The sequence below is a fragment of the Kribbella polygonati genome (genome assembly GCF_050320105.1).
Lineage (GTDB): Bacteria > Actinomycetota > Actinomycetes > Propionibacteriales > Kribbellaceae > Kribbella.
Map to the genome: position 1 here is coordinate 1802482 of NZ_CP190129.1, position 448875 is coordinate 2251356.

The following is a 448875-nucleotide window of genomic DNA, read 5'->3' on the forward strand; positions in this document are numbered from 1 at the left end:
CCGTTCTGCGGCCGGCCGATCGATGCGGACGGCCACATCTGCCCGCGCGCCAACGGCTACCGCAGGCACCTGCCGGAATGACGGTCGACCCGGAGCTGCTCGCCCTCGGTGAGCTCTCGCTGCACGGCCGCCTGGTCGCCGCCTCGAACGGTACGTACCAGGGCTCGGTGAGTCTGTCCGGTGACTCCGCGACGGTCGTCTACAAGCCGGTCGAGGGCGAGCGCCCGCTGTGGGACTTCCCGGACGGCACGCTCGCCCAGCGTGAGTTCGCGGCGTACGTCGTGTCCGAGGCGCTCGGGTGGCACGTCGTACCGCCGACGCTGTTGCGGGACGGGCCTCTCGGCGTGGGCATGGTGCAGCTGTGGATCGACGAGGCCGAGCTGGGACCGGGGGAGACCGAGCTGGTCGACATCGTCCCGCAGGGCCGTGTGCCGAAGGGCTGGGTCGGCGTACTGGACGCACTCGACGGGCGGCACAACCCTGTGACGCTCGTGCACGCGGACAACGACGCGCTGCGGCGGATGGCCGTGTTCGATGCCGTGGTCAACAATGCCGACCGCAAGGGCGGTCACGTCCTGAACCCGGGGGACGGACGCGTGTACGGCGTGGACCACGGCGTCACGTTCAACGCCGACGACAAGCTCCGCACGGTGCTGTGGGGCTGGGCCGGCGACCCGATCCCGGACGACCTGCTGGCCGACGTACGACGGCTGGCGGGCGAGCTGGCCGGTGCGCTCGGGCAGCAGCTGTCGGAGCTGATCACCACAGTCGAACTCACCGCAACCCGCGAACGCTGCGCGTCGTTGCTGAAGACCGGCGCCTTCCCGTACCCCAGCGACGAGTGGCCCGCGATCCCCTGGCCGGCCTTCTAGGGCTGTACGGAGACGTTGCCGATCCGGCCGTGGTCGTCGAAGTCGACGGTGATCGTGCTGCCGGTGGGCGACGTACCGCGGAGGACGTTCGGGCCCTCTTCAGCGGTCAGGCCGTAGTGCTGGAAGTAGCCGCGGACGACCTGGCGGTGGTCGCCGGGGAACACGCTGACCGCCGTCATCAGCAGCCGTGGTGTGGCGATCGCGTCGAAACCCGCCACCGGCAGCTGCTCGTCCGCGACGTGCAGGTACACATGCCCGCGGCCCTCGTTGATCGCGGTCGACCAGACGCCGCGCCCGCCAAGGACCGTACCGGCCGTGATCGCGAGCATGATCGCAGCCTGCGCCGGCTGGTCGAACCCGCCGAGCTCGAGGGTCTCCGAGGTGAACTCGGCGATCGCGTGCCGCTCACCGAACTCCCGGATCACGCTCGTCGGCGCGACCGCGGGCGCGTCCGGGCCGAAGCCCGGGTTCGCCCAGCCCCACAGCCAGGTCCGGTCGAGCTCGGAGAAGCTGCCGAGCAGCGTGACGCCGCTCAGCACGCCACGGTCGCTGCTGAGCGTCCGCTCGTTCAGGTCGGCCTGCAGGGAGTCCGGCCCGACGACGTCGTTGAACAGGTCCTGCTGCTGGATCGCGGCGGCGGCGATCCAGCCGCCGTACGCCCGGAACTCGGCACTGAAGTCGGCAGTCATCGCCCGCGAGAGTATCCGCCGCCGGGGTGCACGCCGCGACCCGGACCACGGATTGGAACCGTGTCGCGTCATTGAAAATCGGACTGGCATAAGCTCCGACACATGCAGGCGTGGACGAAACCAGACATCCCGGTCGTACCCGGGCCGGCCCGGCGGCTACGCCTCTACGACACCGCCTCCGGCGGGCTGGTCGAGGTGTCGCCGCCCGATGGTGGGACCGCCCGGATGTACGTGTGCGGCATCACGCCGTACGACGCGACTCACATGGGGCATGCGGCGACGTACGTCACGTTCGACATGATCAACCGGTTGTGGCGGGACTCCGGGTACGACGTGGTGTACACGCAGAACATCACCGACGTCGACGACCCGCTGCTGGAGCGCGCGACCGCGACGGGCGTCGAGTGGACCGACCTCGCGGCGCGGGAGATCCAGCTGTTCCGCGACGACATGACCGCGCTGCGGGTGATCCCGCCGCAGCACTACATCGGCGTGGTCGAGTCGATCGACCTGGTGTCGGACGCGGTCGAGGACCTGCGGCGGGCGGGCGCGGTCTACTCCGTCGACGGCGACCTGTACTTCGCGGTGAAGACGGATCCCGCGTTCGGTGGGGTTTCGGGGTACGACCGTACGACGATGACCGAGCTGTTCGCCGAGCGTGGCGGGGACCCGGAGCGCGAGGGGAAGCAGGATCCGCTGGACAGCCTGCTGTGGCGGCACGAGCGGCCGGGGGAGCCGGCGTGGGACTCGGCGCTCGGGCGTGGCCGGCCGGGCTGGCATGTGGAGTGCTCGGCGATCGCGCTGAAGTACCTCGGGATGACGTTCGACGTACAGGGCGGCGGGTCGGACCTGATCTTCCCGCACCACGAGATGTCGGCGAGCGGTGCGCAGGTCGCGACGGGGGAGCACCCGTTCGCGCGGGCGTACGTGCACCAGGCGATGGTCGGGCTGGACGGCGAGAAGATGTCCAAGTCCAAGGGCAACCTGGTCCTGGTCTCGAAGGAACGACAGGCCGGCGCGGACCCGATGGCGATCCGCCTCGCGCTGCTCACCCATCACTACCGCACCGACTGGTTCTGGATGCCGTCCGACCTCCCCGAGGCCGAAGCCCGCCTCACCCGCTGGCGCACAGCCGTCAACCGCCCCGCGGGCCCCGACGGCGCCGCCGTTGTAGACGCCGTACGCGCCGCCCTCACCAACGACCTCGACGCCGCCACAGCCCTCGCAGCCATCGACACCTGGTCGCAAACCGAAGGCATCGACACCAAAGCCCCCGCCCTACTCACCCAGGCCTGCGACGCCTTGCTAGGCGTCAAGCTCTGAAACGACGATCCCCTCGACCGGGAGTCGGTCGAGGGGATCTGTTTGTCAGCCGGTGACGGCTTGGTGGGTTTTGATGGGGGTGGGGACCGGGGCCGCGGGTGGGGTGTTGACCTGGGGTGGGGCTGGGTGGTCGACCGGGGGCTTGGGGGTGGGCTTGGCCTTGGCGGCCGGCTTGGCGCAGGTGGCTGAGGCGAGGTTGATGGTTTCGGCGCCGCCCAGGTTGATGGTCAGGCCGGTGACTGTGAACGCGCCGTCCGAGTGCTTCGTCTGGCTGTTGACCGCGATCGAGGCCAGCGGGTTCGACGGCAGGCTCGCACCTTGCTTCGTGGTCGGGACCTTGATCGTCTGGCCGAGCAGCGTCAGGGAGCCGACGTCGATGCCGCCGGTGTCACCCGAGCACCACACGTTCAGCGAGTCGATCGCGAGCAGCGACTTCGGCGGGTTGAGCAGCAGGTTGCACAGGTCCGGCAGGTTCTTCACCGGCAGGTCCGCGGTGGTCAGCTTCGGCAGAGCGGGCAGACCGGGCAGCCCGAGGTCAGGCAGCGCGAGGTCGGGCAGCGGCAGGTCGGAGGCGCCGGTCTTCGGCAGGTTCGCGCACTGCTGCTTCAGCTCCGGCGGGATCTTCACCTGGCTCAGGATGTCCGGCCCGATCACGATGTCGAACAGCTCCACCGAGGCCGAGTCGTTGCCCGCGGTCGCCGTACCGGCCCGCACCGAGATCAGCGGGTTCTGCGGCAGCTCGAGCGCGGACGTCGTCTGCCGCTTGCCGTCCAGCGACTCGGCGTACGGCGTCTTCGCGATCGGCACCTGGCCTTCGGCGCTCACGGCGTACGCCGAGGACGGGCGGGCCGCCGCGTTGCCGACGGGGGCACTCGCGACCAGGCTGAACGTCACGACGCCCGCCACGGCCGCGGCCGTGAGCACCGTCGGAGCCAACTGTCGTCGCATCGGATTCTCCTTAGTTGCTGTCGATCAGGACGAGCGTCCCGAGCGGAACCTTCTGCAGATCGGCGAGCGCGGCCTTCGGCACCCGGACGCAGCCCGCGCTGATCGCCGCACCGAACACGTGCGGATTCGGCCAGCCGTGGATCGCGACGGTACCAGGTCCGCCACCGAACGTGTCCAAGGTGGGACTGTGCGCACCCAACGGGAGCACGATCGGCGACGCCGAGCGTTTGTGGTCGATGATCGAGCCGAGCAGGAACGTCCGGCCGGGCGGCGTCGGCGTCTTCCTCGCGCCGACCCCGGCCTTCCAGGTCCCGAGGCTCTTGTTGTTCTCGAACAGCTCCAGCGTCCGGGAGCTGGTGTGCACGCGGATCAGGTACGACGTGCTGGCCCGGTCGAGGTCGGTATCCTGGAGCCAGCCGGTGGACCGGTTCGGCTTGGACGGCAGCAGCACCCGGACCCAGCCGTCCGTCTGGTCGACCACCGGCAGCCAGGTCGGCCCGAACTGGGTCGGCGCGATCTTCCCGAACGCGTCGTCCGCGTCGGGCGAGGCGAACAGCGCGGCCTCGTGACGCGGGTGCACGACGATGCCGCCGGTGCCGGAGTACGGCGAGGTGTCGAGCGGGGCGGTGGCGATCGTGGTCGCGGTGGTCGACGCGGTCAGCGTGGCGAGGTCGACCGTCTTCGCGTTGCTCGCCTTGTTGCCGAAGATCCCGATCGCGGCGACGACCCCGAGCAGGACGAGCACGGCCAGGGCAGGAACCGAGCTGCCGCCCCGCTCGTTGCGCATGCCCCGCATCCCGTTGCTCCCCGTGGTCCCGGTGACGGCACGCCGTCACCCCCCAGTTGTCCGGTCGAATATAAACCCACTGGTAACAACGCGCCACACCCTGAGCGGTTACGTTCCTCCTCCCCACGGGCCAACCGCCTGAGAAGGAGGAACGGCAGGTGCGGGCGCCGGGGGTGCTGGTGTGGCCGCTGCGGGTGCGGGTGGTCCGGCGGGGGTGGGGGTGTTGCGGGTGGGTTACTCGCCGGGGTGGTTTTTGTTGCGGCGTTTCAGGTAGCGCTCGAATTCGGCGGCGATTGCTTCGCCGGTGGCTTCGGGGAGGTCGGCGGTGTCGCGTTGTTCCTCGAGGGAGTGGACGTACTCCGCGACCTCCGGGTCTTCCTCGCTGAGCTCGTCGGCGCCGCGTTGCCAGGCGCGGGCCAGTTCGGGCAGTTCGCCCTCCGGGATGGTCAGGTCGAGCAGCTCCTCGACCTTGCCGAGCAGCGCCAGCGACGCCTTCGGGCACGGTGTACCGGCGATGTAGTGCGGGATCGCGGACCAGATCGACACCGACGGTACGCCGAGCGTCGTACACAGGTCGGCGAAGACGCCGGTGATCCCGGTCGGCCCCTCGTACGTCGACGGCTCGAGGCTCCAGGCCGCGGTCAGCTCCTCGTCCGACGAGGTCGCCGACACCGGGATCGGCCGGGTGTGCGGCGCGTCCGCGAGCAGCGCGCCGAGCACGACGACGACCTGCGCGTTCGACTCGTCGACCAGCTCGAGCAGCTCCCGGGAGAACGCCCGCCAGCGCATGTTCGGCTCGACGCCGCGGATCAGCAGCACGTCCCGGCCGGTGTCGTCGGGGCGAGCCAGGTAGATCCGGGTGGTCGGCCAGGTCAGCTGCCGGACGCCGTCGTCGTCGATCGACACCCGCGGCCGGTTCACCTGGTAGTCGTAGTAGTCCTCGGGGTCGATGGCCGTGACGAGCTCCGCGTCCCACTCGTCGATCAGGTGGTCGACCGCTCCGGTGGCCGCCTCGGCCGCGTCGTTCCAGCCCTCGAACGCGGCGATCACGACCGGGTCCCTCAGGTTCGCGAGGTCAACCACTCGCAGGCCCCCTGTCGTCTCTCAAGCCAACACCGGCGGGTTTGCCGGAATCCGGACTGCAAGCCTACGTGCTGCGACCGGGTCATGTGGCCGGTTTCACCCCGGGCGGAACGTGTCGCGACGGACCAGGGAGAATGGGGTGAAGGTGAGCTCGGGAGACGACGTAGAGGAGCGGTAGTTGCCGGCCCTGCAAGCGGTGCTGTGGGACATGGACGGGACGTTGGTCGACTCCGAGAAGGTGTGGGCGGAGGTGCAGCTCGAGCTGCTCGCGGAGCTCGGCGCGACCTGGACGCTCGAGGACTGCATGACGCTGATCGGCAGCGACCTGCGCGACGCCGTCCAGGTCTGGATGGCGCGGATCCCGGACGGCGTGATCACCGGCGACGAGCTCGCGGAGCGGATGTTCTCCGAGGTGGTCGAGGCGCTCCGCCGCGAGGTCACGTTCCAGCCCGGTGCGCTCGAGCTGCTGCGGGCGCTGCGCAAGGAAGAGATCCCGTGCGGGCTGGTGTCCGCGTCGTACCGGACGATGATCGACGCGGTGCTCGGGCACCTGCCGCCGGATCCGTTCGACGTGATCGTGGCCGGCGACGAGGTGACGCTCGGCAAGCCGAACCCGGAGCCGTACCTGACGGCGGCGGAGCGGCTCGGCGTGGACCCGGCGTACTGCGTGGTGATCGAGGACTCGATGACCGGCACCCAGGCCGGTACGGCGGCCGGCATGTACGTCGTCGCCGTACCGCAGTGGATCAGCATCCCGGACGCGCCGCGGCGGCTCGTGGTGAAGTCGCTGGAGCCGCTGACACCGGAGTCCCTGCGCGCGCTGCTCCGTTGACGAGCTACCGTCACTTGGTGCCCTCGGGGGCGTTGTGTGTGGGGTAACGGGCTGGGGAAAGGTGAGACGGTGAGTGAGTGGGTGCGCCGAGCGTCGGCGGCCGTGGCAGTCGGTGCGCTGGGGATCTGCCTGGCTGCCTGCGGCGAGCCGGACGACAACGCCCCGCACCCGGGGGAGCAGACGCCGAAGCAGCTGCTGCTCCGGCTCGCGACCAGCGACTCCGTGACCTCGCTGGATCCGGCCGGCCCGTACGACGTGGCCTCGCGGACCGTCCAGGCGAACCTGTTCCAGACGCTGCTGACGATCCTCCCGGACAAGCCGACGCCGGTGCCGGACGCGGCGGACTGCCAGTTCGACTCGCCGACGACGTACACCTGCAGCCTGAAGGAGAAGCTGACCTTCCCGAACGGGCACCAGTTGACCTCGTCGGACGTGAAGTTCAGCTTCGACCGGCTGGTGAAGCTGCGGACGCCCGGGGGACTGGCGCCGCTGTTCGCGTCGGTGAAGTCGGTGAGTACGCCGGACCCGCTGACGGCCGTGTTCAACCTGACGACCCCGGACGCGCGGCTGCCGTACCTGCTGACCACGACCGCGGCGTCGATCGTCGACGAGCAGTCGTACCCGGCGGACTCGCTGCTGAAGGACAAGGCGATCGGCAGCGGGCCGTACCAGCTGGCCGGTTTCAGGCCGAACGAGGTCACGCTGACCAAGTTCGCGAACTACCACGGCCCGCGGGCGGCGCAGAACGACGGCGTCACGATCACCACCGTGCCGGACGCGCAGAACCTGTACCAGCAGATCTCCACCGGGAAGGCCGACCTCGCGTTCCACGGCCTCGGACCGGTGCTCCTCGACAAGCTCCGGACGGCGAGCGGCGTACAGGTCGTCGACACGGGTAGCGCGGAGATCCGGCTGTACGCGTTCCAGATGAAGTCGCTGCTGTCACGCAACCCCGCGATCCGGCGCGCCGTCGCCCAGGTGATCGACCGGTCCGCGATCGCGAAGACGGCGTACGCCGACCACGTGTCGCCGCTGTACTCCGTCGTACCGCCGGGCTTCGGCGGGCAGGTGGACGCGTTCCGGACCGAGTACAAGCAGCCGAACAAGACGACGGCCGCGGCGATCCTGAAGAACGCGAACATCGCCGTACCGGTGCCGCTGACCGTCGGCTGGACGCCGTCCCAGTACGGCTTGGGCGCGAAGGCCGAAGTACTCGAGCTGAAGCGGCAGCTGGAGGCGTCCGGGTTGTTCCGGGTGACGCTGCGGAGCGCGGAGTGGCCGCAGTACCAGGTGGCGACGGCGGCCGGGGCGTACGACCTGTTCATGACCGGCTGGACCCCGCAGTACCCCGACGCCGACGACTACCTGCGGCCGTTCGTAGCGACCGACGGCGCGTTCGCCTCGAACGGGTACCGGTCGGCCGCGGCGACGAAGTTGCTGCAGCAGCAACGTGGCGAGCAGAACGGCCTGCAGCGCGACGACCTGATCGGGCAGCTACAGGGAGTGATCGCGCGGGACGCGCCGGTGATCCCGATCTGGCAGGGACAGGTCACGGCGGTCGCCGGCAAAGACCTGGAAGGCGCGAAAGCGGCGCTCGACCCGCTGTCTTTCCTGTATCTGTCCGGATTACGGCACTGACACAAAAATGCCATGGCAGTAACGGTTCGCGAGGTCCCGGCGACCGTCGGTGCGACGCCGTGGTTTACTGCGGAATGTCCACGATACGGGACGATTTCCTGACGATCACGATCGGGCAACGCAGCACTTTCCGCGTTTGACTCCGGGCTGTAATGGCGGCAGGTTAAGGCGGCAGCCATACCGGATTCGGTTCCGGTTCATTCGACGAACGAAGCAGGGGTACAGATCGCGTGAGCGCGCCACTGGAGGTCGATCCCGGATCAGCGTCAGCCCAGCCTGAGGCGGTGCTGGAGGGCGCCGGCAAGATCGAGGGCCGGTCGCTGTGGCAGATCTCGTGGATGCGGCTGAAGCGTGACAAGGTCGCGATCGCCGGCGGCATCTTCGTGGTGCTACTGATGCTCGTCGGCATCTTCGCGCCGCTGCTCTGCACACTGATCGGCGTCACTCCGAACGACTTCCACCAGGACCTGGTGGACGCGTCCCTGCAGACCCCGATCGGCAAGTTCGGCGGGATCAGCGCGGCGCACCCGCTGGGCGTGGAGCCGGTGAACGGCCGGGACATCTTCGCCAGGATCGTGTACGGCGCCCGGATCTCGCTGCTGATCGCGTTCCTGGCGACGCTGCTGTCGGTGGTCATCGGGGTCGTGATGGGGATCGTCGCCGGGTACTTCGGCGGCTGGGTCGACACCCTGATCAGCCGGCTGATGGACATCTTCCTGGCGTTCCCGCTGGTGCTGTTCGCGCTCGCGCTCGTCGGCGCCATCCCGGACTCGATCCTCGGCCTCACCGGTGACACGCTGCGGGTCGCGCTGATCGTCTTCATCATCGGCTTCTTCAGCTGGCCGTACATCGGCCGGATCATCCGCGGCCAGACGCTGTCGCTGCGCGAACGCGAGTTCGTCGACGCGGCCCGCAGCCTCGGTGCGCGGCGCCCGTACATCCTGTTCACCGAGCTGCTGCCGAACCTGATCGCGCCGATCCTGGTCTACGCGACCCTGCTGATCCCGACCAACGTGCTGTTCGAGGCCGGTCTGTCGTACCTGGGTGTCGGTGTCCGCCCCCCGACCGCCAGCTGGGGCGACATGCTGTCGATCGCGGCGAAGTGGTACTCGGTCGACCCGTGGTACATGATCTCGCCCGGTCTGGCGATCTTCGTCACGGTGCTGGCCTTCAACCTGTTCGGCGACGGGCTGCGCGACGCGCTCGACCCGCGGTCGCGGTAGGACTTCTCTCCAACCAGGGAGCCTGGGCTCTCACGAATAAAGGGGTGCAAGTAGAGATGAGATGGAATCGCATCACGACGGCTACCGCCGTCAGTGCGGCCGTCGCCCTGAGCCTGGTGGCTTGTGGGGGACCCAAGGCGACGCCGGGCGGCGGATCCAGTGCGGGCGGAGGCGCGACGGCGGAGTTCAACGCCGCTGTCGGCAAGGACTTCAACCCGAGCGACAAGAAGGGTGGCACTCTCCGGATGGCGATCACCCAGCAATGGGACTCGACCGACCCGGGTGACACCTACTACGGCCTCTCGTGGAACCTCGTGCGCAACTACGTCCGGCCGCTGATGACGTTCGCGGCGAAGCCGGGTGCGGAGGGCGCGAAGCCGGTTCCGGACCTCGCCGAGGCCCCTGGCGTGCCGAGTGACGGCGCCAAGACCTGGACGTACAAGATCCGCAAGGGGATCAAGTTCGAGGACGGCACGCCGGTCACCTCGAAGGACGTGAAGTACGCCGTCGCGCGGTCGCTGGACAAGGTCACGCTGCCGAACGGCCCGACGTACTTCAACGACTTCCTGCTCGACATCCCGCAGGGCTACAGCGTCTACAAGGACAAGACGCTGGCCGGGGTGGCGAAGGCGATCGAGACGCCGGACGACAACACGATCGTCTTCCACCTGAACAAGCCGTTCGCGTCCTTCGACTACTTCGCCCAGCTGCCGTCGACGGCCCCGGTGCCGCAGGCCAAGGACACCGGTGCGAAGTACAAGGAACACCCGATCGCGACCGGTCCGTACAAGTTCGGCACCTACAACCCGAACAGCGGCTTCGACCTGGTCCGCAACGACCAGTACGACCCGGCGACCGACCCGGACTCGGGCCGCAAGGCGCTGCCGGACAAGATCACCATCGCCTACAACGTCGAGGGCACCGACATCGACAACCGGCTGCTGGCCGGTGACCTGGACGTCGACCTCGCCGGTACCGGCGTACAGCCGGAGACCCAGGCGAAGATCCTGGCCGACCCGAAGCTGAAGGCGCACGCCGACAACGTGCCGGCCCCGCGCCTGAACTGGACAGTGCTGAACAGCCAGGTCCCGCCGCTGGACAACATCCACTGCCGCAAGGCCGTGCTGTACGCCGCCGACCACGAGGGTTACCAGCGTGCGTACGGCGGCCCGATCGGTGGCGACATCGCGACCAACCTGATGCCGCCGGGCGTGACCGGGTCGGAGCAGTTCGACGACTACGGTTTCAAGACCGACAAGAACGGCAACGTCGACAAGGCCAAGCAGGAACTGCAGCAGTGCGGCCAGCCGAACGGCTTCTCGATCAACATCACCTACCGCACCGACCGGGCCAAGGAGAAGGCGGTCGCCGAGACGCTGCAGCAGTCGCTGAAGCGGGTCGGCATCAACCTGACCACCAAGCCGTACCCGACCGGTGACTACACCAAGCTGTACGCCGGCAAGCCGGACTTCGCGAAGGCGAACCGCCTCGGCCTGATCGTCTACAGCTGGGGCGCCGACTGGAACGACGGCTTCGGCTTCCTGAGCCAGATCGTCGACAGCCGGGTGATCCGGGCCGCCGGTGGTAACACCAACCTCGGTATCCGGATCCCCGAGGTCGACACGATGATCGACCAGGCGCTGAAGACGACCGACGAGACCGCCCGCAACAAGATCTGGGTGGACATCGACAAGAAGGTCATGGAGCAGGCCGGGGCACTGCCGGGCATCTGGGCCAAGGGCCTGCTGTACCGCCCGGACACGCTGGCCAACGTCTTCACCAACGACGGTCAGAACATGTACGACTACGCGGCGATCGGACTCGCCCAGAAGTAGTTGCTCTGACCAACCATCATTTCGCCAGCAGAGGTAGGTGAAGGCTGAGGTGACCGGTGATCAGCGATGATCACCGGTCACCACGCCGCGCACGGTGCTCGCATATCTGATCCGCCGGGTGATCGGGGCAGTGATCCTGCTCTTCATCGTCACGGCAGTCACGTTCTCGATCTTCTTCCTGGTCCCGCGACTCGGCGGTGCCACGCCGGACGACCTGGCCTCGCGGTACGTCGGCCGCAGTGTCGGCAAGGAGCAGATCCACGAGACCGCGGTCAAGCTCGGCTTCACCGACCCGCTCTACGTGCAGTACGGCCGGTTCGTCAAAGGACTGGTCGCCGGTACGGAGTACAACTACGGCCCGGGCACCGAGCACTGCCCGGCGCCCTGCTTCGGGTACTCGTACCTGACCCAGACCCCGGTCTGGCCGGACCTGGTCGCGCGAATACCTGTCACCGCCTCGCTGGCAGGTGGTGCGGCCTTCATCTGGCTGATCACCGGGGTCGGCACCGGCATCATCTCCGCACTGAGACGCGGGTCGGTGCTCGACCGGTCACTGATGTCGGTGGCGCTGGCCGGTGTCTCGCTGCCGATCTTCTTCACCGGCCTGCTCTCGTTGTCGATCTTCAGTTACGGACTCGGCTGGACGGTGCAGGGCGGTACCAACCCACTCGACGAGACGAACCCGTTGTGGTGGGCGTACGACCTGATCCTGCCGTGGGTGACACTTGCGTTCCTGTACGCCGCGGCGTACGCGCGACTCACCCGGGCCGGCATGCTCGAGACCATGAACGAGGACTTCGTCCGGACCGCGCGGGCCAAGGGCCTGACCGAACGGGACGTCGTCATCAAGCACGGGCTGAGATCCGCGCTGACGCCGATCCTGACGATCTTCGGCCTGGACCTGGGCCTGCTGATGGGCGGCGCGATCCTCACCGAGACCACGTTCTCGCTGCCGGGTATCGGCCAGTACGCCGTGATCGCACTGCAGGCCAACGACCTGCCGAAGGTGCTCGGCGTGACGCTGGTGGCCGCGTTCTTCATCGTGTTTGCGAACCTGGTCGTTGATCTCCTGTACGCCGTTGTCGACCCGAGGGTGCGGATCTCGTGAGCGAGCCGATCGAAGAAGTCCAAGAAGCCCCGGCGCAGCGCGTGGAGCGCGGCGAGGCGTTCCTCGACGTCCGCGACCTGAAGGTGCACTTCCCGACCGACGACGGTCTGGTGAAGTCCGTCGACGGGATCTCGTTCAAGCTCGAGCGCGGCAAGACGCTCGGCATCGTCGGCGAGTCCGGCTCCGGGAAGAGCGTCACCAGCCTGTCGATCATGGGCCTGCACAAGCCCGGCGTCGCGAAGATCAGCGGCGAGATCTTCCTGGACGGCCAGGACCTGGTGTCGTCGACGCGCGAGGAGGTCCGGCTGCTCCGCGGTAAGCGGATGGCGATGATCTTCCAGGACCCGCTGTCCGCGATGCACCCGTTCTACACGGTCGGCCACCAGATCATCGAGGCCTACCGGGTGCACAACGAGGTCAGCAAGCAGGTCGCGAAGAAGCACGCGATCGAGATGCTCGACCGGGTCGGCATCCCGCAGCCCGACCGCCGGGTGGACGCGTACCCGCACCAGTTCTCCGGCGGCATGCGGCAGCGGGCGATGATCGCGATGGCGCTGTCCTGCGACCCGGACCTGCTGATCGCCGACGAGCCGACCACGGCGCTGGACGTCACCGTGCAGGCGCAGATCCTGGACCTGATCCGGGACCTGCAGCGCGAGTTCAACTCCGCGGTCATCATCATCACCCACGACCTCGGCGTGGTCGCCGAGCTGGCCGACGACATCCAGGTGATGTACGCCGGCCGGGCGATCGAGTACGGCACCGCCGAGGACATCTTCGACCGTCCGCAGCACCCGTACACCTGGGGGCTGCTCGGCTCGATGCCGCGGATCGACCGGGAGCGCACCGAGCGACTCGTACCGATCAAGGGCACGCCGCCGAGCCTGATCAACGTGCCGAAGGGCTGCGCGTTCAACCCGCGCTGCAACTACGCGCACCTGAACGGCGGCCTCAGCGAGACCGAGCGGCCGGAGCTCCTGGACATCGGCGACGGCCACATGGTCGCCTGCCACCTCTCCCCGGAAAACCGCCGTCAGGCGTGGGAGACCGACATCAAGCCGAAGCTCTGAACGGGACGACTGTGACTACTACTGACGCCGAACCGACTCCGACCGCCCCCAAGGTGGGCGAGGAGCTGCTGTCGGTCGACGGCCTCGTCAAGCACTTCCCGATCCGCAAGGGTTTGCTGCAGCGCCAGGTCGGCGCCGTCCAGGCGGTCGACGGCCTGACGTTCAGCGTGAAGCAGGGCGAGACGCTGTCGCTGGTCGGGGAGTCCGGCTGCGGCAAGACCACGACCGGCCGGCTGCTGACCCGGCTGGAGACGCCGACCGCCGGGAAGATCGTGTTCGAGGGCCGCGACATCAGCCACCTCGGCGAGGGCCGGATGCGCCCGCTGCGCCGCGACGTACAGATGATCTTCCAGGACCCGTACGGATCGCTGAACCCGCGGCACACGGTCGGCAAGATCGTCGGCGCGCCGTTCAAGCTGCAGAACGTGAAGACCGAGCACGGCGTGAAGAAGGCCGTGCAGGAGCTGCTCGAACTGGTCGGCCTGTCGCCGGAGCACTACAACAGGTACCCGCACGAGTTCTCCGGCGGCCAGCGCCAGCGGATCGGCATCGCCCGGACGCTGGCGTTGCGCCCGAAGCTGATCGTCGCGGACGAGCCGGTGTCGGCGCTGGACGTGTCGATCCAGGCCCAGGTCGTGAACCTCCTCGAGGACCTGCAGAACGAGTTCGACCTGACGTACGTGATGATCGCCCACGACCTGTCCGTCGTACGGCACGTGTCCGACCGGGTCGCGGTCATGTACCTCGGCAAGATCGTGGAGCTGGCCGACCGCGTCAGCCTGTACGAGCGCCCCATGCACCCGTACACGGTCGCACTCCTGTCCGCCGTCCCGGTCCCCGACACGAAGCGCAAGGGCAAGCAGGAACGCATCCGCCTGCAGGGCGACGTACCGTCCCCGATCAACCCGCCGCCCGCGTGCCGCTTCCACACCCGCTGCTGGAAGGCCCAGGAGATCTGCAAGACCCAGGAACCACCCCTGGTCGAACTGGCCCCCGGCCACCAGACCGCCTGCCACTTCCCGGAGAACGTGGAGACCCCGGCCGCGAAGACCGAGCAGTAGCGCTCGGCCCTCGCGGGCGCGTCTACCCTCCCTGATGCGACTTCGGCAGGGGGTTGGGTGTTGCGGCGAGGAGGACGCTGGCGATCAGGGCGTGGCCGGCGGCGTTCGGGTGGTCGCCGTCGGCGGCGAGCAGTGAGGTGATGTTCGAGCTGTCCTTGAACGGCGTGTAGATATCGACGTACGTCGCGTCGTCGGCGGCCGCGGCGGCGGCGATCGCGCCGTTCGTGCGGAGCGTGAGCTGGTCGCTGGCCTGCAGGCCGCTGGCGGGGTACTGGCGGGCGGCGACGTCGCCGTCCTCGAACACGTTCCAGTAGCCGGTCACCAGGATCGTCGTCGGCTGGTTGTTCCGGAGCGCGTGGATCCGGCCGAGGATCTTGCCCAGGTTCACCGTCAGCTGCTCGAACTCGTCGGACACGCAGTCGGCCGTGCACTGACCGCTGGTGACGTCGTCGTGGTGGTCGCCGAAGTCGTTCGCCCCGATCGTCAGCAGGACGACGTTCGCGGCGGCCGTGTCGACCTGGGTGGAGGAGTTGGGCTGGTTCAGCGTCTGCAGCAAACCGGACGAGTCCAGTCCGCCGACGCCCAGGTTGGCGACCGCGACGGTGGCGCCGTCCCGGTCCTGGAGCTGGTCGCCGTACATCTGCGGGAACGCCGAGCAGTTGCAGTTGGAGCCGGAGGTGACCGAGTCGCCGAGGGCCACGACGTGGAGCTGACCGGCCGGAAGTGGCTTGAAGACCCCACTGACCGTGTCGGCGCCGCTGATCACGGTGACGACGATGAGGACGATGAGGCCGACGGCGAGCCGTCGAGTTGTCTGGATCACGCGGGTTTCTTGTGCCTCGTCTCGATGTGTCCGGGAAGGGCGAGCTGACTCGTCGCAGGGTGGTGCGCGAGCCCCGGGAGGGCTAGTTGGTTCGCCAGCCAAGGATAGGCCGCTGCGAAGGCCGGCGCTGCGAACTGCCACACATGCGTGCCGGGGGAGATCTGGACCCGGGACCAGATCCCGACCTTGGCGGCGGCCTTGGACAGCTCCTCCGCCTCGTGCTGGTGCCGTCGTTCCTTGGTGCTGGTCAGGAACAGTCCGTTCACGCCCTGGTACTGACCGTGTGCCTTCATCACCAGGAGTGCCTCGTTCTGGTGCTCGAGCGCCACGTTGCCGCCGTACAGGTCGTGCAGGCTGGCGGCCGGCGTGCTCGTGTACGGCGCCAGGTCGCCGGAGATGTCGATGAAGTGCCGGAACACGTCCGGGTGCTCGACGACCAGGTCGAGGGCGCAGGTACCGCCCATCGAGAACCCGGCGACCGCCCACTCCGCCGGGTTGGTGGAGGCGCCGAAGGTCTTCTCGATGTACTTCGGGATGTCCTGGTCGAGGTGGTCGGCCGAGTTCCCGCGCGGGCCGTTCACGCATTCGGTGTCGTTGGTGAACCGGGCGGTCGCGTCGGCGAACACCAGGATCGGCGCGTACCCGCGGTTCTCCCGCGCGAACTGGTCGGACACCTGGACGGCGTTGCCGAGCCGGACCCAGTCACCCGGGCCCCCGCGCTCACCGCCGATCAGCTCGACCACCGGGAGCGGGTGCCGGTGCGCGGTGCGGACGAACCAGATCGGCGGCAGGTAGACCAGTTCCGGCCGGTGCTTGAAGTGGCTGTACGTCGCGGGGATGACGACCTGGACGAGCTTCCCGACGCCCGGCGGCTTCGTCGCGTTGGCCTCGTGCCGGAGCCTCGCGATCGACACCTGCCCCGCCAGCGGGGTGTTCGTCCAGTCGCTGACGGCGGAGTCGATGGTCGGGTAGTACCCGACGAACTGGTTCACGCCGTTCGCACACACCAGCGCGGCGAGCGCTGCGGCCACGACCGCCATACCCCGTCGCCACCAGCGCGCGGTCCGCCAGCCGGCGGCGAGCACGAGCAGGGCAGCGATGGCGAGACCCAGCCACAACCACACCGAGAACGGCAGCGGATCGGTGATCCCGACCGCGTTGGCGCCGGGTTTCCACGCGAGTACGGTCAGCAGCACCGTGACGCCCGCGATCAGCGGGACCATCCGCCAGTGCCACTTGTAGTCCCGCCAGCCGATGGCCGCGATCAACGCACCGGCGGCGAGCACGTCGAGCATCGCCGGAAACCATCCCCCCAGCAGCGATACGTTCATCCATTCCCTCCGAAGTCGAGTTGACCCAACCCCTTGACGTCACACAACGCTCGATGGTTGGCACGACGTTCCCGGGCCCACTCAGCGTTTGCTCAGCTTCGCGTACTCCCGTAGTGCCGCGAGTTGGTCGTCTCCGCCCTCCGTTCGTACGCCTCGGCTGCCCAGGTAGCTCTCGAGGAAGCCGCCGTCGTTCTGCCTCCAGGTGGTGGCAACGTAGAGCGCATCCTCCGGTGCGATGCTCTCGAGCGCCGGATCGTCGAGCTCGTCGAGGATCCGGGGGACGGCGTGCTGAGATGTCCAGTGAGCTGGTCGCTCGACCCGCAGGTAGGTGAGGAACTCAGGAGTGAAGTAGGTGTGGGCGCACGCGACCAGCTCACCGTCCGCCAGCTGACGGTCCAGGTCGAGCCGGATGCGCTGCAGGGCTTCTCGCTCGCCGCCGGACGCGTTCTGCTCGGCACGCCAGAAGAGGGCGACGACGGTCGGCGCGATTTCCGGATCCACTGCGTAGAGGTGCTCGCGGAGCCCAGGCACCTCGTCGAGCAGGGCGGGGTGACATACAGTGATCGCCGCCAGCTCGACTTCGTAGCCGGTCGTTGTCGGCGGTGGGAACGCATGTGCCAGCAGGGCCGCGATCTCCCGGCGCGGAAGGTGCGGAGCTGCCCGTGAGAGCAGCATGACGATCGCCCGCTTGACGTTCCCGTTGATCGTCCTCTGACCCGACAGTGCCTCGAGAAGCTGGGCGTACCACCCGTTGTCGTAGGGCAGCATGCGTGCGAAATGTGGTGTCCCCGCGCTGCCGAAGTGAATGATCGCGATTCTTGTCATCGCCAGCAGGTCGGCTTCTCGCCATGGCTCGGTCACGGCGTGTGTGCCGACGCCTCCGATCATCAGCGCGACTTGCAGACCACGATCTCCGAGGAGTTCCGCCTCGTTGACGGCCGGATCACTCGTCCCCGAACGTCGCAGGCACAGGCACTGCTCCCACCAGGGCCGTGGCTCGTCGAAACCGTCGACCCCGAGGGTCTCCATCACGGTGAACCAGGCCGCGACATCCATGCCGGCGCGCCACAGATGCACCAGAGGCCGCCACCTCTCATGCGCCAGTGGACCGACGAGGCTCTTCACCGGAACCGGCGCATAGTCCAGATCGACGCGCAGCAGGGTGAGGTTCGCGGTGTAGCACGCACGGTGGCGGACGGGGTCGTACGGAACGGGCGTGTAGAGATGGTCTCCGAGGTCGGGTCTGGTCAACTCGCGCTGCAGAAGATCGGCGGTAGTGGCGAAAAGGGCTGCCTGCTGCTCCTCCGGCAGGCGCCGTCCGAGTTCGCAGACGAAGTCCAGGATCGGCTGGCGGGTGCTGAGGGGCTGATGGCTCAGCAGCCGTCGGAGGAGTTGGTCGTCCAGGCCGCCGGGGTGGGGAAGCGCTGCTTCGAGTTCGCGGTGCCGCATCAGCTGGGTCAGTAACTGCACAACGAGCTCCGCGACCAGGAACTCGCCGAATGTGGCATGCAGGAACTCGTACGCGTTGAGTTGTTCCCGATCGGCCCTCGCGTTGTGGACGAACATGAACTCGCCGAGGACCCTGTCGGCAGCGCTCAGCGCCTGTCCCCGTGGAGCCGCGTCGGAGGTCGGCTCCAGCGCCGCGAGATCCGCGTCGAGCTCGGCATCGCTGATGTGCTGACGGCCGCGGTTGAACATCCCGAAGGCCGCGTATTGCAGCCGCCGTCGTTGCTGACGCCGCAGTAGTCCCTGCTCGTCCGCGTCTTGTCCCGGCGCGGCCTTCTCGGTGACCTGCCTGCTGATGAACCTGTCGAGGATGCGCTCGTACAGCTCACTCTGGGTCAGCTCCGTGGGGCCGAGTGTGCCGGTGCCCAGCTCGGCGAGATACACCGCGAGCATCAGCAGGAGCAACGGCTGGCGTGCCAGGTCGGCGACTTCTTGGGATGCGGTCAGCGCCGCGACGTCGAGCGGCGCGAAGTCCGGCACGGCGGCGTGGGCGGCGTTCCAGGCGGTCAGCCAAGCTTCGATTCGCGGGGTGTCGAACTCGAGCAGCTTGATCATCCGCGTACCTGGGGGAATCTCGGCGCGATCGGCCACCACGGTGCGTGAGGTGACGACAACCGCCGTCGGGCGATGGAGCGTCCGCTCGCGCTTCATGAACGTTGCGATCTTCGTCAGGTACGCCGACTGTGACATTCCGGTGGCCTGGATCAGCTCGTCGAACCCGTCGAGAAGCACGACCAGTCGGCTTTGGTGCGTGCAAGGGACGTCGTCCAGCCGGCATCCCGCGCACGGAGCGCATTCCTCGCGGAGACTGTCCAGGTCGGCGCCTGGACGTTGCAGGACCCGGCGCAGCTCCTTGTCGATCTGTGTGGGCAGATCGTCATCGGGATTGACCGAACGCAGTGGAATCCGGACAACCACGAACGACTCGGCGGGCAGCTGAGCCGCTAGTACCTCGGTCAGCAGCGACTTCCCGGCGCCAGGGTGTCCGAGCAGCAGCAGCGGCAGCAAGGTGCCGCTCGGACTCGCGAGGTAGCCCGCGAGGAAGTCGACGAGCGATGAGTACTCCGGCTGCTCGGACCACCAGTCCTCGTCGGTGGGGCGCGAGCGTTCCTCCGCGACAGCGTGCCGAAAAGCCGGCTCGACAAACCCGTCACGGACCGTTGGCGATGCGACTGTTTGCAGCCGGGAGCGGAGCAACGGCTCGTCCAGCACTTCCTGTGCTACACGCGTCAGTTGCCGGCGATAGGTGTTGCCTGGGACCTGGGTGCCGGTGACGGCGACCGACAGCAGTTCCTGGAGGTCGCCGAGCGCGGTCGTTTGTGCCTCGGCCAGCCTCCTGGCTTCGTGGCGGGTTGCGGCGATCTCGTTGAGCGTGAGCCAAAGTGCGAACGGCTCGGACGGTGCGAGCTCGAGCATCCGGCTGCGGTACAGGCCGACCGAGTGGTCGACGATCGTGCTCGGCCAGCCGCTCGGCGTGGTGATCCGGCCCCAGGCCTCGAGTCCGGTGAAGAAGTCGCGGCAGCGGGTCGAGAGGCGTTGGTAGTACGGCCGGAGATGCTGGTCGATGTTCTCGTCGAGTCCGAGGCGCGGCGACGAGAGCGGCACAGCAACGTCGAGCAGCCGGTCGGGCTCCGCGGGCGCCTCGGCGATCAGACGGTTCTTCTCCGCATCGGTGAGCTCGAGCTGGCGATATGCCTCACCGAGAACCGCGGACACCGAGTCGAAGAACGAGGAGACGACAGTCACGGTGTGGGCAGCCGCGATCAGCTGGAGCTGGTCGGCAGTCTTGGTGTCGCGGAGGAGTTGCGTGACCTTGCTGACGAGCGGTGTCAGCAGGCTGACCGCCTCGTTCTTCGGGTCGGCGAGAGCCAGCCAGGCGGCTGCGGTCATGCCGGCGATCGGGCCGCCCGTCGCTGCGGCGGTGGCGGTGCCGGCAAACAAGGCGGTACCGAAGACCTTGTCGAGCACGGACCGGGTCCGACGGTCGGGATCGAGCAGGTCGATGGCACCTTGGAAGGTGTACGGCGACAGTGGCACAGGCGGCGCTTCCTCGAGCGGGCGGACGCGGAGAGCTAACCGTATCGCTCTCGGTGACAGCCTGATGGCCACGCTGGAGTGATCAATCGATCACCGAGTGTCGCAACCTGTGCTCCAACGCCCTCCGTTCGACAATGTCGAACGGAGGGCGTTGTTCCGCGCGGAGTTCGCTCTTACATTCCAGCCAGCCGTGGTCGTCACGGCGAGGAAGGGAGGTTCGGTATGGCTACGACCGAGACGGTCAAGGCGAAGACCCTTCTGGGGGAGTGTTCCGCCGAGTTCCTGGGCACGTTCATCCTGATCCTGTTCGGTGTCGGCGTGGTGGCACAGGTGGTGGCCGGCGGGATCGGCAACCACGACTCGATCGCGTGGGCCTGGGGGCTGGGCGTCACGCTGGGGATCTACGTTGCGGGCCGGATGACCGGCGCGCACCTCAATCCGGCGGTCACGATCGCGCTGGCGGCGTTCCGCGGGTTCAGCTGGCGGAAGGTGGCGCCGTACGCGCTGGCGCAGTTCCTCGGGGCGTTCGCGGCGGCGCTGGTGGTCCGCTGGAACTACACCGAGGCCCTGAATAAGTTCGACCCGGGCCTGACCCGGAAGAGCCAGATCGTGTTCTCGACGCTGCCCGGCAACGGCGCGGACATCGGCGTACATCTGTGGGGCGGCTTCCGCGACCAGATCATCGGTACGGCGATCCTGATGCTGCTGATCCTCGCCATCACCGACCTGCGCAACACCGCCCCGGCCGCGAACCTGACGCCGTTCATCGTTGGTCTGGTCGTGGTCGGCATCGGCATGGCGTGGGGTACGAACGCCGGCTACGCGATCAACCCGGCCCGTGACTTCGGCCCGCGGCTGGCGTCCTTCATCACCGGGTACGGCGGGGCGTTCAAGGACCAGTTCGGCGAGGTCTACTTCTGGGTACCGATAGTGGCGCCGATCCTGGGCGCGCTGCTCGGCGCGCTGATCTACGACCAGCTGGTCGGCCGCTTCCTGCCGATCGCGGACGAGGACGAGGAACCGGGGCGCATCCCTGAGGAGGACACGACCGCATGATGTATCCCCTGTGTTTGTGTGAGGAAAGGACTTTCCATGGCTGACTTCGTCGGTGCCGTCGACCAGGGCACCACGAGCACCCGCTTCATGATCTTCGACCACTCCGGCAACGAGGTGGGCATCCACCAGCTGGAGCACGAGCAGATCCTGCCGCAGGCCGGCTGGGTCGAGCACAACCCGGTGGAGATCTGGGAACGCACCAGCGCGGTGATCCGGACCGCGATGAACGCCAAGGGCCTGCAGGCCAGCGACCTGGCGGCGCTCGGCATCACCAACCAGCGCGAGACCGCGGTGGTGTGGAACCGCAAGACCGGCCGACCGTACTACAACGCGATCGTCTGGCAGGACACCCGGACCGACCGGATCGCCTCCGCGCTGGAGCGCGAGGGCAAGGGCGACGTGATCCGGCAGAAGGCCGGTCTGCCGCCGGCGACGTACTTCTCGGCCGGCAAGGTGCAGTGGATCCTGGAGAACGTCGACGGCGTCCGCGAGGCTGCCGAGGCGGGGGACGCGGTCTTCGGCAACACCGACACCTGGCTGCTGTGGAACCTGACCGGCGGCACCGAGGGCGGCGTACACATCACCGACGTCACCAACGCCAGCCGGACCATGCTGATGAACCTCGAGACGCTCGACTGGGACGACGAGCTGATCAGCTTCTTCAACATCCCGCGCTCGATGCTGCCCGAGATCCGGCCGTCGTCGGACCCGAACAAGTACGGCGAGACGCTGGCGAACGGTCCGCTCGGCGGCGTCGTGCCGCTCACCGGCGACCTCGGCGACCAGCAGGCGGCGACCGTCGGGCAGGTGTGCTTCAACCCTGGTGAAGCGAAGAACACCTACGGCACCGGCAACTTCATGCTGCTGAACACCGGTACCGAGCTGGTCCGCTCGAAGGCCGGCCTGCTCAGCACGATGTGTTACAAGTTCGGCGACGAGGCCCCGGTGTACGCGCTGGAGGGCTCGATCGCGGTGACCGGGTCCGCGGTGCAGTGGCTGCGCGACCAGCTCGGCATCATCTCCGGTGCCGCGGAGATCGAGACGCTGGCCAAGCAGGTCGAGGACAACGGCGGCGTGTACTTCGTCCCCGCGTTCTCCGGCCTGTTCGCGCCGTACTGGCGGTCCGACGCCCGCGGTGCGATCGTCGGGCTGTCCCGGTTCAACACCAACGCCCACCTGGCGCGCGCGACACTGGAAGCGATCTGCTACCAGAGCAAGGACGTCTCGGACGCGATGGAGAAGGACTCCGGCGTGAAGCTGGACGTCCTGAAGGTGGACGGCGGCGTGACGGCGAACGAGCTGGCCATGCAGATGCAGGCCGACGTCCTCGGCGTACCGGTGAGCAAGCCGGTCGTCGCGGAGACCACCGCGCTCGGGGCGGCGTACGCGGCCGGGCTCGCCGTGGGCTTCTGGAAGAACAAGGACGAGCTGGTCCAGAACTGGAACGAGGACAAGCGGTGGGAGCCGCAATGGACCGACGAGCAGCGCGCTCAGGGGTACGCCGGATGGCAGAAGGCCGTCCAGCGCACGCTTGACTGGGTCGACGTCGACTGATCAGGAAGGAACGACAACTGTGGCTGTAGTGGCTCTGTCACCGCAAGCAAGGGCCGACGCGATCGACGCGCTGGCGGACGGACGCGAACTGGACGTCCTGGTGATCGGTGGCGGGGTGGTCGGCACCGGATCGGCGCTCGACGCCGCCACCCGCGGCCTGACCACCGGACTGCTGGAGGCCCGCGACTTCGCGAGCGGCACCTCCAGCAGGTCCAGCAAGCTGATCCACGGCGGCCTGCGCTACCTGGAGATGCTCGACTTCCGGCTCGTGCACGAGGCGCTGCAGGAGCGCGGGCTGCTCCTGCAGCGGATCGCACCGCACCTGGTGAAGCCGGTGCCGTTCCTGTACCCGCTCCAGCACCGCTGGTGGGAGCGGTTCTACGCCGGCGCCGGCGTCGCGCTGTACGACGGGATGGCGGTCAGCTCGGGCCTCGGCGCCGGGCTGCCGATCCACCGGCACCTGACCCGGCGCGGGGCGATGCGGCTGGTCCCGTCGCTGAAGAAGTCCGCCCTGGTCGGCGCGCTGCAGTACTACGACGCGCAGGTCGACGACGCGCGGCACACGATGGAGCTCGCCCGTACGGCGGCGTCGTACGGCGCGCTGGTCGCGAACCGGGTGAAGGTCACCGGGTTCCTCCGGCAGGGCGAGCGGGTCACCGGTGTCCAGGCGAAGGACCTGGAGAGCGGACGGGAGTTCGAGGTCCGCGCGAAGCAGGTCGTGAACGCGACCGGGGTGTGGACCGACGACACCCAGGCGATGGTGGGGGAGCGCGGGCAGTACCACGTGCGCGCGTCCAAGGGCATCCACCTCGTCGTACCGAAGGACCGGATCCAGTCCAGCACCGGGATGATCCTGCGGACCGAGAAGTCCGTGCTGTTCATCATCCCGTGGGGCCGGCACTGGCTGATCGGTACGACGGACACCGACTGGCGGCTGGACAAGGCGCATCCGGCGGCGACGAGTAAGGACATCGAGTACCTGCTCGACCACGTGAACGCCGTACTGACGACGCCGCTGACCCGGGAGGACGTCGAGGGCGTGTACGCCGGGCTGCGGCCGCTGCTGGCGGGGGAGTCGGAGAGTACGTCGAAGCTGTCCCGCGAGCACGTCGTCGCGCACAGCGCCCCCGGTCTCGTGGTGGTTGCCGGCGGCAAGTACACGACGTACCGGGTGATGGCGAAGGACGCCATCGACGCGGTCGCCGACGCGCTCGACGGGCGGGTGCCGCGGAGCGTCACGAAGAACATCCCGCTGGTCGGCGCCGACGGGTACCAGGCGCTGTGGAACCAGCGCCAGCTGATCGCGCAGCGCTCGGGGCTGCACGTGGCCCGGATCGAGCACCTGCTCAACCGGTACGGCGCCCTCGTCGACGAAGTACTCGAACTGGTCGCCGAGGATCCGTCGCTGGGCGAGCAGTTGCCCGGCACCCAGGACTACCTGAAGGCCGAGATCGTGTACGGCGCCAAGGCCGAAGGCGCCCGGCACCTCGACGACGTACTGGCCCGCCGTACCCGGATCTCGATCGAGGCCTGGGACCGCGGCGTCGCCGCGGCCGAGGCCGCCGCCCGGCTGATCGCCCCGGTCCTCGGCTGGGACGAGCAGACCATCGAACGCGAGGTCGCCTTCTACCTGAAGCGCGTCCAGTCCGAACGCGACTCCCAGGACCAGCCCGACGACGAATCCGCCGATAAGGTCCGCCTCGAGGCCCCGGACATCGTCTCGCCCGCCTGAGCCCGCCGGATCGGAGGGCTCCGGTGAGATCCGGAGCCCTCTGCCCGTGCGTGATCAGTTCCAGTACTGCCAGACCTTGGCCACTCCGATGTAGCTGTTGTGGCGCGCCGTCACTCTGACGTACACCGACGACTTGCTCTGAGTCATCCACGGTGTGCAGTACGACCTGGTGTTGCCGTGATAGTTGCGGCTGGTGAAGAAGGCGATGTGACTCGAGCTGTAGCGCAGAGAGACGTTCCAGCCGCCGCCGTGGATCTCCTTGTAGCCGGAGATCGACACGCAGGCCCGATAGTTCTTGTTCGGGGTGTGGCTCGGGGTTGATCGCCAGAGAGTGACCCCCGTGTACTTGCTTCCGATCCCCGCGAGGACAGTGGGCCCCGCGGACGACGCACTTGCTACCGGGATGAACGCGACCTGCGTGGCTGCAACGAGTCCGACGCCGGTGACGAGGGCGAACGCCAATCTTTTCACGACTGATCTCCTTCGCGGTCTGCGTCCGCCGTGTGTGGCGAACTCAGACAGAGACGAGTCAGTGTCGCCCTGTGTGACACGTTCGCTAAAGCTCCTGGTCCTCGGGGCGAATCCAGTTGAAGGTGCGCTGGACGGCGGCCTGCCAGTTCGCGTACTCGGTGGCGCGGCGGGCCGGGTCCATGTGCGGCATCCACTGGCCGGCCCGGTGCCAGTTGCTGCGGAGGCCTTCGAGGTCCGGCCAGTACCCGACCGCGAGGCCGGCGGCGTACGCGGCGCCCAGCGACACCGTCTCGGTGACCATCGGCCGGACCACGCGGACGTCCAGCAGGTCGGCGAGGAACTGCATCAGCAGGTTGTTCGCCGTCATCCCGCCGTCGACCTTCAGCGCGGTCAGCGCGATCCCGGAGTCCGCGTTCATCGCGTCCACCACCTCGAGCGTCTGGAACCCGGTGGCTTCCAGCACCGCCCGGGCGAGGTGACCCTTGGTGATGTACCCGGTCAGCCCGGCGATCACCCCGCGGGCCTCACTGCGCCAGTGCGGTGCGAACAACCCCGAGAACGCCGGCACGATGTACGCGCCGCCGTTGTCGTCGACGGTCCGCGCCAGCGTCTCGATCTCGGCCGCGGTGTGGATCATCCCGAGCCCGTCGCGGAACCACTGGACCAGCGACCCGGTGACCGCCATCGACCCTTCGAGCGCGTACGACGCGGCGTGGTCGCCGATCTGGTACGCGACCGTCGTCAGCATCCCGTGCTTGGACCGGACGATCTCCTGCCCGGTGTTCATCAACAGGAACGACCCGGTCCCGTACGTGCACTTCGCCTCGCCCGGGCTGAAGCACGTCTGCCCGAACAGCGCCGCCTGCTGATCGCCCAGCGCGGCGCCGATCCGGACCCCCGGGAGCACCTCGGTCGCGGTCGCGAACACGCCCGACGACGGGCGGATCTCCGGCAGGATCGCCCGCGGTACGTCGAACGCCGCGAGCAGTTCGTCGTCCCAATCAAGCGTTTCGATGTTCATCAGCATCGTCCGGCTGGCGTTGGTGACGTCGGTGACGTGCAGGCCGTTCGTGAAGTTCCAGATCAGCCAGGTCTCCATGGTGCCGAACAGGATCTCGCCGCGCTCGGCCCGCTGCCGCAGACCGGGCGTGTGGTCGAGCATCCAGCGGATCCGCGGCGCCGAGAAGTACGTCGTCAACGGCAGCCCGCAGCGATCCGCGAACCGGTCCGGGCCGGCGTCGCCCGCGAGCTCGGTGACCAGCCGGTCGGTCCGGGTGTCCTGCCAGACCACCGCATGCCCGATCGGCCGGCCCGTGGCGCGGTCCCAGAGCAGGCTCGTCTCCCGCTGATTGGTGATGCCGATGGCAACGACCTGCGACGGATCGGCCCCGATCTGCCGGATCGCCGCCGGCACCACCCGGCTCACGTTCCGCCAGATCTCCTCCGCGTCGTGCTCCACCCACCCCGGCCGCGGGAACAACTGCCGATGCTCCCGCTGCGCCACCGACACCAACCGCCCCCGCCGATCGAACAGGATGCACCGACTCGAGTTCGTCCCCTGATCCACCGCCGCCACATACTGCTCAGCCATCAGTCCCCCTCACCCACGGACCCCCAGGCCACCAAACCCCACCCAACCACGACACCCACCCGCGTAGCGCACGCCACTCCAACACATTGTGATGGCCTGGGGCCCCGCCAAACCCGCGCGCCGCAGCAGCCCGTGCTGCGGCCAAGCCCTCCACCGCGGCGATGCGCGCTGCGCCGAGTTCCGATGGCGTGCGGTGCGCGCTGGGGCGGGGTGTGGTGATGGAGCGGTGCGTGGTGGGCCGGGGCGTGGTGGGGCGGTGTGCCCGCTGGGGCCGGGGCGTGGTGGGGCGGTGTGCCCGCTGGGGCCGGGGTGCGGTGATGGAGGGGTGCGTGGTGCGGCGGAGTGTGGTGGTGAGGGGTGCGCGGTGGCGCCGGGTGTGGTGGTGGAGGGGGTGCGTCGTGGGGCGGGGTGTGGTGGTGGGGCGGCGGGGTGTCATGCGTCGTCTCGGAGGTCTCGGGCGATGGCTTCGGCGGTGGCTCGGACCATGGTGATGAGGTCTTCGCGGTGGCGGAGGCGGCTGTCGCAGATTCGTTCGATTCGGCCGGTGAGGCCGACGGCGCCGACGACCAGGCCGCCGAGCCCGCGGATCGGGGCCGCGATACTCGCCAGCTCGACGGTGTGCTCCTCGAACTCGGTCGCCCACCCGCGCGCCCGCACCCCCGCCAGTTCCTCGCCCAGGCGACCCGGGTCGGTGATCGTCCGCGTGGTGAACGCCTCCAGCGCCCGCGGCCGCGCCGCACCGCTCGTGTCGTACGCGAGCACCGCCTTGCCCAGCGCGGTCGCATGCGGCGGCAACGTCGTACCGACGTCCAGGTCCTGGTCGCTGTCGTCCGGCCGGAACACGTGGTGGACGACCTCCACCTTCCCCTCCACGAGCCGCCCGACCCGCACCACCTCACCGCTGCGCGACGCCAGCGAGTCCGCCCAGTTGATCGCCCGGCTGCGCAGCTCGTTCGGATCCAGGTAACTCTCACCCAGCCGCCCGAACGCGTCACTGAGGTGGTAGTGCGCCCCACTCCGGTCCTGGTCGACGAATCCGACCTGATGCAACGTCCGCAGAATCCCGTGCACCGTCGGCTTCGCCAGCCCGAGCGCGTTCGCGAGATCCGCCACCCCCAGCCCCTCAGGCGCGGCGGCGAGCAGTCGCAGCACCGCCGCGGCCCGCTCGATCGACTGCACGGTGCCCGGCACACCGGCAGGCTACCTGTGAATCACTGGTCTGGCTCCACCTCAGAGCGCGTCTCACTCGGACGCGATCGCCCGCAACACATCCAACCGAGCCGCCCGCCGAGCCGGCCACACCGCCGCCAGCACCCCGAACCCAACCGCAACCAGCACCGCAACGACCAACTGCAGCACCGGGATGTCCCGCACGGCCAGCCCGTTGTCCACCAACGTCGACTGAATCGAGGCCGCCACGACAACACCGATCACCAGTCCCAGCAGCGAGCCGAGCAGGGTGATCGCGATCGACTCCGCCTGCAGCATCCGGCCGAGCTGGCGTCGGTCTGTCCCGATCGCACGCAACAGCCCGATCTCGCGCGTCCGCTCGACCACACCGAGGGCGAGGGTGTTCACGATGCCGAGCAGAGAGATGAGGATCGCCATCGCGAGCAGGAATCCGACGCCGGCGAGTACGCCGTTCACCGGTACGCGAGCGGCCGCGGCGTACGCCTGCTGGTCACGAACCTCCAGCGTCGGGTAATCCTTGCTCAACTCGCCGAGGATCCCGGCACGGACCTGTGCTACCGCGTTGCCCTGGGCAACGTCGATGTAGAGCAGGTTGTCGGTGCCGGCGCCGCCGATCTTCTGGTACGCCGGAAGCGACAGCACGACCGCGTTCAGCAGCCTGTTCGGGGCGAGGATGCCGCCGACGGTGAGGCGGTGTGTGCCGGTGGTGGTCTTCAGCTCGAAGGTCTTGCCAATCGTGAGCTGCAGCGTCTTGGCAAGGTTCCGGGGAAGGACGGCCTGTCCGGCGTCGAGGACCGCCGCCGAGCCGGCGTCGAAGGTTGTGCTGATCGGCCCGTCGAGCGTTCCGGCGCTGACGCCGCTGACCTCTACGGTCGAGCTGCCGACCTGCGCCGGCTGCTGCCGGACCCGATGCACGGCCGCCACCCCCGGCACCTTCGAAGCCCGGTCGCCGACCTGGGAGCTGAATGCGGGCGTGTCGTCATTGGTGACGACGATGCCCGACGTGCCGAGTGCGTCGGCAATATTCTGATTGATCGACGCCTTCGCGGACGCCGCGATCACCAGCAGCCCGGCGATCAGTGACACGGAGATCATCAGCGCGGACGCGGTGGCCGACGTACGGCGGGGATTCCGCTCGGCATTCCGGCGGCCCAGGGTGACGGCTGCGCCGCGGCCGAACGGGTACATCAGCGCGCGGACGATGTACCGGCTGATCAGCGGACTGAGCATCACGACAGCAAGAACTGCGATCCCGCCGCCCAGGACCACGAGCACCGTGCCGGGCAGGCCGCCGAGACTCATTGCGGTGCCGTAGAGCAGCCCCGCCATCAGCAGCATGAAGGCGCCGATCGCGACCCGGGTCAGCAACGACCGCTCGGGCACGCCGACGTCGTCGCGCATCGCGGCGAGCGGCGGCAGCTTGCCGGCGCGCCGGGCGGCCGGAGCCGCGGCGGCGACAGTGACGCCGATGCCGAGCACGTAGCAGGTGATGATCGTGGCCGCGCTCACCTGCAGCGCGGCGGACGGAATCCTGAGCTCCAGGAGCTGGTACGCATACCGGATCGCGCCGGCGAAGCCGATCCCGAGCAGCAGCCCGATCGTCGACCCGGCGAAACCGACAACGGCGCTCTCGAGGAAGATCGTCCTGGTCACCTGGCCCCGGGACGCGCCGATCGCGCGCAGCATCGCCAGCTCCCGCGAACGCTGCGCCACGACCATCGCGAACGTGTTGACGATCAGGAACGTGCCGACGAACAGCGCCAGCCCGGCGAACAGTGCCAGTACTGTGCTGAATCCGCCGAACGTGTTGTCAAGGTCGTTCTGCCCCTCGGCGGTGACCTGCTGCGCGGTCCGTACGTTGACCGAACTGCCGACCGTCTTGGCGATCGCCTGCTGTACGGCGTTCTGGTTCGCGTCGGGCTTGAGCGACACCGAGATCGACGTCCAGCCGGGCTGCCCGAGGAGCAGGAGCTGGGCGCTTGCGCCGTCGAAGCTCACAAGTGGTGCCCCGGCCGCCACACCCGCCGCAGCCGGCGTGGTGAGTGCGGTCAGTGTCGCGGTGAGCGACCGCGCGGGCGTGACGACCCGTACCTGGTCGCCGACGTGGTACCCGGCGCGGGACGCGGTCGACTCGTCGAGGGCGAGCTGTCCGGTACCCGCCGGGGCGGTGCCGCTGAGCGGCTTGAACGGTGCGCTGCGCGGGTCCTGCGGCCACGATGCGCCGAAGCTCGTGAGGCCGTAGTTCTCGATCAGCTTCCCGTCCGGACCGAGTATCTGTACGTCGCTGACCAGGAGCTGCGGTACCGCGTCGGCGACTCCCGGCACGGTCCTGATCTGGTCGGCGACCGACGACTGGAACGTGGGCGGCCGGTCGGTGCCCGCCGCGATCGGCGACGACGGCGTGACGGTGATGTCCGCCGTGCTGACCTCGAAGTTCTTCTTCAGCGCAGTGGACAAGGTGTCGGTGAAGACCATCGCGCCTGCCGCGAAGGCGACGCCCAGGGTGACGGCGATGGTGCAGAGGACGAAGCGGAGGCGGTGGGCGAGGACGGAGCGGAGGCCTAGTTTGAACATCAGTTGGCCGGTTCGGTGGCGGGGTCGAGTTCCTTCATGCGGTCCAGGACGGATTCGGCGGTCGGGTCGAGGAGCTCGGACTGGAGTTCGCCGTCGGCGAGGAACAGGACGCGGTCGGCGTACGACGCGGCCGTCGGGTCGTGGGTGACCATGACGACGGTCTGGTGGAAGTCGCGGACGGAGCGGTGCAGGAAGGCGAGGACGTCGCCGGAGGAGCGGGAGTCGAGGTTGCCGGTGGGTTCGTCGGCGAACACGACGTCGGGGCGGGAGACCAGGGCACGGGCGCAGGCGACGCGTTGCTGCTGGCCGCCGGAGAGCTCGGACGGGCGGTGGCTGAGGCGGTCGCCGAGGCCGATCGTGTCGACGACCGTGGCCAGCCAGTCCTGGTCGGGTTTGCGGCCGGCCAGGTCGAGGGGGAGCGTGATGTTCTCCAGCGCGGACAGGGTCGGGACCAGGTTGAACGCCTGGAACACGAACCCGATCCGGTCCCGGCGGAGGTGTGTGAGCTGCTTCTCGGGGAGCGTGGTCAGGTCGACGTCGCCGAGCAGGACCTTGCCGTCGGACGGCTTGTCGAGGCCGGCGAGGCAGTGCAGCAGGGTGGACTTCCCGGAGCCGGACGGGCCCATGATCGCGGTGAACCGGCCTTTGCCGAACTCCGCGCTGACGCCTGCCAGTGCGTCCACCTGCGTCGAACCGTCGCCGTACCGCTTCCAGACCTCGATCGCCTGGACTGCCAGATCGCCCACACTCATGCGACGAACCGTATCCACCCAGGGTTCCTCCCCGGGCCTGAGCCCGGTGCTAGGGCGTGTTTCCCGACCCCACGCCTACTGCGCGGCACTCCGGCGGGCACCTCGCCTCGCCGGCGCGAAGCGCACGATGAAACCACATCGAACCCTCCGCGCCGGCGCGCCGAGGCACTCCGCCGAGCACCTGCTCGCAACGGCGTGGGATCGGGAAACACGCCCTAGCCGTCGACGGTGATCAGATCGATGCCGGCGGACTCGACCGCGACCTCCTCGACCGAGCGGGTCGGGAGGGGCGGCGGTGTGCCGCCCCAGGCGGGGCAGATCGGCTTGTGGTCGCACCAGTCGCAGAGCGGGCCGGGGCTCGGGCGCCAGTCGCCGGAGTCGAGCGCTCGGGTGATCGCGACCCAGAGCGCGGACACCTTCCGCTCGCAGGCGCGCAGGTCGGCCTCGTCGGGGACGTACCGGACGATCTCGCCGTTGCCGAGATACACCAGCTGCAGCATCGAGGGGACCACGCCGCGCAACTTCCACAGCACCAGCGCGTAGAACTTCATCTGGAACAGCGCCTTCGCCTCGAAGAACTCCGACGGCGAACGGCCGGTCTTGTAGTCGACCACCCGGATCTCACCTGTCGGCGCGACGTCGAGCCGGTCGACGTACCCGCGGAGCACGAGGCCGGAGTCCAGCGCGGTCTCGACGTACAGCTCCCGCTCGGCGGGCTCCAGTGCGTTCGGGTCCTCGAGGGTGAAGTACTTGCCGAGCAGTTGGTGCGCCTCGGCGAGCCACTTGGCCAGCTCCTCGCCGTCCGCGTCCTCCGCGAACAGCTCGCCGACCTCCGGCTCCTCCTCCAGCAGCCGCTGCCACTGCGGCTCGAGCATCGTCGCGGCCTGCTCGAGCGTCCGCTGACCGCGCGGCAGGTCGAACAACCGCTCCAGCACGGCGTGCACGACAGTCCCGCGGACCGCCGCCGGCGACGGCTTCTCGGGCAACCGGTCGACCACCCGGAACCGGTACTTGAGCGGGCAACTCATGAAGTCCGCGGCCCGGGACGGCGACAGGGCACCGCGCGGATGCGGATCGGCCTCAGCTGCTGCGACGCTCATGCCCCAAACCCTAGGCACAACCACCGACACTTCGCGCGCACCCCACCCCGGCCTGTGGAAAACCAGGGCCGTAGCACGCAGTTACCGGCCGCCAAGTAGCGTTGCCCTGATGGCTGACTCGCGCGACCCCGACAACCCCGCCCAGCCGGCCGGCCCACCGCCGCCCGGAACGTGGGTGCTCGGTCGTGTCCGCGGGATCCGGCTGACGATGCGGTTCACCTGGCTGCCGGTGGCGATGCTGCTGGCGCTCGGCTTCGCGACCATCATCGGCCAGCAGTTCCCGTCGCTCGGCGGCTGGCGGTACGTCGCCGCGTTCGCGTTCGTGGTGGCGTTCACGTTCTCGATCCTGGTGCACGAGCTCGCGCACGCGCTGATGGCGATGCGGTTCGGGATCGGGGTCACCGAGATCAACCTCGGCTTCTTCGCGGCCGGTACGCACATCGAGGGCGAGCGGAAGTCGCCGCTCGAGGAGTTCGCGGTCTCGGTCGTCGGCCCGGTCGCGTCGCTGATCGTCGGCGGGCTGGCGTACTTCGCCTCCCGCGCGTTCGACGAGGGCGTCGGGTACGTCGCGCTCTGGGAGCTCGGCATCGCGAACCTGATCGTCGGCGTCACGAACCTGCTGCCCGGCCTGCCGCTCGACGGCGGCTGGGTGCTGCGGGCAATCGTCTGGAAGCTCACCGGCAACATGCACACCGGCACCGTGGCCGCCGCCTGGGCCGGCCGGGCGCTGGCGATCCTGGTGCTGGCCGGACCGGTGATCGCCGAGCAGATCTGGGGCTGGCAGCCGTCGATCATCGACTTCGTGATCGCGCTGCTGATCGGGTTCTTCCTCTGGTCGGGCTCGACCGCGTCGTTGATGCAGGCGCGGCTGCGGCGCAAGCTCCCGGCGCTGCAGGTGCGGACGCTGGCCCGGCGCGCCGTCGCCGTACATTCCGGTACGCCGATCTCGGAGGCCGTCCGGATCGCCGGCGAGGCCCAGGCCGGCGCGGTCGTGGTGATCGACGGCGACGGCAAGCCGCACGCGCTGGTGTCGGAGTCCGCGGTCTCGGCGGTCGCACCGAACCAGCGCCCCTGGACCACGGTCAGCGAGGTTTCCACCCGGATCGGCGCGGGCCACATCATCGGCGTGAACGACACCGGAGAGGAGATCCTCGCCACACTGCGTGAGCACCCGGCGTCGGAGTACCTGGTCCTGGACGCGGCCGGCGGCGTGTACGGCGTCCTCGCGACGTCGGACGTGGAGAGGGCGTTCCGGGGCCGCTGATTACAGGGTTCCTGTGACCGAAAGTTAAGGTGAGCGCCTTATGGCTGACTTGCGCGACTTTCCCGACCAGGCGTTCTCCGGCGTCCATCACGGACCGCTACAGGAGGGCGAGTGGATCACCCTGCAGGACTCGAAGGGCCGCCGGCACTCGGTGAGGCTGGAGCGCGGCAAGGTCTTCCACACCACCAAGGGCGGGATCGAGCACGACGACCTGATCGACGGCCCGGACGCGGTCACGATCCGCTCCAAGGGCAACGTCGAGTACCTGGCGCTGCGCCCGCTGATGGCCGACTACTCGGTGTCGATGCCGCGCGGCGCCGCGGTGATCTACCCGAAGGACACCGCGCAGATCGTCACGATGGCCGACATCTTCCCGGGCGCGAAGGTGGTCGAGGCGGGCGCCGGCTCCGGCGCGCTGACGACGGCCCTGCTGCGCGCGGTCGGCATCCACGGGCAGGTCATCTCCTTCGAGCGCCGCGAGGACTTCGCCGAGGTCGCGCGGAAGAACGTCACCGGCTTCTTCGGCGGTGAGCACCCGGCGTGGCGGCTCGAGGTCGGCGACCTGGTCGAGAAGCTGAACGAGCAGGACGTGGACCGCGTCGTACTGGACATGCTCGCCCCCTGGGAGTGCGTGGACGTCGTCGCCGAGGCACTGTCGCCCGGCGGCGTGTTCTGCGCGTACGTCGCCACCACGACGCAGCTGAGCCGGGTCGTGGAGACGCTCCGGGCGCACGGCGAGTTCACCGAGCCGCGCGCGTGGGAGTCGCTCGTGCGAGACTGGCATGTAGAGGGTCTCGCCGTACGTCCAGGCCACCGGATGCAGGGGCACACGGCGTTCCTCGTGACCGCCCGGAGGATGGCTCACGGCGTCCAGGCGCCGCGGAAGAAGCGCCGTCCGGCACCGGGCGCGTACGGCGACGACTACGCCGGCCCGCGACGCGCGGAGCCGGGTACCGAAGCATCGGCGGAACAGCCGACGCGAACTTCCGGCGACATGCCGTAGGCAACCTGCTCATCCGCAACCGACACGTGATGGGATTCAGCTTGCCCGGCGAGGTTTTCTGGGTAAGGTCCATAGGGTCGAGCCCCACATGGTGAGGTGATGATCGTGGCTGGAGACGAGAGTCCTACCGCGGCAGAACTGCGTAACCAGGTCCGGTACCTGGAGGCCGAGGTCGCGGCGTTGCGACGTCGGCTGCTCGAGCACCCGGCAGACAGCCGGTCGCTCGAGAGCAGGCTGTCCGAAACCCAGGCCTCCTTGGCGAGTGTCACCGCTCAGAACGAGCGGCTGGCCGACACGCTGCGGGAGGCGCGAGAGAAGATCATCGCCCTGAAGGAGGAAGTCGACCGGCTGGCGCAACCGCCGTCCGGGTTCGGCACCTTCCTCGGACGGAACGAAGACGACACGCTCGACGTGTTCACCGGCGGCCGGAAACTCCGGGTCGCGGCGAGCCCGTCGGTGGACCTGGACGAGCTCCGGCTCGGCCAGGAACTGATGCTGAACGAAGCCCTCAACGTGGTCGAGGCCTGTGAGTTCGAGGTCGTCGGCGACGTGGTGATGCTGAAGGAGCTGCTCGCCGACGGCGAGCGGGCGCTGGTGATCGCGCAGGCGGACGAGGAACGGGTGGTGCGGCTCGCGTCGCCGCTGCTCGACGTACCGCTGCGGTCGGGCGACTCGCTGCTGCTGGAGCCCCGCTCCGGGTATGTCTACGAGAAGATCCCGAAGTCCGAGGTCGAGGAGCTGGTGCTCGAAGAGGTCCCGGACATCGACTACACCCAGATCGGCGGCCTGACCGGCCAGATCGAGCAGATTCGGGACGCGGTCGAGCTGCCGTACCTGCACAAGGACCTGTTCCTGGAGCACGAGCTCAAGCCGCCGAAGGGCGTGCTGCTGTACGGCCCGCCCGGCTGCGGCAAGACGCTGATCGCGAAGGCGGTGGCGAACTCGCTGGCCAAGAAGGTCGCCGAGCGCACCGGGGTCGCCGAGCAGAAGTCGTTCTTCCTGAACATCAAGGGCCCCGAGCTGCTGAACAAGTACGTCGGTGAGACCGAGCGGCACATCCGCCTGGTCTTCCAGCGGGCCCGCGAGAAGGCGTCCGAGGGGATGCCGGTGATCGTGTTCTTCGACGAGATGGACTCGCTGTTCCGCACCCGCGGTTCCGGTGTCTCCTCCGACGTCGAGAACACCATCGTCCCGCAGCTGCTCAGCGAGATCGACGGTGTCGAGGGCCTGGAGAACGTCCTCGTGATCGGTGCCTCGAACCGTGAGGACATGATCGACCCGGCGATCCTGCGGCCCGGCCGGCTGGACGTGAAGATCAAGATCGAGCGCCCGGACGCCGAGGCGGCCCGGGACATCTTCTCGAAGTACCTGACCGCCGGACTGCCGCTGCACACCGACGACCTGAGCGAGTTCGGCGGCGACAAGCAGGCCTGCGTGGACGGGATGATCCAGCGCACCGTCGAGCGGATGTACACCGAGGCCGACGAGAACCGGTTCCTCGAGGTCACGTACGCGAACGGTGACAAGGAGGTCCTGTACTTCAAGGACTTCAACTCGGGCGCGATGATCCAGAACATCGTCGACCGGGCGAAGAAGATGGCGATCAAGGCGTTCCTGGACGAGAACCAGAAGGGTCTGCGGGTGCAGCACCTGCTGCAGGCCTGCGTGGACGAGTTCAAGGAGAACGAGGACCTGCCGAACACCACGAACCCGGACGACTGGGCCCGGATCTCCGGCAAGAAGGGCGAGCGGATCGTCTACATCCGGACGCTCATCTCCGGCAAGCAGGGCACCGAGCCGGGCCGGTCGATCGACACCGCGACCAACACCGGGCAGTACCTGTAGCAGGCATCGATCCGCCCCCGCGACCGGCTGTGGTCGCGGGGGCGGTTCGCATTCGGGCCTGGGGTAGAGATAACCCCCGGTACGATCCGGGGGTTTCCCCCATTGGAGCGGTGCCGCGGCGGTCGTACCTTGCTGCTATGGCGACGGACGATCTGCGCAAGGACCTGCGGGCGGCGGTGGCGGCGCGGCAGGAGCTCGGCCCGGAGTACGAGGCCGAGATCATCGACGGCTTCCTGGAGAGGCTCGACCAGCGCGACCTGCACCGCCGGGCGGGGCTGCTGCCCGAGCCGGTGCCCGCCCGGCCGGTCAAGCCGGCGAGCCGCGAGACCGATCCGGGTGGGCTGGCGCTGGCGATCGTCTCGATCGTGGCCGCGATCCCGATCACCGCGATCGCGGCCAACATGATGGGCAAGACCGGCGTGCTGATCTGCTGGATCGGCCTGGTCGGCATCAACCTCGCCCGCACCATGGCCCGCCGCCGCTAACTGACGGGGATCTGCTTGCCCTCGGCGTCGAAGGCGCGGACCTCGGTCTTGAGCCGCTGGCCGACGGTGAACTTGCCGGCCGCCTGGACCTCTGTGTAGGCGAAGCCGCCCTGTACGACGCCGCTCGTCCACGGACCGGGCTTGCCGTCCAGGACGTACCGCGCCTCGACCTTCGCGACGTCCGGGTACGCCCGGTACAGCCGCCATGCCTGCAGCGTGGTGAGGTTGTTGGTGAAGTCTCCGTCCGTACTGCCGAGCGCCACCAGCCCGCGCTGCGCCGTCGGCTCGGCCCGCCAGGCCTTGTCGTCGATCCGGCCGACCGAGCCGATCGCACCGAGCTTGGCGTTCGGTGGAATGCGCGCCATGCAGAACCGGTACCCGAGCTGCGCGCTGGAGGGGGCTCCGCCCTTCGCGGGCCCGCGACCGTTGCGGGTCGTAGGCGGCTGCGAGGCGCGGGACTGAGCGATTGGTCCGTTGGTGTTCCGTGCGATCGCCACCAGCGTGGTGCTGTCGTTGGTGATGCCGCGGACGTGCCGGCTCCAGACCAGGTCAGCCGGAGCGGCCTCGTCCGGGAACAGGCATTCGGCGGTGATCTTGGCCAGGTCGGCGTTCGGCACCGGCCCGAGATCGACGCCGACCTTCGCTTCCGGTGTCGCCATACCGGCCACACCCGTATCGGGTGACTTCTGCGTGACGGCCAGCGTGCCCGCTACCACGGCGGCGACGGCGCCGACGCTGACCACCGGAGCGATCCAGCGGCGGGCTGGGTGCCGGGTGGCGGGACGGGTGCGGTCCATCAGCTGGTTGCGCATCCGGGAGCGCTCGGCGCTGGTCAGCGGTGGGACGCGCGGTGGTTCGAGATCGGTGGTCATGAGAGCTCCTCGGTGAGGGCGACCCGGGTGAGCAGGTCGGGGAAACGCTGGCGGGTGCGGTGCAGGCGGGCCTTGACGGTCCCGACCGGTACGCCGAGCGCGTCCGCGGCCTCGGCGACGGTGAGGCCGGACCAGACGACGAGCTCGAGCGTCTCGCGTTCGTGCCGGGGGAGTTTCGCGACGGCGCGCCGGATCGCCGACATCTGCCGCTCGTCGTCGAGGCGACGGGCGACGTCCGGGGCGTGGTCGTCGTGCGGGGCGGGACGCGGGAGCCGGTCGACCAGTCCGCGGAGGCGGTTCGCGGTCCGGGCCAGCGTGCGGCACTCGTTGCCGGCCACGATCAGCAGCCAGCCGCGCGCCGTCGCCCCGGTGAGCGGTCCCGGTGGATCGCGCCGGAAGCGCCGCCAGGTGCTGAGGAACGTCGCCTGGACCACGTCGTCGGCCGCACTCCACGAGGCCGTCCGGCGGAACGCGAACGCCCGTACGTCGTCCGCGTACCGGTCGAACAGCTCCCCGAGGGCGAAGTGGTCGCCGACGCGCAACCGTTCCCACAGCTCCTGGTCGGCAGATCCCGTAGCCATCGACGGCTCCGTATCGTCAGTCAGGATGATCTTCACATCAGCTAGTGACCGGACACGGGCCGGATGGTTGCATCAGAGCAGCGCCCGGATCTCGCGCAGCCCGTTCTGTACCTCGTCGGCCAGCTCGAGCCGGAGGCCGCGGTGCACGCCGTACCAGGGGGAGAGCCGCGCCCAGTCCTTCGAGCGCTCGACGAGGTCCGCGGTCGGTCGGTAGGCCTCCAGGACGCCGGCGCGGACGGCTTCCGGGGCGCCGTTCAGCGGCCAGCAGAGGTCCAGCGCGGGGTCGCCGACGACCGCGTCGGTCCAGTCGATGACGCCGGTGATCCGGCCGTCCAGCGTGAGGATGTGCTCTGGTCCGAAGTCGCAATGGATCAAGGAGGTCCGGACCTCTGCGACCCGATCCAGGAGCTGTCCGGCCTGCTCATGTACGTCGGCCGGCAGCAGCGGCAGGATCCGTTGCCGGAACTCCGCCAGTTCGGCCGTCTTCGCGGCTGCAGCGGTCGCTGCGTCGAGTGCGCCGTACGTCACGGCCTGGTCAGGGTCGACGCTGTGCAAGGCCTTCAGAAAGGCGCCCAGCGCCCGGCCGGTGGACTCGTCCCCGCCGGTCAGCCGTTCACCGAGGATCAGCAGGTGGCGTACGCCGTCCGCTGTCAGCTCGGGTACCGGTACGGGCAGCGGGAGCTGTGGCGCGAGCCAGGGGAGGAGCGTGGTCTCGGCGGCCAGTCGTGGGGCGACCTCCGGGCGGCGCGCAGCACGGTGCAGCCACGGGCCGTCGATCCAGGCGCGACTGTCCCAGCCCTCGGTGATCAGCAGGCTCCGGACGTACGCACCCAGCAGGCCGATGCTGTCGGGCATGAACTCCCACTCGTCGAACTTGGCCACCAGTTCCGCCGGCGACATCCACGCGCCCCACGCGACCTCCTCCGGCTGATGCCGCACCGGTCCGTCCCACACGCACGTGTACAGATAGGCGTGGTACTGCGTGTTCTCGTCCGCGTAGTCGCCCTCCGGCAGCCGCGTCAGCTCCACGCCGGCGATCCCGAGCTCCTCCTCGAGCTCCCGTACGACGGCGTCGAACGGGTCCTCGCCCGCCGCCACCACACCGCCCGCGGCGAAGTCGTACCGGCTCGGGTAGACGTCCTTGGTCGGCGTCCGCCGGTGCACGTAGATGTCACCGGCCGGATTCCGGACGAGGACGCCGGTCGCCGAGTGCCGGAGGTTGTCGCGGCGCATCACCGACCGCGGCGCCGAGCCGACCACCTGGTTGTCGTCGTCGAGCAGCGCCACCAGTTCGTCCACTCGCGCAGTCTCACATGTAACCCTGTGGACACAGCAACCACTTAAGTCGCCGGTACCGCGTAGGCTCGGTCGCATGAGTGTTCGGCGGATCATGGGTACCGAGACCGAGTTCGGGATCTCGGTGCCGGGCCAGCCCGGGGCGAACCCGATGCTGACCTCGAGCCAGGTGGTGAACGGCTACGCCCAGACGCAGCCGCTCGCACGCAAGACCCGGTGGGACTTCGACGAGGAGCACCCGTTACGGGACGCGCGCGGGTTCGACCTCAGCCGGGAGGTGGCCGACTCGAGCCAGCTCACCGACGAGGAGACCGGCCTGGCGAACGTGATCCTCACCAACGGCGCCCGGCTGTACGTCGACCACGCCCACCCGGAGTACTCCGCACCCGAGACCACCAACCCGCGGGACGCGGTCGTGTGGGACAAGGCCGGCGAGCTGGTGATCATGGAGGGCGCGCGCCAGGCCCGGCTGATCCCGGGTGCGCCGCAGCTGAACCTCTACAAGAACAACGTCGACAACAAGGGCGCGTCGTACGGCGCCCACGAGAACTACCTGATGCGCCGGTCCACGCCGTTCGCGTCGATCGTCCGGCACCTGACGCCGTTCTTCGTCAGCCGTCAGGTGGTCACCGGCGCCGGCCGGGTCGGGATCGGCCAGGACGGCGCCACGCACGGGTTCCAGGTCAGCCAGCGCGCGGACTACTTCGAGGTCGAGGTCGGCCTGGAGACCACGCTGAAGCGGCCGATCATCAACACCCGCGACGAGCCGCACGCGAACCCGGACCGGTACCGCCGGCTGCACGTGATCATCGGCGACGCGAACCTGTCCGAGGTCTCGACGTACCTGAAGGTCGGGACCACGTCGCTGGTGCTGGCGATGATCGAGGACGGCTGGCTGACCGACGACCTCGGCGTCGACCGGCCGGTGACCGCGCTGCACGAGGTCAGCCACGACCCGACCTGCACGCATCTGCTGACGATGAAGGACGGCCGCAAGCTCACCGCCGTCCAGTTGCAGACGGAGTACCTGGAGCAGGCCCGCAAGTACGTCGAGGACAAGTACGGCGACGACGCGGACCGGCAGACCAAGGACGTGCTGCACCGCTGGGAGCAGATCCTCGACCAGCTGGCGCTGGATCCGATGAAGCTGTCGGACCAGTTGGACTGGGTGGCGAAGTACAAACTGCTCCAGTCGTACCGCGACCGCGACGGCCTGGACTGGGACGACCCGAAGCTGCACCTGGTCGACCTGCAGTACGCCGACCTGCGCCCGGACAAGGGGCTCTATTACAAGTTGGTGAAGTCCGGGCGGATGCAGCGGATCGTCACCGACGAGGAGATCCGGATGGCGGTCGCGCACCCGCCGACCGACACCCGCGCGTACTTCCGCGGCCGCTGCATGCAGCAGTACGCGCCGCAGGTCGCGGCCGCCTCCTGGGACTCGGTGATCTTCGATCTGCCGGGCAAGGAATCGCTGCAGCGGATCCCGACGCTGGACCCGTTGCGGGGCACCAAGGCGCATGTCGGGGCACTTCTTGACCAATGCGACACCGCCAGTGACCTGGTTCGCACCATTACTGGGGGTGCGGCCGGGTAGGGTCGCTAGTGGAGGTCGATTTGGGCGGCCTCCCCAGCGGTTCGAGGAGGTGGCCACATGGCGAAGGACGGCGGTCAGCAGCACAAGCAGCCGAAGCGTTCGTCGACCGAGGAAGAGGTCGAGCAGGTCGAGACGTCCGAGGACGTCCAGGAGCGGAAAGAGCGGCTCGACGAGGACGTCGACTCGATCCTGGACGAGATCGACGAGGTGCTCGAGGAGAACGCCGAGGAGTTCGTCCGCGGATTCGTGCAAAAGGGTGGGGAGTGAACCGCTCGATGACATCTGATGCCTCCGGCCGGCTGCCGGAAGCCTTCCTGACCCCGGGCGGCTCGTCGTTCATGGACTTCCTGGCCGGGCACGCGCCCGACCTGTTGCCCGGACGGCGGTCGCTCGGGCAGGCCGATTTCTCCGCCGACGTCCCGCACGGCACGACGATCGTCGCGGCCACCTTCCCCGGTGGCGTCGTGATGGCCGGCGACCGGCGGGCCACGATGGGCAACATCATCGCCCAGCGCGACATCGAGAAGGTGTTTCCCGCCGACGAGTACTCCGCGGTCGCGTTCGCGGGCTCGGCCGGTTTCGGGATCGAGATGGTCCGGTTGTTCCAGGTGGAGCTGGAGCACTACGAGAAGCTCGAGGGTGCCACGCTCAGCCTGGACGGCAAGTCCAACCGGCTGAGCGCGCTGATCCGGGGCAATCTGGCGATGGCGATGCAGGGCCTGGCCGTGGTGCCGCTGTTCGCGGGCTACGACGAGGACCTGAAGGGCGGGCGGATCTTCTCCTACGACGCCACCGGCGGGCGGTACGAGGAGACCCACTTCCACAGCGTCGGCTCGGGCTCGCTGTTCGCCCGCGGCGCGCTGAAGAAGCTCTACCGCCCGGACCTGTCCGAGACCGACTGCGTGACGGTGACGATCCAGTCCCTGATCGACGCGGCCGACGACGACTCGGCGACCGGTGGACCGGACATGCTGCGACGGATCTTCCCGGTGGTCGGCGTGGTCACCGCGGACGGTTACCGGCGGCTGCCCGAGGACGAGGTGGCGGCGCTGGTCGACGCGGCCTGGGCGCAGCGGCACGAGCGTCCCGACGGTCCCGCAGCCACGTCCCTGACCTGATCACCCCGAACTGACAGAGGACTCATGAGCGTTCCCTTCTACGTCTCGCCCGAGCAGCTGATGCGGGACCGGGCGGACTTCGCCCGGAAAGGCATCGCCAAGGGCCGCAGCGCGATCGCGCTGCAATATGCCGACGGCATCCTGTTCGTCGCGGAGAACCGGTCGCCCGCGCTGCACAAGGTGGCCGAGATCTACGACCGGATGGCGTTCGCCGCCGTCGGCCGGTACAACGAGTTCGAGAACCTGCGGATCGCCGGCGTCCGGCTGGCCGACATGCGTGGGTACTCCTACGACCGGCGTGACGTCACCGGCCGCGCGCTCGCGAACGCGTACGCGCAGACGCTCGGTGCGATCTTCTCCTCCGGTGGCGAGAAGCCGCTCGAGGTGGAGATCCTGGTCGCGGAGGTCGGCGCGAGCGCCGGCGACGACCAGATCTACCGGCTCACGTACGACGGCTCGATCGCCGACGTCCAGGGGTACGCGGTGATGGGCGGCCCGGCCGACCAGGTCGCGGACTACGTCGGCGAGCACTACCGCGACGGCATCTCCCTGGCCGGCGCGCTCCGGCTCGCCGTCGACGCCCTGGCGCACGACGGCACCGAGGTCCGCGAGCTCACCCCGGACCAGTTGGAGGTCGCCGTACTGGACCGGACCCGGACCCAGGTGCGCAAGTTCAAGCGGATCTCCGAGGAGACCCTCGAACGCATCCTCTCCGAGTCCCGCCCCGCCCCGGACCCCACCGACGGCGAGACCCCCGAGGACGCGGCCGCCTCCGACGGAGCAGACGCCCCCGCCGGCGACACCTCGGCAAACCCCGAGGACACCGCCTCCACCGAGGCCCCAGTCGCGCCGCCGTCCAACGACGACGCACCAGTAGCCCCACCAGAAGACCCCAACGACAACCGCCCCCTGTGACAGACCAAACCGAGCCCTCAGCCGCCACCACCAACGTGGCGGCTGAGCCTTCTCACCCCCCGGCACCCACCACCCACGCCCTGGCACCGACAACCCCGGCTCCCACCACCCTGGCACCCACTGCCCACGCCCCGGCTCGCACCACACACGCACCGGCTCCTACCACCTCGGCTCCCATCGCCCCGGCACCGACAGCCCCGGCACCCACCACCCACGCCCCGCCTCCTGCCACCCGCCCGCCGGCTGAGCAGTCGCACGCGGCCGCCGCGCACGTGCCAGCTGAGCCATGTCATGTGTCGGCTCTCGCCGCCGACGCGTCGGCTGAGCGGCCTCACGCGCACGCGCCCGCCACTCATACGCCGGCTGAGCCGTCTCAGGCCTCAGCACCCACTGCCCACGGCTCGGCTCCCACCATCCACGTGTCGGCTGAGCGGTCTTCCGCGCCTGCGCCCGGCGCGCCTGCGCCTGTGCCTGCCGCTCCTGCGCCTGCCGCTCCCGCGCCTGTGCCTGCCGCTCCCGCGCCTATGCCCGGCGCCGACGTGGAGGGGGTTGTGGTTGCGCCTGCTGACCCGGTGCCTTGGGAGTTGTTGGGGGAGGAGTTGGGGTTTGAGCGGTTTCTGTCTGTGCGGTTGCGGCGGTACCGGATGCCGGACGGGCGTGAGGTGGAGTGGGACGTGGCCGGGCGTGAGGCGGGCGTCGACGCCGGGGTGACGGTGCTGCCGTTGACGCCGGAGGGGCGGATCGTGACGATCCGGATGTTCCGCGCCGGTCCCGACGCCGTGGTGACGAACCTCCCGGGCGGTCTCGTCGAGCCTGGTGAGGACGTCGCCGTGGCCGGTGCCCGCGAGCTGGAGGAGGAGACCGGCTACACCTGCGAGACCCTCGACGTGGTCGGCTGGCAGTGGTCCGGCGCGTCGTCGACGTTCCGCAAGTACGTCGCCATCGCCCGCGGCTGCCGCCCCGACGGCAAGCAGCAGCTGGACGAGGCCGAGGACTGCGTACCGGTCGAGCTGACCGTCGATGCTTTCCGCGCCGAACTCCGCAACCCCGGCGCGATGACCGGCATCGACGCCGCCTACCTCGCACTGGACCACGCAGGCCTGCTCTAGACTGAGGCCGGACCGCGACTGGCGCTGAGGTGGAGGAACCACCGGGGAACGGTCTGCCATCCGGCTTCGCCGCGCGCCTGGGCACCTTCGAACTCAGAGGAGTGCGCGGATGAGTGCTGAGCTGATGATCGGAACCGACCTCGCCGCCGACATGGTGGCCAAGGCAGCGGAACGGGCAAGCGCCCTGCAGGAGCAGTACGGCGTACAGCCGTGCCTGGCGACGGTACTGGTCGGCGACGATCCGGCGTCGGCGACGTACGTACGGATGAAGCAGAACCGGTCGAAGAAGGCCGGCATCGCCTCCCGCAGTGTCGTCCTGCCGGCCACGACGACCACCGCGGAACTGGTCGCGGAGCTCACCAAGCTGTCCGAGGACCCGGCGGTGCACGGGATCCTGCTGCAGCACCCGGTGCCGGCGCAGATCGACGAGCGGGCCGCGTTCGAGGCGATCGACCCTGGCAAGGACGTGGACGGCGTGACGATGCGCTCGTTTGCGGCGATGGCGTTCGGCGACCCCGGGTTCCGGTCGGCCACGCCCGGCGGGATCATGCGGCTGCTCGCGGCGTACGACGTACCGCTGGAAGGCGCGCACGCCGTGGTGATCGGCCGCAGCCCGATCCTCGGGAAGCCGGCCGGCATGTTGCTGCTGGCATCGAACGCGACTGTCACCTACGCGCACTCCCGGACCCGCGACCTGGCGGACCTGGTGCGGACCGCCGACGTGGTGATCGCCGCGGTCGGCAAGCCGAACGTCGTCCGCGGCGACTGGCTGAAGCCGGGCGCGGTGGTCGTCGACGCGGGGTACAACGAAGGCAACGTCGGCGACGTCCACTTCGCCGAGGCGGCCGAGGTCGCGCGGCTGATCACCCCGGTTCCGGGCGGCGTCGGCCCGATGACGATCGCGCTGCTCCTGGAGCAGACCCTCGACGCGGCTGAGACGGCTGTCCACTCCTTGACTACCCTGAACTAGTCTTTGGGGCAGACGAACTAGGAGGAGCGACGTGGCGGTACGCGCGATCCGGGGTGCCACCCAGCTGGACGTGGACGAGCGCGAGCACCTGCTCGAGCGGTCCGCGGAGCTGGTGAAGGCGGTCCTGGAGGCGAACGATCTGGAGAACGAGGATCTGATCAGCATCCTGTTCACCGTCACGTCGGACCTCCGCTCGGAGTTCCCGGCGGTCGCGGGCCGGCAGATCGGGCTGACCGACGTACCGCTGATGTGCATGCAGGAGATCCCGGTGCCGCACGCGCTGCCGCGGGTCGTCCGGCTGATGGTGCACACCGAGACGCCGCGTTCCCGGGACAAGATCCAGCACGTGTACCTGCATGGCGCGGTAGCCCTCCGCCCAGACCTGACCGGCGCCCAGTGACCGAATTGCGCGGCCCCGTCCGGATTGTCGGGACCGGGTTGATCGGGACGTCGATCGGGCTGGCGCTGGCCCGGTTGGGGGTCGTCGTGGAGCTGGTCGACGGGAACCCCGACAACGCGTTGATGGCCGAGCGGATCGGGGCCGGCTCGCGCCTGGTGGAGATCGAGCCGCAGCTGGTCGTGGTCGCCGTACCGCCGGACCACGTCGGCGCGGTCGTCGCCGCGCAGCTCGAACAAACCAAAGCGGTCGTGACCGACGCGGCCAGCGTCAAGAGCAAACCGCTCGCCGACGCGCGCGGCCTGACCGAGGACGTCAGCCGGTACGTCGGCAGTCACCCGATGGCCGGCTCCGAACGCAACGGCCCGCTGGCCGCGCGCGCCGACCTGTTCGACGGCGCCACGTGGGCGATCACCCCGCACGACACCAGCGATCCGGACGCCGTGGACCTGGTACGGCGGTTGGCCGAGGCCTGTGGCGCCCGGACGGTCGAGATGTCCGTGGCGGACCACGACCTCGGCGTCGCACGCGTCTCCCACCTGCCGCACCTGATGTCCGCGCTCGCCGCCGGGACGCTGGCCGACGCCCCGTCGTCACACCTCGAGCTGTCCGGCCAGGGCGTCCGCGACGTGACCCGGATCGCGGCCGGCGACCCGCGGCTGTGGACCCAGATCGTGTCCGCGAACTCGACCGCGCTGACCGGCCTGCTGGAGCAGATCCGCGGCGAGCTCGACCGGCTGCTCGTTGCCCTCGGCAAGGAAGAGGCCGGCGAGGAGCTGACCGCGATCCTCGGTCAGGGGGTGTCCGGCGCGATCCGCGTGCCGGGCAAGCACGGCGCCCCGCACATCGACCTGGTCACGGTCCTGGTGACGATCCCGGACCGCCCCGGCCAGCTGGCGAAGCTGTTCGCCGACGCCGCCGAGTCCGGTGCCAACGTCGAGGACCTGCGGATCGACCACAGTCCCGGCCGCCCGGTCGGTGAGGTCGAGCTCGCGGTCAAACCCGGCACGGTGGACCAGTTGGTCGAGGCGCTGACCACCCGCGGGTGGGTGGTCCACACCTGAACTGTCCCTCGGCGAAGGTAATCTTCGGGGCATGATCATCGCTGTGGACGGGCCGAGCGGTTCCGGTAAGTCGAGCACCGCCCGCGGAGTGGCCACCCGGCTCGGACTGCGGTACCTGGACACCGGCGCGACGTACCGCGCGGTGACCTGGTCGGCGGTCGAGCGCGGGCTGGACCTGGACGACACGGCGGCGGTCGCGCGGCGGGCGCGGGAGCTCGAGCTGGAGGTCAGCACCGACCCGGGCCGGCAGTTCGTGATCGCCGACGGGACCGACATCACGGCCGCGATCCGGGAGCCCCGGATCAGCGAGGTGGTCTCGAAGATCGCCACCAACCTGGACGTCCGGGCGGAGCTGATCCGGCGCCAGCGGGCGATCATCGACGACGCCCAGGACGCCGGCGGGATCGTCGTCGAGGGCCGTGACATCGCCACCGTGGTCGCCACCGACGCGGAGCTCAAGGTGCTGCTGACCGCCGACCAGGACGCCCGGATGGCCCGCCGCGGCGCCGAGCTCGCGGCCGGCTCGGTGACGGCGGCCGAGCTCCGGGACCAGATCGTCCGGCGGGACGCCGACGACTCGACCGTGTCGGAGTTCCAGGTCGCCTCCGACGGTGCGGTCACGATCGACTCCACCGACCTGACCCTCGAGGAGGTCATCGACGTGATCAGCCGACTAGCGAAGGAGACTGTCCCTCAGGGTCGGGAGCTATGACGGCAGAACTCACCAGGCACCGGGATCTGCCGCGGACCGATGATCTGCCGGCGCTTCCGTATCGGCTGGCGTTGCCGATGCGGACAGTGGCGAGGCCGTACTTCCGGCTCAGGTACGACCTGCACATCCACCACGAGGACCGGTTCCCGCTGACCGGTCCGTTGCTGATGACACCGAACCACCTGAGCCTGCTGGACGCCCCGTTGCTCGGTGCGATGGCGCCGCGGATGCTGCACCAGCTCGGCAAGATCGAGGTGTTCGGCGGGTTCCAGGGCGTGTTCCTGCGCCGGATCGGGCAGATCCCGGTCGACCGCTCGGCGTACGACGTACTCGCCGTCCGCCGCTCGATCCAGGTCCTGCGGGACGGCCGGGTGCTGAACATCTACCCCGAAGGCACCCGCGGGCCGGGCGACTTCGGCCGGATCCGGAGCGGGGTGGCGTACCTGGCGATGGTGACCGGCGCGCCGATCCTGCCGGTGGCGCTGATGGGGACCCGGTTGCCGGACGGCGGCGTCGAGGGTCATCCGCCGACCGGAAGCCGGATCGACGTGGTGTACGGCGAGGCCTTCGCGGTGGAGCGCGTACCCTTTCCCAGGAGACATTCCGACGTACAGGCGGTCGCCGACCACATCGGTGACGTGCTGCGCGCCCATGTGAAGGCGGCCGTCGAAGAAACCGGCCACCCACTTCCGGGCTGGCGTAACCAGAGGGACCCCCATGACTGACCTGCCCACCGAAGTACCGACGCACGAGCGCGACGACGCCGGCCCGCTGCCCGTGCTCGCGATCGTCGGGCGGCCGAACGTGGGCAAGTCCACGCTGGTCAACCGCATCATCGGCCGCCGCGAGGCGGTCGTCGAGGACACCCCCGGCGTCACCCGGGACCGGGTCTCGTACGACGCCAACTGGGCCGGCCGCGAGTTCACCGTGGTCGACACCGGCGGCTGGGACCCGGACGCGGTCGGGATGGCCGCGCTGGTCGCGGCGCAGGCCGAGGTCGCGATCAACGCGGCCGACGCGGTGCTGTTCGTGGTCGACGCGGTGGTCGGCATCACCGACGCCGACGAGGCCGTCGTCCGGGTACTGCGGAAGTCCGGGAAGCCCGTCGTACTGGCCGCCAACAAGGTCGACGACCAGCGCATCGAGGCCGAGGCGATGAACCTCTGGGCGCTCGGCATCGGCGAGCCGTTCCCGATCTCGGCGATGCACGGCCGCGGCACCGGCGACATGCTGGACGCGGTCCTGGCCGCGCTGCCGGAGGCACCGGCCGAGCGTGACGACGAGCTCGGCGGCCCGCGCCGGGTGGCGATCGTCGGCAAGCCGAACGTCGGCAAGTCGTCGCTGCTGAACAAGGTCGCCAAGGAGGACCGGGTCGTCGTCAGCGACGTCGCCGGTACGACGGTGGACCCGGTCGACGAGCTGATCACGCTGAGCGGCACGGAGTACCGCTTCATCGACACGGCCGGCATCCGGCGCAAGGTGAAGAACTCCCAGGGCCATGAGTACTACGCCTCGCTGCGGACCAACGCCGCGATCGAGCGGGCCGAGGTCGTGGTGGTCGTGATCGACGCCTCACAGTCGATCACCGAGCAGGACCTGCGGATCATGAACGCGGTCGAGGAGGCCGGCAAGGCGCTGGTGATCGCGTACAACAAGTGGGACCTGATGGACGACGAGCGCCGGTACTACCTGGAGCGCGAGATCGACCGCGACCTGGTGCAGTTCCGCTGGGCGCCGCGGGTGAACATCAGCGCGCTCACCGGCTGGCACATGGACAAGCTCGTCCCGGCGATCGAGGCCGCCCTCGAGGGCTGGCAGACCCGCGTCCCGACCGGCCAGCTGAACGCGTTCCTCGGCCGCCTGGTGGCCGCCCACCCGCACCCGGTCCGGTCCGGCAAGCAGCCGAAGATCCTGTTCGGCACCCAGGCCACCACGATGCCGCCGACCTTCGCGATCTTCACCTCCGGCCAGATCGAGGCGTCGTACCAGCGCTTCATCGAACGCCGCCTCCGCGAGGACTTCGGCTTCGTCGGCAGCCCGGTCCACGTCCAGATCCGAGCCCGCCAGAAGAACAAGAAACGCTGACCGGACCACCGTCCGAACCACCGTCCGAACCACCCCACCGGATGCTGTAAGGTAAACCCCGCTCACCTGAAAAGGCCGGGCATCGGGCTGTGGCGCAGTTTGGTAGCGCACCGGTCTGGGGGACCGGGGGTCGCAGGTTCAAGTCCTGTCAGCCCGACGAAGAAGCCCTGGCGAGTCAGACTCGCCAGGGCTTTTCTCGTGGTACTGCGGTGCGGGGCGCCGGGGTGTGCGTCCCGTACCGCATGTTCAGTGGACGTCGGCGAGTTCGCGTTCGTTCGGGGTGGGTGGGAGGTTGAGGGACTCGCCTTCGATGTCGACCTTGGGGGTGATGCGGTCGAGCCACTTCGGGAACCACCAGGCGCGGTCGCCGAGGAGGCTGAGGATGGCGGGGACGAGGGTCATCCGGACCACGAAGGCGTCGATGAGTACGCCGATGGTGAGGCCGAAGCCGATCGCCTTGATGATCGGGTCGTGGACCAGGATGAAGCCGGCGAAGACCGAGGCCATGATCAGCGCGGCGGCGGTGACGACGCGGGCGCCGTGGCCGAGGCCCTGGACGGTGGCGTCGTTCGCGTGCCGGCCGTGCACGAACTCCTCGCGGACCCGGGACACGATGAACACCTCGTAGTCCATCGCGAGCCCGAACAGGATGCCCATCATGATGATCGGCAGGAAGCTCACCAGCGGACCGGGGGAGTCGACCCCGACCAGCTTCGCCAGGTGACCCTCCTGGAACACCGCGACCGTGATCCCGAACGTCGCACCGATCGTCAGCACGAACCCGAGCGTCGCCTTCAACGGCACCAGCACCGACCGGAACGCCAGCAGGAGCAGCAGGAACGACAACCCGATCACGACGAACAGGTACGTCGGCAACGCGTCGGACAGCTTGTTCGACACGTCGACCCCGACCGCGGTGTTCCCGGTGACCGAGATCTCGGCGCTGCCCGTCGCCAGCGGATGCACCGCCGTGCGCAGGTTCTTCACCAGGTCGGCGGTCTGCTCACTGGCCGGCCCGCTCTTCGGGATCACCTGCAGCAGCCGGGTCGTGTGATCGTCACTCGCCCCCACGGGCTGCGCCGCGACCACGTCGGGAAGCCCCTGCGTCTTTGCGAGCACCTGCTGTACGACGGCCTCGGACGTGGCGGCATCGTTGCTCGTCACAACGACCACGAGCGGCCCGTTGGCGCCCGGCCCGAAGGCCGCCGCGGTGAGGTCGTACGCGACCCGCTGGTTCGTACCGGCGGCCGCCGACGCACCGTCCGGCAACGCGAGCTGCATGTTCTTCGCCGGGATCGCCAGCAGCCCGAGACCGATGATGCCGACAGCAACGATCGGTACGCGGAACCGCGTCACCAGCCGGCCCCACCGGAAACCGAACCCCTCCTTCTGTACGGCGGTCGTGGGCGACTTGCGCAGCTTCCGCGGCAGCACCCGGTTCCCGACGAACCCGAGCAGCGCCGGCAGCAACGTCAACGCGACCAGTACGGCGGTCAGCACCGTCGCCGCCGCGGCCAGCCCCATCGCGGTCAGGAACGGTACGCCGACCACCGACAGCCCGGCCAGCGCGATCACCACGGTCGCCCCGGCGAACAGCACCGCCGACCCGGCCGTCGCCGTCGCCCGCGCGACCGACTCCTCCGGGTCCATCCCCGCACCCAGTTGCGACCGGTGCCGCGAGCTGATGAACAGCGAGTAGTCGATGCCGACCGCGAGCCCGAGCATCAACGCCAGGATCGGCGCCGTCGACGACACGTCGGTGAACGCGGTCACGATGAACAACCCGGCCATCCCGGCGAGGACGCCGAGCAACGCCGTCACGAGTGTCATCCCGGCCGCGACCAGCGACCCGAACGTGACGATCAGTACGACGGCCGCGACCGCGACGCCGATGACCTCGGTCGCGCCGATCTCCGGGATCCCGGCCTTGATCTGCCCGCCCGGCACCACCCGCAGGTCGCCGGAGCTGAGCGCGCTGAGTCCGTCGTACCCGTCGCTGCTCGCGTGCGACAGCTCGTCGGCCGGCTTGTCGAACTGGACGCTGATGAGTCCCGTCGTACGGTCCTGGCTGATCGCCCTGCTGGTGAACGGATCGATCGCGGTGATCACCTCGGGGACCTTCGCGGCCTTGGCGACGGTGGTGCCGACGGCCGCCTTCACCGCCGGGTCGTAGAGGGTCTTGCCGGCCGGTGCCTTGACGACGATCGTCGCGGACGCGCCGCTGGCGGCCGGAAGTTCGTGCTTGAGGGCGTCGAGAGCGCGCTGCGACTCGGTGCCGGGGATCGAGAACGTGTTCGCGGTCTTGCCGCCCAGGGTCAGCGCGCCGACACCCAGCACCACGAGGAACAGCGCCCACAGCGCGGCGACCAGGCGCCGGCGCTGGTAGGAGAACCGGCCGAGCCGGTAGAGCAGATTGGCCATCGGGAGTGCGTCCGTTTCGGGTCAGCGGGCAGAAGTGATCGCCCCGCGGCGGCGGGGGAGTCGGGGTCGGGCGGTCAGGCGCGGCGGAGGAGTCTCCGGAGCGCGAGGTCGCAGAGTCTTCGGAGGTCGTCGCCGGTGCGCTCCTGTGCGTGCCGGCACTCGCCGAGCAGGCCGTTGATGGCGAACTTCGCCAGGTCCCGCTCGATCGGGTCGTCGGAGCCGGCCATCAACTCGGTGAGCCGGATCCCGTCCGCGACCAGCGGCGCGACCTCGGGCATCCGCTCGATCACCGGGATGACGTCCTGCAGGACGTCGACCACGCCGCGGTACTCGACGGCGAGGTCGATGAAGCGTTCGATCGCCAGCTCCTGCGCGGCGGCGCGGGGCAGCTCGGCCGCGGCCTTCACCAGGTCGGCCAGGTCGGCGGCGGCGGGTTCGAGGACGGCGGCGAGCACGGCCGGCTTGCCGCTGAAGTGGTACAGCACCGTCGCCTTCGAGCAGCCGGCCGCGCTGGCGATGTCCTGCAGCGACGTCGCGTTGTAGCCGGCCGCCTGGAACAGGTCCATCGCCTGGCGCACGATCTCGCGCCTGGTCCGCTCCCGGGCGGGGGTGGTGACTGCCATGTCATGCAGCTTGACTGACCGATCGGCCAGTTTTCAACCGATCGGTCAGGATTGTGGCCCGGTTCACGTTGCGATTGCGGAGTAATCTTGTAATTCAGGAGGTGAGGCCGATGCCTGAGGACGACGTACTGGACGCCTACTCCCGGGTGGTCTCGGGAGTGGCCGAGCAACTGATCCCGCGGGTCGCAAGCCTGCGGATCCACAGCCGGCGTGGCGACTCGTCCGGCTCCGCGGTGGTCCTGACCGGCGACGGCCACCTGCTCACCAACGCCCACGTGGTCGGCGGCGGCACCGAGGCGACGGCGGAGTTCGCGGACGGTACGACGGCGCAGGCCCGCGTGATCGGCGTCGACCGGCTGTCGGATCTCGCCGTACTGCGGGCCGACCGGGAGATCCCGGACCCGCCCGAGTACGGCGACGCGGACCACCTGAAGGTCGGGAACCTCGTGGTCGCGGTCGGCAACCCGCTGGGTCTGGCCGGAAGCGTGACGGCGGGCGTGGTCAGTGCGCTGGGCCGCTCGTTGCCGGTCCGGAGCGGGTCGGCCAACCGGATCATCGAGGACGTCATCCAGACCGACGCCGCGCTGAACCCGGGCAACTCCGGCGGCGCGCTCGCCGACGGCAACGGCCGGGTGATCGGCATCAACACCGCCGTCGCCGGGATCGGGCTCGGTCTGGCGGTGCCGATGAACCCGACGACCCGGCGGATCATCTACTCGCTGCTCCACGACGGCCGCGTACGCCGCGCGTACCTCGGTCTGGTCACCACGCCCGCGCCGCTGCGTCCGGCGTTTGCGGAGCGCTTCGACCAGCGGACCGCGTTGCGCGTCGTCGAGGTGATCCCGGCGAGCCCGGCCGCCGCCGCGGGCCTTCGGCAGGGCGACCTGGTGCTGGCGGTGAACGGCGTACCACTCCGGGACGCGCAGTCGTTGCAGCGGCAGCTGTTCGAGGACGCGATCGCCCGGCGTACCGAACTGACGTCGATCCGGAACAACGCGCTCGTCGACGTGATCGCCTATCCGGCGGAGCTCACCGACTGATCGGGGCGCGGAGCAGTACGCAGGTGCCGGGCTTGAGCGGGGCGTTCGGGAAGGTGAAGTCGCGGGTCACCTCGGTGAACCCGAAGCTCAGGTGGAGGTCGAGGGTTGCGCCGTTCGCCAGGTTGGCGAAGTAGTAGACCTCGTCGGCGCGCTCGGCCACCCAGCGGATCCGCTCCCGGGTGAGCAGCTCGCCGATCCCGTGCCGCCGGTACTCCGGGTCGACGATCAGACCGATCAGGTAGTACCCGTCCGGGGCGGTGCCGGGCGGGTCGGTGGGGGAGATCTGGTGCCGGAGTACCAGCGCGTATCCGACGACCGTGCCGTCGATCTCGGCGACGACGGTGTACCTGTCGGGGTGCTGGAGGTCCGCGACCAGGCGTGCACGCCGTACGTCGACCGCTCCGCCCGTCCGCGACACGATCAGCTCCGCACACCTGGTCAGGTCCGCGTCCACGGCGGGACGTACGACGACGTCGACGGTCTGCCGGGCGACCCCGGGCTGATACTCCGCGAATCCGGTCATGCCGCCACCCTAGGATCAGCCGGGTGGACGAGCTGATGCGGCAGGTCGACGAGCACTACGAACGAGCGGTCTTCAACGGCGAGTACGGCGGGTTGCCGGCCGCGGACCGGGCCCTCGACGCGGTCGAGGCGGCGCTGCTGGTCCAACGCGGGCGCATCCTGCACTGCCGCTTCCTGGAGTCCCGCACCGAGCAGCCCGGCGAACTGGCGTACTTCGAACGCGCCGCCGGCCTGTACCGCGTCGCGTCGGACCTCCGCGGCGAGGCCGAGGCCGAGTTCTGGATCGGCTGCTTCCACCAGGTGGTCCGCGGCGACAACCCCACCGCCGTCCCACACCTCCAGACCGCCGAGACACTCGCCCGCCGAACCAGCGACACCCTCACCCTCAGCTACACCCTTCGCCACCTCGGCATCGCCGCCCAGATGTCCGGCAACCTCCCCGAGGCTCGAGCTTTCCTGGAGGAATCCACTACCCTCCGCCGCACCCTCGGCTTCACCGCCGGCGTCGCCGCCAACCTGGTGGGCCTCATCTACCTCGCCAAAGCCGAGGGCCGCGACCCCTCCGCGCTAGCGGACGAAGCCACCACCCTCGCAACCTCGGCAGGCGCCACGAAGATCCTCGACCAAATCACCGAGGCGCGCACCTAAACCCCACCCAGCCCATCCGAACCCTCGAGCTCACCTCCACCCACTCCCCGCCCCCGACGCCCCCCTCGGCGTCGCCTCCCGACGCCCGGCGTCCGGCGCTCGTCCGGTGTTGTTACCAGCCGCGTTCGCGCCATTCGGCTACGTGGGGGCGTTCGGTGCCGAGGGTGGTGTCGGCGCCGTGGCCGGGGTAGACCCAGGTCTCGTCGGGGAGGGTGCCGAAGAGCTTGGTGTCGACGTCGTCGATGAGGGACGTGAAGCGCGCCTTGTCGCCCTGGGTGTTGCCGACGCCGCCCGGAAAGAGGGAGTCGCCGGTGAACAGGTGCGGTGCGCCGTCCGGGTCGTCGTACACCAGGGCGATCGAGCCGGGGGTGTGGCCGACCAGGTGGACGACGCGCAGGCTACAGCTGCCGACGGCGATGTGGTCGCCGTCGTCGACCAGCTGGTCGGTCGGGACCGGGATGCCCTCGGCGTCGTGGCGGCCGGCGACCGTGGTGGCGCCGGTACGGGCGACGACCTCGGCCAGCGCCTCCCAGTGGTCCTGGTGGCGGTGCGTGGTGACGACCCGGGCCAGGCCCGCCTCGCCGACCAGGCGGAGCAGCGTGTCCGCCTCGTTCGCGGCGTCGATCAGCACCTGCTCGTCGGTCTGCCGGCAGCGCAGCAGGTAGGCGTTGTTGTCCATCGGTCCGACGGCGACCTTGGTGATCATCAACTTGGCCAGCTCGTGGGTCTGTGCCGGTCCGCCGACCTTGACGTTCCCGTGGTACTCGGGCATCTCGCCTCTCCCTGATCTAGGTGACACGCAGATCCTTGCACCTCCGGCCGGGTTGGATCGAGCACGGTCCGCGATCGAATATACTTTCGAAGCCGGGCCGCGGTCGCGGCGGCGGAAGTTTTTGTCGGTGGGCCTCGTTAGCATGACCGGGCATGCCGGAGAACCGTCCGGAAACCCTCGAGAACGGCTGAGAGTGAGCTTGTGTCTGACCGTCTGATCGTGCGCGGAGCACGTGAGCACAACCTGAAGGACGTCTCGGTCGACCTGCCGCGGGACGCCATGATCGTCTTCACCGGACTGAGCGGCTCCGGGAAGTCCAGCCTGGCCTTCGACACGATCTTCGCCGAGGGCCAGCGCCGCTACGTCGAGTCGCTCTCGGCGTACGCGCGCCAGTTCCTCGGCCAGATGGACAAGCCGGACGTCGACTTCATCGAGGGCCTGTCCCCGGCGGTCTCGATCGACCAGAAGTCCACCTCGCGGAACCCGCGCTCCACGGTCGGCACGATCACCGAGGTGTACGACTACCTCCGGCTGCTGTTCGCCCGGGCCGGCCGCCCGCACTGCCCGGAGTGCGGCGAGCCGATCGCGCGGCAGACCCCGCAGCAGATCGTCGACCGCGTCCTGGAGCTGGACGAGGGCACCCGGTTCCAGGTGCTCGCGCCGGTGGTCCGCGGCCGCAAGGGTGAGTACGTCGACCTCTTCCGGCAGCTGACCGGTCAGGGCTTCTCGCGCGCCCGGGTGGACGGCGAGACGATCCAGCTGACTGAGCCGCCGAAGCTCGACAAGCAGAAGAAGCACAGCATCGACGTGGTCGTCGACCGGCTCGCGGTCAAGGGTTCCGCGAAGCAGCGGCTGACCGACTCGGTCGAGACCGCGCTCGGCCTCGCCAGCGGTCTCGTGGTGCTGGACTTCGTCGACCTGCCGGAGGACGACCCGCACCGCGAGCGCCGGTTCTCCGAGAAGCTCGCCTGCCCGAACGACCACCCGCTCGCGATCGACGAGCTGGAGCCGCGCTCGTTCTCGTTCAACTCGCCGTACGGCGCCTGCCCGGTCTGCACCGGCCTCGGCACCCGGATGGAGGTGGACCCGGAGCTGCTCGTCCCGGATCCGTCGAAGTCGCTCGACGAGGGCGCGATCCAGCCGTGGTCGGGACAGAACGTCACGCAGTACTTCGAGCGGCTGCTCGAGGCGCTGGCGCGGGACCTGAAGTTCAAGACGAGTACGCCGTTCGGCGAGCTGCCGGCGAAGGCGAAGAAGGCGCTGCTCACCGGCCACGACAAGCAGGTCCACGTCTCGTACCAGAACCGCTACGGCCGCGAGCGGTCGTACTACACGAGCTTCGAGGGCGTGATCCCGTACGTCGAGCGCCGGCACGCGGAGGCGTCCAGCGACACCGGGCGCGAGCGCTTCGAGGAGTACATGCGCGAGGTCCCGTGCCTGGCCTGCAACGGCGCGCGGCTGAAGCCGATCTCGCTGGCGGTCACGCTCGGCGGGAAGAACATCGCCGAGATCAGTGCGATGTCGATCGACGAGGTGCACGACTTCCTCGTCCGGATGGAGTTGAGCCCGCGGGAGAAGCAGATCGCCGAGCGGGTGGTGAAGGAGATCGGCGAGCGGCTGCGGTTCCTGCTCGACGTCGGCCTGGACTACCTGGCGCTGAGTCGGCCGGCGGGTTCGCTGTCCGGAGGTGAGGCGCAGCGGATCCGGCTCGCGACGCAGATCGGCTCCGGCCTGGTCGGCGTGCTGTACGTGCTGGACGAGCCGTCGATCGGCCTGCACCAGCGGGACAACCGGCGGCTGATCGACACGCTGGTCCGGCTCAAGGAGCTGGGCAACACGCTGATCGTCGTCGAGCACGACGAGGACACCATCGACCACGCCGACTGGGTCGTCGACATCGGCCCGGGCGCCGGCGAGCACGGCGGCCAGGTCGTGGTGTCCGGCACGGTCGAGGACCTGCGCAACCACCCGGACTCGATCACCGGGCAGTACATCTCCGGCCGGCGGGAGATCCCGATCCCGGCCGTGCGGCGTCCGCTGACCGAGGGTCGCGAGCTGACCGTGTACGGCGCGCGCCAGAACAACCTGAAGGACCTCGACGTGACCATCCCGCTCGGGGTGTTCGTCGCGGTCACCGGGGTGTCCGGCTCGGGCAAGTCGACGTTGGTCAACGACATCCTCTACACGTCGCTGGCCCGGCAGATCTACGGCGCCCGCGCGGTGCCCGGGCGGCACACGAAGATCTCCGGCATGGAGCTGGTCGACAAGGTCATCCACGTCGACCAGTCGCCGATCGGCCGGACGCCGCGGTCGAACCCGGCGACGTACACCGGGGTCTGGGACCACGTCCGGAAGCTGTTCGCGGAGACGCCCGAGGCGAAGGTCCGCGGGTACCAGCAGGGCCGCTTCTCGTTCAACGTCAAGGGCGGCCGCTGCGAGGCGTGCTCGGGCGACGGCACGCTGAAGATCGAGATGAATTTCCTGCCGGACGTGTACGTGCCGTGCGAGGTGTGCCACGGCGCGCGGTACAACCGCGAGACGCTCGAGGTGCACTACAAGGGCAAGACGGTCGCGGACGTGCTGGACATGCCGATCGAGGAGGCGTCGGAGTTCTTCCAGGCGATCCCGGCCATCTCGCGGCACCTGAAGACGCTGGTCGAGGTCGGCCTCGGGTACGTCCGGCTCGGTCAGCCGGCGCCGACGCTGTCCGGCGGTGAAGCGCAGCGGGTGAAGCTGGCGTCGGAGCTGCAGCGGCGTTCGACCGGTCGCACGGTGTACGTGCTGGACGAGCCGACCACGGGTCTGCACTTCGAGGACATCAGCAAGCTGCTCGGCGTGCTGAGCGGCCTGGTGGACAAGGGGAACTCGGTGCTGGTCATCGAGCACAACCTCGACGTGATCAAGACCGCCGACTGGCTGATCGACCTCGGACCGGACGGCGGCCGCCGCGGCGGCACGCTGGTCGCCGAGGGTACGCCGGAGGAGGTCGCGGCCAACCCGGCGTCGTACACCGGGCAGTTCCTCGCCGAGATCCTCGAGGGCCGCGCGGCGAAGCCGAGCGCGAAGAAGGCAGCAGCCAAGGCCTTGCCCGCCAAGAAGGCCGTCGCGAAGAAGGCCCCGGCCAAGAAGGCGGTAGCTAAGAAAGCTGTCGCGAAGAAGACCGCGGTGAAGAAGACAGCACCGGCGAAGAAGGTGTCTGCTGCCCGGAAGCGCGCAGCCGGCTGAGTTGGGTAGGCCCCGGAGCCGCTGAGCGCGCGGGGCCTGCTGCTGTTCAGGAGGTCAGCGACGGAGCATCAGCAGGTCAGCGACGGAACAGTTGCTCGAACAGATGCCGGAACCAGGTGCGGCGCGGTGACGGCAGGAGCGCCGGAGGCAGCACGACCGTCGGCGGTGTCGCTAGCGTGACGGGAACCTGCACCATGCGGTCGCCCTGCAGCCAGTACAAGTCAGGGCTGCATTGGTCAGACGCACCCTCGTACGTGTCGGCGACCCACTGCGCCAACCGGTCCGCGACCTGCTGTCCGGCGTCGGCGGGACAGAACGCCACCGTGCTGAGCCGAGGCACCGCGACCAGCGCTCCGAGCCCGATGGACGCCTGAGGCAGGAGGTTCTCCCGGTCGACGACCGCCATCGAGACCAACGGGTCGTCGGCGCGGGTGAGAACCGAGAACCCGTCACGCTCGATCGGACGAAGGTCAGCGATCTGCTGCAGCGTCAACTGCACCGGCGACGGTACGTCGGGGTCGCCCAGGCCGAGCATCGACCGGCGTACGACGGTCAAGCGACGGTAGTCGTTGCCGGTACCGATGAAGACCACGACCTCGAAGTGGTCGCCGAAGGGGATCAGGGCGTCGGCGACCGGGCCGGCCGTCCGCGCGGACCAGCCGCGTTGCAGCAGCATCGCGCGCTGCCGTCCCGCGACGTCGCCGAACCGGTGTTCCTCGGTGGCGAGCTCACCCTCCGCGACCACGGCCCGTAACCACGCCTCGATCTGGTCGGCCCAGAGTTGCTGTGGCAGCTGCAGACAGCGATCGATGATCTCGCCGAGCCCGACGACCGCGGACATCTGCAGCGCGCCCCGGCCCCAGCCCACCTCGACAGTGCGTTCGGAGGTGTCGACGACGGCACCCGGCATCCACAGCGGGGCCAGGTCCGCGATCGCCTTCAGCACCGTCGAGTCGTTCGTCGTCCCAGTCATCTCCACCCTTCCCGACACCAGATTCTGCCGGGCGGCGGGTCCGCGGGCACGAGCGCCCCCGATTCCCGGTCCAGGTGGACGAGCGCGAGACCGTGACCGGCACCCGGCCAGAAAGATGCCTGAGGCAACAACATGCTGCGCTCGGGCTGCTCGATCCGACGGCGGATCGGATGCCGTACCTTTCGATCCTGGTCGAAATGATTGCCGTCATCAACCAGTTTCGCTAAGGCTCGACGTTTTTCTAGGACGATTGTGTTGTGACCCGAAACGCCGTCTAGGGTTGGCTTTGCGGCGCAGACCAGTGCGAAGGAGAAGCTTGTGGGACAGCGATGGGACATGGGTCAGGAGACCCTCAGCCAGCTGACGAAGAAGACCTCGACCGGCACCCAGGACCTCGGTGGTCTGGTGAAGCAACTGGTCGCGGCGGCGCAGCCGCTCGAGGGCAAGATGAACGGTGCCGGCAAGGGAGCGTTCGACGCCTTCAAGTCGAACGTCGACGGCATCGCCGCGGATCTGAACGCGGGCATGGGCCGGATCACCGAGGGCCAGGCCGGCATGGACACGGCGTTCCGCACCGGTGACAGCGACATGGCCCAGACCGCGAAGAAGAACGAGGGGGCCGCGGACTTCGACGGCGCCCGCTTCGGCAAGCGCTGAGAGAGGAACGACGATGGCGAATCGCAACAGCTACGACACCGCCGCCTCCGGCGAGGTACAGGCCAACATCACCCGGCTCTCCGGCCAGATCGAGGGATTGATCGCCGAGCACCGCAAGAACGTGCAGAGCGCGCTGGCGGACGCCTCCGCGAGTGGCGTCACGGACTCGTACCGGGCGGTCGAGGACCGGTTCAACAAGGCCGCCGACTCGACGCTGTCGGTGATCAGGACCCTCAAGGAGACCATGGCCGCGAACGACTCGACCGCCGCGGCGACGCTGAAGAAGGCGCAGTCCGCGGTCGACGGCATCGGCGGCTGACCCGCCTTCACAGGGGAGTTCTCAGATGGATTGGGACATTGATCCACCAGGTGTCGAGCGTGTACTCAGGGCGACGCAGAGTGCGGCAGGACCATTCGAAAGTCTTGCCGAGTGGTACGGGTTCAACATCAACAGCCTCGTGCACGGCATGGACTATGACGTCATCAGGGTGGCGGCCTCCGCGGTGAACGAGTACTCGGCGCACTGGTCGCCGTCGCTCGAGGCAGCAGCCAAGCAGATCGGCGCTTCGCTGACCGGCGCGCAGAACGCGACCGTTGCGTACATGCACGGCCAGGAAGACATGGCACTGAACGCGCAGCAGGCTGCCGCTCGTGGCGAGATCCCCCCGCCGCCCGGTTCCAAACCGCACGGCAGCACCGGGATGGTCGCGGAATGAACGCTGAACCGACGACGGAGGACGTGATCGCCGCCGCACGGATCCGCCTGGCCGAGTGGCTGGTCCTGCAGGCCGCCGGCCCGGAGTACGCCACCACAGTGCAGGACCTGGCTGACTGGGACGCGGAACGGGTGCACGAGTTCGTCGTACTGACTCCGCCCGGCTTCGCGAACCAGGTGTTCCTGGTCGGCGAGGAGTCGGTGGATTCGTACGCCCCCAGCAGCACGTCGTTCGACGACGCACTGGCAGCTGCCCGCGCGCAGAGCTGACCACGCCCGCCCGCCAAGACTTCGTGTGATCGAGGAGTTCCCGGATGATCAAGCCTGAAGGCATTCCCGTCGAGGATCTCGACAGGGTCGCCATGGCGATCCAGCAGAATGCTGTCCCGTTGGGGAAGCTGGGTCAGGGCTTCTCGGATGTCGGCAACAACGTGCACAAGTCGTTCGGTGGGCTGAATGAGGTCTACCACGCCCCGGAGCGCGAGCAGCTGGTGAACTCGACGCAGCTGGTGCAGAAGAACCTGACCGAGTTCGGCTCGAATCTTCCGCAGATCGCGCACCACCTGAGCGTGTTCGGCGACGGCGTGCAGGGGAAGGCCGACCGTTTGCGGGCGATCCGTGCGGATGCCTACGACTGGATGCGCCGGAAGAACGGCAACCCGGACTGGCAGAACGACAAGTGGATGATCGACAAGAACAACCAAATGGTGCAGGACGTCCACAACATCATGAAGGTGGACCTGCCCGACATGAGCTTCCGCTGCGCGAATGCGATCCTCGCGCTGTTCGGCGGGAAGCCGTGGGACCCGAAAACCGGGGCCAGGCAGGGCGAGGAGCCGGAGAAGCAGACCGGCGACGGCGAACAGAAGGAAGAGCCCTGGGGAACGCCGGAGGACCGGGACAAGCCGTTCTGGCAGGACTGCGTGGAGTTCCTGCCCAACCTGCTGGGCGGCGTCGTGAAGGTCATCGGCGAAGCGATCGAAGGGGTCCTGACGGCGATTCCGGTGCTGCCGGCGCTCGGCAGCATCCCTGGCCTTCGCAAGTGGGCGAAGTCCACCTTCGGGTACGACATCCCGACCTGGGAGAAGGCCGGGGAGACCTGGAAGAACCTGGGAATCGTTGCCGCCGCGTTGGTGGCCGTTCCGGTCCAGGTTGCCTGGTGGGGGTTCGACAAGGCGACCGGGAAGGACACTCGGCCGCAATGGGTGAAGGACCTCGGCGAGAAGGCCGTCGACCTCGGGAAGAGCATGATCGCCTGGGACGAGTGGTCGAAGAACCCGGGCAAGGCGCTCGGAATGGCGCTGACGAACGTCGTCACGACGATCGGCACCGGCGGCGTGGCAGCCGGGGCGAAGGCGGCGGCCGCCGCCGGGAAGCTCGGGAAACTGAGCGTGGCTGCCGGGAAGGTGGCGAAGGCGGCCGAGTACGTCCAGGCCGTCAAGATCGCAGCCCATGACGGTGCCTTGGGGCTGGCGACAAAGATCCCGAAGGTCGGTGATGTGGTCGACAAGCTGGCGAAGATCCCCATCGTCGGCCACAACTTCCAGCCGCACGCGCCGAAGGCCGATGTCCCGGCGGTGACGGGGGCGGACACCGGCGGGTCGGTCGGTCATCATGCGGGCGACGTCCCCGGCGGGCACACCGGCGTCCCCGAGGCGCGAACCGGGACACCGAACGTCGACATCCCGTCCGTACACCCCGGCGACGGCCCAGCGGTGCACGCGGGCGACGGCGTACACACCGGGGTCGGCGACGGCCCCGGTGCCCACGCCGGGGTCGGTGACGGGCCGGGCGCCGGGACGCATACGCCGCCGTCGCACCCCGATCCGGTCACCGGCCGACCGACCTCGCACGGCGACTCGCAAACCGGCACCCACGACCCGACGTCCACAGGCCGGACCGACCCGGGTACGTCGACAGGGCACACCGACCCAGGCACCTCGACCGGACGGACGGACCCCAATACGCCGGCCGGACGGACCGATCCCGGGACGACACCGGCCGGACGCCACCAGCCCGAGCAGCCGATCGTGCCACCGCCGGTCCAGCCGGTGAGCCACCCGCATCCGGGTTCGACCACGCCGGTCGGGCACACGGAAACACCCGCGGGTCGCACGGATCCTGGTACGTCGACCTCCTCCGGCCGGACGGACCCGACACCGGTCGGGCGGACAGATCCTCGTACGTCGACACCAGCCGGCCGGACGGACTCGAACACGTCGACCGGCCGGACAGATCCCGGCACGACAACCGGGAGGACCGACCCGGGTACGTCCACGCCCGCCGGGCATCACGAGCCGACGACGCACGATCACACCGAGCCGACGCCGTCGCGGACCGAGTCGTCGGACCACGGCACGGGGCGGACCGAACCGTGGACCGGACGCACGCGTACCTCGGAGCCGACGACGCCGGGTACGGACCGTACCCATACGCCCGAGCCGACGAGGCCCGGAACGGACCGTACGCATACGCCGGAGCCGACGACGCCGGGCACCGACCGTGCGCGTACCCCGGAGCCGACCACGCCGGATCCTGGGCGTTCTGCCGATGGCACCGGCGCGGCGCGGACCAACGAGCCGCCGGTCGTGCCGGTCACTCCGGTTACCCCGGTGATGCCGACGCATACGGGCAGCCCGGTCGCGCCGGGCCGCTCGGCGCAGTCGATCGGTGACCGCCTGGCCGGCAAGGAGCCGACCATCCCCGAGAAGCTGGCCGGAGAACCCGTCGCGCGGACGCCGCGGCAGTCGATCGCCGACCGGCTGGACGGCAAACAGCCGACCATCGGCGAACGCCTCGACGGCGTCGAACCGCCACCCGGACGCACACCTGCCGGAGAACCCTCCGGTCGTACACCGGACGGAGAGCCGGGGGCGGGTCGGACGTCGGGTGCCGAGCCGACGCCACGGCAGTCGATCGCCGATCGTCTCGACGGCAAGGAACCCTCCATCGCCGAACGTCTCGACGGCGTCGAGCCGGCCGGCGGCCGTCCCGCCACGCACACGGAGCCTGATGCGGGAGCCGGAAAGCACGCGGACGACACCACGTCCGCGGGGCGCACCGCTGAACCGCACGATCCCGCGCGCCCGGCCGCGGAACGCCCACACGCCGACGACGACAGGCACCCCAACCGCACCGAGCCCGGACGCGACCCGGCGACCCGGCCAGGGGCGACCCGCCACGAATCCGACGGCGCACCGGCGGCCCACCACGACCGGAACACCGACCGCCCGCGCGCCGAGCACGCCGAGCCGAACAGCCCGCGCGCTGAGCACGCCGAGCCGAACAGCCCGCGCGGCGAGCGGACCGAGCCCTCCGCCGAACGCGCCCGCGACGGCGCGCCGGAGCGGGGCGCGGAACGCCCGCGCGAGCGCCACCAGGAGCCGGGCACGGAGCACCCACCTGAGGGCGACCGTCGGCCTGAGTCGGAGGCGACTCACCCGCACGAGGGGCGGCACGAGCCGGATCACTCCGGCGACGGCAACGACCCGCGGTACGACGATCCGCTCGAGCGGCAGCGGGTGATCGACCAGATGAAGCCCGAGCACCTGCGCCCGGAGGCGGGCAAGGTCCGGTCGGAGGTCGACCCGTTCCTGCACATCAAGCCGGACGACCTGGACCCGCGCCGGGGCGAGCTGATCGACAAGGTCGGGGAACGGCCCGTCGAGAACAAGTACGACTGGGTACACAAGGTCAACCCGGACAACGGTCTGTCTCCCCACTACGGGATGAACTGCCCGGAGGTGTCGCGGGTGACCTGCGACATCTTCAACGGTGGTGAGCCCAGGCTCGCGGCAGGCAACGCGTTGCGACGCGGCGAGCACCCGCAGACCACGCTGGAGTGGATGGGGATCGAGGACTTCCCCGAGGCGTACAAGTACAAGCGCCCGGAAGGTACCCCCGCGGGCTTCGGTTCTGACCAGTCCGCGTTGCAGCACGTACGGGACGCATTGAAGGGCCGGCCGGTCGGTACCCACGCGAACATCGGCGTGATGTTCGACCGCGGTGGGCACCGGTTCACGGCGTTCGTGGACGCCGACGGCAGCGTGAAGTGGATGGATGCGCAGCCGTCGCACGGAGCACGGACTCATCCTGACGGTTCTCCGGAACAGCGCGCCGCGATCGAGCGGGACATGATCAAGCACGCGAACCAGAACCCGGTCGCCGGGAGCCACATCCGCGAGCTCGAGTTCAGCGTCCGCGAGCCTGGCGGCGCGTGGGAAGGTGTACCGCGCCGCCCGGACTCGGCGCCCGCCTCGCAACGCAGCCTCGGCGCAGATCGGGTGCGGGAGGGGTCGAATTCGTTCGAGGACCGCCTGAAGCCGGGTGGCAGCAACCCGGCACACACGCCTGCCCGCCCGATGCCGACAGAACGCAGTGGTTCCGAACCTTCGATCGCGGACCGCCTGGCGGGCCAAGACCATCCCGCCGCCACCCACTCACCGGACCCCGGCACGAGGCCCACGGGCGAGCCGCGGGTTCCCGACCGTACCGGCGAACGCTCGAACACGCCCGGCCCCACCGACCACACCACACCACACGCATCCGACCCGACCGAGACTTCACGCGCCGGGAAGCACGCCGGTACGACGCGAGCTGGGGAGGATGCCGGTACGGCGCGGGCTGGAGAGACGGCGGGTGCGGCGCGGACCGGCGAGGATGCGGGTACGACGCGGACCGGGGAGGATGCGGGTACCGCGCGGGCTGGAGAAGATGCCGGTACGGCGCGTGCCCGAGAGGATGCGGGTACCGCGCGGGCCGGCGGTGCTGGTGATGGGAACGGGCATCGGCTGTCCGACATCCTGGACGGGACTGCCGAACCCGGAACGGTGAGCGGTCATCCCGGCGCGCACTCGTGGCGACCGTCCGAGGGAGGGCCGGGACCTCGCGAGGGGCGTCCGTCCGGCGACGGAGTACACACGCCTGAGCCGATCCACAGACCCGCGCCGGCGCAGCCCGGGAAGAACCCGCTCGAGCCCACCCATACCCCCGAGCCCACCCATACCCCCGAGCCCACCCATACCCCCGAGCCCACTCACACGCCCGAGCCCACCCACACCCGCGAGGCGGAGCACGCGTCCGAGCGGGTTGGCGCGCCTGCCGAACGACACCCGGGCGAGCCGACCCACACGCCGGAGCAGCCGCACTCTGCGAGCGACGGCCACTCGGCGGAGCAGTCGCGTCGTGGAGACGATGGGCGCACGCCGGAGCAGTCGCGTCGCGGGGACCACGGGTACACGCCGGAGCAGTCCCACGTGGCGGGGGAGTCCCGCCGCACGGGTGACGGGCGTGCGTCGACCGACACCCACTCGGCCGACGCTCGTCCGGGTGCGGGTCGGGCGCGGCAGGTGGAGGGGCCCTGGGAATCCGAGTTGGCTCGGCCTGAGTTTCGGGCTTCGGAGGCGGATCAGGCTGCGTTCAGGACGCAGTTCCCGGAGTACGACCGGGAGGCGATGCGGGAGCATCGGCGGAGGGGGCGGGCGCAGCTCGGGGATCGGGTGCTCAACCTGACCGATGTGGACATCCAGGCGATGGAGAAGATGCTGCAGCGGCAGCACTACGACATCAACAAGGCGTTGCACCGCGGCGATCGGGCGGTGGAGCACGACCCGATCGTGCGGAACGCGATCTCCGGGATGCACAAGATGCCGTCGGTGCGAGGTGAGGTGTACCGCGGGCGGACGTTCGACGACCCGGCGAAGTTGCAGGAGTTCCTGGATCGGCACGAGGTCGGGGAGTCCGTTCGGTACCGCGGGTTCACGCACTCGGACAAGCAGTATGACGGAGCGCGCCCGCATGCCGGGAGCGTGATGCTGCACATCGAGTCGCGGAACGGGCGGGACATGTCGTTCCTGCGTGATCCGCACAGTGGGATCGAAGAGGTGATGCATCTTCCGCACACGGACTTCTATCCGGTGCCGAAGCACTTCGACGAGGCGACCGGGAAGTACACGGCGAAGCATCTGGACGATGATGGTGTTTGGCACGTGTACGTGCGGGATCACACCGGGCCGTACATCGAGCCGGGTCGTACACGGCCCGAGACGCCCGCGACGCAGGTCGGCGAGCACCCGGCCGGGACGCGGTACGACCGCTCCCCGAACCAGCCGGAATCCCCATCGCCTCGCCACGACGAATCCGGTCCCTTCGGCCCGGTCGGTCACCGCGAGGAGCCGGGCTCGTTCGGCCCGGCGGGCCATCAGCAGGAGCCGGGGTCGTTCGGCCCAGTGGGGCACCGCGAGGAACCTGGGTCGTTCGGGCCGGTGGGGCACCGTGAGGAACCTGGGTCGTTCGGGCCGGTGGGGCATCGCGAGGACGGGTATCCGCCGGCGCAACACTCCTCTGGCGAGCAGCAGCACCCGCAGGATCCGTATGCACAGCAGCAGCCCTACGGGCGGCCGTTCGCGCAGGAACCGTCCGTGCAGCAGCCGTACAGCCAGCACCAGCCGTACGCGCAGCACCCGCAGGATCCGTACGCGCAACAGCAGCCGTACGCCCAGCACCCGCAGAACCCGTCTGTGCAGCAACAGCCGTACAGCCATCCTTACGGGCAGCAGTCGTACGGTGGGCCGCGGCAGGGGCACTATCCGCCGGTGAGCCGTGGTGAGCAGCCGTACGGGTCGCCGAGTCCGCAGGACCCGCGCGGACAGCAGCCGCAGAGCCCGTACAACCAGCACGGGCAGCAGCATCAGCCGTACAGCCCGCAGCCGCAGTACCAGCAACCCCCTCAGCCGCAGTATCACCAGCAGCAGTACGGCCAGCAGGGTGGGGAGTGGCGGGCGGGGGATCCGGCTTATGGGGTGAGCACGAAGCCGGGATTCGATCCGGCGTTTCATCATCGGGCGCTGGGCAACGAGTTCGCACCCGGCGTGCACGACCCGGACGGTGCGTTCCAGCCGAAGGAGCGGGTGATTGCCGCGCGGCTGCAACACGAGGGCTGGCGTGTGGACGGGCGGCCGGAGGATCACGGCGTGCAGCATCTGAAGAACCCGGAGTCGATGGTGCGTAAGCATCCGGGACATGCCGGCGTGATCACCGAGTACAAGACGCTGCAGAGCGGCTCGCGGAACGCGGCGAAGCGGAACATCAACGATGCCAGCGATCAGGTCCCGCCGGACGGTGAGGTGGTGATCGACGGCCGGGGCGTCGGGCTCACCGAGGAGGCCGCGGACAACGCGTACCGCGGTGCGCTCGGCCAGCACGGTAAGCGGGTGGCGGCCGAGGTGCATGTGATCCTCGGCGACGGCCGGATCAAGACGTACACGAGGGAGAACCGATGACGGCGCGGGAGAACGTGTTCCTGCGGTCGGCCGCGCCGGTGCGGGAGCAGGCAGAACGCCTGCGGGACCTGCTCGGGCTGGAGCCGATCCCGGATCAGTCGGGTGCCGGTCCCGACCAGTACGGGCTGCGGGCGGCGGCGCGTACGGTGCCCGGCACGCTCGGGTTCCTGGTGCAGCCGAACCTGCACGTCGAGGCGGACCCGGCCCCGGAGGACGTACAGGCGATCGACGGCTACCCGATCGAGATCGACATCTGGCTGGGCCGGGACGAGGGCGCGCAGCGGGCCGAGGGGCGCCTGGTGTTCGACTACCTGGTGCAGATGTGGCCGGACGTCCCGATGCTGCTCTGCCACGACCTCGAGGAGTTGCTCGTCGCCTACCGTCCGGGCCGCGGCGTGTACGAGTTCCCTGCCGGTACGACGATGGACGCGCCGGACGCAGCGCAGTGGCGCGACTGGGTGGAGGTCTGACCGAACTATGTCCGGTAGCTACTACGGAACGCAGGTCATGGAGTCGGTCGCGGTACGCCGCCGCCGGCTTCGGGAAGCCTGGTTGTTCGGGCAGGACCGCGCGCGGAACACGCTGAAGGAACAGACGGGCAAGTTGTTCGCGAGCGTGATGATCGGCGTCCTGGCCTGCGCGGGCTGCGCCGGCGTCTCGTACTTCAAGTCCTCGTCGGCCAAGGAGAAGGAGAAGAACCAGCCGGCCACCTCACAGACGACCGGGCCGGTGAGCCCGTCACCCAACCGGTGAGCGTCGTACCGGACGCCGGTCCGGCGGAGCGCAGACAGAACTGTACGAAGTCCCCCGCGAGGTCGCGGGCGGGTCAGCGGAGGGAACGTTAGGTGGCAAGCCGGATCGTGCATCGACCGGCGCGGCGGACGGCCGCGCCCGGGATGCAGGAGCAGCGCGTGATCGAGCCCGCGCCGACCCTGGGAGGTGCGGGCGGCGGCGCCGGCGGCGGCAACGCGATGCTGCAGATGGTGCCGGCGCTGGGCGGTATCGGCTCGATGGTGATGATGACCATGGGCCGGTCGGGACCGATGATGATGGTCGGCATCGTGATGGGCGCGGTGACGCTGCTCGGCACCGCCGGCGGCATGCTCGCCGGTCGCGGCCGGGGCGGTAAGCAACGCAAGGACCAGCGCACCCGCTACCTGGATTACCTGGAGCGGCTCCGCGACGAGTTCTCGGTGCAGGAACGGACGGCCCGTACGGAGGCGCTCGAGCTGAACCCGCCGCCGGACGCCCTGCTCGACTGTGTGAGCGACGTGTCCCGGTTGTGGGAGCGGCGGCGGACCGACAGCGACTTCCTGCAGCCGCGCTGCGGGAGCGGCCGGGTGCCGGTCGTACCGGCCGTCGTCGGTCAGTCGGGATCCGCGATGGAGCCGCCGGACCAGTTCATGATGGCGGAGGCGAACTCGCTGGTCCGCCGGTTCACTCTGATTCCGGACATGCCGTTGACGGTGCCGCTGGACCATGTCGGCAACGTCAGCATCGTCGGCGACCGCGAAGGCGTCGTCCGGGTGGCTCGCTCGCTGCTCGCACAGACCGCGGTCTGGCACGCACCCGAGGACGTCATCATCGCGGCCGCCTACCCGCCGCAGGCGTTGCCGGACTGGCAGTGGATGTCGTGGCTGCCGCACGTCCAGGACCCGGACCGCAAGACCGGCCCGACGCCGTTCCGGCGGATCGCGGAGAGCCCGGCGGAGCTGTCGCAGTTGCTCGCCGGCGACCTGGGCGAGCGGGTCCAGTGGGCGACGGAGTCGCGGCGGGGCTCGGTGGCGTTCGACGACCGGCGACGGCTGACGCAGCGGATGCTGGTGCTGCACGACACGTACGGCGACGTGTCGGCGGAGGTCCGTCCGCAGGCCGACGACTCGCTCATGCCGGGGGAGCTCGGCGTGACCGTACTGCACCTGGTCGCGGACCGGGTCCAGGAGCCGAGCTCGGTCACGATGCGGATCACGGTGTACGGCGACGACGTACGGGTCGAGGACCTGCGTGGCCAGGTACCGATGGCGGCGAGCGGTCAGGTCGACCGGTTCGACGCGGCGCTGGCCGAGGGCATCGCGCGCGAGCTGGCCCCGCTGCGGCTGTCGGCGGAGTCGCTCGACGACGAGGCGCAGCTCGACAAGGTCGACTTCATGGGCCTGCTGAACATCACCGACGTCGCGCGCCTGGACTTCCACCAGCTGTGGCAGCCGCGGACCGACCGGGCGTTCCTTCGGGTTCCGCTGGGGATGGACGAGACCGGCGGTACGACGCTCGTGGACCTGAAGGAGTCCGCGCAGCTCGGTATGGGTCCGCACGGCCTGATCATCGGTGCGACCGGCTCCGGCAAGTCCGAGGTACTGCGGACCATGGTGACCGCGCTGCTCGCGACGCACCCGCCCGAGGATCTCGCGCTGGTGCTCGTGGACTTCAAGGGCGGTGCGACGTTCGCGCCGTTCGACGGCGTACCGCATGTGGCCGGCATCATCACGAACCTGCAGGACGACGCGAGCATGATCGAGCGCGCGTACGCGAGCCTGGCGGGCGAGGTGCAACGCCGACAGCAGGTGCTGAAGGACGCGGGCAACATCGCGAACATCACCGACTACCGGCTCTACCGGTCGCAGCGGCCGGAGATGGCGCCGCTGCCGCACCTGTTCGTGATCATCGACGAGTTCGGGGAGCTGCTGAACCAGCGACCGGACTTCATCGACCTGTTCCTGTCGATCGGCCGGATCGGCCGGTCGATCGGGGTCCATCTGCTGCTGTCGAGCCAGCGGATCGAGTCCGGCGCGTTGCGTGGCCTGGACACGTACCTGTCGTACCGCCTCGGGCTGCGGACGTTCTCCGAGGAGGAGAGCCGGACGGTGCTGGACACCACCGACGCCTTCCATCTCCCGCCGCTGCCCGGTTACGGCTACCTGAAGGTGGACACGAGCATCTACCAGCGGTTCAAGGCGGCGTACGTCTCCGGTCCCTATGCGCCGCCCGCGGAGGACGTCGCCGACGACGAGGGCGAGAACGTCCGCCCGCACGAGATCCCGGTGTACCAAGAGCGTCCGGACGACCTGTCCGGTGCGAACGCACTCGAGCCGGCGGCGACCGAGCGGACGACGGGCCCCACCGTCCTGAACGTGTTCGTCGACCAGGTTCGCAAGGCGGCCCCGTCGATCCTGCAGATCTGGCTGCCGCCACTGCCGGCCGCGTGCACGCTGGACGGGATCGCCGGACGAGCGGACTTCGTCAGCGATCGTGGGCTGCAGCTCACCGTGGAGACGCCACGGATGATGCCGCCGCTCGGTGTGGTCGACGACCCGCGGAACCAGCGGCAGAACGTCTTCCGGCTGGACCTGACCCGTGCCGGTGGGCACGTGGCGTTCGTCGGCGGTCCGCAGTCCGGCAAGACCACCGCCCTGCGGACGGTGGTCACCTCGCTGGCGCACACGCACACGCCGCTCGAGGTCGCGATCTACGCGCTCGACCTGGCCGGTGGCGGCATGCAGGCCCTGGAGCAGCTGCCGCACGTCGGCGGGGTCGCGCTGCGCACGGACCGCGAGCGCATCCGCCGGACCGTGGAAGAGATCCGGACGATGATCGATCAGCGGGAGCGGATCTTCCGCAACCACGGCATCGACACGATGGACGCGCTGCGCGCCGATCACGCGGCCGGGCGGATCCCGGAACTGCCGACCGCGGACGTGGTCCTGGTGGTGGACAACTACGGCGCGATCCGGACGACGTTCGACGACCTGGACGAACCGCTGTCGGACATCCTGCAGCGCGGCAGCAGCTACGGCGTACATGTGGTCGCGGCGATGATGCGCTGGAACGACATCCGGATGCAGAACCAGGCACTGTTCGGCACGATGCTGGAGCTGCGGCTGAACGACCCGACGGACTCGAACATCGACCGGCGTCTGCAGGAGGTACTGCGCAGAGCCGGCGGCGGCCGGGCGCTGCTGCCGGGGAGCAAGCTGTTCCTGCAGATCGCGCTGCCGCGAGTGGACGGCGTCGCGTCGGACGAGAACCTGGCCGAGGTCCTCGAGGCCCAGGCGGTGTCGGCGCGGTCCACCTGGCAGGGGCAGCGCGCCCCGCAGATCAGGATCCTGCCGCTGCAGCTGCCGCGGGCGGATGTGGCGGACGAGGTCCGCGAGCCGGCGGTCGTGCCCGTGGGTGTGGACGAGCGGGCGCTGTCGTCGGTGTACGTCGACCTGGCCGGCCGGGACAGCAACCTGGTGGTCTTCGGCGACAGCGGCTGCGGAAAGACGAACCTGGTCCGGCTGCTGGTCCAGCAGTTGGTCGACCGGCATACGTCCGACCAGCTGGTGTTCGCGGTGATGGATCCGCGGCGCGGGCTGCGGGACGTCGTACCGTCGGAGTACCTCGGCGGCTACGCGCCGACCGGGCGGATGGCGGCCGGACTCGCCGCGGGTGTTTCGCAGGAGTTGGCGAAGCGGATGCCGGACGACACCGGCGCGGTCCCCGAGGCGGGGCAGGGCGGCCCGCGGATCGTCGTACTGGCCGACGACTACGACCTGCTGACGACCGGTGGGCAGTCGCCGATGGATCCGTTCCTGCCGTACGTCGCGTCCGGGCGGGACATCAGGCTGCACTTCGTCGTCACCCGGCGGGCGTCGGGTGCGTCGCGGCAGCTGTACGAGCCGTTCCTGTCCGCCGTACTGGAGTCGGGCTCGGCCGGCCTGGTGATGTCCGGTGACCGCGCCGAAGGGCAGCTGTTCACCGGTGCGTACCCGGGTGACTATCCACCGGGGCGTGGCCTGTTCGTTCGACGAGGTGGCGGGCCGCAGCTCGTCCAGACGGCCCTTGCCGACGCGGTCCCGACCGTGCCGGCGGGCGGAGGTGTGACGCCATGACGTATGACCTGGTTGCGCTCGTCGACGGCCGCCCGACCGGCGACGATCTGCTGGCCGGCCTCGCGGCCGCGGGCTCCGAGCTCGGCGTCCGTGCGGTGAGCGGCGGCGCGGTGATCCAGCTCTGTGACGATGACGACGACCCGCTGGTGTCGATCGAGATGCCGTTGCTGATCCAGGTGCCGGGCGAGGTGGAGCGGATGCTCGGGCCCTCGGTCGGACAGGTCCCGACACCGGCCTGGTGGGTCGAGATCCGCGCCTCGTCCCTGGACGGCGCGCGCGAGCTCGCCGAGAAGTACGCCGACACCCTGGTCGGCCGGCTCGGCGGCCGGGTGTGGTCACCCGAAGACACCGAGCCGGCGGTCCTCGCGAACGAAGGAACCAACTGAGATGCCGAACGAACTGCTCTTCAGCCCCGGCGTCGACCTCGTCACCGACCGGGTCGCCGTCGTCATGCAGGACCGCCCGGTGGTCGGCATGTCCGCGTGGCTGTCGGACGCACTCGCCTCCGCGATCAGCGCGGGCCGTGACCTCCAGCTGGTGACGCCGCGGACCTCACGGATCACCTGGCCGGTACGGTCGCTGGTCTTCCAGGGCCTGCTCTCGCGGTGGGTCGTGGTGGGCGACGACGGCGAGTACTTCGACGGTCTGAACGGCATCCGGGTGGTCTGGAACGACGAGATGTTCGTCGCCCGCTCGACGGGCGAGCCGGACGAGCGCACGTCGGACATGCACCCGGACTTCGTGGTCCAGGAGGATCCGTTCGCACACCTCCAGCTGACCGTGCGGGTGCGGCACAAGCCGGTCGCCTCGCTCGTCCTGGGCAAGGTGGCAGAGACGTTGTTCCACGGCGCCACCGGCGGTGGCCCAGCCGGCTGGTCGACCTCTGAGCCGGTGACCCAGCCGTGGAGCCCGCAGGCGTTGACGGAGTACTGCCGGGGCCGCGCTCCGAAGCCGTCCTTGCTGATCGTGTCCGGACAGCCTGGCCCCGAGTGCAAGCCCGCCGTCGCCACGATGGAGATCCGCCGGACCACCTCGGGCGTCGACGAGACCGTGACCATGTCCGTCGCGCAGCCGGGGACAGAGCTGCCGACGCCGCACGCGGTCGGCGAACTGGTCGACGCCGTCGCGGACGACTTCGAGTTGGTGTCGGCGGTCGCGACGGGTGCGTTCGGTGCCGCCGACGGCACCTACCAGCCGCGCTTCGTGGGCCTCACCGGGCCGGTCGGGATCGGGGTCGGCCACGAAGCGGTCCGGGACCGCGGGCTCGAGCAGGCCCTCGACGTCGAGGGCATCAACGCGCTGGCGATCGGGCCGTCGCACGAGCCCGGTGTCTGGTACCCGATCGGCAACGGCCGGACGGCCGAGGACTGGGAGAAGTACGGGGTGCTGATGCGCAAGCTGGTCCCGGCCGAGGCCCTGCCCGGTCAGCCCGGTCAGCCCGGACAGCACTGAGCAGCGAGAACAGGAGCGAAGAGCTATGAGCGTGTACAGCCGCGTGACGGTGATCGGTCAGCGCCGTCGGCTGGATGCGGTGTTGCCGGCGGACGAGCCGCTCGGCGTGCTGCTGCCCGACCTGCTGCGGATGCTGGACGAGCCGCTGGCGCAGAGCCCGCAACGGCGGTTCCTCACCACGGCGACCGGCGTACTGGTCCCGCCGGAAGGGACACTGCAGGCCGCGCAGATCATCGACGGTTCCGTACTCCGGTTGGCCTCCGAGGGTGAACTGCCGCCACCGCCGACCGTGTACGACGTGACCGAGGAGGCGGTCGAGGACCTCAAACGCCGCGGTACGACGTTCAAGCCGCAGCATCGCCGGATCCTCGCGGGCGCCGGGCTGGTGTTCTCGATCATCGCCGGTGCGATCTCGGTGCTGGTCGCCGCGCCCAACGGTGTCACCGCGGCGGCGCTGCTGGTGCTGACGGCGATCTGCGCCTTCGTCGGCATCGCCCTCGGCCGGAGCGGGAACAAGGTGATCGCCACGCCGCTCGTGACGGTTGCGACCGTGGTGCTGGCGTTGACGGTCGGTTTCTGGGCCTTGAACGGTGGCTGGGAGCTCGGTCTGGTCATCACGGTCGGAGCCTTGTGCCTGGCCTTCGGGCCGTTGTTCTACGCAGCTGCGGGGCTCGCCGGCGGTGGTGTCGTCGCGGGTGCGACGGCTGTCCTGTTCGTCGCGGTCTGGATGATCGGCGTAGGTACGGGTCTGGCTGCGGAACGGGTCGGTGCGCTGGCGGCGCTGCTCGCCGTACTCTTGCTCGGCCTGTTGCCCCGGATGGCGCTGGCGTTGTCCGGGCTCTCCGGCTTGGACGACAAGCGGGCAGCGGGGCAGGAGATCATGCGTGGCGACGTACGTACCGCGCTGAATGCCGCTCACCTGGGGTTGGCGCTGGCGACGTTGCCGATCGCTGTCTCGTCCGCGGTCGCTGGTCTGATGCTGCTGAAGCAGGGTGGTGCGTGGGCTGTCGCTTTGGCGCTCGTGTTGTCGTTCCTGCTGGCGTCGCGGTCCCGGCTGTATCCGCTGGTGAGTGAGGTCGCGGTGCTGTTCGCGGCTGCCTTCGCCATTGTGTCGGGGTGCGTGCTGATCGCGGCCGTGAACGGGCAGGGCGGTGCGTTCATCGCCCTGGGGCTGCTGGTGCTGGTGGCCATGTTCTGCGCGTTCGGTCTGAGTTTCGCCCCCGCGGAGCATGTCCGGGCGCGGCTGACTCAGCTGCTGGACTATGTTGAGGTGGTGGCGATCGTGGCGACGGTCCCACTGACGCTGGGGGTTTTCGGCGTCTATTCCAGCCTGCTGAACAAGTTCTGATGATCCGGTGGCATGACTGATTCCGACTGGCAAGGGGACATGTTGCGCCGGATGTCGGCGCAACAACCACCCGCCGACGAACCGTCCGAGAGCGCCCCGCAGCCGCCTGCCCAGCAACAACCGGCAGTTCCCGAGCAACCCGTCGCACCTGACCAGCCGCAGGAGCAGTGGTATCCGCCGCCGCAGCCGGGTTACTACCAGCAGTCCGGTCCGCCGCCGCAGTACCAGCCGCCACCTCCTCCGCCGTACGAGCAGCAGGGGTACCCGCCGTACCATCAGCAGCCTCCGGGGCAGATGCCGCCGCCCGGGCAGGTGCCGTACCAGCCCGCGCCGGGCGACCCCTGGGGGCAGCCGCCGCAGCCGCAGTCCGACCGGCTGGGAAGGCCCGCACCGGTCGAGGGCGATTCGGTGTTCCGCCGCTTCCGCCGGATCGCTTCCGAGGCTGCGTTCCTGGTCGGCGCGTCCGGCCGGATGGAACGGGACGTCGACAACATCGCGACCGTCCGCCGGCCGATCGCGATCATGCGCCGCGTCGGCGTGCTGAGCCCCGTGCTGAACGGCGGTACGTCGACCGTCGTCGCGCTGCTGTCGACGATGCTGGCCGCCCAGCGCTCGGACCGGGTGGTGGCGCTCGACACCGACCCGGCCGGCGCGGAACTGTCCCGCCGTCTCGAGCCCGCGTTCGGCGCCGGAGCGATCGAGGGCGTCACGCTCGTGCGGGCCGACGGTAACGCCGCAGCCGTCCGGTCGACACTGGCCGAGGTCCAGGGCCAGGGCGCCCGCGACGTCGGCCTGGCCGTCGTCGACTGCCCCGGCACCATGTACGACGAGGTCGGCGCCGAACTGGCGGTCTCCGGGCACTGCACGGTGCTCGTGCTGCCGTCGGCGCGGCAGATCGCCGAGTATGCCCTGGCACAGCTCGACCAGCTGGCGCCGGCCGGACAGGACGTACTACTGAACCGTGGCGTGGTGGTGATCACCATGGTCGAGGACGCCCCCGCGAGCTCGGTCGGCTGGCTGGTCGACGCGTTCCGGCAGCGCGGGCTGGAACCGGTCGTCCTGCCGTACGACGATCACGTCGCGCAGTCGTGGCCGTTGCACTCGGAGCGGCTCCAGCCGGAGACGCGTCGCGCGGTGCTCGAGCTGGCCGCGCGGGTGGTCGGCACGGTGACCGGGGCTCCCAGCTGATTCACAGCAAACCCTCAAACTGCGGTGCAAGGTGAACCGTTCGGCCGGCCTCGTCGTTTGACCTGGTGTACTGCGTTCAACCACTTCGATCAGCAGGCTCCTGGAGGTCCAGATTCATGAGCGATGACACGACGGCATCGACCACCCCATCGGCAGCGGACGGTCTGCGGGACCGCAGGACGGTGCTGCGCTGCGCGGCGATGGTCGCCCTGGCGGGTGCCGGCGCGCCGATCCTCGCGGCCTGCGGTGGCAGCGACACCTCCGGAAGCGGCAGCACCGGCGGCACCAGCACCGGTACGTCGCCCTCGGCCACCGGCTCCGCGCCGAGTGCGAGCGCCTCGTCGGGTGGCGGCGGCGGTACGGTCCTCGGCCCCGTGTCCGACGTACCGGTCGGTGGCGGGAAGGTGTTCACCGACGCGAAGGTCGTGGTGACGCAGCCGACAGCGGGCACCTACAAGGGTTTCTCGGCGGTCTGCACGCACCAGGGCAACCCGATCGGTTCGGTGGAGGGCGGCCAGATCGTCTGCCCGTTCCACAACAGCCACTTCAGCATCACCGACGGCAGCGTGGTCAGTGGACCGGCGCCGTCGCCGCTGCCGGCCGTGAAGGTCAAGGTCGAGGGCAGCAACATCGTCGAGTCCGCCTGACCGGCGCAGGCATGACGAAGGCCCGGTCACCGGGGGACCGGGCCTTCGGACGGTGGGATCAGGACTGGTCAGCGGCCCCGACGTACAGCAACTTGTTCGGCGAACCGGTGCCCGGGTCGCCCACCTTGTCCGCGGTCGAGTTGGCGACCAGCGCCTTCGCGACATCGGCCGGTGTGGCGTCCGGGTGGTCGGCCAGGTAGAGCGCGATGCCGCCCGCGACGTGCGGGGTCGCCATCGACGTACCGCTCATCTTCGCGGTCGCGTCCGGGCCGGTGATGCCGACCGACGTGATGTCCACGCCCGGGGCGAACAGGTCCACGCACTTGCCGAAGTTCGAGAACTCCGCGCGCTGGTCCTGGTCGTCGGTGGCGCCGACCGTGATCGCCGACGGCTCCTTGGCTGGCGAGCTCTGGCAGGCGTCCGCGTTGTCGTTGCCGGCGGCAACGGCGTAGGTGACGCCGGCGTCGACCGACGCCTTCACCGCGGCGTCCAGCGCGTCGTCCGCGCCACCGCCGAGGCTCATGTTCGCGACCGCGGGCTTCTTCGCGTTCTTGGTGACCCAGTCGATCCCGGCCACCACGGACTCGGTCGAGCCGGAGCCCTTGCAGTCCAGCACCCGGACCGCGATCAGCTTCGCGGCCTTCGCCAGCCCGTACGTCGTACCGCCGATGGTGCCGGCCACGTGGCTGCCGTGGCCCATGCAGTCGACGCCGTTCTGGCCGTCGCCGACCGTGTCGGTGCCGACCGACGCGCGGTCGCCGAAGTCGTTGTGCTTGGCGTAGATGCCGGTGTCGATGATGTAGACGTTCACGTTCTTGGCGTCCGTCGACGGTGTGTACTTCTTGTCCAGCGGGAGATCCCGCTGGTCCGCGCGGTCCAGGCCCCACGGCGGATCGTCCTGGGCGACGGTGATCTTCTGGTTCTGCTGGACGTACGCGACGCGGGAGTCGCCGGCCAGCTTCTTCGCCTGGTCCTCGGACATGTTCGCCGAGAAGCCCTTGATCGACGCGTCGTACTGGTCCTTGACCTTGACGTCGTAGCTCGCCGCCAGGCTCTGGGTCGCGACCCGGGTCCGTGCCCGCGTGGTCTGGCTGGAGAGGACGACAATGTAGCTGCCGGGGATCGCGTTCGGGTTGCCGGCGCCGCGGATGCTCACCGGTGCGGGCTGTGCCGCGGTGCTGCCGGTGGCAGCGGTGACGATGCCGGTGACGGCCAGCGCGGACGCCGCTACGACACCCAATAGTGCGCGTGGTCTGCTAAGGGAAGGGGACATGGGCGGAACTCCCTCGAGTCAACGCAAGGCCTTGTTGCCTCACGCAAAGGACCTGCGCATCTACCCTTGTCCACAAGTAAGACAGCTCGCCCATCCCAGCCGGGGATAAATCTCGACTTATGAGCCAACCCGAAACAGGACCGCAATCTTCAGCTCGTTTGCCGGTTCTGCTGGTTGGAGTACTTCCTGACCGCGAAGCCGTACGCCTCCTCGACCAACGGCATGATCTGGTCCGGACCGGTCGGGTTCACGATCGCCACCCAGTGCTGGGAGGCGTAGAACGGGTGTGGCATCAGTACGTCGCGGGCGGCGTAGTCGTAGCCGGAGTCGAGCACCCAGTCGGCGTCGCGTTCGGTCGGCACCGGGCCGAACAGTTCGGCGTATGTCGCCTTGGTGAGGCCGAGGTTGAGCCGCCACGCGCCGGGCTGGTCGAGGTCCGACACCTTCTCGTAGTGGTCGCCGGTGACAATGGTGGCGAAGGGCTGCTGCCGTTCCGGCGGCAGGTCGTTGGCCGGGTCGTACAGGTAGAAGAGGTCGTCCTGGGCCTCGAGCACCCGGACACCGTCGTACGCGCGGATCGTCCGATCAACATCTGCGAATCTCATACCTTCAAGTCTGTCATTGAACCGCCCTGAGAAACTCTGGGTTTGTCGGTGGGCCGAACTAGGGTGGTTGGGTGGCTGATCCGTCCTCCTACCGTCCCGCTCCGGGTTCGATTCCCGACTCGCCTGGCGTCTACCGCTTCAGCGACTCCGCCGGCCGGGTGATCTACGTCGGCAAGGCGAAGAACCTGCGCGCCCGGTTGTCGTCGTACTTCCAGGATCTGGTGAACCTGCACCCGCGGACGCAGGCGATGGTGACGACCGCCTCGAAGGTCGAGTGGACCGTGGTCGCCACCGAGGTCGAGTCGCTGCAGCTGGAGTACTCCTGGATCAAGGAGTACGACCCGCGCTTCAACGTGAAGTACCGCGACGACAAGTCGTACCCGTGGCTCGCGATCACCCTCAACGAGGACTATCCGCGGGTGATGGTCGGCCGCGGCCAGAAGAAGAAGGGCGTGCGGTACTTCGGTCCGTACAGCCACGCCTGGGCGATCCGCGAGACCGTTGACCTGCTGCTCCGGGTGTTCCCGATGCGCTCGTGCAGCAAGGGCGTCTTCAACCGGCACCGGCAGATCGGCAGGCCCTGCCTGCTCGGGTACATCGGCAAGTGCGCGGCGCCCTGTACCGGTCAGGTGTCGCAGGAGGAGCACCGCAAGATCGTCGACGACTTCGCGGCGTTCCTGTCCGGGCAGACCGCGACGTACGTGCGCCGGCTGCAGAAGGAGATGCAGGCCGCGGCCGCCGAGCTGGAGTACGAGCGGGCCGCCAAGATCCGCGACGACCTGTCCGCGCTGGACAAGGCGCTGGCCAAGAACGCGGTGGTCCTCGGCGACGGTACCGACACCGACGTGATCGCGCTGAGCGAGGACCCGCTCGAGGTCGCGGTGCAGATCTTCTACGTCCGCGGCGGCCGAATCCGCGGTGAGCGCGGCTTCATCGCCGACAAGGCCGACGGTACGGCGACCACCGGCGACCTGGTGTCACGGTTCATCCAGCAGACGTACGCCGGGGACTCGGGCGACGCGATCCCGCGGGAGATCCTGGTGCCGACGATGCCCGAGGACGCCGACGCGCTGACCGTGTGGCTGGAGGAACTGCGCGGCGCGCGGGTGTCGATCCGGGTCCCGCAGCGCGGCGACAAGAAGGCGCTGATGGAGACCGTGGAGCGGAACGCGCTGCAGACGCTGACCATGCACAAGACCAAACGCGCCAGCGACCTCACCACCCGGAACCAGGCGCTCGAGGAGATCCAGGCGGCGCTCGACCTGCCGGAGGCGCCGCTGCGGCTGGAGTGCTACGACATCTCGAACCTGCAGGGCACCGAGGTGGTGGCGTCGATGGTCGTGTTCGAGGACGGCCTGCCGCGCAAGAGCGAGTACCGGCGCTTCGTGATCAAGGGCGTCGACGGGCAGAACGACGTCGCCTCGATCGCCGAGGTGCTGACCCGCCGCTTCAAACGCCTGCTCGACGAACGCGCCACGCTCACCGAGGACGACGACCCGAACGCTGCCCTGGTCGATCCCGAGACCGGTCGGGCGAAGAAGTTCGCGTATGCGCCGGGGCTGGTCGTGGTCGACGGCGGTCCACCCCAGGTGGCGGCGGCCCGGCAGGCGATGGACGAGCTGGGCGTCGGCGACATCCCGGTCGTCGGCCTGGCCAAGCGGCTGGAAGAGGTCTGGGTGCCCGACGAGGAGGACCCGCTGATCTTCTCCCGGACATCCGAAGGCCTGTACCTGCTCCAACGTCTCCGCGACGAGGCACACCGGTTCGCGATCACCCACCACCGCAACCGGCGGTCGAAGTCGATGGTCGAGAGCACCCTCGACGAGGTCCCAGGTCTCGGTGAGGTGCGGCGTAAGACGTTGCTGCGCCATTTCGGCTCGCTCAAGAAGTTGCGCAGTGCCACCGTCGGCGAGGTGGCGGAGCTGCCCGGTTTCGGCCCGCGGCTGGCGGAGTCCGTCGTACTGGCGGTTAACGCTGCTGCAACGAAGGCGGAAACCGGCCGTGCTCCGGCGGTCAACACGGCGACAGGCGAGATACTGGGCGACGACGTCCCGGCGCCTGCCGAGGCGCCCGACGGGGATGCAGGGGAGAACTGAGAACAGATGGACGACACGGGCGGCAACCTGATCATCGTGTCCGGGATGTCGGGCGCGGGCCGGAGTTCGGTCGCCGACGTACTGGAGGACCTCGGCTGGTTCGTGGTGGACAACCTGCCGCCGATGTTCCTGACCACCATCGTGGAGCAGGTCGTCGGGACCGGCGCGGCGCCGCGGCTCGCGGTCGTCGTGGACGTCCGTACCGGCCTGTTCTTCGACGAGCTGAGCTCCGCGATCCACGACCTGCGGCTGAAGGGGTACCGGCCGCTGACGCTGTTCCTGGAGGCGTCCGACGACGTGATCGTGCGCCGGCAGGAGAGCGTCCGCCGGCCGCACCCGCTGCAGGGCGAGGGCCGGCTGCTGGACGGCATCCAGCGCGAGCGCGAGCTGCTCGGCGACATCCGGGCCGGCGCCGACCTGGTGATCGACACCTCCAGCCTGAACATCCACCAGCTGGCCGCGAAGATCGTGAACGCGTTCGGCGACGAGGAGAACGCCGAGCTGCGGGCGACCGTGGTGTCGTTCGGGTTCAAGTACGGCATCCCGGTCGACGCCGACGTGGTCGCCGACATGCGGTTCATCCCGAACCCGTACTGGCAGCCGGACCTGCGCCCGATGACCGGGCAGGACAAGCCTGTGTCAGACTTCGTGCTCGGCCATCCGCTGGCCCAGCAGTTCCTCGAGAACTACGTGGACGTGCTGGACACCCTGCGGACCGGCTACCTGAACGAGGGCAAGCGCTTCGTCACCGTCGCGATCGGCTGCACCGGGGGTAAGCACCGCAGCGTCGCGATGGCCGAGGAGATCGCCCGCAGGCTGCGCGAGAAGGGCTCACCGACGTTGGTGGTACACCGGGATCTAGGTCGCGAGTGACGAGGGTCGTCGCGCTCGGCGGCGGGCACGGGCTGGCGGCCTCGTTGTCCGCGCTTCGGCATGTCACCGACCAGCTGACCGCGGTGGTCACGGTCGCCGACAACGGCGGCTCGTCCGGGCGGCTGCGGCGCGAGCTCGGCGTCCTCCCGCCGGGCGACCTGCGGATGGCGCTGGCCGCGTTGTGCCGGGACGACGAGTGGGGCCGGACCTGGGCCGACGTACTGCAGCATCGCTTCCGCAGCAACGGTGAGCTGCACGACCACGCGGTCGGCAACCTGCTGATCGTCGCGTTGTGGGAGCTGCTCGGCGAGGCGGTCGACGGACTCGACTGGGTCGCCCGGCTGCTCGGCGCGGAGGGCCGGGTGCTGCCGATGTCCGCCGTACCGCTGGACATCACCGCGCGGGTGCTCGGCCTGGACCCGGAGCACCCGGAGGCGATCGCCGAGATCCGCGGCCAGGCCGAGGTGGCGTCCACCGACGGCCACGTGGTCGACGTCGCGCTCGACCCGGCCGACCCGCCGGCCTGCCCGGAGGCGCTGATCGCGATCGCGGAGGCCGACTGGGTCGTGGTCGGCCCGGGTTCCTGGTTCACGTCGGTGATCCCGAACCTGCTGGTCCCCGAGCTGTGCCGCGGCCTCGAGCAGACCAGCGCCCGCCGCCTGCTCACGCTGAACCTCGGCGAGCAGAAGGGCGAGACCGCCGGGTTCTCGCCCGAGACCCACCTGGAGGTCCTGGCCGGCCACGCCCCGGACCTCCGGATCGACGTCGTCCTCGCGGACGTCGGTCACGTGCCCGACCCCGAGTCCCTGCGTCGTACGGCGCAGTCCCTCGGAGCCGAGCTCGTGATCGCCGACATCGCCGACGACGACCGCGACCTCCACCACGCACCCGACAAGCTCGCCAAGGTGTACCGGGAGATCTTCAGCTAGCTGGCAGCACGAGCCGCCGCTGCAGGACGCGTCGACCGACGTCGTCGTACCCACGCACCGACGCGGTGGGTCCGTCCGGGGCGAAACCTCCCTGACCGAAGGTGAAGAAGCCGTCGCGCCCGACCAGGCCGATCCGCAGGTACCTGCCGTCGGGCGTGTCAGCGACCACCCGGGCGAGGTCCGCCGGGCCCCGGACCTGGTTCGTCCACAGCGGCAGCGGTTCCGCACCGCCGCGGTTCTCGAGGTCGTGCCGCATCAGCGAGACGTGGCCGCCGCCTTCCTGCTCGCACCCGGCGCCGACGGTACGGTCCGGGGACAGGAGTACGGCGTAGAACCGTTCGCCCTGACCTGTCTTGAGCGCGACCCTCCAGGTGGTGTCGATCGGTCCTGCCTTGTCCCACGCAGCAGCCAGTATGTCGACGCGTGCACAGCGCAGCAGAATGTCGTCGTCCGTGAGCGGACTGACCGGAGGCGCGGGCAGAATGACCTTGCCGCTGGCCACATCGACGGTCTGCACGAAGCCGGGCGTGGGCGCCGCCGGGGTGGGGTCGGCCCGCTGTTCCGGCCACGTGCTCACGGCGCTGATGGCTGCCGCCGCCACTACTGCGGTCGACGCAAGGACGGCGACACGGCGCCGCCGTACCGACCTTCGGCCACGTTCGACCAGCTCGCCGACGTCGGTCGTCAGCGGCTGGTCTGAGTCGTCGGCGGCCCCGGCCAGGAGGTGTTCGATGTCGTGGCTCACGTGGCGCTCCGTTCTGGGTGGTCGAGGAGTTCGCGGAGGCGGGCGAGGGCTCGGGAGGTCTGGCTCTTCACGCCACCGGTGCCGATGCCGAGGACGTCCGCGGTCTGTTCGAGGCTGAGGTCGGCGTAGTGCCGCAGTACGACGCACGCTCGTTGGCTCGGTGGCAGCGCGGCCAGGGCCTGTACGACGAACAGCCGGTCGTCGATCGTGCCGGCCGGATCGAGCAGGGGAGTGTCGTGCTCGTCCGTGTCGCCGAGGTGTTCACGGCGCCAGGGCCGACGGGCCTGGTCGAGTACGGCGGTCACCAGGCACTTGTGCGCGTAGCCGTTGAGGCCTTGCGTACGGTCGATCCGGTGCCAGCGGCGGTACACCTTCACCAGTGCGTCCTGGGCAGCGTCCTCGGCGCGATGCCAGTCGCCGCACATCAGGTACGCCGTACTGCGCAGCCGACGGATCGTCGACGCCGCGAACTCGGTGAACTCGGCTTCGTCCGATGCCTTCATGCGCCTCCTCCCGGATTGTCGTCGAGGTAACGGGGCCACCGGCGCGGAAGGTTGCAACGTAACCGCGGCGCTCGCGGCCCGTTGGGACCTCCGAGGGTCTTTGACATGGGTGGGAGGATGCTTTCTATGGCGATGACAGCACAGGTGAAGTCCGAGCTGACCAGCATTCAGGTCACGAAACCGTGTTGCCGCAAGGCAGAGGTCTCGTCGATCCTGCGGTTCGCCGGCGGGCTGCACCTGGTGTCCGGACGGATCGTCGTGGAGGCGGAGCTGGACAGCGGCGCCGCGGCCCGGCGGCTGCGTAAGGACATCGCCGAGATCTTCGGGCACCCGTCGGATGTCGTGGTGATCTCCCCGTCCGGCATCCGCAAGCAGACGAAGTACGTCGTCCGCGTGGTCCGCGACGGTGACGCGCTCGCCCGGCAGACCGGCCTGGTGGACAACCGCGGCCGTCCGGTCCGCGGCCTGCCGCCGGCGGTCGTGTCCGGTGCGTCCTGCGACGCGGTGGCTGCCTGGCGCGGTGCGTTCCTGGCGCACGGTTCGCTGACCGAGCCCGGCCGGTCGTCCTCGCTCGAGGTGACCTGCCCCGGCCCGGAGGCGGCGCTGGCACTGGTCGGCGCGGCCCGGCGGCTCGGCATCGGTTCGAAGGCGCGCGAGGTCCGCAACGTCGACCGCGTGGTGATCCGCGACGGCGACGCGATCGGCGCGCTGCTGACCCGGCTCGGCGCACACGAGTCCGTGCTGGCGTGGGAGGAGCGCCGGATGCGTCGCGAGGTACGGGCGACCGCGAACCGGCTGGCGAACTTCGACGACGCGAACCTGCGCCGCTCGGCCCGCGCCGCGGTCGCCGCCGGCGCGCGGGTGGAGCGGGCGCTGGAGATCCTCGGCGACGACGTACCCGATCATCTGCAGGTGGCCGGCAAGCTCCGCCTGGAGCACAAGCAGGCCAGCCTCGAGGAGCTCGGCCAGCTGCACGAACCGGCCCTCACCAAGGACGCCGTCGCGGGCCGCATCCGCCGCCTGCTGGCGATGGCCGACAAGCGCGCCGCCGACCTCGGGATCCCGAACACGGAGGCCAACCTGACCCCGGAGATGCTCGACCCGGCCTGACCTCCGGGCCACCAGCTGGTCAACTGGTATACACCTGGCAGCCCCGGAGCATTCCGGGGCTGTTTCATGTCCGGGTGGTCTGCTCGGAAGACTACCGGCGGGTCACGGTGGTCTGATGTGGACGCTACCAGTTGGCCAGGTGGGCTGTTGGGCTAGTGTTCGGAATGTAGCGGCAGTGAAAAGCCAGTTCAGAGGAGACGTAGTCCCGTGACCGTACGCGTAGGTATCAACGGCTTCGGCCGCATCGGCCGTAACTTCTTCCGCGCCGTGCAGGCGTCCGGTGCCGACATCGAGGTCGTCGCCGTCAACGACTTGACCGACAACCAGACCCTCGCTCACCTGCTGAAGTACGACTCGATCCTGGGCCGCTTCCCGGGTGAGGTCTCCGCCACCGACGACGAGATCACCGTCGCCGGCCACAGCTTCAAGGCCTTCGCCGAGCGCGACCCGGCCAACCTGAAGTGGGCCGACGTCGGCGCCGACGTGGTGATCGAGTCCACCGGCTTCTTCACCGACGCCACCAAGGCCAAGACGCACGCCGACAACGGCGCCAAGAAGGTCATCATCTCCGCCCCGGCGAAGAACGAGGACCTGACCGTGGTGATGGGTGTGAACCACGAGCTGTACGACGCGGACAAGCACACCGTGATCTCGAACGCGTCCTGCACCACGAACTGCCTGGCCCCGATGGCGAAGGCGATCCACGACGCGTTCACGATCGAGCAGGGTCTGATGACCACGATCCACGCGTACACCCAGGACCAGAACCTGCAGGACGGCCCGCACAAGGACCTGCGTCGCGCCCGCGCCGCGGCCCTGAACATCGTGCCGACCTCGACCGGTGCCGCGAAGGCGATCGGCCTGGTGCTGCCGGAGCTCAAGGGCAAGCTGGACGGCTACGCGCTGCGCGTCCCGACCCCGACCGGTTCGGCCACCGACCTGACCGTGAACGTCGGCCGGGAGACCTCGGTCGAGGAGGTCAACGCCGCCGTCAAGGCCGCGGCCGAGGGCCCGCTGAAGGGCTTCCTGAAGTACACCGAGGACGAGATCGTCTCCACCGACATCGTCACCGACCCGGCCTCCTGCATCTTCGACGCCGGCCTGACCAAGGTGCTCGGCAGCCAGGTCAAGGTCGTCGGCTGGTACGACAACGAGTGGGGCTACTCGAACCGCCTCGTCGACCTGGTCAACCACGTCGGCGCCTCGCTCTGACGACTGCCCACTTGCCTGCGTCCGGAGAAGCTCTTCGGACGCAGGCTCGTTCGATTGAGGAAGCTGAACTGTGAAGACCATCGAAGATCTCGGCGACCTGGCCGGCCAGCGGGTACTGGTCCGGTCCGACCTGAACGTGCCGATCAAGAACGAGGTGATCGGCGACGACGGCCGGATCCGCGCCTCGCTGCCGACCCTGGTCAAGCTGGCGAAGGCGGGCGCGAAGGTGATCGTCACCGCCCACCTCGGCCGCCCGAAGGGCACGCCGAACCCGGAGTTCACGCTGGCCCCGGTGGCCAAGCGGCTCGGCGAGCTGCTGCAGCCGGAGGGCATCACCGTGCACTTCGCCACCGATGTCACCGGTGACGCGGCCCAGTCCGCCGTACAGGATCTGGACGAGGGCGAGGTCCTGCTGCTCGAGAACGTGCGGTACGACCCGCGCGAGGAGAGCAAGGACGAGGCCGAGCGTGGCGCGCTGGCCGAGGAGCTCGCGGCGCTCGCGGACGTGTTCGTCAGCGACGGCTTCGGCGTCGTGCACCGCAAGCAGGCCAGCGTGTACGACGTGGCCCGCAAGCTCCCGCACGCGGCCGGCGGCCTGGTGCTCGCCGAGGTCGACGTACTGAAGAAGCTCACCGAGGACCCGGCCCGGCCGTACGTCGTGGTGCTCGGCGGCGCGAAGGTGTCGGACAAGCTCGCGGTGATCGACAACCTGCTCGCGAAGGCGGACAAGCTGCTGATCGGCGGCGGCATGGTCTTCACGTTCCTCAAGGCCCAGGGCCACGAGGTCGGCAAGAGCCTGCTCGAGGAGGACCAGCTGGATGTGGTCCGCGGCTACCTGAAGGAGGCCGGCGACAAGATCGTGCTGCCGACCGACATCGTGGTGGCGCCCGAGTTCAAGGCCGACTCCCCGGCGACCGTGGTCGCGGCCGACGCGATCCCGGCCGACCAGCTCGGACTGGACATCGGCCCGGACTCCGGCAAGGCGTTTGCCGCCGAGGTCGCGGACGCGAAGACCGTGTTCTGGAACGGCCCGATGGGCGTTTTCGAGATGGCGGCGTTCGCCGGCGGAACCAAGGCCGTCGCACAGGCGTTGACCGAGGTGGACGGCCTGAGTGTCGTCGGCGGCGGTGACTCCGCGGCCGCCGTCCGGCAGCTAGGCTTCGCCGACGACGCGTTCGGCCACATCTCCACCGGTGGCGGGGCGTCGCTCGAATACCTGGAGGGCAAGGAGCTCCCGGGTCTCGCCGTACTGGAAGAGGACTGACACCGATGGCAGAGGCTGCCCGGACGCCGTTGATGGCGGGCAACTGGAAGATGAACCTGAACCACGTCGAGGCCGTGCACCTGCTGCAGAAGCTGAGCTGGACGCTGCAGGACAAGAAGCACGACTTCGACCGGGTCGAGGTGGCGGTGCTGCCGCCGTTCACCGACATCCGGAGCGTGCAGACGCTGGTCGACGGCGACCGGATGAAGATCAGGTACGGCGCCCAGGACGTGTCCACCAAGGACTCCGGGGCGTACACCGGCGAGATCTCGGCGTCGATGCTCACCAAGCTCGGCTGTACGTACGTGCTGACCGGGCACTCCGAGCGCCGGCAGTACCACGCCGAGGACGACGCGACGGTGAACGCCAAGACCACGAAGGCGCTGGCGGCCGGGCTGATCCCGATCGTCTGCGTCGGCGAGGGCCTGGAGATCCGCAAGGCCGGCGAGCAGGTGCCGTACACGCTGGCCCAGGTGGACGGCGCGCTGGCCGGGCTGAAGCCGGACGACGTCCGCAAGCTGGTGATCGCGTACGAGCCGGTCTGGGCGATCGGTACCGGCGAGGTCGCGACGCCGGAGGACGCGCAGGAGGTGATCTCCGCGATCCGGGGCCGGCTCGAGGAGACGATTTCACCCTCGGTCGCCGACTCGGTACGGATTCTTTACGGCGGATCGGTGAAGATGGCCAGTGCAGGTGGCATCATGGCCCAACCGGATGTCGACGGTTGCCTGGTCGGAGGCGCGAGCCTGCAGGCCGACGAGTTCGCCGGCATCTGCCGTTACCTGGACCTTCAGTTAGGCTACTCCTCGTGATTCTCGCTTTCTCGATCGTCGTGATCGTCTGCAGCCTGTTCCTCACGCTGCTCGTACTGCTGCACAAAGGCCGCGGTGGCGGCCTCTCGGACCTGTTCGGTGGCGGTGTGTCGTCCAGCCTGGGCGGCTCGTCGGTCGCCGAGCGGAACCTGGACCGGATCACCATCGGTGTCGGTCTGGTCTGGTTCGCCAGCATCGTCGCGGTCGGCCTGCTCTACAAGCTCGGCTGAGGGGGAGTAGGTTCCCGTGGCTGGTGGTGGCAGTGCGATTCGTGGCAGCCGGGTCGGTGCCGGGCCGATGGGCGAGGCGGAGCGCGGCGACACCGCGCCCCGGCAGCGCATCGTGTTCTTCTGTGCGAACGGGCACGAGACCGCGACCTGGTTCGCGGTCGAGGCGGCCATCCCGGAGGAGTGGGACTGTCCACGGTGCGGTCTGCCGACCAGCACCGATGTAAACAACCCGCCTCCGCCGCCGAAGATCGAGCCCTACAAGACGCACCTGGCCTATGTGAAGGAGCGCCGCTCCGAGCAGGAGGCCCAGGAGATCCTCGGCGAGGCGCTCGAGAAACTCCGCGCCCGGCGCGCCCGGGGCGAGGTCATCTACTAGCAGCATCCGGTACAGCCCGGCCGTCCTCGGCCGGGCTGTACCGTTTGTGGCGGAGTGCTCGCAGCGCGCTAAGGTCGGCGGCATGAAGTCCTCGATCTCTCCGGTCCGCTGGACACCGCCGCCCGCGCCGCCGGTGCGGCACCCGAAGAACGTCGACGTCGAGGTCGTCGAGCTGCCGGGCGCCGGCCCCGAGGACACGTTGATCGACGCCGACGGCAGCGTCCTCACCGGCCTGTACGACGGCCGCATCCTGCGCGTCTCCGCGGACGGCCGGACCATCAGCACGCTCGCCGACACGGGCGGCCGTCCTCTCGGGCTGGAGTGGCTGCCCGACGGCAAGGTGCTGATCTGCGACGCGAACCGCGGGCTGCTGACGCTCGATCAGGACAACCGCGTCACGACCCTGCTGTCCGAGATCGACGGCCGCCCGATGCGGTTCTGCAACAACGCCGACGTCACCGCGGACGGCACGATCTACTTCACCGACTCCTCGACCCGGTTCGGCATCGACGAGTGGATGGCGGACCTGCTCGAGCATTCGGCCACCGGCAGCGTGTACCGGCGTACCCCTGACGGCGAGGTCACCCGGCTCGCGACCGGGCGCGCGTTCCCGAACGGTGTGGCGCTCAGCGCGGACCGGCAGTCGCTGTTCTGGGCCGAGACCGCGACGTACGGGCTCTACAAGCTCGACCTCACGACGGACGGCGCCGAGCCGGTGCAGGTCGCCACGATCCCCGGCCTGCCGGACAACATCGCGCGCGGGTCGGACGGCCTGATCTGGGTGGCCGTCGGCTCGCCGCGGAACGCCGTACTCGATCTGCTGCTGCCGAAGCATCCGGCGTTCCGCAAGCTGGTGTGGTCGTTGCCGGACGCCCTGAAGCCGAAGGCCGCCGACATCATCGAGATCCAGGCGTACGACGAGACCGGGACGCTGGTCCACGACCTGCGCGCGAAGCACCCCGCGTTCCACATGCCAACCGGCGTCCGCGAGCGCGACGGCAAAATCTGGCTGGGCAGCATCGGCACCAGTTCCCTGGCCACCTTCCCGACGCCGTAGGCTCACCGCATGCGTTTCGGGATTGCGATTCTTCCGGAGTACCGGTGGCGGGATGCTGCGCGGCGGTGGCGGGAGGCGGAGGGGTACGGGTTCGATCATGCGTGGACGTACGACCATCTGACCTGGGCCGGGTTGCAGGACTCGCCCTGGTACGGGACGACGCCGACGCTGACGGCGGCCGCGACGGTGACGTCGACGATCAAGCTCGGCACGTTCGTGACCTCGCCGAACTTCCGGCATCCGCTCGCGCTGACCCGGGAGATCCTCGCGATCGAGGACGTGTCCGACGGCCGCTTCCTGTGCGGGATCGGCGCCGGCGGCAGCCTGGACGCGACGATCCAGGGCGGCCCGGACCTGACGCCGCGGCAACGCCAGGACCGCTTCCAGGAGTTCGTGCAACTGCTCGACATCCTGCTGACAACGGACGGCGTGGACTTCAAGGGCGAGTACTACGAGACCCGCAACGGCCGCACGCTGCCGGGCTGCATCCAGCAGCCCCGGGTGCCGTTCATCCTGGCCGGCAACGGCCCGCGCTCACTCCGCTTCGCCGCCGAACACGGCGACGGCTGGATGACCACCGGGGGAGCGGGCGACGACCTGGACAGCTGGTTCCGGTCGGTGGCCGACCTCAGCCACCGCCTCGACGACCTCGTCGAAGGTCGCCCCTTCGACCGCTACCTGTCCCTCGACACGGCGGTCTACGCCCTGTCCAGCCCGGCAGCCTTCGAGGACGCCGTAGGCCACGCGGCCGCCCTCGGCTTCACCGACGTCATCACCCACTGGCCCCGCGCCGAAGGGGTGTACGCCGGCTCCGAGGACGTCCTGGAAACGGTCGCCGGCGAAGTGATCCCGAGACTGCGCCGAGCATGACGAAGGGGCCGCACGCCGGTCGGTGTGCGGCCCCTTCGTTGTGTGCTGGAAGGGCGATCAGATCGCGCGGATGTTCTCCGCCTGCAGGCCCTTCTGGCCCTGGGTGATCTCGAACTCCACGCGCTGGTTCTCGTCCAGCGAGCGGAAGCCCGACATCTGGATGGCCGAGTAGTGCGCGAACACGTCCGCGCCACCGTCATCCGGGGTGATGAAGCCGAAGCCCTTGTCAGCGTTGAACCACTTGACAGTACCGACAGCCATTTGTCTATCTCCTCGATGGCTATTAACAATCCGTGGCCCACACCTCATGGACCACGCGTCGCCGAAAGGCCCCAGACGACAGACCGGCCATGCAGCACAGCAAAGTCAGGGAGTCCAAAACTGCAACGCCATAACTGTAGCCGTTCTGCGGCGCGATGGTAGGGGTGACCACAAACACGTGTCGCTGATTGTCGCGACTCGCTACCCTCCGTGGTCGGTGGATCCGGGGCATCCCGGGGCCTGCCCCGAACCGTAAATCGGGCGCCGACCTGCTGTTTCGCGGGTGGCGCCGGTACGGCAGATTGGCAACGTCGGACAATTGACCGGTACGCCGGGTGATGGACGCATGATTCTGATCGAATTTCCCGGCGTGTCGCGCGGCTGTGGACAGTTGCAGGAAGTGCAACACCAAGGAGACGGAAATGATAGTGACAGTGACACGGAGTGGTGGTTTCGCCGGGCTGACCAAGCACGGGGAGCTGGACACCGAGGGGCAGCCGGACGCCGACCGCGTCGAGTCCGCCGTGCGTGCGCTGGCCGCCAAGGACCTCGGCTCGGGCCGGCCGCAGCCGGACCGCTACGTGTACCGGCTGGAGGTGCGTGACGGCCAGGGCGCGGCCGCCACGCAGCACACCGTGGCAGAACAGGACGTGGACCCGACCACGGCCTGGCTGCTCGGCCGGGTCCTCGACCACTAGGCCCAGTCGATCTCCGGCGCCCGGTAGAAGTTGACGCCGAGGACCTCCCAGCGCGGCCCCTGCTCGGCCAGCCGGCTCTTGTACGCCGTCCAGTCGAGCGCGTCCTCCGCCGACCAGCCGAGCTCCGCGATGCCGGGCAGCCGCGGGAACACCATGAACTCGACCTTCGGCAGGTCGTCGAGGGTCTCCGTCCACAGCGGCGCCTCGACGCCGTCGATCGCGCTCGCGGGCACGTTCGGGATCAGCGTGGCCGGGTTCCAGTTGTACGACTGCTCGACGCTGACAAGTCCCGCCCAGTCGAGGCCGAGCGGCGTCTCGGCGTCGTACTTCATGTCCAGGTACGCCCGGTTCGCGGGGGAGAGCACCAGCGTCGCGCCCTGCTCGACGGCCTTCACCGCGAGCGCCTGCGCCTTCTCGTCCTCGGTGCCCCAGTACTGCACCACGGTCCCGGCCGGCAGCGGGGCGTCCGCGATCTCGTGCCAGCCCATCACCCGCTTGCCCTGCCGCACGACCAGCTCGGCCGCCTTCGGTACGAAGGTCAGGTAGTCCTCGTGCGGCGTCGAGTGCGCCTCGTCGCCGCCCAGGTGTACGACGTCGGCGGGCGTCTGCTCCGCGACCTCACGGAACACGTCGTCCAGGAACTCGTACGTACGGTCCAGGTCGACCGTCAGTGTGCTGAAGCCGACCTCGGTCTCGGTGTAGAGCTTCGGCGCGACCCCGTCCGCGTTCAGCTCCGGGTACGACGCCAGCGCCGCGTTGGTGTGCCCAGGCGTGTCGATCTCCGGTACGACGGTGACGTACTGCTCCTCGGCGTACCGGACGAGCTCGGCGTACTCGTCCTTCGTGTACGAGCCGCCCGTACCACCGCCCACCTGCAGGCTGCCGCCGTACTCGCTGAGGCGCGGCCAGGAGTGCACCTGGATCCGCCAGCCCTGGTCGTCGGACAGGTGCAGGTGCAGCCGGTTGATCTTGTAGAGGGCGATCAGGTCGATGACGTGTTTGACCTGGTCGACGGTGAAGAAGTGCCGCGTGACGTCGAGCATCACGCCGCGGTACCCGTACCGCGGGGCGTCCGTGATCGACGTACCGGCGATCTCCCACGGCCCGTCCTGCTGGGTGGCGGCCTCGGCCTTCGCGGGCAGGAGCTGGCGGAGCGTGGTGACACCGCGGAACACGCCCTCGGCGGTGCCCGCCGTGATCGTCACGCCGGTCGCGTCGGCGCGAAGCTCGTACGCCTCGCCATCCTGGGCGCCCTGCGTGGAGAGCGTGATCGTGCCGGCGCCGTCCTCGACCGGGAGCGCGTAGCCGGTCGAGCGGCGGAGCCTGGCGGCGAGCTGGTCGGCGATCGGCCGGGCAGTGGAGTCGGTGCCGATGGTGGCGTCGGGCGGCAGCGTGAAGGTCTGGTCGGGAAGGGCCTGCTGCGCCGTGGGCTGCGGAATCATGATCGTGAGTGTTCGCGGCCCACGCCGGTTACGTCAAGAGGCTTCAATATCGCCGAGGGGTCGTTCGCGCGTCGTCGAGTCAGCAGGGGCTCGCTCAACATCACAAGAGCCGCAGCCGCGGTCAGCAGCCCGCCCACGAGCGCCACAGCTCGTACGGACGTGTGGTCGATCAGCGCGCCACCTACGAAGGCTCCTGCCGCGATCCCGACGTTGAACGCCGAGCTGGTCCCGGCCGACGCGATGTCGGTGCTACCAGGCGCAACGTGCAGCGTCCGGCTCTGGGTGGCGACCGCTAGCCCGCTGAACGCGAGCCCGATCAACGCGATCAGAGCGACAGTCACGACCTGCACCTGGCCCAGCGCGAACAGCAGGAACAAGCAGACCGTCAGCAACCCCAACGGGATCACCACGGCACCCCACGGGTACCGATCGAGCACCCGCCCGACGATCAACGTGCCGGCCAACCCGCCGGCCCCGCTCGCCATCAGCATCGGCCCGAGCGCACCAGGCGTGAACCCGGTGATGTCCAGCAGGAACGGCGTGACGTACGTGTTGAACGTCAGGAACCCGGTCACACCGACCGCCGATGTGACCAGCAGTACGACGTACCGCCTGCGGTCGGGAGCGCTGCCCCGCCGCGACGGGCTGTCCGCGACCTCGGTCCGCGGCAGCAGGACGACGACGCCGACGCAGGCGGCCGCGCCGAGCACGGTCATCACCACGAACGGCACCCGCCAGCCGGCTTGTTCGCCGAGCCAGGTGCCGAGCGGGATGCCGAGGATCGGCGCGAGCGCGGTACCGATCGCGAGCCGCGCGACCACCCGGCCGCGGAACTCCGGCGGGAACAGGCTCGTCGCGATCGGCGGCGCGATCGACCAGAACAACGCCTGCGACAGGGCGATCACGAGCCGCGCGGCGAACAGCAGCTCGTACGACGGCGCGGCCGCGGAGAGCGCGGTGGCGACGGTGAGGACCCCGAGCGTGCCGGACAGCACGAGCCGGCGGGGGAGGTGGTGGGTGAGACGGGCGAGTGGGAGGGACGCGAGTACGACGACCGCGGCGTACCCGGTGACGAGGAGGCCGACCTGCGAGCGCGAGCGGTGCAGGTCGTCGGCGATCACGGTCAGCAGACCGATCGGGAGCACCTCGATGGTCACGAACGAGAAGGTCGAGACGCCGAGCAGCACCAGAGCGGCGGTCGCTCGACGGGACGAGAGGGGCATGGGTCACCTGATCCCGGCATGAGTAGGGTTACTGGTAGCGTCTCACCTATGGCCGACAGGTTTCACGGGGAGTTCCGCATCGTGGCCGGGCACCCCGCCCTCGACCTGGTGAACACCGTCACGCCGCGGCTGCGCGGCGGCGAACCGGAGCACGACTACCTGACGTCGGCGGCCGAGTTGCTCGCCTGGAGTCATCGCGTCGAGCTCGTCGACACCCGCGATCTCAGCTCGGTCGAGGGCACCTGGCGGACCACGCCGGAGCTGGCCGCGAAGGCACTCCGCGCCACGCTCGAGATCCGCGAGGCGACGTACGACGTACTCGCGAAGCGTGCGGACGGCGCGGTGGTCGCGGCCGACGGGGTCAAGCGGAGCACGGGTTCCGCGTACGAGCGCTTGATGTTGCGGTGGTCGGCGGCGGCCGCGCGGTCGATGCTGATCCCGGACCGGACCCGCGAGCGCGGGGTGGCCGAGCTGGTCATCGGTACGTCGCCGGCACAGCTGATCCCGGACCGCCTGGTGGTGGCGGCGGTCGAGCTGGTGCGGACGGTCGACCCGCGGCAGCTGAAGGCGTGCCCGGTCGACGACGGCGGCTGCGGATGGCTGTTCCTGGACCGGAGCCGGAACGGTTCGCGGCGCTGGTGCGCGATGGAGGACTGCGGTACGCGGGTCAAGATCCGCAAGCTCGGCGAGCGCCGGCGCGCTACCGGCGTACCAGCTCTTTAGTGGTAGTAATACCGTCAGCTACAGGCTCACTACGCGAGAACGCGTGTCGAAAGGTGCGAAGTGTCCTCGCGACCTGTCATCGTAGGCGGCCGGGCCTTCCGACCAAGAGGGCCTTGGCCCGTCCTGCCCCACCGCGGAGCAGGGTGTACGAAACAGGATGTGGAGGACAGATGACGCAGGTGGCAGAGCAGCCGGGCAGTACTGCCGGGCGGCTCGGCTCGGTGGTCCTGGACTGCCCGGACCCACTCGAGCTCGCCCAGTTCTACTCGGCGCTGCTGGGGCTGGACATCGACGAGAACGGCGACGAGGACTGGCGGAGCCTGACCGGCCCGGGTTCCTCGCTGGGGTTCTCGACGCTGGCCTTCCGGCGTTCGGAGGAGTACGTGCCGGCCACCTGGCCGGGCACCGAAGCGCAGGACCTTCACCTCGACCTGATCGTCGAGGACATCTCCAGCGGTCATGCGACGGTCGTCGCCCTCGGCGCCGAGCCGCTCGACCCGCTGGATCCGCCGCCGGCCGAGAACGCCCGCGGCTGGCGGATCTACGCCGATCCCGCGGGGCATCCGTTCCGGATCTGCCTCGAGTAAGTCACCGACCGAAGGGCCCGTCGCACCAGACGGGCCCTTCGTCATGTCAGGCGCTGAAGTGCCTTGCGGGGTCGTACTGCGGGACCTGCTGGTAGCTGTTCACGCCGGGCTTCCCGCGCAGGTGGAACGCGCTCGGGTACGGCGTCTCCGGGTCGGTGATCCGCGTCGACGTCGGGATGTACCGGATGGTCAGCCCGCAGCGCCGGTTCGGGGAGGTGTTCGCGTTGCTGCCGTGCACGATGTTCGGGTGGTGCACCTCGACGTCGCCCGGCGCCAGCACCATGTCGACGGCCTTCGCCTCGTCGACCTCGACCGCGATCTCCTTGCCGAGCACGCTGTCCACGTCGGTGTTGTCGCGCATCGTCAGGACGTCGGAGCGATGGCTGCCCGGGATCACGCGCACACAGCCGTTCTCCGGCGTCGAGTGGTCGACGGCCAGCCAGAGCGTCACCACCTCCATCGGGTCGAGCGGCCAGAACGCGGCGTCCTGGTGCCACAGCACCGGCTGACCGGAGTACGGCGGCTTGGAGATGTAGTGCGAGGCGAACAGCGCGATGTCCGGCCCGATGAACTTCTCGGCGATGTCGACCAGCCGGTCGTCGCTCACCAGCCGGACCCAGAACGGGTCGTCGCGCAGATAGACGTGCCCGAGCTGCTCGGGCCGTACGTCGGGGTGCCGGGCCTGCAGCCACTCGACATGATCGTTCACTTCCTTGATCAGGTCGTGGTCGATGACGTCACGGAAGATCGCATATCCATCGGTTTCGAACATGACTCAAGCGTGCGCAATCTGCTGAGGATGTACTAGCAGAGGTGCGACCGGAATTTGTACTGTGTTGATGTGGAACAGGTCCTGCGGTTCGAGGCGCACGCGTTCGGCCGGCCCTATCACGCGGCCCGCGTGCGGATCCCGGCCCGTGCCCGGGACACCGAACTGCACACCCATGCGGACTTCCACGAGTTCATGGGCGTGGTGTCCGGCCGCGGCGAACACCTGCTGACCACCGGCGTCGCGCAGCTGCGGGCGGGCGACGTCGTACTGGTCCGGCCGAGCGACCGGCATGCCGTGCGCGGCTCCGCGCCCGACGGGTTGGAGTTCGTCAACGTCGCGTTCCCGAGCTCGCTCTGGCAGGGCTTCCTCGATCTGACCCGTACCTCGCGCGGCCCGATCAGCGTCCACCGGCCGGACGCGATCCCGGTCTTCGAGCACGCACTCGCCCGCTTCCAGGACGCGCCGACGACGTACGATCTGCTGCGCTTCTGGACCGATCTCCTCGACCTGCTCGTCCCGCACGACACCGGCGGCCCCGGCGTACCGGACTGGCTGGCGAAGGCGTGTACGGCGATGCGCGCCGAGGAGAACCTCCGCGGGGGAGTCCCGCGACTTCTCCGGCTGGCGGGCGTCAGCGCCGCGCATCTGTCCCGCACCATGCAGGCGGCGTACGGCGTGACCCCGACGGCCTTCGTCACCGACCTGCGCCTCGAGCACGCCGCATCCTTGCTCGCGGCAACCAGCACCTCGATCTCCGGCATCGCCACCCGCTGCGGCTTCAGCAGCCAGTCCTACTTCACCCGCTGCTTCACCACCGCGCACGCCCTGACCCCGAGCGAGTTCAGGCACCGCTCCCAGCGCGCGTTCGTGCCGTGAGGTAGTCGGCGACCTCCTGCTGTTCGAAGAACTCCGCCCAGCCGGGGACGTCGACGTCGTACTGCGTGTCTTTCAGTGAGAGGTCCGCGCCGCGGTCGATGAGGAAGCGGAGGGTGTCGAGTTCGCCGGTGCCGGCGGCGAGGTGGGCCGCGGTCATGCCGCCCGAGGTGCGTTCGTTGACGCCGAAGCCGCGGTCGGCGAGGTGCCGTACGACGTCCCAGCGTTGCGCCGCGGCCGCCTCCGCGAGCAGGGCGGGGCGATCGGCCGGGGTGAGGTCCCCGGCGAGGGCCGCCGGGAACGGGTCCTCGGCGCGCACCCCACGGTAGAAGTCGCGGACCGTGCCGACCTCGGCGCCGTGGTGGATCAGTTCGTCGATGATGTGCAGCGCGAAGGAGGTGCCGTCGTTGTCGCCGTACGGCCCGGCGATCGGGCCCATCGCGCGGTCGAGGTCGTCCTGGCTGAGCGCGGCGAGACGTCCGCGCCAGATCTCGTACGCCCGGTCCAGAGCGGCCAGCGCCTCCGAGGCCGACCCGGGTACCGGCGGCGGCTCCTCGGTCGCGGTGTGCCCGAACCAGGTCGCCGTACGTTCGGCCTGGAGGATGTCGACGAGGTGCGTGATCCGCCATGCGACAGTCGTGAACGGGGCCGGCGCGGGCGGGAGCCGGGACCCGTCGGCGACGTACCCCTCGGCGGTCTTGCGCACCGACCAGCAGCCGTCGAACGGTTCCCAGAAGTACTCGTCGTCGGTCAGCCCCTCGACGCGCTGCCGCAACCGTTGCCAGGCGAAGTCCGAGAGGTCCAGGAGGTTCTGCGAGAGCGTCGTCATGTCCTCACCGTAGGACGACCTGCGGACAGGATCGGTCCGCAGGTAGCAGAATGTCGGCAATGGACACCGCGACCCGCCTCCTCCGCCTGCTGTCCTTGCTGCATTCGCGTCCCCAATGGGACGGCGCCGAGCTGGCGGCAAGGCTCGAGATCACGCCTCGGACCGTACGCCGGGACGTGGCCCGGCTGCGGTCGCTCGGCTACCCGATCGACGCGGAGGCCGGGATCGGCGGCGGCTACCGGCTCGGCCCGGGCGGCCGGCTGCCACCGCTGCTGCTCGAGGACGCCGAGGCAGTTGCGATCGCGGTCGGCCTGCGGGTCGCGACCACCACGACGGTGTCCGGCGTCGAGGAAGCGGCGATCTCCGCGCTCGCCAAGCTGCACCAGGTGCTCCCGGTGCGGTTACGTGAGCAGGTCGACGCGATCGCCGCCCACACCACGCAGCTCCCGCAGGGCGAGCTGCCGCCGGTCGACGGCGGAGTCCTCGTCGTCCTCGCCGCCGGATGCCGTCACACCGAAGGCATCCGGTTCCGGTACCGCACCCACGACGGCACGGACTCCGAGCGCACGGTCGAACCGTTGCAGATCGTCCACACGGGCCGCCGCTGGTACCTCGTCGCCCGGGACCGCGACCGCCAGGCCTGGCGTACCTTCCGCGTGGACCGCATCACCCGACCGGAGCTGACCGGTTCGCGGTACCGTTTCGAGGATGCGCCGGACCCCGTCGCTTTCGTTGCCGAAGGCACCGGAGTCGCCCCGTGGGACCTCGTCGCCCGGCTCCGCGTCCAGGCGCCCGCCGAGACCGTCGCCCGGTTGATCCCGCCCACCCAGGGAGTCGTCGAGGCCCTGGACGCCCGTACCTGCGAGGTCCGCTTCGCCGCGAACGACCTCGGCCCGCTGGTCGCCCAGGTCACCCGGATCTACTGGCCCTTCGAGATCCTCGAACCAGCCGAACTCCGTGAGGCCGTCCACGACCACGCCCGCCGGCTACTGGACAGCTAGTGCCTTCCGGATCCGCTTCTCCGACACGGGGTACGGCGTACCGAGCGTCTGCGCGAACAGGCTGACCCGCAGCTCCTCGAGCATCCAGCGGACCTCCAGGAGCTCCGGGCTCGGGTACTTGCCGGTCGGGACCGCGCGGAGCTTCTTCCGGTACTCGTCGGTGAGCATGTCGACGACCGCCATCCCGGACCGGTCCCGCGCCGCGTTCGCGCCGAGCTTGTCCAGGCGCTGCTCCATCCCGCGCAGGTACCGGACCAGATCGGGCAGCCGCTTGGCGCCGGTGTCGGTGATGAAGCCGGGGTGCACGAGCCCTTCGAGCTGCCCGCGTACGTCGGACAGCGCAGCGAGCAACGCCGGCGACGACGCGCGGGAGATCTGCTTGTCGACGGCCCGCGCGTGCGCCAGGACCTGCTCCACCTGCTGCAGGATCGTCAGCACGGTGTCCGCGAGGTCGGACCGTACGGCGTCCCGCAGGATCGAGAACGCGGTGAGATTCCACGCCGGCCCGCCCGCCGCCGCCATCAACTGGTCGACGGCGGCCGCGATCGCGTCGTCCAGCAACTCGCCGACGTTGCGGTGCGGCCCGGCCATCAGCGTCATCTTCTGTTGATTGCTCAGTTGTCGCTGCACGACGTCGATCACCGACGGCATCGTCAGCAGCAACAGCCGGCGCGTACCCGCCCACATCGCCGCGGCCTGGTCGCGCTCGGTCTCCTGCAGGCGGATCGCGACGCTCTTGCCCTCGTCGTACAGCGCGGGATACCCGGCCACGGTGAGGCCGTTGCGGTGTTCGGAGAAGCTGCGCGGGAGATCGCCGAACGTCCAGTCGGTCAGCCCGGACTTCTCCAGCCCGCTGACCGCCTTCGACGCGACCTGCGAGATCGCGGCCGTGGTCTTCGGTTTCAGCTTCTCCTTGAGCCTGGCGAGATCCTTGCCCTCGGCCACCGTCTTGCGCTGGTCGTCCTCGACCCGGAACGTCATCCGCAGATGCTCGGGCACCCGGCTCCAGTCCCAGTCGCCCGGCTCGATCACCACGCCGCGGAGCTCCTGCAGCGCACGGGCCATCGCGTCGGTCAGCGGGCCGGAGGCCGGATCCAGCTCGGGGAGGATCTGCCGGGCGTGATCCGGGGCCGGCACGATGTTCCGCCTGATTGTTTTCGGCAACGATTTGATCAGGGTGGTGACGAGCTCCTCGCGGAACCCGGGAACGGTCCACTCGAAGCCGTCCGCGGTGACCTGGTTCAGCACCAGCAGGGGGATGTGCACGGTCACGCCGTCCGCGTCGGTGCCCGGCTCGAACGCGTAGGTGAGGCCGAACGTCATCCCGTTCTGCGTCCAGTGCAGCGGGAACTCGTTCTCCTTCACCTCGGCGCCCTCGCGGACCACCAGCGACCGCTCGAAGTCGAGCAGGTCGTGGTCGCGCTGCCGGGCCGTCTTCCACCAGGTGTCGAAGTGCCGGCCGGTCACCACCTCGGCGCCGATCCGCTCGTCGTAGAACTGGAACAGCGTCTCGTCGTCGACCAGCAGGTCGCGCCGCCGGGTACGCTCCTCGAGCTCCTCGACCTCTTCGATCAGCTTGCGGTTCTCGTGGAAGAACTTGTGGTGGGTGTCCCAGTCGCCCTCGACCAGCGCGTGCCGGATGAACAGCTCGCGGGACACCTCCGGGTCGACCTTGCCGTAGTTCACCTTGCGCCGGGCAACGATCGGCACGCCGTACAGCGTCAGCTTCTCGTACGCCATCACGGCGCCGGCCTTGCGTTCCCAGTGCGGCTCGGAGTACGAGCGCTTGATCAGGTGCGGCGCGAGCTCCTCGGCCCACTCAGGCTCGATCTTCGCGTTCACCCGGGCCCAGAGCTTCGAGGTCTCGACCAGCTCGGCGGCCATCACGAACTGCGGCGGCTTCTTGAACAGCCCGGAGCCGGGGAAGATCGCGAACTTCGTCCCGCGGGCGCCGAGGTACTGGTGCTGGTTCGCCGGGTCCTTCATGCCGAGGTGGCTGAGCAGGCCCGACATCAGCGACACGTGCACGGTCTGCGGGTCGGCCGGCTCACCGGAGTTCAGCTTCACGCCGATCTGCGACGCGACCTGGCGGAGCTGCGCGTAGATGTCCTGCCACTCGCGGACACGCAGGTAGTTCAGGTACTCGCTGCGGCACATCCGGCGGAACTGGTTGCCGGACAGCTCTTTCTGCTGTTTCTTCAGGTAGCCCCAGAGGTTCAGGTACCCGAGGAAGTCGCTGTTGGGGTCGCGGAACCGGGCGTGCGCCTGCTGGGCCTGCGCCTCCGCGTCGGTCGGGCGTTCGCGCGGGTCCTGGATCGAGAGCGCCGCGGCGATCACCATCACCTCGCGGACGCAGGCGTGCTTGTCCGCCTCGACGATCATCCGGGCCAGCCGCGGGTCGAGCGGGATCTGCGCGAGCTGCCGGCCGATCGGGGTGAGCTTGCCGCCCTTCGGGTTGTCGATCGCGCCGAGCTCGGTGAGCAACTGCAGGCCGTCGGTGATGCTGCGCTTGTCCGGCTCGTCGATGAACGGGAACGCGGCGATGTTGCCGAGCCCGATCGCGGTCATCTGCAGAATGACACTCGCGAGGTTCGTCCGCAGGATCTCCGGGTCGGTGAACTCCGGGCGGTTCTCGAAGTCCTCCTCCGAGTACAGCCGGATGCAGATGCCGTCACTGGTCCGGCCGCTGCGGCCCTTGCGCTGGTTCGCGCTGGCCTGCGAGACGGGCTCGATCGGGAGGTGCTGGACCTTGGTGCGGTGGCTGTAGCGCGAGATGCGCGCCGTACCGGGGTCGATCACGTACTTGATGCCGGGGACGGTCAGCGAGGTCTCGGCGACGTTCGTGGCGAGTACGATCCGGCGGTTCGAATGCGGCTGGAAGACGCGGTGCTGCTCGGCGTTCGAGAGCCTGGCGTAGAGCGGAAGGATCTCGGTGGTACGGCGTTCGCCGCGGTACTTGTCGCTCAGCGCGTCGGCGGTGTCGCGGATCTCCCGCTCGCCGGACAGGAACACCAGTACGTCGCCGTCGGCCTCGTACTCGAGTTCGTCGACCGCGTCCAGGATCGCCTGCGTCTGGTCGCGGTCGATCGTGCTCGGGTCGTCCGGGTCGTTGACCGGGCGGTACCGCACCTCGACCGGGTAGGTCCGGCCGGACACCTCGACGATCGGGGCCGGGTCGCCCTTGGCGTCGGCGAAGTGTGCGGCGAAGCGCTCCGGGTCGATGGTCGCGGAGGTGATGATCACCTTCAGGTCCGGGCGGCGGGGGAGCAGCCGTTTCAGGTACCCGAGGATGAAGTCGATGTTGAGGCTGCGTTCGTGCGCCTCGTCGATGATCAGCGTGTCGTACCGGGTGAGGTCGCGGTCGCGCTGCAGTTCGTTGAGCAGGATGCCGTCGGTCATCAGCTTGACCAGCGAACGCTCGCTGACCTTGTCGGTGAACCGGACCGCGAACCCGATCGTCTCACCCAGCTCGGTGCCGAGCTCCTCGGCGATCCGCTCCGCCACCGTGCGCGCGGCCAGCCGCCGCGGCTGGGTGTGCCCGATCATGCCGTGGATGCCGCGGCCGAGCTCGAGACAGATCTTCGGGATCTGCGTGGTCTTCCCCGACCCCGTCTCACCCGCGACCACGACGACCTGGTGATCGCGGATCGCGTCCGCGATCTCGTCCTTCAGCTGACTGACCGGCAACTCTTCCGGATACGAGATCTCCGGCACGGCCGCCCGCCGTACCTCGACCCGCCGCTCCGCCTGCTCGACCGCCGCCACCACCGCGCCCAGCTCGTCGGCGCGCTTGTGCTCTTCCTTCGTACGCCGAACCCGCTCGAGCCGCCGCCCCAGCATCTCCCGGTCGTACGCCGTCAACCCGTCGAGCCGCGACGCCACCTCACTCAAGCTGGAGGCGTCGCCACCGTCGGGACGCGCGCGACCATCGCCGGAGCTGGTGCGCTCGGCGTCGGGTGCCGGCTTGGCCGCTGCGGCTTGGGGAGTGCCGGACGGGGATGCGTTGGGGGCCCCCCGGCCACGGCCGCCGCGGCGGCGCCGGCGGGGTGCCGGGGCCGGGGTGGGGGCTGGGGGAGTGGACTCGGTCCGGGCATCAGGCATAACCCGACCAGTTTAGGCGGCCACCGCGAACGCCTCACCCCGATTACCCGGACGCCCGGCCCATCACAATCGCCGCACCGCCCGCGACCCACGCCTGGACCGCGCCGCCGGCGCGAATTGTGATGGCCTGGCGGTCCGTCAGTCGTGCGGCGAAGGCACCTTGACGGCGAGCACCGGCACCGGCGACTCCAGCAGGACTCGTTGGGCGGTGCTGCCGAGGATCAGCTTGCCGACGGGGCTGCGGCGTCGGAGGCCGAGGACGATGAGCTCGACGTCGTCCGCGGCGGCGGCCTTCAGGAGGGCGCCGGCGACGTCGCCCTCGGAGAGGGCCTGCTGGATCGTCACCTCCACACCCTGCTCGCGCAGCCTCGCCTCAGCAGCGGCCAACTCGTCGGCGTTGGCGTAGCGGGCGTCGATGTAGGAGTCCCCGCGGCTCGTGTTCAGCAGCAGGATCGAGGCCCCGCGCAGCGCGGCCTCGGCCGCCGCCGCGGTCAGCGCCGCCTCACCCTCGGGCGTTGGTACGTATCCGACGAGAATCTTCACGGCCCCCACTCTCCCATCAATGAGCCGCTCCGCCGCGCATAGGCTCGTCCCGTGCCCGAACTCCAAGTGGTCCTCCCGGACGAGTCCGCCACCATGCCACCCGAACGCCTCGTCGAGCTGGCGATCGCGGCCGAGGACCTCGGCTACGGAACGGCCTGGCTGCCCGACCACGTTCTCCCACCGGGCGAGTTCGGCTCGACGTACGGCGGTGTCTACGAGCCGCTCGTGACGATCGGCTACCTCGCCGCACGGACGACCCGGATCCGGTTCGGTACGTCGGTGCTCGTACTGCCGCTGCGCAACCCGTACGTCGTGGCAAAGCAGGCCGCGACGCTGCACCGCCTCTCGGGCGAACGGCTCGTACTCGGCGTCGGCGCGGGCTGGGCGAAGGCGGAGTTCGCCGCGGTCGGCGCGGTGTTCGAGGAGCGTGGTCGACGTACGGACGAGTCGCTGGCAGTCATCCGCGACCTCTTCGAGGGCCGGGACCGGGGTGGCGTGTTCGAGCCCGCACTGCGCGCACCGCTTCCACTGATGATCGGCGGTACGACGGGACCCGCCCTGCGCCGGGCCGCCCGCTACGGCGACGAGTGGCAGGGCCTCGGCCTGGACGGCGCCGGCTTCGCGGCGGCGGTCGCGCGCCTGCGCTCGTACGGCGACCGGCCGGTCCGGGTCGGCACGCGCCTTGACTGGTCGGCGGGCGATCCGGCTCCCGTCGTCGCAATGGCACATGAGCTGACCGCCGCAGGCGCGGAGACCCTGGCCGTGTCCTTCGGCGACGAGAAGGACGCCCTGGACCGCATGACTCAGTTCCACACCTTGTTTACGGCGGGCTGAGGCCGTTGCGGAGGATCTTCCCGGTGGCGTTGCGGGGAAGTTCGTCGAGGATGACGACCTGGCGTGGGGTTTTGTAGCGGGCGAGGTTGGACTTCACGTGGGTGATGAGTTCGTCCTCGGTGGCTGGTGCGGTGAGTACGACGTACGCGACGAGCCGTTGGCCGAACTCGTCGTCGGGTACGCCGGTGACGACTGCTTCCGCGACCGCGGGGTGCGCGGCGAGGCATTGTTCTACCTCGACCGGGTACACGTTCTCGCCGCCGGACACGATCATGTCGTCCTCGCGGCCGTCGACGTACAGTCGGCCGGTGGGGTCGAGGTGGCCGAGGTCGCCGGTGCTCATGCGGCCGTCGACGACGGTCTTGTTCGTACCGTCGGAGTACCCGCCGAACACCAGGCCGCCGCCGGCGAAGATCCGTCCGGTTGTGCCGGCCGGCACGGGGTGGTCCTGATCGTCGAGGATGCGGATCGAACTGCCGAGACACGGGCGACCGACGGTGCCCGGCGCCTCGACCAGGTCTGCGGCGGTGGCGATTGTCGCGATGCCGACCTCGCTGGAACCGTACGCGTCGCACAACACCGGCCCGAATCGCTCGATGAACTCCGCCGCCAACGGTGCGCCGAGTTGTGCGGCTCCGGAGATGACCGCCCGGAGCGAACGCAGGTCGTACGTCGCGGTCTCCGTCGGTCCGAGCTCCAACAGCCGCCGTAACATCACCGGCACCGCGACCACGGACCCCGCCCGCGTCGCCTCGACGTCAGCAAGCAAGGTGGCAGCGTCGAACCGCGGCCGCACCACGAGCGGCGACCCGAGGAACAACGCCAGCATCGACATCAACAACCCGACCCCATGGAACAACGGCGGCCCGACCACCATCGGCTCCCCAGCCCGAACCCCGAACCGCTGCACCGCGCTCCCCGTCAACCCCGCCAACCCCAAGGCCCCGGTAACCCGAGGAGCCCCCTTGGGCGCCCCCGTAGTCCCCGAAGTCAGCAAGGTGATCCGCCCAACCCGCCCCCCAACCGGCGCCTCCGGCGCAGTACTCCGCGCCAAGTCGTCCAGACTCACAACCCCCGAGCCCAGCAAACCCGCACCACTGTCATCCGCTCCGCTGTCACCCGCTTCGCGTTGACCTGCGCTGTGCTCACCTGCGCTGCTGCGACCCGCGCTGCTGTCACCTGTGCCGCGCTCACCCGCGCTGGTGTCACCCACGCCGCGCTCACCTGCGCTGGTGTCGCCTGCACCGCGTTCACCTGCGCGCCTGTCACCTGCGCGCCTGTCACCTGCGCGCCTGTCACCCGCGCTGCTGTCACCCGCGCTGGTGAGCACCGCATGCTCCGGCTCGGGCCGTGCGACGGGGGTGTGCTGGGCCGACGTGTGCTGGGCCGACGTGTGCTGGGCCGACGTGTGCTGGGCCGACGTGTGCTGGGCCGACGTGTGCTGGGCCGACGTGTGCTGGGCCGGGGTGTGCTGGGCCGGGGTGTGCTGGGCCGGCGTGTGTTCTGTGTGAGCGCGTGCATCGGGGTCGGTCGATCGGTGCCCCGTGCCGGTCGGGTGGTGGTCCGTGCCGGTCGGATGGTGTTCTGCGATGGTCGGGTCGTGGTCTGTGCTGGTCGGGTCCTGGTCCGTGCTGGCCCGGTCGTGGTCCGGGCTGGGCGGGTGGTGCTCTGCGCTGGGTGGGTGGTGGTCTGCGCCGGCTGGGCCGTGGTCCGCGCTGGTCGATCGGTGCTCCGGGCTGGCTGGGTGGTGCTCTGCGCTGGCCGGGTGGTGGTCCGTGCCGGTCGGGTCGTGGTCCGGGCTGGTCGTGTGGTGCACTGCGCTGGCTGGGTGGTGCTCTGCGCTGGCCGGGTGGTGGTCCGTGCCGGTCGGGTCGTGGTCCGGGCTCGGCGGGTGGTGCACTGCGCTGGGCGGGTGGTGGTCCGGGCTGGGCGGGTGGTGCTCTGCGCTGGTCGGGTCGTGGTCCGGGCTGGGTGGGTTGTGGGCCGCGTCTGTGGGGTCGGGTGTTGGGGGTGGTGGGGTGGAGTGGATGGAGGGGATGTCTGGGGGTGGGGGGAATTCTGGGTCGTGGATGAGGAGGTTGGGGTGGTGTTGGTCGAGGACCGTGCGGAGTTGGGGTGGGGCGAATTCTGTGTTGAGGAAGAGGATGTCGGCGCCGAGGCGGGAGGCGGCCAGGGTGGCTTCGAGGAAGCCAGGGTGGTTGCGGCAGAGGATGGCTACCTTGCTGCCGGCACCGATTCCGTGGTCGGCGTGCAAGCCGGCCGCGATCCGCTCGCACCGGGCGTCGAGCTCGGCGTACGTGAGCCGATGGTCCCCGCAGATCACCGCCGCCCGGTCCGGGAAGCGGATGGCTGCGACCGCGGCGAGGGTCGCCATCGACTGGCCCCAGGTCCGGAGTGCTCGCTCGATCCGCACCAGTTGCGCCGGCCCGGCCGAGCGCCACACGCCGGACCTGATCAGCGCCACCGGCAACCCGCCGACCTCGGCCGCGCGCGGGCGTACACCTTGTGCGTGCCGGGCCGCGGCCTGCATCAGCCACTCGGGCGGGCGGATGGGGCCGATCGGGTGGATCATCGCTTCTTCCCGCCTCCCGTACGCCGGAAGTACTGCGCCAGCAGCCGATCCGTCGGCACCCGCAGAAGGTTGCCCACGGCATCGGCCGGGCGGACGAACGGCGGCGTGATGTTGTGCGGCCGCTCCGCCACCGCCGTACACACCTGGTCGGCGGCCTGCTCCGGCGACAACCCGGGCAGCTTGTTCAGCAACGGCGTCGGCTCACTCATCCGGGTATGCACCAGCCCCATGTAGACGGTGGACGTAGTCACCCCGTCCCCGCGCACCTCCTGCGCCACGCACCGCAGCCACACGTCGAACGCGCTCTTCGACGCGAGGTACGCCGACCACCGCGCCATCGGCGGCGTCCGTACTCCGGCCGTGGACACGTTGACGATGTGCCCGGACCGCCGTTCCCGCATCGAGGGCAGCAGTTCGAGCACGAGCTTGGCCGGTCCGAGGTAGTTGACCGCGTTGGTCCGCTCGATGTCGTGGAACCGCTGGTACGTGTCCGCGATCGACCGACGGATCGATTTGCCCGCGTTGTTCACGAGTACGTCGACCCGCCCGTGCTCGGCCAGCACCGTCCGCACCAGCTCCTCGACGGCCGCCGGATCCGCCAGGTTCGCCGGATACACGTACGCCGAGCCGCCGGCCGACCGGATCTCGTCGGCGACCACCCGCAGCTGGTCCTCGGTGCGTGCGACCAGCAGCACGGTCGCGCCGGCCGCGGCCAGCCGCCGGGCGGTCGCCTCGCCGATCCCGTACGACGAACCCGTGACCAGGACGACCTTCCCGCGCACCGCGGCCGCGAGTCGTTCGTCGGAGATCCGGGCCCGCCCGTTGGTCAGCGCGACGAGCAACGGCCACCCGGGAGGACGCTTCGAAGCCACCATGCCGTTGACATTACCCGCTGGTAGCCATCAGCGGGAGCCTTCAACCCACCCTGAGCAACCACTCCTTCACGAACGCGCGCAGCAGCTCCGGCTGCTCGATCTGCAGGTTGTGACCGGCCACGTCCAGCACGGCGTACGTCGCCCGCGGATAGTGGGGGAGCAACGGGAACAGGTCCTCGAACCCGGTCACCGCGTCCTGCCGCCCGCACAGGATCAGCGACGGTCCGAGGTACGGCGGGCCGCTCTCCGGCGCGATCGTCAGTGCCCAGTTCTTCTGGATGCGCTCCATCGCCGCCTTGTCGGCGATCTCCAGCCCCGGCGCCACGTCCGAGCGGTACGCCGCCAGCGCCGCCGCGGTCTCCACCACCGCCAGGTCGGTGAAGTCCTCGCCCTCCTCGAGCGACTCGAGCACACCGGGCTCGCTCCGCAGCACGACGTGCTCGGGCAGCTTCCGGTCCTGGTGCCGGAGCTCGCCGATCGCGCAGATCATCGCCAGCCCGCGGACCTGCTCCGGTCTCTCCGCGACCAGGCCGCGCGCGAGGTACCCGCCGTACGACTCGCCGAGTAAGAGGAACGGCTCGTCGCCGATCTGCTCGTCGATGAACGCCCGCAGCGCCGCCATGATCCCGTCCGAGCTGTCGATGTCGCCGGCCGGGCTCTGCCCCATCGCGGGGAGGTCCGGATAGAGCCGGCGGTATCCGGTGAGCTCGCTGAAGATCGGCTCCAGACAGCCGGTCATCAGCCGGTGGTCCGGTGTCCAGCCGTGGATCGCGAGCACGGGGACGCCGTCGCCGTGGGACACGAAGTGCAGTGTCATCGAAGTGCCTTTCGCCGAGCAGGGGTTGAAGCGAAACCCAGTTGTAGCAAGCCCTTCCGACAGTTTTAGAGTCTGACCATGGCCCGTCGCTCAGCACTTCCCCCGATTCCCGATGCCGCCGTCCTCCGTGCCCGCCTGGACCGCGCCCGCGAGGCCGCGGCCGGCACCGGCCTGGTGATCGCGCCGGGCTCCGACCTGCGCTACCTGATCGGTCAGCCGGGCGGTTCGTTCGAGCGCCTCACCGCGCTGCTGATCCCGGCCGACGGCGCCCCGGCGCTCGTCGTACCGAAGCTCGAGGCTCCTGGGTACGACGGCCTGCCGCTCGAGGACCTGGGCGTCGAGGTGGTGACCTGGGTGGACGGCGTCGACCCGTACAAGCTGGCCGCCGACCGGCTGGGTGGCGCCGCCACGGTCGCGGTCAGCGACTTCACGCCCGCCCTGCACGTGCTGGCGATCCGGGACGCGCTGCCCAAGGCCGAGCAGGTGCTGGCCGGCCCGATCGTCCGCGAGCTCCGGATGCGCAAGGACGCCGCCGAGATCGACGCGCTCCGGAAGGCGGGCGCCGCGATCGACCGCGTGCACGCCCGGGTCGGCGAGTGGTTGCGGGCCGGCCGGACCGAGGCCGAGGTCGGTGCTGACATCGCCGCCGCGATCGTCACGGAGGGCCACACCGAGGCGGACTTCGTGATCGTCGCCAGCGGCCCGAACGGCGCCAGCCCGCACCACGCGCTGTCCGAGCGGGTGATCGAGGCCGGTGACGTGGTGGTCGTCGACATCGGCGGACCCGTTGCCGAGGGCTACAACTCCGACTCCACCCGGACGTACGCCGTCGGTACGCCCCGGGACGCCGACGTGGCCGCGACGTACGCCGTACTGCAGGCGGCGCAGCAGGCCGCCGTGGACGCCGTACGGCCGGGTGCGACCGCGGAGTCGATCGACGCGGCGGCGCGGGACGTGATCGCGGCGGCCGGGTTCGGCGACTACTTCATCCACCGGACCGGGCACGGGATCGGGCTGGACGTGCACGAGGAGCCGTACATCGTCGCCGGCAACGACCTGCCGCTCGAGCCCGGTATGGCGTTCAGCGTCGAGCCGGGCATCTACCAGGCCGGCCGCTGGGGTGCGCGGATCGAGGACATCGTCGTCGTCACCGCGGACGGCGTGGAGCCGATGAACAAGCAGTCCCACGACCTGGTCGAGGTCTAGCCCGCCCGGAACGTCTTGCGGTAGGCGAGCGGGGACACCCCGAGCTCCGACCGCAGGTGGTGTCGCAGGGAGGCCGCCGTACCGAGGCCGGCCTCCTCGGCGATCCGGTCGACGGACAGGTCGGTCGTCTCCAGCAGGTGGCACGCGTGCCGCACCCGCTGCTGCAGCAACCACGTCCCCGGCGACTGACCGGTCTCCGCCTTGAAGCGCCGGCTGAACGTCCGCACGCTCATCTGCGCGTACGCCGCCATCGCGGACAGGCTGATCTCGGTGTTCAGGTGCCGCAACGCCCACGCCCGGGTCGGCGACGTACCCTCGCTGCCTTCCTCGGGTACGGCGTGCTCGATGAACTGGGACTGGCCGCCGTCGCGCCAGGGTGCGACCACGCAGTGCCGGGCGGCCCGGTTCGCGACCTCGGAGCCGAAGTCGCGGCGGATCAGGTGCAGGCAGAGGTCGATCCCGGCGGCGAGACCGGCCGAGGTGAGGACGTCGCCGTCGTCGATGAACAGCCGGTCCTCGTCGAGCTTCACCTGTGGATAGACGGTGCGGAAAAGCTCGGCGCGCTCCCAGTGCGTGGTCGCCGGCCGGTCGTCGAGGTACCCGGCCGCGCCGAGGACGAACGCGCCGGTGCAGATCGAGGCGATCCGGGTGCCGGGCCGGATGGTGGCGAGCGCGGCGGCGAGGTCGTCGGGCAGTGTGCCCTCATGCCGTGGCTGGTGGATGTAGGTGCCCGGGACGATCACGGTGTCGGCTGCCGCCAGGGCCTCGGGGCCGTGGTCCGGTGTGAGCGTGAACCCGGCGCCGGCGCGGACCGGTCCGCCGAGGCCGCAGATCCGGATGTCGTACAGCTTGGTGCCGTCGGCCGTGGTCGCGGCGCCGAACACGGTCGGCGGGATGGTCAGGTCGAACCCGACCACCGGTTCGAGCGCGAGCACCGCGATCACGTGCGGCGTCGAGGGTGACTGGCGACTCATGGCCATATCTTGACACATGTTGACTATGTGGCCACTAGTTCGATGAGCGTCGAACCGGCACTCTGGTCCGGTGACGCAGATTCTGGAGACGAAGAAGGCCCCTCGGGTGCACCTGGCCTGGGCGGTCGCGGTGGTCGGGTTCGTGACGCTGATCGGGGCGGCCGGCTTCCGGTCGGTGCCGAGCGTGCTGCTCGACCCGTTGCACGAGGAGTTCGGCTGGTCGCACGCGACGATCTCGACGGCGGTGTCGATCAACTTGCTGCTGTACGGCGGCATCTCGCCGTTCGCGGCCGCGCTGATGGACCGGCTCGGGTTGCGGAAGGTTGTCGCCGGGGCGCTCGTGCTGATCGCGTTGGGCAGCGGGCTGACCGTCTTCATGACCGCGTCGTGGCAACTGTTGCTCTGCTGGGGTCTGCTGGTCGGTGTCGGCACGGGCTCGATGTCCATGACGTTCGTGGCGACCATTACCGGTCGTTGGTTCGTACATCGCCGCGGTCTTGTGACCGGGATCCTCACAGCGGCCGGTGCGACGGGTCAGTTGATCTTCTTGCCACTCATTGCGTCTCTGGCTGCGCGGTACGGGTGGCGGGTGCCTGCGCTGGTAGCAGCCGGTGCTGCGCTGGCCGTCGTACCGCTCGTGGTTCTGTTCCTGCGGGACTTCCCGAGCGACGTTGGGCTTCGTGCGTACGGGGCTCCGGAGGGCAGTACCGCGGGGCAGCGGGTCGTCGCGACCGGGAGTAGCGCCGTACGGGCGGTGAACGCGTTGCGGATGGCTGTCCGGCGGCCGGCGTTCTGGTTGCTCGCCGGTGGGTTCGCGATCTGTGGGGCGTCGACCAACGGGCTGGTCGGCACGCACTTCGTGACCGCCGCGCACGACCATGGGATGCCTGTGACCACCGCTGCGTCACTGCTGGCGCTGGTGGGTGTGTTCGACGTGGGCGGGACGATCTTCTCCGGGTACCTGACCGACCGTTGGGATCCGCGGTACCTGTTGATCGCGTACTACTCGCTGCGGGGGCTGTCGCTGTTGGTGCTTCCTTCGCTGCTGGGTCCGACGGCCGCGCCGAGTACGTGGGTGTTCATCATCTTCTACGGGCTCGACTGGGTCGCGACCGTTCCGCCGACGGTGGCGTTGTGCCGGGAGTGGTTCGGGGAGGACGGGCCGATCGTGTTCGGGTGGGTGTTCGCGTCGCACCAGGTGGGTGCCGCGCTGGCCGCGACCGGCGCGGGCGCGATCCGGGACGCGCAGGGGAGCTACAACCTGGCGTGGTACCTGGCCGGTGGGTTGTGCGCCGGGGCGGCGTTGATGTCCGCGAGTATCGGGCGCCGGGTCGTGACCGCCTGAGCCTGTCCGCTAGCCTCGATATAAGTTGAGGTTGGAGGGCAGGGCGATGGACATCGAGCCGGGTGAGCTGACCGTCGGGCAGCTGTCGCAACGCAGTGGCGTGGCGATCTCGGCGCTGCACTTCTACGAGCGCCAGGGGCTGATTCTGAGCCGCCGTACGTCCGGGAACCAGCGCCGCTACAAGCGGGACACGTTGCGGCGGGTGGCGCTGATCCGGATCGCGCAGCGGGTCGGCATCCCGCTCTCCGAGGTGGCCGCGATCCTGAAGCTGCTGCCGGAGAACCGGACGCCGACGCGCGCGGACTGGGAGCGCATCTCGGAGTGCTGGCAGGCCGAACTCGACCGGCGGATCCTGCACCTGGAACAACTCCGCGACGACTTCAAGGACTGCGTCGGCTGCGGCTGTCTCTCCCTCGACCGCTGCGCCCTGGCCAACCCCCACGACACCCTGGCCACCACCGGCCCCGGTCCCCGCCGCCTCCTCACCTCTGACAACACCCCCTGCCATCCCGCCCACTGCGCCTGAGTTGTCCACAGGTGGGTGGTCGCGGCGAGCGGGTTGGGGGTGGGGGCGTCTAGGGTTTCCGGCATGGGTGAGACCGACTCGATGGTGACGCTGACCGAGGACCGGGCGAAGGTTGCCGGGGACGTGATCCGGGCGATCGCGGGTGACGCCGCGCGGTTGCGGCCGGATCAGGAGACCGCGGTCGCGGCGCTCTGCGAGGCGGCGGCGCGGGTGCTGGTGGTGCAGGCGACCGGTTGGGGCAAGTCGGCGGTCTACTGGGCGGCGACCGCGATCCGCCGGGCGGAAGGCTTCGGCCCGACGCTGGTGGTGTCGCCACTGCTGTCGTTGATGCGCGACCAGGTCGGCGCCGCGAGCCGGGCCGGCCTCCGCGCCGCGACCCTGAACTCGAACAACATCGACGCCTGGTCCGAGATCGAGCACGACCTGCGTACGGGCGCCATCGACGTACTGCTGGTGTCCCCGGAGCGCCTGGCCAACCCGGGCTTCGGCCGCCGGGTGCTGGACGGTCTCGCCGGCAACATCGGCCTCCTCGTGATCGACGAGGCGCACGCGGTGTCGGACTGGGGTCACGACTTCCGGCCCGACTATCGCCGGGTGTCCGACGTGCTGCAGAAGCTCAACCCTGACACGCCCGTCCTGGCGACGACCGCGACGGCGAACTCGCGGGTCACGGACGACGTCGCGAAGCAGCTCGGCGCGTCGACGCTGGTACTGCGCGGTCCGCTGGCGCGGTCGAGCCTGCAGCTTGCCGTGGTGGACGCGCTTTCGCCGCTGGACCGATTCGCGTGGGTGGTCGACGTGCTGCCGCAGCTGCCGGGGTCAGGGATCGTGTACGCGCTGACCGTCGCGGATGCGCAGCGGTTGGCCGCGGTGGTGCAGGAGGTGCACGGGCGAGACGTGCCGGTGGCGGCGTACACCGGGCAGTTGGAGGCGGGGGAGCGGGAGAGCCTCGAGGACGCGTTGCGCGACAACCGATTGAAGGCGCTGATCGCGACGTCGGCGTTGGGCATGGGGTACGACAAGCCGGACCTCGGGTTCGTCGTCCATGTGGGTTCACCGCCGTCGCCGGTGTCGTACTACCAGCAGGTCGGGCGTGCCGGGCGCGGGATCGACCACGCGGTGGTCGCGCTGCTGCCGTCGGATGCGGACTCGGGTGTGTGGGACTACTTCGCGACCGCGACCATCCCGGTGCCGGAGAACGTGCAGCGGCTGTTGCGCGCGCTGGAGGGCTACGGGCCGGATCAGCCCGCGTCGGTGCCGGCGCTGGAGGCGGAGACGGGGCTGCGGCGTACGCGGGTCGAGTTGATGCTGAAGCAGCTGGCTGTGGACGGGGTCGTGGAGCGGGTCGAGCGTGGCTGGTTGCGGACCGGGGCCGAGTGGACGTTCGACGCCGCGCACTACGACGGGATCGTGTCGGTACGCCGGCGCGAGGCCGACATCATGCGCGCCTACACCCGCGGCGACCGTTGCCTGATGCAACTGCTCCAGGAGTCGCTGGACGATCCGTCGGCGGAGCCGTGCGGGCGGTGCTCGGTGTGCCTGGGGAAGCTGCCGGAGCCGCTGGTGTCACAGCCGGATCCGGAGACGGTGGCGGCGGTGACGCGGTTGCTGCGTGGCGAGGTGCACGTGCTGGAGCCGCGGAAGATGTGGCCGGGCGGGGCGTTCGGCGCCCGCGGGAAGATCCCGCCGGCGTTGTCCGCCGAGCCCGGCCGGATCATCGTGTACGCCGACGCGCCCGAATGGCGGGAGGTGTTGCAGGGGGCGTTCAACGGTACGCCGACCCACGACGCCGTGGAGGCGCTGAAGGCGGGCGCCGTCGCCGCCCTGTCCCGTTGGCGCGGCTCGTGGTCGTCCCGCCCGGAGGTCGTCGTACCACTCGCTGCCGGTGGTCACCCCGACCTGACGTCGGTGGTCGCCGATCACGTCGCCGGAGTCGGCCGCCTCGACCGCACCGAGCTGACGGTCAACCGCACCGGCTACACCGACGACTTGTCCTCAGCCGAAGAGGCCAAGGTCTGGCGGGACGGCATCGTCGTAGATCCCGGCACAGCCCAGTCCGTCACCGACCGAACAGTCCTCCTGCTGGTGGACGCCACCTCATCCCAGTGGCCGGTCACCGTAGCCACCGCCAAACTCCGCGAAGCCGGCGCCGCCGCCGTCCTCCCACTGGTCATCCACAAACGCCCCTAGGCTCTCCAACTCTCCAACTGATCGGTCCACGCCACCTGCGCGTGCAGGAGATCTGCGAGCACGTCTGCGTGGGTCGTTGCGAGGTCGTGGGACTCGGACGGATCGTCCGCGAGGTTGTAGAGGTGGGTGCCTGGAGTGGTGGGGGTGCCTAGGCGGTCGGACGGGTTGGTGAGGAGTTTCCACGCGCCTCGGCGGATGGCCTGCTGTCCCGCGTATTCCCAGGCCAGGGTTCGTTCGGGGACGGTGCCTTCAACCAGGAGAGGCAGGAGGTCGGTGCCGTCGACGGCTGGTGGGAGCGGTACGTCGGCGGCCGCGAGGACGGTGGGGAGTACGTCCATCATCGCCGCGGGCTCCGAGCACTCGACGCCGGCAGGCAATCCGGCCGGCCAGGACCAGATGCCGGGAACGCGGATCCCGCCCTCGTACAGCGAGCCCTTGTGCCCGCGAAGGCCTCCGGCCGACCCGCCGGCGTACGCGATCTCCTCGCCGCCCAGCCAGTTGCGGTCCTCCGCTGACGGGCCGTTGTCGGACGAGAAGAAGATGATCGTGTCGTCGAGCCGCCCGGTCTCCTCGAGTGCCGCGACGATCCGCCCGACCCCGTCGTCGACCCGGGTGATCATCGCCGCCATCACCTGCCTGTCCCACGGCAGGTGCGAGTACTGCGCCATCGCGTCCGCCGGCGCGTGCATCGGGTAGTGCGGCGCGTTGTACGCGACATAGCAAAGGAACGGATCGTCCACAGCGGAGATGAACGACACCGCCCGGTCGGTGATCAGATCGGTCAGGTACTCCCCGTTGCACCAGACCTCCTCATCACCGGACCACAGGTCGTGCAGCGGATTCCGCACTCCCCAGTACATGATGTGCGAGTAGTAGTCGACGCACCCGGCCCGGAACCCGAAGTGCTCGCCGAACCCGAACCGCAGCGGCGCCGACGCGGCATCCACCCCCAGATGCCACTTGCCGAAGATCGCCGTACGCCACCCCGCTCCCGACAGCGCCGACGCGACCGTCTCCTGCGGCGGCAGCCCGTGGGTGTCGCGCGCCGCCCCGAGGATCGCCTCGACCCCGGCGTGCGCCGGATGCCGCCCGGTCAGCAGCGCGGCCCGCGACGGCGAGCAGACGGGGGAGTTCGAGTACCAGTCGGTCATCCGTACGCCGCGGGCGGCCAGCGCGTCGAGGTGCGGCGTACGGATCTCGGGGCTGCCGTAGCAGCCGAGATCGCCCCAGCCGAGGTCTCCAGCAAGGATTTCAGGTCCGAGAGCAACGCCGGCCACCCGTCCTGGATCATGGTCCGGATCGTGCTGTCCGGTTCGAAGCCGCTGTGGATCAGGGTCAGCTTCACCTTGTCGTCGACCGGCTCCAGCTCGAAGGTTGCCGTGGACAACGGCTCCTGGGCGGCCCGCTCGTACGTCGCGTCGTCGAGGTCGTACCGCTGGGCGAACTCAGGCGTGACGTGGTGCCAGGCGTAGGACAGCCGCGTGTACGGCGTGTGCTCGAGCACCACCTGTCCCGGTCCGGCGATCGCCAGGCCGCCCTGGTGCCACACCATCGGCGAGCCGGGCTGCCAATCGGTCTCGAAGCCGAGCTGCCAGTACTGCTCGGTGAAGGCCGGATCGGTGAGCGCCTGCCAGAGCCGCTCGGGGGTCGTCCGGATGTAGGTCGTGTAGACGAAGTCGTTCACAGGAGTCTCCAAGGAGGTCTTGAGGTCGGCGAGCAACTGCACCCGCCGCCGGTCGTACTGATGGATCCACCGGTCCGCGATCGCGTTGATCGGTTCGGCGTTCAGGTGGTGCAACTTCTCCCGCCCGCGCCACACAGTGGTGATGAGGTTCGCGCTCTCCAGGACGGCGAGGTGCTTGCTCACGGACTGCCGGGCCATGTCCAGCTCGGCGCACAGCTCCCGCAGCGTCTGCCCGTTCCGCACGTTCAGCAGGTCGAGCAGCCGCCGCCGGCTGGGGTCGGCCAGCGCCCGGAACACGTCGTCGTCCATAGCACTCCCGCTCCAGAAAGGCAGCCGTCCGGCTGCATGATCAAGATATGCAGCCAATAAGCTGCATGTCAAACCTGATTGGATGGCGGTGTGGACATCACCAGCCTCGGCTTCCGTACCGACCTGCTGCTGCTCGAGCTCGGCGGCAGCGAGTTCCGCGACACCGGCGAGTACGTCGTGGTCCGCACGCCGCAGAACCCCGGCTTCTGGTGGGGCAACTACCTGCTCTACCGGACGCCGTTCGCGCCGGACGACACCGAGCTCCGGCTGGCCGACTTCCAGCGCGAGTTCCCGGACGCGAAACATGTTGCGTTCGGCATCGACAGCACCGACGGCGACGCGGGCGCCGTGGACGAGCTGACCGCGGCCGGGTTCGAGATCGAGCCCAACGTGGTGATGACCGCCGAGCGGGTGGTCCCGCCGCCGCACGCGAACGAGCAGGCGACGTACCGCTTCCTGAGCAGCGACGACGACTGGGAGCAGGTGTACCACCAGAGTCTGGCCTGCGCGGAGATGACGGTCGACGACGACTACCGGGAGTTCACCCGGCGCAAGCTGGTGGCGAAACGTGAGGTGGTGGACGCGGGGAACGGCAAGTGGTTCGGCGCGTTCGACGGCGACCGGCTGCAGAGTTCGCTCGGCCTGATCTTCGACGGCAGCGGCCTGGGCCGGTTCCAGAACGTCCAGACCTCGCCGGAGGACCGCGGCCGCGGTCTGGCCGGGACCCTCGTCCACCACGCGGCGACGTACGGGCTGACACAGGCCCGGAAGCTGGTGATGGTGGCGGACCCGGCCTATCTGGCGATCCGGATCTACCGGTCGCTGGGCTTCGCCGACACCGAGACCCAGCTCCAGATCGCCCGTCCGCCCGCGTGACAGACTGGCCCGCATGAGTCGGGTTGTGCTGGTCACCGGAGGAAGCCGCGGGATCGGGGCGGCCGCAGCGCTCGCGCTGGCCGCGGACGGTTGGGACGTGGGCGTGAACTACCGGACGCAGGCCGACGAGGCCGCGCGGGTGGTCAAGGCCTGCGCGGAACTCGGCCGCCGCGCGGTGGCCGTCCAGGCCGACGTGGTCGAGGCTGACCAGGTCGAGCGGCTGTTCGACACCGTGACGGCCGAGCTGGGCCCGATCGGTGCCGTGATCAACAACGCGGGCGTGGTCTCGCCGTCCGGCCGGGTCGCGGAGTACGACGCCGCGCGGCTGGAACGGGTCTTCCGGATCAACTCGATCAGCGCGTTCCTGGTCGCCGGCGCCGCGGTCCGCCGGATGTCCACGGCGTACGGCGGGAACGGCGGCGTCATCGTCAACGTCTCGTCGCGCGCCGCGGTGCTCGGGTCGGCGGGGGAGTACGTCGACTACGCCGCGAGCAAGGCCGCCGTGGACGCGTTGACGGTCGGCCTGGGCAACGAGGTCGCGAAGGAGGGCGTCCGTGTGCTCGGCGTCCGCCCCGGCCTGATCGAGACCGAGATCCACGAGCCGGGACGGCTGGACCGGATCGGGACGACGCCGCCGCTGGCCCGTCCGGGGAGGGCGGAGGAGGTCGCCGAGGTGATCGCGTTCCTGGCGTCGGACCGTTCGTCGTACATGACCGGGTCGACGGTAGACGTCGCCGGTGGCCGCTAAAGCGCTCCGCCCGGTCGACCTGGCCCGTCGCGCCGGGGTCTCGACCCAGCTCGTCCGCAACTATGAGGCGGACGGCATCCTGCCGCCGTCGCCGCGCTCCGACAGCGGGTACCGGCAGTACGGCCCGGAGCATGTCCAGGCTCTGCTGACGTACCGCGCGCTCGCGCCGGGCTTCGGTGCGGAGACGGCGACCGCGATCATGCGCGCCGTACACGAGGGCGACGAGGCGCTCGCGTACCGGCTCGTCGACGCCGCGCATGCCGCGCTGCACCAACAACGCCAGGCGACCGATGCCGCCAGCGATGCGCTCGCGGCGTTGGCGGCGGAGTACGTCGACGAGCATCCGGTGACGGGGCCGTCGTTGCTCGTGGGGGAGCTGGCGCACCGCCTCGGCATCCGTACGTCGGCGCTCCGCGTCTGGGAGGCCGCCGGCCTACTGGCGCCGACCCGCGAGCCGGGGACGAAGTACCGCCGGTACGGCCCCGAGGAGGTCCGGGATGCGCGCATCATCCACATGCTCCGCCAGGGCCGGTACTACTTCGAGCAGATCAGGCCCGTCCTCGACGGACTACGCCGTACCGGCAGCACCGAGGCGCTCCGGACCGCGATCGCCGAACGTCGTGCCGCCCACGACCGCCAGACCAAGGCGATGCTGTACGGCGCCGCGCTGCTCCATCAGCTGATCACTGAGGGACCGCGAGCCGCGTCGGGACCGACCGTCCCCGCACCGTGACCAGCTCGCTCTGCCGCCACTGATCCGACTCGGCCGTCGCCGCCTCCTCGACCGCGGTCATCGACGCGATCAACCGCCCGGGCGCGGTCTTCGCGAGCTCACTGAGCCGCGCGGCCTCGTTCACCGAGTCGCCGATCACCGTGTACTCGTGCCGCCGTACGTCGCCGACCGTGCCGGCCACCACGACGCCCGCGGTGATGCCGAGCCCGGCGGTTGCCTCGGGCAACTCGTCGGCCAGCCGCCGGGCCAGCTCCCGCCCCGCGGCGAGCGCGCTGCCCGCGGGATCCGGCAGCTCGGCCGGCGCCCCGAAGATCGCCAGCGCGGCATCGCCCGCAAACTTGTTCACGAACCCGCCCTGCCGATCGACCTCGGCGACCACGATCGCGAAGAACCGGTTCAGCAGCTGCACCACCTCGGTCGGCGGCCGCTGCGTGGCCAGCTCGGTGGACCCGACCAGGTCGACGAACAGTACGGCGGCGAACCGCTCCTCGCCGCCGAGCCGTTCACTCGTCAGCGCCTCCCGTACGACGCCGGGACCGACGTACCGCCCGAAGACGTCGCGGATCCGCTCGCGTTCGCGCAGTCCGTCGGTCATCCGGTTGAACCCGGCCTGCAGCGACCCGAGCTCGGTGCCGTCGAAGACCGGGATGCTGACATCCAGCCGGCCCTCGCCGATCAGGCTGAGCGCGTCCCGTACCGAGCGGACCGGCGCCACCACCGACTTCGCCGACAACCAGGTGAGCAGGTAGCCGTTGCCGAGCGCCACGATGCCGAGGGCAAGGATCACCACGGCCATCCGGGTCGTGGTCACGTCCCGCTCGATCAGCGCGAGTACGGCGGCCAGCATCAGGCCCGCGACCGGTACGGCGGACCCGACCGCCCAGAAGAACAGCGTCCGCGCCTTCAACCCGGCCGCGAGCAGGCGTCGTGGCGGCGGCGAATCGGCCAGCGCCCGCGCCGCGACCGGACGGAGTGCGAACTCGGTCAGCAGGTACGACACCGAGCAGGTGATGATCGCGCCGTCGATCACGGTCAGCGCGACGCGCAGCGCGTTCGCGGGCTGCAGCATCAGCGTCATCACGGTGAAGAACACGGCCGCGACCAGCCAGAGCAACACCTCGATCAGCGTCAGCCGCAGCGGCAACTGCAGGGTGGCGATCTGTTCCTGCCGGGTCGCGGGCCGGCCGAGCTCGATCCAGCGGGTGGTCCGCCGGGTCAGCCGCCCGCTCCAGACACAGCCGATCGTCATCGCGACCAGGAAGTACGCCGGGATCACGATCGCGTCGACGAGCTGGAGCTGGTCGACCAGCGACGGCCCGGGCAGGACGAAGACGGCCAGCACGAACACGACCAGCGCGCCGATCAGGTTGGTGCCGATCGAGAACGTGGTCATCAGGATCTGCAGCCGGATCCGCAGCCGCCGGGTGCTCTGGTCGGCCGGTCCGAGCAGCCAGGACCCGAACGGGCGCCGCCTGAGCACCAGCTCGGGGTTGCCCTGGGCCGTCCGCTGGATGGTCATGAGGCCTAGTCTGCCAAGTCAGGAGTGAAGGCGGGTTTTGGCACGGTGGTGCGGGTGGCCCAGATTGGCCGCCCGAACAGGTCCTTACCTGGGTACTGTTCCTCGGACGCCTCACTCGGGGAGCTTCCCTTGACGCACGATCGCCACTCCTACGCCGAGCCTGAGCGGGTCCGGACGACCCACTTGGAGCTCGACCTCGCGCTCGACTTCGGTCAGCAGGTGCTGTCCGGCAGCGCGACGCACACGCTCGCCTGGACCGGTGCCGGTGACCGGCTGGTTCTGGACACCCGCGACCTCACCGTGACCGGTGTCGAGGGGCAGACCGACGACGGCTGGGAGCCGCTCGAGTACAGCCTCGCCGACGCCGATCCGGAGCTCGGTTCCGCGCTGACGATCACGACCGCGGGCCATCCCCGGGTCAAGGTGAGCTACCGGACCGCGCCGACCGCGAGCGGGCTGCAGTGGCTGGAGCCGGCGATGACCGCCGGTGGCGTGCTGCCGTTCATGTTCAGCCAGTCGCAGGCGATCCACGCGCGCAGCTGGGTGCCGCTGCAGGACACCCCGAGCGTCCGGTTCAGCTACGCCGCGCACGTCACGGCGCCGCCGGAGCTGATGGTGCTGATGAGCGCCGACAACGGTACGACGTCGCGGCGCACCGGCTCGTACGACGTGGTGATGCCGGAGCCGATCCCGTCGTACCTGCTGGCGATCGCGGCGGGCGACCTGGTGTTCGAGGCACTCGGCGAGCGGTCCGGGGTGTGGGCCGAGCCCGCGACGGTGCGGAAGGCGGCGACCGAGTTCGCCGACACCGAGGAGATGATGCGGGTCACCGAGGAGCTCTTCGGCCCGTATCGCTGGGGCCGCTACGACCTGCTCGTGCTGCCGCCGTCCTTCCCGTACGGCGGGATGGAGAACCCGCGGATGACGTTCGCGACGCCGACCGTGGTGATCGGCGACAAGTCGCTGGTCAGCGTGATCGCGCACGAGCTCGCGCACAGCTGGTCGGGCAACCTCGTCACGCAGGACAGCTGGGACGACATCTGGCTGAACGAGGGCTTCACGTCGTACGTCGAGAACCGGATCGTCGAGGCGGTGTACGGGACCGAGTTCTCGGTGATGGAGACCGCGATCAAGCAGCACGCGACCGTGGTCAAGCTGGACCCGCTGACACCGGCCGAGCTCGCGGTCGAGCTGCCCGGGCTGCACCACCGGTCCGAGTACCACGGGACGACGTCGACCGGGCCGCTGAAGGGGTCGTGGTTCCTGTCCTGGCTGGAGGAGCGGTTCACGCGGGAGGTGTTCGACCCGTTCCTGCGCGGGTACTTCGACCGGTTCGCGTTCCGCAGCATCAACACCGACGACTTCGTCGCGCACCTGCGGGAGACGCTGCTCGCGTCGCACCCGGAGGTCGCGACGGCCGAGGAGCTGGCCGCGTGGCTGTACGAGCCGGGGATTCCGGCGTTCGCGGCGCGGGCGGTGTCGGCGCGGTTCCAGGTCGTGGACGAGGCGCGCAGTACGTGGCTCGCGACCGGTGAGCTGCCGCACGGCGCGGAGCGGTGGACGACGCAGGAGTGGCTGCGGTTCCTGGACGCGGCTCCCGACGTACTGAGCCCTGTGCTGCTGCAGCAGCTGGACCGCGCGTTCGGCCTGACCGGCACGGCGAACGGCGAGATCGCGCGTCGCTGGTACCAGATCGTGGCCGCGAGCAGCTACGAGGCGGCGTACGCCGAAATGGCCGAGTTCCTGACCAAGGTGGGCCGGATGAAACTCGTCCTTCCCGTCTACCAGGCCCTGGCCGGCACCGACCGGGCCTTCGCGGCCGAGGTCTTCGCCAAGGCCCGCCCGGGCTACCACCCGATCACCACGGCAGCGGTGCAGAAGATCCTCGGGCAGTAGCTCAGAGGTCGAGCTTGCGGCGGTGAACCTGGGTTCGCGGGCGGTAGCCGAGGCGTTCGTTGGTACGGCGCATCGGGATGTTGGTGTCGACCGTGTCGGTGAGGAGGCCATCGAGGTCGGGGAAGCGGCGGCGGGTCTCGTGGATCTGGGCAGCCTTCATCCACAGCGCCAGCCCGCGGCCACGGTGCTCCGGAAGGACCGCCGTGCCGTACAGCTGACCGTCTCCCTTCCCGTCACCTGGTACGACGACCTCGGTGAAGCCGGCCATCCGCCCGGTGCCGTCCAGCGCGGCGACGACGTACAGGTGGTCGCCGCGCCCCTCGATCAGCCGCGCGGCGTGCCGTGTCCGGTCAACGTCCCAGACGTCCGCCCCGGCCGAGATCGACCCGGACGGTGCGTCGGACATCCCGACCCGCGCGTCGGTGAACGTCTGCACGAGCTCGTCCGGCGCGACACCCTCCCACGACACCAGCCGGTACCCGGGAACCGCCGGTACGTCCGGCGTCCGCTGGGTGAGGTCGAGCCGCGCGTAGATCAGCGTCAGCCCGATCTCGAACCCGTGGTACTGCAGGAACCGGTCACCGACCGACCCCGCGTCGACGTCGGTGATCAGCGTCCGTACATCGTGATCGCGGGCGCCGCCGGCGACCGCGCCGAGCAGTTGGGTGCCGATGCCGTGCCGCCGTTCGGCCGGATGCACGTTCAGCTCGAACTCGGCGAGATGCGAGTGCGTACCGCGGCTGTCGAGCCGGAGGAACGCCGACCCGGCCGGCGTACCGTCGGCGTGCGCGGCCAGCCACGCGATCCGCCGGCTCAACGGGCGGAAGTCGGGGTCGGTGAGGGGAATCAGTCTGATGGTCAAGCCGTCAACATAACGCGGCGCGGGACCACGTGCCCGATCGTGTTGCCGGGCGCCGGGGATCGGCTACGGTGACGCGAAGCCGGAGCGGGGAGAGGAGCCTGGGGTGGCGGAACTGGACGCAGTACGACCGATCCGTACGGTCGGTGCCGATCACGTCGCGCTCCGCGAGCAGGTGCTCGCCGAACTGCGCCGGCGGATCGTCGACGGCGAGTACGGCGAGGGCGAACGGCTGACCGAGACGCGGGTCGCGGACGACTTCGGGGTGTCGCGCAATCCCGTTCGCGAGGCGTTGCGGGTGGTCGAGGCGGAGGGGTTCGTGGAGATCCTGCCGCGGCGCGGCGCGGTGGTCACCACCCTCGACGAGACGGCGGTGCGGGACCTGTTCGCGGTCCGGGAGCAGCTGGAGACGCTGGCCGCCGGGCAGGCGGCGGAACGCGCGACGGCGGCCGGGATCGCCGGCCTGCGCACGCTGATCGACCAGGCCGCCGCGGCCACCGCGGCCGGCGACCTCGACCGGGTCGCCGAACTGAACAGCGACTTCCACCGCGCAGTCCTCGACGTCAGCGCCAACCGCTGGCTCCAGTCGATGTCAGCCGCCCTCTACCACCACGTCCACCGAGTCTTCCGCACCGGCGCCGCCCACCGAGCCCCCCACTCCCTGGACGAACACACCCACCTCGTCAACGCCATCGAAGCCCGCAACCCCACCGAAGCCACCAACGCCGCCCGCCACCACGTCCAAGCCGCCGCCCAAGCCGCCTTGATTCAGCGGCCTACCGCGTAGCCCTGCATGCCTCGGGGGTTGGCTGCGGCGGCTAGTACACCGTCGGGTTCTTTGCGTACGGCGCACAGGCGGCCGAGGCTCCATGGGTCGGACTCGGTGACGACGTGGCCGCGGCGTACCAGTTCGTCGCGGATCGCCGCGCCGACCCGGCTCTCGATCACCAGTCCACCCGGTTCCGTCGCCCGCGGGTAGAACGACGACGGGAACCCGGTCGTATGCCAAGCCGGTGCGTCAACAGCCTCCTGCAGATCAACCCCCGCCCCCAGGTGCCGCAGCAAGAACAGCAACTGCCACTGATCCTGCTGATCGCCACCGGGCGACCCACAAGCCATCACCGCAGCCCCGTCCCGCAGCACCAACGTCGGCGTCAGCGTCGTCCGCGGCCGCTTCCCGGGCGCGAGCGAAGCCGGCAACCCCTCCTCCAACCAGAACATCTGCGCCCGGCTCCCCAGACAGAACCCGAGCTCCGGAATGGTCGGCGACGACTGCAGCCACCCACCGCTCGGCGTCGCGGAGATCATGTTCCCCCACCGATCCACGACATCCACATGACACGTGTCGCCCCGCGTCTCACCCACTGGCGACACGGTCGGCTCACCGGTCGTCGCATCACCCGTCTCGTTGCCAACAGCAACCGACGGCAAGACCGGCGTACGTCCGTCCGGCCGCCCCGGCCGCAACTCCAGCGACGCCTCCGCCCCCACCAATTTCGCCCGCTCGGCCGCATACGCGGGGGAGAGCAGCGTCTCCAGCGGTACGTCGTACCCGTCCCCGTACCACGCCTCCCGGTCCGCGTACGAAAGCTTCATCACCTCGACCGTCGCATGCACGCCCTCCGCACTGTCGAGGTCCACCTCACCGAGCGCCGCCAGCACCGCGAGCGACTGCAACAACCCCGGCCCCTGCCCCCACGGCCCGGTCTTCGCCACCGTGTACCCGTTCCAGTCGTACGTCGCCGGGTCCTCCCAGCTCGCCTCGAACGCCGCCATGTCCGCGCCCGTGATCAGCCCGCCGTGATCCTCCCCGCTCGAGTCCCGATGCGGGATCCGCGAGAACTTGTCCACCGCCTCCGCGACGAATCCTTCCCGCCAGGCCTTCCGCGCCCGCTCGATCTGCTCCTCCCGGTCACCACCGGTCGCCGAGCCGACCAGCCGCTCGAGCGTCTCGGCGTACGCCGGGTTCCTGAACCCCCCGGTCACCGCCCGCCCGTCCTTCAGCCAGAGCGCCGCCGACGTCGGCCAGTGCTGCTCGAACAGCTCCTGCACGGCCCCGATCGTGTCCGCGATCCGAGGCACCAGCGGATGCCCGTTCCGCGCGTACTCGATGGCCGGCTCGAGTACGACGTTCAGCGGCAGCGTCCCGTGATCGCGGAGCAGCAGCAGCCACGCGTCCACGGCCCCGGGCACGGTCGCCGCGAGCGGACCGGATCCAGGTACGAGGCTGAGCCCGAGCGACCGATAGTGCTCGATCGTCGCCCCCGCGGGCGCGACGCCCTGCCCGCACAGGACCCGCGGCACCGGGTCGTCGGCGGTCGCGATGATCGCCGGTACCTCACCGCCCGGCCCGTTGAGGTGCGGCTCGACCACGTGCAGCACGAACCCGGCCGCGGCACCCGCGTCGAACGCGTTCCCGCCGAGCTCGAGGATCCGCATCGCGGACTGCGACGCGAGCCAGTGCGTGGACGAGACCATCCCGAACGTACCGCGCAAAGTCGGCCGGGTGGTGAAGGTCATGAAGCCGCTCCTTGAGTAAGTCTTACGTCTGGTCCGGTTCCGTCGTCGTGCACGAGGTGGCAGGCCACCTGGTGTCCACCTTCGCCGATCGTGCGCGGTTGCGGCACGACCGTCCGGCATGTGTCCACCGCGACCGGGCACCTGGTGTGGAAGCGGCAGCCGGGCGGCGGGTCGATCGCCGACGGCAGGTCGTCGCCGAGCAGCACCGGCCGCCGGGCGCGCTGCTGGACCGGATCGGGGACCGGCGCCGCGGACAGCAGCGACTGGGTGTACGGGTGCGCCGGCCGCCCGAAGGTCCGCCGCCGCGGACCCTGCTCGACGAGCTGCCCGAGGTACATCACCGCGACCTCGTCGGCGAGGTACTCGACCGCGGACAGGTCGTGCGTGATGAACAGGCACGCGAACCCGAGGTCCCGCTGCAGGTCGGCGAGCAGGTTCAGTACGGCCGCCTGCACCGACACGTCGAGCGCGCTCGTCGGCTCGTCCGCGACCAACAACCGTGGCTCCGAGATCAACGCTCGGGCGATGCTGACCCGCTGCCGCTGACCACCCGACAGCTCGTGCGGCGCCCGCTGCGCGACCTCGGGCCGCAGCCCGACCCGCCGCAGCTCCTCCGCGACCCGGTTCGGTACGTCGCCGCGCCGCATCAGCCGGAGTGGTTCCCCGACGATGTCGCCCACCGAGAGCCGCGGATCCAGCGACCCGGCGGGATCCTGGAACACGATCGACACGTTGCGACGATGCGGCCTGAGCTGACGGCGGTTCAGATGCGTGACGTCGGCGCCCGCGAGCCGGACCGTGCCTCCGGTCGGTTCGAGCAGCCGGACGACGCAGCGGCCGACGGTCGACTTGCCGGAGCCGCTCTCACCGACCAACGCGACCACGGACCCTTCCCGGATCCTGAGCGTGATGCCGTCGACGGCCCGGACCGGACCGAAGTGCATGACCAGATCCTCGACTTCCAGGGCATCCATTCAGACCTCCACTCGGGCGGCGTTCCAGCAGGCCACGCGATGCGGTCCGTCGCTCAACGCGGGCTGGGACGTCGTACAGGTGTCGAGCATCCGCGGACAACGGTCGGCGAACGTGCAGGCATCGGGCTGCTCGCTCAGTACCGGTACAAGCCCGGGAATCTCGTTCAGCCGTTGGGATTCCGCGGACCGGGCGGCCGCGGGGGACGCGCCGAGCAGCCCGCTCGTGTACGGGTGCCGCGGATGCGCGAACAACTCGTGGACGTCGGCGGTCTCCACCACTCGTCCGGCGTACATCACCGCGACCCGGTCGGCCAGGTCCGCGACGACGCCGAGGTCGTGCGTGATCAGCACGATGCTCGTCCCGAGGCGTTCCCGGAGCCCTCGCAGTACGTCGAGAATGCCCGCCTGGATCGTCACGTCGAGCGCGGTCGTGGGCTCGTCGGCGATCAGCACCTTCGGGTCGCAGGCGACGGCCATCGCGATCATCACGCGCTGCCGCATCCCGCCGGACAGCTGGTGCGGGTAGTCGCCGATCCGGCGTTCGGCGGACGGGATGCCGACCAGCTTGAGCAGTTCGACCGCGCGCGCCCTGGCGGCCTGGCGGCTCAGTCCGACATGGGTCCGCAGTACCTCGACGATCTGGTGGCCGACCGTGAAGACCGGGTTCAGCGATGTCATCGGCTCCTGGAAGATGTACGCCACCTCGCGCCCGCGCACCGAGCGCAGCGTGCGCTTGCCGGCGCCGATCAGCTCGGTGCCGTCCAGGACGACCGAGCCGGTGACGGTCGCGGTCCGGGGGAGCAGGCCGGCGATACTCATCGCGGTGACGCTCTTCCCGCAGCCGGACTCGCCGACCACCGCGAGTACTTCGCCGTCTCCTACTTCCAGGCTGACCCGGTCGACGGCGGACAGCGGTCCGTCCTCGGTCCGGAAGCTGACCGAGAGTTCGTGCAGAGTGAGGACAGGTCTCATCGGCGGCTCGCCTTCGGGTCGAGGGCGTCGCGGAGGCTGTCGCCGACGATGTTGAACGCCAGCGTGAGCAGCATGATCGCGACACCCGGCATCACCGCGGCCCACGGCGCCCGGGACGCGAACTGCTGCGCGTCCGCGAGCATCGTGCCGAGGCTGGGCGCCGGCGGCTGAATGCCGAGCCCGAGGAACGACAGCACGGCCTCGCCGAGGATCGCCGCCGGGATGCCGACGGTCGCCTGCACGATGATCGCGGACCCGGCGTTGGGCAGGATGTGCCGGCCGAGCACCCACGCGTCACCGGCGCCCTCGACGACCGCCGCCGCGACGAAGTCGAGCGACTTCAGCCGGAGCGTCTCGGAGCGGACGATCCGGATCATGCCGGGGATCTGCGCGATCCCGATCGCGATTGCGGCGTTGCCGAGGCTCGCCCCGCGGATCGCGGCCAGCCCGACCGCGAGGATCAGGAACGGGAACGCCAGGACGAGATCGGTCAGCCGCGAGATCAGCGCGTCGACGGTCCGGAAGTACCCGGCGATCAGCCCGAGCGGTACGCCGACGACCAGCGAGAACGCGACCGCGAGGACGCCGACGTGCAGCGACGCGCGGAGCCCGAACATGATCCGGGACAGCACATCGCGGCCGAGGTCGTCGGTGCCGAGCACGTACCCGGCGGTTCCCGGCGGCGCGAACGCGTGGTCGAGATGGTTCTGGGTGGGCTCGTGCGGCGCGAGCCAGTTCGCGAAGACCGCGAGGACCACCGCGATCGCCAGCACCGCCAGCCCGGTGAGGGCCAGTGGATTGTGGAGAATCCGGCGAACCACCCGCCGCCGGTTGCTCCGCAGCGGTGCGGCGGTCACTGCTTCGGCGACGGCCATCACACCTCACCTCGGACCCGGATGCGCGGATCGATCACGGAGTACAGCAGGTCGACGAGCAGATTGATGACGATGTACGCCGTCGCCGTGACCAGGACGACCGCCTGGATGACCGGGTAGTCGCGCTGGAACACCGCGTCCACGGTCAGCTTGCCGAAGCCGGGCAGCGCGAAGATCCGTTCGGTGACGACCGCCCCGGAGATCAGCGCCCCGAGCTGCAGCCCGACCACCGTCACCACGACGATGAGACTGTTGCGTAGGGCATGCTTTCCGACGACGGCCCGGGGCGGCAGGCCCTTGGCCTCCGCGGTCCGGATGTAGTCGGCCGACAACGCGTCGAGCATCGACGACCGGGTCTGCCGCATGATCACCGCGGCCAGCCCGGTGCCGAGGATCAGCGCGGGCAGGATCAGGTGGTGCAGGTTCGCGATCGGGTTGCTGAAGAACGGTACGAAGCCGGACGCCGGAAAGAGGCCGAGGGCAACGGACAGGTACAGGATCGCCATCAGCCCGAGCCAGAAGTGCGGCACCGACAGGCCGAGCAACGCCAGCCCGTTCGCGGCCCACTCCGCCGGCCGTCCACGCCGTACGGCGGCGAGCACGCCCGCGCCGACGCCGATCACGCTCGCGATCAGGATCGCCAGTACCGAGAGCTCGATCGTCACCGGCAACGCGCTGACGATCATCGACCGGACCGGCGCACCGGTCCGGATCGACTGCCCGAGGTCGCCGCGCGCCGCATGACTGACGAACTGCCAGAACTGGACGAGCCACGACTGGTCGAGCCCGTACTGCTGCCGGATCGCCCGCAACGACTCCGGATCCCGGTCCTCGCCGGCCAGCGCCAGGGCGGGATCCCCGGGCAGCGCCCGTACTCCGGCGAACACCACGATCGTAGCGAGTACGAGCGTCACCGCCGACTGCCAGAGCCGCCCGAGCAGGTACCGCCTCACTTCGCGAACCCCGCGAACGCGGTGCGGATCACCCCGTCGGGGTAGACCTGGATGCCGAGCAGCTTCTTCGAGACGCCGGTCAGGTTGCGCTGCCGGTACAGGTAGACGATCGGGTCGTCCTGCTGCAGCTTGCCGGCGACCTCGCCGTACAGCTTCACGCGCTCCGCCTGGTCGGTGGACTCGCGCGCCTGGGTGAGGAGCTTGTCGACGTCAGGACTGCTGTAGCCGGAGACGTTCTGGCTGCCGGTGGTGCCGACGAAGTTGTAGATGTTCGCGTCCGGGTCGACGCGGCCGGACCAGCCGAGCTGGAGCAGTTCGAAGTCGCCGCGGTCCTGCTGGTCGAGCAGCGCGGCGTACTCGACCGGCTTGATGACGAGGTCGAACCCGCCCTCCTTCACCATGCCCTGCAGGGCCTGCGCCAGCCGGAGGCTGTCCGGGTTGTTGGACGTGATCATCTCGACCTTGTACGGCGTACTCACGCCGGCGTCGGCCAGCAGTTGCTTCGCCTTCGCCGGATCGTGCGCCGGGCAGACCTGCGCCGCGTCCGAGGTGAACTCGCTCTGCGGCGAGATCGGCGAGCAGGCGACCGTGTTCAGCCCGTTGAAGATCGACTTCACCAGTGCCTCGCGGTCGATCGACAACGCCAGTGCCTGCCGGACCTTCGGGTCCTTCGCGAGCGGGCTGTCGAGTGGCTTGAGTGCGTTGCCGACGCCGTTCGCATTGGCGATGTTGATCGTCAAGCCCTGGTATCCGAGCGACTGCGACTGCAGAACGCTGACGGACGAATCCTTCTGCAACTCCGGTGCGTCCTGGGTCGACAGCGAGTCCGCGACCTGCGCGTCACCCGACTTCAGGTTCGCGGACCGGATGCTGGAGTCGGTGATGATCCGGTACTCGATCGCGTCGAGGTGTATCTTCGCCGCGTCGTAGTACAGCGGATCCTTGACCACCTTGATCGAGTTCTGCGCGACCCGGCTGGCGAACTTGAACGGGCCGACACAGACCGGCGCGTTCGAGAAGTTCGCGCCGAGCTTCGACACCGCGGCCGGGCTCAGCACCATCCCGGCCCGGTCCGCGAGCGCCGCGGTCAACGGGGCGAACGGCTTGGACAGCTTGATCACCACGGTCTTCGCGTCCGGCGTCTCGATCGAGGTGATCGGGCCGAGCTCACTCTTCCGCGCGGAACCGGCCAGCGTCAGGTCGCGGTTCAGCGAGATCTTCACCGCGTTCGAGTCGAAGGTGCCGCCGTCGGCGAACTTAACACCCTGCTTGAGCGGGATCGTCAGGCTGCGGCCGTCCGCCGAGACGGTCGGCAACGCGGTCGCGAGCTGCGGGACGACCTTCGCGTTTGGGTCCAGGTCGTACAGCTTCTCGCACATCGTGTGGAAGACGTACCGCGAGTACAGGCTGCGGGACAGCGTCGGGTCGAGCTTGTCCGGATCCGCGGACAGCGCGACCGTCAACGTCCCGCCCTGCTTGACCTGCGCCGCGTCGGCCGCCGCCCCGAAGACGTCCTGCCCGGCGGACGACGTACCTCCCGACGGGCTGTCGCCGGCGGGCTGCACGGGCGAGCACGCCGTACCGGCCAGAGCCAGCGCGACCACGGCCGCGCCGGCTCCGACAGGTGCCCGGCGGGAGATGAAGCGGTTCAGTGCGAGTCGACGAGTCATCGCATGCTCCTGTGTAGGCGGGGTACTGTCGACTGTTTCATGTATACAAGGAGCCTGCGCAAGTGATTCGGCGAGTTTGAGTGAAAGCTTGACCAGACCCGCCGGGCGGGCCGGTCACATGTCGATCGGGTAGCTGAGGGTCCCGGTCGGCACGGGATCCTCGCCGAGAGCGAGCGCCATCAGGTGCGGCCCGCCGTACTTCGGGTGATGGATGCCGAACTCGCTCGCCGGCCGGAACCCGAACCGCGGGTAGTACGTGTCGTGCCCGAGCACGACAACCGCCGGTTCGGTGCGCTCACGCGCAGCCGCCAGCGCCGCCCGTACGGCGGCATCACCGACACCTTGCCGTTGGTACGCGGGGAGTACGGCCACCGGGCTGAGCGCCAGGATCGGCACGTCATCGACGTACCCACGGGTGAGCAGTGCGTACCCGACCGGCCGGTCATCGGAGTCAGTGGCAACGAACATCAGCCCGGGGATCCAGGCGGCCGGTTCGGCGCGGTGCGCGTCGAGAAAGTCCACCTCGAACTGGCGGCCGAAGGCGTCCCGGGTGATGTCGCGCAGCGGTTCGAGGTCGGAGTCGATCTCGACACGGGTGTTCCAGGCGTTGGACAACGGAGATCCCTTTCAGAGTTGACGAGTGTGGTTGACGGCCGTGCACGCTGCCGGACGTGCGGCAGCGCAGAATCGCGCGGTCATCAACCCCACCTCCCTCTGTCTCCTAAGCTCGGCACAACTTTAGCCGGGCGTGGCGCGTCAGTCATGCGAGTTAACGACGCAGTTCGACGAGGGGAACCGCAATGAACGTTGTCGCCCGGGGGAACCGTCAAGGTCTCGGCAGATTCAGAACATATGTACTGGGAGCCGGCGCGGCCGCCGCGCTCCTGACGGCCGCGGCCTGCGGCACGACCGACGCGTCCTCGGACGGCGGCAAGCCGTCGGACCGGGGCAGCACACCGACCGCGCAAAGCAGCACCACTCCGTCGCCCAGCGCAACTACTTCGGCAACCAGAACGAAGTCCACAACCCCGACGGAGCCGGTGGACGACTCCGCTGACCTCTGCCAGATGGCGGACCTTTCCTTCAAGGTCACGAACTACGACGGCCCGGGTGAGAACGTCCGCCACCTGATGCTCGTCGCCACCAACAAGGGCGCCAAGAAGTGCGCCGTCCACAGCTACCCCGTCGTCATGCTCGGCAACGCCCAGCGCCCCGCCCCGGTGATGGCCGGCGGTGCGGACGAGGTCGTCACCCTCGCCCCGGGCGAGAAGGCGTACGCCGGCATCCTCGCCACCGGCGGCCACCTGGACACCTACACGGTGAAGTCGATGACCGTCGGCCTCGGCAGCCCCGGCGGTGAGACCGAGCCGGAGAAGCCGGTCAAGGTGAAGATGCCGGTCACCTCGTTCGAGGCCGACGACGGCCAGCGCGTCACCGACTGGGCCGGCACCGAGGGCCTCGCGATGCGCCCGGTCACCGAGTCCTGACCTACCACTCGACGACGAGAGCGTCCCTGGACGGCGGCCCGGTCGGCGTCCAGACCTCGTCGATCAGCCGGTACGGATGCCACCGACCCTCACGGTCGAGCCGCAGTTGGGTGTCCGGACCGAGCGTCAACCGGTTGCCCGACACCGTGGTGACCACGTCGTCGTCGGCCGCCTGGAGCTCGGTCCGCGCCCGGTTCAGCTCCGCCGCGTCGGGCGTCCAGGTGTGTTCGAGTACGTCGAGCCCGGGCGCCCCGCCGTATCGCCAGGCCTGGATGCCGAGGGCAACGTCTTCGCCGGCGTCGAGCTGCGGGAAGTCGGCCGCCAGGCGGACGGTGTCCTGCCACTCGTCCAGCGGCCGCGGTACGGCGGTGTTGTGGAGGAGCGCGTTGAGGATCGAGCGGGCACGGCGGGCCGCGTCCAGTACGAGCAGCTGGAACGTCGCCGGGCCGAACCCGTCGGGCGGCTCGATGCCCGCGACGGCGAGCTGATCGATCGTCACCTTCGCGGGCAGCTCCGGCGGCTCGGGCAGCTCCGCGGTGGGAGTGGTGACGGCGTCGGCGATCGAGACGCCGGCCTCGACGGGTTGGGCCGCGGACTCCTGCAGCTCGTCGAGGAGCGCCTCGCGGGTCCGCCCGCGGAGCAGCAGCAGGACGAACGGATCCGCGTCGAGCAGCCAGGCGACCTGGTAGCAGAGCGCGGCGGCGTGCTGGCAGGGGAGTTCCCACGCGTCGCACGTACAGCTCGGGTCGAGGTCGCCGATCCCGGGAAGCAGAGTCACGCCCGCGTCGGACGCCGCCTCGACCAGGCTGTGCGGCATCTCGCCGTCCAGCAGCGCCGCGATGTGCCCGGCCCGCGCGGCGACCTGCTCCTGGAACCGGAGCCAGTCGTCCTCGCTCAGCTCGTCGACCTCGACGACCGACTCGTACGTGTCCTCGGGGGAGTACACGGTGGCGGCGATCCGGCCCGGGCTGATCGTGATCGTCCCGACCTGGCCGGAGTTCGCGTACCGCCGGCCTCGTCGGAGCTGGTCGTTGTCGAGCGACGTGTCCTCGAGGGCCTGCACCCACGCCTTCGCCCACCACGAGCGGCCGCGCGTACTGCGCCGCTGCGCCGAGAACGCCGGGAAGCCCTGCGCGGCGGTCATCGCGCACCGCCCCGCAGCTCGACGAGATCGGCCAGCTCGGTGTCGGACAGCTCGGTCAGCGCGGCCTCGCCCCCGGAGAGCACTGCCGCGGCGAGCTCGCGCTTGGTCGCGAGCATGCCGGCGATCCGGTCCTCGATGGTGCCTTCGGCAATCAACCGGTGCACCTGCACCGGCCGGGTCTGGCCGATCCGGTACGCCCGGTCCGTCGCCTGGTCCTCGACCGCGGGATTCCACCAGCGGTCGTAGTGCACGACATGCTCGGCCCGCGTCAGGTTCAACCCGGTGCCCGCGGCCTTCAGCGACAGCAGGAACACCGGCACCTCGCCGGCCTGGAAGCGGTCCACCATCTCCTCGCGCTTCGGGACCGGCGTACCGCCGTGCAGTAGCTGGGAGTTGATCCCGCGCTCTGCCAGGTGCCGCTCGAGCAGCCGGGCCATGGCGACGTACTGCGTGAACACGAGGACAGCGCCGTCCTCGGCGAGGATCGTCTGCAGGAGTTCGTCGAGCAGCTCGAGCTTGCCGGAGCGGCCGGTGAGGCGGGCGTCGCCGGGCTCCTTGAGGTACTGCGCGGGGTGGTTGCAGATCTGCTTGAGCCCGGTCAGCAGCTTCACGATCAGGCCGCGGCGTGCCATCCGGTCGCTCGCTCGCACCTCGTCCATGAGTTCGCGGACCGTTGCCTCGTACAACACGACCTGCTCGCGGGTGAGGGACACCGGCTGGTCGGTCTCGGTCTTCGGCGGCAGCTCCGGCGCGATGCCCGGGTCGGACTTCTTCCGGCGCAGCAGGAACGGCCGAACGAGCTTCGCCAGCCGCGCGGCGACCTCCTCGTCCTTGTCCGCCTCGATCGGCGTCGCCCACTGGTTGCGGAACGACCCCAGCCGGCCGAGCAGCCCGGGCGTGGTCCAGTCGAGGATCGCCCACAGCTCGGACAGATTGTTCTCGACCGGCGTACCGGTGAGGGCGACCCGTGCTTTCGCGGGGACGGTGCGCAGCGCCTTCGCCGTACCGGACGACGGGTTCTTCACGTGCTGCGCCTCGTCGGCGACGACCAGCGCCCAGGGATGCTCGGCCAGCCGTACGGCGTCGCGGCGGAGCGTGCCGTATGTCGTGAGGACGAAGCCGTCCTGCGCCTCGTCGAGCGAGCGGGACGTGCCATGGAAGCGGCGTACCGGCGTACCGGGGGCGAAGCGGTGGATCTCGCGCTCCCAGTTGCCGAGCAGCGACGCCGGGCAGACGACGAGCGTCGGGCCGGCGGTGTCGCCGGACTGCTGGCGGTGCAGGTGCAGGGAGATCAGCGTGATCGTCTTGCCGAGGCCCATGTCGTCGGCGAGGCAGCCGCCGAGGCCGAGCGACGTCATCCGGGACAGCCAGCGGAGACCGCGGAGCTGGTAGTCGCGGAGCGTCGCCTCGAGGCCAGGTGGGGCTTCGACCGGCTCGTCGGCGCGGTCCGGGTCGGCGATCCGGGCTCGGAGGTCGTCGAGCCACTTCGCCGGGGTGACGGTGACCTGCCGGCCGTCGATCTCGGTCGTACCGGTGAGTGCCACGCCGAGTGCGTCGATCGCGGTGACCGGTTTGAGGATCCGCTCGCGGGCCTTGCGGGCCAGCTCCGGGTCGATCAGCATCCACTGGTCGCGGAGCCGTACGACCGGGCGGGTGGACTCGGCGAGCTGGTCGAGCTCGGCCGCCGTCAACGGGTCGTCGCCGAGCGCGACCTGCCAGCTGAAGTCGAGCGTACGGTCGCCCTGGAAGAAGCCGGGCAGGTCGCTGGGCGGACCGTCGCCCGAGGTGATCGCCGCACGCGCGGTGAGCGACCGCCCGAGGCTGCGCGGCCAGTGCACGTCGACTCCGGCGGCCGCGAGCCGCTGAGCGGAACCGGCCAGCAGGTCGGCGACCTCCTCGTCGGCGAGCTCCATCCGATCCGGTACGGCGGACTCGAGCAACTGCCCGAGCGGCCGCCAGACCCGCGCGGCCCGGCGGATCGCCAACGTCGCGTCGATCCGCGCCCGCGGACCGAACCCCGGTACGTCGCTCGACCAGACGTCGTCCGCGTCACTGACCAGGGTCGGATCCTTCAAGCTGTGCAGCTGTACGACGGCGCCGAACGACTGCCGCTCGCCCATCTCCACCCGCAACGAGATCCGCACACCCGCGTCCAGCCCCGCCGACACCTCATCCGCCCACCCCCGCAACCGCTCAGCCCGCTGCGGCGCCACCCCCGCAAACAACCCGGTCCGATGCACCTCGCCCGCCGCCGGCGACCGCGGCATCCCATCCGCCACCGCATCCAAAAACTCCCGCACCAACTCCTCACCCACCGGCAACCGCACTTCAGCCTGTCCGCTGAGGGGGAGGGCTCGGGCGGTGAGGGGCATGGACTCGGCGAGGTCGAGGATGCGGGTGACGTCTTCGGGGTCGAGGGGGCCGACGCGCCAGGCGTCGTGGCCGGCGGGGGAGACGCCGGGGAGGAGTTTGCCGCGGGCAACCAGCTGGAGCGCGACCAGCGACGCCGCACCCCAGAACGCGGCCGACGGATGCGCACCAGGCACCCGCCGCAACCGCCCGAGCACCGGCACCGCCTCCGCCACCGGCACCTCAATCGCCCGAACAGTCCGCAACACCACCCCACCCGCCGACGACCCCGCAGTCCCCCCACCCGACAACGGCGCGGTCGGGCTTGCGTCGTCTGACGCATTCGTCGGACGAGGTGCGGGGGCGACCTCGTCCGCGCCAAGGGCGAGGGTGAGGTTTACCTGGGGGCCGAGGTGTAGGGGGAGGGGCTTACCAGTTGGGTCCCAGAAGGCTAGGTGGCTGGTGCGGGGTGGGTCGGAGGGGCGGAAGACCACTGCGTATCCGGCGAGTTCCTGTCCTGCGTCCAGCACCCCGTGAACCTCCACCGTCGAATCGGAACAACAGACCCCAGGCATCCTCCCTCACCACACAAGGCGGTTTCAGCCAGGCGCCTGGACTCCCGGCAGCTTCCCGTCACCCTCACAGGTCCGGCACTCCTCGAGCACCCACGCCGTCGCCGCCGGGCCGGTCGGGTGATTTCCCTGCAGGTGAACGATTCCCCGTGCTACCCGGATCCCTCCGCTGCCGTCGCAGGTCGGGCAAATGGTGTTGATCGTCCCCTGCTCGTCCACGCCACAGTCTCTCCGGTCAGCCCGCCGATGACAAAGCGCCGGCATCGCGCCCGGCCGTGTCGTACTGCGTCCGGTACAGCTCCTCGTACCGCCCGCCGGCGGCGAGCAGGTCGGCGTGCCGGCCGCGCTCGGCGATCCGCCCGCCCTCGATCACCAGGATCTGGTCGGCCGCCCGGATCGTCGACAACCGGTGCGCGATCACCACCGCCGTACGCCCCGCGAGCGCCTCGGTCAGCGCCTCCTGCACGGCGGCCTCGTTGGTCGAGTCGAGCGCGGCCGTCGCCTCGTCGAGGATCACCACCCGCGGCTGCGCGAGCAGCAACCGCGCGATCGTCAGCCGCTGCCGCTCACCACCGGACAGCCGGTACCCGCGCTCACCCACAACAGTGTCCAGCTGATCAGGCAACGACCTGATCAGCTCGAGCAACCGTGCCCGCTCCAGCGCGTCCCACAGGTCCTCCTCGGACGCCTCCGGACGCGCGAGCAGCAGGTTCTCCCGGATGGAGTCGTGGAACAGGTGCCCGTCCTGCGTCACCATCCCGAGTGTCTGCCGCAACGACTCTGCCGACACGTCCCGTACGTCGGTCCCGGCCAGCCGCACCGCTCCGGAGTCCACGTCGTACAGCCGGGGGATCAGCTGCGCGATCGTCGACTTGCCGGCCCCGGACGAACCGACCAGCGCGACCATCTCCCCGGGCTCGGCGCGGAACGAGACGTCGTGCAGCACCTCGACGCCGCCGCGGGTGTCGAGTTTCGCGACCTCCTCGAGCGACGCCAGCGAGACCTTGTCGGCCGACGGATACGCGAAGCTCACCCCGTCGAACTCCACCGCGACCGGCCCTTCCGGCACCCGGCCGGCGTCTGGCTTGTCCTTGATCAGCGGCTCCAGGTCCAGCACCTCGAAGACCCGCTCGAAGCTGACCAGCGCGGTCATCACCTCGAGCCGCGCGCTCGCGAGCGCGGTCAGCGGCGAGTACAACCGGGTCAGCAGCAACGCCATCGACACCACCGAACCGGCATTGAGCTGGTTCTTCAGCGCCAGGAACCCGCCCAGCCCGTAGACGACCGCGAGCGCGAGCGCCGACACCAACGTCAGCGCGGTCACGAAGATCCACTGCACCATGGCGGTCCGTACGCCGATGTCGCGCACCCGCCGGGCGCGCACCGCGAACTCCTCCGACTCGCGCGCGGGCCGCCCGAACAGCTTCACCAACGTCGCACCCGGCGCCGAGAACCGCTCGGTCATCTGCGTGCTCATGGTCGCGTTGTAGTCCGCCGCCTCCCGCTGCAGCCCGGCCAGCCGCCGCCCGATCCGGCGGGCCGGAACGACGAAGACCGGCAGGATGACCAACGCGAGCAGCGTGATCTGCCACGACACGGTGAGCATCACCCCGAGCGTGAGTCCGAGCATCACCAGGTTGCTGACGACACCGGACAGCGTGTCGCTGAACGCCCGTTGCGCCCCGATGACGTCGTTGTTCAGCCGGGAGACCAGCGCGCCGGTCCGGGTCCGGGTGAAGAACGCGATCGGCATCCGCTGGATGTGGTCGAACACCGCCGTCCGGAGATCCAGGATCAGCCCCTCGCCGATCTGCGCCGACAACCATCGGGTCAGCATGCTCAGGCCGGCCTCGGCAACCGCGATCACCGCGATCAGCACCGCGAGCCCGAGCACGACGCCGAACGGCCTCGCGCCGACGATCGCGTTCACGACCTTGCCGGCCAGCACCGGCGTGGCGACCGCGAGCACGGCCGCCCCGACGCTCAGCACCAGGAACCAGACCAGCTGGGTCCGGTGCGGACGGGCGAACGCGAGGATCCGCCGCAGGGTGGCGCGGGAGAACGGTCTCTTGTCGTCCTGGGCGTGCATCGCGTGGTACATCGAGTTCCACGCGGTCATTTCCATGCTCACGGCAGTGCTCCGCAGGTTGGTCGGCTGGGGACGTCGATGATTCCGTACGGCACCGACAAAACCTGACAGTAGGACCTCGACAATACTTGAGGTCAACCGCATGCCGGCAAAAAATGTAGTTGTGAGTGAGTACTCACTCAGTTACCTTTGATCGCGTGAGCCCACGAGCGACCCCACTACCTCCCGAAGAGCGCCGCGCCGCGATCATCGAGGCGACGCTGCCGTTGCTCGAGGAGTTCGGTCCCGAGGTCAGCACCAAGCAGATCGCCGAGGCCGCCGGGGTCGCGGAGGGCACGATCTTCCGCGCGTTCGGCAGCAAGGACGCGCTGATCAGCGCCGTGATGATGACCGCGCTGGACACCACCGACCTGATCAACGGCCTGGCGGCGGTGGACCGGACGCTGCCGTTGCGCGAGCGGACGATCGCCGCGGTCGAGGTCGGTCAGCGGCGGCTGAGCCAGGTGTTCCGGCTGATGCTGTCGATGCGGCTGCGGCAGCCGCCGGACTTCAAGCAGACACCGGTCGACGAGGCCCGCCGCAAGCGGCAGTCCGACCAGGCGAACGCCGCGTTCGCCGACCTGCTGCGACCCGACGCCGACCAGCTGCGGCGCCCGCCCGAGGAAGTGGTCCGAATGATCGGCCTGATCACCTTCTCGGCCACCCACCCAATGATTTCCGGCGGCCACGTGCTGACCGCCGAGGAGATCGTCGACTTCGCGTTCGACGGTGTCCGCAAGCACCACACCGGTCAGCCACCGGCCACCGAGGACGCCGCCGGTCTCGCACCCGTCGGCGCCCGCCGTCACGACTCTGGGGATGATTGATGTTAGTTCGAGTCTTGCGTACGCACTTGCGTCCGTACGCGGGAAACCTGCTCCTGGTGGTGGTCCTGCAGCTTGTCGGGACGATCGCCTCCCTCTACCTGCCGACGCTGAACGCCGACATCATCGACAACGGTGTGGCCAAGGGCGACACCGGCTACATCATGGGCACCGGCGGCTGGATGCTCGGCGTCAGCCTGCTGCAGATCGCCTGCACGATCACCGCGGTGTACTTCGGCGCCAAGACGGCCGCGCTGTTCGGCCGCGACGTCCGGTCGGCCGTGTTCCACCGGGTCGGGGAGTTCTCCGCCCGTGAGGTCAACCAGTTCGGCGCGCCGACGCTGATCTCCCGCAGTACGAACGACGTACAGCAGATCCAGATGCTCGTGGTGATGACCACGACAATGCTGGTCGCGGCGCCGATCACGATGATCGGCGGCATCATCATGGCGGTCCGGCAGGACGTCGGGCTGTCCTGGCTGGTCGTGGTGGCGGTCCCGCTGCTGGCCGGCTGCGTCGGCCTGATCGCCAGCCGGATGGTCCCGCAGTTCCGGAAGATGCAGAAGAACATCGACGGCGTGAACCGGGTGCTGCGTGAGCAGATCACCGGCATCCGGGTGGTCCGGGCGTTCGTCCGCGAGCCGCACGAGGTCGAGCGGTTCGGCGAGGCGAACGCGAACCTGACCGACACCGCGATCCGGGCCGGCCGGCTGATGGCGCTGGTGTTCCCGACCGTGATGCTGATCCTGAACGTGTCCAGCGTCGCGGTGCTGTGGTTCGGCGCGTCCCGGATCGAGGACGGCAAGATGATGGTCGGCGCGCTGACCGCCTTCCTCAGCTACCTGATCCAGATCCTGTTCTCGGTGATGATGGGCGTGTTCGTGATGATCATGGTGCCGCGCGCCGCGGTCTGCGCGGACCGGATCGCCGAGGTGCTGGACACCGAGTCGTCGGTGCGGCCGCCGGTCACGCCGATCAAGAGCTTCACCGGGCGCGGCCAACTGGTCTTCGAGCGGGCCTCGTTCAAGTACCCGGGGGCCGCGGAGCCGGTGCTGCGCGACATCAGCTTCGTCGCGTCACCGGGTCAGACGACCGCGATCATCGGCAGTACCGGTGCCGGAAAGACCACGCTGCTCTCGCTGGTGCCGCGGTTGTTCGACGCGACCGAGGGGCGGGTGCTCGTCGACGGCATCGACGTACGCGAGATCGAGCCAGAGGCGCTGTGGGAGCGGATCGGGCTGGTGCCGCAACGTCCGTACCTGTTCTCCGGGACGGTCGCCAGCAACCTGCGGTACGGCAACCCGGACGCGACCGACGAGGAGCTCTGGGAGGCGTTGACGATTGCCCAGGGCAAGGACTTCGTCGAGGCGATGCCGGAGGGGCTGGAGGCGCCGATCGCCCAGGGCGGTACGAACGTGTCCGGCGGTCAGCGGCAGCGGCTCGCGATCGCGCGGGCGCTGGTCCGGAAACCGGAGATCTATCTGTTCGACGACTCGTTCTCGGCCCTCGACCTGGCCACCGACGCCCGGCTGCGGGCGGCGCTCCGGCCGGTCACCCGGGAGGCCTGCATGGTGATCGTCGCGCAACGCGTCTCGACGATCATCGACGCCGACCAGATCGTGGTGATCGAGGACGGCGCGATCGTCGGCAAGGGCACCCATCAGGAGTTGCTCGACACGTGCCCGACGTACGTCGAGATCGTCGAGTCCCAGCGTTCCGCGGAGGAGGCGGCATGAGCGCGCAGGACAAGCCGTCACCCAACGGGGACGCACCCGCGGCGAAGACCGTGAAGGCGACCGAGCGGCCCACCACCGGTCGCGCGTTCGGACCGCCCGGAGGTATCCCGGGGGACAAGTCGCTGAACTTCCTGCCGTCGGCGAAGCGGCTGCTCGGCCGGCTGCGTCCGTACCGGCTGCAGGTCGCGGGCGTCGTACTGCTGGCCATCTGCAGCGTGGGCCTGTCGGTGCTCGGCCCGAAGATCCTCGGTCGCGCGACCGACCTGATCTTCGCCGGCGCGATCGGCAAGCGGCTGCCGCACGACATGACGAAGGCGGAACTGATCGCGCAGTACCGGGCCGCCGGCAACGGCCGGCTCGCGGACCTGCTGCAGGGGATCGACCTGATCCCCGGGGTCGGCATCGACTTCGATGCCCTGCGCAACGTCCTGCTGCTGGTGCTCGCGCTGTACGTCGGCGCGTTCTTCCTGTCCTGGGCGCAGGGCTACATCCTGAACGGCGTCGTCCAGCGGACCATCCTCGGGCTGCGGTCCGACGTCGAGGACAAGCTGAACAGGCTGCCGCTGAGTTACTTCGACGGTGCGCCGCGCGGTGAGCTGCTCAGCCGGGTCACCAACGACATCGACAACATCTCGACCAGCCTGCAGCAGACGCTGAGCCAGCTGCTCACCTCGCTGCTGACGGTGATCGGCGTGATCACGATGATGTTCGTGATCTCCCCGGTGCTGGCGCTGATCGCGCTGATCACGATCCCGGTCTCGATGGTGCTGACCGCGGTGATCGCGAAGCGGTCGCAGGTCCGGTTCGTCGCCCAGTGGCGGCACACCGGCGCGCTGAACGGCCAGATCGAGGAGGCGTTCACCGGGCACGAACTGGTGAAGGTGTTCGGCCGGCAGAAGGAGATCCAGGCGAACTTCGACGCCAAGAACGACGAGCTGTTCAAGGCCGCGTTCGGCGCGCAGTTCATCTCCGGGCTGATCATGCCGCTGATGATGTTCATCGGGAACGTGAACTACGTGGTGATCGCGGTGATCGGCGGTCTGCGGGTGGCGTCCGGAACCATGTCGCTGGGCGACGTGCAGGCGTTCATCCAGTACTCGCGGCAGTTCACCCAGCCGCTCACCCAGGTGGCCTCGATGGCGAACCTGCTGCAGTCGGGCGTGGCCTCGGCCGAGCGCGTCTTCGAAGTACTGGACGCCGAGGAGCAGGTGCCGGAGGACGCGACCCCGGAGCAGGTCACCGACGCCCGCGGGCGGGTCGAGTTCGAGCACGTGTCGTTCTCGTACGACCCGGAGAAGCCGCTGATCACCGACCTGAGCCTGGTCGCCGAACCCGGCCAGACGGTCGCGATCGTCGGCCCGACCGGCGCCGGCAAGACCACGCTGGTCAACCTGATCATGCGGTTCTACGAGCTGAACGGCGGGAAGATCACGCTCGACGGTGTCGACATCACCGAGCTCACCCGGCACGACCTGCGCTCGCGGATCGGCATGGTGCTGCAGGACACCTGGCTGTTCGGCGGCACGATCCGGGACAACCTGCTGTACGGCAACCTGGACGCAGGAGAGGAGGACATGCTCGCGGCGGCGAAGGCGACGTACGTCGACCGCTTCGTGCACAGCCTGCCCGACGGCTACGACACGGTCATCGACGAGGAAGGCAGCAACGTCAGCGCCGGTGAGAAGCAGCTCCTCACCATCGCCCGCGCGTTCCTCGCCGACCCGCAGTTGCTGATCCTCGACGAGGCGACCAGCTCGGTCGACACCCGTACGGAGGTCCTGGTCCAACGCGCCATGGCCGCCCTGCGCTCCGACCGCACGAGCTTCGTCATCGCCCACCGCCTCTCCACCATCCGCGACGCGGACCTGATCCTGGTGATGGAGAACGGCGCGATCGTCGAACAGGGCAACCACACCGAACTCCTCGCCCTCGACGGCGCCTACGCCCGCCTCTACAACGCCCAGTTCAGCGGCGCCGTAGTAGACATCGACGAGGAAGCCGCCGCCCTCACCCCAACCCCAACCCCCGCCGGCCGCCCAATGGCCCGCTGACCCCACAGCAGGCGAGGCCGCCCCGAACGGCCTCGCCTGCCTGCTGTGGATAACTTCCGCGGGACGATGGCCAACTGTGCGGTACTTGATGCGTGTTCGAGAACGCAGACTTCGTACTGGAGCTGAGCGCGCGGACCGCGCAGCGCGTCGCCGATCAACTGGGCATCGAGGAGGACCCCGATGTCATGACGCTGCGGCACGCGTACCTCGTCGCCTACCAGTTTCCGGCGTCGCTGATGGTCAGAGTCGCCGACAACATGCTCGTCGACCTCAGAGAAGATGTTGGCAGCCGGAACGTCGATCGAGTGGTCGCACTCGGCCGCGACGGACATCATCTTGCCCTCGCGATGTCGAAGCTCGACGGACCGTTCTTCGGTCGGCACGGCGCGAACCTGGTGCTCTCGCGCGTGCTGGTCGAGAACGCACTTCAGGATCTGGAGCGTCACCAAGGGCTGCGCTTCCCGGAACTGCAGGGCTTCCGGGGTGCGGCGGCACGAGTGCGGCCGGCGGACACTGTCGGTGGGTTTCGTAGGCTGACCGACTACCTGCACGCGCACGGCGTACCCGTCGGCCGGCCGGGAAGCCGGGTCGCGCTCGTCGACACGAGCTTCAAAGGCAGCGTGCAGGAACTGCTCGCCGCGGTGTATCCGGAGACCGAGTTCGTCGGGCGGTACGCCTTCCATGCCGAATCGCCGGACGACCCCCATCCGGGGACCAAGAAGGGCTATGAGGTCCACCTCTCCGCGTCGGAGACGTACCAGGGGCGTGCCTTGGAAGTCCTCCCGGCCGACGAGTCGAAGACGTTCGCGCATCGAACGGCGCTGCACACCGTCGAGAAGCTGCTGAACGGCCCGATGTCGAGTCCGGAGCGGATCGGCGTACATGGACCCGAGCAGGTCGGTCAGCGGCACGATCCGGAGCTGCTGAAGGGCCTGAGCAGGGCGCGGCTGTCCCCACGGTTGCGCGATCCTCGGGTCCGCGAGGCCGTGAAGGTGGTGAATCTGCGGGCTGTCGCGGATCTGGCGCGCCATGTTGCCGGCCGGCGTGACGCGGGCGTCGCGCTTCGGCCGTGGCTGGACGACTGGGCGGGGCGATATCGCCGCGAGGTCCGCGCGTGGATCAGCGGTCGTCCGACCGACGCGAGGCTGGCAGAGTTCCTCGACTCGTTCGTGTACCGATCCGACCACCGGCAGGTGGAGGCGCTGCAGAAGTCGTTGGACCGGGCAAGGGTTCCGGAACGCGACAGGCCCGCGATCTGGGCGGCGTACGAGCGGTGCGGGAGCGACGGCGACAAGCAGTTGTTCGCCGAGAATGTGTTGAACGCGACGCGGGGAGGTGCGGGTGGTGGGCGATGGTGGCGAGGCGGATCCCGTGGGCGAGTGGATGGCGCTCGTGGGAGCGGCCGCGGGTTCTGAGGACGGCGACGAACAGATCGTCGGTGGGCCGCCGCCCGCGCTCGGGCCGGCCGTGACGGCACGGGCTCCGATGATCATCGATACGGATGCCGGTGGGGATCTGGACGACAGTGTGGCGTTGGTGGTGGCTGGGCGGTTGGTGCCGGAGTTGGGGTTGGTGGTGACGGGGGACGAGTTCGGTGGGGAGCGGGCTCGGTTTGTGCGGTGGTTGCTGGATTTGGTGGGGCGGCCGGAGGTTGGGGTGGTGGCGGGGGCTGATTTGGGGAATCGGCGCGGGTTTGTGGTCGGGGGTATGTGTCCGGGGGATGTGCCTTGGCAGGGGACCGATGTTGCGGGCGCGGTGGATGAGGTGATGGCGCGGTGCGACGGGCCGGTGCCGTGGGTGGGGATGGGGCCGATGTCGAATCTGGCGGCGCTGCAGCGGGAGCGGCCCGAGTTGGTGGCTCGGATGGTGGTCACGCAGATGGGTGGGGCGGTCAACTACCGCGATCCGGCGCGGGCCGAGCACAACTTCCGGGCGGATCCGGCGGCGGCGATCGAGGTGCTGCCGGCGCTGGAGCGGTGGGGGCCGCCGACGTTCGTCACGTCGGACGTGACGTTCGACCCGGCGATGGAACTCACCGCGGACTCGCGGCTCTACCAGCGGTGGACCGAGCCCGGCGCGACGCCGTGGGAGCGCGTGCTGCGGGAGCAGTTCGACCGCTGGACGGCGAAGTATGTCGCGATGCAGCACGACGCGCTCGCGCTCGCGGCCGCGCTGCTCTGGCCCGGTGTGCGGTTCGCGCGGGAGCGGGTGGTGCTGGACGAGCTCGCCCGCATGAGCCTCGCGCCGGACGGGACCGAGATCGCGATGTCGGTCTCGGCCGACTATCCCGCCTTCATGAGGTGGCTGGAGCAGGCGCTAGTACGTCGGTGACGAACCGGCGGAAGCCGTCGGGCGCGGAGAACATCGGCATGTGGTCGGCGTCGGGCAGGACGGTCAGGTCGGCGTACGGCGCCTGGGTGGCGAGGCGGTGTCCCCAGAGTTGGGTGCCGTCGAAGTCCTGGCCGCCGACCAGGACCGAGACGGGGACGGTCAGTTCCGCGAACCGGTGTTTGACCGGCGGTTCGAGTTCGGCGCCGTGGTGGACCGGCATCGTCATCACCCGCGAGTTCGCGATCTCCAGCCCGACCAGCAGCCGGCGGTCGTCGCCGCTCACGGCCGGGCACCACGCCTGTACGTCGTTCTCGGCCGCCGCCGGGATGCCGTCGTTCTCGAGGATCTCCGCGTGCCGCGCGAAGTGCGCCCGCATCACCACCCGGGCCGCCTCCTCCGCGGCCGTCGAGTCCGGGAACTCCCCGAACGACCCACCGACGACCCCCACCCGGACCAACCGCGCCGGATGCCGGTGCGCGAACCCGAGCGCCCGCCGGCCCCCGTCGGACACCCCGACCAGCACGGCGCGCCGTACGCCGGCCGCGTCCAGCACCGCGGCCAGGTCCGCGATCTCGTCGTGCGCCCGGTACGACGGAGACGACAGCCCCGTGTCGCGGTAGTCCCACGTCGTCACGCGATGCGTCTCGGCGAGCCACGCGACCGTCGATGCCCACATCCGTACGTCGGCCAGCCCGCCGTTCAGCAGTACGACGTCCGCGCCGGCGCCGTGCTGTTCGAAGTACAGGTATCCGTCGGGCACATCCACGAAAGGCATGCGGGCAGTCTGCTCGGTCGCGGACTGCCCGCGCATCGGGAATTCTCCCTAGGCCCGGTTCAGCCGCCGTACGGCGAGCTCGGCCAGCAGGGCCGCCCCGTCGGGGAGCACCGAGTCGTCGAAGTTCGCCAAGGGGGAGTGGTTGTCGGCGGCAGCGTCCGGGTCGTCGGAGGCGCAGGCGCTGAGGTTGAGGTACACGCCGGGCACCTCGTTCAGCACGTACGACATGTCCTCGGCGCCGCACCGCGGGTTCGGCCGCTCGCGGAAGCGGTCCGCGCCGAACAGGTCCTCGATCACCCCCCGCGCGAACGCGTACTCGGACGCGTCGTTGACCGTCACCGGATACCCGACCTGGTACTCCGCCTCGACCCGCAGACCGTGCGCCGCCGCGAGGCTCTCGACGAGCTGGATCGACGACGTCTGCACCTTCGCCCGCGCCACCTCGGAGAACGTCCGTACGGTCGCGTCGATGAACGCGTCGTCCGGGATGATGTTCTCCTTCGTCCCGCCCGCGATCCGCCCGACGGTCAGCACCACCGGATCGAACACGTCGAACTGCCGGGTGATCATCGTCTGCAGCGCGGTGACGATCTCGCACAGCACCGGGATCGGGTCCTTGCCGCGGAACGGCGTCGACCCGTGCGTACCCTCGCCGATCACCCGCACGTGCAGCTGGTCCGCCGCGGCCATGAACGACCCGGGCTTGCTGCTCCACATCCCGAGCGGCTGCGACGACGCGCCCACATGCAGCCCGTACGCTGCGTCCGCCCGCCGCCCCGCCGCGTCGAGGACGCCCTCGCGGATCATGATCGGCGCCCCGCCGGACGTCTCCTCGCCGGGCTGGAACATGAACACCACGTCACCGGGCAGCTCGTCCTTCAGCGCACACAGCACCTTCGCCGCACCGACGAGCCCCGCGACGTGCAGATCGTGGCCGCAGGCATGCATCATCCCGTCGTGCCGCGACTTGAACGGTACGTCGACCCGCTCGGTGACGGGCAGCGCGTCCATGTCACCACGCAGCAGTACGACGGGACGTGTGGTTGACGGCTGCCCGCGACCACCCCGCAGTACGGCGGTCACCGAGGACAGCTCCTTGCCGAGCGTGATCTCCAACGGCAGGCCGTCGAGCGCGTCCAGGATCAACTGCTGCGACTTCGGCAGGTCGAGGTCGAACTCCGGCACCTGGTGCAGCTCCCGCCGCAGCGCGACGATCTCCTCGCGGAACTTCTCCGCCAATTCACGGGTGTTCATGCTTTGGGTCCGAGGTCCAGGGCGGACATCACGCGTTGCGCGCTGCTGCCGAGTTCGAGCAGTTCGACGAGGTCCAGCCAGCGTTCCGGGTCCTTGATCTCGCGCGGCAGCGTCGCGTCGTACGTCCCGACCGGCGCGTCCTTCGCGACCGCGACCACCTTCGGCGCCACATCCAGGTAGTCGCTCGCGGCCACGATCTTCTTTTTCACCCCGGGCGCCATCGGCGTACTGGGGTCGGCGGCCGCGGCCCGGATCGCGTCGAGGTCGCCGTACGCCGTGACCAGCGCGGCGGCGGTCTTCTCGCCGACCCCCTTCACGCCGGGCAGTCCGTCGGACGCGTCGCCGCGCAGCGTGGCGAAGTCGGCGTACCGCTGGGCCGGGACCTCGTACTTCGCGAGCAGCGCCTGCTCGTCGTACACGTCGGCGCGCCCGACGCCGCGGGCTGCCGTGTAGACGACCCGGATGCCGCGGCTGTCGTCGATCAGCTGGAACAGGTCGCGGTCGCCGGTGACCACGTCGACCGGCATCGTCGCCTGGTGCGAGAGCGTGCCGATCACGTCGTCGGCCTCGTGGTCCGGGGCGCCGACGACCGCGATCCCGATCGCCTCCAGGCAGGCCCGGATGTACGGCACCTGCACCTCCAGGCGGTCCGGTACGTCCTCGACCTGCTCGCCCTTCGGCGACACGAACTCGACCCGCTGCGCCTTGTACGACGGGATCAGCGCGACCCGCCACGACGGCCGCCAGTTGTCGTCCCAGCAGGCGACCAGATGGGTCGGCCGGTGGTTCTCGGCGAGCCGGGCGATGAAGTCGAGCAGCCCGCGGACGGCGTTCGTCGGCGTACCGTCGGCCGCCTTCATCGTGTCCGGTACGCCGAAGAACGCGCGGAAGTACAACGACGCGGTGTCGAGCAGCATCAAACGCTGTTCTGTCCCTGGATCTGGTACTGGCATGGGGAGATGCTTTCACAGGCGGCGTCCGGGGCAGTAGGGTCTTCGGGATGGAGGACCTGGACCGCAAGATCGTCGGGCTGCTCGCGACCGACGGCAGGATGAGCTTCACCGACCTGGGCAAGGCGACCGGCCTGTCCACGTCGGCCGTACACCAGCGGGTGAAGCGCCTCGAGCAGCGCGGCATCATCCAGGGGTACGCCGCCACCGTCGACCACACGGCGCTCGACCTGCCGCTGACCGCACTGATCTCGATCCGCCCGATCGACCCGTCGCAGCCGGACGACTCCCCGGAGCGGCTCCGCGAGGTCCGCGAGATCGAGTCCTGCTACTCGGTGGCCGGCGACTCCAGCTACGTCCTGGTCGTCCGGGTCGCCTCACCGGCCGCGCTGGAGAACCTGCTCGCGGTGATCCGCGCCCGCGCGAACGTCTCCACCACCACGACGATCGTCCTCAGCACGCCGTACGAGCGCCGCCCACCGGCCCTGTGAAGGTCCTGCTGACGGACCTGTTCAGCACGCTGATCCCCGGCGGCGACGCGTCCCGCGACAAGGTCAACGCCCAGATGGGCACGATCCTCGGCGTCGACCCGACGGCCTTCCAGCAGGCCTTCGACGCCTCGTCCCACGAGCGCTTCATCGGCGCGTACGGCGACCTGCCCGCAACCCTCCGCCTGATCGCCGACCGCTGCGGCGGCACCCCGACCGAGGCCCAGGTGACGAAGGCCACCGCCCTCCGCCGCTCCCTCGCCCGCCGCCTCCTCGCCGCGGCGCCCGCGACGACCCTCGACACCCTCGCCACCTTCAAGGCCGCGGGTTGGCGCATCGGCCTGGTCAGCAACATCACCGCCGAAACCCAGCTCCAATGGCCCGGCTCTCCAATGGCGAAGTACTACGACGCCACCGCCTTCTCCGCCGAAGTAGGCGCCGCCAAACCGTCCCCGGCGATCTACCTGTCTGCCTGCGACTCCCTCGGCGCCCACCCGACCGACTGCATCTTCGTAGGCGACGGCAACGACGGGGAACTACCGGCCGCCGCGGCCCTCGGCATGCACGCCATCCGCACCACCGAACACGCCGACAACGCCCCGACCTGGACCGGCCCCACGATCACGACCTTCGCCGAGCTGACAACCTTTCAGTAGCCACCGGCATCGACCAACTGCTCGGTGAGCGCGACGACCTGGATCTTGCCGTGCCCCTTCGGTGGCACCAGCAGGAGCGCGTCGTGGATGGTGGTCGAGGTGAGGGCGGCCTGGTACTTCACCGTCGCGGGGCTGAAGACGTTCTCCGGGAAGCTCGCCCACCAGTACTCCCAGTTGTCCCCGATGACCAGGCGGTACTCATGGGCGAGAGAGACGAAGACCACCGCGGTACCGGACTTCGTGACGAACGCGGGGGACTGCGGTGGTGCCGCGAAGGTGTTCGTGATGCTTCGGACGGACCCGCGGTCCTTCTCGTCGGCGGCCTTCTGCTTCGCCATCGCCGCGAACATCGTGGTGACGTCCGCGTTCGGCTGGAACGCGGTGGCGTGGGACGACTTGGGCCCCTCGGTCAGGTACGTCGCGAGGCCGTTCGCGGCGACCTGTGGCGCCGATGCGAGCTTGGCGTCGTCGGACCGGGTCGCCACGTGCAGGCCGGTCAGGTCCGGGAGCTTGACGGTTGTCGGCACGAAGGATCCGAACGTGAGCATCCACGGGGTGCCGGCAGTAGTCCGCTCCCAGACGCCGAGGTGGCGGTAATCCTTGGCGCCCGACGCCTCGGACGAGCTGACGAAGCTCATCGGGTAGCTGCTGAACCGCGGTGCTCCGATCACGGGCTTGGTGTAGGTGAGCACCCCACCCGGCTTGGCCTTGGACGTCCGTCCGATCTCGAACCATGCCTGCGTCTGCCGCAGCAGGTTGCCGCCTTCGACCGTCGCGATGAGCTTGTCGTCCATCGTGGCGTTCGCCTTGCTGTTGACCGCGTTGAAATGGTCGATCACGGCCTTTGCGGTGCGGTCGCTGACTGCCGGCCGACTCACCACCTTGACGGTGTCCACGGGAGGGATCGCCGAGCATCCGGTGACCAGACCCAGCACCAGCGCGGTGCCCGCGGCCCGCCTCAGCCCCGGCGAGCCGCGGTGTACGTCACCCTGCACGCCCGGCTGCGGTGTGGTGCCGGGGGCTTGCGGCCGCACCGAGCGGCGGCGGAAGAGGACCAGGAAGATGCCCAGGGCAAGGAGGATGATGCCTGAGGCAAAGATTATGAGGGCCGTCCGGAAGGCGCTCGGGATCTCGATGCCCAGGTTGGCCTGTACGTCGGGCGTGGTCCTGCCGTCGGCGTTCATGATGACGACGTCGTACGGGCCGTCCTCGATCGGCCAGGCGATGGACTGGGTACCCGCGCCGTTCGCCTTGGTGACCCACCAGTCGAGGGTCGCGGGTGCGGCGAGCGGGCCCGCCGTACCCTTCTCGTCCTCGTTGCTGAGGGCGATCGGGTACTGGACCTGCACCAGCTTGGTGTGGCCGGTGCCCTTGAGGTAGCTGGCGACGTCGAAGTCCCGCGCCACGCCGACGAACACGGGCTGGTTCTTCGTGGACCGGACGTCGACGTGCAGTACCGGCCCGTTGCGGTTGAGCAGCTCCGGGGTGCTCGCGATCGCGAGCCCTTTGCTGCTCAACTGCTGCTCGCCGGAGTGCACCGTGTCGTCCGGCCCGATCAGCCAGAATGCGGCTACGCCGCCCACGACGGCGACCACCAGGCCCGCCACAGCCAGCAGTACGCCGACAACCCTGCGGATCACCCGCACATGCACTCCCGAGTACGACAACCGGACGAGTGGAGATGCTAGCGGTTGCCGTGTGCATCTATCTGCTGACGGAGAGCGGATTGCAGGTTGTTGCAGAAGTTAGCTGAGGTCGAGCAGTTTCTGGGATTCGGCGGTCGCGCGGGACGCGGCGGCGCGTTGTTCGGCTTCGGCGAGGTGGTTGCCGGCGTGTTCGCGCCACCAGTTCTGGCCTTCGGCCGGAAGGGTGTCGATCGGGTCGTAGTACTCGTAGGTGCGGTTCAGGGCTTCGGGGTCCTGCTGTTCGATGCCGGTGCGGTAGTTCTTCTTCCAGTACGAGATGCCGCGGACCTCGTCGTACTCGGACAGCTGGTGGACCCAGCGCTTGCCGACGTACGGGACGTCGCAGACGATGCGCGGGGTGGCGAAGCCGGGGAGGTAGCCGAGGATGCCGTGCTGGAGGTGCTGGGCGTCGCGGACCGAGACCCGCCAGTGCTCGGAGAACGGGATCATGTCGCACATGTAGAAGTAGTACGGCGTGACGTTCGCGCCGTCGAGCAACGCGAAGCACAGGTCGAGCAGCTGCGGGATCGAGTCGTTGACGCCGCGCATCAGCACGCCCTGGTTGCGGACGTCGCGCAGGCCGGCCTCGAGCATCGCCTTGGAGGCCTCGGCGACCAGCGGGGTCACCGACTGGGCGGCGTTCACGTGGGTGTGCATCGCGAGCATCACGCCGCGGTCCCGCGCGATCGACGCGACCCGCTCGACGCCGGACAGTACGTCGGACGACAGCCAGTGCTGCGGCATCCCCATCAGCGCCTTGGTGGCCATCCGGATGTCGCGGATGTTCTCGATCTCGAGCAGGCTCAGCAGGAACGCCTCGAGCCGCGGCCACGGCATGTTCGCGACGTCGCCGCCGGAGACGACGACGTCCCGGACGCCCGGCGTACGGCGCAGGTAGTCGAGCATGTCGTCCAGCCGGGTCTGCGGCTTCGCGACGAACTTGAGCTTGTCGATGACCGGCGTCGAGTTGCCGACCAGGTCCATCCGGGTGCAGTGACCGCAGTACTGCGGGCAGGTCGGCAGGATCTCCGCGAGCACCTTCGTCGGGTAGCGGTGGGTCAGCCCCTCCGTGGCCCACATCTCGTGCTCGTGCAGCGAGTCCCGGGTCGCGTGCGGATGCGACGGCCAGTCGGTACGGCGGTCACTGAACACCGGGAGCATGTACCGCCGGACCGGATCGGCGTAGAACGCCGCCGTGTAGTCCGCGGCGCCCGACGGAACGATCGTGTTCAGCATCTGCGGCGGCAGCAGCATCGACATCGTGGCCCGCTCGGCCTGGTCCCGGGCGAGGTCCTCGTAGAACCGCTCCTCGAGCAGGTCGCCCATCACGTCCCGCAGCTGCTTCACGTTCTTCACGCAGTGCGACCGCTGCCACTGCACCGAGCGCCATTCCGCGGCGGTGACGTCCTTCCAGCCGGGCAGCCGGGTCCAGTCGGGCTCGACCAGCTCGGCCCGCCGGTACACGTACGGCTGGCCGTCGCCGGGCTCTTCCGAACGCGCCAGCTCCGGGATGATCAGGTCGGTCACGGTGCCTCCGTGGCGTCAGTCGATGATGCTGTCGGATGTGAGGATAGCGATAGAACTTCCCTCAGATCCAACAGTACGCCGTAAGAATTCTCGTCACGGCCTACTTTGAGTAGTATTTTGCCTGACCGCACCGGCGTACGAAGGAGGCCATGTGTCATCGAGCCCGGTAGGACTGCACCGCGTCCTCGCCCCGTCCGGCGTACTGCCGCAGGCGGCGGCGAAACTCGACGCCCGTCCCGGGATCTGGCCCGACGAGGTCCGGATCGCGGTCGAACGCCTGAACCTGGACGCCGCGTCGTACCGCCAGCTGGCCGAGGCGCACGGCGGCGACGGTACGGCGGTCCGCCGCGCGGTCCTGGACATCATCGCGACCCGCGGGAAGATGCAGAACCCGGTCACCGGCTCCGGTGGGATGCTCGTCGGCGTGGTCGACGAGGCCGGCCCGGACTCGCCGCTCGGTGTCCGCAAGGGCGACCGGGTCGCGACGCTGGTGTCGTTGACGCTGACGCCGCTGCAGATCACCGACGAGCTGAAGGACTGGGACGGCAAGAGCGAGCAGGTCCCGGCGCAGGGGCACGCGATCCTGTTCGCCCGGTCGATCGTCGCGAAGCTGCCGGACGACCTGAAGCCGGAGCTGTCGCTGGCCGTCATGGACGTCTGTGGTGCGCCCGCGCTGACCGCCCGCGTGGTGCGGTCGTATGTCGACAAAGGCATAAAGCCTGTCGTGTCAGTAATTGGTGGCGCAGGGAAGTCGGGTTCGCTCTCCCTGGCCGCCGCGCGCCGGGCCGGCGCGGCGCGCACGATCGGCGTCGTACCGTTCGAGGCCGAGCGCGAACGCCTGACGCAGCCGGGTCTGGCGGACGTGGTCGCGCTGGCCGACGCACGTGATCCGGTCGCGCTGGCGGCGGCCGTGGGGGAGCCCGCGGACATCACGGTCGTCTGCGTCGACGTACCGGGGTGCGAGCACGGCGCCGTACTGTCGACGGCCGCGGGCGGCACGGTGATCTTCTTCTCGATGGCGACGTCGTTCTCGGCGGCGGCGCTCGGCGCGGAAGGGCTCGCGGCGGACGTGACGATGCTGGTGGGCAACGGGTACGTGCCCGGGCACGCGGAGTACGCGATGGAGCTGTTGCGGTCCGAGCCGGGTGTCCGTGGTCTGTTCGAGAGCAGGCTGGCGGAGGATTAGGCCGTGCGCACACTTCTGACGAACGGTTCCGTCTACTCACCCGCCGACCCCCACGCGACCGCGATCGCCTTCGACGACGGGGTGGTGACCTGGCTGGGCGACGACACCGGCGCGGGCGCGTACGCCGACGGCGCGGACGAGGTGATCGACCTCGACGGCAAGCTGGTGACGCCGGCCTTCGTGGACGCCCACGTGCACGCCGCGGGCACCGGTGCGCAGCTGACCGGGTTGGACCTTGCCGGTACGGCGTCGTTGACCGAGGCGCTGGACAAGCTGGCGGCGTTCGCGGCCGAGCTGCCCGCGGACGCGGTGATCGACGGCGCCGGGTGGGACGAGACCAAGTGGCCCGAGGGTCGTGCACCGATGGCCCAGGAACTGGATGCGGCGGGCGGTGGGCGGCGCGTGTACCTGGCCCGGGTGGACGGTCACTCCGGCGTGATCTCCTCCGCCCTGTTCCCGGCTGCGAAAGGCTCCGGCTTCGACAGTTCTGGGCGATTGGAGCGGGATGCTCATCACGCCGTTCGGGACGCGTTGAGCGAGTTGATCGGGCCGGATCAGCAGCGGACGCACATCGAAGCGGCCCTGCAGGCGATGGCCTCGAAAGGTATTGGGGCGTTCCACGAGATGGCCGCGCCGCACATCGGTCCGTTGTGGGAGCTGCCGATCGTGCGCCAGGTTGCGGAAGAGCTCGGGCTGTCCGCGACGCTGTACTGGGGTGAGCCCGGCGCGTTCGAGCACCTCGGGACGTACGGTCTCGCCGGCCTCGCGGGTGACCTCAACGCGGACGGTGCGCTCGGCTCCCGTACGGCGGCATTGAAGGAGCCGTACGCCGACCGCGCCGACCACCGCGGGCACGCGTACCTGACGGCGGAGCAGATCGCCGAGCACGTGATCGCGTGCACCGAGCGGAACGTGCAGGCCGGGTTCCACTGCATCGGCGACCAGGCGCTGGCGAACATCGCCCGCGGGTTCGAGCTCGCCGCGGAGAAGGTCGGCGTACAGGCGTTGGTTGCCGCGCGCCACCGTCTCGAGCACGTCGAAATGGTCGACGAGGCAACGATCGCGACGCTCGCCCGCTGCGGTGTGGTGGCCAGCGTGCAGCCGATGTTCGACGCGCACTGGGGCGGTCCGGACGGCATGTACGCCGAGCGCGTCGGCGACCGCTGGCAGGGCATGAACCCGTTCGGTTCGCTGGCCCGGGCAGGCGTCGTACTCGCGTTCGGCTCGGACGCTCCCGTGACGGAGCTGGGCGGCTGGGAGGCCGTGCGGGCGGCCGCGTTCCACCACGAGAAGTCCGAGCGGATCACCGTACGCGCCGCGTTCCAGGCGCACACCCGCGGCGGCTGGCGGGCCGCCGGGATCGACGACGCCGGCGTGCTGGCGCCCAGTACGGCGGCGACGTACGCGATCTGGCAGACCGACGCCGACCTGGTCGTGCAGACGCCGGACGAGCGGGTCGCCGCGTGGTCGACCGATCCGCGGGCCGGCGTCCCGGTGCTGCCGGATCTGAGCCAAGGGACGCCGACCTGTGTGCGGACCGCTGTCGGCGGCCGCGTGATCTACGAAGCCGAAGGATGGTCGCAGTGAAGAAGCTGGATCTTGATCCGGTCACCGTCCGGAAGGCGCGCAGCCTCGCCCGGAAGGCCGGGAGGCCGATCGTCAATCTGGCCCGCCAGCACACGACGGTGTCGGTCGAACGAGCGGTACTGCGGCTCGCCGGGCTGACCGGTGCCGATACAGAGGGCATCCCGTGGGTCAACCGGCTCGCGGACACCGTCCGTGCGGACGTCGGACTCGAGCACGGGCTCGCGTTGCCGGTGTGGGACGCGTTGGTCCGTGGTGAGGCCGAGGACCTGGCTGTGCTCGCGCAGAAGGCCGCGTCCGGGTCCGTGACGTTCCGGCTGCCGGAAGGACGGGACGCCGTCCGGGCCAGGTCGGCCGCGCGCAAGGCGGCGACGGCCGGGATGAAGCGGATCGACGGGCGGCGGCGTGAGCGGGACCGGCTGATCAAGCGGCACGGCGACCCGGAGCAGCGGCCGTGGATCTACCTGATCGTCGCGACCGGCGACATCTACGAGGACATCCCGCAGGCCCAGGCGGCCGCGCGCGAGGGCGCCGACATCATCGCGGTGATCCGGTCGACCGGCCAGTCGCTGCTCGACTACGTGCCGGAGGGCGCGACCCGTGAGGGCTTCGCCGGTACGTACGCGACGCAGGAGAACTTCCGCCTGATGCGCGCCGCCCTGGACGAGTCGTCGAAGGAGCTCGGCCGCTACGTCCGGCTGACGAACTACGCGTCCGGGCTGTGCATGCCGGAGATCGCGACACTGGCCGGGCTCGAGCGGCTCGACATGATGCTGAACGACTCGATGTACGGGATCCTGTTCCGCGACATCAACCCGATCCGCACCTTCGTCGACCAGCGGTTCAGCCGGCAGATCCACGCCCGCGCCGGGATCATCATCAACACCGGCGAGGACAACTACCTGACCACGGCGGACGCGGTCGAGGCCGCGCACACGGTCACGGTGTCGCAGCTGCTGAACGAGTACTTCGCCAAGGAGGCCGGGCTCGAGGACTGGCAGCTCGGCCTCGGGCACGCGTTCGAGATCAACCCGGACCTCCCGGACTCGTTCCGGCTCGAGCTGGCGCACGCGATGCTGGCCCGGCAGCTGTTCCCGAACGCGCCGCTGAAGTGGATGCCGCCGACCCGGCACATGACCGGCGACGTGTTCCGCGGGTACCTGCTGGACGGGTTCTTCAACCTGGTCGGCGCGATGACCGGGCAGGGCATCCTGCTGGTCGGGATGATGACCGAGGCGGTCGTGACGCCGTGGATCTCGGACCGGGATCTCGCGCTGCAGAACGTCCGCTACGTGTTGGGTGCCGCGGGCAACCTGCACGAGGACTTCCGGCCGGAGCCGAACGGGTTCATCGCGCAGCGCGCACGGCAGGTGCTGGGGGAGTCGGTGGAGCTGCTCGACCGGATCGTCGACGACGGCCTGCTGAACGCGATCGGCGACGGCACGTTCGGATTGATGAAACGTCCTCAGGACGCCGGCCGCGGCCTGGACGGGGTCGCCCGGAAGTCCGCCGCGTACTACAACCCGGCGATCGAGCTGTTGGAGGAGGGGCTGTGAGCATCATCCGGCCGTACGGCGACACCACCGGGGACGGGATGGTGCAGCTGTCGTTCACGTTGCCGGTCCCGCACGACAAGCGGGCCGAGGGCGCCGCGGTGCAGCTGGCCAACAAGATGGGCATGGACCCGGCGCTGGTCGTGCACGCGAAGGCGATCGGACCGGACTTCACGTTCTTCGTCGTCTACGGCCCGGTGAACCACCTGGTCGACACCTCCAAGGTGGAGGTCGTCGAACGCGACTACCCGTTGCTGTCGCCGAAGGAGGTGAACCTCGCGATCCGCAAGCGACTGCGCCGCCGGCTGACCGTGGTCGGCGCCTGCATCGGCACCGACGCGCACACGGTCGGCATCGACGCGATCCTCAACATCAAGGGGTTCGCCGGCGAGAAGGGCCTGGAGTACTACCGCGAGGTGAAGGTGGTGAACCTCGGCGCGCAGGTCGCCGTACCGGAGCTGGTCCGGCGCGCGCGGGCGGAGAAGGCGGACGCGATCCTGGTCTCCCAGGTGGTGACGCAGCGCGAGGCGCACGTACTGAACACCAAGGAGATGTCGGCGGCGTTCCGGGAGGCGTACTCCGAGGACACCCGTCCCGTACTCGTTGCCGGCGGCCCCCGTTTCACCGAGCAGATGGCGGGCGAGCTGGGCGTCGACCGGGTCTTCGGCCGCGGTACGACGCCGGGTGAGGTGGCCAGCTACCTGGTCGACGCATTGGTCACGAAGAGGAGCGCTTAGGTGTCGAAGGCAACGATCGGTCTGACCGTCACGCATCGCCGCTACATCCCCTACAGCCACGCGCACTACGCCGGGAACCTGGTCGACGGCGCGTACGTGCTCGGCCTGTTCGGTGACGTCGCGACCGAGGTGTGCATCCAGGCGGACGGCGACGAGGGCCTGTTCGCGTCGTACTCCGACGTCCAGTTTCTGCAGCCGCTGCGGGCCGGGGACGTGGTCGAGGTGAGCGCCACGATCAGCCGGGTCGGCAACCGCAGCCGGGACCTGGACTTCAGCGCGTACGTCGTCTGCCGCGGTCGTCCGGACCAATCCGCCTCGGCGGCCGAGGTGCTCGCCGAACCGCTGGAGATCACCCGGGCCAAGGGAACCGTTGTCGTCCCGGTTGGGTGACGATTGGTTGCCCTGGGTAACGATTACGTGGAGTGCCGATCTCGCTCTGTAACGTGACTTGAATGAGGGCGATTCGTTTTCCCTTGTGGGACAGGCGATAGTGTTACAACGGGCCCAAAGAGCCGGGGGACAGGTTGACACCGGCGCTCTCAGCGAGCATCGTTTTGGGAGTCGTCATATCCCGTTTGTTCAACGGTCACACGAAGTTCGGCCACCGGATGATCCCGCGACGCTGACCAGGCCAGTGCCAGGCCTGAGTCGACGGGGGCTGAGATCGCCGGTGGTAAGCCCCCCGCGGGGCAGAGGTGGAAGAGGCTCGGCGGCCAGTAGACAACAGCCGTGCGGTGCGCAGCCAGCGTATCGGCGGTTGGTCCGAAGGCACGCCGAGCCTCTTTCCTCTGTCCGGACCCGAACCGCATCGCTGTGATTCAGCCGGTCCGGTGACCGACCCCGAGGCTGACAACGACCGACACCTCCTGGCTACTGGTCGGATACATTGGCGTGTCCTGGACGTTGTACGGTCGTGCGACCGGCGGCGTCCGCCGGTGAGTGAGGACAAGGGGTACCGCGTGGACCGGTTGAAGGCGCTGGGGCGGCTGCTGCCGCGGGTGGCGGTGGCCGTGCTGGCCGGGGGGATGCTCGGCTTCGCGTTCCAGCCGCACGACCTGCCGTGGCTCACGATCCTCGCCGTACCGCTCTTCCTGGCCGCGCTGCAGGGGATCTCGATGAAGGCCGGCTTCCTCGTCGGCGCGGGCTTCGGGATCACGTACTACGCCGTCCTGGTGCCGTGGCTGAGCGTGATCGGCGGCGACGCCGCGATCGCGCTCGCCGTCCTCGAAGGGTTGTTCTACGCGGTCTTCGGGTTGTTCGCGACGCAGGTGCTGAAGCTGCGCTGGTGGCCGTTGTGGATCCCGTGCCTGTGGGTCGCGACCGAGTTCGCGACCGCGTCCGTGCCGTTCGGCGGGTTCCCGTGGGGCAAGCTCGCCTGGGCCTTCGCGGACGCGCCGCTCGGGCGACTGGCCGCGTACGTCGGGATCGCGGGGCTGAGCTTCCTCGTCGCGTTCCTCGGCGTGCTGGTGTACGCCGCACTGCGCCGGGGGACCGCGCTCCGGATGCGGGTGGTGGGTCTGGTGGCGGGGCTGGCGATCGTGTTCGGGAGCGCGCTGATCCACCTGTCGTTGGCCGGCGACGGGAAGAGCGTGACGGCCGCGATGGTGCAGGGCAACGTGCCGGGCAAGGGGCTGGAGTTCCTCGGCCGGGCGCGGACCGTGACCCAGAACCACCTGAAGGCGACGCTCGACCTGGAGAAGGAGGTCCAGGCCGGCACCGTGAAGAAGCCGGACCTGGTGATCTGGCCGGAGAACTCCACCGACATCGACCCGTACAAGGACGACGAGACCCGGGCCGACATCGAGGAGGCCGTGAAGGCGGTCGACGTGCCGATCCTGGTCGGCGCCGTCACCGAAGGCCCCGGGCCGAACGAACGGCAGACGACCGGGATCGTGTGGGACCCCGCGACCGGGCCGGGCCAGCGGTACGCGAAACGGCACCCCGTGCCGTTCGGTGAGTACATCCCGTTCCGCAACCAGCTGCTGCCGTACATCCACCGGCTGGAGATGATCGGCGCGCAGACCGTGCCCGGTGTCGGGCCTGGCGTGATGCCGATCCGCGGCGTCACGTACGGCGACGTGATCTGCTTCGAGCTGGCGTACGACAACGTGATCCAGGACGTGGTGAAGGGCGGTGCCCAGGTCCTGATCGTGCAGACGAACAACGCGACGTACGGCGGCACCGGGCAGCCGGAGCAGCAGTTCGCGATCACCCGGATGCGCGCGATCGAGACCGGCCGGACGATCCTGATCGCCTCCACCAGCGGCATCTCCGGCGTCATCCGCCCGGACGGATCGGTCGAGCACAAGTCGGCGCAGTTCACCCGGGACGTGTACGTCGCGAACGTGCCGCTGCAGGACGGCCACACGCTCGCGACGACCCTCGGCGGCTGGCCGCAGTGGGTGCTGACCGCACTCGGGCTGCTCGGGCTGGTGCTCGCGATGGTCGCCCGCCGTCGTACGCGCGAGGACACGACGGAGCCGCCCGCCTCCGCGAGGGAACGCGAGAAGGTTCCTGCCTGAGGGTTTCCCCGTCTGTAACACTGGAGGGAACCTGGGAAGGGACAGAACATGCCGTGGTTGATCGCGCTGGCTCTGCTGGCCGTACCGGTCCTGGAGATCTTCGTGATCATCCAGGTAGGCCACGCCATCGGCGGCTGGCCCACCCTCGGCCTGCTCGCCCTGGAGACAGTCGTCGGAGCCTGGCTCGTCAAGCGCGCCGGCCGCCGTGCCTGGTCGACGCTGCAGTCGGCCCTCCAGTCCGGCAACGTCCCCGACGGAAAGAACACGTCCGGCCGTGACCTGACCGACAGCGGCATGGGCCTGATCGGCGGCGCCCTGCTGATCGTCCCGGGCTTCATCACCGACGTCGTCGGCCTGTTCTTCCTGCTGCCCTTCACCCGCCCGCTGGCCCGCCGCCTCGGCACCCGCTTCCTCAGCCGCCGCGCGGCCACCCTCGCCCCGCCGAACTTCGCGCCGTTCATGCCCGGCGCCACGCAAGCCCAGCGACCGGCCTCCGGCGACGTCATCCAGGGCGAGGTCGTCGACCCGGAGCGCTAGCGGTAGATGGCCTTCGCGGACTGAAGGAACGAGAGCGCCAGGGGAGTGTTCTCGCTCCAGGCGACCACGACAGGACTCGGCGGCAGATCGAGGACCGGTACGACGGCGAACTCCGGGCCGGGGTTGTGGTTGGTGAGCGGCGTCAGGCCGATCGTGGCGTTCCAGAGGACTGACTGGAGGCATTCCTGGACGGCGCGGACGACGGGGCCTTCGCGGTGGGTGCCGGCGTTCCAGTAGGACTGCCATTCGGGGTCGGTACCGGGTGGGAACTGGAACCAGCGGCGGTCGGCCAGATCGGCGAGGGTGAGCGTTTCGCGGGCGGCGAGCGGGTCGTCGGCCCGGAGTACGGCGCCGACCGGATCCGCGCGGAGACGGTGGACGTGCAGGCCCGTCCGGTTGAACGGGCCGCGGGTGAGGGCGACGTCGACGAGGCCGGTCCGGAGACCGCAGGTGGGGTCGTCGAGGTCGGTCTCGCGGATGTGGACCTCGACGTTCGGGTGCCGGTCGCGGTACGCCGCAGCGAGGCGGGAGATGTCCGGGTCGGTGCTGTCGCCGAGGATGCCGACAGTGAGGGACGCGGCGCCGGCGGCGGCCGCGACCCGGGTGCGGAGGCGGTCGGACTGGGCGAGGAGTGTGCGGGCCTCGGCGAGGAGGGCGGTGCCGGCAGGGGTGAGGCTGACGCCGGACGCGGAGCGGTGGAACAGCGTCGTACCGAGGTCGGCCTCCAGTTGCCGGATCGCGCGGCTCAGTGGAGGCTGGCTCATGTACAGGCGGGTGGCGGCGCGGCCGAAGTGCAGTTCCTCGGCGACGGCGACGAAGTACCGCAGGGTGCGTAGTTCCATCACCTGCGACGATACCCGTTGGGTATCGGCGATGCGGGACAGGTCTTGGACGCGGCGCGGGCCCGGGTGGTGCGCTGGACGCATGCTCGAAGACCCGATCGTCCAGGTGACCGACATCCAGGAACTCGCTCGCGACGTGGTCGTGATCCCGAACCGGAACGTCGACCTCGTCCCCAACATCACGCTGATCGGCGGCACCGACGCGGTGCTCGTCGTCGACACCGGCCTCGGGCCGCGGAACGCGGAGCGGGTGCTCGAGTTCGCGGGGGAGTACGCCGCGGGGCGCCGGCTGTACCTCACGACGACGCACTTCCATCCGGAGCACGCGTTCGGCGCGGACGTGTTCGCGGGCGCCGCGACGTACCTCGTCAACCGTGCGCAGGCCGACGACCTGGCGACGAAGGGGGAGGGGTACCTCGAGATGTTCCGGCAGCTCGGCGAGCCGGTCGCACGGGAGCTGGACGGTACGACGATCCCGGCGCCGGACCTGACGTACGACGAGACGTACGAGCTGGACCTCGGCGGCCGGACGGTGGTGCTGCGCGCGACCGGACGGGCGCACAGCAAGGGCGACCAGGTCGTCACGGTGCCGGACGAGGGCATCCTGCTGACCGGCGACCTCGCCGAGGCGGACCAGTTCGCGATCTTCCCGTGGTTCCCGCCGTACGACGTCGACGTGTCCGGCGTGCGCTGGATCGGGGTGCTCGACGCGCTGCTCGCGGATCGTCCGCGCGTCGTCGTCCCCGGTCACGGCGACGTCCGCGACGCCGGCCTGCTCACGGACGTCCGCGACTACCTGGTCGAACTCCGCGACGAGACCTGGGTACGCCGCGACTCCGCGATGCCGGAGGAGACCGTCGCCGCCGAGATTCGCGCGCTGATGATCAAGCGCCACCCCGACTGGCGCCTCCCGGAGTGGATCGACCGCGGCGTCGGCTGCCTGTGCGCGGAACACGCCGCGACCGTCGAACGACCGAGCCGAGCGTAGTCTGAGCCGGTGAGCGAGATCGAGCCGTATCGGATCGCTGTACCGCAAGCCGCGCTAGATGATCTGCAGTACCGCCTCGAGCATGTTCGATGGTCCGACGAGATCGACGGCGCCGGGTGGGACTACGGTTCGCCGGTCGCGGAGCTGAAAGAGCAGGTCGAGTACTGGCGGACCAGGTACGACTGGCGGGCGACGGAGACCCGGCTCAATGCGTACCCGCAGTTCACGACGACGATCGACGGCCAGCGCATCCACTTCCTGCACGTCAGGTCGGCGCGTCCCGACGCGTTGCCGCTGATCCTGAACCACGGGTGGCCGGGGTCGATCGCGGAGTTCCTCGACGTGATCGAACCGCTGACCACCCCGGGCGACGACGGCATCGCCTTCGATCTGGTGATCCCGTCGCTGCCGGGGTTCGGCTTCTCGGGCCCGACCAGCTCGCGCGGCTGGAACCCGCAACGGATCGCCGCGGTCTGGGCGGAGCTGATGCGGCGACTGGGGTATCAGCGGTACGGCGCGGCCGGCAACGACTGGGGTTCGGACATCGCCCCTGAACTCGGCCGGGCGGCGCCGGCGGCGGTCGTCGGCGTCCACGTCACGCAGATCTTCTCCGACGTCGCGGCGTCGGAGTACGACCGGACCTCGGACGAGGAGCGGGCCGCCGTCGAGGAACTCGAGTGGTTCCAGGAGAACATGGATGCCTACGGCTACCTGCAGACCCAGCAGCCGCAGTCGCTGGCGCACGCGCTGACCGATTCGCCGGTCGGTCTGCTCGGCTGGCACAACCTGATCTACCGCGGCGACCTGGATCATGACTTCGTCCTGACCAACGTGATGATCCATTGGCTGACGGGGACCGTGGCGTCCGCGATGCGGATCTACTACGAGAGCGACAGGAGCACCAAGCCACCCGAGCCGACAACGGCGCCGCTGGGGCTCGCCCAGTTCCGTGACGACATCCACGCGGTCCGCCGCTTCGCCGAGCGCGACCACGCCAACATCGTGTCCTGGAACGTGTACGACACCGGCGGGCACTTCGCCGCGCACCAGGAACCGGAACTGCTCGTCGACGACCTGAGGTCGTTCTTCACTCCACTGCGCTGACACGAGCACGTGCGAAAGGTGAGAGATGCGGCTGGTCGAGTGGTTGCGTCGGCGGGATCCAGGGCTGGCGGCGACGCGGCGGGCGGGGCGGACCGCGGTGGTCATGCCGGTGTTGTTCGCGTTCTGTGCGGGGGTGCTGAAGGCGCCGACGGTGGCGAGCTTCGCGGCGTTCGGGGCGTTCGCGATGTTGTTGCTGGTGGACTTCTCGGGGAGTACCGGGCAGCGGATCCGGGCGCAGTTGCAGTTGGCCGTCGCGTGGCTGGTGCTCGTGTCGCTCGGGACCTTGGCGGGGTACTCGGTGTGGTCGGCCGTCGTGGTCACCGCGGTGGTCGGGTTCGTCGTGTTGTTCTCGGGCGTGGTCAGTTCGGTCCTAGCCGGTGCGGGTACGTCGTTGTTGCTGTCGTTCATCCTCTCCGTTGCCACGCCGGGATCGCTGTCCACGCTGCCCGACCGGCTGGCCGGGGTCGTGATCGCGGCCGTCGCGGCGGTCTTCGCGGTGACGTTCCTCTGGCCGCGGACCTCGGTCGATCCACTCGGGGCGCCCGCCGCACGGGTGTGCCGGGCCGCGGCGGCGCAGTTGCGGTCGGAGGCGCTGGACTCCGTCGACGTGTGCGCCGTACGCACCCGGGAGACCGCGACGCTGATCGAGGAGTTGCGCCGTACGTTCACCGGGACGCCGTACCGGCCGACCGGGCTGTCCACCGGGTCGCGCGCGCTCGTCCGGCTGGTGGACGAGCTCACCTGGCTGAGCGGCATCCTCGACGAACCGGGGCCGGAGGCAACAACCTGCGACGGTGCGTCCGCCGCCGTGCACCTGGCGGCCGCCGACGTCCTCGAGCTCAGCGCCGACCTGCTCGAGAACGGCTCCGGGGACGTCGGCAAGCTGACGAGCGCGACCCAGGTACTCCGTGACGCCGTCGCGAGGCTGGAAGACGGCGCTGTCGACCGGCTGCCGTCGACGTACCGCTCCGAAACCGACCTCCTCGGCAGCCTGAACGTCTCGTTCCGCGCCCAGGAGGTCGCGTTCGGCGTACTGCTGATCGCCCAGAACGTCGAGACCGCCCGCCGCGCCGCCCAACGCCCGTGGACCGACCGCCTCCTCGGCCGCGACCCGGGCGCCCTGGCCGGTCCGTTCGCCAGCGCCACCGAACGCGCGGCCGCGCATCTCGAACGGCATTCGGTCTGGCTGCACAACAGCATCCGCGGCGCGGTCGGCCTCGCCGCGGCCGTCGCGCTCGCGAACCTCACCGGCGTGGAGCACGGCTTCTGGGTGATCCTCGGCACCTTGTCGGTACTGCGGTCCAACGCGCTCAGCACCGGCCAGAACGCGTACCGCGCGATCGGCGGCACGGTCGTCGGGTCGATCATCGGCGCCGGCCTGCTGCAGTTGATCGGCGACAACCGCACCGCGTTGTGGATCCTGCTGCCGATCGCCGTGCTCGTGGCCGGGATCGTCCCGGCGGCGATCTCGTTCGCGACCGGGCAGGCCGCGTTCACGGTGACGCTGGTGATCCTGTTCAACATCGCGCAGCCGGAAGGCTGGTCGCTGATCCTGTTCCGGATCGGCGACATCGCCCTCGGCTGCGCGGTGAGTGTCGCGGTCGGCCTGCTGTTCTGGCCGCGCGGCGCGTCGAAAGCGGTCGGGAAGGCACTGGCCGAGGCGTACGTCGACAGCGCGCAGTACCTCGTCAGCGTCGTCGGGTACGCCGTGTCGTGCTGTGCACCTGGTCCGCGGATGCCGCAGGACGGCCGGCGCGCGGCCGCCGCGGCGCGACGGCTGGACGACACGTTCCGCACGTACCTCGCCGAGCGGGGCGCGAAGACCGTGCCGTTGAGCGAGATGACCGCGCTCGTCACGGGTGTGGTCGCGGTCCGGCTGGCCGCGGACGCCGTACTCGAACTCTGGGAGCGGTACGCCGACGGCCGGCCCCCGTCGGACGACCGAGCCGCGGCGCAGGCGGCGCTGCTCGCCTCGGCGGACCGGCTGCTGCGGTGGTACTCGACCCTGGCCGGCGCGCTCGACGGGCGGTCGTCGGTGCCGGAGCCGTTGCCGCACGACTACCCGGCGAAGACCCGGCTGGTGGACGCCGTACGGAACGACCTGTACGACACCGACGACCAGGCGACACCGACCGCGATCCGGATCCTGTGGACGAACGACCACCTGGAGGTTGTCCGCCGCCTGCAGCCGAGCCTTGTTACAGCTGCGACGGTGGGAACGGACCCTTCGGGCTGAACGCGTACTCGGTGAAGCGGTCCGCCATCACCTGGTGCGTCTCGGCGTCCGGGTGCAGGTCGTCGCGCAGCGGGTGCGCGGCGTTGTCGGCCTCGCCGTACAGCGTGCGGCCGTCGAGGTAGTGCAGGTTCGGGTCGGTCAGCGCGCGCTGGGCGACGATCCGGTCGAGCTCGGCGCGGATCACCGAGAGCGTGAGCTTGCCGGCCGGTACGTCGTCCGGATTGCCGGTGGCGGTGAACGCGATCTCTCCGGCGGCGAGTGCCTCCAGGTTCCAGCCGGTCGGGCCGGGGGTGTCCTCGTGGATCGGGCAGAGGATCGACGAGACGACCACCAGCGGCGTGTCCGGGTGGCCGTCGCGGATCGTGTCGAGGAAGCCGTGCACGCCGGGCGTGAACGTGCGCAGCCGGAGGCTGTCCGAGTTCACGATGTTGATGCCGAGCTTCACGCTGATCAGGTCGGCGGGCGTGTCGCGGATGGTGCGGGCGAGGAACGGCTGCAGGTACGCGCTGCCGCCGAAGCCGAGGTTGACCAGCTCGACGCCGGCCTGGGCCGCGACCAGGGCGGGCCAGGTGCCGGTCGGGTGGGTCGCGTTCGAGCCGTGGCTGATCGAGCTGCCGTGGTGCAGCCAGACGCGACCGGCCGGCGGCACCGGCTCGACCGGCTGATCGGTGCGCAGGGCAACGAGTTCGGTGGTCTCGTCGTGCGGGAGCCAGATCTCGACGGTCTTGGGTACGGCGGCCAGCCCCTCGACGCGCAGCGTCTGCGGCAGGCCCTGCCGGGTCTCGGCCGACCCGGTCATCAGGTCGATCGTGATCACATCGCCCTCCGGAGCGGTCAGCTGGGTGACCAGTCGGCCGTCGACGAGTACGTCGTACACGCCGTCCGGGCGCCGGGGAGCGCCGGTGTAGTCGCGCTTCGTGGGGAGGGTGTCGAGCTCGATCCGGGTGGCGGCGGTGCGGAAGACGAGGCGTACGCCGGACGGCTGGGTGTCGACCATGTCCATCTGCGGGTCGACGTACTGCGCTCGCGCCCAGGCGGGGAGGCGGTGCGGCAGGAAGCCGCGCGCGGTCGGCTCGAGGTCGAGGGCGCCGCGGAGGAGGTCGAGGGTGAGGGGGACGGTCTGCATGTCAGCTCCAGGTCCGAAGGAGGGCGTCGAGGGCGTCGAGGATGCGGGGCCAGCTGTCGGCGCTGTCCGGCTTGCTGTAGCTGAAGGAGCCCGCGAGTTCGAGGGAGATGTAGCCGTGGACGACGCTGCCGATCAGTCGTACGGCGTCGGTCTGTTTGGGTTCTTCCAGTTGGTATCCACGCAGGACGGCCCGCCAGAGCTCCGAATGCCTCCGCCCAGCCTCCACGTACTCCGTTCCCAGGACCGAGGTGGTGGGGGCGCGGCGAGCGCTGACCCCTGGCTGAGGTGGGGTGGGGGTGTGGCGGGCGCTGACCCCTGGCTGAGGTGGGGTGGGGGTGTGGCGGGCGCTGACCCCTGGCTGAGGTGGGGTGGGGGTGTGGCGGGCGCTGACGCCTGGCTGAGGTGGAGTGGGGTGGACGCCGATCTCTGGGCCAGGTGGGGTGGGGGTGTGGCGGGCGGCGGTGTAGCGGCCGGGGTGGGTTTGGGCGTAGGTGCGGTAGACGTTGGCCATCGCGGTGAGGGCGTCGGCGCCGGAGCGGCCGGCGAGGGCGGCCGCGGCCTGGTCGGCGAGTTCGGTGAGGGCGACGGTGGCGATCCGGGTCCTCAGGTCGTCGGAGTTGCGGACGTGCGAATACAGGCTCGCGACCTGTACGTCGAAGCGCCGGGCCAGCGCCGACACGGTGACCTGCTCGAACCCGACCTCGTCCGCCAGCTCCGCACCCGCCTGCGCCAGCCGCGCACCGCTCAACCCGACTCTTGCCATATCTCATTATGTATTTGCCTAAAGTCTTTAGGCAAATCGCGACAAGAAGAAACCCTCACCGCGCCGTTGCGATGAGGGTTCCGTGGGGTGTGGCTCAGGCGGTGCGCTTGGTCCGGTGCAGGTGCGCCGGGCCGATCTCACCCTTGCGGAGCAGCTCGACCCGCTCCGCCAGCAGCTCCTCCAGCTCCGAGATGCTCCGGCGCTCGCGCAGCATGTCCCAGTGCGTACGGGCCGGCTTCTCCTGCTTCGGCTCCGGCTTCTCGCCGGTGGAGCGGGCGGCCTCGCTGCCGCAGTGCGGGCATTCCCAGACCGCGGGCACCTCGGCGTCGTGCGCCATGGTGACCTCGACCACGTGGCCGCGGGGGCAGTCGTACGTGATCATCTGGCGCGGCGCGAACTCCACACCCCGGTCATCCTCGAAGCTGACCCCACCCAGCCCCGAACCACGCAGTACGCGATTAGACATGTCAAACCTCCGAGATCGTCATCCGTGCCAACGGTCGGCCGGCCCGGATCATTCCCATTTTGGCATGTCCGAGCCATATGTACGCACCTGACAGCCCGTCGTGACCTGCTGTCATCGACTGTTCACAGATTCCAAATCGATATCCGGTTCCCAGCCAGTTGCCAGGAAGTGAGGATCTCCTCCTCAGCAATCGTCCTTAGCCTCAGCGTCCATGGTGCTACCCCGCCACAAGATCCGTGGCCTCAGTTTCGTGAACGTGGCCCTGGTGGCCATTGTGCTGGTCATCGGCGTGACCGCCTACTTCCTGCTCTTCAAGAAGGACCCGCCGGCCGCCGGTGCGACCCGGCCGTCGGTTGCCGTCCAGCGCGGCGAGGTCACCGCGAGCGTGAGTTCCAGCGGCACCCTGCAGAGCTCGACGACCGCCTCGCCCGCGTTCGAGACGTCCGGCACGGTCACCCAGGTGCTGGTCAAGGTCGGCCAGGTGGTCGCGAAGGGCGCGGCGATCGCGAAGGTCGACCCGGCGTCGGCCGACCGGCAGCTGGTGATCGCGCAGCAGAACCAGATCGCCTCGGCGAACTCGGTGACCGCGGCGGAGCAGACCCTCAGCGACGCGCAGACCGCCCTCGACGCGGCCGAGGCGGCGTCGGCCTCCCCGTCGCCGACACCCACGCCGTCCAACGGTCAGCAACAACAGACCCAGAGCCAGAGCCAGTCTCAGGGTCAGGGGCAGAGTCAGAGTCCGGAAGTTGCCGTCAGCAACGCCCAGGCGAGCCTGGCCAAGGCCAAGGCAGACAAGGAGCAGGCCGACCAGAACGTCGACGCCGCCCAGGCCGCGGTCGACGCGACCACGCTGAAGGCGCCGATCGCCGGCACCATCACCGCGATCAACGGCGCGGTCGGCTCGGTGACCGGCGGCTCCAGCTCAGGTTCAGGCAGCGGCGGGCAGGGCTCGACCTCAGGTCAAGGTTCATCCTCGACCTCCAGCAGTACGTCGACCACGGCGGGCACCGGCTTCGTCGACATGGCCGACCTCAAGTCGCTCCAGGTCGTGGCCGCGTTCGCGGAGGCCGACGCGATCAAGATCAAGGCCGGCCAGTCCGCCACCGTCACCCTGAACGCCCAGCCAGGTACGACGTACACGGCATCGCTGGCGTCCGTGTCGCCGACGCCGACGACCACGAACGGCGTGGTGTCGTACTCGGCGACGTTCAGCCTCGCGAAGCTCCCGGCCAACGCCCGGATCGGCCAGACCGCGAACGTCACCGTGCAGACCGCGAAGGCCACCAACGCCCTCTACGTGCCGAGCACGGCGATCACCACGACCGGTACAACCTCGACGGTGACGATGGCCAACGGTGGCGGGACGCGGGACGTGACGGTCGGCGTACGTGGCGACAGCTACACCCAGATCACCTCCGGCCTGAACGAGGGCGACCAGGTCGAGCTGCTGACCGGCTCGATCGGCGGCACCGGAACCCAGAACGGCCAGAATCGGACCGGGACCGGACAGCTCCCCGGAGGCGGCGGCCAGTTCCCCGGCGGCGGCCTCGGCGGCGGAGCCGGCGGCGGCGCAGGTGGAGGCTTCCGTGGCCGGTGACGGGCTGATCGACATCCGGGGCGTGACCAAGACCTACGGTCACGGCCACACCGCGGTACACGCGCTCCGGGGCGTGTCGCTGCGGGTCGACGCCGGCGAGTACGTCGCCGTGATGGGCTCGTCCGGGTCCGGCAAGTCGACGTTGATGAACATCCTCGGCTGCCTCGACGTACCGACCCGAGGGGAGTACTGGCTGGACGGCAGTGACGTCGCCCGGCTGACCGAGGACCAGCAGGCACTGGTCCGTGGCCGCAAGATCGGGTTCATCTTCCAGTCGTTCAACCTGATCCCGCGGACCACCGCGCTCGCGAACGTCGAGCTGCCGCTCACCTACGCGCACGTGCGCCGGTCCGAACGCCGCAATCGGGCCAACCGGGCGCTCGACCTGGTCGGACTCGCCGACCGGACCGACCACCGGCCGAACGAGCTGTCCGGCGGTCAGCAGCAGCGGGTCGCGATCGCCCGCGCGCTCGCCACCGGCCCGCGGATCCTGCTCGCCGACGAGCCGACCGGCAACCTGGACGCGCACTCGACCGACGAGGTGCTGGGCATGTTCGACGACCTGCACGCGCAGGGCCGGACGATCGTCGTGATCACCCACGAGCACGAGGTCGCGGCCCGCGCCCGGCGGCTGGTCACGGTCTCCGACGGCCGGATCGTGTCCGACGAGGTGACCCGCTGATGTCACCCCGCGATCTGCTCGCCGCGGCGCTGCGCGGCCTGACGGCGAACAAGCTCAGATCCCTGCTGACCGTGCTCAGCGTCTCGATCGGTGTCGGCGCGGTCATCGTGCTGGTTGCGGTCGGCAACGGTTCGGCGAAGGCCGTGCAGAACCGGCTCGAGGCGATGGGGACGAACCTGCTGACGGTCTCCACGACCGGTGGCGGCGGTGGCTTCGCGCGCGGTCAGGCCGGTCCCTCCAACCAGCAGTACAGCCTGACGCTGGACGACGCCGCGGCACTACGTGACAAGAACCTCGCACCCGACGTCGACTCGGTCGCACCGGTGATGACGAGTTCGGCCACGGCGACGAACGGGGACACCAGCTACACGATCAGCCAGGTGATCGGTACGACTCCGCAGTACATGCCGGCCACGAACACACCGGTCGGGACCGGGCAGTCGTTCACGCAGTCCGACGTGGACACCTCGCAGCGGGTGATCCTGCTCGGGCAGACGGCCGCCACCGAACTGTTCACCAGGCCGAACGCCGCCGTCGGGCAGACGGTCAAGCTCGGCGCCGTCGACTTCACCGTCATCGGCGTCCTGGCGAGCAAGGACAGCACCGGGTTCAACGACCCGAACGCGACCGCGATCGTCCCGATCAACACCCTGCGCGCGACCCAGGCCGGGTACGGGGCGCTGAGCCAGATCGTCGTCCAGGCGGCGAACAAGGACCGGGTCAGCGCCGCGCAGGAGGAGGTGACGGAGCTGCTCACGGCCCGCCATCAGGTGCCGGCGACCGAGACGTCACCGTTCCGGATCCAGAACTCGGCGCAGATCCTGCAGACCAGCCAGGACACCGCGGCGACCTTCACCGCGCTGCTCGCGGCGGTGGCCGCGATCAGTCTGGTCGTCGGCGGCATCGGTGTCACCAACATCATGCTGGTCACCGTCACCGAGCGGACCCGCGAGATCGGTATCCGCAAGGCGCTCGGGGCGCGCCGGCAGACCATCCTCGGCCAGTTCCTGATCGAGGCGACACTGCTCAGCCTGCTGGGCGGCGGTGTCGGGGTCGGGGTGGCGCTGATCGTCACCCGCTTCCAGCTGTCCGGCGTCCAGCCGGCGCTGGTGCCGTCGTCGATCGGACTCGCGCTCGGCGTGTCCGCGGCGGTCGGCCTGTTCTTCGGCAGTATGCCGGCGCACCGAGCCGCCGGTCTCCGTCCCATCGACGCACTACGACACGAGTGAGAGGCCCCCAGCTATGAGTGACCAGACGCCCGACGAGTTCGCCCAGATCGGGTCCGACGAGGAGGTCGAGGCGGCCCTGCAGCCGAAGAAGACCCTCAACCTGCCGCTCGCGACCGCGATCCTGGCCGGCATCGTGGTGCTCGCCGTCGGCCTCGCGGGCGGCGCCGGCATCCACGCGGCGTTCGCGTCGAACAGCACGTCCAACCAGCCGCAGGCCGGGCGCGGCGGCTTCGGCGGCGGGTACGGCGGGTACCGCGGCCAGAACGGCGGCACCGGGCAGCCCGGCCAGGGGCAGTTCCCCGGCGGTGGCGGGACGATCGGCACGGTCGTCTCGGCGACCAGCACCGAACTCGTCGTGAAGACCCAGACGGGCAACGTCACGGTGAAGCTCACGGGCGACACGACGTACGAGATCACCTCGAAGGGGACGGCGGCCGACCTGAAGGCGGGCGAGCAGGTGGTCGTCAGCGGCCAGAACTCGAACGGCACGATCACCGCGAACACCGTCCGGCAGGGATCGTTCGGCGGATTCCGCAACCCGAACGCGACGCCTTCGTCGCGCTGAGGACCCCCAGGCCATCACAACCGGCCACGTCTCCCGCCGCTGAGCGTGGGGCGCGGCGTTGAGGGCGGATTGTGATGGCCTGGCCGTCCGCCTTTTCAGGCGCGGGTGGCGATGAGGGCGACGGCGGTGGAGTCGAGCGTGAAGCTGCCACCGTACGCGTCGATCGCGGCGCCGGTGCGGTCGAGGACGGTGCCGAGCTTGCCGGCGTCGGCGAGCGGCTTGGCCATGCCGCTGGTGCGCAGCTGGTCGAGCCATTCGTCGCGGGTGTACGCGCGGGACCAGGGGAAGACCGGGCGTTCGACGTCGGTGAACGCGGCGCCGAGGCCTTCGGCGGTGCGGTCGAGGAAGTGCTCGTAGGCGCCGAGCGGTGCCGCGGCCGCACGGGAGGCGGCCGGGTTGCCGGGGAGTACGTCGCGGTGCACCGCGGCGAACGCGGCGCCGAGCTCGGGCGGTGGCTGGAGGACGTACCAGAAGACCGCGAACGTCCCGCCGGGGCGCAGCGCCTCGGCGGCCTTCGCGGCACCGGCGACCGGGTCGATCCAGTGCCAGGTCATGCCGGCGACCAACGCGTCGTACGTCCGGCCCTTCGGGTCCCAGGACTCGAAGGACGAGACCTCGACCTCGACGCCGGTGGTTCGTGCGTACGCCGCCATCCGCTCGTCGACCTCGACGCCGAGCACGCGACACCCGGCCGCCTGAAGCTGCCGAGCCGCGATCCCGGTTCCGCAGCCGACATCCAGGACTTCCGGTCCGGGGCTCTTGGCAACAATCGCGTCGATCAACGCGTCGGGGTACGTCGGTCGCGCGCGGTCGTACAGCCCGGGATCGGTGCCGAAGGACTCGGCCATGTCCCGCCGCTGATGGGGTTGTGGCGGTAGAGTGGGCATGTGCCCACAGTAGTGGGCGGTCGCCCACTACTGTCAAGGACGGTTCGGATGCCCACCGGTGTGGCGATGCGGGACGCCCGCGAACTGCTGTTCGACGCGGCCGAGCGGGTGCTGCTCCGGGAGGGGCCGGAAGGGCTCACCAGCCGGGCGGTGACGACCGAGGCGGGATGCGCGAAAGGCCTGCTGCACAAGCACTTCACGGACTTCGACGGGTTCCTCGCGGAGCTGGTGCTCGACCGGATCCGGCGGCTGCACGCCCAGGGCGAGGCGCTGCTGGCGGCGGCGGGGCAGGGGAGTGTCGTCGAGAACCTGACCGGCATGCTGACCGACCTGTTCGGCTCGGTCGCGGTCGCGATCGTCAGCCTGACCATCTCGCGCGACGGCCTGCGCGCGCGGCTGCGGAACGACGTGCCGACCGGCGTACCGATCCTGAGCGAGGCCGGCCAGGTGATCCGGGACTACCTGGCGGCGGAGCAGACGTACGGCCGGATCCCCGCCGGTACCGACACCGACGTACTCGGGCTGACGCTGATCGGCTCCACCCATCTGCTGTTCGCCGACCGCACCGGAGTCCGCCCGACCGCGGACCAGGTCGCCGCCTTCGTGCGCTCCGTCGTCCCCGCCTGACGACCGCAGAGATCCGATGAGTCATTGACGAGTTCGCCTGGAAAGCGCTATCTTCCGACGAAATGAGGCCCAAAAAGTACAAATCTGGCCTCTCGAGATGGAAGTTGGCACGACTGTGATCAGGTCATTCAAAGTGCTGGCCGCGGGGGTCGGGGTCGCCCTGACACTGGCCGCCTGCGGTACGAACGGAGCCGCCAAGGCGGAGCAGGACCCGAAGGCGCCGCTCGAGCTGTGGACCCGGACCACCCCGGGCGGTGACGGCGAGAAGGGCATGAAGAAGCTCGCGGCCGCCTTCGAGAAGGAGACCGGGCAGAAGGTCGAGGTCACCGCGATCTTCGACGACTTCGAGACCAAGCTGGCCCAGCGCGCCGCGCAGAAGGACCTGCCGGACATCGTGATGAACGACTCGTCCCAGCTCGGCACGATGGTCAGCCAGGGCATCGTCCGCGAGGTCGACCTGTCCCAGATCAAGGGCAGCGACCAGCTGCTCGAGCCGGCTCTGGCCGCCGCCCGCGCGACCGACGGCAAGACGTACGGCGTCCCGTACTCCGCGCAGGCCTCCGCGCTGCTGATCCGCAAGGACTGGCTGAAGAAGGTCAACCTGACCGCTCCGACGACCTGGGACCAGATGGTCACCCTGGCGAAGGCTTTCACCACCCAGGACCCGGACGGCAACGGCAAGGCCGACACCTACGGGCTGGCCGTCCCCGGCTCGACCAAGCGCGGGTACGCGTCCTGGTACTTCTCGAACTTCCTCTGGGCCGGCGGCGGTGACTTCGTCGCGAAGGGTGCCGACGGCAAGTACAAGCCCGCGATGACCACGCCGGAGTCGGAGGCCGCCACCAAGTGGTTCCGCGACCTGGCCTGTACGTCGAAGGTGATCCAGCCCGGCGCCGCGACGATGGACACGCCGCCGACCAACGAGACGTTCGAGGCCGGGAAGACCGGGATGTACGTCGTCGGCCCGTACCTGATGCCGCGCTTCGACTCCTCGCTCGGCAAGGACAAGTACGAGGTCGTCCAGATGCCGAAGGGCCCGAAGGACTCGACGGTGCTGGCCGAGGGCGGCAGCGTCTACCTGATGGCCGGCTCGAAGAACGAGGCCGCGCAGAACGCGTTCGCGTCGTACGCGATCTCCGAGGCCGGTCAGAAGATCGGCATGGAGGGCGAGAAGGCGTTCATCGTGCAGCTGCCGGTGAACAAGAACGTCGACATCAGCACGGTCCGCCCCGACCCGCGCTGGAAGCTGTACGCCGACGTGTACAAGGAGAACGGCCGGTACGCCCCGTCCGTACCGAACTGGACGCCGATCCGGCAGAGCACCGCGGACACGGTGAACGCGCTGATCGCGGACTGCAGCCTCGACCTGGACTCGGAGCTCAAGAAGCTCGACCAGAAGCTCGGCGACACCCTCGACCAGCAGGGCATCGGCGCGTCGTGAGTGTTCGGGAAGCAACGCGGTCGACGGCACCGGCGCCCAGCGCGCCGGTGGCCGCCGGCCGGCGGCGGAGGCGGAACGGCCAGTGGTGGATCCCCTGGCTGTTCCTGGCTCCGGCGCTGGTGCTGTTCGTGTACTTCAAGTTCATCCCGATGGCGCAGGCGATCGGGATGTCGGTACAGGAGGTCCGCCCGTACCTGGGCAACCGGTGGGTCGGCGGCGCGAACTACGCGGAGATCCTGAGCGACGGCGGGTTCCGCTCGGCCGCCTGGAACACCGTGGTGCTCGCGGTCGGACAGACGGCCGGGTCGATGATCCTCGGGTTCTGCCTGGCGCTGCTCGTCGAGGGGCAGACCCGCAAGCTGAGCTTCATCCGGTCGGCGGCGTTCCTGCCGGTCGTCGTACCGCTGGCCGTCACCGCCGAGCTCTGGCGGATCATGTACCACCCGACCGGCGACGGGCTGATCAACCAGGTCATCGGGCTGGTCGGACTCGGGCCGTCGGGGTTCATCAACGACCCGCACACGTCGCTCGCCTCGATCGCGGTGACCGGGATCTGGCGCGGGGCGCCGTACGACATGATGATCTTCCTGGCCGGGCTGGCGGGGATCGACCGCGGGCTGTACGAGGCCGCGACGGTGGACGGCGCGTCGACCTGGAAGCGGATCCTGCACGTCACGCTGCCCGGGCTCCGGCCGGTGTTCGCGATCCTGTTCGTGCTGGCCGCGGTGCGCGGGTTCCGGACCTTCACCGAGGTGTTCCTGCTGACCAACGGCGGGCCGAACGGCTCGACCGAGGTCGTGATGACGCTGATCTACAAGCTGGGCCTGGAACAGAGCCGGCTCGGCGTGGGCTCGGCCGGTGCGGTGCTGCTGTTCGCCGCGACGCTCGTGCTGACCATCTGCGTCCAGTTGCTGCGACGGAGGAGATCCGCATGAGTGCTGCCACCGAGACCGCGCTCGGCCTGACCGAGAGCAAGGGCGCCGGCGCCCGGATCGCGAAGTTCGTCATCTACGCGGGGTTGTTCACGGTCTTCGCCGGGCCGTTGCTGGCGCTGCTGGTCGGCTCGTTCAACCACGTGTCGGACCCGACCCAGCTCAGCGTCGTCCCGAAGACGCCGACACTGGACAACTTCCGGATCGCGTTCGACCACGGCGTACTGCGGTACCTGCTGAACTCGTTCTTCGTCGTCGGCTTCGGGCTGCTGCTCCAGGTCGCGGTGTCCGTGCTGGCGGGGTACGCACTGGCGCGGAAGAAGTTCCCGCTGATGACGCTGGTGATGGTCGCGATCCTGGCCACGATGATGCTGCCCGAGGAGATCCTCGCGCTGCCGCTCACGCTGGTACTCGCGGACCTGCCGCTGGTGCACCTGAACCTGATGGGCACGCTGGCCGGGATGATCGTCCCGCTCGGTGCGTGGGCGTTCTCGATCCTGGTGATGACCGAGTTCATGAAGGACGTACCGCGGGAGCTCGAGGAGGCGGCCCGGATCGACGGCGCCGGCGAGTTCCGGATCTTCGGGCAGATCATCCTGCCGCTGTGCAAGCCCGCGCTCGGGGTGATCGGGGTGTTCGGGTTCACGATGATCTGGGACCAGTACCTGCTGCCGCTGCTGGTCGCGCAGAACGCCAAGGCCTACACGCTTCCGCTCGCGCTGCGGACGCTGCGGATCGACCCGGCGGTCACGCCTGGCGTCGTACTCGCGGCGTCGTTGCTCGCACTGCTTCCTTCCGTACTGGTGTTCCTCTTCTTCCAACGTTCGTTCGCCCGGGGCCTGACCTCCGGCGCACTCAAGGGGTGAGACATGGATCGTCGTACCTTCGTCACAGCAACCGCCGCGGCCGGCGCCGCCGGCCTGACGGCCGCCGCGGGGGCGCTCCCGGCCTTCGCCGAGCCGCCTGCGGCGGGTGGAGCGGGGGCGGGGCCGCAGGGCCGGCTCGTTCGTTCGCTGGACGAGCTGCGGGCCGCGATCGCCGCCGCGACTCCCGGGTCGGTGGTGACGGTTGCTGATGGCACCTATGAGGTGACCGAGGCGATCGCGATCACCGGTAAGCGCGGGACCTGTGACGAGCCGATCGTCGTACGGGCGGAGTCCGTGGGCGGCGTCGTACTGACGGGGGCGCAGAGCTTCGTGCTCAGTGCGTCGTCGGACGTGACGATCAGCGGGTTCGCGTTCCGCGGGCAGACGTCGACGTTCGACGTGCCGCCGGACTGCAAACGGATCCGGCTGACCCGCAACGACTTCCAGTTGGCCGACGTCGACGGTCTGTACTGGGTGATGCTCCGCGGCGACCACACCGAGTTCGACCACAACGAGATCCACGACAAGTCGAAGCTCGGCATCTTCGTGGGCATCGAGGGCGCCGGCACCGACCAGATGGCGGTCGGCGTCCACGTCCACCACAACTACTTCCGCGACCACACGTTCCCGGGCGACAACGGCGGCGAACCGATCCGGCTCGGGGTCAGCCCGCGGGCGCTGTCGACGGCCGCGGCGGTCGTCGAGCTGAACCTGTTCGAACGCTGCAACGGCGACCCCGAGGCGATCTCGGTGAAGTCGTCCGGCAACACCGTGCGGCACAACACCTTCCGCGACAGCATGGGCGGCATCGTGCTGCGGCACGGGAACGGCACCCGGGTCGAGGGCAACTACCTGCTGTCCGGCCGGAACGGGATCCGGATCTACGGCAACGACCATCTGATCGTCAACAACTACGTCGAGAAGATCAGCAACGCCGGCGTCGTGCTAGGCAGCGGCAGTGTCCGGGACCACTACCCGGGCGAGCCGTCGAAGTCCCGGACCGGCAACGACGCGCCTGACCGGGTGCGGATCGCGCTGAACACGGTGCTCGACTGCGAGTCCGGGATCGTCGGCGAGAGCCACCGGACCCTGCCGCCGCTGGACTGCGCCGTGACGGACAATCTGTTGGTGGCAGACAGCGGAGAGTTGGTGAACATGCCGTTCCAGGACGGCATCACCTGGTCGGGCAACATCCACTGGGGACAGGGTACGGACGGCAACGCACCCGCGGTCGCCTTCACCCGCGTCGACCCGCGGCTCGCGCCCGGGACGGACGGCGTACGGCGGCTGACGCCCGGAAGCCCCGCGATCAACGCGGCGTCCCGTGCGTACCCGGAGGTGCCGCGGGACCTGGACGGCGACCACCGGACCGGACGGGCCGCGGACGTCGGTGCGGACGAGTACTCGCCGCGCCGCCCGGCGTACCGCCCGTTGACCCCCGCCGACGTCGGACCGCACGCGCGATGAGCGGTGTAGTCGGGGAGCAGGAGATCATCCGGTCGTACCTGGACCGGCTGCGGCTGGACCTGGTCGTCGCGGCCCGGATCACGAAGGTGCACCGCGAGTGGTCGCGGGCGCTGATGCCCGATCCGTTCTCCCGGCTGTACCTGATCCTCAAGGGCGAGGGCCGCCTCGTCGTCGGGGACCAGGAGCTGTACCCCCGGCCCGGTGAGCTCGTGTACACCCCGGCCGACGTGCCGGTGTCGTACGAGACGATCAGCGACAACGTGTTCCGCAAGCACTGGCTGCACTTCTCGGCGCTGATCGGCGACCGGGACATCGGCGAGCTGATCACGTTGCCGTACATCGTCACGAGCAAGGCACCGGACGAGGCGGCCGCGCTGTTCGAGCAGGTGGGCGCGGCGGACCGGGACCCGCCCGGGCTGTCCACGCCGCTGCGGATGCGGTCGGCGCTGACCGCGCTGTTCGCGCACTTCCTGGAGAGCGCGCCGGCGGGCTCGGTGCGGCTGTCGCCGCAGCAGACGACCGAGTCCGGGATCGTCAAGTACATCCAGGACAACCTCGCCACGCTGCCGAGCGTCGAGGAGCTCGCGCGGGTGTTCGGGTACGACCTGGCGGCGTTCATGCGGCACTTCCGGACCGAGTTCGGGCTGTCGCCGAAGCAGTACATCAAGCGGGCCAAGATCGAGTGGGCCCAGCGTGAGTTGTCCACGACGGCGCGGCCGATGGAGGAGATCGCGGCCGCGGTCGGGATGGACCAGTCCTATTTCTCGAAGGTCTTCCGACAGGTGAGTTCGGTCACCCCGAGCGAGTACCGAAAGTTGTACCGCCCAAGCAGCTAGGAGACTCGTATGGATCGTCGTACCTTCTTGATCAGTAGTGGGGCCGTCGCACTTGCGGTGGGGAGTGCAACCCCGGCGTTTGCTGCGACCGTCACTTCGTTGGCGCAGTTGCAGCAGGCGATCGACACGGCGGCGGCCGGGACCACGATCACGGTCGCCAACGGGACGTACGCCGTACCGTCGGGGTCGCCGATCACGGTCAGCGGCCGGCAAGGGCCGATCACGATCGTGGCGCAGAGCCGCGGCGGGGTGACGTTCACCGGGGCGCAGAGCTTCGTGTTCAGCGGGTCGTCGGACGTCACGCTCAGCGGCTTCGCGTTCCGGCAGACCACGACGCTGGAGATCCCGGCGGACTGCCCGCGGATCCGGCTGACCCGCAACGACTTCCAGCTCGCGACCGCGGACGGACAGCACTGGGTCGTGGTCCGCGGCGACGACGCGAAGATCGACCGGAACACCTTCCACGACAAGTCCACGGCCGGCGTCTACCTGGTGATCGACGGCCCGGGCACCGAGGCGATGGCGCAGCGGACGTACATCCTGCGCAACTACTTCCGCGACCACACGTACGGCGGCCTGAACGGCGGCGAGCCGATCCGGCTCGGCGTCAGCGCACGGGCGCTCAGTACGGCGGACGCGACCGTGGAGTACAACCTGTTCGAGCGCTGCAACGGCGACCCGGAGGCGATCTCGGTGAAGTCGTCGGGCAACACGGTCCGGTACAACACGATCCGGTCGTCGGTCGGCGGGATCGTGCTCCGGCAGGGGAACGGGACCCGGGTGGAGAGCAACTATCTGGTGGCCGGCAGCAACGGGATCCGGATCTACGGGAACGACCATCTGATCGTCAACAACTACGTCGACGGGGTCGGTAGCGCGGGCGTGGTGCTCGGCAGCGGGACCGAGCGGGACCACTACCCGGGGGAACCGTCGAGCTCGCGGACCGGGAACGACGCGCCGGACCGGGTCACGATCGTGCTGAACACGCTGCGGAACAACAACCAGGCGATCGCGGGGGAGAGCCAGCGGACCGTCCCGCCGCTGGGTTGTGTGATTGCCGACAACCTGCTCGTCGGCGACAGCGGGCAGCTGGTGTCGATGCCGTACCTCGACGGGCTCACGTGGTCGGGCAACATCCTGTGGGGTGGAGCGTCGAACGGGAACATTCCGTCGGGGTTCACCCGGGCCGATCCGAAGCTGGTGGCGGGCTCGGACGGGGTGTACCGGCTCGGTGCGGGCAGTGCGGCGATCAATGCGACAAGCCTCGACCACTCCAGCCAGGTGACGGACGACCTGGACGGGGAGGTGCGGACGGCGCCGTACGACGTCGGAGCGGATGAGTACTCGACAAGCCAACCGCTCCGTCGGCCTCTGACTGCTACAGATGTGGGGCCGAACGCTGCGTAGCCGTAGCTGATGCTGGTGGGGGGCGGCGTCAGACGACGGTCGGCTGGGCGTTTCCCGCCTCGCGGATGCCGCGGCGCATGTCGACGCGGGTGAGCAGGGCGAGGCCGATCACGAAGAAGATGCCGAGCGCGACGATCGCGGGGCGGTACGAGCCGGTGAGCTGGTGGACGAGACCGAACACCAGCGTGCCGAGCCACGACGTCCCGCGTTCGCCGGCCTGGTAGAGCGAGAAGTACTCCGCCTCGCGGCCCTTCGGGATCAGCTGGCTGAACGCCGACCGCGACAGCGCCTGCGTCCCGCCCAGCACGATCCCGATCGCCACTCCCATCGCCAGGAACGGCACGATCCGGTGCGCCGGCAGCAGGAACCCGGCGATCACGATCAGCATCCAGATCACCAGCCCGCCGGTGATCGTCCGGTGCGCGCCGTACCGGGCTGCCACGCGCCCGAACACGATCGCCCCGAAGAACGCCACGAACTGCACCATCAGGATGGTCGCGATCAGCACCTGCGTCTGGAACCCGAGCTGCTTCTCGCCGTACGTCGACGACACCGAGATGACCGTCTGGATCCCGTCGTTGAAGAACAGGTACGCGACCAGGAACAGCAGCGTCATCTTGTACGTCCGGATGTGCCGCAGCGTCGCCGCGAGCTGGCCGAAGCTCTGCCGTACCAGCCCGCGGCTGCGGACCGGCTCGACGCTCACCGGCGGCCGGTTCCGCAGCCGGACGAACGGGATGATCGTGAACAGCCCCCACCACACGCCGGCGCTCAGCAAGCTGAGCCGGACCGCGGCGCCCTGGCTCAGCCCGAGCGCGTCGTGCGCGGTGACCACGGCCAGGTTGATCGCCAGCAGGATGAACCCACCGGCGTACCCGAACGCCCAGGCCCGCGACGAGACGGCGTCACGCTGGTCCGGGGGAGAGATGTCGATCAGGATCGAGTCGTAGACCACCAGCGCCGAGCCCAGACAGACGTTGCCGATGAAGAGCAGCAGCGCGCCGAGCTCCCAGCGGCCGCCGCCGACGAACACCATGCAGCAGGCGGACACCGACCCGACCCACGCGAACGCGCACATCAGCAGCTTCTTGCGGGCCATCCGATCCGCGATCGCCCCGACCACCGGCAGGAACAGCGCCGACGCCAGCGTCGCGACCGTGACCACGTAGAACGCCAGCGAGCCGGGGGAGATCGCGAGACCGAGGACGTGCAGGTCGGTGTTGCACGGGTGGTCCGTGGTCCCGACGTACCCGCAGGCGTCGGTCTCGGCGACCGAGGTCAGGTACGGCGCGAACAGTACCGTCGCGACCGTGGTGACATAGCCGGAGTTCGCCCAGTCGAAGAGGCTGAACCCCCAGTACTCACGCTTGTCCACACCGTCCGGGGCGGAAAGAAGTCCCATGCGCGGAAGTGTGTCATCAATGCCACTGGCCCCGCTCGATCAACACGTCACGCAGGACGTCGGTGCGGTCGGTGATGATCCCGTCCACGCCGGCGTCGAGCAGCCGGCGGATGTCGTCCGCGTCGTCGACCGTCCACACGTGTACCTGCTTGCCGCGCGAGTGCGCCCGCTCGATCAGCCCGCCGGTGAGCAGGTGCAGCTTCCCGTACTGCTCGGGAATCTGCAGGCAGGCACCGCGGGACGGGAGCGCGACCGGAAGGAAGCGGATCAGCGCGATCTCCCACTGCCCGTACCCGGTGCACAGCCGCGGCCCGAGCAGCGTGCGCATCCGGTTCACCCGGGACTGCGAGAACGACGAGACGCAGACCCGGTCGATCGCGTTCGCGGCCCGCAGTACGGCGGCCGACGGCTCCAGCCCGCCCTCCGCCTTCACGTCGAGGTTGAACCGGACGTCGGGGAAGTGCTCGAGCAGCTCGTCCAGTCGCGGGATCGGCTCGTGGCCGTTGATCCGCGCCTTGCTGACCTCGGACCACGGGAGCTCGGCGATCAGGCCGGTCCGGTCGGTGACCCGGTCCAGCTTGTCGTCGTGGAACGCGACCACCACGCCGTCGCTGGTGGCGTGCAGGTCGGTCTCGACGTACCGGTAGCCGAGATCGACGGCGTGCTGGAAGGCGCGCAGCGAGTTCTCGTAGCCGGCGATGTCCGGGTGGTCGGCGCCGCCCCGGTGCGCCATCGCGATCGGTCCGTCGTGGACGAGGTACGAGTACACAACCCGCAGTATGTACCGTTGGGTCGGTGACGGTACTCAGCCCCCGCCCCGATCTGTGGACCCTCGATCCGGACGTCCTGCACCTCAACCATGGTTCGTACGGCGCCGTGCCGCGCCGGACCCAGGAGGTGATGGCCGGCCTGCGGACCGAGATGGACGCCAACCCGATGGTCTGGTTCCGGACCGTCGCCGACCGCCTGACTGCGAGCCGGCTGGCGCTGGCCGCGTTCCTGGAGACCGACCCGGGCGGGTTCGCCCTGGTCCCGAACGCGAGTGCCGGCGTCACCGTCGCGCTCCAGACCCTGCCGATCCCGGCCGGCAGCCGGATCGTGCTCACCGACCACGCGTACGGCGCGGTCCGGTACGCCGCCGAGCGGTTCGCGAAGCAGTACGGCGCCGAGGTCGTGAACGTGGCGATCCCGCTGGAGGCCGACGACCGGACCGTGGTCGCGCTGATCGCGGACCAGCTCGACAACGCCGCGGTGCTGATCGTCGACCAGATCACCTCCGGTACGGCGAAGGTGTTCCCGATCGAGGGGCTGGTCGCGGCCGCCCACGAGCGCGGCGTACCGATCGTGGTGGACGGCGCGCACGCCCCGGCGCTGATCGACGCGCCTGCCGCGGCTGGCGCCGACTTCTGGACCGGGAACTTCCACAAGTGGCCGGCCGCGCCGCGGGCGACCGCCGGGCTGGTCGTCGCGGAGCGCTGGCGGTCGGCGTCGATGCCGCTGATCGTGTCGTGGTCGGAGTACGACGAACGGATGCCGGAGCGGTTCGACATGCAGGGGACGTACGACTACGTGCCGTGGATCGCCGCGCCGGAGTCGCTCCGGGTGCTGGCCGACCTGGACTGGCCGGCCCGGCGGCCGCAGCTGACCGCGCTCGTCGAGGAGGGCGCTCGGGTGCTCTCGAAGGCGCTCGGAACCGGCGTCGCAGAGGTCGCGCACCCGCCGGCGACGATGCGGCTGGTCGAGCTGCCGGCGTCGGTCGACCTGTCCGGCGGCGACGCGCTGAAGATGCGGGTGTCGCGGGAGCTGAAGGCGGAGATCACCTTCACCGGGTTCGAGGAGCGGAAGTTCATCCGGTTGTCGGCGCACGCGTACAACTCGCTGAGCGACTACGAGAAACTGTCGGAGGGCCTGCCTAGGCTCCTCGGGTGAACGACATCCAGGGGTCATACACCATCGCTGCCGCCGACTACCACGCGATTCTGAAGGACTACCACCGGGCCGATCCGTTCGAGACCGGTGCGCTCGACTACTTCGCCGCGGTCGTGCCCGAGGGCCCGGTGGGCGATCTCGGGTGCGGGACCGGCCGGATCACGGCGTACCTGGCCGGGCTGGGTCTCGACGTGTTCGGGCTGGACCTGACGCCCGGGATGATCGAGGTGGCACGGCGGGAGTACCCGGAGCTCCGCTTCGACGTCGGGTCGCTGTTCGAGCTGCCCCTGAAGGACGGCGAGCTGGCGGGAGCCCTCGCGTGGTACTCACTGGTCCACACGCCACGCGAGGAACTACCGACAGCCTTCGCCGAACTCTTCCGGGTGCTGCGCCCCGGCGGCGTCCTCGTCCACGGCTTCAAGACCGGCGAGGGCAACCGCCCCCTGACCAAGGCCTACGGCCACGACATCGACCTGCAGGTCTACATGTACTCCGTCCCGGACATCGCCGACCTACTCACAACCGCCGGCTTCGTCGAGGTGGCCACCCTGACCCGCACCCCGCTGCCCGCCGAGAAGGACGCCGGCCAGGCCGCCCTCATCGTCAGGAAACCAGCTACCCCTTGATGGCGCCGGAGGTCATGCCGGCGACGATTTGGCGGTTGAAGAAGAGGAACATGATGAGTGGGGGGATCGTGATCAGGAGGATGTTCATGAACAGCAGGTTGTACTGGGTGGAGAACTGGCTGTTGAAGTTGTAGAGGGTGAGCTGGACGGTTGCGTTCTGGTCGCCGGGGAGGAAGTACAGCGGGTTGGTGAAGTCGTTGAAGACCGCGACGGACTGCACCACGACGACCGTCACGATCACCGATCTGAGCAGCGGGAAGATGACCCGGAAGAACAGGCCGAGCGGGCCGGCGCCGTCGATGACGGCGGCTTCGTCGAGTTCGCGGGGGATGGTGGAGACGAAGGCCCGGAACAGCAGGATGCAGAACGACAGGCCGAAGGCGATCTCGATCAGGATCAGGCCTGGCATCGTCTTGAACAGGCCCAGCTTCTGCAGCACCCAGATGGTCGGTACGACGGCCGGTGGGATGATCAGCCCGGCCAGGACCAGGAAGTTGATGTAACCGTTCCAGCGGCTCCTGCGGCGTTGCAGGACGAATCCGGCCATCGCCGACAGCACCACCATGCCGGTCACGCTCGCCACGGTGAGGATCGTGCTGTTGATGAAGGCGATGACCAGCATGTAGTCGCGGGCCTGGACGACCTCGACGAAGTTCTGCACGAAGCGGAACTGCTGCGGCCAGGCGAAGTTCAGGTCGGCGGACTGCGTGCGGTCCTTCACCGCCGTCAGCACGATGAACGCGAACGGGATGATGAACACCACGATCGAGACCAGGATCGCGACCGCGCTCAGGGCCCACTTGCGGGCCGGCCGGTGGTTGACGAGCTCCGCGGTGCTCACATCTCCACCTCCTTCCGGTTCAGGAATCGCGAGAGCGGGAGGACGATCGCGGTGACGGTCACGAACAGCACCACGTTGCCCGCGGTCGACAGGCCGTAGAACCCGGCCTGGTACTGCTTGTAGATCACCGACGCGATCACGTCCGAGGTGAACCCCGGCCCGCCCTGCGTCATCGCCCAGATCAGGTCGAAGGACCGCAGCCCGCCGATCAGCGACAAGATGATCACCGTGACGGTCGCCGGCCGGGACAGCGGCAGGACGATCCGCCGGAACGTCTCCCAGGAACCGGCCCCGTCGACCCGGGCCGCCTCGATGTACTCACGGGGGATCGACACGATCCCCGCGATGTAGATCAGCGTGGCCAGGCCGACGCCCTTCCAGACGTCGACCGCGGCCACCGACAGCAGCGCCCACTTCGGATCGGTCAGCCAGCCCGGACCGTTGATCCCGACCACGCTGAGCGCGCCGTTGATCAGGCCACGCTCAGGGTTCATCAGCACGGTGAAGGTGAGCCCGACACCGATGGTGGAGACCAGCACCGGGAAGAACACCACCGAGCGGAGGTAGCCGCGGGCAACGATCTGCGAGGTCAGCAGGACCGCGAGCAGCAGCCCGAGGACGACCTTGGACCCGGACGTGACGACCGCGTAGATCAGGGTGTTCGTGAAGCCCTTGACCAGCGCCGGCTCCTGGAAGAACAGCTTGAAGTTGTCCAGCCCGACGAACTTCGAATCGAACAGGCTCCACCGGGTCAGGCTGAAGTAGAGCGAGGCGAAGGTCGGGACCAGGAACAGGACGCCGTAGATGACCGCGGTCGGGAGATAGAACCAGTTCGAGTACGGCCGGTAGACCTTGGACCCGGACGTCGAGGTGGTCGCGTCGGTCTTGGCGTTCGCTCGTGGTTTCACCGAGGTGATCGCCACCGACCTCACCAGCCCGCCAGTCCCAGTTGCTGCGCCTGCTTCTTCACGTCCTCGTCGTACCGGGCGGCGCCGTCCTTGGCCTTCCGGATGCCGGAGCCGACCTCGACCGTGATCTGGGACAGCGACGGGCCCTTGACCGGGGACACGAACTCCAGCGCCAGGCTGGACGCGCCCGGCTTGTCGAGGTACGGCTGCATGTCCTTGATCGCCTGCGGTACGTCGGCCGGCAGCGCGCAGCCCTTGACCGCGTACGGACCGGTCGGCGCGCCGGCGGCGGCCTGCGACTTGCAGCCGTCCGGGCTGGCGATGAAGGCGAGGAACTTCTTGGCGGCGTCGAGCTTGGCGCCGGTCGTGGTCTTCGGGATGTAGTCGGCGCCCGGGGTCCACACCGTCAGGCCGTTCTTGCTCGCGTCGTCACCAGGCAACGCGAACAGTCCGACATTCTTGGCCGCGTCGGGGTAGGTGGCGATCATGTTCGAGACCACGCCGGACAGGATCGGGTACTGCGCACCCTGGCCGGTGGCCAGCATCTTGAGCCCGTCCGGCAGCTTGGCCGAGGCGAAGTCCTTGTTCTCGAAGCCCGCGTCGTGGACGGCTTCGGTGTGCTCGAATCCCTTCAGCGCTGCCGGCGACGTGGCGTACTTCGCCTGGTTCTTCGTGTACTTGTCCGCGAAGTCCGGCTCCGCGGCCGCGACGTTGTGGAAGTCGCCGAGGACGAACAGCTGGGCCGTCCAGGTCTCGCCGTACGTCTGGATCACCGGCGTGATCCCGGCAGCCTTGATCTTGGCGCTGTTGGCCATGAACTCGGCCCAGGTCTTCGGCGGCGTGAGCCCGAGCTTCTTGTAGATCGGGATGTTGTAGAGCACCGCGCCGCCCATGAACCCGCCGACGGGCACCCCGTAGACCTGGCCGTCGGCGGTCACGGTGTTCTTGAAGTTGTCGTCCAGCGTGCCGACGTACGGCTGGTCGCTCAGCGACACCAGGTTCTTCTGCGGCGCGATGGCCTGGAACAACGACCCGGTGTTGTAGTTGAAGATCTCCGGCATGTCGCCGGTCGACAACCGGGTCTTGACGATGTTGTCGCCCTCGGTGCCGGCCGGCCGGGTCTCGATCTTGATCGAGATGCCGGCGTTCTTCGCGGTGAAGTCCTTCACCAGTTGCTGGGCGTTCTTCAGGTCCTGGTCCTGATTGCCGATCAGGTACGTGAGCTCGGTCGATCCGCTGCTGCCGGAACCGGAGCTGGACCCGAGACTGCCCGCGCTGCAACCGGCGAGGGCGAGTGAACAGACTGCCAGCAGCGCGAGACCGCTGGCTCCTGGGCGGAACCTCATCGTGACCTCCAAAAGGGGATGTACGTCGCAGCGGGGCGGTCAGGGAGTGCTGGATCAGTGGTGCAGGACCGCACCGAGTGCGGCCTTCACAGCCTCGGGACCGGTAGCGGTCGCGAGATCGCCGGCCGGCTGGTCGAGGTACGGCAGAAGGCGGGCGGCGAGTGCGGCGTCGTCGGCGGCGAACCCGCTCTCGACCGCCGCGGCCGTGATCGCGTTCCAGGCCGGTAGGTTGTCGACGACCTGCCGAAGGGTCGCGTCGGCGGGCACCTCGGGCGCCGTGGCGTGCGGGTCGTCCACGGTCCACTCGTGCGTACCGTGCCCAACCTCGACGACCTCCTGACCGGGCAGGTCGACCGTGGCGCGGGATCCGACCGGGACCGTGACCGTGACGGTGACCTGGCCGTCGCCGCGGGTCCAGCCGACGGACGCCTCGCCGTACGGCGTGAGGTGCTTGACGGAGGCCTTCGTGAGCTGGTCGGTGAACAACGGCCGTACGTCGATGCTCCGGTAGCCCGGCTCCGCCGCCGCGAGGCCCGCGACCCGCCGGTGCATCCAGTCGGCGACGGCACCGAGCGCGTAGTGGTTGAACGACGTCATCTCGCCGGGGTTGATGCTGCCGTCGGGCAGCATGCTGTCCCACCGCTCCCAGACCGTCGTCGCGCCCATCGTCACTGCGTACAGCCAAGAGGGGCAGCTTGTCTGTAGCAGGAGGCGGTAGGCCAGGTCAGGATGACCGGAATCGGCCAGAGCGTCCGCGATCAAGGGGGTTCCGACGAATCCGGTACTGATCCGGAAGCCCGAGGTCCGGACCAGGTCCGCCAGTCGCGCACCGGCACGCCGCCGCTGGTTCTCGGTCGGCAGCAACGCCCACTGCAGCGCCAGCGCGTAGTTCGTTGCCGAGTCGCTCAATACCCGGCCGCCCTCGGTGGCGTACTCGGCCGCGAACGCCTGCCGCACCCGCGCCGCCAGGTCGGCGTACTCACGTGCCAGATCGTCCTGCCCGACGACCTCCGCGGCCTTGGCAACAACCTCGGCCGAGCGTGCCAGGTGTGCCGTCGCCAGTACGTCGGGGTCGGCCTTGGCGCGCGCGGCGTCCTCCGGTGGCGCGGTCGGGTCGAGCCAGTCGCCGAACTGGAAGCCGCCGGACCAGAGCAGGTCGCTGCCGGCCAGGCCGGCCACTTTGTCCACCCATGCACGCATGCTCGGCAGCTGCCGTGCGAGCAGTCCGACGTCTCCGGTGCGCTCGTACAGCACCCACGGCACGATCGTTGCCGCGTCACCCCATGCCGCGGTCGCCGGTCCCTCGTTGCGGAGCACGTCCGGTACGACGAACGGGACCGAGCCGTCCTTCTGCTGCTCGGCCGCGAGGTCTGCGAGCCAGTTCGTGAGGAAGCCGCCGGTGTCGAACAGGAAGCTCGCGCTGGGGGAGAAGACCTGGATGTCGCCGGTCCAGCCGAGCCGCTCGTCGCGCTGCGGGCAGTCGGTCGGTACGTCGACGAAGTTGCCGCGCATGCCCCAGACGACGTTCTGGTGGAACTGGTTCAGCAGCTCGTTCGACGAGTCGAACCAGCCGGTGCGCCGCAGGTCGCTGCCGATCACGATCCCCTCGAGGTCTTCCTTGCGCAGGTCGTCGACGCCCGAGACCTCGGCGTACCGGAAGCCGTGGAAGGTGAGCGGCGAGTCGAGGGTGACCTCGTCCGGTCCGGCCAGGACGTACGTGTCGGTGGCCTTGGCGGTGCGGAGCGGGCGGACGCCGAGTTCGCCGTTCTCCAGGACCTCCGCGTGCCGCAGGACGACCTCGTCGCCGGCCGCGCCGCCGCGGACCTTCAGCCGGACCCGGCCGACCAGGTTCTGCCCGAAGTCGACGAGCGTCTTGCCGGACGGCGAGGTACTGATCTCGACCGCGGGCAGGACGTCGGTGATCCGCACCGGCGGGCCGTCCGGGGCGACCAGGAGCGTGAGATCGGCGTCGAGTACGTCGACGGGCGCGGGCTCGCCGAGCTGCTTGCGCAGATCGGTGGTCTGGCCGTCGTACAGGTCGTCGGCGAGCACGTTGCTCTCCCGCGACGTCCACGTGCCGTCGCTGCCGAACGTGTGCAGCCGGCCGTCCGCGGTGGTCACCTCGAGCTGCGCGAGTACGGCGAGCCGCTCGCCGTACAGCTGCTTCTGGTCCTGGAAGCCGATCCGCCCGCGGTACCAGGCGTTGCCGAGCAGGAACTCGAGCGTGTTCGCACCAGGCCGGACAAGCTCGGTCACGTCGTACGTCTGGTAGCGCAGGCGGTACTGGTACGCCGTCCACCCGGGCGCGAGTTCCTCGCTGCCGACGCGCTCCCCGTTGAGTGACGGGAGGTAAACGCCGTACGCCGTCGCGTACAGCCGGGCCTTGACGATGTCGCCCGGGAGGCCCGCCGTACCGGCGACCAGCGGGGCGGGGGAGCCGTGCGGGTTGTCGTGCGGGCTGACGAACCGCGCGGTCCAGTCGTCCGGCGCGAGCAGGCCGGCCTCGACGTACGCGGGCTCGCTCCACTCGCTCCAGTCCTCGTTCCCGCGGACCCGGACCCGGACCTGCGCGGACTGCCGGGACCCGAGCGGGTCGCCCGGCCAGGGCACCAGGACCTGGTCGGGGGAGTGGACGGTGAAGACCTGAGTGGTGTCGCGGGTGATCTCGACCTCGTACGCCGACTGTGCGTAGCCGGCGTCCGCGGCCGGGACCTGCCAGGAGATCCGCGGGCTCGGGGTACCGGTCCCGACCACGGGAGCGGCGAGGTGCTCGAAGCGGAGGGCGGTGGGTGCGGCGAGATGCGACATGTGGCTCCATCCGGAATGAAACGATTCACTGGATGTACCGATCCTGCGACCGGCGCCCGGCCGCCACTAGCCCGATGTGCACTCGCCCTAGCACGATCTGCACCTCGCCTCGTATCTTGAGGCATGTCCGACGAGCCGGTGACAACCCGAGGGACCGTGCTGCACTTCGTCGAGGGCACAGTCGTGCACGCCGGCACGCACGTGCACGAGGACAGCCATCCGCTGCACACGCACAGCTTCTTCGAGCTGCTGCTCGTCGTCGGCGGCGAGGGCGTCCACCACAGCCTGGCCGGCCGTCGCCGGCTGCGCCGCGGCGACGCGATCCTGCTCCGCCCGGGGGTGTGGCACGAGTACGTCGACTGCCACTCGCTGGAGGTCTACAACTGCTGCTTTTCGGCTGACCTGGTCCGTCGTGAACTCGCCTGGGCGCGCGAGGACCCGCTGCTCGGGTACCTGTTGTGGACCGGACCGTTCTCCGCCGAGCGCCGCGGAATGCTGTCGACGCACCTCGATCCACCGGCGATGCTTGAGGCGCTCGGCCACCTCGACGGGCTGCGCGACCTGCGCGACCAGCCGCTGAGCCGGCATCGCGGCGAGGTGATCGGCTGGCTCGCGCTGTACCTGAGCTGCATCGCGCGGACCGTCGCCGACCGTGACGAACGGCGGGAGTACACCCATCCCGCGGTCGTCGACGCGATGCGGATGATGGAGGCCGATCCGGCGCGGCACTGGACGCTGACGGACCTGGCCGGCGAGCTGCACCTCGCGCCGGGCTACCTGGTCCGGCTGTTCAAGTCGGTCACCGGGGTCCCGCCGATGGCGTACCTGTCCCGCCACCGGGTCGAGCTGGCGGCCGACCGGTTACTGCAGACGGATCTGCCGATCCACCGGATCGGCGAGTCCGTCGGCTGGCCTGACCAGAACTACTTCGCCCGCCGATTCAAGTCGCACTACGGGCTACCCGCGTCGGTCTACCGGCAACGTTTCAATGCGGTCCGGCACGGCTACCCGGCTGCGGATCAGAAGATCCAGGCCGTCCAGGATCCGCTGTAGCCCGAACTCGAGGCCCTGGTTCTCGCTGCCGGCCGCCGTACTCATCGCGGCCACCAGGTGCGGGAACCGGGCGGCCTCGGTGCTGAGGATCTCGGCCAGCGACCGGGTCATGTCCTCCTCGGTGAGGCCGGTGGTGTGACCGGGGAAGGTCGAGGACTGCTGCGCGATGTTCCGGACGTGACTGGTGATCACCAGCACCGAGTCCAGCTGCTCGCCGCCGGTGAGCCCGGAGCCGCTGAGTCCGGCGAGGCCACGTTCCATCCAGGACAGCTCGTTCGGCCCGAGCGGCCGGCGTCCGATGGTCGACTGGAGCAACCACGGGTGCCGCATGAACCCGTCGTACAGCTCGGACGCCCAAGCGTGCAGCATCGGGCGCCACGGTCCGTCGGGGAGCTCCGGCGGACCGCCCATCGCCAGGTCGCTCATCACCGCGACCAGCTCGGTCTTGCCGGGGACGTGCCGGTACAGCGCCATCTTGGTCACCGGCAGGTCGTCCGCGACCCGCTGCATGGAGACCGCGTCGAGGCCTTCGGCGTCCGCGATCGCGATCCCGGCGGCGGCGATCTGCGCCAGCGTGATCGCCGGTTTCGGACCGCGGGTGCGGACCGGTTCCTTGCCCCAGAGCAGCTCGGTCATCAGATTTTCCTCCGCGATGGACTTGAACTGTGTCTACCATACACATTACTGTGTCCGGCAGACACAGTTACTGCTGAGGGAGACGATCATGAAGGTTCTGGTATCGGGTGCGAGCGTTGCGGGCCCGTCGGTGGCGCTCTGGCTCGGACGGGCGGGGCACGACGTGACGGTGGTCGAGATCGCGCCAGCGCTGCGGAAGGGCGGGTACGCCGTGGACTTCCGCGGTGAGGTGTTCACCACCGTCCTGGAGCGGATGGGTGTGCTCGAGGAGCTACGGTCGCTGCAGACCGGCGGCAGCGCGATGCGGTTCGTGGACGAGTCGGGGCGCAAGCTGCTACGGCTGCCGGCGGAGTTCGCGGGAGGCGAGCTGGAGGTACTGCGGGCCGACCTGTCGCGGGTGCTGTACGAGCACAGCCGCGCGAACGCGACGTACCGCTTCGGGGACTCGATCGCGGCGCTGGACGAGCACGCCGACGGGGTCGACGTACGGTTCGAGAGCGGGATCGAGGAGACGTACGACCTGGTCATCGGTGCGGACGGGATGCACTCGGTCGTCCGGCGGCTGGTGTGGCCGCGGGAGCAGGTGCTGGAGAAGCACCTGGACTACTACGTCGCCGGCTGGGAGGTGCCGAACACGCTCGGGATCTCCGGCGACTCGCTGATGTACAACGTGCCGGGCAAGCTCGCGAGCGTCGGCGTGGACCGGCGCGACCCCGCCCTGGCGGGAACGCTGTTCCTGTTCAAGTCGCCGGTCCTGCAGTACAACCGGCGTGACCTCGACCAGCAGAAGGCGATCATCCGCGAGCAGTTCGAAGGGCTCGGCTGGCACGTGCCGGAACTGCTCAAGGGGTTGCCCGCGGCAACCGAGCTGTACTTCGACTCGATCAGCCGGGTGCGGGTCGACCGCTGGTCGACCGAGCGGATCGTGCTGCTCGGCGACGCCGGGTACGGCGCGACGTTCGGCGCGCTCGGGACCGGTACGGCGGTGGTCGGCGCCTACGTCCTCGCGGCGGAGCTGGCCCGTGGCGACTTCCGGACCGCCTTCGACCGGTACGAGGCGCTGCTGCGGAAGGCGGTGTCGACGACGCAGGACGGCAGCCGGGCGGGCTCGTTCCTGGCGCCGGCCAGCCGGTTCGGGATCGCCAGCCGGAACTGGATGCTGGACAAGCCGTTCTTCATGAACCAGATGCTGAAGATGGCGCAGAAGATGAGCGAACTGGTCGAGCTGCCCGCCTACTCAATCAAGGAGGGGAACTTTGTACAGGAATGACTCCCACGAGTCGGGCAGCCAACCCGGCACGCCCAGCACGGCCAGGTAGAGCCACACGCCGACGACCACGCAGCCGGTGAGGGCGGCCGTGCCGAGCCCCTTCAGCCAGCCCGGCTGCTTACCAGTCCAGGTGGTGAGCGATTTCACCCAGTCCTTGACCCGGTACAACAGCCGCTGCGCCCACTCGAACTCGCTGGCCAGTACGGCGAGACCCGCGATGAACAAGGGGATCCCGCCCGGTCCCGGCAGCCAGCCGGTCAGCGGGGCGGCGATCAGCAGCAGCCCGCCGAGCACGCCGACGCCGATGCGGTAGAACAGCAGCTTCTTCGGGTTCTCCCGGATCCGGCGCCGCCACTCCCACCGGTCGTCCGCAGCGTCCAGCGTGATGTTGTCGTCGGTGCGGTCGGGACTCTCTTGCTCGGCCACGCGGCCAGCCTACGTCGTGGATGGTTGCCCGAACTCCCAGTGCCACGGCTCTTCCCGGTTGCGGCCCGGCTCGGCCCAGGCCGGGTGCACCCAGCCGTACGCCGGGGCGTTCGCCTTCATCCACAGGTACTGCGGGGTGCCGTACTTGTCGATCCCGCCACACAGGTCGACTGCGACGCCCCAGCCGTGGTTCGACGTACCGGGGAGGGCGGCCAGCGACGGCTTGCGCTGGTACAGGCTGACCTGGGAGGCGTAGGAGCGGTACGAGTCGGTGATGCACAGCGTCTTGCCGAACTGTGCGCGGTAGGCCGCGGCGAGCTTCAGATACGCCGTGGCCGCGTCGCAGCGGAGCATGTGGCCGGAGGCGATCGCGCAGAGCTTGCCGGCCGGGATCATGCCGTTGCTGTAACCGCCCCAGCCGGTGCTCGCGGAGCCGGTCGCCAGGAACGGCATCGGGTTCACCGGGTCGCCGCCGAGCCGGACCTCGAAGTGCAGGTGCGGGCCGGTCGTGTTGCCCTTGTCGCCGACGGCGCCGATCTGCTGCCCGGCCGTCACCTGCTGGCCGTCGGTGACGTCGACCCGGCTCAGGTGCGCGTACAGGGTCTCGAGGCCGTTGCCGTGGTCGATCCGGACCAGGTTGCCGGCCCAGGCCGGGTGCTCGACCCGGACGACGCCGGACGTGACGGCGCGGACCGGCGTACCGATCGCGGCCGGGAAGTCCTGGCCGGTGTGCGATCCGCTCGACCACTCCGAGCCCGACTGGCCGAACGGGGTGCCGATCTCGTACGTCCCGTCCGGCAGCGGCCAGGTCCAGGACCCGGAGCCGACGTCGTACGACGTGGCTGTGTTGCCGCAGCGGAAGGCGTACGCGTCGCTCGTGGCGACGGGCGCGACCTGGGGCTTCGTCGGGGCGCCGAGCGTCGGGCGGAGGGCGGCGTACAGGTTGTCGGGGACGCCGGTGACGACGACCGCGCCCTTGGACTCGTCGGCGGCGATCATCTCGCCGTTGTCGAGCGCGACGCCGATGTGCACGAGGCCGAGGGACTTGCTGCCCATCACGAGCAGGTCGCCGGGCTGGATCTGCGGGGTCGGGACGGCCTGGTAGTCCGGGTACACCTTGCCGACCAGGTTCGGGAGGGTGGTGTACGGCTCCCACGCGACGCGCGCGGCGCCGAGGCAGCCGTACTTGTCCGGGCCGGTCGCGGCGTCGCCGTACGGCTTGCCGACAAGGCTGAAGGCCTGGTCGACCGCGCGGATCGTCTCGGCGGACAGGACCCGCACCGTACGGCCGGCGGTCGTGACGGACGCGACCCCGGGGACGGCGCCACCGCGGCGGGTGAGCGGCGCGAGACCAGCCGGGAGCTTGGCCGGGTTCTTGAGCAGCGCGGCGGCCGGGGGAGTGATCTTCGCCGCGGTGAGCTCGGTGAGGTACGTCTTCCAGCGGGCGAGGGCCTGTGCGTCGCGGACCGTCTGGAGCTGTTGCGAGATCCCGGAGGCCACGTCCAGGTCGGCCGTCTGGTCGGCCATCGCGGCGGACGCGTCGGCGGCCTTCTGCTGGACCTGTTTGCTCAGCTCCTGCGCCTTGGCGGCGGCCTCGTTCGCGGCGGTGCGCTTCGTGGCCGCGTCCGCCTTCAGCCGGTTCGTCTCCGACTCGGCGGCCATCGCGGCGTTGTACTGCGCGACCTGGGTGCTGCCGAGCTGGACGATCGCGGTCTGCCGGTCGGCGATCTCCTGCAGGTTCTCGGCGACGGGCGCGAGCGACCAGAGCATGGACTCGGTGCCCATCACGGTCGGGATGCCCATCTGGTACGCCTGCGCGGTGAGCAGCCCGAGCTTGCGGCGCTCCTCGTCCGAGCGGCCTTTCGACGTACTCGCCGAGGCCTCGGCCTTCTTCGCGGCGCTCTCGGCGGCCTGGGCGTCCTTGAGGGCCTTTGTGTAGGCGATCGTGGCTTTGGCGAAGTCGGCCTGGACGGCGGCGGCCTCGGCCTGGAGCTGCTCGAGGGAGCGGTTCACGTCGGTCACGGAGGCGGGCGGCGGTTCGGAGGTGGTGGGCGTGGGGTCATCGGCGTACGCCGGCAGCGCCACGGCCGCCAGTAAGGTGCCGATCGCCGCGAAACGCAGCCCCCGGCGCTTCCCCAGATCCATCTGTCCCCCATGTTGCTCGCCTCACGCGCGCGACAAGCGTAGGCGTCGTACGGTCCTTACGGAACCCCGGCTAGCATTCACCCCATGGCCTCGCACTTTGACGTTGTTGTCCTCGGCGCCGGTCCCGGTGGGTACGTCGCGGCGATCCGCGCCGCCCAGCTCGGACTCAAGACCGCCATCATCGAGAAGAAGTACTGGGGCGGTGTGTGCCTGAACGTGGGCTGCATCCCCTCCAAGGCGCTGCTGCGGAACGCCGAGCTGTCGCACATCTTCCGGACGGAGGCGAAGACCTTCGGCATCTCCGGTGAGGTGAGCTTCGACTTCCCGACCGCGGTGCAGCGCAGCCGGAAGGTCGCCGACGGCCGGGTCAAGGGCGTCCACTTCCTGATGAAGAAGAACAACATCACCGAGTTCGACGGCTGGGGCTCGTTCACCGACGCGAACACGCTCGACGTGACGCTGAACGACGGCTCCTCGGAGACCGTCACGTTCGGCTCCTGCATCGTGGCGACCGGCGCGACCACCAAGCTGCTGCCGGGCACCCAGCTGAGCGACCGTGTCGTGACGTACGAGGAGCAGATCCTCACCGAGGAACTGCCCGGCTCGATCGTGATCGCCGGCGCCGGTGCGATCGGCGTCGAGTTCGCGTACGTACTGGCGAACTACGGCGTCAAGGTGACGATCGTCGAGTTCCTGGACCGGATGGTGCCGCTGGAGGACCCGGAGGTCTCCAAGGAGCTCGCGAAGGCGTACAAGAAGCTCGGGGTCGACGTGCTGACCTCGACCCGGGTGGACTCGATCGACGACTCCGGCGCCTCGGTGAAGGTCACGGTGACTGGCAAGGACGGCGTACAGAAGACGATCGAGGCGGACAAGGTCCTGCAGGCGATCGGCTTCCAGCCGCGCGTCGACGGGTACGGGCTGGACAAGATCGGCGTTGCGTTGACCGAGCGGGGCGCGATCAACGTCGACGGCTTCTGCCGGACGAACGTGCCGAACATCTTCGCGATCGGCGACGTGACCGCGAAGCTGATGCTCGCGCACGCGGCCGAGGCGATGGGCGTGATCGCCGCCGAGACGATCGCCGGGCACGAGACGATGGAGCTCGACTACGCGATGATCCCGCGGGCGACGTTCTGCCAGCCGCAGATCGCCAGCTTCGGGTACACCGAGGAGGAGGCCCGCAAGCTGGGCCATGAGGTCAAGGTCGCGAAGTTCCCGTTCACCGCGAACGGCAAGGCGCACGGCCTCGGCGACCCGACCGGCTTCGTGAAGGTGATCAGCTCGGCGCAGTACGGCGAGCTGCTGGGCGCGCACCTGATCGGCCCGGAGGTCACCGAACTGCTGCCAGAGCTGACGCTGGCGCAGAAGTGGGACCTGACCACCAAGGAACTGGCCCGCAACGTGCACGCCCACCCGACGCTGAGCGAGGCCCTGCAGGAGGCCTTCCACGGCCTCGAAGGGCACATGATCAACTTCTGATCGGAATTCCGGCGGGCCGGTGTCGATCTGGCACCGGCCCGTACGACGCTGGGGTATGACAAACGAACGCAAGGTCGTCGCGGCGTACTTCCTGTCCCTCGACGGCGTCGCCGACAAGCCGAACGAGTTCCTCACCGGCTGGGACGACGAGACCGACGCTGCCGGCGAGCAGCTGATCACCACGCAGGACACCGTCCTCCTTGGCCGCCGCACGTACGACGAGTGGGCCTCCTACTGGCCGACCAGCGACGTGGAGCCCTTCGCCTCCTTCGTGAACGCGGCCCCGAAGTACATCGCCACGTCACGCCCGCTCGACGACGCCTGGCCCAACTCCCACGCGATCACCGGCGACCTCACCGACTTCGTCCGCACCCTCAAGTCCCAGCCAGGCGGCGACATCGGCATCCACGGCAGCATCTCCGTCACCCGAACCCTCCTCACGGCAGGCCTCGTCGACGAACTCCACCTGGTCATCGCCCCCACCCTCGTCGGCACCGGCCAAAAACTCCTCGACGCCCTGGGCCCCATCAACCTCGAGACAATCCACGCCACAAAGACCACCGTCGGCCACCTCCTCGCCGACTACCGCGTGCTCCACTAGCGCTCGGACAGGTCGCCCAGGACCGGCTTGACGTCGATGATGGGGGTGTTGTCGAGGGCTTCGAGGTTGTTGACGTGGAGGCGGAGGCCGTCGGCTGCGAGGACGGTGACTCGGTGGAGGCCGAGTGGGTTCGGTCGGTCCGGTGAGCGGGTGCTGAAGACGCCGGTTGGTGGGCGTGACTGGTCGCCGCGCGGATGGACCTTCTGCAGCGTGCGATCGGCGCGGTCGAACCAGCTGATCAGGATCAGTTCGTCGCCGGCTTGGACGTCCGCCAGGGCGTCGCGTACGGACGCGTCGAACACCACCCACGCGTCGGGCGCCCCTTCGTCGCCCTGGCGTGGCGCGTCCGCCCGCTCCCGCAACGGCGACTCGACGCGGCCGACCGGCCGTACTCCGAACTCGACGGGGCGGAGGCCGCGACAGACCACGTCGGCGAGCTGATCCGGGTCCGGACCGTCGTACGTCAGGCAGCCGGCCATCAGCGCCTTCAGACCCGCGAACGTGACGGTGGGGTCGACCGCGCCGGCCTGCTGCGCGCCGGACAACAGCGTGCGCAGCCGGTCGGAGACGTTCACGTCGGCGGACGACGCGGCGCTCTCGATGTCGAACCCGCTGCCGGTCAGGGCCTCGGCCAGACCTTTGTGTACGGCGGCCTCCTCCAGCAGGCGGGTCAGGAGACCGAAGAACGCGGTGCCGGGATCGTGCTCGGCGGCCAGGCTGTCCGCGTGGGCGCTGAGCTGCCCCATCCGGTCGAGCAGAACGGCGGCGTACAGCGACTCCTTGGTGGGGAAGTGCCGGCTGACCGTGCCGGTGCCGACACCCGCGCGCCGGGCAATCTCGTGGACCGGCACGGACAGCCCTTCGGCCGCGAACGCCTCGGTCGCGGCCCGCAGTACCTGCTGACGGTTGCGCTGCGCGTCCGCACGCATCGGGCACCTCTCCTTGACAAACGGGATGGCCATCCCGTTTAGTCGAACCGGGACGATGATCCCGATTATCACCCAGATGGCGGTGCGGCGGAGGGAAGGGCCATGACAAGTCGTTGGACCGAGCAGGCGGTGCCAGATCAGAGCGGCCGGACGGTCGTCGTCACCGGAGCCAGTTCGGGCGTGGGGTACGAGACGGCACGGGTGTTCGCGCGGCACCACGCCGAGGTCGTGCTGGCGTGCCGTGACCTGCGGAAGGCCGACCGCACGAGGGAGCGGATCCTCGCCGAAACCCCCGCCGCGGCGGTGCGGACGCTGGAACTGGACCTGGCGTCCCAGGCCTCGGTTCGGCGAGCCGCGGATCGCCTGCGGCAGGACCGTTCGCGCGTGGATCTGCTGATCAACAACGCCGGGGCGATGTTCCGGCACCGCTCGGTCACCGAGGACGGGTTCGAACGGACGCTGGCGACGAACCATCTCGGGGCGTTCGCGTTCACCGGCCTGATCCTCGACCGGCTGCTCGACGCCCCGGGATCGCGGGTCGTGACGGTCAGCAGCGTCGGTCACAAGCGCGGCCGGATGAACTTCGACGACCCGCACTTCACCACCGGCTACCGGTTCAACCACGTGTACTTCCAGTCCAAGCTGGCGAACCTGCTCTTCACGTACGAGCTCCAGCGGCGGCTCGCCGCAGCGGGCACGTCGACGATCGCCGTGGCGGCGCATCCCGGCAACGCACGGACGGCGTTCGGCAGCGACCAACCGCTGATCCGGGTCGCGACCGATCCCCGGTGGCGGCTCTTCACCTCCTGGCTGTTGCAGGACCCCGCGACCGCCGCGCTGCCGTCGGTTCGCGCCGCCGTCGATCCTGCCGTGACGGGCGGCCAGTACTACGGGCCTGACGGCCGCAACGAGTGGACCGGACATCCCGTCCAGGTCGAGTCGATCCCGGCGTCCCACGACGCAGACGCCCAACGCCGCCTGTGGGAGTTGTCCGAGCGACTGACCGGCGTCGAGTACCCGCTCACCGTGCCGGCGCCCTGAGGTTCATCCGACCGGATAGCGATACACGGTCTGGAGCGGCTCGCCGGGGGTGTGGGCGTGGAAGGCGAGGCCAGGGTGGGCGTGTGGGTCGGTGACGGAGCCGGTGGTGGGCTCGAAGGGGAGGGGGACCGTCGACCGGATGCCAGGAGCGCCCAGGACGGGGTGGCCGGCGAAAGTGGTGGTGATTGCGTTGTGGACGTGGCCGGTGAGCAGCGCGGTGACCGGTTTGCCGGTCAGGACGTCCGCTAGGGCGTCGGGGTTCTCGAGCTTCCACTGGTCCATCACGGGGTGGTGGAGCACGAACGGCGGGTGGTGCATGGCGACGAAAGTCGGCCCGTCGAACGGTTCCGTCAACGTGGTGTCCAGCCAGGCGAGCGTGTCGTCCGAGAGGTAGCCGTGGTCGTGGCCCTCCACCGTGGAGTCGACGAGGACAAACCTGGCAGCGCCGACCTCGCGGACCTGGTGGACGGGATGGCCGTGGCCCGGGGCGGTGACGAGTGCGCGGAACGGCGTACTGACGTCGTGGTTGCCGGGCAGGACCAGCGTCGGTACGTCGAAGGTCAGCTCCCGCGCGACCTCGACGTACTCCTCCGGCAACCCGTGATCCGCCAGGTCACCCGTCACGAGTACGACGTCCACCGTCGACGCGCGCACGTACGACGTGATGAGCCGGAGCCGGTTCCGTGCCGCCTCGGAGCCGTCGAGGTGCGGGTCACTGAGGTGCGCGATCACATACACATCAGCACATTAGCCGCAGAATCCCGCCGATAGCGCCCCGCACGGCACCAGTCCGCCGCGTTCCAGCACGGGCCGCGCCTGCGACGACCGTACGTAGTCCAGGAACGCCGCCGTCAGTGACTTCGCCTCGGGCGCCTGGTACGTGTACGCGTGCTCGACCTCCCAGAACTTGTACGACCGGTCCGCGACCTTGGTCGTGTCCGGTACGACGTTGTCGATCGTCACCGCGGCCAGGTCCGGGAACTTCCGCGCGCTGCCGAGTTCGGCGTACCCGATCGCGCCGTCGATCTCGTTCACCCGGGTGAGCAGCTCGTCGGTCGTACCGACCTCGCAGCGGTGGTACTTCGCGGCCGCGGCGTCGTCGTCGCGCCGGCAGTCGTCGGACGTGATGCCGAGCTCCTGGTCGCCGCCGAGCACCTTCTCCCGGAACACCAGCCGCGACCCGGACGCCGGCCCGACCCGGCTGACCATCCGGATCGGCAGGTTCTTCCCGCCGACCTGGTTCCAGTTGGTGAGCTTGCCGGTGTAGATCTCGCGCAGCTCGCCGGTGGTCAGGCTGGTGACGCCCGCCGACCGGTTCACGACGACCGCGAACACCACGACCGCGATCGCCTCCCCGCTGAGCGTCGGCGCGTCCTCGGCCGGCCCGTCGGACATCGCGATCACCTTGCTCGCCGCGCCCGCGTCCTGCGCGCCGAGCGTCTTCAGGTCGAGCACCCCGCTCCGGCTGCCGTTGGCCGCGATCATGATGTCCGCGCCCGAGCACTGGCTCGCGTATGCGCTGCGTAGTTCGCTCATCGTCGGCTCGACCGCGGTCGACCCGATCACGCGGACCTGCCCGGCCGCGCAGTTGTCCGGCGGCCGCAGTACGTCGACCAGGAAGAACGCGACCAGCGCACCGACGAGCACCAGCGTGGTCGCACCGAAGATGAGCGTACGGCGACCCGGTCCGCGCGGCCGCGGCTCGTGATAGACGCCGCCGTTCGCCCCGCCGCCGGTCAGGTACCCGGAGTGCGTGATGCCCTTGCCGCGTCCGGACAGTACGAGCAGGAACTTGAAGTGGTCGCCGTGGTTGATCGAGAACCTGGGCACCACGAGCTTGTCCTCGTCGACGTAGGTCAGCGGATCGAGGCTCTCCTCGATCAGCGTGCCCGAGTCCGTGTGCGCCTCGACGACCTTCATCCGGACGATCTTGCGGCCCGGGAAGCCGAAGCCGAGCTCCTTCTTCATGTCCGCGGCGTCGATGTCGGTACCGGTGTTGTCCACCCGGAGCAGCACGATGCTCGGGTCCTGGACCACCTCGTTCTGGTGCCGTACCTCGACGTCGACAAGCTCGTGGGCCTGCCCCTGGCGCGGATGGACGCCGATCTGCGCGTCCACCTGGACGCGGTACACGAGCCGTTTGCGCCGCCAGACGTACCGGTCGAGCAGCCACACGATCGAGGTACCGACCAGCGAGACGAGGGCGATGACGGTGCCCAGGTCGATGTTGGCGAAATCGAACAACGCTGTCCTCACTTCTCCGGGAACGCAACGCTAGTGGCCGGTGGTGAACGCCTGCTTACGGTGCGATGACGCGCCGGGTGGGGACTTGGTCCGGACCGGGCGGTCTGAGAGATTTGGCGGCATGGCTGAACAGGTTGACGTGGTCGTTGTCGGGCTCGGTGTGGGCGGGGAGGAGACCGCCGGGCGGCTGGCGCAGGCCGGGCTGCGGGTGGTCGGGATCGAGTCCCGCCTGGTCGGCGGCGAGTGCCCGTACTACGGGTGCATCCCGAGCAAGATGATGATCCGGGCCGCGAACCTGATCGCCGAGACCCGCCGCGTCGACGGCATCGCCGGTACGGCGACCGTGCGGCCGGACTGGGCACCGGTCGCGAAGCGGATCCGCGAGGAGGCCACCGACACCTGGAACGACCAGGTCGCCGTTGACCGCCTGGCCGGCAAGGGCGCGACTGTGATCAAGGACGTCGCGACGATCACCGGGCCGAACACGGTCCGCGCCGGCGACACCGAGTACGAGGCGTCCCGCGGCATCGTGATCGCCACCGGCACGGTCCCGTCGATCCCGCCGATCGAGGGCCTCGCCGGTACGCCGTACTGGACGAACCGCGAGGCGATCGAGGTGGAGACGCTGCCGGCCTCGATGCTGATCCTCGGCGGCGGCGCGATCGGGATGGAACTCGCGCAGGTGTTCGCGCGCTTCGGCGTCCGGGTCACGGTGATCGAGGGCGCTCCTGAGGTGCTGGCGATGGAGGAGCCGGAGTCCGGCGTACTGGCCCGCGAGGCGCTGGAGCGCGACGGTGTGACGTTCCGCCGGGGCGCGCACGCGCAGCAGGTCGGGTACGCCGGCGGCGCGTTCACCGTGACGCTGGAGGACGGGAGTACGGCGACCGGCGAGAAGTTGCTGGTGGCAACGGGCCGCCGGGTGGCGACCGCGGACCTCGGTATCGGCAAGCTCGGGCTGGACCCGGCCGCGCGCCGGATCGAGGTCGACGAGCACGTCCGCGCGGGCGACCAGGTGTGGGCGGTCGGCGACGTCACCGGGGTCGGGGCGTTCACCCACAACGCGATGTACCAGGCCGACATCGCGGTCCGCGACATCCTCCGGGAGCCGGACGCGCCGACCGCGAGCTACCACGCGATGCCGCGCGTGACGTTCACCGACCCGGAGATCGGCGCGGTCGGGCTGACCGAGAAGCAGGCCCGCGACGCGGGGCTGAACGTCCGTACCGGCTCCACGCCGATCCCGGCCTCGACCCGCGGCTGGATCCACAAGGCCGGCAACGAGGGCTTCATCAAGGTCGTCGCCGACGCGGACCGCGGCGTGCTGGTCGGTGCGACGAGCGCGGGCCCGACCGGCGGCGAGGTGCTGAGCGCGCTGGCGGTGGCCGTGCATGCCGCCGTCCCGGTGAACAGTCTGCGACAGATGATTTACGCGTACCCGACGTTCCACCGGGCGATCGGCGAAGCTCTCAAGTTCTAGTTGCGAATCGGTCGCAAATAGATCAAGAATAACGGCGTGCATGTTCCTGACGGGTTCTTCGACGCCCCCACGTCCGTCGCCACCGGCCTGATCGCGGCTGGGGCGGTCGGCGTCAGCCTGCAACGGGCGAGCCGCGAGCTCCGCGAGACCGGTCCGGCGCTGGCCGGGCTGACGGCGGCGTTCGTGTTCGCGGTGCAGATGGTGAACTTCCCGGTCGGCGCCGGCACCAGCGGTCACCTGCTCGGCGGTGCGCTGGCGGCGGCGCTGGTCGGGCCGTGGACCGCCGTACTGGTGATGTCCACGGTCCTGCTCGTCCAGGGCCTGCTGTTCGCGGACGGCGGGCTGACCGCGCTGGGGACGAACATCACGCTGATGGGCCTGATCACGGTTCTCGTCGGGTATGTCGTGACCCGCGCGCTGCTGAAGGTCCTGCCGCGGCGCGTCGGCAGCGTCGTACCGGCGACCACTGTCGGCGCGCTGGTGTCGGTCCCGGTCGCGGCGCTGGCATTCACCGGGCTGTACACGATCGGCGGTGCGGTCGACATCCCGGTCGGCCGGCTCGCGACCGCGATGGTCGGCTGGCACGTCCTGGTCGGCATCGGCGAGGCGGTCATCACGGCCGCCGTCCTGAGCGCGGTGGTCGCGACCCGGCCGGACCTGGTGTACGCCGCGCGGCACCTGCGGCCGGACCTGGTCCTGGTCGATGCCGACGGCAACAGTTCGACCGTGTCGCCGGACCGCTCGGTGGCCGTGAAGCCGGCCGGTCGTTCGCTGGGAGTCGGGATCGCTGTCACGCTGCTGGTCGCGGGCGGGCTGAGCCTGTTCGCGAGCGCGCATCCGGACGGGCTGGAGTTCGTCGGCGCGAAGCTCGGGTTCGACAGCGCCGCGAAGGACTCCGCGGTGGCGAGCAGCCCGCTGGCCGACTACGGCGTCCACGGCATCGGCAACGCGCAGGTGTCCGGTGCGCTGGCCGGGATCATCGGCGTACTGGTGACGATCGTGGTCGGTCTCGCGATCGCCAAGCTCGCCTCGCTGAGGGCCGGCAAAGCATCGTGAGTGGGGACGGCCTCCTCGTCTCGGTCGACAGCCCGGTGCACCGCGTGCCGGCGCAGGTGAAGCTGGTCGCGCTGTTCGTGTTCGTGCTCGCCGTGGTCTCCACCCCGGCCGCGATCTTCTGGGCCTTCGGGGTGTATGCCGCGTTGCTGGTCGGCGCGCTGGTCGCGGCGAAACTGCCCGCGACCGTCGTACTGCGTCGGCTCACGGTGGAGACGCCGTTCATCGTGTTCGCGCTGCTGCTGCCGTTCGTTGCCACCGGCCCGCAGATCGACGTACTCGGCCTGCACCTGTCGGCGTCCGGCGTACTCGGCGCGTGGAACGTGCTGGCGAAGGGCACGCTCGGCGTCGTCGCGGCGATCCTGCTGTCGGCGACGACCGCGCCACGGGACCTGCTCGCCGGGCTCGAACGGCTGCGGCTCCCGGCGACGCTGGTGGCGATCCTGTCGTTCATGGTCCGGTACCTGAGCGTGGTCTCGGACGACCTGCACCGGATGCGGGTCGCTCGCGAGTCCCGCGGGTACACCGGCGGCCGGGTCGGTCACCTGAAGGCGGTGGCCGGGGGAGTGGGCGCGCTGTTCGTCCGCAGCTTCGAGCGCGGCGAACGCGTGCACCTGGCGATGCGGTCGCGCGGGTACACCGGCCGGATGCCGCTGCTCAGCGCCCAGGGCGCGTCGAGCGCGCAGTGGGCCGAGGGGCTGACGATCTCCCTGCTCGCGGTGGCCATCGCGGTCACGGCCAGGGTCGTGGCCTGGTGAACGCGATTCAGGTCGAACGGCTGGTGTTCGCGTACCCGGACGGCCGGCAGGCGCTGTACGGCGTCGACTTCACCGTGCGGCGCGGCCAACGGGTCGCACTCCTCGGTCCGAACGGCGCCGGCAAGACCACGCTGGTCCTGCACCTGAACGGCATCCTCGGCTCGGTCGCCGGCGGCACCGGCAGCGGCCGGATCCAGATCGGCGGCACCGCCGTACACCGCGACCACCTGACCGCGATCCGTCGCAAGGTCGGCCTGGTCTTCCAGGACCCTGACGACCAGCTCTTCATGCCGACCGTCAGCGACGACGTCGCCTTCGGCCCCGCGAACCTCGGCCTCCGCGGCGCCGAACTGGACGCCCGCGTCCACGAGGCCCTCGTCCAGGTGGGCATGCAGGCCCACGCCGACGTCGCGCCCCACCACCTGTCCTTCGGCCAGCGCCGCCGGGTCGCCGTCGCCACGGTCCTCGCGATGCGCCCCGAGGTCCTGGTCCTCGACGAGCCCTCCAGCAACCTGGACCCGGCCGCCCGCCGCGAACTCGCCGACATCCTCGCCGGCCTGGACGTGACGCTGCTGATGATCACCCACGACCTCCCGTACGCCCTCCAGCTCTGCGAACGCAGCCTGCTGATGAACAACGGCCGCATCGTCGCCGACGGCCCGACCCGCGACCTCCTCGGCGATCCGGACCTGATGGCTGCGAACCGGCTCGAACTGCCGTACGGTTTCGATCCACTGTCCGTCGCAGGACCGGAGCGCCCGTGAAGATCACCGCAGTCCACGTAGACGTCACCTCCGAGCCGAAGGCGCATCCGGTCCGGGACGCGATCCAGTTGCTCGACCGGGACGGGGTCACGCGGGTGCGGATCGAGACCGACGAGGGCGTGACGGGGGAGAGTACGACGTACTTCGGGCGGGTCGAGTCGTCGCCGGCGGTGCTGGCGAAGATCGTCCGGGAGCAGTTGGCGCCGGTGATCGTGGGGGAGGACCCGACGGTGATCCGGGGGATCCGCGAGCGGTTGCGGGAGCTGACGGACTACCAGGGGTCGGCGGGGTTGTCGGCGTACGGGATGTCGGCCATCGACCAGGCGTTGTGGGACCTGCTCGGGAAGTCGCTCGGGGTGCCGGTGTGGAAGTTGCTCGGGGCACGGCGGACGGCGATTCCGGCGTACGCGATGGTGGGCTGGCTCGAGCTGGATGTCGCGGGGCTCGAGCGGGTGTCGGCGCGGGCCATGGAGCAGGGCTTCCGGGGCGTGAAGATGAAGGTCGGCGGCGGGCCGCTGACCGAGGACGTCCGGCGGATCAAGGCGGTCCGCGCGGTGATCGGGCCGGACGCGCCGCTGATGGTCGACGCGAACCAGGCCTTCGGGTACGCCGAGGCGCTGCGGCGCGGGCGGGCGTACGAGGACCTGGACTGCCGCTGGTACGAGGAGCCGCTGGCGGCGGGCGACACCGAAGGGCACGTGCGGCTGGCGGAGAAGCTGGACATCCCGATCGCGACCGGCGAGAACCGGTACGGGCAGGCCGCGTTCCGGGACCTGATCGCGCGCGGCGGCGCCGGCGTCGTACAGCCTGATCTGCGCCGGGCCGGCGGGGTGACGGACTGTTTCGAGATCGGGCTGATGGCGGCCGGGTTCGGGGTGCCGTACGCGTCGCACGGCGGCGGGCCGCACATCCACGTGCTCGCGGCGTTGCCGAACACCATCTACGTGGAGAGCGGGCTGCTGCCCGAAGGTGCTCGGCTCGTCGACGGCTGTTATCCCTTGCCGTCGGCACCGGGGCTGTCGGCTAGTTGGTGACCGTCACCGGGAATCCACGGTGAGTTTGTTACCAGGCCCTTGTGTGTTACTCACGGGTCAGAGAAGGTGACGTTGAGTACTTCAGTCGCCACACTTCGCCCCCAAAGGTGGTCCGCCCATGAAGTCCATCGCCAGTCTGCTGTCCGCCGCGGCCCTCGGCGCCGCCGCCCTGCTGATCCCGGGGGTCGCGCACGCCGCGGCCCCGAACTACGTCGCGCTGGGTGACTCCTACGCCTCCGGCGTCGGCACCCGCACCTACATCTCCTCGAGCGGCTCGTGCCAGCGCTCGACCAAGGCGTACGCGTACCTCGACGCCGGCCGGATCGGCGCGAACCTGACGTTCGTGGCCTGCTCCGGCGCGAAGGTCGCCGACGTCACCGCCAACCAGCTCCCGTCCGTGACCAGTGCCGCGAACATCGTCTCGGTGCAGGTCGGCGGCAACGACGCCGGGTTCTCCTCGGTGATCACCGAGTGCGCGAAGCCGTCCTGGCTGGGCGACTGCAACAGCGCGGTCGCGAGCGCCCAGTCCATCATCAACAACACCCTGCCCGGCCGGCTGAACAGCCTGTACGCGTCGATCAAGAGCCGCGCGTCGTCCGCCAAGGTCGTCGTGGTCGGGTACCCGCGGCTGTTCAACGGCACCGACTGCAACGCCGGCACGTTCTTCAGCGGGGACGAGATGACCAAGCTGAACGCGACCGCCGACCTGCTGAACTCGAAGCTCGCCGCGGCCGCGAGCGCCGCCGGGTTCGCGTTCGTGAACCCGACCTCGAAGTTCATCGGGCACTCGGTGTGCGGCAACCCGGAGTGGATCAACGGCCTGTCGAACCCGATCAGCGAGTCGTACCACCCGAACGTGACCGGCCAGGCGGCGTACGCCGATCTGGTCCAGCCCGCGCTCTGACCGAACCCGCACAGGTGCCGTCCTCCGGGCGGCACCTGTTGCGTTCGGAGATGCGGAACTGCCGAGTTCGTGGTGTCATGCAGGGGTGGCGCGGAGGTCCGTCGACTGGTTGCTGGCGGCCAGGATGCAGGCCAACTGCCTCGCGCGTCCGGTGAACGAGGCCGGCCCCGGAGGGGTGGCCGACGTCGTACGCCGGACGGGGGGACTACAGGCCCAGACCTGGCGGGGTGCGGCGTACGCCGTGCGCGCCCGGTCCACCGCGACCACCTTCGCCGACGTGACGCACGCGCAGGTCACCGACCGCTCGGTCGTCCGCGGCTGGTTCATGCGCGGCACGCTCCAACTCGTCCCGGTCGAGGACGCCGGCCCGCTGCTCGGGCTGCTCGGTCCGAAACTCGTCAAGGACACCGAACGCCGGTACGCCGAACTCGGCCTGCCGGACCGCACCCGCGCCGCGGCCGCCGACGTACTCGAAGAACACCTGCTGCGGCGCGGCCCGTCCAACCGCGCCGAGCTGGCCGACGTACTCGTGCAGGCCGGGCTGATCCCGCATCCGAAAGGCCAGGCCGTCTACGCGCTCATCCGGTACGCCGGACTCCTCGGCCGGCTGTGCTACGGACCCGGCGAGACCTGGGTCGCGGTGTCCGACTGGCTGGGCAAACCCCTCGTCCTGGAAGGCGATCTCGAAGCCGTCGCCCTCCGCTACCTGACCGCCTACGGCCCGGCCACCGCCCGCGACTTCGCCACCTGGGCCGGCCTGCCCGTACCGCAGGCCCGCCGCGCGATCACGTCCGTCGCGACCATGACGTTCGATGTCGACGGCACCGAGCTGTCCGCCGTCGAGGATCTGCCCGGCTGCCAGGAGGTCCGGATGCTCGGCGAGTTCGACGCGTATCTGCTCGGGTACCAGAACCGCTTCCAGGAGCTGCCGAACGCGATCTTCCCCGGCGGGGGAATGCTCAGCCCGGCGGTGATCCGGGCCGGCCGGGCGATCGGCGCGTGGAAGCACGCCGACCTCTCGACCGACCTGTACGAACCCGCCGACCTAACCGACGAGCTCGCCGACCTCGCGCGGTTCTGACACATACTTGCGGAGGTGCTCCGCGGTCACCGTGGGGCTGCTCTCCACGAGATCGGCAGGCGTACCGGTGAAGACGACCTGGCCGCCCGCGTGCCCGGCGCCCGGGCCGATGTCGATCAGCCAGTCCGCGTGCGCCATCACCGCCTGGTGGTGCTCGATCACGATCACCGTGTTGCCCTGGTCGACCAGGGTGTCGAGCATGCCGAGCAGCTTGTCGACGTCGGCCAGATGCAGTCCGGTGGTCGGCTCGTCGAGGATGTAGATCGATCCGGTCCGGCCCATGTTGATCGCCAGCTTCAGCCGCTGGCGTTCACCGCCGGACAGCGTCGTCAGCGGTTGCCCGAGCCCGATGTACTCCAGCCCGACCGTCGCGAGCCGGTCCAGGATCGTCCGCGCCGTACCCTTCGGGAAGAACTCACGGGCCTCCGCGACCGTCATCCGCAGTACCTCGCTGATGTTCTTGCCACGCAGCCGGTACTCGAGCACCTCCGCGGTGAACCGGGCACCGTTGCAGTCCTCGCACACGGACGCGACCTCGGCCATCATCGCGAGATCCGTGTAGACCAGCCCGATGCCCTTGCACGTCGGGCAGGCACCGACCGAGTTCGCGCTGAACAGTCCGGGCTTCACCTTGTTCGCCTTCGCGAACTCGGCCCGGATCGGGTCCAGCAGACCCGTGTACGTCGCCGGGTTGCTCCGCTTCGACCCGCGGATGGGCTCCTGTCCCGCGACGATCACGCCGTCCCGGCCGGCCAGCGAGCCGTGGATCAGCGAGCTCTTCCCGGAGCCCGCAACGCCGGTCACCACGGTCAGTACGCCGAGTGGGACGTCCACGCTCACGTCCCGCAGGTTGTGCAGCGTCGCGTTCGCGATCACCAGCTGCCCGGTGGGACGCCGTACGTCGTCACGCACGTTCACCCGGTGGTCGAGGTACTGGCCGGTCAACGTCCCGGACGTCTTCAACCCGGCGAGATCGCCCGCGTAACAGAGCCGTCCGCCCGCGAGACCCGCGCCCGGGCCGAGGTCGACGATGTGGTCGGCGATCCGGATCGTCTCGGGCTTGTGCTCGACGACCAGGACCGTGTTGCCCTTGTCCCGTAGCTGCAGCAGCAGGTCGTTCATCTGCTGGATGTCGTGCGGATGCAGCCCGACCGTCGGCTCGTCGAACACGTAGGTGACGTCGCTCAGGCTCGATCCGAGATGCCGGACCAGCTTCACCCGTTGTGCCTCGCCGCCGGACAGCGTCGACGACTCGCGGTCCAGTGACAGATACCCGAGCCCGATCGTCACGAACGACTCCAGCAGGTGCCGCAACCCGTCGAGCATCGGCCCGACTCCGGAGTGCTTGACCCCGGCAACGAACTCGGCGAGATCGCTGATCTGCATCGCCGAGCACTCGCCGATCGTCCGCCCGTCCACGGTCACCGCCCGGGCCGCCGCGTTCAGTCGTACGCCGTGGCACTCGGGGCAGGTGTGCTGCCGGATCGCGCGCTCGGCGAAGGCCCGCGCGTGGCTCTGCATCGACTGCGGGTCCTTGCTCAGGTACTGCCGTTTGAGCTTGGTGATCAGCCCCTCGAAGGTCAGGTTGCTCTTCCCGACCCGGATCTTCGTCGGCTCCTGGTGGAGGAACTGCTGCCACAGCTCGTCCGGGTACTCCTGCAGCGGGAGGTCCGGGTCGAACAGCCCCGACCGCGCCATCAGTTGCCACGGCCAACTGTCGACCGCGTAGCCAGGTGCCTTGATCGGGCCCTGGTTGAGGCTCTTCTCGCGGTCCACCAGTTCGTCGAGATCGAACTCCGTGGTCCGGCCGAGGCCCTCGCACAGCGGGCACATCCCTTCGGCGCGGTTGAAGCTGAACACCGACGGCGGCCCGGCGTACGGCGTCCCCGCGCGGCTGAAGAGCACGCGGAGCATGGTGTGCGCGTCGGTCGCCGTACCGACGGTGGAGCGGGCGTTCGCGCCGATCCGCTCCTGGTCGACGATGATCGCGGCGGACAGGTTCCGCAGCGCGTCCACGTCGGGGCGGCCGAGGCTCGGCATGAAGTTCTGCACGAAAGCGGTGTAGGTCTCGTTGATCAGCCGCTGCGACTCGGCTGCGACGGTGTCGAAGACGAGCGAGGACTTGCCGGAACCGGAGACCCCGGTGAAGACGGTGAGCCGGCGTTTCGGAATGTCGAGCGAGACGCCGGCGAGATTGTTCTCGCGGGCGCCGCGCACCTGGATGACGTCATGACTGTCAGCAGGAAGCATCCTTCAATGGTGTCATTGAAGCGACCGTAGGAACTTTACCCGAATCGGGGCGCTGCCAGCCTGGGGTAAACCCTCAACGCCGTCAGGAAGGTTGGCGGGCCACCCCGGTGACCGCGTCGAGGAGTTCCTGCAACTGCGAGGCCAGTTGGGCGCGCCCGCCGGGGGAGAGCGACGCGACCAGTTCGGACTCGCGAGTGAGGACCTGGTCGACGGTCCGCTCGATCAGGTCGTGGCCGGCCTGGGTGAGCGCGACGAGTACGGCGCGACTTCCGTCGTCGGCCGGCCGCCGCGTGACCAGTCCACTGTCCTCCGCACGCGCGACCCGCTGCGAGATCGCGCCCGCGGTGACGAGCGTCCGCCGGGTCAGTTCCCGCGTACTCAGCTCGTACGGCGTGCCCGCGCGGCGCAGCACGCTGAGCAGGTCGAGCGTGGCCGGATCGACGCCGGCGTCCGCGAGCACCCGGCGGCGGTCGTCGGCGAACAGCTTCGCCAGCCGCCACAGGGGTGTGACGATCTCGATCGAGTCGGTCGGCGTCCCGGGCCGCTCACGCTGCCACGCCCGGGCGATCTCGGCCGCCGGGTACGGGCTCGGGGCGTCGAGCGGGTAGTTGTCGGTCACAGCCACCATGCTACGTTTAGAGCTAAACATTTAGACCTAAACGTAGGGGACGAGATGCGAACGATCGTGGTGACCGGGGGAGCGACCGGGATCGGCCGAGGGACGGCGGCCCGGTTCCGCGCGGACGGGGACGACGTCGTGATCACCGGGCGGCGGGCCGACGTACTCGCGAAGACGGCGGACGAGCTCGGCGCCAGGGGAGTGGTGTGCGACGCGACCGACCCGGCGCAGATGGAGCGACTGCTGGGGGAGTTGCCCGAGCGGATCGACGTACTGGTCAACAATGCGGGCGGCAACACGGACTTCGGCCGCCCGGACGGCGATCTCGCGCAACTGAAGGCGAACTGGCTCGCCAACCTGGAGGCGAACCTGATCAGCGCGGTCCTCACGACCACCGCGCTCGCGCCCCGGCTGACCACCGCTGTCGTCCACCTGGGCTCGATCGCGGGCGGCCGCGGCCCGGGGTCGTACGGCGCCTCGAAGGCCGCGCTCGCGCTCTGGAACGCCGACGTCGCGGCCGACCTCGGCCCGCGGGGCGTCACGTCGAACGTCGTCGCACCGGGCTTCACCGCCGACACCGAGTTCTTCCAGGGCCGGCTGACCGGCGAACGCCGGGAGACGTTGCTCCAGGCAACCTTGACGAAACGCGAGGGGCAGGTCGAGGACATCGCCGGGACGATCCACTTCCTGGCCTCGCCCGCCGCCCGGCATCTCACCGGCCAGGTGCTGCACGTGAACGGCGGGGCCTTCGTCACCCGTTGACGGCTGACAACGTGGGCCAGGTGTGACAATGGGCGACATGCGTCCCACCGTCAAAGATGTCGCCAAGCTGGCCGGGGTGTCGCCGAAGACGGTGTCGAACGTGATCAACGGCGTCGTGTTCGTCCGCCCGGAGACCCGCGCGCGGGTGGAGAGCGCGCTCACCGAGCTCGACTACGTGCCGAACATGAGCGCCCGCGGCCTGCGCAACGGCCGCTCCGGCATGATCGCGCTGGCGCTGCCCGACCTGCTTCGCCCGTACTCCGCGGAGGTCGTGCATCTGGTCGTCGAACTGGCCCACGAGCGCGGCCTGGGCGTGCAGATCGAGCAGACCGCCGCCGAACCGAACCGTGAGTTCGAGCTGCTGTCCAAGGCTCGCGCGTACCTGGTCGACGGGCTGATCCTGAACCCGGTGAACCTCGACGACAGCGCGGTGATGTCGGCGGGCCCGCTGCCGCCGGTCGTGCTGATCGGTGACGTCGACCAGGACGTGGTCAGCCAGGTCGCGATCGACAACGTCGCCGCCGCGCGCGACATGACCAAGCACCTGCTCGCACAGGGCTGCCGCCGGATCGTTGCCGTCGGCACACCCGAGATCCCGCGTGGTTCCAGCGGCGAAGGCGTGCTCGTCGGCTCGGCCGAGTCCCCGGGTACGGCGGCCTCGCGGCTGCGCACCGCCGGGTACTGCGAGGCGCTCGCGGAGGCCGGCGTACCGATCGATCCGGCGCTGCAGATCCCGCTGGACCGGTGGCGGCCGGAGGGCGCGGCGACCGTGGTGGCGAAGTACCTGACCGAGCACGAGCTGCCGGACGCGTTCTTCTGCTTCACCGACTCGATGGCCTCCGGCACGCTGTCGGCGCTGTGGGGCGCGGGGATCGACATCCCGGGGCAGACACTGGTCGCCGGGTTCGACAACATCCTCGAGAGCCAGTTCATGATCCCGCCGCTGACCACGATCGACTTCGACCGGCGGGCCTTCGTCGCGGCCGCGCTGGACCTGCTCGAGGAGCGGATGGCGGACCGGAACGCCCCGGCGCGGCGGGTGATGATCCCGCACCGGGTGATCGAGCGCGCCAGCACCGCACGCTAACGGATACGTTTACACAAAATCACACACGAAGATGCTTGTGTGCGTCATTCCAACGATGTAATGATCGGTCCCGCCCCCAAAGGAGACCGAATGAGTGAAGATTTCTCCCGGCGCAGCCTGCTCAAAGCGGCTGCTGCGCTGGCCGGTGGCGGGTTGCTCGTCGGCTGCGCGCCCGGTGCGTCGCGCTCGGCGACCGACCTGAGCTACTGGCACCTGATGACCGGTGGTGACGGGATCGTGATGGCCGGCCTGGTGGACGCCGTCAACGCCGCGAACCTCGGCTTTCACACCACCCAGACCGTGCTGGCCTGGGGTCCGCCGTACTACACCAAGCTCGCGATGGCCTCGGCCGGCGGGCGGGCTCCGGACGTCGCGATCATGCACGCGTCCCGGCTCGCCGGGTACGCGCCGGGCGGACTGCTCGAGCCCTGGGACGTCGACCTGCTCGCCGAGGTCGGGCTGCACGAGAGCGACTTCCCGGCTCGCGTCTGGGAGAAGTGCCATTACGACGGCAAGCTCTACGCGATCGCGCTCGACACGCACCCGTTCGTGCTCTACTACAACACCGAGCACGCCGAGAAGGCCGGCGTCACCGACGCGCTGCACTCGATGAAGAGCCCCGAGGAGTTCACCGAGGTCGCGACCAAGCTGCAGCAGGTCACGAAGAAGCACGGCCTGTCGTACGGATACCTCGGCGACGGCTCGCAGATGTGGCGGCTGTTCTACACGCTGTACCGGCAGACCGGTGCGGACATGAAGCTCGTCCCGGGTCAGCAGGCGCAGGTCGACAAGGATGCCGCGGTCAAGGCGCTGACGTTCATCCGCTCGCTGCTGAACGACAAGATCGCCTCCCGCAGCGGCGACGGCGGTACGGCGACCAGCGAGTTCCTGCACGGCGAGAGCGGCATGTTCCTCGGCGGCGTGTGGGAACTCCCGGTGCTGAAGGAAGCGAAGATGCCGGTCGACGCGCTGCCGATCCCGACGCTGTTCGGCACCCAGGCGGCGTACGCCGACTCGCACACGTTCGTGCTGCCGCGGCAGTCGAAGGTGTCGCCGGAGCGCCGCAAGCACGTGTACACGATGGTGGCGGAGATCCTGAAGCGCTCGGTGAAGTGGGCCGGCGGCGGCCACATCCCGGCGTACCAGCCGGTGGCCAAGGGCGCGGAGTACCAGGCGCTGAAGCCGCAGTCGAACTACGCGGGCATCCCGGCGTACGTGAACTACGACCCGGAGGTCTGGTTCAGCGGCGCGGGCAGCGACTTCCAGAACTACTTCGCCGAGAACGTCCAGAACGTGTTCCTCGGCAGTGGTGATCCAGCAGCCGGCTTCGACGCTTTCGTCGCCCGGCTGAACAAGCTGCTCAACCGTCCGCAGCCGGTGTGAGAGGAGAGACTCGGATGAGAAAGCGTGATGAGACGCTCACCGGCTGGGCGTTCGCGGCGCCGTTCGCCGTACTGTTCGTGCTGTTCCTGGTGGTCCCCGCGGTGTACGGCCTGTACCTGAGCTTCACCGGCGAGACGCTGACCGGCGCCGGCAGCGGATTGATCGGATTCGCGAACTACAGCGAGGCGCTGACCGACCCGGACATGTGGAAGTCGCTCGGCAACACCGTGTGGTTCACGGTGCTCAGCACGATCCCGCTCGTGGTGCTGTCGCTCGCCCTGGCGCTGCTGGTGAACCTCGGCCTGCCCGGCCGCTGGCTGTGGCGGCTGTCGTTCTTCATGCCGTACCTGCTGGCGTCCACGGTCGTGGTGATGTTCTGGAGCTGGATGTACAACCCGACGCTCGGGCTGATCAACGGCGTACTGGCGAAGTTCGGGGTCGCGCCGGTGGCCTGGCTGCAGGATCCGAAGGTCGCGATGATCTCGGTCGTGATCACCACGCTGTGGTGGACGATCGGCTTCAACTTCCTGCTCTACCTCGCGGCGTTGCAGAACATCCCCGAGCAGCAGTTCGAGGCGGCCGCCCTGGACGGCGCCGGCAAGTGGCGGCAGCTGTTCTCGATCGTGATCCCGCAGCTGACGCCGACCACCGCGCTGCTGGTGACGCTGCAGCTGCTCGCGTCGCTGAAGGTGTTCGACCAGATCTACATGCTGACCAACGGCGGCCCGGCCGGGAAGACGCGCTCGATCGTCGAGTACATCTACGAGTCCGGCTTCACCGGTTACCGGTTCGGCTACTCGTCGGCCATCTCGTACCTGTTCTTCGCGCTCATCGTCCTGGTGTCGCTGGCGCAGTACAAGCTGATCAACCGCAGGAGCGCCGCATGAAACAAACGCACAAGCCGGGCGAGAACCCGTGGAGCGTGTCCAGAATCGTCGCGCTCCTGATCCTCGCGGTCCTCGCCGTCACCTGGCTGGTCCCGTTCGCGTGGTCGGTGCTGACCTCGTTGAAGAGCGAGGCCGATGCCGGTGCGTCGACGCTCAGCCTGAATCCGCCCGACGGCTTCAGCTTCGCGGCGTACCGCAAGGTCCTGTCCGCCGGCGACATCCCCGCGTGGGCGTGGAACAGCCTCATCACCTCGGTGGCGATCACGCTGATCACGGTCGCGACCTCGGCACTCGCCGGGTACGCGTTCTCGCGGGTGAACTTCAAGGGCAAACGCTGGCTGTACGCCGCGATCATCGCGGCGATCATCATCCCGCCGCAGCTGCTGATCGTCCCGCTGTTCCGGCAGATGCTCGCGTTCAACCTGGTCGACACCTACTGGGGCATCATCCTGCCGCAGGCGTTCGCGCCCGCGATGGTGCTGATCCTCAAACGCTTCTTCGACCAGATCCCGACCGAGCTGGAGGAAGCCGCGCGGGTCGACGGCGCGAGCCGGCTGCGGGTGTTCTGGTCGATCGTGCTGCCGCTGTCGCGGCCGATCCTGGCGGCGGTGGCGATCTTCGTGTTCATCGGCGCCTGGAACAACTTCCTCTGGCCGTTCATCGTGACCACCGACGCGCACCTGATGACGCTGCCGGTCGGCCTGCAGACGGTGAAGAGCGCGTACGGCCTGCAGTACGCGCAGAACATGGCGTCGGCGATCCTGGCCGCGCTGCCGCTGGTCGTGGTGTTCCTGTTCTTCCAGCGCCAGATCATCAAGGGGATCGCGACCACCGGCTTCGGTGGTCAGTAGTTACCTGAGATTTCCTGAGACCGGGATTCCGGAAAGCGGGATTCCGGTCACCATCCCTTGAAAACATCGTCACTCTCAGCAATTGTTGACGGCTACCGCCACTCGGGGGCAGTAACGATGAGAAGGGGGAAGTGTGTCAGCGATGAGTAGGCTCGCCGGGCAGTGCCGTGATGTGAGGAGTCACGGCAACGCAGGTCTCGGACGGGCTGCGATCCAACCGGCGGTGTGTACCGGCATCCACGAGGTGAGCTCGTCGATCCCGTCGGTGCAGCCGCGACGCGTGGCCGTGCTCAGATTGAGCAACGGTATGACGACCACGCTCCGACTCGGGTCCGGTGCGGAGCCACCGGCGCCTGGCAGCACGGTGTACGTCCAAGGTGGCCGGGGCATGGGAGATCAGCCCGCTTCAGGTGGGGTCATCCTCGCGTCGGCGAACTGAGTCAGTGACTCGCCGGTCTCAGGTGTCCAACGCCCAGCTGAGGCCGGCAAGTTCCTGGACAGTCATCAGTCCACGGGATCGGTGAATTCACGGATCTCGATCGGGGAGTACGGCGCCTCGGGCAGCCGCGCCGCGATCTCGGCCGCCCGTTCCAGGCTCGCGCAGTCCACCACGTAGTACCCGGCCAGCACTTCCTTGGCCTCGGTGAACGGACCGTCGGTGACGGCCGGTACTCCGTCCTGCACGCGGACGACCCGGGCGTTCTTCGTGGTGAGGCCGACCCCGGCGACGAACTCGCCATTGGCGGTCAGCTCCTCGGACAGCACGCGGTGCTTGTCCATCACCCCGTCGATGCCCTGCGCGTGCAGGGCATCCCAGGTCTCTTCGTTCCCGTAGATCAGCAGCATGTACTTCATTGCCTCACGGTAGCGACTACCAGGTCGCACCGGCAGGCTGGCGCACCGTCGTGTTGAGGCGGTTGAACATGTTCGTCAGCGCGATCATCAGCACGATCGCCGACAGTTCCTTCTCGTCGTAGTGGTCGGCCGCCGCGTTCCAGATCTCGTCGGTGACCGCGGTCGGGTTGTCCGCCAGCCGGGTCGCCGCCTCGGCCATCTCGAGCGCGGCCCGCTCGCCGTCGGTGAAGAGGTCGGAGTCCCGCCACGCGGCCACCTGGTGCAGCCGCTCGTCGGTCTCGCCGTTCTTCAGCGCCGACTTGATCCCGCCGAACACGCAGGGGGAGCAGCCGTTGATCTGGCTGGCCCGCAGGTGCACGAGCTCCAGCACCTTGCCGTCGGTGCCGGACGCACCGATCGCCTTGTAGATGTTCTGGATGCCCTTGGTGGCGTCCGGCAGGATCATGGCGGGGTTGGTCATCCGTGCTTGCATCGTGGTTGTCTCCATCAGGTCTTGGTTGCTTTCACCCCCTTGACGGATGCTGCGCGGCGGATGTGACAGCGAATCGGAGATCTTTTGCGAGCCGGTCCTGCACCGGTACGGCGGGGTCGGAGTACTGCCCGGTCAGGCAGATCGGTCCGGCGTACCCGAGCTGCTGCAGCGCCGCGAAGACGGCCGGCCAGTCGGACAGTCCGTCCTCGGCCTCGACGAAGTCCGTCTTCCAGCCGTTGCCGGCGCGGACGTAGTGCACGTTCTTCAGATTGACGATGCCGAGCCGGTCCGCGCCGAGCTCCAACGTGACCGCGGGACGATCGCCGGCCAAGGCGTCGTGCGCCGCGTCCCACACCAGCTTGAACCGTTCCGGCAACCCGTCCAGCAGCTGGAGTACGCCGAGCGTCGACGAGACGTACCGCCCGTGATACGGCTGTACGCCGACCTGTACGTCGTACCGTTCCGTGAGTACGACGGCCTGCTCGAGCACCTCACGATTCCGCCGTACCGAAGCCGCGTACCCGTCGGCACCGAGCTCGGCCATGATCCTGATCATCGGTACGCCGGCCTCCGCGCAGGCGGCGAACACCGGCTCGGACAGGTCGCTCGCGACGCTGATCGGTTCGATGCCCTCGGCCCGCAACTGCGCCGCGAACTTGGGCAGCTCCGCCTCCGCGGCCGACGGCGTGACGTACGCCGTGTCGCGCACCGGCACCTCGGCACCGCCGAACCCGAGACCGGCGACCAGCCGCCCGAGCTCGGCCCCGGGCAGCCCCGCCCACGGTTTGGTGAAGACGGACCACAGATAGGACATCAACGGCCTCCCAGCCCACTCATCGTGATACCTCGGACGAACCAGCGTTGCGTGAGGAAGAACAGGACGATCAACGGGATCGTGGTGACGGTCGCGGCCATCAGCAGCAGGTTCCACTGCGTACCGTTGGTGTCCTGGAACACCTGCAGACCGACAGACGCGGTGCGGGTGGCGTCGCTGTTCGAGATCACCAACGGCCAGAGCAGGTTGTTCCACTGCCCGATGAACTTGAAGACCGCGAGCGTCGCGATCGCCGGTACGGCGAGCGGCACGATCACCCGGACGAACGCCTGCCAGCGGTTCGCGCCGTCCAGCCGCGCGGCCTCCTCGTAGTCGCGCGGGATGCCGAGGAAGAACTGCCGGAGCAGGAAGACCCCGATCGCGGTGAACGCGTGCGGCAGGATCATGCCCGGCCAGCTGTCGATCCCGTGCAGCTTCGCGACCAGCACGAACTGCGGGATCAGCGTCACCTGCGACGGGATCATCAGCGTGGCCAGGTAGATCCCGAACAGCCAGCTCCGGCCGGGGAAGTTCAACCGGGCGAACGCGTACGCCGCTAGCGCCGCGGTCACGGTCTCGAGGATCGTCGTACCGGCGGCGAAGTAGATCGTGTTCAGCAGGTACTTGCCGAGCGGGACCAGGTCGAACGCGCGGGTCAGGTTCTCCGGGTGCCAGCTGCTCGGCCAGAACGACGGCTTCGCGGCCATCGACTCGGCGTCGGACTGGAACGCGACCAGCACCATCATCACGACCGGGACCAGCGTGACCGCGGTGACCAGGAAGCACGTGAAGACAACGAGCTTCTGACGGATTTCAGTTGTCATAGTGCACCAGCCTCCGCTGGAACAGGAACTGACCTGCGGTGATGACCACGATGAACGCGAACAGGACCAGCGACTGCGCGGCGGCGTACCCCTGGTCGTAGTTCTCGAAGCCGGTTCGGTAGATGTACATGACCAGCGTGGTGGTGCGGGTGCCCGGTCCGCCGTTCGTCATGATCAGCGCCTGGTCGAAGACCTGGAACGAACCGATCACCGACGTCACGATGACGAAGAACAGTGCGGGGGAGAGCATCGGCAGCGTGATGTGCCGGAAGCTGTTCCACGGCGACGTACCGTCCACGCGGCCGGCCTCGTAGAGCTGCTGCGGGATCGCCTGCAGGCCGGCCAGGAACACCACCATGCCGAACCCGAAGCTCTTCCACACGCTCATCAGGATCAGCGCCGGCATCGCCCAGGTGTCCGAGATCAGCCAGGACGGCCCGTCGATCCCGAACCATCCGAGCACGGCGTTCACCAGGCCGTCGTGCGGGATGTAGAGCCAGATCCAGACGAACGCCACCGCGACCGTGATCGTTGCGTACGGCAACAGCAGCAGGCTGCGGAAGACCGCGATCCGTTTCAGGCCCTGGTTCAGCAGCAGCGCCAGCGCGAGGCTGACCAGGATCGTCAGCGGGACGCTGACCAGCGTGAAGTACGCCGTGTTGCCGAGCGCCGCCCAGAACGTCGGGTCCGGGCCGAGCCGGGCGAAGTTGTGCAGGCCGGCCCAGGTCGGCGCGCTGAACAGGTTCCAGTTCAGCAGCGAGATCACGCCGGCGGCGAGCACCGGTCCGGCGGTGAAGATCAGGAAGCCGATCAGGCTGGGCAGGATGAAGAGCCAGGCGGTCAGCGCCTCACGGCTGCGCCAGCGGGGCGTCGGCCGGAGCTTCGGAGGCGCCTGTGCGGTGGTGACGGGTGCGGTGTCGACGGCCATCCGGATCACCCCTTCCTGGCTGTGGCTTGCCGGACGGTGTCGAGATGCTGCCGCATCAGGACGTCGAGACGCGGCGTCAGGCCGTGGATCGCGTCCGCGACCGTGACCTGGCCGAGGAACGTCCGCGGCAGGTCCTGGCCGAGCAGTTGCTTGACCTGGTTCCAGTTCGTCGTGACGTCGAACGCGTGCCCGCCGGCGACCTTGCCGGCCAGGATGTCCTGGACGATGCCGAGATTGTCCGGCGGCGGCTGGAACGCACTGCCCGCGCTCAGCCGGGCGGGGTTGTTCCGGCCGGCCTTCGCGTAGATGTCGAGGGCGCCCGTACTCGTCAGTGTCTTGAGCAGCTTCCACGCCAGGTCGAGCTGCGGCCCCTCGCGGACCCCCGACGGAATCGCGAAGCTGGATCCGGAGACCCGCGGCGTACTGCCCTTCGCGCCGGCCGGGAACGGGATGATGTCCCAGTCGAACTTGGCCTTCCGGGCGTTCACCACCTGCCAGGGGCCGTTCTGCATGAACGCGACGTTGCCCTGCAGGAAGTTCGACAGCGAGTTCTCGGTGACCAGGTTCTTGATCGGCGGCGTCACCTGGTCCTTCACGAACAGGTCGATGACGAACTGCAGCGCCGCCATCGCCTCCGGGTCGCCGAGCGTACTGCGGCTCGCGTCGGCGCTCATCACGTTGCCGCCGGCGCAGTAGATCCAGGAGACCAGGTCGTCGATCGCCGGCGCACAGGTGAAGCCGTACTGCTCGCCCGGTCTGGTGAGCTGCTTCGCCAGGTCGCGGAACGCCGCCCAGGACATCGGCTCGGTCCGCGAGGGGAGTGGGATGTTCTGCTTCTTCAGCAGGTCCTTGTTGTAGTACATGACGGTCGGCGCGACGTCGAAGCCGATCGCGTACGTCTTGCCGTTGAAGCTGGAGATCTTCCGGCTGGTCTCGTAGAAGTCGTCGAGGTGGAAGTCCGGGTCGGCGTCGATCAGGTCGTCGAGCGGACGGTGCGCGCCGCGGGCGGCGTAGGTCGGGATCAACGTGCCGTTCAGCGCGGTGACCAGGCTCGCCGTACCGCTGACGAGCTGCAGGTCGAGCTTGGTCGGGTAGCCGGGCGACGGGGTCAGGGTGGCGACCGACTTCACTTTGAGCTGCTGCTCGACGTATTTGCCGAAGTCGTTCCAGACCTTCTTCTCGGCGGCGCTGCTCGACCACATGGACCAGGTCGCCGTACCTGCCGACGGACCTGTCGAACATCCGGCCGCCGCGATCCCGAGACCGGCCGCACCGGTCATCGTCAGGAAGCCGCGGCGGGACAGCTTGGTACTCATGGTTCTCCTCACCGGTAGAGCAGGTCGATCGACTCCGCGCGGATGCGCTCCTCGTCGACCTCGACGCCCAGTCCAGGGGCGGTGGGGACCGTCGCGACGGCCTTCGTGATGCTGAGCCCGTCGACGTACAGATCGGTCAGCAGCTCCGGCCCGTTGAGCTCGGCGGGCAGGGCGAGCTCGAGCTGACTGAACACGTGCAGGGCGGCGGCGAACGCGACACCGCAGTCGGTGAGACCGCTGGCGAGGACCTCCAGCCCGCCGGCGAGCGCGGTCTGGGCGGTCTTCAGCGCGTTGCGGAGACCCCCGGACTTGCAGACCTTGATCACGACCAGGTCGGCGGCGTCGAGCCGGATCGCACGGGCCAGGTCCGGCGCGGAGAAGCTGCCTTCGTCGATCGCGATCGGCAGGTCGATCAGCCCGCGGAGCCGCTGCATGCCGAGCGTGTCGGTGCTCGGCACGGGCTGCTCGACGCAGTGGATCGTGCGGATGTCGCGGGTCCGGTCGAGCAGCTGCCGGAGCGCGGCCGGGCGGTACGACTGGTTCGCGTCCAGCCACAGCGGCTTGCCGTCGGCAACTTCCGCGACGGTCTCGATCGCGGCCGCGTCGGCGTCCAGGTCGCCGCCGATCTTGACCTTGTACGCCGCGTAGTCCGACGACTGGAGCGCGTGCTCGCGGACCGCGTCCTGGTCGCCGACACCGATCGCCGAGCAGAGCGGGATCTCGTCGTACACCTTGCCGCCGAGCAACGCGTGCACCGGGACGCCGGCGAGCTTGCCGGCCGCGTCGTGCATCGCGACGTCGACGGCCGCGCGGGCGAACGGGAAGCCGTTCGACACCGCGGGGCTGAGCCGTTTGGCGGCGCGCTGGTGGAACAGTTCGACGTCGAACGGGGTGAGCTCGGTGAGGATCGGCGCGAGGTGGCGGCGGATGACGACGGCCATCGTCTCGGCGGTCTCGTAGCTCCAGCTCGGCAGCGCGCGCTGTTCACCCCAGCCGACGACGCCGTCCTCGGTGGTGAGCTTGACGAAGATGACCGCGCCGGCCTGATCGGGCGCGGCGTCGGGGGAGCCGACGGTGCCGCTACCGAGCACGAACTTCCGGGCGAACGGTACGGCGACCGGGAAGACCTCTACCCGCGCGATGCGGCTCGCACGGCTCATGGGGCTCACGCGGCTCATGCGGCGATCGACCAGGTCGCGGGGTCGACGAAGCTCTCTCCGCGGGTCCCGTCCTCGAGCCACTTGATCGCGTCGCGCAGCACGTAGCCGGCCAGCGCCAGGTGTCCCTCGGCGGTATCACCCGCGATGTGCGGGGTCAGCAGCAGGTTGTGAGATGTGAGTACGTGCTCGTCGAACGTCGGCGGCTCGGGGTCGTAGACGTCGAGCGCTGCGTAGATCCGTCCGCTCACGGCGTTCTGCAGGAGTGCCGGCTGATCGATCGCGGGTCCGCGCGACGAGTTCACCACGACCGCGCCGTCGGGCAGGTTCTCGATCAGCTCGCGGGTGATCATGCCCTTGGTCTCGGGCACGTTCGGCACGTGGATGCTCAGGAACGGCGCGCTCGCCGCATCCTCCAGCGTTGTCGTCCGTACGCCGAGCTCCGCGGCCCGTTCGTCGGTCAGGTACGGGTCGTAGACGGCGAGGTCGCACCCGTACGGTTTCAGCATCGCGATCAGCGCCCGCGCCGTACTGCTCGCCCCGACGATCCCGACCTTCGCCCCGCGCAGTTCGTGCCCGCGGTACGCCGCCTGCTTCCACCCGCCGCCCCGAACCGCATCATCGAACCGCGGCAACCGCCGAGCCAGCGCCAGCATCGCCCCCAAGCAGTACTCACCCACCGACCAAGCAATCCGAGGCCCCGCCGAAAACACCCCGACCCCACCCTCCAGCACCACCGGATCGATCAGGTTCTTCACCGTCCCCGCCGCATGAGCCACCACCCGCGGCCCCCGCCCCGCACCCCAAATCTCCTTCCCCAACCGAGGCGTCCCCCAACTCGTCAACAACACCTCAGCCCCCACCACCAACTCCCCAACAGCCCCCGGATCGATCCCCGGCACACCCCCAGCCGGCACCTCCGGCGCCCACCACCCACCCGCAACGCCACCCACCCCGCCAGAGCCCCCCGCCACACCCGTCCCGGGTGCGGTCCGCCTCGCCGGTTCGACACCGCCCGCACCCACCGCGCCGGAACCGTCCGCGGCGCCCGTCCCGGGCGTGTACTGCGTCGCGGGTGCGACGCCACCTGCACCCACCGCGCCGGAGGCGCCTGCCCTGCCCGGACCCGCCGCCGCACCTATGGCACCCGTCCCGGGTGCGTGCTGCATAGCAGGTTCGACGCCGCCCGCCCCCAAGGCGCCGGAGGCGCCCGCCGCGCCCGTCCCGGGTGTGTAATGCATCGAAGGTCCGACGCCACCCGCACCCGCTGTGCCCGTTCCGGGTGCGTACTGCTTCGGGTGTGCGGTGAGCGTGTGGTCGGCGGTTGCCCAGACGACGTCGAAGCGGTCCTCGAGCAGCTGGCGGGTTGCTGCGTCGACCACGTCCTCGGCGCGTTGCGGGGAGATGAGTGCGGTAAGTCTCGGTTTCGGCACCGGGTAGCTCCTTCGGGGTGGGGTGTTGGGTTGACGGTAGGCGCTTTCCGTTATGCAGGTCCAAGCCCATTTCTGTATGAACCGATACCGTGCACGCATGGACCTGTCGCTCCAGCAACTCCGTGGATTCGTCGCTGTCGCCGAGGAACTGCACTACGGGCGCGCCGCGCAGCGGCTCAACCTCACCCAGCCCCCGCTGACCCGCCAGATCCAGGGCCTGGAGCGCACCCTCGACGTCCGCCTGTTCGACCGCACCGGCCGCGGTGTCCGGCTGACTGCGGCCGGCGGAGTCTTCCTCGAGCACGCCCGGCGCGTGCTCGCCCTGCTCGAAGTCGCCCCCGTGGCCACCCGCCGGGCCGCCGACGGGACCACCGGCACGCTCCGGCTCGCCTTCACCGCGATCGGCGCGTACGCCGTACTCGCCGACTTCCTGACCATGGTCGGCAACCGCACCCCCGGCGTGACGGCCGAGCTGACCGAGCTCGTCAGCCCCGCCCAGTTCGAAGCGCTCGCGAACCTGGAGATCGACCTCGGCCTCGTCCGCCCGCCGATCCCGGACCGATTCGAGTCCCTGCTGGTCCACTCCGAGGACCTCGTCCTCGCCGTACCCTCCGCCCACCCGCTCGCCGACGGCGCCGGACCCGTCTCGCTTGTCGACGTCACGGACGAGTACATCGGCTACAGCCCGGAGGGATCGCAGTACCTGCACGACATCTGCGCCGCGATGATCGGCATGGACCGGTACGCCGTCAGTCAGCTCGCCTCGCAGGTACCGACGATGCTCGCGCTGGTCCGCGCCGGCCTCGGCTGCGCGCTGATCCCGCGCTCGATCATGGCGATGGGCGTCGAGGGCGTCCGGTACCGCGAACTGGACGCGTCCGACGCGCACTCGGTCACGCTGCACGCCTGCTGGAGTCCCGACAACCCGAACCCGGCCCTACAGCGCCTCGCCGAGTCCCTGCGCGCCGATCCACACTTGACTTAGAGCGAGCTCTAATTCGTACGCTCGGGACCATGACTGCACAACACAAGATCGGCTCGGGCTTCGGGCACGACAGCACCGCGCACGACGTCCTGGCCGGGATCGACCTGGCCGGCAAGCTCGCCGTCGTCACCGGCGGGTACTCCGGCCTCGGCCTGGAGACCACGAAGGCGCTCGCGAAGGCCGGCGCGCACGTCGTCGTACCGGCCCGCCGCCCCGACGTCGCGCGGGAGGCGCTGGCCGGAGTCGACAACGTTGAGGTCGACGAGCTGGACCTCGGGGACCTCGACAGCGTCCGCGCCTTCGCCGACCGGTTCCTCGCGTCGGGGCGGTCGATCGACATCATGATCGACAACGCCGCGATCATGGCGAGCCCGGAGACGCGGGTCGGGCCGGGCTGGGAGGCGCAGTTCGCGACCAACCACCTCGGGCACTTCGCGCTGGTGAACCGGCTGTGGCCGGCGATCGCCGCGGACGGCGGCGCCCGGGTCGTGTCGGTGTCGTCGTCGGCGCACCGGCGGTCGGACATCCGCTGGGACGACCTGGAGTTCCGGCAGGGGTACGACAAGTGGGCGGCGTACGGACAGGCCAAGACCGCGAACGTACTGTTCGCCGTCCAGCTCGATGCCCTCGGCAAGGATTCCGGCGTACGGGCGTTCGCGCTGCACCCCGGCGGCATCCTCACGCCGTTGCAGCGGCACCTGCCACGCGAGGAGATGGTCGCGTTCGGCTGGATCGACGAGGACGGCAACCTGCTCAGCCCGCACTTCAAGTCGCCCGAGCAGGGCGCGGCGACGCAGGTCTGGGCGGCGACGTCCCCGCGGCTGGACGGTGAGGGTGGCGTGTTCTGCGAGGACTGCGAGATCGCGGAGGTGTCGGACGACAGCCCGTACGGCGTCCGCCCGTACGCGATCGACCCGGCCTCGGCGGCGCGGCTGTGGACGGTGTCGGCCGAGCTCACGGGCGTGAACGCGTTCGGATAGGGTCAGCGGTTTGTGAAGGCTTCTGACGTCCGCGCGATCGCCGACCGGCTGCGCGCGTCCGGCTGTGTGTTCGCGGAGGACGAGGCCGCGCTGATCGTCGAGACCGCACGCGACGCGACCGAGATCGCGGCGATGGTGGACCGGCGGGTCTCCGGGGAACCGCTGGAGTACGTCGTCGGCTGGGCCTCGTTCCGCGGTCTGCGGATCGCCGTCGAGCCTGGCGTGTTCATCCCGCGCCGGCGGACCGAGTTCCTGGTCTCGGAGGCGCTGCGGGTGGTGCGCGACGGGGCGGTGGTCGTCGATCTCGGCTGCGGCACCGGTGCGCTCGGCGCGGCCGTCGCTGCGGAGCGGCCGGTGACGGTGTACGCCGCGGACATCGAGCCGGTGGCGGTCCGCTGCGCCCGGACGAACCTGGCGCCGTACGGCGGGATCGTCTCGGCGGGCGACCTGTTCACGGCGCTGCCGGACGAACTGCGCGGGCGGATCGACGTACTGCTCTCGAACGTCCCGTACGTACCGACGGACGAGATCCGCCTGCTCCCGCCCGAGGCGCGCCTGTACGAACCCCACGTCACCCTCGACGGCGGCCCCGACGGCCTCACCACCCTGCGCCGAGTCGTCGCCGGCGCGGGGGAGTGGCTCGCCCCGGGCGGTCACCTGTACGTCGAGATGAGCGACCGCCAAGCCCCGATCGCCGAGTCCGTGATGCAGGCGGCACGCCTGACCGCCGAGATCACCACCGACGACGACCTCGGCGCGAACGTCGTCCACGGGCGGCTAGACCCGGCGTTGGACGTGGAGTAGGTATTCCCTCCGGTTGAGCGGGTCGTGGTCGGTGCGTGGGCGGTCGGGGATCTGGCCGGTGACGGGTTGGTAGCGCTCGAAGGAGGACTCCAGGACGCCTTCGCCGCGGGTGAGGGCGGGGAGCTGTTGTTCGAGTTGGTAGACGGCGGCCGCCGGGATTTCTCCTTCCAGGGTTGAGGTTTCGGCGGCCAGGGCCGGTGCCTGCGGGATCGCGCGGAGGCGGGCGAGCGTCGCGAGTACGGCGCGGGTCGTGTCGGTCGGGATCTCCAGCCGGAAGCGGTGCAGCGGCTCGTGCACCGTCGTACCGGCCTGTTGGAGGGCCGTCATCAGGACCAGCGGCGTGAGGAACCGGAAGTCGCCGGCCGTGCTCGACATGCTCTTGTCGAATACCGCATGCGCGTGGCTCTGCCGGGCGGAGTAGCCCGAATGCGTCATCACCACGCGCGCGTCCGGGATCTGCCAGCCGTGCAGTCCCTGTCGCAACGTCTCGCGGACGGTCTCCTCGACGGCCTTGACGAACGCGTACGGCATCGACCCGAGTTCGACCTCGAGCTCGAACGTGACGCCCGCGTCCACCGGTGCGGGTTCGACGCGCAGGCCGACCGTGGCGAGGAACGGGTTCGGGTCCTTCTTGTTGAACTCGACGGCCTGCCCGGTGCCGGCGATCCGCTCGACGCAGATCGTGGTCGTCTCGCGGAAGTCGACCGCGATCCCGTACTCGGTGGCCAGGGTGGTCTCGATGACCTCCTTCTGTACTTCGCCGTACAGCGATACCGACGTCTCCTGGCGGAGGTCGTCCTGGCGCAGGTTGATCAGCGGGTCCTGTTCGGCGAGCTGGGTCAGCGCGACCTGCAGGTTGCCCTTGTCCGAGGGCCGCCGCGGCGTCACGACGGTCTCCAAGGTGGGTGGCGCGAACTTTGCGGAAACAATTCGCCGCTGGGTGACGGTTTTGTTCCGAGGATCGGTGATGTGGTCCCCGATCCTGATGGCGGGCAGGCCCCAGAGCTTGCCGATCTGGCCGGCATGCAGCGTGTCGCCGTACGTTTCGAGCGCGGTGATCTTTCCCTCGGTGTCCCCGTACCGCACGGGGTCGCGGACCGCCGCGGTGCCGGAGAACAGCCGTACGTACGCGATCTTCTCGCCGGCGGGACCGCGTTCCACCTTGAAGACCGTGCCGTCGAGCGGGGCGTCCGCCGTACCGGCGCGGGGGAGCAGTTCGCGGATCCCGTCCGTCAGCGCGTCGGTGCCGGCACCGGTGATCGCGGACCCGAAGTACACCGGATGTACGGCGGCCTTCCGGGTCTGCTCCGCGAGTACGGCGGGCAGCGCGAGCGGGGCGCCGTCGACGTACCGCTGGAGAAGCGCGTCGTCGTACTCGGCGAGGACGTCGAGGAGCGTGCCGTCCTGGACGATCGGCTTGAACGCCGCATCCGGGGTGCCGAGGTCGACGGCCTCGCCCATCGGGACGATCGCCGGCGTCAGCCGTGCCGCGATCTGCCGCAGGACGCCGTCGTACTGCGCGCCGGGCCGGTCGAGCTTGTTGACGAAGATCAGCGTCGGGATGTGCAGCCGTTGCAGGGTCCGCATCAGGATCCGCGTCTGCGCCTGCACACCCTCGACCGCCGAGATCACCAGCACCGCGCCGTCGAGCACGCTCAATGCGCGCTCCACCTCCGCGATGAAGTCCGGGTGCCCCGGGGTGTCGATGAGGTTGACGTTCAGTTCGCCGATCCGGAACGCGGCGACCGCCGACTTGATCGTGATTCCACGCTGCCGCTCGAGCGCGAGCGAGTCGGTCTGGGTACTCCCGTCGTCGACACTCCCGACCGCGTCGATCATCCCGGCGGCGTACAGCAGCCGCTCGGTCAGGCTGGTCTTACCGGCGTCGACATGCGCCAGGATCCCAAGATTCAGTACTTCCACGCAGCTTCATGTCCTTCGAACAGGTACGAGTCATTTCCATGCCAGACATGAAGCGAGGTCGCATGACGGACTCCTATCAATCACCTGTTCGCGGAACTTCCCCGAGTACACCAACTCCACTCCGGAGCGGACAAACCATTTAGCCCGGCTCTACATGTCAGTTGATGAGAGTGCCGAGCGGTGTGCCGGTGGCGATGGTGGTGGCGGCTTGGGGGCGGTCGATGTCGAAGACGTGGAGGGGGAGGTGGTGGTCGCGGGCGAGGATGAAGGCGGACTGGTCCATGACGCCGAGGCCGCGGTCGATGACCTCCTGGTACGAGAGGTGGTCGAAGCGGCGGGCGTCGGGGTGCTGGTTCGGGTCGGCGTCGTACACGCCGTCGGTGCCGTTCTTGGCGACCAGCAGGGCGTCGGCCTGGAGCTCGATCGCGCGTTGCACCGACGGGTAGTCGGTGGTGGTGAACGGCTGACCGTTGCCACAGGCAAGCAGCACGATCGCGCCCTTCTCGAGGTGCCGGAGCGCGCGCAGCCGGATGTACGGCTCGGCGAGGTTGTTGATCGGGATCGCCGTCATCAGCCGTACGTCGTCCGCGCCGAGCGCCGCGAGCCGGCCGCGGAGCAGGACCGCGTTGATGACGGTGCCGAGCATGCCGATGTTGTCGGCCTCGACCCGGTCGATGCCCCAGTCGTCGGCGCGGTTGCCGCGGAACACGTTGCCGCCGCCGATCACCACCGCGACCTGCACACCGGTGGCCCGCAACGCGATCACCTCGGTGGCGAGATGCGTCAGCCGGTCGCTGCTGAAACCGAACTCGTTCGAGCCGGCGATCGCCTGCCCGGAAAGCTTGAGGACGAGCCTGCGATACATGCCGACAGGTCTATCACGGAACTGTCGGCGGCCGCGGCTAGCCTCGGAGGATGAGCGATTGGCGCAAGCTTGCCCAGGCCTGGCACACCCGGTTCGGTACGTCGTCACTCGCCGACGGCGCCGCGTTCGCGCAGGCCGTGGGCGCGGTCTGTCCGGATCCGGAGCTGCGACTCGGGTCGGCGTACGTCGACGTCGCGACCACGGATCCCGCCACCGCCGAGCGGATCAGTGCGCTGGCCGCGGAGCACGGGCTGGCGGCGGATCCGTCGGCCGTCGCGCAGCTCGAGATCGGGCTGGACACGGCGGACCTGGTGGCGATCGGGCCGTTCTGGGCGGCGGTGCTGACCGGTAGCACGGATGCGTTCACGGGCAACGACGTCATGGATCCCACCCGGCGGGTCGCGAACCTGTGGTTCCAGGGGACGACACCGCACGAGACGCCGCGCCAGCGCTTCCACCTCGACCTGTGGCTGCCGGCGGAGGTCGTGCCGGCCCGGATCGAGGCGGCGATCGCGGCCGGCGGCAAGGTTGTGTACGACGACGAGGCGCCGATGTTCGTCGTGCTCGCGGACCCACAGGGCAACAAGGTCTGCTTGTGTACGTCGGAGGGGCGCTAGATCTGCTAGCGTTCTGCCTGACTCGAGGAGGTGTGTGATGGCTAGGAAGGCTCTCCGGTTCCGCGCCGTTCCCTCCGCGACCGCTGTCCTCTGACAGCTCTTCTCAGGACCGTTCGGTGCGTTTCTCATCCGCGCCGAACGAACCGGAGATCACCCATGTCCTCCGTGGACAGCCAACTTCATGCTGCCCTCGCCCTCGCCCGCGCGGCGAGCGGCGTACCGCACCACGAACTGCGGCGCCGGGCCGAGGCACTGTCGCACCGCTACCGCACCGAGCAGATCAACGACGCGACACCTGGGATGAGCGATGCGCTCGACGCCCTCGCGTACGCCGTCGTCCGGATGCCCGCCACCTTCCGCGCCCTGCACACGGCGCTCGCCGCCGTGGAACGCCACGTCGACGGCCCCGTCACCACTCACGTGGATCTCGGCGGGGGAACCGGCGCCGCCGCCTGGGCCGCCGCCGCGCGCTGGCCCGGCCTCGCGATCGAGGTCGTCGAGCGCCAGTCCGCGGCCGTCCGTCTCGGGCAGAAGCTTGCTCTAGGCAACTGGCTTTGGACCACCGCCGACGTACGCCGTTGGAGCGGCAGGCCGGTCGACCTGATCACGATTGGATACGTATTCAACGAGCTGACCCCCGACGTACGCCGTGAAGTCCTGCAGCTGACGGCCCGCCACGCCCGGACGATCGTCGTGGTCGAGCCCGGCACACCCAGCGGTCACGCCCGTATCCTCGACGCTCGCGCGCAGCTGATTGCCCACGGCTTCCGCATCGCCGCCCCATGCCCTCACCAACACGACTGCCCGGTCGACTGGTGCCACTTTGCCACCCGGCTGCCCCGCACCGAACTCCACCGCCACCTCAAGGACGGCACCAGGAACTTCGAGGACGAGAAGTTCACGTACGTCGTCGCCACCCGCCACCCGATCCACCCGGCCGCGTCCCGGGTGATCGCCCGCCCCACAACCCCGAAGCACCGCGTCGTCCTCGACCTCTGTACGTCGACCGGCACCGCCGAGCAACTCGTCGTACCGAAGTCCTCGCCCGGCTATCGCGCCGCGCGGGACACGGCCTGGGGTGATGCCTGGTAGCTACCGCAACCCGAGCCACTGCTCGGCGTCCCAGGCCTGGAACCGCTCCACCTCGGCGAACCCGAGCTTCGCCGCGAGGCGCATCGATCCGGCATTGGCGCTCTGCGTGGTGAGTACGACGGACTCACCGGGCAGCGCGCTGTCCAACCATCCGAGCGCCGCCGAGCATGCCTCGGCGGCGTACCCGGAGCCCCACGCCCGCGGCAGGAAGAGGTACCCGAGATCCACCTTGCCGACGGCTGCCGGACGCCGGTGCTCGGTCGCCCGGCGGAGCAGAACCTGGCCGATCATGGAACCGTCCAGCTCCACGACGAAACTCCCGGGCCACTGCTCAGGCACCGCGGGCAGCTCACGTTCGAGCTCGGCGCGGGCGCGCGGACCGCCGAGGTACGTGTGGACGTCGGACGACGCCAGCAGTTCGACGAACGCCGGACGGTCGCGGGCCTCGGCTTCACGAAGCACCAGTCGCTCGGTCTTGATCGGCTCGGGCGGCCAGTCGACGGATTCCAGGTCAGCCATGCGGGCAGGCTACCTGCCGCGAGCTGCAACCGGTTGCGCGGTTGTCGCGCGGATGATGAGGGACGTGCTGAGCAGTACGCGCCGGTCGGGGGCGCCCGGGTCCTCCAGGCGTTGGATGAGCAGCTCGACCGCCGCGGCGCCGGCGTCGGCGGCGTGCGAGGAGACCGTGGTGAGCGGCGGATACACCTGGGCCTTGAGTACGTCGTCGCAGCCGACGATGCTCAGGTCGTCCGGCACCGACAGGCCGTGCTGCACCAGCCCGGCCAGCACCCCGTGCGCGAGTACGTCGTCGAACGCGACGGCCGCGGTCGCCCGCGACTCGAGCAGCGCGGGCACCGCCTGCATTCCGGCCTCGTAGTTCGAGACCTGGCCGGGCAGCATGACCGCCTCGATACCGGCCCGTTCCGCGGACCGCTTCACCGCCTTCTTGCGCTGCGCGTTCGCCCACGACCGCGACGGTCCGGCGAGGTACGCGATGCGCCGGTGGCCGAGCTCCGCGAGATGCTCGACCGCCGTACGGACGCCGTCCGCGCTGTCGACGAGCACCCGCGGCAGGCCGGCGAGGTCGCGGTTGACCAGGACGACGGGGCGCCGTTCGGCCAGTTCACGGATCTGCCGCTCGCTCATCCGGCTGGCGGCCAGGACGAAGCCGTCGGCCTGCAGGGTGAGCCGGCCGACCATGGTGTGCTCGCGGACCGGGTCCTCGTCGGTGTTGCCGAGCAGCAGGGCGAGCCCGGCGGTCTCGGCCCGTCCCTGCGCGGCGCCTATCATCGGCGGGAAGAACGGGTTCGCGATGTCCGGCACGATCATCGCGAGCAGCCCGTGCCGCCCGGTCGACAGCGCCTGCGCCGTCGGATTGGGTACGTAGCCGAGCTGCGCCGCCGCCTCCCGGACCCGTGTCACGGTGTCGGCACGCAGTACCCGCGGATTGCTGAACGCCCGCGAGACCGTGGAGCGCGACACCCCCGCGAGCGCCGCGACGCTGCTGATCGTCGGCGACGGTGACATGCAGCGCAGCCTAGCTGTCTACGCAACCGGTTGCACAGCTCAGAGCTCGTACCCGCCGGAGGCCTCGAGCGTCTGCGCGGTGATCCAGCCCGCGTCGGGGGAGCCGAGGAACGCGATCACGGTCCCGAGGTCGTCGGCCTCGCCGATCCGGCCGAGCGCGGTGCGTTCCGCGATCGGTGGGATCAGCTCCGGTGCTGGGCGAACGCGTCGTCGCCGAGCCGGGTCCGGGTCACGCCCGGCGCGACGGCGTTCACCCGGATCCCGCGAGCGCTCAGCTCCTTCGCGAGATACCGGGTCAGCACGATCTGCGCGCCCTTCACACCGGCGTACACGGAGTACCCGGGTGTCGGCCGCGCCGAGACGAGGGCCGACGTACTGGTGGTGTAGACGATCGAACCGTTGTCGGCGAGCAGCGGAAGCAGCGTCTGGGTGAGGAAGTACGGCCCTTTGAGGTGGACGTCGACCATCTGGTCGAACAGCTCCGCGGTCGTGTCCTCGAACAGGACCGGCGGCTGACCGACGCCGGCGTTGCTGACCAGGAAGTCGAACGCCGTCCGCCCCCAGCCCGCGAGCACGTCGGTGAGCGTACGGCGGAACTCCTCGAACGTGTCGGGCCGCGCGACGTCGAGCGGCAGCGCCACCGCCGTACCGCCGTCCTTCTCGATCCGGTCGACCGTCTCCGCCGCGCGCTCGCGGCCGCCGCGGTAGGTGAGCACCACGGCCGTACCGCGTTTCGCCACCTCGAACGCCGCGCTCTGCCCGATGCCGGAGCTTCCGCCGGTGATCACAGCAATCTGCATGATCGTGCACATCTCCTACTGAGTCAGGAACAGGTACCTGACCAGTACACGGTTGATTGCGGGCGAACCGTTAGACAGATGCTGGCGCCGACTTGCCTGATCCTGCTCGATCCCGGCTCGGCGGCGCCCCGAACTCACGCCGGTACTCGCGGCTGAACTGCGACGGGCTGTCGTACCCCACGGCGTACCCGGCGCTGGTCACGTCCTCGCCGAGGCCCACCACGCGCAGCCGGGCCTCCTGCAGCCGGATCTTCTTCTGGAACTGGATCGGCGTCAGCTCGGTGACCGTCCGGAAGTGCCGGTGGAACGCCGACGGGCTGAGCCCGGCCATCTCCGCCAGCTCCTCGACCCGGAACGGTTCGGTGTAGTGGTCGCGGATCCACCGGATCACCCGCGCGACGTGCGACAGGCTGCTGTCGGCGAGCCCGATGTCGCGGACGGCGGCGCCCTGGGGACTGCGCAGCAACCGCCACAAGATCTCGCGTTCGACCAGCGGGCCGAGGACGCGGGCGTCCTCGGGGGAGTCGAGCAGTCGCAGCAGCCGGATCACCGCGTCGACCAGGTCGTCGGGCGCGCGACTGACGACCAGCCCGCGGACCGGCGCGCCGGGTTTCGCGGCGGAGTCGAGCAGCAGCGAGGCGATCGTGGAGGGCCGCAGTTCGAGCCCGACGCCGAGGCACGGCGCGACCGGTGAGGCCTCGAGGAAATGGCCGGTGACCGGCAGGTCCACGGAGACGACCAGGTAGTCGCCGGCGCCGTACTCGAAGACCTGTGAGCCGAGTGCCAGCCGCTTCCGGCCCTGCGCGACCAGCGCGAAGGTCGGGGACGCGAGTCCCGCTGCCGGTGGCGTGGGCGCGTCGACGATCGACAGCAGCAGCCCGTCGATCAGCTGCTCACGCCCGGCGGCACCGAGGATCAACCGCCGCAGCTCAGCCAGCACGGTGTCAGCCTATGCCGGATGCGCGACGTACGCCGTCTTCTGGTTCGCGTCGAGGCCGCAGTTGCGGTAGAACGCGTGGGTCGACTCGCGGCGGGAGCCGGTCTGGAGCATCACCTTGTAGCACCCGGCGTCCCACGCCTCCTGCAGGGTCGCGGCCATGATCTCCTTCCCGAGCCCGGTACCCCGGCGCGGTTCGTCGACGACGACGTTCTCGATCACGGCGTACGGCGCGCCGCCGCGGGTCAGGTTCGGGATCAGATTCAGGTACGTCGTGGCGACCACCGCCGCTCCGTCGACGAGCACGTACAGCTGCAGGCCGGGGCGGTCGAGGATCGTGGTGAACGTGTCGCGGGCGTTCGGCACCGGCGGGTCGGTCGGGTGGAGCTGCCGGTACAGGGCGAGGACGCCGTCCAGGTCATCCGCCCGGGCGGCACGGAAGGCCGTCACAGGTCCGCCACCAGCAGGCAGAACGGGTGCCCGGCCGGGTCGGCGAGGACGTACAACGGCTCGCCCTCGTCGGCCGAACGATCGTTGAGCAGCCGCGCGCCGAGCTCCTCCGCCCGCTGCCGGTGCCGCTCCAGTTCCTCGACGGACGGTACGGCGTAGTCGAGATGCGCCTGCATCGGTACGTCGGGCGACGGCCAGGTGGACCGCTTCAACTCGGCGACCTGCTGGATCGCCAGTTGACGGTTTCCGTCCGCGTCGAGCAGCACGATCCACGTGTCGTCATCACCCGGACGGAACCGCAACCCGAGCAGCTCCCGGTAGAACTCGGCCAACCCCCGCGCATCGGTCGCGTCCAGCGCGGTGTGCATCCGCCGCGGATAGACAAGCTCGAACCGCACGATCACCAGCTCGTCACTCGGCCGCAGATCCGGGTAGTAGCTGCTCAGCCCCGCGATCACGTCGTGCGCACCGGCGAAGCCGTCCTCGAGCGCCTCCTCCTCGGCCACCGCGTCGACCCGCTTCGCGACCGCCGACACGATCCGCCCGGGAAGCCGTACCTCCTCGTCGAACTCGAACACCAGCGTCGCCGGCCCGACCTCGACGGGATCGTTGAAGCGCATCGTGATCCGCTTGGTCCCGTCCCGCACCGCGTCCAGATGGGACGCGCGGAAACGCAGCTCCTGAAGGCTCATGGCGCCCGAGCCTACGTGGGTACGGCGGCCACGCGCCCGAGCTGCGGTAAATCGATTCCCCGCGGGACAATGGTGGTGCCCCTGCTGACCGCCCGCACAGCTGGAGGCACCGCCATGCCTGAGATCCGCCCGTCCCGCCGTACCCTCCTCCGCCTCACCGCCGCCGGCGCCGTCGCCGGAGCCGTGGGGAACGCGCTCCCGGCGTACGCTGACGGGGTCGACTACACCGCACGGAAGACGTTCGATGACTGGGACCGCCTGTTCCAGAAGGGCGGTCCTGGCCAGCCGGACCAGCCGAACGACAACACGAACCGCGACGGCCGGTCGGGCATGCTCGCCTGGAGTCAGTCGTACGTGCTGCTCGGCCTGGTCCGGATGTACGAGACGTACCGCGACACCTACTACCTGGACCGGTTGATCGACAACGTCGACCAGGTGCTCGGCGTACGTGACAGTGCGCGTGGCGTCACCGACTATCGCGGGCTCTCGCTGCCCGCGTGGCGCGCCGACCATCCGTACACCACCGGCTACGCAACACTTGCCGACAGCAACGGTCGGCCGCTGCTCGACCTGCGCGAGGCGCTGTCGTACGCCGAGGACACGACCGTCACCGTCAGCGCCGGAAGTCGCCCCGACACGTTCACGGTCCGTCTCGACAACACCTCGGTGAACCGTTCCGTCACGCACATCGACCTCTCGCTGGACCCGGCGAGCCCCGACTACGCGGTCACCCGGATCTACGCGGCCGCGCCTGGTCCGCTGCAGCTGACCGCCGCCGATCGCGGGGCGGGGCCGGGCGCCGTACCGGCGTTGGGCACCTACCAGATGCACTGCAAGCCGGTGATCTTCGCCGTCCACACCGGCATGATCACGTACCCGATCGCCGCCTTCGTCCGGATCGTCGCGAGCTCACCGGTACTGCGCCGCCGGTACTGGAGGAAAGCGTCCGAGTACCTGACCGCCTGCCGCGAGGCGGTTGCCGTCCACGACTGGGAGTATCACGACGGCGGGTACCTGATCTGGCCGAGGGCCCAACCGCTGCCGTACGACGGATGCGAGCAGCCGATCAACCAGTCCGTCGGCCTCGGCCAGACGCTCGTCGAACTCGCGCTGGTCACCGGTGACCCGTCGTACCGGGCGAAGGTGGCGGCGATGGGGCGGATGCTCGCGGCGCAGTACACCGTCAACAGCGGGGACGCGTACGTCTGGCACTACTGGCCGGCCGGCGGACGCATCTACGACGGCTTCGCGAAGACCGGGGACCCGGAGACCGACGTCTCGATCTTCACGCCCTCCGGCGGCCCGGCGCGGCAGTTCGAGGACATCAGCCACGGCGCGATCGACGTCGAGTTCGCCGTACGGGCGTTCCGCGCGAAGCTGGCGTTCACGGGCCGGGACATGGAGCGGATCGCCCGGACGTTCACCCGCAACGTCGCAGCGACCGACGCGGACGGGCTGCCCGCGATCCACACCACCGTCGGCGGCGGCACGCTCGGTGGACCGTCGGTCGCGGCACAGGCTCCGCGCTGGATGCAGGTGACACCGTGGGACCCGCAGGTGCATGCTCACTGCCTGGCCCTCTACAACCGCAACCAGCCGACCCCGGAACGCGACGGCCAGCAGGCGATCGGCTTCGGCTGGCTGCTCGCCAACGTCGCCTACCTCAACTGGGGAGCCCGATGAGTACGACGTACCTGATGACCTCCAGCCTGAACGGCTTCGTCGCCGGCCCGGACGACGAGCTCGACTGGCTGTACGACCTGCCGCCCGAGGACCGCGACTTCAGCACGTTCCTCGACGGCGTCGGCGCGGTCGCGATGGGCGCGTCGACGTACGCGGCGATCCTCCGGGACGCCGAGCTGCTCGAACACCCCGAACGCTGGCAGCAGGCGCACGGCGACCGCGCGACCTGGGTCTTCACCCACCGCACCGACCTGCCGAAGGTCCCCGGCGCGAACCTGTCGTTCGCGACCGACGTCGCCGCCGAGCACCCGGCAATGGTCGAGGCGGCGGGTGGCAAGGACGTGTTCGTCGCGGGCGGTGGCGGGCTGGCGGCGGCGTTCGCGGCGGCCGGCGTACTCGACCGCGTCGTCGTCGGGATCACGCCGGTGCTCCTGGCCGGCGGGAAGCCGCTGTTCCCGGGGGAGGCGCGACTGCGGCTGGACGGGGTCGAACGCAAGGGGCAGGTCGTCTTCCTCTTCTATCAGGTTCTGTGACTCCTATGGCAGGATTTCCACTGTGGGTAGCGGGACGACGGACGAGCAGCGCCTCCAGGACCTGGCGCGGCTGCGGCGCGTGAAGGATCGGATCGACCGCGAGTACGCCCAGCCGCTCGACGTGGAAGCGCTGGCCCGGGGTGCGCACATGTCCGCGGGGCACCTGAGCCGCGAGTTCAAGCGCGCTTACGGAGAGTCGCCGTACGGGTATCTGATGACCCGGCGGATCGAACGCGCGATGATGCTGCTGCGGCGCGGCGGGATGAGCGTCACCGACGTCTGCTTCGAGGTCGGGTGCCAGTCGCTCGGCACGTTCAGCACCCGGTTCACCGAGCTGGTCGGGATGCCGCCGAGTGTCTACAAGGACGCCGCGGCCGACGCCACCGTCGGGATTCCCTCGTGTGTCGCGAAACAGGTGACCCGACCGATCAGGAATCGAGAAGCAACCCAGGCCTCCGGCACGTAGCGTGACCCCATGAGCCTGAAGATCCTGAACAGCTTCCTGCCGCACACCGATCCCGAGGAGTCGCTGACGTTCTACCGCGACCTGCTCGGCTTCGAGGTCCGGATGGACGTCGGGTACGAGGGGATGCGCTGGATCACGGTCGGCCCGCCCGGCCAGCCGGACACCTCGATCGTGCTCACCCCGCCGGCCGTCGACCCGGGCATCACCGAGGACGAGCGGAAGACCATCTTCGAGATGATGGCCAAGGGCACGTACGCGACCGTCGTACTGCAGACCGACGACGTCGACGCGCTGTTCGACCGGCTGCAGGCCGCCGACGCGGAGGTCATCCAGGAGCCCGTCGACCAGCCGTACGGCGTCCGGGACTGCGCGTTCCGCGACCCGGCCGGCAACCACGTCCGGATCAACCAGGCCCGCTGAAGGAGTACCGACGCATGCATGCCGCAGACAGCCATGACCTGATCCGGGTGACCGGTGCCCGGGTGAACAACCTGAAGGACATCAGCGTCGAGATCCCGAAGCGCCGGCTGACCGCGTTCACCGGGGTGTCCGGGTCCGGCAAGAGCTCGCTGGTGTTCGGCACCGTCGCGGCCGAGTCGCAGCGGCTGATCAACGAGACGTACAGCGCGTTCGTGCAGGGCTTCATGCCGACGCTGGCCCGCCCGGAGGTCGACGTACTCGACGGCCTGACCACCGCGATCATCGTCGACCAGGAGCGGATGGGCGCGAACCCGCGGTCCACCGTCGGTACGGCGACCGACGCGAACGCGATGCTCCGGATCCTGTTCAGCCGACTCGCCGAGCCGCACATCGGCCCGCCCACGGCGTACTCGTTCAACGTCCCCAAGCGGACCGCGACCGGCTCGATGACCGCCGACAAGGGTGCCGGTGAGAAGAAGGTCGTCCGCGAGCAGGTGTACGCCGGCGGCATGTGCCCGCGCTGCGAAGGCATGGGCTCGGTCACCGACTTCGACCTGACCGCGCTGTACGACGCGGAGAAGACGCTGGCCGAAGGCGCGCTCACCGTCCCCGGCTACAGCATGGACGGCTGGTACGGGCGGATCTTCCGCGGCTCGGGCTTCTTCAACATGGACAAGCCGATCAAGAAGTTCACCAAGAAGGAACTGCACGACCTGCTCTACAAGGAGCCGACCAAGATCAAGGTCGAGGGCATCAACCTCACCTACACCGGCATCATCCCGTCGATCCAGCGCTCGCACCTGTCCAAGGACGTGGACGCGATGCAGCCGCACATCCGCGCGTTCGTGGAACGTGCGGTGACGTTCACGACCTGCCCGGACTGTGGCGGCACCCGGCTCGGCGAGGAAGCCCGGTCGTCGAAGATCGACGGGCTGAACATCGCGGACCTGACCGCGATGCAGATCACCGACCTGGCCGCCTGGGTGCGGAAGCTGAAGGCGCCGTCGGTCGCGCCGCTGCTCAAGGCGCTCGGCGAGGCGCTGCAGGCGTTCGTCGACATCGGCCTCGGGTACCTGTCGCTGGACCGCCCGGCAGGCACGCTGTCCGGCGGCGAGGCGCAGCGGACGAAGATGATCCGGCACCTCGGGTCGTCGCTGACCGACGTCACGTACGTGTTCGACGAGCCGACGATCGGGCTGCACCCACACGACATCCAGCGGATGAACGAACTGCTGCTGCAGTTGCGCGACAAGGGCAACACGGTCCTGGTCGTGGAGCACAAGCCGGAGACGATCGCGATCGCGGACCACGTGATCGACCTCGGGCCGGGAGCCGGCTCCGGCGGCGGTGAGGTGGTGTTCGAGGGGACGGTCGAGAAGCTGCGGGCCAGCGGGACGCTGACCGGGCGGCACCTCGACGACCGCGCGTCGCTGAAGGATTCGGTACGGTCGGCGTCGTCGGTGCTGGAGGTCCGCGGGGCGTCGCTGAACAACTTGCAGGACGTCGATGTCGACGTACCGCTCGGTGTGCTGACCGTGGTGACCGGGGTCGCGGGGTCCGGGAAGAGTTCGCTGATCCACGGGTCGATCGCCGACCGGGACGGCGTGGTGGCGATCGACCAGGGCGCGATCCGTGGGTCGCGGCGGTCGAACCCGGCGACGTACACCGGTCTGCTGGAGCCGATCCGGAAGGCGTTCGCGAAGGCGAACGGGGTGAAGCCGGCGCTGTTCAGCGCGAACTCCGAGGGTGCCTGCCCGGCGTGCAAGGGCGCGGGCGTGATCTACACCGAGCTGGGCGTGATGGCGACCGTCGAGACGCCGTGCGAGGAGTGCGAGGGACGGCGCTTCCAGGCGGCGGTGCTGGAGTACACGTTCGGCGGGAAGAACATTGCCGACGTACTGGCGATGCCGGTGTCGGAGGCGCTGCCGTTCTTCGCCGACGGGGACGCGCGGACGCCGGCCGCGGAGAAGATCCTGGAGCGGCTCGCGGACGTCGGGCTCGGGTACCTGTCCCTCGGGCAGCCGCTGACGACGCTGTCGGGTGGTGAACGCCAGCGGCTGAAGCTGGCCACGCACATGGGGGAGAAGGGCGGCATCTACGTCCTCGACGAGCCCACCACCGGCCTGCACCTCGCGGACGTCGAGCAACTCCTCGGCCTTCTCGACCGCCTGGTCGACGCCGGCAAGTCCGTGATCGTGATCGAGCACCACCAGGCCGTCATGGCGCACGCCGACTGGATCATCGACCTCGGCCCCGGCGCCGGCCACGACGGCGGCAAGATCGTCTTCGAGGGCACGCCCGCGGAGCTGATCACGAAGCCGAAGACGCTGACCGGGAAGCATCTGGCCGAGTACGTCAACTGATCAGGAATCGAGAAGCAGCCGGTGGTGGTCCGGAAATAGCGTTGGTGGTGCTGGAAGACCACTGAACTGGAGATGACGAAAATGACCACCACACAAGGCGTCCAGACGATCCTGCACCCGGTCACGGACCTCGAGAAGGCCAAGCCGGTGTACGCCGCGCTGCTCGGGGTCGAGCCGGTCGCGGACTCGCCGTACTACGTCGGGTTCGAGGCTGCCGGCCAGCAGATCGGGCTGGTGCCGAACAGCGACATGACCGCGCCGGTCGCACACTGGCACGTGACCGACATCGAGGACCGGATCAAGGCGATCGTCGAGGCCGGCGGCACCCTGAAGTCCCCGCCGAAGGACGTCTCGAACGGCCGCCTGGTCGCCCTCGTGACCGACCCCGACGGCAACGTCCTCGGCCTCCTCCAGGACCCGTCCTGACCATGTGCACCCTCCCCCCGGAGGTCCGAGCCGCCCTCTACGGCACCCACGACACCCCCCAGAACCCCCCGGTGGAATCACCACTGCCCGAAGAGGAACCGGTAGGGCATCATCTGGTGCATGACTGAGCGCACCAATCGCCGCCTGCCGACCACCAACCGCGGCCGGCAGGCGGCGGTGCGGCATGTGTTGTTGGATGCGGATGGGGTGTTGCAGGATCTGCCGGGTGGTTGGTGTGCGGCGATGGAGCCGTATCTGGGGGAGCGGGCGGAGGAGTTTCTGCACGAGACGTGGTCCGACGAGTTGCCGATGCTTGCGGGTGAGGGGGACTACCTGCCGCTGCTCGCGGAGTCGCTCGCGCGGTACGGCGTACGCACGCCGGTGGGCGAGGTGTACGACGCGGTCTGGAAGAACATCGTGCTGATCGAGGAGTCGCTCGACATCGTCCGGGCGCTCCGCCGGAACGGGTACGGCGTACACCTGGGGACGAACCAGGAGAAGTACCGCGGCGCACACATGCGTACGGCGCTCGGGTACGACGAACTGTTCGACGTGAGCTGCTACTCGTACGACCTCGGCGTCGCGAAACCCGACCCGGCGTTCTTCACCCGCGCCGCCGACCGGATCGGCGCGGACCCGGACACGATCCTGTTCGTCGACGACATCGCGAAGAACATCACCGGCGCCCGCACCGCCGGGCTCCGCGCCGGCCAATGGGACTTCGCCCAGGGCCACGACACCCTGCACGCGCTTTTCGACCGGCACGGAGTCGACGCCCGCAGAACGGCCTGAACAGGCTCTTGCCTTCCATGTCAGGACAAGCCAGGATTCTCGGCCATGAGACGACGCGACTTCCTCGGCCTGACCCTGGCAACCGCGGCCGCCGGCGCCACCGCGCTTCCCGCCCACGCCTCCGCCCCCACCCTCGAACTCACCCGCCCGTACCGCGTCTTCCTGAAGCGCGGCCTGAGTACCGGCGCCTGGGTGACGACCCCGCAGACCGGCCGGTACACCCCGACCGCCGCCGAATGGCTGCAGTCGTCGTTCACGCAGCCGACGTTCTACGAGCGCGACTTCTACAACCCGGCGCTGATGAACGCGCTACCGCGGAACACGCCATGGGGCGTCGCGGGGTACCCGCGCGACGACAACAGCTGGGCCTCGCTCAACCGCGGCCCGGCGCCGGACGAGCAGATCCTCTGGACCCCGGCGCAGCGCGCGAACGCGAAGAACCTGCTCACGTTCAACGTCGGCGACGAGGAGTCGTACAGCGAGCAGATGGTCGAATGGCTCCGCCAGTGGTACGGCGTGATCCGCGCGCAGGTCGGCGACGACGTACTCGTCCACAACAACCAGCCCGGCGTCCTCTGGCCGGAGCCGCAGCTGCACACGTACGTCGAGTACGCCAAGCCGGACCTGATCACCACCGACTGGTACCACTTCCAGACGCCCACGCCGTACGAGACCGGAAACGTCAGCGACCCGTACGACGACATCGCGCACTACCGGCGCGTCGCGCTGGCCGGGCTGGACGGGGACTACCGGCGGCCGATCGCGTTCGGGCACTACTCGCAGGGTTTCAAGGGCGGCGCGAACGACGCGTACAACTACGTGCCGTCGGAGTCGGAGCTGGCGTTCCTGTACTTCATGCCGTGGACGATGGGCGCGCGCTGGGTGATGTACTTCCGGTGGGAGCTCGACCCGGCGGTGTTCCTGCTGAACCGGCCGGACGGGAGTCACTCGCCGCAGTTCGGGCAGCTCGCGAACATTGTCCGGCAGAGCCGCACGCTGTCGCCGTACCTGGTGCAACTGCTGACCCAGGACGTGCACTTCGTGACCGGCGTACACCGCGATCCGGCTGGCGCCGTCGTACCGAACCGGAAGCCGGAGTGGATCGACTCGTTCACGCCGGATCCGGACGGGATCGTCGACGTGAGCTCGCGGGACATCGGCGGCGCGAACGACGGGCATCCGGGGGACGTGCTGATCGGGTCGTTCCGCCCGTTGCCGGGGGTCGGGTGGCGGCCGGGGCGGCGCGCGTTCATGGTGCTGAACGGGCTGATCGCGCCGAACCCGTCGGGCGACTTCGACGCGACCGGCGGGTTCGCGGCCGGGGGCCGTCAGGAGATCACGCTGACGTTTGCCCACGGCAAGCAGTTGCTCCGCGTGGACCGGCGTACCGGACGGCTGGTGCCGGTTCCGTTGCGTTCCTCCGGGCGCGCTGTGATCACGGTCGACGGTGGTTTCGCGGAGCTGTTGATCCTTGACTGAGTAGTGTCTGGGCAATGGATCTGCGCGCGATGTACTCGGACCGGCCGGCGCTTGCCGGGATGACCGACGCCTGGCACTGGAGTACGGCGCCGGGGCTCGACTCGACCGCGGCGCTCTCGGGGAAGCACGCGTTCGAGGCCTTCGCGCTGGATTCGTACGACGAAGGTCTCGCGGTCGCGTTGCTGACGTTCTGCCGGGAGCACAGCGCCGAGTTGCTGCGCGACCAGCCGCTGGTGGCCGTCGACGGGTTCAGCCATCCCGGGTACGGGTTCTCGTTGGTGGTCGCGCTGTCGCCGGCGGTCCACCAGAAGTACCCGGACGCCCCGGAGCTGCACGCCGCGGTGCGGTCCGTCGTACCGGCGTACCGCTGCGAGTTCGCCGGGGACGAGGATGTGCGGGACGCCAGCTACCGCCACAACCGCGCGCCCGGCGTGCAGGGCACGCGGTGGAACCGCACCGAGCCCCGCCCGTACTTCAAGGCCCGCTTCCGCGGCGACGACGGCCACCTGGCCCCACACCGCGGCTTCGCCCGGCCGCAGTTGCTTGCCTCCCGGGTGACCAGGCCGACGCGGCGCGAGGGACAGTTCATCGAATTCGAGAACTACCGGCACGAGGTCTACACCGTCACCTGGAACGACGCCTGGATCCTGACCGCCCCCGACGGCACACCAACGCCGTACACCGACCCAGACGCCCTCCTCGCGACCGTCAACTCGATCATCGGCCTCTGACACACTCCTGCGCATGTCAACCCACGCGGAACGCAACCAAGCCCTCTGGGACGAGCAGCACAGCCATTGGTTCAGCAGTCGCGCCGAGCAGCAGTGGGCCGCTGAGCCGCACTGGGGGATCTGGGCGACACCGGAGACCGAGCTGCACGTTCTGCCGGAGCTGGCCGGCAAGGACGTGATCGACCTCGGCTGCGGTACGGCGTACATCGGCGCGTGGGTACTGCGTGCCGGCGGCCGCCCCGTCGGTATCGACAACTCAGCCTCGCAACTGGCGACCGCCCGCGCATTGCAGGAGAGGACCGGGCTGCACTTCCCGTTGATCCACGGCAACGCCGAGGACGTTCCACTGCCGGACGACAGCTTCGACCTCGCGATCAGCGAATACGGCGCGAGCAGCTGGTGCGACCCCGCGCTCTGGATCCCCGAGGCTGCCAGACTTCTCCGCCCTCGCGGGCAACTGATCTTCCTCCGCAACTCCACCCTCCTGGAACTCTGCACAGCTCCCGAGGCACCAGTGGCAACCCGCCACCTCAGCCGTCCGTACGGCGACATCACCCGCATCGCTCGCTCCGACGGAGGCACCCACTTCCAGCTCCCCACCGGCCCGATGATCGGCCTCCTCCGCAGCAACGGCTTCACGATCGACGAGTTCACCGAGTACGTCGCTCCACCCGACGTCCAGTCCGAGTACGACTACGTCACCCCCGACTGGGCCGCCAACTGGCCCTCGGTCGAGCTCTGGAAAGCCACCTTCGCGGGGTGACCGAACCCCGAGACCGATCGTTCTATCTGCTATTCTCGGAGGTGGTACGTCGAGGAGAAGGGGAAGTGGATGTCGGAAGCGCGGATGCGGTTGTTGAGTACGGCGACCGGGTTGTTCTACGCCGAGGGGATCCATGCGGTCGGGGTTGATCGGGTGATTGCCGAGGCGCAGGTGACGCGGGCGACCCTGTACCGGCATTTTCCGAGTAAGGACGATCTGACGGTTGCGTACCTGACCGCGGCGGACGACGCGATACGGGCGCGGCTGGAGGGTGCCCGGTCGGCCGAGGCGAGTGCTGATGACGTGATTCGGAAGGTCGCCGAGGACATCGCCGGCGACATCAAGGGCAAGGGGTTTCGGGGCTGTGCGTTCCTGAACGCCGCCGCGGAGTACCCGGATCCGGCCCACCCGGTGCACCAGGCCGTGCTCAAGCACCGCGGCTGGTTCCTCGCCACGATGACCGAGCTGTTCACCGCGACCGGCAAGCCCGACCCGGAGCCCGCCGCCCGGCATTTCGTGATGCTTCGCGACGGCGCCATGACGGCCGGCTGCCTGACCGACCCTGACCCCATCTGCGAGACCTTCCGGCGCGGCGTCGACGGCCTGCTCAAGTACCGCAGCCGCGCTTGACCTTGACCTTGGGGGAATGCCGAGGGTCGGCGTCAGGCGCATCCGGCGCCGCAGTCGAGAGGATGGGACCGACGTGCTGAGTATCGGCGAGTTCGCGCGGGCCACCGGGCTGACCCCCAAGGCGCTCCGCCTGTACGACGAACTCGACCTGCTGACGCCCGCCTCGGTCGACCGGTTCAACGGCTACCGGTACTACACCGACGACCAGGTCGACCAGGCGCGCCTGGTGGCCCGGCTCCGGTCGGCCGCCGTACCGCTGCCGCGGATCGCGGCGATCATCCGCGCGGCCACTCCGCAGGACGCCGCCGACGAGGTGCTGTCGTACTGGCGTGACGTCGAGGCGGACCGGGCCGCGGCCCGTGAGGTCATCACTTCTCTCGTTGCCCTTCTCAAAGGACAGGACAACACCATGGCAGCACCCGAAGCACTGAACATCACCCTCGGCGAACTCATCGCCGGCCTGTACGAGGACCACCCGGACGCCGACGACCTCACCCGGATCGCCGAGGCCCGCCGCCGCGCCCGCGCGCTGACCGATCTCGGCGAGCAACTCGTCGACCACTACGTCAGCGAGGCCAAGCTGAGCGGCGCCTCCTGGAACGAGATCGGCGACGCACTCGGCGTGTCCGGGAAGAGCGCGGAGAGGGCGCGCACGTCCGACGTCTTCGCGCGGTACACCAACCTGAACCGGCACTGCATCGTCCTCGCCCAGGAGGCCGCCCGCACCCACAAGCACGACCTCATCACGACCGAACACCTCCTGCTCGGCCTCCTGTCGGAGCCGAGAGGACTGGCGTACGACGTACTCACCGCCGACGGCCGGCAGGTCCGCGACGCGGTCGAGGCGGCGCTGCCGGCCCCCGGGGCGGAGGCATTGCCGGGGCACATCGCGTTCGGGCAGGACAGCAAGGAGGCGATCAAGGAGACGCTCCGCGCGGCGAGCGAGCTCGGGCACGACTGGGTCGGCACCGAACACACGCTCCTCGGCCTGATCCGCGTCGAGGACAGCGGCGCCGCGCAGGTCCTGCGCGGTCTCGGCTTCACGTCCGAGGCGCTGCACGAGACGATCAGGTCCGAGATCGCCGCGCGGCTCGCGGAGTAGTTGCTCAGGACAACGGCAGCAGCGCGTGGCAGGCCTCGACGCCGTGGAGTTCGATGTCGTCACGGCGGCGTTGTTCCCAGGTCTGCCGCGTCAGTCGCCACTGGTTGAGCAGGACGGGTTCGCCGCGGCGCGTCGCCCAGTCGAACCCGTTGGGCTCGTACCCGAGGGCCCGTGAGACCGCGTTCGACCCCAGGTTGTCGACGAACGCGTCGCTGCCCGCCTCCTTCGCGCCGAGCCCCTCGAACGCGAGGTGCAGGATCGCCTGCCGCATCTCCTTGCCGATCCCGCGGCCGCGGTGGTCGGCGGACAGCCAGGAGAACGACGTGACGGTCCCGAACGTCGAGAAGCTCACGCCGATGACGTCCTGCATGCCGACCGGCTCGCCGTCGACGACGACCACGAAGTTCATCCGCCACCGGTCGGCTTCGACGATCCCGCGACCACGCCACATCGCGCGCAACCACTTGGCCACCCGGAGATCCGGGTCGTCCTCGTGGAACGCGATCGGGTCGTCGTACGGCGACGGCTCCGCGCTCATCTTGCCGGCGTGCACCACGGGCACCAACTGCTCCAGCAGCTCGTCGGTGGCGGCGCGCAGCTCGAGCAACGGCGTACTGACACGCACATCGAGGAGGGGATAGTTCAGCATCACAGGGCACCTTAACGGTCGAAAGCGGGGAACAGGCGCGGCGGGGGATTGGTGGCGTCGGGCCACCGTGCCGTCATCGCGGCCGCGAGTTCGCGGGACCAGCGTGCCAGCTCCGGCAGGATCCCGGCACGCTCGGCGAGCCACCCGAACACGCCGATCTGCTGGACGATCTGACCGCGCCGGCGCCAGCTGTCGTGGGCCGACTGGTCGTCTCGGGCAACAAGTGGCAGCCGGAGCACGCGGCTGGCGAGGGCCGCCGCCGCACCGACCGCGATCGCCTCGTCGAGCCCGTCCAGCGTGACGATGCCGCGATAGGCATCGTCGGCCGCCCGGATGATTGCTTCCGGCAACGTACTCCAGTGCGCGCTGTAGTGCGGGAACGGATAGTGCAGAAACGACACGTCGAACCCAATATGGCCGAACCGCGCCCCTTCGAAGTCGACGAGCCGTACGCCGTGGTCGGTCACCAGCGCGTTCGTCGGGTTGATGTCGTGGTGCGCGAGTGCGGCGTACGGGCCCGGTTCGTCGAACTGCCGGCGCACGAACGCGATGTCGTCCCGTGCGCTCCGCGCGTCCGGCAGACCCAGATCAGCACAAGCGGTCTCGACGACGCCCCACCGGTCGATCCCGCCAGTCCCGGCCTCCTCGCCGGTCGTGACGTCCGCGGACCCGAACTCCGCGAGCGCCAGTTCATGGTCCGTACGACGGTCTCGCGTGCTGGCGTGCAGCCGCCCGATCGTCCGCGCGAAGTCCACCATCGCGGCCGCGGCACGATCCGGGTCGTCGCCGAGCAGGACGGTCTCGAGTGTCGGCCACCTGCCGAGATCCGACTGGACGACGACACCGGCCTGGTCGTCTGCCAGGAGCACCCGTGCGGCGACCCCGCTGACCTCCGCCGTACGCAACCCCGCGACCTCGCGCCGCAGATACGCCGGCCCACCGTGGCCCACGCCGTCCACCCGCCGCGTCTTCACGATGACGGGCTCGTCGTGCTCGAACACCAGCCGGGTCACCGGCGCCCACTCGTGGCCGACCTGCTGCGCGTCGACCACGACGGGCCGATGTCCCCACATGCGCGCCAGGCCGTCGAGTACGGCGTCACGTCGCTCGTAAGTCAGCGGATGGTGCACGTCAGCGGCCCTGGTACTCGGCGAAGATCTCGTCAAGGACCTGCTTGGCCGGCGCTGCTTCCGCGGGATCGTCGTACGAAGACCGATAGGTGGCGAGTGCCTTCCAGAGTGCCCAGCCGCGGCCGCGCGCCCAGGTCGGATCGTCCACCGCCAGCCGGTCCCGGAACGCCCGCCGGCCGTCGGCGTTCAGCAACGTCCAGGCGATCGCGAGGTCGCACGCCGGATCGCCGACCCCGCAGGTCCCGAAGTCGATGACCGCGGCCAACCGCCCGTCGTTCAGCAGCAGGTTCCCCTCGGCGATGTCGCCGTGGAACCAGCGGTCCACCCGGTCCCAGCGTGCGTCGAGCGAGTCCGCCCAGATCTCGCGGGCCAGTGCGACGTCGACGTGGCCGGCGAGTTCGTCTTCAGCGAGGGCGGCCTGGGTGTTCTTGTCGTACGTACGCAGCGTGCCGCCGCGGTACCAGTTGTGAATGCCGGGCTGAGGTCCGTCGGTGGTGTCGACGCTCCTCAACGCGACCAAGAATTCGGCCAGGTCCACCGCGAACCGGACCGGATCGGCGATCCGGTCCGCGGCCGCGGTCACCCCGTCGATCCACTGGTAGACCGACCACGGGTACGGGTAGTCCGCCGTCGGCTCGCCCAGTCCCAGCGGCACCGGAATCGGCAACGGCAGCAGCGGCGCGAGCACCGGGAGCCAACGGTGCTCCTTCTCGACCGCCTGGGCATACTCGGCCGCGCTCGGCAGCCGCACGATCAGATCGGTACCTAGGTGAAACGTCCGATTGTCCCATCCGCCGTTGGCCACCGGCCGTACGTCGAGCTCCGCCCAGCGGGGGAACTGCTCCGCCACGAGCCGGCGTACCTGCGTCGCCTCGACCTCGATGCGCTCCGGCACAGGACCAAGATCCGGTGTCTCACTCATGCGGACAGCATGCCCGACATGCCACGGCCGGGCCTCCGGTTTTCTCGACACGACCGGCCGGGTGCTGTTGGATCGGGTGATGCCGAAGACCGATTACAACGAGTTCGCCGAGGCGTACTCCACGGACAACGAGACCAATCTGCTCAACGGCCACTACGAGCGGCCGGCGATGCTGAACCTCGCCGGCGACGTCACCGGCCGCCGCATCCTCGACGTCGGCTGCGGCGCCGGCCCGCTGGCGGCCGCACTTCGCGACAGGGGCGCGATCATGACCGGCTTCGACCAGAGCAGCGCGATGGTCGAGCTCGCCCGCCGCCGGCTCGGCGACGACATCGACCTGACCGTCGGCGACCTCGCCGAGCCGCTCCCGTACGACGACGCGGCCTTCGACGACGTCGTCGCGTCGCTGGTCCTGCACTACCTCGAGGACTGGACCAAGCCGCTCGCCGAACTCCGCCGCGTCCTGAAGCCCGGCGGCCGTCTCATCCTGTCGGTCAACCACCCGATCCTGTACACCGCCCTGAACCCGGACGGCGAGTACTTCGACGTCGTCGAGTTCACGTACGACGCCGAACACGACGGCCGCACGGTCGTCTACACGAACTGGCACCGCCCGTTCCAGACGATGATCGACTCGTTCAACGCCGCCGGCTTCCGGGTCGCGACCATCGCCGAACCGCCGATCGACCCCGACACACCGCGCGAGCTGATCCCGGACGAGCTGAAGCACGTGCAGCGGCCGCGGTTCATCAGCTTCATCTTCTTCGTACTCGAGGCTTCCTGATCTGTCAGGGGAGGCGTTTGAAGACCACCGTGCCGCCCGGCTGGGCGGCGCCGGTTGGGCAGAACGGGGTGAGCTCCCTCGTGATCGTGTGGCAGGCCTCCGTGACGTGGCTGAGGAGACGATGGATCTGGTGGTTGTCGCTGTTCGGGTTCTTCAGCGCCTTCCACGGTTCTGCCGCGTTGAGGAGTTGGTTGGCGATGTTGACGGTGGCAACCAGGTGTGTGGTTGCCGTCCGGAAGTCGGCGGTGGTGAGGGCGCTGTCGATCTTGGACGGGAGAGCCGCGCAGGCGGTGTCGAGGTCGGCGGTGCTCCAGGTCGGCCCGTTGACGGGGTGGTCGTCGTTGTCGAGGCGTCCGTCGTAGTACCTGTTCAGCAGGGTCGCCGTACGGCTGGACAGGTTGCCGATCCCGTTGGCCAGGTCGGTGTTGTAGGCCTGGATCAGGCGCTCGACGGTGAACTCGGTGTCGCCGAGGAGCGGGACCTCGCGGGCGATCCACCAGCGCACCGCGTCCACGCCGTACGCGCTGACCAGCTCGACGGGATCGACGACGTTGCCGGTGCTCTTCGAGAGCTTGGCGCCGCCGACGTTGACGTAGTCGTGGACGTGAATCGTCGTCGGCAGCGGCAGGCCCGCCGAGAGCAGGAGACCGATCCAGTACACGGCGTGGAAGCGCGTGATGCCTTTGCCGATCACGTGCACGCGTTCACCGTCGCCGGCCCACCAGGTCTTGTAGTCCTCGCTCTGACGGTCGACGCCGAGCGCGGTGACGTAGTTCGTGAGGGCGTCCCACCAGACGTAGATCACCTGGGTGGGGTCGTGGGGGACCGGTATGCCCCACCCGCCCGCGCGATCCGCCGGCCGGGAGACGCTGAAGTCCTGCAGCCCGTTGTCGATGAGCGCCAGTACTTCGTTGCGCTTCTGGGGCGGGTTGATCGTGAGCGCGCCGGAGGTGATCGCGTCCTTGATCCGCTCGCCGTACTTGGACAGGCGGAAGAACCAGTTGGTCTCGGTTACCTGCTCGGGCCGTACGCCGTGCTCCGGGCAGATCGAGTCCGGCTCGTAGAACTGCTCGCAGCCGACGCAGTACAGGCCGGTGTAGGTGTGCCGGTAGAAGTCGCCCGCGGCGGCGCAGCGCTCCCACAGGTATTCGACGCCGGGGCGGTGTCGCGGGTCTGACGACGTACGGATGTAGTCGTCGCAGCTCAGCTCCAGAACGTCCTGGAGTGCCTGGAACCTGTCGGCCGCGTTGTTGACGAACTCAGCCACCGGCTCGCCGGCGTCGCGGGCGGCGAGCACGTTCTTGAGCGCATGGTCGTCGGTACCGGACAGAAATCGCACCGGCTGCCCGCGGAGCCTCCGATGCCGGGCGAGCACGTCAGCCTGTACGAACTCGAGCGCATGCCCGAGATGGGGAGCGGCATTCACATAGGGGAGTGCGGTGGTGATGTACACGAGTGGGTGTCCTTCCTGACACATCGGCAGGAGGCCCACAGCACGCCGAGCCCCACCACCGTGGGACTCGACCGGCTGACTTCAGCGCACGACGATAAGACCCACCAGGGGTCCCATCATTCGCCGCGCCGCAACCATGCCTCCGAGGCTACCGCCTCACCCACCCCCCGACGAACCAATTCCCTGCCAAGCTGCTCCCCATGGACGAGGTTGTATCTGCACTCACCATCCGCGCCCTGACGTCGTCAGACCTGCCCGCGTGCGATTGGTACGGCACCACGACGGATATCACGTACCTGGCGGAAGCCATCCACCGAGCCCGCCTCGGCGAGGTCGACTACCTGGCCGCATGCCCACCGTCCGACGTACCGGTCGGCGGCATCGAGGAGTTCGGTGGGTCGAGCTGGGTGTCGACGACAACAACTCGCGGCCGCGGAGGTTGTACGAGCGCCGCGGCTATGCGGTGACCGGCAGTGAGCTCGCCTCCTGGAATCAGCAGGCGCCGGACGGGTCCGTGACCCGGTACGAGACCCGGATCACCCTGATGCGGAAGGATCTGAGCTGATGGCGTTCCGGATGCTCGGGAGGCTGGCTGGGTGGGCCAGATTCAGGGTCTCGAGCTGGTCGGGTCGGAACCAGGCGAGGTCGTCGTGTTCGTCAGGGGCCGCGTTGACAGGTTCGCCGTCCCAGCGGCTGACGAGGAAGGCCCGCATGTCGAGCTTCGGATCGGCCACCTTGTAGGGGACAGGCAGCGGCTGGTGGATCCCGACACCGAGCTCCTCCAGACACTCTCGACGTACGGCCTCCTCAGGCGACTCGCCCGGCTCGACATGCCCGCCGACAAGATCCCAGCAGTCCGGATACACCTGCCGCTCCGGGTGCCGATGCACCAACAGCACAAGCCCGTCACGCACCAGCGCAGCCACCGCAATCCGAATCATGCACCGCACTCTAAACACGCCCACCGACACCCGCGGCGTGCAAGACTGCCTCAGGTGAAGCGTGCGTTTCCCGACGGTGCCGCTGACGAGCGTGGCGTGCTGACCGGCTTCCTCGACTGGCAACGAGCGACAGTACGCCGAAAGGTGGACGGCCTACCGAGCAACCTCGCTGACCACGCCCTGCTCGACACATCCCCACTCATGACGGTCGCCGGTGTCGTCTCGCATCTCCGACAGACCGAACACGACTGGTTCGCCGGCAGCTTCCCCTCCCTCGCCAACGAACCCTTCGCACGACAACCAGACGGCGGCTGGCAGCCCGGCGGTCGCGCGATCGCCGACCTGGTGAGCGTCTACGAGACCGAGTGCGCGCAGTCACGGCGCATCGTCGCAGGACTGACTCTCGACGCGATGCAGGAGTTCACGCCACCGCAGTTCACCCCGGTGTCGGTGCGATGGATCCTCACCCACCTCATCGAGGAGACAGCCCGCCACCTCGGCCACCTGGACATCCTGCGCGAGCAGCTCGACGGCGCCCGCGGATACTGAGGCTGCTGGCATTCTGTACGTGTGGAGTACGTGTCCCGAGTCCCGCGGCCGCCGCTCGACGGGCTGATCGACGACCTCTACTACCTTGAGGGCACCCCGCCGTACGCCCGCCTGATGCTGCCGCCGATGCCCGGCGCGCTGCTCATCGTCAACCTGGGAGCGCCGTTCCGGATCCGGGCCGGCACCGACCTCGAGGCCTCCGAGTACGCCGACGGCTGCGTGATCACCACCCCCACCCGCGCGTTCGAGTTCGGCTACCCGGCCGAGACCCGGTCCGTCGGCGTGCACTTCAAGGCGTGGGGCCCGGCGCCGTTCCTGCCGATGCCCGCGGCCGAACTCTGCGACCGGCCAGTGACGCTCGAACACATCTGGGGCCACCTGGCCGTCGCTGAGCTGCGAGACCGACTGGCCACGGCGTACGAACCGCACGAGATGCTCACCCTGCTCGAGGATGAGCTGATGCGGCGACTGCACGAGACCGCCGGCCTCGGGCTGGTCCGTCATACGAGCAATCTCATCGCGACAACCGGCGGGGCAGTGCCGATCGGCGACCTCAGCTCAGCCGCCGGTGTCAGCAGCACCCATCTCGCACAACGGTTCAAGCAACTCGTCGGCGTCACGCCGAAGCGGCTGGCCCGGACGTACCGCTTCGCCACCACAGTGCTCGCGATCGACCCCGCCGTACCCATCGACTGGGGCGAACTCGCCGGGGGAGCGGGCTACTTCGACCAGGCCCACTTCGGCCACGAGTTCCGCGAGTTCACCGGACTCACGCCGACCCGGTACGTCGAAGTCAGGCGCCGGTTCCTGCGCGAACATCCCGGCCATGTCCTGGACAGCTGGCCGCTGCCGGCCGATTGATTTCGTACAAGAACGACAACCCACGACACGCTACTTTGAGGACACCCGAACAGCAGAGGAGTACTCCGTGGGCAAGGTCGTCATGTACAGCTCGGTGTCGGTCGACGGCTTCGTCGCCGACGACAACGACCAGCCCGGTCCGCTGTTCGACTGGCTGACCAGCGGTGACGTCCCCTTGGACGACAGCGGCGTACTGAAGGTGTCGCAGACGTCGTACGACTACATCCGCCCGTACTGGGACCAGATCGGTGTGACGGTTGCCGGCCGCCACGTTTTCGACCTGACCGACGGCTGGGACGGTACGCCTCCGGCCGGGGTCGATCACGTGGTCGTGGTGACGCACCGGCCGGTGCCCGACGGCTGGAACCCGGAGGCTCCGTTCCATTTCGTCGACGGCATCGAGGCGGCCGTGGCGAAGGCGCAGGAGCTGGCGGGGGACCGCCTGGTCGAGATCGCCGCCGGCGACGTCGGGGGACAGGCGCTTGCCGCGGGCCTGGTCGACGAGGTGCGGATGGACGTCGTACCCGTCGTGTTCGGCTCCGGCAAACGCTACTTCGGCTCGGTCGACGCACAGCATCTGCTCGCGGACCCGGACGTCGTGATCCAAGGCAACCGCGTGCTTCACCTGCGCTATCAGGTACGCCGTTGATCCGGGACGCAGCACCCGGCGACGCTGATGCGCTGGCGGAGCTGCACGCCCGGTCGCGGGCGGCGTACTACGGCGCCGGCGGCTATGAGGTGGCTGCCGTTCCCGACGCCGAGTACCGCGCGACCTGGCGAAAGATGGTGGCGGATTCGCGTCTCGCCGTACTGGTAGCTGTCTCGGGCGACGACCTCGTCGGGGTGATCACGCTGGATGCCAATGGTGTGTTTCCGACCAACGCGCCTGACGAGACACGTGTCCGGCTGGTCGGGATCTTCGTCGAGCCAGGCCAATGGTCGAACGGCGTCGGCAGCGCCCTGATGGAACGCTTCGTCTCCGTCGCCCGCCAGGCAGACGCCGTCGGCGAGGTCGACGTCTGGGCGCGGAACCCTCGCGCCATCCGCTTCTACGAACACCACGGCTGGACCCGCGACGGCACCTCACGTCCAGGACCGGCCGGGGCGGACTACCTCGGCTTCGTCCATCGACCGTGATGCCTGTCGGTGGACAGTGCCACACTTCCGGACCATGACCCTCCGCCCACCGCATGTGAATCCCGGTGACCGCGTCCGTTTCGTCTCCCCGGCCAGCACACCGGACCGCGAACTGGTCGCGCACGGCGTGGACCTCGTCACGAGCTGGGGCCTCCAGGTCGAGCTCGGTACGCACGCCTTCGACATCCACGGCTACCTCGCCGGCACCGACGAGGACCGCCTGGCCGACCTCAACGACGCGATCCGCGATCCGGGAGTACGGGCGATCTTCGCCACCCGCGGCGGCAAGGGCTCGTACCGGATCGCCGACGGCCTCGACTTCGACGCCGTACGCCGCGATCCTAAACCGCTGATCGGCTTCAGCGACATCACCGCCCTGCACCTCGCCCTGTGGAAACACACCGGCCTCGCCGGGATCCACGGGCCGTCCATGAGCTGGTACGAACCGAACTGCGGTCCCGAGTGCGCCGAGGCCCTGCGCCGCGCACTGATGACGACCGACGACATCGTCGTACGCCAGAATCCGAACGAACTGAGCGCCGTCCTCACCAAAGGCGACCCCGCAACAGGCTTCCTGATGGGCGGCAACCTCGACGCCCTCCGCTGCTCCATCGGCGTCGACCTGTGCAGCCTGGACGGCGGCATCCTCCTGATCGAGGAGAACCACGGCACCGGCCTCGGCATGATCGACCGCCAACTCACCCAGCTCATCAGATCAGGCCTACTCAACGGCCTCCGGGGCGTCGCCGTAGGCCGGATCACCGGCTTCGAGGACGACCTGATCAACGGCTGGACCGTAGTAGACGTCCTCCGCGACCGCCTGTCGAACCTCAACGTCCCAGTCCTCGGAGGTCTCCCCATCGGCCACGGCGCCCAACCCGCCACCGTGCCCCTCGGCACCCAAGCAACAATCAACCCAACAGCAGGCACACTGACCGTCGCCCCAGGCGTCAGCTGAACCGGGGGAGGGCGAGCTAACCGTCCGCTGGACCTGTGAGAATTGCCGCATGCAGCCCGTCGCCGTCGTGATCACCGGTCCGGTCGGCGCCGGCAAGACCACGACCATGCAGGTTCTCGCCGAAGAACTCGCCCGGCAAGGTGAGACCGTCGCCGCACTCGATCTCGACAACCTCCGTGCCCTGTGGCCGGACGACTCGAACGATCCGTTCCACACCCAGCTCGGACTGACCAACCTCAGCGCCATCTGGCCCCAGTTCGCGGAACGCGGAGCCCGTTGGCTGCTGCTGACAGACATCGTCGAACATCCCGACCAGCGCACCGACTACGAAGCCGCGCTGCCCGGCGCCCAGATCGTCGTCGTCCGGCTGGACGTACCACTCGACCGGCTCCACGAGCGGCTACGTCGCCGAGAGTCCGGCGAATCCCTGACCTGGCACCTGCACCGCAGCGTCGAACTGCACCAGCTGATGACCGAGCGCGGCGTCGGCGACATCGTCATCACAGTCGACGGCGAAGACCCACAACAAGTCGCCACGCTCATGCTCGAGAAGATTCAGCAGTCCGGTTCGCAGACGTAGAGCTGAAGCGCGGAGTCGGCGGCGAACGGCGTACGAGACCAGTCGCCGAAGCGTTCGACCACCCGGAGACCGCCGAGCGCCAGCAGCAACGGCAATTCCCGGGGAAAGATGCTCCGAATCTCCAGCGGCGCAACCACGAAGTCGGCCTCGGAATCGGTCGAGAAGTACCACCTGCCGCGCGTCACCTGCGCGGCCGCGTCGTAGGTCTCCGCGACGTCGACGTGCACCACGCCACGATCGGGATCCACGTACGACAACGCGTCGCGCCTGCGTCGAACGCCGTCGGCCTGCGCGAGCATGTGCACGCTCGGGTTGAACACGTCGAAGATGAGCCGTGCCCCGGGCGCCAGGTGCTTTCGCACCGACCGGAAGCAGCCCACCAGGTCCTCGGCTTCCTGCAGATGGAGCAGCGAATTGGCCGCGATGAACACGAGATCGAAGGTCCTTCCCAGGTCGAACTCGCGCATGTCGCCCTGCACCCACTCGATCTCCACGCCCCGCTCGCCGGCCTTCCGCCGAGCCTCAGCCAGCATCTCCGGCGAGAGCTCCAGACCTGTGCACGGACGCCCGTCCAACCCAATCGGGATCAACTTCTGCCCGGTGCCACACCCAAGTTCCAGCACACACCCGGCTTGCCGATCGGCCTCGGCCCGGTAGAAGTCGACAGCCTGCTCGCCGCCAGGAAACAACCGGTCGTACAACTTCGCGTCCGAGTAGAACTGCTCACTCATGAGACACACGCTCCCTAAACTCGCCCGGGTCAGGGCGCGATGTCTTTCCGCATCTCGACCTGGACCGGCCGGAAGCCCTGCCGTTCATAGAAGCTTCCAGCTGTGTCGTTCTGGCTGTGCACCTGCAGCGTGATCGCGACGACATCCTCCTGACGGGCCAACTCTTCCAGCCGTCCGATGAGCATGGCGCCGATCCCATGCCGACGATACGAGGCCCTGACAACAAGGTCGTTGACCCGCATCACGGGACCGTCATAGGAAGCGATGGCCTGCTTCGGCCGAGGCTGGACGGACGCGGCCACGAGCCCAATGAGCCTGCCGCCCCAGCCTCAGCGACGAAGAGATACAGCCCACTGGTTCCGTACCGCATTCATTGGAGCACCGTAGCCACCAGCTGAACTGGTGAGCAGGGGAGTAGCGTCACACAGACGTAAGTTCGAGGAAGAGGAAGCAGATGAACGAGCGTCCGTCCTCGGTGGGCAGGAGCTCTGGGGGAGTGTCGGCGGCCGGCGGTGGCTCGCTCACCTTCGAGATGCGGAAGCCTGCGTCGATAAAGGCGTTCAAGACGGCGTGCAGGGGACGGTGCCAGTAGGTCATCCACACTGTCTGACCGTCCATCTCGTAGTCGTCGGAGTACTGGGTGAGCGCGAAGTAGTCGGCGTCCGAATGGCCCACGGCGTACACGGTGGGATGCATGGTCGCCACGAGCAGCCGCCCTCCTGGTTTCAGCACCCGCCGCAACTCGGCAAGCGGCCGCGTCCAGTCCTTGATGTAGTGCAGGACCAGAGACGCAACCGCCAGGTCGAACTCGCTGTCACCGTAGGGCAGCCGGGCAGCCAGGTCTGCAATCCTGAGGTCGACGTCATCGCCCAATCGTTGCCGCGCCAACTCGATCATCGCGGCACTACCGTCGAACCCCGAGACATCGGCACCTTTGTCCTGCAACTGCTTGCTCAACGGACCGGCGCCGCATCCAACGTCGAGCACCCGAAGGCCCGACACGTCACCCGCCATCCGAAGCAGTTCCGGCCGCGCGTAATAGGCGTTGTAGAGGCTGTTGTCGTTGGCTGAGGAGTACGCAGCAGCGAACGCGTCGTACTGACCCGGCTCGGGATCCTGTGCGGAAGGCATGGGCCGTTCCTACCAGTCGGCCGGTTCGTTGCTTCCACTAACGGAGCTTCTGAAAGACGAGGCAGTAGTCACCGCTGATGAAGTCGAGTGGGCGGTCCCATTGAAGGTACGTCTCGCCACGGAAGGCGAGGTGGGGTCGCAGCATGTGCGCGATGTCCCACGCCAACGGAGTAACGACATCACCCGTTCGGATGTTCGCGGCGTTGATCACCAGGTAGCCGGCGTCGCGCAGGCAGTCCTTGACGGCCAGGAACACACGCAGCAGCTCGTCCAGGTACGTCGAGTAGTCACCGTCCAGGGTTGAGTAGCCCGTGAGCGGGTTCTGAGGATGGTCGACAGCGCTCATGTACGGCGGTGACGTCAGACAAAGATCCACCTGCCCGATCTCGAGCCGATGGAGCTGTCGCGCATCCCCTTCGATGACCACGCCGTTCGAACCGAGCCGCTGCCTGATGAGCGCCGCTCGCTCTGGCAGCAGTTCGACGCCGACCGGTTTCCGGCCCATCTGATGGCTGACGACCAGCGTCGTCCCATAGCCGGCGAACGGATCCAGGACGACGTCCCCAACAGACGAATACTGCTCCAGCACTTCACGGACGAGCGCCTGGGTGAAGTGGACATCTTCGAACCCCGCCTCCGGCCGCTCCGCCACCAGTTCGTCAGCCGAAATCTTCAGGACTCGCTCCACCTACGGAGCATGGCAGGCGCCCGGGTCAGCTGCGCCGGCCAGCAGCGACGTACCGGCGGTCGCTGAGTCACCGGCGTGGCGTTCGAATGGTCGACGGGTCGCGCGGCGCGTGTGCTCAGGACCCGACGAAGTCGGTTACAGAAGTCGACGTACTCGGCGTAGGTGGCCGCGGAGTCGATGGCGTGTTGTTCGATCAGGAACGTCGGAAAGGCAGGGGCGAGACAAGGTCTCTCATCGGTTCCAACTCGCCATACTTAATCGCCGATAACGGACATTATGTCAACTAGTAGCCTGCGTACTGCATCAGATGAATCAATCACCTCGACCGCAGTCGCTACCCCGTCGACGAGTCGGAACGCTCCACGACGCGGTCAGGTGCTTCGCGCGGGAAGCTGATCGAGTGCGGCGCGGAGGAACGCGTCGCGGCGTTCGGTGATGGCCGCTGCGTCCAGCGGGCTACCGTCGTCAGCGAACGCCGGGAAGTCGTGCATCACGGTCGGCGTGTTGAGCGCGGCCACCGCATCCCAGTAAGGAACAGACGTTGCCGCCCGACCGGCCTGCCGCTGCCAGCCGTCCAGCACATGGCCCGGCGCGTCCTGGCCGTACTGAAGGGACATCTGCATCCGCAGGCTGCCGAGATCGACCCCCGGATCGCCGACGCCGGCCGTCTTCCAGTCGATCAGCGCGACGCAACGATCTCCCTCCCACAGCATGTTGCCGGCCCAGACGTCGCCATGCACGAACACCGACGCGGACGCGGGCACACCGTGCGATCTGACCCGCTCGTCGGCCCGCCGCAGAAGAGGGGTGGTCGGCATCGAGCCTTGCCGGCGTTCGCCGGCGAGGTCGTCAACGGCGCACGGCCGAGGGCGGTACGGCAGGTGGGCCTGAGCCTCCATGTTGAAAGCGTGGACCCTGGCAAGGGCGGCTCCTCCTTCCCAGAGCCGGGCGACCGAAGCCGTCGGCGGGAAATCGGCGCTGCCGGACAGGAAGGTCTCCAGGGTGGTGACGGTTCCGCTCCCCCTCCCGCCGAAATCGGCGGCGACAAGCCGCGGCGCGGCTATGCCATGGGCCTCGGCCAGCTGAAGGGCTCGGGCGTTCGTGATCAGCCACGCGGCGGCGATCCAGCCCCGGACCGGTACCTTCAAGATCATGTCCGTGGCCTGGGCCGCCGACCCCTCGATTCTCAGGCGGAACGTGCCAGAAGGGCGGTGGCTCCCGCGACCTAGGCTTTCGATGGAAAGCTGGCTCCTGCCGGCACCCAGGACACCACACGCCCAAGCCAGCGCAGCCTCACGTGGCGAATGAATCATCTTCGAAGGTTCCCTTCAACAGTGAATGTGTATGAAGGGGAACGAAGGGAAGATGGAACTCTCCCGCCCACCAGTACGGTTTCACACCTCCCCCCTTAGATCAAGCGCGGTCCGGTCGGGGGCTTGGAGGCGGGTGCCTATCCCCTGGTTGCGACGACCGTGTAGTTCTCGGCCTCGAGATCGAATGTGCTTACGTCCGTTCGGAGTCCGGCCCGCTGGAGTTCGTCTTGGAGTTCCTCGTAGCGGTAGGGCCAACAGGACAGCACTTCCGAGCGGACAAGAACCGACCCAGTCGTATCAACCTGCGCGATCGCAATCTCGATGTGGTGCTCTTCTTCCCAATTCGGCGCGATCTCCCAGCGGTAGATCACGACGGCGTCGCGACCGTTCCGGCGGACGAGTCGGTCATTGATGTCGAGCCGGGAACCTCTGGCCCGCACGAGTTCCCACGTGCGGGAGGTGAGTACCAAACGTCCGCCAGGGCGCAGGAGACGTGACATCGACTCCAGAGCAGCTCCCCTGCCGGTCGCGCCCACGGCATGGTGAAGCGAGTTGCCAACGCAGAACACCATGTCGAACGTGCCGTCCTCGAAATGGTCGGGCAACTCCTCCCAGTTCGCCCGCAGAGCCTGGACGGATGCCCCGAACTCCTCCGACAACTCTGCAGTCCGACGAACCATCGCTTCGCTGGCGTCAGTTGCGACAACCTGCATGCCACGACCGGCGAGGCCAACCGCCAGCTGTCCGGTTCCGCACGAACAGTCGAGGACGTGAGCGTTCGACGGCAGGAGGCTGAGAACGTCATCGAACGACGCAGCGAACTGGGCCGGCGGCAACTTTGCGTCCGAGATGAGCCATTCGTACACCTCGGCGAGCACGTCATAACCCGTCACAATCACTACCTCCATCATGCGGCAGGCTCACGGCGGATGGTGTCACCTGTCGCGTTCGGTGCTGACGATCAGGAAGTTCGGCAAGGCGACGTACGACTCGATCGCGTCGATTCCGCTGTCGCGTGCGACCTGTGGATCAAGTCGGGGTTCGCACAGTTCAATTACGCGACATCCGAGACCGGCGACCTCGTTGATGTACGCCGACAGCGGGCGGTGGAAGTCGGGTGCAAAGCCGTCTGGCATCTCGTACTCATCCAGGTACCGGTCGAGTTCGTAATGACCGTGATCCCGCCACGTTGGGTAGAGATTCTCGAACGCCGGATGAGTGATCGAGAACACGAACCGGCCGCCCGGCTTGAGTGCGCCGACGCACGCTGCCATCGCCGACTGCCAGTCGGGTATGGCGAGCAGCACCATGCTGCAGACGACCGCATCGAACGGCTGACCAACCTCCGGCAACGTCGAGAGATCAGCTTGTACGAACCTGATCCCCTGCCGCCGCTCCTGCTCGAGCCTCTCAGCGCGCGCCAGCAGTGCGGCAGCCGGCTCAACACCAACGACTTCAGCTCCGCGTGCGGCCAGCAGCCGGCTCAGATAGCCCTCGCCACTGCCTGCATCGAGGACTTTCCGACCGTCGACGGGCCCCAGCATGCGGAGCAGGTTCTCATTCATCAAGTGGCGCTTGGGGAAGTCGCCCTGATCGTCGTACGCCTCAATCGCGTCTGTCGGCATCGCCGACCACGCTGCGATCGCCTCGGCGTTGCTGATCGTGGACATGGGGCCACACCTCTCAGGCAACAGATAGGCCGGGACAGCCATGTAACCTACCGCGTCGCTGAGCGAACTCTGTGTGCGGCCGAGTGCACGAGGTTTGCGGCTGAGCCGGTGACGTCGTGCACTCGGCCGGACAGGTCAGGGCACGACCACGACGTCGCCGACCATGCCCATGCCGTCATGGATGGCGCAGATGTAGTGGAACCTTCCCGTTGTGGTGAAGGTGACCTTGAACGGTGCCCCCGGTGTGAGGACGCCGCTGTTCAGGTCGCCGCCGGCGTAGTGGGTCGGGTCGCCGGAGGGGGCAAGGATGGCGAGACCGGGCGGCTCTTGGCCGAAGGTCACCGTGTGCGGTGCGCCTGGTCCAGCCACGAAGAACGACACCGTCTCCCCCACGTGCACCACGAGGTGGTCACGCACGAATCGCATCACTCCGAAGCCGTCTCCCTCCACCGCGACCTGCACGCTTGAGCCGGTGGTGGACTGGGCCTGCCGGGCCTCCCGCCACGCGGTGCGGCCGTCGAAGAGCTTGGCTTGGGCTTGCTGCCTGCCTACCCGGTTGTAGTCCTGCTGGGTGTACGGGTAGGCAGTGCCGGCGGTACGGACGTGCACCGTGCCGGTCATCATCTGGCCGTGTACGAGGCAGTAGTAGGTGAAGTCGCCTGTCTTGGTGAAGGTCAGGTGGTACGTGGTCGCGGGGTTGGTGAAGACGAAGATCGGCTGGGTGGCCATGATGCCGGAGTTGTGGTAGCCGGTGCCGTCGTAGACCGAGGAACCCTGGGGGTTGGTTTGGGACGGGTCGAACGGGTTGAAGTCTGTCAGTGCCGTCCCCGGTGCGAGGAACGTGACGGTGTGCGGCTCGGCGCTGTCGGACGTCCACTGGACTGTGTCGCCTGCATTGACCCAGACGTTCTTGGGCAGGAATGCCATGGCGGTCACCGCCATGTCGGGGGTCTCGGCGCCGACCCGGACATGCCAGGTGACTGGGGCGGCCGCCGACGCGCTCGAACCTGCGGCGACAGGAACGATGACGGCGCAGATGGAGACGACGGCCATGACAAGCCGCCGCCGAACGGGTTTACCGAACATGGGACGCTCCTAACGCTGGGCTCACGGTCACGGTCGCGGCCGCTTCGGAGACCAGGCGCGCACGTCAATGCCCCCCTTGTTGCGTCGGGCAAAGCCATCCGCCCCCAGGCCTGGACCGACGTTTTGAGAGTCCATCGCCCGAGTCCGACCGTCAAGAGCCTGGACTGGGACGAGAAACGCCACACCGCGAAGCTGAACAGAGCCTCACTCGCCGGCACCGGACGAGGCAGAATTAGTTACCATCTGGGTCTCGCATGAGGCGCGTAGAGACCCAGTTGCACGCCGTTCACCTGCTTGCCGTTGGGCCAGGCGGACGGTCACGGCAAAGGAAAATCGGCTGATTGTGGTGATGGGCTGGCCTAGGGTCTTGGGTTGATGATTGACGCCTTCGCGCCGCGGCTTCGTGGGCCGGGTTCTGTCGTGGCGCTTGCGGCGGCTGCGGTTGCGGCCGTGGGTTTCACGCTGGGCAGTGTCGTGGCTGGGATGCTGGCGGCGCGGCCCAGTTGGCGGTTGGTTGGGTTGCTGATGGTGTGTGTTGTCGGCGGGGCCGTGATCAACAGCGTCGGCAAGGTCGTTTGGGTCGGTGTGTCGGACAGGGTCGAAGGCCGGCTTCGCGAGGACGTTCTGCTGGCCGCGATCCGGCAGCCGCTGGCCGTACTGAGTGAGCAAGCCGTCGGCGAGATCCTGGATCGGGTTGACGACGACTCTCACGAGGTCGGTGCTCTGCTGCGTTCGCAGGTGTGGATGCTGGCGGGGATCGTCCTCGGGACGATCCCGATGTGGATCGTTGCCGGGGCGACCTGGTGGCCGGCCGTTGTGCTCTTCCCGGTGCTGGCGGTGGTCACCTGGTACGCCGTACGCAAGCTTCTGGCCGAGCTCGCTGGGCGGAAGGTCGTCGAGGAGATCGCCTGGACCGATCACACCGCCGTACTCGAGGAAGGCATCGCCGGCCGCGACGATCTCCGGACGAGTCTCGGCCAGGCGCACGTCCTGCTCCGGGTGGCCCGGCTGTCGGCCGTGGTGCACGAGAAGTTCAACTCGAGGGTCAGTGTGGACAGCCGGATCGCCCGGCGGGCCGGCGTGTTGTTGCAGTCGCTGGGATCGTCCTTGCTGTCGACGGCCGCCTTTCTGTGGCGCGGTTGGTGACCCTGTTTCTGGTCACCTCGACCTTCGTCGGGCAGATCGCGACGCTCGCCAACAATCTCCCCCAGCTCCAGGCCGGGCTCGGCGCGCTCACCCGGCTGCGACAGCTGCTTGCCGCCGAACCCGAACCGGAGGGTGGGCTCGAGTTGCCGTTGGACGGTCCGGTGGACCTCGAGCTCCGCGACCTGGACTTCTCGTACGCCGAGGGCACCTTCGCCCTCCGCGACGTCAACCTGCGGGTGCTGGACGGTCAGACGATCGCCTTGGTCGGACGTACCGGCTCCGGGAAGTCGACCCTGGCGTCGTTGATCTCGCGAGCCGTCGAGGCTCCCCCAGGCACCGTCTTCCTTGCCGGTCACGACGTACGCGATCTTGATCTGCAGAAGCTACGCGCGGCAATCGGTGTGGTCACTCAGAAGACGGAGATTCTCGCCGGCAGCCTGGCCCAGAACGTTGCCTTGTTCAACGACGACCTGCCGAGGTCGGTGATCGAGGCAGCCGTGGTGGAACTCGGGCTCGCCGCCTGGGTCGCGGGTCTGCCGGACGGTCTCGACACGCTGCTCGGCCCGGGCGGTACGTCGTTGTCCGCCGGCGAGGAGCAGCTGGTCGCGTTCGCCCGGCTGCTGGTCCGCGACGTCAGGGTGGTGATCCTTGACGAGGCGACCGCACGGATGGATCCGCTCACTGAGCGGCTGGTGATCGCCGCGTCGGACCGGCTGCTGTCCGGACGTACGGGCGTTTTGATCGCCCACCGCCTCTCGACCATCGCCCGGGCACCACTGGTCGCGGTACTCGATCATGGCCGGGTCGTCCAGCAGGGGGTTCGTGCCGAACTGGCCCTCTCCCCCGGACCGTTCCGGGAACAGTTGCTGGCCGGCGAATCCGCGTACGACGGTCACCCGGCCGACTCCCCCGCCGAACCGATCGAACCGATCGAACCGATCGAGCCGGCCGGAGCGGCCGAAGCAGCCGGAGCAGCCGGAGCGGCCGAACCGGCCGAAGCGGTTGGAGGGCGGCGGCGTATCGGTGTACCGCCGCGAGCTGCCGAGGTCGGCTCCGGTCCGGGTCTGGCTCGCGGTGTCGTGCATGCGCTGCTGATCCGTCCGCGATGGAGCGTGATCGGCGCGCTGATGTTCCTGCTCGCGGGCCTGACCGGCGCACAAGGCGCGGTCACCGGTCTGGTCTGGGGCCACACTGTCGAAGCCCTGCAACACGGGCGCGCACCGTGGTGGCTGACTGTCGCCCTCGCGGCGACCCTGCTCGCTGCCCCGCTACTGCTGGCCGAAGGTCTCAGGCGATATCCGCGCCGTGCGGCCGAGGTGATGCTCCGGACCCGGATGTCGGTGCTCTTCGGCCAGACCAGACACCACCGACTACCTCGTACGCCGCCGGGCGAGGTAGTCGCCCGCGCCATGGACGCCGACCGGATCATCGGCTACGGCGACCGCTGGGTCGATTTCCTCAACGCCCTGGTGATCGCCGTCGTCACCGCGCTGCTCGGCGGCACGTGGCTGGCAGGCGGCGTACTACTGGCCGTGATGCTTCTGTCAGCGCTGGCTTCGGCCGTCGGCCGTCCTGTCGCCGGTCGGTCGGCCGCCGCAGCGTCGGCCGCCCGAGCCCGGTTCGGGCGCGCGCTGGTGTCCGCGCTGGAGGCGATCCGGACGATCAAATTGGCAGCTGCGACGCCGCAGGTACACGCTCATTTGCGGTACGTCGACGGTGGCCGGGTGGACGCCGCGGTGCGGGAACACCGGGTGCAAGCCTGCCTCGACGGCATCCCCGTCGTGGTCGTGCAGATCGGCGTGGTCGCGGCGTGGGCGGCGTACGCCGGAAACAGCTGGAGCCTGGCCACCGCACTGCTGGTCGCGAATGCCGTCAACGGGTTCGAATACTTCGGACGGGTCGCGAGTTCCGTCGTCACGGACGCGCCGGGTACGCGGGTCTGGCAGGCCGAGACCAGTCGCTTTGCCGGCGGCGCCGACCTGATGGATCTGCCGCCTGGTGTCGACCTGGTCGCCGGAAGCGCGCCCGGACCCGGGCCGGTCCCCCGGACTCGGCTGCTTCGGTTGGATCTGGTCGATCTCAGTGCGATCCACGACGACGGTACGGTCGGCGTGTCTGGCGTCGACTTGGCCGTTGAGGCCGGGCAGTTGGTGCTTTTGGTCGGGCAGGTCGGTTCGGGTAAGTCCAGTCTGCTCTCCGCGCTGGCCGGACTGATCGATCATCGCGGCCAGCTGCGGTGGAACGGCGTACTCGTCGACGATCCGCAGCTGTTCCTGCGTCCGGGTCAGGTCGCGCATGTTGCGCAGGTACCGCGGGTGCTGTCCGGGAGTTTCGCGGACAACGTACGGCTCGGGCACGATCGAGCGTTCGAGGGTCCGGTTGCGGGCGCGCGTCTGGGCGCCGATGTCGCTGATGCCGGCGGCGAGGACGCGCTGGTCGGGCATCGCGGCGTACGACTCTCCGGCGGGCAGGTTCAGCGGCTCGCGCTTGCCCGGGCGCTGGCGACCGATGCGGAGCTGTTGCTGGCCGACGACGTGTCCAGCGCCTTGGATGCCACGACCGAGATCGAGCTGTGGAGGGGGCTGCGGGAGCGCGGGGCGACAGTCATCGGCGCTACCTCGAAACGGGCCGCGCTGGCGCAGGCGGATCGGGTGGTCGTGCTGGTCGACGGCGAGGTCTCCGCGGTCGGTCCGTGGTCGGAACTCGCCCCGCGTTGGTCTCACCTAGCTGGCTGAACCTAGTGGCCGGAGCTTGAAGAGCAGGATCCCGAGGTGCTTGTTCATCCATGCCTGTTTGTGCGGGAAGCGGCGGCGAGCGTCGTCGGACAGTTGGGGTTCGCGGGTGGTCTCGATCCACAGGCCGGCGGCGCTGAAGATGTTGAGCAGGTCGGAGATTGTGTACGGGCGCTTGGTGAGAGTGATCTGGTCGTTCCAGCGGTGGGCGTAGGAGAATTCGTCGGTGGAGAAATACTCTTCACCCAGGGTCGTACCATTCTGTTCGGCCCGTTCGACGGCGTATCGAATTGGATGTGTTCTGGTCAGCAGAATGAATCCGTCGTCGGCCAGCTTCGCCCGTGCTGCTTTCAGGGTGCGAACTGGATCTTTTGCGTAGCCGAAGGACTGGAGGAAGAGGATTCGGTCGAAGGTGCGGCCGGCGAGTGCGGGGACCGAATCCAGTTCGGAGAGGTCGCCTTGGATCAGCTCGAGGCCGCTGAGGAAGTTGCCGCTGACATCGAGGCCTACACAGTCGGTCGCTCCGTCTTGGACCAGCTCGGCGAGTTTTCCGCCGTTGCCGCAGCCGAGGTCGAGGATTGAGCGGCCGGCGACGTCGCCCAACAGGTCTCGTTCTGCGGGCCATTCGACCAGGCGGTCCAGTGAATCCTCTCTGGCTCGGGCCTGCTCGTAGTGCGGGGCGAGTTCCAGCCACGGTTTCACGTCTGAGTCCTCTTTCAGGCCGGTGGATTCAATGCTGAGGTGAGGCGCTTGTGTAGTGCGGTCAGGGTGGCTTGGTTTCGGTTTGGTTGTGGGGTTTTGGTGTCGTGCCAGTGGGTCAGTTCGTTGGCGAGCCAGGTCAAGGCGGTGTGTTCGGCGAGGCGTTGTTCGATGACGAGTTCGGATGTTGCGGTCGTGATGTGCAGGCGCTCCGGGAACGGGCCGCCGTCGGCGAGGAGGCTGTCGAGCATTGCCAGGCCGGCCTGCATTTCCTGCTGAATTTGTTCCAGGCGTTCGGCGACGCGCGCCTTCAGGGTTGCCAGGTCGGATTGGTCGGCGAAGATCAGGCGTAGGGCGATCTCGCTGTTGGTGCCGGTTGGCGTGACCGGCGTGTCCAGCCAGCGGCGGATCGCTCGGCGGCCGGCTTCCGCGGCGCGCCAGCGCTGACCGGCCCTGCTGCCGGCCTCGACGGGAACCGCTTCAGCAAGGCCGCGTTCGGCCAGCCGCTTCGGCTCCCCCAGCAGGCCGCGACGACTTGCCGTCCACACCCAACGCAGCGAACGCTGAGTCTGCTCGGCCAGCGCGTACGCCGTCATCGGCGCGGTCGCCAGCAGTCCGAGGACTGCCAGTGCATTGAGCGACGGCAGGTCGCCGCCCTCCTGCTTCGAGTCGTCTCTTGCCATGGCGATGAGTGTAGTGCAAACTGCACCTCAATGGTGCATTCTGCACCGTGAAGGAAGGTTCGGCGATGACGCTGACGACGACCTCCGAGGCGGAGCTCGAGGCCCGCACCCGGATTGCCTTCGAACGGTTCTGCGGGCTGCTGGCCCGCAGCGATCCGCAACGTGCGCTGGTGAACTCGACCTGGACCTGCCGCGACGTTGCTGCCCACCTGCTCGACGTCCTCCGCCGTTACACCCGGCGAGATCTCACCGCGCCCGCGGGGCTCGCCGAGTCGCCGCTCGAAGTACGCGAGCTCAACGGTCAGGACCTGGCCGGCCACGACGACGCCTCGGTGACTGACCTGCTCCCCCTGCTCAGGTCCGAGTTCGAGGCGTACGTCGCGCTCGAGATCCCGCTGGAGGCACGTTTCCCGTTCCACGCCGGGCAGACCATCGACGGAGCCGGCGCGCGCGGGAATCTGCTCGGCGAACTGCTCATCCACGGCTGGGATGTCGCGAAAGCGATGATGGATCGCTGGCCGATCGAGCCGCGCGACGCCGTACTCCATGTCAACGCCGGACTGCAGGTCGCCCCCGGCTGGCTCGACACCTCCGCTGCCGCGGGCACCCGGTTGCGCGCTCGGCTGCACGTCGCCGGTGGCCGGCCGCAGTTGATGTCGATCGACGACGGCACCTGCACAGTCACAGATGCCGACGCCTTCGACGGACCTGTCGACGTCGTTCTGTGGAGCAGGGCGGCACCGCTCGATCTGCTGTTCGTGAAGCGAATCGGGCTGGCAGGCGCCGTACGTCGCGGCCTCATGATCGTCGGCGGCCGGCGTCCGTGGCTCGGTACGCAGATCCCTGGCCTGTTCCTCCCCGTCTAGCCGGTGAGCGAGGCAACGATGTCGGTGAAGGCGTCGCGGGCCGGGTCTTCGATGTCTTTCAGCGCGGCCAGTGCGCAGGCGGACGGTGGCAGGTCGCGGATCGGGATCGCGAGTACGTCGGGGTGCTGGAAGTGTTCCGCGAACGGCGCGACGGTCGGGTGTACGAGGCGCCCTCGGGCCAGGAGGTACAGCAACTCGGCGTTGTCGTCGACCGCCGCGTCGACGAAGTGGATCTCGCGCCCGGACGGCGTCCTGGACGGGCAGGTTGCCTCGGCTGCTTCGGGCGTGAGTCCGTACGGGCGCCTGACGGCATGATCTGCCAGATCCTCGACGGACAGGTCGGCGCGGTCGGCGAGTGGATGCGTACGGCCGACCATCACGACGCGCTGGTCGTCCGCGCTCAGCACCGGGCCGACGACGATGTCCGGCTGGTCGAGCGGCAGGCGCGTCACGACCAGGTCGACCTCGCGACGGCGCAGTGGGCCGAGGCGATCGTTGAACGGCGTGGTGCTCAGCTGCACGGTGGCACCGGCGTACGTCGCCTCGAACTGCTCGATCGCGCGGCTCAGTACGTCCACGCCGGAGGCGGCGTTGAGCAGCCCTACCCGCACGATCCCGGGGCCGCTCCCCCGGAACGTCGCCGTACGCAGGGCTCGTTCCAGGCCGTTGACCGCGGGGCCGAGGTCGGCGTACAGCGCGGAGCCGCCTTCGGTGAGTTCGACGACGCGGCTGGTACGACGGAACAGCTGGCGGCCGCCCAGCTTCCGTTCGAGAGCTCGTACGGTCTGGCTGACCCGTGAGGTCGTCAGGCCGAGGCGCGCCGCTGTGCGGCCGAAGTGCAACTCCTCGGCGAGGACCAGGAACACGCGCAGCTCACGCAACTCGACGTCCGGCATCGTTGAGTGATGCTACACGTTCCGTGCCGCAGATCGGCGTTGATGGCGCCCGCTCGCGCTGCGAAGGTCGAGTCATGGTGATGACGGTGGGCGTACTCACGCCCCACGCGACGGCTGGGCCTGAGATCGAGCTGCCGGAGCTGGCGCCGGTCCGCGTGCGGCTGGCGAAAACGTCCGACAAGCCGGTGACGACCGCCGACGAGTTGCGGGAGCGGGCGCGGCCGGCGGTGCTCGACGAGGCGGTCTCGGTGCTGCTGTCCGAGGTGGATGTGCTCGCGTTCGCGTCGACGGGCTCGGGGTATGCGCTTGGGTACGACGCGGAGTGCGCGCTCGTGGACGGTCTCCGGGAGCGGTGGGGGCGACCGTTCTACAGCACCTGCCTATCAACCGTTTCGGCGTTGCGGTCCCGCGAGGTGGAGCGGGTCAGCGTCGTACATCCGCCGTGGTTCGGGGACGAGCTCAACGATCTCGGCGCGCAGTACTTTCGCCACCAGGGATTCGAGGTTGTTGACGCCCGGCTGGCTGATCTGCCGGACGAAATTCAGCCGGCGACGGTTGTCGAGTGGATTGCGCAGCGGGTCTCCCCCGGCGCTCAAGCAATATTCCTTGGTGGCAACGGATTCCGGGTTGCCCGGGCTGTTCGGCCTTTGGAACGTCTCACCGGATGCCTGGTTCTGGAGGCGAATCAGGTGCTGCTGCAGTCAATTCTTCAGGAGGAGAGATAGCTCATGCGAGATGTCATTCTGTACATGTCGATGTCGTTGGACGGGTTGGTCGGCAGCGAGCGTGAACACCCGGGAATGGCGATTCCCGAAGGTGCTGAGCTCAAGCAGTGGAAGCTGGAGCGGATCAGGACGGCCGGTGCGCATCTGATGGGGCGTACGACGTACCTGGAGATGGCGTCGTACTGGCCGCATTCGGAGGACGAGTACGCGGCGCCGATGAACGACGTACCGAAGGTCGTGTTCTCGAAGACGCTGACCGATGCCGAGGCGAACTGGCCGAGTACGCGGGTGGCGCGGGGGGAACTTGCCGCCGAGATTGCCGCGATCAAGGAGGAGCCCGGTGCGGACGTGATCGTGTGGGGTGGCAGGCGGTTGGCGGGGGCGCTGGCTGCCGCGGATCTGATCGACGAGTACCGGCTGCTGATCCAGCCGCTGGTGCTGGGTGCGGGTGAGGCATTGTTCGATCAGCTTCCGGCCTCGCGTCATTTGAAGCTGGTCGAGGCGTTGCCGTTTTCGAGCGGTGTCGTCGTACATATCTATCGGCGCGAGGGTTAGCCGAGGCAGAGGCAGAACGGGTGGCCGTCGGGGTCGAGCATGACGCGGTGTTCCGCGGGGCGTGGTTGGACCGGGGCGAGGGTGGCGCCGCATTCGGTCGCCCAGGCGACGGCGACGTCCAGGTCGTCGACGCCGAGGTCCAGGTGCGTCGTGGAGGTCTGCTCACCGTCGACGGCCGGCCAGTGCGGTCGCCGGTAGCCGGCTTCGTAGTCGAAGTTCAGGGCCGGCTCGGCGACACCTTCAGGCGGACAGACGAGCGCGTAACCAGCCTCGGCCGGTTCGCCGGGGCGCGGTCCTTCTTCTCGAATGTACGACCAGCCGAGCAACCGCGAGTAGAACCGCGCCAACTCACGCGGGCGAGCAGCCATGATCGTCAAGGCCCCGAGCCGGATTCTTGGTCCCATTTGACTATTGTGCGTCAGGTGTTGCGTGGGCCGCTGTGGATGTGAATGTGGAGGTGCTTGGAATCTTGGTAATTTCCTAGATTCGTGAGTACGGCGGCGGCGCCGTGGGTCTGCTCGACGCGTGCGGCGATGGTTTGGACGACTTCGAACAGACGGCGTGCGGTCGATTCGTCGGCCGCAGTCACCGTGGTGAGCGAGGCGATGTGGCGTTTCGGGACGACGACGATATGCGTCGCCCAGTACGGGCGGGTGTGGTGGAACGCGAGTACCTGGTCGTCCTCGTGGACGACGTTCAGGTGGGTGGGGTTGGGGATGGCGATGTCGCAGTAGAAGTCGTCACCGGTGTACGGCTGCATCTTGGGAGGGTAGGCGGAACGGCGGGCGGGTGGTCCAGGTTGTCCAGCGCCAGAGGTATTCGAGGGGGCCTTGGGGGTGGTGGCGGAGCCAGAGGGTGGAGCAGAGGGATTGGGTGGTGAGGATGCCGGCGGCGATCAGGACGACGTCCGGGGTGGAGATGGTGTGGAGGTTCAGGACGTGGATGATCGTGAGGACGAGGATGGTGGCGGAGAGGTAGTTCGTGAGGGCCATTCGGCCCATCGGGCTGAAGATTGCCTTCAGGACCGGGCGGAGAGGCGTTCGGAGCAGGATCAGGAGTAGGCAAATGTAGAACGCTGCGACGACGAGTCCGCCGGCGGCGAGTGCGAAGGAGAACGCGCTGTCCCCGCTCTGCAGTTTTGTCTGCCAGATCAGCAGGGGTACGGCGACCAGCGCCAGCGCGAGGGTGATCGCGGGCAGGACGCGGCCCGGCTTCTCCCCCGCGGCCAGGCGGTCGACGATGCCGAGGCGGACCAGCGCCGAACCGGTGAGGAACAGCCCGGCGGTGAGCGAGAAGCGGCCGTCGCCAGTGATCAGCGAGACGAGGATGAGAAGCGGCCCGAGTACGGCGACAGCGCGCGGTGGGAGCCACGTCGACGGGAGCAGGACGAGCAGGCCGACCACGGCGTACGTCGACAGGATGTCGCCCCACCAGAGCAGCAGGAAATGGGCCGCACCGATCACGAGCAGGGTCAGCAGCCGCCGGAGCAGCAGCACCCGCGGCCGCGGCGCTCGTCCCGCCGCCGAGCGGAGCAGGAGCGCGAACCCGATCCCGAAGAGCAGCGCGAAGATCGGCATGAACCGCTGTTCGACGAACAGCCCGAGCCAGGTCGCGTCGTCCGGCTCTCCCGAGGCGGTGATCGTGCGGCCGCCGGAGATCGGCTGGACGTTCGCGAGCAGGATCCCGCACAGCGCGAAGCCGCGGATCACGTCGAGCGCGAGGATCCGCGGCTGTCCGGATGAGGTAGGCATGCCTCAACCCTGACCGGCGCGAGCGGCGGGCGGCAGCGGCCGGAAGTACGTTCGGACAGTACTTTCGGCCGGTTCTGACCGCCGGCGTCCGTTCCGTACGCTGAACCGGTGCGCTTTGCGAGAACGAGTACGGACGTCGCGCTCGGCGGCGTCGTACTCGCGCTGCTCGGATACTCGGCGTACCAGCTCGCAACCGTCTGGGGACCGCAGTACTGGATCCTGGACACGGTGGCGGGCGCGGTCGTCGGGGTGATCGCACTGCTGCGGCGACACGACCAGTGGCGCCCGGCGGTCGCGGGTCTGGGGATCGCCTTCGTCACAGGCCTCGTCGCGTGGACGGCGGGTCTGCCCACGGAGCCGGGGCCTGCGATGGCGGTTGGGCTGGCCGTGTTGGTCGGCTCGGGCGTAGCCACGCTGCCGATCGCCAAGGCGGTGGCAGTGGCCGCCGGCGGGCTGATTGTTGCCGTAGGCAGCGTGTTGGTCGGCCACAGCTCAGGCATCGGCACCGTGAACGTGGCCGGTTGGCTCGTCGCGGTTGTCGCCGGTTCGGCGGTGCGGATCAGGGACGTACGGCGCCACGCCGCCGCCGAACGGATCCGCCAGGACGAGCGGCTCGAGCTGGCCCGCGAACTCCACGACGTCGTCGCCCACCACATCTCCGGCATCGTCCTGCAGGCACAGGGCGCGCGGATCGTGGGGCGCCGGACGCCGTCGCAGTACGACGAATCGCTCGCCGGGATCGAGGCCGCCGGGGCCGACGCGCTGGCGGCGATGCGCCGGATGGTCGGCCTGCTCCGGAGCGACGACGTCGTCCCGGGACCGGTCCGTCTGGACGAACTGCGGGAGCTGGTCGAGCGCTTCGAGGACCGCGGGCCTGCCGTCGAGTTGCAACTGCCGGCAACCGAACCGTCCTGGCCGCCCGAGGTGATGATCACCGTCTGCCGAGTCGTGCAGGAGTCGCTGACCAACGTCGCCCGCCACGCAGCCCACGCGACCACCGTGACGGTCCACGTGGCACAGCTGCACCACACGGTTGCCGTCGAGGTGATCGACGACGCGGAGCCCGCGACCCGGCATCAGCGCGCAGGCTACGGACTGATCGGCCTCCGCGAGCGTGTCGAGGCGCTGGGCGGCACCCTCGCAGCAGGTCCCGGCCCGACGGGCTGGGCAGTGTCGGCCTCTGTCCCATTGGAGCCGGCCCGATGATCAGCGTGCTGCTCGCCGACGACCAGGCGCTGGTCCGCAGCGGCCTGCGGCTGATCCTCGAGAACGAGCCCGACATCCACGTCGTCGCGGAGGCGGCGGACGGCGTCGAGGCGATCGCCCTCGCGCGCGAGCTGCGGCCGGACGTCTGCCTGGTCGACATCCGGATGCCGCGCCTCGACGGGGTCGAGGTCACCCGCGCGCTGGCCGGTCCCGACGTACCCGAGCCGTTGAAGGTCGTCGTCGTGACGACGTTCGACCTCGATGAATACGTCTACGGAGCGCTCCGCGGCGGCGCGGCCGGGTTCATCCTGAAGGACGCCGGGCCGGCGATGCTCACCGAGGCGGTCCGGGCCGCGTACGCCGGGGACGCGCTCGTCTCCCCCTCCATCACGGTCCGGCTGCTCCGCCGGTTGACACCCGCGGCCGGTACGACGGCCCGCACTCCCCTGTCGGATCGCGAGGTCGACGTGGTCCGCGCGATCGCCCGCGGCCGGACGAACCACGAGATCGCGGCCGAGCTGTTCATCTCGCTGAGCACGGTCAAGGGACACGTCGCCGGCATCCAGACCAAGCTCAAGGCCCGGAACCGCACCGAGGTCGCGGTCTGGGCCTGGCAGTCCGGACTGGTGTAGACCGCCCTTGTGAATGCGATCACGAGCTGCGAGGATCTGGGCGATGACCAGCGACGGCGCGGTACGGCGGGGGCGTCTGCGCGCGCGGCTGGACAGGATGCGCGACACCTGGAACCCACCGCGGGCCAAGGACCTGGCGAACCCGTACCGGTACCTGACCTGGCTCACGCGCCAACAGGCCGGCCGCGTCGGCTGGGGCGCCGCGCTGGGCACCTTCTGGATGGTCGGCCTGACCGTACCGCCGTGGGTGCTGTCGAAGGCCGTTGACGAAGGACTCGCCGCCCGCGACACGAGCGCGCTGATCGGGTGGGTCATGGTGCTGCTCGGCGCCGGCGTACTCAACGCGCTCCTCGGGATCGCACGCCACCGCACGATGACGAAGATCCGCACGGACGCGTCGATCCGCTCCGTCCGTGCGACGGTCCGGCACACGTCCCGGCTCGGTGTGTCGCTGGCGCGGAGCATGAGCGCGGGCGAGGTCGTCGCGGTCGGGATCAGCGACGTACTGACGGTCGCCCAGGCGCTGACCGTCACCGGGCCCGGCGTCGGTGCGGTGATCGCGTACGCCGTGGTGGCGGTCGTGCTGTTCACGATCTCCCCGCTGCTCGCGGCCGTCGTACTGGCCGGTGTACCGCTGCTCGCGGTCGCGGTCGGGCCGTTTCTGCAGCGGATCGAGCGGACGGGCGGGACGTACCGGGTACACCAGGGCCGGCTGACGACTCGCCTCGTCGACATCCTCGGCGGGCTGCGGGTGCTGAACGGTCTGGGTGGAAAGGCGTTCGTGGCGGAGCGGTACGGGCGGGGGTCGCAAGCGCTGATCGGGCATGGGTACCGGGTGGCCGGGCCGGCGAGTTGGGTGGGCGCGTTGTCCGCAGGGTTGCCGGCGTTGTTCCTCGCGGCGGTCGTGTGGTTGTCGGCGCGGATGGCGGCGACCGGTGCGATCACGATCGGGGACGTGGTCGCGGTTTACGGGTACGTCGCTGTGCTGGTCGTCCCGGTGACCGCCTTTGTCGAGGGTGGCGGGGACATCGCTCGCGCTCGGGTGGCCGGTCAGCGGATCATCGACCTGCTCAACCTGCCGGTCCCTGAGGACGGCGGTGGTGACGTATCGGGTGGATGCGGGCCGTTGGTGGATCCTGAGTCCGGGGTTGTCGTTCGACCGGGGGTGTTGACGGCGTTGGTGTCGGCTCGGCCGGCGGAGGCGGTCGCCGTAATCGAGCGGCTTGGGCGGGTACGGGACGGGGCTGGTGTGACGTGGGCGGGTGCCCCGGTGGACGGGATGGATCGGGCCGAGTTCCGGCGGCGGTTGGTTGTCGCGGACAACGATGCCGAGGTGTTCGCGGGCACGGTGCGGGAGGTGGTCGCGGGGCGGTTGGACGCGGAGGACGACCGGATCCGTACGGCGCTGCGGGTGGCGGTGGCCGAGGATGTGGTCGAGGCGTTGCCCGGTGGGCTGGACGCGCCGGTTGCGGCGGGTGGGACCGATCTGTCCGGTGGGCAGCGGCAACGTGTCCGGCTCGCTCGGGCCGTGTATGCGGCGCCCGAGGTGCTGCTCGCTGTCGAGCCGACGTCGGCGCTCGACGCCAAGACGGAGGCGGCCGTTGTCGAGCGCATCCGCGCGGCCAGGCGCGGCAGGACCACGGTCATCACCACTACGTCGCCGCTGGTGCTCGACCGCGCCGACGAGGTGATTCTGCTCGTCGACGGGAAGCTGTCCGCGGCCGGGACACACGCGGACCTGCTGCGCGCCGACGAGCACTACCGAGACCTCGTCTCGAGGGCCGCCGATGAGTAGGCAGTTGCCGGTTGCGGGGGCGGCCGAGGTGCGGGCCGCGGCGATCCGGGATCTTGGCGCCGATCGGCGGGCGGTCGCCGGGGTGGTGATCGTCAACGGGCTCGCGTCGGCGGCCGGGCTGGTGGCGCCGTGGTTGCTCGGGCGCATCATCGATACGATCCGCGCCGGCGGCGGGCTCAGCACCGTCGATCGGCTTGCGTTCGCCGCGGTCGTGTTCACCGTCGTACAGACCGTGCTCTCGTGGTGGGCGCTGAAGATCGGGTACCGCTTCGGCGAACGTACGGCGGCCCGCGTCCGCGAGCGTTTCCTCGCCCGGGCCCTCGCCCTGCCCGCACGCGAGGCGGACCATCTGTCCGCCGGCGACCTGATCGCCCGCGGCAGCACCGACGCCTCGCTCGTCGCCTTCACGCTCCGATCCGCCGTGCCCGAAGTGCTCGTCGCGCTCATGCACGCGCTCTTCCTGATCACCGCCGTACTGGTCCTGGACCCCCGCCTCGGCCTCTGCGGTCTCCTCTGCCTTGTCGGTGCCGGCGCGGCCGTCCGGTGGTACCTGCGCCGCGCCCGACCGGCCTACCTCGCGGTCGGAGCCACCAGCGCGGACCTCGCCGACGCGGTCGTCAGTACGGCGAAGGGCGCCCGTACGGTCGAACTCCTCGGACTGGAAGCTCGTCGGTCCGAGGTCACCGAGTCCGCCATCGCCCGCACGGTCACCGCCCGCCTCGACACGCTGTGGCTGCGCACGATCCTGTTCCCGTGGGTCGACGTCTCGCTCGCGCTGCCCGTCGTCGGCGTACTGCTGGTCGGCGGCGCGTTGTACGCCGACAACCTGGTCAGCCTCGGCGTCGTGGTGACGGCGACGGTCTACCTGCGCCAGCTCGTCGGCCCGCTCGACACCCTCATGCTGTGGATCGAGCAACTCCAGGGCGCCGCCGCGTCGTACGCACGGGTCGAAGGCCTCGCGGACATCCCCGAGCCGCGACCGGCCGTACCGGCGCAGGACCTCGGCGACCGCATCCAGGTCCGCGACGCCCACTTCAGCTACACCGGCGCCCGCGACGTACTCCGCGGCGTCGACCTGCTCGTGCAGCCGGGTGAACGGCTCGCGATCGTCGGTACGTCGGGTGCCGGGAAGTCAACGCTCGCCCGCCTGCTCGCCGGGCTGGATCGCCCGCGTACCGGGTCGGTGACAATCGGCGGTACGCCGGTCGCGGACCTTCCGCCGGAGCAGCTGCGGGAGCACGTCGTACTGATCACGCAGGAGCATCACGTCTTCCACGACACGGTCCGCGACAACCTGCTGATCGCGAAGCCCGGCGCCACCGACGAGGAACTCCAGGCTGCCCTGCGAGTGGTCGGCTGGCGAGGCGACCTCGATGCGGAGGCCGGCGAGGACCTGGACGACGCCGGCGCGCAGCAGCTCTCGCTGGCCCGGGTCGTGCTCGCCGATCCACACACGCTGATCCTCGACGAGGCGACCGCGCTGCTGGATCCGAAGACGGCGCGCCGGACCGAGCAGTCGCTGGCCGGCGTACTGCGCGGCCGGACGGTGATCGCGATCGCGCACCGCCTGCAGACCGCGCACGACGCCGACCGGATCGCGGTGCTGGAGGACGGCGAACTCGTCGAGCTCGGGACCCACGACGAGCTCGTCAGCGCCGGCGGTGTCTACGGGCAGCTGTGGCGAGCCTGGCACGGAGACCCTGCCGAGCGGTAGAAGGGTTCATGGACTTCTCGGGCCTGGCTGAGCAGATCGAGCACCACGAGCTGCCTGGCCTGGCGCTCGGGGTCTGTACGGCGGGCTCCGTGCTGTGGTCGGGCGCCGTCGGCGTCACCCGTGCCGGTGGGGACCGACCGATCGGCACCGAGACCATGTTCAGCGTGCAGTCGTGCTCGAAGATGTACACGGCGACGGCGGTGCTGCACGCCGTACGGGACGGACTGGTCGAACTGGATACGCCGATCGTGCGGTATCTGCCGGAGTTCCGGGTGCGGAGTGCGTTCGAGGAGCATCCGGAACGGCGGATCACGCTGCGGCATTTGCTGAGTCATACCGCGGGATTCACCCATGAGGCGCCGGTCGGGTCGAACTACCTGGTCGGACGGGAATCGTTCGAGGCGCATTGCCGGAGCATTTCCGGGACCTGGTTGCGGTTTCCGGTCGGGGACCGTTTCGAGTATTCGAACCTCGGCATCGACCTGGCCGGGTACATCCTCCAGCGGCGCAGCGGATCGCCGTTCCACCAGTACGTCCGGCGGTCGTTGTTCGCACCGCTCGGGCTGGAGCGGACGTCGTTCGATCCGCGGGTGATCGCGCGCGAGGCCGACCGGGCGATCGGGCATTCGAAGGGGTACTCGCGGCGACCGGTCCGGGTGCCGATGGTCGCCGCGGGCGGCGTGTACACGTCCGTCGCCGACGCATGCCGGTACGTGCAGTTCCATCTCACGAACGGCTCGCAACTTGCCGAGTTGTACAGCGGGCAGGGGTACGGACTGGGCGTCGCGCTGCCGATGATGAACGGAATTCCGGTGCGTGGACACAGCGGCGGCGGTTTCGGGTTCCTGTCGGACATGTTTTGGGAACCGGAGTCGGGATTCGGCGTCGTCGTACTGACGAATTCCACCGATCACCCATTGCAGTGGAAGCTCGCCAGCGACATCTTCCGGGAACTGGTCGGCGAGAATTCCGCCGTCCCCACCCCCGAGGACCCGGTCGCCGGCAGCGATGACGTACCCGAGCGGTCGCCGGCCGCGCCGGACGGGCCATGGAACCGGGACTATGCGATCCATGTCTCCGGTGTGCGGGACGGGACGGCGCGGTTGCGGCAGGAGAACGGCGTACATCTGATCGACCACTGGGGTGGCGGGACCTACCGGCTGCGCGAGCACCAGCCTGGTTTCTACCTCTCCTCCAACGGGGAGATGCTCGACCTGACACAGGCGCCGCCGACGTACGCGAACGTCCGGCTGCACGAATTGTCGGAACGGCGTGCTTGAGTTCGTTGACTGGATGTGGCCCGGCGAAAGGGAGACGACGATGTTTTCGGCGAAGCGGTCGACACGGTTGCGGGAGTTGCTCGAGCGACGGGTCGAGTCCGGTGCCGTGCCAGGTGCCCTGGTGGTGCTCGCGCGCCGCGGTGAGGTGCACGTCGAGTCGGTGGGCACGCTCTCGTTCGACAGCTCGAGTCCGGCGATGGCGACCGACACGATTGTCCGGCTGGCATCGATGTCGAAGCCGATCGTCGCCGCGTGCGCGATGACGCTCATCGAGGACTGCACGCTGCGCCTCGACGACCCGGTCGACGACCTCGTTCCCGAGCTGGCGGACATGCGGGTGCTCGCCGATCCCAGCGGGCCGGTCGAGGACACCGTTCCGGCGGCGCGCCCGATCACGGTGCGGGACGTGCTGACGTTCACCGTCGGTACCGGCATGCCGCCCGAGGACGCGCCGATCGGCGATGTCCTCAACTCGCTCAGCCGGCCGAGCCTGGACGAGTGGGTCGGGCGGCTGGGCAAGGTGCCGCTGGTGCATCAGCCGGGCGAGCGGTGGATGTACGACACCGCTGCCGCCGTGCTCGGCGTACTGATCCAGCGGGCCGCCGGGAAGACGTTCGGTACGGCGCTCCGCGAGCGGATCCTGGAGCCGCTCGGGATGAAGGACACCGGGTTCAGCGTCGATCCGGCCAACTTCGACCGGTTCGCGACCGCGTACGACCATGAGGACGGGCCGGACGGCGCGGTCGTCGAGGACGCGCCGGAGACCGGGTACTGGAGTACCCCGCCGGCGTTCGAGAGCGGTGGCGGCGGGCTGGTGTCGACGGCCGAGGACTACCTCACGTTCGCGTCGGCGATGCTGGCAGGCGGCACGTACCAGGGCACACAGGTGCTGTCCCGGGCGGCGGTCACGCTGATGACGAGCAACCAGTTGACGCCGGAGCAGCGGGCGGTGTCCGGGTTCTATCCGGGGTACTTCGCATCCACGGGCTGGGGGCTGGGCCTCGGGGTCGTCACCGAACGCACCCAGCTCGGGCCGTCGGCCGGGAGCTACGGGTGGAACGGGTTCTACGGCACAGCCTGGTACAACGATCCGGCCGAGGAGCTGACCTCGATCCTGATCCAGCAGCGCGCACACGCGGGTGATCCGCTGCTGCCGTTCCAGCGGGACTTCTGGACCACGGTGTACCAGTCGCTCACATAAGGAACGGCAAAACCTGCCCTGTCCTGCCGGGTCTGCCCGCTCTTCGGTCGTATCGTCCGGAAGAGGTGCCGGTTCACACCGAGCCGGAGATTCACGAACGGGGAACCAGATCCATGCGCAGGTCCGTACTGACTACTGTCCCGCTGCTGCTCATCGCGCTGTTGCTCGGTGGTTGCGGCGGTTCTACCAAGAACAACAGCTCCGCCTCGACCACGCCGTCGGCCAGCACGAGCGAGCCGGCCGCGGGAAGCACCCCGTCGGCGTCGACCACGGCGGCGGCTGACACCTGCCCGGCGAGCAACACGAAGTCGTTCGCGAAGACGAAGTTCGTGGCGCACGTCGGACTCGCCGCGGGCAGCTTCCACCGGTGGATCTGGAAGCCGTACAAGGCCGGAACGTTCGCCAAGGGCGCTCACGGCCGGCTCAAGGCGACCATCAAGGCCGGCCTGACGGCCGCGTTCATCGCCCACGAGGTCAAGGTCGCCAGCGACGACGTGAACGCGAGCCCGGCACTCTGCAAGGTCCTGAAAAAGCCGCTGGTCGCCCTCGGCAACCAGCTGGACGGCCTGAAGAGCAAGATCACCGGCGGCGACCTGTCCAGCCTGGACGGCGTCAACACCGCGATCGCCGGCGTCACGACACTCAGCGACAAGAACGGTGCCCAGATCACCGAAACCTCCCAGAACTGAGGGGTCCCCTCCCCCTCGACGGCCTGTCCGGCGGATACCTTCGCCGGACAGGCCGTCACTTTTGTGCGCGAGCGTGTCGGACCGCGGTGGTGCGGTTCGTTGCGTGGGTGTACGCAGTCTTGGTGAAGGGAGATGGGGATGCAGTACCTGATTTCGGTGGTCGATCATCGGACCGGCTCGGCGACCGAGGAGGAGATGACGGCGATCACCGCGTTCAACGAGCAACTGGTGGCCGACGGGCACTGGGTGTTCGCGGGCGGGCTGAGCGCGCCGAGCGACGCCACGGTGATCGACGCGCGCGGCGACGGGCCGCCGATCTTCACCGACGGCCCGTTCCTGGAGTCGAAGGAGTACCTGGCCGGGTTCTGGGTGTTCGAGGCGCCGGACCTGGACGTCGCGCTGAAGCTCGCGACGGCCGCGTCGAAGGCGTGCAACCGGCGGCTCGAGGTGCGGCCGTTCCTGTGAGTGACTGTGAGTGACTTGTGACTGGTGTGGAGGAAGTGATCACCCGGGCGCACCGCGAGGAGTGGGCGCGGGTGGTCGCCTCGCTCGCGAAGCGGTTCGGGGACCTGGACATCGCGGAGGAGTCGGCCGCCGAGGCGTTCGCGACCGCGGTCGAGCGCTGGCCACTGGACGGCGTACCGCCGAACCCCGGCGCCTGGCTGACCACGACCGCGAACCGCAAGGCGATCGACCGGATCCGCCGCGAGAACAAGCGGGACGACAAGCAGAAGGAGGCTCAGATGTCGTACGACGACCAGCCGGAGCCTCTCGGGGTGATCGACGACGAGCGGCTGCGGCTGATCTTCACGTGCTGCCACCCGGCCCTGGCGATGGAGACCCGGGTCGCGCTGACGCTGCGGATGGTCGGCGGGCTGACCGTGCCGGAGATCGCCCGGGCGTTCTTCGTCCAGGAGACCGCGATGGGTCAGCGGATCACCCGCGCGAAGGCGAAGATCAAGGCGGCCCGGATCCCCTACCGGGTGCCGGCCGCGGAGGACCTGCCGGGCCGGGTGTCCGGCGTACTCGCGGTGCTGTTCCTGGTGTTCAACGAGGGGTACCTGGCTACTGGTCCGGACACGGATCCGGTACGGGGCGAGCTGACGGGCGAGGCGATTCGGCTGACCCGGTTGATCCGGGTGCTGCTGCCGGCCGACGGTGAGGTCGCCGGCTTGCTCGCGTTGATGCTGCTGACCGAGGCTCGCCGTACCGCGCGGGTCTCGCAGACCGGTGAGCTTGTCTCGCTCGACGAGCAGGACCGGGGCGCGTGGGACACCGCGATGATTGCCGAGGGCCACCAACTGGTGCGGGAGCGGATCGTGAGCCGGGTCGCGCCCGGGCGGTACCAAATCCTGGCGGCGATCAACGCCGTCCACACGTCGGCCCGGGACGTCCGGGACACGGACTGGTCGCAGATCGTGGCTCTGTACAGCCAGCTCGCGCGTGTCGACCCGTCGCCGATCGTCACGCTGAACCGGGCGATCGCGGTCGCGGAGCTGGACGGGCCCGAGGTCGCGCTGGCGATCGTCGACGGGCTCGCCGGCCAGCTGTCCGGGTACCACCCGTACCACGCGACCCGCGCCGACCTGCTCCGCCGGATGGGCCGGAGCGCGGACTCGCGGGCGGCGTACGACGCGGCGATCGAGCTGTCCGGGAACACCGCGGAGGTCGCCTACCTGACGCGGCGGCGCGATCAACTGGCCTGAGGGGGTTGCCATAGAACGTCTTACCATGAGGTAATGCATTACCAGATGGTAAGGAGATGGTGATGGCTGATGTGACCCGTGGGATCACGATCCCGCGTCCGCCGAGCGTCGTCTGGCGGCAGTTCGGGACCGAGGAGGCGCTGCGGCGGTGGCTGTCGCCGACGCTCACGATCGACCTCCAGGAAGGCGGCGCCTACCGGATGCTCGGCGCCGACGGCGAGACCTGGATCAGTGGTGTCGTGCTCGAACTCGTCCCCGAGGGGCGGCTCGTGCTGTCGTGGCTCGAGGAGGACGCGGGCTGGACGCATCCCGGACGGCTGGTCGTCGAGCTGCGCGCGGCCGGCGACGGTACGGAGGTGTCGCTGACGCACGACGGGTTCGCCGGCATCGGTACGGCGACCTGGCGGCGGACCCGGGACGCGTACACGCGCGGACTGACCGAGCACCAGGTGCTCGAACAGCTCGCGGACGCGGTGAGCAGCGTTGCCTGACGAGTCCGCGGACCCGTTCCGGGCGATCGCCGATCCGACGCGGCGGCGGATCCTCGAGCTGCTGATGGAACGCCGGTCGCTGACGGTCGGCGAGCTGGCGGCGGAGTTCCCGGAGCTCGTGACATCCGGGATCTCGAAGCACCTGATGACGCTGCGCGCTGCCGGGCTGGTGGTCGCGGTGAAGGCGGGACGGCACCAGCACTACCGGATCGACGACGGCGGTCTGGAGGCGGCCTTCGGCGCGTGGATCTCGACGTACGAGTCGTACTGGTCGAGCGCACTGACCAAGCTGCACGACCTGTCGCTGGACGACTAGCGGCGGCCGTAGCGGGCGAGGCAGTGCCAGACGTACTTGATCGCCTGGGGCGGGTGCTCGCGCGCTGCGTTGCCGAGCAGGTACGGCGTCAACTCGGGGCCGAGCTGTTGCGCCAGCGCGACGGTCTCCGGACCGCGGTACGCCGGGTCGAAGGTGGCCGGCGTACCGCGGAAACCGGGGTGGTACTCGACCGCACAACCGAGCCCACGAGCTGCCACGTCAACCGGCGTCCCGATGAACGATGGGTCGAGCACCAGCGCCTCGACATCCTTCGCGAACTCGACCGGACCGTGGATGTGCGCCTCGACGTAGTCGTCCAGGTCGTCGTTTTCAGCAGCATCGGCCAAGGCACACAACTGCGGCAGCGAATCCAGTCCGCCGTAGTCCTGCGGGTCACGCGCCGAGTCCGGGAAGCAGAACGTCGCTCGCTCGACCACCTCCGGCTTCAACCGCAGGTACGACGACCCGAACCGGATCGCGCCGCCGTACACATCCGCCCGGCGGTTCCACACCCCGTACACCGGCCGAGCCGCGCCCGGCTGGTCGTCGTACCGCCCGCCGAACAGCCGACTCTCCCACCGCCACCGGTCCCCACCCGGAAACGCGCTCAACCCGCCGTTGGAGATCCCGGTCGCAAACTGCGACCGATACACCCCGTCCCCCACCATCGCCTCCACCACCATCCGCGCGCCATGCGGCCAGTTCGGATGAAACTGCACGGTGAGCATCAGGCGGGTCCCGTCTCGCGGCCGTCGGCGTCCACCGTGATGAAGCGGAGCTTCCGGTCAGCTCGACCGACGGCAAGCCAGTGCGTGAAGGCGATCCGCGCCGTCACCGGCATGTCCAGCCGGGGATCCTCGCCCAGGTCGAACCACGCGAGATCACCCTCGGCGCACACGGTCGGCACGGTCGCGGTCGCGTCGAGGTCGGCGGTGTAGTAGTACGTCGTACGGATCTCAGCGCCGGTGTCGCGGACGGCGACGTACCGGAGGGCGAGGTCCGTCAGCTGGTCGGGAGTGATGCCGAGTTCCTCGTGCAGTTCGCGCAGCGCCGCGGCGGTCGGGTTCGCGAGTTCGCTCGGCTCGAGGTGGCCGCCGATGCCGACCCAGGAGTCGGCGATCGCGCGCGAGCCGCGGCGGTACAGGAGCAGGACGCGACCGTCGCGGACGAGGTACAGCGACGTCAGGTGGCGGGCCGAGCGCATCGTCAGACGTTGATGTTGAAGCCGAGGTCCAGGTCGGAGGCGGGTTGGCCGGCGCGGATGCCCCAGTTGGTGGTGGGGAGGTCGCGGACGAGGATGGTGATGTGGTCGGCGGGGATGCCGAAGGGCTTCAGGTTGGTGACTATTTCGGTGTAGAGGGATCGCTTGGCTGCGATGGAGCGGCCGGCGAAGCAGTCGATGCTGACGAGGGTGAAGTACTCGGGCTGGGTCAGCCGCGGGGAGCACGCGAAGCGGTGGGGTGCGTGGACGACCAGCCGGATGTCCTTGTCCTGCGGCGGGATCTGGAACGCGGTGACCAGCGCGTTGTGGACCGCGTCGATCAACCCTGTCTCGTCGGCCTCGGAGTACTCGCGGCGGATCTCGATCTGTGCGCTCGGCATGGCACCGGATCTCATCACGGATCAGCTGCCCGCGGCGAGCGAAATATGTCGGTGCGGCCCGGCACACTCGGTCCCCATGAAGATCCCGCGCGGCGCCGCCGTCGTCCTCCGTGACGGCAAGGTCCTGATCGTGAAGCGGTACCTGCGGCTGGATTCGGCTGCGGAGTGCGTGATGTGCGAGTACGCCGACGTACCGGGACCGGAATGCGGCGGCCATCGGTACGCCGTACTTCCCGGCGGGCACGTCGAGCAGGGTGAGTCGGCTGCCGCCGCGGCGCTGCGGGAGTTGACCGAGGAGACGACGCTCACCGGCGTGATCGACGAGCTGCTGTGGACCGGGAGCCACAACGGGCGGCCGGCGTACTACTTCCGCGTCAAGGACGTCAGCGGCGTACCGGAGCTCTCGGGCGACGAGGCAATCGAGCATTCGCCGACGAACCACTTCGAGCTGCGGTGGGCCGGACCCGCCGAGGTGGAGGCGTTCGGCATCTATCCACCCGACCTGCTGCCGAAGCTGGTCGCGATCATGCGGTGACCTTGCTGCTCGTACGCCTCGTCGCCGACCTGGTACGCCCACACCGTCGTGCCGACCGCCTCGCGCACGCGATTCCGTTCCCACGCTGCTTGCTCGCGTGGGTCGGAGCCATACCCGGCAAGGAAGGCCTCCTCGAGCGCAGCGCGACCCTCGAACTGCTGAGCCGCCAGCCGGGTCAGATCTGTGTACGCCGGCCGGAGCGCCGCGCGGCCGTAGTCGATGACGCGGACCGTGCCGTCGTCGATCAGCCAGTTGCGCGGCTGCCAGTCGCCGTGGGTCGGCACGAGCACCGCGGGCGGCGTCGGCCAGCCGGCAACCGTCGTACGCAGCCGCTCAACAAGCCCCGGCGCGATCCGATGCGGCTGACTCAGGTACTTCAGCAGCCGCGCGTTCTCCCGCGACTCGTACTCGTCATCCGGTACGGCGGCCTGCTCGTGGAACACCCGCAACAGCTCACCGGCTTGATGATAGGTGTCGGGCGCCCACTCGTACGGCGCACCCTCCACCAGCTCCCCCGGCAGAAACCGGGTGACCAGCAACTTCGCGCCCTCATCCGCCCGCACGAGCTCGGCCGCTCTCCCCCGCACGGTCCACGGCCGCAACCAGTTGCGGTGGGCATGGATCTCACGCGCCAGATGGTGATCCGCGTCGTCCGCTGCCTTCGCGATGTACCGCTCGCCGTCCTGCTCCAGCTCCAGCACGAGCGTGCCGACGAGCCCCCAGCTGTGGTCGCGGACGATCGTCGCGGACGGAAGCCAGCGATCCAGTAACGCCTGTTGCCGATCGGAGAGTCGCACGCACTCAGATTAGTGCAGGAAAAGTATGGACGAATTTCCCTGGAAGATTTATCCTGGCCGAATGCAGAATTCACAGGAAAATGTCTCGCTACCATTAAACCTATCATCGGAAATTGCGGAAAGCAAGTCCGGGGAATTCTGGCAGCTCGGGGCCGATCGGGTTCGCCGGATCGGCTTCGGTGCGAAGCGGCTGGCGGGGTCTGCGCTGGCCGACGGGGCGGACGTGCAGGAGCGCGCGATCGCGCTGCTGCGGCGGGTCGTCGAGCTCGGCGTGAACCACATCGACACCGCCGCCTTCTACCCCAGCCACGGAGCGGCCGGCGAGACCGCGTTCGAGAGCCTGGACTGGGCGAACGACGTGATCCGGCGGGCGCTCGCGCCGTACCCGGACGACCTGGTGATCGCGACCAAGGTCGGTCCGACCAAGCACGGGCTGGCCCGCCCGGACGAACTGCGCGGACTGGTCGAGGCCGAGCTGCGGGCGCTCGGCGTGGGCACGCTCGATCTCGTCTACCTCCGGCAGATGCGGCTGGAATCGATCGCCGAGCATTTCGGTGCGCTGGCCGAACTCCAGGCGAAGGGCATGATCCGGCAACTCGGCATCTCGAATGTCCGGGTGCCGCATTTGTACGAGGCCCGCGAGATCGCGCCGGTGGTCGCGGTGCAGAATCGGTACAGCGTCGGATTCGGACGGGCGAACGACGAAATCCTGCAGCTCTGCGGTGAGCTCGGGATCGCGTTCGTCCCGTTCTTCGCGGTGACGGCCGAGTCGCGCGAGGCCGGCGGCGTGCCGGCGTCCGATCCGGTGCGGGAGATCGCCGCGCGGCACGGGGCGACCGACGCACAGGTCCGGCTGGCGTGGACGCTGAGCCGCGGGCCGCACGTACTGGCGATCCCCGGCACGTCCAGCGAGCGCCATCTCGAGGAGAACCTCCGGGCCGGCGACCTCGTCCTCTCCGCCGACGAGCTGACGGCGCTCGATTCGGTCATCGACTGAGCCGGCGGGTGCCCGGGGGACGCTCCCCCGGGCACCTACGATCGTCGGATGCTCAGGACGGTGCTGTTCGACCTCGACGGGACCCTTGTCGACCACGAGTCGGCGGCCGCGGCGGCGGTTGTGGTGTGGGCGGCGGAGCACGGCCTGGTCGGTCCGCGGCTCGCCGCGCAGTGGGCGGCGGTGTCGGACAAGCACTACCAGCGGTATCAGCGGCGGGAGCTGACTTTCCCCGAGCAGCGGCGGCTGCGGGTCCGGGAGTTCCTCGGGGTGGAGGCGAGCGACGCCGAGGCCGACGAGCTGTTCGAGAGCTACGTACGCCGGTACGAGGCGGGCTGGAGCGTGTACGACGACGCCGTACCCGCGTTGCGGGCGGTCCGCGCGGCCGGGCTCGGCGCGGTCGTACTGACGAACGGCAACACCGCGCACCAGACGTACAAGCTCGAGCGGATGGGGCTGACCGCGGAGATCGACGAGCTGATCACCGGCGAGCAGTTGCCCGCACCCAAGCCGGATCCGCGGGCGTTCGCGTACGCGCTCGAACGGGTCGGCGCCGGTCCGGAGGGGGTCGTGATGGTCGGCGACTCGCTCGAGAACGACATCCGCGGAGCGCGGGCGGCCGGGATCCGCGCGGTGCTGATCGATCGGAAGGACGCGCACGCGGACGTCGGCGTACCGCGGATCCGGGTGTTGACCGACGTGCTGGGCTTCAGCCTGCGAGGCGGCGACGACGGGCTCGCTGCCGGCAGGTAGCGCCGCAGTACCGGGCTGGGCGGCCGGTGGACCGGAGCGGAAGGGTGGTGCCGCACTCCTCGCAGCGGTCGTCACGAAAGGGCTGTTCCGTGACGGACGGGCGCAGGCTGTCGAGGACGAGACGAACCAGGCTCAACCCGGCTGACCGGTCGTGGCGGCCACGGAGGATCGCGGCACAGCCGACGGTGAGCGCCACGACGTCGTCGGGATCGAGGTCGGCGCGGACGCCGCCGGATCGCTGGGCGGCGTGCAGCAGCGCGGTCAGGACCTGACGGAAGCGCTGGACCGATGCGGTGAGCATCGGGTGCGGCCAGCTCGCGTCGCCGGCGACGACGTCGCAGATGTGGCCGCCTTTGTCGGTCTTCTCCACGACCTCCTGCAGGAATGCGAACAGTGCCTGCGTTGGCGGGAGGTGCGCCATCAGCCGTTCGCCGGCGGCGACGAGTCCGTCGAGGTGCTGGACGAACACCGCCTCCAGGAGGGCCTGCTTGGTCGGGAAGTGCCGGTAGACGGTGCCGGCGCCGACTCCGGCGCGGCGGGCGATCTCCCCCAGCGGAACCTCCAGGCCGTCCGCCGCGAACGCCTCGCCGGCGGCGGTGAGCATCCTGGCCCGGTTGCGTCGCGCGTCGGCCCGATCGCCACCGTTGATCACTGCGGTCATGTCACGAAACCCCTTGTACGCCCAGGCTCAACCGGGTTGAAGTATTCCAGATATCCATCGAGTACGGGAGACGACATGACCAACACCACTGTCGTGGTCAGCGGGGCTACTGGGAATCAGGGTGGGGCTGCCGCTCGCCGATTGCTGGCAGGTGGGTGGCCGGTACGGGCGTTGGTCCGGGACAAGGCGGCGCCTGCCGCGGAGGCTCTCGCGGCGGCGGGGGCGGAGTTGGTGGTCGGGGATTTCGACGAGCCGTCGACGCTGGCGCCCGCGTTGGAGGGGGCCGGCGGGTTGTTCGCCGTACCGCCGGTTGTTTACGGGCCGGACGGGAGCAATCCGGAGCTGGAGTTTGCCCGGGGGCGTGCGTTGGCTGATGCGGCGGCGGCCGTGGGTGTGCGGCAGGTCGTGTTCACCGGTGTCGCGTCGACGTCCGGTGATGCGTTCGCGGCGCCGGGGAAGCGGCGTACGGAGGAGTATCTGCGGGCGCACATCCCGGTCGTCACGGTGCTCCGGCCGGTGCGGTTCATGACGAACTACCTCGCGCGTCCTGGGCTCGGGCTCGAAGGGTTCGTCGACGGGGTTCACCGGCACCTGTTCCCGCCGGACGAGCCGGTGCAGATGATCGCGCTCGAGGACATCGCGGAGTTCGCCGCGCTGGCGTTCGAGCAGCCGGAGCGGTTCGCGGGGCGGACGCTGGAGCTGGCCGGTGACGAGCTCACGCCGGTCGAGGCCGTCGCGGCGATCGCCGAGGCGACCGGGGTTCCCCTGCGCTACGAGCAGCTCACGCACGACGAGGCGGCCGCGCTCAACCCGCAGATCGCCGAAACTCGCCGGCGCTGGATCGACGGCCAACGCTGGCACGCCGACCTCGAGGCGCTACGGGTGATCCACCCCGGCCTCCGCACCTTGACCGACTGGCTCGCCGAATCCGGGACCGCCGCGCTCCTCGCCGGGCCACTCCGCACGCCCTGAGGCCTGGATCAACCGGCGCCGCCCGCGGTCAGAAGGTGACCTCGTCGGTCTGCTTCACGGCTGCGGTGCGGCCCGGTGCGCGGTGGTTGGCCCAGTAGAGGTTGGTGTGGCCAATGACCTTGTCGGGGGTCGGCGCGCCCCACTCGGACAGGTCCTCGGTGGTGTGCGCGTCACCGACCAGGGTCACGTCGTACCCGCGGACCATCGCGCCGTGGATCGTCGAGCGGATGCACTCGTCGGTCTGCGCGCCGCTGACCACCAGATGGCCGATCCCGGCGTCGGCCAGCACCTGCTCCAGGTCGGTCGCCTCGAACGAGTCCGCGTACGTCTTGTGGACGAGCGCCTCGGAGTCCTCGCGAGACAGCTCCGGGACGAGCTGCCACTCGTCGGAGTCCTTCGCCAGGCCCTCGCCGGAGTGCTGCACCCAGACGACCGGCACTCCCCCGGCCCGCGCCTTCCCGACCAGCATGCCGATGTTGGCAACCACCTGGTTCCGGTCGTACGCCTCCCCGACGACACCGGTCTGTACGTCGACCACCAAGAGAGCCGTGTTCGGCCGCTCGGACAACGTGGACATGCGCCGCTCCTTCCGCTTGAACCTGTACGACCGAACGCTAGCCGCGCCCACCGACAGTCCAGGACCGCAACCGCAACCGGACCGTCGCGACGTCCCCGTCGTCCAGATCCTCCGCCCGGCGAACCGACGCCTTCACCGGCAGCACGTACCGCCCGTCCTTCGGAAACATCGAGGTAGCCCACTCGCTCCCCCCGATCTCCGCGGTCACCGGAATCATCCCCCACCCGTAGGAAACCCGCCCGGCCTCCGCCTCGAAGTACCCACACTCCTCCTCCGGCACCGTCACGAAGTACCACGGCGCCGGTCCGCGCCAATACCAGATCTCCCCGGCAAACTCGATCTCGTTCACAGCCACCCGTCCAGCGCTCGCAGGAAGTCGTCCACTCGCCCGTACCAGACAGAATGCCCTGCACCGTCGATCCCGCGGACGCAGAATCCCAGCGCTTCCAGCTCCCGGGCGCGCTCCGCCGACACGTATCGGCTCGGATCCGCCCGCACCACCAACGACGGCACGCTCGTCCGAAGCGCGGGCCGTCCGGCGTACGAGCGTTCCAGTGCGACGGCCGTCTCGACATCGAACTGCTCCGCCGCCCGAGCCTCCACCCGACAGTCCTCGGCGGACCACCCGGGACGGCTCCCACGCAACTGCCCCTCGTTGCGAGCAGCCCGCGACCGCGCGAAGTGTGCTCGCAGCTCATCAGCCGACCGGCGCGAGGGACCACCCCCGTCCAGCGGTACGTCGACATACACCGCCCGCTCAGGCCGCAGCTCGGCCAATGCCTCCCACAGGACGATCGCCCCGAGCGAGTGTCCGATCGCGAGTGCCGGACGCCTGTCGGCGGCTTCCACGACCGCAGCCACAAAGTCCTCCATGGTCTCGCCGGGCGCCGCCGCGCCGTGCCCCGGCAGGTCGACGGCGACCACGCGATATCCGTAGCCGGCGAGAGCCGGGCCGAGCTCGTGGTACTGCGTCGCCGCGCCGAGCATCCCGTGGATCAGTAGGACCAGGTGCTCGCCCGACCCCCAGGTGAGCATCAGGCGAGGGTGCTGGCGGCTAGGAGGCGTTGGGAGAGTTGGTGGGAGGCGGATTGGAGTTCGGGGCTGGCGAGGATTCGGTAGGGGGCCTGGATGGCGGTCAGTTGGGCGGCGTACCAGGTGGGCTCGTCGGTGCTGGCGAGGAGGCGGGTGTGGGTTTCGTCGATGGGTTCCAGGCGGCCCATGCTGCGGGGGATCCAGCAGGCGGTGTCGTCGCGTGGGGCGTCGATCTCGACCTCGATGGGGTACTTCCAGCCCATCGCGAGGTGCTCTTCGACCATCGCCAGTGCGTCGAGGTCGGCGGGTGGGGTGAAGGTGGTGGGTTGGGGTTCGACGCGGGTGATCTTGTCGACGCGGAGGACCCGTTGGGCGTCCTTCGTGTGGGACCAGCACAGCAGGTACCAGCGGCCGCGGCGTACGACGACCGCCCACGGGTCGACGTCCATCGGGAACTCGCTCTGGTGGCGCCGGTACTGGAGGGTGATCCGGCGGTGCTCGGTGCTGTGCGACACCAGTGCGGCGGTGATCTCCGGGTCGGGCGTCCGTACGCCGGGATCGGGGCCGCGGGCGCTGACCCGGCGGACGGCGTCGGTGGCGCGGGCGACGGGTTCGGGCAGGACGCGGATGATCTTGCCGAGCGCGGTCTCGACCGGGTCCGCCGTACCTCGGGGGCCTTCGAGGACCGCCATCACCAGGCCGAGCGCCTCGGTGGTGCTGAACATCAGCGGCGGCAGCCGGAGCCCGCGGCCGACGCGATAGCCGCCGTACGGGCCGCGCGTCGACTCGATCGGGATGTCGGCCTCGCGCAGGATCGCGACGTACCGGCGGGCGGCGCGTTCGGAGACGCAGAGCTTGTCGCCGAGTTGTTCCGCGGTGATGCCGGGCCGGTTCTGGATCAGCTCCAGCACCATCAGGGTGCGCGCGGTCGGGCTCACGTCGTACGCCATCGTCCACCGTTCCGGAAGAAGTCCGTCCGGTTCCGAGGGTAGCCCAGTCTGGGAGGATCGTCGGGTGCGGGCGGATCGGTTGGTGGCGGTGCTGTTGCTGATGCAGGCCCGCGGGCGGGTGACGGCGGCCGAGGTCGCGGCGGAGCTGGAGATCTCGGTGGCGACCGCGCGCCGCGATCTGGAGGCGTTGTCCACAGCCGGCATCCCGGTCTATCCACAGCCTGGGCGGAACGGTGGCTGGCAACTGGTCGGCGGTGCCCGTACCGATCTGAGCGGCCTGTCCGCGACCGAGGCGCAGGCGCTGTTCCTGCTCGTCGGCCCGGCGGCCTCGATCGCCCCGGACGCGAAGGCCGCGCTCCGCAAGCTCGTCCGCGCGCTGCCGGACACCTTCCGCGAGCACGCACAGGCGGCCGCCGAAGCAGTCGTGATCGACCCGGCGCGCTGGGGCGAGCACGTGAAGGAACGGCCGGAGCTGGTACGCCGCCTCCAGGACGCCGTCGTACGCCGGGAACGGCTGCGATTGGTCTACTCCGGCCGCGGCCGCGACCCGTCCGAACGGGTCGTCGAACCGCTCGGGCTCGTCGACAAGGACGACGTCTGGTACCTGCTCGCGGGGACCGCCGACGGCCGGCGGACGTTCCGCGTCGACCGGATCGACACCGCGGAGCCGACCGGTGACTCCTTCGAGCGACCGGGCGACTTCGAACTGTCGTCGGCCTGGGCCGAGATCGTCGAACGGATGGAGGAACGCCGATCGGGGCTGACGGCAACAGTGCTGATGGACGAGCGGTTCGTGTGGGTGATGCGGGACCGGCTCGGCCGCCACTGCGAGGTCGACGGCACGGTCGGCGAGCGCGTCCGGGTCCGGGTGACCGCGCCGACGCCGTTGATGATCGCGCAGCACCTGGCCGGCTGGGGCGGGTCGATCGAGGTGGTCGATCCGCCGTCGGTCCGGGCGGAACTGGCCCGTCTTGGCCGGGAATTGACCGACCGGTACGCCGCGGTGGACCACCCGGGTGAGTAAGGTGCCATGGTTCAGCGTGTCCCGATCAAGCCTCAGGAACCATTCGTGACCACATCCCCTCCCCAGCCGCCGCAAGGCCCGTACTCAGGTCAGCCGGACGGTTACGGCCCGCCACCGCAGCAGTTCCCGCAGTACGGCCAGCCCGGCCCGCAGGACCACCAGCAGGGCCAGCAGTACCCAGGCCAGCAGGCCCCGCAGTACCAGGGCCAGCCCGGGCCGTACCAGCAGCAGTACGCCGGTCAGCCGGGCCAGCAGGCACCGCAGTACGGCCAGTACCAGCAGCCCGGTCAGCAGCAGGGCCAGTACCCGGGTCAGCAAGGCCAGTCGTTCCCGCAGCAGGCGTATGCCGCGCCGCAGGGCCAGATGGTGTGCCGCTTCTGCGGCGGGTACCCGGCGGTACAGGCAACTGTCCGCGGCCACCAGGGCATGATCATCCTGATGCGGTTCCTCAAGCTGCAGGGCCCGTTCTGCCGCACGTGTGGGGTCGCGTCGGTCCGCGACATGACCTCGAAGAGCCTCTGGCAAGGCTGGTGGGGCATCGGCTCGTCGATCATCAACCCGATCACGATGCTGATGAACATCGGCCCGATGCAGAAGTTCAAGAAGCTTCCGGAGCCGTCGCCCGGTCCGGGCCGGCCGATGAACCCGGGCAAGCCGCTGTTCCAGCGCCCGGCGATCCTGATGCTGCTGCTGCCGTTCGCGTTGATCGCGCTGCTGATCGTCGGCAACCTGAACTCGGTCGAGAACAAGGCCACGGTCGGCGCCTGCGTCGTCAACAAGGGCACGTCGAGCAACCCCGACGTGAAGGTCGTCGCGTGCAGCTCGTCCGACGCGGAATACCGGGTCATCGACAAGCTCAACTCGACGGACGAGAGCCAGTGCGGTGACGACGCCGACGCGACGTACGTCGACGAGAAGAACGACTACACGCTCTGCCTGGCGAAGATCAAGTGAGTACGGCGGGGTCCCGACTGCGGGACCCCGCTTCCTCAGCTGTAGTAGCCCTCGACGGGCACGCGGGCCTCGTCGTACAGGGCAGGGCCTTCCAGTGGGACGCCTGTGAAGTTGCCTGTGGTCTTGAGGCCGTTCAACTGCTCGCCTGACAGTGCGAACACGACCTTGCCCAGGCCTGAGCGTGCCAGGGCGCCCGTGCACATCTCGCACGGCTGGCAGCTGGTGTACATGGTCGTGCCGGCCGCTGCCTCCGGCGTCAGGTGCTGCGCGGCCCAGACCGCCAGCTTCAGCTCGGGGTGGAAGCTGATGTTGCCCTCGCTGATCGTGGTGTTGTGGTCCTCCGCGAGTACGTCGCCGTCCGGGCCGACCAGCAGCGAGCCGAACGGCGGGTCGCCGGCCTCCCGCGACGCCGTGGCCAGCGCGATCGCTCGGCGCAGGAATCCTTCTGCTTCAGGTGTCACGTCGTCTCCAGTTCTCCGCAATCGTTGCCAACGCCTGCCACGCCGTCTCCGGCCGCTCGGTCTCCGCCGGATCACCGACGAACGGGTCGAGTACGACGCTCCCGGCGCCGAGGTCCCGCAGTACGGCGAGGTCCCGCAGCACCTGGTCGACCGATCCTTCGCCCGCGATCCGATCATCGTCCGGCAGCGGGTCGCCGGTCAGCCGGAGCAGGATCCGCGGCGCGAACCCTGGTACCGGCCGGTTCGCCTCCGCCGAGAGCGCCCGCAGCCGCGCCAGGCCGGCCCGCAACTCCGTAACAGTCTGCCGCAGCGGGTGCCACGCGTCGGCGTACCGCACGCTCCGCCGGAGCGCCGGCGTACTGCTGCCGCCCACCCACAACGGAACCAGGCCCCGCAGCTCCGCCAGCACCTCGTCGGTACGGCGGCCGCGGGCGGCGAAGTCCGCACCGAGCGCCTCGAACTCCTGCCGCGCCCAACCCGCGCCGACGCCGAGCACGAGCCGGCCGTCGCTGAGCGCGTTCAGGTTCGCCGTCATCCTTGCCGTGAGCAACGGATGCCGGTACGGCGCGATCAGTACCGTGGTGCCGAGCCGGACCCGGTCGGTGATGCCGGCCAGCCAGCTCAGCGTGGTGAACGGCTCGTAGAACGGCTCCGGGTACTGCTCGGCGACGTCCGGCGTGACGACCACGTGGTCCGACACCATCAGCAGGTCGTACCCGAGTCCTTCGACGACCCGGGCCCAGTCGCGCAGCCGCGCCGGGTTCGTCCCCGGCCCGAAGTTCGGCACGTTCACCCCGAGTTCCATGCCCATCAGGCTATCCAGGCGAGGCCGCCTGCTTGAAGAGATTCCTCACGGCGCATCAGGCCATCAGCCGTGGAATCACCGGTAGATTGGCCGGATGACCGAGAGTCTCGATCCGACCGACTGGGCGATCCTCGACGAGCTGCAGGCCGACGCCCGGCTGTCCCTGACCGAGCTCGGCCGGCGGGTGAGCCTGAGCGCGTCCGCGACCACCGAGCGGGTCCGGCGGCTGGAGTCGATCGGCGTGATCACCGGGTACCGCGCCGAGGTCGACCTGACGAAGGTCGGCTACCCGGTGCTGGCCGTCGTCCGGCTGAAGTACCCCGGCAACAAGCACGAGCCGCTGCACCGGCTGCTGGCCGAGCGCGGCGAGATCCTGGAGTGCCTGCGGACCACCGGCGACGACTGCTACACGCTGAAGGTGGCCGCGGCGTCGATGCCGCACCTGGAGGAGCTGGTCAACGAGCTGACCGACTTCGGCAGTACGACGACCAACCTCGTCTACTCGCAGACGCAAGCGTACCGCGGCCCGCAAAAGCCGGTGGCCGGACAGCCCTGAGGATGAGAGCGTGTCCCGATGCTGACCGTCCTCGGTATCGCCGTCTCCCCCGACCTGCTCGACCGCTGGGGCGACTGGCTCGCACCGGACGAGCAGCCGTTCTTCGTCACGCCGAAGCAGGCGAACGCGTGGCAGCTCGGCACCGACGACCGCGAGCCGAGCCGCGAGGACCGCGACACGTACTGGATCTACGCGATCGATGCGAAGGCGGCGCGTACGGCGTGGCTGAGCGAGGCGACGTACGGCGAACTTCCCAAGGCGACTCGGGCTGCCTTGGTGCGGGCGCAGGTGAACCATGGGCGAGGGTCCGTGCCGACCGTGCGGAGGTGGGCCGGTGTTGTGGGGCCTGGTGCGCGGCAGCAGGCGGACGGGCATCGGTTTGTGTGGTGGAAGTCGTTGCTGCGGGATCCGAAGGCGGTACTGCCGGGGATCGTCAGCGAGGACCTAGGACCGAGTAGGCATGCGGAGGTTCGCAGGTGGCCGCGGGCGCTGCCGCGGGTGCGGGAGTTGGCGGGGACGTTTGCGGATGGGAGTGGGCCGAACTGCTTCGGGACTGTGATGGCGGCGTGTGGGGTTGAGGGGGCTGAGCACGTGTGGATGGTGCGCGAGCCGTTCGGGGAGTGGCTGGCGGCGCACACCGAGCGTGGCGGGAAGGACGACGTACCGGGCACGGTCTTCGTATGGCGGAACGCCGAGGGGCTGGTGGAGCACGCGGGGCTGACGATCGGCGACGGGTGGATGCTGCACAAGCCGTCGCAGGCGTGGAAGTCGCCGCGCAAGGTACGGACGGTGGCGGAGGTGAAGCGCGCCACGCGGACCGCCGGCTGGCGGCTCGAACGCCATAGGGTTGTGCTGTGAGGCTGCTCGTCACCAGCGCCGCGGGACTCCTGGGGCGTGAACTCCTGCGGGTCGCGCCGCACGACGTCGTCCCGGCGTACCACTCGCAGCCGGTCGCGGGCGGCGTTCAGCTGGACGTACGGCGGCCCGACCAGGTCCGCGACGTGATCCGGGAGGTCGCGCCGGACGGGATCATCCACACCGCGTACAAGCAGGACGACTGGGAGACCACCGCCACCGGCGCGGTCAACGTCGCGCTCGCGGCCGAGGGCGTGCGGCTGGTGTTCGTGTCGACCGATGCGGTGTTCGGCTCCCGCGCTACGCCTTACCGCGAGTCCGAGCAGCCCTGCCCGACCACGCCGTACGGCGCCGCCAAGGCAGCGGCCGAGACCGCCGTCCGGGCACTCCGCCCGGACGCGGTCATCGCCCGTACGTCGCTGATCATCGGCTCGGACGGCGCCTCGGTGGAAGAACGCCGGGTACGACGTCTCGCCGCCGGCGAACCCGGCTCGTTCTACACCGCGAACATCCGCTGCCCGATCCACGTCACCGACCTGGCGTCTGCCCTGCTCGAGCTGCTGCTCCTCGACGTCGAAGGCATCACCCACGTCGCCGGCCCCGAACCGCTGAGCCGCCACGCCCTCGGCCGCCTGATCGCCACCCGTGACGGCCTCGCCCCGGACGACCTACCGTCCGAACCAGGGGCGCTGTCGGACATCCGCCTCGACACCCGCACCACGCAGAGCCTGCTGCGCACCCGCCTCCGGGCGCCCTCGGAGTTCCTCAGTCGTTGACCGTGGTGGTGACCGGGGTGCCGAGCTCGACGGTGCGGCTGACCGTGCAGAGGCGGTCGTGCGACATCTTCACCGCGCGTGGGAGTGCCTCGCGGGCCTTGTCGCCGTCCTCGCCCTCGGGGAAGTGCACGGTGAACTCGATCGCCAGGTTCTGCATCCGGTTGCCCTCGTCGGCGTCGCGGATCTTGTCGCCCTTGACCACCGCGCTGAACTCGGTCGGCTCCGCGCGCCGGCTGACCACGATGTCGACGTCGATCGCCGAGCAGGTGCCGATCGCGGCCAGCAGCAGCTCGACCGGGGTGAAGTCGGTGTCCTCGCCGCCGGAACCGACCCGGATGCTGCCGCCGCGGGCGTTCTTCACCTCGTAGCTGCTGTTCGCCACGCGTTCGAAGCTGACCTGGCGGAGTGTGTCTGCCATCGTTCCGTCACATTCTGTTGCTTGTGGCAACGTTAGAGGTTCTGCAGGGCCTCGCGGACCGGGGTGTCGCCGGCCACGAGTTCGAGGGTGCGGCCGATCGCGGCCGGGGTGTCGCACAGCCCGGCGAGCACGAGCGCGACGTCGTCCCGGGTGATCCGGCCGTTCCCGGTTTTGTCGGCGAGGTACACCGTGCCGGTGCCGGGGTCGTCGGTCAGGCTGCCGGGCCGCAGTACCGTCCAGTCCAGGTCGCGGGCGCGCAGGTCCTCCTCGGCCGCCCACTTCGCCTTCAGGTACACCGTGAACGTCGCGTCGTCGGTCAGCGAGTCGGCCCGGTCCGCGCCCATCGAGCCGACCTGGAGGTGCCGCCGTACGCCGGCCTGCTCCGCGCCGTCAGCGAACAGCGCGGCCGCTCCGCGGTCGACGGTGTCCTTCCGGGCGTTCCCACTCCCCGGACCCGCACCGGCGGCGAAGATCGCGACGTCGGCACCACGCAGTACGCCGGCAACGGCAGCTGCGTCGGCCTGCTCCAGGTCGAGTACGGCGGCCTGCCCGCCGGCCGCGGCGATGTCCGCCTCGTGGTCCGGGTTGCGCACGATGCCGACCACCTGATGACCGTCCGCGCTCAGCAGCCGGGTCAGGCGCAGCGCGATCTGTCCGTGTCCACCTGCAATGACGACTCGCATACCTGCACACTATCTCCGTGCCATTCGCAGCAGCCATCGACGGGACACAGATCGCCTACCAGGTTCGTGGCGAGGGGCAACCACTTGTGTTGCTGGCGGGGCAGTCGAACGACCATACGTGGTGGGACCCGGTGCGAATGGATTTCGAGGAGCAGCACCAGACGATATCCCTGGACTGGAGGGGTACGGGGAGCAGCGGCAAGCCGGATGAGGTGTACAGCACGCGCGCGTTCGCGCAGGACGTGGTCGCTGTGCTGGACGCTCTTGGGGTGAACTCCGCCCATATCTATGGGACCTCGATGGGTGGGCGCGTCGCGCAATGGCTCGCGATCGACGCACCGGAGCGGGTCGACAGACTCGTCCTCGGCTGCACCTCACCCGGAGCGGCCCACGGGTACGAACGGAGCCAGGAGATCCGCAAGGCACTGGCCGACCCGGCGAAGACCGACAGCGTGCTACTCGATCTGATGTACACGCCGGCCTGGCTCGCGAACAACGCCGGTCCGTACTACGTGCTCGGCGACAAGACGATGCCGCCGTACGCCAAGGGCCGTCACCTCGTCGCCAGCAACCGGCACGACGCGTGGGACGGCCTGCCGGGCATCACCGCGCCGACGCTGATCCTGCACGGCACCGACGACGTCTTCAGCCCGGTCGCCAACGCCGAGCTCCTCGCCGGCCGGATCCCGAACGCGCGCGCCGAGCTGATCGAAGGCGCCCGGCACGCGTACTTCCACGAGTTCCGTGAGGTGGCGAGTCCCGCCGTACTAGCCTTCCTGGGCGCCGCGCAGGACCGGGCGTAGTGCGTCGAGTACGGCGGCGTCCTCGATCGTCGACGGGACCGGCTCGTCGCGGCCGTCGGCGATGCCGCGCATCGTCCGGCGCAGGATCTTCCCGGACCGGGTCTTCGGCAGCGCGTCCACCACCGACACGTCCCGGAACGCCGCCACCGGCCCGATCTCCCGGCGTACCGCCGCCACCAGTTCGTCGCGCAGTACGTCGTCGGTGACCGTGGCCCCCGCCTTCAGGACGACGAAGGCGCGCGGCAACTGTCCCTTCAACGCGTCGTGCACCCCGATCACCGCGCACTCCGCGACGGCCGGGTTCGACGCCACGACCGCCTCGATCGACCCGGTCGACAGCCGGTGGCCGGCGACGTTGATCACGTCGTCGGTGCGGCCCATCACGAAGATATAGCCGTCGTCGTCGATGTAGCCGCCGTCACCGGTGAGGTAATACCCGTCGTACTCCTTCAGGTAGCTGTCGATGTAGCGCTGGTCGTCGCCCCACAGCGTCGGCAGTGCGCCCGGCGGGAGCGGTAGCTTGATCGCGATCGAGCCTTCCTCGTGCGGCAGCAGTTCCTTGCCGTTCAGGTCGAGGATCTGCACGTTCCACCCCGGCATCGGCACGGTCGCCGACCCCGGCTTGGTCGGCAGCGGCTCCAGCCCGCGCGGGTTCGCGGCGATCGGCCAGCCGGTCTCGGTCTGCCACCAGTGGTCGACGACCGGTACGTCGAGGTGCTCGTGCGCCCAGTGGTACGTCTCCGGGTCCAGCCGCTCCCCCGCCAGGAACAACGTCCGGAACGTGTCCATCGGGTACTTCGCCAGCTCGGCCGCCTCGGGGTCCACCTTCTTGATCGCCCGGATCGCGGTCGGCGCGGTGAACAGCGCCTTCGCGCCGTGCTCGGAGATCACCCGCCAGAACGCGCCGGCATCCGGCGTACCGACCGGTTTGCCTTCGTACAGGACGGTTGTCGCGCCGACCAGGAGCGGCGCATAGACGATGTACGAGTGGCCGACGACCCAGCCGACGTCCGAGGCCGTCCACCACACGTCGCCCGGGCCGATGTCGTACACGTTGCGCATCGTCCAGGCCAGCGCGACCGCATGCCCGCCGTTGTCGCGGACCACGCCTTTCGGGCGTCCCGTCGTTCCGGAGGTGTAGAGGATGTAGAGCGGGTCGGTCGCGGCGACCGGTACGGGGTCGGCCGGCTGGGCCACCAGCGAGGACCAGTCGAGATCCCGCTCCCCCAAGTGCGCTTCGGCCTGCGGTCGCTGGAAGACGATCGTGTGCTCGGGCTGGTGCGACGAGATGGTCAGCGCCTCGTCGATGATCGGCTTGTACTCGACCACCCGGGTCGGCTCGATCCCGCAGGACGCGGCGACGATCACCTTCGGGCCGGCGTCCTCGATCCGGGCGGCGAGTTCGCGGGGCGCGAAGCCGCCGAACACGACCGAGTGGATCGCGCCGAGGCGCGCGCAGGCGAGCATGGCGACGACCGCCTCCGGGATCATCGGCATGTAGACGATGACCCTGTCACCTTTGCCGACCCCGAGAGAAGCGAGTGCGCCGGCGAACCGGGCGACGTCGTCGCGCAGCTCGGCGTAGGTGAAGCTCGCGGAGCTGCCCGTCACCGGCGAGTCGTAGATGAGCGCGGTGCGGTCGCCGTCGCCGGCCTCGACGTGCCGGTCGAGCGCGTTGTACGACGTGTTCAGCTGGCCGTCGGGAAACCACCGGAAGATCGGTGCCGCACTCGCGTCCAGGGCCCGGGTCGGCGGCCGCGTCCAGGAGATCGCCTCGGCCGCCGCCAGCCAGAACCCGTGCGGGTCGTCCAGGCTCCGGCGATAACTCTCGTCGTACGCGCCCATGGGCAGGGCCTCCCAACCGTCGGCTGTTCCCCATCGTGGCAGGGTTGGGGCATGACGGTAAGTGTCGACGACGTCCAGAAGGCCATCCAGCAGGCCGCGCGGCGGATCGCCGGACGGGTCCGGCGTACTCCGGTGATCGAGGTGGCGCCGGGACTGACCTTCAAGCTCGAACTGTTGCAGCACACCGGTTCGTTCAAGCCGCGGGGCGCCTTCAACCGGTTGCTGACCGCCAAGGAGAACGGCGAGCTGGGCGGCCAGGGCATCGTCGCCGCGTCCGGCGGGAACCACGGGCTGGCGGCCGCGTACGCCGCCCGCGAACTCGGCGTACCGGCCCGGATCTTCGTGCCCGAGACGACACCCGCCGCGAAGCTGAGCAAGCTGCGGACGCTCGGCGCGGACATCGTGCAGGTCGGCACCGAGTATGCCGTCGCGTACGAGGCAGCGCTCAAGGCGCAGAGCGAGTCCGGCGCGCTGCTCGTGCACGCGTACGACCAGCCGGAGGTGGTCGCCGGTCAGGGCACGGTCGGCCTCGAACTCCTCGAACAGATCGACGACTTCGACACGGTCCTGGTCGCCGTCGGCGGCGGCGGTCTGATCGGCGGAATCGCGACCGCGATCGGCGACAACGCCCAGGTCATCGGCGTAGAGCCCGCCCTCGCCCCGACCATGAACCGGGCGTTGCACGCCCAACGCCCGACCGACGGCCCCGTCGGCGGTGTAGCGGCCGACTCCCTGGGCGCCCGCAGACTGGGCGATCTCGCCTTCCAAGCAGTCCAGGGCCATCACGTACAGTCCGTCCTGGTCGACGACGATTCGATCGTTGCCGCCCGCAAGCAGCTGTGGGCGACGTACCACCTGGCCACCGAGCACGGCGGCGCCACGGCGTACGCGGCCCTGACGTCGGGCGCCTACAAACCGGCCGACGGCGAGCGCGTCGTGGTGGTCCTCTGCGGCGCGAACACCGACCCGAGCACGCTCACGTAGTACGAGCCTGCTTGTCGTCGGCGAGCACCCAGGCCGCGAAGAGCCCGGCGATGCCGCCGCACAGATGCCCCTGCCAGGAGATGCCGTCCTGCGGCAGCAGGCTGGTCAGCAGGGCGCTCCCCCAGACCATGATCACGACGATCCCGACCAGCACCTGACCGATCCGCCGGTTGAACAGCCCGCGGACGATCAGGTACGACGCGTACCCGAAGACCAGGCCGCTCGCGCCGATCGTGATCACGTTCGGCGGTGAGATCAGCCAGGTCCCGAACCCGCCCAGCACGGTCACGATCGCGGTCACCGACGCCAGCCGGGCCGCGCCACTCACCGCGATCAGCGCGCCGAGCGTGACCAGCGGCAGCGTGTTCGAGATCAGGTGCCCGAACCCCATGTGCAGGAACGGCGAGGTCAGGATCCCGACCAGGCCACGCGGCTGCCGGGAGATGATCCCGTACTGGTTCAGGTCGCCGTGCATCGCGGTGTCGACGACCTCGATGAGCCACATCAGCCCGACCAGGCCCGCGAGCAGCTTCAGCCCACCACCGACCTTCGCGGTGTCCACAGTCCGCCCGGTCCGCTTCGCCGGCGTCTGGAAGCTCATACCCCTACGATGCCGCATCCGGCCAAGTCTCAGACCTTGACAGGCGCGGCGACAGCGGAACGTGACGTCTGCGATACTGCGAGTGGCACTCGTCGAGTGAGGGGGAACGATGCCGATCGCTGTCTACGTCCTTGGCCTGAGCATCTTCGCGCAGGGCACGTCGGAGCTGATGCTCGCCGGGCTGCTCCCCGAGCTGGCTACGGACCTGCACGTCTCGATCCCGCAGGCGGGTCTGCTGATCTCCGCGTTCGCGGCGGGCATGCTCGTCGGAGCCCCGGTGCTCGCGGTCGTCACGCTCACCTGGTCCCGGCGTACGGCGCTGCTCGTCTTCCTCGCGATCTTCGCGATCACCCATGTCGCGGGCGCCCTGACCACCAGTTACGCCGTACTGCTCGCGACCCGAATCGTCGGCGCGTTCGTGTACGCCGGATTCTGGTCGGTGGCCGCGGTGACGGTCGTGGCGCTGGTGCCGTCGAACGCCCGCGCCCGCGCGATGAGCGTCGTGACCGGCGGGCTCACGATCGCGACGATCATCGGCCTGCCCCTCGGGACCGTCCTCGGTCAGCACCTCGGCTGGCAGTCGGCGTTCTGGACCGTCGCCGGCCTGTGCGTACTCGCGATGGCCGGTGTCGTCACCACCGTCCCCGCCGGACGGCCCGATCCCGCGACCGCGCCCCGCCTGCGCGAGGAACTCCGGGCGCTCCGCAACACCCGCCTCTGGCTGGCCTTCGCCACCACGGCGCTGGTCACCGCGACGATCCTGATCGTCTTCAGCTACCTGGCGCCGCTCCTCACCCAGGCCGCCCACATCCCGCCCGCCGTCGTCCCGGGCGTCCTCGCGCTCTACGGTCTCGGGTCGTTCATCGGCATCACCATCGGCGGCCGATTCGCCGACGCGCTCCCGTTCCACACGTTGTTCATCAGCATCACCGGACTGGTCACGCTGTCCGCCGTACTCGCCCTGACCGCCCACGTCGCCGTCCTGGCGATCGCTGTGATCGTGTTCCTGGGTGCCTTCGGCTTCGCCGCGAACCCGGCCCTGAACGCTCGCGTCTTCAGCCTGGCCGGGGACGCGCCGACGCTCGCGACCGCCACCAACTTCTCCGCGTTCAACGTCGGCATCACCGCCGGCCCGTGGCTCGGCGGCCTCGCGCTCGACGCCGGCGCGGGCTACCCGACCCTCGGCTGGATCGCGGTCGCGACCGGACTGGCGGCGCTCGCGACGGTGCTCTTCGCCGCGCTGGTCAGTTCACCGGTCCCTGCGGATCGAGGTGCGTCGGATCGAAGTCGGCGTGCCGCTTGAACACGTACTTGTTCAGCAGCCACGTCAGCGCCCACAGCCCGACCCCGACGAGCATCAGCCAGCCGGCGATCTTGTAGTCCGCCGAGTCCCGCCCCGACAACGGGCTCGCCAGGTACACGCACAGTACGACGCCCACGACCGGCAGCGCGGTGGGTGCGTGGAAGTGCTTGTGCTCGACCTTGTCCCGGCGCAGCACCAGCACCGCGACGTTCACGACCGCGAAGACGCACAGCAGCAGGAACGCCGTCGTACCTCCGAGGGCCGCGAGGTCGGCGTATCCGATCAGGAAGAACGCGAGCAGCGTGGTGAAGAGGATCGCGATGTACGGCGTGCGCCGCTTGTGCAGGACGCGTCCGAGCGGGCCGGGCAGCACCCGCTCGTGGGACATCCCGTACAGCAGGCGGCTCGCCATCAGCATGTTGATCAGCGCCGAGTTCGCGACCGCGAACATCGTGATCCACGCGAACACCTCGAGCGGGAACCCGGGCGCACCCGCCTGGACGACCTTGAGCAGCGGTGTCGCGCCCTTGTTCAGCTCGTCCGGCGAGACCAGCGCGACCGCGGAGATCGCGACCAGCACGTAGATGACGCCGGTGATGCTCAGCCCGATCAGCATCATCCGCGGGAAGATCCGGACCGGGTCCTTGGTCTCCTCGGCCATGTTCACCGAGTCCTCGAACCCGACCATCGCGAAGAACGCCAGCGCGGTCGCCGCCGTCACCGCACCGAACGGCGACTCCCCCGCCGGCACGTGGAAGTCGGTCAGCCGGGAGGTGTCGCCGCCGCCGCCGATCAGCGCCCAGGCGCCGACCCCGATCACGATCAGCAGGCCGCTCAGCTCGACGCAGGTCAGCACGACGTTCGCCTTCACGCTCTCACCCACGCCGCGCAGGTTGACCAGCGCGATCAGTGTCATGAAGCCGAGCGCGGTGATCATCAGCAGCGCGCCACGGTCCGGGTCGAGGTGCGCGGCCGAGAAGAAGTTCGCCGCGAACGCCTTCGACGCGCTGGACGCCGACGTCAGGCCGGAGCACATCACCGCGAACGTCAGCAGGAACGTGAGGAAGTGGATGCCGAACGCCTTGTGCGTGTAGACGGCCGCGCCGCCGGCTTTCGGGTACTTCGTGACCAGCTCGAGGTAACTGGTCGCGGTCAGCATCGCGACCACGAACGCGCACAGGAACGGCAGCCAGACCGCACCGCCGACCTCACCGGCCACCTTCCCGGTCAGCGCGTACACGCCGGTGCCCAGGATGTCCCCGACGACGAAGAGCAGCAGCAGCCCCGGACCCATCACCCGGTTGAGCTCGGGACGTTCGACCACGGCCGCGTCACTCATCGTGCCTCCCTCAGACCGGATCCATAACGTCCATCGTCGCATCTGAGAGCCACCTGAGAACCCCGAACGCGCGGGTTGCGGCATCATGGCGCGCGTGATGCACCTACGACTGATCGTTCCGCCGGAGCGCAGCGAACACGTCCTGGACACCTTGGTCGACGATCCGCGGGTCACCAGCATCGTCCGGCTGCCCGGCGCCGCCCGCCGCCCCGACGGCGACGTGGTCGAGTGCGACGTGACCCGCGAGGCGACCTCCGACATCCTCGGCTTCCTGAAGACCGAGGGCCTGTACGACGAGGGCGCGGTCGCGCTGTCGGCCGTCGACTCGGCGCCGTCGCGGAACGCCCAGGCCGCGGAGAAGGCGGCACCCGGCGCGCCGGGCGACGCGGTGATCTGGGACGCCGTCGTCGACCAGGCGTACAACGAGGCCGGCGGGTCGTGGGTGTACTACGCGTTCCTGACGCTGGCGACGATGATCGCCTCGGTCGCCGTGGTCACCGATTCCGCGATCCTGGTCGTCGGCGCGATGGTGGTCGGGCCGGAGTTCGGAGTGGTCGCGGCGCTCGCCGTCGGGCTGTTCCTGCGCAAGCGCGGGCTCACGCGAGCGTCGTTCGTACTGCTCGTCAAAGGGTTCGTACTCGCGATCCTGCTGACCGCGATCGCCGCGCTGCTCGCGCGTGCGGTCGGGTGGGTGGACGTGAACGACGTGACCGCCGCGCGTCCGTTGACCGGGTTCATCTGGCGGCCGGACAAGTGGTCGGCCGTGGTCGCCGTACTCGCCGGCTGTGCCGGGGTGCTGTCGCAGACGGCCGGTCGCGGGAACGCGCTCGTCGGCGTGTTCATCTCCGTCACCACCGTTCCGGCCGCCGGCGACCTGGCCTTGTCGCTCGCGCTGTGGGCGCCGCACCAGATCGGCGGGTCCGCGGCGCAGCTCGGGATCAACCTGGCCGGTATGACGGTGGCCGGCGTCCTCACGCTGCTCCTGCAGCGGGTCGTCTGGCGCAGTTACCTGCGGGTCAAGCGCAGGTCGGGCGCGCGCGTTGAGGCTTGACCAGGCGTCCCCTGTCCGGTCCGCGCGCGCCCGGCACGTCAGATTTACCCCACCCGAGGGGGTCGTGCACCTGTTCGGGTACTGACGTATGTCGGCCATGACGTGAAGTCGCCAAACCGGTCGAGCCCGTCCGGGGAACGAGATAGCCTGATCGGATGCTGGAGTCCGTGGGGGTGGAGCCGCCCGACGAGGAGGCCTACCGGGCGCTCCTGTCGGCGCCGGGCTGCGACGTCCAGCAGCTCGCCGACCGCCTCGGCCGGGACGTCCAGGACGTGGTCGCGACCGTCGGCCGGCTCGAGAAGCTCGGCCTGCTGACCAGCACCTCCGACGACCCGGTCCGGCTGCTGCCGACCCGCCCGGACGTCGCGGTGGACGCGCTGGTCGCCGTACGGCGGGCCGAGCTGGACCGCGTCCGCGCGGAGGCCCGGGTGCTGCTGTCCGAGCTGAGCACCCAGGAGCGGTACCGGCCGGAGAACCTCGTCGAGGTCATCGTCGGGCAGGAGGCGATCGCGGCCCGCTTCACCCAGCTGCTGAACGGGACGCGGAACCAGCTCCTCGTCCTCGACCGCCCGCCGTACGCCGCCCAGGCTGACGAGTCCGACAGTACGGTCCGTGGACTCCTCGGCGACGGGGTCGTCGTGCACGGCATCTACTCCCCCGACTCGCTCGACATCCCGGGCGGCGTCGACGAGGCGTTCAGCGCGGCCGACGCGGGCGAGACCTCACGGGTGCATCCGCAGGTGCCGATGAAGCTGGCCGTGTTCGACGGGAAGATCGCGCTGCTGCCGTTGTCGGTGGACCAGCTGGTCGACAGCGCTCTCGTCGTACATCCGTGTGCCTTGCTGGACGCGTTGACGGAGATGTTCTGGCTGCTGTGGGACCAGGCGGTGCCGGTCGTCCCGGCCGCCAAGGCCGACCCGACCGACGCCCGCCTGATGACGCTGCTCGCCGCCGGATTCAAGGACGACGCGATCGCCCGCCAGCTCGCGCTGAGCAGCCGCACCGTGGGCCGCCGGGTCGCCGAACTGATGGAGACGCTGGGCGCCCGCACCCGTTTCCAGGCCGGCATCCACGCCCAGCGCCGCCACCTCCTCGAGGACTAGCAGGTGCCGAGCATCTGCTGGAGTGCGGTCTTCTCGGTCGACTGCAGCGACAGCTTGTAGGTGTACTTCACCCAGATCCAGTAGCGGGCGTACATGCAGTGCACCGCGGTGTTGGTCGGCTTCCACTCCGACGGGTCCCGGTCGCCCTTCGAGCGGTTGCTCGACGCCGACACCGCGATCAGCTGCGAGATCGTCAGGTTGTTCGCGAACTCCTGGCGTTTCGCCTGCGTCCAGCCGCTGGCGCCCGACTTCCACGCCTCCGCGAGCGGCACGATGTGGTCGATGTCGACGTCCGACGAGTTCGTGAACGTCTGCTTGTCGTAGACGCTGTACCAGCTGCCGGCGGTCGGGTGGCAGCTGCTGTCGACCTGTACGCCGGTGCCGTCGCGCTTCAGCACCTCTTCGCGGGTGTCACAGGTCCCCGACTGGATGATCCAGTGCGGGAACTTGTCCCGGCTGTAGCCGGTCGTCGAGCCCTCCGCCTTCACGGTCAGGCTCGCCAGCTCGGTGGCGGCGGTGCTCGCCGACGGCGGGGTCGGCGGGGACGCGAACACCGGGCCGGTGCTGAGGGCAAGGGCCGCGGTCGCGGCCACGGTCGTGATCAGGAACGTGCTGATGCGTCGCATGGGTCAGGCCTCCGATGGGTGGGGCGGATCCCCCCTGACGTTGCGCCCTTCAGCCTTCCCGCATCACCCTGCGTGGGAAACCACTCACCAGTTACAGTCGAGTGAACGTCAGTCGTGTTCCACGACGGTCAGCGTCCAGCCGGCCGTCGTCGCGCGGTCCAGTTCGGCGTTCCAGCGCTCGTTCACCAGCTTGTGCAGGGATTTCGCGGTCCCCGGATCCTTGCCCGACTCAAGCAAGTGCCGCGCGACCAGGCCGCGGGTGTGCTTCGCGTTGTGCGAGACAACGGTCCGTACGCCGTTCCGCTCGCGGACCACGTTCACCGACACCCACTTGTCCGCCTGCGCACCGCTCGGCCGCCACGCGGCGACGTACGTCGAGGACCGGCAGTCGACGAGCACGCCGTCGACGTCCTTGAGGGCAGCGTTCAACGGATCGCGCCACACCGACGCGAGCGGTCCGTGGCCGGGCAGCGTCGTACCCATCGAGAGCCGGTACGGCGGGACCCGGTCGGCCGGGCGGAGCGCGCCCCAGGCGGCCGAGATGACGAGCAGCCGGTTCGCGGCGCGGCGCTTGGTGCCCGCGGAGAGCGTGGCGTAGCCGAGAGCGTCGTACAGGACCCCGGAGTACAACTCGGAGACCGGCACGGACGGCTCGGTGCGCCAGCGGGTGTTGCGCTCGACCTCGTGCTGCAGCGACGCGCCGACCTCGAGTACGTCGTGCGCGTCCGCGGAGGCCGACACCTTCGCCAGCGTCTCGAGCACTTGCTCGCGGACCGGGTTCAGCTCGGGGAACGACAACGTCTCCAGGTCCACGGCACGCCCGCGCGACCGCCCGGTCTTCCCTTCGGACGGCGGCAGGAGAATCAGCGTCACGTGAGCTCGTCCAGGGCGGCGAGGTCGGCGGGGGTCGGGTCCCAGGTGCCGGCGGCGACGTTCTGGGCGATCTGCTCGGGCCTGGTCGCGCCCGCGATCACCGACGCGACCGCGGGCTGCGCGGCCAGGCCGCCGATCGCCACGTCGATCATCGTCAGGCCGCGCTCGGCCGCGAACGTGTCCAGCGCCTCGAGCTTGTCGAAGTCCGCCTGCGCCAGCCGCTCCGGCTGTGTCGCCAGCCGGGTGCCCTCGGGGGCCGACGTACCGCGCTTGTACTTGCCGGACAGCAGGCCGGAGGCGAGCGGGAAGAACGGCAGGATCCCGATCCCGAGGTGCTCGCAGGCCGGCACCAGCTCGTCCTCCACATCGCGCTCGAGCAGCGAGTACTGGTTCTGGGCGCTGACGAAGTGCTCCAGGCCGTTGGACCGCGCGGTCCAGTCCGCGTCCACCACCTGCCAGCCGGCGAACTGCGAGCTGCCGAGGTACCGCACCTTGCCCTCGGCAACCAACTCGGAGAGGGCCGCCAGGGTCTCCTCGATCGGCGTCACCGGGTCCGGGAAGTGCAGCTGGTAGAGGTCGATCCAGTCGGTGCCAAGCCGCTGCAGGCTGGACTCGACCGCCTTGCGGATATACCGCCGGGAGCCGCGGACGCCCCAGTCCGGGCCGTTGACGCCGCCCATGTCGCCGCCGAACTTGGTCGCGATCACGACCTCGTCGCGGCGCGAGCCGAGCGCCTTGCCGAGCAGTTCCTCGCTGAACCCGTGCTCGCCGCGGTAGATGTCCGCGGTGTCGAACAGCGTGATCCCGGCGTCGACCGCGGCGTTCACGACGGCCTCGGTCCGGCCCGCGTCCAGCCGCCGCCCGAAGTTGTTGCAGCCGAGTCCGACGACGCTGACGGTCAGACCCGAGTCACCCAGCTGGCGGTACTCCATATTGCCCATGGGGCTCAGCCTAGTCACCGCATACAGTGGCCCTCATGCCGAGTCTCACCGTCGACGGCGCCCGCACTCGGGCCGCCGCGCTCTCCGTCCAGTCGTACGACGTCGACCTCGACCTCACCCAGGGCGATCGCACGTTCGGATCCACCACGACGATCCGGTTCACCGCCTCGTCGCCGGCCAGCTGGGTGGACGTGAAACCCGACGAGCTGATCTCGGTGACGCTGAACGGTTCGGCCGTCGACGTGGCCGGCCTGAACGACGGACGGCTCGAGCTCACCGGCCTGCAGGACGCGAACGAACTGGTCGTCGCCGCCACGATGGCGTACTCGCACGACGGCGAGGGCCTGCACCGCGCGGTCGACGCCGCCGACGGGCTCGCCTACACGTACGCGATGTCGTTCCTGGACGCCGGCCCGCGGATCTTCGCCTGCTTCGACCAGCCCGATCTCAAGGCGCCGTACCGGCTGAAGGTCACCGCGCCGCGGGAGTGGATCGTGCTCGGCAACGGCGCCGCGACGCAGGTGTCCCCCGGCCGCTGGGAGCTCGCCGAGACCAAGCCGCTGTCGACGTACTTCGTCACCGTGGTCGCCGGGCCGTACCACCAGGTCACCGACGCGCACGACGGGATCAACCTGAGCGTCGTCTCCCGGCAGTCGCTCAAGGACGCGCTGGACCGCGAGGCCGCGGACATCTTCGAGGTCACCAAGCAGTCGTTCGACGAGTACCACCGGATGTTCGGCTACCGGTACCCGTTCGGCGAGTACCACCAGGCGTTCGTGCCGGAGTTCAACGCCGGCGCGATGGAGAACCCGGGCTGCGTGACGTTCCGCGACTCGATGGTGTTCCGCTCCGCCGTCACCGACGGCGAGCGCAGCCAGCGGGCCCGGACCATCGTGCACGAGATGGCGCACCAGTGGTTCGGCGACACCGTGACGATGAAGTGGTGGAACGACCTCTGGCTGAACGAGTCGTTCGCCGAGTACATGGCGCACCGGGTCTCCACCGCCGCCACCCGGTACACGGACAACTGGATCGACTTCGCATATATGCGCAAGTGGTGGGGCCTGCAGGCCGACCAGCGCTCGTCGACGCACCCGGTCGCCGCCGACGCGGTCAAGGACGCGGCCTCCTCGCTCGACGACTTCGACGGCATCTCGTACGCGAAGGGCGCCGCCACGCTGAAGCAGCTCGCGGCGTACCTCGGTGACGACGTGTTCCTGGCCGGGGTCAACGCGCACATCGCCGCGCACGAGTTCGGCAACGCGACGTTCGCGGACCTGGTCGGCAAATGGACCGAGGCGGGCGCGACCGGCCTCGACGAGTGGGCGCAGGCCTGGCTGCGGACCCCTGGCGTCGACACGCTGACCGTCGTCCGGACGGCGGACGGGATCAAGCTGCACCGGAAGGCCCCCGAGGCGTACCCGGCGTCGCGGCCGCACAAGCTCACCGTCGCCGGGTTCGACGCGGACGGCCGTCGTACCGACGTCGCCGTACTGGTCGACGCCGACGAGGTGCCGGTCGACCTGGACCCGTCGGTCGCGGTCGTCGTCCCGGACGCCGGCGACGACAGCTGGGCGAAGATCCGGCTCGACGCGGACAGCCTCGCGAACCTCGCGGCGCTGCTGCCGAAGATCGACGACGGCGTCACGCGGGCCGTCGTACTGAACAGCGTCCGGGACGCGGTCGCCGACGCCGAACTGGACCCGAAGGCCGGATTCGACGTGGTGCTCGGGATGCTGCCGACCGAGACCAGCGACATCGCGGTCGGGACGCTGCTGAACTGGGCGATCACCCGGCTGCTCGGCGTCTACCTGCCGTACGAGCCGTACCGCGGGCGGCTGGCCGACGTACTGCGGGACCGGCTGGCGACCGTCGAGGCCGGGACCAGCGTGCAGTTGTCGCTGGCTCGCGGGTTCGCGCGGTTCACCGACGACGTCGACCGGTTGAAGGGCTGGCTCGCGGGCGACGGCGTACCTGACGGCGTGACGATGGACGCCGACCTGCGCTGGCTGGTCACGTTGCAGCTCGCCCGCCTCGGCGCGATCGGCGAGGCGGAGATCGACGCCGAACTGCAGCGCGACTCGTCCTCCGAAGGCGTCGTCCATGCGACCCGCTGCCGCGCCGCGCTGCCGACCGCCGAGGCGAAGGAGCGTGCCTGGGCGCAGATCACCACCGACGCCGACCTGCCGAACTACGAGCTGTACGCCGCCTGCGAAGGGTTCTGGCACCCGACGCAGGCCGAGCTCACGGCGCCGTACGTCGACCGGTACTTCGCGGAGATCGCCGGCACCCAGAAGCTCCGGTCCGGGTGGGTTGTCGCCAGCAGCGCCGGCCTCGCGTTCCCCCGGTACGCGGTCGAGCAGCGGGTGGTCGACCTGGCCGGCGGGCTGATCGCGGACGAGTCGGTCGCGGCCGGCATCCGGCGTTCGGTCGCCGACAGCGCCGACGACCTCAAGCGGGCCCTTTCGGTCCGTTCGGCGTACGGCGACTGACCCCGTCGTCAGCAGTCACGCCGTGTTGTGACTAATGTGACTGGTGTGACCAGGAGGACCCTGGTGACCAGGCAAGATGTGTTTTCGTGACGTAACCTCCACAATGACCGGGCGGCACGGCGCGCCGGTCTTGGTCAGGTCCGGCGTCCGGGAGAGACTGTCTAGAACCGCACAGGAGAACAAGGTCAATGCGCGAGGCGAGGCTCGTCGGTCTGAACCAGGATGGGACCCAACTCATCCTGGCGATGGCAGAGACGGGCGAGGAGTTCGCCGTTCCGGTCGACGACCGGTTGCGTGCGGCCCTCCGCGGCGACCGTGCCCGACTCGGCCAGCTGGAGATTCAAATGGAGAGCGCGCTGCGCCCACGAGACATCCAGGCTCGTATCCGCGCCGGCGAAAGTCCCGAAGCGGTCGCGGCGGTCGCCCAGATGCCGATGGAACGCGTGATGGCGTTCGCCGGCCCGGTCCTGGCCGAGCGCGACCACATCGCCACGCTCGCGCAGCGCGCCTCCGTCCGTCGCCGTGGTGGCGGTGACGCTCCGACCCGCAACCTCGGCGCGTGGGTCACCGACCGCCTGCGGCTCCGGCACGTCGATCCCACCTCGGCCGAGTGGGACGCCTGGCGGCGCGAGGACGGGCGCTGGGCGGTGCGCGTCTCGTACTTCGTCGAGTCCGAGGACACCGAGGACAACGGCGAGGAACAGAAGGACGAGAAGATCGGCATGTTCGCGTACGACGCCCCCGGGCGGTACGTCGTACCCGACGACGACGAGGCCCGCTGGCTCGTCGGCGAACAGGCCCAGGTCCTGCCCACTCCCGTCCAGCCACAGCCTGGTGAGCGCCGACTGGCCGCGGTCGCCGACATCGACCCCCTGATCGCCCCCGACCACGGCGCCGACAGCTACGAAGCCGGCTTCGAAGACACCGTCGCCCTCCGCCGCCGAAACCACCCGGTTTCCCGCGACCCCCAACCTTTCCCCGACGGCACCCCGGGCTACCGCGACGGCACGTCAGGCTTCCGCGACGGGTCCTCCGGTGTGCGTGACGCCTCGGGCTATCGCGACGGATCCTCCGGCACGCGCGAGACCTCCGGCTACCGCGACGGTGCCGCCGGCATGCGCGACGGCGCGTCGGGCTTCCGCGACGGGTCCGCCGGTGTGCGCGACGCCTCGGGCTATCGCGACGGCGGCTCCGGTGCGCGCGACGGTGCCCGCGACGGCGCCTCCGGCTTCCGCGACGACTCCCAGGGGTTCCAGCGCGACGACTACCGGCGTGACGTCCGTACGTCCCGCGACACCGACCGCGGCCCCCGCCGCGTCCACTCGGTCCCGAACCCGGACGAAGAGCCCACCCTGATCGACGTCCCCGTCGACCAGCCCCCGGCCCCCCGCCCCTCGGTACGCGCCGTCGAACGCCCCACCACGCCACCGACGTACGCCTCCCCCGCCGAAGACCCACGCGACTACCGGGACGACCAGCCGGACGAGGGGTACGGCGAGGAGCAGCCGCGACGCGACTTCCGGGATGAGCCGGCCGCACGCGGCTCCCGCGGTGAACAAGCGGCGCGCGAACTGCGGGAGGACTCCTCCGCCCGTGACTCGCACGGTGACCAGGCGCCGGCCGCGCGAGCCACCTCGCACGAGGACCAGGCCCCGGTAGCGCGGGCCACCCCCCGTGGGGATCAGGCGCCCGCACGTGGAGACCAGGCGCCGGTGGGGCGGAGTACTCCGTCTCGGACTGCGGAGCCGAGCCGTCCGGCTGGACCTCGTCCAACCGCGCCCCGGCCGGCCGATCCCCGGACCACGCGCTCACGCACCGGCGAGGACCCTGCGGCAGCCCGCACCTCCGACGACAACCAGCAGGCAGAGCCAACCCAGGCCGAGCGCACCCGCCCCGAGCCCAGCAACCCCGGCCGTGCCTCCAAGCCAGAGCAGAACGGGCGCCCAGCCAACCAGCCGGCGGCATCCGTCGACCAGCCCGCGCTCCCCGAAGGCACCGACGACGCCGAAACCCCTGCGGAGCCGAAGAAGAAGCCGGCCCGCCGAGGCAAGCGCGCCAGCGTCCCCAGCTGGGACGAGATCATGTTCGGCAAGAAAGCCGACTGACCCACCGATCGACCACAGGCCGGAAGAGCGCCCGCGACAGAACCCCCGTGCCAAGCGCTGGCGAACCTGGTGCTCGGAGTCTGTTACTGCGGGGCCCGCTGGCGCTCCAAACGCTGTTGCTGCGGGCCCACTGGCGCTCGGGCGTCTGCTGGGACTGGTGCAGTGCCAAGCGTTGGCGAACCTGGTGCTCGGAAGCCTGTTGCTGCGAGGCCGCTGGCGCTCCGGTGCCTGCTGGGCCTGGTGCAGGGCCAAGCGTTGGCGAACCGGGTACTCGGAAGCCTGTCGCTGCTCGGCCGGCTGGTGCTCGGGCGTCTGGTGGGTCTGGTGCAGTAGGTGGTGCTCAGGTGCGGGCTGCTGGGAGACCCTGGCCGGGGTCGAGGCCCTGGACCTGGGCGCGGGGCGGGATCAGATCGCCACGGTCCTCGCGGGCGCCTACCGACTCAGGCCGAGCGCGGCCTGGTCGCCCCACGCCGACCGGTTCCCTTCCTGGACAGCTGTCCCACATCGCGGACGGTGTTTGGCGATGGACCCTGCGTGCTGTCATAGTCGTCGGCATGCAGATGCTGTGTTGTTGCTGTTGTCGCTGACGAGCGCCGGCTTCCGGCGCACGAGGCCCTGTCCTTTCCGTGGCCCGCCCGCCGACACAGCACTCACAGGAACATCGCATGAATCTCCCGGCTCTCGCCGACCTGCTCGCCTCCCGTGGTCTCCGGCTCCTTCCCGGTTCGTACGCCGTACCGGTCGAGCTGCTCGTCCAGTTGCCTGACGCAACGATCGCCCACTTCACCGCCCGCGGTACGACCCTCCGGTTGCGCACCTACTCCCCCGACGCCCTCACCACGATCACCATCCCGGCCGAATGCGGCTGCGGCGACCACCACCCACAGACCGGCCCGGCCCGAATCACCCTCAGCCGCTACGCCGTACCCCTCGAGGAGCGCACCATCGACGGCGAACTCCACCACGGCTGGCACCACCACGAAGCCGGCCTACTCCGCCTGGCCGACGCCACCGAACACTTCTTCACCCTCCTCACCCAACTCCCCACCCGAGAACTAGCCGGCGTCGCCTAAGTCCGCAACCGCGAGTCGCCCGCCAAATCCAACGACTCGACGAACGGAATGCCACCGACAGGCACCAGACGGGTGGTTACGGGCGGCGGTGGGGTGGTTCGGTGGCGTCGAAGTGGGATCGGGCGGCGGCTACCTCGGCCAGGTTGGGGGACCATTCGGCGAGGGAGTGGAAGAGTGGGGCGAGGCTGCGGCCGAGGGGGCTGATGTCGTACTCGACGCGGGGCGGGACCTCCGCGTGGTACGTCCGGATGATCAGGCCGTCGCGTTCGAGTTGCCGGAGGCGCTGGGTGAGGACCTTCGGGGTGATCGCGCCGATCCGGCGGTGCAACTCGACGAACCGCTGTACGCCGTACTCGTTCAGCGTCCACAGGATCGGTGTCGTCCAGCGGCTGAAGACCAGGTCGACGACGGGCGCGATCGGGCAGGCCTGAGTGGGATCGGCCGGTGTGGGATCGGCTTGGGCGGGAGTGGTCTCGGTCACAAACCCAATACTATCCTCTAGGTACCTACTATCCCCAGGCCACTAGCGTGATCGTCATGATCGTGATCACCGGAGCAACCGGCAACGTAGGCCGTCCCCTCGCCCAGACCCTGACCGCGCTCGGCGAGGACGTCGTCCCCGTCTCGCGTACCGGCGCCGGCCACCAGGCCGACCTGACCCAACCCGACTCTCTGCGGCCCGTACTCGACGGTGCGAAGGCCGTCTTCCTGCTCACCTCCCCCGACTTCCTTGCCCGCGGCAACATGCAGGCGGTCGTCGACGTACTGCGGGATTCCGGCGTACCGCGCGTCGTCCTGCTGTCGTCCCAGGGCGTCACCACCCAGCGGCACCCGTCGGTCCACGAGGATGCCGTCACCGGGTCCGGGCTCGACTGGACGATCCTCCGGCCAGGGAACTTCGCCAGCAACGCGTTCGCCTGGGCCGAGTCGATCCGCACCCAGCGGGCGATGTTCGCCCCGTTCGCCGACGTCGCACTCCCCGCTGTCGACCCGCAGGACATCGCCGAAGTCGCCGCGGTCACCCTCCGCGAACCCGGCCACGCCGGCGCCGTCTACACCCTCACCGGGCCCGCCGCGATCTCGCCACGTCAGCAGGCGCAGGCCATCGAGGAGGTCCTGGGCACACCCATCCACTTCACCGAACTGACCCGCGCCGAGGCCCGCACCAACATGCTCAACTTCATGCCGGAACCAGTAGTAGAGGCCACCCTCGACGTCCTCGGCTCCCCACTCCCCACCGAACAGCAGGTCAGCCCCGACATCGAAAAGGTCCTCGGCCGTACGCCGCACTCCTTCGCCGACTGGGTCACCCGGAACCTCCAAGCCTTCAGCTGACGACCTCAGGATCGGTGGCCGATGGCGGGGTCGACCGAGACTCGAGCTGTCGACGGAGGGTTTCGGTGGCTTGTTCGGTCGCTTGTTCGGTGGCTCGGTGGGCGGCGGTGAGGGCGGCGATGCGGTCTTCGGCGGACTTCTTCAGGTCGGCCAGTTGGGTTTGGTGGTCGGTGCGGAGTTGTTCGCGGTCTGCTCGGTGCTCGGCGCGGAGGGTGTCCAGTTCGGTGCGGTGCCGGGCGCGTTCGTCGCGGAGTTCGGTGCGTAGTTGTTCCGCGGTTTGGTGGGAGGTCTGGCGGTCGGTCTCGGCTGTGGACTGAGCGGTTCGCGCGGCGTCCAGTTCGGTGCGAGCCTGGCGGAGTTGTTCCTCGGCAGCGGTCTGCAGGTCGCGGACTCGGTGGTCCGTCTCGGCGCGTACTCGGTCGAGCTCGGCCGCGGCGGACTCGCGGGCCGCCGCCAGCTCCTGGCGGGCTTGCTCGAGCTCGGCGGCCATCCGCTCGCTGACCAGCGCGGCGTCGCGGCGGGCGTGTTCGGCGGCTTCCTGGGCGACCGCGACGTCGACGCGGGCCTCGTCGAGGGCGGCAACGGCTGCTTCGGCGGCCTCGTCGGCTTCCTCGCGGGCGTCCTCGGCCTCCGCTGCCTGCTGCTCAGCCTTCCGGCGGCGGTGCTCTTCCTCGCCGCGCTGCCGTTCGGCATCCGCCAGCTCCGCCCGCGAGGCCGCCTGCAGTTGCTCCACCTCGGCAGCAACCGCCTCCGCGTCGCCGTACGTCCGGATCGCCTCCGCGATCTGCGCGAGGTACCCCTCCAACTCCCCCACCAGCCGCGGCAGGTTGCCCTTCATCAACTGCTCGAGCGTCATCCGAGCGGCAGTCACCGGCCCAGCGACCGGTGCCGCTTCGGCGCCGGCGACGTCACGGCGTACCGGCTGCCTGGCCAACCGGTTCTTGGCGGCCCATGCGTTCGCCTTGTTGTGGACGACCGGCTTCCCGTCGACGCCCGCGCCTTCTCGGCCGCAGTACTTCGGGGGTCGTCCCGGGGTCCCCGGATCGACCTGCTTCGGGTTCGCACAGCTCACCCCAGGAAACTCGCACAACCCCTGCCGAGTCCGCGCGATCGCCTCAGTCGTCATGTCGCCACCCTACTGCATTACGTCTATACAGTTCCCCTTTAAGTTTGGTTTCCATCAACAACTTTAGACCGAACAAAACTGAACTGAAGTAGCGCATAATCCCCGTTATGCGCTAGCTTGTTTCGAGTGAACGAGCTGGCGCCACGACCCGACCAGGCAACAGAGGCCGCCGTACGACGCTCCCTGGGCAAGCGCCGCCCGCTCCACAACCCCGCAGCAGCACCGGTCGACCGCCTCGACCTCCTGATCGACGCGCTCACCCCCGAGCTGACCGCCCTGACCGTCCTCTGGCTGGGCGGCACCCGCCGCGCGAGTCAGGACACCCGGATCGGGTACGCCGACGATCTCCTGCTCTGGGCCGACTGGGCCCGCCGTGAGCTCGGCCGCGAACGCTTCGGCCTCGATCTGCAGCGCGGTGACGTGACGATGTGGCTCACCTACCAGCAGGACGCCGGAGCCGCGGCCTCCTCGATCTCCCGGAGGCTGTCCGCACTGTCCAGCCTGTACCGGTACGCCGCCGGCTGGGGTCTGCCCGTGGTGTCGCCGATCTCCGACGACGACCACCGCCCGAAGTTCCACCGCGGCCGGCGTGCGACCTCAGCGCGGGTGCTCGACGCCGATCAGGTCGAAGACCTCCTGGCGGCGGCGTCCGACGTACGCGACGCCCTGATCGTCGGCCTGCTGTACACCGGTGCCCTGCGAGTCTCCGAACTCTGCGGAGCCGACGACACCGACCGCCACGACGAGGGCCGCCGTACCTGGCTCGTCATCACCCGCAAGGGCGGAAAGGCGGTCCGGATCCCGCTCGAGACCACCGTGGCCGAACTGCTCGACGCCTACCGTGCGACCCGGCCGGCGTGGACCGGCGACGGGCCGGCCCCACTGCTGGCGGATGCCGGAGGCAACAGGCTCGACCGCCACGACGTCACGCGACTGCTCCGCCGGCTCGCCAAGGCGGCCGGTATCCCCCGCCCGGAGACGGTCGGCCCGCACTCGCTGCGCGCCACCGCGATCACCGACCAGAAGCGCCGCGGTCACAGTGCCGAGGACCTCCAGGAGCTGTCCGGCCACGCGGACGTCCGCACAGTCATGGTCTACATCGACGACGACGGCCGCGCCGAACGTGTCGCGGCCCTCACCGACGACCTGGGCCGCGTGATGAACGCCGTACCCCGCCACCTCACCGACTGACCAGCGGCAGGAACACGTCGTCGACCAGGGACGTGATGATCGACGACGGCACCGGCGCGTGGGTGAAGAAGATCTCGTGCCGCATCAGGTTCGTCGGCGCGGTCAGCACCGCGACCGGTACGTCGGCCGTCGCGATCTCGCCGCGCTCGGCGGCCCGCTTCACGATCGTCGCCATCACCCCGGTCATCCGGCTGTAGACCTCCGGATCGAGGTCCGGCGCCTCGGCCATCAGTCCGTGGATCGTGTCCGGTCCGAGCAGGGTGAATCGGTCGGCCATCTGCTGCAACACTCCGAGTGCGTCGCCGCGCAGGGACCCGGTGTCCGGGATGTTCTCGACGATCGAGCCGGCGTGGTGCCGCATCGCCGCGGTCACCAGCTCCGCCCGGTTCCGCCAGCGCCGGTACAGCACCTGCTTCCCGGTCTGCGCCCGGGCCGCGACCGACTCCATCGTCAGGCGCGCGTAGCCGGACTCCGTCAACTCGGCCCAGGCCGCGTCCAGCAGCACGGCCTCCAGTTCGGCACCTCGGCGGCGTTCCATCGAACCTCCAGAAGAGACCTTGCGTCTCTTAACGATCCGAGCCTACCCTGAACGCCGTAAGAGACGCCACGTCTCTAAAGGAGCGTTCGACGATGACCACCGCAACGGACCGACTGGACCGATCGGTCCTCAAGCTCGCCGCCGTGCTCATCCTCGGCGCACTCGCCCCACTCCTCGACAGCACCATTGTCACGGTCGCGCTGCACACCCTCGGCGTCCAGCTGCACGCCTCGGTCGCCACAGTCCAATGGATCAGTACGGCGTACCTGCTGGCGCTCGCGACGGCCGTACCGATCACCGGCTGGTCGGCGAACCGGTTCGGCGCCAAGCGGATGTGGATCGTCGCGCTGGCGCTGTTCCTGGCCGGCTCGATGCTCTGCGGCATCGCCCAGAACATCGGCGAGCTGATCGCGTTCCGGGTGCTCCAGGGCATCGGCGGCGGGCTGATGCTGCCGATCCTCCAGACCATCCTGCTGCGCGCCGCCGGCCGCGAACGGATCGGCCGGCTGATGGCGGTCGTCACGCTGCCGGTGGTGATCGGCCCGATCCTCGGCCCGGTGATCGGCGGCGTCCTCGTCGGCCACCTCGACTGGCGCTGGATCTTCTACGTCAACGTCCCGATCTGCCTCGCCGCGATCGCCCTCGCCGTACGCACCCTGCGGCCCGACCCCGCGCCGACCACCGCCGCTCTGGACGTCATCGGGCTGCTGCTGGTCTCTCCCGCGCTCGCCGCGATCATCTACGGCCTCAGCCAGGTCAGCGACCACGGCTTCGGTCACGCGGCGGTCCTGATTCCACTGGCCGTCGGCGCAGGATTGTTGACAATCTTCGTACTGCGCCGCACCGCGGAGCCTCTCATCGACCTGGCGCTGTTCCGCAGCAGGTCGTTCACCGCGTCGACCGCGCTCCTGTTCCTCACCGGTTTCGGTCTGTACGGCGCAATGCTGCTGCTGCCGCTGTTCTACCAGCAGGCCCGCGGCGAGACGGTCACCGCGGCCGGCCTGCTACTCGTACCGCAGGGCGTCGGCAGTCTGATCGGGCGCGCCGCGGGCGGCCTCACCGATCGGTATGGCCCGCGCCCGGTCGTGCTGATCGGCGTCGTGCTCACGACCATCGGCACGATCCCCTTCGCCTTCAGCAACCCGTCGTACTGGCTGCTCGCGATCGCTCTCGTGATCCGCGGGGCCGGGCTGAGTGCGGTGAACCTGGCCGTGATGGTCGGCGCGTTCGGCGATCTCGAGCCGGGCCAGATCCCGCACGCGAGCAGCACCACCCGCATCATGCAGCAGCTCGGCGGAGCGTTCGGTGCGGCGACCCTGGCGGTCGTGCTGCAGAGCCAGCTGACCGGCCACAGCACCCAGCTCGCGTACGCCCACAGCTTCGTCTGGGCCATCGGATTCACGGTGCTCGCCGCCGTCCCAGGCCTGTTCCTGCCCACCAAGCGCAGAGTCTTGAATTAGTAACACGCTTGGTTTAACTTATCCGCGCAGCTGCACTTCCGGTCCGCCACCTGGGAGGTTCCAGCATGTCCAGACGCCTGCTCGCGCGGGTTCTCCCCCTTGTCCTGCTCACCGGCGTGCTCGCCGTACCGACGGCGCACGCCGCCACCATGTACCCCAGCGGCGTCGGCGCCGACCTCGGCCCGACGCCCACCACCCTCGGCCTGAAACCAGCCGCCGGCGACGACCCGGCCGGGCTCCGGACCGGCACCGCCCAAGGACGTACCTACTGGCAGACGAACCGCGCGGCCGGCACCGGCTACCTCGAGTTCGACGTCGATCACGACTACGTCGACGAGATCGGCACCGACAACGTCCTGGTGACGGTGACCTATCTCGACAGCGGCTCCGGCACGCTCGACCTGCAGTACGACGCGAAGGACAACCCGCAGCAGGACGCCACCGACGTACCGCTCACGAACACCGGCCAGTGGAAGACCGGCGTCTTCGCGCTCACGGGCATCAGCTTCACGAACCGGCTCGGCGACGCCGACCTGAGGGTCTTCGGCGGCAGCGACGACGTCACGATCGCCGGTCTCCGGATCAGTACGGCGGGCGCCTCGGTCCAGCTCGGCGCGACACCGGTGCAGAACGGGATCAGCCCGCGCGCCGGTGATGACGCGTCGCACCTGATCACCGGCGTCCAGGACGGCCGCCCGTACTGGCAGACCGACCGTACGGCGCCGTCGCCGGGGACGAACTTCTTCTACATGAACGTCGCCGACACCTACCTGTACGACAACCACGGCCTGGTCCTGGTCAGCATCGACTACTTCGACGAGGGCAACGGGCGGTTCGGGCTGCACTACGACTCCCCCGGCGACACGATCCCGGACAAGTTCAAGAACTCCGAGGTCGTCCGGTACGGCGACACCAAGACCTGGAAGACCTACACGTTCGCGCTCCCGGACGCGGTGCTGACGAACCGCTCGAACGGCGGGGACTTCCGGATCCACAACGGCGACGGCTCCGTCGACCTCAAGGTCGCGGCGGTCCGGGTCGCCAAGGTCGCGGGCACGCTCGACGTCACCGAAGGTCTCGTCGACCTCATCGCTCAGGCCACCCGCGCCGAGCAGTCCGCCCGGGAAGGCACCCGGGACGGGCAGTACCCGGCCGGCAGCCGAGCCACCTTGCAGGCCGCGATCGACAACGCTCAGGCGATCGCGTCCACCCCGGGCGTCACCGACGTCCAGGTCAAGCAGGCGCTGACCACGCTGCAGGCCGCGCTGGACACGTTCACCGCGTCGGTCGTCGACACGAACTTCGCGGCCGACGGTACGGCGTCCGCGAGCGGCGGGACCGGCGCGGCGAACGTGAACGACGACAACCACGACACGTCCTGGACCGGCGGCGCCGACTCGTGGCTGCAGCTCGATCTCGGCAAGCCGCGGCCGGTGAACGACGTACGCGTCGAGTGGGGCGGGGCCTACTCCCCCGACTACACCGTGCAGGTGTCGAACGACGGGACGAAGTTCAGCGCCGTCGGCCGGATCGGCTCGCCGGGCGGCAACCAGATCAGCCGGACCCGGTTCGCCACCACCAACGCCCGCTACGTCCGGGTCGCGATGACCGGCGCCGACTCGTTCACCGTCAAGGAACTCCAGCTCAGAGTCACCCCGGTGGTGGCGCCGCAGCCGAGGCTGGTGCAGACCGTCAACCCGACCGAGGACGGCGTGGTCGCCGACTTCGACGCCACGCAGTACGGCGCCGACCGCACGGGCAAACGGGATTCGACCAAGGCGATCCAGCAGGCGATCTACGCCTGCCAGGACGCGGGCGGCGGGACGGTGTGGCTGCCGGCCGGGCAGTACAAGGTGACCGACACGATCGAGGTGCACGCGTTCTGCACGCTCCGCGGCGACCACGGCCCGAAGCTCGGCACCGTGATCATCGCGGACCTCGCGCCCGGCGACGACGGGCCGAGCCTGTTCCGGATCGGCGGCAGCGCGGGCGTCCTCGGCGTCACGACGTACTACCCGAACCAGAGCGCGACGAACCCGGTGCCGTACAACTACACGTTCGAGATCCCCGGCGGCGCCTGGATCGGCAACGAGAACTACATGATGTCGACGGTCTCCGACGTCACGATGCTGAACTCGTACCGCGGGATCGGCGTCAGCACGATGCCGAACGACCACGGCAACGCCCCGAGCTCCGGCCAGGTGCACGAGTCCACGACGATCCGCAACGTCAACGGTACGGCGCTGTTCGAAGGGGCTCGCGCGTACAACGGCGCCGACGTCGGCACCTGGGAGAACGTTGCCTTCAGCAACTCGTACTGGTCGTCCGCACCGGCCGCGTTCCACCCGCCGGCCAGAGCGACGCTCGACGCGTGGACCCGCGCGCACGGCACCGGGCTCGTCCTGGGTGACCTCGAGTGGGACCAGTTCTACCGGGTCGCGGTGTCCGACTACGCGGTCGGCGTGCACGTCGTCGCCGGGCAGCGCGCGCAGTTCACGGGCAGCTTCCTCGCGCCGGACATCCGCCGTACCGGGACCGGCATCCTGGTCGACGTGATGGACGACCGCTGGGGTATGACGCTCGCGGGCGGTCACGTCGACGGCGGGATCACGAACAACTCGCACGGGTACGTGAAGCTCACCGGCACAGAGGTCGTCGGCCCGCAGACCGGGACGATCCACCACATGTCCGGTACGGCGCCGACGTACACGCAGAGGCCGTTGCCGAAGCCGGTGCAGAAGTTGTACGTCGTGGACGCGCCGCACGGGGTCGGGTACCTGCCGGCCGCGGACGCGACCCGCGACGTACAGAAGGTCCTCGACCGGGCCGGGCGAGACGGCGGCGGGATCGTGTACCTGCCGGCCGGGTGGTACCGGATCGGCACGCACCTGATCGTGCCGGCCAAGGTCGAGCTGCGCGGGGCGTCCGCCGTACCGAACCGGGACGAGGGCGGCCTGAGCGGCGGAACGGTGCTGCAGGCGTTCGAGAAGAACACCGACACGGCGCTGGTCACGCTCGGCTCCGAGGCAGGTGTGCGCGGCCTGCGGGTGTTCTATCCGGAGAACAACCCCGCGAACGGCGTCGTCGCCCATCCGTACGCGATCCGCGGGCACGCCGGCGGGAACTACGTTATCAACGCCGGCTTCCCGAACGCGTGGGACGGCATCGACCTGAGCGGCGACGACGTCGTCGTACGGAAGGTGGCTGGCGCGTTCTTCGACCACGCGATCACGATCGGTTCCGGGCGCAACGGCCGGGTCGAGGGCGTGCTGTCGAACGGGAACGCGGTCACCCGGGTCGGGTACCAGCAGCCGTACTGGATGAACGAGGGCAACATCTTCGAGCTCGTCATCGACAAGTACATGCGGAAGACCGCGAAGATCGTCACCGTCGACGGAGCCCGCGGGCTGACGCTGCTGAACGTGTTCGCGTACGGCTTCCACGACGGGCTGGTGGTGAACGACGGCCAGGTCGAGGCGTTCAACCTCGGCACCGACAACCTGGGCGCCGACGGTCACACCGTGCAGGTGGTGAAGGGTGACGTCGAGGCGACGAATCTTGCCCGGTACAACGGTGCGACGCTCAGCGGTACGGCGACCTTGCACAACGTGATGGTGATCAACGTGGTGCAACGCAGCGTCGCGGTCCGGGCGAACGGGAACGGCACCGCCGCGATCGCCGGCAACGAATCCGAGCCCGGAACGTACGAGGTCGGCGCGCAGGTCACAGTGACGGCGGCACCGAGATCGGATAGCGTTTTCCTGGACTGGACCGTGAACGGGACGGTGGTGGCGACAACGCCGTCGTACACCTTCACCGTCGGCGCGGACCAGATACTGACCGCCAACTTCACACCGAAGTAGGAGCGAGATGGCTGACACACAACAGCAGCAGGTCGCGATCGTCGGGTGCGGGATCATCGGCCGCACCCACGCCCAGGCCGTCGCCGACCGGCCGGACGCGATCGTCACCGCCCTGGTGGACGGTGACGCCGCGGCCCAGGAGGCCCTCCGGGCGCGGCTGGTCGAGCTCGGCCAGCCGGAGCCGAAGGTGTACGACGACCTGCTCGCCGCGCTGAGTGGGGCGGACGTGTCGCTCGTCGCGATCTGCACCCCGAGCGGTACGCACGCGGCGCTGGCCGAGCAGGCGCTGGACGCGAAGAAGCACGTGGTGATCGAGAAGCCGCTCGACGTGGACCTGATCCGCGCGCGGCGACTCGGCGCCGCGGCGGACCGGGCCGGGAACCACGGGGTGGTGTCGTCGGTGATCAGCCAGCACCGGTTCGACGCCGGCAGCGCCGTGATCAAGCAGGCGATCGACGCCGGGCGGTTCGGGCAGCTGACGTCGGCCGTCGCCACGGTCGCCTGGTGGCGCAGCGACGAGTACTACGCGTCCGCGGGCTGGCGTGGGACCTGGGCGCAGGACGGGGGTGGCGCGCTGATGAACCAGGGCGTGCACACCGTCGACCTGATGCTGTGGTTCATGGGCCGCCCGGTCACGATCCAGGCGCAGGCGCTGCGGGCGGCGCACCACGCGATCGAGGTCGAGGACACGGTGGTCGCGACGCTCACGTTCGAGAACGGCGCGGTCGGCACGCTGCACGCGACGACGGCAGCGTACCCGGGTGGGCGTACGCGCGTGTCCGTCCACGGCACCGAGGGCGGCGCCGAGCTCGAGGACGACCGCCTCAGCCGCCTCAACGTCGACGGCACCGAGCCCGACCAGCCGATCGACGCCGGCGACCCGGGCGGCCACCCGGCGCAGTACGACGACATCTTCCAGGCGATCGCGAACGGGTCCACGCCGGCCATCACCGTCCAGGACGCGATCGACGCGCTGGCGACAGTGCGGGCCGTCTACATCGCGTCGACCCTCCAACGCCCGGTCAAGTTCCTGGACGTGCTCGAAGGCCGCTACGACGACGTCGACGTCTCCCGCGGCGTCGGGCTTCCCCCGAACTGACCGGACCGCCAGGCCATCACAACCCACGACTCAGCCCCGCGGCTGAGCGTGACGCCGCCCCGGCGGCGGCGATTGTGATGGCCTGGCGCTCCGCGCCGTCAGGCGCCGGGCTCGCGGTCGTTCAGGATCCGCTGGTAGAGGTTGCAGTCCTGCCAGTACCCGTCGATGTGAAGGTAGGTCGGCGCCATGCCGATCTGCTGGAAACCCGTCCGCTCCAGCACCCGCTGTGATGCGACGTTGCCGGTCAGCGTGCTGGCCTCGATCCGGTGCAGCTTCAACTGGCTGTCGGCGATTTCGGCCACCGCTTCCACCGCCCGGGTCGCCAGCCCCTGGCCGATCGAGTCGACCGACACCCAGTAGCCGAGACTCGCGCTCCGGAACGGCCCAGGAACGAGATCGCTCAACGTGATCGCACCGACGATCCGCGACCCGGCTGCCAGCACCCACGGCACCACGTGACCGTTCTTGTACCGCTCGAGCTGGTACTGCATCCGCTCGACCTGGCCGGCCGTCGTGAACCACTTCTCCGTCCGCACCGGTTCCCAGCGGCGGAGGTGTTCGCGGCTCAGGACCTGTGCGTCGGCCAGGGCGGGAGCATCGTCGAGGGTCGCGATCCGGAGTTCGACTTCCGGCGTCAGCAGGCGGGGATCGATCACTTCGGCAGCCTACGTGCCTGACTCGATCCCGACACCCGAGGGGTGAACGCGTCGTGGAAGATCGTCGACGCTGCCCCGACCGCGGCCGCGTCCTTCTGCAGCATCGACTCCTCGACACCGACCTCGCGGGTCTCCCGCGCGAGCGGATGCGCGTTCACCGCCCGCCCGATCTCGGCAAGGAAGATCTCCGAGATCTCCTTGCCGAAGGCCGGCCCACCGAGCACCAGCAGATCGATGTCCAGCAGGTCGACGAGCCCGACGGCGCCCTGCCCGATCACCCGCGCCACCTGCCGCACCGCCTTCACCGCGGCCTCGTCCCCGGCGGCCGCCGCGTGACAGACCGCCTTGTACCGCGTGGCTTCGTCGGTCGCGGCCGGATCCGTCTCGACGTACCCGTACTCCGCCGCGATCACCGGCAACGACGCGGTCGGGTTGCACTCGGGGACGAGCCGCGGCCCGTTCTCGCCGTCCCACTCCCCCACCCGCAACGCCGCGACCTGGCCGAACTCGCCGGCGTTCGACGTACCGCCGCGATAGATCGCGCCGTTCAGGAACAGCCCGCTGCCGACGCCCGTCCCCAGGTACAGGTACGCGAAGTCCCGGGCTCGCGCCGACCGGCCGATCCAGCGCTCGCCGATCGCGGCCGCCGTACCGTCCTTCTCCACCAGCACCGGGTGATTCAAACGTTCTTGCAGCAGCTGCCGGATCTTCAGCCCGCGCCAGGCGGGCTGCAGCGGCAACGCGAGCAGCGACCCGTCCGCGTCGATCGGCCCCGGTACGGCGACACCGACGCCGAGCATCGAGTCCATGTCCACCTGGCTGATGCTCAACGCCGCGGTCACCGTCGCCGCGGTCAGGTCGATCAGCTTGCCGGCCTCGAGATCCTCCGCCAGGTCGACGGTCTCCCGGCGGACGATCTTCCCGTCCAGGTCGACGACCGCGACCGTCAGCAGCTCCGGGTCGACGTGGATCCCGACCGCGTGCGCCGCGTTCGACCGCAGCCGGACCGGCGTCCGCGGCTTGCCGAGCCGTTCGGCGCGCTCCTGCGCCTCCTCCACCAGCAGGCCCTGCTGGAGCAGGATGCGCAGGATCCGCGACACCGACTGCTGGGTGAGACCGGTCCGGCGGGAGATCTCGGTCCGGCTGATGATGCCGGCCAGCCGGATCGTCTCGATGATCACGGCCTCGTTGAACGAGCCCAGGTCGTACTGGTTCGCACCGGCGCGCCGTACCAGCCCTTCGACCGATTCGCTCATCTCCACCTCCCCGTCTCGTCTCTCACTGGCCGTGATGGTACTTCCGTTCTACGGCGCTTCCAGCGCCCCGTCGATACGCCGTACGCCGGCCGCCCACTCGTCGTGCCCGGACAGCTCGGCCGGGTACTGGGCGGCGGCCTCCAGGTCGACGTCGATCCCCCAGCCGGGTGCGTCGTTCGGGCGCAGCCAGCCGTTCTCGATCCGCAGCGTGCCGGGGAACACCTCGTACGTCGCGTCGTTGTAGATGTGGCCCTCCTGGATGCCGAAGGCAACCGACGTGACGTCCAGCGCGACGTTCGCGGCGGCGCCGATCGGGGACGTGTCGCCGGGACCGTGCCAGGCCGTCTTCACGCCGCACAGCTCGGCGAGGTCGGCCAGCTTGCGGGCCGGCGTCAGGCCGCCGATGTCCGACACGTGCGAGCGGATGAAGTCGACCCCGTGCTCGCGGATCAGCCGGACGGCGTCGTTCATCGAGGTGGTCAGCTCGCCGACCGCGAGCGGCACCGGCGACGCGGCCCGGACCTCGGGCAGCCGGTCCCAGTTCTCCGGCGCGAGCACGTCCTCCAGGAAGAACAGCCCGTACGGCTCGAGGGACCGCGCCAGGACGATCGCCTCCTTCGGGGTCAGCCGCGAGTGCACGTCGTGCAGCAGCTCGATGTTGTCCGGCAGCGCCTGCCGCGCCTCGGCGAACAGCTCCGGCGTCGAGCGCAGGTAGTCACGCGCGGACCAGCCGTTGTGGTACGGCGCATCCGGGTAGAGCGTCGGCACCCGCGGAGCGCCGTACCCGCCGCCGCCCGGGGTCGACATCTGCAGCCGGACGTGCCGCCAGCCCTGGTCGATCAGCGACTTCGCGTGCTCGATCGTGTCCTCGATGGTCTTGCCGCTGGCGTGGATGTACGTGTCCGCGGCCGCGCGCACCTTGCCGCCGAGCAGTTCGTACACCGGCATCCCGGCACGCTTGCCGGCGATGTCCCACAGTGCCTGGTCGATCCCGGAGATCGCGTTGTTGGTGACCGGCCCGCCGCGCCAGTACCCGGAGTACGACGCGAGCCTGGTCAGGTCGCCGATGTCGCCCGGGTAGCGGCCGACCAGCAGCCGGGCGAGGTGTTCGTCGACGAACGTCCGCACCGCCTTCCAGCGTTGCGTGAACGTCGCGCACCCGAGCCCGTACAGGCCCGGCTCGGTGGTTTCGATCTTCACGACCACCAGCGGGATGCCTTGCGGCGCCGTGACGATCGCCTTCACCTCGCGGATCCGGACGTCGTCGCGGACCGGCCACGGCTGGTCGAAGTTACTCGGGCTGTGCACAGCCATTCAAAGCTCCAGGGGAAGAGTTGGTAGGTCCAGTTCGTGCCGGGCCTGGAAGCCCAGCGTGGTGCGGACCGCGGTCAGGTCCATCGGTACCTCACGCCCGACGAACCGCCGCAGCCGCGGCACCTCGGGTGCGTACGCGTCCAGCAGGTCCTCGGTCGCGTACGGCGCCGTACTGGTGCCGGCGGCAACGAAGAACGTGTGCGCCCCGGACAGCGGCGCTGTGAGCCCGAGCTCGACGACGTGTGCCGCGTCGCGGGTGTCGAGGTACGTCCACGCCTCGCGCAGCCCGCTGACCGGGTCCTCCTTGACGTGCGCGGCCATCCGCTCCAGCGCGTCGGCCGAGTTCACGTGCGGGAACCGGAAGGCGACCACGTCGATCCCCCACCGGCGCCACGCCATCCGCGCGGTGTTCTCGTCGTTCTGCTTGGACAGCGAGTACCAGTCGCCCACGTCGCTCGGCGCCTTCTCGTCCCACGGGAAGTACGCCGGCCGGATCTCGTGCGGGTTGAACGGTACGCCAGTCGCGTTGATGCTGCTCGCGATCACCGCCCGGTCGATACCCAGCGCCCCCGCCTGCGCGAGCACGTTGAACGTCGACACCACGTTGATCGTGTAGACGTCGTACGGCGTACCCGCCGACGGGTGCGCGAGCGCCGCCAGGTGGACGACGTACTCCGCGCCCTCCAGGGCCCGCGCCACGTCCGCCTCGGACCGGGTGTCGCCGATCAGCACCCGGTCCGCCTTCAGGTCCGGATGCGGCACGTTCGACAGCGCGGTCACCTTCGCGCCCAGGGCGTTCAGGTGCTCGACCGTGACCAGTCCGATCCGGCCGGCAGCCCCCGTGACCAGCACCCGCCGGCCGTTCAGTTCACTCACTCTTTGATGCCTCCGGACATTCCGACGCCGCGCAGGAACTGCTTCTGGAACAACAAGAACAAGATCACAGGGATCAGCACCGCGAGGAACAGGGCACTCATCTGCAGCGAGATCTCGGTGGTCTTCTGCACCCTCGGCAGGGCAACCGAGATCGGTTGCAGCGTCGGGTCGGGCAGCACCAGCAGTGGCCAGAGGTAATCCTTCCACGAACCGATCACGGTCAGCAGCGCCACCACCCCGACGATCGGCTTCGACAGCGGCAGGATCAGCGACGTGAACATCCGCAGGTTGCTGGCCCCGTCGATCCGGGCCGCCTCGATCAGCTCGCGCGGGATCGAGTCGAAGTACCGCTTCATCACCAGGATGTTGAACGCGCCCGCGGCCTGCGGCAGCCAGACCGCCCAGAACGTGTTCTGCAGGCTGATGTGCAGGAGCGGCATGTCCAGCACGGTCATGTAGAGCGGGACGAGCGAGATCACGCCGGGCAGGAACAGCGTCGCGAGGACGGCGCCGGTGACGACCGGGCCCCACTTCGGGCGCAGCACGCTCAGCACGAACGCGCCCGTCGTACAGACGAACAGCGTCGAGATCATCGAGCCGATCGCGATGATCGCGGTGTTGCCGAGGTACGCGCCGATCTGCACCCGGTTCCAGGCGTCCGGGAGGTTCTTCAGCTGGATCCCGGACGGCCACAGCTGCATCGGGCCGCTGAGGATGTCCTGGCTGGTCGAGACGCCGGACTTCAGCAGCCAGAGCAGCGGACCGACGCCGGCGATCGCGACCGCGACGAAGATCAGCACCTGGATGACCGGCAGGCCGATCCGGACCACGCCGCGCTGCCGGTCGGCGGCCGAGATGATTCCGCGTTCCGAGACTTCGCTGCTCATGTCGTACTCCAGCGGCGGGTGACGAGGTGGTAGACGGCCGACAGCACGCACAGCACCAGCGCGAGCAGCACGCTGAGCGCGGTCGCGGCGCCGAAGTCGCCGTTGATGAACGCGTACCGGTAGATCAGCAGCAGCACTGTCGTGGTCGCGTTGTTCGGGCCGCCGCCGGTGAACAGGAACGGCTCGGTGAACACCTGGAACGTGCCGATCAGCTGCAGCAGCATCATGATCAGGATGATTCCGCGGATCTGCGGCAGCGTGACGTGCCAGACCCGGCTCCAGATCCCCGCACAGTCCAGCTCGGCGGCCTCGTACAGCTCCGTCCGTACGCCGGTCAGCGCCGCCAGGTAGATGATCGAGGTCGCACCCGCCCCGGCCCAGGTCGCCTCCAGCACGATCGCCGGCATCGCCAGCGTCGGCGAGTTCAGCCAGGCGAAGGGCCCGATCCCGAACCAGCCGAGGATCGCGTTGAAGACACCCGCGCCGCTCGGGTCGTAGAAGAACGTCCAGAGCAGGATCGCGGCCACCGGCGGTACGACGGCCGGCAGGTACGAGAGCACGTTGTACAGCCAGCCCGTCTTGCGCAGCTCGCTGACGAACACGGCCAGGAACAAGGGCACCGGGAAACCGAAGACCAGTGCCAGCGCCGCGAAGTACAGCGTCTTGAGTGCCGCCTGCGGGAGCTGCGGGTCGGTCAGCACGTAGCTGAAGTTCGACCAGCCGACCCACTCGGGCGCCTGGACCAGGTTGTTCTTCTGGAAGCTGAGGACCAGTCCGCGCAGGATCGGGCCCCAGGAGAAGTACAGGAAGATCAGCACCAGGGGCAGGGCGAAGAGGATCGCGCTCAGCCCGCCGGAGCGGTACCAGGTCGCGACTGACCTGGCACTGCTCCGGTTCTGCCTGGGCATGCGTAGCTGGAACATCGGGTTACCGGGCCAGACGCGCGTCGATCTTCGAGGCGGCATCGCTGACCAGCTTGTCGATGTCCACATCCTTCTTCGTCAGCACCTGCTGGACCACCGGGTCGAGCAGCGAGTAGACCTCCTGGCCCTTGTTCGACGGCTCCGGCAGCAGCTTCAGCGTCGACGTCGAGTCGATGTAGCTCTGGAACTGCTTCACCGGGACGTTCACGTACGGCTCACGCCACTTGTTGTACTGGTCGTACGTCGCCTCGCTCAGCGGGGTGATGCCCGGCCGGCCGACGAAGCCCTTGTCGGCGATCGTGCTCTTCGCGTCCGCGACCGCGGCGGCCTCGTTCGTGTACTTGTCGAACTGCTCGAACTTGATCCACTTCAGCGCCGCGACGATCTCGTTCTTGGTCGCCTTCGGGCTGATCATCTTCAGCGAACCACCGGTCAGCGTGCCGTGCGGGCCGCCGTCCTGCGGCAGCGCCGCCTCACCGAAGTCGGCCGGCTTCATGCCGAACTGCTTCACGCTCATGTCGTACGCGTCCGGCGCCTGCATGACCATGCCGATCTTGCCGGCCGCGAAGTCCTGCCGGACCTCCTCCTGGTTGTACAGGAACCGGCTGCCCATCGAGTTGTCGGTCCAGCGCATGTCCTTCAGCAGTTGCAGCGCCTTCTTGGTCGGCGCGTCGTTGAACGTGGACTTCTTGCCGTCCTGGCTCTCGACCGTGCCGCCCATGCTGTAGGTCATCGTGGTCAGCATCCAGCCACCGGTGTTGTTGGTGGTGAGCTGCGCGTAGCCGGCCTTGCCGGTCTTCTCCGCGATCTGCTTGGCGTCCGCGCGGACCTCGTCCCAGGTCGTCGGCGGCTTGTCCGGGTCCAGGCCGGCCTGCTTGAACAGGTTCCGGTTGTAGGCCAGGCCGACCGAGAACACGTCGATCGGTACGCCGTAGATCCGGCCCTTGTCGTCCTGGACGATCTTCAGGACGTTCGGGTTCAGGTCCTTGGTCAGGTCGACCAGCTTCAGCTCGTCGGTGATGTCCGGGAGCTGCTTGTTCGGGATCATGTTGGCCGGCTCGGTGAAGCTGATGCTCATCACCGTCGGCAGCGTGCCGCCCGCGACCTGAGCCTGGAAGGTCTGCGCCTGCCAGCTGGTCTCGGTGGACTTCACGGTGATGTTCGGGTACTTCGCCATGAAGTCGCTGACCTTCTGGTTGAAGGCCTTCAGGTCGTTCGGCTTGTCCGGGGTGGGGCGGTCCCCGATCGTGATCGTGACCGGCGCCTTCTCGTCCACCGCACCGGCACTGCCGCCACCGGCCGCGCCGGGCGTGGTGCCCTTCGCACAGCCCGCCGCCAGCAACAGCCCAGCCACTCCGAGGGCAGTACCGAACCGGCCCCACCTGCTCGCAAACGTCATCGGAACTCCTCAGGTTTCCGGATGCCGCCGGTGTGCTCTGAGCCACACACCGGCCAGGTCCCGAGTAAGTTAAACCAAGCGTGTTACTAACTCAACCCCTCGATCCCGTCTGCTGCGGTAACGCTTTCGCAACGTCGATCGGCGGGCCTGGACTCCGACGTACCGATCGACGAAAGGAGCAGGACATGACCAACCAGGTCGTGCACTTCGAGATCATCGGTACCGATCCGGCGCGGCTGCAGGACTACTACCGCGACCTCTTCGGGTGGACCTACGAGCTCGGCGACACCGTGTCCGGACAGGTCTCGGAGCCCGGGCGGTACGGGTCCGTCGGGGACGCCGGGCTGTACGGCGGGGTCGGCGGCGGCGCCTCGCTGCGGCCGAAGGTGTTGTTCTACGTCGGCGTGGACGACGTCGGCGCCGCGCTCAGCCGGGCCGAGGAACTGGGCGGGACGCGCGTGTTCGGGCCGGACGGCGTACCGGGGCGGCTCGTGGTCGGGCAGTTCACCGACCCGGAAGGCAACCTGATCGGGGTCGCCGGCGGACGGTAAACCGGTGGAGGTGGTGGTCGCCGGGGCGAGAGGATGCGGGCATGCATCTGCGACCGGCGACCGCTGCCGACTTCCCGTTCCTGCTGGAGATGTTGCTCGAGGCGTGCAGCTGGGACGGGACGCCCTGGTACGACGAGGCGAAGGTGCGGGCGGATCCGCGGGCGTGGCACTACCTCGACGGGTTCCCGCTCGACCGTGACTTCGGGGTGGTCGCAGAGCTCGACGGCTCCCCCGCCGGGGCGACCTGGGCGCGACTGCTGACCGCGGACGAGCCGGGCTACGGGTACGTCGCGGACGACGTACCCGAGCTGACCCTCGGCGTGGCGCCCGGGTTCCGGCGGCGTGGGGTCGGGCGGGCCGTGCTGACCGAGGTGATCGCGCAGGCCCGCGGGGCGTCGTACCGGCAACTGTCGCTCAGCGTCGACCCGGACAACCCCGCGCGGAACCTGTACGAGTCGCTCGGCTTCCGCAAGGTCGGCGTCGTGGGGACGTCCGATACGATGGTGCTGGATCTCTAGCCGAAACCGCGGACACGGAACTGCATGACGCGGTACGGCCAGCCGGCGTCGGTGTTCCACTGACTGACGGACAGGTGCAGGTCGGACAGCGTCGAGCCTGGGATCACGTACCCGCCGTACAGCTGGGCCACGTGGTTGTCGTCCTCGGAACCCCACGCACCGCCGTAGATCAGGGTCTGCCGGTACGCCGTGTAGAGGTTGGAGGTCGGCGTGTCCATGATCATCCCGTCGATCCGGTAGTCGCCGGCGTCGAACCAGGTCAGCACCCACTTCCCGCCGAGCGGCCGCAGGCTCATCTCGCCGAAACTGCCGTTCAGGATCGGGGTCGCCGGGTTGCCCCAGGCCCAGACGCCGTCGCGGTAGCCCCACGGCTCGTAGGCGCCCGGGTTCGCGATCTGTTCCTGGCGGACGCGCTTCAGGATGATCGGCTTGTTCCGCTGGAAACCGGTCGAGTAGACGTACACGTACCCGTCGTTCCCGAGACCCCAGGTGAGCAGCTGGAACATCCCGCCGTCGATGTTCGGGTCGAACTTCGCGCCGGTGTGGTACCAGCTCGCGCCGGAGTTGTCGGAGCGCCAGATCTCCGTCCACACGACGTTCCCGAGGCCCTTGTTCACCATCGCGTGCAGGTACATCGACCCGCCGATCGTGATCACGTCGGACGGCAGCACGGTCGAGAACGTCGGGTTGTCGTGCGGGTAGTCCCACAGCTGCTGCGCCGCGTCACCACCGACCGCGCCGGACCACGTCACGCCGGTGTTCAGGTCGGACGTCGTCGACCAGAGCGCGACCGGCGACCGCCACCAGCCGCCACCGACCCGCGCCTCTTCGAACGTGTCGCCGAACATAAACAGCAGCCGGCCGTCCGGCGTACGTGCCGGAATCCCGAGATCGGTCGCGGCCATCCGGAACCGGTCGGTCAACCCCGGCCCGGTCAGATCGGCCACCTTGTTGGTGACCACTGCCTGCGTACTGCCGAAGGCTCGCCCGGGTACGGCGGCAAGCACACCGGCACCGACCGCGGCCTTGAGGAATGTGGATCGCTTCATCATCTGTGGTGACTCCCAGCATCAACGGGGGCGGACTGATGGGAAATCGATTTCTGCCACACCATCCCGCACCGCCCCGCCGGAAGTCAACCCTCAACCGGTGCCACCAGGCATCCGTGAACGACGAGCCGGAGCGTTGCGGGGCGGTACTTCGGAAGAAAGTTTGCGCCTACCGCCGGAAATATTCCGCAAAGGGGCGGCGGGGTACTTCGCTGGCGGATATCGAGCGGGTTGGCGCACTACCTGCCGGTGGCGACCGGGCGGGTCGGGTCGGTGACCCACTCGGACCAACTGCCGACGTACACCGTGGCCGGGATGCCCGCGGTCTCCAGGGCCAGTGCCTCGTGGGCAGCTGTCACGCCCGAGCCGCAGTAGACCGCGACCTCGGTGTCGTCGGTGATGCCCAGGGCGGTGAACCGGGCGCGGAGGTCGGCGGGCGGGAGGAAGTGGCCGCTCTCCCCCACGTTCGCACCGGTCGGTGCGTTGACCGCGCCCGGGATGTGGCCGGCGACCGGATCCATCGGCTCCACCTCCCCGGCGAACCGCTCCGGGGCGCGCGCGTCGAGCAGGATCCCCTTGGCAGCCACTGAGGCTGCTCCATCCGCATCCAACACAGGAAGATGTCCCGGAGTCGCGATGAAACCGCCGACAACCTCGTCGGTGCTCACGTTGGCACCGGCGGAGGTGGTGTTGGAGCCAGCCGACACAGCTGGCGTGGGTTCGATCGAGGCCGCTGCTGCGGGTTCAGTCGAACCCGCCGGCGCAGGTTCAGTCGGAGCCGCTGCCGCTGGTTCAGTCGAACCCGCCGGTGCAGGTTCAGTCGAGGCCACTGCCGCGGGTTCAGTCGAGCCTGTTGGCGCGGGTTCATCCCAGCCCGCTCCGGCGGGCTCGGCCGAGCCCGCCGGAGCGGGTTCGCTCGAGCCAGCTGGTGCGGGTCCAGTTGGCACCTGTCCCTTGCCAGCCGAACCCCCGGTCGCAGCCGACCGTAGATCCTCGCCTGTCAGCTCTTCCCCACCAGCCGACCGTAGAACCCCACCTGTCAGCTCTTCCCTGCCGGCCGACGGTAGAGCCCCACCTGTCAGGTCTTCTGCGGCGGCTGATGGTGGGGGCTCGGTTGTTAGTTGTTGGTTGGCGGACTGCCAGGCGGCCAGTCCGCCGTCGAGGACTCGGACGTTGGTGAGGCCGAAGTAGCGGAAGGTCCACCAGGCTCGGGCTGCCGACATGGAGGTGGCGGCGTCGTAGACGACCACGGGGGTGTCGGCGGAGGTGATGCCCAGGCGGCGGAAGGTTGCCGTCACGGTGGTTGCGCTGGGCAACGGGTGGCGACCCGCCCCGGGTGGGCCGGCCAGTTCGGTGTCCAGGTCGACGAAGTGTGCGCCGGGGAGATGGCCGGCGTCGTACGCCTCGCGGCCGGGCGGACCGGCCAGGTTCCACGTCACGTCGGCGAGCACCGGAGTGGCGTCCAGGGCGAGCAGTTCCTCGACGGTGATCAACGGGCTCACGATGCGGCTCCTCCGAACGGCAGGACTTCGGGTGACAGGGTGGCGCGGGCGCGCGCCTGGGTGAGACGGCGGCGGAAATGCCGGCGGCACAGCACCTCGTACGAAATCTCGTGGTCCGCCGTCGCCATGTCACCTACCACCAGCTGCTCGCCTTCGGTCACCATCTCCCCACCGATCGTACGGGCGTTGTGCGTGGCGCGTTCGCCGCACCAGCACAGCGCCTCGACCTGGAGCAGCTCCATCCGGTCCGCGAGCTCGACGAGCCGCGCCGATCCGGGGAACAGCCGCGCCCGGAAGTCGGTCAGGATCCCGAAGCAGAACACGTCGATCTGCAGCTCGTCGACGAGCCGTGCGAGCTGCTCGATCTGCAGCGGGCTGTAGAACTGGGCCTCGTCGCAGACCACGTAGTCGATCCGCCCGCCGTGTGTCAGCTCGCCGACCACGTAGTCCCAGAAGTCGAACTCACCGCGCACCTCGACGGCCTCCGCGGACAGCCCGAGCCGGGACGAGAGCACCGACTCGCCGGCCCGGTCGTGGCTGGTGAAGATCCGGCCGAGCCGGCCGCGCGCCTTGTGGTTGTGGTCCATCTGCAACGCCAACGTCGACTTGCCGCAGTCCATCGTGCCGGTGAAGTACAGGAGCTCAGCCACGGGCGAACATCCTGCCAAGTCAACGGGCCGTCGCGCACTCCGGGGTGTGTCGGAGGGGTGGCTTGGGTTCTGAGCCCCGGGTCCGTTTGAATGAATCGTGCGCAAACCCCTGCTCCTCGTCCTGGCGGCCTGTCTGCTGGCCGCCTCCGTCGTCCGGCCGGCCGCCGCGGCGCCGGTTCGTTCCGAGGCCGGGCTGCGGGCGTACTTCGTGATCACCGCGCCGAACCAGACCGCCAAGGTCACCGGCGCGATCACCCAGAACGGCGGCGCGGTGTACGCGACGTACGACGCGATCGGGGTGATCGTCGTGCACTCGGCGGCGGCCGATTTCGCGGACAAGCTGCGCGGCGTCGACGGCGTACAGAAGGCGGGCGCGACCCGGACCACGGACCTGCCGGCGGAGGTCGGGAACCCGGCGATCCCGCAGCAGGTGCCGGAGGTGGCGACGACCCAGGCGGAGTCGGACCGCCCGGACATGGCACAGATCGGCGCGGATCGGGCCTGGACGAAGAACCCCGGGTCGAAGAACATCACGGTCGGCGTACTCGACACCGGTGTGGACGACCAGCATCCGGACCTGAAGGCGAACTTCGACGCGAGCAAGTCGGCGTCCTGCGCGTACGGCAAGGTCGATGCCCGCCCCGGCGCGTGGCGCCCGGTCGGCGAGCACGGTACGCACGTCGCGGGCACGATCGCGGCCGCGAAGAACGGCATCGGCATGATCGGCGTCGCGCCGGGCGTGCGGGTGTCGTCGATCCGGATCGCGGAGCCGGGCAGCCAACTGTTCTTCCCGGAGAACACGGTGTGCGCGTTCATGTACGCCGCCGACAAGGGCGTCTCGGTGACGAACAACAGCTACTACGTCGACCCGTGGCTGTTCAACTGCCCGAGCGACAAGGACCAGGACGCGATCGCCGAGGCGGTACGGCGGGCCGTCGCCTACTCGGACTCCAAGGGTGTCGTGAACGTCGCGGCCGCCGGCAACGAGGACTACGACCTGGCGAACAAGACCGACGACAACACCAGCCCGGACGACTCGACCGCGACCGACCGGCCGATCACCGACGACTGCATCAGCCTGCCGACCGAGCTGCCGAACGTCGTTGTGGTCGCCTCGGTCGACCCGTCCAGCCTGAAGTCCCCGTTCTCGAACTACGGCGCCGGCAAGATCAACCTGGCCGCACCCGGCCAGGCGGTCTACTCGACGGTGCCCGGCGGCGGCTACAAGATCCTCGAGGGTACGTCGATGGCTTCGCCGCACGTCGCCGGTGTCGCGGCCCTGCTCCGCAGCGTGAACCCGAAACTCACCCCCGCCCAGGTCCGGGCCGAACTCGCGCAGCAGGCCGACGACCTCGCCTGCCCGGCCGGTTCCGCGGCCCAGTGCACGGGGTCGACGGCGAACAACTCGTTCTACGGCGAGGGTCTGGTCGACGCGGCGGAGGCGGTCGGTGCCGCGGCCGCACATCCGCGGGGCGCGCTCGCGGTCGAGCAGCCGTCCGAGCAGCTCGGCCTCGGCGGGATTCCGGCGGTCCCGCTGCAGCTGGACGGCACCGGCGGCACCGGCGAGATCACCTACACCGCCGCCGGCCTGCCGCCCGGTCTCAGCATCGACAGGACGACGGGCTGGATCGTCGGCGTCCTCACCCCCGGCGCCGGCCGCTACAAGGTGACCGTCACCGCACGCGACGGCGACGCGAAGACCGCGACGACGAGCTTCTTCTGGGACGTCTGGAGCTTCTAGTCCGCCGCGTCGACGAGCAGCGGGATCTCCATCTCGTCCGGCGTCAGCGATCCGTGCAGACCGATCAGCCCGGCCTCCTGCGCGTGGCGCCGGCTGGCGACCAGTGCGAGTGGGCCGAGCGCCGCGACGATCACGTCACCGAGCCGCGGCGAGACGCGGTCCTCGACGACCGGGCCGAACCACCCGCGACCGATCGCCTCCTCGCGGGTCAGCACGAGCGCCTTCTCCCCGAGCCGCGCCCGGTACGTCGCCAGTACGTCGGCCTCCGCGCCGGGCACGCAGTACAGATGACGGAACCGGGACTCGCCGCCGACCAGGCTGACGCCGTCGGTCAGCGCGGGCTCCGCGTCCAGGTCGACGCGGTTCTCCGGCGCGACGTCGATCATCCCGTGGTCGGCGACGACGATCAGTACGGCGTCCCGCGGCAGCGCGGAGCGGACCTGCTGCGCGAACGTGTCGGCCGCCGTCAGCTCCTTCTGCCACTGCCACGAGTCGCAGCCCTGCTGGTGGCCGGTGTAGTCGAGCTGCGAGTCGTACACGTACACCAGCGACGACCGGCCTTCGCGGCTCGCGAATCTGGTCGCGTCCAGCCGGTCCTCGATGGTGTCGGCGCCGCGGTGCATGGTCCCGCGGAACGCGGCCGCGGTCAGACCTGATTTCTCGAACCGCACCTTGCTGACGTTCCGGGTGGCGACGCCCGCGGCCATTACCCGGTCGAACACGGTCCCGTGCGGCTGCCACCGCCGCGGATCGACCGGTGCGTCCCACTGCAACGCGTTCAGCAGCGCGCCGCTCTCGGGCACGATCGAGGTGTAGCCGACGATCCCGTGCGCGCCCGGCGGCAGGCCGGTACCGAGGCTGGTCAGGCTCACCGCGGTCGTCGACGGCACGCCTGCGGTCAGGCTGCGCCCGGTCAGCGACGACAGGTACGGCGCGGCCTCGGCGTACCGCTGCAACAGGTTCCACCCGAGGCCGTCGAAGAGCAGTACGGCGTACCGCGCCGCGGGCGGCAGGTCGAGGACGTTGGTCTCCCCCGGCACCGCCAGCGCGCCGGCCACCGACGGCAGCACGTCGGCGAGGGCACCACCGCCGTACCGCGGGGAAACCGGGTCGATCACCGCACTACCTGCTGGTCGCGAACGAGAGCGCCTTCGCGAACTCGAGCACCTGCTGGATCCCCGCCGGGCCGTCCGCGGCGGCGCTGATCCGCAGCGAGATGTCGTCGGCCGCGACCGAGCCGGTGTAGCCGTGGTCGGCCTCGCAGTTCGGGTCGGCGCAGACGGCCGGCTCGAGGTCGATCCGGTTCACCATGCCCCAGCCGATCGTCAGCACGACCTCGCCGCTGCCGGCCACCGCCGGGTCGGCCTTGCCGGTGGCGTAGCCGGCCGGGTTCGGTACGACGCGGTTCACCACGACCGCGTTCACCCGGTGCAGCGGGATCGCCTCGGTCGAGGTGGACGCGTACGGCGCGCGGATCAGCTCGTCGGCGGCGTGCTCGTCGGTGTGCCCGACGATCAGCCGGGTCGGGGTCAGCGCCAGGATCGTGATGTGCCGCCGGACCTCGTCCCGGTCGAACGTCGGCTCGTGCTGCAGGACATAGGCCCGGATCGGCTCGTCGGCGATCGCCACCTCGAGCGAGTCGGTCACCACGTCGGGGTAGTAGCCGCACCGATCGATCGCGTCGCGGAGGTCCGCCGACGCATCCGCGAGCTCCGGCGTATTCAGGTCACGCATGCCCTCATCCTTGCACGATCAGGGCGCCGAGCGTTTCACCCTTGTGGACAACCGGGATCAGTTCGCGCTCGCCTTCCGTAACACCGGCGCACCGGCGGCGCCCGCGACCGCGACCAGCACGAGCCCGACTACCACCTGCCCGAGCAGCAGGAACAGCCCCGAACTCCCGTGCGTGATCACCTTGCCGCCACTCAGCACCAGCCCGCAGAACGCTCCGAAACCGACCACAGGCAGGCCTACACCGAGCACCGGTACGACGGCGGCGAGTCGCGCGGCCCGTTCGATCACCCGCAGCGGTACGCCGGACCGCCGCAAGGCACGCGCCGGTGCCGCCTGGTCGAGCGCCGTACCGACCGCACCGGCAGCAGTGGACGCGGCCACGGTCAGGAACACCAGTGAGAGCAGCAATGCGACGCCGATCCGCATGTCCTGGAAGCTCGGGTTCTCGTTACCGGACGGCATGAACACCGAGATGAAGCCGGTCACGAAACCGGAGAGCACCAGCGCGGCCACGGGTCGGAAAGCGCCCTTGGGGTCGTCCACCAGTCGTCGGCCGGCCAGCAGGGTCACGGGCTTGTTGGCGCTGTTGGCCATCGCTTTGCCCACCAACTGCACCGCCCACGGCCCGATCACCCGTACAGCAAGGGCTGCGAAGCCCACACCGATCAGCAACGGCAAGAACGCTCCACGCAGCCCGTAGTACCCAAGAATCGCCGGACCGATGACCAGGAGACCAGCACGGAGTGCGGTGACGCCCTTGCGCGTCTGCCCGCGTACGACGCCCAAAGGCGTGATGCTGACGCGGCCGAGCCCGATGAGGGCGCTGGTCACAGAAAGAATCGGTACCGCGACCAGCACGATGAGGACCGTCCACCACTGCACAGTGATGTCACTGAGGTACCAACGACCGCCACCGAGCGGGATCTGCGCGATCAGCGGGCTCAACGCGGTGTAACCGACCAGCCCGACGACCGCGCCCGCAAAACCGAGCACGGCCTGCTCCACCGAGCTCAGCCAGAGCACCTGCGAACGTGTGGCTCCTGCGAGACGCAACGCGGCCAGTCTGTGCTCGCGGCGCTTGGCTGCGACGCCTGCTGCCTGTCCGACCAGGCTGAGGATCGGGAACAGCACCAGCGTGATGCCGAACGCGACCGCGACCAACAGGCCGAGCATGCGGCTGTCCCAGACATTGCTGTCGTTCCAGGTACTCAGGTACTGCGGGTGTCCGTCCGCAGAGATCGTCTTGACGCCACGGATGATCACGTACTCCTCAGGCGACGACAGGCCCTTACTACTGATGATGCCGGTCGGTGTCTCGCCCCAGTGCTTGGCGACCTCCGGCGACACGTAGACCTCACCGGGCTTCGGCGCGTGGTCGAGGCCGGGCGGTGCTGACTCGCTCGGCTTCAGCACCACGAGGTCGATCACCGTCGTACGGTGGCCGGCGAAGTTTTCGTCGTCCTTCACGGTCAGCATGCCGACCGCGGTCGACGGGTCGGCCTTGTCCGCGCTCCGCCACCCGATCCGGTCGGACCGGTGCGTCAGCCCGAGCGACCCGGCGATCAGGAACGTCACCAGCAACGCCACCACGGCCGTCGCTCCGAACGCGGCCAGGTTCGCGGCCCGCCCGCCAGGACCCGGCCGCCGGACGAACCGCAGGCCCAGGTCGGTCATCGGGCTCATCGCACGACTCCGGCCGACTCGCTCACGCGTCCGTCGACGATGTTCAGCGTCCGGTGGCAGCGGGCGGCGACCGCGTTGTCGTGCGTCACGACGACCACCGCGGCACCGCGGTACGTCGCCGCGCCCACCAGCAACTCGATCACCTGCGAGCCGGTCGTCGCGTCCAGTGCGCCGGTCGGCTCGTCGGCGAACACCACCTCTGGTTCGCCGACGAGCGCCCGGGCGATGGCGACGCGCTGCGCCTGACCGCCGGACAGCTCACCGGGGCGGCGGCCGACCTCGGCGGCCAGCCCGACCTGGGCGAGCGTGTTCCGCGCCCGCGCGATCGCGTCCCGGCGGCTCAGCCCGTCGACCATCAGCGGAAGCGCCACGTTCTCGTCGGCGGGCAGCTCCGCGAGCAGCTGGTTGTCCTGGAACACGAACCCGAGCCGGCGGCGCCGCAGTACCGTCCGGGCCGCGTCGTTCAACTGGTCGACCCGTTCACCGCCCAGCCACACCTCGCCCTGGTCCGGCGTGAGGATGCCTGCGAGGACGTGCAGCAGGGTCGTCTTGCCGTTGCCGCTGGGACCCATGACCGCGAGCGCCTCGCCGGAGCGGACGGCGACGTCCACACCGGCCAGACCGACGACGCTGCCGTAGTACTTGACGAGGCCGTGACCGCTGAGCACAACCTGGGGACTCTGGAAGTTCATACCGCAGAGCCTTTCGCGATCACCGCCCGCGAGCGTCGGACCACAGACCGGTCTTCGGATCGCCTGAGGACGCCTTTCGGCCATCCGGCGTACGACTCAGGTCGTACTGAACGCCGAGGGGAAGGCGTCCCGGTAGCTCGGGATACCACCGTCCGGGGTCGGCACGGACTCCGCGTTCAGCATCGCGTGCACGATCGCGCGGGTCAGTGTCCGGGCGCCCGCGGCGTACACGGTCTCCAGTTGGCCGAGCGCCGTCGGGTCGGTGACGCTCAGCCGCGGGCCTTCCGTCGTGGTGGAGAGCGCGAAGATGCTGTCGCCGTCGACGAGCGTGTGGATCGGGTCGATCGCCCGCGCCAGCCCGTCGTGCGCGATCATCGCCATCCGCTTGGTCGCGGCCTTGTCCAGCGGTACGTCGGTGGCGACCACCGCGATCACGGTGTTCATCGAGGGGCCGGGGATCAGGTTCCGCCCCGGCGCGGCGGCCGGCGGCTCCTCGGTCGGGGTCCGCAGCTGCGCGAACTCGTCGCCGAGGCCGAGCCGGGCGCCGTACAGGGTGCCGTCGGCGTCGATCGTGGAACCGGCCGCGTTCACGATCACCAACGCGCCGACCGTCGTACCGTCGTCGAACCGCACGCTGGCCGAGCCGACGCCGCCCTTGAGCGAACGCGCCCGGGCGCCCGTACCGGCGCCGTGGTTGCCGAGGGCAACCGGTCCGCCGGAGGCGGCGGCGATCGCGTCGGCGCCCCAGGACGGCTCCGGGCGAGCCTTGAAGTCGCCGCGGCGGCCCAGGTCGAAGATCACCGCGGTCGGCACGATCGGGACCACGTCGTGTTCCCCCTGGCCGACGCGCACGCCCTCGCCGCGTTCCTCCAGCCAGCGCATCACGCTGCCCGCCGTGTCGAGCCCGAAGGCGCTGCCGCCGGTCAGCACGATCGCGTTCACGCCACCGTTGGAGTTCACCGGCGACAGCAGGTCGGTCTCGCGCGTACCGGGCGCTCCCCCGCGCACGTCGACGGCCCCGACGGCGCCACCGGGGACGTGGACGACGGTCGTGCCGGTCAGGTACGGCGGGTCGAGGCGCTCGACCTGACCTACGTGGATGCCGGGGACGTCGGTGATCGCGTTGTGCGGGCCAGGTTGCATACCGACGATCCTAAATCCGGTTGCGGTGCTGCCTAGCGTGAACGGTATGAACGCCGATCAGTTGTGTGGTCTGCTCGCCGAGCCGTCGAGGTTGCGGACGTACTCCGCGATCGTCCTCGGCGCCGCGACTCCGGAGCAGGTGGCCGGGAGTACCGGGCTGGACGCGCCGGTGGTGGTGAAGGCGCTGCAGCGGCTGACGAAGGGCGGGCTGATCACGGCGACCCGCGACGGGTTCACGGCGGACGCCGGCGTGTTCAAGGACGCCGTACGGGAGAACCGTCCGGAGCGGGTGCCGCTGGATCCTGATCCGGCGCGGGACAACATCCTGCACTCGTTCATCCGGGACGGGCGGCTGACGCACTTCCCGACGTACCCGGACAAGTATCAGGTGGTTCTGGAGTACCTCGCGCAGAGCTTCGAGGCCGGCCGGGACTACCCCGAGTCCGAGGTCAACGCGATCCTCCACCGGTGGCATGCCGACCATGCCGCCCTGCGCCGAGGGCTGGTCGACGCCCGGCTGCTGGACCGGACGAACAGCGTCTACACCCGGACTACGTAAGCCTGCGGGCGGGAGTGTCCTGGCGGGGCTTCTCGTTCGGCGCGATGCGGATCCGGGTGTCGAGCACCGTCGCGCCCGTGGCGGAGACGAGGACCGAGCGGAGGTCCAGGCGGACCACTTCCTCGAGGTCCAGCGTCAGGCGGGACACGCGGTGCAGCAGGTCCTCGATCGCGGAGATGTCCACCGGGTCCGAGCCGCGGTAGCCGTACAACAGCGGCGCCGCCTTCACCTCGCGAACCATCTCCGCGGCGTCCCGCGTGGTCAGCGGCGGCATCCGGTACGAGCGGTCGCCGAGCAGATCGGTCGCCACCCCGGACAACCCGAACGTGACCACCGGCCCGAACGACACGTCCTCGATCGTCGAGATCACCACCGGCACCCCGGGCGGCGCCATCTTCTGGACGACGAACTGCGCCCGCCCGGGATCCGCCGCCACCCCGAACGTCCGGGTCATCTCCGCCCAGGCGGCCCGCATGTCGTCCTCGTCGTGGATGTGCCGCCAGATGTCGGCCAGGTCCGGCCGCATCCGCCACTGCTCCGCGGTCGCCTTCAGGATCACCTCGAAGCCGAGGTCCGCGGCCCGCGCGACCGCCTCGTCACCGCTCAGCACCGGGAACGCCGGCAGCACCGAGATCCCGTAGAAGCTCAGCAGCCGCTGCCGGTCCGCCTCGTCGAGGTCCCGGCCGGAGGGGTACCGCTGCAGGTACTCCGCGACGAAGTCCTCGCCGCCGGCGGTGTCGATGTCCGGCAGGTCGGGGATCCGGCTGTCCGACCGGCGACGCCACTCGGCGTACTGGGTCGCCTTCGCGAGCGCGCCCACGGCGTACTGCGGGTTCAGGAACGACGGGATCGAGCCGCGCGCCGCTCCCCCGTCCTCGTCCGGCACCCGCAGCTCCTCGGGCACGCTCCGGGACGCGAGGAACGTCGACACGACCGGCTTGTCCGAGTCGGCCGCAGCCGCCGCGAGCACCTGGGCGATCTCGCCGCCGCTGGACTGCACCGGCGGCGTGTAGATCACCACCACCGAGTGCACCTTGTCGTCGGAGAACACCTCGGACAACGCCAGCCCGAAGTCCGACGGGGTCGCGTCCGCCCGGAGGTTCCGCGGCTCCCCCGCGACCTCGAGCCCGCAGCTCGCCATCGTGTCCAGGGCGAGCAGCGTCAGCGCGTCGGAGTTCGAGACGATCGCGACCCGGCGGCCCTTCGGCAGCGGCTGGTGCGCGAGCAGCTGGGCGACGTCGAACAGTTCGCCGGTGGTGTCCACGCCGATCAGCCCGCTCTGCCGGAACATCGCCTCGATGGTTGCTGGAGGCAACTGGCTGCGCCGGATCAGCTGCCCGACCGGCACCCCCTGGGTGGCCCGCCCGGACTTCAGCGCGACCACCGGCTTGCGGCCGGCAAGCCGTCGCGAGACCCGGCTGAACTTGCGCGGGTTCCCGAGCGACTCGAGGTACAGCAGCACGACCTCGGTGGCCTCGTCGGAGTACCAGTACTGCATCAGGTCGTTGCCCGAGACGTCGGCACGGTTGCCCGCGGACACGAAGCTCGACAGGCCGAGGCCACGGCCGACCATGTCGGCCAGGATCGGTACGCCGAGCGCTCCGGACTGGCAGAAGAACGCGACCCGCCCCTTGCTCGGCATCAGCGGCGACAGCGTGGCGTTCAGCGAGACGCCGGTCGCGGTGTTGATCAGCCCGAGCGCGTTCGGCCCGATCACCCGCATCCCGTACGAGCGGGCCAGGCCGACCAGGTACCGCTGCCGCTGCCGTCCCTCGTCGCCGATCTCGGCGAACCCGCTCGACACCACGACCAGCCCGCGCACACCCTTCGCGGCGCAGTCCAGCACGACGTCCGCGACCATCTCGGCCTTCACCGCGACCACCGCGAGATCGACCGTGTCCGCGACCTCGCGGATCGTCGGGTACGCCGGGACGCCCTCGATCTCGGTACCGGGAACAGCCTTCGTGTCGGTGTTCACGGCGTACAGCCGACCGGGGAAGCCGCCGTCCCGGAGGTTCCGCAGCAGCGCGTTGCCGATCGTGCCTTCCCGCCGGCTCGCCCCGATCACGGCGACACTGCCCGGCGTCAGCAGCCGGGCAATGGAGAGCGCCTCGGAGCGCTGCTCCCGCGCCTGCATCACGCCGAACGACGTGTCGGTCGGCGCGATGTCGAACTCGACCATGATCACGCCGTCCTCGAACTCCCGGGCGACCTTGTAGCCGGCCTCGGTGAAGACCGTGATCATCTTCCGGTTGTCCGGCAGCACCTCGGCGACGAACCGGTGGATGCCGTTCTCCCGGGCGGCCTGCGCCAGGTGTTCGAGCAGCAGCTGGCCGAGCCCGCGGCCCTGGTGCGCGTCCTCGATCAGGAACGCGACCTCCGCCGTACTCCGGCCGGTGCCCTCGTACCGCCCGACGCCGATCATCTCGTCACCGACCGTGACGATCAGCGCGAGCCGCTGGTGGTAGTCGACCTGCGTGAACCGCGCCACGTCCCGGTCGGACAGTTCCGGGTACGGCGCGAAGAAGCGGTAGTACTTGGACTGCTCGGACACCCGGGCGTAGAACGCGACCAGCAACTCGTCGTCGCCCGGCGTGATCGGCCGCAGGTGCGCGGTCGCGCCGTCCCGCAGGACGACGTCGGCCTCGTACTCCGCCGGATAGCCGTCCGGGAGCTCGTGGTCATACTGGTCCGGCACCCAGACAGCGTACTCAAACAGACACACCCCAGGAGCGGAATTGGTCGAGCGGATCGCGCCTGTCCTGGTGTTCCTGGTCGCGGTGACCGTGATCGCCGAGCTCGCCGACCAGGCGAAAGTGTTCGACGTCGCCGCGCGGGAGGCGGCGCACCTGGCCCGCGGCCGGGTGTGGCGGCTCTGGCTGCTCGTCGTCGCGCTCGCCACCGGCCTCACGATCGTGCTGTCCCTGGACACCTGCGCGGTCCTGCTGACGCCCGTGGTGCTGTCGATGGCCCGCCAGCTCAACATCCCGCCGAAGCTGTTCGCGTTCACGACGGTCTGGCTTGCCGGTACGGCGTCGTTGCTACTGCCCGTGTCCAACCTCACGAACCTGCTGGCGGTGCATCCGTTCCGCCAGTTGGACGTGAGCTACCTGTCGGTCAGCTGGCGCCCGGCGATCGCCTCGATCGTGATCACGGTGCTCGTGCTCGCCGCGCTGTTCCACCGCGACCTGCCACGGACGTACGACGTACCGCCGACGCCACACGTCGAGGACAAGGTGCTGTTCTGGGGCGCCACCGCGGTGTGCGTGCTGCTCGGACCTGCCTTCGTCTCAGGGGTCCAGGTGGCGTACCCGGCCACGATCGGGGCGCTCATCCTGGTCGGTCTGTTCGCCGTACGTCGCCGGAGCGCGCTGAGGTGGTCGCTGCTCCCGGTCAAGCTGGTCGTGACGGTCGTGGTGCTGTTCACCGTCGTGGGTTTCCTCAGCTCGCACGGGCTCGAGGACGTACTACGGCGCGTAGCCGGGACCACGTCCGAGCTGCGGCTGAGTGCGACGGCCGCGGTCGGCGCGAACCTGTTCGACAACCTCCCGGCGTACCTGGCGATGGAACCGGTCGCGTCGGACAGCGCGCATCGCATGATGGCGCTCCTGATCGGCGTGAACTGCGGCTGCCTGCTGACCCTCTGGGGCTCCCTCGCCACGCTGCTCTGGAGGGCCCGCTGCGACGCGGCCAGAGTCTCCATCTCGTGGTGGTCGTTCCTGTGGCGCGGCCTGATTCTCACGCCACTCGTTGTGGCAGGCGCCGTACTCGCCCTGAATGGGTAATGTGCGCTGCATGGCGACGGAGCAGAGCACTTCGGAGGTCACCCGGGAGTTCCGGGCGGCGCGGGACTTCCTGGTGGCGCATCGGGACGACTACGAGACGGCGTACCGGGACTTCCGCTGGCCGCGGTTCGAGCGGTTCAACTGGGCGCGGGACTGGTTCGACGCGCTCGCGGTCGAGCAGCCGGAGGTCGCCGCGCTGACGATCGTCGAGGAGGACGGCGAGGTCAACTCGCGGACGTACGCCGAGATGGCCGAGCGCTCGCGCAAGGTGGCCGGCTGGCTGACCACGGCGGGGCTGAAGCCGGGCGACCGGGTGCTGATCGTGCTGGGCAACCAGGTCGAGCTGTGGGAGACCATGCTCGGCTGCATCCGCGCCGGCGCGGTGATGATCCCCGCGACCACGCTGCTCACCGACGCCGACCTGGCCGACCGGATCTCCCGCGGCAACGTACGCGCCGTGGTCACCAGCGGAGCCGACGCCGGACGGTACGCCGGGATCGCGGACCACTGCATCCGCGTCGCGGTCGGTGCACCGGCCGACGGGTGGCTGAACTATCCCGACTCCGAAAACTACGACGACCCGGTCCCCGAGGTCGACACGGCCGCGGACGACTCGCTGCTGCTGTACTTCACCTCCGGTACGACGAGCCAGCCGAAGCTGGTCGAGCACACGCAGGTCAGCTACCCGCTCGGGCACCTGTCGACGATGTACTGGATCGGCCTGCAGCCCGGCGACGTACACCTCAACGTCTCCTCCCCCGGCTGGGCCAAGCACTCGTGGAGCAACGTCTTCGCCCCGTGGAACGCGGGCGCGACGGTCTTTCTCTACAACTACACCCGCTTCGACGCGGCGAAGATGCTCGACGTGCTGGCGACGTACGGCGTCACCACGTTCTGCGCGCCGCCGACGGTCTGGCGGATGCTGATCCAGGCCGACCTGTCCGCGGTCGACGTGAAGATCCGCGAGTGCATCTCGGCCGGTGAGCCGCTGAACCCCGAGGTGATCGAGCAGGTCCGGAACGCCTGGGGCATCACGATCCGGGACGGGTACGGGCAGACCGAGACGACCGCGCAGATCGGGAACCCGCCGGGCCAGCCGGTGAAGCTCGGCTCGATGGGCCGCCCGCTGCCCGGGTACACGATCGCGCTGATCGACCCGTCCACCGACGAGATCGGCGACGACGGCGAGATCTGCATCGAGCTGGCGCCCGCGCCGGTCCCGCTGATGCGCGGGTACCGCGACGCCGACGAGCTGACCGCCGAGGTGATGCGGAACGGGCACTACCACACCGGCGACGTCGCCAGCCGGGACGCGGACGGCTACATCACGTACGTCGGGCGCTCGGACGACGTGTTCAAGGCCAGCGACTACCGGATCTCGCCGTTCGAGCTGGAGTCGGTGCTGATCGAGCACCCGGCCGTCGCGGAGGCCGCCGTCGTACCGTCGCCGGACCCGGTGCGGCTCGCCGTACCCAAGGCGTACGTCGTGCTCGCCGCCGGGCACGAACCGTCGCGGGAGCTGGCCGGGGAGATCCTGGCGTTCTGCCGCGACCACCTCGCGCCGTACAAGCGGATCCGCCGGCTCGAGTTCGCCGAACTGCCGAAGACCATCTCCGGCAAGATCCGCCGCGTCGAGCTGCGCGCGGACGAGGCCGCCAAGGTCGAGAGCGGGAACGCCGGGCAGACCTACGACGAGGCCGACTTCAAGTAAGTGTCCTTCCACACCGGCCTGGGCTGGTCGGCGCTCGTCGTCCTGCCGTTACTGATCGCGATCGGCGTCGTCGCGTCCCGGTACGCCGGGCTGCGCCACGACAAGGGCATCGTCACCGCCGCGCTGCGGGCCGTCCTGCAGCTGGCGGCGATCGGCCTGGTGATCGGGGTCGCGCTGCAGCACACGCTCGGGGCGATCGCGTTCGTGCTGCTGATGTTCGTGGTCGCGACCGTGACCAGCACGCGGCGGCTGCGCGGTACCGCGGTGATCCCGCGGCAGTGGCTGTACTGCGCGGCGGCGATCGGCTCGGGCGCGTTCGCCGTACTGCTGCTGCTCATCCTGCCGGGCGTGGTGCCGCGCAACCCGGCGAGCATCCTGCCGATGGGCGGCATCATCGTCGGCGGGACCATGACCGCGACCACGTTGGCCGGGCGGCGCATGCTGGGCGAGTACAGCACCCGGTACGGCGAGTTCGAGGCGGGCCTGTCGATCGGGCTGATGCAGCCGGACGCGTTCAAGCTCGTCGTCGGCCCGGTCGCCGGCGACGCCCTGCTCCCGGCGCTCGACCAGACCCGGACGGTCGGGCTGGTGGCGCTTCCCGGCGCGTACGTCGGCATGCTGCTCGGCGGGGCGTCGCCTGTCCAGGCCGCCGCGCTGCAACTCGTCGTACTGATCGGGCTGGTCACGGCGGAGGCGATCGCGATCCTGGTCCTCACCGAGCTGCTCTGCCGCGCGCAACTTCCGGACGGGCGTACGGTTACCCCATGAGTGACGACAAGGGCATCTTCAGCCGCATCGACGCATTGGTGGCCGAGGAGCACGAGCTCCGTACCAAGCACGCCGCCGGCCAGATCGACAACACCGACGAGCAGTCCCGCCTCAAGGCCCTCGAGGTCGAGCTCGACCAGTGCTGGGACCTGCTCCGCCAGCGCCGCGCCAAGCGCGAGTTCGGCGAGAACCCCGACGACGCCCAGGCCCGCTCCACCGACACCGTCGAGGGCTACCTCAACTAGGCCCGAGCCGCCGCCATTCGATGGCCGGGCAGTGGTCCATCACCATCGTGAGCCCGGCCGCCGTCGTCCGCGCGTAGGCGGCCTGGTCCACCACGTCGAGCTGGAACCAGACCGCCTTCGCGTTGACGGAAACCGCCTGGTCGGCGATGTCGCCGGCCAGGTCGGAGCGGACGAAGACGTCCACGCAGTCGACCGGGAACGGGATCTCGGCCAGTGTCGCGTACCCCTGCTCGCCGTGGACCGTCTCCGCGGACGGGTGCACCGGGACGATCCGCTTCCCGTGGTCCTGCAGGAAACGGGCCACGCCGTACGCCGCGCGACTCGTGTTGTTCGACAGCCCGACCACGGCCCAGGTGTCACACTCGGCCAGGATCTTCCGGATCGCCTCGTCCATCGTCAGCCCCTCAGATAGGTCAGTACCGCGGAGACGCGCCGGTCGAGCCCGTCGTCCAGCTGCAGCTTCGCGAAGATGTTGCCGACGTGCTTGCGCACCGCTGCCTCGCTGACGACGAGCTGTTCCGCGATCGACGCGTTCACCCGCCCCTCGGCCATCAACGCGAGCACCTCCAGCTCCCGCGGGGTGAGCGCCGCCAGCGGCCCGTCGTTCCGCCGCCGGGCGAGCAGCTGCCGCACCACCTCCGGATCCACCACGGTACCTCCGTCGGCGACCCGGTCCAGCGACTCCAGGAACTCCGCGACATGCCCGACCCGGTCCTTCAGCAGGTACCCGATCCCGCCGCTCGTTGTCTCCAGCAACGACGACAGGTACGCATCGGCGACGTACTGCGACAGCACCAGGATCCCGATCGCGGGCTGCTCGGCCCGGATCGCGGCGGCCGCGCGCAGGCCCTCGTCGCTGTGCCCGGGCGGCATCCGTACGTCGGTGATGACCACGTCCGGCGGATCCTTCCGGACCACCGCGAGCAGCGTGTCCGCGTCGCCGACGGTGTCCCGGACGTCGTGCCCGGCGCGATCGAGGATGCTCGCCAGCCCCTCCCGCAACAGCAGCGAATCCTCCGCCAGCACGATCGTCAGTCGCCGAGTCGGCACGGGCACTCCATCCTCAGTCGGGTCGGCCCACCGGGTGGGCTGTCGACGTCGAGTGTGCCGCCCAGCGCGTCCAGCCTGGTCACCAGGCCCGTCAACCCGGTCCCGGCGCCGAGTTGCGCGCCGCCCACCCCGTCGTCCTGGACCGTGATCACCAGTCGCCCCCGGTCCACCCAGCCGGACACCTCGCAGGTGGTCGCCTGGGCGTGCTTGGCGACGTTCGCGAGCGCCTCGCTGATCACGAAGTACGCCGCGGCCTCAATCGGGGCGGGCAGCCGGTCCGGGAGCGTGATGTTCAGCGTCACCGGCAGCGGCATCCGGTCGGCCACCTCCCGCGCGGCCGCCTGCAGACCGTGATCGACCAGCACCCGCGGATGGATCCCCCGGACCGCGGCGCGCAGATCCGCCAGGGCGGCCTCCGCCTCGGCGTGCGCCTTCACCACCAGCCGGCGGCCCTCCCCCTCGGGCAGGTCCAGCTCGGCCAGCCCGAGCGTCATCGTCAGCCCGACCAGCCGCTGCTGTACGCCGTCGTGCAGGTGCCGCTCGATCCGCGCGCGCTCGGTCTCGAACGCGTCCACCAGGTCCAGCCGGGACCGCCGCAGCTCGGCCAGGTTCCGCTGCAGCTCCTCCTGCCGCGGCCCGAGCATCGCCCGCGCCAGCGACGCCTCCGCCCCGGCGAGCACACCCAGCAGGTACGAGCTGACCGTGTAGAACACCGGTCCGAACAGGACCGCGAACAGGAGCCCTTCCCAGAACGTGTCGAGCTTCCACGACCACATCACCACGTCCTCGCCGTCGCCCGCGAGGAACGGGGTCGCGATGGTGATCCCGAGGACGATCGCGGAGAGTCCGCCGATCACCGCGCTCAACGGCCAGACGAACACGCCGAGGACGAACCCGTACCCGAGCGCCCGCATCGACGCCTGCTCCCGGCGCCGGTACGTCAGCCGCGCCTTCAGCGACACCCCCACCGGCAGTACGGCGTGCGGGCTCGGGATCCCGTCGACGAGCATCAGCGCGGCCCGGCGGCGTTCGACGTACCCGATGGCCGCCCCGAGCAGCGGGAACGCGGCCAGCATCAGTATCCCGACCAGGATCGGGCTCAGCAGCGCGCTCAGCCCGGCGATGCCGACCAGGACGCCGATCGACAGCACACCCATCGGTACGGACGTCAACAGGTACGCGTACGAGCGCCACGGCCACGACGAGATCAGGTAGCGCGGCGACGCGAGCGCTCCCCACACCGTCTTCTGCACGCACCAACCCTAGGTGGACGGTGGCCGGCACCGCGGTAGCGCATGCGCTACTCCAGGTCTCGCCCGCAGGCCAGCGTGCTCGGTGCCGTACGGCGGTTGGCTTGGCAGCATGACCGCTACCGCGCCGACGTACCCCACCGTCGCCCCGATCGCGCCGCCCGCCCTGCTGCTGGACGGCATCACCAAGACGTACCGTTCGAAGGCCGGCGCGGTCGACGCGCTGCGAGGTGTCACGTACCACTTCGCGCGCGGCTCGTTCACCGCCGTGATGGGGCCGTCCGGATCCGGGAAGTCGACGCTGTTGCAGTGCGCGGCCGGGCTCGACCAGCCGACGACCGGGAACGTCGTGCTGAACGGTGTGCCGTTGCGCGGGCTCAACGAAGTACAGCTGACCAAGCTGCGGCGGTCCGAGATGGGATTCGTGTTCCAGGCGTACAACCTGCTGCCGTCGTTGAGCGTGTACGACAACGTCGCGCTCCCCCTGCGGCTCACCGGCCGCCGCCCGGCGCGCAACGACGTACTGCGGGTCCTCGACCAGGTCGGGCTGGACGGGAGGGCCAAGCGGCGGCCGGCCGAGCTGTCCGGCGGGCAGCAGCAGCGGGTCGCGATCGCGCGGGCGCTGATCACCCAGCCGTCGGTGTTCTTCGCCGACGAACCGACCGGGGCGCTGGACAGCGGCACGAGCCGGCAGATCCTCGGGCTGTTGCGCGAGGCAACCGATCGGGCCGGGCAGACCGTGGTGATGGTCACCCACGACCCGGTCGCGGCGGCGTACGCCGAACGGGTGCTGTTCCTGAACGACGGTCTCCTCGCCGGTCAGCTCGACCGCGCGACGCCGGCCCGGATCGCGGCGGCGATGAGCGAGCTGGAGCGCTGATGTTCCAGCTCAGCCGGCAGACCGTCGGGCGGCAGCGGTCCTTGTACGCCGGATCGTTCGTCGCGCTCGCGGTCGGCGTGTTCATGCTCGGGCTGGCCGCGACGACGACGGCCGCCACCATCGCCTACCACCTGCCGGCGTCCTCGACGATCGGCGTGACGACGCTGGGCGGGCCGGACACGCCGCCACAGCACGTCCGGATCGCGCTCGCGAACGCGGACGTGTCCGGGTTGCAGACCGTGCTGAGCATGGTCGGGGCGATCTGCGGGTTCATCACGGTGTTCGTGATCGCCAGTACGTTCGCCTTCGCGGTGGCGTCGCGGCGCCGCGAGCTCGGGCTGCTGCGGCTGATCGGGGCGACGCCGCGGCAGCTCCGGCGGATGATCATCGGCGAGGCGCTGGTGGTGGCCTTCGCCGCGTCGGTGACCGGCGCGATCGGTGCGCAGCTCGCGACACCTTTGCTGCTGCGCAGGGCGTCGTACACCGAGCTGGCGCCGGTGCAGCTCGAGCCGGCGTCGCCTTGGGTACCGCTGGCGATCGCGGTCGGCGCCGGGATGCTGGTGGCGCTGCTCGGCGCGCGCTCGGCCGCTCGGCGGGCCGGGAAGGTGGCGCCGATCGACGCGCTGCGGGAGGCCTCGCTGGAGCCGCCGCGGATCGGGCCGGTACGGATCGGGTTCGGGCTGCTGTTCCTCGCCGGGGCGATCGTGATGCTGTCGCTGATCCGGCCGTCGTCCGGCGACGGCGCCGTACCGCTGGCGATGTTCACGCCGATGGTGATCGTGATCGCGCTGACCCTGCTCGCGCCACTCGTCGTACCGGTCGTCGGGCGGGTGTGGGCGGCACCGCTGGTCGCCTGGACCCACGTGTCGGGGCGACTGGCCCGGAGCAACGTGGTCGCGGCCCCACGCCGCAGCGCTTCACTCGCCGCGCCGATCCTGGCGATCTCCGCCATCGCCGGGTCGATGGTGCTCAGCCTGAGCTTCGCGGCGGACAGTTCCGCGGCGGCGATCCGGGACGCGGTCCGTGCGCCGGTTGTCGTCACCGGGTCCGCGCCTGTCACGGACGCCGGGGTCAAGGCGGCGGATGCCGCGCTACCGACCGAGCTGGTGCGGATCGCGGCGGAGTACGCGCAGCTGGAAGGCGTCGAGGGGATCGACCCGGCGGTGGCCGCGCAGACCCGGGATCTCGGCGTACTCGACGGGGACCTTCGCCGGCTGACCGGCCTGACGGTTGCCGTCAGCAAGGAGATGGCCGGGTTCGAGCACTATCGGGTCGGCGACGAGATCCCGGTCGTCTTCCTCGACCGGACGCCGGCCAGGCTGCGGGTGGTCGCGATCGTGAAGGACGCGTTCGGCGTCAACCCGTCGTTCATGATCCCGCTGGACGTCGCGCGCAAGCATTCGCCCGACGCGCAGGTCGAGCGCACGTTCGTCCTCCCCGCGGACGGTGTCGCCCCAGGCGAGCTGGTACGGCGCATCCCGAACGCGGAACTGGCGTCCGACTGGGAGGCCGCCCAGTCGGACGGGCTGCGCAAGGGCAACCAGTTCGGCCTGGTGATGCTGCTCGGGCCGGCGGCGCTCTACAGCGCGATCGCGATCGCCAACACGCTGCTGATGAGCGGCCTGCAACGCCGGAACGAGTTCGTCACGTCCCGCCTGCTGGGTGCCACGGACCGGCAGCTCCAGCGGATGGTCCTGTGGGAGTCCTCGTTGGTCGGCGCGGTGGCCCTGACACTCGGCGGCGCCACCACGCTCACGGTCGGCATCCTGATCCGCCGCGCGATGACGTCCGGCCTCACCGACGTACCCCTGACGATCCCGTGGAACATCCTCCTCGCCATCGCCGCTCTCTGCCTGACCTTGGCCGTAGGTGCCGCCTTGGCCCCGGCCGCCTACCTCCTGCGCTCGGTGGGTCAGTCAGTACCTTCGACGATGCGGAACTCGCGCTCGACGCCGTCGGAGAGAGCGGCCAGCGCCTCCTGATAGGCCGCACTGTCGCGCGCAGCGACGGCCTGCTCGAAGCTGTCGAACTCGACCAGGACAGTGCGTTCGGCGATGCCGGCGTCGTACGCGGCGACCCGACCGCCACGGACGAGAGTCCGCCCGCCCGCGGCCCGGACGGCGGGACCTGCGAGCTTGTTGTACGCCTCCAGCTTCTCAGGGTCCGAAATGGTGCGGTAGACGCTGACCCAGTAGCCCTTGGGCATGGAACCTCCAGTGTGGGAATGACTTAACGGTGGTCTCTGACGGGCGCCTGCGGGCAAGAGCGAGGCTGATCAGCGTCGTGATCGCCATGGCGCCGATGCCGACCAGCGCCGCGGTGGTGTACGCGCTGTCGTCGGGGAAGAGCCGGCCGGGGCGGGTGCCCGCGGCGAGGATCAGGCCACCGACAGCGCTGCCCAGGGAGTACCCGACGCTGCGAACGACGTAGTTGAAGCTCATCGCGCTCGACGTCTCGCTCTTGTGGGTCACGGCCAGGATGACGCCGGGCATCGCGGCCGAGAAGCCGCCGACGCCGAAGCCGAGCACGCCCATCGCGACGAACACCTCGGCCAGGTTCGACCGGGCGGCCGCGAACAGGGCGAACCCACCGCCGACCACGACGGCGCTGCCGGCCAGCAGCAGGGGGTCGGCGATCCGCGTCCGGACCCGCGGTGTGAGCTTGCCGGCGACGAACCCCAGCACCGAGAACGGGATCAGGACCAGCCCGGCGACGAAGGTCGTCAGCCCGAAGCCGTAGCCGGCACCGTGCGGCGTCTGCGCGTACCGGGTGATGAGCGTGAGCAGGAGGTACATGCCGATCCCGGCGACGAACATGGCGAGGTTCGCCCCCGCGACCGCCGGGTGCCGCACCGCCCGCACATCGACGAGGGGCGTCGTGCTGCGCAACTCGATGACGACCCAGACGCAGAGCAGCACCACCGCGAGGACGGCGAGGCCGGCCGCGACGGCGAGGTGCCGGCTCCACAGATTCCGTTCGCCGGCGAGGAACAGCAGCAGGACCAGCGCGGCGGCCAGCGCGACCGCGCCTGGCACATCCACATGGGCCGAGCGGCCTTGGGGCGATGCGGGCATGGAGCGCCAAGCGGTCAGGAGGGCGGCGGCGGTGACGACGAGGCCGAGGCCGTAGGCGGCCCGTACCCCACCGAACTCGGCGAGCAATGCGGCCAGCGGGTAGCCGACGCCGGCCCCGATGATCGAGACCACCGAGATCAGCGCGATCACGGCCGCGCTGCGCTGCTCGGGGAGATGGTCCCGGGCCACGCCCATCATCAGCGCCGTCAGCCCGAGCCCGACGCCCTGGGCCGCCCGGCCGGCCAGCAGCCACGCGAACGGCAGCGGCAGCACGGTGAGCGCACTTCCGACGACGACGATCGCCAGCGTGGCGAGGATCGTGGCGCGCCGATGCGGGCCGGCCCCGAGCCGGCCGAGGACCGGCGTGGCGACGGCACCGCTGAGCAGCGCCACGGTCAGCGTCCACTGCGCGCTGCCGAGCGAGACGCGGAACGAGGTCGCCACGCTGGTGATGAGCGGCGTCCCGAGGCTGGCGACCGCCGCCACGACCAGAGCGATGAACATCAGGGCGGGCACCAGCAAGCGCGCGACCGGCGCCGCCTCCACCTCGCCGGCCGGCTGCTCGGTCACTGCTTCGGCCTTTCGCGCTCCTGGCTTTCGAGCTCTGCCAGATGATCCAGCGCCGGCAGGGCCGCCAGCAGCGCCTCGACCTCGTCTCCGGTGAGCTCCCCGATCAACCGCTCGAACGCTTGAACCCCCGCCTGGCGCCGCGTCCGGACGTACGAGGCGCCGGTCTCGGTCAGGCACACCAGCGTGATCCGCTTGTCGGACGCGTCGCCGCGCCGCTCGACCAGGCCGGAGTCCTCCATCACCCGGACCAGCGCGGTCATCGCGGGCTGGGTGACACCCTCGACCGCGGCCAGGTCGGTGATCCGCCGCGGACCGGTCCGGTCCAGAGTGGCCAAAGTGGCGGCGGACGTCAGGCTCATGTCCCGCGGCAGGCGTCTCGTGGCCCTGGTGGCCAGGCCGTACAGGGCCGCCCCGATGGCGGCGGCCGCGCCAGGAGTGATCATGTCCGAAACATAACAGATTTATATTCACAGTTTATGGAGACGATCTTGTCCGGGGCGCGGGGTAGTGTCCGCTCTGGCCCCGGCTGTGTCGTGGGCCGGGAAATGGTGGTTCACCAGCGAGAATAGGTACGGCGCCAACCCCGTCGCGGCGCCCGTACCACCTGATCGAGGAGTTCGTAGACCCGTATGGCACGCCGTACCAGCACCGCCGAACCCGAGGACTTCGAGGAGCACATCCTCGATGTCGACGTCTCCGACGAGATGCGCACCAGCTACCTGGAGTACGCCTACTCGGTGATCTACTCCCGGGCGCTGCCGGACGCCCGGGACGGACTGAAACCGGTCCAGCGACGGATCCTGTTCTCGATGGCGGAGAACAACATCCGCCCGGACCGCGCGCACGTGAAGTGCGCCCGGGTCGTCGGTGAGGTGATGGGTAAGTACCACCCGCACGGCGACGGGGCGATCTACGATGCCCTGGTCCGAACCGGCCAGACCTGGTCGATGCGCGTCCCGCTGATCGACCCCCACGGCAACTTCGGCTCGCTCGACGACGGCCCGGCCGCGATGCGGTACTGCGTCACCGGTGACACCCGAGTGCGACTCGCCGACGGCAGCTCCCCCAGGATCGCCGACCTGATGAACCTGCCGGAGAACTCCGAGGCCTCCGTGGACCTCACGGTTCTCGACAAGGACGGCAAGCCCGTCCGGGCAAGCAAGATCTTCAATTCCGGCGTCCATCCGGTGAAGAAGCTGGTCACGAAGAGCGGCCATGCACTCCGTGGCAGTCACAACCACCCCGTCTTGTGCCTTGTGCCGGTCGCCGGTGTACCCATCTTCCAATGGCTGCGTCTCGACGAGGTCAAACCCGGGACCGTGGTCTGCCTCGCGCGCAACGCGTGGACGACGGACGTCCCGATGGCCCACGAAATGACGCTCGGCACGCTGTTCGGCGCCTGGGTGTCAGAGGGATTCGCCTCGGCGGACCGGGCCGGTTTCAACAACACGGACGCGGAGTACTTCGAGTACATCCTCGCGGCGTACGACGCCGTCGTCGGTGGTCCGCGCTACGTGTACTCGCGGAAGACCGCTCGGTCGGAGCGCACGATCCACGAGCTCGACATCCAGAACCTGAGCGCGTTCCGGGAGAGCCCGCTCGCGGCCATGATCGGCTTCAAAGCCGCCGACAAGCACATCCCCGAGGCGGTGTGGAACGGCACCGTCGGGCTGAAGCGCGCGTTCCTGATGGCGCTCTATGAAGGCGACGGCGGAATTCGCCGTGCCGGCGACGCGTCGATGACGATCCAGTACTCGACGTACAGCCAGACTCTGGCATCGGGACTCCAGGAACTACTGCTCGAGTTCGGTGTGCACAGTAATCTCACCCACTACTCGCGCGGTGAGTACCGCCTGGTGATCTCAGGGCAGCACAACATCCACGCGTTCAACGAGCGGATCGGCTTCCTCGCGGCGAAGCGGCACAAGCTGCGCGCGTTGCTTGCGCGCGCTCCTCGCTACACCCACCGCCTGACCCGCGACTACGCGCCGTACGTCGCGGACTACGTGCGCGATGCGCTCGAACCGGTCCGCGGGACGGGCCGAAGCTGGCTGCTCGACCACAACTTCGATCGGTTCGAGCGCTGGCAGGCCGATCGGAGCCTGCTCGTCGCGAAGTTCAAGGACCCCGAGGTTCTCTCGGTCGTCGCACCGATCATGGACTCCGGTTACCGCTTCGTCGAAGTGACCGAGGTCGAGGACTGCGCGCCGGAGGTCGTCTACTCGATCCGGGTGGACAGCGACGACCACTCGTTCCTCGCCGGTGGATTCGTCAACCACAACACCGAGTGCCGGATGGCGCCGCCGGCGGTTGCGATGACCGACGGGCTGAACGAGAACGTCGTCGACTTCAAGGCCAACTACGACGGCCAGGAGGAGGAGCCCGCCGTACTGCCGGCCGCGTTCCCGAACCTGCTGGTCAACGGCGCTGCCGGGATCGCGGTCGGGATGGCCACGAACATGGCGCCGCACAACCTGGTCGAGGTGATCCAGGCGCTGCGGCACCTGGTCAAGAAGCCCGACGCCGACCTCGACGACCTGATGCGGTTCGTCCCGGGCCCGGACCTGCCGACCGGCGGCAAGATCGTCGGCCTGGACGGCATCAAGGACGCGTACGCGACCGGCCGCGGCAGCTTCAAGATGCGCGCCACCGCCCGGATCGAGAACGTCACGCCGCGCCGCAAGGGCATCGTGGTCACCGAGCTGCCGTACTCGGTCGGCCCGGAGAAGGTGATCGAGAAGATCAAGACCCTGGTGCAGAGCAAGAAGCTCCAGGGCATCGCGGACGTCAAGGACCTCACCGACCGCACGCATGGCACCCAGCTGGTCATCGAGGTCAAGAACGGGTTCGTCCCGGAGGCCGTGCTCGAGCAGCTGTACAAGCTCACCCCGCTCGAGGACGCGTTCCACGTCAACAACGTCTGCCTGGTCGAGGGCCAGCCGCGGACGCTCGGTCTCAAGCAGCTCCTCGAGGTGTACCTCGACCACCGGTACGACGTGGTTCGCCGGCGCAGCGAGTTCCGCCGGAAGAAGGCGCAGGACCGGCTGCACATCGTCGACGGCCTGCTGATCGCGATCCTCGACATCGACGAGGTCATCCAGGTGATCCGGAGCAGCGACGACTCGGCCGCGGCCCGGTCCCGGCTGATCGAGATCTACGACCTGTCCGAGGTGCAGGCGAACTACATCCTGGACATGCCGCTGCGCCGGCTGACGAAGTTCTCGAAGCTCGAGCTGGAGAGCGAGAAGGGCGAGCTGGAGCGCGAGATCGAGGCGCTGACCGCGATCATCGAGGACCAGGCCCTGCTCCGTAAGACGGTCTCCGACGAGCTGGCCGAGGTCGCGAAGACCTACGGCACGCCGCGCCGCACGGTGCTGCTGGAGTCGTCCGGTGCGACCAAGACCGCCGCCGTGCCGCTCGAGGTCAGCGACGACCCGTGCTGGATCCTGATGAGCTCGACCGGGCTGCTGGCGCGGATCGACGGCGTCGAGCCGTTCGGCCCGACCGAGTCGCGGGCCAAGCACGACGCGATCGTGTCGGTGATCAAGAGCACCGCCCGCGGGCAGTACGGGCTGATCACGAGCCTGGGCCGGCTGATCCGGCTCGAGTCGCTCGACCTGCCCGCCGTACCGACCACCGCGAACGCGCCGAACCTGCAGGGTGGCGCGCCGGTCGCCGAGTTCGTCTCGCTGGACCCGGGTGAGAAGGCGCTCGCGCTGACCACGATGGACCCGGAGTCGGTCGGTGTCGCGCTCGGTACGTCGGGCGGCGTGGTGAAGCGCGTCGTACCGGATCACCTGAGCAACCGGGACGCGTGGGAGATCGTCAGCCTGAAGGACGGCGACGAGGTGATCGGCGCGGTCGAGCTGGCCACCGGTGACGAGGAGCTGTGCTTCATCACGTCCGACGCGCAGCTCCTGCACTTCCCGGCGTCCGCCGTACGGCCGCAGGGCCGGACCGCCGGTGGTATGGCCGGCGTCCGGCTGGCCGCGAAGGCGAAGGTGGTCTTCTTCGGCGCCGTGGACACCGCCCGGGAAGCTCAGGTCGTCACGATCGCGGGCTCGTCGTCGGCCCTGCCCGGTACGGAGGTCGGCGCGGTGAAGGTCACGCCGTTCAGCGAGTACCCGGGCAAGGGCCGCGGCACCGGCGGCGTCCGCTGCCAGCGGCTCCTCAAGGGCGAGGACGGGCTGCTGCTCGGGTACGTCGGGGTCGCGCCGGTGAAGGCCAGCGCGAACAGCGGCGCACCGGTCGAGCTGCCGCCTGTCGACCCGCGGCGCGACGGTTCGGGCATCCCGGTGGCGCAGCCGATCGCTGCGTGCGCTTCCGATCTGGCAGGCTGACGTCCGTGAAGAGAGTGCTCGCGCTGTGCGCCGTCGTCGCCCTCGCACTGACGGGCTGCAGCGGGAAGAAGGACACCGGCAGCGGCAGTGGTGGCGGTGACGACGCGGTCGCGCTGCTGACCGGTGCGAAGAAGCAGATCGACGACGCGGCCAGCGTGCACATCGTGCTGACCGGGCGCGACCTGCCGGCCGACGCGCAGGCGCTGGTCAGTGGCGACGGTGTGGCCACCCACGCGCCGGCGTTCAAGGGCAAGCTGACCGTCAAGACCAACGGCACGAGCCTCGACGCCGAGGTCGTCGCGATCGGCAGCAAGGTCTACGCGAAGGTGTCGTTCGCGCCGACCTTCATCGAGCTGTCGCCGAGCCAGCTGGCCGGTCTGGGCGCGCCCGACCCGGCCGTCCTGCTCGACCCGGCGAAGGGCCTGACCTCGGTCCTGCCGACGCTGAAGGACCCGAAGGTGAAGGGCCAGACGCGGAACGGCTCGAAGGTGCTGACCGAGGTCACCGGATCCGTCCAGGGCAAGTCGCTGCAAGGCATCTTCCCGAAGGCGCCCGCGGACCAGGACTTCCCGAGCTCGTTCAAGATCGACAAGTCCTCGCAGCAGCTGGTTTCGGCGACCATCGCCGGGCCGTTCTACGCCGGCGCGACCAGCAGCTACGACGTGACCTTGGACAAGTACGGCGAGAAGGTCGAGATCACCAAGCCGTGACGCAGGCCCGCACCCAGCTGACGCTGGCGTCCGTCGCCGTCGCGTTCGCCGCGGCGGACACGTACGTCGTCGTCCTCGCGCTGCCCGACATGATGTCCGGGGTCGGGCTGTCCGCCGATCAGCTGCAGCGGGCGGCGCCGATCATCTCGGGGTTCCTGCTCGGCTACATCGCCGTCCTGCCGTTGATCGGGCGGATCGCGGATGTCGTCGGGCGTACGCCGGTCCTCGTCGGGGCGCTGCTGCTGTTCGCGGTCGGGTCGTTGGTGACGGCCGGTGCGTACGACCTGCCGCTGGTGGTGACCGGTCGGTTTCTTCAAGGCGTCGGTGGTGGTGGGCTCGTGCCGGCCACGTTGGCGCTGGTCGCGGATCTGTGGCCGGCCGAGCGGCGCGGGCTGCCGTTGGGCGTGGTGGGCGCCGTACAGGAGCTGGGGTCCGTTCTCGGTCCGCTGCTAGGTGCCGCCGTACTCGCGGTGGCTGACTGGCGGTACATCTTCTGGCTGAACCTCGCCGTCGCGGTCGTGCTCGCGCTACTGCTCCGCGGGTGGCGGTGGCCTCCCCCGTCGACTGTCGTCGGGGTGCTCGCAAGTGTCGCGCTCGGGCTCACCTTGACGGCACCGCAGGCGCTTGCGTCGGGGGTGACGCTCGGGCTGCCGTTCGTGCCGTTCACCGGTACGTCGCGGTTGCTGACGCCGATCGGTGTCGTCACCTTGTTGCTGGCGTTGGTATGGCTGGCATTGGTGCTGCGGCGCGCTCACTGGAATGTCCTGTCTCAGGTCGACCTCGTCGGAGCCCTGCTGCTGGCGGTGGCGCTGGCAGGAGTCGTGCTCGCGTTCGCGACAGCCGATCCCGAGAAGCAGTTGATGTCGCCGGCCGGGCCGTGGTTGCTGGTCGCGGCCGCGGTCTTCGCGGTGGGGTTCGCGTTCTGGCAGCGGCGTACGTCGGCGGCGATCGTCCCGCGCGGCCTGCTCGGGGCGCGGGCCGCGTGGGGTTCGCTGGTGGTCAGTTTCCTGATCGGTTGTGCGTTGATCGCGGCGCTCGTCGACGTACCGGTGTTTGCGCGTACGACGCAGGGCAGGGGTCAGTTGGCGGCGGCGCTGGTGCTGCTACGGTTCCTGATCGCGCTGCCGATCGGTGCGGTCGTCGGCGGGTGGCTGACCCGGCGGTACGGGCTCGGGCTCATCACCGGCGCCGGGCTGGGCGTGTCGGGGGCGATGTTCACGGTGATGGCGTTCTGGAGCCGTACGGCGCTCGACCACTGGCCCGCGACCGTCGTACTGCTGGTCTGCGGGTTCGGTTTCGGGCTCGCGTTGTCGCCGGTGAACACCGCGATGCTCGGCGCTACGCCGGGAGACAGTCACGGGCTGGTGAGCGCGCTCGTCGTCGTCGCGCGGATGGTCGGGATGCTGGTCGGCGTCTCCGCGCTCACCGCGATCGGCCTGCGCCGGTACTACTCGATTGCCGACGGCATCAAATCCCCCAACGAGCTGTGCCCGTCGGCACCGGCCAACTGCCGGCCGTACGTCGACGCGCTCCTGGACGCCGCCGTTTCACAAGTTCACGCGATCTTCGCCGGGGCCGCGGTCTGCGCGTTCCTGGCCGCGATCGTCGGCGTTTTGGTACTCGGGCGCCGTGGTGTGCGCGAGTCGCGTACCGTGTGATGCTGTGAGCCCCGCACCAGCCTCCGGCCTGTGCTCGACGTTCTGTCGGGTGCTGCGGGAGCCATTGGCCGGTACGGCGGTCGTCGCGGTCGGCTGGGTCGTCGTCGAGCAGCCCGGCCCGTGGGGTGCGAAGGCGCCGACGCAGAGTCACCTGGACCCGGCGTTCGGCGGATCGTTCGACGACCGGTGCAAGAAGGTCGACGTACGGTTCGGGCTGATCCGCGCCCCCGGCCGGCACGCCGACGCCGTCGAGCGGTCGCACCAGGTCTTCGTCGCGTCCACCAGGCCCGGCCGTACGTGGCTGCTCGGCGGCCGGGTCGCGGATCCCGCCGACCTGGACGCGCTCGACCTCCAGGCGGTCGCCCGCGGTGACCGTACGGCGGTCGCCGCGTCGCTGCCCGGACTGACGACCGTCGACGATCCGATCGTGCTCGTGTGTACGAACGGCAAACGCGACGAGTGCTGCGCCCTGCTCGGCCGGCCGCTCGTGTCCGGGCTCGCCGAGCGGGTACCGGGCCGCGTGTGGGAGGCCAACCATCTCGGCGGTCACCGGTTCGCGCCGACTGCGACATACCTCCCGGCCGGGACCATGCACGGGCAGCTCACCGTCGACGCCGCGGTGGAAATCCTCGACGCCGCCGGCCGCGGTGAGACAGTCCTGACCGGTCTGCGCGGCCGGTCGACCTGGACCAAACGCGGCCAGGTGGCCGAAGTCGCCGTCCGTGAGCTCATCGGAGAGTTCGCGCTCGATGCGTTGCACGTGGTCGGCGAAGCTGCCGACACCGTGACTGTCCAGCATGCCGACGGGCGGTCGTGGCTCGTGCCGGTCACCAGTGCACCGGCCGATCCTCCTCGCCCGGACTCCTGCGGAAAGGAACCGTTCGCCATGTCGATCCTGCAAGCCGGTACCCCAGTCCCCGGAGCCGTCCGATGAGCGGCGGCTTCGACGACCTGCTCGCGGCCAACGCGGAGTACGCCGCCGACTTCCACTACAGCGGGTTCGACGGCATCGCCCACGCCGGCATCGGCCTGGTCACCTGCATGGACTCCCGGATCCCGCCGCTGGAGATGCTCGGCCTGAAGGCCGGCGACGCCAAGGTGCTGCGCTCCGCCGGCGGCCGCGTCACCGAGATGACGATGACCGGCCTGGTCCTCGGCGTCCAGCTCCTCGGCGTCCGCCGGATCATGATCGTCCCGCACACCCGCTGCGCGATGGCCGCGATGTCCGAGGACGCCCTCCGCGCCAAGGTCGAACAGGCCGCCGGCAAACCCGCCGGCTACCTCCCCATCTCCGTCATCCCCGACCAGCAGGAAGCCCTCCACCGCGACGTGGCCGCCGTCCGCGAACACCCCCTGATCGGCGAAGACATCCTCGTCGGCGGCTTCATGTACGACGTCGACACCGGCAAACTCACCCAGATCGACTGATCGCGTTCACAAGACCCGAGGCGCCGCACCACGTCGTCATAATCAGCTCGAAGCTCGACGCCGACAACCTCGACGGATAAGCCTCGATGAACAATCGGATGGGAGAACTTGGGCGCACTCGACGTCGCCGAGGTCGATCGCACATACGGTTTCAGCCCTTCGGAGTAGCGCAGAGTCGGGCTAGAGGTGCGCGGGTGGCCCGGCGGATCTGAGGCGGGGTACAGCGCGGCTTACTCGCGGGCTTCGAGGTTCATGCCGTTGGCCAGCCTAAGGTCGAATGGTTTGGTTACCCCGCGGACCAAATCACGCCTGCCAATGGCTGGCAATGTTTCTGCAGCTTGTTGCAGATTTTGTAATATCGCATTGCCGATCCTCGATGGACGCCGTGAGGAGCGACCTCAGCAACGGCGAAGGGCGACCCATGGATCGACTGCGAACGACGATCGCCATCACCGCGATGGCGATCTGTACGACGCTACTGGCAACCGCACCGAACGAGCCCGCATCGGCCTACAAGCTTCTGAACTGCAAGTTCCCGACGAGCACCCTCAACTGGCAAGACTCGATGACCACGTCCGGATACTCCACTGTCGCTAGGAACAGCGTCGCCGCGTGGTACGCGACGAAGACGCCGCTGGTCCTGACGAGAGTCACGAGCGGCGCGAACTTCCGGCTGACGAACGGCAACTACGGCAATACCGATTTCGACGGTATTACCTACCGAACCTGCAACTCAGACGGCTACAACGTCAAGGCACCGATCTCGTGGCTGAACACCTACCACACCGACGCCTATTCAGTGGCGAAGCGCCAAGACGTGATGGTTCACGAAGTAGGGCACGCGCTGGGGCTCGACGAGTTCGGCGCGCGGAGCTGTACGAACGTTCCGATCATGCAGCCGGACACCCCGACGCGGTACGACGCGTGTCTGCTCACGACTCCGCGCAACGACGATGTCAACGGCATCCACGAAATGTACGGCTGAGCCCATGCCTGAACACAAATCCGAGAGACGAGAAGCCAAAGTGCGATACAAGGGAACACTCCTCGCCGCGGCGCTGGCCACCGGTGCGGTCCTTGTCCTGACAGCCGCAGGACTCAACAGTCCTGGTGACCACAAGACCGCCGCCGCACCCGCGAAAGGCCTCATCCGGGTCAGTTACGTGAAGAGCTACTCAAGTCTGACCGAGCTGCGGGCAGACAGCTCCGCGATCGTCGAGATCACCGCAGGCAAGCAGCATCCGGAAGACATTGCGGGGCTGCCGGTGACTGTGACGACCGCTGTCGTCAAGAAGGTTATTTGGGGAAAGATCTCCGCCGCTTCCGCCATTGAACTGCGGCAGGTCGGGACGTCGAGTGCCGTCGGCGAGAACACATCGAAGCTGCTCGTTCCAGGCACAGAATACCTGGTCTTCGTCGTACCGAGCACCGGTGCGATCGATGCCGCGCCCGACCGCCTCCTCATCACCGGCGACGCCGGTGTGTACGAGCTGCGGCAGGAGCAGTATCTGTATCGTGGCGGAAACGCAGATCCCGAACGAGGCAATTCGCTGCCGACGGCGCTTCAGGCTGACACAGCTGTGAGTGTCGTTACCTCGTAGTCGCACAGCGCGAACGCTGGATGCTTGGTCCGACAAGTATCTGGTGACACGGACTGTGGGACGACGCGCGGATAGAAGGCGGCCTGAATGGGAACCGACGAGGAGCAATTGCAACTCTCCCAGCGGGAGGCAGTTGCGTTCGAGCCGTTGGTTCAGCGGCTTGCACCAGTCATCCACGCCTACTTGGCCCGGCGGGCACCGCATGCTGCCGACGAGTTGCTGTCCGAGGTTTGGCTTGCTGCGTTCGGCAGCCGCCATACTTTCGACTCGCGCCGGGGGACTGCACGGGCATGGCTCTTCGGCATCGCACGGCATACGTTGCTTGCTCATTACCGTAGTGCGGCGAAACCGGTGGCTCCGCCCAGCTCGGAACTGGCAGACACGGACTGGGCGACCGTCGATGCGCGGTTGGACGCCGCCGCCGTGAGGCCGGCGTTGAGAGCAGCCCTCGCGGGCCTGCCGTCTGCAGAGCGCGAGGTGCTGCTCCTTGTCGTATGGGAGCAACTCGGCCCGAGCGAGGCCGCGGAGGTACTCGGCATTCCTGCCGGAACGGCACGGTCCCGGCTGCACCGGGCTCGGGATCGGATGCGCGAACGCCTAGCTGGAACTGCGCAAGTATTGAGTGAGCAGGGTTCAGATCACGAAGGAGAGCCGCCGTGGACGAGCAGCTGATGGAAGAGCTCGCCGGATGGGACGAACTGGTGGCGGCCGGCACAGTCGCGCCCGTGGATCCACGCGTGCTCGAGAAGGTGAGGAGCGAGGTCCGCCAGGTCGCTGAGCGCGCGGACGTCGAGGTGGTGCCCCGTCGTCGGCGCTGGGGGCTGGCCGCCGCAGCGGCCGCCACCGCAGCAGCTGTCGTAGGCGTGCTCGTGCTGCTGGGCCACGGTCCGGACGAACAACCTGCAGTAGGTCCGGCGCCCTCGACTCCGCACGTTCCCGCGGCGAGTTGTGTCGAGGGCTACTCGCTCACGAATCTCACGCACCGCAGCCTCGCGTTCGACGGCACGGTCGAGCGGGTGTCTGCGGTGGACGGACCCGCGGGGGCCAAGTTCGATCGTCATGAGGTGCTGTTCCTCGTCAACCGCTGGTACCGAGGTGGCACTGGGCGGCACGTCACTGTCATCACCACCGGCAACAGGCCCGCGGACAAGCCGTCGTTGCAGGTCGGCAGGAGACTCCTCGTGTCCGGCGAGACCCAATCGGCCGCACCGCCGTTGGCCTGGACCGGCTGCGGCTTCACGCGCCCCTACGACCAGGCGACGGCCGCTGACTGGGAGTCCGTCCTGAAGAGGTGAAGGAACTGCGGAGGTCGGGGGAAGTTGTACCGCTGGACGTGGGTGCCGTCGGCCTCATCGTGTTCGGGCACTGCGGGCTCGGGTTCGGCTCCGCGCTGCCGCATGTCGACCCCAGAAGGCACGGGCTTGGCACCCAGGCCGGGGTCGGGGCTCGACACCCGGTGGGCGGTCCTGCTGCTGATCACGACCTCGACGGTGCTCCTGGTCGCAGGGCTGCCGACCCGCAGAGGTCGGTGGAGCCGGGGCTCGCTGGCGGCTGCGATCGCCCAAGGCATCGGCGGTGCGGTGATCGCCTGCTGGATGCTCGGTGTCGCGCAGTTCAGCGCCTCCACGTACTTCACCGGCACCGACGACGCGTGCACCTACCCCAACTGCTGGCCGGTCGACCAGCAGAAGTGGTGCTTCGTCGTACCAGGGGTGCTCATCGGTGTGGTGATGTTCTTGACGGCGCTGCTCGTGAACAAGGTTCCGTGGATCGTCCGGACGCTCACACCGGCTGTCGTCTGGGTGGCGCGGCTGCTGGTGCAGTACTGGGTCTGGAAGGTCTATCTGCTGTCTGTGTTCGAAGGCCCGCCCGGATGACGGGCGTTGGGGTGGGAAATCTGATAGACAGCCCCTTATGAGACTCCGCCCCAGCTCATTTCATCGTTCGTTGGTTGCCGGCGCGTTGGCGTTGACGGCTGTGTTGTCCGGTGTGCCGGTTGCGCAGGCGGTGCCTGATGCGGCGGCGGTGTTCCGGGGTGGGCCGGTTACCGGGTGTCTGGATGGCTCGGTGGTGGGGTCCGTCGAGGAGCAGCGGCTCGGGCCGGTGCCGGCGGAGATTCTGCGGCGGTCGGGGTTCGATCGGCAGGTGGCGACGTTCGGGCAGTTGCTGTGCCGGGTACCGAACCGGCAGGCGGCCTCGGCGCTGGTGCGGACGCAGGGCGAGGCGTTGTGGCGGGCGGCGACGTACCGGGCTCAGCACACGCCCACTGGAGCCGGCGCGCTCCCGGCGACCGACGACCGGGGGCTGTACTGGGCGCGGATCTCGATGGCGCTCACCCTCCGCCAGTGGCAGCCCGGCTTCGGGATCGGTACGGCGGAACGCGCCGAGCTGATGCGGTCCTTCGAGTACGCCTCCCGCGGGATCACCAGCACCCGCTTCACCCCGGGCGTACGGAAGATCCTGGTCACCGGATTCGACCCGTTCACGCTGGACGCCGACATCCGGATCGGCAACCCGTCCGGGGCGAACGCGCTCACGCTCGACGGGCAGCGCTGGAAGGTCAACGGCACGACGTACGAGATCCAGACCGTGGTCTTCCCCGTGCGCTACGCCGACTTCGACCAGCACATGGTCGAGAACGCGCTCGCGCCGCACTACCGACCAGGTCCGCAGCACGCCGACCTGGTGATGACCGCGAGCCAGGGGCGGGCCGGGATCTTCGACCTCGAGGTGTTCAACGGCCGCCGGCGTTCGGTCAGCTCGATCGGCGACAACAACAACGTCTGGGGCGGCGGCACGATCAGCGCCCCGGTCGTCTCCCCCGGCATGCCGGCCGGGCCGGAGTGGATCACGTCCAGCCTGCCGCTGGCACGGATGGCGCAGGCCGACGTCGCACCGTTCCGGACGCGCGTGAACACGTCCGTCCTGGAGATCCCGACCGGCCAGACCACGCCCGTACGGCGACCTGACGGCCCGACGCCCAGATCGATCGCGTCCGAGGGCACGGGCGGCGGGTACCTGTCGAACGAAGTTGCCTACCGCAACACTCTGCAGCGCGACCTGCTGGACCCGTCGATGCCCGCCGGCCACCTGCACGTCCCGGTGCTGAGCTTCGATCTGGCGAACAAGACCGAGATCACGGACCCGACGTACGAGGCCAACCGGGACGCGATCGTCGCGGGTGCCCACGCGGTCCTCAAAGCCGCCCTGTGATCAGAATTCTGATCACCTGATCAGTATTCTGATCATGACTTGAGGATTAATGCGTTAGGTGCCCTCCCCGGCCCCTGGATAGCTTCCGATCCATGGATACCGCCGAAGAACTCGTTGCCGCACTGCGCGCCGGTGAAGTGACCTCCGTGGAACTGACCGAGCAGGCGATCGCCCGGATCGAGCGTGACGACCAGGCGATCAACGCGATCTGTGTGCCGGACTTCGACCGCGCGCGGGACGCCGCGCACGCCGCTGACCAGGCGCGCGCCCGCGGTGAGGATCGGCCGCTGCTCGGTGTACCGGTGACGGTGAAGGAGTCGTACGACGTCGTCGGGCTGCCCACGACCTGGGGCGTGCCGCAGTACCGGGACTACCTGCCGGCCGAGGACGCCGTACAGGTGTCCCGACTGAAGGCCGCCGGCGCCGTGATCCTCGGCAAGACCAACGTTCCCTTGGGGTTGCAGGACATCCAGACGTTCAACGAGATCTACGGCACCACCAACAACCCGTGGGACCACAGCCGTACGTCGGGCGGCTCGTCCGGAGGGTCGGCGGCCGCGCTGGCGTCCGGGTTCGGGGCACTGTCGATCGGCTCCGACCTCGCCGGCTCGCTGCGTACGCCGGCGCACTTCTGCGGCGTCTACGCACACAAGCCGACGCTCGGGCTCGCGGCCAACCGCGGCATGGCCCCGCCGCCCGGGCCGGCGTTGCCGATCGACTCCGACCTCGCGGTCGTCGGCCCGATGGCCCGGTCCGCCCGTGACCTCACGCTCCTGCTCGACGTCATGGCAGGACCCGACCCGCTGAGGCTCGGCCTGACGTACCAGCTGCCGCCCGCGCGCCACGAACGCCTGGAGGACTTCCGCGTCCTGGTCGTCGAGGACCATCCGCTGATCCCCACCGGCTCCGCCGTACGGGCCGCGGTGAACCGGGTTGCGGACGCGCTCGCCGCCGGCGGTGCCCGGGTCGAACGGCACAGTCCGCTGCTGCCGGATCTGGCCGAATCCGGGACGCTCTACACCCAGTTGCTGATCTCGGGCGCGGTGGCTCGCTTTCCCACCGAATCACTCGGGCAGCTCCGGGCGGGACTGGAGGAGGACGACCAGAGTCTCCATGCGACCCGCCTGCGGGCGATGGAGTTCAGCCACCGCGACTGGCTGCAGGCGAACGCCCGCCGCGAGCTCCACCGCCATGGCTGGCGGCAGTTCTTCGCCGAGTTCGACGTGGTGGTGTGCCCGATCACGCCGACGCCCGCGTTCCCGCACGACCACACCCCCAACCCGATGGAACGGCATCTCGACATCGACGGCGTCGAGTATCCGTACTTCGACCAGCTCGTCTGGGCGGGCCTGGCCACCATGCCCGGCCTGCCCGCGACGGCGATCCCTGCGGGACGCTCTCCCGAAGGCTTGCCGGTCGGAGTCCAGCTCATCGGGCCGATGTACGAGGACCGCACCCCGCTCAGGTTGGCCGAACTGCTCGAGCTCTGATCACAGGCGGAGGATGTCGGCGGTCCGGACCGGCAGCCCGGTCTCGAACGATCGATTGGCTGCCAGTCCGGTCACCAGCGCCAGCGCCGCCTGCCGCGCGTCCGCGATCGACGCCCCGTCGGTCGGCTCGTCGTCCAGCAACGCGGCGAGCACCCGCGGATCGGCGCCACCGTGCCCCTCGTGGTCGTGGTCGACGGTGTGGTCGACCGGCGGCGACCAGAACGGCCGCAACGTGATGCCGGTAAATGTCGACTCTTCGACATTCAGTTCCAGCCGCCCGGCCGCTCCGTTGAACATCACCCGGTAGCCCTCGTACGGCGCGTACGCCGTCAGGTGGTACGTCATCGTGGCGCCGGTGTCGTAGGTGACCAGCACGGCCATGTCGTCCTCGATCGACACCCCGGGCGCGAACACGTTCCGGTCCCGGTAGTACCCGTCCTCCCCCTCGGCGTCGAGGTACAGCTCCCGCATCGTCGCGTTCTCGGCCAGCTGCAGCGCGAACGGGTCGTCCGCCGCGGCCGCGGATCCGTGCGCACGCTGGTACTTCCGCGCGTACCCGTGCTCACGATCCGCTCCGTAGAACGCCAGCTGTCCGCGGGCATAGACAAGCGACGGTTCCGCGCCGAGCCACCAGTTCACCAGGTCGAAGTGGTGACTGGCCTTGTGCACCATCAACCCGCCGGAGTTCGCCTTGTCACGGTGCCAGCGGCGGAAGTAGTCCGCCCCGTGCGACACGTCGAGCATCCACTCGAAGTGCACCGAGTGCACCCGCCCGATCGCACCGCGCGCCAGCAACTCACGGACCTTGCGATGCACCGGGTTGAAGCGGTAGTTGTACGCCACCGACAGCGAGCCGCCCGTCGCCGCGACCGTGTCGAGGATGCTCTGGGCCTTCACCGCGTCGGTCGTCATCGGCTTCTCGCAGATCACCCGCGCCCCGGCCCGCAGCGCCGCGTTGATGTAGTGATCGTGCGTCGCGTCGACGCTCGTCACCACGACGAGCTCGATCCGCTCGACCTTCAGCATCTCCTCGAAGCGCGCCGGCGGCCATTGGTGCGCCGTACGACGGCCCGCGGCGAGCAGCATGCGGTTGTGGAACGCCATCCGGACCGAGTTCGGGTCGCACAACGCGACGACGTCGTACGCGTCCCGCTTGGCCAGGCCCTCGGTGAACAGCTGGGCCCGGTGACCGGTGCCCACGATCGCAGTACGCATGAAGATCCCCCTATTGCTTGACCGCGCCGGCCAGGCCGTTGACGAAGAACCGCTGCAGCAGCACGAAGAGCAGGATGATCGGCGCGAGCGTGATCACGGTGCCGGCGCAGAGCAGCGTCCATTGGGTCGAGTTCTCGCCGATGAACGCGTACATCCCGATCGCCAGCGTGCGGAGCTCGGGCCGGCCGAGCGTGAAGACCAGCGGGACGAAGAAGCTGTTCCAGGCGGTGATCGCGGTGAACAGGCCGACCGTCGCGAGCATCGGACCGGACAGCGGCAGCATGATCCGGACGAACGTCTGGTGGGAGTTGGCGCCGTCCACCTGCGCCGCGTCCTCGAGCTCCTTGTCGACGGCCATGAAGTAGCCCATGAACAGGAACGTCCCGAAGACCACTCCCCCGGACGCCTGCACGATGATCACCGACCACAGGCTGTTCAGCAGGTGCAGCCGTTGCATCAGGTCGAACACCGGGATGATGGTGTACCCGTGCGGCAGGAACAGCGTCGCGGACACCAGCCCGAGGCAGAACCCACGCCCCGGGAACCGCGTGCGGGCAAGCACGTATCCCGCGCAGGCCGTGACTACTAAAGTGATCACCACGGTTCCGAGGGTGATCAGTATTGTGTTCATGAAGTACCTGCTGAACGACGCCTCCTGCCAGGCGGTCAGGTAGTTCGACCACAGGAAGTGCGACGGCATCGGGTTGAGCCCGTCGGAGAAGAAGTCGTCGTCGCTCTTCAGCGAACTCCCGAGCGCCCAGAACAGCGGATACAGCCACGCCAGCCCGCTGACCAGCAGCGCCACGTGGGTCATCACGGTCACGCCGCGCCGCCTCATGCCGTACCTCGCCTTCTGCCAAGGGATCGCAGTACGACGACTTGGACCACGGAGAACACGATCAGTAGCAGGCCGTAGACGAACGACGCCGCCGACGCGAGACCGATGTCGGGCTGTACGGCGTTCGCGTTACTGCCGCCGAACGCCAGGTGGTAGATGTACGTGTTCACGACCTCCGTCGCGAAGAACGGCCCGCCGCTGGTCAGCACCTGCACCAGGTCGAAGATCTGGAACGTGCCGATCACCGCGAGGATCACGATCACCACGCCGACCCCGCGCAGCATGGGGATCGTGATGTACCGGAACATCGCGAACCGGCCGGCGCCGTCCAGCCGGGCCGCCTCGTACAGCTCGTCCGGGATCGTCTGCAGGCCGGCCAGGAAGTACACGAGGTTGTAGCCGAACGTGTGCCAGATCCCCACCAGGATGATGATCGCGAGCGCGAAGTGCGGATCCCCCAGCCAGTCGATGTGCTGGTGGATCAGGTGCAGCTTCAGCAGCACCGTGTTGATCGAGTCGCCGAAGTTCGACACCAGCAGCTGGATCACCACGCCGATGACCGCGGCCGACGTCACCACCGGGAGGAAGAACAGCGTCCGGTAGAACGACGCGAACCGCAGCCGCTTGTTGTTCAGGACGAGCGCCAACGCCAGCGCCAGCACCAGCTGGACCGGTACGACGAAAGCGGCGTACACGAAGGTGTGTCCGAGCGCACGCCAGAAGATGCTGTCGTGCAGGATCTGCCGGAAGTTGTCCAGGCCGACGAAGTTCGACGGGTCGCCGATGCCGTCCCACTTGTAGAAGGTGTATCCGAGCGACGCGACGATCGGGTACACGATGAAGACCAGCAGCAGCACCATCATCGGTGCCAGGTAGACGTACGACCACAGATAGGTGCGGCGCCGCATCAGGCGCCCGGCTTGGTGGTGTAGGGCTTGCTCAGATCCCAGTCGGGGAACGTGAAGTCCTTCGCGCTGACCCCGGGCGCCTTGGAGATCGCGTCCCCCAGCGCCTGGTTCATCTTGTCGGTCAGCTCGTTCAACGCGGACTGCGGGTCCTTGAGCTGCCCGGTGTAGACACCCGCCAGCACGTCGTTGATGTCCGGCTTCACCGCGGGCAGCTGGACCGCGCTGACCTTCGGGTTCCGGATCGCCGGCTGCGGTCCCACCACGGCGGCCCCCGACATGGCGACGTACTGCGCGAACGGCGCGAACTTCACCGCCTTCGGGTCGTTGTTCTTCGCGTACACCGACAGGCCCTGGCCTTGCTCGACCCAGCGCTTGCCGGCGTCCACGCTGTACAGCCAGTCGAACCAGGCCCATGCCTCGTCCGCGTGCTGCGTCTTCGCGTTCACCGCGACGAACTTGCCGCCGGGCGGCCCGTAGAACAAGGCCTTCGGGTCGCCCGCGGACGGCGTCGGCAGCGTCACCAGGCTGTACTCCGTGAACTTGTGCTGCGTCCACTCCGGCTGGTTCCACACGCCGCCGACCGTCATCCCGAACTTCCCGCGTTCGAAGAAGGCCCGGGCCTGCTCGTCCGAGATGCTCATCGAGTTCGGGTAGAACCAGTTCTTGTTCTTCCACTCCAGCAGCAGGTTGACGACGTCCAGGTAGTTCCGGTCGCTGCCGAACGTCCACTTGCCGACCCGGTAGTCCATCCCGTCGATGCCGCCGACGGCCGCGCCGCCCGGCGAGCCGGCACCGCGGACGAACAGATCCAGCCACCAGGCCAGGGTCGTGTTCGTCGAGTTGCCGAAGCCGAACGGCGCGACCTTGCCGCCGCTCTTCGACGCGATCGCGTCCGCCGCCGCGGTCACGTCGTCCCAGGTCTTCGGCAGCTTCACACTGCCGTCGGCGTTGGTCAGCCCGGCGTCCTTGAACACGCCGTGGTGGATGTACAGCTGCAGCGACGGAGCGGGTGCGGCGAACGGCGCCGTGTAGACCTTGCCGCTGTAGACGTCGACGCCTTCGACGAAGCTGTTCTCCGGAAACCGCCCCTGCCAGGACTGGGTGGCCCACTTGTCCAGCGGCAGCAGCCAGTCCTGCGAGATCTGCTGGCTGAGCTGCGGGCTCTTCGGGATCATCAGGATGTCCGGGGCGTTGCTGCTGCGGTACGCCAGAGACACCAGGTCGGCGTACTTGTCGCTGACCTGCGTGGTCTTCTTCACCGCGATCCCAGGGTGTGCTTCCTGGAACAGCTTGATCTCGTTGTCGACCCACCCGGCTTGGCTGGCGTACCAGTCCCAGTAGGTGATGGTGGTAGCCGCCTTGGAGCCTTTCGCGTCGTTGCCGGACGAGCAGGCCGCAAGCGCGCCCGCACCGGCCAGCCCGAGTGCCCCGCCGAGCAGTGTGCGTCGTGAGATGGGTGATGACATGAGTGTTCCTCCAGTGGCTTAGCTGCAGGCCGGCGTGGCCGACGAGGCGGTCTGGGTCAGGGCACCGAGCCGCCAGGTGAGCGGGCTGCCGTCCCAGGTCACGGCGACGCGCCGCGGACGCTGGTACGGCAGGAACGAGACGGTCTGGCCGCGGTCCGACGGCCCCGGGCTGAACGCGTTGTCAGCACCGACCGGAACCGGGATGTAGTAGTTGTTCGCGTTGGAGTAGCCGAAGTACGCCGTGTACGTGTTGTCGAAGGAGTTGTGTACGACGCACGCCGCGGTCGGCTGCACCGGGTTGAACGCCGTCTCCGCCGGCCCGGTGGTCGGCGGCGCCGCCTTCGCCATCGGCGCGAACGACGCGTCGTCCACGAGCAGGTCGCCGCTGCCGCTCGACGTACTGATCCACCACTCGGCCTTCGTCAGCGTCCCGGTCCACGCGACCTGGACGTTGGACGCGGAGAGCTGCGTCCAGCCCGTGCTGTCGACCGGCGCCGTACCGAGCCTGAGCGTGGTCGAACCGGTCGACGTGGTCAGCTTCAGACTCACCAGCGCTGTGTCGGATCCACTCGCCATCCTGACCCATGCGGATGAGTCGTACAGGCCGCCGTTGAGCACCGACACACCCTGCGCCGGGCCCGTCCAGGTCTCCGCCCTGCCGGTGACCGACAGATCGCCGATCCCGGTGTGCGGTGTCGTGGACGCGTTCTTCAACGTGCACGTCCCGAGGCAGTACCAGCCCGTCGTGTTCGACAGGTTCTCGAGCGACCCGTTCCCCAGAACGGACGGCGTCGGCAGGTACGGCGTGGTTGCCGGCGGCCCCTGTGCGGGTGGCGGCGTACCGTCGGTCGGCGTGATCGCCAGGTCGTCCAGCGTGCATTGCGTCGACACCGGGTTCGGGTTCTCCCACGCGAACGCCTGGACCCACGTCGTACCGGTGGGTGGGGTGAAGGCGGCCAGCTTCTGCGTGTACGCGCGTTCGTCGGCGTACGACAGCACGTACTGGAAGGTCGGCGTATCGGCTGTCGCTCCGCCGCGGACGCCGACGTAGCACTGGGTGCCGCCGCCGTTGAGCCTTCCCCAGCCGGACAGCAGGTAGCTCGTGCCGGGCGTGAGGCCGGTGAGATTCTGGGTGACGCCGGAGCCCGGGCTGAGGGCGAGCGCCGTCAGGCCGCTGTGCGCGTTCGCCGCCGTGGCCGGGCCGGTGCCGAGCGGGGTCCAGCCGCGGGTGCCGCTCTCGAAGTCGCCGTCGCCGATCGGGTTCGGCTGCTTCGTGCGGACGGTGGTGGAGATGCCGTCGGCGATCACCCGCACGGACGCGCCGGCCGTCGTCGGCATCGCAACCTTCACCTGCTTGGCAATGCCGTTGACGGTGACCGTCACCAGGTAGTCGCCGAGGAAGCCGCGGGTCCCGAACGTGCCGGCCGCCGTCGTCGGCCCGCTGACGCTCGTGTGCCACTGGTGGTTGACCAGATTGTCGACGATCTGCGCGTTCGGCTTCGCCGACCAGTCGTCGTTGAACAGCGCGACCCGCGGGTTGTAGATGTTCTTGGTCCAGATGCCGAAGTTGCTGATCTGGTCGACGTTCGGGTTCGAGAACATCGCGGTCATGAAGTCACGGGTGTAGTCCGCCTGCAGTTGCTGGTCGTCGGTGTCCACGTCGAACTCGGTCACCGCGACCTTCACGCCCAGCCCGGCGAAGCTGTCGACGATCGACATCAGGTCGTCCGGCGACGTCGGCTGAACGCCGTTGAAGTGGCTCTCGAACCCGACCACGTCGATCGGGGCGCCGGCCGCCTTGAGCGACTGGACCATCCCGTAGACCTTGTCGCGGTGCCGGCTCTCCCAGCCGTTGTTCTCGACCAGGCCGTAGTCGTTCAGCGCGAGCTGTGCGTTCGGGTCGGCCTGGTGCGCCAGCCGGAACCAGGACGCCAGCTCGTCCGGCCCGAGGACATCCTGCAGGTTGTGTTCGGAGTACGGCTCGTTGACGACGTCCCACTCGTCCACGATCCCGGCCAGCGCGGACGCCTCGTCGACAATGTGATTGTCGACCCTCGCCCGAAGTGCCGCCGGGTCGTTCTGCAGCGCGCTCAGGTCCGACGGCAGGTTTCCCCAGGACGGCCACACCAGGTTGTGCCCGCGGATCCGCTCCCCGTGCTCGCGCAGCCACTGCAGCGCGGGCATCGTGATCGTGTCCCGCTCGACCGGGTTCTCCCAGTGGTTCCACTTCAGGTTGTTGCCCAGGGCCCCTTGATTGAAGAGCGTCGCGTACTTCGTCTGGTACTGCGTCAGGTCGTTCCCGCTGATCCCGCCGGACGGGTCGCCGATCAGGTGCGCGCCGTCCGACGCGGCGCCGAACTTGAACGCGCTCGTCTGCTGGACGGCGGACACGGTCGCGCCGCTGACGGGATTGCCCGCGGGGTCGACGACCGAGACGTTCAGGTTTCCCTTGCGGTACTGGTCGATCCGCGCGTTCGCCGCCGTCCGCCAGGCCGCGTTCGGATCGCGGCCGTCGTACGTGACCTGCGGGTATCCGGCCGGCGTACCCGCGCCCCAGTCCTGCACGGACACGCCGGCGATCTGGAACGTCTGTGCGCCGTACCCGAGCCAGAGGTTCAGGTGCGCAGCGGTCGACGTCCCGGCCGTGTACGTCGCGGCCGCGCGGAACGGGAACTGGAACTTCTGCCACTCGCTGCCGTACAGCAAAGCCGCGTTGAGGGACTTCTTGTACGGCGATCCGTCCGTCTCGAACACCAGGTGCGCGTTGCCGGTGCCCGGCGAGATCGCCCGCGCCCAGACGGTGGCCACCATCGCGTCGCCTTCGGTGACCGTCGCCGCGGCGGGTACGCCGAGCGTGATCTCGTACTCGCCGTCGAGGCCCTGGCTCTGCGGAGCGTTCGGTACGGCAATCTGCAGCGCCTTGTCGAAGTTGGGATTGCCGGCGATCGGCACCTGCTGGGTGGCGTTCGCCGGCAGGCTCTTGAACTCGGTGAAGTTGGCGACGGCGTCGGGCGGGAGCACCTCGACCGGGGTGACGTCGGCGCGCGCGGCGGGCTGCACCGCGATCGCTGCCAGGAGGGCAACGGTCACCCCGGTGGCCAGTTCTCTGATCACTGGAGGGATTCCTTCCAGAGGGCGCACCGCAGCGCGGACCGGCCAGCGCGACGCCGGGGTCCGGAGCGGGTACTGCGGTGCGTGGGCGGTCGGGCGGGACCTCGATCCCTGCGGATCAGGCCTTGGAAGTCGTCTGCGCCTTGCTGGGGGTACGTCCGCGCGAGGACCGGCGCACGGGCACCGGCCCGCAGCTCGCCCGGACGATCAGGCTCGTCGGCATCACCAGCCGCGGCAGCTCCGCGGCCGGCGCCTCCTCGGTCGGCACATCAGCGGGTACGGCGTCGGGGTCGGCCGGGCCGATCGCGTCCAGCAGCATCTCGGCCGCGCGCTTGCCCATGTCGACGAACGGTTGCTGGATGGTGGTCAGCGGCGGGCGGATCTGGGCCGCCGACTCGATGTCGTCGAAGCCGATCACGGACACGTCCTCCGGCACCCGCAACCCGGCCTCGGCGGCCGCAGTCATCACCGCGTACGCCGTCACGTCCGAGTGCGCGAACACCGCCGTCGGCCGCTGACCGGCCGGCAGCGCGAACAGCTCCCGCGACCGCGCGCGGATCTGCTCGGGCAGGAAGTCTCCGGGCTTGGTGAGCTCGGGATCAGGCTGCAGGCCGGCCGACCGGAGCGCGTCCAGGTAACCGCGGTAGCGGTCCTGGCAGCAGCGGTAGGTCATCCGGCCCTGCACACAGGCGATGCGCTCGTGCCCCAGTTGGAGCAGGTGGTCCATCGCGGTCAGTGCGCCGTCATAGTTGTCCGCGGTCACCGACGGCAGTGCGACGTCGGCGTCGATCGTGTTCACCAGCACGACCGGCAGACCTTCGGAGTGCAGCTGGACGAGCGGCTCCAGCGGTTGCTCGTGACTGACCACGAGCAGCCCGGAGACCATGCTCGACGTGAGGATCCGGTCGATCAGCGACCCGTAGTCGCGGTCGTTGGTCGCGGTGTAGAGGATGATGTCGAACCCGCTGCGCTCGGTCACCGCGGCCACCCCGATGTTGATCGAGGCAACCATGTGCCAGGACAGCCCCGGCACGACCATGCCGATCAGCCGGGTACTCCCCTTCGCCAGCGCGGTCGCCGCGAAGCTCGGGACGTACCGGTTCCGGCGCATCACCGCGAGCACGTGCCGCCGGGTCGCCGGGTCGACCTTGGGGCTGTTGTTCAGCACCAGCGAGACGGTCGACTTGGAGACACCGGACAGCGCGGCGATGTCGCGAATCGTGAGTTTCGCCATCCGACGATCCTTGTCTCGATCCGTTGGACTGGTCCAACGGGCTGTGCACCGGAACGTAACAGCGGCCCGGTACGGCGTCAACACCTGATGCGGAAACGGTTTACCGACAGGGCATTGCGTCGTACGACGGTTGCGTGCCACGATCGGCGCATCGCGTTGGACCGGTCCTACGCGATCGGGATGTTCCAGGAAGGCCGCCCATGCCGCCGTACACCCTCGACGACTTCTCCTTCGACCTGCGCCGCGGCGCACCGCCCGACCAGATCTGGGTCCGCGGCAGCACCTGCACGGTGAACCAGCTGGCCGGCACCGTCTGCGGCGTGGCCGGCTGGTTCGCGCCGCCGCTCGCGGCACCCGACAGCCGGCTGACGATCACGTTCGACATCGACGGCCACCGCGTCGTCGACGCCGCGCGCCCGGGTGCCGGCGACCGCGGTCTGCTCCCGTCCGGCGGCACCTGGTACCCGAACCGACTGGTCCGCACCGGCACCTACCACCAGTACACCGACGGCCGCCTGACCTCGCTGGCCGTCGAATCCACCCTCACCCCTGGCCCAGCCGGCTACGACCTCTCCCTCAAGATCACCAACCGAACCGCTACCGCCCACGAGGTGACCGTCCACCCCGACCTCGCCCCAACCAAAACCCACCACGTCCCCCTCGCCGACTGGGGGTGGGTCCCACCACCCGCAGGCGAAGGTCACGAAATCTCCCTCGACCACAGCCCCCTCACCACAACTCTTGCCCCCACCTCCACCACAACCTTCACCCTCACGGTTGGTCGCGGAGGCAGCCCCGACGGCTACCTGACCGACGTACTCGCCCGCCTGCCTGTCCTGACCTCGGACATCCCGGGGCTCGAGCAGTACTACCGCCGCTCGCTGGCCGGCGCCCTCGTCTGCTGGTGGGACCACCCCGACTTCGTCACCCGGCCGTTCATCGCGACCTCCGGCCTGGACGGCGGCGCCCTGTGCGCGTACGCCTGGGACACCGGCGGCTACGCCCCCAACCTGCTCAGCCTCATGCTCGGCGACAGCATCATCGACATCATCGAGTCCTTCCTCGACGCCGATCTGACCGACAGCTACGCGATCGCCCCCGACGGCACCGGCCTAGGAGTCGCCTACGCGTACAGCGGCTGGTCGCTGGTAGCCCTCGCCCGCGCCGCCTCCGCACACCGGCAACTCGACCCGACACTCGTCCGCCGCCTCTACGACGCGATTGCCGCCCAAGACCAGCACTTCCAGCCAGTCGGCGCACTCCGCGACTACGGCGACCAGAGCAACCTCCTGGAAATGCGCAGCTCCGGCTGGGAGCACGTCGTCGCAAGCCCGAACGCAGAGCGAGCTTGGACCCTCGACGCCCTCGCCGAACTCTCCGACCTCACCCGCGCCGCCCTCCCATCCACCTTGAGGGCAGACGCACAACAGATCCGCGACGAGGTCGTCCATCAACTCTGGGACCCACAAGCCGGCTGGTTCCGCAGCCGCTACCCCGACGGCCACACGGAGCTCACGTACTCGATCCAGGCCTTCGACGCACTCGACGCCTGCCCACCCGAAATCGCCGCCGCCATCGTCGAGCACCTGAGACCGGGCGCGTTCCTCGGGGAGTACGGCGTGAGCAGCGTGAGCGCCGAGGACCACCTGCACTACGAGACCGCCGACATTGACTGGTCCGGCGCGGGCGCGTACACCGGCGAAGCACCCCAACTCGCCCTCACACTGTGGCGAAACGGCCACCCCGACCGGGCCTGGGACGTACTCAAGCGGCTGCTCTGGATGGGCAGGCACTACCCGTACTTCCCGCAGGACCACTACTCCGACAAACCCGGCGCCCCGCTCACCGGCCGCCGGATCAACATCATCGCCGGCCTGACCGGCGCCGAAGCCATCCTGCACGGAATGCTGGGCATCGACCCGCACCCCGACGGCTCCCTCACCGTCAACCCGGTTGCCCCAGGCAACATAACCCTCGAGAACCTGCGCTTCCGCGACCACCGGATCGACCTGACCGTCACCCCGGACACCCACCGGATCACCGTCGACGGCCGCGACCTCCCGCCCGGTACGACCCTCGCCGTACCCGCCCGCTGACCTCAGCTCGCGAGGATCACCGCGAACGCATCCACCACTGACTCGACGTGATGGTCGGCGACCGGCATGTCCGTCCCGTTGTGCGTGCCGACACGGATCGTCCGCAGCCCCGCCGCGATCCCACCGGCGATGTCGTACGCCGGATGATCGCCAACCATCCACCCACCGTCCAACCTCGCCCCGGCGCCCGCGGCCGCCAACTCGAAGATCCGCCGATCCGGCTTCCGTACGCCGACCGCACCCGAAACACACGCATAGTCGACCGCCTTGTCGATCTGCGTGTACTCCAGCTTCAGGTCCTGCTGCGCCGGATCGCCGTTCGTCACCACAGCCACCCGCCACCCGGCAGCGCGCAGCTCCCCCAGCCCGTCCAGCACCTCCGGCCGCACCCACGTGAACAACGGATGCTCCTCGTTGTACGACGCCACCAGGTAGTCCACCGACGCCGCGATCCCGAACCTCTCCCGCGCCATCCCGAACAACTCTTCCCGCGCCCGGAACCCACCGTTGTCATGAGCAACGAACCACTCGAGCGCGCTCTCGTCCAGCTTCTGGACCCCCACCCACCACCGAGCCCACCGCAAGAACGCCCCGTTCCGATCGATCAACGTGTTGTCCAGATCGAAACAAGCCAGCCGAGGACCCAAGCGCCCTACCCTCACACACACCTCAGGTCGTCACGATCCGGACCGGACAGCACCCGGTTGCGGGACGTCCGCCTGCCGGTTGTCGTACGCGGCGCGGGCGGCGTCGATGTGGGACAGGTGCGTGATGCTCCACTCGAGCAGCGGTGCGGTGGCCTCGCGCAGGGTCCGGCCCATGGTGGTCAGCTCGTAGCTGACGTGCGGCGGCATGACGTTGCGGACCGTGCGCGTGAGGATGCCGTCGCGTTCGAGGTCGCGCAACGTCACGGTGAGCATCCGTTGGCTGATGCCGTCGACGGCCCGCTTGAGCTCGGTGAAGCGACGCGGCCCGTCCTTCAGGTTGCGCACGATCAGCAGCGCCCACTTGTCGCCGACGATCCCGAGGACTTCGCGGGCCTGGCAGGGGTCCTGCATGGTTACCTCCTGAGAACCGGGTCACCGAAAAGTGCCGTATTGCCCGGTGCGCGTCGTGGGAACAAAGATGGCTTCGGTTACCAAAGGGTACCGAGGCACGAGGAGGAAGCGCACCACGATGACCACATTTCTGCTGGTACACGGCGCCTGGCACAACGGGCAGAGCTGGAACCGGGTGGCCCCGCTGCTGGAGTCGGCCGGGCACCGGGTGCTCGCGCCGTCGCTGACCGGGTACGGCGACAAGTCACACCTGCTCAGCCCTGAGGTCGGGCTCGGAACCCACCTCGACGAGGTGGCCGGCCTGATCGAGGGCGAGCGTCTGGACGACGTCGTACTCGTCGGGCACAGCTATGCCGGGATGGTGATCTCGGGGGTCGCCCACCGGGTCCCGGAGCGGATCGCGCAGCTGGTGTTCCTCGACGCGATGGTCCCCGACGACGGCGAATCCGCGGTCGATGTGCTGCCGGTCACCAAGCAGCTCATCGACGTCGCCGTGGACGGCTGGCGGGTGCCGCCGATGCCGGAGCAACCGGCACCGCTCGGCTTGTTCGGGGTCACCGATCCCGACGACGTCGCGTGGTTGCGCTCGACACTGTCGGACCACCCGGTGCGGTGTCTCCAGGAGCCTGTTTCGTTGGGCAACCCGGCCGCGCGCACGATCCCGCGTACGCACATCCACTGCGTCGAGGCCAGGCCTGCGGGCATCACCCGCCGTCCTGTCCCGGCCGGCGAGCGGGTGCGAGAGCTGCCGACCGGCCACGACTGCATGATCACGATGCCCGTCGAGCTCACCGCGCTGCTGCTCGAGGCGGCCGGGTCGACCCCGTCGTCCGGTCAGACGTCGATGCGGTTCTCGTCCAGCTCGTAGGCCCCCTGGACCAGGAACTCCTTGCGGGGGGCAACGTCGTTGCCCATCAGGAGGTCGAAGACCTGGGAGGCGGCTTCCACGTCGTCGACGGTGATGCGGCGCAGCGTGCGGTGGCGCGGATCCATGGTGGTTTCGGCCAGCTGGTCGGCGTCCATCTCACCGAGACCCTTGTAGCGCTGCGGGGGCTCCTTCCAGCGGACGCCCTTCTTCATCAGCTCGGCCGTCTTCCGCTGGTACTCCGCGTCGCTGTAGGTGTACAGGTACTTGTCCTGCCCCTTCTTCGGGTTCGTCAGCTCGAAGCGGTGCAGCGGCGGCACGGCGGTGTAGACCCGGCCGGCCTCCACCATCGGGCGCATGTAGCGGAAGAACAGCGTCGCCAGCAGCGTGCGGATGTGGGCGCCGTCGGAGTCGGCGTCGGCCATGAAGATGATCTTGCCGTACCGCGCCTGCTCCAGGTCGAAGGTCCGGCCGGAGCCGGCGCCGACGACCTGGATGATCGACGCGCACTCGACGTTCTTCAGCATGTCGCCGACGGAGGCCTTCTGCACGTTCAGGATCTTGCCGCGGATCGGCAGCAGCGCCTGGAACTCCGAGCTGCGCGCGAGCTTCGCCGTACCGAGCGCCGAATCACCCTCGACGATGAACAGCTCGGACCGGTCGACGTCGTTGCTGCGGCAGTCGGCGAGCTTGGCCGGCAGCGCCGACGACTCCAGCGCGGTCTTGCGGCGCTGCAGCTCGCGGTGCTGGCGGGCGGCGACCCGGGTCCGGGACGCGGCGACCACCTTCTCCAGCACGGCCCGCGCCTGCGCCTTGAACTCGCGCTTGGTCGACGTCAGGAACGACTCCAGCTCGGACTGCACGACCTTCGCGACGATCCGCGACGCGGCCGGCGTACCGAGCACCTCCTTGGTCTGCCCGTCGAACTGCGGCTCGGCCAGCCGCACCGTGACGACCGAGGTCAGCCCCTCGAGCACGTCGTCCTTGATGATCTCCTCGCCGCTCTTCAGCAGCCGGGTGCCGTCGAGCGCGTTCGTGAAGCTCTTCGACAGCGCGCGCTCGAAGCCGGCCACGTGCGTGCCGCCCTTCGGCGTCGCGACGATGTTCACGAACGACCGCAGCTCGGTCTCGTAGCCGTCGCCCCAGCGCACCGCGATGTCGACGTCCAGGTCCCGCTCGACGTCGGTCGGGGTCATGTGGCCGGCCTCGTCCAGCATCGGCACGGTCTCGGTGAAGTGGCCGGTTCCGGCCAGCCGGATCACCTCGGTGACCTTCTGGTCGGTGGCCAGGAACTCGCAGAACTCGCTGATCCCGCCGTCGTGCTTGAAGGTCTCCTCGGTGACCTCCTCGCCGCGCTCGTCCCGGATCACCAGCTCGAGCCCCGGCACCAAGAACGACGTCTGCCGCGCGCGGGTGACCAGCTCGTCGTAGTTGAAGGTCGCGTCCTTGGTGAAGATCTGCCGGTCCGCCCAGTACCGGATCCGCGTACCGGTCACGCCCTTGCGAGCCCGCCCGGCCTTGCGCAGGCCCTTCGAGGGCGTGAACCCGGCCGCGGCACCCGCGGCGTCGAACTCGCCGGCGACACCGCGCCGGAACGAGGTGGTCCAGACCACGCCGCCGCGGTCGACCTCGACGTCAAGCCGCGCGGACAGCGCGTTCACCACCGACGCGCCGACGCCGTGCAGACCGCCGGAGGCGTTGTACGACCCGCCGCCGAACTTGCCGCCGGCGTGCAGCTTGGTGAAGACGACCTCGACACCGGTCATCTTGGTCTTCGGCTCGATGTCGACCGGGATGCCGCGGGCGCGGTCCTTCACCTCGACCGAGCCGTCCTTGTACAGCACGACGTCGATCCGCTCGCCGTGCCCGGCCAGGGCCTCGTCGACGGCGTTGTCGATGATCTCCCACAGGCAGTGCATCAGGCCGCGGCTGTCAGTCGACCCGATGTACATCCCGGGCCGCTTCCGGACCGCCTCGAGTCCTTCGAGGACGAGCAGGTTGCGGGCGTTGTACGTCGGGTCGATCTCGGTACTGCGAGGCGTCGGGGCGGCCACAGGGCTCCTTCACTGGTTCACGCACTTACAGGAGACAGACTATGCGGCGGCACCCCCAAAACCGTGCAGGCGCGGGTCAGGCGGGACATGCCGACGGGTACCGGAGATACATGTCGCGGCAGATATCGATCCGGACTCGATTCGAAGTGGCGTACGACACTCCGGTTCCGAGCAGACGGTGACGATTCCATGGCGCACAGTGAGAGAAGAAGCACCCCGCCTCCGTGACTCACCAGAATTCCGCCGTACCACGAAACGATTCCTTGTCAGCAAACGTCATAGGGGAACAGGTGGTTCGTCTCACATACGGACACGTTGTCCCCACCGGGAAGCGATCCGCATGTCAGGATGTTGCTATCTGGTGAGTACGGAACTAGATGAGATGAGGCCTCAATGACTACAGCACTCGCCCCGAGTTCGGCCCTGTCGGCCGCGGATCGTTGTGACCGCTGCGGTGCGCAGGCCTACGTCCGAGTCACCCTGACCAGCGGTGGGGAACTGCTCTTCTGCGCCCACCACGGCCGGGAGCACTCGGAGAAACTGCGCGACATCGCGATCACGATCCACGACGAGACCGGTCGGCTCGAAGCCACCCCGACGATCGCGGTGGACGACGAGCGGTAACCACAAGCAGTTTCCAAACGCGCCAACGACGGCGCCAAAGTCATGAAGGCTTCGATGGCGGTACACCTGTGAGGGTGGCCGCCATCCTTTCTTTTACACCACAGGCACTTCGGGACCCGGCCCATGCCGGCGCAGCTCCTGCCAGGCCCGCGCGAGCCGGGTGACGGCGTCGTCCAGCACTTGCTCCGAGTAGGCGAACGGCACCCGTAAGTAGTCGTTGTGCTCGCCGGTCGGGTCCATCGCCTGTCCGGCCACCACCTCGACGCCGTGCCGCAACGCGACCTGCGCGAACACGCGGGCATCCGTGTCCGGCAACCGGATCCACAACGCGGAGCCACCGACCGGTGCAGACCACTCCCACTCCGGCAGCCGTTCGGTCAGCAGCTCCCCCATCACCTTCTTACGTACCGTCGCCACCCGCGCCCGCGCCGCCGTCAGCTCACCCAGCCGCGGCAGCAACCGCGCGGTCAGCGCCTGATCGATCACCGGGCTGCCGAGATCGGCCAGCGCCTTGTGCCGCGCCAGCCGCTCCGCCAACGGACGCGACGCCCGGATCCAGCCGATCCGCAGACCGCCCCACACCGCCTTCGACACCGACCCGATCGTGAGCACCTCCGCGGCGTCCGGCGCGTACGCCGCCAGCGGCGGCGGGATCTCCGGACCGGACGGGTCCCATGCCGAGTACGCGTTGTCCTCGACCACGACGACCCCGTGCCGCGCCGCCATCTCCGCCACCTGCCGCCGGCGCGCCGCCGACATCAGCCGCCCGGTCGGGTTGTGGAACGTCGGCATCACGAACAGCATCGCCGGCTGATGCTCCGCGAACGCCGCGCCGAGCAGGTCCGGCCGGATCCCCGCGTCGTCCAGCGGTACGCCGACCACCCGCCCGCCGGCCGCGCCGAACAGGTCGAAGCACCCCGGCCAGCTCGGCTGCTCGATCGCGACCGCCGCGCCGTTGCGCAGGTACATCTGCGTGACCAGCGCGATCGCCTGGTGCGCGCCGGTCGTCACGACGATCTCGTCCGCGGCCGTCGGCAGCCCCGACCCGGTGAAGTGCTCGGCGATCCGCTCCCGCAGTACCGGCAGACCGCGCGGGTGGTACCCGACATGGCCGAGCAGCTCGGGCAGGTCGGTCGACGCCAGCTCGATCAGCTCCGCGGACAGCTCGGGCAGCCCGGGATCCACGGCGTACGTCAGCGAGATCACCTCGCCCGGGCCGACCGTGATGCGGTGGAACAGCGACTCGCCGTACCCGGACGGCATCCGCTTGTCCGCTCGTGAACGGCCGCGGCCGGCGGCGCGGGCGACCGTCGTACCGCTGCCGCGGCGGCTCTCGACCAGGCCGCGGGCGCGGAGTTCGTCGTACGCCGCGACGACCGTCGAGCGGCTGACCGCCAGCGCCTCGGCCAGACGGCGCTCGGCCGGGGGGCGGGCGCCGACCGGGAGCTCCGCGGAGCCGATCAGCGCGGCGAGCTCGTCGGCGAGCCGCCGGTACAGGCCGCCGGTGCGGCCGGTCAGCCGGTGGCCGATCAGGTCGGCCAGCGCACCCGCGTCTCCAGAACGGTCCACTTCTCCTCTTATTGGCTCGGGTGGACTGCTTCGTGCGCCGCCAGGCTAGTACGCGGAAGCAGTCCAACAGGAGGTCACGTGGGGATCGGACAGGTCGCCGGATTCGCCGGCGCGACGGTGGTGCTGGTGGGAATGCCCGGACCGAACAACCTCTACATCTCGCTGCGCAGCCTCACGCAGGGCCGGCGTGCGGGTGTCGTGTCGGCACTGGCGGTCGAGACCGGGACTCTCGTCTACATCGTCGTGACGGCGCTCGGGCTGGCGACGCTGGTGCAGGCCTCTCCCACCTTGTTCACCGCGATCACGGTCGCCGGCGCGTGCTACCTGGCGTACCTCGGGATCCGGCTGCTGCTGGCGCCTGCCGACGAACACACCGCCGGGATCCAGGCGGCGCCGCTCGGCCGGGTGTTCCGCGACGGCGTCGTCGTCAACCTGCTCAACCCGAAGGCGGCGCTGTTCTTCCTCGCGTTCCTCCCCCAGTTCACCACCCGCGGCGCCGGCCCCGGCCAGCTCCGCACCGAGATGCTGCTGCTCGGCACCGGCACGCTGCTCATCGGCCTCACCCTCGACCTCTGCTACGCCCTAGGCGCCGACGCCATCGGCCGCAGCTTCCGCTCCACCCGCACGACCACCCGCCGGCGCAACCGCCTCGCCGCAGCCGTCTACCTCACCCTCGCCGCGGCCGCCATACTCACACTCTGAACCTCGTCACCCTCAACCCGTATGGTCAGTACGTCGTCGCCGACGCGCAAACCCTTGAGTTCAAGGCGTTCCCACGGTGCTACGGACGCCGGGTTGATGACGAGGGTGCCGCCCGGTACGTCGGGTTCGATGCCGAGGGCGGCGACCAGGACGGCAACCGCAGACGCGGCGGCCCAGGCCTGCGGGCGGCACGAGAGCGGGTACGGGGTCGGCGTACTCTCCTCGTCGGTTCCGCGGCCGCCGTACAGCTCCGGCAGACGGTAGCCGAACGCCTCCGCGGCGCGGAGCAGGCCCTGGGCGTACGACGACGCGATCTCGGGGTAGCCGGCCGCGAACAGGCCCTCGATCGTCATCGCGGTGTCGTGCGGCCAGACGCTGCCGGTGTGGTAGCCGAGCGGGTTGAAGCGGGTCATTGCCGTGGACAACGTTCGGAGGCCGAAGCCGCAGTTCAGGTCGGCACCGGCGAGTACGGCGGCCACGGTCCGCTCCTCGTCCGCGTCGAGCAGGCCCGTGCCGAGCAGGTGGCCCATGTTCGACGCGCGGCCGGCGACCGGGTTCTTCGCGCCGTCGAGCGCGATCGCCGGGTAGCCGTCGACCCAGAACGCGGCCCGGAACCGCTCCTGCAATGCGGCCGCCCAGGCGCGCCACTCGTCGCCGGACGTACCGAACGCCTCGAGCAACTCGGCGCCGCGGACCGCTGCCGCGTACGCGTACCCCTGCACCTCGCACAACGCGATCGGCCCGGCCGCGAGCGTGCCGTCCGGCCACTGCACGGCGTCGGCGGAGTCCTTCCAGCCCTGGTTCGCGAGACCGTGGCCCGACTCGTCGACGTACTCGAGGAAGCCGTCGCCGTCGGGGTCGGCGTACTCCTTCATCCAGGTCAGCGCGCGCTGCAGGTTCGGCAGCAGGTCGCGGACCTCGTCGGCCGGCATGCCCCAGCGCCACGCCTTGTGCAGCGTGGTGATCCACAGCTGGGTCGCGTCGTGCGTGCCGTAGTACACCGGCGGGAGGACCAGGCCGCCGCCGTGGTCGGCGACCTCGGCGCGCAGCTCGTGCGGGATCTTGCCCGGCTGCTCGGCGGTGTCGACGTCGACCTTCGTCCCTTGCCGGGCGGCCAGCGCACGCAGGGTCCCGGCGGCCAGCGCGGGGTCGACCGGGATCAGCATGCCGGACGAGATCAGCGAGTCGCGGCCGAACAGCGTCAGGTACCAGGGCGGGCCGGCGCCGAGGTAGCGGTCGTCGCCGTCGGCGAGCTGCAGCGCGGTCACGTCCTCCAGGGAACGCTCGAGCCAGCGTTCGACCCGCTTGTCGTCGCACAGCAGCGTGACGTCGTACGGCGTGCGCTCAGCCGGCGGCTCGATCGAGAAGCCCGTCGTCGACGGCGGGAAGTCCGCCGCGACCCGCAAGGTCAGCGTGAACTCCTCCCCCGGCTCGACGTGCGGCGTGGCCGAGACGCCGGGGTCGGCGGTGACGACGACGCGGGTGTCGTCGTTCTGCCAGCGGATCCGGCCGGGGCCGTCCGGGAGCGGTGCGAGCTCGGGCAGGCTCGCCGCGGCGCCGCTGCGGACCGCCGCGGTGCCGGCCAGGTCGGTGCCGAGGGCAACATCCAGGCGGCAGTCGACCGCCGTCCGGGAACGGTTCACGAGCGTGATCCGTTCGGTCAGGCCGGCGGAGTCGACCGTGCGGGTGCGGTACAGCATCACGGTCGGGTCGTGCCGGGTGTCGCCGAGTCCTTCGAGCATCGCGACGTACTGGTGCGTCGCGGCGCCCTGCTCGTCGACGTGCACCGGGACCGGCTCCCGGCCGTCGACCGTGACGCTCAACCGGGACAGGATCCGGCGGTCCCGGGCGTACACGCCCTCTGCCCCGGAACCGGTGAGCTGACCTGATCGCGGCGACAGCATCACCCACGGAGCGGCCAGGGCGGTGACGAGTTCGTGGAGCTGGGAGGACATGTCCCCACCCTAAAAGGTCCTGAGGTGCGAGAGAGTTGGGGTATGCAGACTGCCGTGACGGTCCTCGCCGGGATCGCGATCTTCGTCGGGATCGCGGGCATCGTGCTGCCGGTCCTGCCCGGCGCGTTGCTCAGCCTGGCGGCGATCCTGGTCTGGGCGATCGTCGAACGGAGCGCCACCGGATGGGTGGTGTTCGGGGTCTGCGTGGTGCTGATCGGTGCCAGCCAGGTGGTGAAGTACGTCGTACCGGAGCGCCGGCTCCGGGAGGCCGGCGTACCGCGGCGGTCGATGATCTTCGGCGTACTGCTCGGCATCGTCGGGTTCTTCGTGATCCCGCTGGTGGGGATGTTCGTCGGGTTCCCGCTCGGCGTCTACCTGTCCGAGGCGCAGCGCCTGCGCGCGCACGGCGCCGCCTGGACCTCGACCAAGCACGCGCTCCGCGAGACCGGCGTGTCGATCCTGATCGAGCTGCTCGGTACGTCGCTGGCCGCCGCGGTCTGGCTGGTCGCGGTGCTCTTCGTCGTCTGACGCGGCCCGGTTCTTAGCCGATTGCCAGCTCGTTCTTAGCCGGCGGCTGCATGCTGGAACGATGAAGCTCTCACAGAAGCGGTGGCGCCTGATCGGCACGGCCGCCGCGGTCGTCGTGACCACCGCCGCCGGCGGGGTTGCCTGGGCCGCGAGCAACGCGGACCCGACGCCGTCGGCCTCACCGTCCGCGTCTCCCTCGCAGCCGAACCAGAACCAGAAGCCGGGCGGCGGTCCGGGGCGCGGCGGGTTCCGCGGCGAGTTCGGGCTCGGCGGGGCGTTGCACGGCGAGTTCGTCGTACAGCAGGACGGCGGTGGCTACGAGACGATCGCCGTACAGCGCGGTCAGGTGACGGCCGTCAGCAACGACTCGCTCACGGTCAAGAGCGCCGACGGGTACAGCCGGACGTACACGCTCACGTCCAACACGATGGTGAACGCTGCCCGCAACGGCATCGGCGATGTGAAGACCGGCAATACGGTGAACGTAGAGGCCGTCGTCACGAACGGTAACGCCACCGCCATCCGGGTTAACGACGGTACGGTCCGTCAGGCCGCCGGCCAGAGCTGGGGCTTCAAGCACGGCCCACGCTGATCAGGCTGACAGTAGCCGTCCCGGCGACTCACAGGCGATTGCCAGGAAGCTTCCAGGATTCGCACGGTTGCCGACGGCACACTGTCACTATGAGTCCGCATCTGCTGGTCGTCGACGACGAACCGAACATCGTCGAGCTGCTGTCCGCGAGTCTGCGTTTCGCCGGGTACGACGTGACCACGGCGACCCACGGCGCCGAGGCGCTGCGCAAGGCGCGGGACGTGGAGCCCGACCTCGTCGTACTCGACGTGATGATGCCCGGACTGGACGGCTTCGAGGTGGTCCGCCGCCTGCGCGGTGAGGACCGGCACGTACCGGTGCTGTTCCTCACCGCCCGCGACGCGGTCGAGGACAAGGTGCTCGGGCTGCAGACCGGCGGCGACGACTACGTCACCAAGCCGTTCAGCCTCGACGAGCTGGTCGCCCGCGTACGGGCGCTGCTCCGGCGCTCCGGTCACCGCGAGGAGACCGCGACCGAGGCCGCCGTACTGCGGTATGCGGACCTGGAGCTCAACGAGGACAGCTACGAGGTGTTCAAGGCCGGCAAGGCCGTGCAGCTGTCGCTGACCGAGTTCAAGCTGCTGCGCTGCCTGCTGGAGAACGCCGAGCGGGTGATGTCGAAGGGGCAGATCCTGTCCGCGGTGTGGAACTATGACTTCGCCGGCGACGCGGGCGTGGTCGAGTCGTACATGTCGTACCTGCGCCGCAAGGTCGACACCGGCGACCAGAAGCTGCTCCACACCGTCCGCGGGGTCGGCTACGTACTGCGCACCCCACGAGGCCCCAACTGATGCCACTGAGTCACCGGCGGTTCACCGACCGGTACCCGCTGCGCGTCACGATCGTCGTCGTACTGCTGGCGCTGGTCGTACTCGCGCTGGCCGCGTCCGGCGTACTGTCGACGACCATCATGCGCGGCTACCTGATCGACCGCGTCGATGAACAGCTGCAGCAGACCGCCAGGTCGCTCGCGCACGCGCCGTCCGACCGCCGCCCGCTGCCGCCCGGCGCCGGTGGTCCGGTGCGACGGCAGCTGCCGAGCCAGTTCGTCGTCCAGTTCAGCAACTCCGAAGGCGTCAGCGACCTCGGCCCCGTCGGGTACCGGCCGGACGAGACCGAGCCGCTGCCGAAGCTGCCGACCCTGGACCTGAACCAGGTCCGCGCGCTCGACGCCAAGTCGTTCAACGTCGACGCCCAGTCCGGCGGCGTGACCTGGCGGGTGCTCGCGGTGGAGACCGACGACGGCTCCGGATCGGTGATGGTCGCGCAGAGCCTGAAGGAAATGGACCACACGATCCAGCGGCTGATCGGCATCCAGGCCGCGGCCGGGGTCATCCTGCTCGTACTGCTCGCCGGCGTCGGGACGTTCGTCGTACGGCGGAGTCTGCGCGGGCTGGAGGACGTCGAGAACACCGCTGTCGCGATCGCGGGCGGGGATCTCAGCCGGCGGGTGCCGCAGCGGGATCCGCGGACCGAGGTGGGGCGGTTGTCGCTCGCGCTGAACCAGATGCTGGGGCAGATCGAGACCGCGTTCGCGCAACGTACCGCGTCGGAGTCGGCGGCGCGGCGTTCCGAGGATGCGGCGCGGCAGTCGGAGGAGGCCGCGCGGCAGTCCGAGGAGCGGATGCGGCGGTTCGTGGCGGACGCGTCGCACGAGCTGCGTACGCCGTTGACGTCGATCCGGGGGTTTGCCGAGCTGTCGCGGCAGCGGGGCGATACGACGGACTCGGACACCATGCGGCGGATCGAGGACGAGGCGAAGCGGATGGGGCTGCTGGTCGACGACCTGTTGCTGCTGGCGCGGCTCGACCAGCAGCGTCCGCTGCGGATGGAGTCGGTCGATCTGCTTCCCATCGCTGCTGATGCCTTGCACAACGCGCAGGCGATCCAGCCGGAACGTCCGCTGTCGTTGACGATCCTTCCCGGCTCGGAGGCGCCTGTCGTCCACGGTGACGAGGCGCGGCTCCGCCAGGTGCTCGGGAACCTGGTGAGCAACGCCCTCAACTACACCCCCGTCGACGCCCCCATCACGGTGTCGGTCGGCACCCGCGGCACCGAAGCCATCCTCGAGGTCAGCGACACCGGCCCCGGCCTCTCCGACGAACAGAAGGCCCGAGTCTTCGAACGCTTCTACCGAGCCGACACCGCCCGCACCCGCACCACCGGCGGCTCCGGCCTAGGCCTCTCCATCGTCGCCGCCCTGGTCGCCGCCCACCGCGGGCACGTCACGACCACCGACGCTCAACCCCACGGCGCCACCTTCACCGTCCACCTCCCCCTGACGCCCTAGACAACTACTGGGGCCGATCCGGCGTCCAACAAGACATGGCCAGAGTTCGTCTTGGCGCCAGTCTGCTGGCACTCATGCTCGTCGTGAGTACGACGGTCACGACCGGATCACCTTCCGCCGCAGCGGCACCGGCCGGCGGGGCCTCCACGGTCCTCTCCCGGATGACGCTCGCCCAGCGCGTCGGGCAGTTGTTCATGGTCGGCGGCGCCGCGACCGGCCCGGGATCCGCGACGTACCTCGCGATCTCGAAGTACCACGTCGGCTCGGTGATGCTGACCGGCCGCAGCACCATCGGCCGGAGCGCGACGCTGGCGGTCACACGCAGGCTGCAGAGCAGAGCGACGTACGCGGCGACCCTGGGCGTGCCGTTGTTCGTCGCCACGGACCAGGAGGGCGGCAGCGTCCAGGTGCTGCAAGGCCCCGGCTTCTCGCGGATGCCGTCCGCACTGACCCAGGGCACCTGGTCGACCAGCACACTGCGCACCGATGCGGCGCTCTGGGGGCGTCAGCTGCGCCTGGCCGGTGTCAACCAGAACCTTGCCCCGGTCATGGACACCGTCCCGTACGCCATGCGCTTCACGAACAAGCCGATCGGCTACTACCGTCGGGAATTCGGGTACACCACCTCCGTCGTGACCAGTCGAGGCGACGCGTTCCTGTCGGGCATGCTCGGTGCGGGTGTGGCGACCAGCATCAAGCACTTCCCGGGACTCGGCCGGGTCACGGCGAACACCGACGTGTCGACCGGCGTGACCGACTACGTTACGACGTACAACGATCCCTACCTCGCGCCCTTCCGCGCGGCGGTCAAGGCCGGTACGCCGTTCGTGATGATGTCGCTGGCCGACTACAACAAGATCGCGCCGCGGGTGCCGGCGGCGTTCTCGAGCAGGATCATCGGCGGCATGCTCAGGACCGAACTCGGCTTCCGGGGCGTCGTGATGAGCGACTCGCTCGCCGCCAGGCAGGTTCAGGCGTGGTCCCCGGCGGTTCGCGCGATCAACTTCATCAACGCCGGCGGTGACCTCGTCCTGATGACGGACCCGGCGCAGGTACCCGCAATGGTCACCGCGGTCCTGGCGAAGGCGAACACCGACAGTGCGTTCCGCGCGAAGGTGAACGCGGCCGCCCTGCTGGTCGTGTCCGCCAAACAGCGAATGGGGCTGATCTAGAGCTTCGGGAAGGTGCGCGTGGCTGACTCGCCGTGTTCCAGGACCTGGGCGGCTGGGCCTAGGATCTTTGGGTCTGGGTGGCCTACCAGTTCCTCGTCCTTGTCTGTGTAGTCGTACAACGACAGGACGTGCCGCATGGCCTCCAGGCGGGCGCGCTTCTTGTCGTTGCTCTTCACAACCGTCCACGGGGCGTGCTCCGTGTCGGTGTAGTGGAACATCGCCTCCTTCGCCTCCGTGTACGCCTGCCACTTGTCCAGCGACGCGAGGTCCGTCGGCGACAGTTTCCACTGCCGTACCGGATCGATCTGGCGGATCGTGAAGCGGGTCTGCTGTTCGGCCTGCGACACCGAGAACCACAGCTTCACCAGCTTGATCCCCGACCGCACCAGCATCCGCTCGAACTCGGGCGCCTGCCGCATGAACTCCTCGTACTGCTCCTGGTCGCAATACCCCATCACGTGCTCGACGCACGCGCGGTTGTACCAGGACCGGTCGAACAGCGTCATCTCCCCCGCCGCCGGCAGGTGTGCGACGTACCGCTGGAAGTACCACTGGGTCTGCTCGCGCTCGGTCGGCTTCTCCAGCGCGACGATGCTCGCCCCGCGCGGATTCAGGTGCTCCATGAACCGCTTGATCGTCCCGCCCTTGCCCGCCGCGTCGCGCCCCTCGAACACGATCACCAGCCGCTGCTTCGAGCGCTTCACCCAGTACTGCAGTTTGAGCAGCTCGATCTGCAGCAGCCGCTTGTCGCGGTCGTAGATCTCCCGCGGCAGCCGTTCGGCGTACGGGTATCCCTCGCGCCACGTGTCCACCGGCGTACCGTCGGCGCGCAGCAGCACCGGGTCGTCGTCCTCCTCGTCCAGCACGCGGAAGCCGAGCTCTTGCACCAGATCAGGCGTGTTCATGCCCCCAGAATCCGCTGCGATGGTGACCTCCAGATGAACAGCGAGCACGTCTCAGCGACGGCGCAGCTTCACCGTGCAGTCCCGCCGATTGACCGGTACGCCGTCCCGCATCACCTGCGCGCGGTCGTGGGCGCGACTGACGAGCGTCTCCCACTCGCCCTCGGGCAGCGCGAGGCTCTCGATCACCTCGGCGGGTTCCGGGAAGTGGATCTCCGGGTGCGGGTTGTGCTCGCCGGGCGGGAAGCCGAGGTGCCCTTCGATCAGCAGTACGCCGCCCGGCGCAACAGCGGCCGCCGCGCGCCGCAGGATGCCGTCCCGCGGCAGGTCGGTCTTCGAGTGCAGGAACTGCGCCGACACCAGGTCGTACTCCCCGTCGGGGAACGAACTGCCCAGCTCGTGCTGCTGCCAGTCGATCCGCTCGCCGACACCCGCCGACTTGGCGTGCTCGGCGGCCCGCCCCAGCGCGACCGTCGAGATGTCGACGGCCGTCACCGTCCACCCGCGCTCCGCGAGCCAGATCGCGTCGGCCCCTTCGCCACAGCCGAGATCGAGCGCCCGCCCCGGCGCGAGCCCGGCCACCTCTTCGGCGAACGCGACGTTCGGCTTGCCGCTCCAGATCTGCTCGTGCTCGGAGTAGAAGGCGTTCCAGAACTCATCGGGCAACTGTTCGGTCGTCATACCGCGATCGTCCGCCACCACACAGCCCTCCGGCAAACAATCTTGCCGGACCGGCAAAAGCCGGTTGCCTCCACGGCCTAGGATCAAATCCCCCCAGGCAGACCCCACCGGAATGAGGTTTTGGTGATCGAGGACGGCGAGGAGATCCCGCTGGTCGGCGGCGACGTGACCGAAGGGCTGGTGCGGGTCGGCGACACCGTACGGCGCCCGCCGGGTGAGCGGCCCGAGATGGTTCGCGAGCTACTGCGCTACCTGGAGAAGGCGGGGTTCGACGGCGCGCCGCGGTTCCTCGGCGTCGACTCGAAGGGGCGGCACGCGCTGTCGTACATCGAGGGCGAGGTGGTCGGTCGGCCGCGGCCGGCGTGGATCGCCGACGAGGAGCGGATGCTGTCGGTCGCGCGGCTGCTGCGGGCGTACCACGACGCGGTCGAGGGCTTCGGCGTACCCGGGAACCTGCCCGCGCCGATCGAGCCGCCGGGGCTGCCGGCGCTGGACGATCCGCCGGAGCTGGTGGGGCACCAGGACGTGACGCCGGAGAACGTCGTGTTCCGGGACGGCCGGGCGTACGCGCTGATCGACTTCGACCTGGCGCGGCCGGTGAGCCGGCTGTCGGACTTCGTCAACCTGATGCTGTGGTGGGCGCCGCTCGGCGTGCAGGCCGATCTGGACCCCGAGTTCCGCGGCCTCGACCAGCCGCGGCGCGGCCGGCTGCTCGCCGACGCGTACGGCCTGCCGGACGCCGACCGCCAGCGCGCGCTGCCGTTGACGATCGCCCGGAACGAGCGGGGCTGGCACACGATGAAGTACCGCGCCGAGACGCTCGGCGGCGGCTGGCAGCGGATGTGGAGCGAGGGAGTCGGCGACACGATCCGGCGACGCCAGACCTGGCTCGAGGAGAACGCCGACTCCCTCACGTCCGCACTGCTCAGCTGACCGCCACCCTGAGGTTGCCCGAGGCAACAAGCCTCGGGCAACCCGGCGTCAGTGGGCGATCTTGACCTCCGCGCCGGCCTTCGCCGACTCGTAGATCGCGGACAGCATCTTGGCCATCTCCAGGCCCTGTTCGGCGGTCGCGTCGGCCGGGATCTCGCCGCGGCAGATCTGCAGGAAGTGGTCGATCTGGTTCGCGAACCCGACCTTGAAGTCGAACCCGAGCGAGTCGATCTGCGGCTGCACGTGCAGCAGCGTGTCGTGCCGCTCGGTGACCATCAGCAGCTCCGGCTCGATCTCCGCGCCGCCCTTGTCGCCGTGGATCCGGACACTCAGCTCGTTGCGTGCGTGCAGCGAGTACGAGGTGTCCACGTCGAGGACCGCCCCGCCCTCGAACCGGATCTGCGCGGTCGCGTAGTCCTCGACCGTGTTCGGCCGCGCCGCCGAGGCCGCCTTGTACCGGGTCAGGTTCTGGATGTTGTCGCGCGCACCCAGCGGCGCGAATGTCGCACCGGACGCGGACACCGGCTTCGGCATCCCCATCAGGTACCAGCACAGGTCGATGATGTGGACGCCGAGATCGATCAGCGGGCCGCCGCCGGACAGCTCCACGTCGCCGAACCAGCCGCCCGGGTTGCCGGCCGTCCGCAGCAGCGTCGCACGGGCAGCGTAGATGGTGCCGAACTCGCCCGCCTCGAGGAACCTCTTGGTGACCAGGGCGTTCGGCGCGTACCGGCGTACGTACCCGATCTGCAGTGCCTTGCCGGTCTCCTCGACCGCCTTCACCAGTGCCTCGGCCTCTGGCACCGTCACGGTCATGGGCTTCTCGACCAGCACGTTCTTGCCGGCCCGCAGTGCCGCCTCGGCGATCGGGGCGTGCAGCGTGTTCGGCACGCAGACGCTCACCGCGTCGACGTTCGGGTCGGAGAAGATCTCCTCCGGGTCGCCGGTCACCCGCTCGACCCCGAACTGCTCACCGCGCGCCTTCGCCCGCTCGAGGTCGACGTCGCACACCGCGACGAGCTCGGCCCGCGGGTTCTTCTGGTACGCGCTCAGGTGCTCGACAGCGATCGAGCCGAGCCCGATCACTGCAATTCGCGTCGTCATGTCAGGCGTTGCCTTCCGTCAGTCGGAGGATGTTGGCGAGCGAACGCTCGATGGCAGGCAGCGGCGCCTCCATGCCCTCGAACTCCAGGCTCACCGGTACGTCGGGCTTGGTCGCGGCCAGTGCGAGCAGCCCGGCCACGTCCACGTCGCCGTGGCCGGTGACCGTGCCGAGCAGGTAGTCGCCGGCCAGCGTCTTCAGCCAGCCGTCACCGGCCGAGCGGCGGATGTGGAAGTCCTTCACACCGATCGACGCCGCGACGTCGATCAGCCCGGCGGCCGTCTTGCCGGGGACCTCGCCGACGCACAGGCCGTTGCCGAGGTCGAGCGTGACCCGGAAGTTCGGGCGGTCCACGGTGTGCACCAGGCGGGCCAGCCGCTCGCTGCCGTTCATGAAGAAGCCGTGGTTCTCGATCGTCGACACGATGCCGAGCCCGGCCGCGTGGTCGGCGACCGCCCGGCAGCCCTCGACGACCTGCGCGAACGTCGTCTCGAACTCGCCCGGGTCCTGCTCCCGCCACGCCCACGGCGCGACGTCGTGCCGGAAGATCCGCGCGCCGAACGCGTGCGCCACGTCCAGCTGCCGGCGCAGCCGGTCGACCTCGGCGGTGTCCGCGGTCCGCAGGTCGCCGCTGACCAGGTAGTTCACGATCGGTACGCCGATCTCCTCGGCGTGCTTCGCGGTGTCGCGGACGACGTCCTGGTGCTCCAGGTAGTACTCGCCGTCCATCGCGGCCACCTCGATGTGCCCGGCCGACGAGGCCGCGACCCAGTCCAGGACACCGATCAGGTCCATCTCGCCGCTCGTCATGAGCTGGCGGAAACAGTACGAGCTGACTCCGAGCTTCACTGGGTGGTCCTCTCCACTTCGTGAGTGATGCGGTTCCAGGGACTGGGGACGTCCTGGATTCCGTAGATGGCTGACTTCATCCGGTCGAACGCGTTGCCGACCGCCCCGAGTACGACCGCCTCGCGCCCCAGGGTGGCGGCGACGAAGGGGGGACGCTCGGGGAAGACCAGTTCGTTCTCGACCGCGGCGGCGAGCGGACGGAGCAGCGCGCTGCTGTCCGCCGCCGGTCCGCCGCGGACGACGACCACCTCGGGGTCGACGACCAGCAGTACGGTCGCGATCCGCGGGGCGATCTGGGTGCAGAAGTCCTGCAGCTCGGCCTGGGCGCCGGGATCGCCGGCGGCCGCCGCGGTCAGTACTTCGGCGCCGGTCGGACGGGCCGACCAGACGAGTTGTCCGCGCTGGGCGTTGCGGGTCCAGCGCATGCCGCGCTGCGCGCCGAGCTCGCCGGCCAGGCGGTGGCGTCCTTGGCGGATGACGCCGTTCAGCACGATCGACACCGACAGCCGGTGCCCGATCTGCAGGTAGACGACATCGGAGTACCCAAGCCCCGCCCCGGCCCGCTGCTCCGCCAGAGCCGCCAGCTTGATGTCGTTGTCGACAACAACCGGCACCCCCAGCTCCTTCTCCAGCAACTCCCCCACTGGCAACCCCACCAACCCAGGCATCGCGAGACTCGCCCGCAATCGCCCGTCCCCCTCCACAACCCCCGGCAGCCCAACCCCCACCGCCCGCAACCGCCCAAGCTCGAGCGCCGTACCTGCTGCGGCCTGCAGGGCTTGTGGGATGAGGGTCAGGTCGGCGGGGGTGGTGGTGGGGAGTTCGGCGTAGGCGACTCGGGTGCCGGAGAGGTCGCAGATGATGGCGCGGGCGCCTCGGGGGCCCAGGTCCACGGCGGCTACCAGGCCGGCTTCGCGGGCGAAGCGGAAGGCTCGGGCGGGGCGGCCGGGGCCGGCGGTGGCGGGGCTGGTGGGTTCGACCAGGCCGGCGTCGACGAGGTCGTCGAGGACAGCGTGGACCGTCGGGCGGGACAGGCCGGTGGCCTCGCTGAGGACGCCGACCGTGCGCGCCTCGTCGGCGTCGGCGAGGAAGCGCAGGCAGGCGACCTGGTTCGCGGCTCGCTCCGCCTGCGCGGCTCCACGTGCAGTCTCCATCGACCCCAACCCATTAAGGAACCGGCTTTAATAAAGACGGTAACAGAATGGCCGGACCGACGGCAATGGTCGTTGCTGCAAGCAACTAGCGGTTGAGCACGAACCGCTCCACGACGGTCCACGTGGTGGTCGTCAGCACGTACAGCCCGGCCGCCAACGGCACGAACGCAGCAGTCACCAACGTCCCGAACGGCAGCAACTGCGCCACCCGTCGGGACATCGTCGACGCGGACCCGTCCAACTGCCGCAACTGCAACCGCGCCGAGAAGAACGCGACTACAGCCAGCAACAGAGCAATCACCAGGTACGCCGGAGTCCCGGTGAAAATCGGCCAATGCGCCCCCAGCGGCGCACCGAACAGGCTCCCGCTGATCAACTGGTTCGACTCCCCCGCCACCACCGCACGGGAGAACAGCGTGTACATCAACCAGAAGAACGGCATCTGCGCGAGCAACGGCAGGAACCCGGCGAACACCGACGTACCGGATTCGGCCTGCAACTTCGTCAGCTCACGCTGCAGCCGCTCGGGATCGCCCCGATGCTTCTCGGTGAGCTGTTTGTACTGCGGCATCAGCGCGGCCCGCGCCTGCATTCCGCGATGTGCCCGCACGCTGAGCGGGACCAGACACAACCGGACGAGGACGGTACACAGCACAATCGCGATCACGGCGGCGTACGCGCCGGTCAGCGGCTGGAGGGCGGCGACGAGGGACGTGAGCAAGTGATAGGCACCGGCGACCGGTGCCTCCAGGAAAGAAGGCACAGCAGAACTCCACGAGTGAGTAGGAACAGGTAGCGAGGTGGAGCGCTACCGTCCCGGTGCTCGTGGCCGGGGCCGCCCGGCGGCATCGGGGTCCCGCAGCGAGAGATAGGCGGTACGCCGGGCGTTGGCCCGGGTGGCGCTGGAACGCGCCGGCAACGGCGACACCAACGGGTGCCGCGCCGCCGTACGGGCGACCTGGACCGCCAGGAACAGCACGGCCGCCGCCGTGAACACGGCGACGGCCAGCAGACCCGCGTCCGGGCCGAGGGCAGGCATCGCCAGCGACCACACGCCGGCGAACACCTGCCCCATCGTCATCAGTCCAGGTAGTCCCGGAGCACCTGCGACCGCGACGGGTGCCGGAGTTTCGACATGGTCTTGGACTCGATCTGGCGGATCCGCTCGCGGGTCACGCCGTACACCTTGCCGATCTCGTCGAGGGTCTTCGGCTGACCGTCGGTGAGGCCGAAGCGCATCGAGACGACGCCGGCCTCGCGCTCGGAGAGCGTGTCGAGGACCGCGTGCAGCTGCTCCTGGAGCAGCGTGAACGAGACGGCCTCGGCCGGCACGATCGCCTCGGAGTCCTCGATCAGGTCGCCGAACTCGGAGTCGCCGTCCTCACCGAGCGGCGTGTGCAGCGAGATCGGCTCGCGGCCGTACTTCTGCACCTCGATGACCTTCTCCGGGGTCATGTCGAGCTCCTTGGCGAGCTCCTCCGGAGTGGGCTCCCGGCCGAGATCCTGCAGCATCTGCCGCTGGACCCGGGCGAGCTTGTTGATGACCTCGACCATGTGCACCGGGATCCGGATGGTGCGGGCCTGGTCGGCCATCGCCCGGGTGATCGCCTGCCGGATCCACCAGGTGGCGTACGTCGAGAACTTGTAGCCCTTGGTGTAGTCGAACTTCTCGACCGCGCGGATCAGACCGAGGTTGCCCTCCTGGATCAGGTCCAGGAACAGCATGCCGCGGCCGGTGTAGCGCTTGGCCAACGACACCACCAGGCGCAGGTTGGCCTCGAGCAGGTGGTTCTTGGCGCGCCGGCCGTCCTCGGAGATCCACTCGTACTCGTCGCGGACCTTCTCCTTGAGCTTGGCCGCCTCGTCGGCGATCTGCTCCTCGGCGAACAGGCCGGCCTCGATCCGCTTCGCGAGCTCGACCTCCTGCTCGGCGTTCAGCAGCGGGACCTTGCCGATCTGCTTCAGGTAGTCCTTGACCGGGTCCGCGGTGGCACCGGCGACCATCACCTGCTGCTCGGGCTCGTCGGTCTCGTCGGCCTCGGAGACGATGAAGCCCTGGTCCTCGGTGAGCTCCTTCTCCAGCCCCTGGACCTCGCCCGGCTTGAAGTCGGCCTCGTCCACCTCGTCGAGCGCGCGCGGCTTCCCGGTCTTCGGGTCGATGGACAGACCCGCCTCGGACACTGCCTTCTTCGCCGGAGCCTTCTTGGCAGCGGCCTTCTTCGCGGGGATACCGTCCTCCTTGGTGCCGGCGGCCTTCACCGCCGCCTTCTTCGCGGCCACCTTCTTGGCGGCCGGCTCGGTCACTCGGGCGCTGGTCCTCGGAGCCGTGCTACGGGCGGTGGCGGCCACGGCCCGGGCCGGCTCGGCGGGAAGGTTCTCGGACGAGCTGGACGACACGAATTACCTCTCGTCTGACGCAGGGTTTGTACGACGGTACGACTGATGAAGCTGTGGGTGTTGCTGAGTCTTTGGGTACTGCGGAGTGCGGCTGCTCGCTGGTCAGGCGGCGGCAACAGTCCATTGTAATCTGCGAACCAAGCCCACGCGTCGCACGACCCCCCGGAGGGGTGCTTTTCCGGGGGGTCGCGCTTTGATCTTTGCTCACCCGTTACGTGTCTGCCGGAGCGGTCGCGCGACGACCGGTCGGCGCACCAGTTGCTGCTCCTGCTTGAACTGCCGGACCTTCACCAGCGACGCCACGTCGATGACGTCGGCGACGGACTTGTACGCGCCGTCCTCGCCGTACGGCTCGGACGCCTCGCGCCAGCCGCGCGGCCGGACCTTCAGCTGCTTGCCGAGCAGCGCGACGAAGATCTTCGCCTTCTGGGCGCCGAAGCCCGGCAGGGCGGACAGCCTGGCGAGCAGGTCGTCACCGGACTTCACGTCGGACCAGAGGCCGGACGCGTTCCCGGAGTACTGCTCGTCGAGGTGCTTGGCCAGGGTCTGGATCCGGGCCGCCATCGCGGTCGGGAACCGGTGCACGGCGGGCGGGCCGGCCACCACCTCGACGAACGCGTCCGGGTCGTAGTGCGCGACCGTGGTCGGATCGAACGGACCGAGCATCCGGTGTGCGATCGCGACCGGGCCGGCGAACGCCCGTTCCATCGGAATCTGCTGGTCGAGCAGCATGCCCACCAGCAGGGCGAACGGATCTCTGCTCAACATCTCGTCGGCGTCGGGCTGCTGGGCCAGGCACAGCTTCCTGCTGCGTGTCGAAGTCACCTCAGTCCTCCCCTTCGTCGGCCTTCACGGCCAGCACCGGACACGGCGCGTCCAGCAGCACCCGCTGCGCGTTGCTGCCGAGGATGAGCTTGCCGACCGGTGACCGGCGCCGCAGCCCGATCACGATGAACTCCGCGTGCACCTGCTCGGCGACGGCCACCAGGTCCTCCGCCGGGTCCAGGCCACGGACCAGTTGCCGCACCTCGTACGGCACACCGGTCGAGTCCAGCTGCTCCCGTACCTCCGTCAGCGCCGCGTCGCTTGCCGCGGCTTCGTCGCTGTCGTAGCTGCGCCCGCCCCGATGCGAGTTCACCACCACCAGCTTGGCGTCTCGCAGCGTCGCTTCCTCCGCTGCCCGCCGAAGGGCCGCACGGCCTTCCGCCTTCGGCACATAACCCACGACGATGGTCGTCATCGCCCTGCCTCACCTCCGGGTGTGTGTCGACCCGTCTCGAACGATACTGCTCCCGACCCCGGTCGGCATCCGCTGCATTTGCACCTGTTGTGTCGCACCGGTGACGGAGGGCTGCCGGTGCCCGACTACTACCCGCCGCAGGCCTGCCTAACCTTCCGGTGGCCACACCTTTGCAGGGCTGTCACCAAAAGCGCCACCCCTGTAGTCCGGGTCGTTATCGAACTCGTGACAGTTCTTCCTGTTGCCCAGGGCAAGAGCGGGCCGGTTCCGCCAGGAGGACCGGGGTTCCGCGGCCTTGTCCGACGTTGTCGGAAGTTCCTAACCGGTTCAGTCCGTCGGCCACAGGTGCACGGGCGTGTTGTCGTGCATGTGGTCGCGGTACCGGCGTAGCATCCCGCGCAACGCGTCCCGGCGACCGTGCGAGCCCTGTGTATACAGGCGATGGAAGACGTCGGCCTGCCAGGACGCACCGTTACGGTTCGTGAGGCAACGCTGCTCGATGATCCCGAGCAGCCGGTCGCGCACCGCCACGTCGACGCCCCAGGCGTCGAGACCCCGAACCGCCAACGGCAGCAGGCGTCTGAGCACCAGCTCGGTCGCCCGCGCCGTACCGACACCGGGCCAGAAGACCTCGGCGTCGATGCCGTTGCGGGCCGCGTTGTGGAAGTTCTCCTCGGCGGCGCTGAACGACATCTGCGACCAGATCGGCCGTTCGTCGTCGGCCAGTGCCCGGACCAGGCCGAAGTAGAAGGCGCCGTTGGCAATCGTGTCGACCACCGTCGGGCCGGCCGGCAGCACGCGGTTCTCGACCCGCAGGTGCGGCTTCTCCCGGACAACGTCGTACACCGGGCGGTTCCAGCGATAGATCGTCCCGTTGTGCAGCCGCAACTCCGAAAGAGCTGGCGTGTCGCCGCGGTCCAGGACCGCGATCGGATCCTCGTCCGAGGTGACCGGCAGCAGTGCCGGGTAGTACCGCGAGTTCTCCTCGAACAGGTCGAAGATCGAGGTGATCCACCGTTCACCGAACCACACCCGGGGCCGCACGCCCTGGGTCTTCAGCTCGTGCGTCCGGGTGTCGGCGGCCTGCTCGAACAACGCGATCCGGGTCTCCCGAAGCAGTTCCTTCCCGAACAGGAACGGCGAGTTCGCCCCGACCGCGAGCTGGACGCCGGAGATCGCCTGGGCGGCGTTCCAGTACCGCGGGAACGCCTCGGGCGTCACCTGCAGGTGGAACTGCGTCGACGTACAGGCGGCCTCCGGGACGATGCTGTCGGCGGTCACCTGCAGGCGTTCGACGCCGTCGATCGAGATCTGCACGTCCTCGCCGCGGGCGGCGAAGATCTGGTCGTTGAGCAGCGCGTACCGCGGGTTCGTGCTGAGTGCCTCGCGGTGGATGTGCTCGGTCAGCAGCGTCGGCAGGATCCCGACGATCACCATCGACGAGCCGGTCCGGGCGGCCTTGTCCTCGGCGGCGTTCAGGCTGTCGCGGATGTTCGACTCCATCGTGTCCAGCCCGAGCCCGTCGATCTGCCCGGGCGGCACGTTGATCTCGATGTTGAACTGGCCGAGCTCGGTCTGGAACGCGTCGTCCTCGATCGCGCTCAGCACCTCGGCGTTCTTCATCGCCGGGTCGCAGTGCTCGTCGACCAGGTTCAGCTCGATCTCGATCCCGGTCATCGGACGCTCCGGGGCGAACCGGTTCTCGCGCAGCATCCGCGCGAACGCGTCCAGATTGCGGTGCACCTGCTCCCGGAACGCGGTCCGGTCCGCCCGGGTGAACTCGACCCGGTCGACTTCCTCACCCATCAGCGCCTCCCCTGGTGGCTCCTCCGCTCAGTGTGCCTGAAGGTGCCCCTGAGTGCGCTGTCCAATCGCGTCGTGGTCACACCGGGAACACGATGAAGTCGTCCCGCTCGATCCGGACCGGGTCCTCGCCCGCCGCGGCGACGACGTCGACCAGCTCGGTGAGTACGGCGGGACGCAGCTGCAGGACGTGCTCGTCAGGGTGCTTGTCGGCGCCCATCTCGTAGTCCTTGCCGGGCTCCGTCGTCAGCTCGATGTGCGCACCCAGTACCCATTCCACGGGATTGCCTGCGGCAACGAACTCACCGAGCCGCGCGACACTGTCGCGGTACGCCGGCCAGTCGAAGACGTACAGCCTGCCCGGGTACAGCGAGTCGCCGCTGAACAGCAGCCGCGTCTCCCGGTCGTACAGCGCGAGGTGGGACGCGTGGTGCCCGGGGATCGCGAGTACGTCGAGCACCCGCCCGCCGAGGTCGAGCTGCCGTACGCCGTGCGGCCAGTCGGCGAAGCCGAAGTACCGGGCGACGTCCTCGGCCGCCCGGCCGACCGCCTCCGGGAACTCCGGGTCGCCGCCGACGTGGTCGCCGTGGCCGTGGGTGTGGACGACGACCAGCTCCCGCTCCCCCGCCAGCGACTCGACCAGCGGCCGCAGCGGCACGTCGCCGGTGCCGGTGTCGAGGAGCAGGGCGCGCTCGTCGCCCAGCAGCAGGTAGAGGAACGGGCCTTCGAAGCTGGTGCGGAGGGACTGGCGGATGATCGCCGTACGGTCGTCGTACCAGTGCACCTGATGGGCGGCAGTGGACGGGTCGGTGCCGTCGTCCCAGCGGTCGGGGAAGCTCATGCCGGGAATCGTAGTTGCGGACAGGTCGCCGAGCCTCCCCCGCACGGGTGCGCCTTCTCCCTCCGGGGAGGGAGGCCGGGAATTGTCGGTGACACCGGCGACAATTGCCCAGTGCGTAATGATCCGTCGGTGCTGCACGTCGACCTGGACGCGTTCTTCGCGGCCGTCGAGCAGCGGGACAAGCCGTCGCTGCGGGGCAAGCCCGTGGTCGTCGGCGGGATCGGCCTGCGCGGAGTCGTGTCCACGGCGTCATACGAGGCCCGGCGGTACGGCGTCCGGTCGGCGATGTCCACGGCCGAAGCACGCTCGCGCTGTCCGCACGCGGCGTACCTGGGTCCGCGGTTCGAGGTGTACCGGGAGACCAGCCGGGCGGTGATGGCGGAGATGCGGGCGCTGTCGCCGCTGGTCGAGCCGCTGTCGGTGGACGAGGCGTTCGTCGACCTGACCGCGAGCGGGCTCACCGGGCTGACCGTGGACGACGTACGGGCGATCGCCGGCGATCTGAAGGAGGCGATCCGGAAGGTCAGCGGCGGATTGACCGCGTCGGTGGGCGCGGGGACGTCGAAGCTGATCGCGAAGATCGCCAGCGACCTCGACAAGCCCGACGGCGTCGTGGTGGTGCCGGCCGGGACCGAGGCGGAGTTCCTGGCGCCGATGCAGGTCACCGTGATCCCTGGGGTCGGTCCGGCGACCGCGCAGCGGCTCAGCATGGCCGGCGTCCGCACCGTCGCCGACCTGCAGCAGCTGGACGAGGACGAGCTGATCCGCCAGGTCGGTTCGGCGCACGGCACCAGCCTGCACCGGCTCGCGGTCGCGGCCGACGACCGCCCGGTGGTGAGCGACCGGGAGACGAAGTCGGTCAGCGTCGAGGACACGTTCGAGACCGACGTCATCGACCGCGCGCTGCTCACCGCGATCAGCGACCGGATGGCGCACCGGGTCGCCGAGCGGCTCGGCAAGGCACAGCTGTCCGGGCGGACCGTCACGGTCAAGACGCGGATGCACGACTTCACCACACACACACGGTCCTCGACGCTGGCCGGGCCGACCGACGACGCGCGGGTGATCGCCCGGGTGGCGCGCCGGCTGCTCGAGGAGAGTGAGATCGGCGGCGGCATCCGGTTGCTCGGTGTAGGCGTGTCGTCACTGGCCGACTGGATCCAGGACGACCTGTTCACCGAGGACGAGCACGCGGCGAACCCGATCGAGGTCGTGGAGCTGCCGTCCCGGGCGCGCGACCAGCGCGGGTACTACCCCGGCCAGGACGTCGAGCATCCGGACCACGGGCGCGGCTGGGTGTGGGGTTCCGGGCGCGGGCGGGTGACCGTCCGGTTCGAGACCGCGGACACCCCGGCGGGACCGGTGCGGACGTTCTCGGTCGACGACCCGGCGCTCAGCAAAGTGCAGTACACGGGTGCGGATGCTGACGGCGAACCCGAAAACGACCACAATGGGTCGGGTGACTGACGAGCGGCGGGGTGTGTACCCGTTCTGCGCGCCGTGTACGGCGGCGTCGGAGGCCTGGCGTGCCGCCGAACTGACAGGACCGAAGGGTGGCCGGTTCTACGGCCACCACGACGTCTGCGAGAACTGTGGGTCCTCGGTGCGGACCCTCTACAACACGGTGCTGTGGGTGCCGGTGTCGAAAGCCGGGCGGTACCGGATCATCCCGACCGGCGGCCGTTCGTACGTCGCCCGCCGGGTGGTCGACGGGCCGCTGCCGGCCGTCGTACGGCGGGAGCCGGTGTCGGCCGCGCATCCGGAGCTGGACGCGAGTCCGGAGTACCGGCTGGCCGAGGCGTGCTGGGCGGAGAGCGAACCCGGGCACGCGCTGCCGCACTACCAGGCGGCGCTGGTCGAGCGCGAGACCGTGCTGGCCGCGGACGACCCGGCGACGTTGCGGGTCCGGCTGCGGGTCGCGCAGGGGCTGCTGGCGACGGCGAACTACGGGCGGGCGATCGCGTGGTTCGAGCTGATCACGCCGCAGCTGGTCGCTGTCTTCGGGCCGAGTCACGAGCTGACGCGGGCGGCGGCGGAGGCGGTGACCGGTGCGCGGCTGATGGTGGGCGGGCCGCGGTCGGAGGCGCTGCTGCTGACCGACATTGTTGCCGCTGACATCGATCGGCTCAGCGCCGCGGATCCGCAGTTGTTGCGCGATCGGGCAGCGTTGGGGAAGGCGCTGCTGGCGTGCGGGGACATCTCGGACGCGGTGGAGGCGCTGATCCAGGTCGTGAGTGACGCCGTACCTGGGCATCCTGACACTGCTGTTTACCGGGCGGCGTTGACGGAGGCTTGTGAGGTCGCGGAGGCGCGGGGGAAGAAGCGCGACGTGCAGCTGGCCGGGGCGGCGCGGCAGTTGCTCAGCCGCGCAGACGCACCGACAAGCAGGTGACGCAGCCTTCCAGCTTCTCGAACTCGCTGATATCGACGACGATCGGCGTGTAGCCGAGGGTTGCGAACAGCTCGGCCGACTTCGGTGCGGAGGCGGCCATCAGCAGGCGGTCGTCGTCCAGCAGTACGACGTGCGCCCCGGCTTCCTCAGGCACCGCCCGAAAGCTGTCGAACACCCCCAGGTCGTCGACGAGCGGCTCGTACCCAATCACAGTCCCATCGGGCAGGGCAGTCACCGCCGACTTCAAATGCAACACCTTCCGAACAGGAACAGCACGTACCTCCACCCCACCCACCGCGCCTACCGGCGCGGCGGGCGCGGCGGGCGCGGTGGGTGGGGTGTGTGCCGCAGGCGGGGTTTGCGTTGCCGGTGTGGTGGGTGGGGTTGTCAGGGCTGCGCGGAGTTGGTTGATGCCCTCGGCGTTGGTGCGGCCGCCTTGGCCTACGTAGATGGTGGGGCCGATTTTGAGGACGTCGCCGCCGTCGAGGGTGCCGGGGGCGGTGATGGGGACGGTGCGGTAGCCGTGGGTGGCGACGGTTTCGGCGGCGGCTGCGGCTTCGGGGCGGCGTTCGCCGGCGCCGGCGCGGGCGATGACGGCGATGTCGCCGTACACGACCATCGTGTCCTCGACGAAGGCGCTGTCGGGGCAGTCGTCGAGCGGTGGTACTTCGATCGTGGTCCAGCCGGCGTCGTGCAGCGCGGCGACGTACGACTCCCACTGCCGCATCGCCAGCGCGACGTCCACCGGCTGTCGCTCGATGTGCGTGACGAGGCCCTCGGCCAGGCGCGGGCTCGGGCGGCGGATCAGCGCTCTCTGCATGCTCACAGCACCAGTTTGAGGCCTTCGTCCGCCGCGATCACCTCCCCCGCGAACACCGCCTCCGCCTCGCGCACCGACACAGCCCGGTCCGACCCGGGCCAGAAGTGCGTCAACAGCAACCGCCGCGCACCCCGGGCACCGCGTGCGGCTTCGGTCGCCGTCATCAGATACTCGTCCGAAGCATCACCCTGCAGCGTGGCATCCGAGATGAACAGGTCCGTCCCGTCGGCAAGCCTCCGCAGCTCCGCCGACGGCCCGCTGTCCCCCGTGTAGGCAACAGAGACCCCAGGCGCCGCCAACCGCACCCCGACGTTCGTCTTGTAGTGCGGCAACTCCACCGCCAGTACGTCGAACGGCCCGAGCCGCGTCGTCGACGCCAGGTCGTGGACGTCGAACACCTCCGCCGGATCCGGCCGCGGCTCGAGCGCCCGCAACACCTCGAGCGTCCCCGGAGTGCAGTGCAACGGGATCGGGTCGGCCCCAGGCGCCTCGTAGTGCCGGACCCGCGCGAGCGCACTCACGTCGACACAGTGATCCGGATGCTGATGCGTCACCACGACCGCATCCACCGCACCCCCCGGGCAGTACTCCAGCAACCGCGGCAGCGTCGCGTACCCGAGATCCAGCACCACCCGGAACGCGTCGTACTCCAGCAGGAACCCGGCGCACGCCCGCCCCGCCTCCGGCCACGCACCGCACGACCCGAGGACGGTCAGCGACCTCACGCGAACGGCTGGTTCGACGGCACGATCTCCTTGCCGAGCGGCAGCAGCGAGACCGGGATCAGCTTGAAGTTCGCGACGCCGAGCGGGATGCCGATGATCGTCAGGCAGAGCGCGATCCCGGTGGTCAGGTGGCCGAGCGCCAGCCACCAGCCGGCGAAGACGATCCAGATCAGGTTGCCGAGCAGCGCGCCCGCGCCGGCGGTGGGCTTGTCGACGACGGTCCGGCCGAACGGCCACAGCGTGTACCCGGCGATCCGGAACGCGGCGATGCCGAACGGGATCGTGACGATCAGCACGCAGCAGATGATCCCGGCGACCGCGTACCCGACCGCCAGCCAGAACCCGGCCAGCACCAGCCAGATCAGGTTGAGAAGCGTCTTCATGCCTCCCAGCGTGCCACCTGACGGGTGTGTTCCCGGACGAGATCGGCGACAAGCCGGGGTTCGTTCCGGGGCATCCAGTGGCCGCCCCTGACCACCTTCACGGTCAGGTTCGGGGCCCAGCGGGCGAGGTCGGTCTGCAGCGGGGTCGTGACGAACGGGTCCGCGTCGGGTGAGACGGCGAGGACGGGTACGTCGGTACGCCGTTCTGCCGGCCGTCGCAGCCGTGGGATGACGTTGGCGCGGTACAGCTTCATGCCGTTGACGTAGTCGCTGAGTTCACGGTTGTCGTCGGGCGGTTGTGGTTCGAGGCGGTCGAAGGCGCGTTGGGCCCAGCCTTTTCGCCAGGCGAGCTCGGGGAGGTACGGGAGGTGGAAGTAGAAGATGTACCAGGAGTGGAGCAGTTGTTTGAGTGCTGCTCTGTCTCCGCGGCGGATGAAGTACCCGGCGTGATCGAGTGATGGCCCTGAAATGCTGGTGAAAGAGGTGACCTGGGCTTTCAGGTGGGGGTCGGTGATGAAGTGCCAGGCTTGGATGGAGCCCCAGTCGTGGGCCAGGACGTGGACCGTGCGGCCGTTGAGCACTGCCTCGAAGTCTTCTTGCAGACGGTCCAGGGCGTACGCTGACGCGTTGCTCGGGTGGTCGGATTCACCGGCGCCGCGGACGTCGTACGTGATGACTTCGAAGTCTTCCGCGAGGTTCTCCGCGACTGGCCTCCACAGCGTGGCGTTGTCCGGGTACCCGTGCACGCAGACGAGAACCGGGGCGCCCGGATTGGGGTAGGTGGTGACGGCGATCCGGGTGCCGTCGGCGCTAGTAGCTGTCGACTTCGAGGGTGGCAAAGGTCATCCCCGCTTTCACCAGACGGTTGCGCAGCGCCGGGCCCATCGCCGCGGCGGTGGTGGTTTGACCGGCAGTCTCCGGCAGGTCGTCGAGCGCGAGACACAAGGTGCTCTCACCCAGCATCTTCGCGGTCTCGTCGTACCCGGGGTCGCGGCCGGCGACCTCGGTGATGACCTGTTTGCCGCCGCCGCGGCCGACGAAGCGGACGTTGAACCACGAGCGCGCCCGTGTCTCCGCACTCGGCCCGTCACCGGGCTGCAGACGCTTCAGCAGCGCGTTCCGCACCGGCGGAATCTGCGCGCCGGCCGCCAGCAGACCGACACCACCGATGCCCGCGGCAACAGTCGGCAGCCGTTTCAGTGCTGCGTAGTGCGAGTACCGGAAGTCCGGCCCGTACCGCTCGAGCAGCCGGCCCGAGAATCCGACGATCTGCGGATCGATCGTCGGCAGCGGCACCGCCCAGAACCCCTGTTCGCGGTGGATCGTCCCCGCCACGGCGCGTGCCTTCCGGCCCTGCGGACGCGGCTCGGCGGCCCGCCGCGCCCGATGCGCCTCCAGGTTCTGCTTCGGTCGCGAGAACGCCGTGATCGCGGTGTGGAACGTCCCACCCGACGGCCGTCCACCGGCCCGCAGCAGCCCGTCGACCTGGATCGGCACGTTCTCCGGCAACTGCTCCACGGTGAACTGCACGCCGAGGTCGTACGGGATCGAGTCGAACCCGCACGCGTGCACGATCCGCGCACCGGTCTCGGTCGCGCGGTCGTGGTACCGCACGTACATCCGGTCCAGGAACTCCGGCTCCCCGGTCAGGTCGAGGTACCCCGTGCCCGCCTCGGCACACGCCGCGACCGGCGCCTCGCCGTACTGCACGTACGGCCCGACCGTGGTCGCGACGACCTTCGCCGACTCGGCCAGCTCCCGCAGCGAGCGCGGATCGGTGACGTCGGCGTACACGATGTCCCGGCCGAACCGCTCGAGCTTCGACTTGTTGCGTCCGGCAACAGCCCACCGGAACCCGTCCGGCGCGTTCTTCGCCAGGTACTCCGCGGTCAGCGCCCCGGTGAACCCGGACGCGCCCAGCAGTACGGCGTCGTACGCGCGGCTCATCGGCCCGCGGCCTTCTCCGCGTCGGCCAGCCCGCCCGCCCCGGTCGGCCGCGACGAGGCCTCCGCGCCGCGGGCCTGGACGTCGGCGAGTGCGGCCGCGTCCGCCTTCGGCACGCTGAACCGGGAACCGGCCTCGATGATGTGCGGCAGCGCCCAGCGGACGACCTTCAGCGCGCCGATCCAGCCCGGCACGTGCACGGTCCGCGAGCGCTTGGTGATCCCCTCGACGAACTTGCCGACCGCGAAGTCCAGCGGGTACGTCCGGCTCACCATCGGGATCCCGGTCCGGACCTTGCCGAACACCGGGTGCGTGTCGACGCCGCGCACCATGTCGGTGTCGACGAACGTCATGTGCGCGACCCCGACCCGGACGCCGAGGTGCTTCAGCTCCGGCCGCAGCGTGTCACCCATCGCCTCGACACCGGCCTTCGCCACGTTGTACGACGCCAGCCCCGGGATGTGCACGATCGCGGCCAGCGACGACACCAGCAGCAGGTAGCCCTTGCTCTCCAGCAGGTACGGCAGCGTCAGGTGCACGGTCTTCCAGACGCCGAGCAGGTTCACGTCGATGACCCGCTCCCACGCCTTCGGGTCCATGCTCCGGGTGAAGCCCGGCGAGGCGATCCCGGCGTTCGCCATCACGACGTCGATCCGCCCGTACCGCTCCGCGATCCCCTCGACGGCGGCCTGCAGCGAGTCGGCGTCGGTGACGTCGGCCTCCCACCAGCCGGCGTCCGGGCCGCAGTCCTCGGCGACCTTCTTCAGCTCGTCCGGCTCGAGGCCGACCAGCGCGAGCTTGGCGCCGCCTTGCGCCAGCTTCCGGGCGACCGCGGCGCCGATCCCCCGGGAGGCTCCGGTGATGAGCACGACTTGACCGGCCAACGGACGCATCGGGAACCTCCAGCTTGTTGAGTGGATACTCAACAGTAAGTGCTTGTTGACCATTTACTCAATAGACTGTCCGCTATGAGCCGGACCACTTCCCGCCTGCGCCCGGACCAGCGGCGGACGCAGATCCTCGAGGCCGCCCGCCGGGTGCTGCTCGCGGACCCGCACCGGGAGCTCACCGTCGAACTGGTCGCCGCCGAGGCCGCCGTCTCCCCCGCGCTGCTGTTCCACTACTTCGGCTCGAAGAAGAAGTTCCAGTACGCCGTGATCGAGGAGGCCGCCGCCGAGGTCATGCTGCGGACCGCCCCGGACCCGTCGCTGCCGCCGGACGAGCAACTCCGGGCCGGCATCCGCGCGTTCGTCCGCGCCGTCCTCGAGGCTCCGCAGCTGTACCGCGCGACGCTGCTGATGTCGGCGGCCGGCGATCCGGAGATCCGGGCGCTGCACTCCGACCTACGGCGGGTGTTCAGCCAGTGGGTGATCGGCGCGGTCGCCGAGCGTGGCATCGAGGTCACCCCCGTCGTCGAGCTCGCCTGCCACGGCTGGCAGGGTTACGTCGAACAGACCCTGCTGGTCTGGATCGACGACCCGACCGTCTCGCCGGAGGCTCTCGAGCACCTGTGCGAGCGATCGCTGGACGCCATTCTCTCTACGACAGAAGAGTGAGATGAACAAGTTCTTCCTGATCGTCCACATCCTCGCCGCGATCCTCACCGTCGGCCCGATCACGGTCGCGGCCAGCATGTACCCGCCGCTGGCGAAGAAGCTGCTGACCGCCGAGACGCCGGACGCGGGCGGCCTGCAGGTGCTGCACCGGATCACCCAGGTGTACGCGTGGGCGAGCCTGGCGGTCCCGCTGTTCGGATTCGCGCTCGCGGGCAGCATGCACGTGATGGGCGAGGCGTGGCTGATCATCTCGATCGTTCTGACACTGGCCGCCGCGCTGGTGCTCCCATACCTCGTGGTACCGGCCCAGTCGGCTGTGCTGGCCGTCGCCGGCGGTACGCAGGAGGAGCGAGCCCGCGTACTGCCCAAGGCGAAGCTGCTGTCGATGACGTCCGGGATCTTCGCGCTGCTCTGGCTGGTCGTACTGGTCCTGATGGTGGTCAAGCCCGGTCATCACGCAGGGTAAGGTGCCAGCCGTGCTGACGGTTGCCACGGTGAACGTGAACGGGATCAGGGCCGCCTTCCGGCGCGGGATGGGGCCGTGGCTGCAGGACGTCGACCCGGACTTGTTGCTGATGCAGGAAGTTCGCGCGCCGGACGACGTACTGCGGGAACTGCTCGGCGCCGACTGGAACATCGCGCACGCCGAGCCGGCGATCGACGGGCACAAGGGTCGCGCCGGTGTCGCGGTGGCGACCCGGCGACCGGTCAAGGGCGAGCGCGGCGAGCTCGGGCCGGAGCGGTTCGACGGCACCGGGCGGTGGGTCGAGGCGGACGTGGTGCTCGACGACGGGTCGACGCTGACGGTGGTCAGTACGTACGTCTTCACCGGCGAGTTCGAGACACCGCCGCGGCAGGAGGAGAAGTACGCGTTCCTGGACGCGATCACCGCGCGGCTGGCCGAGCTGCGCGCCGACGGCCGGCACGTGCTGATGTGCGGCGACCTGAACATCGCGCACCGCGAGGAAGACCTGAAGGCCTGGAAGGCGAACCGGAAGAAGAGCGGCTTCCTGCCCGAGGAACGCGCCTGGCTGGACCGCCTGTTCGAGGCCGGCTGGGTCGACCTCGGCCGCAGGTTCGGTGGTGAAGGACCCGGCCCGTACTCCTGGTGGTCCTGGCGCGGCAAGGCCTTCGACAACGACGCGGGCTGGCGGATCGACTACCAGATCGCCTCGCCCGAGTTCGCCGCCACCGCGAAGAACTGCGTCGTCCACCGCGCCCCGACGTACGCCGAACGCTGGAGCGACCACGCCCCGGTCGTCGCGACGTACGCCGTCTAGAACACCTACGGTGGGACCCATGAACGCAGGCCCGCCCTTCGTGCTGCCCACCCCAGCTGTCGCGACCACGACGCACGACGGCCTGACGCTGCATCTTCCGAGCACCTCGGAGCCGTCGCCGGCCGTGCTGCTGATTCACGGAGTTCCGTACGCCGCGCAAGACCGGCCGCAGCCCAGCGCGTGGCACATCTACCGCGGGTACGCCGCGCAACTCGCCGGCCTCGGCTGCGTCGCGGTGACCGTGGACCACAGCCCCGACGGACTGCCCGACGAGCACCGCTCCCTGGCGGCGATCTCGAAGGCGATCGACGCCGTCCGTGCGCATCCGCAGGTGGACAGCGACCGCATCGCGCTGTGGTACTTCTCCGGCGGCGCACCCCTGTCCGCCGGCTTCCTGCAGACTCCGGCGGCCTGGCTCCGGTGCGTCGCGCTGACGTACCCCGTGCTCGGCGACTCCGAGCTCGTCACGATCCGCGGCGTACCTCCGGTCGAGGCCGTCCGCGGAGCCCGCGGGCTGCCGATGGTGCTGACGCTGGTCGGGAACGAGTTGCCGGACGTTGCGCTCACGCAGCCGCCGTTCGTCGACGCCGCGCGGGCGGCCGGCGTCGAGCTGCGGGTGATCGACGTACCGAACGGGCGGCACGGGTTCGACGTACTGGATCACACCGACGAATCGCGCCGGGCCGTCGGCGACGCATTGGCTGCCGTGACTGAGTACCTGCGGAGCTAGCCGGGTAGTCTCGCCGCATGGCTGAGAACTCTCCTGTGACGCCGCCGACTGCGGCGCGGAAGCCGGTGGAACGGACGCACCACGGTGACACGTTCGTCGACGAGTACGAGTGGTTGCGGGACAAGGACAACGACGAGGTACTGGCGTACCTGCGCGCCGAGAACGCCTACACCGAGGCGCGCACGGCACACCAGGAATCGTTGCGTGAGGCAATCTTCAAGGAGATCTCGGACCGCACGCTGCAGACCGACCTGAGCGTGCCCGCCCGGCGCGGCGGGTACTGGTACTACTCGCGCACGATCGAGGGCAAGCAGTACGCGCTGCACTGCCGGGTGAAGGCCGACGGCGACCAGCCGCCCGCGACCGACGGCGCGATCCCCGGCGAAGAGGTGATGCTCGACGGTAACGAGGTGGCGGGCGACTCCGAGTTCTTCTCGCTCGGCACCGTCGACGTCTCCCCCGACGGCCGCCTGCTCGCGTACTCCGTCGACGTCAAGGGCGACGAGCGCTTCACGCTGCGGATCAAGGACCTGAGCACCGGCGAACTGCTGCCCGACGAGCTGCCCGACGTGCACTACGGCTCCGCGTGGTCCGCGGACAACTCGACGCTCTTCTACACCAAGGTCGACGACGCCTGGCGCCCGTACCAGGTCTGGCGGCACGCCCTCGGTACGACGGACGACGTCCTCGTGATGGAGGAGCCGGACGAGCGGTTCTGGATCGGGGTCGACCTGACCCGCAACGAGCAGGCGATCATGATCGCCCTCGGCAGCAAGCTGACCAGCGAGGTCTGGCTGCTCGACGCGCAGGACCCGGCCGGCCAACCGGTCGTGGTGGCGCCGCGCCGCGAGGGCGTGGAGTACGACGTGGAGCACGCCGGCGACCAGCTGCTGATCACGCACAACGCCGACGCCGCGAACTTCTCCCTCGCCTCCGCGCCGCTGGACTCCCCCGGCGACTGGACGACGCTGATCGAGGGCGACGAGACCAGCCGGCTGCTCGGCGCGGACGCATTCGCCGATCACGTCATCCTGTACCGCCGCCGGAACGCGCTCACCGAGCTGGCGATCATGCGGCGTACCGGCGACACCTTCGGCGCCCCGGAGGCGCTGCGGTTCGACGAGCCGATCTACACGGTGTCGCCCGGGCGCAACGACGAGTGGCAGGACACCCGCTACCGGTTCGGCTACACGTCGCTCGTGACGCCCGGCTCGACGTACGACGTGGACGTGGCGACCGGCGAGCGCCGCCTGCTGAAGCAGCAGCCCGTGCTCGGCGGCGTCGACCTGAGCGACTACACGCAGTACCGCGAGTGGGCGACCGCGCCGGACGGGACCGAGGTGCCGATCTCGATGGTCGCGCGCAAGGACGTCGCGAAGGACGGGAACGCGCCGGTCGTGCTCTACGGGTACGGCTCCTACGAGAGCTCGATGGACCCCTGGTTCTCGATCCCGCGGCTGTCGCTGCTGGACCGCGGCGTGGTGTTCGCGATCGCGCACGTGCGCGGCGGCGGCGAGCTCGGCCGGCACTGGTACGACAACGGCAAGATGCTGACCAAGCGGAACACGTTCACCGACTTCGTCGCGGCCGCCGAGCACCTGGTGCGGGCCGGCTGGACCAGGCCGGAACGGCTCGTCGCGCAGGGCGGCAGCGCCGGCGGCCTGCTGATGGGCGCGGTCGCGAACCTGGCCCCGGAAGCGTTTGCCGGAATCGTCGCGGAGGTCCCGTTCGTGGACGCGCTGACCACGATTCTGGACCCGTCGCTGCCGCTCACCGTGATCGAGTGGGAGGAATGGGGCAATCCGCTCGCGGACCCCGAGGTGTACGCGTACATGAAGTCCTACTCGCCGTACGAAAACGTCGGCGCGCAGCACTATCCGGCGATCCTGGCGATCACCAGCCTGAACGACACCCGGGTGTTGTACGTCGAGCCGGCGAAGTGGGTGGCGAAACTCCGCGCGACCGCGACCGGTGATTCCGGCGTCCTGCTGAAGACCGAGATGGAGGCGGGACACGGCGGCCGCAGCGGGCGGTACGACGCCTGGCGCGAGGTCGCGTTCTCGCTCGCGTGGGAACTGGACACCCTCGGCCTGAGCTGAAAAAGCGGAATTTACCGCCCCTTGATGTGTGTTGTGCAACACATCTCGGGGCGGTGCTGCGCGCAATGAGGAATTGCTGCCAGGAACTCTCAGGGAACCTTCAGGGTGTTTACACACTGGTACCGGAATCTTGAACCCTACTCGAGCGTTGCTCTCCATGTAACGACGAAGGGAGTTTCGGTGGCTCGCATGGCTCGTGTCCGCAGCACGGACGACGGTATCGACGGCAAGGACAGCGTTGGCCTCTACCTTGAGGAGATCGCGCGTACGCCTCTGCTGACGGCTGAGGAAGAGGTCGAGCTCGCTGAGACGGTCGAGGCAGGACTCCTGGCGGAGCAACTGCTGGCCGAGGGGCGGGTTGGACGGAAGAAGGGCGGAGCGCCCAAATATGCGACGGAGGAGGAGCTGGAGTGGCTGGCCGACGAGGGCCGGCGCGCACAGCAGCGGTTCGTGACCGCCAACCTCCGGCTCGTGGTGTCGATCGCGCGCCGCTACGGGCGGTCCCAGATGCCGCTGCTGGACCTGGTCCAGGAGGGCAACACGGGGCTGATCCGGGCGGTGGAGAAGTTCGACTACCGGAAGGGATTCAAGTTCTCGACGTACGCGACCTGGTGGGTCCGGCAGGCCATCACCCGCGGTATCGCGCAGCAGGCCCGGGTGGTCCGGCTGCCGGTGCACGTGGTGGAGCAGCTGAACCAGATCGGGTCGGCACGGCGCACGCTGGAGCGCAAGCTCGGGCGCGAGCCGGAGATCGAGGAGATCGCGCTGGAGCTGGGACTGGACGAGGAGCGGGTCACCGAACTGATCCGCATCGGCCGGGACCACATCAGCCTGAACAGTCCGGTCGACGACGAGGGCGAGACCTCGCTGGGTGACCTGATCGCGGCCGAGACCGCGCCGGGTCCGGACCAGCTGGTCGCGGACGCGTCGGACCGCTCGGGCCTGTTCAGCCTGGTCGACCAGCTCGACCCGCGGTCGGCGGACGTGATCCGGCGCCGGTACGGCCTGCACGACGGCCGGCAGGCCAAGCTGGCCGACATCGGCGCGGTGCACGGCATCTCGGCGGAGCGGGTGCGCCAGATCGAGCGCGAGGCGCTGGGCCGCCTCCGCCTGCTGGCAGACCCGACCCTCGCCGCGTAGTACCTCACCCCGAAACCCCTCAGGACCCCTGGGCCACGATCTGGCCCGGGGGTCCTTTCGGTTGTCAGGCGGCCTTCGAGTTCCAGGAGTCGATCAGCGCCGGCAGCTCGGACAGGCGCTGGACGGTGGCGTCCGGCGTACCCTCCGTGTGGCCGACCTGCTCGCGAGGGATCGCGCTGTGCGGCAGGTGCGCCGCGCGCATGCCGGCGTTCTGTGCGCCCCAGACGTCGTCGAACAGCCGGTCGCCGACGAACAGGCACCGGGACGGATCGGACACTCCGACCGCCGCCATCGCCGCCAGGAACGCCTCCGGGTGCGGCTTGGTGTGCGCGATCTCGCTGGTGTAGACCGCTCCGTCGAACAGCTCCAGTACGCCGTCCCGCGCGAAGATCTCCTCGTGCCGCCGGCGCGGCCAGATCGTGTTCGACAGGACGCCGAGCTTGAGTCCGCCGGCCCGCAGCGCCCGCAGCGTCTCGACCGCGTCCGGCTCGAGAACCGTGTGCGGGTCCCACTGCCGCTCGTACTCCGCGAGGCCGTCCGGCGTCATCGCGATCTCGGCCAGCGCACACACCTCGTCGAACGTGGCGCTCCGATGCTCGTCCCGCGACCGCCGCCAGACCGAGCCCTCGGCCGCGACCAGCCGGGCCGCCAACTCGTCCGCGTTCGCCTCGTCGAGCACGGTGGTCACCGCCCGCCACGTGTCCTGCAGGGAGATGTCGTGCCAGGTTGCCAGCGTGCCGCCCCAGTCGAACAGCACGGCCTCGATCTTCACGTTCGTCACGCGGCACAGCCTGCCAGAGCCGGCCGACAATTCTCTCGCCGTTTCAGCTCAGCCGGCTGACCTCGCGCCGCCGGGCCAGCCAGATGACCGCGAACGCGTACGCCCCGAGGCAGATCACGTCGGACGCCAGCAGCGTCCACGGTGCCCCGCCCTGCTGGTTCCACTGGCTGCCGTGACCCATTGCCAACGGCAACAAGAACGCGACGAGATTGTTCGTCGCGTGCAGCGCGATCCCCGACTCCAGTCCCCCGGTCCGGACCGTCAGCCAGCCGACCGTCACCGCGAACAGGAACACGTCCGCCATCGCCCACCCGGTGTACCCGTGCGCCGACACGAACGCGGCCCCGCCGACCACGATCCCGGGCCACGGCGACCGGAAGATCCGCCGTACCCACGGCGCCCGGCCCTCGGCACTGTCCGGCCCGTACGCCCCGATCGCCTGGATCACCCAGCCGCGGAACACGAACTCCTCCGCCGCCGACTGGAACGGCACCAGCACCAGGATCAGCAACGCCGGTCCGGCGAACGCCCCGAAGCCGATCCAGGAACCGCCCTCGTCGCCGATCGCGTCCTGTGGCGGGAAGACCGCGTCGACGAGCAGGCCCATCAGATACGACAGCACGACGTACCCGAGGGCCGGCAGGCAGCACCAGAGCAGCCAGCGCCAGCGGATCCTGTTCAGCACCGAGGCGACGCTCCAGAACGGCCGCCGCTGCACCAACCACGCGGCCAGGCCGACGAGCGGCGTCAGGACCGCCAGTAGTGCCAGCGAGAGCGCCAGGTTCTCGGTGTCGCTCGGGAAGATGTCGGCGCCCTTCGGCGCCGGGAACGGTCCGGCCACGAACTCGTGCACGATCAGCCACGCCACCGACAGGGACAACATGACGATGAACGCCGTCGCGGTGAGCAGCACCGTGCCGAGGATCGGGCGCCACCACGTGTGCTTCGGCGTCCGCGCGAGCCGGTGGTACGGCGTACCGGGCAGCGCCGGCACCACCCGCGGCTCACGGTACCGGTACGGCAGGCCCGGATGACCGTACGGCTGAGAGTAAGGCTGTGCGTACGGCTGCAGGTACGGCCCCGGCGGAGGCGGCTGGTGCCCCGGCTGGGAGTATGGGCCCGGTTGCGGAGACGGCCCGGGCTGTTGCGGGTCCATGACTGGACTCTAGAAGATCGGGCCAACTGGACGGAGGGAGAGCACGGTGGTTACGGAACCGGATCGGGAGACGGACGCGCTGCCGCAGTCCGTGCTGATGCCACTGAGCGGCTCGGCGATCTTCCTCGTGGTGGAGATCCAGCCGGACGGCGAGGCTCGCGTCCGGGACCTGCTCGAGCGCCTCAGCGGTCTGGTGCGCTCCGTCGGGTTCCGCGTCCCGGCCGGCAACCTGTCCTGCGTGACCGGGATCGGGTCGGACGCCTGGGACCGGCTGTTCAGCGGCCCGCGACCGGCCGCGCTGCACCCGTTCGTCGAGCTCAAGGGCCGGACGCACCACGCGCCGTCGACGCCCGGCGACCTGCTGTTCCACATCCGCGCGGCGCACCAGGACCAGTGCTTCGAGCTCGCCGCGCAGATCATGAACGCGCTCGACGGCGCCGCGACCGTCGTCGACGAGGTGCACGGCTTCAAGTACTTCGAGATGCGCGACCTGCTCGGCTTCGTCGACGGCACCGAGAACCCGGCCGGCGCCGAGGCCCGGGACGCCGTGCTGGTCGGCGACGAGGACCCGGACTTCCGCGGCGGCAGCTACGTGATCGTGCAGAAGTACCTGCACGACCTGAAGGCGTGGAACTCGCTGAGCGTCGAGCAGCAGGAGCTCGCGGTCGGCCGGAGCAAGCTCGACGACATCGAGATGGACGACGCGAAGAAGCCCGGCAACGCGCACATCGTGCTGAACGTGGTCGAGGACGACGACGGCAACCAGCTGCAGATCCTGCGCGACAACATGCCGTTCGGCACCGTCGGCACGCAGGAGTTCGGCACCTACTTCATCGGCTACGCGAAGACGCCGGCGGTCACCGAGCTGATGCTCCGGCGGATGTTCATCGGCGTACCGGAAGGCAACCACGACCGGCTGCTGGACTTCTCCACCGCGGTCACCGGCAGCCTGTACTTCACGCCGCCGGCGGAGTTCCTGGACGGACTTCCGCCGGCGCCGTGAGCGTCACTCCCCGAACAGCGGCGCGTCGACCACGCTGCCCCAGCTGAAGTCGAGCTCGTCCCCGAACGTCGCCGGCACCTTGCCGAGCGAGTTGATCACGGTGGCCGTGCCGTTGGCGTGCCCAACGGCGTACAGATAGCCCGCCTTCGTGTCCTTGTCGATGCCGAGCAGCAGCGTGCCGTAGTTGCCGCAGCGGGCAGTCTCCAGCGTCTCGAAGCCCTGCCAGGTGCGCGACCGGACCTGCTTGACGACCGGCTTCATCGGATTGCTCAGCGGGATGTGGATCGTGTAGAGCGCCCCGCCCCGCGTCGTGGCCAGCAGCGTGTCGTACGTCGCCGTACGGCTGAGCAAGGTGATCGCCTTCACCGCCGAGAAGCCCGGGTACGAACCGGCGGCCTCCCAGTGCTCGGGGCCGTTGTTCACCGGGTTCAGGTTCCAGCGGAAGAGCACCCCGTCGTTGCGCAGCGCGTACATCTGCGAGTTGGGGTCGTCGAGGGACCACGAGTGCGTCAGGGTCTTGAAGACGCCCCAGCCGCTGCCGATCCGGGTCAGGCTGCTGCTCACGACCTTGCCGCCGGTCCCCTTCTGCACCCACTGGTGGGCCTGATACATGACGCCGCCGCTGACGACGTGCCCGTCCAGTGAGGTCTGGTCGCCGAAGTCGTCGTCCCAGGTCCACTGGCTGCTGAGCGAGATCGCCCGGCCGCCGAACGGGTTCTTCGCCATCATGTCGACCGGCTTCACCGAGATCGGCGACGTCGCGTTGACATACCGGTCGACCGTGTTGTCGTCGGAGGTGAGCCCGCCGGACTGGAGGTAGCAGGGGTTCGCGGTCGGCTTGGCGGTCGCCGTACCCACGCCGGTCAGCAGCGGCAGTGTCAGCGCGAGGCCCGCGGCGAGCGCCGTCGTACGTCGCATCGTCATTCCCCGTTCAGCGGCGGGTCGGCCCAGGCCACGGAGGTCCAGCGGAAGTACGTCTGGTCGTCGAACGTGGTCGGTACCTTGCCGAGGCTGTTGATCACCGTCGACGTCCCGTTCGCGTGACCGACGGCGTACAGGTAGCCGGTCTTGCTGTCCTTGTCGATGCCGAGCAGGAGTACGCCGTACTGCCCGCAGCGCTCGGCGACGAAGCTCTCGAAGCCCTGCCAGGTACGGGTGCGCACCTGCTTCACGATCGGCTTCATCGGCGAGGACACCGGGATGCGGATCGTGTAGAGCGCGCCGCCGCGGGTGTTCGCCAGGAAGGTGTCGTACGTCCGGGTCTGGCTGATCAGGGCCATCGTCTTGACGGCGCTGAATCCCGGGTACGAGCCGTCAGCCTTCCAGCCGTCGCGCCAGCGGAACAGCGTGCCGTCGTTGCGCAGGCCGTAGTAGTGGGTGTGCGCGAAGTTCGCCGCCGCGCCCTCGTCGTACGTCGACTCCTCGAAGTACGTGAACTTGTCCCAGCCGCCGCCGACCCGGCTGAACGTTACCGCGTCGGACGGGACCGCACCGGTGCGGTAGATGGCGGAGTACATGGTCGAGCCGAGCACGACCTCTCCGTAGTGGGCCAAGTCGTCCGGGACCTCTGGCTCGATCACCCACGTGCTGTGCAACCGGGTCAGGCCGGGCGCGAAGCGTTTCGTGGCCTCGATCCGTTTCGTCGACGCGGTCGGCGGGGAGCCGGCCGTGATCCCCTGGCCGGTGTGATCGCCGGCGGCGTTCACGGAGCCCAGACTCATTTCGCACGCGGCTGTGGCCTGCGTGGTGTTCGTCGGTTGTGCGTTGGCGGGTAGCGGTGCGAGCAGGCCGGCTGTCAGCAGCGCGGCTGCGGCGGTACGTCGGTGCATCGTGATCATCCCCCTCGGGCGGCTACCGCTTTCCTCAGCTCGATGCGGGCCGAGGGCGGAAAGTTGCGATCCCGCGGACTGTCGGTGGACCGAGAGACACTTGGGACATGTTGCTGATCAAGCTGGTCGAGACCTCGGCGGCGCTGGCCGGGACCCGGTCGCGGCTGCAGAAGGCCGGGTTCATCGCCGGGCTGTTGTCCGAGGCCACCGAACCGGCCGAGATCGAGATCGTCGTGACGTACCTGTCCGGCGAGCTGCGGCAACGGCGTACCGGGGTGGGCTGGCGGACCCTGATGGAGGCTCCCGCACCGGCCGCGGAGCCGTCGTTGACCGTGACCGAGGTCGACGGGGCGTTCGCGGAACTGGCCGAGATGTCCGGCGCGGGCGTGCAGGCGCGGCGGCGGGCCGCGGTGGACGCGTTGTTCTCGCGGGCGACGGAGGACGAGCAGCAGTTCCTCCGGCTGCTGGTCGGCGGCGAGCTGCGGCAGGGTGCGCTGGACGGTGTGATGGCTGACGCGGTCGCGCGGGCGACCGGCATTCCACTGGACAGGATCCGGGCCGCGGCGATGCTGCGCGGGTCGACGGCTCCGGTCGCGGTCGCCGTACTGACCGAGGGCGAGGCGGGGCTGGCGCGCTTCGGGCTCGAGGTCGGGCGCGGGGTGCAGCCGATGCTCGCGCAGTCGGCGACCACGGTCGCGGAGGCGCTGGACAAGACCGGCACGCCGGCGGCGCTGGAGTGGAAGCTCGACGGCATCCGGATCCAGGCGCACCGGGACGGCGACCGCGTCGTCGTCTACACGCGGACGCTGGACGACATCACCGCGCGGGTGCCGGAAGTGGTGACGGCCGTGCTCGCGCTGGACGCGCGGCAGGTCGTGCTCGACGGCGAGCTGATCGCGCTCCGGACGGACGGGCGGCCGGAGCCGTTCCAGGTCACCGGGTCGCGGACGGCCACGCGCGCGGCGACCGGGCCGGAGGCGGTGCCGTTGACGCCGTACTTCTTCGACATCCTGCACCTCGACGGCCAGGACCTGCTCGGACTCGACGGCGCGACCCGGCACCAGTGGCTCTCGAAGCTGCTGCCCGAGGAGCGGCGGATCCCCCGGCTCGTGACGTCCGACGCGAAGGCGGGTCAGGAGTTCTTCGAGGACGCCGTACGGCGGGGGCACGAAGGTGTGGTGGTGAAGTCGCTGACCGTTCCGTACGAGGCGGGCCGGCGCGGGTCGGGATGGGTGAAGGTCAAGCAGACGTTCACCCTCGACCTGCTCGTGCTCGCGGCGGAGTGGGGGCACGGGCGGCGCAAGGGCTGGCTGTCGAACCTGCATCTCGCGGCGCGGGACGAGACGACCGGCGAGTTCGTGATGCTCGGGAAGACGTTCAAGGGGCTGACGGACGAGCTGCTGCGGTGGCAGACGGAGCGGTTCCAGGACCTCGCCGTACGGCGGGACGACTGGGTCGTGTACATCAAACCTGAGGTAGTGGTCGAGATCGCCTTCGACGGGGTGCAGACGTCACCGCGGTACCCGGCGGGGATGGCGCTGCGGTTCGCCCGGGTGATCCGGTACCGCGAGGACAAGCGGCCCGACCAGGTCGACACCGTGCGGACCGTACGCTCGATCCACACCGGAGCTGAACCTGTAGTTGAGATCGAGGAGCGCGTGGATGACTGAGGACCCCGACGTCGTGACCCGGCGGATCGCCCGCGAGGCGCTGGACCGCGACGACCCGACCGGCTGGTTCGAGAACCTGTACGCCGCCGCGGCCGACGGCGAGGCGGTGGTTCCGTGGGACCGCGGCACGGCGCATCAACTGCTCGCGGACTGGATCGCCGAGTCCGAGCCCGACGGCACCGGCAAGACCGCCGTGGTCGTCGGCGCCGGCACCGGATGGGACGCCGAGCTGATCGTGGACCGCGGGTACGACACGACCGCGTTCGACATCTCCCCCAGCGCGATCGAAACCGCCCACCGCAACCACCCGGCCTCGAAGGCGCACTACGTCGTCGCCGATCTCCTCAACCCACCCGCTGACTGGCACCAAGCCTTCGACCTGGTGGTCGAGATCTACACCGTGCAAGCCCTCCCCATCCCCCTCCAGCCCAAGGCCGTCACCCACGTCGCTGACCTGGTAGCCCCCGGCGGCACCCTCCTCGTCATCGCCGCCGCCCGTCCCGACACCGAACAACCCCTCCAAGGCCCACCCTGGCCTCTCACCCGCACCACCATCCAGTCCTTCACCACCCCCGACCTCCACCTCATCCAACTGGACCAGGCCCCCAGCCCCACCGACCCCACCATCCTCCGCTGGCGCGCCGAGTACCTCCGCGACTGACGGCGACGGTTGATCAGCTCTCGGTGCCGACAGGGCGCTCCGATGCCGGATCGGTCGAGAGCCACAGGTCCGGGGATGCGATGTGGTCGGCGGACAGGTACTCGGTGACCTCGGCGCCGTCGACCTCGTACTGAACGAGGCCGATCCAGCCGGTGGAACTGTTCTCGCGCGCGATCAGCCAGCCGCGACGCCAGCCTGTTGCGGTCAGCACGAGCACGTGCCCTGGCAGCGAGAAGCCGCGCAGGGTCCAGTCCGCCTGGGCGGCCAGGCTCCGGACCTGCTGTTCGCCGCTCACAGCGGCAACCCACTTCGCAGGCGGAGCTCGTCGCGAATCACCGGTGGCACCGGCAGCCGGTAGGACTCGAGCGCGCTGGCGTAGGCACGCAGCGACGAGGCGAGGCGATAGGCGTCGTTGCGGAACGGCCCGTCCCACCGCAGCCGGCCGCGCGTCTGGCGATCGGCCACCCGGGCGGAGACGACGTCGGCGAAGAGCTGGGCAAGATCGTGGTCCACGACGGAGCGCCCGCACGGGCCGCTCGGAACGAAGGGAAGGTCGGGCATCTGGCATCGCCTCAAACGGGCTGCGGGGATTCCCGACACGCCAACTGGTATGCCATCGCTCCGAAGAACTCCACTTTACCCGCTCAGCTCACCGAACCGTACCGTCTGGGACGTCTCGAACCGGACCGAGCCGATGGGAACATTTGTTCGAAAATGATGTAGAGTCAGGATATGGCGGGGCGGAGTGTGGTGGGGCCAACTGCGCTGCGGATGTTGCTCGGCGCGCATCTGCGGGAGTTGCGCGAGCGGGCGGGCGTCACGCGGACGGACGCGGGGTGGGCGATCCGGGCCTCGGAGTCGAAGATCAGCCGGCTCGAGCTGGGAAAGGTCGGATTCAAGGAGCGGGACGTCTCGGACCTGCTGACGCTGTACGGCGTGAACGACGCGCGCGAGCGGGACCGGCTGCTGGAGCTGGCGCGGGAGGCGAACGATCCGGGGTGGTGGCAGCGGTACGGCGATGTCACGCCGGACTGGTTCGACGCGTATCTGGGGCTGGAAGCGACCGCCGAGCTGATCCGGACGTACGAGATCCAGTACGTCCCGGGCCTGCTGCAGACCGAGGAGTACGCGCGGGCCGTCGCGCGGCTCGACCCGGGCGGCGGCCGGAGCGACGCCGAGATCGAGCGGATCGTCGCGCTCCGGACCCGCCGGCAGCGGGTGCTGGACCGCGAGCCGCCGCTGCGGTTGTGGGCGGTGATCGAGGAGTCCGTCCTGCGCCGGCCGATGGGCGGCGTCGACGTACTGCGCAGCCAACTCGTCGCGCTCCGCGAGGCGGTCACCAGGCCGAACGTCACCGTCCAGATCGTCCCGCTGGAGAACGCCGGCCACCCCGCCACCGCCGGCGCGTTCACCCTGCTCCGCTTCCCGCAGCGCGATCTCCCCGACATCGTGTACGTCGAGCACCTGACCAGCGCGCTCTACCTGGACAAGCGCGACGACGTCGAGGCCTACACCCAGGCGCTGGAGCTGCTCGCCTCCACCAGCCCCCCACCACAGCAGACCGACCAGGCCCTCGTCCGGCTGCTGGATCGCTTGGACTAGAGCACTTCCCGATGGACATGAGGTGCCAGTTCGGGGTGATGGAGGTCGAAGGCGGGCGACTCCGAACGGATCCGCGGCAGCGCGTGGAAGTTGTGCCGCGGCGGCGGGCAACTGGTCGCCCACTCCAGCGACCGGCCCCAGCCCCACGGATCGTCCACACCCACCCGCGGGCTGCGACGGGACTTGTAGACGTTGTAGAAGAACGGCAGCATCGACGCGCCCAGGATGAAGGCCCCCACACTCGACACCTGGTTCAACGTCGTGAACCCGTCACTCGGCCGGTAGTCGGCGTACCGACGAGGCATCCCCTCGACGCCCAGCCAGTGCTGCACCAGGAACGTCGTGTGGAAACCGATGAACAGCAACCAGAAGTGCAGCTTCCCGAGCCTCTCGTCCAGCATCCGCCCGGTCATCTTCGGCCACCAGAAGTAGAACCCCGAGAACATCGCGAACACCACCGTGCCGAACACGACGTAGTGGAAGTGCGCGACCACGAAGTACGAGTCCTGCAGCTGGTAGTCCAGCGCCGGCGATGCCAGGATGATCCCGGTCAGACCGCCGAACAGGAACGTGACCAGGAACCCGATCGCCCACAGCATCGGCGTCTCGAGGGAGATCGACCCGCCCCACATCGTGCCGATCCAGTTGAAGAACTTCACCCCGGTCGGTACGGCGATCAGGAACGTCATGAACGAGAAGAACGGCAGCGCCACCGCCCCGGTCGTGAACATGTGATGCGCCCACACCGCGATCGACAACGCCCCGATCGTCAGCGTCGCCGCGACGAGTCCGTAGTACCCGAAGACCGGCTTCCGGCTGAACACCGGCAGTACTTCGGTGACGATGCCGAAGAACGGCAGCGCGATGATGTACACCTCGGGATGCCCGAAGAACCAGAACAGGTGCTGCCACAGGATCGGCCCGCCGTTGGCCGCGTCGAACACGTGCGCCCCGAGCGTCCGGTCCGCCTCCAGCACCAGCAGCGCCGCCGCGAAGATCGGGAACGCGATCAGCACCAGGATCGACGTCACCAAGACGTTCCAGCAGAAGATCGGCATCCGGAACATCGTCATCCCGGGCGCGCGCATCGTCACGATCGTCGTGACGAAGTTGACGCCGCCGAGGATCGTCCCGAGGCCGGCCATCCACAGCCCCATGATCCACAGGTCGCCGCCGACACCTGGCGACCGGATCGCGTTCGAGAGCGGCGAGTACGCCGTCCAGCCGAAGTCGGCCGCGCCACCCGGCGTGACGAAACCGCTGATCGCGATCAGCCCGCCGAACAGGAACAACCAGTAGCTGAACATGTTCAGCCGCGGGAACGCGACGTCCGGCGACCCGATCTGCACCGGCATGATCACGTTGGCGAAGCCAACGAACAGCGGCGTCGCGAACAGCAGCAGCATGATCGTGCCGTGCATCGTGAACAGCTGGTTGTACGTCTCCTCGTTGACGAACTGCAGCCCCGGCTCGGCCAGCTCGGCGCGGATCACCAGCGCCATCACGCCGCCGACCAGGAAGAACGCGAACGACGTGACGAGGTACAGCTCGCCGATCACCTTGTGGTCGGTGGTCGAGAGCACCCGGCCGATCACCAGCCCCAGTGGCCGCCGCCCAACCCCGGCCGCAGTCGATCCGGCGCGCTCGGTGACCCCGGCATGCCCGCTGACGCTGGCCATGCCACCTCCCGAACTAACGCATCCCTTCGATTAGACACCTATCGACCCACCCGGTCCAGCAGCGATCACCGCCCGTACGTCGGCCAGTCCCAGGTCCACGAGATCGGTCAGGCACCACGTCGCCCCGGCCTCGGCGTACGGACGCGGATCGGCGGACGGCTCCAGCGCGACCGCGATGTCGTAGTCGTCCAGCGTTCCGCGGAGTGCACGCAGTACGGCGACCGGCCCGGCGAGCTGGTCCGGTGAGGTGAGGTTGACCGGAAAGAACCCGTCGTACCGCGCTGCACGCCCGATCGGTCGGCTGTTGCCCGGGAATCCCGCGAGCCACACGGGCACCCGGCCGCGCACCGGACGCGGCAGGAACCGTACGTCGTCGACCAGGTAGTGCTTGCCGTGGTGGTTCACCGGCTCCCCCGTCCAGCCCGCGGTCAGGATCGCCAGCGTCTCCTCCATCCGCTCGGCCCGGATCCGGTCGTCCAACTCCTCACCGGTCTTCGAGTACTCCTGTGCGAACCGGTCGCTGCCCAGCCCCGCCCCGAGAATCAGCCGGCCGCCCGACAGCCGGTCCAAGGTCGTTGTCTCACGCAACAGTTTCACCGGGCGCCGGCGCGCGACCGGGGTCACCATCGGCCCGATCCGCAGCCGCTCGGTGGCGGTCGCGACCGCGCTCAGCGTGATCCACGGGTCCGACACCTCGCGGACCGGCGGCCGCCACCAGAGCTGGTCCCAGACGAAGAACCCGTCCCACCCGGCCTCCTCGGCCGCCGCCGCGAGCCGCGCGACCTCGAGCGGATCCGACAACTCGTCGAACAGTGGCACCCAGATGGCGTACTTCATTGCTTCACCACCTCGTCCACAAACGTCTTCCAGTACGGCGCCGACAGGCCGTGGCCCATCCCGGCGAGGACGACGAGCCGCGCGCCAGGTACCGCGTCGCGGATCGCTTCACCGTGCGGCAGTGGAAGGACGGGATCCGCGTCGCCGTGCAACACGAGGACGGGCATCGTCAGGTCACCGAACCCACCGCCGGCCGGTCCGTCGAACCGCATCGCGAAATGGTTGGTCATCGAGGCCTGGTAGTTCCGCGCCCGCGCCAGATCCGCCCGCACCAGCGCCCGCGCGGTGGTCTCCTCGAAGTGCCCGGCCGCCTCCGCCTCGATCGCCCGTACGACGTACTCCTCGACAGCCGCCCGGTCCGAGAAGTCCGGTTCGGCCGGATACCGCACGGTCGACGGCGGGAGGCCTTCGGCTCCCGTGCTCGACGACACCAGCGTCAACGAGCGGACCCGCGACGGGTGGTCAACGCCCAGGATCAGCGCCGTACCGCCGGACATCGACTGCGCCACCACGTGGGCCCGTTCGATGCCGAGGGCATCGAGCAGGCCGACGGCGTCGGCGGCCAGGTCGCTCATCGCGTACCCCGGCGCTCCGACTCCGAAGGTGGTCGACCGGCCGGTGTCGCGCTGGTCGTAGCGGATCACGAACCGTCCGCGCGCGGCGAGCTCCGCGCACAGAGCCGCGTCCCACCAGATCATCGACGCCCCGGCGCCGTGGATCAGCAGCACCGCGGGGTTCGCCGGGTCGCCGTACGTCTCGGCGTACACCTCGATGCCGTTCACGTCGTAAGTAGTCATGGCAACGACGGTAGGAGCGGGTGACGATCGTGAAAAGCGATTGATTCCGATCATGCCGATCGCCTCAGGCGATAGACTGACCGGATGTACGAGTTGCGGCACCTGGCGACGCTGGCCGCGGTCGCCGACGAGGGTTCGTTCGGCCGGGCGGCGCGGCGGCTCGGCTACACCCAGTCGAGCGTGAGCCAGCAGATCGCGGTCCTGGAGAAGCTGGCCGGCGGCGCGCTGTTCGACCGCCCCGGCGGTCCGAAGCCGGTCCGGATCACGCCCCTCGGAACGGTTGTCCTGCACCACGGCCGGGACCTGCTACGCCGGGCCGACGCGATGCGCGACGGCATCGAGCGGTTCCAGGCCGGTGACAGCCGGATCGACATCGGCACGTTCCAGACCATCTCGAACACCGTGCTCCCCCGGATCATCGGCGAGCTCCGGGACGCTCATCCGGGCTGCGACATCCGGCTGTTCGAGGAGGAGACCGACAGCCCGGACCTGACCGGGCTCGACCTGATGTTCTTCGACGCCCGCCCGGCCGACGGCATCGACGGCGTCAAGCTCCTCGACGACCCGTACCTGCTCGTCACCCGCCCGGACGACTTCCCGGCCGGGCCGGTCCCACTCGAAGAACTCGACGAGCTGCCACTCGTCGCCCACCCGGCGATCTGTCACCAGGCCGTCGTCGAGGACTTCCTGCGTGCCCGCGGCATCCGCCCACAGTTCGTGTTCCGCACCGAGGGGAACGAGGCCCTGCTGGCGATGGTCCGGGCCGGTCTCGGCGCGGCCCTGATGCCGCGCCTCGCCGTACTCCGCCACGACGAGAGCCTGGCGCTGCACGAACTCACGCCAGGTCTCCCGCCGCGGGAGATCTTCCTGCTGTGGCAGGCCGGTCGCACGCACTCACCACTTGCCGCGCATGCGATCGACCTTGCCGTGAAGGCAGCCGCCGAGGTCAGCTGACCGTCAGGACCTTCGACGCCGTCTGCGTGCCTTGGTGGTCGGCGTCCGCGAGCCACACCACGCGGTACGTGAAGGTGCCACGCGCCGTCGGCTTGATGCTGAACGCGTACTTGCCGTTCGTCGCCAGCTTCCCGGTCGTCACGGCGACCCACGTCGTGCCGGAACGCCGCTGCAGGTACGCCGTCGTACCGGCGTGCGGCGGGTTCAGGTACCCGTACATCACCGTCGACGCACCCAACCGGATCGCGCCCGGCGTCAGGTACGCCGACAGCGCCGGGTGGACCTGCAGCAGCGCGGTCGCGCTCCGCGTGCCCAGCACTCCCGCGCCGCCGTTGTAGCCCCACATGTAGTACGTCGAGACCGACGGCTTCTGCGAGACCTTGACGATCCCGTTGGCGTCGGTCGTGTACGAACCGACCGTCGACCACTTCGTCGCCGTCTTCGCCTTCGAGTACAGCACCAGCGGTACGCCGGGCAGCTTGCCGCCGTCGAGCCGGGAGACGCCGGCCGTCAGCGTGACCGTGCCGGTGTACATGATCGACGCCGCGCTCATCCCGAACGTCGCCTTCGACCCGACCAGCCGTGCGTCGACACCCGGACCGATCTTGCCGGTCGCATCCTTCGTCCACACCCGGTACGCATAGCTGGCCGAGTTCGGCAGCCCGCTCTGCGTGTAGCTGCTCGCCGCGCCGTTGTACACCGCCGTACCCGAGGTCGTCAGCGGTGGCGGAGTCGAGCCGGCCGCGTTCCGCAGCATCACCGTCGTGTTCGTCGGCTTCGCCCAGCGCAACGCCGCGGCCGCGACGCCACCGGTCACACCGAAGCTGCTCACCGGCGCCGGCGGAGCCGTCAGGTTCAGGTAGTTCTTGTCGACGGACATCTGCACGCCACCGTTGGTCTCACTGACGTCACCGGCGTACTGATGCACCCGCTGGTGGTTCGTCCAGTACGCCGAGTTGATGAACCGGCTCGTCCCGACCGCAGAACCCCAGTGCGCGAACCAGAGGTTGTCGGGCCGCGTGTACGCCGTGCTCGTGTACGCGCTGTTCAGGTCGGCGCCACCCGATGCGGCACCGACGTACGCCCCGCCCTGGTACCCACGCGCGTTCAGCTCCTGCGTCCAGCCGCTCAGGTACGACAGCACGGCTGCCTTGCAGGCGGCGGTCGTCGTGTAGGCCTCGATGTCGCTGTAGATCGCGCTCCGCTGCGCGAAGCCGAGTGCCTGGGCCGCCGCGACCGCGTTGATGGCGGCGTTCCGGCCCTGGGTCAGCGCGGTCGACGCGACCGAGGACATCCGGCTGTTGTACGTCGTGCACGGAGCCTGCAGGCCGACGTCGATCAGCAGGAACTGCCAGCCCTTGCTCGCGTTCGCCGTCACCCAGTCGGCGGTCAGGTTCGGCTGGGCGCACGCCCGCAACCCGCCGCTGATGTAGATGCCGACGCCTTGGTACGTCGGGCGCCACGCGTCCATCGCGGACTGCGCCGGCGCCGCGCAGGTGTCGAAGCCGTACCCGGCGAAGTTGCCGGTAGCAACAACCGACGGCGTGACCGCGGCCGGTTGCGCCACCCGTGCCGACGGCGTCTTCGTCACCACCTTGCCGGTCGCGAGGACGTCGTTCGCCGCCTGCTCGGTGCCCGGCGCGTAGTACGCCGTCGCCAGCACGCCAGCGTCCGTGATCGCGCGGCGCAGCATCCCGTCGGTCGACGGCTGCGCGGCGGTGAGCGGCTCCAGGATCAGGCCCGAACCGCGGCCGACGAGATGCGCCGGGCAGTTGGCCTGCGCCGTACTGCGGCCCAGGTACACGGCCGGCTTGTCGAGCCGGACGCACGCGGTCGGCTCGGCGGCCAGGTCGACCACTGGCCAACTGGACGGGACGGTCACTTGGTACCCGCGATAGGACACGGTCTTCGTGTCCGCCGCGGCCGCCGGGCCGGCGACCGTCACGCCCGCCACCAGCGCGAGGGCGAGTGTGAGCCCCCCGGGTCTGAACAACCTCACAATGTTCCCCAGTCTCATCGTCGGGTGGTGCCCCCAAGTCAAGGCGAGCGCCACTCCCCTTGTCGAAGAGCTTCCGGCACTCGCCTCGATGCGAGGATGCTATCGGGTGGGGTTTTGGATCGTTTGGTCCAGAATGTGTTAGAGTCAGCGACATGCCCAGACCGAGGACCTTCGACGAGGATCGCGCCGTCGACGCCGCGATGCGCGTCTTCTGGACCTCGGGCTACGAGGCGACCTCCACACAGGACCTCTGCGCCGCGACCGGGCTCGGCCGGAGCAGCATCTACAACACGTTCACCAGCAAGCGCGACCTGTTCGACCGCGCCCTGCGGCGGTACGTCGAGGACTTCAGCGCCGCGCAGCTCGAGGTGATCCAGGACGAGTCGCTGCCGATCCGCGAGCGCGTCCGGCGGATCCTGTGGACGGCGGTCGAACCGGAGCCGGACGATCCGGCGGGCTGCTTCGTGATCAACACGACCGTCGAGCTCGGCCCGAAGGAACCTGAGATCGTCGAGCTCCTCGACCGCGACCACGAGACCAAGCTCGCCGCACTCACCACCGCGATCCAGGCGGCGCAGGCAGCCGGCGACCTCGCCGCGGACCACGACGCGGCCGGTCTGGCGGCGTACGTCTTCACCGTCCTCGGCGGCCTGCGGGTCGCCGCCCGGCGCGGCGCGTCCCCGGACAGCCAACGCACGGTCGTCGAGGCCACGCTGCGCAGCTTCTGATCCCGCCTAGGCATCGGTCCGGCTGGTCAGGTTTTGAACCGATTGATCCAGTATGAGAGGACATCATGCCCCGAGCCGTCTACCTGCTCGGTCTGGCGATCTTCGCCCAAGGGACGTCCGAGCTGATGCTCGCCGGACTGCTCCCGGAGATCGCCACCGACCTGCGCGTGTCCATCCCGGCCGCGGGGCTGCTGATCTCCGCGTTCGCGGTCGGCATGCTGGTCGGCGCGCCGATCCTCGCCGTCACCACGCTCCGCTGGTCACGCCGCGTCGCCATGCTGGCGTTCCTCGCGGTCTTCGCCCTCACCCACGTCGCCGGCGCGCTGACCTCGTCGTACGGCGTCCTGCTGGCCACCCGAGTCGCGGGCGCCTTCGTGTACGCCGGGTTCTGGGCCGTCGCCTCGGTGACCGCGATCGAGCTCGCCGGTCCGCAGGCCCGCGCGAAGGCGATGAGCATCCTCGCTGGCGGCCTCACCGTCGCGACCATCGTCGGGCTGCCCGCCGGCACGCTGCTCGGTCAGCACCTCGGCTGGCGGTCCGCGTTCTGGGCGGTCGCCGTACTCTCGGTCCTCGCGATCGCGGGCGTTCTCGCGACGATCCCGCCCGGGCGGCCCGACGCACTCCCCCGCCTGCGCGACGAACTACGCAGCATGATGAATCCGCAGCTGTGGCTCGCGTACGGCACGACGGCGCTGTCGACCGGTGCGATCCTCGTGATCTTCAGCTACCTCGCACCGCTGCTCACCGAAACGACCAAGCTGTCCGACGCGTGGGTGCCGGTGATCCTCGCGCTGTACGGCGTCGGCTCGCTGGCCGGGATCACGATCAGCGGGCGCACCGCGGACCAGCGTCCGTTCGGTACGCTCGCGATCAGTCTGACCGGGGTCGTGCTCGCGGCGGTGATCCTGGCACTGACCGCCGGGACGCCGTGGATCGCCGTCCTCGCGATCGTGGCGGTCGGCACGTTCGGGTTCGCCACCAACCCGGCGGTCAACTCGCGGGTGTTCAGCGTCGCCGGGTCCGCGCCGACGCTGGCGGCGGCGTTCAACATCTCGGCGTTCAACGTCGGGATCACGGTCGGCCCCTGGCTCGGCGGGCTCGCCCTCGACGCGGGCGCCGGCTACCCGTCGGTCGGCTGGATCGGTGCCGGTCTCGGAGTACTTGCCTTCGGCACCATTCCGCTCGCGGTCCGGGCTGCTCAGCCGGGGTACGCGAGGGCCAGCTCGATGACCGGGGTGTAGCCGTCGCGCCGGGCCGCGGTCCAGGTCGCGGCGCCGCCGGCCAGGTCGTCGGTGGTCATCCGGTAGATCAGCGCCCGGATCAGCATCTGCCCCCAGTCCGGCAGGTGCGCCCAGCGCGCGGCGAGGGCGGGCTCCGCGCCGTACCAGCAGAGGGCGTCCGCGACCGCGACGGCGGACGCCCACGCGGTCGGTCGCCAGTACACCGGCCAGTCGATGATCGCCGGCGGCAGCCCGTCGGCGAACATCACGTTCCCCGGCAGGTCGCCGTGCACCACCTGCGACGGCAGCTCCACCGGCCGCCAGGCGGCAACCAGCGGCCCGACCAGCTCGCCGTACGCCGAACTCCCCCGCATCTCCTGCTCCCGCCAGGCGACCCGATCGCCGTCGCACCACGGGTCGCTCCGGGTGTCGATGAAGCCAGGCCGGGGAACCTCAGCCACCGCCTCGTGAAACGCGGCGGCCGCCACAAGCACCTCGTCCTGCCGCCGCACATCGGTCGCCCCGACGAGCAACTCGTTCGCCTCCCACCCGAACGCGACCCACTCCCCGTCCTGAGCCTTCACCGGCCGCGGAACGCGGAATGCGTCCGACTCCGGCAGGACACTCAGTACGTCGCCCCGCCAGGCGCTCTCGCCGTCCGCGCGCTTCAGCACGACGTCGCCGGACCGCCAGGTCTGTCCCTGCCCACCCTGCATGCGCACCGCCGGTTCCGACACGCCGAACGCCGCCAGCACCTGCTCCTCAGGACCCTCCATGCCGCCACTCTTTCATCCCCACCACCTCGGCCTTGAGGTCCGCCCAGAACTTCGTGGTCGCGTCGACGCGGTAGGCCAGCCGGTAGATGGTGGTCTTCTCCGGACCGCGGACCCGGAGCTGGACCTCCGAGCGGCCGGGATGGGCCGCGAGCACGTCGCGCAACCGGTGGACGGTGCGCGGGACGACGTTCGCCTGAGCCGTCTCCAGCACCACCACTCCGACGGTCGCGACGTCGGCGACCGTCACCTCCGAGCCGATCAGGCGCGGTACGTCGTCGCGCTTGTCCAGGCGGCCTTTGACGAAGACGACCACGTCCTCCTGCAGCTTGCCCGAGACCAGTTGGTAGGTCGCCGGGAAGAACAGGCACTCGACGGAGCCGACCAGGTCCTCGACGGTGGCCGTGGCCCAGGGATCGCCCTTCTTCGTTATCCGGCGTTGCAGAGTGGAGATGATGCCGCCGATGGTGACCACCGTGCCGTCCGGGTGGTCGGCGAGGTGGGCGACGGGGACGTCGGTGCGGGCGGCAAGCACGGACTCCAGGCCGAAGAGCGGGTGGTCCGAGACATACAGCCCGAGCATCTCCCGCTCGCGGGCAAGAAGCACCGGCTTGTCCCACTCGTCGTCCGGGAAGGTCTCGTCCTGCGTGAACGCCGGGGAGTCTGTCGCCCCGAAGAGGTCGAACTGACCCTCGGCCTCCTTGCGCTTGACCGCCAGCGCGTTCTCGACCAGTTCCTCGTGCCGGGACAGCAGCCCCTTGCGGGTGTGACCGAGTGTGTCGAAGGCGCCCGCCTGGACCAGCGACTCGACGGCACGCTTGCTACAGGCAACAGCCTCGACCTTCGCGAGGAAGTCCGGGAACGACGTGTACCGCCCACCGGCCCGGCTCCGGACGATCGCGTCGACGACCCCGTCCCCGACGTTCCGGACGGCGGACAACCCGAACAGCACCACGTCGTCGCCGTACGCCGCGAAGTTCGCCAGCGACTCGTTCACGTCCGGCGGCAGCACCTTGATCCCCATCCGCCGGCACTCGTTCAGGTACACCGCGGACTTGTCCTTGTCGTCCTTCACCGACGTCAGCAGTGCGGCCATGTACTCGGCCGGATGGTTCGCCTTCAGGTACGCCGTCCAATACGACACCAGCGCGTACGCCGCCGCGTGCGCCTTGTTGTACGCGTACCCGGCGAACGGGACGAGCACGTCCCACACCGCCTGCGTCGCCGCGTCCGAGATCCCACGCTTGCGGCAGCCGTCGCGGAACGGCACGAACTCCTGGTCGAGCACCGCCTTCTTCTTCTTGCCCATCGCCCGGCGCAACAGGTCCGCCTGCCCGAGGCTGTACCCGGCGAGGATCTGCGCCGCCTTTTGCACCTGCTCCTGGTAGACGACGAGCCCGTACGTGATCCCGAGGACCTCGCGCAGCGGCTCCTCCAGCTCCGGGTGGATCGGCGTGATCTCCTGCTGGCCGTTCTTCCGGAGCGCGTAGTTCGTGTGCGAGTTCATCGCCATCGGCCCCGGCCGGTAGAGCGCGGTGACGGCGGTGATGTCCTCGAACTGGTCCGGGCGCATCAGCCGGAGCAGCGCGCGCATCGCCGTACCGTCGAACTGGAACACGCCGAGGGTGTCGCCGCGGCCGAGCAATTGGAAGGTGGACGTGTCGTCGAGCGGCAGCGCCAGCAGGTCGATCTCCAGGCCTTTGGTACCCCGGACCATCTTCACCGCGTCGTCGATGATCGTCAGGTTGCGTAGCCCGAGGAAGTCCATCTTCAGCAGGCCGAGCGACTCGCAGCTCGGGTAGTCCCACTGCGTGATCGTGACGCCGTCGCTGTGCCGGACCCAGACCGGGACGTGGTCGACGATCGACTCGCTCGACATGATCACGCCGGCCGCGTGCACACCCATCTGCCGGACGAGTCCCTCGACGCCCTTCGCGGTGTCGATCACGGTCCGCGCGTCGGTCTCGTTCTCGTACATCGCCCGCACCTCGGCGGCCTCGTCGTACCGCGGGTGCCGCGGGTCGGTGATCCCGGTCAGGTCGATGCCGGAGCCGCCGACGTCGGCCGGCATCGCCTTGGTGATCCGGTCGCCGGTCGCGTACGGGAAGCCGAGGACGCGGGCCGAGTCCTTGATCGCGTTCTTCGCCTTGATCGTGCCGTAGGTGCCGATCATCGCGACCTTGTCGGCGCCGTACTTCTCGGTGACGTACCGGATCACCTCCACCCGGCGGCGTTCGTCGAAGTCGATGTCGACGTCCGGCATCGAGACCCGCTCGGGATTCAGGAACCGCTCGAAGATCAGGCCGTGCTCGATCGGGTCCAGGTCGGTGATGCCGAGCGCGTACGACACCAGCGACCCGGCCGCCGAGCCGCGGCCCGGCCCGACGGCGATGCCGTGGTTCTTCGCCCACATGATGAAGTCCGCGACCACCAGGAAGTAGCCGGGGAAGCCCATCTGGACGATCACGCCGATCTCGTACTCGACCAGCTGCTGGTACCGCTCGTCCCACCCGTCCGGGTACCGCCGCCGCATCCCGCGCAGCACCTCGTCCTGGAACCAGGTCACCTCGGTGAACCCGTCCGGTACGTCGAACCTCGGCATCAGGTCGCGCTTCGTGAACATCCCGGTGGTGTCGATGCGCTCGGCAACCACCAGGGTATTGCGGCAGCCGTCCTGCCAGGCGTCGGACGAGTCGATCGCGTACATCTCCGGCCCGGACTTGAGGTAGTACCCGGTGCCGTCGAAGCGGAAGCGGTCCGGGTCCGCGAGCGTCTTGCCGGTCTGGATGCAGAGCAGCGCGTCGTGGGCCTTGGCCTCCGCGGCACGGGTGTAGTGCGAGTCGTTCGTGACGAGCGGCGGGAGGTTCAGCGCGCGGCCGACGTCGAGCAGGCCGTCGCGGACGCGGCGTTCGATCTCGATGCCGTGGTCCATCAGCTCGAGGAAGTAGTTCTCCTGGCCGAAGATGTCCCGGTACTGCGCGGCCGCCTCGACGGCTTCGTCGTACTGGCCGAGCCGGAGCCGGGTCTGTACCTCGCCGGACGGGCAGCCGGTCGACGCGATCAGCCCGTGGGACCACTGGGCGAGGCTCTCCTTGTCCATCCGCGGCCACTTCTGCAGCCAGCCCTCCTGGTACGCGTCGGACGAGAGCCGGAAGAGGTTGTGCAGCCCGGTCGCGTCGCGTGCCCAGATCGTCTTGTGCGTGTAACCGCCGGCCCCCGACACGTCGTCGCGCTTCTGCTGCGGCTGACCCCAGAACACGCGTTCCTTGGTACGCCGGGACGCGGGCGCGACGTACGCCTCGATGCCGATGATCGGGGTGATCCCGGCCTTCCGCGCCTGGTGGAAGAAGTCGTACGCGCCGTGCAGGTTCCCGTGGTCGGAGATCGCGAGATGGGTCATGCCGTGCTCGGCGCAGGCCGCGAACAGGTCCTTCAGCCGCGCGGCGCCGTCGAGCAGCGAGTACTGGGTATGGACGTGCAGATGTGTGAACGAAGGCACCCGGGCTCCACAACTGTCTGTTGTCTGTGGCCCTCATCCAAGGCGTCGATCGCAGCGTCGATCAAACAACCCGTCGACCGCCTCGACAACCGTCGGTTGTACTGTCTGGTCGCGTGAATCTCGACAGCCTGCGCGCGTTCGTCGCCGTTGCCGAGGAGGGCCAGTTCCGGTACGCCGCCGACCGGCTCCGGCTGAGCCAGCAGGCGGTGTCGAAACGGATCGCGGCACTCGAGTCCTCGCTCGGCGTCGCGCTGTTCGACCGGGTCCCCACCGGCGCGACGTTGACCGCGGCCGGACGGACCTT

General features: G+C 69.5%; 424 protein-coding genes, 1 tRNA gene, 4 pseudogenes and 1 riboswitch (2 of these 430 cut by a window edge). Of the genes and pseudogenes, 233 read left to right on the plus strand and 196 right to left on the minus strand.

Annotation, left to right across the window (positions count from 1 at the left end; translation table 11 throughout):
- Window positions 1-81 carry the end of a DUF3090 domain-containing protein gene (locus tag ACQHIV_RS08510; protein WP_427892924.1) on the plus strand. Its footprint begins 501 nt before the window's first position, so only the last 81 of its 582 coding nucleotides appear in the window; its start codon lies off the left edge, out of view; its stop codon occupies window positions 79-81.
- The gene (locus ACQHIV_RS08515) at window positions 78-872 is read left to right on the plus strand and encodes an SCO1664 family protein (protein ID WP_427892925.1); all 795 of its coding nucleotides are present in this window, start codon (window positions 78-80) and stop codon (window positions 870-872) included. Before ACQHIV_RS08510 ends, ACQHIV_RS08515 begins: the two co-directional genes overlap by 4 nt.
- Here ACQHIV_RS08515 and ACQHIV_RS08520 read toward each other — a convergent pair.
- Window positions 869-1561, minus strand: a complete 693-nt coding sequence (locus ACQHIV_RS08520) for a DUF6882 domain-containing protein (protein ID WP_427892926.1) — start codon at window positions 1559-1561, stop codon at window positions 869-871. The genes ACQHIV_RS08515 and ACQHIV_RS08520 overlap by 4 nt on opposite strands.
- A gap of 102 nt (window positions 1562-1663) precedes the next feature.
- Here ACQHIV_RS08520 and mshC point away from each other — a divergent pair, with 102 nt between their 5' ends.
- Entirely contained in the window at window positions 1664-2884 is a 1221-nt protein-coding gene (gene mshC, locus ACQHIV_RS08525; protein WP_427892927.1) for a cysteine--1-D-myo-inosityl 2-amino-2-deoxy-alpha-D-glucopyranoside ligase, read from the plus strand.
- A gap of 45 nt (window positions 2885-2929) precedes the next feature.
- Here mshC and ACQHIV_RS08530 read toward each other — a convergent pair whose 3' ends face one another.
- The 3 genes from ACQHIV_RS08530 to ACQHIV_RS08540 form a co-directional block, all read right to left on the minus strand.
- Window positions 2930-3832 carry a hypothetical protein gene (locus tag ACQHIV_RS08530; RefSeq protein WP_427892928.1) on the minus strand — a complete coding sequence of 301 codons (903 nt, stop codon included), beginning with the start codon at window positions 3830-3832 and terminating at the stop codon, window positions 2930-2932.
- Window positions 3833-3842: 10 nt separating this feature from the next.
- On the minus strand, window positions 3843-4619 hold the full coding sequence (locus tag ACQHIV_RS08535; protein ID WP_427892929.1) for a L,D-transpeptidase: 777 nt from the start codon (window positions 4617-4619) through the stop codon (window positions 3843-3845).
- 234 nt (window positions 4620-4853) lie between these two features.
- Window positions 4854-5702: a PAC2 family protein gene (locus ACQHIV_RS08540; protein ID WP_427892930.1), complete on the minus strand. Its 849-nt coding sequence runs from the start codon at window positions 5700-5702 to the stop codon at window positions 4854-4856.
- 178 nt (window positions 5703-5880) lie between these two features.
- Here ACQHIV_RS08540 and ACQHIV_RS08545 point away from each other — a divergent pair, with 178 nt between their 5' ends.
- The 7 genes from ACQHIV_RS08545 to ACQHIV_RS08575 all read left to right on the plus strand — a co-directional run bounded on the left by ACQHIV_RS08545 (window position 5881) and on the right by ACQHIV_RS08575 (window position 14469).
- Window positions 5881-6534, plus strand: coding sequence for an HAD family hydrolase (locus ACQHIV_RS08545; protein WP_427892931.1), 654 nt, complete (start codon window positions 5881-5883; stop codon window positions 6532-6534).
- 69 nt (window positions 6535-6603) lie between these two features.
- Entirely contained in the window at window positions 6604-8172 is a 1569-nt protein-coding gene (locus ACQHIV_RS08550) for an ABC transporter substrate-binding protein (protein WP_427892932.1), read from the plus strand.
- Window positions 8173-8402: 230 nt separating this feature from the next.
- The gene (locus ACQHIV_RS08555; protein ID WP_427892933.1) at window positions 8403-9395 is read left to right on the plus strand and encodes an ABC transporter permease; all 993 of its coding nucleotides are present in this window, start codon (window positions 8403-8405) and stop codon (window positions 9393-9395) included.
- Between the two features lie 56 nt (window positions 9396-9451).
- On the plus strand, window positions 9452-11230 hold the full coding sequence (locus ACQHIV_RS08560; RefSeq protein ID WP_427892934.1) for an ABC transporter substrate-binding protein: 1779 nt from the start codon (window positions 9452-9454) through the stop codon (window positions 11228-11230).
- A gap of 94 nt (window positions 11231-11324) precedes the next feature.
- Window positions 11325-12338 carry an ABC transporter permease gene (locus tag ACQHIV_RS08565; RefSeq protein WP_427892935.1) on the plus strand — a complete coding sequence of 338 codons (1014 nt, stop codon included), beginning with the start codon at window positions 11325-11327 and terminating at the stop codon, window positions 12336-12338.
- Window positions 12335-13408 carry an ABC transporter ATP-binding protein gene (locus ACQHIV_RS08570; protein ID WP_427892936.1) on the plus strand — a complete coding sequence of 358 codons (1074 nt, stop codon included), beginning with the start codon at window positions 12335-12337 and terminating at the stop codon, window positions 13406-13408. The genes ACQHIV_RS08565 and ACQHIV_RS08570 overlap by 4 nt, the downstream gene beginning before the upstream one ends.
- An 11-nt stretch (window positions 13409-13419) precedes the next feature.
- Entirely contained in the window at window positions 13420-14469 is a 1050-nt protein-coding gene (locus ACQHIV_RS08575; RefSeq protein WP_427892937.1) for an ABC transporter ATP-binding protein, read from the plus strand.
- Window positions 14470-14491: 22 nt separating this feature from the next.
- Here ACQHIV_RS08575 and ACQHIV_RS08580 read toward each other — a convergent pair whose 3' ends face one another.
- From ACQHIV_RS08580 to ACQHIV_RS08590, 3 genes are all read right to left on the minus strand, one after another.
- The gene (locus ACQHIV_RS08580; protein ID WP_427892938.1) at window positions 14492-15292 is read right to left on the minus strand and encodes an SGNH/GDSL hydrolase family protein; all 801 of its coding nucleotides are present in this window, start codon (window positions 15290-15292) and stop codon (window positions 14492-14494) included.
- On the minus strand, window positions 15289-16623 hold the full coding sequence (locus tag ACQHIV_RS08585; RefSeq protein ID WP_427892939.1) for an alpha/beta hydrolase: 1335 nt from the start codon (window positions 16621-16623) through the stop codon (window positions 15289-15291). Before ACQHIV_RS08585 ends, ACQHIV_RS08580 begins: the two co-directional genes overlap by 4 nt.
- A gap of 81 nt (window positions 16624-16704) precedes the next feature.
- Window positions 16705-20238, minus strand: coding sequence for an NACHT domain-containing protein (locus tag ACQHIV_RS08590; protein WP_427892940.1), 3534 nt, complete (start codon window positions 20236-20238; stop codon window positions 16705-16707).
- A gap of 150 nt (window positions 20239-20388) precedes the next feature.
- Here ACQHIV_RS08590 and ACQHIV_RS08595 point away from each other — a divergent pair, with 150 nt between their 5' ends.
- From ACQHIV_RS08595 to ACQHIV_RS08605, 3 genes are read left to right on the plus strand one after another with little or no spacing between them, the layout of a single operon-like run.
- A complete protein-coding gene (locus tag ACQHIV_RS08595) occupies window positions 20389-21222 on the plus strand; it encodes an MIP/aquaporin family protein (protein WP_380193123.1) in 834 nt (277 codons plus the stop codon).
- Window positions 21223-21258: 36 nt separating this feature from the next.
- Complete coding sequence (gene glpK / locus ACQHIV_RS08600) at window positions 21259-22776, plus strand: glycerol kinase GlpK (RefSeq protein ID WP_427892941.1); 1518 nt, start codon at window positions 21259-21261, stop codon at window positions 22774-22776.
- 19 nt (window positions 22777-22795) lie between these two features.
- Window positions 22796-24508, plus strand: coding sequence for a glycerol-3-phosphate dehydrogenase/oxidase (locus tag ACQHIV_RS08605; protein ID WP_427892942.1), 1713 nt, complete (start codon window positions 22796-22798; stop codon window positions 24506-24508).
- Window positions 24509-24562: 54 nt separating this feature from the next.
- On the opposite strand, the gene ACQHIV_RS08610 is transcribed toward ACQHIV_RS08605, so the two are convergent.
- From ACQHIV_RS08610 to ACQHIV_RS08635, 6 genes are all read right to left on the minus strand, one after another.
- On the minus strand, window positions 24563-24979 hold the full coding sequence (locus ACQHIV_RS08610) for a hypothetical protein (RefSeq protein WP_427892943.1): 417 nt from the start codon (window positions 24977-24979) through the stop codon (window positions 24563-24565).
- An 85-nt stretch (window positions 24980-25064) separates the two neighbouring features.
- On the minus strand, window positions 25065-26570 hold the full coding sequence (glpK, locus tag ACQHIV_RS08615) for a glycerol kinase GlpK (protein ID WP_427892944.1): 1506 nt from the start codon (window positions 26568-26570) through the stop codon (window positions 25065-25067).
- A 432-nt stretch (window positions 26571-27002) separates the two neighbouring features.
- On the minus strand, window positions 27003-27761 hold the full coding sequence (locus ACQHIV_RS08620) for an IclR family transcriptional regulator (RefSeq protein WP_427892945.1): 759 nt from the start codon (window positions 27759-27761) through the stop codon (window positions 27003-27005).
- A 51-nt stretch (window positions 27762-27812) separates the two neighbouring features.
- A complete protein-coding gene (locus ACQHIV_RS08625) occupies window positions 27813-30335 on the minus strand; it encodes an ABC transporter permease (RefSeq protein WP_427892946.1) in 2523 nt (840 codons plus the stop codon).
- Entirely contained in the window at window positions 30335-31087 is a 753-nt protein-coding gene (locus ACQHIV_RS08630; protein ID WP_427892947.1) for an ABC transporter ATP-binding protein, read from the minus strand. The genes ACQHIV_RS08625 and ACQHIV_RS08630 overlap by 1 nt, the downstream gene beginning before the upstream one ends.
- A gap of 215 nt (window positions 31088-31302) precedes the next feature.
- Window positions 31303-32187, minus strand: a complete 885-nt coding sequence (locus tag ACQHIV_RS08635; protein WP_427892948.1) for a RecB family exonuclease — start codon at window positions 32185-32187, stop codon at window positions 31303-31305.
- A gap of 109 nt (window positions 32188-32296) precedes the next feature.
- On the opposite strand from ACQHIV_RS08635, the gene ACQHIV_RS08640 reads away from it, so the two are divergent.
- The 4 genes from ACQHIV_RS08640 (at window position 32297) to ACQHIV_RS08655 (ending at window position 36784) form a co-directional block, all read left to right on the plus strand.
- On the plus strand, window positions 32297-33451 hold the full coding sequence (locus tag ACQHIV_RS08640; protein WP_427892949.1) for a M50 family metallopeptidase: 1155 nt from the start codon (window positions 32297-32299) through the stop codon (window positions 33449-33451).
- 40 nt (window positions 33452-33491) lie between these two features.
- The gene (locus ACQHIV_RS08645; RefSeq protein WP_427892950.1) at window positions 33492-34454 is read left to right on the plus strand and encodes a tRNA (adenine-N1)-methyltransferase; all 963 of its coding nucleotides are present in this window, start codon (window positions 33492-33494) and stop codon (window positions 34452-34454) included.
- Between the two features lie 99 nt (window positions 34455-34553).
- On the plus strand, window positions 34554-36299 hold the full coding sequence (gene arc, locus ACQHIV_RS08650) for a proteasome ATPase (protein ID WP_427892951.1): 1746 nt from the start codon (window positions 34554-34556) through the stop codon (window positions 36297-36299).
- A gap of 137 nt (window positions 36300-36436) precedes the next feature.
- A complete protein-coding gene (locus tag ACQHIV_RS08655) occupies window positions 36437-36784 on the plus strand; it encodes a hypothetical protein (RefSeq protein WP_427892952.1) in 348 nt (115 codons plus the stop codon).
- Here the strand turns inward: ACQHIV_RS08655 and ACQHIV_RS08660 are convergent.
- The 3 genes from ACQHIV_RS08660 to ACQHIV_RS08670 form a co-directional block, all read right to left on the minus strand.
- Window positions 36781-37656 carry a hypothetical protein gene (locus ACQHIV_RS08660; RefSeq protein ID WP_427892953.1) on the minus strand — a complete coding sequence of 292 codons (876 nt, stop codon included), beginning with the start codon at window positions 37654-37656 and terminating at the stop codon, window positions 36781-36783. The two genes, ACQHIV_RS08655 and ACQHIV_RS08660, sit on opposite strands and share 4 nt — an antisense overlap.
- Window positions 37653-38237 carry an RNA polymerase sigma factor gene (locus ACQHIV_RS08665; protein ID WP_427892954.1) on the minus strand — a complete coding sequence of 195 codons (585 nt, stop codon included), beginning with the start codon at window positions 38235-38237 and terminating at the stop codon, window positions 37653-37655. Before ACQHIV_RS08665 ends, ACQHIV_RS08660 begins: the two co-directional genes overlap by 4 nt.
- A 72-nt stretch (window positions 38238-38309) precedes the next feature.
- On the minus strand, window positions 38310-39536 hold the full coding sequence (locus ACQHIV_RS08670; protein WP_427892955.1) for a phosphotransferase: 1227 nt from the start codon (window positions 39534-39536) through the stop codon (window positions 38310-38312).
- A gap of 73 nt (window positions 39537-39609) precedes the next feature.
- Between ACQHIV_RS08670 and dop the strand changes: the two genes are divergently transcribed.
- From dop to ACQHIV_RS08730, 12 genes are all read left to right on the plus strand, one after another.
- The gene (gene dop / locus ACQHIV_RS08675; protein WP_427892956.1) at window positions 39610-41130 is read left to right on the plus strand and encodes a depupylase/deamidase Dop; all 1521 of its coding nucleotides are present in this window, start codon (window positions 39610-39612) and stop codon (window positions 41128-41130) included.
- Window positions 41131-41187: 57 nt separating this feature from the next.
- Complete coding sequence (locus tag ACQHIV_RS08680) at window positions 41188-41397, plus strand: ubiquitin-like protein Pup (protein ID WP_132145168.1); 210 nt, start codon at window positions 41188-41190, stop codon at window positions 41395-41397.
- Between the two features lie 8 nt (window positions 41398-41405).
- Window positions 41406-42248, plus strand: a complete 843-nt coding sequence (gene prcB / locus ACQHIV_RS08685; RefSeq protein ID WP_427892957.1) for a proteasome subunit beta — start codon at window positions 41406-41408, stop codon at window positions 42246-42248.
- Between the two features lie 24 nt (window positions 42249-42272).
- Window positions 42273-43163 (plus strand): proteasome subunit alpha, encoded by an 891-nt coding sequence (gene prcA, locus ACQHIV_RS08690; RefSeq protein ID WP_427892958.1) that lies wholly within the window; start codon window positions 42273-42275, stop codon window positions 43161-43163.
- Window positions 43164-43786: 623 nt separating this feature from the next.
- The gene (locus tag ACQHIV_RS08695) at window positions 43787-44272 is read left to right on the plus strand and encodes an NUDIX hydrolase (protein WP_427892959.1); all 486 of its coding nucleotides are present in this window, start codon (window positions 43787-43789) and stop codon (window positions 44270-44272) included.
- Window positions 44273-44276: 4 nt separating this feature from the next.
- Window positions 44277-44362: riboswitch (ZMP/ZTP riboswitch) on the plus strand.
- Between the two features lie 19 nt (window positions 44363-44381).
- Entirely contained in the window at window positions 44382-45242 is an 861-nt protein-coding gene (locus ACQHIV_RS08700) for a bifunctional 5,10-methylenetetrahydrofolate dehydrogenase/5,10-methenyltetrahydrofolate cyclohydrolase (protein ID WP_427892960.1), read from the plus strand.
- 31 nt (window positions 45243-45273) lie between these two features.
- The gene (gene aroH, locus ACQHIV_RS08705; protein ID WP_130385491.1) at window positions 45274-45642 is read left to right on the plus strand and encodes a chorismate mutase; all 369 of its coding nucleotides are present in this window, start codon (window positions 45274-45276) and stop codon (window positions 45640-45642) included.
- Entirely contained in the window at window positions 45639-46703 is a 1065-nt protein-coding gene (locus tag ACQHIV_RS08710; protein ID WP_427892961.1) for a prephenate dehydrogenase, read from the plus strand. Before aroH ends, ACQHIV_RS08710 begins: the two co-directional genes overlap by 4 nt.
- A gap of 31 nt (window positions 46704-46734) precedes the next feature.
- Complete coding sequence (gene cmk, locus ACQHIV_RS08715) at window positions 46735-47415, plus strand: (d)CMP kinase (protein WP_427892962.1); 681 nt, start codon at window positions 46735-46737, stop codon at window positions 47413-47415.
- Window positions 47412-48140: a lysophospholipid acyltransferase family protein gene (locus ACQHIV_RS08720; RefSeq protein WP_427892963.1), complete on the plus strand. Its 729-nt coding sequence runs from the start codon at window positions 47412-47414 to the stop codon at window positions 48138-48140. Before cmk ends, ACQHIV_RS08720 begins: the two co-directional genes overlap by 4 nt.
- Complete coding sequence (gene der, locus ACQHIV_RS08725; protein ID WP_427892964.1) at window positions 48133-49500, plus strand: ribosome biogenesis GTPase Der; 1368 nt, start codon at window positions 48133-48135, stop codon at window positions 49498-49500. Before ACQHIV_RS08720 ends, der begins: the two co-directional genes overlap by 8 nt.
- A gap of 83 nt (window positions 49501-49583) precedes the next feature.
- Window positions 49584-49657, plus strand: a tRNA-Pro gene (locus ACQHIV_RS08730).
- A gap of 89 nt (window positions 49658-49746) precedes the next feature.
- Here ACQHIV_RS08730 and ACQHIV_RS08735 read toward each other — a convergent pair.
- Both ACQHIV_RS08735 and ACQHIV_RS08740 read right to left on the minus strand, forming a co-directional pair.
- Window positions 49747-51921 (minus strand): MMPL family transporter, encoded by a 2175-nt coding sequence (locus ACQHIV_RS08735; RefSeq protein ID WP_427892965.1) that lies wholly within the window; start codon window positions 51919-51921, stop codon window positions 49747-49749.
- Between the two features lie 74 nt (window positions 51922-51995).
- The gene (locus ACQHIV_RS08740) at window positions 51996-52544 is read right to left on the minus strand and encodes a TetR/AcrR family transcriptional regulator (protein WP_427892966.1); all 549 of its coding nucleotides are present in this window, start codon (window positions 52542-52544) and stop codon (window positions 51996-51998) included.
- 110 nt (window positions 52545-52654) lie between these two features.
- Here ACQHIV_RS08740 and ACQHIV_RS08745 point away from each other — a divergent pair, with 110 nt between their 5' ends.
- A complete protein-coding gene (locus tag ACQHIV_RS08745; protein ID WP_427892967.1) occupies window positions 52655-53584 on the plus strand; it encodes a S1C family serine protease in 930 nt (309 codons plus the stop codon).
- On the opposite strand, the gene ACQHIV_RS08750 is transcribed toward ACQHIV_RS08745, so the two are convergent.
- A complete protein-coding gene (locus ACQHIV_RS08750) occupies window positions 53574-54107 on the minus strand; it encodes an N-acetyltransferase family protein (protein ID WP_427892968.1) in 534 nt (177 codons plus the stop codon). The genes ACQHIV_RS08745 and ACQHIV_RS08750 overlap by 11 nt on opposite strands.
- A 23-nt stretch (window positions 54108-54130) precedes the next feature.
- On the opposite strand from ACQHIV_RS08750, the gene ACQHIV_RS08755 reads away from it, so the two are divergent.
- On the plus strand, window positions 54131-54754 hold the full coding sequence (locus ACQHIV_RS08755; protein WP_427892969.1) for a tetratricopeptide repeat protein: 624 nt from the start codon (window positions 54131-54133) through the stop codon (window positions 54752-54754).
- Window positions 54755-54866: 112 nt separating this feature from the next.
- On the opposite strand, the gene ACQHIV_RS08760 is transcribed toward ACQHIV_RS08755, so the two are convergent.
- Window positions 54867-55526, minus strand: a complete 660-nt coding sequence (locus tag ACQHIV_RS08760) for an MBL fold metallo-hydrolase (protein ID WP_427892970.1) — start codon at window positions 55524-55526, stop codon at window positions 54867-54869.
- A 201-nt stretch (window positions 55527-55727) separates the two neighbouring features.
- On the opposite strand from ACQHIV_RS08760, the gene uvrA reads away from it, so the two are divergent.
- The gene (gene uvrA / locus ACQHIV_RS08765) at window positions 55728-58751 is read left to right on the plus strand and encodes an excinuclease ABC subunit UvrA (protein WP_427892971.1); all 3024 of its coding nucleotides are present in this window, start codon (window positions 55728-55730) and stop codon (window positions 58749-58751) included.
- A 76-nt stretch (window positions 58752-58827) separates the two neighbouring features.
- Here uvrA and ACQHIV_RS08770 read toward each other — a convergent pair whose 3' ends face one another.
- Window positions 58828-59724 (minus strand): hypothetical protein, encoded by an 897-nt coding sequence (locus ACQHIV_RS08770; RefSeq protein WP_427892972.1) that lies wholly within the window; start codon window positions 59722-59724, stop codon window positions 58828-58830.
- A 74-nt stretch (window positions 59725-59798) separates the two neighbouring features.
- Between ACQHIV_RS08770 and ACQHIV_RS08775 the strand changes: the two genes are divergently transcribed.
- The 14 genes from ACQHIV_RS08775 (at window position 59799) to ACQHIV_RS08840 (ending at window position 77879) form a co-directional block, all read left to right on the plus strand.
- Complete coding sequence (locus ACQHIV_RS08775) at window positions 59799-59951, plus strand: hypothetical protein (RefSeq protein WP_427892973.1); 153 nt, start codon at window positions 59799-59801, stop codon at window positions 59949-59951.
- A gap of 91 nt (window positions 59952-60042) precedes the next feature.
- Window positions 60043-60381 (plus strand): hypothetical protein, encoded by a 339-nt coding sequence (locus tag ACQHIV_RS08780; protein WP_427892974.1) that lies wholly within the window; start codon window positions 60043-60045, stop codon window positions 60379-60381.
- A gap of 13 nt (window positions 60382-60394) precedes the next feature.
- Window positions 60395-60700: a pore-forming ESAT-6 family protein gene (locus ACQHIV_RS08785; RefSeq protein ID WP_427892975.1), complete on the plus strand. Its 306-nt coding sequence runs from the start codon at window positions 60395-60397 to the stop codon at window positions 60698-60700.
- Window positions 60701-60725: 25 nt separating this feature from the next.
- Window positions 60726-61097, plus strand: a complete 372-nt coding sequence (locus ACQHIV_RS08790; RefSeq protein WP_427892976.1) for a DUF6507 family protein — start codon at window positions 60726-60728, stop codon at window positions 61095-61097.
- The gene (locus ACQHIV_RS08795; protein WP_427892977.1) at window positions 61094-61366 is read left to right on the plus strand and encodes a hypothetical protein; all 273 of its coding nucleotides are present in this window, start codon (window positions 61094-61096) and stop codon (window positions 61364-61366) included. Before ACQHIV_RS08790 ends, ACQHIV_RS08795 begins: the two co-directional genes overlap by 4 nt.
- A 44-nt stretch (window positions 61367-61410) precedes the next feature.
- Window positions 61411-68376 (plus strand): hypothetical protein, encoded by a 6966-nt coding sequence (locus ACQHIV_RS08800; RefSeq protein ID WP_427892978.1) that lies wholly within the window; start codon window positions 61411-61413, stop codon window positions 68374-68376.
- On the plus strand, window positions 68373-68846 hold the full coding sequence (locus ACQHIV_RS08805) for a hypothetical protein (RefSeq protein ID WP_427892979.1): 474 nt from the start codon (window positions 68373-68375) through the stop codon (window positions 68844-68846). Before ACQHIV_RS08800 ends, ACQHIV_RS08805 begins: the two co-directional genes overlap by 4 nt.
- 7 nt (window positions 68847-68853) lie before the next feature.
- Window positions 68854-69129: a hypothetical protein gene (locus tag ACQHIV_RS08810; protein ID WP_427892980.1), complete on the plus strand. Its 276-nt coding sequence runs from the start codon at window positions 68854-68856 to the stop codon at window positions 69127-69129.
- 92 nt (window positions 69130-69221) lie between these two features.
- Window positions 69222-73244 carry a type VII secretion protein EccCa gene (gene eccCa, locus ACQHIV_RS08815; RefSeq protein WP_427892981.1) on the plus strand — a complete coding sequence of 1341 codons (4023 nt, stop codon included), beginning with the start codon at window positions 69222-69224 and terminating at the stop codon, window positions 73242-73244.
- Entirely contained in the window at window positions 73241-73630 is a 390-nt protein-coding gene (locus tag ACQHIV_RS08820) for a hypothetical protein (RefSeq protein ID WP_427892982.1), read from the plus strand. The genes eccCa and ACQHIV_RS08820 overlap by 4 nt, the downstream gene beginning before the upstream one ends.
- A gap of 1 nt (window position 73631) precedes the next feature.
- Entirely contained in the window at window positions 73632-74696 is a 1065-nt protein-coding gene (locus ACQHIV_RS08825) for a DUF6177 family protein (protein ID WP_427892983.1), read from the plus strand.
- 25 nt (window positions 74697-74721) lie between these two features.
- Complete coding sequence (gene eccD, locus ACQHIV_RS08830) at window positions 74722-76044, plus strand: type VII secretion integral membrane protein EccD (protein ID WP_427892984.1); 1323 nt, start codon at window positions 74722-74724, stop codon at window positions 76042-76044.
- Between the two features lie 12 nt (window positions 76045-76056).
- Complete coding sequence (locus ACQHIV_RS08835; protein WP_427892985.1) at window positions 76057-77232, plus strand: MinD/ParA family ATP-binding protein; 1176 nt, start codon at window positions 76057-76059, stop codon at window positions 77230-77232.
- A gap of 116 nt (window positions 77233-77348) precedes the next feature.
- Entirely contained in the window at window positions 77349-77879 is a 531-nt protein-coding gene (locus tag ACQHIV_RS08840; protein WP_427892986.1) for a Rieske (2Fe-2S) protein, read from the plus strand.
- 58 nt (window positions 77880-77937) lie between these two features.
- On the opposite strand, the gene ACQHIV_RS08845 is transcribed toward ACQHIV_RS08840, so the two are convergent.
- Window positions 77938-79152, minus strand: a complete 1215-nt coding sequence (locus ACQHIV_RS08845) for a S8 family peptidase (protein ID WP_427892987.1) — start codon at window positions 79150-79152, stop codon at window positions 77938-77940.
- Between the two features lie 149 nt (window positions 79153-79301).
- On the minus strand, window positions 79302-79757 hold the full coding sequence (locus tag ACQHIV_RS08850) for a DUF6194 family protein (RefSeq protein ID WP_427892988.1): 456 nt from the start codon (window positions 79755-79757) through the stop codon (window positions 79302-79304).
- Window positions 79758-79828: 71 nt separating this feature from the next.
- Here ACQHIV_RS08850 and uvrC point away from each other — a divergent pair, with 71 nt between their 5' ends.
- Genes uvrC through ACQHIV_RS08865 form a run of 3 tightly spaced genes read left to right on the plus strand, consistent with a single transcriptional unit; the run spans window position 79829 to window position 83655 of the window.
- Window positions 79829-81853 carry an excinuclease ABC subunit UvrC gene (gene uvrC / locus ACQHIV_RS08855; protein ID WP_427892989.1) on the plus strand — a complete coding sequence of 675 codons (2025 nt, stop codon included), beginning with the start codon at window positions 79829-79831 and terminating at the stop codon, window positions 81851-81853.
- 6 nt (window positions 81854-81859) lie between these two features.
- The gene (rapZ, locus tag ACQHIV_RS08860) at window positions 81860-82726 is read left to right on the plus strand and encodes an RNase adapter RapZ (RefSeq protein WP_141860527.1); all 867 of its coding nucleotides are present in this window, start codon (window positions 81860-81862) and stop codon (window positions 82724-82726) included.
- Entirely contained in the window at window positions 82723-83655 is a 933-nt protein-coding gene (locus ACQHIV_RS08865; protein ID WP_427892990.1) for a gluconeogenesis factor YvcK family protein, read from the plus strand. Before rapZ ends, ACQHIV_RS08865 begins: the two co-directional genes overlap by 4 nt.
- Here ACQHIV_RS08865 and ACQHIV_RS08870 read toward each other — a convergent pair.
- Together ACQHIV_RS08870 and ACQHIV_RS08875 are read right to left on the minus strand one after the other, a co-directional pair.
- Window positions 83648-84400: a hypothetical protein gene (locus ACQHIV_RS08870; protein ID WP_427892991.1), complete on the minus strand. Its 753-nt coding sequence runs from the start codon at window positions 84398-84400 to the stop codon at window positions 83648-83650. The two genes, ACQHIV_RS08865 and ACQHIV_RS08870, sit on opposite strands and share 8 nt — an antisense overlap.
- Entirely contained in the window at window positions 84397-84903 is a 507-nt protein-coding gene (locus tag ACQHIV_RS08875) for a SigE family RNA polymerase sigma factor (protein WP_427892992.1), read from the minus strand. Before ACQHIV_RS08875 ends, ACQHIV_RS08870 begins: the two co-directional genes overlap by 4 nt.
- Window positions 84904-85029: 126 nt before the next feature.
- On the opposite strand from ACQHIV_RS08875, the gene whiA reads away from it, so the two are divergent.
- From whiA to ACQHIV_RS08915, 8 genes are all read left to right on the plus strand, one after another.
- The gene (gene whiA, locus ACQHIV_RS08880) at window positions 85030-86013 is read left to right on the plus strand and encodes a DNA-binding protein WhiA (RefSeq protein WP_167211148.1); all 984 of its coding nucleotides are present in this window, start codon (window positions 85030-85032) and stop codon (window positions 86011-86013) included.
- 207 nt (window positions 86014-86220) lie between these two features.
- Window positions 86221-87225, plus strand: a complete 1005-nt coding sequence (gene gap / locus ACQHIV_RS08885; RefSeq protein ID WP_427892993.1) for a type I glyceraldehyde-3-phosphate dehydrogenase — start codon at window positions 86221-86223, stop codon at window positions 87223-87225.
- A 70-nt stretch (window positions 87226-87295) separates the two neighbouring features.
- On the plus strand, window positions 87296-88489 hold the full coding sequence (locus ACQHIV_RS08890) for a phosphoglycerate kinase (RefSeq protein WP_427892994.1): 1194 nt from the start codon (window positions 87296-87298) through the stop codon (window positions 88487-88489).
- A gap of 5 nt (window positions 88490-88494) precedes the next feature.
- Window positions 88495-89301 carry a triose-phosphate isomerase gene (gene tpiA / locus ACQHIV_RS08895; RefSeq protein WP_427892995.1) on the plus strand — a complete coding sequence of 269 codons (807 nt, stop codon included), beginning with the start codon at window positions 88495-88497 and terminating at the stop codon, window positions 89299-89301.
- Window positions 89298-89531: a preprotein translocase subunit SecG gene (gene secG, locus ACQHIV_RS08900; RefSeq protein ID WP_184832277.1), complete on the plus strand. Its 234-nt coding sequence runs from the start codon at window positions 89298-89300 to the stop codon at window positions 89529-89531. The genes tpiA and secG overlap by 4 nt, the downstream gene beginning before the upstream one ends.
- Window positions 89532-89547: 16 nt before the next feature.
- A complete protein-coding gene (locus ACQHIV_RS08905; protein ID WP_209695430.1) occupies window positions 89548-89907 on the plus strand; it encodes an RNA polymerase-binding protein RbpA in 360 nt (119 codons plus the stop codon).
- A gap of 82 nt (window positions 89908-89989) precedes the next feature.
- Window positions 89990-90964 carry an SMP-30/gluconolactonase/LRE family protein gene (locus tag ACQHIV_RS08910; protein WP_427892996.1) on the plus strand — a complete coding sequence of 325 codons (975 nt, stop codon included), beginning with the start codon at window positions 89990-89992 and terminating at the stop codon, window positions 90962-90964.
- Window positions 90965-90973: 9 nt separating this feature from the next.
- Window positions 90974-91834, plus strand: a complete 861-nt coding sequence (locus ACQHIV_RS08915; RefSeq protein ID WP_427892997.1) for an LLM class flavin-dependent oxidoreductase — start codon at window positions 90974-90976, stop codon at window positions 91832-91834.
- 57 nt (window positions 91835-91891) lie between these two features.
- Here the strand turns inward: ACQHIV_RS08915 and ACQHIV_RS08920 are convergent, their stop codons facing one another.
- A complete protein-coding gene (locus ACQHIV_RS08920; RefSeq protein WP_134100749.1) occupies window positions 91892-92095 on the minus strand; it encodes a cold-shock protein in 204 nt (67 codons plus the stop codon).
- Between the two features lie 422 nt (window positions 92096-92517).
- Between ACQHIV_RS08920 and ACQHIV_RS08925 the strand changes: the two genes are divergently transcribed.
- Entirely contained in the window at window positions 92518-92793 is a 276-nt protein-coding gene (locus tag ACQHIV_RS08925; RefSeq protein WP_427892998.1) for a protealysin inhibitor emfourin, read from the plus strand.
- Here ACQHIV_RS08925 and ACQHIV_RS08930 read toward each other — a convergent pair.
- Together ACQHIV_RS08930 and ACQHIV_RS08935 are read right to left on the minus strand one after the other, a co-directional pair.
- On the minus strand, window positions 92790-94235 hold the full coding sequence (locus ACQHIV_RS08930; protein WP_427892999.1) for a beta-N-acetylhexosaminidase: 1446 nt from the start codon (window positions 94233-94235) through the stop codon (window positions 92790-92792). The two genes, ACQHIV_RS08925 and ACQHIV_RS08930, sit on opposite strands and share 4 nt — an antisense overlap.
- Window positions 94232-95458 (minus strand): MFS transporter, encoded by a 1227-nt coding sequence (locus tag ACQHIV_RS08935; protein ID WP_427893000.1) that lies wholly within the window; start codon window positions 95456-95458, stop codon window positions 94232-94234. Before ACQHIV_RS08935 ends, ACQHIV_RS08930 begins: the two co-directional genes overlap by 4 nt.
- 48 nt (window positions 95459-95506) lie before the next feature.
- Between ACQHIV_RS08935 and ACQHIV_RS08940 the strand changes: the two genes are divergently transcribed.
- The gene (locus tag ACQHIV_RS08940) at window positions 95507-96181 is read left to right on the plus strand and encodes a CGNR zinc finger domain-containing protein (RefSeq protein WP_427893001.1); all 675 of its coding nucleotides are present in this window, start codon (window positions 95507-95509) and stop codon (window positions 96179-96181) included.
- Between the two features lie 170 nt (window positions 96182-96351).
- A complete protein-coding gene (locus ACQHIV_RS08945; RefSeq protein ID WP_325035707.1) occupies window positions 96352-96768 on the plus strand; it encodes a VOC family protein in 417 nt (138 codons plus the stop codon).
- Window positions 96769-96814: 46 nt separating this feature from the next.
- Here ACQHIV_RS08945 and ACQHIV_RS08950 read toward each other — a convergent pair whose 3' ends face one another.
- Window positions 96815-97540, minus strand: coding sequence for a phytanoyl-CoA dioxygenase family protein (locus ACQHIV_RS08950; RefSeq protein WP_427893002.1), 726 nt, complete (start codon window positions 97538-97540; stop codon window positions 96815-96817).
- Between the two features lie 69 nt (window positions 97541-97609).
- On the opposite strand from ACQHIV_RS08950, the gene ACQHIV_RS08955 reads away from it, so the two are divergent.
- Window positions 97610-98416 (plus strand): helix-turn-helix domain-containing protein, encoded by an 807-nt coding sequence (locus ACQHIV_RS08955; RefSeq protein WP_427893003.1) that lies wholly within the window; start codon window positions 97610-97612, stop codon window positions 98414-98416.
- Here ACQHIV_RS08955 and ACQHIV_RS08960 read toward each other — a convergent pair.
- Window positions 98382-99242 carry a DinB family protein gene (locus ACQHIV_RS08960; protein WP_427893004.1) on the minus strand — a complete coding sequence of 287 codons (861 nt, stop codon included), beginning with the start codon at window positions 99240-99242 and terminating at the stop codon, window positions 98382-98384. The genes ACQHIV_RS08955 and ACQHIV_RS08960 overlap by 35 nt on opposite strands.
- A gap of 59 nt (window positions 99243-99301) precedes the next feature.
- On the opposite strand from ACQHIV_RS08960, the gene ACQHIV_RS08965 reads away from it, so the two are divergent.
- Complete coding sequence (locus tag ACQHIV_RS08965; RefSeq protein ID WP_427893005.1) at window positions 99302-100243, plus strand: helix-turn-helix transcriptional regulator; 942 nt, start codon at window positions 99302-99304, stop codon at window positions 100241-100243.
- On the opposite strand, the gene hrpA is transcribed toward ACQHIV_RS08965, so the two are convergent.
- Both hrpA and ACQHIV_RS08975 read right to left on the minus strand, forming a co-directional pair.
- Entirely contained in the window at window positions 100229-104134 is a 3906-nt protein-coding gene (gene hrpA / locus ACQHIV_RS08970; RefSeq protein ID WP_427893006.1) for an ATP-dependent RNA helicase HrpA, read from the minus strand. The two genes, ACQHIV_RS08965 and hrpA, sit on opposite strands and share 15 nt — an antisense overlap.
- A gap of 348 nt (window positions 104135-104482) precedes the next feature.
- Window positions 104483-104887 (minus strand): universal stress protein, encoded by a 405-nt coding sequence (locus ACQHIV_RS08975; protein ID WP_427893007.1) that lies wholly within the window; start codon window positions 104885-104887, stop codon window positions 104483-104485.
- A 51-nt stretch (window positions 104888-104938) separates the two neighbouring features.
- On the opposite strand from ACQHIV_RS08975, the gene ACQHIV_RS08980 reads away from it, so the two are divergent.
- A complete protein-coding gene (locus ACQHIV_RS08980) occupies window positions 104939-105721 on the plus strand; it encodes an LLM class flavin-dependent oxidoreductase (RefSeq protein ID WP_427893008.1) in 783 nt (260 codons plus the stop codon).
- On the opposite strand, the gene ACQHIV_RS08985 is transcribed toward ACQHIV_RS08980, so the two are convergent.
- From ACQHIV_RS08985 to ACQHIV_RS08995, 3 genes are read right to left on the minus strand one after another with little or no spacing between them, the layout of a single operon-like run.
- On the minus strand, window positions 105708-108293 hold the full coding sequence (locus ACQHIV_RS08985; protein WP_427893009.1) for an AMP-binding protein: 2586 nt from the start codon (window positions 108291-108293) through the stop codon (window positions 105708-105710). The genes ACQHIV_RS08980 and ACQHIV_RS08985 overlap by 14 nt on opposite strands.
- Window positions 108290-109168, minus strand: a complete 879-nt coding sequence (locus ACQHIV_RS08990; RefSeq protein ID WP_427893010.1) for an SDR family NAD(P)-dependent oxidoreductase — start codon at window positions 109166-109168, stop codon at window positions 108290-108292. Before ACQHIV_RS08990 ends, ACQHIV_RS08985 begins: the two co-directional genes overlap by 4 nt.
- A 40-nt stretch (window positions 109169-109208) precedes the next feature.
- Window positions 109209-109985: an alpha/beta fold hydrolase gene (locus ACQHIV_RS08995; protein WP_427893011.1), complete on the minus strand. Its 777-nt coding sequence runs from the start codon at window positions 109983-109985 to the stop codon at window positions 109209-109211.
- A 78-nt stretch (window positions 109986-110063) separates the two neighbouring features.
- Here ACQHIV_RS08995 and ACQHIV_RS09000 point away from each other — a divergent pair, with 78 nt between their 5' ends.
- A complete protein-coding gene (locus ACQHIV_RS09000; protein WP_427893012.1) occupies window positions 110064-111191 on the plus strand; it encodes a M24 family metallopeptidase in 1128 nt (375 codons plus the stop codon).
- On the opposite strand, the gene ACQHIV_RS09005 is transcribed toward ACQHIV_RS09000, so the two are convergent.
- Window positions 111188-112165 (minus strand): GlxA family transcriptional regulator, encoded by a 978-nt coding sequence (locus ACQHIV_RS09005; protein ID WP_427893013.1) that lies wholly within the window; start codon window positions 112163-112165, stop codon window positions 111188-111190. The two genes, ACQHIV_RS09000 and ACQHIV_RS09005, sit on opposite strands and share 4 nt — an antisense overlap.
- 70 nt (window positions 112166-112235) lie before the next feature.
- Here ACQHIV_RS09005 and ACQHIV_RS09010 point away from each other — a divergent pair, with 70 nt between their 5' ends.
- From ACQHIV_RS09010 to ACQHIV_RS09020, 3 genes are all read left to right on the plus strand, one after another.
- Window positions 112236-113510 carry an MFS transporter gene (locus ACQHIV_RS09010; protein WP_427893014.1) on the plus strand — a complete coding sequence of 425 codons (1275 nt, stop codon included), beginning with the start codon at window positions 112236-112238 and terminating at the stop codon, window positions 113508-113510.
- A 46-nt stretch (window positions 113511-113556) separates the two neighbouring features.
- Window positions 113557-114036, plus strand: coding sequence for a redox-sensitive transcriptional activator SoxR (gene soxR, locus ACQHIV_RS09015; RefSeq protein ID WP_427893015.1), 480 nt, complete (start codon window positions 113557-113559; stop codon window positions 114034-114036).
- Window positions 114037-114099: 63 nt separating this feature from the next.
- Entirely contained in the window at window positions 114100-116226 is a 2127-nt protein-coding gene (locus ACQHIV_RS09020) for a RecQ family ATP-dependent DNA helicase (protein ID WP_427893016.1), read from the plus strand.
- Here the strand turns inward: ACQHIV_RS09020 and ACQHIV_RS09025 are convergent.
- Complete coding sequence (locus tag ACQHIV_RS09025; RefSeq protein WP_427896439.1) at window positions 116223-117476, minus strand: sulfatase-like hydrolase/transferase; 1254 nt, start codon at window positions 117474-117476, stop codon at window positions 116223-116225. The two genes, ACQHIV_RS09020 and ACQHIV_RS09025, sit on opposite strands and share 4 nt — an antisense overlap.
- Window positions 117374-118219, minus strand: a complete 846-nt coding sequence (locus tag ACQHIV_RS09030) for an ArsR/SmtB family transcription factor (protein ID WP_427893017.1) — start codon at window positions 118217-118219, stop codon at window positions 117374-117376. Before ACQHIV_RS09030 ends, ACQHIV_RS09025 begins: the two co-directional genes overlap by 103 nt.
- Window positions 118220-118309: 90 nt before the next feature.
- Between ACQHIV_RS09030 and ACQHIV_RS09035 the strand changes: the two genes are divergently transcribed.
- The 3 genes from ACQHIV_RS09035 to ACQHIV_RS09045 are packed head-to-tail and all read left to right on the plus strand — an operon-like array spanning window position 118310 to window position 120576.
- Window positions 118310-119095, plus strand: coding sequence for a GNAT family N-acetyltransferase (locus ACQHIV_RS09035; RefSeq protein ID WP_427893018.1), 786 nt, complete (start codon window positions 118310-118312; stop codon window positions 119093-119095).
- Window positions 119096-119108: 13 nt separating this feature from the next.
- Window positions 119109-119843, plus strand: a complete 735-nt coding sequence (locus tag ACQHIV_RS09040; protein ID WP_427893019.1) for an SDR family oxidoreductase — start codon at window positions 119109-119111, stop codon at window positions 119841-119843.
- Window positions 119833-120576, plus strand: a complete 744-nt coding sequence (locus ACQHIV_RS09045) for a MerR family transcriptional regulator (RefSeq protein WP_427893020.1) — start codon at window positions 119833-119835, stop codon at window positions 120574-120576. Before ACQHIV_RS09040 ends, ACQHIV_RS09045 begins: the two co-directional genes overlap by 11 nt.
- Here the strand turns inward: ACQHIV_RS09045 and ACQHIV_RS09050 are convergent.
- The gene (locus tag ACQHIV_RS09050; protein ID WP_427893021.1) at window positions 120527-122095 is read right to left on the minus strand and encodes an adenylate/guanylate cyclase domain-containing protein; all 1569 of its coding nucleotides are present in this window, start codon (window positions 122093-122095) and stop codon (window positions 120527-120529) included. The genes ACQHIV_RS09045 and ACQHIV_RS09050 overlap by 50 nt on opposite strands.
- Before the next feature lie 129 nt (window positions 122096-122224).
- Between ACQHIV_RS09050 and ACQHIV_RS09055 the strand changes: the two genes are divergently transcribed.
- Window positions 122225-123991, plus strand: coding sequence for a M1 family metallopeptidase (locus ACQHIV_RS09055; protein WP_427893022.1), 1767 nt, complete (start codon window positions 122225-122227; stop codon window positions 123989-123991).
- A gap of 1 nt (window position 123992) precedes the next feature.
- Here ACQHIV_RS09055 and ACQHIV_RS09060 read toward each other — a convergent pair whose 3' ends face one another.
- On the minus strand, window positions 123993-124853 hold the full coding sequence (locus tag ACQHIV_RS09060) for a GNAT family N-acetyltransferase (protein WP_427893023.1): 861 nt from the start codon (window positions 124851-124853) through the stop codon (window positions 123993-123995).
- A gap of 103 nt (window positions 124854-124956) precedes the next feature.
- Between ACQHIV_RS09060 and ACQHIV_RS09065 the strand changes: the two genes are divergently transcribed.
- Window positions 124957-125637, plus strand: coding sequence for a GntR family transcriptional regulator (locus ACQHIV_RS09065; protein WP_427893024.1), 681 nt, complete (start codon window positions 124957-124959; stop codon window positions 125635-125637).
- Here ACQHIV_RS09065 and ACQHIV_RS09070 read toward each other — a convergent pair.
- From ACQHIV_RS09070 to ACQHIV_RS09100, 7 genes are all read right to left on the minus strand, one after another.
- Window positions 125619-127370, minus strand: coding sequence for a gamma-glutamyltransferase family protein (locus tag ACQHIV_RS09070; protein ID WP_427893025.1), 1752 nt, complete (start codon window positions 127368-127370; stop codon window positions 125619-125621). The two genes, ACQHIV_RS09065 and ACQHIV_RS09070, sit on opposite strands and share 19 nt — an antisense overlap.
- Window positions 127367-128344 carry an ABC transporter ATP-binding protein gene (locus ACQHIV_RS09075; RefSeq protein ID WP_427893026.1) on the minus strand — a complete coding sequence of 326 codons (978 nt, stop codon included), beginning with the start codon at window positions 128342-128344 and terminating at the stop codon, window positions 127367-127369. The genes ACQHIV_RS09070 and ACQHIV_RS09075 overlap by 4 nt, the downstream gene beginning before the upstream one ends.
- Window positions 128345-129316, minus strand: coding sequence for an ABC transporter ATP-binding protein (locus tag ACQHIV_RS09080; protein WP_427893027.1), 972 nt, complete (start codon window positions 129314-129316; stop codon window positions 128345-128347). It lies immediately after the preceding gene.
- Complete coding sequence (locus tag ACQHIV_RS09085; protein ID WP_427893028.1) at window positions 129313-130191, minus strand: ABC transporter permease; 879 nt, start codon at window positions 130189-130191, stop codon at window positions 129313-129315. Before ACQHIV_RS09085 ends, ACQHIV_RS09080 begins: the two co-directional genes overlap by 4 nt.
- A complete protein-coding gene (locus ACQHIV_RS09090; RefSeq protein ID WP_427893029.1) occupies window positions 130191-131144 on the minus strand; it encodes an ABC transporter permease in 954 nt (317 codons plus the stop codon). The genes ACQHIV_RS09085 and ACQHIV_RS09090 overlap by 1 nt, the downstream gene beginning before the upstream one ends.
- Entirely contained in the window at window positions 131141-132814 is a 1674-nt protein-coding gene (locus ACQHIV_RS09095) for an ABC transporter substrate-binding protein (protein WP_427893030.1), read from the minus strand. Before ACQHIV_RS09095 ends, ACQHIV_RS09090 begins: the two co-directional genes overlap by 4 nt.
- Window positions 132815-132928: 114 nt before the next feature.
- Window positions 132929-133429 carry a GNAT family N-acetyltransferase gene (locus ACQHIV_RS09100; protein WP_427893031.1) on the minus strand — a complete coding sequence of 167 codons (501 nt, stop codon included), beginning with the start codon at window positions 133427-133429 and terminating at the stop codon, window positions 132929-132931.
- Between the two features lie 452 nt (window positions 133430-133881).
- Here ACQHIV_RS09100 and ACQHIV_RS09105 point away from each other — a divergent pair, with 452 nt between their 5' ends.
- A complete protein-coding gene (locus ACQHIV_RS09105; protein WP_427893032.1) occupies window positions 133882-134301 on the plus strand; it encodes a DUF4232 domain-containing protein in 420 nt (139 codons plus the stop codon).
- 1 nt (window position 134302) lies between these two features.
- Here the strand turns inward: ACQHIV_RS09105 and ACQHIV_RS09110 are convergent, their stop codons facing one another.
- The 3 genes from ACQHIV_RS09110 to ACQHIV_RS09120 all read right to left on the minus strand — a co-directional run bounded on the left by ACQHIV_RS09110 (window position 134303) and on the right by ACQHIV_RS09120 (window position 140485).
- Entirely contained in the window at window positions 134303-135445 is a 1143-nt protein-coding gene (locus tag ACQHIV_RS09110; protein ID WP_427893033.1) for an SWIM zinc finger family protein, read from the minus strand.
- A complete protein-coding gene (locus ACQHIV_RS09115) occupies window positions 135442-137817 on the minus strand; it encodes a DEAD/DEAH box helicase (protein WP_427896441.1) in 2376 nt (791 codons plus the stop codon). Before ACQHIV_RS09115 ends, ACQHIV_RS09110 begins: the two co-directional genes overlap by 4 nt.
- A 784-nt stretch (window positions 137818-138601) precedes the next feature.
- Entirely contained in the window at window positions 138602-140485 is a 1884-nt protein-coding gene (locus ACQHIV_RS09120) for an ABC transporter ATP-binding protein (protein ID WP_427896443.1), read from the minus strand.
- A 167-nt stretch (window positions 140486-140652) separates the two neighbouring features.
- On the opposite strand from ACQHIV_RS09120, the gene ACQHIV_RS09125 reads away from it, so the two are divergent.
- The 5 genes from ACQHIV_RS09125 to ACQHIV_RS09145 all read left to right on the plus strand — a co-directional run bounded on the left by ACQHIV_RS09125 (window position 140653) and on the right by ACQHIV_RS09145 (window position 147436).
- Window positions 140653-141321, plus strand: coding sequence for a TetR/AcrR family transcriptional regulator (locus ACQHIV_RS09125; protein WP_427893034.1), 669 nt, complete (start codon window positions 140653-140655; stop codon window positions 141319-141321).
- Entirely contained in the window at window positions 141321-143054 is a 1734-nt protein-coding gene (locus ACQHIV_RS09130) for an ABC transporter ATP-binding protein (protein ID WP_427893035.1), read from the plus strand. Before ACQHIV_RS09125 ends, ACQHIV_RS09130 begins: the two co-directional genes overlap by 1 nt.
- On the plus strand, window positions 143051-145105 hold the full coding sequence (locus ACQHIV_RS09135; RefSeq protein WP_427893036.1) for an ABC transporter ATP-binding protein: 2055 nt from the start codon (window positions 143051-143053) through the stop codon (window positions 145103-145105). Before ACQHIV_RS09130 ends, ACQHIV_RS09135 begins: the two co-directional genes overlap by 4 nt.
- Window positions 145106-145197: 92 nt before the next feature.
- A complete protein-coding gene (locus tag ACQHIV_RS09140; RefSeq protein ID WP_427893037.1) occupies window positions 145198-146520 on the plus strand; it encodes a hypothetical protein in 1323 nt (440 codons plus the stop codon).
- Window positions 146521-146590: 70 nt separating this feature from the next.
- Window positions 146591-147436 carry a nucleoside hydrolase gene (locus ACQHIV_RS09145; RefSeq protein WP_427896445.1) on the plus strand — a complete coding sequence of 282 codons (846 nt, stop codon included), beginning with the start codon at window positions 146591-146593 and terminating at the stop codon, window positions 147434-147436.
- Here the strand turns inward: ACQHIV_RS09145 and ACQHIV_RS09150 are convergent.
- From ACQHIV_RS09150 to ACQHIV_RS09160, 3 genes are read right to left on the minus strand one after another with little or no spacing between them, the layout of a single operon-like run.
- A complete protein-coding gene (locus tag ACQHIV_RS09150) occupies window positions 147399-148211 on the minus strand; it encodes an alpha/beta fold hydrolase (RefSeq protein ID WP_427893038.1) in 813 nt (270 codons plus the stop codon). The genes ACQHIV_RS09145 and ACQHIV_RS09150 overlap by 38 nt on opposite strands.
- A gap of 48 nt (window positions 148212-148259) precedes the next feature.
- The gene (locus tag ACQHIV_RS09155; RefSeq protein WP_427893039.1) at window positions 148260-149465 is read right to left on the minus strand and encodes a M20 metallopeptidase family protein; all 1206 of its coding nucleotides are present in this window, start codon (window positions 149463-149465) and stop codon (window positions 148260-148262) included.
- Window positions 149462-150382, minus strand: a complete 921-nt coding sequence (locus ACQHIV_RS09160; RefSeq protein WP_427893040.1) for a 5'-3' exonuclease — start codon at window positions 150380-150382, stop codon at window positions 149462-149464. The genes ACQHIV_RS09155 and ACQHIV_RS09160 overlap by 4 nt, the downstream gene beginning before the upstream one ends.
- A gap of 83 nt (window positions 150383-150465) precedes the next feature.
- Here ACQHIV_RS09160 and ACQHIV_RS09165 point away from each other — a divergent pair, with 83 nt between their 5' ends.
- Both ACQHIV_RS09165 and ACQHIV_RS09170 read left to right on the plus strand, forming a co-directional pair.
- Entirely contained in the window at window positions 150466-150906 is a 441-nt protein-coding gene (locus ACQHIV_RS09165; RefSeq protein ID WP_141860629.1) for an Lrp/AsnC family transcriptional regulator, read from the plus strand.
- Window positions 150903-151559, plus strand: a complete 657-nt coding sequence (locus ACQHIV_RS09170; protein ID WP_427893041.1) for an HAD family hydrolase — start codon at window positions 150903-150905, stop codon at window positions 151557-151559. Before ACQHIV_RS09165 ends, ACQHIV_RS09170 begins: the two co-directional genes overlap by 4 nt.
- Here the strand turns inward: ACQHIV_RS09170 and ACQHIV_RS09175 are convergent.
- Window positions 151553-153199 carry a hypothetical protein gene (locus tag ACQHIV_RS09175; protein ID WP_427893042.1) on the minus strand — a complete coding sequence of 549 codons (1647 nt, stop codon included), beginning with the start codon at window positions 153197-153199 and terminating at the stop codon, window positions 151553-151555. The two genes, ACQHIV_RS09170 and ACQHIV_RS09175, sit on opposite strands and share 7 nt — an antisense overlap.
- Window positions 153200-153304: 105 nt before the next feature.
- Window positions 153305-154771, minus strand: a complete 1467-nt coding sequence (locus tag ACQHIV_RS09180; protein WP_427893043.1) for a KamA family radical SAM protein — start codon at window positions 154769-154771, stop codon at window positions 153305-153307.
- 151 nt (window positions 154772-154922) lie between these two features.
- Here ACQHIV_RS09180 and ACQHIV_RS09185 point away from each other — a divergent pair, with 151 nt between their 5' ends.
- The 7 genes from ACQHIV_RS09185 to ACQHIV_RS09215 all read left to right on the plus strand — a co-directional run bounded on the left by ACQHIV_RS09185 (window position 154923) and on the right by ACQHIV_RS09215 (window position 162890).
- A complete protein-coding gene (locus tag ACQHIV_RS09185) occupies window positions 154923-155957 on the plus strand; it encodes an L-erythro-3,5-diaminohexanoate dehydrogenase (protein ID WP_427893044.1) in 1035 nt (344 codons plus the stop codon).
- Window positions 155958-155960: 3 nt separating this feature from the next.
- Window positions 155961-157544, plus strand: coding sequence for an amidohydrolase (locus ACQHIV_RS09190; RefSeq protein WP_427893045.1), 1584 nt, complete (start codon window positions 155961-155963; stop codon window positions 157542-157544).
- Window positions 157532-159097 carry a lysine 5,6-aminomutase subunit alpha gene (locus ACQHIV_RS09195; protein ID WP_427893046.1) on the plus strand — a complete coding sequence of 522 codons (1566 nt, stop codon included), beginning with the start codon at window positions 157532-157534 and terminating at the stop codon, window positions 159095-159097. Before ACQHIV_RS09190 ends, ACQHIV_RS09195 begins: the two co-directional genes overlap by 13 nt.
- The gene (locus tag ACQHIV_RS09200) at window positions 159094-159831 is read left to right on the plus strand and encodes an OAM dimerization domain-containing protein (RefSeq protein WP_427893047.1); all 738 of its coding nucleotides are present in this window, start codon (window positions 159094-159096) and stop codon (window positions 159829-159831) included. The genes ACQHIV_RS09195 and ACQHIV_RS09200 overlap by 4 nt, the downstream gene beginning before the upstream one ends.
- Window positions 159832-160221: a hotdog domain-containing protein gene (locus ACQHIV_RS09205; protein WP_427893048.1), complete on the plus strand. Its 390-nt coding sequence runs from the start codon at window positions 159832-159834 to the stop codon at window positions 160219-160221. It abuts the gene before it with no gap.
- A gap of 545 nt (window positions 160222-160766) precedes the next feature.
- Window positions 160767-162353, plus strand: coding sequence for an apolipoprotein N-acyltransferase (gene lnt / locus ACQHIV_RS09210; protein WP_427893049.1), 1587 nt, complete (start codon window positions 160767-160769; stop codon window positions 162351-162353).
- Between the two features lie 48 nt (window positions 162354-162401).
- Entirely contained in the window at window positions 162402-162890 is a 489-nt protein-coding gene (locus tag ACQHIV_RS09215; RefSeq protein ID WP_427893050.1) for an FxsA family protein, read from the plus strand.
- On the opposite strand, the gene ACQHIV_RS09220 is transcribed toward ACQHIV_RS09215, so the two are convergent.
- Window positions 162887-163732: a LysR substrate-binding domain-containing protein gene (locus tag ACQHIV_RS09220; protein ID WP_427893051.1), complete on the minus strand. Its 846-nt coding sequence runs from the start codon at window positions 163730-163732 to the stop codon at window positions 162887-162889. The genes ACQHIV_RS09215 and ACQHIV_RS09220 overlap by 4 nt on opposite strands.
- Before the next feature lie 82 nt (window positions 163733-163814).
- Here ACQHIV_RS09220 and ACQHIV_RS09225 point away from each other — a divergent pair, with 82 nt between their 5' ends.
- The 3 genes from ACQHIV_RS09225 to ACQHIV_RS09235 are packed head-to-tail and all read left to right on the plus strand — an operon-like array spanning window position 163815 to window position 168060.
- Complete coding sequence (locus ACQHIV_RS09225; RefSeq protein WP_427893052.1) at window positions 163815-164720, plus strand: MBL fold metallo-hydrolase; 906 nt, start codon at window positions 163815-163817, stop codon at window positions 164718-164720.
- A gap of 9 nt (window positions 164721-164729) precedes the next feature.
- Window positions 164730-165824: an epoxide hydrolase family protein gene (locus tag ACQHIV_RS09230; RefSeq protein ID WP_427893053.1), complete on the plus strand. Its 1095-nt coding sequence runs from the start codon at window positions 164730-164732 to the stop codon at window positions 165822-165824.
- A 25-nt stretch (window positions 165825-165849) separates the two neighbouring features.
- Window positions 165850-168060 (plus strand): FUSC family protein, encoded by a 2211-nt coding sequence (locus tag ACQHIV_RS09235; RefSeq protein ID WP_427893054.1) that lies wholly within the window; start codon window positions 165850-165852, stop codon window positions 168058-168060.
- Here the strand turns inward: ACQHIV_RS09235 and ACQHIV_RS09240 are convergent.
- From ACQHIV_RS09240 to ACQHIV_RS09250, 3 genes are all read right to left on the minus strand, one after another.
- Window positions 168023-169186, minus strand: a complete 1164-nt coding sequence (locus tag ACQHIV_RS09240) for a GDSL-type esterase/lipase family protein (protein ID WP_427893055.1) — start codon at window positions 169184-169186, stop codon at window positions 168023-168025. The genes ACQHIV_RS09235 and ACQHIV_RS09240 overlap by 38 nt on opposite strands.
- 1 nt (window position 169187) lies before the next feature.
- Window positions 169188-169949, minus strand: coding sequence for a WHG domain-containing protein (locus ACQHIV_RS09245; protein ID WP_427893056.1), 762 nt, complete (start codon window positions 169947-169949; stop codon window positions 169188-169190).
- Window positions 169950-170043: 94 nt separating this feature from the next.
- Window positions 170044-170415, minus strand: a complete 372-nt coding sequence (locus tag ACQHIV_RS09250; RefSeq protein WP_130448290.1) for an RNA polymerase-binding protein RbpA — start codon at window positions 170413-170415, stop codon at window positions 170044-170046.
- 211 nt (window positions 170416-170626) lie between these two features.
- Between ACQHIV_RS09250 and ACQHIV_RS09255 the strand changes: the two genes are divergently transcribed.
- From ACQHIV_RS09255 to ACQHIV_RS09270, 4 genes are read left to right on the plus strand one after another with little or no spacing between them, the layout of a single operon-like run.
- Window positions 170627-172012 carry an efflux RND transporter periplasmic adaptor subunit gene (locus ACQHIV_RS09255; RefSeq protein ID WP_427893057.1) on the plus strand — a complete coding sequence of 462 codons (1386 nt, stop codon included), beginning with the start codon at window positions 170627-170629 and terminating at the stop codon, window positions 172010-172012.
- Window positions 172002-172694: an ABC transporter ATP-binding protein gene (locus tag ACQHIV_RS09260; protein WP_427893058.1), complete on the plus strand. Its 693-nt coding sequence runs from the start codon at window positions 172002-172004 to the stop codon at window positions 172692-172694. The genes ACQHIV_RS09255 and ACQHIV_RS09260 overlap by 11 nt, the downstream gene beginning before the upstream one ends.
- Window positions 172694-173923, plus strand: a complete 1230-nt coding sequence (locus ACQHIV_RS09265) for an ABC transporter permease (RefSeq protein WP_427893059.1) — start codon at window positions 172694-172696, stop codon at window positions 173921-173923. The genes ACQHIV_RS09260 and ACQHIV_RS09265 overlap by 1 nt, the downstream gene beginning before the upstream one ends.
- A 13-nt stretch (window positions 173924-173936) precedes the next feature.
- The gene (locus ACQHIV_RS09270; RefSeq protein ID WP_427893060.1) at window positions 173937-174488 is read left to right on the plus strand and encodes a hypothetical protein; all 552 of its coding nucleotides are present in this window, start codon (window positions 173937-173939) and stop codon (window positions 174486-174488) included.
- 95 nt (window positions 174489-174583) lie between these two features.
- On the opposite strand, the gene ACQHIV_RS09275 is transcribed toward ACQHIV_RS09270, so the two are convergent.
- Window positions 174584-175375 carry a class I SAM-dependent methyltransferase gene (locus tag ACQHIV_RS09275; RefSeq protein ID WP_427893061.1) on the minus strand — a complete coding sequence of 264 codons (792 nt, stop codon included), beginning with the start codon at window positions 175373-175375 and terminating at the stop codon, window positions 174584-174586.
- Window positions 175376-175423: 48 nt separating this feature from the next.
- Between ACQHIV_RS09275 and ACQHIV_RS09280 the strand changes: the two genes are divergently transcribed.
- The 7 genes from ACQHIV_RS09280 to ACQHIV_RS09310 all read left to right on the plus strand — a co-directional run bounded on the left by ACQHIV_RS09280 (window position 175424) and on the right by ACQHIV_RS09310 (window position 182951).
- Window positions 175424-176002, plus strand: a complete 579-nt coding sequence (locus ACQHIV_RS09280) for a TetR/AcrR family transcriptional regulator (protein ID WP_427893062.1) — start codon at window positions 175424-175426, stop codon at window positions 176000-176002.
- A gap of 115 nt (window positions 176003-176117) precedes the next feature.
- Window positions 176118-177443, plus strand: coding sequence for a sugar ABC transporter substrate-binding protein (locus ACQHIV_RS09285; RefSeq protein ID WP_427893063.1), 1326 nt, complete (start codon window positions 176118-176120; stop codon window positions 177441-177443).
- Window positions 177440-178378, plus strand: coding sequence for a carbohydrate ABC transporter permease (locus ACQHIV_RS09290; RefSeq protein ID WP_427893064.1), 939 nt, complete (start codon window positions 177440-177442; stop codon window positions 178376-178378). Before ACQHIV_RS09285 ends, ACQHIV_RS09290 begins: the two co-directional genes overlap by 4 nt.
- On the plus strand, window positions 178375-179241 hold the full coding sequence (locus ACQHIV_RS09295) for a carbohydrate ABC transporter permease (RefSeq protein WP_427893065.1): 867 nt from the start codon (window positions 178375-178377) through the stop codon (window positions 179239-179241). The genes ACQHIV_RS09290 and ACQHIV_RS09295 overlap by 4 nt, the downstream gene beginning before the upstream one ends.
- Before the next feature lie 3 nt (window positions 179242-179244).
- Entirely contained in the window at window positions 179245-180708 is a 1464-nt protein-coding gene (locus ACQHIV_RS09300; RefSeq protein ID WP_427893066.1) for a polysaccharide lyase 6 family protein, read from the plus strand.
- Window positions 180705-181544, plus strand: coding sequence for an AraC family transcriptional regulator (locus tag ACQHIV_RS09305; protein ID WP_427893067.1), 840 nt, complete (start codon window positions 180705-180707; stop codon window positions 181542-181544). The genes ACQHIV_RS09300 and ACQHIV_RS09305 overlap by 4 nt, the downstream gene beginning before the upstream one ends.
- Window positions 181545-181553: 9 nt before the next feature.
- On the plus strand, window positions 181554-182951 hold the full coding sequence (locus tag ACQHIV_RS09310) for a polysaccharide lyase 6 family protein (protein WP_427893068.1): 1398 nt from the start codon (window positions 181554-181556) through the stop codon (window positions 182949-182951).
- Between the two features lie 28 nt (window positions 182952-182979).
- Here the strand turns inward: ACQHIV_RS09310 and ACQHIV_RS09315 are convergent, their stop codons facing one another.
- Together ACQHIV_RS09315 and ACQHIV_RS09320 are read right to left on the minus strand one after the other, a co-directional pair.
- Entirely contained in the window at window positions 182980-184353 is a 1374-nt protein-coding gene (locus tag ACQHIV_RS09315) for an MFS transporter (RefSeq protein ID WP_427893069.1), read from the minus strand.
- Window positions 184354-184369: 16 nt separating this feature from the next.
- Window positions 184370-185122 carry a glycerophosphodiester phosphodiesterase gene (locus tag ACQHIV_RS09320; RefSeq protein WP_427893070.1) on the minus strand — a complete coding sequence of 251 codons (753 nt, stop codon included), beginning with the start codon at window positions 185120-185122 and terminating at the stop codon, window positions 184370-184372.
- Between the two features lie 26 nt (window positions 185123-185148).
- Here ACQHIV_RS09320 and ACQHIV_RS09325 point away from each other — a divergent pair, with 26 nt between their 5' ends.
- Both ACQHIV_RS09325 and ACQHIV_RS09330 read left to right on the plus strand, forming a co-directional pair.
- Window positions 185149-186282, plus strand: coding sequence for an aminotransferase class V-fold PLP-dependent enzyme (locus ACQHIV_RS09325; RefSeq protein ID WP_427893071.1), 1134 nt, complete (start codon window positions 185149-185151; stop codon window positions 186280-186282).
- Window positions 186279-186908, plus strand: coding sequence for a methyltransferase domain-containing protein (locus tag ACQHIV_RS09330; RefSeq protein WP_427893072.1), 630 nt, complete (start codon window positions 186279-186281; stop codon window positions 186906-186908). Before ACQHIV_RS09325 ends, ACQHIV_RS09330 begins: the two co-directional genes overlap by 4 nt.
- Here the strand turns inward: ACQHIV_RS09330 and ACQHIV_RS09335 are convergent.
- From ACQHIV_RS09335 to ACQHIV_RS09350, 4 genes are read right to left on the minus strand one after another with little or no spacing between them, the layout of a single operon-like run.
- Window positions 186898-187749 (minus strand): carbohydrate ABC transporter permease, encoded by an 852-nt coding sequence (locus ACQHIV_RS09335; RefSeq protein ID WP_427893073.1) that lies wholly within the window; start codon window positions 187747-187749, stop codon window positions 186898-186900. The genes ACQHIV_RS09330 and ACQHIV_RS09335 overlap by 11 nt on opposite strands.
- Entirely contained in the window at window positions 187746-188672 is a 927-nt protein-coding gene (locus ACQHIV_RS09340; RefSeq protein ID WP_427893074.1) for a carbohydrate ABC transporter permease, read from the minus strand. Before ACQHIV_RS09340 ends, ACQHIV_RS09335 begins: the two co-directional genes overlap by 4 nt.
- Window positions 188673-188677: 5 nt before the next feature.
- On the minus strand, window positions 188678-190003 hold the full coding sequence (locus ACQHIV_RS09345) for an ABC transporter substrate-binding protein (RefSeq protein WP_427893075.1): 1326 nt from the start codon (window positions 190001-190003) through the stop codon (window positions 188678-188680).
- Window positions 190004-190057: 54 nt separating this feature from the next.
- A complete protein-coding gene (locus ACQHIV_RS09350) occupies window positions 190058-192811 on the minus strand; it encodes a family 78 glycoside hydrolase catalytic domain (protein WP_427893076.1) in 2754 nt (917 codons plus the stop codon).
- 123 nt (window positions 192812-192934) lie between these two features.
- Between ACQHIV_RS09350 and ACQHIV_RS09355 the strand changes: the two genes are divergently transcribed.
- Window positions 192935-193864, plus strand: coding sequence for an AraC family transcriptional regulator (locus ACQHIV_RS09355; RefSeq protein WP_427893077.1), 930 nt, complete (start codon window positions 192935-192937; stop codon window positions 193862-193864).
- Here the strand turns inward: ACQHIV_RS09355 and ACQHIV_RS09360 are convergent.
- The gene (locus ACQHIV_RS09360) at window positions 193769-194500 is read right to left on the minus strand and encodes a TetR/AcrR family transcriptional regulator (protein ID WP_427893078.1); all 732 of its coding nucleotides are present in this window, start codon (window positions 194498-194500) and stop codon (window positions 193769-193771) included. The genes ACQHIV_RS09355 and ACQHIV_RS09360 overlap by 96 nt on opposite strands.
- Before the next feature lie 88 nt (window positions 194501-194588).
- Here ACQHIV_RS09360 and ACQHIV_RS09365 point away from each other — a divergent pair, with 88 nt between their 5' ends.
- Entirely contained in the window at window positions 194589-195770 is a 1182-nt protein-coding gene (locus ACQHIV_RS09365; RefSeq protein ID WP_427893079.1) for an FAD-dependent monooxygenase, read from the plus strand.
- Here the strand turns inward: ACQHIV_RS09365 and ACQHIV_RS09370 are convergent.
- Together ACQHIV_RS09370 and ACQHIV_RS09375 are read right to left on the minus strand one after the other, a co-directional pair.
- Entirely contained in the window at window positions 195738-196196 is a 459-nt protein-coding gene (locus ACQHIV_RS09370) for a PGPGW domain-containing protein (RefSeq protein ID WP_427893080.1), read from the minus strand. The genes ACQHIV_RS09365 and ACQHIV_RS09370 overlap by 33 nt on opposite strands.
- A gap of 9 nt (window positions 196197-196205) precedes the next feature.
- A complete protein-coding gene (locus ACQHIV_RS09375) occupies window positions 196206-198341 on the minus strand; it encodes a peptidoglycan DD-metalloendopeptidase family protein (protein ID WP_427893081.1) in 2136 nt (711 codons plus the stop codon).
- 84 nt (window positions 198342-198425) lie between these two features.
- On the opposite strand from ACQHIV_RS09375, the gene lpdA reads away from it, so the two are divergent.
- Together lpdA and ACQHIV_RS09385 are read left to right on the plus strand one after the other, a co-directional pair.
- Window positions 198426-199823 carry a dihydrolipoyl dehydrogenase gene (gene lpdA / locus ACQHIV_RS09380; protein WP_427893082.1) on the plus strand — a complete coding sequence of 466 codons (1398 nt, stop codon included), beginning with the start codon at window positions 198426-198428 and terminating at the stop codon, window positions 199821-199823.
- Between the two features lie 55 nt (window positions 199824-199878).
- Window positions 199879-200424: a dihydrofolate reductase family protein gene (locus ACQHIV_RS09385; protein WP_427893083.1), complete on the plus strand. Its 546-nt coding sequence runs from the start codon at window positions 199879-199881 to the stop codon at window positions 200422-200424.
- Here the strand turns inward: ACQHIV_RS09385 and tsaA are convergent.
- Window positions 200421-201353 carry a tRNA (N6-threonylcarbamoyladenosine(37)-N6)-methyltransferase TrmO gene (gene tsaA / locus ACQHIV_RS09390; RefSeq protein WP_427893084.1) on the minus strand — a complete coding sequence of 311 codons (933 nt, stop codon included), beginning with the start codon at window positions 201351-201353 and terminating at the stop codon, window positions 200421-200423. The genes ACQHIV_RS09385 and tsaA overlap by 4 nt on opposite strands.
- A 102-nt stretch (window positions 201354-201455) precedes the next feature.
- Here tsaA and ACQHIV_RS09395 point away from each other — a divergent pair, with 102 nt between their 5' ends.
- Window positions 201456-202394 carry an oxidoreductase gene (locus ACQHIV_RS09395; RefSeq protein WP_427893085.1) on the plus strand — a complete coding sequence of 313 codons (939 nt, stop codon included), beginning with the start codon at window positions 201456-201458 and terminating at the stop codon, window positions 202392-202394.
- A 3-nt stretch (window positions 202395-202397) separates the two neighbouring features.
- Here the strand turns inward: ACQHIV_RS09395 and ACQHIV_RS09400 are convergent, their stop codons facing one another.
- Both ACQHIV_RS09400 and ACQHIV_RS09405 read right to left on the minus strand, forming a co-directional pair.
- Window positions 202398-203132, minus strand: coding sequence for a metallophosphoesterase (locus tag ACQHIV_RS09400; RefSeq protein ID WP_427893086.1), 735 nt, complete (start codon window positions 203130-203132; stop codon window positions 202398-202400).
- A gap of 9 nt (window positions 203133-203141) precedes the next feature.
- Window positions 203142-204638, minus strand: a complete 1497-nt coding sequence (locus ACQHIV_RS09405; RefSeq protein ID WP_427893087.1) for a PstS family phosphate ABC transporter substrate-binding protein — start codon at window positions 204636-204638, stop codon at window positions 203142-203144.
- 121 nt (window positions 204639-204759) lie between these two features.
- On the opposite strand from ACQHIV_RS09405, the gene ACQHIV_RS09410 reads away from it, so the two are divergent.
- The 7 genes from ACQHIV_RS09410 (at window position 204760) to ACQHIV_RS09440 (ending at window position 211709) form a co-directional block, all read left to right on the plus strand.
- Entirely contained in the window at window positions 204760-206115 is a 1356-nt protein-coding gene (locus tag ACQHIV_RS09410) for a dihydrolipoyl dehydrogenase family protein (RefSeq protein WP_427893088.1), read from the plus strand.
- Window positions 206116-206151: 36 nt separating this feature from the next.
- The gene (locus ACQHIV_RS09415) at window positions 206152-207171 is read left to right on the plus strand and encodes an energy-coupling factor ABC transporter permease (RefSeq protein ID WP_427893089.1); all 1020 of its coding nucleotides are present in this window, start codon (window positions 206152-206154) and stop codon (window positions 207169-207171) included.
- Window positions 207168-207926, plus strand: a complete 759-nt coding sequence (gene cbiQ, locus ACQHIV_RS09420; RefSeq protein ID WP_427893090.1) for a cobalt ECF transporter T component CbiQ — start codon at window positions 207168-207170, stop codon at window positions 207924-207926. The genes ACQHIV_RS09415 and cbiQ overlap by 4 nt, the downstream gene beginning before the upstream one ends.
- Window positions 207923-208690 (plus strand): energy-coupling factor ABC transporter ATP-binding protein, encoded by a 768-nt coding sequence (locus ACQHIV_RS09425; RefSeq protein WP_427893091.1) that lies wholly within the window; start codon window positions 207923-207925, stop codon window positions 208688-208690. The genes cbiQ and ACQHIV_RS09425 overlap by 4 nt, the downstream gene beginning before the upstream one ends.
- The gene (locus ACQHIV_RS09430; protein ID WP_427893092.1) at window positions 208687-209724 is read left to right on the plus strand and encodes a mandelate racemase/muconate lactonizing enzyme family protein; all 1038 of its coding nucleotides are present in this window, start codon (window positions 208687-208689) and stop codon (window positions 209722-209724) included. Before ACQHIV_RS09425 ends, ACQHIV_RS09430 begins: the two co-directional genes overlap by 4 nt.
- 118 nt (window positions 209725-209842) lie before the next feature.
- Complete coding sequence (locus tag ACQHIV_RS09435; protein ID WP_427893093.1) at window positions 209843-210628, plus strand: SGNH/GDSL hydrolase family protein; 786 nt, start codon at window positions 209843-209845, stop codon at window positions 210626-210628.
- An 85-nt stretch (window positions 210629-210713) separates the two neighbouring features.
- Window positions 210714-211709 (plus strand): winged helix DNA-binding domain-containing protein, encoded by a 996-nt coding sequence (locus tag ACQHIV_RS09440; RefSeq protein WP_427893094.1) that lies wholly within the window; start codon window positions 210714-210716, stop codon window positions 211707-211709.
- On the opposite strand, the gene ACQHIV_RS09445 is transcribed toward ACQHIV_RS09440, so the two are convergent.
- A complete protein-coding gene (locus ACQHIV_RS09445) occupies window positions 211674-213959 on the minus strand; it encodes an ATP-binding cassette domain-containing protein (protein WP_427893095.1) in 2286 nt (761 codons plus the stop codon). The genes ACQHIV_RS09440 and ACQHIV_RS09445 overlap by 36 nt on opposite strands.
- 82 nt (window positions 213960-214041) lie before the next feature.
- Window positions 214042-214578 (minus strand): MarR family winged helix-turn-helix transcriptional regulator, encoded by a 537-nt coding sequence (locus ACQHIV_RS09450; RefSeq protein ID WP_427893096.1) that lies wholly within the window; start codon window positions 214576-214578, stop codon window positions 214042-214044.
- A gap of 54 nt (window positions 214579-214632) precedes the next feature.
- Here ACQHIV_RS09450 and ACQHIV_RS09455 point away from each other — a divergent pair, with 54 nt between their 5' ends.
- The 5 genes from ACQHIV_RS09455 to ACQHIV_RS09475 all read left to right on the plus strand — a co-directional run bounded on the left by ACQHIV_RS09455 (window position 214633) and on the right by ACQHIV_RS09475 (window position 219548).
- Window positions 214633-215340, plus strand: coding sequence for an SDR family NAD(P)-dependent oxidoreductase (locus ACQHIV_RS09455; protein ID WP_427893097.1), 708 nt, complete (start codon window positions 214633-214635; stop codon window positions 215338-215340).
- Between the two features lie 37 nt (window positions 215341-215377).
- On the plus strand, window positions 215378-216427 hold the full coding sequence (locus ACQHIV_RS09460) for a LacI family DNA-binding transcriptional regulator (protein ID WP_427893098.1): 1050 nt from the start codon (window positions 215378-215380) through the stop codon (window positions 216425-216427).
- A gap of 90 nt (window positions 216428-216517) precedes the next feature.
- Entirely contained in the window at window positions 216518-217810 is a 1293-nt protein-coding gene (locus ACQHIV_RS09465) for an extracellular solute-binding protein (RefSeq protein ID WP_427893099.1), read from the plus strand.
- Window positions 217811-217824: 14 nt separating this feature from the next.
- Complete coding sequence (locus ACQHIV_RS09470; protein ID WP_427893100.1) at window positions 217825-218697, plus strand: carbohydrate ABC transporter permease; 873 nt, start codon at window positions 217825-217827, stop codon at window positions 218695-218697.
- A complete protein-coding gene (locus tag ACQHIV_RS09475) occupies window positions 218694-219548 on the plus strand; it encodes a carbohydrate ABC transporter permease (RefSeq protein WP_427893101.1) in 855 nt (284 codons plus the stop codon). The genes ACQHIV_RS09470 and ACQHIV_RS09475 overlap by 4 nt, the downstream gene beginning before the upstream one ends.
- A gap of 504 nt (window positions 219549-220052) precedes the next feature.
- Here ACQHIV_RS09475 and ACQHIV_RS09480 read toward each other — a convergent pair.
- Genes ACQHIV_RS09480 through ACQHIV_RS09515 form a run of 8 tightly spaced genes read right to left on the minus strand, consistent with a single transcriptional unit; the run spans window position 220053 to window position 227347 of the window.
- Window positions 220053-220403, minus strand: coding sequence for a YciI family protein (locus ACQHIV_RS09480; RefSeq protein WP_427893102.1), 351 nt, complete (start codon window positions 220401-220403; stop codon window positions 220053-220055).
- Window positions 220404-220419: 16 nt separating this feature from the next.
- Window positions 220420-220863, minus strand: a complete 444-nt coding sequence (locus ACQHIV_RS09485) for a carboxymuconolactone decarboxylase family protein (RefSeq protein WP_427893103.1) — start codon at window positions 220861-220863, stop codon at window positions 220420-220422.
- A 43-nt stretch (window positions 220864-220906) separates the two neighbouring features.
- The gene (locus tag ACQHIV_RS09490; protein WP_427893104.1) at window positions 220907-221689 is read right to left on the minus strand and encodes a sugar phosphate isomerase/epimerase family protein; all 783 of its coding nucleotides are present in this window, start codon (window positions 221687-221689) and stop codon (window positions 220907-220909) included.
- Window positions 221689-222513 (minus strand): carbohydrate ABC transporter permease, encoded by an 825-nt coding sequence (locus ACQHIV_RS09495; protein ID WP_427893105.1) that lies wholly within the window; start codon window positions 222511-222513, stop codon window positions 221689-221691. Before ACQHIV_RS09495 ends, ACQHIV_RS09490 begins: the two co-directional genes overlap by 1 nt.
- Window positions 222503-223441, minus strand: a complete 939-nt coding sequence (locus ACQHIV_RS09500) for a carbohydrate ABC transporter permease (protein ID WP_427893106.1) — start codon at window positions 223439-223441, stop codon at window positions 222503-222505. Before ACQHIV_RS09500 ends, ACQHIV_RS09495 begins: the two co-directional genes overlap by 11 nt.
- A 5-nt stretch (window positions 223442-223446) precedes the next feature.
- On the minus strand, window positions 223447-224757 hold the full coding sequence (locus ACQHIV_RS09505; RefSeq protein ID WP_427893107.1) for an ABC transporter substrate-binding protein: 1311 nt from the start codon (window positions 224755-224757) through the stop codon (window positions 223447-223449).
- A gap of 8 nt (window positions 224758-224765) precedes the next feature.
- Complete coding sequence (locus tag ACQHIV_RS09510) at window positions 224766-225917, minus strand: mandelate racemase/muconate lactonizing enzyme family protein (RefSeq protein WP_427893108.1); 1152 nt, start codon at window positions 225915-225917, stop codon at window positions 224766-224768.
- A gap of 14 nt (window positions 225918-225931) precedes the next feature.
- A complete protein-coding gene (locus ACQHIV_RS09515; protein ID WP_427893109.1) occupies window positions 225932-227347 on the minus strand; it encodes a hydroxyacid dehydrogenase in 1416 nt (471 codons plus the stop codon).
- Between the two features lie 97 nt (window positions 227348-227444).
- On the opposite strand from ACQHIV_RS09515, the gene ACQHIV_RS09520 reads away from it, so the two are divergent.
- The 3 genes from ACQHIV_RS09520 to ACQHIV_RS09530 are packed head-to-tail and all read left to right on the plus strand — an operon-like array spanning window position 227445 to window position 230116.
- Entirely contained in the window at window positions 227445-228332 is an 888-nt protein-coding gene (locus ACQHIV_RS09520; RefSeq protein ID WP_427893110.1) for a LysR family transcriptional regulator, read from the plus strand.
- Window positions 228333-228361: 29 nt separating this feature from the next.
- A complete protein-coding gene (locus tag ACQHIV_RS09525; protein ID WP_427893111.1) occupies window positions 228362-229312 on the plus strand; it encodes an SDR family NAD(P)-dependent oxidoreductase in 951 nt (316 codons plus the stop codon).
- Between the two features lie 12 nt (window positions 229313-229324).
- A complete protein-coding gene (locus tag ACQHIV_RS09530; RefSeq protein ID WP_427893112.1) occupies window positions 229325-230116 on the plus strand; it encodes a putative protein N(5)-glutamine methyltransferase in 792 nt (263 codons plus the stop codon).
- Here the strand turns inward: ACQHIV_RS09530 and ACQHIV_RS09535 are convergent.
- Together ACQHIV_RS09535 and pyrH are read right to left on the minus strand one after the other, a co-directional pair.
- On the minus strand, window positions 230090-232039 hold the full coding sequence (locus ACQHIV_RS09535; protein ID WP_427893113.1) for a GTP-binding protein: 1950 nt from the start codon (window positions 232037-232039) through the stop codon (window positions 230090-230092). The genes ACQHIV_RS09530 and ACQHIV_RS09535 overlap by 27 nt on opposite strands.
- A 157-nt stretch (window positions 232040-232196) precedes the next feature.
- Window positions 232197-232904 carry a UMP kinase gene (pyrH, locus tag ACQHIV_RS09540; RefSeq protein ID WP_427893114.1) on the minus strand — a complete coding sequence of 236 codons (708 nt, stop codon included), beginning with the start codon at window positions 232902-232904 and terminating at the stop codon, window positions 232197-232199.
- Between the two features lie 50 nt (window positions 232905-232954).
- Between pyrH and ACQHIV_RS09545 the strand changes: the two genes are divergently transcribed.
- Both ACQHIV_RS09545 and ACQHIV_RS09550 read left to right on the plus strand, forming a co-directional pair.
- On the plus strand, window positions 232955-233521 hold the full coding sequence (locus tag ACQHIV_RS09545; protein ID WP_427893115.1) for a VOC family protein: 567 nt from the start codon (window positions 232955-232957) through the stop codon (window positions 233519-233521).
- A 156-nt stretch (window positions 233522-233677) separates the two neighbouring features.
- The gene (locus ACQHIV_RS09550) at window positions 233678-234613 is read left to right on the plus strand and encodes a small ribosomal subunit Rsm22 family protein (RefSeq protein ID WP_427893116.1); all 936 of its coding nucleotides are present in this window, start codon (window positions 233678-233680) and stop codon (window positions 234611-234613) included.
- Here the strand turns inward: ACQHIV_RS09550 and ACQHIV_RS09555 are convergent, their stop codons facing one another.
- The 6 genes from ACQHIV_RS09555 to ACQHIV_RS09580 all read right to left on the minus strand — a co-directional run bounded on the left by ACQHIV_RS09555 (window position 234614) and on the right by ACQHIV_RS09580 (window position 239019).
- Entirely contained in the window at window positions 234614-235132 is a 519-nt protein-coding gene (locus ACQHIV_RS09555; protein WP_427893117.1) for a GNAT family N-acetyltransferase, read from the minus strand. It abuts the gene before it with no gap.
- Window positions 235133-235141: 9 nt separating this feature from the next.
- Window positions 235142-236140 carry a LacI family DNA-binding transcriptional regulator gene (locus ACQHIV_RS09560; RefSeq protein WP_427893118.1) on the minus strand — a complete coding sequence of 333 codons (999 nt, stop codon included), beginning with the start codon at window positions 236138-236140 and terminating at the stop codon, window positions 235142-235144.
- 182 nt (window positions 236141-236322) lie between these two features.
- Complete coding sequence (locus ACQHIV_RS09565; protein WP_427893119.1) at window positions 236323-236940, minus strand: SDR family NAD(P)-dependent oxidoreductase; 618 nt, start codon at window positions 236938-236940, stop codon at window positions 236323-236325.
- A gap of 70 nt (window positions 236941-237010) precedes the next feature.
- Window positions 237011-237880, minus strand: a complete 870-nt coding sequence (locus tag ACQHIV_RS09570) for an AraC family transcriptional regulator N-terminal domain-containing protein (protein WP_427893120.1) — start codon at window positions 237878-237880, stop codon at window positions 237011-237013.
- A gap of 9 nt (window positions 237881-237889) precedes the next feature.
- Window positions 237890-238327, minus strand: a complete 438-nt coding sequence (locus ACQHIV_RS09575) for an N-acetyltransferase family protein (protein WP_427893121.1) — start codon at window positions 238325-238327, stop codon at window positions 237890-237892.
- Window positions 238324-239019: a VOC family protein gene (locus ACQHIV_RS09580; protein ID WP_427893122.1), complete on the minus strand. Its 696-nt coding sequence runs from the start codon at window positions 239017-239019 to the stop codon at window positions 238324-238326. Before ACQHIV_RS09580 ends, ACQHIV_RS09575 begins: the two co-directional genes overlap by 4 nt.
- A gap of 114 nt (window positions 239020-239133) precedes the next feature.
- On the opposite strand from ACQHIV_RS09580, the gene ACQHIV_RS09585 reads away from it, so the two are divergent.
- From ACQHIV_RS09585 to ACQHIV_RS09640, 12 genes are all read left to right on the plus strand, one after another.
- Entirely contained in the window at window positions 239134-240702 is a 1569-nt protein-coding gene (locus ACQHIV_RS09585) for a hypothetical protein (protein ID WP_427893123.1), read from the plus strand.
- Complete coding sequence (locus ACQHIV_RS09590) at window positions 240699-241235, plus strand: dihydrofolate reductase family protein (RefSeq protein ID WP_427893124.1); 537 nt, start codon at window positions 240699-240701, stop codon at window positions 241233-241235. The genes ACQHIV_RS09585 and ACQHIV_RS09590 overlap by 4 nt, the downstream gene beginning before the upstream one ends.
- A gap of 22 nt (window positions 241236-241257) precedes the next feature.
- Window positions 241258-241701 carry a helix-turn-helix transcriptional regulator gene (locus ACQHIV_RS09595; protein ID WP_427893125.1) on the plus strand — a complete coding sequence of 148 codons (444 nt, stop codon included), beginning with the start codon at window positions 241258-241260 and terminating at the stop codon, window positions 241699-241701.
- A gap of 9 nt (window positions 241702-241710) precedes the next feature.
- Window positions 241711-242121, plus strand: coding sequence for a VOC family protein (locus ACQHIV_RS09600; protein WP_427893126.1), 411 nt, complete (start codon window positions 241711-241713; stop codon window positions 242119-242121).
- 14 nt (window positions 242122-242135) lie between these two features.
- Complete coding sequence (locus ACQHIV_RS09605) at window positions 242136-244484, plus strand: ATP-binding cassette domain-containing protein (RefSeq protein WP_427893127.1); 2349 nt, start codon at window positions 242136-242138, stop codon at window positions 244482-244484.
- 81 nt (window positions 244485-244565) lie between these two features.
- The gene (locus ACQHIV_RS09610) at window positions 244566-244910 is read left to right on the plus strand and encodes a VOC family protein (RefSeq protein ID WP_344195381.1); all 345 of its coding nucleotides are present in this window, start codon (window positions 244566-244568) and stop codon (window positions 244908-244910) included.
- 120 nt (window positions 244911-245030) lie between these two features.
- Window positions 245031-245702, plus strand: coding sequence for an HAD family hydrolase (locus ACQHIV_RS09615; RefSeq protein ID WP_427893128.1), 672 nt, complete (start codon window positions 245031-245033; stop codon window positions 245700-245702).
- A gap of 45 nt (window positions 245703-245747) precedes the next feature.
- Entirely contained in the window at window positions 245748-247181 is a 1434-nt protein-coding gene (locus tag ACQHIV_RS09620; protein ID WP_427893129.1) for a hypothetical protein, read from the plus strand.
- A gap of 14 nt (window positions 247182-247195) precedes the next feature.
- Entirely contained in the window at window positions 247196-247912 is a 717-nt protein-coding gene (locus ACQHIV_RS09625) for a hypothetical protein (protein ID WP_427893130.1), read from the plus strand.
- 13 nt (window positions 247913-247925) lie between these two features.
- Window positions 247926-248675, plus strand: a complete 750-nt coding sequence (locus ACQHIV_RS09630) for a class I SAM-dependent methyltransferase (protein WP_427893131.1) — start codon at window positions 247926-247928, stop codon at window positions 248673-248675.
- Window positions 248676-248744: 69 nt separating this feature from the next.
- Window positions 248745-249305, plus strand: a complete 561-nt coding sequence (locus ACQHIV_RS09635; RefSeq protein WP_427893132.1) for a TetR/AcrR family transcriptional regulator — start codon at window positions 248745-248747, stop codon at window positions 249303-249305.
- Window positions 249306-249378: 73 nt separating this feature from the next.
- A complete protein-coding gene (locus ACQHIV_RS09640) occupies window positions 249379-250407 on the plus strand; it encodes a Clp protease N-terminal domain-containing protein (RefSeq protein WP_427893133.1) in 1029 nt (342 codons plus the stop codon).
- A gap of 4 nt (window positions 250408-250411) precedes the next feature.
- Here the strand turns inward: ACQHIV_RS09640 and ACQHIV_RS09645 are convergent, their stop codons facing one another.
- Genes ACQHIV_RS09645 through ACQHIV_RS09655 form a run of 3 tightly spaced genes read right to left on the minus strand, consistent with a single transcriptional unit; the run spans window position 250412 to window position 253108 of the window.
- The gene (locus ACQHIV_RS09645) at window positions 250412-251056 is read right to left on the minus strand and encodes a GNAT family N-acetyltransferase (RefSeq protein WP_427893134.1); all 645 of its coding nucleotides are present in this window, start codon (window positions 251054-251056) and stop codon (window positions 250412-250414) included.
- An 11-nt stretch (window positions 251057-251067) separates the two neighbouring features.
- Window positions 251068-252186 (minus strand): phosphotransferase family protein, encoded by a 1119-nt coding sequence (locus ACQHIV_RS09650; protein WP_427893135.1) that lies wholly within the window; start codon window positions 252184-252186, stop codon window positions 251068-251070.
- Between the two features lies 1 nt (window position 252187).
- Window positions 252188-253108 (minus strand): aminoglycoside phosphotransferase family protein, encoded by a 921-nt coding sequence (locus ACQHIV_RS09655; protein ID WP_427893136.1) that lies wholly within the window; start codon window positions 253106-253108, stop codon window positions 252188-252190.
- A 79-nt stretch (window positions 253109-253187) separates the two neighbouring features.
- On the opposite strand from ACQHIV_RS09655, the gene ACQHIV_RS09660 reads away from it, so the two are divergent.
- Window positions 253188-253892, plus strand: a complete 705-nt coding sequence (locus tag ACQHIV_RS09660) for a methyltransferase domain-containing protein (RefSeq protein ID WP_427893137.1) — start codon at window positions 253188-253190, stop codon at window positions 253890-253892.
- Between the two features lie 4 nt (window positions 253893-253896).
- On the opposite strand, the gene metG is transcribed toward ACQHIV_RS09660, so the two are convergent.
- Window positions 253897-255345 (minus strand): methionine--tRNA ligase, encoded by a 1449-nt coding sequence (metG, locus tag ACQHIV_RS09665; RefSeq protein ID WP_427893138.1) that lies wholly within the window; start codon window positions 255343-255345, stop codon window positions 253897-253899.
- Window positions 255346-255545: 200 nt separating this feature from the next.
- Between metG and ACQHIV_RS09670 the strand changes: the two genes are divergently transcribed.
- A complete protein-coding gene (locus ACQHIV_RS09670) occupies window positions 255546-255812 on the plus strand; it encodes a hypothetical protein (protein ID WP_427893139.1) in 267 nt (88 codons plus the stop codon).
- A gap of 69 nt (window positions 255813-255881) precedes the next feature.
- Here the strand turns inward: ACQHIV_RS09670 and ACQHIV_RS09675 are convergent, their stop codons facing one another.
- On the minus strand, window positions 255882-256286 hold the full coding sequence (locus tag ACQHIV_RS09675; RefSeq protein WP_427893140.1) for an NUDIX domain-containing protein: 405 nt from the start codon (window positions 256284-256286) through the stop codon (window positions 255882-255884).
- Between the two features lie 54 nt (window positions 256287-256340).
- On the opposite strand from ACQHIV_RS09675, the gene ACQHIV_RS09680 reads away from it, so the two are divergent.
- The 6 genes from ACQHIV_RS09680 (at window position 256341) to ACQHIV_RS09705 (ending at window position 260371) form a co-directional block, all read left to right on the plus strand.
- Entirely contained in the window at window positions 256341-256835 is a 495-nt protein-coding gene (locus ACQHIV_RS09680) for a DinB family protein (protein ID WP_427893141.1), read from the plus strand.
- A 21-nt stretch (window positions 256836-256856) separates the two neighbouring features.
- Entirely contained in the window at window positions 256857-257696 is an 840-nt protein-coding gene (locus tag ACQHIV_RS09685; RefSeq protein ID WP_427893142.1) for a helix-turn-helix domain-containing protein, read from the plus strand.
- 67 nt (window positions 257697-257763) lie between these two features.
- Window positions 257764-258345, plus strand: a complete 582-nt coding sequence (locus ACQHIV_RS09690; RefSeq protein ID WP_427893143.1) for a dihydrofolate reductase family protein — start codon at window positions 257764-257766, stop codon at window positions 258343-258345.
- A complete protein-coding gene (locus tag ACQHIV_RS09695; protein ID WP_427893144.1) occupies window positions 258342-258833 on the plus strand; it encodes an N-acetyltransferase family protein in 492 nt (163 codons plus the stop codon). Before ACQHIV_RS09690 ends, ACQHIV_RS09695 begins: the two co-directional genes overlap by 4 nt.
- Window positions 258834-258867: 34 nt before the next feature.
- The gene (locus ACQHIV_RS09700) at window positions 258868-259791 is read left to right on the plus strand and encodes a S66 peptidase family protein (protein WP_427893145.1); all 924 of its coding nucleotides are present in this window, start codon (window positions 258868-258870) and stop codon (window positions 259789-259791) included.
- A 49-nt stretch (window positions 259792-259840) separates the two neighbouring features.
- On the plus strand, window positions 259841-260371 hold the full coding sequence (locus tag ACQHIV_RS09705; protein ID WP_427893146.1) for a zeta toxin family protein: 531 nt from the start codon (window positions 259841-259843) through the stop codon (window positions 260369-260371).
- Here ACQHIV_RS09705 and ACQHIV_RS09710 read toward each other — a convergent pair.
- The 8 genes from ACQHIV_RS09710 to ACQHIV_RS09745 all read right to left on the minus strand — a co-directional run bounded on the left by ACQHIV_RS09710 (window position 260347) and on the right by ACQHIV_RS09745 (window position 266990).
- On the minus strand, window positions 260347-261102 hold the full coding sequence (locus ACQHIV_RS09710) for a class I SAM-dependent DNA methyltransferase (protein WP_427893147.1): 756 nt from the start codon (window positions 261100-261102) through the stop codon (window positions 260347-260349). The genes ACQHIV_RS09705 and ACQHIV_RS09710 overlap by 25 nt on opposite strands.
- Window positions 261103-261131: 29 nt before the next feature.
- A complete protein-coding gene (locus ACQHIV_RS09715; RefSeq protein WP_427896447.1) occupies window positions 261132-261413 on the minus strand; it encodes a GNAT family N-acetyltransferase in 282 nt (93 codons plus the stop codon).
- 109 nt (window positions 261414-261522) lie between these two features.
- Window positions 261523-262233, minus strand: coding sequence for a class I SAM-dependent methyltransferase (locus tag ACQHIV_RS09720; RefSeq protein ID WP_427893148.1), 711 nt, complete (start codon window positions 262231-262233; stop codon window positions 261523-261525).
- Between the two features lie 37 nt (window positions 262234-262270).
- A complete protein-coding gene (locus ACQHIV_RS09725; RefSeq protein WP_427893149.1) occupies window positions 262271-262921 on the minus strand; it encodes a DNA methyltransferase in 651 nt (216 codons plus the stop codon).
- Window positions 262922-263292: 371 nt separating this feature from the next.
- Window positions 263293-264075 (minus strand): phosphotransferase family protein, encoded by a 783-nt coding sequence (locus tag ACQHIV_RS09730; protein ID WP_427893150.1) that lies wholly within the window; start codon window positions 264073-264075, stop codon window positions 263293-263295.
- 296 nt (window positions 264076-264371) lie between these two features.
- The gene (locus tag ACQHIV_RS09735; RefSeq protein ID WP_427893151.1) at window positions 264372-265145 is read right to left on the minus strand and encodes a class I SAM-dependent methyltransferase; all 774 of its coding nucleotides are present in this window, start codon (window positions 265143-265145) and stop codon (window positions 264372-264374) included.
- 24 nt (window positions 265146-265169) lie between these two features.
- A complete protein-coding gene (locus ACQHIV_RS09740) occupies window positions 265170-265904 on the minus strand; it encodes a class I SAM-dependent methyltransferase (protein WP_427893152.1) in 735 nt (244 codons plus the stop codon).
- A 135-nt stretch (window positions 265905-266039) separates the two neighbouring features.
- Window positions 266040-266990 carry a cupredoxin domain-containing protein gene (locus tag ACQHIV_RS09745; protein WP_427893153.1) on the minus strand — a complete coding sequence of 317 codons (951 nt, stop codon included), beginning with the start codon at window positions 266988-266990 and terminating at the stop codon, window positions 266040-266042.
- 450 nt (window positions 266991-267440) lie between these two features.
- On the opposite strand from ACQHIV_RS09745, the gene ACQHIV_RS09750 reads away from it, so the two are divergent.
- Window positions 267441-268136, plus strand: coding sequence for an ABC transporter transmembrane domain-containing protein (locus tag ACQHIV_RS09750; RefSeq protein ID WP_427893154.1), 696 nt, complete (start codon window positions 267441-267443; stop codon window positions 268134-268136).
- Complete coding sequence (locus tag ACQHIV_RS09755) at window positions 268133-270871, plus strand: ATP-binding cassette domain-containing protein (RefSeq protein ID WP_427893155.1); 2739 nt, start codon at window positions 268133-268135, stop codon at window positions 270869-270871. Before ACQHIV_RS09750 ends, ACQHIV_RS09755 begins: the two co-directional genes overlap by 4 nt.
- Here the strand turns inward: ACQHIV_RS09755 and ACQHIV_RS09760 are convergent.
- Window positions 270860-271570: a class I SAM-dependent methyltransferase gene (locus ACQHIV_RS09760; protein ID WP_427893156.1), complete on the minus strand. Its 711-nt coding sequence runs from the start codon at window positions 271568-271570 to the stop codon at window positions 270860-270862. The two genes, ACQHIV_RS09755 and ACQHIV_RS09760, sit on opposite strands and share 12 nt — an antisense overlap.
- A 14-nt stretch (window positions 271571-271584) precedes the next feature.
- On the minus strand, window positions 271585-272250 hold the full coding sequence (locus ACQHIV_RS09765) for a PadR family transcriptional regulator (protein ID WP_427893157.1): 666 nt from the start codon (window positions 272248-272250) through the stop codon (window positions 271585-271587).
- A 65-nt stretch (window positions 272251-272315) separates the two neighbouring features.
- Here ACQHIV_RS09765 and ACQHIV_RS09770 point away from each other — a divergent pair, with 65 nt between their 5' ends.
- Window positions 272316-273116, plus strand: a complete 801-nt coding sequence (locus ACQHIV_RS09770) for a hypothetical protein (protein ID WP_427893158.1) — start codon at window positions 272316-272318, stop codon at window positions 273114-273116.
- Here the strand turns inward: ACQHIV_RS09770 and ACQHIV_RS09775 are convergent.
- Window positions 273113-274012, minus strand: a complete 900-nt coding sequence (locus tag ACQHIV_RS09775) for a LysR family transcriptional regulator (protein WP_427893159.1) — start codon at window positions 274010-274012, stop codon at window positions 273113-273115. The two genes, ACQHIV_RS09770 and ACQHIV_RS09775, sit on opposite strands and share 4 nt — an antisense overlap.
- A 23-nt stretch (window positions 274013-274035) precedes the next feature.
- Here ACQHIV_RS09775 and ACQHIV_RS09780 point away from each other — a divergent pair, with 23 nt between their 5' ends.
- Together ACQHIV_RS09780 and ACQHIV_RS09785 are read left to right on the plus strand one after the other, a co-directional pair.
- The gene (locus ACQHIV_RS09780; protein WP_427893160.1) at window positions 274036-274737 is read left to right on the plus strand and encodes a hypothetical protein; all 702 of its coding nucleotides are present in this window, start codon (window positions 274036-274038) and stop codon (window positions 274735-274737) included.
- 3 nt (window positions 274738-274740) lie between these two features.
- Window positions 274741-275292, plus strand: a complete 552-nt coding sequence (locus ACQHIV_RS09785) for a dihydrofolate reductase family protein (RefSeq protein WP_427893161.1) — start codon at window positions 274741-274743, stop codon at window positions 275290-275292.
- Here the strand turns inward: ACQHIV_RS09785 and ACQHIV_RS09790 are convergent.
- From ACQHIV_RS09790 to ACQHIV_RS09800, 3 genes are read right to left on the minus strand one after another with little or no spacing between them, the layout of a single operon-like run.
- A complete protein-coding gene (locus ACQHIV_RS09790) occupies window positions 275289-275696 on the minus strand; it encodes a VOC family protein (RefSeq protein ID WP_427893162.1) in 408 nt (135 codons plus the stop codon). The genes ACQHIV_RS09785 and ACQHIV_RS09790 overlap by 4 nt on opposite strands.
- Window positions 275697-275710: 14 nt before the next feature.
- Window positions 275711-276052: an HIT family protein gene (locus ACQHIV_RS09795; RefSeq protein ID WP_427893163.1), complete on the minus strand. Its 342-nt coding sequence runs from the start codon at window positions 276050-276052 to the stop codon at window positions 275711-275713.
- Complete coding sequence (locus tag ACQHIV_RS09800) at window positions 276033-277043, minus strand: DUF418 domain-containing protein (RefSeq protein ID WP_427893164.1); 1011 nt, start codon at window positions 277041-277043, stop codon at window positions 276033-276035. The genes ACQHIV_RS09795 and ACQHIV_RS09800 overlap by 20 nt, the downstream gene beginning before the upstream one ends.
- A 108-nt stretch (window positions 277044-277151) precedes the next feature.
- Between ACQHIV_RS09800 and ACQHIV_RS09805 the strand changes: the two genes are divergently transcribed.
- The 11 genes from ACQHIV_RS09805 to ACQHIV_RS09855 all read left to right on the plus strand — a co-directional run bounded on the left by ACQHIV_RS09805 (window position 277152) and on the right by ACQHIV_RS09855 (window position 288073).
- Window positions 277152-278249, plus strand: coding sequence for a sensor histidine kinase (locus ACQHIV_RS09805; RefSeq protein WP_427893165.1), 1098 nt, complete (start codon window positions 277152-277154; stop codon window positions 278247-278249).
- Window positions 278246-278881: a response regulator gene (locus tag ACQHIV_RS09810; RefSeq protein ID WP_427893166.1), complete on the plus strand. Its 636-nt coding sequence runs from the start codon at window positions 278246-278248 to the stop codon at window positions 278879-278881. Before ACQHIV_RS09805 ends, ACQHIV_RS09810 begins: the two co-directional genes overlap by 4 nt.
- A gap of 43 nt (window positions 278882-278924) precedes the next feature.
- A complete protein-coding gene (locus ACQHIV_RS09815; protein ID WP_427893167.1) occupies window positions 278925-280676 on the plus strand; it encodes an ABC transporter ATP-binding protein in 1752 nt (583 codons plus the stop codon).
- Window positions 280669-282390, plus strand: coding sequence for an ABC transporter ATP-binding protein (locus ACQHIV_RS09820; RefSeq protein WP_427893168.1), 1722 nt, complete (start codon window positions 280669-280671; stop codon window positions 282388-282390). The genes ACQHIV_RS09815 and ACQHIV_RS09820 overlap by 8 nt, the downstream gene beginning before the upstream one ends.
- 8 nt (window positions 282391-282398) lie before the next feature.
- Window positions 282399-283670, plus strand: coding sequence for a serine hydrolase domain-containing protein (locus ACQHIV_RS09825; RefSeq protein ID WP_427893169.1), 1272 nt, complete (start codon window positions 282399-282401; stop codon window positions 283668-283670).
- 40 nt (window positions 283671-283710) lie between these two features.
- Window positions 283711-284871 (plus strand): serine hydrolase domain-containing protein, encoded by a 1161-nt coding sequence (locus ACQHIV_RS09830; protein ID WP_427893170.1) that lies wholly within the window; start codon window positions 283711-283713, stop codon window positions 284869-284871.
- A gap of 113 nt (window positions 284872-284984) precedes the next feature.
- Complete coding sequence (locus tag ACQHIV_RS09835) at window positions 284985-285560, plus strand: hypothetical protein (RefSeq protein ID WP_427893171.1); 576 nt, start codon at window positions 284985-284987, stop codon at window positions 285558-285560.
- Window positions 285561-285698: 138 nt separating this feature from the next.
- Window positions 285699-286025: a YciI family protein gene (locus ACQHIV_RS09840; protein ID WP_380192743.1), complete on the plus strand. Its 327-nt coding sequence runs from the start codon at window positions 285699-285701 to the stop codon at window positions 286023-286025.
- A 17-nt stretch (window positions 286026-286042) separates the two neighbouring features.
- On the plus strand, window positions 286043-287266 hold the full coding sequence (locus ACQHIV_RS09845; protein WP_427893172.1) for an RNA polymerase sigma factor: 1224 nt from the start codon (window positions 286043-286045) through the stop codon (window positions 287264-287266).
- 62 nt (window positions 287267-287328) lie between these two features.
- On the plus strand, window positions 287329-287757 hold the full coding sequence (locus tag ACQHIV_RS09850; protein WP_427893173.1) for an SRPBCC family protein: 429 nt from the start codon (window positions 287329-287331) through the stop codon (window positions 287755-287757).
- Window positions 287750-288073: an ArsR/SmtB family transcription factor gene (locus ACQHIV_RS09855; protein ID WP_427893174.1), complete on the plus strand. Its 324-nt coding sequence runs from the start codon at window positions 287750-287752 to the stop codon at window positions 288071-288073. The genes ACQHIV_RS09850 and ACQHIV_RS09855 overlap by 8 nt, the downstream gene beginning before the upstream one ends.
- Here ACQHIV_RS09855 and ACQHIV_RS09860 read toward each other — a convergent pair.
- Genes ACQHIV_RS09860 through ACQHIV_RS09870 form a run of 3 tightly spaced genes read right to left on the minus strand, consistent with a single transcriptional unit; the run spans window position 288070 to window position 289675 of the window.
- Window positions 288070-288801: a DUF3626 domain-containing protein gene (locus tag ACQHIV_RS09860; protein ID WP_427893175.1), complete on the minus strand. Its 732-nt coding sequence runs from the start codon at window positions 288799-288801 to the stop codon at window positions 288070-288072. The genes ACQHIV_RS09855 and ACQHIV_RS09860 overlap by 4 nt on opposite strands.
- The gene (locus ACQHIV_RS09865) at window positions 288801-289277 is read right to left on the minus strand and encodes an NUDIX domain-containing protein (RefSeq protein ID WP_427893176.1); all 477 of its coding nucleotides are present in this window, start codon (window positions 289275-289277) and stop codon (window positions 288801-288803) included. Before ACQHIV_RS09865 ends, ACQHIV_RS09860 begins: the two co-directional genes overlap by 1 nt.
- 2 nt (window positions 289278-289279) lie before the next feature.
- Window positions 289280-289675 (minus strand): tautomerase family protein, encoded by a 396-nt coding sequence (locus ACQHIV_RS09870; protein ID WP_427893177.1) that lies wholly within the window; start codon window positions 289673-289675, stop codon window positions 289280-289282.
- A 76-nt stretch (window positions 289676-289751) separates the two neighbouring features.
- On the opposite strand from ACQHIV_RS09870, the gene ACQHIV_RS09875 reads away from it, so the two are divergent.
- On the plus strand, window positions 289752-290210 hold the full coding sequence (locus tag ACQHIV_RS09875; RefSeq protein WP_427893178.1) for an NUDIX hydrolase: 459 nt from the start codon (window positions 289752-289754) through the stop codon (window positions 290208-290210).
- Here ACQHIV_RS09875 and ACQHIV_RS09880 read toward each other — a convergent pair.
- Window positions 290165-291007 carry an aminoglycoside phosphotransferase family protein gene (locus tag ACQHIV_RS09880; protein WP_427893179.1) on the minus strand — a complete coding sequence of 281 codons (843 nt, stop codon included), beginning with the start codon at window positions 291005-291007 and terminating at the stop codon, window positions 290165-290167. The two genes, ACQHIV_RS09875 and ACQHIV_RS09880, sit on opposite strands and share 46 nt — an antisense overlap.
- Before the next feature lie 61 nt (window positions 291008-291068).
- On the opposite strand from ACQHIV_RS09880, the gene ACQHIV_RS09885 reads away from it, so the two are divergent.
- A complete protein-coding gene (locus tag ACQHIV_RS09885; RefSeq protein WP_427893180.1) occupies window positions 291069-292004 on the plus strand; it encodes an aldo/keto reductase in 936 nt (311 codons plus the stop codon).
- A gap of 48 nt (window positions 292005-292052) precedes the next feature.
- Window positions 292053-292754 (plus strand): HAD family hydrolase, encoded by a 702-nt coding sequence (locus ACQHIV_RS09890; protein ID WP_427893181.1) that lies wholly within the window; start codon window positions 292053-292055, stop codon window positions 292752-292754.
- Here ACQHIV_RS09890 and ACQHIV_RS09895 read toward each other — a convergent pair.
- On the minus strand, window positions 292711-293415 hold the full coding sequence (locus tag ACQHIV_RS09895) for a TetR/AcrR family transcriptional regulator (RefSeq protein ID WP_427893182.1): 705 nt from the start codon (window positions 293413-293415) through the stop codon (window positions 292711-292713). The genes ACQHIV_RS09890 and ACQHIV_RS09895 overlap by 44 nt on opposite strands.
- 75 nt (window positions 293416-293490) lie before the next feature.
- Between ACQHIV_RS09895 and ACQHIV_RS09900 the strand changes: the two genes are divergently transcribed.
- Complete coding sequence (locus ACQHIV_RS09900; protein WP_427893183.1) at window positions 293491-294387, plus strand: NmrA family NAD(P)-binding protein; 897 nt, start codon at window positions 293491-293493, stop codon at window positions 294385-294387.
- 28 nt (window positions 294388-294415) lie between these two features.
- Here ACQHIV_RS09900 and ACQHIV_RS09905 read toward each other — a convergent pair whose 3' ends face one another.
- Genes ACQHIV_RS09905 through ACQHIV_RS09920 form a run of 4 tightly spaced genes read right to left on the minus strand, consistent with a single transcriptional unit; the run spans window position 294416 to window position 296946 of the window.
- Entirely contained in the window at window positions 294416-294964 is a 549-nt protein-coding gene (locus tag ACQHIV_RS09905) for an isochorismatase family protein (RefSeq protein ID WP_427893184.1), read from the minus strand.
- Window positions 294965-295001: 37 nt separating this feature from the next.
- The gene (locus ACQHIV_RS09910) at window positions 295002-295313 is read right to left on the minus strand and encodes a DUF1905 domain-containing protein (RefSeq protein WP_427893185.1); all 312 of its coding nucleotides are present in this window, start codon (window positions 295311-295313) and stop codon (window positions 295002-295004) included.
- Window positions 295310-295999, minus strand: a complete 690-nt coding sequence (locus tag ACQHIV_RS09915; protein WP_427893186.1) for an alpha/beta fold hydrolase — start codon at window positions 295997-295999, stop codon at window positions 295310-295312. Before ACQHIV_RS09915 ends, ACQHIV_RS09910 begins: the two co-directional genes overlap by 4 nt.
- Complete coding sequence (locus ACQHIV_RS09920; RefSeq protein ID WP_427893187.1) at window positions 295999-296946, minus strand: helix-turn-helix transcriptional regulator; 948 nt, start codon at window positions 296944-296946, stop codon at window positions 295999-296001. Before ACQHIV_RS09920 ends, ACQHIV_RS09915 begins: the two co-directional genes overlap by 1 nt.
- Before the next feature lie 64 nt (window positions 296947-297010).
- Between ACQHIV_RS09920 and ACQHIV_RS09925 the strand changes: the two genes are divergently transcribed.
- Window positions 297011-297970 carry a helix-turn-helix transcriptional regulator gene (locus ACQHIV_RS09925; RefSeq protein WP_427893188.1) on the plus strand — a complete coding sequence of 320 codons (960 nt, stop codon included), beginning with the start codon at window positions 297011-297013 and terminating at the stop codon, window positions 297968-297970.
- Window positions 297971-298054: 84 nt separating this feature from the next.
- On the opposite strand, the gene ACQHIV_RS09930 is transcribed toward ACQHIV_RS09925, so the two are convergent.
- Window positions 298055-298390, minus strand: a complete 336-nt coding sequence (locus tag ACQHIV_RS09930; RefSeq protein WP_427893189.1) for a hypothetical protein — start codon at window positions 298388-298390, stop codon at window positions 298055-298057.
- An 18-nt stretch (window positions 298391-298408) separates the two neighbouring features.
- On the opposite strand from ACQHIV_RS09930, the gene ACQHIV_RS09935 reads away from it, so the two are divergent.
- Complete coding sequence (locus ACQHIV_RS09935; RefSeq protein WP_427893190.1) at window positions 298409-298924, plus strand: LppU/SCO3897 family protein; 516 nt, start codon at window positions 298409-298411, stop codon at window positions 298922-298924.
- A gap of 35 nt (window positions 298925-298959) precedes the next feature.
- Here ACQHIV_RS09935 and ACQHIV_RS09940 read toward each other — a convergent pair whose 3' ends face one another.
- Both ACQHIV_RS09940 and ACQHIV_RS09945 read right to left on the minus strand, forming a co-directional pair.
- Window positions 298960-299385: a nucleoside deaminase gene (locus ACQHIV_RS09940; protein ID WP_427893191.1), complete on the minus strand. Its 426-nt coding sequence runs from the start codon at window positions 299383-299385 to the stop codon at window positions 298960-298962.
- Window positions 299375-300190 carry an LLM class flavin-dependent oxidoreductase gene (locus tag ACQHIV_RS09945; RefSeq protein ID WP_427893192.1) on the minus strand — a complete coding sequence of 272 codons (816 nt, stop codon included), beginning with the start codon at window positions 300188-300190 and terminating at the stop codon, window positions 299375-299377. The genes ACQHIV_RS09940 and ACQHIV_RS09945 overlap by 11 nt, the downstream gene beginning before the upstream one ends.
- A 94-nt stretch (window positions 300191-300284) precedes the next feature.
- Here ACQHIV_RS09945 and ACQHIV_RS09950 point away from each other — a divergent pair, with 94 nt between their 5' ends.
- Genes ACQHIV_RS09950 through ACQHIV_RS09960 form a run of 3 tightly spaced genes read left to right on the plus strand, consistent with a single transcriptional unit; the run spans window position 300285 to window position 302377 of the window.
- Window positions 300285-300746, plus strand: a complete 462-nt coding sequence (locus tag ACQHIV_RS09950) for an Lrp/AsnC family transcriptional regulator (RefSeq protein WP_427893193.1) — start codon at window positions 300285-300287, stop codon at window positions 300744-300746.
- Window positions 300747-300764: 18 nt separating this feature from the next.
- Window positions 300765-301604 (plus strand): hypothetical protein, encoded by an 840-nt coding sequence (locus ACQHIV_RS09955; RefSeq protein WP_427893194.1) that lies wholly within the window; start codon window positions 300765-300767, stop codon window positions 301602-301604.
- On the plus strand, window positions 301601-302377 hold the full coding sequence (locus tag ACQHIV_RS09960; protein ID WP_427893195.1) for an SDR family oxidoreductase: 777 nt from the start codon (window positions 301601-301603) through the stop codon (window positions 302375-302377). The genes ACQHIV_RS09955 and ACQHIV_RS09960 overlap by 4 nt, the downstream gene beginning before the upstream one ends.
- On the opposite strand, the gene ACQHIV_RS09965 is transcribed toward ACQHIV_RS09960, so the two are convergent.
- Both ACQHIV_RS09965 and ACQHIV_RS09970 read right to left on the minus strand, forming a co-directional pair.
- The gene (locus ACQHIV_RS09965) at window positions 302367-302795 is read right to left on the minus strand and encodes an OsmC family protein (protein ID WP_427893196.1); all 429 of its coding nucleotides are present in this window, start codon (window positions 302793-302795) and stop codon (window positions 302367-302369) included. The two genes, ACQHIV_RS09960 and ACQHIV_RS09965, sit on opposite strands and share 11 nt — an antisense overlap.
- Before the next feature lie 32 nt (window positions 302796-302827).
- Complete coding sequence (locus ACQHIV_RS09970; RefSeq protein WP_427893197.1) at window positions 302828-303478, minus strand: SDR family oxidoreductase; 651 nt, start codon at window positions 303476-303478, stop codon at window positions 302828-302830.
- A gap of 17 nt (window positions 303479-303495) precedes the next feature.
- On the opposite strand from ACQHIV_RS09970, the gene ACQHIV_RS09975 reads away from it, so the two are divergent.
- Complete coding sequence (locus tag ACQHIV_RS09975) at window positions 303496-304281, plus strand: alpha/beta fold hydrolase (protein WP_427893198.1); 786 nt, start codon at window positions 303496-303498, stop codon at window positions 304279-304281.
- Here ACQHIV_RS09975 and ACQHIV_RS09980 read toward each other — a convergent pair.
- A complete protein-coding gene (locus tag ACQHIV_RS09980) occupies window positions 304246-306126 on the minus strand; it encodes a propionyl-CoA synthetase (RefSeq protein ID WP_427893199.1) in 1881 nt (626 codons plus the stop codon). The genes ACQHIV_RS09975 and ACQHIV_RS09980 overlap by 36 nt on opposite strands.
- 51 nt (window positions 306127-306177) lie before the next feature.
- Here ACQHIV_RS09980 and ACQHIV_RS09985 point away from each other — a divergent pair, with 51 nt between their 5' ends.
- On the plus strand, window positions 306178-307110 hold the full coding sequence (locus ACQHIV_RS09985; protein ID WP_427893200.1) for a threonine/serine dehydratase: 933 nt from the start codon (window positions 306178-306180) through the stop codon (window positions 307108-307110).
- Here ACQHIV_RS09985 and ACQHIV_RS09990 read toward each other — a convergent pair.
- Window positions 307103-307711: a rhomboid family intramembrane serine protease gene (locus tag ACQHIV_RS09990; RefSeq protein ID WP_427893201.1), complete on the minus strand. Its 609-nt coding sequence runs from the start codon at window positions 307709-307711 to the stop codon at window positions 307103-307105. The two genes, ACQHIV_RS09985 and ACQHIV_RS09990, sit on opposite strands and share 8 nt — an antisense overlap.
- A gap of 109 nt (window positions 307712-307820) precedes the next feature.
- On the opposite strand from ACQHIV_RS09990, the gene ACQHIV_RS09995 reads away from it, so the two are divergent.
- Window positions 307821-309014, plus strand: a complete 1194-nt coding sequence (locus ACQHIV_RS09995; protein ID WP_427893202.1) for a Cmx/CmrA family chloramphenicol efflux MFS transporter — start codon at window positions 307821-307823, stop codon at window positions 309012-309014.
- Here the strand turns inward: ACQHIV_RS09995 and ACQHIV_RS10000 are convergent.
- Window positions 308956-310353, minus strand: coding sequence for an APC family permease (locus tag ACQHIV_RS10000; RefSeq protein ID WP_427893203.1), 1398 nt, complete (start codon window positions 310351-310353; stop codon window positions 308956-308958). The two genes, ACQHIV_RS09995 and ACQHIV_RS10000, sit on opposite strands and share 59 nt — an antisense overlap.
- 97 nt (window positions 310354-310450) lie before the next feature.
- Here ACQHIV_RS10000 and ACQHIV_RS10005 point away from each other — a divergent pair, with 97 nt between their 5' ends.
- Window positions 310451-311404, plus strand: coding sequence for a DUF389 domain-containing protein (locus ACQHIV_RS10005; protein ID WP_427896449.1), 954 nt, complete (start codon window positions 310451-310453; stop codon window positions 311402-311404).
- Window positions 311405-311559: 155 nt separating this feature from the next.
- A complete protein-coding gene (locus ACQHIV_RS10010) occupies window positions 311560-312507 on the plus strand; it encodes a transcriptional regulator TrmB (RefSeq protein ID WP_427893204.1) in 948 nt (315 codons plus the stop codon).
- Here the strand turns inward: ACQHIV_RS10010 and ACQHIV_RS10015 are convergent.
- The 3 genes from ACQHIV_RS10015 to ACQHIV_RS10025 form a co-directional block, all read right to left on the minus strand.
- Window positions 312504-313133 carry an HNH endonuclease family protein gene (locus tag ACQHIV_RS10015; RefSeq protein ID WP_427893205.1) on the minus strand — a complete coding sequence of 210 codons (630 nt, stop codon included), beginning with the start codon at window positions 313131-313133 and terminating at the stop codon, window positions 312504-312506. The genes ACQHIV_RS10010 and ACQHIV_RS10015 overlap by 4 nt on opposite strands.
- Before the next feature lie 108 nt (window positions 313134-313241).
- Window positions 313242-314006 carry a YaaA family protein gene (locus tag ACQHIV_RS10020; RefSeq protein ID WP_427893206.1) on the minus strand — a complete coding sequence of 255 codons (765 nt, stop codon included), beginning with the start codon at window positions 314004-314006 and terminating at the stop codon, window positions 313242-313244.
- Window positions 314003-314947, minus strand: a complete 945-nt coding sequence (locus tag ACQHIV_RS10025) for an aldo/keto reductase (protein ID WP_427893207.1) — start codon at window positions 314945-314947, stop codon at window positions 314003-314005. Before ACQHIV_RS10025 ends, ACQHIV_RS10020 begins: the two co-directional genes overlap by 4 nt.
- Before the next feature lie 35 nt (window positions 314948-314982).
- Here ACQHIV_RS10025 and pepN point away from each other — a divergent pair, with 35 nt between their 5' ends.
- The 3 genes from pepN to ACQHIV_RS10040 all read left to right on the plus strand — a co-directional run bounded on the left by pepN (window position 314983) and on the right by ACQHIV_RS10040 (window position 320617).
- The gene (pepN, locus tag ACQHIV_RS10030; protein WP_427893208.1) at window positions 314983-317439 is read left to right on the plus strand and encodes an aminopeptidase N; all 2457 of its coding nucleotides are present in this window, start codon (window positions 314983-314985) and stop codon (window positions 317437-317439) included.
- Between the two features lie 188 nt (window positions 317440-317627).
- The gene (gene sepH, locus ACQHIV_RS10035) at window positions 317628-319544 is read left to right on the plus strand and encodes a septation protein SepH (RefSeq protein ID WP_427893209.1); all 1917 of its coding nucleotides are present in this window, start codon (window positions 317628-317630) and stop codon (window positions 319542-319544) included.
- A 665-nt stretch (window positions 319545-320209) separates the two neighbouring features.
- A complete protein-coding gene (locus ACQHIV_RS10040; RefSeq protein ID WP_427893210.1) occupies window positions 320210-320617 on the plus strand; it encodes a hypothetical protein in 408 nt (135 codons plus the stop codon).
- Between the two features lie 76 nt (window positions 320618-320693).
- Here the strand turns inward: ACQHIV_RS10040 and ACQHIV_RS10045 are convergent, their stop codons facing one another.
- Window positions 320694-321098, minus strand: a complete 405-nt coding sequence (locus tag ACQHIV_RS10045) for a winged helix-turn-helix transcriptional regulator (RefSeq protein ID WP_427893211.1) — start codon at window positions 321096-321098, stop codon at window positions 320694-320696.
- 56 nt (window positions 321099-321154) lie between these two features.
- Here ACQHIV_RS10045 and ACQHIV_RS10050 point away from each other — a divergent pair, with 56 nt between their 5' ends.
- Window positions 321155-321952 (plus strand): NAD(P)H-binding protein, encoded by a 798-nt coding sequence (locus ACQHIV_RS10050; RefSeq protein WP_427893212.1) that lies wholly within the window; start codon window positions 321155-321157, stop codon window positions 321950-321952.
- Here the strand turns inward: ACQHIV_RS10050 and ACQHIV_RS10055 are convergent.
- The gene (locus ACQHIV_RS10055; RefSeq protein ID WP_427893213.1) at window positions 321945-323078 is read right to left on the minus strand and encodes a hypothetical protein; all 1134 of its coding nucleotides are present in this window, start codon (window positions 323076-323078) and stop codon (window positions 321945-321947) included. The genes ACQHIV_RS10050 and ACQHIV_RS10055 overlap by 8 nt on opposite strands.
- A 126-nt stretch (window positions 323079-323204) precedes the next feature.
- On the opposite strand from ACQHIV_RS10055, the gene ACQHIV_RS10060 reads away from it, so the two are divergent.
- Complete coding sequence (locus tag ACQHIV_RS10060; protein ID WP_427893214.1) at window positions 323205-324269, plus strand: tyrosine-type recombinase/integrase; 1065 nt, start codon at window positions 323205-323207, stop codon at window positions 324267-324269.
- On the opposite strand, the gene ACQHIV_RS10065 is transcribed toward ACQHIV_RS10060, so the two are convergent.
- Window positions 324259-324807, minus strand: coding sequence for a TetR/AcrR family transcriptional regulator (locus ACQHIV_RS10065; protein ID WP_427893215.1), 549 nt, complete (start codon window positions 324805-324807; stop codon window positions 324259-324261). The genes ACQHIV_RS10060 and ACQHIV_RS10065 overlap by 11 nt on opposite strands.
- Window positions 324808-324899: 92 nt before the next feature.
- On the opposite strand from ACQHIV_RS10065, the gene ACQHIV_RS10070 reads away from it, so the two are divergent.
- The 3 genes from ACQHIV_RS10070 (at window position 324900) to ACQHIV_RS10080 (ending at window position 331229) form a co-directional block, all read left to right on the plus strand.
- Window positions 324900-326267, plus strand: a complete 1368-nt coding sequence (locus ACQHIV_RS10070; protein ID WP_427893216.1) for an MDR family MFS transporter — start codon at window positions 324900-324902, stop codon at window positions 326265-326267.
- Between the two features lie 65 nt (window positions 326268-326332).
- Entirely contained in the window at window positions 326333-330130 is a 3798-nt protein-coding gene (locus ACQHIV_RS10075; protein WP_427893217.1) for a discoidin domain-containing protein, read from the plus strand.
- Between the two features lie 7 nt (window positions 330131-330137).
- Window positions 330138-331229: a Gfo/Idh/MocA family protein gene (locus ACQHIV_RS10080; protein WP_427893218.1), complete on the plus strand. Its 1092-nt coding sequence runs from the start codon at window positions 330138-330140 to the stop codon at window positions 331227-331229.
- Window positions 331230-331327: 98 nt separating this feature from the next.
- Here ACQHIV_RS10080 and ACQHIV_RS10085 read toward each other — a convergent pair whose 3' ends face one another.
- From ACQHIV_RS10085 to ACQHIV_RS10115, 7 genes are read right to left on the minus strand one after another with little or no spacing between them, the layout of a single operon-like run.
- Window positions 331328-331885, minus strand: coding sequence for a GNAT family N-acetyltransferase (locus ACQHIV_RS10085; RefSeq protein ID WP_427893219.1), 558 nt, complete (start codon window positions 331883-331885; stop codon window positions 331328-331330).
- Window positions 331882-333141: an ROK family transcriptional regulator gene (locus ACQHIV_RS10090; protein ID WP_427893220.1), complete on the minus strand. Its 1260-nt coding sequence runs from the start codon at window positions 333139-333141 to the stop codon at window positions 331882-331884. The genes ACQHIV_RS10085 and ACQHIV_RS10090 overlap by 4 nt, the downstream gene beginning before the upstream one ends.
- Before the next feature lie 48 nt (window positions 333142-333189).
- Window positions 333190-334455, minus strand: a complete 1266-nt coding sequence (locus ACQHIV_RS10095) for an enolase C-terminal domain-like protein (RefSeq protein ID WP_427893221.1) — start codon at window positions 334453-334455, stop codon at window positions 333190-333192.
- On the minus strand, window positions 334456-335331 hold the full coding sequence (locus tag ACQHIV_RS10100) for an NAD-dependent epimerase/dehydratase family protein (protein WP_427893222.1): 876 nt from the start codon (window positions 335329-335331) through the stop codon (window positions 334456-334458).
- Window positions 335328-336218 (minus strand): carbohydrate ABC transporter permease, encoded by an 891-nt coding sequence (locus ACQHIV_RS10105; RefSeq protein WP_427893223.1) that lies wholly within the window; start codon window positions 336216-336218, stop codon window positions 335328-335330. The genes ACQHIV_RS10100 and ACQHIV_RS10105 overlap by 4 nt, the downstream gene beginning before the upstream one ends.
- Window positions 336215-337126, minus strand: a complete 912-nt coding sequence (locus ACQHIV_RS10110; protein ID WP_427893224.1) for a carbohydrate ABC transporter permease — start codon at window positions 337124-337126, stop codon at window positions 336215-336217. Before ACQHIV_RS10110 ends, ACQHIV_RS10105 begins: the two co-directional genes overlap by 4 nt.
- A gap of 19 nt (window positions 337127-337145) precedes the next feature.
- Window positions 337146-338540: an ABC transporter substrate-binding protein gene (locus ACQHIV_RS10115; RefSeq protein ID WP_427893225.1), complete on the minus strand. Its 1395-nt coding sequence runs from the start codon at window positions 338538-338540 to the stop codon at window positions 337146-337148.
- A gap of 185 nt (window positions 338541-338725) precedes the next feature.
- Here ACQHIV_RS10115 and ACQHIV_RS10120 point away from each other — a divergent pair, with 185 nt between their 5' ends.
- A complete protein-coding gene (locus ACQHIV_RS10120; RefSeq protein WP_427893226.1) occupies window positions 338726-339091 on the plus strand; it encodes a VOC family protein in 366 nt (121 codons plus the stop codon).
- Window positions 339092-339132: 41 nt separating this feature from the next.
- Window positions 339133-339609, plus strand: a complete 477-nt coding sequence (locus ACQHIV_RS10125) for an N-acetyltransferase family protein (RefSeq protein ID WP_427893227.1) — start codon at window positions 339133-339135, stop codon at window positions 339607-339609.
- Here ACQHIV_RS10125 and ACQHIV_RS10130 read toward each other — a convergent pair.
- The 4 genes and pseudogenes from ACQHIV_RS10130 to ACQHIV_RS10145 form a co-directional block, all read right to left on the minus strand.
- Complete coding sequence (locus ACQHIV_RS10130; RefSeq protein ID WP_427893228.1) at window positions 339606-340661, minus strand: DUF4185 domain-containing protein; 1056 nt, start codon at window positions 340659-340661, stop codon at window positions 339606-339608. The genes ACQHIV_RS10125 and ACQHIV_RS10130 overlap by 4 nt on opposite strands.
- 236 nt (window positions 340662-340897) lie before the next feature.
- Window positions 340898-341245 carry a sulfurtransferase gene (locus ACQHIV_RS10135; protein ID WP_427896450.1) on the minus strand — a complete coding sequence of 116 codons (348 nt, stop codon included), beginning with the start codon at window positions 341243-341245 and terminating at the stop codon, window positions 340898-340900.
- 558 nt (window positions 341246-341803) lie between these two features.
- Window positions 341804-342250, minus strand: a pseudogene (locus tag ACQHIV_RS10140) (sulfurtransferase); the annotation flags it as partial.
- Window positions 342157-342810 (minus strand): thymidine kinase, encoded by a 654-nt coding sequence (locus ACQHIV_RS10145; RefSeq protein WP_427893229.1) that lies wholly within the window; start codon window positions 342808-342810, stop codon window positions 342157-342159. The gene ACQHIV_RS10145 and the pseudogene ACQHIV_RS10140, both read right to left, overlap by 94 nt.
- A 97-nt stretch (window positions 342811-342907) precedes the next feature.
- On the opposite strand from ACQHIV_RS10145, the gene ACQHIV_RS10150 reads away from it, so the two are divergent.
- Window positions 342908-344551 carry a S8 family peptidase gene (locus ACQHIV_RS10150; protein WP_427893230.1) on the plus strand — a complete coding sequence of 548 codons (1644 nt, stop codon included), beginning with the start codon at window positions 342908-342910 and terminating at the stop codon, window positions 344549-344551.
- On the opposite strand, the gene ACQHIV_RS10155 is transcribed toward ACQHIV_RS10150, so the two are convergent.
- The 5 genes from ACQHIV_RS10155 to ACQHIV_RS10175 form a co-directional block, all read right to left on the minus strand.
- On the minus strand, window positions 344548-345669 hold the full coding sequence (locus ACQHIV_RS10155; protein ID WP_427893231.1) for an alkaline phosphatase family protein: 1122 nt from the start codon (window positions 345667-345669) through the stop codon (window positions 344548-344550). The two genes, ACQHIV_RS10150 and ACQHIV_RS10155, sit on opposite strands and share 4 nt — an antisense overlap.
- A 4-nt stretch (window positions 345670-345673) precedes the next feature.
- Window positions 345674-346285: a DUF5998 family protein gene (locus ACQHIV_RS10160; RefSeq protein ID WP_427893232.1), complete on the minus strand. Its 612-nt coding sequence runs from the start codon at window positions 346283-346285 to the stop codon at window positions 345674-345676.
- A 57-nt stretch (window positions 346286-346342) separates the two neighbouring features.
- Window positions 346343-347968, minus strand: coding sequence for an FtsX-like permease family protein (locus tag ACQHIV_RS10165; protein ID WP_427893233.1), 1626 nt, complete (start codon window positions 347966-347968; stop codon window positions 346343-346345).
- Window positions 347965-348660: an ABC transporter ATP-binding protein gene (locus ACQHIV_RS10170; RefSeq protein ID WP_427893234.1), complete on the minus strand. Its 696-nt coding sequence runs from the start codon at window positions 348658-348660 to the stop codon at window positions 347965-347967. Before ACQHIV_RS10170 ends, ACQHIV_RS10165 begins: the two co-directional genes overlap by 4 nt.
- Before the next feature lie 96 nt (window positions 348661-348756).
- Window positions 348757-349803 (minus strand): P1 family peptidase, encoded by a 1047-nt coding sequence (locus ACQHIV_RS10175; protein ID WP_427893235.1) that lies wholly within the window; start codon window positions 349801-349803, stop codon window positions 348757-348759.
- A gap of 46 nt (window positions 349804-349849) precedes the next feature.
- Between ACQHIV_RS10175 and ACQHIV_RS10180 the strand changes: the two genes are divergently transcribed.
- Window positions 349850-350362, plus strand: coding sequence for a DUF2087 domain-containing protein (locus ACQHIV_RS10180; RefSeq protein WP_427893236.1), 513 nt, complete (start codon window positions 349850-349852; stop codon window positions 350360-350362).
- Here the strand turns inward: ACQHIV_RS10180 and ACQHIV_RS10185 are convergent.
- On the minus strand, window positions 350355-353060 hold the full coding sequence (locus ACQHIV_RS10185) for a GNAT family N-acetyltransferase (RefSeq protein WP_427893237.1): 2706 nt from the start codon (window positions 353058-353060) through the stop codon (window positions 350355-350357). The genes ACQHIV_RS10180 and ACQHIV_RS10185 overlap by 8 nt on opposite strands.
- Before the next feature lie 40 nt (window positions 353061-353100).
- On the opposite strand from ACQHIV_RS10185, the gene ACQHIV_RS10190 reads away from it, so the two are divergent.
- From ACQHIV_RS10190 to ACQHIV_RS10205, 4 genes are read left to right on the plus strand one after another with little or no spacing between them, the layout of a single operon-like run.
- Window positions 353101-354147, plus strand: a complete 1047-nt coding sequence (locus ACQHIV_RS10190) for an SLC13 family permease (protein WP_427893238.1) — start codon at window positions 353101-353103, stop codon at window positions 354145-354147.
- A gap of 10 nt (window positions 354148-354157) precedes the next feature.
- The gene (locus tag ACQHIV_RS10195; RefSeq protein WP_427893239.1) at window positions 354158-355858 is read left to right on the plus strand and encodes an AMP-binding protein; all 1701 of its coding nucleotides are present in this window, start codon (window positions 354158-354160) and stop codon (window positions 355856-355858) included.
- The gene (locus tag ACQHIV_RS10200) at window positions 355859-356626 is read left to right on the plus strand and encodes an ABC transporter permease (RefSeq protein ID WP_427893240.1); all 768 of its coding nucleotides are present in this window, start codon (window positions 355859-355861) and stop codon (window positions 356624-356626) included.
- Window positions 356623-356871 carry a DUF2630 family protein gene (locus ACQHIV_RS10205; RefSeq protein ID WP_427893241.1) on the plus strand — a complete coding sequence of 83 codons (249 nt, stop codon included), beginning with the start codon at window positions 356623-356625 and terminating at the stop codon, window positions 356869-356871. Before ACQHIV_RS10200 ends, ACQHIV_RS10205 begins: the two co-directional genes overlap by 4 nt.
- Here ACQHIV_RS10205 and ACQHIV_RS10210 read toward each other — a convergent pair.
- From ACQHIV_RS10210 to ACQHIV_RS10220, 3 genes are read right to left on the minus strand one after another with little or no spacing between them, the layout of a single operon-like run.
- Window positions 356864-357265, minus strand: coding sequence for a CoA-binding protein (locus ACQHIV_RS10210; protein ID WP_427893242.1), 402 nt, complete (start codon window positions 357263-357265; stop codon window positions 356864-356866). The genes ACQHIV_RS10205 and ACQHIV_RS10210 overlap by 8 nt on opposite strands.
- Window positions 357266-357267: 2 nt before the next feature.
- Window positions 357268-357921: a response regulator gene (locus tag ACQHIV_RS10215; protein WP_427893243.1), complete on the minus strand. Its 654-nt coding sequence runs from the start codon at window positions 357919-357921 to the stop codon at window positions 357268-357270.
- Window positions 357903-359174, minus strand: coding sequence for a sensor histidine kinase (locus tag ACQHIV_RS10220; protein WP_427893244.1), 1272 nt, complete (start codon window positions 359172-359174; stop codon window positions 357903-357905). Before ACQHIV_RS10220 ends, ACQHIV_RS10215 begins: the two co-directional genes overlap by 19 nt.
- Window positions 359175-359283: 109 nt before the next feature.
- Here ACQHIV_RS10220 and ACQHIV_RS10225 point away from each other — a divergent pair, with 109 nt between their 5' ends.
- A complete protein-coding gene (locus ACQHIV_RS10225) occupies window positions 359284-360051 on the plus strand; it encodes an ABC transporter ATP-binding protein (protein WP_427893245.1) in 768 nt (255 codons plus the stop codon).
- On the plus strand, window positions 360051-362033 hold the full coding sequence (locus tag ACQHIV_RS10230; RefSeq protein ID WP_427893246.1) for an FtsX-like permease family protein: 1983 nt from the start codon (window positions 360051-360053) through the stop codon (window positions 362031-362033). Before ACQHIV_RS10225 ends, ACQHIV_RS10230 begins: the two co-directional genes overlap by 1 nt.
- Here ACQHIV_RS10230 and ACQHIV_RS10235 read toward each other — a convergent pair.
- Genes ACQHIV_RS10235 through ACQHIV_RS10245 form a run of 3 tightly spaced genes read right to left on the minus strand, consistent with a single transcriptional unit; the run spans window position 361964 to window position 364138 of the window.
- On the minus strand, window positions 361964-362257 hold the full coding sequence (locus ACQHIV_RS10235; RefSeq protein WP_427893247.1) for a DUF1330 domain-containing protein: 294 nt from the start codon (window positions 362255-362257) through the stop codon (window positions 361964-361966). The two genes, ACQHIV_RS10230 and ACQHIV_RS10235, sit on opposite strands and share 70 nt — an antisense overlap.
- On the minus strand, window positions 362208-363695 hold the full coding sequence (locus ACQHIV_RS10240) for an MFS transporter (RefSeq protein ID WP_427893248.1): 1488 nt from the start codon (window positions 363693-363695) through the stop codon (window positions 362208-362210). Before ACQHIV_RS10240 ends, ACQHIV_RS10235 begins: the two co-directional genes overlap by 50 nt.
- Complete coding sequence (locus ACQHIV_RS10245; RefSeq protein ID WP_427893249.1) at window positions 363692-364138, minus strand: MarR family winged helix-turn-helix transcriptional regulator; 447 nt, start codon at window positions 364136-364138, stop codon at window positions 363692-363694. The genes ACQHIV_RS10240 and ACQHIV_RS10245 overlap by 4 nt, the downstream gene beginning before the upstream one ends.
- 186 nt (window positions 364139-364324) lie before the next feature.
- On the opposite strand from ACQHIV_RS10245, the pseudogene ACQHIV_RS10250 reads away from it, so the two are divergent.
- The 14 genes and pseudogenes from ACQHIV_RS10250 to ACQHIV_RS10315 form a co-directional block, all read left to right on the plus strand.
- Window positions 364325-364933 (plus strand): annotated as a pseudogene (locus ACQHIV_RS10250) (DNA gyrase subunit A); the annotation flags it as partial.
- 18 nt (window positions 364934-364951) lie between these two features.
- A pseudogene (locus ACQHIV_RS10255) lies at window positions 364952-365587 on the plus strand (LAGLIDADG family homing endonuclease); the annotation flags it as partial.
- 366 nt (window positions 365588-365953) lie between these two features.
- Window positions 365954-368035, plus strand: a pseudogene (locus ACQHIV_RS10260) (DNA gyrase/topoisomerase IV subunit A); the annotation flags it as partial.
- A 5-nt stretch (window positions 368036-368040) separates the two neighbouring features.
- Window positions 368041-368745: an LppX_LprAFG lipoprotein gene (locus ACQHIV_RS10265; RefSeq protein WP_427893250.1), complete on the plus strand. Its 705-nt coding sequence runs from the start codon at window positions 368041-368043 to the stop codon at window positions 368743-368745.
- Window positions 368742-370403, plus strand: coding sequence for an MFS transporter (locus ACQHIV_RS10270; protein WP_427893251.1), 1662 nt, complete (start codon window positions 368742-368744; stop codon window positions 370401-370403). Before ACQHIV_RS10265 ends, ACQHIV_RS10270 begins: the two co-directional genes overlap by 4 nt.
- A 4-nt stretch (window positions 370404-370407) precedes the next feature.
- Window positions 370408-371337, plus strand: coding sequence for a sucrase ferredoxin (locus ACQHIV_RS10275; protein ID WP_427893252.1), 930 nt, complete (start codon window positions 370408-370410; stop codon window positions 371335-371337).
- Complete coding sequence (locus tag ACQHIV_RS10280; protein WP_427893253.1) at window positions 371334-371831, plus strand: beta-class carbonic anhydrase; 498 nt, start codon at window positions 371334-371336, stop codon at window positions 371829-371831. Before ACQHIV_RS10275 ends, ACQHIV_RS10280 begins: the two co-directional genes overlap by 4 nt.
- Window positions 371832-372252: 421 nt before the next feature.
- On the plus strand, window positions 372253-372816 hold the full coding sequence (locus ACQHIV_RS10285; protein WP_427893254.1) for a matrixin family metalloprotease: 564 nt from the start codon (window positions 372253-372255) through the stop codon (window positions 372814-372816).
- 4 nt (window positions 372817-372820) lie between these two features.
- Window positions 372821-373432: a hypothetical protein gene (locus ACQHIV_RS10290; protein WP_427893255.1), complete on the plus strand. Its 612-nt coding sequence runs from the start codon at window positions 372821-372823 to the stop codon at window positions 373430-373432.
- A gap of 87 nt (window positions 373433-373519) precedes the next feature.
- A complete protein-coding gene (locus tag ACQHIV_RS10295; protein ID WP_427893256.1) occupies window positions 373520-374104 on the plus strand; it encodes an RNA polymerase sigma factor in 585 nt (194 codons plus the stop codon).
- The gene (locus ACQHIV_RS10300; protein ID WP_427893257.1) at window positions 374089-374727 is read left to right on the plus strand and encodes a hypothetical protein; all 639 of its coding nucleotides are present in this window, start codon (window positions 374089-374091) and stop codon (window positions 374725-374727) included. Before ACQHIV_RS10295 ends, ACQHIV_RS10300 begins: the two co-directional genes overlap by 16 nt.
- A gap of 126 nt (window positions 374728-374853) precedes the next feature.
- On the plus strand, window positions 374854-375309 hold the full coding sequence (locus tag ACQHIV_RS10305; RefSeq protein ID WP_427893258.1) for a hypothetical protein: 456 nt from the start codon (window positions 374854-374856) through the stop codon (window positions 375307-375309).
- A 190-nt stretch (window positions 375310-375499) separates the two neighbouring features.
- Window positions 375500-376645 carry a hypothetical protein gene (locus tag ACQHIV_RS10310; RefSeq protein WP_427893259.1) on the plus strand — a complete coding sequence of 382 codons (1146 nt, stop codon included), beginning with the start codon at window positions 375500-375502 and terminating at the stop codon, window positions 376643-376645.
- Between the two features lie 92 nt (window positions 376646-376737).
- The gene (locus ACQHIV_RS10315) at window positions 376738-378135 is read left to right on the plus strand and encodes an amidase (protein WP_427893260.1); all 1398 of its coding nucleotides are present in this window, start codon (window positions 376738-376740) and stop codon (window positions 378133-378135) included.
- Here the strand turns inward: ACQHIV_RS10315 and ACQHIV_RS10320 are convergent, their stop codons facing one another.
- The 6 genes from ACQHIV_RS10320 to ACQHIV_RS10345 form a co-directional block, all read right to left on the minus strand.
- Window positions 378136-379350 (minus strand): Gfo/Idh/MocA family protein, encoded by a 1215-nt coding sequence (locus ACQHIV_RS10320; protein ID WP_427893261.1) that lies wholly within the window; start codon window positions 379348-379350, stop codon window positions 378136-378138. It abuts the gene before it with no gap.
- A gap of 10 nt (window positions 379351-379360) precedes the next feature.
- Complete coding sequence (locus ACQHIV_RS10325) at window positions 379361-380188, minus strand: carbohydrate ABC transporter permease (protein ID WP_427893262.1); 828 nt, start codon at window positions 380186-380188, stop codon at window positions 379361-379363.
- Entirely contained in the window at window positions 380185-381096 is a 912-nt protein-coding gene (locus ACQHIV_RS10330; protein ID WP_427893263.1) for a carbohydrate ABC transporter permease, read from the minus strand. Before ACQHIV_RS10330 ends, ACQHIV_RS10325 begins: the two co-directional genes overlap by 4 nt.
- Window positions 381096-382562 (minus strand): extracellular solute-binding protein, encoded by a 1467-nt coding sequence (locus ACQHIV_RS10335; RefSeq protein WP_427893264.1) that lies wholly within the window; start codon window positions 382560-382562, stop codon window positions 381096-381098. The genes ACQHIV_RS10330 and ACQHIV_RS10335 overlap by 1 nt, the downstream gene beginning before the upstream one ends.
- Window positions 382563-382580: 18 nt before the next feature.
- Window positions 382581-385676 carry an endo-1,4-beta-xylanase gene (locus ACQHIV_RS10340; protein ID WP_427893265.1) on the minus strand — a complete coding sequence of 1032 codons (3096 nt, stop codon included), beginning with the start codon at window positions 385674-385676 and terminating at the stop codon, window positions 382581-382583.
- 115 nt (window positions 385677-385791) lie between these two features.
- The gene (locus ACQHIV_RS10345; RefSeq protein ID WP_427893266.1) at window positions 385792-386907 is read right to left on the minus strand and encodes a LacI family DNA-binding transcriptional regulator; all 1116 of its coding nucleotides are present in this window, start codon (window positions 386905-386907) and stop codon (window positions 385792-385794) included.
- A gap of 200 nt (window positions 386908-387107) precedes the next feature.
- Here ACQHIV_RS10345 and ACQHIV_RS10350 point away from each other — a divergent pair, with 200 nt between their 5' ends.
- Window positions 387108-389003, plus strand: coding sequence for an MGH1-like glycoside hydrolase domain-containing protein (locus ACQHIV_RS10350; protein ID WP_427893267.1), 1896 nt, complete (start codon window positions 387108-387110; stop codon window positions 389001-389003).
- A gap of 2 nt (window positions 389004-389005) precedes the next feature.
- Here the strand turns inward: ACQHIV_RS10350 and ACQHIV_RS10355 are convergent, their stop codons facing one another.
- Both ACQHIV_RS10355 and ACQHIV_RS10360 read right to left on the minus strand, forming a co-directional pair.
- The gene (locus ACQHIV_RS10355; RefSeq protein WP_427893268.1) at window positions 389006-389671 is read right to left on the minus strand and encodes an HAD family hydrolase; all 666 of its coding nucleotides are present in this window, start codon (window positions 389669-389671) and stop codon (window positions 389006-389008) included.
- A gap of 9 nt (window positions 389672-389680) precedes the next feature.
- On the minus strand, window positions 389681-390061 hold the full coding sequence (locus ACQHIV_RS10360; protein ID WP_427893269.1) for a winged helix-turn-helix transcriptional regulator: 381 nt from the start codon (window positions 390059-390061) through the stop codon (window positions 389681-389683).
- Between the two features lie 118 nt (window positions 390062-390179).
- On the opposite strand from ACQHIV_RS10360, the gene ACQHIV_RS10365 reads away from it, so the two are divergent.
- Window positions 390180-390929 (plus strand): alpha/beta fold hydrolase, encoded by a 750-nt coding sequence (locus ACQHIV_RS10365; protein WP_427893270.1) that lies wholly within the window; start codon window positions 390180-390182, stop codon window positions 390927-390929.
- Here the strand turns inward: ACQHIV_RS10365 and ACQHIV_RS10370 are convergent.
- On the minus strand, window positions 390896-392980 hold the full coding sequence (locus ACQHIV_RS10370; protein ID WP_427893271.1) for a DNA gyrase/topoisomerase IV subunit B: 2085 nt from the start codon (window positions 392978-392980) through the stop codon (window positions 390896-390898). The genes ACQHIV_RS10365 and ACQHIV_RS10370 overlap by 34 nt on opposite strands.
- A gap of 393 nt (window positions 392981-393373) precedes the next feature.
- Between ACQHIV_RS10370 and ACQHIV_RS10375 the strand changes: the two genes are divergently transcribed.
- The gene (locus tag ACQHIV_RS10375; RefSeq protein ID WP_344195631.1) at window positions 393374-393604 is read left to right on the plus strand and encodes a DUF7455 domain-containing protein; all 231 of its coding nucleotides are present in this window, start codon (window positions 393374-393376) and stop codon (window positions 393602-393604) included.
- Window positions 393605-393697: 93 nt separating this feature from the next.
- On the opposite strand, the gene ACQHIV_RS10380 is transcribed toward ACQHIV_RS10375, so the two are convergent.
- Window positions 393698-395173 carry a PLP-dependent aminotransferase family protein gene (locus ACQHIV_RS10380; protein WP_427893272.1) on the minus strand — a complete coding sequence of 492 codons (1476 nt, stop codon included), beginning with the start codon at window positions 395171-395173 and terminating at the stop codon, window positions 393698-393700.
- Window positions 395174-395251: 78 nt separating this feature from the next.
- Between ACQHIV_RS10380 and ACQHIV_RS10385 the strand changes: the two genes are divergently transcribed.
- Window positions 395252-395875 (plus strand): LysE family translocator, encoded by a 624-nt coding sequence (locus tag ACQHIV_RS10385; protein ID WP_427893273.1) that lies wholly within the window; start codon window positions 395252-395254, stop codon window positions 395873-395875.
- On the opposite strand, the gene ACQHIV_RS10390 is transcribed toward ACQHIV_RS10385, so the two are convergent.
- The gene (locus ACQHIV_RS10390; RefSeq protein WP_427893274.1) at window positions 395836-397830 is read right to left on the minus strand and encodes a glycogen debranching N-terminal domain-containing protein; all 1995 of its coding nucleotides are present in this window, start codon (window positions 397828-397830) and stop codon (window positions 395836-395838) included. The genes ACQHIV_RS10385 and ACQHIV_RS10390 overlap by 40 nt on opposite strands.
- A 42-nt stretch (window positions 397831-397872) precedes the next feature.
- On the opposite strand from ACQHIV_RS10390, the gene ACQHIV_RS10395 reads away from it, so the two are divergent.
- From ACQHIV_RS10395 to ACQHIV_RS10415, 5 genes are all read left to right on the plus strand, one after another.
- Window positions 397873-398358, plus strand: a complete 486-nt coding sequence (locus tag ACQHIV_RS10395; RefSeq protein ID WP_427893275.1) for a DUF456 domain-containing protein — start codon at window positions 397873-397875, stop codon at window positions 398356-398358.
- A 61-nt stretch (window positions 398359-398419) separates the two neighbouring features.
- Window positions 398420-398950, plus strand: coding sequence for a hypothetical protein (locus tag ACQHIV_RS10400; protein ID WP_427893276.1), 531 nt, complete (start codon window positions 398420-398422; stop codon window positions 398948-398950).
- Window positions 398951-399039: 89 nt separating this feature from the next.
- On the plus strand, window positions 399040-399741 hold the full coding sequence (locus ACQHIV_RS10405; protein WP_380192571.1) for a response regulator transcription factor: 702 nt from the start codon (window positions 399040-399042) through the stop codon (window positions 399739-399741).
- A complete protein-coding gene (locus ACQHIV_RS10410; RefSeq protein ID WP_427893277.1) occupies window positions 399741-401240 on the plus strand; it encodes a sensor histidine kinase in 1500 nt (499 codons plus the stop codon). Before ACQHIV_RS10405 ends, ACQHIV_RS10410 begins: the two co-directional genes overlap by 1 nt.
- 74 nt (window positions 401241-401314) lie before the next feature.
- Window positions 401315-402412 carry a glycoside hydrolase family 3 N-terminal domain-containing protein gene (locus ACQHIV_RS10415; protein WP_427893278.1) on the plus strand — a complete coding sequence of 366 codons (1098 nt, stop codon included), beginning with the start codon at window positions 401315-401317 and terminating at the stop codon, window positions 402410-402412.
- On the opposite strand, the gene ppk2 is transcribed toward ACQHIV_RS10415, so the two are convergent.
- Together ppk2 and ACQHIV_RS10425 are read right to left on the minus strand one after the other, a co-directional pair.
- Entirely contained in the window at window positions 402409-403317 is a 909-nt protein-coding gene (gene ppk2 / locus ACQHIV_RS10420) for a polyphosphate kinase 2 (protein WP_427893279.1), read from the minus strand. The genes ACQHIV_RS10415 and ppk2 overlap by 4 nt on opposite strands.
- 51 nt (window positions 403318-403368) lie before the next feature.
- Window positions 403369-403995, minus strand: coding sequence for a class I SAM-dependent methyltransferase (locus ACQHIV_RS10425; RefSeq protein WP_427893280.1), 627 nt, complete (start codon window positions 403993-403995; stop codon window positions 403369-403371).
- 123 nt (window positions 403996-404118) lie between these two features.
- Between ACQHIV_RS10425 and ACQHIV_RS10430 the strand changes: the two genes are divergently transcribed.
- Window positions 404119-404928, plus strand: a complete 810-nt coding sequence (locus ACQHIV_RS10430) for a phosphotransferase (protein WP_427893281.1) — start codon at window positions 404119-404121, stop codon at window positions 404926-404928.
- A gap of 48 nt (window positions 404929-404976) precedes the next feature.
- On the opposite strand, the gene ACQHIV_RS10435 is transcribed toward ACQHIV_RS10430, so the two are convergent.
- From ACQHIV_RS10435 to ACQHIV_RS10480, 10 genes are all read right to left on the minus strand, one after another.
- A complete protein-coding gene (locus tag ACQHIV_RS10435) occupies window positions 404977-406032 on the minus strand; it encodes a Gfo/Idh/MocA family protein (protein ID WP_427893282.1) in 1056 nt (351 codons plus the stop codon).
- Between the two features lies 1 nt (window position 406033).
- Window positions 406034-406879, minus strand: a complete 846-nt coding sequence (locus ACQHIV_RS10440; RefSeq protein ID WP_427893283.1) for a sugar phosphate isomerase/epimerase family protein — start codon at window positions 406877-406879, stop codon at window positions 406034-406036.
- Window positions 406876-408033: an ROK family transcriptional regulator gene (locus ACQHIV_RS10445; protein WP_427893284.1), complete on the minus strand. Its 1158-nt coding sequence runs from the start codon at window positions 408031-408033 to the stop codon at window positions 406876-406878. Before ACQHIV_RS10445 ends, ACQHIV_RS10440 begins: the two co-directional genes overlap by 4 nt.
- Before the next feature lie 85 nt (window positions 408034-408118).
- Window positions 408119-408796, minus strand: a complete 678-nt coding sequence (locus ACQHIV_RS10450) for a YidC/Oxa1 family membrane protein insertase (protein ID WP_427893285.1) — start codon at window positions 408794-408796, stop codon at window positions 408119-408121.
- A 45-nt stretch (window positions 408797-408841) separates the two neighbouring features.
- On the minus strand, window positions 408842-409114 hold the full coding sequence (locus ACQHIV_RS10455; RefSeq protein WP_427893286.1) for a DUF6412 domain-containing protein: 273 nt from the start codon (window positions 409112-409114) through the stop codon (window positions 408842-408844).
- The gene (locus tag ACQHIV_RS10460; protein WP_427893287.1) at window positions 409114-410430 is read right to left on the minus strand and encodes an RNA polymerase sigma factor; all 1317 of its coding nucleotides are present in this window, start codon (window positions 410428-410430) and stop codon (window positions 409114-409116) included. Before ACQHIV_RS10460 ends, ACQHIV_RS10455 begins: the two co-directional genes overlap by 1 nt.
- A gap of 204 nt (window positions 410431-410634) precedes the next feature.
- The gene (locus tag ACQHIV_RS10465) at window positions 410635-411255 is read right to left on the minus strand and encodes an HhH-GPD-type base excision DNA repair protein (protein ID WP_427893288.1); all 621 of its coding nucleotides are present in this window, start codon (window positions 411253-411255) and stop codon (window positions 410635-410637) included.
- Between the two features lies 1 nt (window position 411256).
- On the minus strand, window positions 411257-411670 hold the full coding sequence (locus ACQHIV_RS10470; protein ID WP_325041924.1) for a universal stress protein: 414 nt from the start codon (window positions 411668-411670) through the stop codon (window positions 411257-411259).
- A 327-nt stretch (window positions 411671-411997) separates the two neighbouring features.
- The gene (locus tag ACQHIV_RS10475) at window positions 411998-413476 is read right to left on the minus strand and encodes a glutamate--cysteine ligase (RefSeq protein WP_427893289.1); all 1479 of its coding nucleotides are present in this window, start codon (window positions 413474-413476) and stop codon (window positions 411998-412000) included.
- 76 nt (window positions 413477-413552) lie between these two features.
- The gene (locus tag ACQHIV_RS10480; protein ID WP_427893290.1) at window positions 413553-414314 is read right to left on the minus strand and encodes an MBL fold metallo-hydrolase; all 762 of its coding nucleotides are present in this window, start codon (window positions 414312-414314) and stop codon (window positions 413553-413555) included.
- A 111-nt stretch (window positions 414315-414425) separates the two neighbouring features.
- Between ACQHIV_RS10480 and ACQHIV_RS10485 the strand changes: the two genes are divergently transcribed.
- Window positions 414426-415781, plus strand: a complete 1356-nt coding sequence (locus ACQHIV_RS10485) for a DNA polymerase IV (protein ID WP_427893291.1) — start codon at window positions 414426-414428, stop codon at window positions 415779-415781.
- Window positions 415774-416706, plus strand: coding sequence for a hypothetical protein (locus tag ACQHIV_RS10490; protein WP_427893292.1), 933 nt, complete (start codon window positions 415774-415776; stop codon window positions 416704-416706). Before ACQHIV_RS10485 ends, ACQHIV_RS10490 begins: the two co-directional genes overlap by 8 nt.
- Here ACQHIV_RS10490 and ACQHIV_RS10495 read toward each other — a convergent pair.
- The 6 genes from ACQHIV_RS10495 to ACQHIV_RS10520 are packed head-to-tail and all read right to left on the minus strand — an operon-like array spanning window position 416675 to window position 421471.
- A complete protein-coding gene (locus tag ACQHIV_RS10495; RefSeq protein WP_427896452.1) occupies window positions 416675-417526 on the minus strand; it encodes a dimethylarginine dimethylaminohydrolase family protein in 852 nt (283 codons plus the stop codon). The genes ACQHIV_RS10490 and ACQHIV_RS10495 overlap by 32 nt on opposite strands.
- Before the next feature lie 2 nt (window positions 417527-417528).
- On the minus strand, window positions 417529-418251 hold the full coding sequence (locus ACQHIV_RS10500) for an MBL fold metallo-hydrolase (RefSeq protein WP_427893293.1): 723 nt from the start codon (window positions 418249-418251) through the stop codon (window positions 417529-417531).
- Entirely contained in the window at window positions 418248-418634 is a 387-nt protein-coding gene (locus ACQHIV_RS10505) for a YccF domain-containing protein (protein WP_427893294.1), read from the minus strand. The genes ACQHIV_RS10500 and ACQHIV_RS10505 overlap by 4 nt, the downstream gene beginning before the upstream one ends.
- Window positions 418631-419473: an alpha/beta fold hydrolase gene (locus tag ACQHIV_RS10510; RefSeq protein WP_427893295.1), complete on the minus strand. Its 843-nt coding sequence runs from the start codon at window positions 419471-419473 to the stop codon at window positions 418631-418633. Before ACQHIV_RS10510 ends, ACQHIV_RS10505 begins: the two co-directional genes overlap by 4 nt.
- The gene (locus ACQHIV_RS10515) at window positions 419445-420581 is read right to left on the minus strand and encodes a saccharopine dehydrogenase family protein (protein ID WP_427893296.1); all 1137 of its coding nucleotides are present in this window, start codon (window positions 420579-420581) and stop codon (window positions 419445-419447) included. Before ACQHIV_RS10515 ends, ACQHIV_RS10510 begins: the two co-directional genes overlap by 29 nt.
- Window positions 420578-421471, minus strand: a complete 894-nt coding sequence (locus tag ACQHIV_RS10520; protein WP_427893297.1) for an SDR family oxidoreductase — start codon at window positions 421469-421471, stop codon at window positions 420578-420580. The genes ACQHIV_RS10515 and ACQHIV_RS10520 overlap by 4 nt, the downstream gene beginning before the upstream one ends.
- Window positions 421472-421546: 75 nt before the next feature.
- Here ACQHIV_RS10520 and ACQHIV_RS10525 point away from each other — a divergent pair, with 75 nt between their 5' ends.
- The 6 genes from ACQHIV_RS10525 (at window position 421547) to ACQHIV_RS10550 (ending at window position 427383) form a co-directional block, all read left to right on the plus strand.
- On the plus strand, window positions 421547-422134 hold the full coding sequence (locus ACQHIV_RS10525; RefSeq protein WP_427893298.1) for a TetR/AcrR family transcriptional regulator: 588 nt from the start codon (window positions 421547-421549) through the stop codon (window positions 422132-422134).
- A 1-nt stretch (window position 422135) separates the two neighbouring features.
- Window positions 422136-422600 (plus strand): DUF2269 family protein, encoded by a 465-nt coding sequence (locus ACQHIV_RS10530; protein ID WP_427893299.1) that lies wholly within the window; start codon window positions 422136-422138, stop codon window positions 422598-422600.
- A 10-nt stretch (window positions 422601-422610) separates the two neighbouring features.
- Complete coding sequence (gene xth / locus ACQHIV_RS10535; RefSeq protein ID WP_427893300.1) at window positions 422611-423414, plus strand: exodeoxyribonuclease III; 804 nt, start codon at window positions 422611-422613, stop codon at window positions 423412-423414.
- Between the two features lie 19 nt (window positions 423415-423433).
- Window positions 423434-424144 (plus strand): alpha/beta hydrolase, encoded by a 711-nt coding sequence (locus ACQHIV_RS10540; RefSeq protein WP_427893301.1) that lies wholly within the window; start codon window positions 423434-423436, stop codon window positions 424142-424144.
- Between the two features lie 17 nt (window positions 424145-424161).
- Entirely contained in the window at window positions 424162-426243 is a 2082-nt protein-coding gene (locus tag ACQHIV_RS10545) for a S9 family peptidase (RefSeq protein ID WP_427893302.1), read from the plus strand.
- 180 nt (window positions 426244-426423) lie between these two features.
- On the plus strand, window positions 426424-427383 hold the full coding sequence (locus tag ACQHIV_RS10550; protein ID WP_427893303.1) for a sigma-70 family RNA polymerase sigma factor: 960 nt from the start codon (window positions 426424-426426) through the stop codon (window positions 427381-427383).
- A gap of 64 nt (window positions 427384-427447) precedes the next feature.
- Here the strand turns inward: ACQHIV_RS10550 and ACQHIV_RS10555 are convergent, their stop codons facing one another.
- Window positions 427448-428164, minus strand: a complete 717-nt coding sequence (locus ACQHIV_RS10555; protein ID WP_427893304.1) for an HAD family hydrolase — start codon at window positions 428162-428164, stop codon at window positions 427448-427450.
- A gap of 43 nt (window positions 428165-428207) precedes the next feature.
- Window positions 428208-429320: a CPBP family intramembrane glutamic endopeptidase gene (locus tag ACQHIV_RS10560; protein ID WP_427893305.1), complete on the minus strand. Its 1113-nt coding sequence runs from the start codon at window positions 429318-429320 to the stop codon at window positions 428208-428210.
- A 46-nt stretch (window positions 429321-429366) separates the two neighbouring features.
- Here ACQHIV_RS10560 and ACQHIV_RS10565 point away from each other — a divergent pair, with 46 nt between their 5' ends.
- The gene (locus tag ACQHIV_RS10565) at window positions 429367-430323 is read left to right on the plus strand and encodes a Dyp-type peroxidase (protein WP_427893306.1); all 957 of its coding nucleotides are present in this window, start codon (window positions 429367-429369) and stop codon (window positions 430321-430323) included.
- A gap of 3 nt (window positions 430324-430326) precedes the next feature.
- Here the strand turns inward: ACQHIV_RS10565 and ACQHIV_RS10570 are convergent, their stop codons facing one another.
- Both ACQHIV_RS10570 and ACQHIV_RS10575 read right to left on the minus strand, forming a co-directional pair.
- Window positions 430327-431241, minus strand: coding sequence for a hypothetical protein (locus ACQHIV_RS10570; RefSeq protein WP_427893307.1), 915 nt, complete (start codon window positions 431239-431241; stop codon window positions 430327-430329).
- A gap of 2 nt (window positions 431242-431243) precedes the next feature.
- The gene (locus ACQHIV_RS10575; RefSeq protein WP_427893308.1) at window positions 431244-432152 is read right to left on the minus strand and encodes a hypothetical protein; all 909 of its coding nucleotides are present in this window, start codon (window positions 432150-432152) and stop codon (window positions 431244-431246) included.
- A 107-nt stretch (window positions 432153-432259) separates the two neighbouring features.
- On the opposite strand from ACQHIV_RS10575, the gene ACQHIV_RS10580 reads away from it, so the two are divergent.
- Complete coding sequence (locus ACQHIV_RS10580) at window positions 432260-433822, plus strand: ATP-dependent DNA ligase (protein ID WP_427893309.1); 1563 nt, start codon at window positions 432260-432262, stop codon at window positions 433820-433822.
- Complete coding sequence (locus ACQHIV_RS10585) at window positions 433815-434483, plus strand: class I SAM-dependent methyltransferase (protein ID WP_427893310.1); 669 nt, start codon at window positions 433815-433817, stop codon at window positions 434481-434483. Before ACQHIV_RS10580 ends, ACQHIV_RS10585 begins: the two co-directional genes overlap by 8 nt.
- A gap of 13 nt (window positions 434484-434496) precedes the next feature.
- On the opposite strand, the gene ACQHIV_RS10590 is transcribed toward ACQHIV_RS10585, so the two are convergent.
- Together ACQHIV_RS10590 and ACQHIV_RS10595 are read right to left on the minus strand one after the other, a co-directional pair.
- Window positions 434497-434778 carry a hypothetical protein gene (locus ACQHIV_RS10590; protein WP_427893311.1) on the minus strand — a complete coding sequence of 94 codons (282 nt, stop codon included), beginning with the start codon at window positions 434776-434778 and terminating at the stop codon, window positions 434497-434499.
- The gene (locus ACQHIV_RS10595; RefSeq protein ID WP_427893312.1) at window positions 434775-435044 is read right to left on the minus strand and encodes a hypothetical protein; all 270 of its coding nucleotides are present in this window, start codon (window positions 435042-435044) and stop codon (window positions 434775-434777) included. Before ACQHIV_RS10595 ends, ACQHIV_RS10590 begins: the two co-directional genes overlap by 4 nt.
- Before the next feature lie 171 nt (window positions 435045-435215).
- Between ACQHIV_RS10595 and ACQHIV_RS10600 the strand changes: the two genes are divergently transcribed.
- Window positions 435216-436085 (plus strand): helix-turn-helix domain-containing protein, encoded by an 870-nt coding sequence (locus tag ACQHIV_RS10600; protein WP_427893313.1) that lies wholly within the window; start codon window positions 435216-435218, stop codon window positions 436083-436085.
- Here the strand turns inward: ACQHIV_RS10600 and ctaD are convergent.
- The 3 genes from ctaD to ACQHIV_RS10615 are packed head-to-tail and all read right to left on the minus strand — an operon-like array spanning window position 436082 to window position 439398.
- The gene (gene ctaD, locus ACQHIV_RS10605) at window positions 436082-437764 is read right to left on the minus strand and encodes a cytochrome c oxidase subunit I (RefSeq protein WP_427893314.1); all 1683 of its coding nucleotides are present in this window, start codon (window positions 437762-437764) and stop codon (window positions 436082-436084) included. The two genes, ACQHIV_RS10600 and ctaD, sit on opposite strands and share 4 nt — an antisense overlap.
- 30 nt (window positions 437765-437794) lie before the next feature.
- On the minus strand, window positions 437795-438601 hold the full coding sequence (locus ACQHIV_RS10610; protein WP_427893315.1) for an LLM class flavin-dependent oxidoreductase: 807 nt from the start codon (window positions 438599-438601) through the stop codon (window positions 437795-437797).
- The gene (locus tag ACQHIV_RS10615; protein ID WP_427893316.1) at window positions 438598-439398 is read right to left on the minus strand and encodes an alpha/beta fold hydrolase; all 801 of its coding nucleotides are present in this window, start codon (window positions 439396-439398) and stop codon (window positions 438598-438600) included. The genes ACQHIV_RS10610 and ACQHIV_RS10615 overlap by 4 nt, the downstream gene beginning before the upstream one ends.
- Before the next feature lie 84 nt (window positions 439399-439482).
- Here ACQHIV_RS10615 and ACQHIV_RS10620 point away from each other — a divergent pair, with 84 nt between their 5' ends.
- Window positions 439483-440352 carry a LysR family transcriptional regulator gene (locus ACQHIV_RS10620; RefSeq protein WP_427893317.1) on the plus strand — a complete coding sequence of 290 codons (870 nt, stop codon included), beginning with the start codon at window positions 439483-439485 and terminating at the stop codon, window positions 440350-440352.
- Here the strand turns inward: ACQHIV_RS10620 and ACQHIV_RS10625 are convergent.
- Window positions 440345-442345 (minus strand): glycoside hydrolase domain-containing protein, encoded by a 2001-nt coding sequence (locus ACQHIV_RS10625; protein WP_427893318.1) that lies wholly within the window; start codon window positions 442343-442345, stop codon window positions 440345-440347. The two genes, ACQHIV_RS10620 and ACQHIV_RS10625, sit on opposite strands and share 8 nt — an antisense overlap.
- A 158-nt stretch (window positions 442346-442503) precedes the next feature.
- Here ACQHIV_RS10625 and ACQHIV_RS10630 point away from each other — a divergent pair, with 158 nt between their 5' ends.
- Together ACQHIV_RS10630 and ACQHIV_RS10635 are read left to right on the plus strand one after the other, a co-directional pair.
- Window positions 442504-443079: a TetR/AcrR family transcriptional regulator gene (locus tag ACQHIV_RS10630; protein ID WP_427893319.1), complete on the plus strand. Its 576-nt coding sequence runs from the start codon at window positions 442504-442506 to the stop codon at window positions 443077-443079.
- A 65-nt stretch (window positions 443080-443144) separates the two neighbouring features.
- A complete protein-coding gene (locus ACQHIV_RS10635; protein WP_427893320.1) occupies window positions 443145-444320 on the plus strand; it encodes a Cmx/CmrA family chloramphenicol efflux MFS transporter in 1176 nt (391 codons plus the stop codon).
- Here ACQHIV_RS10635 and ACQHIV_RS10640 read toward each other — a convergent pair.
- Together ACQHIV_RS10640 and dnaE are read right to left on the minus strand one after the other, a co-directional pair.
- Window positions 444278-445075: a TIGR02569 family protein gene (locus ACQHIV_RS10640; RefSeq protein ID WP_427893321.1), complete on the minus strand. Its 798-nt coding sequence runs from the start codon at window positions 445073-445075 to the stop codon at window positions 444278-444280. The genes ACQHIV_RS10635 and ACQHIV_RS10640 overlap by 43 nt on opposite strands.
- Entirely contained in the window at window positions 445062-448571 is a 3510-nt protein-coding gene (gene dnaE, locus ACQHIV_RS10645) for a DNA polymerase III subunit alpha (RefSeq protein ID WP_427893322.1), read from the minus strand. The genes ACQHIV_RS10640 and dnaE overlap by 14 nt, the downstream gene beginning before the upstream one ends.
- A gap of 113 nt (window positions 448572-448684) precedes the next feature.
- Here dnaE and ACQHIV_RS10650 point away from each other — a divergent pair, with 113 nt between their 5' ends.
- Window positions 448685-448875, plus strand: partial view of a LysR family transcriptional regulator gene (locus ACQHIV_RS10650; protein WP_427893323.1) — the 5' portion only. It continues 760 nt past the right edge of the window; 191 of the gene's 951 nt are visible here — the first part of the coding sequence; its start codon is at window positions 448685-448687; its stop codon lies off the right edge, out of view.

What these genes read in the sequence shown, in the direction of transcription:
- ACQHIV_RS10620 (WP_427893317.1), top strand. Translation starts at nt 439,483, where the DNA reads ATGTACGAGTTGCGGCACCTGGCGACGCTGGCCGCGGTCGCCGACGAG.
- ACQHIV_RS08835 (WP_427892985.1), top strand. Translation starts at nt 76,057, where the DNA reads ATGACTGATTCCGACTGGCAAGGGGACATGTTGCGCCGGATGTCGGCG.
- ACQHIV_RS08720 (WP_427892963.1), top strand. Translation starts at nt 47,412, where the DNA reads ATGACGGCAGAACTCACCAGGCACCGGGATCTGCCGCGGACCGATGAT.
- ACQHIV_RS09720 (WP_427893148.1), bottom strand. Translation starts at nt 262,233, where the DNA reads ATGCCTTCCGCACAGGATCCCGAGCCGGGTCAGTACGACGCGTTCGCT.
- ACQHIV_RS09455 (WP_427893097.1), top strand. Translation starts at nt 214,633, where the DNA reads ATGCGAACGATCGTGGTGACCGGGGGAGCGACCGGGATCGGCCGAGGG.
- ACQHIV_RS08735 (WP_427892965.1), bottom strand. Translation starts at nt 51,921, where the DNA reads ATGGCCAATCTGCTCTACCGGCTCGGCCGGTTCTCCTACCAGCGCCGG.
- ACQHIV_RS09105 (WP_427893032.1), top strand. Translation starts at nt 133,882, where the DNA reads ATGGCGGACCTTTCCTTCAAGGTCACGAACTACGACGGCCCGGGTGAG.
- ACQHIV_RS09550 (WP_427893116.1), top strand. Translation starts at nt 233,678, where the DNA reads ATGTCCTCCGTGGACAGCCAACTTCATGCTGCCCTCGCCCTCGCCCGC.
- ACQHIV_RS09735 (WP_427893151.1), bottom strand. Translation starts at nt 265,145, where the DNA reads ATGATGGAGGTAGTGATTGTGACGGGTTATGACGTGCTCGCCGAGGTG.
- ACQHIV_RS08915 (WP_427892997.1), top strand. Translation starts at nt 90,974, where the DNA reads ATGCGTTTCGGGATTGCGATTCTTCCGGAGTACCGGTGGCGGGATGCT.
- ACQHIV_RS08520 (WP_427892926.1), bottom strand. Translation starts at nt 1,561, where the DNA reads ATGACTGCCGACTTCAGTGCCGAGTTCCGGGCGTACGGCGGCTGGATC.
- pyrH (WP_427893114.1), bottom strand. Translation starts at nt 232,904, where the DNA reads ATGTATCGCAGGCTCGTCCTCAAGCTTTCCGGGCAGGCGATCGCCGGC.
- ACQHIV_RS09115 (WP_427896441.1), bottom strand. Translation starts at nt 137,817, where the DNA reads ATGCCCCTCACCGCCCGAGCCCTCCCCCTCAGCGGACAGGCTGAAGTG.
- ACQHIV_RS09625 (WP_427893130.1), top strand. Translation starts at nt 247,196, where the DNA reads ATGGATCTGCGCGCGATGTACTCGGACCGGCCGGCGCTTGCCGGGATG.
- ACQHIV_RS10635 (WP_427893320.1), top strand. Translation starts at nt 443,145, where the DNA reads ATGCCCCGAGCCGTCTACCTGCTCGGTCTGGCGATCTTCGCCCAAGGG.
- ACQHIV_RS09345 (WP_427893075.1), bottom strand. Translation starts at nt 190,003, where the DNA reads ATGAGGTTCCGCCCAGGAGCCAGCGGTCTCGCGCTGCTGGCAGTCTGT.
- ACQHIV_RS09765 (WP_427893157.1), bottom strand. Translation starts at nt 272,250, where the DNA reads ATGGCAAGAGACGACTCGAAGCAGGAGGGCGGCGACCTGCCGTCGCTC.
- ACQHIV_RS08515 (WP_427892925.1), top strand. Translation starts at nt 78, where the DNA reads ATGACGGTCGACCCGGAGCTGCTCGCCCTCGGTGAGCTCTCGCTGCAC.
- soxR (WP_427893015.1), top strand. Translation starts at nt 113,557, where the DNA reads ATGGACATCGAGCCGGGTGAGCTGACCGTCGGGCAGCTGTCGCAACGC.
- ACQHIV_RS10505 (WP_427893294.1), bottom strand. Translation starts at nt 418,634, where the DNA reads ATGAAGACGCTTCTCAACCTGATCTGGCTGGTGCTGGCCGGGTTCTGG.
- ACQHIV_RS08805 (WP_427892979.1), top strand. Translation starts at nt 68,373, where the DNA reads ATGACGGCGCGGGAGAACGTGTTCCTGCGGTCGGCCGCGCCGGTGCGG.
- ACQHIV_RS10040 (WP_427893210.1), top strand. Translation starts at nt 320,210, where the DNA reads ATGAATCTCCCGGCTCTCGCCGACCTGCTCGCCTCCCGTGGTCTCCGG.
- ACQHIV_RS09245 (WP_427893056.1), bottom strand. Translation starts at nt 169,949, where the DNA reads ATGGCAAGAGTCGGGTTGAGCGGTGCGCGGCTGGCGCAGGCGGGTGCG.
- tsaA (WP_427893084.1), bottom strand. Translation starts at nt 201,353, where the DNA reads ATGCGTGCGGACGCGCAGCGCAACCGTCAGCAGGTACTGCGGGCCGCG.
- ACQHIV_RS10350 (WP_427893267.1), top strand. Translation starts at nt 387,108, where the DNA reads ATGCCGCCGTACACCCTCGACGACTTCTCCTTCGACCTGCGCCGCGGC.
- ACQHIV_RS09900 (WP_427893183.1), top strand. Translation starts at nt 293,491, where the DNA reads ATGACCAACACCACTGTCGTGGTCAGCGGGGCTACTGGGAATCAGGGT.
- ACQHIV_RS10245 (WP_427893249.1), bottom strand. Translation starts at nt 364,138, where the DNA reads ATGATCACTCCTGGCGCGGCCGCCGCCATCGGGGCGGCCCTGTACGGC.
- ACQHIV_RS10210 (WP_427893242.1), bottom strand. Translation starts at nt 357,265, where the DNA reads ATGGACGAGGCGATCCGGAAGATCCTGGCCGAGTGTGACACCTGGGCC.
- ACQHIV_RS08635 (WP_427892948.1), bottom strand. Translation starts at nt 32,187, where the DNA reads ATGAGCGTCGCAGCAGCTGAGGCCGATCCGCATCCGCGCGGTGCCCTG.
- ACQHIV_RS08950 (WP_427893002.1), bottom strand. Translation starts at nt 97,540, where the DNA reads ATGTTCGAAACCGATGGATATGCGATCTTCCGTGACGTCATCGACCAC.
- ACQHIV_RS10225 (WP_427893245.1), top strand. Translation starts at nt 359,284, where the DNA reads ATGACCGCTACCGCGCCGACGTACCCCACCGTCGCCCCGATCGCGCCG.
- mshC (WP_427892927.1), top strand. Translation starts at nt 1,664, where the DNA reads ATGCAGGCGTGGACGAAACCAGACATCCCGGTCGTACCCGGGCCGGCC.
- ACQHIV_RS09385 (WP_427893083.1), top strand. Translation starts at nt 199,879, where the DNA reads ATGACAAACGAACGCAAGGTCGTCGCGGCGTACTTCCTGTCCCTCGAC.
- ACQHIV_RS09795 (WP_427893163.1), bottom strand. Translation starts at nt 276,052, where the DNA reads ATGCAGCCGTACACCGGTGACGACTTCTACTGCGACATCGCCATCCCC.
- ACQHIV_RS10410 (WP_427893277.1), top strand. Translation starts at nt 399,741, where the DNA reads ATGCCACTGAGTCACCGGCGGTTCACCGACCGGTACCCGCTGCGCGTC.
- ACQHIV_RS10360 (WP_427893269.1), bottom strand. Translation starts at nt 390,061, where the DNA reads ATGCAGGACCCCTGCCAGGCCCGCGAAGTCCTCGGGATCGTCGGCGAC.
- ACQHIV_RS09500 (WP_427893106.1), bottom strand. Translation starts at nt 223,441, where the DNA reads ATGGCCGTCGACACCGCACCCGTCACCACCGCACAGGCGCCTCCGAAG.
- ACQHIV_RS09030 (WP_427893017.1), bottom strand. Translation starts at nt 118,219, where the DNA reads ATGGACGACGACGTGTTCCGGGCGCTGGCCGACCCCAGCCGGCGGCGG.
- ACQHIV_RS08910 (WP_427892996.1), top strand. Translation starts at nt 89,990, where the DNA reads ATGAAGTCCTCGATCTCTCCGGTCCGCTGGACACCGCCGCCCGCGCCG.
- sepH (WP_427893209.1), top strand. Translation starts at nt 317,628, where the DNA reads ATGCGCGAGGCGAGGCTCGTCGGTCTGAACCAGGATGGGACCCAACTC.
- ACQHIV_RS08965 (WP_427893005.1), top strand. Translation starts at nt 99,302, where the DNA reads ATGGACACCGCGACCCGCCTCCTCCGCCTGCTGTCCTTGCTGCATTCG.
- ACQHIV_RS09135 (WP_427893036.1), top strand. Translation starts at nt 143,051, where the DNA reads ATGAGCGCGCAGGACAAGCCGTCACCCAACGGGGACGCACCCGCGGCG.
- ACQHIV_RS09000 (WP_427893012.1), top strand. Translation starts at nt 110,064, where the DNA reads ATGGCCCGTCGCTCAGCACTTCCCCCGATTCCCGATGCCGCCGTCCTC.
- ACQHIV_RS10540 (WP_427893301.1), top strand. Translation starts at nt 423,434, where the DNA reads ATGAACGCAGGCCCGCCCTTCGTGCTGCCCACCCCAGCTGTCGCGACC.
- ACQHIV_RS08660 (WP_427892953.1), bottom strand. Translation starts at nt 37,656, where the DNA reads ATGACCACCGATCTCGAACCACCGCGCGTCCCACCGCTGACCAGCGCC.
- ACQHIV_RS10530 (WP_427893299.1), top strand. Translation starts at nt 422,136, where the DNA reads ATGAACAAGTTCTTCCTGATCGTCCACATCCTCGCCGCGATCCTCACC.
- ACQHIV_RS09435 (WP_427893093.1), top strand. Translation starts at nt 209,843, where the DNA reads ATGAAGTCCATCGCCAGTCTGCTGTCCGCCGCGGCCCTCGGCGCCGCC.
- der (WP_427892964.1), top strand. Translation starts at nt 48,133, where the DNA reads ATGACTGACCTGCCCACCGAAGTACCGACGCACGAGCGCGACGACGCC.
- ACQHIV_RS09610 (WP_344195381.1), top strand. Translation starts at nt 244,566, where the DNA reads ATGACCACCACACAAGGCGTCCAGACGATCCTGCACCCGGTCACGGAC.
- ACQHIV_RS10015 (WP_427893205.1), bottom strand. Translation starts at nt 313,133, where the DNA reads ATGCGACGCATCAGCACGTTCCTGATCACGACCGTGGCCGCGACCGCG.
- ACQHIV_RS09840 (WP_380192743.1), top strand. Translation starts at nt 285,699, where the DNA reads ATGCAGTACCTGATTTCGGTGGTCGATCATCGGACCGGCTCGGCGACC.
- ACQHIV_RS10405 (WP_380192571.1), top strand. Translation starts at nt 399,040, where the DNA reads ATGAGTCCGCATCTGCTGGTCGTCGACGACGAACCGAACATCGTCGAG.
- ACQHIV_RS08820 (WP_427892982.1), top strand. Translation starts at nt 73,241, where the DNA reads ATGACGTATGACCTGGTTGCGCTCGTCGACGGCCGCCCGACCGGCGAC.
- ACQHIV_RS10595 (WP_427893312.1), bottom strand. Translation starts at nt 435,044, where the DNA reads ATGCCCGACCTTCCCTTCGTTCCGAGCGGCCCGTGCGGGCGCTCCGTC.
- glpK (WP_427892944.1), bottom strand. Translation starts at nt 26,570, where the DNA reads ATGGCTGAGCAGTATGTGGCGGCGGTGGATCAGGGGACGAACTCGAGT.
- pepN (WP_427893208.1), top strand. Translation starts at nt 314,983, where the DNA reads ATGCCGAGTCTCACCGTCGACGGCGCCCGCACTCGGGCCGCCGCGCTC.
- ACQHIV_RS10050 (WP_427893212.1), top strand. Translation starts at nt 321,155, where the DNA reads ATGATCGTGATCACCGGAGCAACCGGCAACGTAGGCCGTCCCCTCGCC.
- ACQHIV_RS09905 (WP_427893184.1), bottom strand. Translation starts at nt 294,964, where the DNA reads ATGTCCACGTTGTCCGAGCGGCCGAACACGGCTCTCTTGGTGGTCGAC.
- ACQHIV_RS09130 (WP_427893035.1), top strand. Translation starts at nt 141,321, where the DNA reads ATGTTAGTTCGAGTCTTGCGTACGCACTTGCGTCCGTACGCGGGAAAC.
- ACQHIV_RS09485 (WP_427893103.1), bottom strand. Translation starts at nt 220,863, where the DNA reads ATGACCAACCCCGCCATGATCCTGCCGGACGCCACCAAGGGCATCCAG.
- ACQHIV_RS09295 (WP_427893065.1), top strand. Translation starts at nt 178,375, where the DNA reads ATGAGTGCTGCCACCGAGACCGCGCTCGGCCTGACCGAGAGCAAGGGC.
- ACQHIV_RS10290 (WP_427893255.1), top strand. Translation starts at nt 372,821, where the DNA reads ATGCCTGAACACAAATCCGAGAGACGAGAAGCCAAAGTGCGATACAAG.
- ACQHIV_RS09165 (WP_141860629.1), top strand. Translation starts at nt 150,466, where the DNA reads ATGGAGGACCTGGACCGCAAGATCGTCGGGCTGCTCGCGACCGACGGC.
- ACQHIV_RS09605 (WP_427893127.1), top strand. Translation starts at nt 242,136, where the DNA reads ATGCATGCCGCAGACAGCCATGACCTGATCCGGGTGACCGGTGCCCGG.
- ACQHIV_RS10525 (WP_427893298.1), top strand. Translation starts at nt 421,547, where the DNA reads ATGAGCCGGACCACTTCCCGCCTGCGCCCGGACCAGCGGCGGACGCAG.
- ACQHIV_RS08795 (WP_427892977.1), top strand. Translation starts at nt 61,094, where the DNA reads ATGAACGCTGAACCGACGACGGAGGACGTGATCGCCGCCGCACGGATC.
- tpiA (WP_427892995.1), top strand. Translation starts at nt 88,495, where the DNA reads ATGGCAGAGGCTGCCCGGACGCCGTTGATGGCGGGCAACTGGAAGATG.
- ACQHIV_RS08680 (WP_132145168.1), top strand. Translation starts at nt 41,188, where the DNA reads ATGGCGAAGGACGGCGGTCAGCAGCACAAGCAGCCGAAGCGTTCGTCG.
- ACQHIV_RS09830 (WP_427893170.1), top strand. Translation starts at nt 283,711, where the DNA reads ATGTTTTCGGCGAAGCGGTCGACACGGTTGCGGGAGTTGCTCGAGCGA.
- ACQHIV_RS09885 (WP_427893180.1), top strand. Translation starts at nt 291,069, where the DNA reads ATGCAGAATTCACAGGAAAATGTCTCGCTACCATTAAACCTATCATCG.
- ACQHIV_RS09825 (WP_427893169.1), top strand. Translation starts at nt 282,399, where the DNA reads ATGGACTTCTCGGGCCTGGCTGAGCAGATCGAGCACCACGAGCTGCCT.
- ACQHIV_RS08990 (WP_427893010.1), bottom strand. Translation starts at nt 109,168, where the DNA reads ATGGTGGCTTCGAAGCGTCCTCCCGGGTGGCCGTTGCTCGTCGCGCTG.
- ACQHIV_RS08530 (WP_427892928.1), bottom strand. Translation starts at nt 3,832, where the DNA reads ATGCGACGACAGTTGGCTCCGACGGTGCTCACGGCCGCGGCCGTGGCG.
- ACQHIV_RS09635 (WP_427893132.1), top strand. Translation starts at nt 248,745, where the DNA reads ATGTCGGAAGCGCGGATGCGGTTGTTGAGTACGGCGACCGGGTTGTTC.
- ACQHIV_RS08700 (WP_427892960.1), top strand. Translation starts at nt 44,382, where the DNA reads ATGAGTGCTGAGCTGATGATCGGAACCGACCTCGCCGCCGACATGGTG.
- ACQHIV_RS09545 (WP_427893115.1), top strand. Translation starts at nt 232,955, where the DNA reads ATGAGCGATTGGCGCAAGCTTGCCCAGGCCTGGCACACCCGGTTCGGT.
- ACQHIV_RS09160 (WP_427893040.1), bottom strand. Translation starts at nt 150,382, where the DNA reads ATGCTGCTCGACACCGCGTCGTTGTACTTCCGCGCGTTCTTCGGCGTA.
- ACQHIV_RS09525 (WP_427893111.1), top strand. Translation starts at nt 228,362, where the DNA reads ATGACTGCACAACACAAGATCGGCTCGGGCTTCGGGCACGACAGCACC.
- ACQHIV_RS09895 (WP_427893182.1), bottom strand. Translation starts at nt 293,415, where the DNA reads ATGACCGCAGTGATCAACGGTGGCGATCGGGCCGACGCGCGACGCAAC.
- ACQHIV_RS10395 (WP_427893275.1), top strand. Translation starts at nt 397,873, where the DNA reads ATGCAGACTGCCGTGACGGTCCTCGCCGGGATCGCGATCTTCGTCGGG.
- ACQHIV_RS08785 (WP_427892975.1), top strand. Translation starts at nt 60,395, where the DNA reads ATGGCGAATCGCAACAGCTACGACACCGCCGCCTCCGGCGAGGTACAG.
- arc (WP_427892951.1), top strand. Translation starts at nt 34,554, where the DNA reads ATGATCGTGGCTGGAGACGAGAGTCCTACCGCGGCAGAACTGCGTAAC.
- ACQHIV_RS09120 (WP_427896443.1), bottom strand. Translation starts at nt 140,485, where the DNA reads ATGACCGCGTGGAACTCGATGTACCACGCGATGCACGCCCAGGACGAC.
- ACQHIV_RS09775 (WP_427893159.1), bottom strand. Translation starts at nt 274,012, where the DNA reads ATGCCGGACGTCGAGTTGCGTGAGCTGCGCGTGTTCCTGGTCCTCGCC.
- prcB (WP_427892957.1), top strand. Translation starts at nt 41,406, where the DNA reads ATGACATCTGATGCCTCCGGCCGGCTGCCGGAAGCCTTCCTGACCCCG.
- ACQHIV_RS08560 (WP_427892934.1), top strand. Translation starts at nt 9,452, where the DNA reads ATGAGATGGAATCGCATCACGACGGCTACCGCCGTCAGTGCGGCCGTC.
- ACQHIV_RS09590 (WP_427893124.1), top strand. Translation starts at nt 240,699, where the DNA reads ATGAGTACGACGTACCTGATGACCTCCAGCCTGAACGGCTTCGTCGCC.
- ACQHIV_RS10470 (WP_325041924.1), bottom strand. Translation starts at nt 411,670, where the DNA reads ATGACGACCATCGTCGTGGGTTATGTGCCGAAGGCGGAAGGCCGTGCG.
- ACQHIV_RS08595 (WP_380193123.1), top strand. Translation starts at nt 20,389, where the DNA reads ATGGCTACGACCGAGACGGTCAAGGCGAAGACCCTTCTGGGGGAGTGT.
- ACQHIV_RS10475 (WP_427893289.1), bottom strand. Translation starts at nt 413,476, where the DNA reads ATGGGTGAGGAAGTCGACCGGGTCGAGTTCACCCGGGCGGACCGGACC.
- prcA (WP_427892958.1), top strand. Translation starts at nt 42,273, where the DNA reads ATGAGCGTTCCCTTCTACGTCTCGCCCGAGCAGCTGATGCGGGACCGG.
- ACQHIV_RS08995 (WP_427893011.1), bottom strand. Translation starts at nt 109,985, where the DNA reads ATGACACTGCACTTCGTGTCCCACGGCGACGGCGTCCCCGTGCTCGCG.
- ACQHIV_RS09950 (WP_427893193.1), top strand. Translation starts at nt 300,285, where the DNA reads ATGACCGAGAGTCTCGATCCGACCGACTGGGCGATCCTCGACGAGCTG.
- ACQHIV_RS10170 (WP_427893234.1), bottom strand. Translation starts at nt 348,660, where the DNA reads ATGAACTTCCAGAGTCCCCAGGTTGTGCTCAGCGGTCACGGCCTCGTC.
- ACQHIV_RS10285 (WP_427893254.1), top strand. Translation starts at nt 372,253, where the DNA reads ATGGATCGACTGCGAACGACGATCGCCATCACCGCGATGGCGATCTGT.
- ACQHIV_RS09075 (WP_427893026.1), bottom strand. Translation starts at nt 128,344, where the DNA reads ATGGATGCCCTGGAAGTCGAGGATCTGGTCATGCACTTCGGTCCGGTC.
- ACQHIV_RS08625 (WP_427892946.1), bottom strand. Translation starts at nt 30,335, where the DNA reads ATGTTCAAACTAGGCCTCCGCTCCGTCCTCGCCCACCGCCTCCGCTTC.
- ACQHIV_RS10520 (WP_427893297.1), bottom strand. Translation starts at nt 421,471, where the DNA reads ATGCGTCCGTTGGCCGGTCAAGTCGTGCTCATCACCGGAGCCTCCCGG.
- ACQHIV_RS10130 (WP_427893228.1), bottom strand. Translation starts at nt 340,661, where the DNA reads ATGATGAAGCGATCCACATTCCTCAAGGCCGCGGTCGGTGCCGGTGTG.
- ACQHIV_RS09255 (WP_427893057.1), top strand. Translation starts at nt 170,627, where the DNA reads ATGGTGCTACCCCGCCACAAGATCCGTGGCCTCAGTTTCGTGAACGTG.
- ACQHIV_RS09490 (WP_427893104.1), bottom strand. Translation starts at nt 221,689, where the DNA reads ATGTCCTATCTGTGGTCCGTCTTCACCAAACCGTGGGCGGGGCTGCCC.
- ACQHIV_RS09800 (WP_427893164.1), bottom strand. Translation starts at nt 277,043, where the DNA reads ATGCCTACCTCATCCGGACAGCCGCGGATCCTCGCGCTCGACGTGATC.
- whiA (WP_167211148.1), top strand. Translation starts at nt 85,030, where the DNA reads ATGGCGATGACAGCACAGGTGAAGTCCGAGCTGACCAGCATTCAGGTC.
- ACQHIV_RS09085 (WP_427893028.1), bottom strand. Translation starts at nt 130,191, where the DNA reads ATGGCCGTCGCCGAAGCAGTGACCGCCGCACCGCTGCGGAGCAACCGG.
- ACQHIV_RS09670 (WP_427893139.1), top strand. Translation starts at nt 255,546, where the DNA reads ATGGACGAGGTTGTATCTGCACTCACCATCCGCGCCCTGACGTCGTCA.
- ACQHIV_RS09615 (WP_427893128.1), top strand. Translation starts at nt 245,031, where the DNA reads ATGACTGAGCGCACCAATCGCCGCCTGCCGACCACCAACCGCGGCCGG.
- ACQHIV_RS10610 (WP_427893315.1), bottom strand. Translation starts at nt 438,601, where the DNA reads ATGAAGTACGCCATCTGGGTGCCACTGTTCGACGAGTTGTCGGATCCG.
- ACQHIV_RS10120 (WP_427893226.1), top strand. Translation starts at nt 338,726, where the DNA reads ATGACCAACCAGGTCGTGCACTTCGAGATCATCGGTACCGATCCGGCG.
- ACQHIV_RS09660 (WP_427893137.1), top strand. Translation starts at nt 253,188, where the DNA reads ATGCCGAAGACCGATTACAACGAGTTCGCCGAGGCGTACTCCACGGAC.
- ACQHIV_RS09815 (WP_427893167.1), top strand. Translation starts at nt 278,925, where the DNA reads ATGACCAGCGACGGCGCGGTACGGCGGGGGCGTCTGCGCGCGCGGCTG.
- ACQHIV_RS10230 (WP_427893246.1), top strand. Translation starts at nt 360,051, where the DNA reads ATGTTCCAGCTCAGCCGGCAGACCGTCGGGCGGCAGCGGTCCTTGTAC.
- ACQHIV_RS09935 (WP_427893190.1), top strand. Translation starts at nt 298,409, where the DNA reads ATGCGGTTCCTCAAGCTGCAGGGCCCGTTCTGCCGCACGTGTGGGGTC.
- rapZ (WP_141860527.1), top strand. Translation starts at nt 81,860, where the DNA reads ATGGACGACACGGGCGGCAACCTGATCATCGTGTCCGGGATGTCGGGC.
- ACQHIV_RS09585 (WP_427893123.1), top strand. Translation starts at nt 239,134, where the DNA reads ATGCCTGAGATCCGCCCGTCCCGCCGTACCCTCCTCCGCCTCACCGCC.
- ACQHIV_RS08800 (WP_427892978.1), top strand. Translation starts at nt 61,411, where the DNA reads ATGATCAAGCCTGAAGGCATTCCCGTCGAGGATCTCGACAGGGTCGCC.
- ACQHIV_RS08825 (WP_427892983.1), top strand. Translation starts at nt 73,632, where the DNA reads ATGCCGAACGAACTGCTCTTCAGCCCCGGCGTCGACCTCGTCACCGAC.
- dop (WP_427892956.1), top strand. Translation starts at nt 39,610, where the DNA reads ATGAGTGTTCGGCGGATCATGGGTACCGAGACCGAGTTCGGGATCTCG.
- ACQHIV_RS10070 (WP_427893216.1), top strand. Translation starts at nt 324,900, where the DNA reads ATGACCACCGCAACGGACCGACTGGACCGATCGGTCCTCAAGCTCGCC.
- ACQHIV_RS10010 (WP_427893204.1), top strand. Translation starts at nt 311,560, where the DNA reads ATGCTGGAGTCCGTGGGGGTGGAGCCGCCCGACGAGGAGGCCTACCGG.
- ppk2 (WP_427893279.1), bottom strand. Translation starts at nt 403,317, where the DNA reads ATGAACACGCCTGATCTGGTGCAAGAGCTCGGCTTCCGCGTGCTGGAC.
- ACQHIV_RS09005 (WP_427893013.1), bottom strand. Translation starts at nt 112,165, where the DNA reads ATGAGTCGCCAGTCACCCTCGACGCCGCACGTGATCGCGGTGCTCGCG.
- ACQHIV_RS09955 (WP_427893194.1), top strand. Translation starts at nt 300,765, where the DNA reads ATGCTGACCGTCCTCGGTATCGCCGTCTCCCCCGACCTGCTCGACCGC.
- ACQHIV_RS08740 (WP_427892966.1), bottom strand. Translation starts at nt 52,544, where the DNA reads ATGGCAGTCACCACCCCCGCCCGGGAGCGGACCAGGCGCGAGATCGTG.
- ACQHIV_RS09740 (WP_427893152.1), bottom strand. Translation starts at nt 265,904, where the DNA reads ATGTCCACGATCAGCAACGCCGAGGCGATCGCAGCGTGGTCGGCGATG.
- ACQHIV_RS10280 (WP_427893253.1), top strand. Translation starts at nt 371,334, where the DNA reads ATGAGCGGCGGCTTCGACGACCTGCTCGCGGCCAACGCGGAGTACGCC.
- ACQHIV_RS09505 (WP_427893107.1), bottom strand. Translation starts at nt 224,757, where the DNA reads ATGAGTACCAAGCTGTCCCGCCGCGGCTTCCTGACGATGACCGGTGCG.
- ACQHIV_RS09770 (WP_427893158.1), top strand. Translation starts at nt 272,316, where the DNA reads ATGACGCTGACGACGACCTCCGAGGCGGAGCTCGAGGCCCGCACCCGG.
- ACQHIV_RS09675 (WP_427893140.1), bottom strand. Translation starts at nt 256,286, where the DNA reads ATGATTCGGATTGCGGTGGCTGCGCTGGTGCGTGACGGGCTTGTGCTG.
- ACQHIV_RS10425 (WP_427893280.1), bottom strand. Translation starts at nt 403,995, where the DNA reads ATGACGACCGAACAGTTGCCCGATGAGTTCTGGAACGCCTTCTACTCC.
- ACQHIV_RS09630 (WP_427893131.1), top strand. Translation starts at nt 247,926, where the DNA reads ATGTCAACCCACGCGGAACGCAACCAAGCCCTCTGGGACGAGCAGCAC.
- ACQHIV_RS09375 (WP_427893081.1), bottom strand. Translation starts at nt 198,341, where the DNA reads ATGGATCTGGGGAAGCGCCGGGGGCTGCGTTTCGCGGCGATCGGCACC.
- ACQHIV_RS10545 (WP_427893302.1), top strand. Translation starts at nt 424,162, where the DNA reads ATGGCTGAGAACTCTCCTGTGACGCCGCCGACTGCGGCGCGGAAGCCG.
- ACQHIV_RS10105 (WP_427893223.1), bottom strand. Translation starts at nt 336,218, where the DNA reads ATGAGCAGCGAAGTCTCGGAACGCGGAATCATCTCGGCCGCCGACCGG.
- ACQHIV_RS10295 (WP_427893256.1), top strand. Translation starts at nt 373,520, where the DNA reads ATGGGAACCGACGAGGAGCAATTGCAACTCTCCCAGCGGGAGGCAGTT.
- ACQHIV_RS09095 (WP_427893030.1), bottom strand. Translation starts at nt 132,814, where the DNA reads ATGACTCGTCGACTCGCACTGAACCGCTTCATCTCCCGCCGGGCACCT.
- ACQHIV_RS09240 (WP_427893055.1), bottom strand. Translation starts at nt 169,186, where the DNA reads ATGCAGACCGTCCCCCTCACCCTCGACCTCCTCCGCGGCGCCCTCGAC.
- ACQHIV_RS09465 (WP_427893099.1), top strand. Translation starts at nt 216,518, where the DNA reads ATGAGTGAAGATTTCTCCCGGCGCAGCCTGCTCAAAGCGGCTGCTGCG.
- ACQHIV_RS10515 (WP_427893296.1), bottom strand. Translation starts at nt 420,581, where the DNA reads ATGAGCCGCGCGTACGACGCCGTACTGCTGGGCGCGTCCGGGTTCACC.
- ACQHIV_RS08630 (WP_427892947.1), bottom strand. Translation starts at nt 31,087, where the DNA reads ATGAGTGTGGGCGATCTGGCAGTCCAGGCGATCGAGGTCTGGAAGCGG.
- ACQHIV_RS09070 (WP_427893025.1), bottom strand. Translation starts at nt 127,370, where the DNA reads ATGACCTTCACCACCCGGCCGACTTTGCGCGGTACGTTCGGGATGGTC.
- ACQHIV_RS09270 (WP_427893060.1), top strand. Translation starts at nt 173,937, where the DNA reads ATGAGTGACCAGACGCCCGACGAGTTCGCCCAGATCGGGTCCGACGAG.
- ACQHIV_RS08770 (WP_427892972.1), bottom strand. Translation starts at nt 59,724, where the DNA reads ATGACTGGGACGACGAACGACTCGACGGTGCTGAAGGCGATCGCGGAC.
- ACQHIV_RS08645 (WP_427892950.1), top strand. Translation starts at nt 33,492, where the DNA reads ATGGCTGACTTGCGCGACTTTCCCGACCAGGCGTTCTCCGGCGTCCAT.
- ACQHIV_RS10570 (WP_427893307.1), bottom strand. Translation starts at nt 431,241, where the DNA reads ATGCGACGTACGACGGCGCTCGCCGCGGGCCTCGCGCTGACACTGCCG.
- ACQHIV_RS09355 (WP_427893077.1), top strand. Translation starts at nt 192,935, where the DNA reads ATGTCCGACGAGCCGGTGACAACCCGAGGGACCGTGCTGCACTTCGTC.
- ACQHIV_RS09305 (WP_427893067.1), top strand. Translation starts at nt 180,705, where the DNA reads ATGAGCGGTGTAGTCGGGGAGCAGGAGATCATCCGGTCGTACCTGGAC.
- ACQHIV_RS09710 (WP_427893147.1), bottom strand. Translation starts at nt 261,102, where the DNA reads ATGAGTGAGCAGTTCTACTCGGACGCGAAGTTGTACGACCGGTTGTTT.
- ACQHIV_RS08935 (WP_427893000.1), bottom strand. Translation starts at nt 95,458, where the DNA reads ATGCCCCTCTCGTCCCGTCGAGCGACCGCCGCTCTGGTGCTGCTCGGC.
- ACQHIV_RS09110 (WP_427893033.1), bottom strand. Translation starts at nt 135,445, where the DNA reads ATGACCGCCGCGCAGGGCTTCCCGGCGTTCTCGGCGCAGCGGCGCAGT.
- ACQHIV_RS10455 (WP_427893286.1), bottom strand. Translation starts at nt 409,114, where the DNA reads ATGACGATGGGGCAGGTGTTCGCCGGCGTGTGGTCGCTGGCGATGCCT.
- ACQHIV_RS10560 (WP_427893305.1), bottom strand. Translation starts at nt 429,320, where the DNA reads ATGGACCCGCAACAGCCCGGGCCGTCTCCGCAACCGGGCCCATACTCC.
- ACQHIV_RS10160 (WP_427893232.1), bottom strand. Translation starts at nt 346,285, where the DNA reads ATGCGTGACCTGAATACGCCGGAGCTCGCGGATGCGTCGGCGGACCTC.
- ACQHIV_RS10005 (WP_427896449.1), top strand. Translation starts at nt 310,451, where the DNA reads ATGCACCTACGACTGATCGTTCCGCCGGAGCGCAGCGAACACGTCCTG.
- ACQHIV_RS08930 (WP_427892999.1), bottom strand. Translation starts at nt 94,235, where the DNA reads ATGATTCCGCAGCCCACGGCGCAGCAGGCCCTTCCCGACCAGACCTTC.
- ACQHIV_RS10095 (WP_427893221.1), bottom strand. Translation starts at nt 334,455, where the DNA reads ATGGCTGTGCACAGCCCGAGTAACTTCGACCAGCCGTGGCCGGTCCGC.
- ACQHIV_RS08640 (WP_427892949.1), top strand. Translation starts at nt 32,297, where the DNA reads ATGGCTGACTCGCGCGACCCCGACAACCCCGCCCAGCCGGCCGGCCCA.
- ACQHIV_RS10345 (WP_427893266.1), bottom strand. Translation starts at nt 386,907, where the DNA reads ATGGCGAAACTCACGATTCGCGACATCGCCGCGCTGTCCGGTGTCTCC.
- ACQHIV_RS10615 (WP_427893316.1), bottom strand. Translation starts at nt 439,398, where the DNA reads ATGACTACTTACGACGTGAACGGCATCGAGGTGTACGCCGAGACGTAC.
- ACQHIV_RS09155 (WP_427893039.1), bottom strand. Translation starts at nt 149,465, where the DNA reads ATGAACACCCGTGAATTGGCGGAGAAGTTCCGCGAGGAGATCGTCGCG.
- ACQHIV_RS09265 (WP_427893059.1), top strand. Translation starts at nt 172,694, where the DNA reads ATGTCACCCCGCGATCTGCTCGCCGCGGCGCTGCGCGGCCTGACGGCG.
- ACQHIV_RS09510 (WP_427893108.1), bottom strand. Translation starts at nt 225,917, where the DNA reads ATGAGCCGTGCGAGCCGCATCGCGCGGGTAGAGGTCTTCCCGGTCGCC.
- ACQHIV_RS09470 (WP_427893100.1), top strand. Translation starts at nt 217,825, where the DNA reads ATGAGAAAGCGTGATGAGACGCTCACCGGCTGGGCGTTCGCGGCGCCG.
- ACQHIV_RS10065 (WP_427893215.1), bottom strand. Translation starts at nt 324,807, where the DNA reads ATGGAACGCCGCCGAGGTGCCGAACTGGAGGCCGTGCTGCTGGACGCG.
- ACQHIV_RS09785 (WP_427893161.1), top strand. Translation starts at nt 274,741, where the DNA reads ATGCGAGATGTCATTCTGTACATGTCGATGTCGTTGGACGGGTTGGTC.
- ACQHIV_RS09790 (WP_427893162.1), bottom strand. Translation starts at nt 275,696, where the DNA reads ATGGGACCAAGAATCCGGCTCGGGGCCTTGACGATCATGGCTGCTCGC.
- ACQHIV_RS10110 (WP_427893224.1), bottom strand. Translation starts at nt 337,126, where the DNA reads ATGCCCAGGCAGAACCGGAGCAGTGCCAGGTCAGTCGCGACCTGGTAC.
- ACQHIV_RS10115 (WP_427893225.1), bottom strand. Translation starts at nt 338,540, where the DNA reads ATGACGTTTGCGAGCAGGTGGGGCCGGTTCGGTACTGCCCTCGGAGTG.
- ACQHIV_RS09365 (WP_427893079.1), top strand. Translation starts at nt 194,589, where the DNA reads ATGAAGGTTCTGGTATCGGGTGCGAGCGTTGCGGGCCCGTCGGTGGCG.
- eccD (WP_427892984.1), top strand. Translation starts at nt 74,722, where the DNA reads ATGAGCGTGTACAGCCGCGTGACGGTGATCGGTCAGCGCCGTCGGCTG.
- ACQHIV_RS09410 (WP_427893088.1), top strand. Translation starts at nt 204,760, where the DNA reads ATGGCTGAACAGGTTGACGTGGTCGTTGTCGGGCTCGGTGTGGGCGGG.
- ACQHIV_RS10640 (WP_427893321.1), bottom strand. Translation starts at nt 445,075, where the DNA reads ATGGAGGGTCCTGAGGAGCAGGTGCTGGCGGCGTTCGGCGTGTCGGAA.
- glpK (WP_427892941.1), top strand. Translation starts at nt 21,259, where the DNA reads ATGGCTGACTTCGTCGGTGCCGTCGACCAGGGCACCACGAGCACCCGC.
- ACQHIV_RS09820 (WP_427893168.1), top strand. Translation starts at nt 280,669, where the DNA reads ATGAGTAGGCAGTTGCCGGTTGCGGGGGCGGCCGAGGTGCGGGCCGCG.
- ACQHIV_RS09705 (WP_427893146.1), top strand. Translation starts at nt 259,841, where the DNA reads ATGCAGCCCGTCGCCGTCGTGATCACCGGTCCGGTCGGCGCCGGCAAG.
- ACQHIV_RS09235 (WP_427893054.1), top strand. Translation starts at nt 165,850, where the DNA reads ATGCGGCTGGTCGAGTGGTTGCGTCGGCGGGATCCAGGGCTGGCGGCG.
- ACQHIV_RS10180 (WP_427893236.1), top strand. Translation starts at nt 349,850, where the DNA reads ATGAACGCCGATCAGTTGTGTGGTCTGCTCGCCGAGCCGTCGAGGTTG.
- ACQHIV_RS10375 (WP_344195631.1), top strand. Translation starts at nt 393,374, where the DNA reads ATGACTACAGCACTCGCCCCGAGTTCGGCCCTGTCGGCCGCGGATCGT.
- ACQHIV_RS09920 (WP_427893187.1), bottom strand. Translation starts at nt 296,946, where the DNA reads ATGGCGTACGACGTGAGCCCGACCGCGCGCACCCTGATGGTGCTGGAG.
- ACQHIV_RS09810 (WP_427893166.1), top strand. Translation starts at nt 278,246, where the DNA reads ATGATCAGCGTGCTGCTCGCCGACGACCAGGCGCTGGTCCGCAGCGGC.
- ACQHIV_RS10330 (WP_427893263.1), bottom strand. Translation starts at nt 381,096, where the DNA reads ATGCGGCGCCGCACCTATCTGTGGTCGTACGTCTACCTGGCACCGATG.
- ACQHIV_RS08760 (WP_427892970.1), bottom strand. Translation starts at nt 55,526, where the DNA reads ATGCCCGAGTACCACGGGAACGTCAAGGTCGGCGGACCGGCACAGACC.
- ACQHIV_RS09215 (WP_427893050.1), top strand. Translation starts at nt 162,402, where the DNA reads ATGCCGTGGTTGATCGCGCTGGCTCTGCTGGCCGTACCGGTCCTGGAG.
- ACQHIV_RS08655 (WP_427892952.1), top strand. Translation starts at nt 36,437, where the DNA reads ATGGCGACGGACGATCTGCGCAAGGACCTGCGGGCGGCGGTGGCGGCG.
- ACQHIV_RS10080 (WP_427893218.1), top strand. Translation starts at nt 330,138, where the DNA reads ATGGCTGACACACAACAGCAGCAGGTCGCGATCGTCGGGTGCGGGATC.
- ACQHIV_RS10335 (WP_427893264.1), bottom strand. Translation starts at nt 382,562, where the DNA reads ATGTCATCACCCATCTCACGACGCACACTGCTCGGCGGGGCACTCGGG.
- ACQHIV_RS10415 (WP_427893278.1), top strand. Translation starts at nt 401,315, where the DNA reads ATGCTCGTCGTGAGTACGACGGTCACGACCGGATCACCTTCCGCCGCA.
- ACQHIV_RS09580 (WP_427893122.1), bottom strand. Translation starts at nt 239,019, where the DNA reads ATGAGCCTTCAGGAGCTGCGTTTCCGCGCGTCCCATCTGGACGCGGTG.
- ACQHIV_RS09195 (WP_427893046.1), top strand. Translation starts at nt 157,532, where the DNA reads ATGGTCGCAGTGAAGAAGCTGGATCTTGATCCGGTCACCGTCCGGAAG.
- ACQHIV_RS10580 (WP_427893309.1), top strand. Translation starts at nt 432,260, where the DNA reads ATGTTGCTGATCAAGCTGGTCGAGACCTCGGCGGCGCTGGCCGGGACC.
- ACQHIV_RS09600 (WP_427893126.1), top strand. Translation starts at nt 241,711, where the DNA reads ATGAGCCTGAAGATCCTGAACAGCTTCCTGCCGCACACCGATCCCGAG.
- ACQHIV_RS09080 (WP_427893027.1), bottom strand. Translation starts at nt 129,316, where the DNA reads ATGAGACCTGTCCTCACTCTGCACGAACTCTCGGTCAGCTTCCGGACC.
- ACQHIV_RS09745 (WP_427893153.1), bottom strand. Translation starts at nt 266,990, where the DNA reads ATGTTCGGTAAACCCGTTCGGCGGCGGCTTGTCATGGCCGTCGTCTCC.
- ACQHIV_RS08940 (WP_427893001.1), top strand. Translation starts at nt 95,507, where the DNA reads ATGGCCGACAGGTTTCACGGGGAGTTCCGCATCGTGGCCGGGCACCCC.
- ACQHIV_RS09870 (WP_427893177.1), bottom strand. Translation starts at nt 289,675, where the DNA reads ATGCCGAGCGCACAGATCGAGATCCGCCGCGAGTACTCCGAGGCCGAC.
- ACQHIV_RS08790 (WP_427892976.1), top strand. Translation starts at nt 60,726, where the DNA reads ATGGATTGGGACATTGATCCACCAGGTGTCGAGCGTGTACTCAGGGCG.
- ACQHIV_RS09980 (WP_427893199.1), bottom strand. Translation starts at nt 306,126, where the DNA reads ATGGGCGCGTACGACGAGAGTTATCGCCGGAGCCTGGACGACCCGCAC.
- ACQHIV_RS10315 (WP_427893260.1), top strand. Translation starts at nt 376,738, where the DNA reads ATGGATACCGCCGAAGAACTCGTTGCCGCACTGCGCGCCGGTGAAGTG.
- ACQHIV_RS10235 (WP_427893247.1), bottom strand. Translation starts at nt 362,257, where the DNA reads ATGCCCAAGGGCTACTGGGTCAGCGTCTACCGCACCATTTCGGACCCT.
- ACQHIV_RS09835 (WP_427893171.1), top strand. Translation starts at nt 284,985, where the DNA reads ATGCGCAGGTCCGTACTGACTACTGTCCCGCTGCTGCTCATCGCGCTG.
- ACQHIV_RS10165 (WP_427893233.1), bottom strand. Translation starts at nt 347,968, where the DNA reads ATGAGCCCGATGACCGACCTGGGCCTGCGGTTCGTCCGGCGGCCGGGT.
- ACQHIV_RS10630 (WP_427893319.1), top strand. Translation starts at nt 442,504, where the DNA reads ATGCCCAGACCGAGGACCTTCGACGAGGATCGCGCCGTCGACGCCGCG.
- ACQHIV_RS09850 (WP_427893173.1), top strand. Translation starts at nt 287,329, where the DNA reads ATGGCTGATGTGACCCGTGGGATCACGATCCCGCGTCCGCCGAGCGTC.
- ACQHIV_RS08960 (WP_427893004.1), bottom strand. Translation starts at nt 99,242, where the DNA reads ATGACGACGCTCTCGCAGAACCTCCTGGACCTCTCGGACTTCGCCTGG.
- ACQHIV_RS10090 (WP_427893220.1), bottom strand. Translation starts at nt 333,141, where the DNA reads ATGAGCGAATCGGTCGAAGGGCTGGTACGGCGCGCCGGTGCGAACCAG.
- ACQHIV_RS10600 (WP_427893313.1), top strand. Translation starts at nt 435,216, where the DNA reads ATGGCGGGGCGGAGTGTGGTGGGGCCAACTGCGCTGCGGATGTTGCTC.
- ACQHIV_RS08985 (WP_427893009.1), bottom strand. Translation starts at nt 108,293, where the DNA reads ATGATCCACCCGATCGGCCCCATCCGCCCGCCCGAGTGGCTGATGCAG.
- ACQHIV_RS09875 (WP_427893178.1), top strand. Translation starts at nt 289,752, where the DNA reads ATGAAGATCCCGCGCGGCGCCGCCGTCGTCCTCCGTGACGGCAAGGTC.
- ACQHIV_RS10495 (WP_427896452.1), bottom strand. Translation starts at nt 417,526, where the DNA reads ATGCAGAGAGCGCTGATCCGCCGCCCGAGCCCGCGCCTGGCCGAGGGC.
- lpdA (WP_427893082.1), top strand. Translation starts at nt 198,426, where the DNA reads ATGGCCTCGCACTTTGACGTTGTTGTCCTCGGCGCCGGTCCCGGTGGG.
- ACQHIV_RS08750 (WP_427892968.1), bottom strand. Translation starts at nt 54,107, where the DNA reads ATGACCGGATTCGCGGAGTATCAGCCCGGGGTCGCCCGGCAGACCGTC.
- ACQHIV_RS09555 (WP_427893117.1), bottom strand. Translation starts at nt 235,132, where the DNA reads ATGGCTGACCTGGAATCCGTCGACTGGCCGCCCGAGCCGATCAAGACC.
- ACQHIV_RS09460 (WP_427893098.1), top strand. Translation starts at nt 215,378, where the DNA reads ATGCGTCCCACCGTCAAAGATGTCGCCAAGCTGGCCGGGGTGTCGCCG.
- ACQHIV_RS09520 (WP_427893110.1), top strand. Translation starts at nt 227,445, where the DNA reads ATGGACCTGTCGCTCCAGCAACTCCGTGGATTCGTCGCTGTCGCCGAG.
- ACQHIV_RS10205 (WP_427893241.1), top strand. Translation starts at nt 356,623, where the DNA reads ATGAGTGACGACAAGGGCATCTTCAGCCGCATCGACGCATTGGTGGCC.
- cmk (WP_427892962.1), top strand. Translation starts at nt 46,735, where the DNA reads ATGATCATCGCTGTGGACGGGCCGAGCGGTTCCGGTAAGTCGAGCACC.
- ACQHIV_RS09995 (WP_427893202.1), top strand. Translation starts at nt 307,821, where the DNA reads ATGCCGATCGCTGTCTACGTCCTTGGCCTGAGCATCTTCGCGCAGGGC.
- ACQHIV_RS10125 (WP_427893227.1), top strand. Translation starts at nt 339,133, where the DNA reads ATGCATCTGCGACCGGCGACCGCTGCCGACTTCCCGTTCCTGCTGGAG.
- ACQHIV_RS09275 (WP_427893061.1), bottom strand. Translation starts at nt 175,375, where the DNA reads ATGCCCACTCTACCGCCACAACCCCATCAGCGGCGGGACATGGCCGAG.
- ACQHIV_RS09495 (WP_427893105.1), bottom strand. Translation starts at nt 222,513, where the DNA reads ATGACAACTGAAATCCGTCAGAAGCTCGTTGTCTTCACGTGCTTCCTG.
- ACQHIV_RS08535 (WP_427892929.1), bottom strand. Translation starts at nt 4,619, where the DNA reads ATGCGCAACGAGCGGGGCGGCAGCTCGGTTCCTGCCCTGGCCGTGCTC.
- ACQHIV_RS10025 (WP_427893207.1), bottom strand. Translation starts at nt 314,947, where the DNA reads ATGGGCAATATGGAGTACCGCCAGCTGGGTGACTCGGGTCTGACCGTC.
- ctaD (WP_427893314.1), bottom strand. Translation starts at nt 437,764, where the DNA reads ATGGCCAGCGTCAGCGGGCATGCCGGGGTCACCGAGCGCGCCGGATCG.
- ACQHIV_RS09565 (WP_427893119.1), bottom strand. Translation starts at nt 236,940, where the DNA reads ATGCAGATTGCTGTGATCACCGGCGGAAGCTCCGGCATCGGGCAGAGC.
- ACQHIV_RS10480 (WP_427893290.1), bottom strand. Translation starts at nt 414,314, where the DNA reads ATGAGCTTCCCCGACCGCTGGGACGACGGCACCGACCCGTCCACTGCC.
- ACQHIV_RS09965 (WP_427893196.1), bottom strand. Translation starts at nt 302,795, where the DNA reads ATGGCAGACACACTCCGCCAGGTCAGCTTCGAACGCGTGGCGAACAGC.
- ACQHIV_RS09655 (WP_427893136.1), bottom strand. Translation starts at nt 253,108, where the DNA reads ATGAGTGAGACACCGGATCTTGGTCCTGTGCCGGAGCGCATCGAGGTC.
- ACQHIV_RS09280 (WP_427893062.1), top strand. Translation starts at nt 175,424, where the DNA reads ATGCCCACCGGTGTGGCGATGCGGGACGCCCGCGAACTGCTGTTCGAC.
- ACQHIV_RS08745 (WP_427892967.1), top strand. Translation starts at nt 52,655, where the DNA reads ATGCCTGAGGACGACGTACTGGACGCCTACTCCCGGGTGGTCTCGGGA.
- ACQHIV_RS10445 (WP_427893284.1), bottom strand. Translation starts at nt 408,033, where the DNA reads ATGGAGACTGCACGTGGAGCCGCGCAGGCGGAGCGAGCCGCGAACCAG.
- ACQHIV_RS09990 (WP_427893201.1), bottom strand. Translation starts at nt 307,711, where the DNA reads ATGAGCTTCCAGACGCCGGCGAAGCGGACCGGGCGGACTGTGGACACC.
- ACQHIV_RS09865 (WP_427893176.1), bottom strand. Translation starts at nt 289,277, where the DNA reads ATGCGCTCGGCCCGCCACCTGACGTCGCTGTACCTCGTCCGCGACGGT.
- ACQHIV_RS09250 (WP_130448290.1), bottom strand. Translation starts at nt 170,415, where the DNA reads ATGTCTAATCGCGTACTGCGTGGTTCGGGGCTGGGTGGGGTCAGCTTC.
- ACQHIV_RS09560 (WP_427893118.1), bottom strand. Translation starts at nt 236,140, where the DNA reads ATGTCACCGTCGCCGACGATCAGCAGCGTCGCGGCGCTCGCGGGGGTG.
- ACQHIV_RS10400 (WP_427893276.1), top strand. Translation starts at nt 398,420, where the DNA reads ATGAAGCTCTCACAGAAGCGGTGGCGCCTGATCGGCACGGCCGCCGCG.
- ACQHIV_RS10075 (WP_427893217.1), top strand. Translation starts at nt 326,333, where the DNA reads ATGTCCAGACGCCTGCTCGCGCGGGTTCTCCCCCTTGTCCTGCTCACC.
- ACQHIV_RS09020 (WP_427893016.1), top strand. Translation starts at nt 114,100, where the DNA reads ATGGGTGAGACCGACTCGATGGTGACGCTGACCGAGGACCGGGCGAAG.
- ACQHIV_RS09220 (WP_427893051.1), bottom strand. Translation starts at nt 163,732, where the DNA reads ATGGAACTACGCACCCTGCGGTACTTCGTCGCCGTCGCCGAGGAACTG.
- ACQHIV_RS09985 (WP_427893200.1), top strand. Translation starts at nt 306,178, where the DNA reads ATGACGGTAAGTGTCGACGACGTCCAGAAGGCCATCCAGCAGGCCGCG.
- ACQHIV_RS09620 (WP_427893129.1), top strand. Translation starts at nt 245,748, where the DNA reads ATGAGACGACGCGACTTCCTCGGCCTGACCCTGGCAACCGCGGCCGCC.
- ACQHIV_RS10365 (WP_427893270.1), top strand. Translation starts at nt 390,180, where the DNA reads ATGACCACATTTCTGCTGGTACACGGCGCCTGGCACAACGGGCAGAGC.
- ACQHIV_RS09050 (WP_427893021.1), bottom strand. Translation starts at nt 122,095, where the DNA reads ATGACCATCCAGCGGACGGCCCAGGGCAACCCCGAGCTGGTGCTCAGG.
- ACQHIV_RS08850 (WP_427892988.1), bottom strand. Translation starts at nt 79,757, where the DNA reads ATGAGATTCGCAGATGTTGATCGGACGATCCGCGCGTACGACGGTGTC.
- ACQHIV_RS08875 (WP_427892992.1), bottom strand. Translation starts at nt 84,903, where the DNA reads ATGAAGGCATCGGACGAAGCCGAGTTCACCGAGTTCGCGGCGTCGACG.
- ACQHIV_RS09890 (WP_427893181.1), top strand. Translation starts at nt 292,053, where the DNA reads ATGCTCAGGACGGTGCTGTTCGACCTCGACGGGACCCTTGTCGACCAC.
- ACQHIV_RS10175 (WP_427893235.1), bottom strand. Translation starts at nt 349,803, where the DNA reads ATGCAACCTGGCCCGCACAACGCGATCACCGACGTCCCCGGCATCCAC.
- ACQHIV_RS08585 (WP_427892939.1), bottom strand. Translation starts at nt 16,623, where the DNA reads ATGAACGTATCGCTGCTGGGGGGATGGTTTCCGGCGATGCTCGACGTG.
- ACQHIV_RS10575 (WP_427893308.1), bottom strand. Translation starts at nt 432,152, where the DNA reads ATGCACCGACGTACCGCCGCAGCCGCGCTGCTGACAGCCGGCCTGCTC.
- ACQHIV_RS08665 (WP_427892954.1), bottom strand. Translation starts at nt 38,237, where the DNA reads ATGGCTACGGGATCTGCCGACCAGGAGCTGTGGGAACGGTTGCGCGTC.
- ACQHIV_RS09480 (WP_427893102.1), bottom strand. Translation starts at nt 220,403, where the DNA reads ATGAAGTACATGCTGCTGATCTACGGGAACGAAGAGACCTGGGATGCC.
- ACQHIV_RS08845 (WP_427892987.1), bottom strand. Translation starts at nt 79,152, where the DNA reads ATGTCCCCTTCCCTTAGCAGACCACGCGCACTATTGGGTGTCGTAGCG.
- ACQHIV_RS09915 (WP_427893186.1), bottom strand. Translation starts at nt 295,999, where the DNA reads ATGCTCACCTGGGGGTCGGGCGAGCACCTGGTCCTACTGATCCACGGG.
- ACQHIV_RS09225 (WP_427893052.1), top strand. Translation starts at nt 163,815, where the DNA reads ATGCTCGAAGACCCGATCGTCCAGGTGACCGACATCCAGGAACTCGCT.
- ACQHIV_RS09150 (WP_427893038.1), bottom strand. Translation starts at nt 148,211, where the DNA reads ATGCCTTTCGTGGATGTGCCCGACGGATACCTGTACTTCGAACAGCAC.
- ACQHIV_RS09350 (WP_427893076.1), bottom strand. Translation starts at nt 192,811, where the DNA reads ATGTCGCATCTCGCCGCACCCACCGCCCTCCGCTTCGAGCACCTCGCC.
- ACQHIV_RS10585 (WP_427893310.1), top strand. Translation starts at nt 433,815, where the DNA reads ATGACTGAGGACCCCGACGTCGTGACCCGGCGGATCGCCCGCGAGGCG.
- ACQHIV_RS09145 (WP_427896445.1), top strand. Translation starts at nt 146,591, where the DNA reads ATGATCATCGATACGGATGCCGGTGGGGATCTGGACGACAGTGTGGCG.
- ACQHIV_RS10000 (WP_427893203.1), bottom strand. Translation starts at nt 310,353, where the DNA reads ATGAGTGACGCGGCCGTGGTCGAACGTCCCGAGCTCAACCGGGTGATG.
- ACQHIV_RS09475 (WP_427893101.1), top strand. Translation starts at nt 218,694, where the DNA reads ATGAAACAAACGCACAAGCCGGGCGAGAACCCGTGGAGCGTGTCCAGA.
- ACQHIV_RS10320 (WP_427893261.1), bottom strand. Translation starts at nt 379,350, where the DNA reads ATGCGTACTGCGATCGTGGGCACCGGTCACCGGGCCCAGCTGTTCACC.
- ACQHIV_RS09395 (WP_427893085.1), top strand. Translation starts at nt 201,456, where the DNA reads ATGACAAGTCGTTGGACCGAGCAGGCGGTGCCAGATCAGAGCGGCCGG.
- ACQHIV_RS09300 (WP_427893066.1), top strand. Translation starts at nt 179,245, where the DNA reads ATGGATCGTCGTACCTTCGTCACAGCAACCGCCGCGGCCGGCGCCGCC.
- ACQHIV_RS08945 (WP_325035707.1), top strand. Translation starts at nt 96,352, where the DNA reads ATGACGCAGGTGGCAGAGCAGCCGGGCAGTACTGCCGGGCGGCTCGGC.
- ACQHIV_RS10055 (WP_427893213.1), bottom strand. Translation starts at nt 323,078, where the DNA reads ATGACGACTGAGGCGATCGCGCGGACTCGGCAGGGGTTGTGCGAGTTT.
- ACQHIV_RS09645 (WP_427893134.1), bottom strand. Translation starts at nt 251,056, where the DNA reads ATGCTGAACTATCCCCTCCTCGATGTGCGTGTCAGTACGCCGTTGCTC.
- ACQHIV_RS09730 (WP_427893150.1), bottom strand. Translation starts at nt 264,075, where the DNA reads ATGATCTTGAAGGTACCGGTCCGGGGCTGGATCGCCGCCGCGTGGCTG.
- ACQHIV_RS09860 (WP_427893175.1), bottom strand. Translation starts at nt 288,801, where the DNA reads ATGCTCACCGTGCAGTTTCATCCGAACTGGCCGCATGGCGCGCGGATG.
- ACQHIV_RS09315 (WP_427893069.1), bottom strand. Translation starts at nt 184,353, where the DNA reads ATGGGACTTCTTTCCGCCCCGGACGGTGTGGACAAGCGTGAGTACTGG.
- ACQHIV_RS09945 (WP_427893192.1), bottom strand. Translation starts at nt 300,190, where the DNA reads ATGGAACTCGGGGTGAACGTGCCGAACTTCGGGCCGGGGACGAACCCG.
- ACQHIV_RS08920 (WP_134100749.1), bottom strand. Translation starts at nt 92,095, where the DNA reads ATGGCTGTCGGTACTGTCAAGTGGTTCAACGCTGACAAGGGCTTCGGC.
- ACQHIV_RS09310 (WP_427893068.1), top strand. Translation starts at nt 181,554, where the DNA reads ATGGATCGTCGTACCTTCTTGATCAGTAGTGGGGCCGTCGCACTTGCG.
- ACQHIV_RS08810 (WP_427892980.1), top strand. Translation starts at nt 68,854, where the DNA reads ATGTCCGGTAGCTACTACGGAACGCAGGTCATGGAGTCGGTCGCGGTA.
- ACQHIV_RS09970 (WP_427893197.1), bottom strand. Translation starts at nt 303,478, where the DNA reads ATGCGAGTCGTCATTGCAGGTGGACACGGACAGATCGCGCTGCGCCTG.
- ACQHIV_RS09040 (WP_427893019.1), top strand. Translation starts at nt 119,109, where the DNA reads ATGAGTCGGGTTGTGCTGGTCACCGGAGGAAGCCGCGGGATCGGGGCG.
- ACQHIV_RS10195 (WP_427893239.1), top strand. Translation starts at nt 354,158, where the DNA reads ATGGCGACGGAGCAGAGCACTTCGGAGGTCACCCGGGAGTTCCGGGCG.
- ACQHIV_RS10435 (WP_427893282.1), bottom strand. Translation starts at nt 406,032, where the DNA reads ATGACGACGCGAATTGCAGTGATCGGGCTCGGCTCGATCGCTGTCGAG.
- ACQHIV_RS08840 (WP_427892986.1), top strand. Translation starts at nt 77,349, where the DNA reads ATGAGCGATGACACGACGGCATCGACCACCCCATCGGCAGCGGACGGT.
- ACQHIV_RS08925 (WP_427892998.1), top strand. Translation starts at nt 92,518, where the DNA reads ATGATAGTGACAGTGACACGGAGTGGTGGTTTCGCCGGGCTGACCAAG.
- ACQHIV_RS09445 (WP_427893095.1), bottom strand. Translation starts at nt 213,959, where the DNA reads ATGCTTCCTGCTGACAGTCATGACGTCATCCAGGTGCGCGGCGCCCGC.
- ACQHIV_RS10390 (WP_427893274.1), bottom strand. Translation starts at nt 397,830, where the DNA reads ATGTCCTCCCAGCTCCACGAACTCGTCACCGCCCTGGCCGCTCCGTGG.
- ACQHIV_RS09360 (WP_427893078.1), bottom strand. Translation starts at nt 194,500, where the DNA reads ATGACCGAGCTGCTCTGGGGCAAGGAACCGGTCCGCACCCGCGGTCCG.
- ACQHIV_RS09700 (WP_427893145.1), top strand. Translation starts at nt 258,868, where the DNA reads ATGACCCTCCGCCCACCGCATGTGAATCCCGGTGACCGCGTCCGTTTC.
- ACQHIV_RS10325 (WP_427893262.1), bottom strand. Translation starts at nt 380,188, where the DNA reads ATGAGGCGGCGCGGCGTGACCGTGATGACCCACGTGGCGCTGCTGGTC.